The 461373-nt window shown below is 40.1% G+C and carries 419 protein-coding genes, 8 tRNA genes, 7 rRNA genes, 1 other RNA gene, 1 pseudogene and 1 riboswitch (2 of these 437 cut by a window edge); of the genes and pseudogenes, 275 read left to right on the plus strand and 161 right to left on the minus strand.

Features of this window, described 5'->3' with window-relative positions; all coding sequences use genetic code 11:
• Both PESP_RS03220 and PESP_RS03225 read left to right on the plus strand, forming a co-directional pair.
• Positions 1 to 112 carry the 3' portion of a DUF3087 domain-containing protein gene (locus tag PESP_RS03220; protein ID WP_089346746.1) on the plus strand. It extends 395 nt beyond the left edge of the window, so the window shows 112 of its 507 coding nt (coding positions 396-507); its start codon lies beyond the left edge, outside the window; the stop codon is at positions 110 to 112.
• Positions 113 to 148: 36 nt separating this feature from the next.
• Complete coding sequence (locus tag PESP_RS03225) at positions 149 to 598, plus strand: low molecular weight protein-tyrosine-phosphatase (protein WP_089346747.1); 450 nt, start codon at positions 149 to 151, stop codon at positions 596 to 598.
• A gap of 323 nt (positions 599 to 921) precedes the next feature.
• Here the strand turns inward: PESP_RS03225 and PESP_RS03230 are convergent, their stop codons facing one another.
• Positions 922 to 2034: a TonB family protein gene (locus PESP_RS03230; protein ID WP_089346748.1), complete on the minus strand. Its 1113-nt coding sequence runs from the start codon at positions 2032 to 2034 to the stop codon at positions 922 to 924.
• Between the two features lie 329 nt (positions 2035 to 2363).
• Here PESP_RS03230 and PESP_RS03235 point away from each other — a divergent pair, with 329 nt between their 5' ends.
• The 6 genes from PESP_RS03235 to csrA all read left to right on the plus strand — a co-directional run bounded on the left by PESP_RS03235 (position 2364) and on the right by csrA (position 8433).
• Positions 2364 to 2987 (plus strand): GTP cyclohydrolase II, encoded by a 624-nt coding sequence (locus PESP_RS03235; protein ID WP_089346749.1) that lies wholly within the window; start codon positions 2364 to 2366, stop codon positions 2985 to 2987.
• 80 nt (positions 2988 to 3067) lie between these two features.
• A complete protein-coding gene (locus tag PESP_RS03240) occupies positions 3068 to 3856 on the plus strand; it encodes a BPSS1780 family membrane protein (protein ID WP_089346750.1) in 789 nt (262 codons plus the stop codon).
• Complete coding sequence (locus PESP_RS03245; protein ID WP_089346751.1) at positions 3856 to 4308, plus strand: regulatory protein RecX; 453 nt, start codon at positions 3856 to 3858, stop codon at positions 4306 to 4308. The genes PESP_RS03240 and PESP_RS03245 overlap by 1 nt, the downstream gene beginning before the upstream one ends.
• Positions 4309 to 4327: 19 nt before the next feature.
• The gene (gene alaS, locus PESP_RS03250; RefSeq protein ID WP_089346752.1) at positions 4328 to 6928 is read left to right on the plus strand and encodes an alanine--tRNA ligase; all 2601 of its coding nucleotides are present in this window, start codon (positions 4328 to 4330) and stop codon (positions 6926 to 6928) included.
• Positions 6929 to 6934: 6 nt separating this feature from the next.
• Positions 6935 to 8152 (plus strand): aspartate kinase, encoded by a 1218-nt coding sequence (locus PESP_RS03255; protein WP_089346753.1) that lies wholly within the window; start codon positions 6935 to 6937, stop codon positions 8150 to 8152.
• Between the two features lie 89 nt (positions 8153 to 8241).
• Positions 8242 to 8433, plus strand: a complete 192-nt coding sequence (csrA, locus tag PESP_RS03260) for a carbon storage regulator CsrA (RefSeq protein ID WP_004587515.1) — start codon at positions 8242 to 8244, stop codon at positions 8431 to 8433.
• 53 nt (positions 8434 to 8486) lie between these two features.
• On the opposite strand, the gene PESP_RS03265 is transcribed toward csrA, so the two are convergent.
• From PESP_RS03265 to PESP_RS03275, 3 genes are all read right to left on the minus strand, one after another.
• Positions 8487 to 8954 (minus strand): YcxB family protein, encoded by a 468-nt coding sequence (locus PESP_RS03265; RefSeq protein ID WP_089346754.1) that lies wholly within the window; start codon positions 8952 to 8954, stop codon positions 8487 to 8489.
• A gap of 133 nt (positions 8955 to 9087) precedes the next feature.
• Positions 9088 to 9279 (minus strand): hypothetical protein, encoded by a 192-nt coding sequence (locus PESP_RS03270; protein ID WP_004587517.1) that lies wholly within the window; start codon positions 9277 to 9279, stop codon positions 9088 to 9090.
• A gap of 49 nt (positions 9280 to 9328) precedes the next feature.
• Complete coding sequence (locus PESP_RS03275) at positions 9329 to 9502, minus strand: DUF1328 domain-containing protein (RefSeq protein ID WP_002961939.1); 174 nt, start codon at positions 9500 to 9502, stop codon at positions 9329 to 9331.
• 527 nt (positions 9503 to 10029) lie between these two features.
• Here PESP_RS03275 and PESP_RS03280 point away from each other — a divergent pair.
• The 5 genes from PESP_RS03280 (at position 10030) to PESP_RS20425 (ending at position 14515) form a co-directional block, all read left to right on the plus strand.
• Positions 10030 to 10275, plus strand: coding sequence for an OadG family protein (locus tag PESP_RS03280; protein ID WP_089346755.1), 246 nt, complete (start codon positions 10030 to 10032; stop codon positions 10273 to 10275).
• A gap of 11 nt (positions 10276 to 10286) precedes the next feature.
• Positions 10287 to 12065 carry a sodium-extruding oxaloacetate decarboxylase subunit alpha gene (gene oadA, locus PESP_RS03285; protein ID WP_089346756.1) on the plus strand — a complete coding sequence of 593 codons (1779 nt, stop codon included), beginning with the start codon at positions 10287 to 10289 and terminating at the stop codon, positions 12063 to 12065.
• 11 nt (positions 12066 to 12076) lie between these two features.
• Positions 12077 to 13207 (plus strand): sodium ion-translocating decarboxylase subunit beta, encoded by a 1131-nt coding sequence (locus PESP_RS03290; RefSeq protein WP_089346757.1) that lies wholly within the window; start codon positions 12077 to 12079, stop codon positions 13205 to 13207.
• A gap of 148 nt (positions 13208 to 13355) precedes the next feature.
• Positions 13356 to 14327, plus strand: coding sequence for an aldo/keto reductase (locus PESP_RS03295; protein ID WP_089346758.1), 972 nt, complete (start codon positions 13356 to 13358; stop codon positions 14325 to 14327).
• A gap of 11 nt (positions 14328 to 14338) precedes the next feature.
• On the plus strand, positions 14339 to 14515 hold the full coding sequence (locus tag PESP_RS20425; protein ID WP_164504404.1) for a hypothetical protein: 177 nt from the start codon (positions 14339 to 14341) through the stop codon (positions 14513 to 14515).
• Between the two features lie 358 nt (positions 14516 to 14873).
• On the opposite strand, the gene PESP_RS03300 is transcribed toward PESP_RS20425, so the two are convergent.
• Positions 14874 to 16187, minus strand: a complete 1314-nt coding sequence (locus PESP_RS03300) for a peptidoglycan DD-metalloendopeptidase family protein (protein ID WP_089346759.1) — start codon at positions 16185 to 16187, stop codon at positions 14874 to 14876.
• Between the two features lie 379 nt (positions 16188 to 16566).
• Here PESP_RS03300 and tyrS point away from each other — a divergent pair, with 379 nt between their 5' ends.
• Positions 16567 to 17769: a tyrosine--tRNA ligase gene (tyrS, locus tag PESP_RS03305; protein WP_089346760.1), complete on the plus strand. Its 1203-nt coding sequence runs from the start codon at positions 16567 to 16569 to the stop codon at positions 17767 to 17769.
• A 74-nt stretch (positions 17770 to 17843) separates the two neighbouring features.
• Here the strand turns inward: tyrS and PESP_RS03310 are convergent, their stop codons facing one another.
• From PESP_RS03310 to folE2, 4 genes are all read right to left on the minus strand, one after another.
• Positions 17844 to 18788: a cobalamin biosynthesis protein CobD/CbiB gene (locus PESP_RS03310; protein ID WP_089346761.1), complete on the minus strand. Its 945-nt coding sequence runs from the start codon at positions 18786 to 18788 to the stop codon at positions 17844 to 17846.
• Complete coding sequence (mtnN, locus tag PESP_RS03315) at positions 18789 to 19496, minus strand: 5'-methylthioadenosine/S-adenosylhomocysteine nucleosidase (protein ID WP_089346762.1); 708 nt, start codon at positions 19494 to 19496, stop codon at positions 18789 to 18791.
• A gap of 120 nt (positions 19497 to 19616) precedes the next feature.
• Positions 19617 to 20213 carry a DUF2726 domain-containing protein gene (locus PESP_RS03320; RefSeq protein ID WP_089346763.1) on the minus strand — a complete coding sequence of 199 codons (597 nt, stop codon included), beginning with the start codon at positions 20211 to 20213 and terminating at the stop codon, positions 19617 to 19619.
• A gap of 115 nt (positions 20214 to 20328) precedes the next feature.
• Positions 20329 to 21249 carry a GTP cyclohydrolase FolE2 gene (gene folE2 / locus PESP_RS03325; protein ID WP_089346764.1) on the minus strand — a complete coding sequence of 307 codons (921 nt, stop codon included), beginning with the start codon at positions 21247 to 21249 and terminating at the stop codon, positions 20329 to 20331.
• A 226-nt stretch (positions 21250 to 21475) separates the two neighbouring features.
• Here folE2 and arcB point away from each other — a divergent pair, with 226 nt between their 5' ends.
• Entirely contained in the window at positions 21476 to 23794 is a 2319-nt protein-coding gene (gene arcB / locus PESP_RS03330) for an aerobic respiration two-component sensor histidine kinase ArcB (protein WP_089346765.1), read from the plus strand.
• A 15-nt stretch (positions 23795 to 23809) separates the two neighbouring features.
• Here the strand turns inward: arcB and arcA are convergent, their stop codons facing one another.
• From arcA to trmB (PESP_RS03350), 4 genes and pseudogenes are all read right to left on the minus strand, one after another.
• Entirely contained in the window at positions 23810 to 24526 is a 717-nt protein-coding gene (gene arcA, locus PESP_RS03335; RefSeq protein ID WP_004587530.1) for a two-component system response regulator ArcA, read from the minus strand.
• 492 nt (positions 24527 to 25018) lie between these two features.
• Positions 25019 to 26623 (minus strand): HAMP domain-containing sensor histidine kinase, encoded by a 1605-nt coding sequence (locus PESP_RS03340; protein WP_089346766.1) that lies wholly within the window; start codon positions 26621 to 26623, stop codon positions 25019 to 25021.
• Positions 26624 to 26776: 153 nt separating this feature from the next.
• Positions 26777 to 27801, minus strand: a pseudogene (locus PESP_RS03345) (methyltransferase).
• A 45-nt stretch (positions 27802 to 27846) separates the two neighbouring features.
• Positions 27847 to 28572, minus strand: a complete 726-nt coding sequence (trmB, locus tag PESP_RS03350; protein ID WP_089346767.1) for a tRNA (guanosine(46)-N7)-methyltransferase TrmB — start codon at positions 28570 to 28572, stop codon at positions 27847 to 27849.
• A 161-nt stretch (positions 28573 to 28733) separates the two neighbouring features.
• Between trmB (PESP_RS03350) and mutY the strand changes: the two genes are divergently transcribed.
• On the plus strand, positions 28734 to 29795 hold the full coding sequence (gene mutY, locus PESP_RS03355) for an A/G-specific adenine glycosylase (protein WP_089346768.1): 1062 nt from the start codon (positions 28734 to 28736) through the stop codon (positions 29793 to 29795).
• Positions 29796 to 29828: 33 nt separating this feature from the next.
• Positions 29829 to 30101 (plus strand): oxidative damage protection protein, encoded by a 273-nt coding sequence (locus PESP_RS03360; protein ID WP_089346769.1) that lies wholly within the window; start codon positions 29829 to 29831, stop codon positions 30099 to 30101.
• 55 nt (positions 30102 to 30156) lie between these two features.
• Here PESP_RS03360 and PESP_RS03365 read toward each other — a convergent pair whose 3' ends face one another.
• Positions 30157 to 32934, minus strand: a complete 2778-nt coding sequence (locus tag PESP_RS03365; protein ID WP_089346770.1) for an ATP-binding protein — start codon at positions 32932 to 32934, stop codon at positions 30157 to 30159.
• Between the two features lie 338 nt (positions 32935 to 33272).
• On the opposite strand from PESP_RS03365, the gene PESP_RS03370 reads away from it, so the two are divergent.
• The 9 genes from PESP_RS03370 to PESP_RS03410 all read left to right on the plus strand — a co-directional run bounded on the left by PESP_RS03370 (position 33273) and on the right by PESP_RS03410 (position 40879).
• Positions 33273 to 33348 (plus strand) — tRNA-Phe (locus tag PESP_RS03370).
• 52 nt (positions 33349 to 33400) lie between these two features.
• Positions 33401 to 33476 (plus strand) — tRNA-Thr (locus PESP_RS03375).
• Between the two features lie 124 nt (positions 33477 to 33600).
• Positions 33601 to 33676: transfer RNA gene (locus tag PESP_RS03380), tRNA-Phe, on the plus strand.
• Between the two features lie 57 nt (positions 33677 to 33733).
• Positions 33734 to 33809, plus strand: a tRNA-Thr gene (locus tag PESP_RS03385).
• A 49-nt stretch (positions 33810 to 33858) separates the two neighbouring features.
• Positions 33859 to 33934, plus strand: a tRNA-Phe gene (locus PESP_RS03390).
• Positions 33935 to 34228: 294 nt separating this feature from the next.
• Positions 34229 to 34861 carry a putative quinol monooxygenase gene (locus PESP_RS03395; RefSeq protein ID WP_089346771.1) on the plus strand — a complete coding sequence of 211 codons (633 nt, stop codon included), beginning with the start codon at positions 34229 to 34231 and terminating at the stop codon, positions 34859 to 34861.
• Positions 34862 to 35080: 219 nt separating this feature from the next.
• Positions 35081 to 36496 (plus strand): TolC family protein, encoded by a 1416-nt coding sequence (locus PESP_RS03400; RefSeq protein ID WP_089346772.1) that lies wholly within the window; start codon positions 35081 to 35083, stop codon positions 36494 to 36496.
• Positions 36486 to 37799, plus strand: a complete 1314-nt coding sequence (locus PESP_RS03405) for an efflux RND transporter periplasmic adaptor subunit (protein WP_089346773.1) — start codon at positions 36486 to 36488, stop codon at positions 37797 to 37799. The genes PESP_RS03400 and PESP_RS03405 overlap by 11 nt, the downstream gene beginning before the upstream one ends.
• A complete protein-coding gene (locus PESP_RS03410) occupies positions 37796 to 40879 on the plus strand; it encodes an efflux RND transporter permease subunit (RefSeq protein WP_089346774.1) in 3084 nt (1027 codons plus the stop codon). Before PESP_RS03405 ends, PESP_RS03410 begins: the two co-directional genes overlap by 4 nt.
• 139 nt (positions 40880 to 41018) lie before the next feature.
• Here the strand turns inward: PESP_RS03410 and ssrS are convergent.
• Positions 41019 to 41202, minus strand: a non-coding RNA gene (gene ssrS / locus PESP_RS03415) — 6S RNA.
• A 193-nt stretch (positions 41203 to 41395) separates the two neighbouring features.
• Between ssrS and PESP_RS03420 the strand changes: the two genes are divergently transcribed.
• The 6 genes from PESP_RS03420 to PESP_RS03445 all read left to right on the plus strand — a co-directional run bounded on the left by PESP_RS03420 (position 41396) and on the right by PESP_RS03445 (position 46559).
• Positions 41396 to 41950 carry a UPF0149 family protein gene (locus PESP_RS03420; RefSeq protein WP_089346775.1) on the plus strand — a complete coding sequence of 185 codons (555 nt, stop codon included), beginning with the start codon at positions 41396 to 41398 and terminating at the stop codon, positions 41948 to 41950.
• A gap of 26 nt (positions 41951 to 41976) precedes the next feature.
• Positions 41977 to 43299 carry a Xaa-Pro aminopeptidase gene (gene pepP, locus PESP_RS03425; protein ID WP_089346776.1) on the plus strand — a complete coding sequence of 441 codons (1323 nt, stop codon included), beginning with the start codon at positions 41977 to 41979 and terminating at the stop codon, positions 43297 to 43299.
• Between the two features lie 14 nt (positions 43300 to 43313).
• A complete protein-coding gene (gene ubiH, locus PESP_RS03430; protein WP_089349093.1) occupies positions 43314 to 44501 on the plus strand; it encodes a 2-octaprenyl-6-methoxyphenyl hydroxylase in 1188 nt (395 codons plus the stop codon).
• A complete protein-coding gene (locus PESP_RS03435; RefSeq protein WP_089346777.1) occupies positions 44498 to 45664 on the plus strand; it encodes an FAD-dependent oxidoreductase in 1167 nt (388 codons plus the stop codon). The genes ubiH and PESP_RS03435 overlap by 4 nt, the downstream gene beginning before the upstream one ends.
• A gap of 102 nt (positions 45665 to 45766) precedes the next feature.
• Positions 45767 to 46108, plus strand: a complete 342-nt coding sequence (locus PESP_RS03440) for a hypothetical protein (protein WP_089346778.1) — start codon at positions 45767 to 45769, stop codon at positions 46106 to 46108.
• A gap of 133 nt (positions 46109 to 46241) precedes the next feature.
• Positions 46242 to 46559, plus strand: a complete 318-nt coding sequence (locus PESP_RS03445; RefSeq protein ID WP_089346779.1) for a hypothetical protein — start codon at positions 46242 to 46244, stop codon at positions 46557 to 46559.
• 110 nt (positions 46560 to 46669) lie between these two features.
• Here the strand turns inward: PESP_RS03445 and PESP_RS03450 are convergent, their stop codons facing one another.
• Positions 46670 to 47869 carry an alpha/beta hydrolase-fold protein gene (locus PESP_RS03450; RefSeq protein ID WP_089346780.1) on the minus strand — a complete coding sequence of 400 codons (1200 nt, stop codon included), beginning with the start codon at positions 47867 to 47869 and terminating at the stop codon, positions 46670 to 46672.
• A 344-nt stretch (positions 47870 to 48213) separates the two neighbouring features.
• Between PESP_RS03450 and rpsF the strand changes: the two genes are divergently transcribed.
• The 9 genes from rpsF to alr all read left to right on the plus strand — a co-directional run bounded on the left by rpsF (position 48214) and on the right by alr (position 54367).
• Entirely contained in the window at positions 48214 to 48555 is a 342-nt protein-coding gene (gene rpsF / locus PESP_RS03455; protein WP_004588455.1) for a 30S ribosomal protein S6, read from the plus strand.
• A gap of 43 nt (positions 48556 to 48598) precedes the next feature.
• Entirely contained in the window at positions 48599 to 48916 is a 318-nt protein-coding gene (priB, locus tag PESP_RS03460) for a primosomal replication protein N (RefSeq protein ID WP_004588456.1), read from the plus strand.
• A 12-nt stretch (positions 48917 to 48928) separates the two neighbouring features.
• Entirely contained in the window at positions 48929 to 49156 is a 228-nt protein-coding gene (rpsR, locus tag PESP_RS03465) for a 30S ribosomal protein S18 (protein ID WP_002962753.1), read from the plus strand.
• A gap of 35 nt (positions 49157 to 49191) precedes the next feature.
• Positions 49192 to 49644 (plus strand): 50S ribosomal protein L9, encoded by a 453-nt coding sequence (rplI, locus tag PESP_RS03470; protein ID WP_089346781.1) that lies wholly within the window; start codon positions 49192 to 49194, stop codon positions 49642 to 49644.
• A 186-nt stretch (positions 49645 to 49830) separates the two neighbouring features.
• On the plus strand, positions 49831 to 50379 hold the full coding sequence (locus PESP_RS03475) for an RNA polymerase sigma factor (protein ID WP_089346782.1): 549 nt from the start codon (positions 49831 to 49833) through the stop codon (positions 50377 to 50379).
• On the plus strand, positions 50372 to 50848 hold the full coding sequence (locus tag PESP_RS03480) for a hypothetical protein (protein ID WP_089346783.1): 477 nt from the start codon (positions 50372 to 50374) through the stop codon (positions 50846 to 50848). Before PESP_RS03475 ends, PESP_RS03480 begins: the two co-directional genes overlap by 8 nt.
• Positions 50849 to 50857: 9 nt before the next feature.
• On the plus strand, positions 50858 to 51796 hold the full coding sequence (locus PESP_RS03485; RefSeq protein ID WP_089346784.1) for a DUF4097 family beta strand repeat-containing protein: 939 nt from the start codon (positions 50858 to 50860) through the stop codon (positions 51794 to 51796).
• A 112-nt stretch (positions 51797 to 51908) separates the two neighbouring features.
• Complete coding sequence (gene dnaB, locus PESP_RS03490) at positions 51909 to 53288, plus strand: replicative DNA helicase (protein ID WP_089346785.1); 1380 nt, start codon at positions 51909 to 51911, stop codon at positions 53286 to 53288.
• Positions 53288 to 54367, plus strand: a complete 1080-nt coding sequence (gene alr, locus PESP_RS03495; RefSeq protein WP_089346786.1) for an alanine racemase — start codon at positions 53288 to 53290, stop codon at positions 54365 to 54367. Before dnaB ends, alr begins: the two co-directional genes overlap by 1 nt.
• A 14-nt stretch (positions 54368 to 54381) precedes the next feature.
• Here the strand turns inward: alr and PESP_RS03500 are convergent, their stop codons facing one another.
• Positions 54382 to 54621, minus strand: a complete 240-nt coding sequence (locus tag PESP_RS03500) for a DUF2960 domain-containing protein (protein ID WP_004588463.1) — start codon at positions 54619 to 54621, stop codon at positions 54382 to 54384.
• A 99-nt stretch (positions 54622 to 54720) separates the two neighbouring features.
• On the opposite strand from PESP_RS03500, the gene PESP_RS03505 reads away from it, so the two are divergent.
• The 3 genes from PESP_RS03505 to PESP_RS03515 are packed head-to-tail and all read left to right on the plus strand — an operon-like array spanning position 54721 to position 56441.
• Complete coding sequence (locus PESP_RS03505) at positions 54721 to 54972, plus strand: hypothetical protein (RefSeq protein ID WP_004588464.1); 252 nt, start codon at positions 54721 to 54723, stop codon at positions 54970 to 54972.
• 41 nt (positions 54973 to 55013) lie between these two features.
• Positions 55014 to 55631, plus strand: coding sequence for a nicotinamide riboside transporter PnuC (pnuC, locus tag PESP_RS03510; RefSeq protein ID WP_089346787.1), 618 nt, complete (start codon positions 55014 to 55016; stop codon positions 55629 to 55631).
• A gap of 3 nt (positions 55632 to 55634) precedes the next feature.
• Positions 55635 to 56441 carry a phosphotransferase gene (locus PESP_RS03515; protein ID WP_089346788.1) on the plus strand — a complete coding sequence of 269 codons (807 nt, stop codon included), beginning with the start codon at positions 55635 to 55637 and terminating at the stop codon, positions 56439 to 56441.
• On the opposite strand, the gene PESP_RS03520 is transcribed toward PESP_RS03515, so the two are convergent.
• A complete protein-coding gene (locus tag PESP_RS03520; protein WP_055015266.1) occupies positions 56438 to 56620 on the minus strand; it encodes a hypothetical protein in 183 nt (60 codons plus the stop codon). The genes PESP_RS03515 and PESP_RS03520 overlap by 4 nt on opposite strands.
• A gap of 248 nt (positions 56621 to 56868) precedes the next feature.
• Between PESP_RS03520 and PESP_RS03525 the strand changes: the two genes are divergently transcribed.
• Together PESP_RS03525 and PESP_RS03530 are read left to right on the plus strand one after the other, a co-directional pair.
• Positions 56869 to 56943, plus strand: a tRNA-Arg gene (locus tag PESP_RS03525).
• A gap of 163 nt (positions 56944 to 57106) precedes the next feature.
• Positions 57107 to 58333, plus strand: a complete 1227-nt coding sequence (locus tag PESP_RS03530) for a cyclic di-GMP phosphodiesterase (protein ID WP_089346789.1) — start codon at positions 57107 to 57109, stop codon at positions 58331 to 58333.
• Here PESP_RS03530 and PESP_RS03535 read toward each other — a convergent pair.
• On the minus strand, positions 58293 to 58616 hold the full coding sequence (locus PESP_RS03535) for a hypothetical protein (protein WP_089346790.1): 324 nt from the start codon (positions 58614 to 58616) through the stop codon (positions 58293 to 58295). The genes PESP_RS03530 and PESP_RS03535 overlap by 41 nt on opposite strands.
• Positions 58617 to 58898: 282 nt before the next feature.
• Here PESP_RS03535 and PESP_RS03540 point away from each other — a divergent pair, with 282 nt between their 5' ends.
• Positions 58899 to 60137 carry an outer membrane protein transport protein gene (locus PESP_RS03540; RefSeq protein ID WP_089346791.1) on the plus strand — a complete coding sequence of 413 codons (1239 nt, stop codon included), beginning with the start codon at positions 58899 to 58901 and terminating at the stop codon, positions 60135 to 60137.
• Between the two features lie 112 nt (positions 60138 to 60249).
• On the opposite strand, the gene PESP_RS03545 is transcribed toward PESP_RS03540, so the two are convergent.
• From PESP_RS03545 to pepA, 3 genes are all read right to left on the minus strand, one after another.
• Positions 60250 to 63105, minus strand: coding sequence for a valine--tRNA ligase (locus PESP_RS03545; RefSeq protein ID WP_089346792.1), 2856 nt, complete (start codon positions 63103 to 63105; stop codon positions 60250 to 60252).
• Positions 63106 to 63159: 54 nt separating this feature from the next.
• The gene (locus PESP_RS03550) at positions 63160 to 63606 is read right to left on the minus strand and encodes a DNA polymerase III subunit chi (RefSeq protein ID WP_089349094.1); all 447 of its coding nucleotides are present in this window, start codon (positions 63604 to 63606) and stop codon (positions 63160 to 63162) included.
• Between the two features lie 161 nt (positions 63607 to 63767).
• Positions 63768 to 65279, minus strand: a complete 1512-nt coding sequence (gene pepA / locus PESP_RS03555) for a leucyl aminopeptidase (protein ID WP_089346793.1) — start codon at positions 65277 to 65279, stop codon at positions 63768 to 63770.
• A 309-nt stretch (positions 65280 to 65588) separates the two neighbouring features.
• On the opposite strand from pepA, the gene lptF reads away from it, so the two are divergent.
• Both lptF and lptG read left to right on the plus strand, forming a co-directional pair.
• The gene (lptF, locus tag PESP_RS03560; protein ID WP_089346794.1) at positions 65589 to 66701 is read left to right on the plus strand and encodes an LPS export ABC transporter permease LptF; all 1113 of its coding nucleotides are present in this window, start codon (positions 65589 to 65591) and stop codon (positions 66699 to 66701) included.
• On the plus strand, positions 66698 to 67765 hold the full coding sequence (lptG, locus tag PESP_RS03565; RefSeq protein ID WP_089346795.1) for an LPS export ABC transporter permease LptG: 1068 nt from the start codon (positions 66698 to 66700) through the stop codon (positions 67763 to 67765). The genes lptF and lptG overlap by 4 nt, the downstream gene beginning before the upstream one ends.
• 63 nt (positions 67766 to 67828) lie before the next feature.
• Here lptG and PESP_RS03570 read toward each other — a convergent pair whose 3' ends face one another.
• On the minus strand, positions 67829 to 68329 hold the full coding sequence (locus tag PESP_RS03570; protein WP_089346796.1) for an RDD family protein: 501 nt from the start codon (positions 68327 to 68329) through the stop codon (positions 67829 to 67831).
• A 292-nt stretch (positions 68330 to 68621) separates the two neighbouring features.
• Here PESP_RS03570 and PESP_RS03575 point away from each other — a divergent pair.
• Positions 68622 to 68706: transfer RNA gene (locus PESP_RS03575), tRNA-Leu, on the plus strand.
• 156 nt (positions 68707 to 68862) lie between these two features.
• Here PESP_RS03575 and PESP_RS03580 read toward each other — a convergent pair.
• Positions 68863 to 70149, minus strand: a complete 1287-nt coding sequence (locus PESP_RS03580) for a sensor histidine kinase (protein WP_089346797.1) — start codon at positions 70147 to 70149, stop codon at positions 68863 to 68865.
• Positions 70146 to 71495, minus strand: coding sequence for a sigma-54-dependent transcriptional regulator (locus PESP_RS03585; protein ID WP_089346798.1), 1350 nt, complete (start codon positions 71493 to 71495; stop codon positions 70146 to 70148). Before PESP_RS03585 ends, PESP_RS03580 begins: the two co-directional genes overlap by 4 nt.
• Positions 71496 to 71851: 356 nt before the next feature.
• On the opposite strand from PESP_RS03585, the gene PESP_RS03590 reads away from it, so the two are divergent.
• From PESP_RS03590 to PESP_RS03605, 4 genes are all read left to right on the plus strand, one after another.
• On the plus strand, positions 71852 to 73102 hold the full coding sequence (locus tag PESP_RS03590) for an efflux RND transporter periplasmic adaptor subunit (RefSeq protein ID WP_089346799.1): 1251 nt from the start codon (positions 71852 to 71854) through the stop codon (positions 73100 to 73102).
• A gap of 11 nt (positions 73103 to 73113) precedes the next feature.
• Entirely contained in the window at positions 73114 to 73848 is a 735-nt protein-coding gene (locus PESP_RS03595; RefSeq protein ID WP_089346800.1) for an ABC transporter ATP-binding protein, read from the plus strand.
• 81 nt (positions 73849 to 73929) lie between these two features.
• Entirely contained in the window at positions 73930 to 76362 is a 2433-nt protein-coding gene (locus tag PESP_RS03600; protein ID WP_089346801.1) for an ABC transporter permease, read from the plus strand.
• Positions 76363 to 76524: 162 nt separating this feature from the next.
• Complete coding sequence (locus PESP_RS03605; RefSeq protein ID WP_089346802.1) at positions 76525 to 77517, plus strand: fatty acid desaturase; 993 nt, start codon at positions 76525 to 76527, stop codon at positions 77515 to 77517.
• A 368-nt stretch (positions 77518 to 77885) separates the two neighbouring features.
• Here the strand turns inward: PESP_RS03605 and PESP_RS03610 are convergent, their stop codons facing one another.
• From PESP_RS03610 to PESP_RS03635, 6 genes are all read right to left on the minus strand, one after another.
• On the minus strand, positions 77886 to 78659 hold the full coding sequence (locus PESP_RS03610; RefSeq protein WP_089346803.1) for a polysaccharide deacetylase family protein: 774 nt from the start codon (positions 78657 to 78659) through the stop codon (positions 77886 to 77888).
• Positions 78656 to 79375 (minus strand): GDSL-type esterase/lipase family protein, encoded by a 720-nt coding sequence (locus tag PESP_RS03615; protein WP_089346804.1) that lies wholly within the window; start codon positions 79373 to 79375, stop codon positions 78656 to 78658. The genes PESP_RS03610 and PESP_RS03615 overlap by 4 nt, the downstream gene beginning before the upstream one ends.
• 78 nt (positions 79376 to 79453) lie before the next feature.
• Entirely contained in the window at positions 79454 to 79747 is a 294-nt protein-coding gene (locus PESP_RS03620; RefSeq protein WP_089346805.1) for a hypothetical protein, read from the minus strand.
• On the minus strand, positions 79747 to 80214 hold the full coding sequence (locus tag PESP_RS03625) for a DUF4405 domain-containing protein (protein WP_089346806.1): 468 nt from the start codon (positions 80212 to 80214) through the stop codon (positions 79747 to 79749). The genes PESP_RS03620 and PESP_RS03625 overlap by 1 nt, the downstream gene beginning before the upstream one ends.
• Before the next feature lie 116 nt (positions 80215 to 80330).
• Complete coding sequence (locus PESP_RS03630) at positions 80331 to 82277, minus strand: TonB-dependent receptor domain-containing protein (protein WP_164504405.1); 1947 nt, start codon at positions 82275 to 82277, stop codon at positions 80331 to 80333.
• A gap of 117 nt (positions 82278 to 82394) precedes the next feature.
• Positions 82395 to 83309, minus strand: a complete 915-nt coding sequence (locus tag PESP_RS03635; protein ID WP_089346808.1) for a LysR family transcriptional regulator — start codon at positions 83307 to 83309, stop codon at positions 82395 to 82397.
• A gap of 226 nt (positions 83310 to 83535) precedes the next feature.
• Between PESP_RS03635 and PESP_RS03640 the strand changes: the two genes are divergently transcribed.
• Positions 83536 to 84627: an NHL repeat-containing protein gene (locus PESP_RS03640; RefSeq protein WP_089346809.1), complete on the plus strand. Its 1092-nt coding sequence runs from the start codon at positions 83536 to 83538 to the stop codon at positions 84625 to 84627.
• Between the two features lie 54 nt (positions 84628 to 84681).
• Here PESP_RS03640 and PESP_RS03645 read toward each other — a convergent pair whose 3' ends face one another.
• Complete coding sequence (locus tag PESP_RS03645) at positions 84682 to 85281, minus strand: short chain dehydrogenase (protein ID WP_089346810.1); 600 nt, start codon at positions 85279 to 85281, stop codon at positions 84682 to 84684.
• Between the two features lie 136 nt (positions 85282 to 85417).
• Here PESP_RS03645 and PESP_RS03650 point away from each other — a divergent pair, with 136 nt between their 5' ends.
• On the plus strand, positions 85418 to 86314 hold the full coding sequence (locus PESP_RS03650; RefSeq protein ID WP_089346811.1) for a LysR family transcriptional regulator: 897 nt from the start codon (positions 85418 to 85420) through the stop codon (positions 86312 to 86314).
• 1 nt (position 86315) lies between these two features.
• Here the strand turns inward: PESP_RS03650 and PESP_RS03655 are convergent, their stop codons facing one another.
• Positions 86316 to 87191, minus strand: a complete 876-nt coding sequence (locus PESP_RS03655; RefSeq protein ID WP_089346812.1) for a LysR family transcriptional regulator — start codon at positions 87189 to 87191, stop codon at positions 86316 to 86318.
• A gap of 119 nt (positions 87192 to 87310) precedes the next feature.
• On the opposite strand from PESP_RS03655, the gene PESP_RS03660 reads away from it, so the two are divergent.
• Entirely contained in the window at positions 87311 to 88279 is a 969-nt protein-coding gene (locus PESP_RS03660; RefSeq protein WP_089346813.1) for an aldo/keto reductase, read from the plus strand.
• A 20-nt stretch (positions 88280 to 88299) separates the two neighbouring features.
• The gene (locus PESP_RS03665; RefSeq protein ID WP_089346814.1) at positions 88300 to 90039 is read left to right on the plus strand and encodes an alpha-amylase family glycosyl hydrolase; all 1740 of its coding nucleotides are present in this window, start codon (positions 88300 to 88302) and stop codon (positions 90037 to 90039) included.
• A gap of 60 nt (positions 90040 to 90099) precedes the next feature.
• Here PESP_RS03665 and PESP_RS03670 read toward each other — a convergent pair whose 3' ends face one another.
• Positions 90100 to 92169 carry a bifunctional 2',3'-cyclic-nucleotide 2'-phosphodiesterase/3'-nucleotidase gene (locus PESP_RS03670; protein ID WP_089346815.1) on the minus strand — a complete coding sequence of 690 codons (2070 nt, stop codon included), beginning with the start codon at positions 92167 to 92169 and terminating at the stop codon, positions 90100 to 90102.
• Between the two features lie 137 nt (positions 92170 to 92306).
• Here PESP_RS03670 and PESP_RS03675 point away from each other — a divergent pair, with 137 nt between their 5' ends.
• The 6 genes from PESP_RS03675 (at position 92307) to PESP_RS03700 (ending at position 97177) form a co-directional block, all read left to right on the plus strand.
• Entirely contained in the window at positions 92307 to 93740 is a 1434-nt protein-coding gene (locus tag PESP_RS03675; protein ID WP_089346816.1) for an amidohydrolase family protein, read from the plus strand.
• A 19-nt stretch (positions 93741 to 93759) separates the two neighbouring features.
• Positions 93760 to 95049, plus strand: a complete 1290-nt coding sequence (locus PESP_RS03680) for an amidohydrolase (RefSeq protein ID WP_089346817.1) — start codon at positions 93760 to 93762, stop codon at positions 95047 to 95049.
• A gap of 102 nt (positions 95050 to 95151) precedes the next feature.
• Positions 95152 to 95763: a TetR/AcrR family transcriptional regulator gene (locus PESP_RS03685; RefSeq protein ID WP_089346818.1), complete on the plus strand. Its 612-nt coding sequence runs from the start codon at positions 95152 to 95154 to the stop codon at positions 95761 to 95763.
• Between the two features lie 30 nt (positions 95764 to 95793).
• A complete protein-coding gene (locus PESP_RS03690; protein ID WP_089346819.1) occupies positions 95794 to 96204 on the plus strand; it encodes a GFA family protein in 411 nt (136 codons plus the stop codon).
• 15 nt (positions 96205 to 96219) lie between these two features.
• Complete coding sequence (locus tag PESP_RS03695) at positions 96220 to 96666, plus strand: RidA family protein (protein WP_089346820.1); 447 nt, start codon at positions 96220 to 96222, stop codon at positions 96664 to 96666.
• 286 nt (positions 96667 to 96952) lie between these two features.
• The gene (locus tag PESP_RS03700; RefSeq protein WP_089346821.1) at positions 96953 to 97177 is read left to right on the plus strand and encodes a hypothetical protein; all 225 of its coding nucleotides are present in this window, start codon (positions 96953 to 96955) and stop codon (positions 97175 to 97177) included.
• A gap of 37 nt (positions 97178 to 97214) precedes the next feature.
• On the opposite strand, the gene PESP_RS03705 is transcribed toward PESP_RS03700, so the two are convergent.
• Positions 97215 to 98417, minus strand: coding sequence for an MFS transporter (locus tag PESP_RS03705; RefSeq protein WP_089346822.1), 1203 nt, complete (start codon positions 98415 to 98417; stop codon positions 97215 to 97217).
• Positions 98418 to 98519: 102 nt separating this feature from the next.
• On the opposite strand from PESP_RS03705, the gene PESP_RS03710 reads away from it, so the two are divergent.
• Complete coding sequence (locus PESP_RS03710) at positions 98520 to 99302, plus strand: AraC family transcriptional regulator (protein ID WP_089346823.1); 783 nt, start codon at positions 98520 to 98522, stop codon at positions 99300 to 99302.
• 14 nt (positions 99303 to 99316) lie between these two features.
• On the opposite strand, the gene PESP_RS03715 is transcribed toward PESP_RS03710, so the two are convergent.
• The 3 genes from PESP_RS03715 to PESP_RS03725 form a co-directional block, all read right to left on the minus strand.
• Positions 99317 to 101377 (minus strand): TonB-dependent receptor, encoded by a 2061-nt coding sequence (locus tag PESP_RS03715; protein WP_089346824.1) that lies wholly within the window; start codon positions 101375 to 101377, stop codon positions 99317 to 99319.
• Positions 101378 to 101451: 74 nt separating this feature from the next.
• A complete protein-coding gene (locus PESP_RS03720) occupies positions 101452 to 102108 on the minus strand; it encodes a YoaK family protein (protein WP_089346825.1) in 657 nt (218 codons plus the stop codon).
• Between the two features lie 56 nt (positions 102109 to 102164).
• The gene (locus PESP_RS03725) at positions 102165 to 102851 is read right to left on the minus strand and encodes a substrate-binding periplasmic protein (RefSeq protein ID WP_089346826.1); all 687 of its coding nucleotides are present in this window, start codon (positions 102849 to 102851) and stop codon (positions 102165 to 102167) included.
• A 110-nt stretch (positions 102852 to 102961) separates the two neighbouring features.
• Here PESP_RS03725 and PESP_RS03730 point away from each other — a divergent pair, with 110 nt between their 5' ends.
• Positions 102962 to 103210 (plus strand): TIGR03643 family protein, encoded by a 249-nt coding sequence (locus tag PESP_RS03730; RefSeq protein WP_089346827.1) that lies wholly within the window; start codon positions 102962 to 102964, stop codon positions 103208 to 103210.
• 146 nt (positions 103211 to 103356) lie between these two features.
• Positions 103357 to 104439, plus strand: a complete 1083-nt coding sequence (locus PESP_RS03735) for an endonuclease/exonuclease/phosphatase family protein (RefSeq protein ID WP_089346828.1) — start codon at positions 103357 to 103359, stop codon at positions 104437 to 104439.
• A gap of 199 nt (positions 104440 to 104638) precedes the next feature.
• On the opposite strand, the gene PESP_RS03740 is transcribed toward PESP_RS03735, so the two are convergent.
• From PESP_RS03740 to PESP_RS03765, 6 genes are all read right to left on the minus strand, one after another.
• The gene (locus tag PESP_RS03740; protein ID WP_089346829.1) at positions 104639 to 105139 is read right to left on the minus strand and encodes a hypothetical protein; all 501 of its coding nucleotides are present in this window, start codon (positions 105137 to 105139) and stop codon (positions 104639 to 104641) included.
• 18 nt (positions 105140 to 105157) lie between these two features.
• Positions 105158 to 106141 (minus strand): hypothetical protein, encoded by a 984-nt coding sequence (locus PESP_RS03745; RefSeq protein ID WP_089346830.1) that lies wholly within the window; start codon positions 106139 to 106141, stop codon positions 105158 to 105160.
• Positions 106142 to 106570: 429 nt separating this feature from the next.
• Positions 106571 to 106909, minus strand: a complete 339-nt coding sequence (locus tag PESP_RS03750) for a type II toxin-antitoxin system RnlB family antitoxin (RefSeq protein WP_089349095.1) — start codon at positions 106907 to 106909, stop codon at positions 106571 to 106573.
• An 11-nt stretch (positions 106910 to 106920) separates the two neighbouring features.
• Complete coding sequence (locus PESP_RS03755; RefSeq protein ID WP_089346831.1) at positions 106921 to 107994, minus strand: type II toxin-antitoxin system RnlA family toxin; 1074 nt, start codon at positions 107992 to 107994, stop codon at positions 106921 to 106923.
• Between the two features lie 619 nt (positions 107995 to 108613).
• The gene (locus tag PESP_RS03760) at positions 108614 to 109990 is read right to left on the minus strand and encodes an NAD-dependent succinate-semialdehyde dehydrogenase (RefSeq protein ID WP_089346832.1); all 1377 of its coding nucleotides are present in this window, start codon (positions 109988 to 109990) and stop codon (positions 108614 to 108616) included.
• A gap of 196 nt (positions 109991 to 110186) precedes the next feature.
• A complete protein-coding gene (locus PESP_RS03765) occupies positions 110187 to 110708 on the minus strand; it encodes an NUDIX hydrolase (protein WP_089346833.1) in 522 nt (173 codons plus the stop codon).
• Between the two features lie 240 nt (positions 110709 to 110948).
• Here PESP_RS03765 and PESP_RS03770 point away from each other — a divergent pair, with 240 nt between their 5' ends.
• The 6 genes from PESP_RS03770 (at position 110949) to PESP_RS03795 (ending at position 117156) form a co-directional block, all read left to right on the plus strand.
• The gene (locus PESP_RS03770) at positions 110949 to 112289 is read left to right on the plus strand and encodes a sigma-54-dependent transcriptional regulator (protein WP_089346834.1); all 1341 of its coding nucleotides are present in this window, start codon (positions 110949 to 110951) and stop codon (positions 112287 to 112289) included.
• 14 nt (positions 112290 to 112303) lie between these two features.
• Complete coding sequence (locus PESP_RS03775; protein ID WP_089346835.1) at positions 112304 to 112519, plus strand: histidine kinase; 216 nt, start codon at positions 112304 to 112306, stop codon at positions 112517 to 112519.
• 27 nt (positions 112520 to 112546) lie between these two features.
• Entirely contained in the window at positions 112547 to 114031 is a 1485-nt protein-coding gene (locus tag PESP_RS03780) for a sensor histidine kinase (RefSeq protein WP_089346836.1), read from the plus strand.
• On the plus strand, positions 114032 to 114493 hold the full coding sequence (locus PESP_RS03785) for a response regulator (protein WP_024031669.1): 462 nt from the start codon (positions 114032 to 114034) through the stop codon (positions 114491 to 114493). It begins immediately after the preceding gene.
• 62 nt (positions 114494 to 114555) lie between these two features.
• Positions 114556 to 116526 carry a hybrid sensor histidine kinase/response regulator gene (locus tag PESP_RS03790; RefSeq protein ID WP_089346837.1) on the plus strand — a complete coding sequence of 657 codons (1971 nt, stop codon included), beginning with the start codon at positions 114556 to 114558 and terminating at the stop codon, positions 116524 to 116526.
• Between the two features lie 15 nt (positions 116527 to 116541).
• The gene (locus PESP_RS03795; RefSeq protein ID WP_089346838.1) at positions 116542 to 117156 is read left to right on the plus strand and encodes a fumarylacetoacetate hydrolase family protein; all 615 of its coding nucleotides are present in this window, start codon (positions 116542 to 116544) and stop codon (positions 117154 to 117156) included.
• Here the strand turns inward: PESP_RS03795 and PESP_RS03800 are convergent.
• From PESP_RS03800 to PESP_RS03810, 3 genes are all read right to left on the minus strand, one after another.
• Entirely contained in the window at positions 117095 to 118036 is a 942-nt protein-coding gene (locus PESP_RS03800; RefSeq protein WP_089346839.1) for an ABC transporter substrate-binding protein, read from the minus strand. The genes PESP_RS03795 and PESP_RS03800 overlap by 62 nt on opposite strands.
• Positions 118037 to 118144: 108 nt before the next feature.
• The gene (locus PESP_RS03805; RefSeq protein ID WP_089346840.1) at positions 118145 to 119197 is read right to left on the minus strand and encodes an aldo/keto reductase; all 1053 of its coding nucleotides are present in this window, start codon (positions 119195 to 119197) and stop codon (positions 118145 to 118147) included.
• A gap of 14 nt (positions 119198 to 119211) precedes the next feature.
• On the minus strand, positions 119212 to 119646 hold the full coding sequence (locus tag PESP_RS03810; RefSeq protein WP_089346841.1) for an acyl-CoA thioesterase: 435 nt from the start codon (positions 119644 to 119646) through the stop codon (positions 119212 to 119214).
• Between the two features lie 400 nt (positions 119647 to 120046).
• Between PESP_RS03810 and dinB the strand changes: the two genes are divergently transcribed.
• Positions 120047 to 121099, plus strand: a complete 1053-nt coding sequence (gene dinB, locus PESP_RS03815; RefSeq protein WP_089346842.1) for a DNA polymerase IV — start codon at positions 120047 to 120049, stop codon at positions 121097 to 121099.
• A 119-nt stretch (positions 121100 to 121218) separates the two neighbouring features.
• Positions 121219 to 122754, plus strand: a complete 1536-nt coding sequence (locus tag PESP_RS03820) for a M17 family metallopeptidase (protein ID WP_089346843.1) — start codon at positions 121219 to 121221, stop codon at positions 122752 to 122754.
• Between the two features lie 67 nt (positions 122755 to 122821).
• On the opposite strand, the gene PESP_RS03825 is transcribed toward PESP_RS03820, so the two are convergent.
• Positions 122822 to 124459: a methyl-accepting chemotaxis protein gene (locus PESP_RS03825; RefSeq protein ID WP_089346844.1), complete on the minus strand. Its 1638-nt coding sequence runs from the start codon at positions 124457 to 124459 to the stop codon at positions 122822 to 122824.
• A 143-nt stretch (positions 124460 to 124602) separates the two neighbouring features.
• Entirely contained in the window at positions 124603 to 126828 is a 2226-nt protein-coding gene (locus PESP_RS03830) for a S9 family peptidase (RefSeq protein ID WP_089346845.1), read from the minus strand.
• 112 nt (positions 126829 to 126940) lie between these two features.
• Between PESP_RS03830 and PESP_RS03835 the strand changes: the two genes are divergently transcribed.
• Positions 126941 to 127345 carry an HIT domain-containing protein gene (locus tag PESP_RS03835; protein ID WP_089346846.1) on the plus strand — a complete coding sequence of 135 codons (405 nt, stop codon included), beginning with the start codon at positions 126941 to 126943 and terminating at the stop codon, positions 127343 to 127345.
• A gap of 32 nt (positions 127346 to 127377) precedes the next feature.
• Here PESP_RS03835 and PESP_RS03840 read toward each other — a convergent pair whose 3' ends face one another.
• Positions 127378 to 129078, minus strand: a complete 1701-nt coding sequence (locus PESP_RS03840; protein WP_089346847.1) for a dipeptidyl-peptidase 3 family protein — start codon at positions 129076 to 129078, stop codon at positions 127378 to 127380.
• A 292-nt stretch (positions 129079 to 129370) separates the two neighbouring features.
• Between PESP_RS03840 and PESP_RS03845 the strand changes: the two genes are divergently transcribed.
• Positions 129371 to 130210 (plus strand): HDOD domain-containing protein, encoded by an 840-nt coding sequence (locus PESP_RS03845; RefSeq protein WP_089346848.1) that lies wholly within the window; start codon positions 129371 to 129373, stop codon positions 130208 to 130210.
• Positions 130211 to 130273: 63 nt separating this feature from the next.
• On the opposite strand, the gene rdgC is transcribed toward PESP_RS03845, so the two are convergent.
• Entirely contained in the window at positions 130274 to 131185 is a 912-nt protein-coding gene (gene rdgC / locus PESP_RS03850; protein ID WP_089346849.1) for a recombination-associated protein RdgC, read from the minus strand.
• 83 nt (positions 131186 to 131268) lie between these two features.
• On the minus strand, positions 131269 to 133026 hold the full coding sequence (locus PESP_RS03855; RefSeq protein ID WP_089346850.1) for an ATP-binding protein: 1758 nt from the start codon (positions 133024 to 133026) through the stop codon (positions 131269 to 131271).
• 387 nt (positions 133027 to 133413) lie between these two features.
• Between PESP_RS03855 and PESP_RS03860 the strand changes: the two genes are divergently transcribed.
• The 14 genes from PESP_RS03860 (at position 133414) to PESP_RS03925 (ending at position 149366) form a co-directional block, all read left to right on the plus strand.
• The gene (locus PESP_RS03860; protein ID WP_089346851.1) at positions 133414 to 133782 is read left to right on the plus strand and encodes a response regulator; all 369 of its coding nucleotides are present in this window, start codon (positions 133414 to 133416) and stop codon (positions 133780 to 133782) included.
• Positions 133783 to 134011: 229 nt separating this feature from the next.
• Positions 134012 to 136429, plus strand: a complete 2418-nt coding sequence (gene thrA / locus PESP_RS03865) for a bifunctional aspartate kinase/homoserine dehydrogenase I (RefSeq protein WP_089346852.1) — start codon at positions 134012 to 134014, stop codon at positions 136427 to 136429.
• Positions 136430 to 136438: 9 nt separating this feature from the next.
• Positions 136439 to 137374, plus strand: coding sequence for a homoserine kinase (gene thrB, locus PESP_RS03870; protein ID WP_089346853.1), 936 nt, complete (start codon positions 136439 to 136441; stop codon positions 137372 to 137374).
• Between the two features lie 11 nt (positions 137375 to 137385).
• Complete coding sequence (gene thrC / locus PESP_RS03875; RefSeq protein ID WP_089346854.1) at positions 137386 to 138669, plus strand: threonine synthase; 1284 nt, start codon at positions 137386 to 137388, stop codon at positions 138667 to 138669.
• Between the two features lie 270 nt (positions 138670 to 138939).
• Positions 138940 to 140196, plus strand: a complete 1257-nt coding sequence (gene glyA, locus PESP_RS03880) for a serine hydroxymethyltransferase (protein WP_024031685.1) — start codon at positions 138940 to 138942, stop codon at positions 140194 to 140196.
• A gap of 103 nt (positions 140197 to 140299) precedes the next feature.
• Complete coding sequence (nrdR, locus tag PESP_RS03885; protein ID WP_002961761.1) at positions 140300 to 140749, plus strand: transcriptional regulator NrdR; 450 nt, start codon at positions 140300 to 140302, stop codon at positions 140747 to 140749.
• Positions 140750 to 140751: 2 nt separating this feature from the next.
• Positions 140752 to 141885, plus strand: coding sequence for a bifunctional diaminohydroxyphosphoribosylaminopyrimidine deaminase/5-amino-6-(5-phosphoribosylamino)uracil reductase RibD (gene ribD, locus PESP_RS03890; protein ID WP_089346855.1), 1134 nt, complete (start codon positions 140752 to 140754; stop codon positions 141883 to 141885).
• A 16-nt stretch (positions 141886 to 141901) separates the two neighbouring features.
• The gene (locus PESP_RS03895; RefSeq protein WP_089346856.1) at positions 141902 to 142555 is read left to right on the plus strand and encodes a riboflavin synthase; all 654 of its coding nucleotides are present in this window, start codon (positions 141902 to 141904) and stop codon (positions 142553 to 142555) included.
• 29 nt (positions 142556 to 142584) lie between these two features.
• Positions 142585 to 143697, plus strand: a complete 1113-nt coding sequence (gene ribBA, locus PESP_RS03900) for a bifunctional 3,4-dihydroxy-2-butanone-4-phosphate synthase/GTP cyclohydrolase II (RefSeq protein ID WP_089346857.1) — start codon at positions 142585 to 142587, stop codon at positions 143695 to 143697.
• Between the two features lie 101 nt (positions 143698 to 143798).
• Positions 143799 to 144263, plus strand: coding sequence for a 6,7-dimethyl-8-ribityllumazine synthase (gene ribH, locus PESP_RS03905; protein ID WP_089346858.1), 465 nt, complete (start codon positions 143799 to 143801; stop codon positions 144261 to 144263).
• 15 nt (positions 144264 to 144278) lie between these two features.
• Positions 144279 to 144689 (plus strand): transcription antitermination factor NusB, encoded by a 411-nt coding sequence (nusB, locus tag PESP_RS03910; RefSeq protein WP_089346859.1) that lies wholly within the window; start codon positions 144279 to 144281, stop codon positions 144687 to 144689.
• Positions 144690 to 144785: 96 nt separating this feature from the next.
• The gene (gene thiL / locus PESP_RS03915) at positions 144786 to 145760 is read left to right on the plus strand and encodes a thiamine-phosphate kinase (RefSeq protein ID WP_089346860.1); all 975 of its coding nucleotides are present in this window, start codon (positions 144786 to 144788) and stop codon (positions 145758 to 145760) included.
• Positions 145757 to 146242 (plus strand): phosphatidylglycerophosphatase A family protein, encoded by a 486-nt coding sequence (locus PESP_RS03920; RefSeq protein ID WP_089346861.1) that lies wholly within the window; start codon positions 145757 to 145759, stop codon positions 146240 to 146242. The genes thiL and PESP_RS03920 overlap by 4 nt, the downstream gene beginning before the upstream one ends.
• A gap of 37 nt (positions 146243 to 146279) precedes the next feature.
• Positions 146280 to 149366: a ligand-binding sensor domain-containing diguanylate cyclase gene (locus PESP_RS03925; RefSeq protein ID WP_089346862.1), complete on the plus strand. Its 3087-nt coding sequence runs from the start codon at positions 146280 to 146282 to the stop codon at positions 149364 to 149366.
• Between the two features lie 51 nt (positions 149367 to 149417).
• Here PESP_RS03925 and PESP_RS03930 read toward each other — a convergent pair whose 3' ends face one another.
• The 4 genes from PESP_RS03930 to PESP_RS03945 all read right to left on the minus strand — a co-directional run bounded on the left by PESP_RS03930 (position 149418) and on the right by PESP_RS03945 (position 154820).
• Positions 149418 to 151529 carry an NHL repeat-containing protein gene (locus PESP_RS03930; protein ID WP_089346863.1) on the minus strand — a complete coding sequence of 704 codons (2112 nt, stop codon included), beginning with the start codon at positions 151527 to 151529 and terminating at the stop codon, positions 149418 to 149420.
• A gap of 193 nt (positions 151530 to 151722) precedes the next feature.
• Positions 151723 to 153585 carry a 1-deoxy-D-xylulose-5-phosphate synthase gene (gene dxs / locus PESP_RS03935; RefSeq protein WP_089346864.1) on the minus strand — a complete coding sequence of 621 codons (1863 nt, stop codon included), beginning with the start codon at positions 153583 to 153585 and terminating at the stop codon, positions 151723 to 151725.
• A gap of 102 nt (positions 153586 to 153687) precedes the next feature.
• Positions 153688 to 154575: a (2E,6E)-farnesyl diphosphate synthase gene (ispA, locus tag PESP_RS03940; protein ID WP_089346865.1), complete on the minus strand. Its 888-nt coding sequence runs from the start codon at positions 154573 to 154575 to the stop codon at positions 153688 to 153690.
• Positions 154576 to 154577: 2 nt separating this feature from the next.
• Positions 154578 to 154820, minus strand: a complete 243-nt coding sequence (locus tag PESP_RS03945; protein WP_089346866.1) for an exodeoxyribonuclease VII small subunit — start codon at positions 154818 to 154820, stop codon at positions 154578 to 154580.
• A 316-nt stretch (positions 154821 to 155136) separates the two neighbouring features.
• Here PESP_RS03945 and pomA point away from each other — a divergent pair, with 316 nt between their 5' ends.
• From pomA to PESP_RS03965, 4 genes are all read left to right on the plus strand, one after another.
• Positions 155137 to 155904 carry a flagellar motor protein PomA gene (pomA, locus tag PESP_RS03950; protein WP_004586874.1) on the plus strand — a complete coding sequence of 256 codons (768 nt, stop codon included), beginning with the start codon at positions 155137 to 155139 and terminating at the stop codon, positions 155902 to 155904.
• Positions 155905 to 155906: 2 nt separating this feature from the next.
• The gene (locus PESP_RS03955; RefSeq protein WP_002961733.1) at positions 155907 to 156827 is read left to right on the plus strand and encodes a flagellar motor protein MotB; all 921 of its coding nucleotides are present in this window, start codon (positions 155907 to 155909) and stop codon (positions 156825 to 156827) included.
• Between the two features lie 213 nt (positions 156828 to 157040).
• Positions 157041 to 157547 carry a hypothetical protein gene (locus tag PESP_RS03960; RefSeq protein WP_089346867.1) on the plus strand — a complete coding sequence of 169 codons (507 nt, stop codon included), beginning with the start codon at positions 157041 to 157043 and terminating at the stop codon, positions 157545 to 157547.
• 45 nt (positions 157548 to 157592) lie between these two features.
• Positions 157593 to 159533 (plus strand): DNA topoisomerase III, encoded by a 1941-nt coding sequence (locus tag PESP_RS03965; protein ID WP_089346868.1) that lies wholly within the window; start codon positions 157593 to 157595, stop codon positions 159531 to 159533.
• 25 nt (positions 159534 to 159558) lie between these two features.
• Here PESP_RS03965 and PESP_RS03970 read toward each other — a convergent pair whose 3' ends face one another.
• Entirely contained in the window at positions 159559 to 160869 is a 1311-nt protein-coding gene (locus PESP_RS03970) for a M20 metallopeptidase family protein (RefSeq protein ID WP_089346869.1), read from the minus strand.
• A gap of 113 nt (positions 160870 to 160982) precedes the next feature.
• Here PESP_RS03970 and PESP_RS03975 point away from each other — a divergent pair, with 113 nt between their 5' ends.
• From PESP_RS03975 to rrf (PESP_RS03990), 4 genes are all read left to right on the plus strand, one after another.
• Positions 160983 to 161840 carry a tetratricopeptide repeat protein gene (locus tag PESP_RS03975; RefSeq protein WP_089346870.1) on the plus strand — a complete coding sequence of 286 codons (858 nt, stop codon included), beginning with the start codon at positions 160983 to 160985 and terminating at the stop codon, positions 161838 to 161840.
• A gap of 618 nt (positions 161841 to 162458) precedes the next feature.
• A 16S ribosomal RNA gene (locus PESP_RS03980) occupies positions 162459 to 163994 on the plus strand.
• A 294-nt stretch (positions 163995 to 164288) separates the two neighbouring features.
• Positions 164289 to 167175 (plus strand): 23S ribosomal RNA (locus tag PESP_RS03985).
• Between the two features lie 143 nt (positions 167176 to 167318).
• Positions 167319 to 167433 (plus strand): 5S ribosomal RNA (gene rrf, locus PESP_RS03990).
• Together the 16S, 23S and 5S rRNA genes form the textbook arrangement of a ribosomal RNA operon.
• A gap of 583 nt (positions 167434 to 168016) precedes the next feature.
• On the opposite strand, the gene PESP_RS03995 is transcribed toward rrf (PESP_RS03990), so the two are convergent.
• The 4 genes from PESP_RS03995 to hslR all read right to left on the minus strand — a co-directional run bounded on the left by PESP_RS03995 (position 168017) and on the right by hslR (position 172569).
• Positions 168017 to 169164 (minus strand): IS3 family transposase gene (locus PESP_RS03995; RefSeq protein WP_089346871.1). Its coding sequence is split into 2 segments (ribosomal slippage): positions 168017 to 168927 and positions 168927 to 169164, totalling 1149 coding nucleotides; the frame shifts between segments, so codons are not numbered across the junction.
• Positions 169165 to 169482: 318 nt separating this feature from the next.
• Positions 169483 to 171021 (minus strand): phosphoenolpyruvate carboxykinase, encoded by a 1539-nt coding sequence (locus PESP_RS04000; RefSeq protein ID WP_089346872.1) that lies wholly within the window; start codon positions 171019 to 171021, stop codon positions 169483 to 169485.
• Positions 171022 to 171288: 267 nt separating this feature from the next.
• Positions 171289 to 172134 carry an Hsp33 family molecular chaperone HslO gene (hslO, locus tag PESP_RS04005; RefSeq protein ID WP_089346873.1) on the minus strand — a complete coding sequence of 282 codons (846 nt, stop codon included), beginning with the start codon at positions 172132 to 172134 and terminating at the stop codon, positions 171289 to 171291.
• A gap of 12 nt (positions 172135 to 172146) precedes the next feature.
• Positions 172147 to 172569, minus strand: coding sequence for a ribosome-associated heat shock protein Hsp15 (gene hslR, locus PESP_RS04010; RefSeq protein WP_089346874.1), 423 nt, complete (start codon positions 172567 to 172569; stop codon positions 172147 to 172149).
• A gap of 213 nt (positions 172570 to 172782) precedes the next feature.
• Between hslR and gspC the strand changes: the two genes are divergently transcribed.
• The 13 genes from gspC (at position 172783) to PESP_RS04075 (ending at position 184777) form a co-directional block, all read left to right on the plus strand.
• Positions 172783 to 173724, plus strand: coding sequence for a type II secretion system protein GspC (gene gspC / locus PESP_RS04015; protein ID WP_089346875.1), 942 nt, complete (start codon positions 172783 to 172785; stop codon positions 173722 to 173724).
• 23 nt (positions 173725 to 173747) lie between these two features.
• Positions 173748 to 175817 carry a type II secretion system secretin GspD gene (gene gspD, locus PESP_RS04020; RefSeq protein ID WP_089346876.1) on the plus strand — a complete coding sequence of 690 codons (2070 nt, stop codon included), beginning with the start codon at positions 173748 to 173750 and terminating at the stop codon, positions 175815 to 175817.
• Positions 175810 to 177378 carry a type II secretion system ATPase GspE gene (gspE, locus tag PESP_RS04025; protein WP_089346877.1) on the plus strand — a complete coding sequence of 523 codons (1569 nt, stop codon included), beginning with the start codon at positions 175810 to 175812 and terminating at the stop codon, positions 177376 to 177378. The genes gspD and gspE overlap by 8 nt, the downstream gene beginning before the upstream one ends.
• A gap of 2 nt (positions 177379 to 177380) precedes the next feature.
• Positions 177381 to 178616, plus strand: coding sequence for a type II secretion system inner membrane protein GspF (gspF, locus tag PESP_RS04030; RefSeq protein ID WP_089346878.1), 1236 nt, complete (start codon positions 177381 to 177383; stop codon positions 178614 to 178616).
• A 77-nt stretch (positions 178617 to 178693) separates the two neighbouring features.
• Positions 178694 to 179116: a type II secretion system major pseudopilin GspG gene (gene gspG / locus PESP_RS04035; RefSeq protein WP_004588447.1), complete on the plus strand. Its 423-nt coding sequence runs from the start codon at positions 178694 to 178696 to the stop codon at positions 179114 to 179116.
• 49 nt (positions 179117 to 179165) lie between these two features.
• Positions 179166 to 179753, plus strand: a complete 588-nt coding sequence (locus tag PESP_RS04040) for a pilus assembly FimT family protein (RefSeq protein WP_089346879.1) — start codon at positions 179166 to 179168, stop codon at positions 179751 to 179753.
• Positions 179753 to 180124, plus strand: coding sequence for a type II secretion system minor pseudopilin GspI (gspI, locus tag PESP_RS04045; protein WP_089346880.1), 372 nt, complete (start codon positions 179753 to 179755; stop codon positions 180122 to 180124). Before PESP_RS04040 ends, gspI begins: the two co-directional genes overlap by 1 nt.
• Before the next feature lie 3 nt (positions 180125 to 180127).
• Positions 180128 to 180751 (plus strand): type II secretion system minor pseudopilin GspJ, encoded by a 624-nt coding sequence (gspJ, locus tag PESP_RS04050; RefSeq protein ID WP_089346881.1) that lies wholly within the window; start codon positions 180128 to 180130, stop codon positions 180749 to 180751.
• A complete protein-coding gene (gspK, locus tag PESP_RS04055; protein WP_089346882.1) occupies positions 180748 to 181734 on the plus strand; it encodes a type II secretion system minor pseudopilin GspK in 987 nt (328 codons plus the stop codon). Before gspJ ends, gspK begins: the two co-directional genes overlap by 4 nt.
• Entirely contained in the window at positions 181731 to 182939 is a 1209-nt protein-coding gene (gspL, locus tag PESP_RS04060) for a type II secretion system protein GspL (protein ID WP_089346883.1), read from the plus strand. The genes gspK and gspL overlap by 4 nt, the downstream gene beginning before the upstream one ends.
• Positions 182936 to 183409, plus strand: coding sequence for a type II secretion system protein GspM (gspM, locus tag PESP_RS04065; protein ID WP_089346884.1), 474 nt, complete (start codon positions 182936 to 182938; stop codon positions 183407 to 183409). The genes gspL and gspM overlap by 4 nt, the downstream gene beginning before the upstream one ends.
• 3 nt (positions 183410 to 183412) lie before the next feature.
• Positions 183413 to 184171 (plus strand): type II secretion system protein N, encoded by a 759-nt coding sequence (locus PESP_RS04070; protein WP_089346885.1) that lies wholly within the window; start codon positions 183413 to 183415, stop codon positions 184169 to 184171.
• Positions 184172 to 184189: 18 nt separating this feature from the next.
• A complete protein-coding gene (locus PESP_RS04075) occupies positions 184190 to 184777 on the plus strand; it encodes a UPF0149 family protein (RefSeq protein WP_089346886.1) in 588 nt (195 codons plus the stop codon).
• 37 nt (positions 184778 to 184814) lie between these two features.
• Here PESP_RS04075 and PESP_RS04080 read toward each other — a convergent pair whose 3' ends face one another.
• Both PESP_RS04080 and PESP_RS04085 read right to left on the minus strand, forming a co-directional pair.
• Entirely contained in the window at positions 184815 to 185021 is a 207-nt protein-coding gene (locus PESP_RS04080; RefSeq protein ID WP_089346887.1) for a hypothetical protein, read from the minus strand.
• Positions 185021 to 185380 carry a hypothetical protein gene (locus tag PESP_RS04085; RefSeq protein ID WP_089346888.1) on the minus strand — a complete coding sequence of 120 codons (360 nt, stop codon included), beginning with the start codon at positions 185378 to 185380 and terminating at the stop codon, positions 185021 to 185023. Before PESP_RS04085 ends, PESP_RS04080 begins: the two co-directional genes overlap by 1 nt.
• A 288-nt stretch (positions 185381 to 185668) precedes the next feature.
• Between PESP_RS04085 and ccoG the strand changes: the two genes are divergently transcribed.
• Genes ccoG through PESP_RS04105 form a run of 4 tightly spaced genes read left to right on the plus strand, consistent with a single transcriptional unit; the run spans position 185669 to position 189436 of the window.
• Positions 185669 to 187099: a cytochrome c oxidase accessory protein CcoG gene (gene ccoG, locus PESP_RS04090; protein ID WP_089346889.1), complete on the plus strand. Its 1431-nt coding sequence runs from the start codon at positions 185669 to 185671 to the stop codon at positions 187097 to 187099.
• Positions 187100 to 187150: 51 nt separating this feature from the next.
• The gene (locus PESP_RS04095) at positions 187151 to 188125 is read left to right on the plus strand and encodes a serine/threonine protein kinase (RefSeq protein WP_089346890.1); all 975 of its coding nucleotides are present in this window, start codon (positions 187151 to 187153) and stop codon (positions 188123 to 188125) included.
• A gap of 30 nt (positions 188126 to 188155) precedes the next feature.
• Entirely contained in the window at positions 188156 to 188779 is a 624-nt protein-coding gene (locus PESP_RS04100) for a thiol:disulfide interchange protein DsbA/DsbL (RefSeq protein ID WP_089346891.1), read from the plus strand.
• Between the two features lie 18 nt (positions 188780 to 188797).
• A complete protein-coding gene (locus PESP_RS04105; protein ID WP_089346892.1) occupies positions 188798 to 189436 on the plus strand; it encodes a thiol:disulfide interchange protein DsbA/DsbL in 639 nt (212 codons plus the stop codon).
• A 92-nt stretch (positions 189437 to 189528) separates the two neighbouring features.
• On the opposite strand, the gene trmA is transcribed toward PESP_RS04105, so the two are convergent.
• The gene (gene trmA, locus PESP_RS04110; RefSeq protein WP_089346893.1) at positions 189529 to 190626 is read right to left on the minus strand and encodes a tRNA (uridine(54)-C5)-methyltransferase TrmA; all 1098 of its coding nucleotides are present in this window, start codon (positions 190624 to 190626) and stop codon (positions 189529 to 189531) included.
• Positions 190627 to 190791: 165 nt separating this feature from the next.
• Here trmA and PESP_RS04115 point away from each other — a divergent pair, with 165 nt between their 5' ends.
• Together PESP_RS04115 and murI are read left to right on the plus strand one after the other, a co-directional pair.
• A complete protein-coding gene (locus PESP_RS04115) occupies positions 190792 to 191931 on the plus strand; it encodes a DUF5610 domain-containing protein (protein WP_089346894.1) in 1140 nt (379 codons plus the stop codon).
• Between the two features lie 65 nt (positions 191932 to 191996).
• Positions 191997 to 192794, plus strand: a complete 798-nt coding sequence (gene murI / locus PESP_RS04120) for a glutamate racemase (RefSeq protein ID WP_089346895.1) — start codon at positions 191997 to 191999, stop codon at positions 192792 to 192794.
• On the opposite strand, the gene PESP_RS04125 is transcribed toward murI, so the two are convergent.
• The gene (locus PESP_RS04125) at positions 192757 to 193236 is read right to left on the minus strand and encodes an RNA recognition motif domain-containing protein (RefSeq protein ID WP_089346896.1); all 480 of its coding nucleotides are present in this window, start codon (positions 193234 to 193236) and stop codon (positions 192757 to 192759) included. The genes murI and PESP_RS04125 overlap by 38 nt on opposite strands.
• Before the next feature lie 625 nt (positions 193237 to 193861).
• Between PESP_RS04125 and PESP_RS04130 the strand changes: the two genes are divergently transcribed.
• The 5 genes from PESP_RS04130 (at position 193862) to glsB (ending at position 200548) form a co-directional block, all read left to right on the plus strand.
• Positions 193862 to 195397, plus strand: a 16S ribosomal RNA gene (locus PESP_RS04130).
• 293 nt (positions 195398 to 195690) lie between these two features.
• A 23S ribosomal RNA gene (locus tag PESP_RS04135) occupies positions 195691 to 198577 on the plus strand.
• Between the two features lie 144 nt (positions 198578 to 198721).
• Positions 198722 to 198836 (plus strand): 5S ribosomal RNA (gene rrf, locus PESP_RS04140).
• Between the two features lie 63 nt (positions 198837 to 198899).
• Positions 198900 to 199014 (plus strand): 5S ribosomal RNA (gene rrf, locus PESP_RS04145).
• Positions 199015 to 199624: 610 nt separating this feature from the next.
• Positions 199625 to 200548: a glutaminase B gene (gene glsB / locus PESP_RS04150; RefSeq protein WP_089346897.1), complete on the plus strand. Its 924-nt coding sequence runs from the start codon at positions 199625 to 199627 to the stop codon at positions 200546 to 200548.
• 35 nt (positions 200549 to 200583) lie between these two features.
• Here glsB and PESP_RS04155 read toward each other — a convergent pair whose 3' ends face one another.
• Complete coding sequence (locus PESP_RS04155; RefSeq protein ID WP_089346898.1) at positions 200584 to 201888, minus strand: inosine/guanosine kinase; 1305 nt, start codon at positions 201886 to 201888, stop codon at positions 200584 to 200586.
• A 178-nt stretch (positions 201889 to 202066) separates the two neighbouring features.
• Between PESP_RS04155 and tadA the strand changes: the two genes are divergently transcribed.
• Positions 202067 to 202570, plus strand: coding sequence for a tRNA adenosine(34) deaminase TadA (gene tadA / locus PESP_RS04160; protein WP_089346899.1), 504 nt, complete (start codon positions 202067 to 202069; stop codon positions 202568 to 202570).
• Here the strand turns inward: tadA and PESP_RS20430 are convergent.
• Complete coding sequence (locus tag PESP_RS20430) at positions 202567 to 202731, minus strand: hypothetical protein (protein WP_164504406.1); 165 nt, start codon at positions 202729 to 202731, stop codon at positions 202567 to 202569. The two genes, tadA and PESP_RS20430, sit on opposite strands and share 4 nt — an antisense overlap.
• Before the next feature lie 187 nt (positions 202732 to 202918).
• Positions 202919 to 204433 carry a membrane-bound lytic murein transglycosylase MltF gene (gene mltF, locus PESP_RS04165; protein ID WP_089346900.1) on the minus strand — a complete coding sequence of 505 codons (1515 nt, stop codon included), beginning with the start codon at positions 204431 to 204433 and terminating at the stop codon, positions 202919 to 202921.
• A 211-nt stretch (positions 204434 to 204644) separates the two neighbouring features.
• Here mltF and purL point away from each other — a divergent pair, with 211 nt between their 5' ends.
• The 4 genes from purL (at position 204645) to PESP_RS04185 (ending at position 211670) form a co-directional block, all read left to right on the plus strand.
• Positions 204645 to 208535: a phosphoribosylformylglycinamidine synthase gene (gene purL, locus PESP_RS04170; RefSeq protein ID WP_089349096.1), complete on the plus strand. Its 3891-nt coding sequence runs from the start codon at positions 204645 to 204647 to the stop codon at positions 208533 to 208535.
• A 138-nt stretch (positions 208536 to 208673) separates the two neighbouring features.
• Positions 208674 to 211130, plus strand: a complete 2457-nt coding sequence (locus PESP_RS04175; RefSeq protein WP_089346901.1) for an intermembrane phospholipid transport YdbH family protein — start codon at positions 208674 to 208676, stop codon at positions 211128 to 211130.
• Positions 211131 to 211132: 2 nt separating this feature from the next.
• Entirely contained in the window at positions 211133 to 211330 is a 198-nt protein-coding gene (locus tag PESP_RS04180) for a YnbE family lipoprotein (protein WP_010556932.1), read from the plus strand.
• Positions 211331 to 211340: 10 nt separating this feature from the next.
• Positions 211341 to 211670, plus strand: coding sequence for a YdbL family probable chaperone protein (locus PESP_RS04185; protein WP_089346902.1), 330 nt, complete (start codon positions 211341 to 211343; stop codon positions 211668 to 211670).
• 30 nt (positions 211671 to 211700) lie between these two features.
• Here PESP_RS04185 and PESP_RS04190 read toward each other — a convergent pair whose 3' ends face one another.
• On the minus strand, positions 211701 to 212249 hold the full coding sequence (locus PESP_RS04190; RefSeq protein WP_089346903.1) for a DUF1415 domain-containing protein: 549 nt from the start codon (positions 212247 to 212249) through the stop codon (positions 211701 to 211703).
• Positions 212246 to 213529, minus strand: a complete 1284-nt coding sequence (waaA, locus tag PESP_RS04195; RefSeq protein WP_089346904.1) for a lipid IV(A) 3-deoxy-D-manno-octulosonic acid transferase — start codon at positions 213527 to 213529, stop codon at positions 212246 to 212248. Before waaA ends, PESP_RS04190 begins: the two co-directional genes overlap by 4 nt.
• Before the next feature lie 182 nt (positions 213530 to 213711).
• Here waaA and PESP_RS04200 point away from each other — a divergent pair, with 182 nt between their 5' ends.
• Together PESP_RS04200 and hldE are read left to right on the plus strand one after the other, a co-directional pair.
• Positions 213712 to 214302 (plus strand): D-sedoheptulose-7-phosphate isomerase, encoded by a 591-nt coding sequence (locus PESP_RS04200; protein WP_089346905.1) that lies wholly within the window; start codon positions 213712 to 213714, stop codon positions 214300 to 214302.
• Positions 214302 to 215741 (plus strand): bifunctional D-glycero-beta-D-manno-heptose-7-phosphate kinase/D-glycero-beta-D-manno-heptose 1-phosphate adenylyltransferase HldE, encoded by a 1440-nt coding sequence (hldE, locus tag PESP_RS04205; protein ID WP_089346906.1) that lies wholly within the window; start codon positions 214302 to 214304, stop codon positions 215739 to 215741. The genes PESP_RS04200 and hldE overlap by 1 nt, the downstream gene beginning before the upstream one ends.
• Positions 215742 to 215816: 75 nt before the next feature.
• Here hldE and PESP_RS04210 read toward each other — a convergent pair whose 3' ends face one another.
• Positions 215817 to 217322 (minus strand): capsule assembly Wzi family protein, encoded by a 1506-nt coding sequence (locus PESP_RS04210; protein ID WP_089346907.1) that lies wholly within the window; start codon positions 217320 to 217322, stop codon positions 215817 to 215819.
• A gap of 209 nt (positions 217323 to 217531) precedes the next feature.
• Here PESP_RS04210 and PESP_RS04215 point away from each other — a divergent pair, with 209 nt between their 5' ends.
• Positions 217532 to 218602, plus strand: coding sequence for a hypothetical protein (locus tag PESP_RS04215; protein WP_089346908.1), 1071 nt, complete (start codon positions 217532 to 217534; stop codon positions 218600 to 218602).
• The gene (locus tag PESP_RS04220; RefSeq protein ID WP_089346909.1) at positions 218602 to 219684 is read left to right on the plus strand and encodes a glycosyltransferase; all 1083 of its coding nucleotides are present in this window, start codon (positions 218602 to 218604) and stop codon (positions 219682 to 219684) included. The genes PESP_RS04215 and PESP_RS04220 overlap by 1 nt, the downstream gene beginning before the upstream one ends.
• Here the strand turns inward: PESP_RS04220 and PESP_RS04225 are convergent.
• Positions 219673 to 220395 carry a 3-deoxy-D-manno-octulosonic acid kinase gene (locus PESP_RS04225; RefSeq protein ID WP_089346910.1) on the minus strand — a complete coding sequence of 241 codons (723 nt, stop codon included), beginning with the start codon at positions 220393 to 220395 and terminating at the stop codon, positions 219673 to 219675. The two genes, PESP_RS04220 and PESP_RS04225, sit on opposite strands and share 12 nt — an antisense overlap.
• A gap of 124 nt (positions 220396 to 220519) precedes the next feature.
• On the opposite strand from PESP_RS04225, the gene PESP_RS04230 reads away from it, so the two are divergent.
• The 6 genes from PESP_RS04230 (at position 220520) to glpG (ending at position 225784) form a co-directional block, all read left to right on the plus strand.
• On the plus strand, positions 220520 to 221581 hold the full coding sequence (locus PESP_RS04230) for a glycosyltransferase family 9 protein (protein ID WP_089346911.1): 1062 nt from the start codon (positions 220520 to 220522) through the stop codon (positions 221579 to 221581).
• Positions 221578 to 222138 carry a D-glycero-beta-D-manno-heptose 1,7-bisphosphate 7-phosphatase gene (gene gmhB / locus PESP_RS04235; RefSeq protein WP_089346912.1) on the plus strand — a complete coding sequence of 187 codons (561 nt, stop codon included), beginning with the start codon at positions 221578 to 221580 and terminating at the stop codon, positions 222136 to 222138. Before PESP_RS04230 ends, gmhB begins: the two co-directional genes overlap by 4 nt.
• A gap of 168 nt (positions 222139 to 222306) precedes the next feature.
• Complete coding sequence (locus tag PESP_RS04240; protein WP_089346913.1) at positions 222307 to 223503, plus strand: glycine C-acetyltransferase; 1197 nt, start codon at positions 222307 to 222309, stop codon at positions 223501 to 223503.
• A gap of 49 nt (positions 223504 to 223552) precedes the next feature.
• The gene (tdh, locus tag PESP_RS04245; protein WP_089346914.1) at positions 223553 to 224578 is read left to right on the plus strand and encodes an L-threonine 3-dehydrogenase; all 1026 of its coding nucleotides are present in this window, start codon (positions 223553 to 223555) and stop codon (positions 224576 to 224578) included.
• Positions 224579 to 224642: 64 nt separating this feature from the next.
• Complete coding sequence (gene glpE, locus PESP_RS04250; protein WP_004588558.1) at positions 224643 to 224960, plus strand: thiosulfate sulfurtransferase GlpE; 318 nt, start codon at positions 224643 to 224645, stop codon at positions 224958 to 224960.
• Positions 224957 to 225784, plus strand: a complete 828-nt coding sequence (gene glpG / locus PESP_RS04255) for a rhomboid family intramembrane serine protease GlpG (RefSeq protein ID WP_089346915.1) — start codon at positions 224957 to 224959, stop codon at positions 225782 to 225784. Before glpE ends, glpG begins: the two co-directional genes overlap by 4 nt.
• Here glpG and PESP_RS04260 read toward each other — a convergent pair.
• A complete protein-coding gene (locus tag PESP_RS04260) occupies positions 225781 to 226179 on the minus strand; it encodes a flagellar basal body-associated protein FliL (RefSeq protein ID WP_089346916.1) in 399 nt (132 codons plus the stop codon). The two genes, glpG and PESP_RS04260, sit on opposite strands and share 4 nt — an antisense overlap.
• A gap of 155 nt (positions 226180 to 226334) precedes the next feature.
• Between PESP_RS04260 and PESP_RS04265 the strand changes: the two genes are divergently transcribed.
• Entirely contained in the window at positions 226335 to 226874 is a 540-nt protein-coding gene (locus PESP_RS04265; protein ID WP_089346917.1) for a chorismate--pyruvate lyase family protein, read from the plus strand.
• Positions 226871 to 227749, plus strand: coding sequence for a 4-hydroxybenzoate octaprenyltransferase (gene ubiA / locus PESP_RS04270; RefSeq protein WP_089346918.1), 879 nt, complete (start codon positions 226871 to 226873; stop codon positions 227747 to 227749). The genes PESP_RS04265 and ubiA overlap by 4 nt, the downstream gene beginning before the upstream one ends.
• 63 nt (positions 227750 to 227812) lie before the next feature.
• On the opposite strand, the gene PESP_RS04275 is transcribed toward ubiA, so the two are convergent.
• The 3 genes from PESP_RS04275 to PESP_RS04285 form a co-directional block, all read right to left on the minus strand.
• Positions 227813 to 228433, minus strand: coding sequence for a 2OG-Fe(II) oxygenase (locus PESP_RS04275; protein WP_089346919.1), 621 nt, complete (start codon positions 228431 to 228433; stop codon positions 227813 to 227815).
• An 86-nt stretch (positions 228434 to 228519) separates the two neighbouring features.
• A complete protein-coding gene (locus PESP_RS04280) occupies positions 228520 to 229404 on the minus strand; it encodes a LysR family transcriptional regulator (protein WP_089346920.1) in 885 nt (294 codons plus the stop codon).
• Positions 229405 to 229827: 423 nt separating this feature from the next.
• Positions 229828 to 230265, minus strand: a complete 438-nt coding sequence (locus PESP_RS04285) for a DUF2721 domain-containing protein (RefSeq protein ID WP_089346921.1) — start codon at positions 230263 to 230265, stop codon at positions 229828 to 229830.
• An 85-nt stretch (positions 230266 to 230350) separates the two neighbouring features.
• Between PESP_RS04285 and PESP_RS04290 the strand changes: the two genes are divergently transcribed.
• The 3 genes from PESP_RS04290 to tsaD are packed head-to-tail and all read left to right on the plus strand — an operon-like array spanning position 230351 to position 232336.
• Positions 230351 to 230710, plus strand: coding sequence for a putative signal transducing protein (locus tag PESP_RS04290; protein WP_089346922.1), 360 nt, complete (start codon positions 230351 to 230353; stop codon positions 230708 to 230710).
• Positions 230694 to 231284 (plus strand): YjaG family protein, encoded by a 591-nt coding sequence (locus tag PESP_RS04295; RefSeq protein ID WP_089346923.1) that lies wholly within the window; start codon positions 230694 to 230696, stop codon positions 231282 to 231284. The genes PESP_RS04290 and PESP_RS04295 overlap by 17 nt, the downstream gene beginning before the upstream one ends.
• 38 nt (positions 231285 to 231322) lie before the next feature.
• Complete coding sequence (tsaD, locus tag PESP_RS04300; RefSeq protein ID WP_089346924.1) at positions 231323 to 232336, plus strand: tRNA (adenosine(37)-N6)-threonylcarbamoyltransferase complex transferase subunit TsaD; 1014 nt, start codon at positions 231323 to 231325, stop codon at positions 232334 to 232336.
• 8 nt (positions 232337 to 232344) lie between these two features.
• Here tsaD and plsY read toward each other — a convergent pair whose 3' ends face one another.
• Positions 232345 to 232953 carry a glycerol-3-phosphate 1-O-acyltransferase PlsY gene (plsY, locus tag PESP_RS04305; RefSeq protein ID WP_089346925.1) on the minus strand — a complete coding sequence of 203 codons (609 nt, stop codon included), beginning with the start codon at positions 232951 to 232953 and terminating at the stop codon, positions 232345 to 232347.
• Between the two features lie 231 nt (positions 232954 to 233184).
• Here plsY and folB point away from each other — a divergent pair, with 231 nt between their 5' ends.
• Genes folB through PESP_RS04320 form a run of 3 tightly spaced genes read left to right on the plus strand, consistent with a single transcriptional unit; the run spans position 233185 to position 234830 of the window.
• Positions 233185 to 233544, plus strand: a complete 360-nt coding sequence (gene folB / locus PESP_RS04310) for a dihydroneopterin aldolase (RefSeq protein ID WP_089346926.1) — start codon at positions 233185 to 233187, stop codon at positions 233542 to 233544.
• Positions 233545 to 234033: a 2-amino-4-hydroxy-6-hydroxymethyldihydropteridine diphosphokinase gene (gene folK / locus PESP_RS04315; RefSeq protein ID WP_089346927.1), complete on the plus strand. Its 489-nt coding sequence runs from the start codon at positions 233545 to 233547 to the stop codon at positions 234031 to 234033.
• Positions 234030 to 234830: an undecaprenyl-diphosphate phosphatase gene (locus PESP_RS04320; protein WP_089346928.1), complete on the plus strand. Its 801-nt coding sequence runs from the start codon at positions 234030 to 234032 to the stop codon at positions 234828 to 234830. The genes folK and PESP_RS04320 overlap by 4 nt, the downstream gene beginning before the upstream one ends.
• A gap of 88 nt (positions 234831 to 234918) precedes the next feature.
• On the opposite strand, the gene PESP_RS04325 is transcribed toward PESP_RS04320, so the two are convergent.
• A complete protein-coding gene (locus PESP_RS04325; protein ID WP_089346929.1) occupies positions 234919 to 235707 on the minus strand; it encodes a hypothetical protein in 789 nt (262 codons plus the stop codon).
• 243 nt (positions 235708 to 235950) lie between these two features.
• Between PESP_RS04325 and mpl the strand changes: the two genes are divergently transcribed.
• Genes mpl through trmB (PESP_RS04350) form a run of 5 tightly spaced genes read left to right on the plus strand, consistent with a single transcriptional unit; the run spans position 235951 to position 240290 of the window.
• Entirely contained in the window at positions 235951 to 237306 is a 1356-nt protein-coding gene (mpl, locus tag PESP_RS04330) for a UDP-N-acetylmuramate:L-alanyl-gamma-D-glutamyl-meso-diaminopimelate ligase (RefSeq protein ID WP_089346930.1), read from the plus strand.
• Position 237307: 1 nt separating this feature from the next.
• Positions 237308 to 237928, plus strand: a complete 621-nt coding sequence (locus PESP_RS04335; protein WP_089346931.1) for a flavin prenyltransferase UbiX — start codon at positions 237308 to 237310, stop codon at positions 237926 to 237928.
• The gene (locus PESP_RS04340; protein WP_089346932.1) at positions 237928 to 238857 is read left to right on the plus strand and encodes an ABC transporter ATP-binding protein; all 930 of its coding nucleotides are present in this window, start codon (positions 237928 to 237930) and stop codon (positions 238855 to 238857) included. The genes PESP_RS04335 and PESP_RS04340 overlap by 1 nt, the downstream gene beginning before the upstream one ends.
• The gene (locus PESP_RS04345; protein WP_004588540.1) at positions 238858 to 239625 is read left to right on the plus strand and encodes an ABC transporter permease; all 768 of its coding nucleotides are present in this window, start codon (positions 238858 to 238860) and stop codon (positions 239623 to 239625) included.
• Positions 239625 to 240290 carry a tRNA (guanine(46)-N(7))-methyltransferase TrmB gene (gene trmB, locus PESP_RS04350; protein WP_089346933.1) on the plus strand — a complete coding sequence of 222 codons (666 nt, stop codon included), beginning with the start codon at positions 239625 to 239627 and terminating at the stop codon, positions 240288 to 240290. Before PESP_RS04345 ends, trmB (PESP_RS04350) begins: the two co-directional genes overlap by 1 nt.
• Here trmB (PESP_RS04350) and PESP_RS04355 read toward each other — a convergent pair.
• The gene (locus PESP_RS04355; protein WP_089346934.1) at positions 240287 to 242167 is read right to left on the minus strand and encodes an EAL domain-containing protein; all 1881 of its coding nucleotides are present in this window, start codon (positions 242165 to 242167) and stop codon (positions 240287 to 240289) included. The genes trmB (PESP_RS04350) and PESP_RS04355 overlap by 4 nt on opposite strands.
• 276 nt (positions 242168 to 242443) lie before the next feature.
• Between PESP_RS04355 and panP the strand changes: the two genes are divergently transcribed.
• Positions 242444 to 244069 carry a pyridoxal-dependent aspartate 1-decarboxylase PanP gene (gene panP / locus PESP_RS04360; protein ID WP_089346935.1) on the plus strand — a complete coding sequence of 542 codons (1626 nt, stop codon included), beginning with the start codon at positions 242444 to 242446 and terminating at the stop codon, positions 244067 to 244069.
• A 218-nt stretch (positions 244070 to 244287) separates the two neighbouring features.
• Here the strand turns inward: panP and argE are convergent, their stop codons facing one another.
• Positions 244288 to 245436 carry an acetylornithine deacetylase gene (gene argE, locus PESP_RS04365; RefSeq protein WP_089346936.1) on the minus strand — a complete coding sequence of 383 codons (1149 nt, stop codon included), beginning with the start codon at positions 245434 to 245436 and terminating at the stop codon, positions 244288 to 244290.
• A 219-nt stretch (positions 245437 to 245655) separates the two neighbouring features.
• Between argE and argC the strand changes: the two genes are divergently transcribed.
• The 13 genes from argC to PESP_RS04440 all read left to right on the plus strand — a co-directional run bounded on the left by argC (position 245656) and on the right by PESP_RS04440 (position 256804).
• On the plus strand, positions 245656 to 246666 hold the full coding sequence (gene argC / locus PESP_RS04370) for an N-acetyl-gamma-glutamyl-phosphate reductase (RefSeq protein ID WP_089346937.1): 1011 nt from the start codon (positions 245656 to 245658) through the stop codon (positions 246664 to 246666).
• Positions 246666 to 247433 carry an acetylglutamate kinase gene (gene argB, locus PESP_RS04375; RefSeq protein WP_089346938.1) on the plus strand — a complete coding sequence of 256 codons (768 nt, stop codon included), beginning with the start codon at positions 246666 to 246668 and terminating at the stop codon, positions 247431 to 247433. Before argC ends, argB begins: the two co-directional genes overlap by 1 nt.
• 7 nt (positions 247434 to 247440) lie before the next feature.
• Positions 247441 to 248373, plus strand: coding sequence for an ornithine carbamoyltransferase (locus PESP_RS04380; RefSeq protein WP_089346939.1), 933 nt, complete (start codon positions 247441 to 247443; stop codon positions 248371 to 248373).
• Positions 248370 to 249572 carry an argininosuccinate synthase gene (locus PESP_RS04385; protein ID WP_004588532.1) on the plus strand — a complete coding sequence of 401 codons (1203 nt, stop codon included), beginning with the start codon at positions 248370 to 248372 and terminating at the stop codon, positions 249570 to 249572. The genes PESP_RS04380 and PESP_RS04385 overlap by 4 nt, the downstream gene beginning before the upstream one ends.
• A 51-nt stretch (positions 249573 to 249623) precedes the next feature.
• Positions 249624 to 251489, plus strand: a complete 1866-nt coding sequence (gene argH, locus PESP_RS04390) for an argininosuccinate lyase (RefSeq protein ID WP_089346940.1) — start codon at positions 249624 to 249626, stop codon at positions 251487 to 251489.
• A 290-nt stretch (positions 251490 to 251779) separates the two neighbouring features.
• Positions 251780 to 251983, plus strand: a complete 204-nt coding sequence (locus PESP_RS04395; protein ID WP_089346941.1) for a hypothetical protein — start codon at positions 251780 to 251782, stop codon at positions 251981 to 251983.
• A gap of 1036 nt (positions 251984 to 253019) precedes the next feature.
• Positions 253020 to 253511, plus strand: coding sequence for a hypothetical protein (locus PESP_RS04410; protein WP_089346943.1), 492 nt, complete (start codon positions 253020 to 253022; stop codon positions 253509 to 253511).
• Positions 253512 to 253687: 176 nt separating this feature from the next.
• Positions 253688 to 254131 carry a hypothetical protein gene (locus PESP_RS04415; RefSeq protein ID WP_089349097.1) on the plus strand — a complete coding sequence of 148 codons (444 nt, stop codon included), beginning with the start codon at positions 253688 to 253690 and terminating at the stop codon, positions 254129 to 254131.
• A gap of 68 nt (positions 254132 to 254199) precedes the next feature.
• Entirely contained in the window at positions 254200 to 254643 is a 444-nt protein-coding gene (locus tag PESP_RS04420) for a hypothetical protein (RefSeq protein WP_089346944.1), read from the plus strand.
• The gene (locus tag PESP_RS04425; RefSeq protein ID WP_089346945.1) at positions 254636 to 255160 is read left to right on the plus strand and encodes a hypothetical protein; all 525 of its coding nucleotides are present in this window, start codon (positions 254636 to 254638) and stop codon (positions 255158 to 255160) included. Before PESP_RS04420 ends, PESP_RS04425 begins: the two co-directional genes overlap by 8 nt.
• A gap of 84 nt (positions 255161 to 255244) precedes the next feature.
• A complete protein-coding gene (locus tag PESP_RS04430) occupies positions 255245 to 255754 on the plus strand; it encodes a hypothetical protein (protein WP_089346946.1) in 510 nt (169 codons plus the stop codon).
• A complete protein-coding gene (locus tag PESP_RS04435; RefSeq protein WP_089346947.1) occupies positions 255747 to 256259 on the plus strand; it encodes a hypothetical protein in 513 nt (170 codons plus the stop codon). Before PESP_RS04430 ends, PESP_RS04435 begins: the two co-directional genes overlap by 8 nt.
• The gene (locus PESP_RS04440; protein WP_089346948.1) at positions 256259 to 256804 is read left to right on the plus strand and encodes a hypothetical protein; all 546 of its coding nucleotides are present in this window, start codon (positions 256259 to 256261) and stop codon (positions 256802 to 256804) included. Before PESP_RS04435 ends, PESP_RS04440 begins: the two co-directional genes overlap by 1 nt.
• Positions 256805 to 256844: 40 nt before the next feature.
• Here PESP_RS04440 and coaD read toward each other — a convergent pair whose 3' ends face one another.
• Complete coding sequence (gene coaD, locus PESP_RS04445) at positions 256845 to 257336, minus strand: pantetheine-phosphate adenylyltransferase (RefSeq protein WP_089346949.1); 492 nt, start codon at positions 257334 to 257336, stop codon at positions 256845 to 256847.
• A 174-nt stretch (positions 257337 to 257510) separates the two neighbouring features.
• Between coaD and PESP_RS04450 the strand changes: the two genes are divergently transcribed.
• Together PESP_RS04450 and thiI are read left to right on the plus strand one after the other, a co-directional pair.
• Complete coding sequence (locus PESP_RS04450; protein WP_089346950.1) at positions 257511 to 258164, plus strand: TetR/AcrR family transcriptional regulator; 654 nt, start codon at positions 257511 to 257513, stop codon at positions 258162 to 258164.
• 98 nt (positions 258165 to 258262) lie between these two features.
• Complete coding sequence (gene thiI / locus PESP_RS04455; RefSeq protein WP_089346951.1) at positions 258263 to 259720, plus strand: tRNA uracil 4-sulfurtransferase ThiI; 1458 nt, start codon at positions 258263 to 258265, stop codon at positions 259718 to 259720.
• Between the two features lie 25 nt (positions 259721 to 259745).
• Here thiI and PESP_RS04460 read toward each other — a convergent pair whose 3' ends face one another.
• The gene (locus PESP_RS04460; protein WP_089346952.1) at positions 259746 to 260648 is read right to left on the minus strand and encodes a ketopantoate reductase family protein; all 903 of its coding nucleotides are present in this window, start codon (positions 260646 to 260648) and stop codon (positions 259746 to 259748) included.
• Positions 260641 to 260994, minus strand: coding sequence for a VanZ family protein (locus tag PESP_RS04465; protein ID WP_089346953.1), 354 nt, complete (start codon positions 260992 to 260994; stop codon positions 260641 to 260643). The genes PESP_RS04460 and PESP_RS04465 overlap by 8 nt, the downstream gene beginning before the upstream one ends.
• 150 nt (positions 260995 to 261144) lie before the next feature.
• Here PESP_RS04465 and PESP_RS04470 point away from each other — a divergent pair, with 150 nt between their 5' ends.
• The 3 genes from PESP_RS04470 to PESP_RS04480 all read left to right on the plus strand — a co-directional run bounded on the left by PESP_RS04470 (position 261145) and on the right by PESP_RS04480 (position 264790).
• On the plus strand, positions 261145 to 261627 hold the full coding sequence (locus PESP_RS04470; RefSeq protein ID WP_089346954.1) for a YajQ family cyclic di-GMP-binding protein: 483 nt from the start codon (positions 261145 to 261147) through the stop codon (positions 261625 to 261627).
• 262 nt (positions 261628 to 261889) lie between these two features.
• Positions 261890 to 262672 carry an ABC transporter substrate-binding protein gene (locus PESP_RS04475; RefSeq protein WP_089346955.1) on the plus strand — a complete coding sequence of 261 codons (783 nt, stop codon included), beginning with the start codon at positions 261890 to 261892 and terminating at the stop codon, positions 262670 to 262672.
• A gap of 86 nt (positions 262673 to 262758) precedes the next feature.
• Positions 262759 to 262923, plus strand: a riboswitch (cobalamin riboswitch).
• A gap of 37 nt (positions 262924 to 262960) precedes the next feature.
• The gene (locus PESP_RS04480) at positions 262961 to 264790 is read left to right on the plus strand and encodes a TonB-dependent receptor domain-containing protein (protein ID WP_089346956.1); all 1830 of its coding nucleotides are present in this window, start codon (positions 262961 to 262963) and stop codon (positions 264788 to 264790) included.
• A gap of 70 nt (positions 264791 to 264860) precedes the next feature.
• Here PESP_RS04480 and msrA read toward each other — a convergent pair whose 3' ends face one another.
• The 3 genes from msrA to PESP_RS04495 form a co-directional block, all read right to left on the minus strand.
• Entirely contained in the window at positions 264861 to 265397 is a 537-nt protein-coding gene (gene msrA / locus PESP_RS04485; protein ID WP_089346957.1) for a peptide-methionine (S)-S-oxide reductase MsrA, read from the minus strand.
• Between the two features lie 97 nt (positions 265398 to 265494).
• Positions 265495 to 268593, minus strand: coding sequence for an efflux RND transporter permease subunit (locus PESP_RS04490; protein ID WP_089346958.1), 3099 nt, complete (start codon positions 268591 to 268593; stop codon positions 265495 to 265497).
• A 2-nt stretch (positions 268594 to 268595) separates the two neighbouring features.
• On the minus strand, positions 268596 to 269648 hold the full coding sequence (locus PESP_RS04495) for an efflux RND transporter periplasmic adaptor subunit (RefSeq protein WP_089346959.1): 1053 nt from the start codon (positions 269646 to 269648) through the stop codon (positions 268596 to 268598).
• Between the two features lie 246 nt (positions 269649 to 269894).
• On the opposite strand from PESP_RS04495, the gene PESP_RS04500 reads away from it, so the two are divergent.
• The 6 genes from PESP_RS04500 to PESP_RS04525 all read left to right on the plus strand — a co-directional run bounded on the left by PESP_RS04500 (position 269895) and on the right by PESP_RS04525 (position 275389).
• Positions 269895 to 270599 carry a DUF2982 domain-containing protein gene (locus PESP_RS04500; RefSeq protein ID WP_089346960.1) on the plus strand — a complete coding sequence of 235 codons (705 nt, stop codon included), beginning with the start codon at positions 269895 to 269897 and terminating at the stop codon, positions 270597 to 270599.
• Positions 270600 to 270618: 19 nt separating this feature from the next.
• A complete protein-coding gene (locus tag PESP_RS04505; RefSeq protein ID WP_089346961.1) occupies positions 270619 to 270951 on the plus strand; it encodes a hypothetical protein in 333 nt (110 codons plus the stop codon).
• 67 nt (positions 270952 to 271018) lie between these two features.
• On the plus strand, positions 271019 to 272674 hold the full coding sequence (locus PESP_RS04510; RefSeq protein ID WP_089346962.1) for an Lcl C-terminal domain-containing protein: 1656 nt from the start codon (positions 271019 to 271021) through the stop codon (positions 272672 to 272674).
• Between the two features lie 9 nt (positions 272675 to 272683).
• Positions 272684 to 273202: an Lcl C-terminal domain-containing protein gene (locus PESP_RS04515; protein ID WP_089346963.1), complete on the plus strand. Its 519-nt coding sequence runs from the start codon at positions 272684 to 272686 to the stop codon at positions 273200 to 273202.
• Between the two features lie 175 nt (positions 273203 to 273377).
• Positions 273378 to 274295, plus strand: a complete 918-nt coding sequence (locus PESP_RS04520) for an ExeA family protein (RefSeq protein WP_089346964.1) — start codon at positions 273378 to 273380, stop codon at positions 274293 to 274295.
• Between the two features lie 11 nt (positions 274296 to 274306).
• Positions 274307 to 275389, plus strand: a complete 1083-nt coding sequence (locus tag PESP_RS04525) for a general secretion pathway protein GspB (protein ID WP_089346965.1) — start codon at positions 274307 to 274309, stop codon at positions 275387 to 275389.
• 46 nt (positions 275390 to 275435) lie between these two features.
• On the opposite strand, the gene PESP_RS04530 is transcribed toward PESP_RS04525, so the two are convergent.
• Together PESP_RS04530 and putA are read right to left on the minus strand one after the other, a co-directional pair.
• Positions 275436 to 276629 carry a cyclic di-GMP phosphodiesterase gene (locus tag PESP_RS04530; RefSeq protein ID WP_089346966.1) on the minus strand — a complete coding sequence of 398 codons (1194 nt, stop codon included), beginning with the start codon at positions 276627 to 276629 and terminating at the stop codon, positions 275436 to 275438.
• Positions 276630 to 276747: 118 nt separating this feature from the next.
• Positions 276748 to 280551, minus strand: a complete 3804-nt coding sequence (gene putA, locus PESP_RS04535) for a bifunctional proline dehydrogenase/L-glutamate gamma-semialdehyde dehydrogenase PutA (protein ID WP_089346967.1) — start codon at positions 280549 to 280551, stop codon at positions 276748 to 276750.
• Positions 280552 to 280758: 207 nt separating this feature from the next.
• Between putA and PESP_RS04540 the strand changes: the two genes are divergently transcribed.
• The gene (locus PESP_RS04540; RefSeq protein WP_089346968.1) at positions 280759 to 281241 is read left to right on the plus strand and encodes a winged helix-turn-helix transcriptional regulator; all 483 of its coding nucleotides are present in this window, start codon (positions 280759 to 280761) and stop codon (positions 281239 to 281241) included.
• Positions 281242 to 281382: 141 nt separating this feature from the next.
• On the opposite strand, the gene PESP_RS04545 is transcribed toward PESP_RS04540, so the two are convergent.
• On the minus strand, positions 281383 to 281988 hold the full coding sequence (locus tag PESP_RS04545; RefSeq protein ID WP_089346969.1) for a TIGR04211 family SH3 domain-containing protein: 606 nt from the start codon (positions 281986 to 281988) through the stop codon (positions 281383 to 281385).
• 215 nt (positions 281989 to 282203) lie between these two features.
• On the opposite strand from PESP_RS04545, the gene PESP_RS04550 reads away from it, so the two are divergent.
• The 3 genes from PESP_RS04550 to PESP_RS04560 all read left to right on the plus strand — a co-directional run bounded on the left by PESP_RS04550 (position 282204) and on the right by PESP_RS04560 (position 286942).
• On the plus strand, positions 282204 to 283724 hold the full coding sequence (locus tag PESP_RS04550) for a CYTH and CHAD domain-containing protein (protein WP_089346970.1): 1521 nt from the start codon (positions 282204 to 282206) through the stop codon (positions 283722 to 283724).
• A 187-nt stretch (positions 283725 to 283911) separates the two neighbouring features.
• The gene (locus tag PESP_RS04555) at positions 283912 to 284721 is read left to right on the plus strand and encodes a phosphate/phosphite/phosphonate ABC transporter substrate-binding protein (RefSeq protein WP_089346971.1); all 810 of its coding nucleotides are present in this window, start codon (positions 283912 to 283914) and stop codon (positions 284719 to 284721) included.
• The gene (locus tag PESP_RS04560; protein ID WP_089346972.1) at positions 284708 to 286942 is read left to right on the plus strand and encodes an ATP-binding protein; all 2235 of its coding nucleotides are present in this window, start codon (positions 284708 to 284710) and stop codon (positions 286940 to 286942) included. Before PESP_RS04555 ends, PESP_RS04560 begins: the two co-directional genes overlap by 14 nt.
• Positions 286943 to 286978: 36 nt before the next feature.
• Here the strand turns inward: PESP_RS04560 and PESP_RS04565 are convergent, their stop codons facing one another.
• The gene (locus PESP_RS04565; RefSeq protein WP_089346973.1) at positions 286979 to 288496 is read right to left on the minus strand and encodes a S10 family peptidase; all 1518 of its coding nucleotides are present in this window, start codon (positions 288494 to 288496) and stop codon (positions 286979 to 286981) included.
• Positions 288497 to 288838: 342 nt separating this feature from the next.
• Here PESP_RS04565 and PESP_RS04570 point away from each other — a divergent pair, with 342 nt between their 5' ends.
• From PESP_RS04570 to mrcB, 4 genes are all read left to right on the plus strand, one after another.
• Positions 288839 to 290059 (plus strand): GGDEF domain-containing response regulator, encoded by a 1221-nt coding sequence (locus tag PESP_RS04570; protein WP_089349098.1) that lies wholly within the window; start codon positions 288839 to 288841, stop codon positions 290057 to 290059.
• A 222-nt stretch (positions 290060 to 290281) separates the two neighbouring features.
• The gene (locus tag PESP_RS04575) at positions 290282 to 290620 is read left to right on the plus strand and encodes a P-II family nitrogen regulator (protein ID WP_004587162.1); all 339 of its coding nucleotides are present in this window, start codon (positions 290282 to 290284) and stop codon (positions 290618 to 290620) included.
• Positions 290621 to 290632: 12 nt separating this feature from the next.
• Complete coding sequence (locus PESP_RS04580) at positions 290633 to 291862, plus strand: ammonium transporter (RefSeq protein WP_089346974.1); 1230 nt, start codon at positions 290633 to 290635, stop codon at positions 291860 to 291862.
• Between the two features lie 148 nt (positions 291863 to 292010).
• Entirely contained in the window at positions 292011 to 294353 is a 2343-nt protein-coding gene (gene mrcB, locus PESP_RS04585) for a penicillin-binding protein 1B (protein ID WP_089346975.1), read from the plus strand.
• Between the two features lie 66 nt (positions 294354 to 294419).
• Here the strand turns inward: mrcB and PESP_RS04590 are convergent, their stop codons facing one another.
• The 5 genes from PESP_RS04590 to PESP_RS04610 all read right to left on the minus strand — a co-directional run bounded on the left by PESP_RS04590 (position 294420) and on the right by PESP_RS04610 (position 301005).
• Entirely contained in the window at positions 294420 to 296261 is a 1842-nt protein-coding gene (locus PESP_RS04590; RefSeq protein ID WP_089346976.1) for a methyl-accepting chemotaxis protein, read from the minus strand.
• 171 nt (positions 296262 to 296432) lie between these two features.
• The gene (gene hemL, locus PESP_RS04595; protein WP_089346977.1) at positions 296433 to 297713 is read right to left on the minus strand and encodes a glutamate-1-semialdehyde 2,1-aminomutase; all 1281 of its coding nucleotides are present in this window, start codon (positions 297711 to 297713) and stop codon (positions 296433 to 296435) included.
• 35 nt (positions 297714 to 297748) lie between these two features.
• Positions 297749 to 298765, minus strand: coding sequence for an aspartate carbamoyltransferase (locus PESP_RS04600; protein WP_089346978.1), 1017 nt, complete (start codon positions 298763 to 298765; stop codon positions 297749 to 297751).
• A 115-nt stretch (positions 298766 to 298880) separates the two neighbouring features.
• The gene (locus PESP_RS04605) at positions 298881 to 299315 is read right to left on the minus strand and encodes a CopD family protein (protein WP_058547254.1); all 435 of its coding nucleotides are present in this window, start codon (positions 299313 to 299315) and stop codon (positions 298881 to 298883) included.
• A 7-nt stretch (positions 299316 to 299322) separates the two neighbouring features.
• The gene (locus PESP_RS04610) at positions 299323 to 301005 is read right to left on the minus strand and encodes a chloride channel protein (protein WP_089346979.1); all 1683 of its coding nucleotides are present in this window, start codon (positions 301003 to 301005) and stop codon (positions 299323 to 299325) included.
• A 246-nt stretch (positions 301006 to 301251) separates the two neighbouring features.
• On the opposite strand from PESP_RS04610, the gene erpA reads away from it, so the two are divergent.
• On the plus strand, positions 301252 to 301590 hold the full coding sequence (erpA, locus tag PESP_RS04615) for an iron-sulfur cluster insertion protein ErpA (protein WP_008169708.1): 339 nt from the start codon (positions 301252 to 301254) through the stop codon (positions 301588 to 301590).
• Between the two features lie 50 nt (positions 301591 to 301640).
• On the opposite strand, the gene PESP_RS20560 is transcribed toward erpA, so the two are convergent.
• On the minus strand, positions 301641 to 301829 hold the full coding sequence (locus PESP_RS20560; protein WP_089346980.1) for a hypothetical protein: 189 nt from the start codon (positions 301827 to 301829) through the stop codon (positions 301641 to 301643).
• Positions 301830 to 302327: 498 nt separating this feature from the next.
• On the opposite strand from PESP_RS20560, the gene PESP_RS04625 reads away from it, so the two are divergent.
• A complete protein-coding gene (locus PESP_RS04625) occupies positions 302328 to 302567 on the plus strand; it encodes a helix-turn-helix domain-containing protein (RefSeq protein WP_089346981.1) in 240 nt (79 codons plus the stop codon).
• 71 nt (positions 302568 to 302638) lie between these two features.
• Here the strand turns inward: PESP_RS04625 and PESP_RS04630 are convergent, their stop codons facing one another.
• From PESP_RS04630 to PESP_RS04645, 4 genes are read right to left on the minus strand one after another with little or no spacing between them, the layout of a single operon-like run.
• The gene (locus PESP_RS04630) at positions 302639 to 304018 is read right to left on the minus strand and encodes an AmpG family muropeptide MFS transporter (protein ID WP_089346982.1); all 1380 of its coding nucleotides are present in this window, start codon (positions 304016 to 304018) and stop codon (positions 302639 to 302641) included.
• Positions 304019 to 304064: 46 nt separating this feature from the next.
• The gene (locus PESP_RS04635) at positions 304065 to 304685 is read right to left on the minus strand and encodes a peptidylprolyl isomerase (protein ID WP_089346983.1); all 621 of its coding nucleotides are present in this window, start codon (positions 304683 to 304685) and stop codon (positions 304065 to 304067) included.
• 2 nt (positions 304686 to 304687) lie between these two features.
• Positions 304688 to 305248, minus strand: coding sequence for a YajG family lipoprotein (locus tag PESP_RS04640; RefSeq protein WP_089346984.1), 561 nt, complete (start codon positions 305246 to 305248; stop codon positions 304688 to 304690).
• On the minus strand, positions 305249 to 306391 hold the full coding sequence (locus PESP_RS04645; RefSeq protein ID WP_089346985.1) for a methyltransferase: 1143 nt from the start codon (positions 306389 to 306391) through the stop codon (positions 305249 to 305251).
• Positions 306392 to 306433: 42 nt separating this feature from the next.
• Between PESP_RS04645 and PESP_RS04650 the strand changes: the two genes are divergently transcribed.
• The 17 genes from PESP_RS04650 (at position 306434) to cyoE (ending at position 323229) form a co-directional block, all read left to right on the plus strand.
• Positions 306434 to 307045 (plus strand): alpha-ketoglutarate-dependent dioxygenase AlkB family protein, encoded by a 612-nt coding sequence (locus PESP_RS04650; protein ID WP_089346986.1) that lies wholly within the window; start codon positions 306434 to 306436, stop codon positions 307043 to 307045.
• A 55-nt stretch (positions 307046 to 307100) separates the two neighbouring features.
• Positions 307101 to 307412: a BolA family protein gene (locus tag PESP_RS04655; protein WP_089346987.1), complete on the plus strand. Its 312-nt coding sequence runs from the start codon at positions 307101 to 307103 to the stop codon at positions 307410 to 307412.
• A gap of 105 nt (positions 307413 to 307517) precedes the next feature.
• On the plus strand, positions 307518 to 308711 hold the full coding sequence (fabV, locus tag PESP_RS04660; RefSeq protein ID WP_089346988.1) for an enoyl-ACP reductase FabV: 1194 nt from the start codon (positions 307518 to 307520) through the stop codon (positions 308709 to 308711).
• Positions 308712 to 309061: 350 nt separating this feature from the next.
• The gene (locus tag PESP_RS04665; protein ID WP_089346989.1) at positions 309062 to 310405 is read left to right on the plus strand and encodes a Na(+)-translocating NADH-quinone reductase subunit A; all 1344 of its coding nucleotides are present in this window, start codon (positions 309062 to 309064) and stop codon (positions 310403 to 310405) included.
• Between the two features lies 1 nt (position 310406).
• Positions 310407 to 311609 carry an NADH:ubiquinone reductase (Na(+)-transporting) subunit B gene (locus tag PESP_RS04670; RefSeq protein WP_089346990.1) on the plus strand — a complete coding sequence of 401 codons (1203 nt, stop codon included), beginning with the start codon at positions 310407 to 310409 and terminating at the stop codon, positions 311607 to 311609.
• Positions 311602 to 312354 carry a Na(+)-translocating NADH-quinone reductase subunit C gene (locus PESP_RS04675; protein WP_089346991.1) on the plus strand — a complete coding sequence of 251 codons (753 nt, stop codon included), beginning with the start codon at positions 311602 to 311604 and terminating at the stop codon, positions 312352 to 312354. Before PESP_RS04670 ends, PESP_RS04675 begins: the two co-directional genes overlap by 8 nt.
• On the plus strand, positions 312354 to 312986 hold the full coding sequence (locus PESP_RS04680) for an NADH:ubiquinone reductase (Na(+)-transporting) subunit D (RefSeq protein ID WP_089346992.1): 633 nt from the start codon (positions 312354 to 312356) through the stop codon (positions 312984 to 312986). Before PESP_RS04675 ends, PESP_RS04680 begins: the two co-directional genes overlap by 1 nt.
• Positions 312987 to 312996: 10 nt before the next feature.
• A complete protein-coding gene (gene nqrE, locus PESP_RS04685; RefSeq protein ID WP_089346993.1) occupies positions 312997 to 313605 on the plus strand; it encodes an NADH:ubiquinone reductase (Na(+)-transporting) subunit E in 609 nt (202 codons plus the stop codon).
• Between the two features lie 18 nt (positions 313606 to 313623).
• Positions 313624 to 314853 (plus strand): NADH:ubiquinone reductase (Na(+)-transporting) subunit F, encoded by a 1230-nt coding sequence (gene nqrF, locus PESP_RS04690; RefSeq protein ID WP_089346994.1) that lies wholly within the window; start codon positions 313624 to 313626, stop codon positions 314851 to 314853.
• Between the two features lie 100 nt (positions 314854 to 314953).
• Positions 314954 to 315985, plus strand: coding sequence for an FAD:protein FMN transferase (locus PESP_RS04695; RefSeq protein WP_089346995.1), 1032 nt, complete (start codon positions 314954 to 314956; stop codon positions 315983 to 315985).
• Between the two features lie 160 nt (positions 315986 to 316145).
• Complete coding sequence (gene nqrM / locus PESP_RS04700; RefSeq protein WP_004587136.1) at positions 316146 to 316358, plus strand: (Na+)-NQR maturation NqrM; 213 nt, start codon at positions 316146 to 316148, stop codon at positions 316356 to 316358.
• A 1303-nt stretch (positions 316359 to 317661) separates the two neighbouring features.
• Entirely contained in the window at positions 317662 to 318081 is a 420-nt protein-coding gene (locus PESP_RS04705) for a hypothetical protein (RefSeq protein WP_089349099.1), read from the plus strand.
• A gap of 315 nt (positions 318082 to 318396) precedes the next feature.
• The gene (gene cyoA / locus PESP_RS04710) at positions 318397 to 319350 is read left to right on the plus strand and encodes a ubiquinol oxidase subunit II (RefSeq protein ID WP_089346996.1); all 954 of its coding nucleotides are present in this window, start codon (positions 318397 to 318399) and stop codon (positions 319348 to 319350) included.
• Positions 319351 to 319352: 2 nt separating this feature from the next.
• The gene (gene cyoB, locus PESP_RS04715; RefSeq protein ID WP_089346997.1) at positions 319353 to 321341 is read left to right on the plus strand and encodes a cytochrome o ubiquinol oxidase subunit I; all 1989 of its coding nucleotides are present in this window, start codon (positions 319353 to 319355) and stop codon (positions 321339 to 321341) included.
• Entirely contained in the window at positions 321338 to 321979 is a 642-nt protein-coding gene (gene cyoC, locus PESP_RS04720) for a cytochrome o ubiquinol oxidase subunit III (protein WP_089346998.1), read from the plus strand. The genes cyoB and cyoC overlap by 4 nt, the downstream gene beginning before the upstream one ends.
• Entirely contained in the window at positions 321979 to 322335 is a 357-nt protein-coding gene (cyoD, locus tag PESP_RS04725) for a cytochrome o ubiquinol oxidase subunit IV (RefSeq protein ID WP_089346999.1), read from the plus strand. Before cyoC ends, cyoD begins: the two co-directional genes overlap by 1 nt.
• 9 nt (positions 322336 to 322344) lie before the next feature.
• Positions 322345 to 323229: a heme o synthase gene (gene cyoE, locus PESP_RS04730; RefSeq protein ID WP_089347000.1), complete on the plus strand. Its 885-nt coding sequence runs from the start codon at positions 322345 to 322347 to the stop codon at positions 323227 to 323229.
• 66 nt (positions 323230 to 323295) lie between these two features.
• Here the strand turns inward: cyoE and PESP_RS04735 are convergent, their stop codons facing one another.
• The 5 genes from PESP_RS04735 to ettA all read right to left on the minus strand — a co-directional run bounded on the left by PESP_RS04735 (position 323296) and on the right by ettA (position 327757).
• Positions 323296 to 323961, minus strand: a complete 666-nt coding sequence (locus tag PESP_RS04735) for a hypothetical protein (RefSeq protein ID WP_089347001.1) — start codon at positions 323959 to 323961, stop codon at positions 323296 to 323298.
• A 110-nt stretch (positions 323962 to 324071) separates the two neighbouring features.
• Positions 324072 to 324566 carry a TlpA disulfide reductase family protein gene (locus PESP_RS04740; RefSeq protein ID WP_089347002.1) on the minus strand — a complete coding sequence of 165 codons (495 nt, stop codon included), beginning with the start codon at positions 324564 to 324566 and terminating at the stop codon, positions 324072 to 324074.
• A 70-nt stretch (positions 324567 to 324636) separates the two neighbouring features.
• On the minus strand, positions 324637 to 325545 hold the full coding sequence (locus tag PESP_RS04745; protein WP_089347003.1) for a histone deacetylase family protein: 909 nt from the start codon (positions 325543 to 325545) through the stop codon (positions 324637 to 324639).
• Positions 325546 to 325598: 53 nt separating this feature from the next.
• Complete coding sequence (locus tag PESP_RS04750) at positions 325599 to 325964, minus strand: PilZ domain-containing protein (RefSeq protein WP_089349100.1); 366 nt, start codon at positions 325962 to 325964, stop codon at positions 325599 to 325601.
• 119 nt (positions 325965 to 326083) lie between these two features.
• Positions 326084 to 327757, minus strand: a complete 1674-nt coding sequence (gene ettA / locus PESP_RS04755) for an energy-dependent translational throttle protein EttA (RefSeq protein WP_089347004.1) — start codon at positions 327755 to 327757, stop codon at positions 326084 to 326086.
• Between the two features lie 234 nt (positions 327758 to 327991).
• Between ettA and PESP_RS04760 the strand changes: the two genes are divergently transcribed.
• From PESP_RS04760 to PESP_RS04790, 7 genes are all read left to right on the plus strand, one after another.
• Positions 327992 to 328939 (plus strand): homoserine O-succinyltransferase, encoded by a 948-nt coding sequence (locus tag PESP_RS04760; RefSeq protein ID WP_089347005.1) that lies wholly within the window; start codon positions 327992 to 327994, stop codon positions 328937 to 328939.
• Positions 328929 to 330002: a homocysteine S-methyltransferase family protein gene (locus PESP_RS04765; RefSeq protein ID WP_089347006.1), complete on the plus strand. Its 1074-nt coding sequence runs from the start codon at positions 328929 to 328931 to the stop codon at positions 330000 to 330002. The genes PESP_RS04760 and PESP_RS04765 overlap by 11 nt, the downstream gene beginning before the upstream one ends.
• An 8-nt stretch (positions 330003 to 330010) precedes the next feature.
• Entirely contained in the window at positions 330011 to 332641 is a 2631-nt protein-coding gene (metH, locus tag PESP_RS04770; protein ID WP_089347007.1) for a methionine synthase, read from the plus strand.
• Between the two features lie 213 nt (positions 332642 to 332854).
• A complete protein-coding gene (locus PESP_RS04775) occupies positions 332855 to 333517 on the plus strand; it encodes an AbiV family abortive infection protein (protein WP_089347008.1) in 663 nt (220 codons plus the stop codon).
• Positions 333518 to 333527: 10 nt separating this feature from the next.
• On the plus strand, positions 333528 to 334283 hold the full coding sequence (locus tag PESP_RS04780) for a hypothetical protein (protein WP_089347009.1): 756 nt from the start codon (positions 333528 to 333530) through the stop codon (positions 334281 to 334283).
• 185 nt (positions 334284 to 334468) lie between these two features.
• The gene (locus PESP_RS04785) at positions 334469 to 334966 is read left to right on the plus strand and encodes a (2Fe-2S)-binding protein (protein ID WP_006791476.1); all 498 of its coding nucleotides are present in this window, start codon (positions 334469 to 334471) and stop codon (positions 334964 to 334966) included.
• A complete protein-coding gene (locus PESP_RS04790) occupies positions 334963 to 337224 on the plus strand; it encodes a xanthine dehydrogenase family protein molybdopterin-binding subunit (protein WP_089347010.1) in 2262 nt (753 codons plus the stop codon). Before PESP_RS04785 ends, PESP_RS04790 begins: the two co-directional genes overlap by 4 nt.
• Before the next feature lie 67 nt (positions 337225 to 337291).
• Here PESP_RS04790 and PESP_RS04795 read toward each other — a convergent pair whose 3' ends face one another.
• Positions 337292 to 337489: a CsbD family protein gene (locus PESP_RS04795; protein WP_002958133.1), complete on the minus strand. Its 198-nt coding sequence runs from the start codon at positions 337487 to 337489 to the stop codon at positions 337292 to 337294.
• A 273-nt stretch (positions 337490 to 337762) separates the two neighbouring features.
• On the opposite strand from PESP_RS04795, the gene hrpB reads away from it, so the two are divergent.
• Positions 337763 to 340189: an ATP-dependent helicase HrpB gene (gene hrpB, locus PESP_RS04800; RefSeq protein ID WP_089347011.1), complete on the plus strand. Its 2427-nt coding sequence runs from the start codon at positions 337763 to 337765 to the stop codon at positions 340187 to 340189.
• Between the two features lie 7 nt (positions 340190 to 340196).
• On the opposite strand, the gene sigZ is transcribed toward hrpB, so the two are convergent.
• Both sigZ and PESP_RS04810 read right to left on the minus strand, forming a co-directional pair.
• On the minus strand, positions 340197 to 340739 hold the full coding sequence (gene sigZ, locus PESP_RS04805; protein ID WP_089347012.1) for an RNA polymerase sigma factor SigZ: 543 nt from the start codon (positions 340737 to 340739) through the stop codon (positions 340197 to 340199).
• A 50-nt stretch (positions 340740 to 340789) separates the two neighbouring features.
• Positions 340790 to 341485 (minus strand): glutathione S-transferase family protein, encoded by a 696-nt coding sequence (locus PESP_RS04810; protein WP_089347013.1) that lies wholly within the window; start codon positions 341483 to 341485, stop codon positions 340790 to 340792.
• A gap of 147 nt (positions 341486 to 341632) precedes the next feature.
• Here PESP_RS04810 and PESP_RS04815 point away from each other — a divergent pair, with 147 nt between their 5' ends.
• The 4 genes from PESP_RS04815 (at position 341633) to PESP_RS04830 (ending at position 344841) form a co-directional block, all read left to right on the plus strand.
• Positions 341633 to 342094 (plus strand): nuclear transport factor 2-like protein, encoded by a 462-nt coding sequence (locus PESP_RS04815; RefSeq protein WP_089347014.1) that lies wholly within the window; start codon positions 341633 to 341635, stop codon positions 342092 to 342094.
• A 116-nt stretch (positions 342095 to 342210) separates the two neighbouring features.
• Positions 342211 to 343323, plus strand: coding sequence for an HDOD domain-containing protein (locus PESP_RS04820; RefSeq protein WP_089347015.1), 1113 nt, complete (start codon positions 342211 to 342213; stop codon positions 343321 to 343323).
• Between the two features lie 14 nt (positions 343324 to 343337).
• A complete protein-coding gene (locus PESP_RS04825) occupies positions 343338 to 343889 on the plus strand; it encodes a heme NO-binding domain-containing protein (protein WP_089347016.1) in 552 nt (183 codons plus the stop codon).
• Complete coding sequence (locus tag PESP_RS04830) at positions 343882 to 344841, plus strand: sensor histidine kinase (RefSeq protein WP_089347017.1); 960 nt, start codon at positions 343882 to 343884, stop codon at positions 344839 to 344841. The genes PESP_RS04825 and PESP_RS04830 overlap by 8 nt, the downstream gene beginning before the upstream one ends.
• Before the next feature lie 23 nt (positions 344842 to 344864).
• Here the strand turns inward: PESP_RS04830 and PESP_RS04835 are convergent, their stop codons facing one another.
• Positions 344865 to 345080, minus strand: coding sequence for a hypothetical protein (locus tag PESP_RS04835; RefSeq protein ID WP_089347018.1), 216 nt, complete (start codon positions 345078 to 345080; stop codon positions 344865 to 344867).
• Positions 345081 to 345233: 153 nt separating this feature from the next.
• Here PESP_RS04835 and PESP_RS04840 point away from each other — a divergent pair, with 153 nt between their 5' ends.
• The 4 genes from PESP_RS04840 to PESP_RS04855 all read left to right on the plus strand — a co-directional run bounded on the left by PESP_RS04840 (position 345234) and on the right by PESP_RS04855 (position 350488).
• Positions 345234 to 347141 (plus strand): DUF1800 domain-containing protein, encoded by a 1908-nt coding sequence (locus PESP_RS04840; RefSeq protein ID WP_089349101.1) that lies wholly within the window; start codon positions 345234 to 345236, stop codon positions 347139 to 347141.
• A 9-nt stretch (positions 347142 to 347150) separates the two neighbouring features.
• On the plus strand, positions 347151 to 348491 hold the full coding sequence (locus PESP_RS04845) for a DUF1501 domain-containing protein (protein WP_089347019.1): 1341 nt from the start codon (positions 347151 to 347153) through the stop codon (positions 348489 to 348491).
• Between the two features lie 100 nt (positions 348492 to 348591).
• Positions 348592 to 349305 (plus strand): DUF1499 domain-containing protein, encoded by a 714-nt coding sequence (locus PESP_RS04850; protein WP_089347020.1) that lies wholly within the window; start codon positions 348592 to 348594, stop codon positions 349303 to 349305.
• A 136-nt stretch (positions 349306 to 349441) separates the two neighbouring features.
• Entirely contained in the window at positions 349442 to 350488 is a 1047-nt protein-coding gene (locus PESP_RS04855; protein WP_089347021.1) for an NAD(P)-dependent alcohol dehydrogenase, read from the plus strand.
• A 53-nt stretch (positions 350489 to 350541) separates the two neighbouring features.
• Here PESP_RS04855 and PESP_RS04860 read toward each other — a convergent pair whose 3' ends face one another.
• Positions 350542 to 351744: an MFS transporter gene (locus PESP_RS04860; protein WP_089347022.1), complete on the minus strand. Its 1203-nt coding sequence runs from the start codon at positions 351742 to 351744 to the stop codon at positions 350542 to 350544.
• 371 nt (positions 351745 to 352115) lie between these two features.
• Between PESP_RS04860 and PESP_RS20690 the strand changes: the two genes are divergently transcribed.
• Together PESP_RS20690 and PESP_RS04870 are read left to right on the plus strand one after the other, a co-directional pair.
• Complete coding sequence (locus PESP_RS20690) at positions 352116 to 353414, plus strand: methyl-accepting chemotaxis protein (protein ID WP_089347023.1); 1299 nt, start codon at positions 352116 to 352118, stop codon at positions 353412 to 353414.
• Between the two features lie 111 nt (positions 353415 to 353525).
• Positions 353526 to 355661, plus strand: a complete 2136-nt coding sequence (locus tag PESP_RS04870; protein WP_089347024.1) for a TonB-dependent receptor plug domain-containing protein — start codon at positions 353526 to 353528, stop codon at positions 355659 to 355661.
• Between the two features lie 60 nt (positions 355662 to 355721).
• Here the strand turns inward: PESP_RS04870 and PESP_RS04875 are convergent, their stop codons facing one another.
• Positions 355722 to 355898, minus strand: coding sequence for a DUF2986 domain-containing protein (locus tag PESP_RS04875; protein WP_089347025.1), 177 nt, complete (start codon positions 355896 to 355898; stop codon positions 355722 to 355724).
• A gap of 169 nt (positions 355899 to 356067) precedes the next feature.
• Here PESP_RS04875 and PESP_RS04880 point away from each other — a divergent pair, with 169 nt between their 5' ends.
• Positions 356068 to 357555: a dipeptidase gene (locus PESP_RS04880; protein ID WP_089347026.1), complete on the plus strand. Its 1488-nt coding sequence runs from the start codon at positions 356068 to 356070 to the stop codon at positions 357553 to 357555.
• Between the two features lie 69 nt (positions 357556 to 357624).
• On the opposite strand, the gene PESP_RS04885 is transcribed toward PESP_RS04880, so the two are convergent.
• Complete coding sequence (locus tag PESP_RS04885) at positions 357625 to 358410, minus strand: putative porin (RefSeq protein ID WP_089347027.1); 786 nt, start codon at positions 358408 to 358410, stop codon at positions 357625 to 357627.
• Between the two features lie 263 nt (positions 358411 to 358673).
• Here PESP_RS04885 and PESP_RS04890 point away from each other — a divergent pair, with 263 nt between their 5' ends.
• Complete coding sequence (locus PESP_RS04890; protein ID WP_089347028.1) at positions 358674 to 358853, plus strand: 2TM domain-containing protein; 180 nt, start codon at positions 358674 to 358676, stop codon at positions 358851 to 358853.
• A gap of 69 nt (positions 358854 to 358922) precedes the next feature.
• On the opposite strand, the gene PESP_RS04895 is transcribed toward PESP_RS04890, so the two are convergent.
• The 3 genes from PESP_RS04895 to PESP_RS04905 all read right to left on the minus strand — a co-directional run bounded on the left by PESP_RS04895 (position 358923) and on the right by PESP_RS04905 (position 361226).
• Positions 358923 to 359360 carry an OsmC family protein gene (locus tag PESP_RS04895; RefSeq protein WP_089347029.1) on the minus strand — a complete coding sequence of 146 codons (438 nt, stop codon included), beginning with the start codon at positions 359358 to 359360 and terminating at the stop codon, positions 358923 to 358925.
• Positions 359361 to 359584: 224 nt separating this feature from the next.
• On the minus strand, positions 359585 to 359722 hold the full coding sequence (locus tag PESP_RS04900) for a DUF2256 domain-containing protein (protein WP_082660547.1): 138 nt from the start codon (positions 359720 to 359722) through the stop codon (positions 359585 to 359587).
• Positions 359712 to 361226, minus strand: a complete 1515-nt coding sequence (locus PESP_RS04905) for a cryptochrome/deoxyribodipyrimidine photo-lyase family protein (protein ID WP_089347030.1) — start codon at positions 361224 to 361226, stop codon at positions 359712 to 359714. The genes PESP_RS04900 and PESP_RS04905 overlap by 11 nt, the downstream gene beginning before the upstream one ends.
• An 83-nt stretch (positions 361227 to 361309) precedes the next feature.
• Here PESP_RS04905 and PESP_RS04910 point away from each other — a divergent pair, with 83 nt between their 5' ends.
• The 4 genes from PESP_RS04910 (at position 361310) to PESP_RS04925 (ending at position 366276) form a co-directional block, all read left to right on the plus strand.
• Positions 361310 to 361918 (plus strand): flavin reductase family protein, encoded by a 609-nt coding sequence (locus PESP_RS04910; RefSeq protein ID WP_089347031.1) that lies wholly within the window; start codon positions 361310 to 361312, stop codon positions 361916 to 361918.
• 73 nt (positions 361919 to 361991) lie between these two features.
• Entirely contained in the window at positions 361992 to 363920 is a 1929-nt protein-coding gene (locus PESP_RS04915) for a S9 family peptidase (protein ID WP_089347032.1), read from the plus strand.
• Between the two features lie 217 nt (positions 363921 to 364137).
• On the plus strand, positions 364138 to 365592 hold the full coding sequence (locus PESP_RS04920; protein ID WP_089347033.1) for an ATP-binding protein: 1455 nt from the start codon (positions 364138 to 364140) through the stop codon (positions 365590 to 365592).
• Between the two features lie 9 nt (positions 365593 to 365601).
• Positions 365602 to 366276, plus strand: coding sequence for a response regulator (locus PESP_RS04925; RefSeq protein WP_089347034.1), 675 nt, complete (start codon positions 365602 to 365604; stop codon positions 366274 to 366276).
• Between the two features lie 18 nt (positions 366277 to 366294).
• Here PESP_RS04925 and PESP_RS04930 read toward each other — a convergent pair whose 3' ends face one another.
• Entirely contained in the window at positions 366295 to 367149 is an 855-nt protein-coding gene (locus PESP_RS04930; protein ID WP_089347035.1) for a PA4780 family RIO1-like protein kinase, read from the minus strand.
• Between the two features lie 252 nt (positions 367150 to 367401).
• Here PESP_RS04930 and PESP_RS04935 point away from each other — a divergent pair, with 252 nt between their 5' ends.
• Complete coding sequence (locus PESP_RS04935) at positions 367402 to 367677, plus strand: EF-hand domain-containing protein (RefSeq protein WP_089347036.1); 276 nt, start codon at positions 367402 to 367404, stop codon at positions 367675 to 367677.
• An 11-nt stretch (positions 367678 to 367688) separates the two neighbouring features.
• A complete protein-coding gene (locus tag PESP_RS04940) occupies positions 367689 to 368141 on the plus strand; it encodes a hypothetical protein (RefSeq protein ID WP_089347037.1) in 453 nt (150 codons plus the stop codon).
• A 268-nt stretch (positions 368142 to 368409) separates the two neighbouring features.
• Here PESP_RS04940 and PESP_RS04945 read toward each other — a convergent pair whose 3' ends face one another.
• From PESP_RS04945 to PESP_RS04965, 5 genes are all read right to left on the minus strand, one after another.
• Positions 368410 to 369789 carry a VCBS repeat-containing protein gene (locus tag PESP_RS04945; RefSeq protein ID WP_089347038.1) on the minus strand — a complete coding sequence of 460 codons (1380 nt, stop codon included), beginning with the start codon at positions 369787 to 369789 and terminating at the stop codon, positions 368410 to 368412.
• Between the two features lie 147 nt (positions 369790 to 369936).
• A complete protein-coding gene (locus PESP_RS04950) occupies positions 369937 to 371877 on the minus strand; it encodes a putative bifunctional diguanylate cyclase/phosphodiesterase (RefSeq protein WP_089347039.1) in 1941 nt (646 codons plus the stop codon).
• Positions 371878 to 372023: 146 nt separating this feature from the next.
• Positions 372024 to 372863 carry a glutathione-dependent disulfide-bond oxidoreductase gene (yghU, locus tag PESP_RS04955; RefSeq protein WP_089347040.1) on the minus strand — a complete coding sequence of 280 codons (840 nt, stop codon included), beginning with the start codon at positions 372861 to 372863 and terminating at the stop codon, positions 372024 to 372026.
• Between the two features lie 75 nt (positions 372864 to 372938).
• Complete coding sequence (locus PESP_RS04960; RefSeq protein ID WP_089347041.1) at positions 372939 to 373520, minus strand: rhomboid family intramembrane serine protease; 582 nt, start codon at positions 373518 to 373520, stop codon at positions 372939 to 372941.
• 121 nt (positions 373521 to 373641) lie between these two features.
• Complete coding sequence (locus PESP_RS04965) at positions 373642 to 374325, minus strand: type 1 glutamine amidotransferase domain-containing protein (protein ID WP_089347042.1); 684 nt, start codon at positions 374323 to 374325, stop codon at positions 373642 to 373644.
• Between the two features lie 170 nt (positions 374326 to 374495).
• Here PESP_RS04965 and PESP_RS04970 point away from each other — a divergent pair, with 170 nt between their 5' ends.
• Entirely contained in the window at positions 374496 to 375419 is a 924-nt protein-coding gene (locus tag PESP_RS04970; protein WP_089347043.1) for a LysR family transcriptional regulator, read from the plus strand.
• Positions 375420 to 375430: 11 nt separating this feature from the next.
• On the opposite strand, the gene PESP_RS04975 is transcribed toward PESP_RS04970, so the two are convergent.
• The 5 genes from PESP_RS04975 to PESP_RS04995 form a co-directional block, all read right to left on the minus strand.
• Positions 375431 to 376165, minus strand: coding sequence for a dienelactone hydrolase family protein (locus tag PESP_RS04975; RefSeq protein WP_089347044.1), 735 nt, complete (start codon positions 376163 to 376165; stop codon positions 375431 to 375433).
• Between the two features lie 76 nt (positions 376166 to 376241).
• Complete coding sequence (locus PESP_RS04980; RefSeq protein ID WP_089347045.1) at positions 376242 to 377573, minus strand: glycerophosphodiester phosphodiesterase family protein; 1332 nt, start codon at positions 377571 to 377573, stop codon at positions 376242 to 376244.
• Positions 377574 to 377628: 55 nt separating this feature from the next.
• Positions 377629 to 378492 carry a carboxylate/amino acid/amine transporter gene (locus PESP_RS04985; RefSeq protein ID WP_174694374.1) on the minus strand — a complete coding sequence of 288 codons (864 nt, stop codon included), beginning with the start codon at positions 378490 to 378492 and terminating at the stop codon, positions 377629 to 377631.
• Positions 378493 to 378607: 115 nt separating this feature from the next.
• Positions 378608 to 380743 carry a M3 family metallopeptidase gene (locus tag PESP_RS04990; RefSeq protein WP_089347047.1) on the minus strand — a complete coding sequence of 712 codons (2136 nt, stop codon included), beginning with the start codon at positions 380741 to 380743 and terminating at the stop codon, positions 378608 to 378610.
• 212 nt (positions 380744 to 380955) lie between these two features.
• The gene (locus PESP_RS04995; RefSeq protein ID WP_089347048.1) at positions 380956 to 381162 is read right to left on the minus strand and encodes a hypothetical protein; all 207 of its coding nucleotides are present in this window, start codon (positions 381160 to 381162) and stop codon (positions 380956 to 380958) included.
• A 195-nt stretch (positions 381163 to 381357) separates the two neighbouring features.
• Here PESP_RS04995 and PESP_RS05000 point away from each other — a divergent pair, with 195 nt between their 5' ends.
• The 6 genes from PESP_RS05000 to yegD all read left to right on the plus strand — a co-directional run bounded on the left by PESP_RS05000 (position 381358) and on the right by yegD (position 388295).
• Positions 381358 to 382221 carry a mechanosensitive ion channel family protein gene (locus PESP_RS05000; protein ID WP_089347049.1) on the plus strand — a complete coding sequence of 288 codons (864 nt, stop codon included), beginning with the start codon at positions 381358 to 381360 and terminating at the stop codon, positions 382219 to 382221.
• 396 nt (positions 382222 to 382617) lie between these two features.
• Positions 382618 to 384879 carry a TonB-dependent receptor gene (locus tag PESP_RS05005; protein WP_089347050.1) on the plus strand — a complete coding sequence of 754 codons (2262 nt, stop codon included), beginning with the start codon at positions 382618 to 382620 and terminating at the stop codon, positions 384877 to 384879.
• Positions 384880 to 384983: 104 nt separating this feature from the next.
• Complete coding sequence (locus PESP_RS05010; RefSeq protein WP_004587389.1) at positions 384984 to 385283, plus strand: hypothetical protein; 300 nt, start codon at positions 384984 to 384986, stop codon at positions 385281 to 385283.
• A 52-nt stretch (positions 385284 to 385335) separates the two neighbouring features.
• Positions 385336 to 385992, plus strand: coding sequence for an HAD family hydrolase (locus tag PESP_RS05015; protein ID WP_089347051.1), 657 nt, complete (start codon positions 385336 to 385338; stop codon positions 385990 to 385992).
• Positions 385993 to 386025: 33 nt separating this feature from the next.
• Positions 386026 to 386868 (plus strand): DNA ligase, encoded by an 843-nt coding sequence (locus PESP_RS05020; RefSeq protein WP_089347052.1) that lies wholly within the window; start codon positions 386026 to 386028, stop codon positions 386866 to 386868.
• A gap of 62 nt (positions 386869 to 386930) precedes the next feature.
• Positions 386931 to 388295 carry a molecular chaperone gene (gene yegD, locus PESP_RS05025; protein ID WP_089347053.1) on the plus strand — a complete coding sequence of 455 codons (1365 nt, stop codon included), beginning with the start codon at positions 386931 to 386933 and terminating at the stop codon, positions 388293 to 388295.
• Between the two features lie 12 nt (positions 388296 to 388307).
• Here the strand turns inward: yegD and PESP_RS05030 are convergent, their stop codons facing one another.
• Genes PESP_RS05030 through PESP_RS05040 form a run of 3 tightly spaced genes read right to left on the minus strand, consistent with a single transcriptional unit; the run spans position 388308 to position 390647 of the window.
• The gene (locus PESP_RS05030) at positions 388308 to 388772 is read right to left on the minus strand and encodes a methylglyoxal synthase (protein ID WP_089347054.1); all 465 of its coding nucleotides are present in this window, start codon (positions 388770 to 388772) and stop codon (positions 388308 to 388310) included.
• A 40-nt stretch (positions 388773 to 388812) separates the two neighbouring features.
• Positions 388813 to 389457: a LysE family translocator gene (locus tag PESP_RS05035; RefSeq protein ID WP_089347055.1), complete on the minus strand. Its 645-nt coding sequence runs from the start codon at positions 389455 to 389457 to the stop codon at positions 388813 to 388815.
• Entirely contained in the window at positions 389454 to 390647 is a 1194-nt protein-coding gene (locus tag PESP_RS05040) for a multidrug effflux MFS transporter (protein WP_089347056.1), read from the minus strand. The genes PESP_RS05035 and PESP_RS05040 overlap by 4 nt, the downstream gene beginning before the upstream one ends.
• A gap of 183 nt (positions 390648 to 390830) precedes the next feature.
• Here PESP_RS05040 and PESP_RS05045 point away from each other — a divergent pair, with 183 nt between their 5' ends.
• Positions 390831 to 391304, plus strand: coding sequence for a hotdog fold domain-containing protein (locus tag PESP_RS05045; RefSeq protein ID WP_089347057.1), 474 nt, complete (start codon positions 390831 to 390833; stop codon positions 391302 to 391304).
• Between the two features lie 2 nt (positions 391305 to 391306).
• Here PESP_RS05045 and PESP_RS05050 read toward each other — a convergent pair whose 3' ends face one another.
• The 3 genes from PESP_RS05050 to PESP_RS05060 form a co-directional block, all read right to left on the minus strand.
• Positions 391307 to 391792: a bactofilin family protein gene (locus PESP_RS05050; protein ID WP_089347058.1), complete on the minus strand. Its 486-nt coding sequence runs from the start codon at positions 391790 to 391792 to the stop codon at positions 391307 to 391309.
• On the minus strand, positions 391782 to 392945 hold the full coding sequence (locus tag PESP_RS05055) for a M23 family metallopeptidase (protein WP_089347059.1): 1164 nt from the start codon (positions 392943 to 392945) through the stop codon (positions 391782 to 391784). Before PESP_RS05055 ends, PESP_RS05050 begins: the two co-directional genes overlap by 11 nt.
• 136 nt (positions 392946 to 393081) lie before the next feature.
• The gene (locus tag PESP_RS05060; RefSeq protein WP_089347060.1) at positions 393082 to 393396 is read right to left on the minus strand and encodes a YebG family protein; all 315 of its coding nucleotides are present in this window, start codon (positions 393394 to 393396) and stop codon (positions 393082 to 393084) included.
• A 351-nt stretch (positions 393397 to 393747) separates the two neighbouring features.
• Here PESP_RS05060 and PESP_RS05065 point away from each other — a divergent pair, with 351 nt between their 5' ends.
• Positions 393748 to 394044 (plus strand): ComEA family DNA-binding protein, encoded by a 297-nt coding sequence (locus PESP_RS05065; RefSeq protein ID WP_089347061.1) that lies wholly within the window; start codon positions 393748 to 393750, stop codon positions 394042 to 394044.
• A gap of 11 nt (positions 394045 to 394055) precedes the next feature.
• On the opposite strand, the gene PESP_RS20575 is transcribed toward PESP_RS05065, so the two are convergent.
• Positions 394056 to 394358 carry a DUF6170 family protein gene (locus tag PESP_RS20575; protein ID WP_089347062.1) on the minus strand — a complete coding sequence of 101 codons (303 nt, stop codon included), beginning with the start codon at positions 394356 to 394358 and terminating at the stop codon, positions 394056 to 394058.
• A 1-nt stretch (position 394359) separates the two neighbouring features.
• Positions 394360 to 394878 (minus strand): disulfide bond formation protein DsbB, encoded by a 519-nt coding sequence (dsbB, locus tag PESP_RS05075; protein WP_089347063.1) that lies wholly within the window; start codon positions 394876 to 394878, stop codon positions 394360 to 394362.
• Positions 394879 to 395340: 462 nt separating this feature from the next.
• Here dsbB and fadR point away from each other — a divergent pair, with 462 nt between their 5' ends.
• Both fadR and PESP_RS05085 read left to right on the plus strand, forming a co-directional pair.
• Positions 395341 to 396054: a fatty acid metabolism transcriptional regulator FadR gene (gene fadR, locus PESP_RS05080; protein ID WP_089347064.1), complete on the plus strand. Its 714-nt coding sequence runs from the start codon at positions 395341 to 395343 to the stop codon at positions 396052 to 396054.
• Positions 396055 to 396289: 235 nt separating this feature from the next.
• Complete coding sequence (locus PESP_RS05085) at positions 396290 to 396895, plus strand: peroxiredoxin (RefSeq protein ID WP_004587374.1); 606 nt, start codon at positions 396290 to 396292, stop codon at positions 396893 to 396895.
• An 89-nt stretch (positions 396896 to 396984) separates the two neighbouring features.
• Here the strand turns inward: PESP_RS05085 and PESP_RS05090 are convergent, their stop codons facing one another.
• Entirely contained in the window at positions 396985 to 399576 is a 2592-nt protein-coding gene (locus PESP_RS05090; RefSeq protein WP_089347065.1) for a TonB-dependent receptor, read from the minus strand.
• Between the two features lie 382 nt (positions 399577 to 399958).
• Complete coding sequence (gene smpB / locus PESP_RS05095) at positions 399959 to 400438, minus strand: SsrA-binding protein SmpB (RefSeq protein WP_089347066.1); 480 nt, start codon at positions 400436 to 400438, stop codon at positions 399959 to 399961.
• Between the two features lie 145 nt (positions 400439 to 400583).
• Here smpB and PESP_RS05100 point away from each other — a divergent pair, with 145 nt between their 5' ends.
• Together PESP_RS05100 and PESP_RS05105 are read left to right on the plus strand one after the other, a co-directional pair.
• The gene (locus PESP_RS05100) at positions 400584 to 401024 is read left to right on the plus strand and encodes a type II toxin-antitoxin system RatA family toxin (RefSeq protein WP_089347067.1); all 441 of its coding nucleotides are present in this window, start codon (positions 400584 to 400586) and stop codon (positions 401022 to 401024) included.
• Positions 401021 to 401338, plus strand: a complete 318-nt coding sequence (locus PESP_RS05105) for an RnfH family protein (protein ID WP_089347068.1) — start codon at positions 401021 to 401023, stop codon at positions 401336 to 401338. Before PESP_RS05100 ends, PESP_RS05105 begins: the two co-directional genes overlap by 4 nt.
• A gap of 63 nt (positions 401339 to 401401) precedes the next feature.
• On the opposite strand, the gene PESP_RS05110 is transcribed toward PESP_RS05105, so the two are convergent.
• Positions 401402 to 401761 (minus strand): outer membrane protein assembly factor BamE, encoded by a 360-nt coding sequence (locus PESP_RS05110; protein WP_089347069.1) that lies wholly within the window; start codon positions 401759 to 401761, stop codon positions 401402 to 401404.
• A 99-nt stretch (positions 401762 to 401860) separates the two neighbouring features.
• Between PESP_RS05110 and PESP_RS05115 the strand changes: the two genes are divergently transcribed.
• A complete protein-coding gene (locus PESP_RS05115; RefSeq protein ID WP_089347070.1) occupies positions 401861 to 402175 on the plus strand; it encodes a GIY-YIG nuclease family protein in 315 nt (104 codons plus the stop codon).
• Here PESP_RS05115 and PESP_RS05120 read toward each other — a convergent pair.
• The 3 genes from PESP_RS05120 to ilvC form a co-directional block, all read right to left on the minus strand.
• On the minus strand, positions 402162 to 403343 hold the full coding sequence (locus PESP_RS05120; protein ID WP_089347071.1) for a tetratricopeptide repeat protein: 1182 nt from the start codon (positions 403341 to 403343) through the stop codon (positions 402162 to 402164). The two genes, PESP_RS05115 and PESP_RS05120, sit on opposite strands and share 14 nt — an antisense overlap.
• Positions 403344 to 403422: 79 nt before the next feature.
• Positions 403423 to 405342 carry a methyl-accepting chemotaxis protein gene (locus PESP_RS05125; protein ID WP_089347072.1) on the minus strand — a complete coding sequence of 640 codons (1920 nt, stop codon included), beginning with the start codon at positions 405340 to 405342 and terminating at the stop codon, positions 403423 to 403425.
• A 175-nt stretch (positions 405343 to 405517) separates the two neighbouring features.
• Complete coding sequence (ilvC, locus tag PESP_RS05130) at positions 405518 to 406990, minus strand: ketol-acid reductoisomerase (RefSeq protein ID WP_089347073.1); 1473 nt, start codon at positions 406988 to 406990, stop codon at positions 405518 to 405520.
• Between the two features lie 139 nt (positions 406991 to 407129).
• On the opposite strand from ilvC, the gene ilvY reads away from it, so the two are divergent.
• From ilvY to PESP_RS05160, 6 genes are all read left to right on the plus strand, one after another.
• Positions 407130 to 408035, plus strand: a complete 906-nt coding sequence (gene ilvY / locus PESP_RS05135) for an HTH-type transcriptional activator IlvY (RefSeq protein WP_089347074.1) — start codon at positions 407130 to 407132, stop codon at positions 408033 to 408035.
• A gap of 119 nt (positions 408036 to 408154) precedes the next feature.
• Positions 408155 to 409201 (plus strand): GGDEF domain-containing protein, encoded by a 1047-nt coding sequence (locus PESP_RS05140; protein WP_174694375.1) that lies wholly within the window; start codon positions 408155 to 408157, stop codon positions 409199 to 409201.
• A gap of 112 nt (positions 409202 to 409313) precedes the next feature.
• Positions 409314 to 410177, plus strand: a complete 864-nt coding sequence (locus PESP_RS05145; RefSeq protein WP_089347075.1) for a MipA/OmpV family protein — start codon at positions 409314 to 409316, stop codon at positions 410175 to 410177.
• Between the two features lie 13 nt (positions 410178 to 410190).
• Positions 410191 to 410559: a DUF3019 domain-containing protein gene (locus PESP_RS05150; RefSeq protein WP_089349103.1), complete on the plus strand. Its 369-nt coding sequence runs from the start codon at positions 410191 to 410193 to the stop codon at positions 410557 to 410559.
• A 14-nt stretch (positions 410560 to 410573) separates the two neighbouring features.
• Positions 410574 to 411266, plus strand: coding sequence for a response regulator (locus tag PESP_RS05155; protein WP_089347076.1), 693 nt, complete (start codon positions 410574 to 410576; stop codon positions 411264 to 411266).
• A 23-nt stretch (positions 411267 to 411289) separates the two neighbouring features.
• Positions 411290 to 412540, plus strand: a complete 1251-nt coding sequence (locus tag PESP_RS05160; protein ID WP_089347077.1) for an ATP-binding protein — start codon at positions 411290 to 411292, stop codon at positions 412538 to 412540.
• Between the two features lie 127 nt (positions 412541 to 412667).
• Here PESP_RS05160 and PESP_RS05165 read toward each other — a convergent pair whose 3' ends face one another.
• Complete coding sequence (locus PESP_RS05165) at positions 412668 to 412892, minus strand: DUF3820 family protein (RefSeq protein ID WP_089347078.1); 225 nt, start codon at positions 412890 to 412892, stop codon at positions 412668 to 412670.
• 411 nt (positions 412893 to 413303) lie between these two features.
• Positions 413304 to 414878 (minus strand): cation:proton antiporter family protein, encoded by a 1575-nt coding sequence (locus tag PESP_RS05170; protein WP_089347079.1) that lies wholly within the window; start codon positions 414876 to 414878, stop codon positions 413304 to 413306.
• A 262-nt stretch (positions 414879 to 415140) separates the two neighbouring features.
• On the opposite strand from PESP_RS05170, the gene PESP_RS05175 reads away from it, so the two are divergent.
• Positions 415141 to 415884, plus strand: a complete 744-nt coding sequence (locus PESP_RS05175; protein ID WP_089347080.1) for a sporulation protein — start codon at positions 415141 to 415143, stop codon at positions 415882 to 415884.
• Between the two features lie 58 nt (positions 415885 to 415942).
• Positions 415943 to 416392 carry a GNAT family N-acetyltransferase gene (locus PESP_RS05180; protein ID WP_089347081.1) on the plus strand — a complete coding sequence of 150 codons (450 nt, stop codon included), beginning with the start codon at positions 415943 to 415945 and terminating at the stop codon, positions 416390 to 416392.
• Between the two features lie 100 nt (positions 416393 to 416492).
• Here PESP_RS05180 and PESP_RS05185 read toward each other — a convergent pair whose 3' ends face one another.
• The 6 genes from PESP_RS05185 to PESP_RS05210 form a co-directional block, all read right to left on the minus strand.
• The gene (locus PESP_RS05185) at positions 416493 to 417848 is read right to left on the minus strand and encodes a sodium-dependent transporter (RefSeq protein WP_089347082.1); all 1356 of its coding nucleotides are present in this window, start codon (positions 417846 to 417848) and stop codon (positions 416493 to 416495) included.
• Positions 417849 to 418053: 205 nt separating this feature from the next.
• Positions 418054 to 419346 carry a HAMP domain-containing sensor histidine kinase gene (locus PESP_RS05190; RefSeq protein ID WP_089347083.1) on the minus strand — a complete coding sequence of 431 codons (1293 nt, stop codon included), beginning with the start codon at positions 419344 to 419346 and terminating at the stop codon, positions 418054 to 418056.
• Positions 419347 to 419363: 17 nt separating this feature from the next.
• Complete coding sequence (locus PESP_RS05195) at positions 419364 to 420071, minus strand: response regulator (protein WP_089347084.1); 708 nt, start codon at positions 420069 to 420071, stop codon at positions 419364 to 419366.
• 19 nt (positions 420072 to 420090) lie between these two features.
• The gene (locus PESP_RS05200) at positions 420091 to 420474 is read right to left on the minus strand and encodes a DUF3019 domain-containing protein (RefSeq protein WP_089347085.1); all 384 of its coding nucleotides are present in this window, start codon (positions 420472 to 420474) and stop codon (positions 420091 to 420093) included.
• Positions 420464 to 421321, minus strand: a complete 858-nt coding sequence (locus PESP_RS05205; RefSeq protein WP_089347086.1) for a MipA/OmpV family protein — start codon at positions 421319 to 421321, stop codon at positions 420464 to 420466. The genes PESP_RS05200 and PESP_RS05205 overlap by 11 nt, the downstream gene beginning before the upstream one ends.
• Before the next feature lie 87 nt (positions 421322 to 421408).
• Positions 421409 to 422212: a hypothetical protein gene (locus PESP_RS05210; RefSeq protein WP_089347087.1), complete on the minus strand. Its 804-nt coding sequence runs from the start codon at positions 422210 to 422212 to the stop codon at positions 421409 to 421411.
• A 115-nt stretch (positions 422213 to 422327) separates the two neighbouring features.
• Here PESP_RS05210 and PESP_RS05215 point away from each other — a divergent pair, with 115 nt between their 5' ends.
• A complete protein-coding gene (locus PESP_RS05215; protein WP_089347088.1) occupies positions 422328 to 423473 on the plus strand; it encodes a serine hydrolase domain-containing protein in 1146 nt (381 codons plus the stop codon).
• A 119-nt stretch (positions 423474 to 423592) separates the two neighbouring features.
• On the opposite strand, the gene PESP_RS05220 is transcribed toward PESP_RS05215, so the two are convergent.
• Both PESP_RS05220 and yhbY read right to left on the minus strand, forming a co-directional pair.
• Positions 423593 to 424918 carry an IS4 family transposase gene (locus PESP_RS05220; RefSeq protein WP_089346385.1) on the minus strand — a complete coding sequence of 442 codons (1326 nt, stop codon included), beginning with the start codon at positions 424916 to 424918 and terminating at the stop codon, positions 423593 to 423595.
• 138 nt (positions 424919 to 425056) lie between these two features.
• Entirely contained in the window at positions 425057 to 425353 is a 297-nt protein-coding gene (gene yhbY, locus PESP_RS05225) for a ribosome assembly RNA-binding protein YhbY (RefSeq protein WP_004587346.1), read from the minus strand.
• Between the two features lie 88 nt (positions 425354 to 425441).
• On the opposite strand from yhbY, the gene rlmE reads away from it, so the two are divergent.
• The 7 genes from rlmE (at position 425442) to PESP_RS05260 (ending at position 431700) form a co-directional block, all read left to right on the plus strand.
• Positions 425442 to 426071 carry a 23S rRNA (uridine(2552)-2'-O)-methyltransferase RlmE gene (rlmE, locus tag PESP_RS05230; RefSeq protein ID WP_089347089.1) on the plus strand — a complete coding sequence of 210 codons (630 nt, stop codon included), beginning with the start codon at positions 425442 to 425444 and terminating at the stop codon, positions 426069 to 426071.
• A 66-nt stretch (positions 426072 to 426137) separates the two neighbouring features.
• Complete coding sequence (ftsH, locus tag PESP_RS05235) at positions 426138 to 428081, plus strand: ATP-dependent zinc metalloprotease FtsH (RefSeq protein WP_089349104.1); 1944 nt, start codon at positions 426138 to 426140, stop codon at positions 428079 to 428081.
• Between the two features lie 81 nt (positions 428082 to 428162).
• Positions 428163 to 429008: a dihydropteroate synthase gene (folP, locus tag PESP_RS05240; RefSeq protein WP_089347090.1), complete on the plus strand. Its 846-nt coding sequence runs from the start codon at positions 428163 to 428165 to the stop codon at positions 429006 to 429008.
• On the plus strand, positions 429008 to 430348 hold the full coding sequence (glmM, locus tag PESP_RS05245) for a phosphoglucosamine mutase (RefSeq protein WP_089347091.1): 1341 nt from the start codon (positions 429008 to 429010) through the stop codon (positions 430346 to 430348). The genes folP and glmM overlap by 1 nt, the downstream gene beginning before the upstream one ends.
• Before the next feature lie 80 nt (positions 430349 to 430428).
• The gene (gene tpiA / locus PESP_RS05250; RefSeq protein WP_089347092.1) at positions 430429 to 431178 is read left to right on the plus strand and encodes a triose-phosphate isomerase; all 750 of its coding nucleotides are present in this window, start codon (positions 430429 to 430431) and stop codon (positions 431176 to 431178) included.
• 1 nt (position 431179) lies between these two features.
• On the plus strand, positions 431180 to 431533 hold the full coding sequence (gene secG / locus PESP_RS05255) for a preprotein translocase subunit SecG (RefSeq protein WP_089347093.1): 354 nt from the start codon (positions 431180 to 431182) through the stop codon (positions 431531 to 431533).
• Between the two features lie 82 nt (positions 431534 to 431615).
• Positions 431616 to 431700 (plus strand) — tRNA-Leu (locus PESP_RS05260).
• Positions 431701 to 431752: 52 nt separating this feature from the next.
• Here the strand turns inward: PESP_RS05260 and PESP_RS05265 are convergent.
• From PESP_RS05265 to PESP_RS05280, 4 genes are all read right to left on the minus strand, one after another.
• Complete coding sequence (locus PESP_RS05265; RefSeq protein WP_281255086.1) at positions 431753 to 432889, minus strand: tyrosine-type recombinase/integrase; 1137 nt, start codon at positions 432887 to 432889, stop codon at positions 431753 to 431755.
• Positions 432886 to 433017: an Arm DNA-binding domain-containing protein gene (locus PESP_RS20750; protein ID WP_089347095.1), complete on the minus strand. Its 132-nt coding sequence runs from the start codon at positions 433015 to 433017 to the stop codon at positions 432886 to 432888. Before PESP_RS20750 ends, PESP_RS05265 begins: the two co-directional genes overlap by 4 nt.
• Positions 433018 to 433020: 3 nt before the next feature.
• Positions 433021 to 433230: an excisionase family protein gene (xisR, locus tag PESP_RS05275; protein WP_089347096.1), complete on the minus strand. Its 210-nt coding sequence runs from the start codon at positions 433228 to 433230 to the stop codon at positions 433021 to 433023.
• A gap of 241 nt (positions 433231 to 433471) precedes the next feature.
• Positions 433472 to 434335 carry an AAA family ATPase gene (locus PESP_RS05280; protein WP_089347097.1) on the minus strand — a complete coding sequence of 288 codons (864 nt, stop codon included), beginning with the start codon at positions 434333 to 434335 and terminating at the stop codon, positions 433472 to 433474.
• A gap of 250 nt (positions 434336 to 434585) precedes the next feature.
• Here PESP_RS05280 and PESP_RS05285 point away from each other — a divergent pair, with 250 nt between their 5' ends.
• The 3 genes from PESP_RS05285 (at position 434586) to PESP_RS05295 (ending at position 437008) form a co-directional block, all read left to right on the plus strand.
• The gene (locus PESP_RS05285; protein WP_089347098.1) at positions 434586 to 434873 is read left to right on the plus strand and encodes a hypothetical protein; all 288 of its coding nucleotides are present in this window, start codon (positions 434586 to 434588) and stop codon (positions 434871 to 434873) included.
• 86 nt (positions 434874 to 434959) lie between these two features.
• On the plus strand, positions 434960 to 435727 hold the full coding sequence (locus PESP_RS05290; protein ID WP_089347099.1) for a MarR family transcriptional regulator: 768 nt from the start codon (positions 434960 to 434962) through the stop codon (positions 435725 to 435727).
• Positions 435728 to 436177: 450 nt separating this feature from the next.
• Positions 436178 to 437008 (plus strand): hypothetical protein, encoded by an 831-nt coding sequence (locus tag PESP_RS05295; protein WP_089347100.1) that lies wholly within the window; start codon positions 436178 to 436180, stop codon positions 437006 to 437008.
• Positions 437009 to 437102: 94 nt separating this feature from the next.
• Here PESP_RS05295 and PESP_RS05300 read toward each other — a convergent pair whose 3' ends face one another.
• Entirely contained in the window at positions 437103 to 437492 is a 390-nt protein-coding gene (locus PESP_RS05300; RefSeq protein WP_125939503.1) for a hypothetical protein, read from the minus strand.
• A 460-nt stretch (positions 437493 to 437952) separates the two neighbouring features.
• Here PESP_RS05300 and PESP_RS05305 point away from each other — a divergent pair, with 460 nt between their 5' ends.
• On the plus strand, positions 437953 to 439578 hold the full coding sequence (locus tag PESP_RS05305; protein ID WP_089347102.1) for a methyl-accepting chemotaxis protein: 1626 nt from the start codon (positions 437953 to 437955) through the stop codon (positions 439576 to 439578).
• A 67-nt stretch (positions 439579 to 439645) separates the two neighbouring features.
• Here PESP_RS05305 and PESP_RS05310 read toward each other — a convergent pair whose 3' ends face one another.
• Positions 439646 to 440053, minus strand: a complete 408-nt coding sequence (locus tag PESP_RS05310) for a type 2 periplasmic-binding domain-containing protein (protein WP_089347103.1) — start codon at positions 440051 to 440053, stop codon at positions 439646 to 439648.
• A 12-nt stretch (positions 440054 to 440065) separates the two neighbouring features.
• Positions 440066 to 441211 carry a porin gene (locus PESP_RS05315; RefSeq protein WP_089347104.1) on the minus strand — a complete coding sequence of 382 codons (1146 nt, stop codon included), beginning with the start codon at positions 441209 to 441211 and terminating at the stop codon, positions 440066 to 440068.
• 511 nt (positions 441212 to 441722) lie between these two features.
• Here PESP_RS05315 and PESP_RS05320 point away from each other — a divergent pair.
• From PESP_RS05320 to PESP_RS05345, 6 genes are all read left to right on the plus strand, one after another.
• Positions 441723 to 442193: a hypothetical protein gene (locus PESP_RS05320; protein ID WP_089347105.1), complete on the plus strand. Its 471-nt coding sequence runs from the start codon at positions 441723 to 441725 to the stop codon at positions 442191 to 442193.
• Between the two features lie 55 nt (positions 442194 to 442248).
• Positions 442249 to 442725, plus strand: a complete 477-nt coding sequence (locus PESP_RS05325; RefSeq protein ID WP_089347106.1) for a hypothetical protein — start codon at positions 442249 to 442251, stop codon at positions 442723 to 442725.
• Between the two features lie 54 nt (positions 442726 to 442779).
• Positions 442780 to 443478, plus strand: coding sequence for a fimbrial biogenesis chaperone (locus PESP_RS05330; RefSeq protein WP_089347107.1), 699 nt, complete (start codon positions 442780 to 442782; stop codon positions 443476 to 443478).
• 86 nt (positions 443479 to 443564) lie between these two features.
• Entirely contained in the window at positions 443565 to 444206 is a 642-nt protein-coding gene (locus PESP_RS05335; RefSeq protein ID WP_245852141.1) for a fimbrial biogenesis chaperone, read from the plus strand.
• Complete coding sequence (locus PESP_RS05340) at positions 444203 to 446614, plus strand: fimbria/pilus outer membrane usher protein (protein ID WP_089347109.1); 2412 nt, start codon at positions 444203 to 444205, stop codon at positions 446612 to 446614. The genes PESP_RS05335 and PESP_RS05340 overlap by 4 nt, the downstream gene beginning before the upstream one ends.
• Entirely contained in the window at positions 446604 to 447449 is an 846-nt protein-coding gene (locus PESP_RS05345; protein ID WP_089347110.1) for a hypothetical protein, read from the plus strand. The genes PESP_RS05340 and PESP_RS05345 overlap by 11 nt, the downstream gene beginning before the upstream one ends.
• Here PESP_RS05345 and PESP_RS05350 read toward each other — a convergent pair.
• Positions 447439 to 448029 carry a LuxR C-terminal-related transcriptional regulator gene (locus PESP_RS05350; protein WP_089347111.1) on the minus strand — a complete coding sequence of 197 codons (591 nt, stop codon included), beginning with the start codon at positions 448027 to 448029 and terminating at the stop codon, positions 447439 to 447441. The two genes, PESP_RS05345 and PESP_RS05350, sit on opposite strands and share 11 nt — an antisense overlap.
• 419 nt (positions 448030 to 448448) lie before the next feature.
• Between PESP_RS05350 and PESP_RS05355 the strand changes: the two genes are divergently transcribed.
• The gene (locus PESP_RS05355; protein WP_089347112.1) at positions 448449 to 450671 is read left to right on the plus strand and encodes a TonB-dependent receptor; all 2223 of its coding nucleotides are present in this window, start codon (positions 448449 to 448451) and stop codon (positions 450669 to 450671) included.
• Between the two features lie 422 nt (positions 450672 to 451093).
• Here the strand turns inward: PESP_RS05355 and PESP_RS05360 are convergent, their stop codons facing one another.
• The gene (locus PESP_RS05360) at positions 451094 to 451858 is read right to left on the minus strand and encodes an outer membrane protein assembly factor BamD (protein ID WP_089347113.1); all 765 of its coding nucleotides are present in this window, start codon (positions 451856 to 451858) and stop codon (positions 451094 to 451096) included.
• Positions 451859 to 451999: 141 nt separating this feature from the next.
• Between PESP_RS05360 and rluD the strand changes: the two genes are divergently transcribed.
• The 3 genes from rluD (at position 452000) to clpB (ending at position 456381) form a co-directional block, all read left to right on the plus strand.
• Positions 452000 to 452977 carry a 23S rRNA pseudouridine(1911/1915/1917) synthase RluD gene (rluD, locus tag PESP_RS05365; protein WP_089347114.1) on the plus strand — a complete coding sequence of 326 codons (978 nt, stop codon included), beginning with the start codon at positions 452000 to 452002 and terminating at the stop codon, positions 452975 to 452977.
• Positions 452977 to 453708 carry a peptidoglycan editing factor PgeF gene (gene pgeF, locus PESP_RS05370; RefSeq protein WP_089347115.1) on the plus strand — a complete coding sequence of 244 codons (732 nt, stop codon included), beginning with the start codon at positions 452977 to 452979 and terminating at the stop codon, positions 453706 to 453708. Before rluD ends, pgeF begins: the two co-directional genes overlap by 1 nt.
• A gap of 96 nt (positions 453709 to 453804) precedes the next feature.
• Positions 453805 to 456381: an ATP-dependent chaperone ClpB gene (gene clpB / locus PESP_RS05375; RefSeq protein WP_089347116.1), complete on the plus strand. Its 2577-nt coding sequence runs from the start codon at positions 453805 to 453807 to the stop codon at positions 456379 to 456381.
• A gap of 42 nt (positions 456382 to 456423) precedes the next feature.
• Here the strand turns inward: clpB and PESP_RS05380 are convergent, their stop codons facing one another.
• Positions 456424 to 457971, minus strand: coding sequence for a methyl-accepting chemotaxis protein (locus tag PESP_RS05380; RefSeq protein WP_089347117.1), 1548 nt, complete (start codon positions 457969 to 457971; stop codon positions 456424 to 456426).
• Positions 457972 to 458357: 386 nt separating this feature from the next.
• Between PESP_RS05380 and gshA the strand changes: the two genes are divergently transcribed.
• On the plus strand, positions 458358 to 459944 hold the full coding sequence (gene gshA, locus PESP_RS05385; protein ID WP_089347118.1) for a glutamate--cysteine ligase: 1587 nt from the start codon (positions 458358 to 458360) through the stop codon (positions 459942 to 459944).
• Between the two features lie 133 nt (positions 459945 to 460077).
• The gene (locus PESP_RS05390; RefSeq protein ID WP_089347119.1) at positions 460078 to 460689 is read left to right on the plus strand and encodes a transglycosylase SLT domain-containing protein; all 612 of its coding nucleotides are present in this window, start codon (positions 460078 to 460080) and stop codon (positions 460687 to 460689) included.
• Between the two features lie 54 nt (positions 460690 to 460743).
• Here PESP_RS05390 and PESP_RS05395 read toward each other — a convergent pair whose 3' ends face one another.
• Positions 460744 to 461373: the 3' end of an HlyC/CorC family transporter gene (locus tag PESP_RS05395; protein WP_147205944.1), read on the minus strand. Its footprint extends 639 nt past the window's final position; only the last 630 of its 1269 coding nucleotides appear in the window; its start codon lies off the right edge, out of view; the stop codon is at positions 460744 to 460746.

Consider the following 461373-nt stretch of genomic DNA (forward strand, 5'->3'; position numbering starts at 1 on the left):
TACTATGGATGAGTTAGCTATAAAACAAGCCGAGCTTGATAGTGTGGCGGCCAAGTATAACCTGACTTTAAATGCCGATGACTATAACGAGGCTATATTAAAACAGTTTTAAAGCAGTTTTAAAGTTAGTTGTAAGGAGCAAGCCCTGATGAAAAAAGTACTTATAGTGTGTTTAGGTAATATTTGCCGCTCGCCAACAGCAGAGGCGGTGTTAAAAGCGCGTGCTAAAAAATTAGGTGTTGAGGTAAAAGTAGACTCGGCAGGCACCATTGGTTATCACGAAGGTAAAACGCCAGATGGCCGCTCAATGGCTGCGGGTGAAAAACGCGGTTATAGCTTTAAAGGTATTTTTTCGCGCCCAGTGCGCACCAGTGACTTTACTGAGTTTGATTTAATTTTAGCGGCCGACACACAAAATTTAGCTGATTTAAAAGCGCAATGCCCTGCGCATTTGCATTACAAGCTGGCGCTATTTTTAGAATACGGCGAGCAAAGCCAAAGCGCCATACCCGACCCATACTATGGCGGCGATGACGGCTTTGAAAATGTACTTGATTTAATAGAAGCCGCCAGTGATAAAATACTCGCAAAGCTTTGAATAAGACTACCTGAACAAAAAGACGTTAGGGCCTGTTTACCTTTCGAGGTTAAATTTGCAGCAGTCTGTTTGGTATTTAGGCAAGGCAGAGTCTATGTTGTGTGGTTGTTCCCCATAAATAGGCGATAACGACGTATAAATGCCAAACAGGCGCTGCCCAAAGGGCTCTGCCTAGGGGCAATTTACTCTTTGTTACTCGGTTTTTACTTAGCCCACTAGGTTACAAACCTCGCGCCGCGATTAAATGGCCCCTAGGTTGAACAAATTATAATCCTGAAAGGTTCACAGGCCCTAGTTAGCGCCTTTTTTAATGCCTTGTGTTGTTATCTGGCTATTTTAAAGTCGAGCTGTACTTGCGTACTTGCAACAACGGGTTGGCCGTTTTCAAATTTTGGTGCATAACGCCATTTTTTAAGTGCTGTAAGTGCTGACCTTTCAAACTCTTTACCACCTTGTGAGCTAACTACCTCTGGGTTTTTAACAAAGCCTGCGGTATCTACATCAAATTCAACAACCACTATGCCGTCTTTCATTTGGCGTGCTTTGTTTTGCGGGTAGATAGGGTTTTCACGGTATATAGGTGTTTGCTCTTGTGATTTTTTCCATGGCACCATTTTAGCAATTGCTAAACAATGTTTAGTGGCTTGCTCGCTTTGGCCGGTTTTTTCGTAAAGGTTAACAAGCTTTGAGTGCGCAGTAAGCTCAGCGTTGTGATCAAAGTTTAAGTTGTTATCAAATACCGATACAACATGGTTTAGTCGTTCAATGGCTTCATTGTATTTTTTCTTACCCTGGGCAAACGATGCCATTAAAAAGTCGGCTTTAATGCGCTCTACGGTGTTGTCGTCTAAGTTGTTGCGGTAGTAGTCGTCGGCTTGGTTAAGCAGTGTTTTAGCTTTATGATATTTTTTATGGGCAAATTTTTTGGCTAGCAGTGAGGCTGCTTCAAACTGCATGTCGGCAACAAATTTAGGGTTGTTTTGCGTTTTAGCAATATCAATAACACGGTCGTAATCGTTATCGGCTTGATAGGCAGAGTCAGTGTTTTCTGCTTTGCCAATTAGCGCATCGATTGTTTCTATTGCATTTTTACCGTGGTTATTTGCCAGTATTGAATAGGCTTGCGAGTAAAGCTCGTAACGCATTTCGGTTACATTTTTTTTGCTGCTTATTGTGCTTGGCGCTGTAATTGCTTTGGCATAATTAATAGCAAGGCTTGCGGTGTTATCGCTTTTGTCACCATAAAATGAAAGCCCCGTAGTGTAGGCTAGTTTAGCAGCTTGCTCTATATTTTCTTCTTTTTTAACTGCTGTTAGGTAACTTTGGTACGCACTAGAAAAAGCGGTTTTATCGTCGCTTGCTTGGCTTGCATTTGATTCGCTGGCAAAAGCTGTAAAGGTTAATCCTATTGCTAAGGCGAGGTGCTGTGCTTTCATAATAATCCCTATTAGTGTTCAGTCTAGAAACAAAATATCACAAATGAGAATGGTAGTCATTACTGTTTGTGCGGTTTGCTTTTATATTAATAAGCTCAAAACACAATTGTGAAGTAAATTTAAAATAACAAAGCAGAGTTTGATTGTCACCTTTTTAGGTAAGTACAGTGGCTGTTCAAAGCTGTACTTTTATTACGATTAAATATTGAAAACAGTGGCTGCCGTCGCCATATATTTGCCATAAACTATGTTGTACTACGATCTAAATTTAAACGTTTGTGATATTATCACCTCATGGTGTCGTAGTTATTTAATTATTTGGATTTGTCGTGGCGCAAGTAAGAGCAAGAGCCCAGCTAAATGTTGGCAAAAATAGTGATATTCCCGCAGAAATAGTGTCATTTAGTGGCTTAAAAGATGGCCAAGAGCACGTTGCATTTGTGTTTAACAATGCCGACTCAACGCAGTCTGTGCCGCTTATTCGTATGCACTCAGAATGCTTAACGGGTGATGTATTTCATTCATCGCGTTGCGATTGCGGCGAGCAGCTAAACGAATGTATTGAAATGATGCACGAACAAGGCGGAGTGTTATTGTATTTACGCCAAGAAGGCCGTGGCATTGGTTTATATAATAAAATTGACGCTTACGTACTGCAATCACAGGGTATGAATACTTACGAGGCTAATAATCACTTAGGCTTTGCTGACGACTTACGTGATTTTTCGGATGCGGTACTTATGCTCAGTGCGCTTAATTTAAACCACGTTAAATTAATGACCAATAACCCTAAAAAGCTGAATGCCCTAAAAGATGCAGGCATTGAGGTAGACACAGTTATTGGCACGCATGCGCACATAAAAGCTGGGCTTACAGGTAACAAAGCCTACCTAGAAACCAAAATTAAGCACGGCGCGCATATGTTAGATATTAAAAAAATTAAAAAACCTTAACTTTTTAATTGTGTAGTGTCTGTTAATCCCCCCTCACGCCAAGTTATACTTGGCGTGTTTTGTTTAAACTAAGAGCAAGTATGTCTACAGAATTACGAATTTTTAAAGCCGATGCAGGGCTAAAGTGGTTTAAAGCCGGATGGCAAATTTTTAAAACCCAGCCAGTTACGTTTATTGTTATGCATTTATTAATAGGCATAGTGGGCATATTGTCGTTAGTTTTACCTTTATTACAGGTAGTTGCAGCCCTTGCTACGCCATTTTTAACCGCAGGGTTTTACCAAGCGGTACTTACCAAGCAACAAGGCGGTAAAATTATGCTCGCCGACATACTCAAGCCATTTAGTGCTAAAGGTAACCGTTTAGGGTTGCTTCGTTTAGCGCTTTATCAAATGGGGGCGGGTATTTTAATGGCCTTATTAGCCAATGGCTTATTTGCTGATGCAGTGGCAATTATGAGCCAAGAGGGGCTTGATCCTAACGTTGCACTTGAGCAAACCTTAAATAGTATTTCGGGAGCAAGTGTAGTGCTGTTTTTAGTGGCAATGGCGTTATATTTAATGGCATTTGCCTACGCTGTGCCGCTTATATATTTTAGCAAAGAAAAGCGTATTTTAACGGCGCTTAAAAATTCGTTATTAGTTTTTTACCATAACTTATTTGCGCTAAGTGTGTTTGGCATTATTTGTATGCTATTTATGGCGCTTTCTATGTTCTTATCGTTCTTACCGCTGTTGATTTTAATGCCAATTTGCTACATTAGTTTCTTTGTATCTTATCAGGCTATTTTTATGCCAATTGTACCGCCAAGTGACGACAGTAACATTAAGCCACTTAGCAGCGAAACAAGCGGGCGCTTTGACGCTTAATGGATGATAAGTTAAAACAAAAACTAAAAAACTACGTACTGTGGTTACTAGGGCGCCAAGAATATTCACGCCGAGAGTTAACCTTTAAGCTTCAGCAAAAAGAAGCCAGCGACGAGTTTATAGAAACCTTGCTAAATTGGTGCGAAGAGCACAATTTTATTAACGAGCAACGTTACTGCGAAGGGTTTGTTAGAAAACATATATTTAAAGGCCATGGGCTTAAGCGTATTCAAAGCGAAGCCATGGGCAAAGGGATTGACCGTTCGCTACTTGAAAGAGTAGTTGAAGAGCTTGAAATAGATTGGTTTGAGCTCGCGCAGGAAGCGTATAACAAAAAGTATTCCACTACACCGGCAAACCTCGAGTACAAAGATAAAGCTAAGCGCGTGCGCTACTTGATGTACCGAGGATTTAGCTACGAACAAATTGATTTTGCAATGCAAGCACAGTAAATACAGGTGAGATTTTCACATGCAGCACATGACTACGGCACAACTTAGGCAACAGTTTTTAGACTTTTTTGCCAGCAAACAGCACCAAATTGTCCCATCGGGTTCACTTATTCCGGGTAACGATGCCACGTTGTTATTTAACAATGCCGGTATGGTTCCTTTTAAAGATGTGTTTTTAGGCGCCGAAACTCGCCCTTACACGCGTGCTACAAGTGCACAGCGTTGTGTGCGTGCTGGTGGTAAACATAACGACTTAGAAAACGTAGGTTACACGGCACGTCACCATACCTTTTTTGAAATGCTAGGTAACTTTAGTTTTGGCGATTACTTTAAACAAGACGCTATTAAGTTTGCGTGGGAGTTTTTAACTGAAGTAGTTAAATTACCACAAGAAAAACTACTTGTTACTATTTACCACGACGATGAAGATGCATTTGGTTTTTGGCATAACGACATTGGCCTAAGCGAAGATCGTATTATACGTATTGCTACCTCAGACAACTTCTGGTCTATGGGCGATACAGGTCCGTGTGGCCCATGTTCTGAAATATTTTACGATCACGGTGAGCACATTTGGGGTGGTCCTCCGGGATCTCCTGAAGAAGATGGCGACCGTTTTATCGAAATTTGGAACCTGGTATTTATGCAATACAACCGTCAAAGCGACGGTACGATGGAACCATTACCTAAGCAATCTGTTGATACAGGTATGGGCCTTGAGCGTATTGCCGCTATTTTACAAGGTGTGCATTCAAACTACGAAATCGACTTGTTCCAAGGCTTAATTGCAGCCGCTGCAAGCGTAACTAACGCACAAGACATGAACGATAAATCGCTACGCGTAGTGGCTGATCATATTCGTTCGTGTGCGTTTTTAATCTCAGACGGTGTTATGCCATCTAACGAAGGCCGTGGTTATGTACTTCGTCGTATTATTCGCCGTGCGGTACGCCATGGTAATAAGCTTGGTGCACAAGGCGCGTTTTTCTATAAATTAGTAGCCGCGCTTATTGAGCAAATGGGTCAAGCGTATCCTGAGCTTGCTAAGCAGCAAGAAATTATTGAAAAAGTACTGCGCATTGAAGAAGAGCAATTTGGTAAAACCCTTGAGCGTGGCTTAGCAATTTTAGAAGAAAGCCTAAGCGATCTTAAAGGCGATATTATCCCAGGTGATTTAGTATTTAAGCTATACGATACGTATGGTTTCCCTGCGGATTTAACTGCCGATGTTGCGCGTGAGCGACAAATGACCATTGATCACTCAGGCTTTGAAGAGTGCATGGCAGTACAGCGTAAAACAGCGCAAAAAGCGGGTAAATTTGGTGCCGATTACAACGAGCAATTAAAATCAGAAAAGCTTACTGAATTTAAAGGGTACGACAGCATTCATCACAGCGCTACGGTAGTCGAGGTTTTTGCAAGTGGTGAGTCGGTTTCTATTTTAGAAGACGGTCAGCAAGGTATTGTAATATTAAACCACACGCCATTTTACGCTGAATCGGGCGGTCAAACAGGTGATACCGGTACTATTACTGTTGCAGGTGGCGAGTTTAGTGTAACTAACACCACTAAGCTGGGTAATGCTTTTGCACACCACGGTACTGTACAAGGGCGCATTGCAGTTAATGATAAAGTTGATGCAACTATTGACGACGCACGCCGTGAGCGCATCAAGAAAAACCATACCGCAACTCATATTTTACACGAAGCGCTTCGCCAATTACTTGGTGAGCACGTAAGTCAAAAAGGCTCGCTGGTTGAGCCTGAACGTTTACGTTTTGACTTTTCGCACTTTGAAGCGGTAACTAAAGATGAGCTACGTGAAATTGAGCGTGTAGTTAATGATGAAATTCGTCGTAACTTTGCACTTAACACTGAACTTATGGCAATTGATGATGCTAAAGCTAAAGGTGCTATGGCACTGTTTGGCGAAAAGTACGATGACGAAGTACGTGTAGTAACGATTGGTGATTACTCAATTGAGCTTTGTGGTGGTACGCACGTTGAGCGCGCAGGCGATATTGGTTTATTCAAAATTGTATCTGAAAGTGGTATTGCTGCAGGTGTTCGCCGTATTGAAGCGGTAACCGGTGCAGATGCCGTAGCCTATGTGAGCGAGCAAGAAAAACAACTTAACGATGTAGCGGCGCTTGTAAAAGGTGATAGCGCATCGGTACTTGAAAAAGTAACTGCCTTGCTTGAAAAGTCTAAAGGCCTTGAAAAGCAAATTGCTCAGCTTAACGACAAGCTAGCAAGTGCAGCGGGTGCGTCTTTACTTGATTCTATTGTTGAAATTAACGGCGTTAAGCTATTAGTTGCAAACGTTGAAGGAACCGAGTCTAAAGCGCTTCGCGGTATGGTTGATGACCTTAAAAACAAGATTGGCTCAGGTGTTATTGCCCTTGGTGTTGCCAGTGGCGATAAGGTAAGCCTAATTGCAGGTGTAACTAAAGACTTAACAGGCAAAGTAAAAGCCGGTGAGCTTGTTAACCACATGGCTTCTCAAGTAGGTGGTAAAGGCGGCGGTCGCCCAGATATGGCACAAGCGGGTGGCTCACAACCTGAAAACTTAAACGCAGCGCTTGAAAGCGTAACTGCTTGGGTAACCGAGAAAGTTTAAGATTACGTGGCACTTATTGTCCAAAAGTATGGCGGCACTTCGGTTGGCTCAATTGAGCGAATAGAAGCGGTCGCCGACCTTGTTGTTAAAACTAGGCAACAAGGTCATCAAGTGGTTGTTGTGCTCTCGGCTATGTCGGGAGAAACCAACCGCTTAATTAACCTCGCCAAACAAATTGATACTCGCCCGAGTAATCGAGAACTAGACGTACTAATAAGCACCGGAGAGCAGGTTTCTGTATCGCTGCTTGCTATGGCTATTATAAAACGTGGCCACTCAGCTGTAAGTTTACTTGCCGACCAAGTAAATATTCAAACCGATAACATGTTTGGTAAAGCCCGCATTGAAGATGTAGCCGCAACGCGTTTAAAGCATGAGCTTGAGCATAACCGTATTGCTATTATTGCCGGTTTTCAGGGGCGCGACGTAGAGGGAAATATTACAACCCTTGGCCGTGGTGGCACCGATACCTCTGCGGTAGAAATTGCCGGCGCAATAAAAGCAGACGAATGCCAGATCTATACCGATGTTGATGGCGTATATACAACAGACCCGCGTGTAGAACCAACAGCGCAACGATTAAGCCATGTCACGTTTGCAGAAATGCTAGAGCTGGCAAGCTTGGGCGCCAAAGTATTGCATATTCGCTCTGTAGAGGCGGCTGGCAGGCATAAAATGCCGCTTAGGGTGCTTTCAAGCTTTAAGCCCGATGAAGGAACGCTAATTAGTTTTGAGGAGAGCGATATGCCAACCAAGGTTGTATCGGGAATAGCATTTAATCGTGACGAATGCTTGATAAAGGTACATGGCGTACCATACTGTGTTAATTCTCTTACAAAAATTTTGAAACTTTTTGCAGAAAATGGCATCGAAATAGATATGATTAGTCAAGTTAATCATAACTTTGAAAAAAAAGACTATGCTTTCACTGTGCACACAAATGACTATCTGCAAGCACGCGATTTACTTATTAAGCATAAGGTAAATTTGCAGGCTGAGGATATTTCTGCTGACACCACAATTGCAAAAGTGTCGGCTGTTGGCGTAGGGATGAAGTCTCACTCTGGTGTAGCGCATCAATTTTTTGATGCACTAGCTAAAGAAAGCATACATGTGATTTTAGTTTCGACGTCAGAAATCAAAGTATCGGTTTTAATTGATGAGAAGTATCTGGAATTAGCAGTACGTGCGTTACATAAAGAATTTTTAACAGAAAATGGATAGTTTGGGAGTTTTTACTTACTTTTCAATCGAATTTTCATTAATATGTTCAAGCGGAATCTTATAATTTATTGGAACATGGGAGCAAGAGAATGCTAATACTAACTCGTAGAGTAGGTGAAACCCTAATGATTGGTGACGAAGTAACAGTTACTGTTTTAGGTGTTAAAGGAAATCAAGTTCGAATTGGTGTTAATGCACCTAAAGACGTTTCAGTGCATCGTGAAGAAATTTACATGCGTATACAAGCTGAAAAGTCTAACCCTAATCCGGGCAATGCTTAATCAACACGTATACTTAGCTGAGTAATTTATTACTTAGCTATACCAAAAGCCACTCACTGAGTGGCTTTTTTGTTTATAAAATCGAGCATATCATCGGTTAATACGCTGCTAGATATGTATTGCATGCCGTGTTTATGATGAATTAAATAACCACGCGGAGTTTTGGTAATAGCTGTTATTTCAGACCAGGTAAGAGTATGGTTTTTATAATGGTTTGAAGAGCTTATAGCCTCGTCTGTAAATTCAAGTGTTACTTGCGAACCAGACGCACGACTAAACATTTGGCGTGTAACCCACCAAGGCCTGCGGTAATAAAACGCCACGCATTCTAAAACGCCAACCATAATTAAAAATGTGCCTAGGTAATGATCGTCCATCGCGTAAATACTAAATAAACCTAAGCACACTAATAACAATAGCAAAAAGTACTTTGGCTTTGCGCCTTTACTATAAGGCAGAGACTCATCAAAGCATTCGTAGTAGTAGGGTTTATCTAATTTATAGGTAGTGGTGAGTGACATAATAGCTAATAAATAAAAGTTTTAGCCATTTTAGCAAGCCAGCATTAAAATCTCATTAGTTTATCTGCATGGTGTATTACAGACACAAAAAAGCGGCTTATAAAAAGCCGCTTTTATTACGTTACCAAGCAGATTAACAGTTAGTTTCTTCTGCGTTAACGCCTTCTTTTACATTCTCACATGCATCTTCTACAGAGTTTTGCACGTCAGTTACTGCTTCATCAATACGCTCGCCTGCTTCTTCTGCGTGGTTGTCTTCACAACCCATCATGAAGAAACCTGCGAATACTGCGATAAGTGCTGCTTTTAAAGTTGTTGAGTTCATAATGTAATTCCTTGTAAATGTTGATTGTTTAGTGTTTTGAGTATTCTAACTACCTGGGCGATTTACCGCGCAGTGCACCTGAAACTAAAGAAATCACTAAAAGTACTAAAAAGATAAAAAATATAATTTTTGCTATACCAGCTGCGGCACCTGCGATGCCACCAAAACCTAACACTGCAGCGATTAAAGCAATAACTAAAAATGTAATTGTCCAGCGTAACATTGTCTTCTCCTTGGTTATCAAATTCGTTCGAGATTACTAATGCCAGTTATATGCCATTATTAATTGTTGTTAATAATCAATTGTTTATCTTATTTGGCAGGATTTGTTTAATTTACTCATTGGTAACTTTTACTTTTAACGATGTAACTTATTCACACTGTTGTAAATTTTGTGAAACGTAAATGGTTACTACGAATGCTAGCGAACTCACTCTTGGTAAGACCAATTTACATTGGTTTGATTTTTAACGTTAAAAGCGTTTATTACAGCTTTGTAGTTAGCGAGTTTTAATGGATTTTAATTTTTAATATATAACGATGGCCTATAACCGCTATTTTTAACATCTATAAAGCCACATGTTCGTGGTAATTATAGCTATGTTAACTGCTTTGGTTATATGTTAGTTTAATTTTAATTGGTTTTACCAATTTACAGGTGATGGACAAAGTATTAAGTTTTGTTATTATCTGGTGAATAATTATTTAAATAAATCGATTTTATATCGGTGTAGTGTAAGGGGGAGAAAAATGGATATAGCAGCAGTACTCACAACCGCAGGCAGTTTAATGCTTACGGGCATGGTGGGCGTGTTTGTGTTTCTTTCAATATTAATTGGTGCTGTAACACTTATGTCTAACTTAGTTGCTCGTTTTGCCGAGCCTGAAGTGGCAGCACCTGTTAAATCACCATCTTTTAAATCTCAAGGTGTGCCAAGTGAGCACATCGCTGCTATTAGTGCTGCCATTGCTCAGTACAAATCAAATAATAAATAAGGGGCACACACGTGGCTAAATTAAAATTAACAGAACTTGTTTTACGCGACGCGCACCAGTCGTTACTTGCTACACGCATGCGCTTAGACGATATGCTTCCTATTGCTAGCAAGCTTGATGATGCAGGTTACTGGTCTATTGAATCGTGGGGCGGCGCAACATTTGATTCGTGTATTCGTTATTTAGGTGAAGATCCGTGGGAGCGTATACGCGCACTTAAAAAGGCAATGCCTAATACTAAACAGCAAATGCTATTACGCGGTCAAAACTTGTTAGGTTACCGCCATTACGCTGATGACGTAGTAGAAAAGTTTGTAGAGCGAGCGCACAAAAATGGCGTTGATGTATTTCGTATTTTTGACGCGATGAACGATGTGCGTAACTTAGAAACTGCAATAAAAGCAGCTGTTAAAGTAGGCGCCCATGCACAAGGGACTATTTCGTACACTGTAAGCCCTGTACATACTCTTGATATGTGGCTAACGCTTGCAAAACAATTAGAAGATTTAGGTTGTCACTCTATTTGTATTAAAGACATGGCCGGTTTATTAAAACCATATGATGCCGAGCAGCTAATAAAAGGCCTTAAAGAAACCGTTTCTATTCCTATTGCAATGCAGTGCCATGCAACAACAGGGCTTAGTACTGCAACATATCAAAAAGCCATTGATGCCGGTATTGATATGCTTGATACAGCTATTTCATCAATGAGTATGACTTACGGACACTCAGCCACAGAAACTATAGTGGCAATTGTTGAGGGAACCGCACGCGATACTGAACTTGATTTAAACCAGCTTGAAGAAATAGCTGCTTACTTTAGAGATGTTCGTAAAAAATACGCAGCCTTTGAAGGTAGCCTTAAAGGTGTTGATGGCCGTATATTACTCGCGCAAGTACCTGGCGGCATGTTAACCAACATGGAAAATCAACTTAAAGAGCAAGGCGCTGCTGATAAGCTAAACGAGGTGTTACTTGAAATTCCGCGTGTGCGTGAAGATTTAGGCTTTATTCCGCTTGTTACACCAACATCGCAAATTGTAGGTACACAAGCTGTACTTAATGTGCTTACTGGCGAGCGTTACAAAACCATTACTAAAGAAACCGCCGGTGTACTAAAAGGTGAGTACGGCTTAACACCCGCACCTATGAATAAAGAGCTGCAAGAACGTGTGCTTGATGGGCAAGATGTAATTACGTGTCGCCCTGCTGATAATATTGCACCTGAGCTTGCATCACTTGAAGCAGAACTTCAAAAAGAAGCGCAAGAACAAGGTTTAACTCTGGCTGATGAGCAAATAGATGATGTACTCACTTATGCGTTATTCCCACAAGTTGGCCTTAAATTTATTAAAAACCGTAATAACCCAGATGCCTTTGAAGCAGTACCAAGTGCCGATGATTCAAACTCTAAACCAGCTGCAAAACCTGCAAACAACAAAGGCGTTACCGCTGAACAATATAGCGTGAAAGTAGACGGTAAAGTTTACGATGTTGTTGTAGCGCAAGGTGGTGAGCTTAAAGAAGTATCGCTTAAAGATTCTGAGCATTTACCTCAATCAGCATCGGTTGCATCAGGCGAAACATTAAACGCGCCACTGGCTGGTAATATTTTTAAAGTAAAAGTAAAAGCAGGACAAGCCGTAAATGAAGGCGATGTTGTTGTGATTATGGAAGCGATGAAAATGGAAACTGAGGTTCGTGCAATGCACTCTGGTACCGTTGCCGAAGTTTTAGTATCTGAAGGTGATGCTGTAACTACTGGTGATGCAATTATAGCGATGGCGTAGGAGTAGCGTTAATGGAAGGTCTATTAAACCTTTGGCATGCTACAGGCATTGCTAACTTTACCTTTGCTGGCTTAATTATGATTGCAGTAGGGTGTTTATTATTGTTTTTAGCAATAGCTAAAAACTTTGAACCACTGTTACTTCTGCCAATAGGCTTTGGTGCAATACTGACTAATATTCCGGTTGCTGGGTTATCAGACCCTGGTGGCTTACTTTATTACGTGTACTACGTGGGAATTGATACGGGAATTTTTCCGCTATTAATATTTATGGGTGTTGGCGCGCTTACCGATTTTAGTGCGCTAATAGCAAATCCTCGCATGTTACTACTTGGTGCTGCAGCGCAGTTTGGTATTTTTGCGACCTTATTTGGCGCAATTTTACTTAACTTTATTCCGGGTTTTGAGTTTACGCTTCAAGATGCATCGGCTATTGCGATTATTGGTGGTGCTGATGGCCCAACGGCTATATTTTTAGCATCAAAGCTTGCGCCTGATTTACTTGGTGCCATTGCGGTTGCTGCATACTCTTATATGGCGTTAGTGCCAATTATTCAGCCACCAATTATGCGTGCATTCACAACGCCAGAAGAGCGCCAAATTAAAATGCCAGAACTACGTAAAGTGTCTAAAAAGGAAAAAATTATTTTTCCACTTATGGTACTTACTGCAACTGCAATGTTTTTACCAGCAGCAATACCGCTAGTAGGTATGTTTTGTTTAGGTAACTTAATGCGTGAGTCGGGTGTTGTAGATAGGCTTAGTAACAGTGCCCAAAACGAAATCATTAATGTAACCACTATATTTTTAGGTTTGGCAGTGGGCTCTAAATTGGCGGCTGAACAGTTTTTAACTGTAGAAACCATTGGCATTTTAGTGCTGGGTGCATTGGCATTTGCAATAGGTACGGCCTCGGGCGTATTTATGGCAAAAGGCCTTAATAAGCTTTCTAAAACACCTATTAACCCTTTAATTGGTGCTGCTGGCGTATCGGCAGTTCCTATGGCTGCACGTGTAGTAAACAAGGTAGGGCTTGAAAATAACCCGCATAACTTTTTACTTATGCATGCCATGGGGCCAAATGTGGCAGGGGTACTTGGTAGTGCCGTTGCGGCAGGTATATTGTTAGCGCTTGTAGGTTAACAAACCAGATTAATAGGTTTTAATTTAAAGATTTAATCCAACCGATTAGCGCAGTTTACTGCGCTTTTTTTATGCTTATAATAAAGTTTGTTTGATACCGTATTTTTGTTTACAGTGATGGCTCTGCACACTAATAAGGATAGTCATCATGCTTCACACCCCTTTGGCAAAATATTTACCTCATGTTAGTAAACTTGTATTTGGCTGTATGGGCCTTGGCGGCGGTTGGAATAAAGACGCCATCACCAAAGAGCACTTGAAACAAACTCACCAATGTATTGATGCAGCCATTGCCGGCGGCATTAACTTTTTTGATCATGCTGATATTTATACTTTTGGCAAAGCCGAGCAAGTATTTGGCCAAGCACTCGCTGAGCGCCCTGAATTACGTGAACATATGTATATTCAATCCAAGTGTGGCATTCGTTTTGAAGATGAGCATGGCCCTAAGCGTTATGACTTTTCAGCCAAATGGATTGAGGAGTCGGTTGAAGGCTCACTTAAACGTTTAAACACCGATTACCTCGATGTGCTTATGTTGCACCGCCCTGATCCGCTAATGGAAGTAGACGAAATAGCACAAGTATTTGGCTGCCTACAAGAAAGCGGCAAAGTACGTAATTTTGCAGTATCAAACATGCAGCAACATCAAATGAACTTTTTACAACATGCGCTTGATATGCCGATAGTGGCTAATCAAATTGAAGCAAGTTTACAAAAGCACCAGTTTGTTGATGAAGGTGTGTATGCAGGTAATGCAGACGGTAAAGATCTTAACTTTACGCCTGGCAGTGTTGAATATTGCCGCCATTTTGACATTCAAATTCAGAGCTGGGGCAGCCTATGCCAAGGTTTATACACAGGCGGCGACTTATCAAATGCATCGCAAGCGGATATAAACACCAGTATTTTAGTTAATAAGCTTGCTGCCCTTTACGATACAACCCCTGAAGCAATTGTACTAGCATGGCTATTACGCCACCCAGCATCAATTCAGCCTATTATTGGTACAACTAATGTTGAGCGTATAGCTGCCTCATGTGATGCCATAAATGTGCAGCTAAGTCGTGAACATTGGTATGCACTTTACGTTAGTGCAAAAGGCAATGAACTACCGTAACAAGGGTAACTATGAACATATTCGTTATTTTAATTTGCTTGTTTGCTGCACTCGCAGTGCTTATTCCGCTGCTTGAAAAGTACCAAGGTAAAATGGGGCTTGAGAGCGCGACTAAATACAGTAAATACATCTGGCCGCTAGTTATGATTTCTTTAGTGGTACAGCTTATTTATGTATTAATGAACTAGTACTAGGGCCTGTTTATCTTTCGAGGTTGAATTTGCAGCAGTGTGTTTGGTATTTAGGCAAGGCAGAGCCTATGTAGTGTGGTTACTCCCCATAAATAGGCGATAACGCAGTATAAATACCAAACACGCGCTGCCTGAAGGTTCGTCCTAGGGACGATTAACTCTTTGTTGCTCGGTTTTTACTTAGCCCACTAGGTTACAAACCTCGCGCCACGATTAAATCGTCCCTAGTTAGAACAAATTTTAATCCTGAAAGGTCAACAGGCCCTAGTGTAGTAAATTAGTTACTGTTGTAACGAATACAAAAAAGCCTTTGCAGGTTACTCTGCAAAGGCTTTTAAATGTTTGCTAAATAGTGTTACTTAAGTGCAAGTTGTAGCTCACGATTACGTTCAAGCTGAGCAATAAAGTTTTCTGCTATAGGCTTAAACTTAGCAAGCTCAGAGCGTGGTAACGGCTCTGACTTAGGTAATTTAACTGTTTTAGGATTACGGTGTACGCCATTAACTAAAAATTCGTAGTGTAAATGTGCGCCAGTTACACGGCCTGTTGAACCAACAGTACCAATTTTGTCACCTTGTTTAACTTTTTGGCCAGTTTTAACAAGCTTTTTGTTAAGGTGTAAGTACTTAGTTACATACTGTGTACCATGGCTAATAAATACATAGTTACCATTGTACTTACTGTAACCTGCTTTAATTACTTTACCATTACCCGATGCAACGACAGGTGTACCCGTACGTGCTGCGTAATCAATACCGCGGTGTGCTTTAACTTGACCTGTTACTGGGTGTAAACGACGTGGGTTAAAGCTTGAACTAATATATTTAAAGTTAACCGGAGCACGTAAAAATGCTTTTTTCATGCTGCGGCCTTCTGGCGTATAAAAGCTTCCGTCTGTATGACGAATAGCCGCATAGCGCTGACCTTGGTTAATAAATTCAGCAGCAATAATTTTACCTGTGCCAATAAATTCGCCATCAACATAGTGAGACTCGTAAATTAAACCAAACTGATCATTTTTACGAATGTCGTTTGCAAAATCCACATCCCAACCAAATATATCAGCAAAGTTCATAATTTGGCGCTCGCTTAAACCTGCTGCAATTGCAGACGTCCAAAAGCTGCTAGAAATCTCACCGCCAGCTGTTTTTGTTAGTGTTTCGATTTCTTTGCTGTCTATCGATGTATCGTAATTACCTTCATCATTTAAGGTAACAAATAGCGTATCGGTTTTAGAAATAACATAACGAAGCTGTGCTAAGTCACCATTTTCTGATGTTGCAAAACTTAAAATTTCACCTGGGTGAATTTTAGTGAGTTTGCGCGTTTCAGCGTTAGTGTTAATTAGCTTGTGAAGTGTTTGCGCTGAAAAACCAGCACGCTTGAAGATAATTGCTAAATTATCGCCGTTTTTAACTTGATGATCGACTAAGTCGTATTCTGGCAGCTTTTCTGCTGCTTCTTGCGAATTTAACTCAGTTAATTTTTCGTTGTCATCAACTTTAACTTGTAACTCGTAACGCTTACCAATTTCTAGTGCATTTGCACTATTGTCTTTGGATGCAGTCGCTTTTTCTGAAGGAAGAAAGGCTAAGCCAACAATAGCAGAAACCAAACCTAGAATAAGCAATTTGTGTTTTTTGGGAAGCGTGTTAACCACGTGAACCATAACGTGCCTTTTCTGCTGTCGTAAAAATAAAATAGATATTAATGCAGGATATACGTAATAAGGTACGAATACTAGTAAATAAAGCTAAAAGCCCCGCATATGTTAGCAAAGTCGCATTTTTTAGTTGTTTAAGTTTATAGATTTAAACTGATTCTAAAGTACGCTAAAATCGGCGTTTAAACACCATTTCTAATTGCCTAGCACAGTGAGACTAAGCTTATTGAGTTTAGTTGCATTATTCGCATAAAAAATTGTTTTAATTAGGTAGAAATTTGTTATGTTAGCAACATAAGTGCTTTTGGTTTAAATCTGTTTTAAACCCTTATGTAGCAAGTAATCTAGTTGCCCCTTCGTTGGCAGAATTTTGGAGTAATACACAGTGGATTTACAAACCGCTCTAGCAGAGATAAAACGCGGTGCAGAAGAGATATTAATTGAAGACGAACTAGTTGAAAAACTAAAGTCGGGCAAAAAGTTAAAAATTAAAGCGGGTTTCGATCCTACCGCGCCAGATTTACATTTAGGCCACACCGTACTAATTAACAAAATGAAAACCTTTCAAGATTTAGGTCATGAGGTTATTTTCTTAATTGGTGACTTTACCGGTATGATTGGCGACCCAACAGGTAAAAACGTAACGCGTAAACCACTGACTCGTGAAGATGTACTTGCCAACGCAGAAACATATAAAGAGCAAGTTTTTAAAATTTTAGACCCAGCTAAAACAACCGTTGCGTTTAATTCTACTTGGATGGAAAACCTTGGCGCAGCAGGCATGATCAAGCTGGCAGCTAACCAAACAGTGGCGCGTATGCTAGAGCGTGACGATTTTAAAAAGCGTTATGGTAGCGGGCAACCAATTGCTATCCACGAATTTTTATACCCACTAGTGCAAGGTTGGGATTCAGTTGCACTAGAATCAGATGTAGAGCTTGGTGGTACCGATCAGCGTTTTAACCTACTAATGGGCCGTGAGCTGCAAAAAGTAGAAGGTCAAAAGCCGCAAACTGTATTAATGATGCCATTACTTGAAGGGACAGACGGCGTTCAAAAAATGTCTAAGTCGCTGGGTAACTACATTGGTATTACTGATGCGCCAAATGATATGTTTGGTAAGGTAATGTCGATTAGCGATGTATTAATGTGGCGCTACTACGATTTACTAAGCAGCTTATCGATTGAAGAAATTGCAGCGCAAAAACAACGCGTAGAGCAAGGTACTAACCCACGCGATATTAAAATTGAGCTAGCAAAAGAGTTAATTGCACGTTTTCACAGTGAAGACGCTGCACAAGCTGCGCACGATGACTTTATTAATCGCTTTCAGAAAAAAGCACTACCAGATGAAATCCCAGAGCTTACAATTACCATTGCAGAAGAAGATACTATTTTAATTGCTAACTTACTTAAAGAAGCAAACTTAGTAGCCAGTACTTCTGAAGCAATGCGTATGATTAAACAAGGCGCAGTAAAGCTTAACGGTGAAGATAAAATCACTGACACTAAGCTTGAAGTAGCAAAAGGCACAACTGCGATCTACCAAGTAGGTAAACGTAAATTTGCCAACATTACTGTAGCGTAAGCGCAGCAGTTAAAACGATAAAAACCAGCTTAGGCTGGTTTTTTTGTACTTGTATTTTAGCTGCTAAAAAACCACTAAACCAGCTTTAAAATCTCAATACTGATAATGATTAACAGCCAAAATACGCGAGCCTGATTTAATCTGTTAATTATTACGGGCACATCATCGGGTGAAGGTAGTCTATCAGCACCAATTCGCATTTTATTAAAGCGCTTACCAAAGTAAACCGCAGGTCCGCCAAGTTGCACGCCAAGAGATGCCGAGCACGTACTTAAAATCCAGCCAGTATTTGTTTGATAAAAATGTCTGCCATAGTGCTTTATGTAATGCATACTTTGTTTACTGGCTTTACTTGCGGCAATAGTTAAAGCAAGTAGGCGTATGGGGATAAATTCGATTATAAATAAAATGATTTTAAGCGGTTTTAAAAAGTGGCTATTAGGTGAGATATCAGTGCGCCAAGCTTGCTGTATTAAAGTGAGTAGCCGATACGCTAAAGCGCCAATGGGTCCTAATAATAAAAATATGAATATAACCACAAAGTAATTACGAGCAGTTCGTAAAATTAAGCTTTCAATTAAGGCTTTAATTATACCTGGCGCTGAGAGCTTGTTTACTTCTCTGGCAAGTAATGGCTTTGATAGCTCACGCGCGGTAGATTTTTGGTTTTGTTTTACTAACTTTGCAACACGCAGTGCTTTTTTATCTATTGCTTTGCTTTCAAGGCATAAATATAAAATAAGGCCTGCGAGTAGTTCAGGATAAAAGGCAAACTCAAGCAACAGCACTACAATGATTAACACAACGCTAAGTATAAGTGTGCTTGCAAGGCTAGCTGCTAAATATTGATAGCCTTTAGTTTCATCAGGCTTGTAAATACGTTTACCAACGGCACTAAATACAGCCGTTAAAAAGCTATTGGGGTGATACCAACTTACTAACGGAAAAAAGCGCTCAGCAAGGAGCGCTATTATAAAGGCAATAAAGTCCAAATGATTTTGAACAATATTGCTTAGCATTTATAAGCTTACTTTCGTTAGTTTTTCTAACAATGCGACAACCATTTTTGATGAATTGATTGAAGCAGTTTCTAGGTATTCTTCAAATGATTGCGGCGACTCTTTACCGGCAATGTCAGACATAGAACGAATAACCACAAATGGTGTATTAAGCGCAAAACACGTTTGCGCAATAGAAGCACCTTCCATTTCTACTGCAAGCATAGTTGGGAAGTCACTGCGTGCTTTATCAATTCGAACAGGGTCACACATGAATGAATCGCCAGTACAAATTAAACCTACTAAGGTTTTTACTTCACTAATTTGTGCAATAGTTTGCTCAGCTGCTTCTACTAATTTAGGGTGCGCTGTAAAGCCTGCTGGCATTTGCGGTACTTGGCCAATTTCGTAACCAAAAGCTGTTACGTCAACATCATGGTGGCGAACTTCTGACGAAATTACGACATCGCCCACACTTAACGATGGATCAAAACCACCTGCAGAGCCTGTGTTAATAACACAATCAGGGTTAAAGTTATCAATTAGTAGCGTTGTTGCAATTGTTGATGCCACTTTACCAATACCTGATTGAACCAGGGTAACTGTATTACCTGCTAATTCGCCAGTGTAAAAAGTAAAACCTGCTTTAGTTAAAACTTCTGGGTTTTGCATTGCTTCACGTAAAATTTTAACTTCTGGCTCCATTGCGCCAATAATACCAACATTCATAGTGTTTAATTCCTGAGTTTGAATACCTAGATTATACGTGAAGTTAGCAGTAAAAAACAAAAAAGCGAGCTTGTTTATGAGCTCGCTTTAAATACTTTTAGGAGAGTATTTAATTCTATTTTAAATTTCAGCCAACGCGGTTGTTTGCGCTTTTGCTTGAGAAGGTGACAGCACGGCAGGTTTACTAACTCTGTTGCGAGCAGGGCGAGCCGATTGTGTAGCCGCTGGCTTACCAAGTTTAAACATAATTGCATCGCGTACTTCTGATGGACGGTAACCCGATTTAACTTTCATACGAATATGAGGAATTCCCGCTGACTCTAAAGCACCGTTAACAAACCAGTCACGCTGCGCTTTATGACCATCTTTATTGGCGTTGTTAACTAGGTCAACCGCTGCCACTATGGTCATTTTTTCTTTATCTACCAATACAAAGTCGAGCTGTTTATTTTTAGCTTTAGCTAAAGCAACACGTTTAGATTTAGCAGAAAGACCTTGCTTACAATCAATTACGTCAATAAGTTTTACGCGGCTAACAATTTTATATTGATCGCCAACAGCACGTTCTAAAAGATTTAAAAAGGCACCCTCAACCTGTGTAAATACAGTTTGTTTGCGGGTAAAAGGATAAGGGTTTCCGCCATCATCACTAAATTTTGACGCAACAACTGAGGCCCCAATGACTAATACTAAAATTGATAATAAAGCGAATTCCATACGGTAACTCCATAACAACAAATTGACACTGCTCAACTAAAGCAATTTACGTGCCTAAAAACTTTGTGTTATGAGTTAATTACCGTATGCATTTTTAAAAGGTCGTATACCTTAATTAGGCTTTGTAGCCGCCTTCAATGCCTTTAACTGCAATAGCAACAGCATCGTGAGCGTGCAGCGACTCGTAATGGTTTATTTGCAACCAATAGTCACTAAAGTTATCGCGCTCAAGTACAGCCTTAATTTTACGCGCTGCATCTTCGCAAAACATAAGGTTTTGACCATTTAAGCGAGCAAACTCTTGCTCATCTTCGCGTTTTACCGCCGCTTGCACTGGGGTTTTAAGCTCAGCTTCAAGGGTGTTAATTAAATTTACAACGTCAAATTCTTGGGTGTTGCTATCAAGCTTTACTTTAACGTTTGCAATTGAACGCTGTGAGTGCGGTGTTGCAACGATACCTTGCGTAGTGCCTAACCACTCTAAAACATCTTTTTGATTAAGTGTTTCTTGGCTAAATTTTTCACTAAACGCGTTTTGAATAAGCTGGCGAGCTAAGGCAGCAGAGCACGGGCACGTTGATGAATAAGTTACATCAACACATAGCTCGTAACTAATTACGTTGTTTTCAATGGTGCTTGTAAGCGTAATCGGGTAGCTTTTCCAACCGGCTTTACCACTTAATAGCGATTTACGTCGCAGTGGTAGTTCAAACTTAAATTCTATTTGTGCTTTATCACTCAAACCTTTGTGGCTAGTAATAAAAGTATCGAGTGCTTGGGCTAGCGTTTGCGGGTTTACTTGTTGCTCGGTAGAGAGTAAATCAAGGGCTAAAAATAAACGCGACATGTGAATGCCTTTAGCGTCTTCTTTATGCAAGTTAACAAACGCACGCGCTTTAGCATTAACGTTAACGGGCGCTAAATCTTTAGATTCAAAAATAAAAGGCAGTTCAATTTCGCCCATACCAACCCAGTCTAACTTACCTGTTTGTAAGGCGGGAGCCGTATCAGCTATATCGGGCATGTTGGTTTGCATGTGCGCTACTCGTTATTGGTCATAGTAAAGCGCTGCATTTTACACTAAATAATTTATTGCTGAAATGATGAGTTTAACTTGTAAGCAAAAGTAAACATGAAAATTTTCTGTTTTTGTCGCACAACATGAATATAGCTAATAGAAAAATGCTAAAATCTGCTGCAATATGCGTTTGACTATTTTTAGGCTCCAACACAAATTGCCTAGTAAAGAGATACACTGACCTATGACCGATTCTTCTTTGAGCCCTTGGGCTCGGGTACTTTCTAGTTTAATAACTCGTTTTGGCGAGTTAAAAACCGCGGCAATGTGCTACGCACTTTTATTGGGTGTATCACTTATTTTGTCGAGCATGTTTTATTATGTAGCCCTCGGTGAAGTAAATTTAGTTGATATTTTAGCTGTGGTATTTTTTACTGCGGTTGTATCACCATTTATGATCAGCATTTTACTCAATTCAATTAGACAATTAGACGCCTCATATGCGTATTTAGATAGCGCAACAAAACAAGAAAAGCTGCTAAACCAAACCTTAAAAGACAACATTAACCGACTCAATGTAGAAATTGATGAGCGTAAAATGGCGTTTCATGCCAAGCATAGGGCAATAGAAGAGCTGCGCCGCGAAATAGCCGAGCGTAAAAAAACGCAACAAGAGCTTGCTCAGCAAGGCATGCTACTGCGCTCAATTGTAGATTCATCCCCCGATTTATTTTACTACCGCGATAACAACGGCGTATTTGCCGGCTGTAATAAAATGTTTGAAGAGGTGATGGGCAAAACAAGTGCTGAGCTGATTGGTAAAACGGTTGAGCAAATCTTTCCTAGTTACTTTTTAGCTGAAGTTCTCAGAACGGATAAACAAGTTGAGCAAACACATCAAGCACTCACAATTGATGTTGAGTACATGGTAAATGGTGAAAACCGCTGGTTTGAATTGCGAAAGCTGCCTTTTATAAACGATCAGGGCGACTACATTGGTTTATTAGCGTTCGGGCGTGATATAACCAGCCGTAAAGAAGCCGCACAAGCTTTAGAAACTGCCTACAAAGATAAAGGTAAGTTTATTGCCACACTAAGCCATGAGCTACGTACGCCGTTAAACGGCATAGTGGGCTTAACGCGAATGCTGTTAGATACAGAGCTTAATAAACAGCAACGAAGCTGGTGTAATACGGTATTTTCAAGCGCTGAAACGTTAGGTAATATTTTTAACGATATTATAGATTTAGATAAAATAGATCGTGAACAATTAGACATAGCTACAGACTCTATAAATGTCTCTGACTTTATTAATGACGTAGTTAATTTTGCAGGGCTAATTGCTGAGCAAAAAGAGTTAGAGTTTTCTATTGAGCGAAATGGCACATTAGACGTTTATGCTTTATTAGACCCAACTCGTTTGCGCCAAGTAGTTTGGAATCTAATCAATAACGCCGTTAAATTTACCCAAGACGGTGAAGTGAAGCTTACATGCAGCCGTGAAGAGCGAAGCGATGGTCCGTGGCTTGAGCTTAAAATATCAGATACCGGGCAAGGGATCCCAGAAGATCAACTCTCTCGTATTTTTGATATGTACTATAAAGCCCCTGATTTAACCGGTAAAAATGCTATTGGCTCAGGCATTGGTCTAGCCGTTACTAAAGCATTGGTTACGGCAATGAAAGGGACTATATCTGTAACGAGCACTGAGGGTGAAGGCAGCTGCTTTACTGTGCAAATACCACTTAGTTTATGTATCGCACCTACAGAGCAAAGTTATGCGGGTAGAGGTTTATACATATTATTAGTTGAAGATGTTCCGCTAAATGCTGAAATTGCTACAAACTTATTAGAACAACGCGGCCATGAAGTTATATGGGCTGAAACTGGCGAAGATGCACTCTCGTTTGTAGAAACCGAAGACGATTTAGACTTAGTGCTGCTAGATATGCAGCTGCCTGATATAAATGGTGATGAAGTAGCAAGGCAAATACGCGCTGATAGCCATTTTGATAAGTTACCTATAGTTGCGCTTACAGCTAATGTACGTAGCGCGGAGGAAGACTTAGAAGGGATCTCAGTGCAAGGGGCGCTCGCTAAACCAATTAATACCATAAAGCTTGATAAAATGCTGGCAGACTTGTTCGATATACAACAAAGCGAAAGTGATAAGCCACTTTTAAGCGTAAGCAAAGACGCGCTTGAAGGAATAAACGCTGGCGTGCTTGATATCGAAACCATAGAAGATTTTGTAAACTCTATGGGGCTTGAAGTATTTAAACGCAGTAGTGGTTTATTTGAAAAGCTAAACCCACAATATCAACAAGAACTGCTAGGCGCATTGAATGAAAACGATAGGGATGAGTACAAATCGGTTGCGCATAAGTTTAAAGGTGCAGCTGGCTCTGTTGGCTTAAACGATGTGCAATTACATGCTAAAAAGATGGAACACGGTGCGCTTGATGAATCGGATGAAGTACTAAAAGAGTGGTTAAATACATTGGCAGATAAAATAAATGAAGGACAACAAGCCCTTCATTCGTTTTTAAAACTATTAGAGTAACTAAGTTTACTCTAATTAAGCGTCAATTTTACCGATAAAGCGGTAACCTTCACCATGAATGGTGCTGATTAGCTCTGAAGTAGAGTTGTCGCTTTCAAAATGCTTACGAATACGACGAATAGTAACATCTACAGTTCGGTCATTAGCGCGTAGCTCACGGCCTGTCATATGCTTAATTAGTTGCTCACGGCTAAAAATACGCCCTGGTGAATCAAGCATTAAACGAAGAGCGCGGTATTCACCTTTTGGTAAACGCTTAGCATCGCCATTTGGCGAAGTTAGACAACGACTGTTCTCGTCCAATTCCCAACCATTAAAAGTAATTACACCGTTGGTTTCAAGTACAGACTCTTCACCACCTAGCGCAGTACGAGTAATTAAGTTGCGAGCGCGTATAGTCAATTCACGAGGATTAAAAGGCTTAGTGATATAATCATCAGCACCAATTTCTAAACCTAAAATACGGTCTACATCGTTATCACGGCCGGTTAAGAAAATTAAACCGACTTTACGTTTTTGGCGTAATTCACGCGCTAAAATTAGCCCGTTTTTACCCGGAAGATTGATGTCCATAACTACAAGATTGACGTCATCATTATTTGTAAGCTTGTCATGCATATCATCGCCATCAATGGCTTCAATAACTTTGTAACCTTCAGCTTCAAATAAACTAACGAGGTTTAGTCGAGTTACGTCTTCATCCTCTACGATCAGAATGACTGGCGTTTGCATTATTAATTAACCTTTTTGGAATATTTTATTTACAAAAAATCGGAATTTAACTAAATAATCCGATTACTAGAGATTATAGGATTATACCCAAATGTTAACAAGAAAAAACAAGTTGGATAAAAATAAAACAGTAGGGGTGTTCCAAACTAACCAAAAGGCATTGTGCAAAAACTACTGTTTAATGATATATAACGGATGTAGCTTTTTGAATCATGAAAACGAAGCCATTTTCCTTTATGAATTGATACACCCACCAATCACTTAAAGGTACTAAAAATAATCGCACAAATTCAAAACGGAATTATATCATTTTATAACCTTTCATCAATGTATGTGATACTGCAAAAGCAATAAAGTTCATAAATTGTATCGTTTAATTATTAGATCAAGTTAAATAATTAAACATGAAATATCACATGCTCTCTCTATAAGGTCATTAAATGGTAATTCAAGTAAAAAGCTTAAATAAATCGTATTTTTAATGATATTTATTTATGGAATTGTAATAACGAAGCGAGTACCCGATTTAGCATCTACGTCATATAATATATGCCCGCCTAATGCCTGTGTAACCAAGTTGTATACTAAGTGCATGCCTAAGCCACTTGCTCCTTGCCCGCGCTTTGAAGTAACAAAGGGGTCAAAAATTCTATTTTTAATATTTTTGTCTACACCTTGGCCGTTGTCACAGTACTCAATTTTAACTTGAGGGCCGTTTTGCTCTACATTGAATTGAATCTCGTTGTTTTCGCTTGTTGCAAAGCCATGAATTGCTGAGTTTAAAATAAGTTGCTGAAATATTTGCTGCAAAGGCTCTGACTTACTTTCGATAGTTAAGTCAGTGGCGCAGTTAATAACAACGGTAGGTTTGGTTTTAAGTAACTCTGATTGAATCGAAATTAACACATCAGAAATTAATTTATGAATATTTACATGAGTCTTAACGCCGTCATCTTGTATTACCGCCACCTTTTTAAAGTTAGATATAAGATCTGCCGCACGGTTTAAGTTTCGATAAATTAGGTCTAGGTTTTCTATACCTTCGTCAATAAAGCGCTTTAACTGATTAGACGTAAGTGATTTATTATCAAAATTTAGCTGAATATCGGCCAGTTTATCGCGTAGTAGTGTTGAGCCAGTAATACCTAAGCCAATAGGAGTGTTAACTTCATGAGCAACACCAGCTACCATTTGTCCAAGCGATGCCATTTTTTCGTTCTCTACAATTTGCTCTTGATATTGATGCATGCGCTCAAGGGTCGATAATAACTCTTGATTTGCTTCACGTAGAGCAATAGTGCGTTGGCTTACTTTTTCTTCAAGGCTTTGGTTTAGCTGTTTAATTTCTTGCTTGTCTTTTTCGTGACGCTCTAACTGTTTTTGAGTACGAGTAAGCATGATGTTTAAGCTGTTAGATAACGCAGTAACCTCTTTAACTTTTGTAGCTGGAGCTCGTACATCGTAGTTATGGTTTTTTGATACATCTTGCAACAGCACACTTAAATGCTCTATGGGGTTAGCAATGCTTTTTTGCGTTTTAATGGCAATAAAGTACACAAAAAATAAAATAAGTAAGGTTAGTAGCACATCAATTAATATTTTTTCTTTTATAAATTGATCAAGGCTTTCTAGGCTTCCGCGCATGTATACATAGCCCACAATGCTTTCGCTACTAGTTACTGGTGTAATTAGCTCTATATAGTTGTTGGTCACTCTGGGCTTTTTAAGCTCGTTTATGCTATCTACACGCAGCGGCACAGGCGGTGTTTTTTTAGCATTAAAACTTAAAAAGAACACTGGCTTACTTGAGGTTTTTTCTATCGCATAAATATGTATGTTTTTAACAATAGGAATTTTTTCAAAAGACTTTAAGCGTTTTTCTTCGGTTTTTCTGTCGTCTTTAATTAACGAGTCAGCGGCATCAAAAGCGACTATGTCGGAGAGGATCACTAATTTATTAATGATCAGTTGTTTTTGTTCTTTCACACTTAAGTAGGTAGAAATTGAAACCGATAAAGATAAACAAATAGCAGTAATAAGCATGATGGTATTGATCAGCGCTTTTCGAATGCTATTTTGATGTACTTTTTTTGGCATTATTGCAATGTCGCCTAAGTATGATTAATTGTATTTAGAACTCTAGTTTAGCAAAAACCGTAGAAAGTGAAGGGAAATTGTGAAATTAATTCTGATATTTATTCGAAAGTTAGGCTGGGTTCATAAAATACCCAACCTAAATGCTATATTTGCTTAGCTACTGTAAACGGCAAACTTATTATTTTTAAATACAGTGTGAAAACTGCCAAATTGGGCTTCTAATATTGGCGGGTATTTTAAAAAACTGTTGGCGACTATGCTCACTTACCGGCTTTAGTTAAATGTTGCTTAGCATTAGACAAAAAACCTTCGGCAATAGTGTAGTCAGTTGCTATGCCCGTATGAAACGGCGGGTTACTCACTATTAAATCAAACTTTCCGGTAATATTTTTTAAGCCATCACTTAACACTGTGCTGCCTTTAATATTATTAAGCTTTAGTGTTTGCTCTGTAGCATAAGTAGCAAGAGCGCTTACATCACTACAAGTAAAGTTAAGTGCTGGGTTTTTAATGCCTAAAAAGGTGGCTATAAGCCCTGCGCCACAACCAAAATCAAGTACGTTGCCTTGCTTGGTGGATGGTGCGTTTTCTAAAAGCATTTTAGTACCAGCATCTAATGCGCCATGGTTAAATACACCAGGGATACTCACTGCATTAAATTCAACATCAGCAACATTTACAGTAAATGTTTTATGGTAGTGGCTAATCTCAAAAGGTGGGTTAGCTTGTAGCTGTTCAAACGAGTATAAAATGCAGTGTTTAGCTGAGTCTATTTTATTGCTGTATTGCGCTTTGTCAGCCAATTGTTTTTCAATTGATTTAACACCGCTTTTGTTTTCACCAACAACAAGTAATTGTGCATCTTCGCTAATTACAGCGCGAATGTTATCAAGCGCCATTAATACTTCAGGCTTTGATTTAGGATAATAAAGAATAACTAAATCGTAACTATTAGCAGCAATTTCATGGCTAATACATACATTGATTCCGCTAATGTTTTTAGCAAATTCACCATTAGCGTGGTTATAGCTAAAGGCTGTAATACTACTTTGCGGATTTAACTGTTTTAGTTCGGCTAAAAAGCCATCTTGAACAAAGTTGACCACCAAGATTGATTTACCCGTTAACTCTTCACTATTTCGAAGTAACAGTAAACTTGGGTTGGTTAATACGCTCATAAATGGCTTTGCCTTACAGTGTGTTAAATTAATAAAAAAGTATAATTACTTAGTACGCTCAAACATTAAATCCCAAACGCCGTGGCCTAAACGGTGGCCGCGTTGTTCAAACTTAGTGAGTGGGCGTAAATCAGGGCGAGGCACGTAATCGTTAGTCTCTGATTGGTTTTTATAACCCGGAGCAGCTTGCATAACTTCTAACATATGCTCAGCGTAGTTTTCCCAGTCTGTAGCCATATGAAAAACGCCGCCAATTTTTAGTTTTGAGCGTAGTTTTTCAGCAAATTCAGTTTGTACTATACGGCGTTTATGGTGGCGCTTTTTATGCCAAGGATCAGGGAAGAATAATTGCAATGTAGTTAAACTTTCATCACTTAAGCAATCAGCCAATACTTCTACTGCGTCGTGCTCAAATACACGTAAATTAGTTACGCCAGCTTCATCGGCATCCATTAAACATGCGCCAACACCTGGGCGGTGTACTTCAATACCAATAAAGTTAAGATGCGGAGCGTTTTTAGCCATTTCAACTAATGACTTACCCATACCAAAACCAATTTCGAGTACTACATCGTTGTCGTTACCAAATACTTGCGTTAAATCAAGTAGGCCATTTTTATGTTCAAGCCCCATGGTTGGCCAGCATTTTTCGATAGCGGCAGCTTGGCCTTTAGTTAATCGGCCTTCGCGCTTTACAAAACTGCGAATTGTGCGGATGTACTTACCTTCTTGCTTAGCTTGCTCAAGGTTGTTGTTACTTGATTCACTCATATTATTGGCCTGACAAAACAATGTGTTTAAAAAATGGTTGCGTATTATCCCTGACCAAGCGGCTAATCACAAGTATTAGCGTATTATACAGCCTACATAGCTTGATCTTTTTACTAACTGCAATAGACTGAGCCGCCATTGAGCATGAGTAAAAGTATTATATGTTGGATTTAAATAAGCAGCAGTCAGACAAATTTGCCAGCCAAGTGGTGAAGTGGTATCACCTTCATGGGCGAAAAACACTGCCTTGGCAGTTAGGTAAAACACCATATAAAGTGTGGGTTTCTGAAGTAATGCTTCAGCAAACACAAGTTATAACGGTTATTCCATACTTTGAAAAATTTATGGCAAGCTTTCCTGATATTATTGCTTTAGCAGATGCAGATGAAGATGTAGTACTGCATCATTGGACGGGCTTAGGTTATTACGCACGGGCACGTAATTTACACAAAACAGCTAAAATAGTGCGAGATAAATACCAAGGTGAGTTTCCAACTACCCTTGAGGAAGTTATGGATTTACCTGGAATAGGGCGCTCTACCGCGGGCGCTGTATTATCGCTTTCACTTGGGCAGCATCATCCAATACTCGATGGTAATGTAAAGCGTGTTTTGGCGCGCTATTTTATGGTTGAAGGTTGGTATGGCGTTAAAAAAGTAGAAAACCAACTATGGCATTTATCTAACCAGTTAACCCCTAAAAATAATGTAACCGAATTTAACCAAGCAATGATGGATTTGGGCGCAAGTGTTTGCTCGCGCAGTCGTTTTGACTGCCAAGCGTGCCCGCTTAATACTGGTTGTGGGGCGTATAATGCAGGCAAAGTAAAAGAGTTTCCTCACTCTAAGCCTAAAAAAGCAGTACCCAAAAAAAGTTGCCACCAGTTAATTATTCAGCACGATAACAGTGTTTTAATGGAAAAACGCCCAAGTAGTGGTATTTGGGGCGGCTTATTTGGCTTTTTTGAGTTTAACGAATACAGCGAGCTTGAAGTGTTTTTAGCGCAGCAAGGGCTTGAGGGCGAACTTAATGTGTTAGAGCCATTTGCCCACGTGTTTTCGCATTTTGAGCTGACAATAAACCCGCACGTACTCAACGTTCAGCAAATTCCAGATGTAGTTAATGATAAGCAACTTGTATGGTATCCGCTTGATCAATCAATTGAGGTTGGTTTAGCCGCACCAACTAAAAAGTTGGTTAAACAAATGAGCCCAATAGGTTAAACTATTAGCATTTAGCGCTTAAGAGAGTCAATTATGGCACGTACAGTATTTTGTCAAAAGTTACAAAAAGAAGCCGAAGGGCTTGGTTTTCAGTTATACCCGGGTGAACTAGGCGAGAAAATTTTTAATAATATCTCTAAAGAAGCATGGGGCCAGTGGCAACATAAGCAAACAATGCTTATTAACGAAAAGCACCTAAATATGATGGACCCAGAGCACCGTACATTTTTAGAAGAGCAAATGGTTGGCTTTTTGTTTGAAAACAAAGACGTTGAAATTGAAGGCTACCGACCGCCAGAAAAGTAGAACTATAGATACAAAAAAAGGGCTAATTAGCCCTTTTTTTGTATCTATACTTTTATTAACTATTTTCATATTCATCAGTTTTGGCTGAGCGAACTTGCTCTTTTAAAAACTGTGCAGCTTTAGAGTATTCAATTTCAAGTGCATCTCTTTGCGCTATTAACTCATCAGTATCTAGCTCAGTGTTTTTACACTTTTCTTCAAATATAGCGGCGCATTCAGCCACTGCCTCTGCGCCAATGGTTTTAGAAATAGATTTAAGTTGATGACATGCATCGCTTATTTCATCTCTGTCGTTAACCATTACACCAGAGTTAATACTTTTAATTAAACTTTGGCTTTGCTCTAAAAACATTTTGAAAAAGCGCAATTGCTTTGCTTCATCGCCATTAACGTACTTAGACACTGCTTCCATATTTATTGGCATTGCAGGCTTTTGATGAATGATAACGGTTTGGTCTTGGTTATGTTTATCAAACCAGCGCTTTAAAGTGTCCTCTAGGGCATTGAGCTCTATCGGCTTAGTAATAAAGTCATTAATACCTACGGCAAGGCAACGCTCTTTTTCACCTTTTAATGCATTAGCAGTCACCGCAATAATATATGGCTGAGCATCAATTGCGTCTAATAACTCAGCTTCATCACGAATTTTTTCAACCATATCGTAGCCTGACATTTTAGGCATGTGTAAATCGGTTAATATGAGTGAGTAATTATTTTTACGCCACATATCTAAACCTTCTTCACCATTATTGGCAACTTCAACGCCGTAGCCTAAAATATGCAGCTGGTCGGTTAAAACTTGCTGATTTAATAGGTTATCTTCTACTAATAAAATGAGCTTATTAGCATCACGCGCTTGTTCTACGTTTAAGTAATTATTTAATGTTTTAGTTTTTTTGATTTGCTTAGGTTGATGTAAGCCTGCAGCAACTAACAAAGACATCATAAAATTAGATTTACACAGTGGCGAAGCATTAATGTAAAAAACATCTTTATGATTAATAGCAGCTTCATCAAGTTTGCTTAATACCACCACTTGTTGATTGTTATCTTCAAGTGAATAAATTAGGCGACGTAATAAAGAGTTAACTCTTTCCATGTCGTCTATGCCATCTACTACCCATATAACATCGTGGTTTTCTTGTTGTTCTTCTATTTCTTGTTGATTATGTACATAGGTGATTTTAGCCCCCATGAACGATAAATAGCGGTACATTACTTTTTCACGCTCTACATGGTTGCTTACCACAACAACATGCTTACCTTTAAGCGCGTTTTTGTGAGCGTATTTAATTTTACCTGAAGTACCAAAAGGTAGTTCAACCGTAAACTCACTGCCAATTCCTGCGTGGCTAGTTACATGAATAGTACCTAGCATCAACTCAGTTAAACTTTTACAAATAGAAAGCCCTAAGCCCGTGCCACCGTATTCGCGCGTAATCGAGTTTTCGGCTTGTATAAACGGATTAAATATTTCACGCAGTTGGGTTTGAGTCATGCCTTTACCGTTATCAGTAACACAAAAACGCAGCGTAAAGTGATCGGCCGTGTTATGGGCAACCTCTACTGATATTTTTACATGCCCTTGGCGTTTATCGTCGGTGCTAGTGAATTTAATTGCGTTACTACACAGGTTATATAATACCTGCCTAACTCTTATTGTATCGCCGGTTAGGTTAGTAGGAATATCAGGGGCAATAGAAAGCTCTAAATCAAGTTGGCGTTTTTTGGCAACTGATGAAAGTACACGTGCAACTTCTTCAATAGTATCGGTGACCGAAAACGGAGTCGGGTCAATATTTAACTTACCCGCTTCAATTTTTGAAAAGTCTAAAATATCATCCAAAATACTTAATAATGAAAATGCTGATTCGCGAATAATCGTGCTTAAGCGATGTTGCGCGCCATCAAGGTCTGTTTGACGTAGTAAATCAATGGTACCAATTACGCCATTCATAGGAGTGCGAATTTCGTGACTCATGGTCGCTAAAAAGGTGGTTTTTGTTTCGCTAGCGCGCTGAGCTTTTAATGTAGCTTGTTCAAGTGCAATGGTTCTTTGTTGTACTTCGCTTTCTAGGCCTGTTTGTAGTTTTTGAAGCTCCTTTTGTGTGGCTTCGTTTTCAGTTAGTGCAGAGTCAACCTTATCAAGTAGTAAGTTAATATTTTGGGCAACCGTGCTTAATCCTAGGTCTAGTTGCTCATTTACCTTACTTTTATAATTAGCGTTTTCAGTTATTGCATGAAGCTCTTCATTTAACGTATTGCTACTTTTACGTAAACGCGTATTTATATAAGTATTAAATAGTAGCGCTAAAACAAATAAAGAAAACACGCTTACAATCGCAATAATATAAGCAATTACCTGTGAGTCTTGCTGGGTTAAAGGTGTTTCAGGTAACTTTTGTTTAATTATAAGTTCGCCAATAGGTTGATCGTTTAAAAGCAGAACATGGTGTAATACGCCTTGCTCTGTTAAATGCTCATTTATCTTTTTTGAATCAATAGCTGGCTTGGTGCTGCTATATACAAGCTGTGTTTGCGAAGTTGCATTAAATCGATAGAGCGTATATTGAAATTCATCGTCTAATAGGTAAGTGAGTTCAAGAAGTTGGCGTACCTTACCTTGTCCGTACATAGTAAGAGCATCAACCATAGGTAAATCTAATTGTTGAGCAAGCTTAGTAATACTTACTTTTTGTTTAGGAGCTTGGGTAGGTGTATTGTTTTGCGAATAAAATGCGAAGGCAACAATAGCAAGCGCTGTTACTGCAATATTAATTATTAAAAAAAGTGGCAGTAAGCCTTTAACCGGCGAAGAGAATTTACTCTGCATTGATTGTTCCCATTGGTATTTGTTATTACGATAAGCCCTTATCGTATTTTCATGTTAATCGTATCATTTACGTAAAATAATTCACTACGTTTTTAGTCTGGTTTAATTGATTATATTGAGGGTTTCCTCTTATTTTTGTAGGATAAATATACATTAGTATATAAAAATAAGCTTTGTTGTTTGAAAACCGTTCAAACAGTTATAAAGAGTAAAAAAAAAGTTGACTTGTAAGGGCAAAACTCGTTTAATACGCCGCACGCCCAGATAGCTCAGTCGATAACGTTGAGTGGGAATTGCATTAAAAGTCCTTAAGGATTTTTAAATAGCACTGTTAAAGTGCCTCGATAGCTCAGTTGGTAGAGCAGAGGATTGAAAATCCTCGTGTCCCTGGTTCGATTCCGGGTCGAGGCACCATTTAAGTTCTCAATCTTTAAAATTGAACGTGCCTTAGCACACGCTTTAGTGTGCCGACTTAGCTCAGCTGGTAGAGCAACTGACTTGTAATCAGTAGGTCAACCGTTCGACTCGGTTAGTCGGCACCATTTATTTTAGTAATTTGAAAAGGAAACTGTAATCAGTAGTCTGTTCAAGTTACCCGTCGACTCGGTTAGTCGGCACCATTTATTCAAATTAAATGTTTTAAATATTTAATTGCACAGTTTATGTGCCTCGATAGCTCAGTTGGTAGAGCAGAGGATTGAAAATCCTCGTGTCCCTGGTTCGATTCCGGGTCGAGGCACCATTTACTTTAAGTTCTCAATCTTTAAAATTGAAAGTGCCTTAGCACACGCTTTAGTGTGCCGACTTAGCTCAGCTGGTAGAGCAACTGACTTGTAATCAGTAGGTCAACCGTTCGACTCGGTTAGTCGGCACCATTTATTTAAATTAAATGCTTGTAAAAACATTTAATTGCACTATTTAAGTGCCTCGATAGCTCAGTTGGTAGAGCAGAGGATTGAAAATCCTCGTGTCCCTGGTTCGATTCCGGGTCGAGGCACCATTTATATTAAAGCCCTGCATACACATGCAGGGCTTTTTTTTGCTTAAAATTTATTATGGACTAAAACGTCCATATTAATTGGGCTTATCCTCTCTTTTTCTTCATTGTTTGCATACGCATAATTACCCCATCAAAGGTTAGGTGCTGTTATTACTCACTCCATTTACTCACTCATCAATATGATTGATTTAAGTAATAAAGTGCTGGGCACTTTTAGCCTAAATAATACCAATCCGCAAAATAGATCGCTTAATTAAGCGAATTGGTGCAAGCCATTTAAAGCTGGAGCTAATTATGATCACGCAAATTGTTAAGTTTTATATTAAAGATGAGCACATCGCGCAATTTAAAGCCCTTTTAGAAGTAGATAAGCAAGGTGCTAAGGCTGAGCCAGGCCTGTTAGAAATGCGCTTATACCAAGACAAAAATGCTCCTGGAGTATTTTTTGCCTATGAGCGATTTGAAGATCAAAATGCGGTTGATTACCACGGCGCACAAGATTACACACAAACGTTATTAAACGTGTTGCCCGAGTATAGCCAATCTGCGCCTGAGGTAATGCTGCTTGAAAATACCGCGCCAGCACCACTTCACGAAAGTAACCCCAAAGTAATTAACCCTGAAGATGACGTATTTATTTTATTCTTTATTTTTAAAATTAAGCCAAGCTTTAAAAATAAAGTAATAGAGCGTTTTGCAACGCAAGTAGAGCAAACCCGCAGCCAAGAGCCGGGTAACTTAGTTTTTGATTTGTACAGCATCGAAAACAACGACGATACACTTGTAGTGTACGAGCACTGGCGCAGCGAATCTGATCTTTGGGACATTCATTTTAATCAGCCGTACTCAATTGAAACAGGCGAATTACTAGAGCAAGCTGTAATTGGCGATATGAAACAGTACATGAGCTTTGTTAGCGAAATTTAATACACTAATTTGGCTTAAAATTTAATTATCATATAGCAAATAGTGTTTAGCGCGCTATTTGCTCTTTTGATTATCCCTTCAGTTTTATTCTGTATTTTCCTAATAACTGGCTATTATGTTAATTCATCGCAACGTATGTAATGTTATGTAAAGTAAGTTGAGCAAAATTTGCCAAAGTGCTTGAATTACATTCATAAATGGCAGTAATTCAGGTTAATTATGATTTGGCAACATAAGCCAACTTTATTGGCGCTCAGCTTAGTGTTGCTTGGTGGTTGTGCGGGTAATTTAAACCCTCAGCAACGCCAACAAACACCAAGCGATATAGCAACAGCATGGCAACATGACGCAGCAAAAAATGCACTTGCAGTAGAGCAGCAATGGCTGCAAACGCTACAAAACCCTTACATTAATGAGCTAGTAGTCAAAGCGCTTAAAAATAACCAATTGTTATTGCAAAGCGCTTATGATGTAGATATTCAAAAACAGCAATTAATTGTATCGGGCTCTGCATTGTGGCCGAGCCTCGATTTATCAGCGCAAACTAGGCGTAGCAAAGATAACCGCCCGGTAAGCTATGACAATGCCAGCTCTGTTAGTTTAGATGTAAGCTACGAAGTGGATGTTTGGGGTAAACTGTCTGATTCAAAGCGCCAAGCTAACCTTAACTATTTAGCCCAACAAGCCACTTATGAACAGGCCAAGCAGCAACTTGTAGCCGATGTAGTAACTGGCTGGTTTGATGTGGTTACTGCTCAGCAATTACTTGATTTATACCAGCGCAGAAAAGAAAACTCACAGCAAAACCTAGATATAATTGAGTCGGGCTATCGCCAAGGCATTAACGAAGCACTCGATGTGTATTTAGCGCGTAACGAGCTTAATAACGAACGTACCCGAATAGCTTCGCAGCAAGCGTCACTTGCCAATGCGTCGCGCGCATTAGAGCGTTTGTTAGGTGGCTATCCAAAAGGAGCTATTACGGCAAATGTTGATTTACCGGTAATTTTAGCCCCAATAAATACAGGTATACCGTCAGAGCTAATTACACGTAAACCACAATTACGTGCGAGCTGGTATCAGTTATTGGCAAGTGATGCAGCTTTAGCCTTTGCTCATAAGCAACGTTTTCCTAGCTTAAATTTGTCGGCAAGTGTAAGTGATAGCACCGATAGAGTAAGCGATTTGTTTTCGCCCTCGAGTTTGGCATGGTCATTACTAGGCAGTATATCTGCGCCTATTTTTAATGGTGGGCAGTTAAAAGCGAGCGAAGAAATAGCGCGCCTTAATGCGCAAAAGCAAGAGCAAGCTTATTTAAATACCCTTTACGATGCCTTTGCCGATGTTGAAAATGCCATTACACAGCAACAATCTTTGCAAGCAAGCTATAAAAGCACGCTAGAGGCACAAGAAAACGCCCTCGCAGCAGAGCAACTTTCTTTTGAGCAATATCAAAGTGGCTTAGTTACTTACACAACAGTACTTGATGCACAGTCGCGCTCGTTTGATGCACAAAACTCACTTATTGATATTAAAAACCAATTAATAGCCAACCGAATAAACCTATACATTGCCCTTGGCGGCGATTTTAACGCCCCAACCAGCGAACTTAAGAGCAATAACGATGAAAACTAAATCAGCAAAAATTATAATCCCGGCCGCAGTTATAGTAGCCACTATTTTAATTGTTATGTTTATTAAGGGTAACCCGCCTGAGGCTAAACGTTTTGGCTCGCCACCTAAAGCAACGGTAAGCGTGTCGGTAAAAAATATAGAACCGCAAAACTACTTAATTTTTATTGATAGCTACGGCACAGTAAAACCACGCACGCAAAGCTTATTAGTAGCGCAAGCCTCGGGGCAAATAAATAAAGTAAGTGATGACTTTAGAGAAGGTGGCTTTTTTGAAAAAGGCGATGTATTGCTTCAGCTAGACGACAGAGATCATCAAGCAGAAGTTAAATCGGCGCAAGCTGCATTGCTTAGTGCCGAGCAAGGCTTATTAGAAGAAAAAGCCCGAGGACAGCAAGCCATAACCGACTGGAAACGTTTAGGGGGCTCTTCAAAAGCGAGCAGCTTAGTGCTTCGTGAGCCGCAACTTGCTGCAGCCCAAGCACAAGTGCTTTCGGCGCAAGCAACACTTGAAAAAGCACAGCTTGATTTAGAGCGAACAAAAATTACAGCACCTTACGCGGGGCGTGTACTTAGCCGTAATGTAGATCTTGGCCAAGTAGTTAGCGAAAACACAGAGCTTGCTACTATTTACGCTATCGACAGTGTTGAGATTCGCTTACCAATTAAAAATAAAGATCTTTCGTTTATCAGTTTGCCAGAACAATTTAGAGATGGCTCTAAAAATCAAGCCGGCTCACTGGTTAAATTTAAATCAGACTTAGTTGGCGAGCAAACTTGGCAAGGGCAAATAATCCGTACAGAAGGCGCTATAGATGAAGGCGCACAGCAACTTTATATTGTGGCGCAAATTAACGACCCTTATAAAGCGACTGCTAATAATCAATATCCAATTAAAATAGGCCAATACATTACAGCGCAAATTAGCGGTAAAACGGTACCTAATGCGTTAATTATTCCTAACAGCACAATTTACCAAGGTAGCTATGTTTACGTGGTAGAAAATGGTTTGCTTAAGCGTAAAAACATTACACTTGCATGGCAAAATGCCACGCAAGCAATGATAAAAACAGGGCTAAACCCGGGTGATAGATTAGTAGTTACACCGCTTGGGCAAGTAAGCTCGGGCACCGCAGTGAGCATTTTAGGCGAAACAGAAACGCAAAATATGCGCCCTAAAGGCAATGGACAAGGCAAAGGTAAGCGCCCCTCGCGCGAGCAACTTGAACAAAAAGCAAAAGAGCAGGGCATTAGCGTTGAAGAGCTAATAAAAAAACGCCGTGCAGCGCAAGGAGATAAGCCATGATTGCTTGGTTTACCAAAAACCATGTAGCGGCTAACTTATTACTTATAACCTTGCTGCTAACGGGTTTGTTTAGCTTATCGAGCCAAATTCCGCTTGAAGTGTTTCCATCGTTTGAAACCGACCGTATCAGCGTAAGCGTTACCTTGCGTGGCTCAACCCCTGAAGATGTAGAGCAAGGGGTGACCATTCGCATAGAAGAAGCGGTTCAAGATTTAGAAGGCATAGAGCAAATTTCTAGCCGTTCGTCTGAGGGCTCTGCTTCGGTAACGATAGAAGTAGAAAGTGGGTACGACCCACGTGAGTTATTAGCCGATATAAAAAGCCGAGTTGATGCAATAAACACTTTTCCGGCCGATGCTGAAAAACCAATTGTGGCACTAGCAGAGCGCAAGCGAGAAGTAATTGCGGTTACTGTATCGAGCGATTACGGGGAAAAAGAAACCCTAGAATACGCTGAGCAAGTGCGCGATGACATTTTACGCCTACCTAATGTAACGCAAGTAGAGCTAAGCGGTGTACGCGATTACGAACTTGCCATAGAAGTAAGCCAAGATACCTTACGCCAATACAATTTGACCCTGGCGCAAATATCAACAGCCGTGGCTAAATCAAGCTCAGATATATCTGCCGGTAATTTAAAAACCGAAGGTGGCGATGTACTTATAAGCTCAAAGGGGCAAGCTTACCGTAAAGACGAATTTGCCAATATTGTGGTTAAAAACCAAAGAGATGGCACGGTTATTCGCTTAGGTGATATTGCCATTATTAACGATGACTTTGAAGAAACCCCAGTACGTACACGCTTTAATGGCAAACAAGCCGCTTTTATTGATGTATACCGCATCGGCCCACAAAGCGCGATTGATGTAGCAGATGATGTAAAAAACTACATAGAGGATCACCAGAGCTCATTACCTCAAGGTTTTGCACTTAGCTATTGGGACGACGACTCGCAAGTAGTAAAAAGCCGTATTGCAACGTTAACCAGTAGCGCCCTACAAGGGGGCATTTTGGTGCTGGCGTTACTGACCTTGTTTTTACGCCCAGCTATAGCCTTTTGGGTATTTATTGGTATTCCTGTTTCATTTATGGGCGCATTTATTGCGATGCCTATTTTTGGTGTCACCCTTAATATAATGAGCTTATTTGGCTTTATTTTAGTGCTGGGTATTGTTGTAGATGATGCCATAGTAACGGGGGAGAACGTTTATACCCACCTAAAAACCGCTGAGTCGGGCGAACAAGCTGCTATTTTAGGCACGCAAGAAGTGGCAACGCCGGTTACGTTTGGCGTGTTAACAACAGTGGCTGCCTTTTTACCTTTAGCGTTTATTGAAGGTGCACGCGGAGCTTTATTTGCACAAATTCCGGTGGTGGTTATTCCGGTATTACTGTTCTCGTTAATTGAGTCTAAGTTTGTGCTACCTGCTCATTTAAAATACATAAAACTTCGTAATCAAAAAACAAAATCATCAAAGCTTGAAGTACTTCAGCAGCGTTTTGCAGACGGATTTGAAAGCGCTATTTTAAAGTACTACCAACCTATTTTATCAAAAGGGTTACGTTATAAATTAGCCACGGTGAGTTTGTTTGTTGGCGTGTTTTTTATTATTTTAACCATGATCACCAGCGGTTGGACTAAGTTTGTGTTTTTTCCGCGTATTCCAAGCGAAACCGTGCGTGTTACATTAACCTTGCCAACAGGCACACCGTTTGAAGTTACCAATAAATATGTAATGGATATGTCGCAAAAAGCGCAGCTATTACAAGATAAATACCGCGATGAAGACACCGGCGAAAGCGTTATCTTAAACATTTTAGCCTCTACAGGTGGGCGCGGTGGCGTGTCTAATTCAGGCAGTGTGCGCTTTGAAATAACACCAGCTGAGAGCCGCGACTCTGACATTGGCTCGCGCGAGTTAGTAAGCGAGTGGCGTGATTTAATTGGTATTATTCCAGGGGCCGAAAGCTTAACCTTTAGAGCCGAAATTGGGCGCAGCTCTGACCCTATTGACGTGCAGCTAAGTGGCACATCGCTTGATACACTACAAAAAATAGCCGAAAGCGTTAAAACGCGTTTAAGCACGTACCCAACGGTATTTGATATTGCCGATAGCATGTCGGATGGTAAAGAAGAGCTGCAAATAGAGCTTACCGAGCAAGGCTTTGCCTTGGGCTTAAACCGAGTAGATGTAGCAAACCAAGTACGTAACTCGTTTTTTGGCTCGCAAGTACAGCGTATTCAGCGCGGCCGTGACGATGTACGTGTTATGGTACGCCTACCTATTGAAGAGCGCCGCTCTGTAGCCGACTTACAAAACATACTGATCACTACACCTACAGGTGGTTCGGTGCCACTTTCGCATGTAGCTACATTAATTGCAGGGCAAAGCCCATCTACAATTAACCGTATAGATCGTTACCGCACACTTAACGTGACCGCCGACATAGAAAAAAGCAATACCAACATGACCGCGCTGCAAGCCGACCTAACTGAGTATTTAGATGAACTAATGCAGCAATACCCAGGTGTTGATTACAAGCTAGAAGGTGAAGCTAAAGAGCAAAGGGAGTCGTTTGGTTCACTGGCTTGGGCATTATTATTTGTATTTTTTATTATTTATTCACTATTAGCTATACCGCTTAAATCGTACATGCAGCCATTAATTGTAATGAGCGTAATACCGTTTGGCATGATAGGCGCCGTAGTAGGGCACTGGATCATGGGGATGGATTTAACCATTATGAGCTTACTTGGTATGTTGGCACTTATTGGTGTAGTGGTTAACGATTCACTTGTGTTGGTCGACTTTATTAATAAAAAACGCAGCGAAGGCGGCAAGATTATTGATGCTGTAAAACTTGCAGGGGCTGCACGTTTTCGCCCAGTAATGCTCACAAGTTTAACCACCTTTATTGGTTTAATGCCGTTATTATTTGAAAAAGCCACTCAGGCACAGTTTTTAATTCCAATGGCGGTAAGCCTAGGGTTTGGTATTGTGTTTGCTACATTTATTACACTTATATTAGTGCCAGTAAACTATATGCTTATGGAGCGCTTTCAAAGTTGGTTTAGATAAATAACGAAATGTGTTCTAGGACTAAGCTGTGGTTGATTAATATCAATTGCAGCTTTTTTTTTGCTAAAAATTTATAAGGTAATAAAGGGTATTTAAAACAGGGAGGTAGCAAAAAATGCAAAACAGAAAAATAAGAAAGGTGTTCCCCAAGCGTGCGGTGTCCGGCGTCAGTCCTGAAACCAGAAGGTTTCAGGGCGGAAAGCTGCGGTCTACCGTAGGCTTCTCGGTACATGCCGAGCTTGCACAATAGTAGACGAACAGAAATCCTGGTATAAAATTTATCGGCTCAGGGACTTAACCAAACTCCGGCACCCCAGGGAACAAGTTCAGTATATAAGACATAATCAATTCCTTAAACCCCAAACGCAAAAAATTGAATCGTTCGAGCAGTTTTTGCCCGCTGGTAACTCGCTATTTACTTATCGTGATACTTTTTGAGCAGGATCATACAATTAATTGGAGTTGCTTTTTATCGAGTGGTAGCATTGCCTTAACTAGCAAAGCGAAGACATAAACATGAGCGACTTACCAGATTACCAAAAAGCCCAGCTGCTTTTAGAAAAAAACGAAATTTTTGTATCACCAGCAGAAGCACACGGTGTAATTAGTGGACTACTGGCCTGCGGCTTAAGTATTGATGACAAAGAATACCTTGGCCTATTAAGCGATGTATTTAACGACGGCTTAGCGTTTAGCAAAGACCTAAAGCAATTTTTTGGCACTATTTACAAGCAAGTGGTAGAGAGCTTTAACGATGAAGCTTTTGCGTTTGATTTATTTTTACCAAGCGATGACGAAACACTCATCGATCAAGCAAACGGCCTCGTATCATGGGTAGCTGGGTTTATGCTTGGCTTTGGCTTAAAGCAAAAAGACTACGGTAAGTTATCGGCTGATGTAAAAGAAGTAATCAGCGATTTTAGCGAAATAACTCGCCTAGATACGATGTTTGACGAAACCGAAGAAGATAGCCAAGCCCTTCATGAAGTAATTGAATATGTACGTGTATCGGCACTGCTTTGCTTTGCCGAGCTAGGTAAAGAAAAAGCACCTAAAAAAACACTACATTAATTAAAAATATAACGGGTTGTTAAAGCATGGTTGAAATACAAAAGTCAGAATTTAAAGCACGTCGCGAGCGCTTACTTGCGCAAATGGATGCTAACAGTATTGCTATTATTCCTGCTGCTAGCGAAGTAACTCGCAGCCGCGATACCGAATATGCTTTTAGACAAGACAGTGACTTTTTTTACTTAACAGGCTTTAACGAACCCGATGCCGTTTTAGTGCTGTGTAACAACAGCGACACACCTAGTACGCTATTTTGCCTTGATAAAGACAAACAAGCTGAGATTTGGCATGGCCGCAGAATTGGCTTCGAAAAAGCTAAAAATGAGTACTTCTTCGACGAAACTTACGCATTAAGTGAGCTAACTGAACAATTATTAGATTTGGTTAACGGTCAGCAGATTTTATTTTATGCACAAGGCGCATACCCTCGCTTTGATACCAAAGTATTTACTTTGTTAAGTACGCTTAGAAGTGGTTCGCGAAAAGGCCTAAAAGCACCAAGTACTATAAAAGAAATACGCGGCCTGATTCATGAAATGCGTTTGTTTAAATCGCCAAGCGAAGTAAACATTATGCGTGAAGGCTGCGAAATAAGTGCTCGCGGACACATGCGGGCAATGCGTTATTCGCACCCGGGTGCTACTGAGTTTCAGCTAGAGGCTGAGCTGCATCATCATTATGCAATGAACGGTGCCCCGCACCCAGCTTACGGTACTATTGTTGGCAGTGGCGATAACGCTAATATTTTGCACTACACACAAAATAGCGATGTGTTAAAAGCAGGCGACCTAGTATTAATTGACTCAGGTTGTGAGCTACAAGGTTACGCTGCTGATATTACACGGACCTTCCCTGTAAATGGACAATTTAGTGAGCCGCAAGCCGTGCTTTATAACATTGTACTTAAAGCACAAGAGGTGGCTTTTGAAGAGGTTAAACCCGGCGGGCTTATGTCGCACGCTAATAAACGTGCAATGGAAGTAATGACTCAAGGTTTAATCGAACTCGGTATTTTAACCGGCGACTTTGACGAGCTAATGGCAACAGGGGCATGCAAAGAATATTACATGCACGGGCTTGGGCATTGGCTTGGTTTAGATGTTCACGATGTAGGTGACTACAAACAAAATAATGTTGAACGCGCATTTGAGCCAGGTATGGTTTTAACCATAGAGCCTGGGCTTTATATAAGTGAAGATTCAAACGCACCGCAGCAATATAAAGGCATTGGTATTCGTATTGAAGATAACCTACTGATCACCGAATCAGGGTACGAAAACCTAACCCTAAGCGTGCCTAAAACCATAAATGATATTGAAGCACTAATGCAAAGCGCTAAAAACGCATAAGCTTGGAGAGTAAAGTGGCTAAGCAGTTTGATGTTGTAATTATTGGTGGCGGGCTTGCCGGTGCAAGCTGTGCGCTAAGCATTGCAAAAACAAATCCTTCACTGACTATTGCGGTAGTAGAAGCAAACCAAGTAACGGGCGATTACCACCCGAGCTTTGATGACAGAAGCATAGCCCTAGCTCAGCAGTCGGTAGAGTATTTACAGCGCTTAAATTTGTTTGAAAAAAGTGCACCCTATACCGCGGCTATAAAAAAAGTCAGCGTGTCGGATCGCGGTCACTTTGGTAAAGCACATATTAATTGCGACGAGTTTGCTAAGCCCTCATTAGGTTACGTCGTTGAGGTAAACCCATTTGGCCGAGCGCTTTATCAGCGCTTAACACACGCGAGCATCTCACTTTATTGCCCCGATAGTGTAAGCACTATTAAGCAAAGCCTAAACAGTAACGAGCTTACTCTACAAAGCGGCGAGCAATTAAACACTAAGCTACTTGTTATTGCCGATGGTGCACAATCTCCAACCCGAAAATTACTTGGTTTACACTTTAACACTCAGCCCTATGAGCAAGGCGCTATTATAGCCAATGTTGAAGTAGCAGGCGGGCATAACAACCATGCGTATGAACGCTTTACCGAGCATGGGCCTATGGCGCTTTTACCAATGAGCAATAACCGTTACTCATTAGTGTGGTGTATGACAAAGCAGCAAGTTGAGCAGTATACTGCCTTAAACGAAAGCGACTTTTTAAATGCGCTACAAAGTGCATTTGGTTACCGAGCAGGGCAATTTACAAAAGTGGGCACACGCACAAGCTACCCACTGGTTTATGGGCAAGCAGAATCATTAACGGCGCATCGTACAGTAGTAATTGGTAACGCCGCACATGCTATTCACCCTATTGCAGGGCAGGGCTTTAATTTAGGCCTGCGTGATGTACAAGTACTTAGTGATTTAATAGCAACAAGTAAAAACGAGTTAGGCAGCTATGCGTTTACTCGTGAGTATTCACAAAAACGCAGTAGCGATATAAACACCGTAATGACATTAACCGATGCACTGGTTAGGCTTTTTTCAAACTCGTCACGGGTATTAGCACTTGGGCGCAGCATTGGGCTTTTCTCAATGGATTTATTTCCCGCATTAAAAGCACCCTTGGCAAAGCAGCTAATGGGGCAAGTTAAACAAGGTACACGTTTATGAAGCAAGCACAGGTTTGTATAGTGGGTGGTGGCTGCGTAGGCTTAACCCTCGCTTTAGGGCTGGCAAAAGCCAATTTAAGTGTTGTGGTGTTAGATGCCGGGCCAAAACAAGCGCCCCCAACTGATGAATACGCCTTGCGCGTAAGTGCGCTGAGCATAGCAAGCCAAACCTTGTTTGAGCAACTAAACGTGTGGCCACACATAATGGCAGAGCGAGCGTGTGCCTATACGCATATGGACGTACGCGACGCCGACAGCTTTGGTAAAATAGCCTTTACTAACGAGCAACTTGAGCTTGATCACTTAGGCCATATAGTAGAGAACGATATTATTCGTTTTGCACTTATAAAAGAGCTAGAACAACAGCCAAGTGCCACACTCATGTTTGATACGCAGTATCAACAAATACACCAAAGTGAGTCCGACGTATTTATAACCCTTAAAAGCGGCGAGCCTATTATTGCTAAGCTGCTGGTAGCGGCCGATGGCGCAAATTCGGCTATTCGTAAACAATTTAATATGGCGCTTAGCTTTAAAGATTACGACCACCACGCGCTAGTTGCTACGGTTAAAACCAAAGAGCCACACGCAAACACCGCGCGCCAAGTGTTTTTACCCACAGGGCCACTGGCATTTTTACCACTAAGTGATGCCAACACCCATTCTATTGTATGGTCTACCAGCCCTAACCATTGTGATGAGTTGTTAGCAATGGACGACAGCAGCTTCAATAAAGCCGTAATGGCTGCCATAGATGGCCAATGCGGGCTGTGTGAAGTGCAAAGTAAACGCGTAGCATTTCCACTAAAAATGCGTTACGCCCAGCAATGGGTTAACGGTAAAGTAGTGTTAATGGGCGATGCAGCTCATACCATTCACCCACTTGCAGGACTAGGTATGAACTTAGGCCTAAAAGACGCCGCTTATTTAATTGAGCTGTTAAGCAACGAAACTAAAGAGTTTGCGAGTACCCGTACACTTCGCGATTACGAGCGCACCCGCAAGCTCGACGCGCAAAAGCACATAGCCATGATGCAAGGGCTCAAAGAGTTATTTGAAGGGGCAAATCCGGTTAAAAAACTTATTCGAGGAGTTGGGCTGTCACTCGTTGATAACCTAGGTCCAATAAAACACCTGTTCGCCAAAGAAGCGATTGGTAAGTAATGATTTATTTGCATAGCAATGTATTCCAAGTTTTTAACACAATAGTTCGTAGGGTTGATAGCTTACTTAGCTATTTATAAAGAATTTTAAGGATCGAATTTGATGAAGAAAGATAAAGTTCCTTATATAGTGGTGGTGATACTTACTTTATTAATCGTGTTTATACTATATCTCTTTCATGGAGCTTTCCCTTCAAGAAAGGATAGTGTTGATGCTTGGTTAAATACAGCTGCAATTATTAATGGTCTAATCACACCAATCCTTACATTAGCCGGTGTTGTTCTTATTTGGTTTACATGGCAGACGAGCAAAAAAGAGCTTGAAGCTACAAATGAAGTTTTGGAGTTAGATAAGGCAGTAAAAATCTTTACTGCTATGATTGATGCAACTAATAAGCTTCTAAATAAAAGAGTAACGTCGAAGCAAATACTCAAAAGTATTTAATTTAATTGTGAAAGAATGGCATGATGGTGATTATAAGGGATAGCAGGTATTTGAAAATAATGATGAGAACTCAATTTTAAATGAAAAGTTTAAGCTGTTAATTGATCCGCCTAAGTACACACATCTTGATCTTATGACTAACTTTGGCAGAATAAATGTTGCAAATGTATTGCCACTTGAGCCGTTTAATAAAGAAAATTTTCTTGACGATGCTTTAAAATTTCATTTAATTAATATGTATACTAAATGCTTGGATAAGGAAGATAGACCGAGCCCAATAAATAAAGTAATAATTATTTTAGAGTATATTCAGTTGTATAAAAGTAATGAAATGATCAGTGATACTTTAGTCAATTTATTTTTGTTTAATATCGAAGACTCTGTATTAGAAGCTTTAGCCAATAATCCTTCAATCAAAGCTCATCCTATATTTAAAAAAATAGTCGAATAACAGAGTGAAAATCTAATAGATTTTCACTTGAGACTACAACTTCTTACTTCTAACCTATTAATACAGAAAGCAATTCTAAACTTACTCAAATAAGCTATAGACTCTTCATTTTATATCTTTTTTTGTGCTTCATTCACCATATCTTTGAGCGCATCAATTAACATTGGGTCTCGCGAGTTTTGTTTAGCAAGTTTTAGTGCATGTTTCATACTAGTAACGGCTTTTTTAAATTGTTTGTCAGCTGTGTAGCCTTGCGATAATCGCATGTGTGAGTAAGCCGCATTAGGGTAATCGCGAGTAAATTGTTTAAGCGTAGCTATCGCTTTTTTAGTGTTACCAAATTTTTGCTGGCTATGGGCAAATTCTACGTACACATCTTGTGGAATTTTAAGCTCAAAACCGAACTTATCACTCAGTGCTTGGTAGTAACCGATAATAAGCGATACATCAGCAAATTTTCCGTGCTCGTCAGTCACTTTAAATATTAGGTCACTAAATAAGGTGATTAGGCTATCGCTAAGTGCTGGTAATATAGTGCCCATATGAGAAAAAGTAGGGTAATGCTTATACTCCCATTTTAGCTGTGTAGGCATTTGCTGTTCTAAATTTACTAACGTATTTAATGCGCCTGTATAAAAACGCGCGCCTTCACTTGCTACACTAATAAATAAGGTTTGTTCGCCTTTAGGGTTTTTAGTGTATTTAATAATGTTACTTTTTAACTCTTCATCACTCCACCAACTATTAGGGCTTATAGCTATGTAGTTGTTAAATAATTCAGGCTGATTAACTAAAGTATAAAGCGCCAATGTACCAGCATTAGAGTGACCAATTAAGGTGTTGTAGCCGTTAGTTGAGTAATTGCTATTTATGTAGGGCATGAGTTCGTCAGACACAAACTTTAAAAAACTATCGGTTTGCCCAGCATCGGGCCATTTATTCTTTACAAAAGTTTGAAACTCAGTTTTAGGCTCCCCTTCTACTTTTGGTAAGTAATCACGCACGCGGTTGGTTGTATCAATACCAACAAGCATGGCATTAGGTATTTGCTCGTAGTCAATAAGGGATTTTATAACGCCAGATGCCATATGAAAGTGCTCAACACCATCAAGTAAATAAATAACATAAAGCGGCTGATCATCTTTTACAGTGTCAGGTATAAAAATTCTGATTGGCCTGTCTTCGTTAAGTATTTTTGATTGTAGAATAACTTTTTTACCAACGGTTATGTCGGTTGTAGCGGTGCTTGCATAGCTTAAAAAAGGTGTACTAAAAGTAAGTGCTAATACGAGCGATAGTAAGAGCTTCACAAATATCCTTATTTAATAATGTATTGCTTAATAATTGCACGCCTTTAGATTTGAGTAAATGTTTATATTTAAGAGGCAAATGTAGAGCTTAAGTAATTAACAGCTGCCCTTTTCACACGAGTAAGCTCAGCATTTACTTATAGGTGTTCAGCTCGCTGGCGCGATGAGTAAACAGGTAATATTTAGCTTTATAAACTTATCTATCAAAGCTTAAAAAACCTGCTTGCTTAATTATCCATCTAAGCGTAAAATGCGCGCTCATTTCGGCTTTTATACTATTAATTCCTTGCCTTAAACCGACCGGCCGAAACGGTAGAAGGCTCTATTAACCGTAAGGAATATCCATGCGTCATTACGAAATCGTATTCATGGTTCACCCTGATCAGAGTGAGCAAGTATCTGGTATGATCGAACGTTATACTGGTTCTATCACTGAAGCTGGTGGTACTATCCACCGTCTTGAAGACTGGGGCCGTCGTCAACTGGCTTACCCAATTAACAAGCTTCATAAAGCTCATTATGTTCTTATGAACGTTGAAGCACCTACTGAAGTAATCAGCGAGCTAGAAACTACTTTCCGCTACAACGATGCAGTGCTTCGTAACTTAGTTATGCGTACTAAAAATGCAGTAACTGAAGCGTCTCCTCTTGCAAGAGAAGAGAAGAAAGAAGCACCAGCTGCTTAATTGTTTTGAGTCCTAGCATGGCACGTAATCAGCAGTTAGTGTAATGGTTAGCCCATATATGAATCAGCTGGTTATATCGGGGGTTGTTTGTAAAACACCCAAGTTTAGCCAAAGCCCTGCAGGCATACCGCATTGTATTTTTGTTGTTGAACATAAATCGATGCAAACCGAAGCAGACCTTAACCGTAATAGTTACGTTAGGCTTCAGGTTGTTGCCAGTGGTAAGCAAATGCAACAACAGACTCAACATTTGCACGTTGGGCAGGCATTGCAAGTGAGTGGTTTTTTAAATCGCCACGAAGGTCGTAACGGCCTTAGCCAATTGGTTTTGCATGCTCAGCATATAGAAAGAATTATTTGAGGAATTAATCTCATGGCACGTTATTTCAGACGTCGTAAGTTCTGCCGCTTTAAAGCGGAAGGCGTACAACAAATCGATTACAAAGATCTAGCTACTCTTAGAAACTATGTTACAGAAAGTGGCAAAATCGTACCTAGCCGTATTACAGGTACTAGCGCTAAATACCAGCGCCAGCTAGCAACTGCTATTAAGCGTGCTCGCTACTTAGCCCTTCTTCCATACACTGACTTACATAAGTAAGCAGCGGATTAACAGTTTTTAAAAGGTGTAGAAACATGCAAGTTATTCTACTAGATAAGATCGCTAACCTAGGTGGCCTAGGTGACCAGGTTGTTGTTAAATCTGGCTTCGCACGTAACTTCCTTTTCCCGCAAGGTAAGGCAGTTCCTGCAACTAAAGCAAACATTGAAACGTTTGATGCTCGTCGCGCAGACTTAGAAGCGAAAATCGCTGAACAGTTAACTGCAGCACAAGCACGCGCTGACAAACTAGAAGCATTAGCAGAAGTTACTTTAGTATCTAAAGCTGGTGACGAAGGTAAGCTATTCGGTTCAATCGGTACTCGTGACATCGCTGACGCTATCTCAGCTGTTGGTGTTGAAGTTGCTAAATCAGAAGTTCGTTTACCTCTAGGTACTATCCGTGAGACTGGCGAATTTGACGTTGCAATCGCAGTACACTCAGACGTAACAGCTACTATTAAAGTAATCGTTATTGCTGAAGCTTAATTTTTAATTAAGCCCAAAAAGCCGTGCTTTTAGCGCGGCTTTTTTGTGTCTAAAATTCCTCTAAACTCTTTCTAATTTTTCCCCAATAAATATTTTTATTATTTATTTAAACCTTTCTTGCCTGTCTTTGCGTCTTACTTATCAATAAACTAAAAGCATAAAAATAATTAAAAGGCGACATCACGGATGTTACACGTTAAACCCGAAAACGCGCCCATGTGCGAAGCTGCCTTAATTGAGCAAGTTAAGTCGGGCGACCAAAGCGCATACAAAACGTTATATGAGTTGCATATAAAGCGTGTTTACGGTTTATGCTTGCGCTTATTAGCCGATGAAGCACATGCACAAGATGCAGCCCAAGAGGTGTTTGTGCAGGTATGGTATAAAATAGCGCAGTTTGACGGGCGTTCTCAGTTTTCTACTTGGTTATACAGTGTGGCAAGTAACGTGGCGATTAGTTATGTACGCAAACATAAAAGCTGGCTTAATAAAGTAATAAGTTTTGAACAAAGCGGCATGGATGAGCAAAGCGCACAAAGCTGTAAAGGCTTAAATGGGTTAGATAAATTAATTATTCGCTTACCAGAGCGCGCCCGTATGGTGTTTGTTTTATACGCCATTGAAGGCTACCGCCACGAAGAAATAGCCAAGCAACTAGGTATGGCTGTAGGGTCGAGCAAATCGCAATATCATCGTGCAAGGCAGTTGTTACAAGAGTGGTACGAGTATGAGTAAACAAAATTTTGATGACTACTTAAACGAGTCTTTAAATAACTTAAATAAAGACATAGCACCTAATAAACCGCTTTGGGCGGGTATAGAGCATGCCATAGTAACGGCAAAACCGAGTGCTAATAAAGCCCCTTTGTGGCCAAAATTAACCGCTATTGCTGCTTGCAGTGTGGCCGCCTTGCTTGCTGTAAATATGTTTATAAACAATAACGAGCCAAACCAAGTCATGGTTATGAGCGATTATTTTAAAGCGCAAAAGCAAAGTTTATTAGTGCAGTATAAAAACCAAGATGCACTTACCAATAACTGGCAGGCACAGCTACAAGAACTTGAAGAAGCAGAGCGGGCAATTAAACAAGCGCTTGAAAACGAGCCTCAAAACCAAGCGTTACTCACCATGCTGGCGCAAGTTTACCAGCAACAACTCGATTTAATTAACAAGGTGCATGCACCGCGTTGGCAGCAAATATAGGGGAATAACATGAAAGCAATTTTACTCGGATTAAGTCTATTACCACTAAGCGTTATAGCGGGTGACAAAATAGATAAGCAAATAGAGGTGCCAAGCGGTGGTACTATTTTTATTGAAAACCAGCGCGGCGATGTAAACATAACCGGCTGGGATAAAAATGAGTTTAAAGTATCTGGCGAGCTTGATGATAAGGCACAAGGGTTTGAGCTAAAAACCACGGGCGATAAAACCGAGTTTATAGTAAAAATGCCACGCCACTTGGGTTGGGGAAGCAATGGCGATGGCTCTAACTTAACTGTATTTATGCCAAAAAGCAGTAGTTTAGAGTTTGCAGGTGTTAATGTGTCGGTGGTGGCTAAAACCCTTAATAACGGTGCTGAAGTAGATGTAGTTAACGGTGAAATTACCGTTGATGATATTACTGGCAATATTAAGCTCACCACGGTAAATGGTGATGTAAACGCAGAAAACTTAAACGGTAATATTCAATTTGAAACCGTAAACGGTGAAATCAACGATAGGCAATCAACTGGAGAACTACGTTTTAGTGCTGTAAATGGTGATATTAAATCAAACTCAACAGCAAGTGATATACGATTAGAAAACGTCAACGGCGATATCGATTTTACATTATCGAGCATTAAAAATTTACGTATAAATACCGTAAATGGCGAAGCAGAAGTACACATTAAAGAGCTGTTAAAAGGTGGCGATGTGCGTTTTGAGTCGGTAAGTGGCGATGCTGATTTTTACTTCCCGCAAAGTGTATCGGCTAAATTTGAAATTAAAGCCCATGCTAATGGTAAAATTATTAATAAAGTAACCCGCGATAAAGTAAGCAAAGCTAAATACGGCCCTTCAAGCGATTTAGAGTTTAGCGCAAATGGCGGCAATGCAAACGTTGAAATGGATACCATAAGCGGGCGCATAGAGGTTCGTACTAAATAGTGTATTTAGCGTGTATGATTACAAAAAGCAGGAAAAGATTTCCTGCTTTGCTATTTGCACAGCCCCGCCAAGTCGATAGAATAGAGCCATTCAATTTTAGTACTGTGAAGTTATGGCCAAACCAGATAAGCAAGTCGATACCCTTAAAGTTCCTCCCCATTCAATAGAAGCTGAACAATCTGTTTTAGGCGGCTTAATGCTTGATAACCAAGCTTATGACCGCGTAGCTGAGCTTGTTGTATCGCAGGACTTTTATACCCGTACGCACAAGTTAATTTTTGAGGCGATGACGGCGCTTGCTGAAATTGGCGATCCGATAGATTTAATTACCATTTCTGAAAGCCTAGAAAAAAATAATCAACTTGCTGGTATTGGTGGTTTTGCTTACTTAGCTGAAATAGCTAAAAACACCCCAAGTGCTGCCAATATTGATGCATACGCAAATATAGTACGCGAACGTGCCGTTGTACGTGAAATGATTGGTGTTGCAAACGAAATAGCCGAAGCAGGCTTTAATACCGAAGGGCGCACCAGCCACGACTTATTAGATTTTGCTGAGAGTAAAGTATTTAAAATTGCAGAGCAGCGCTCAAAAAGCACTGAAGGTCCGCAAAGCATACACAACATACTCGAAAAAACCGTTGATAAAATAGAAGAGCTTTATCAATCACCACAAGATGGTGTTACTGGTGTAAGCACCGGTTATGCTGACCTTGATAAAATGACCACAGGCTTACAACCTTCTGATTTAATTATTGTTGCAGCACGTCCGTCGATGGGTAAAACCACCTTTGCGATGAACCTTGCAGAGCACGCGGCTATGACTCAAGACAAGCCAGTGCTTATTTACTCTTTAGAGATGCCCTCTGAACAAATTATGATGAGGATGCTCGCATCACTTGGTCGTATAAACCAAACCAAGGTACGTACAGGCCAGTTAGATGACGACGATTGGGCGCGACTTTCATCAACCATGGGCTTGTTGATGGAAAAAGGCAAAATGTATGTTGATGACGCATCGGGACTTACACCGACCGATGTACGCTCACGTGCAAGGCGTATAGCGCGAGATCATGGTGGTATTAGTATGATCATGGTCGATTACTTACAATTAATGCGTGTACCTAGCTTATCGGATAACCGAACACTTGAAATTGCAGAAATTTCGCGCTCTCTTAAGTCACTTGCAAAAGAGCTTAAATGTCCGGTTGTTGCGCTTTCGCAGCTAAACCGTACGCTTGAGCAACGTGCTGATAAACGTCCAATTAACTCAGATTTACGTGAATCAGGTTCAATAGAGCAAGATGCCGATTTAATCATGTTTATATACCGTGATGAAGTGTACAACGAAGACAGCACTGAAAAAGGCATCGCCGAAATCATCATAGGTAAACAGCGTAACGGTCCAATTGGTAAAGTACGCTTAACATTCCAAGGTCAATTTTCTCGCTTTGATAATTATGCGGGGCCAGCAGTAGATGACGAATATTAATGCGACTAGCCACAGCTGAAATAAACTTAACAGCACTTGCGCATAACTTAGCGCAAGTGAAGCGTTTTGCGCCAAATAGTAAAATTATGGCGGTATTAAAAGCCAACGCTTATGGCCACGGACTTGTAAAAATAGCGCAGCATTTAAATGGCGCTGATGCGTTTGCTGTTGCCCGGATTGACGAAGCCTTAGCGCTTCGAGCTGGGGGGCTAACCAAGCCAATAGTGCTACTAGAGGGGTTTTTTAATAAAGCCGATTTGCCAATTTTGCTTGCGAATAATTTTCAAACTATTGTGCATGATGAAAACCAGCTTAGCGCCATAGAAAGCGCCAAGCTTGATGCGCCAATAACCTGTTGGCTAAAAATAAACACTGGTATGCATCGCCTAGGTATTGCACCTGAGCAGTTTGACGCGTTTTATAGCCGCTTAAAAGCAACCCCTAATGCTAAAAGTACCATTAACTTAATGACCCACTTTTCGTGTGCTGATGATACAAATAACACAAAAACATCGCAGCAAATTAGCATGTTTGATACGTTAGTCAGCGGTATAAACCAAGCGCATTGTTTATCAAATTCGGCAGGTATTATTGCATGGCCTACAGGGCATGGTGATTGGGTACGCCCGGGGCTTATGCTTTATGGGGTATCGCCTATGGAAAATTGCACGGGCGAGCAGCACCAATTAAAACCGGTAATGCGTTTAACGACAAAAGTGATTGCCGTACGTGATGTAGCCGCACATGAGCGAGTAGGCTATGGTGGGCGCTGGCAAAGTGATGAGCCAACTAAGCTTGCTGTTGTAGCAATGGGCTATGGTGATGGATACCCACGCCATGCAAAAGAAGGCACGCCTGTTATGATTGCAGGGCAGCGTTATGGCATTGTTGGTAGCGTATCTATGGATATGATCAGTATTGATATTGGCAGTAATGGCAATAACGTAAAAGTCGGCGATGAGGTAATTATGTGGGGGCCTGAGTTACCCGTAGAAGAAATTGCCGAGTGCGCCGATACTATCCCTTACGAATTGCTGTGTAATATTACACCGCGCGTAAGTTACGAGTACCAGCGATAATTAAGCAGTCATATTTATTCTTTAATAAAGTAAATATCACTAAAGCCCATACGGGCAAATTCTTGGTCGCGAAAATTACGCACCGCCGATGACCCTTTAGAGGTCATTTCTATTTGGCGTACCATGTTTAAGTAGTTTGTTAAATCGATACCTTCGGCAGCCGCAATAGCTTGATACATATCGTGGTATTTGTCTTTTGCGAAGTTAATTTCGCGCGGTTGGTTTTTAAATGTATAGGTTATTCTGCGTGCCATATTAAGCTCAGCTAAATTGAGTGTGAGTGTAATTTTACACTGTATTGAACTGGCATTGAACGATTTGTTGAAATCAAATAATTAAAAGTAGAGTTTAAAATGAAATTATCAGTAGAGATCAGTAAATACCCACTTCATCAAGATTACATCCCATTTATTAAAGGCTTTATTGATCGCTTAAACGAATACGACAATTTAAAAGTAATCACTAATACGCTGTCTACACAAATTTTTGGCGATTACGATTTAGTTATGCAAGTGCTTAATACCGAAATTAAACGCTCGTACGAAGAGTTTGGTAAGGCTATTTTTGTTTGTAAGTTTTTATCTGGCGATTTATCGCCAGAGTAACTGCTCCTTTTAATTTGTATTAAAAACGGTAACCGCATCATATGGACTTTTTAACGCAAACCTTAAGTGGTTTTACAGCAATGTCGCACTGGGAATATATTGCGGTAGTGTTGTCTATTGCTTATTTATTACTAGCAATAAAAGAAAGCTTATGGTGCTGGCCTGCCGCATTTTTAAGTACGCTTATTTACACCATAATGTACTGGAATGGCGCATTACTTATGGAGTCTTTGCTTAACTTTTATTATATGTATATGGCTGTATTTGGCTGGATGGTGTGGCGTAAAGGCAAAACCGATAATATAAGTATTACGTCGTGGTCCATGAATCGCCACGGCATACTTATAAGTGCAACCACAGTGGCGGCAGTTATTATTGGTTACGTAATGCAAAATTATACGCACGCTGATTTTGCTTACCTTGATAGCTTTACTACCTGCTTTGCAGTTGTAACGACTTATTTAGTTGCTAAAAAGGTGCTCGAAAACTGGTTATACTGGATAGTGATTGATGCGGCCTCTATGTACTTATATTACGAAAAAGGCTACTACCCAACGCTTGCGCTCTTTATTTTTTACACCATTATGGCCGCGTGGGGCTTTAAAACCTGGTACGAAGAATACGAGCAAAGCCAGGCTAAACCGCTGGCCCAACTGTAGCGCATGAGTCGTAACCCAACTATTGCAGCGCTATGCAGTGAATTTGTAGCACCTAAGCAGGTGCTACACACTATAAAACTGTTTAACGGATTAAGTAATGACAATTACTTAATCAAAACCGCAAAGCAAAACTACTTATTTAAATGCTATAAAGCACATTGGCCTCATATTGGCTTGCAGGCGCAAACTATGCTTAGCCAGTATAATGTTTGCCCTAAGCCTATTTGGCTTGATGAGGCGCACAGGCACGCTGCATTTACATATATTGATGGCGACATAGCCACAAACACTTATTCCCTCGATTTAATCAATAAACTGGCACGTGTGCATAGTTGCGGTATTACTACGCCACCTATGGATATTGCAAAAGAAGTGATGTATTACAGCAACAGTGATATTTATCAGCAATACAACACACTTATTGAGCATGCGCTTAGCACACTAAGCACCATGCCGGTTGATAGCGGTTTTTGTCATAACGATTTAGTAAAAGACAATATAATAGTCAATGCGCAGGGTATGTATTTAATCGACTTTGAATACGCGCAAACTAACGATGTGTACTTTGATTTAGCTGCGCTGGCTATCAGCCTTGAGCTTAATGCAAAAGAGGAGCACACACTGCTTGATGAATATAAAGCGCAGCGTAAAGCGCAAAGTAGCTTTTACTGCAGCGTTGAAAAGCTGTGTTATTTTAAGGTGGTGTTTTTGATGTTGTGTATAGGGTGGTATGAGCAGCGCGCTGTAAAAAGTAAGGCTAATACGTTGCGCGCGCAGCTAAAACAATTGGTTAATTGTATAAAATACTAAAGACCACCAAAGCGAGCTGCAAGCTCTTTATATTTTGCAACCTCGTCGGCATCAAATTGGGGTTCACCGTTTTCATCTTCTGACTTTGCGATAAGCAAACTCTCACGAGCAAGACGCTTTACACGCTCTGTTTTCACACCTAAAAACTCAGCAACTTGCTCAGTCGACATTAAACTCATAATTACTTCCTCTTTATAATCCGTAAGCATACACACTAAGCATAGTTAATAAATGTTGCTAAACGGTTACTATTTTTTAACGAATACCAATAAATAGCTTGTTTTTGGCTCGTTGTGAAGTGTTTTATTAAAAACAGTTTGATTTATAGGCATATAGCGCAATGAAGCTGGTATTTATTTAAAGATCTCTTTATTATTGCCAGTGCTAAAGCATTGATATCGCGAGTTAGTGTTTTGGCAACAAATGTGCTCTTGTGGTGAAATGGATATCACGTGGCCCTCCGGAGGCTAAGGTCTAGGTTCGATTCCTAGCAAGAGCGCCATTTGCTTATATTTTTTTAACCCCCCTTCATTTGTTACCTTAACCACTCAAACGTTTCATCCTTTATGGTTATATAGTACTAGAGTCGGCTCAAAAGCTAGACTTTTATGGTTAATTAATGCTATTTAAGTAGGCATATTTTTATTCTAGAAATTTTGTCTAACATGCTGATCACATTGCCCATTTCAGAACTTACCCCAGGTATGTTTGTTGATAGTGTTACTAAGCAGCATGAAGGGCTTAATAGTATAAAAATAAAAACCAGTGGTTTGGTGCGAAGTCAGTCGATTATAAAGCGATTAGTCACTGAAGGTGTTTTAGAATTACTTATCGACTTTACCAAAGGCGATGCCGCCATACCTGATAAGTACAAGCCAAAACCAGCCGCACAACCTAAAGCAACAACCTCAAGTAGCAAAGTTAAACAAGCAAAGCCAAAACCGATAATCACTCTTGAGCAAGAGTTTGCTAAAGCCAGCATTAGTTTTGAGCAACATAACCGTAAGCTACAAGCGTTATATGGCGATGTTACTACTGGGCTTTCGGTTAACTTAAACCTTATTGATGAAATGGCTAATGATATAGTTAGTTCGGTATTTCGAAATACCAACGCCATGACTATACTTACTCGTATAAAAGACAAGCACAGTTATAATTGGCGACACATGATTAATTGCGCTATTTTTACCGCGGTTTTTGCAAAATACCTAGGCTATAAAGAAGAAGCCGTGCAACAACTAGCAATGGGCGCATTGTTACACGACTTAGGGCAGGCCAAGTTACCACAGGGCATTATTTCAAGGCCTAGTAAGCTAACTAATAACGAAATGGATGTTGTAAAAAGGCATGTTGCACAAGGCTTAGGGTTAGTTAAAGGCGAAAAAGGAATTACGCCGTTAATACTCGATATGATAGTAAACCACCACGAACGCTTAGACGGCTCAGGCTACCCTCGAGGAATAAAAGCAGAAAAACTCAGCCGTCCCGCTCGTATAATGGCCATTGTCGATGTTTATGATGCGCTAACAGCCGATAGACCGCATCAAGAAGGAGATGAGCCAATAAACGCTTTACGTTACTTGCTGGCGCATAAAGAGCAATTTGATGCAGAGCTTGTTCAGCATTTTATAAAATGCTTAGGTGTGCATCCGGTAGGTACTATAGTCAAATTAACCAATGAGCGTTTAGCCTTGGTACTTGAAGGTAATAAGCTAAATCCAATAAAGCCAAAGGTTAAACTATTTTATAATGCAAAGCATGGTCACCACGTAACCCCTAAAGATCTCGATTTAAGCGAGCCAGATCAAAGTATAAAAATTGCATCGAGTATTAAGCCAATAGATTACCAAATTAATTTGGCTCGTTTGTTAAAAGAGCATTTGTTGAACTAGCATTTTTACATCGTTTAACTTTTGCATGCCTAGCAGAAATATACGCCCCTAAAAAGCAGCTTGCCATTAATGTAAGCCATAGCAAAGTGCCAAGCTCTACATGCAGTGCAAAACAACAAAAAGTTAAAGACACCAGCGCATTAACCATAGCGCCCAGCCAATAATGATTTACGGGGTTGTCGCATTGCCCAGCTTGCGTACAGGCACAATAGTTTGCTTTATAAAAACAATACACACTTGCACCACAAAAAATAAGCCCAGCCATAATAAGTAAAATGATCACACTTTTAGCTTCCTTTGTGATTTTGTAATGAGTTTAAAATGCGAGGTATTGCAAGTCAATCTAAATGATAATTAATTACAATTAGAGTATAAACTCTAATAACACATTTCTCCTCCGATGAGTTTTAAATAGTTGTTAAATTGTCGTTAAAAAACGTGTTTTTTGCTGTTTTTTGACGCTTTGTTACAGTTTTTTATAAAAATTTAAGGTAGTGTAGCCAAGTTTAAAATCCTAATAACAACACATAGATACCCAAACAGCAGTTTGGTTAAGGACTTAACAATGAAATTTACTAAAACTCTAATCGCAGCTTCGCTTGCGTTAGTATCTGCAGATACATTTGCTGCTGCGTTTCAGTTAGCTGAGCAAAACGCATCAGGCCTTGGCCGCGCATACGCCGGTGAAGCATCTATCGCTGACGACGCTTCAGTTGTTGCTCGCAACCCAGCTTTAATGACGCTTTTTAAAGATAAGCAACTAAGTGTTGCTGCTATCGGTGTAATTCCCGATGTTAGCTTAGAGGGTGAAAGTGCTCCGGCAGGTATTGATGAGTCATCATTAGATGACGATAGCATTGCACCAAGTGCTGTGATACCAGCAGCTTACTTCACTATGCCATACAACGATAAAGTATCACTTGGTTTTGGTGCTTTTTCTAACTTTGGTTTATCTACAGAGTTCGACGATGATTACGCGGCAGGTCAGATTGCTGGCGAGACAGAAATTTTTACTGTTAACCTAAATGCAAGCGTTGCATACAAAGTATCAGAGCAATTTAGCTTTGGTATTGGTTTAAACTACATTTATGCGGATGCAACGATAATACGAAATGTAGGTGCTAATCCTAGGAGCCCATTCTCAACAAATGTGGTTGACTTAGAAGGTGATGATACTGGCTACGGCTTAAACGTTGGCTTGATGTATCAATTAGATGAAAATAGTCGCTTTGGTTTTAATTACCGTACAGAAACTGATATTACATTCGAGGGGACTTATTCAAGTACTGCCCGTGGTATTGCTGAGCGTTCTGGGTCTGTTGATGTTACATTACCAGCTATTGCCGAGTTTTCTGGTTCACACCAGTTAGATGAAAAATTAGGTTTACACTACAGCGTATTGTGGACAGGTTGGAGTAGTTTTGACAAATTAGAAGCAGAAGTAGGTTTGCCGCCAGAGCAAGGATTTGAAAAAACAGAAAACTTCTCAGACGCTCTTCGTTACTCTATCGGTACAGATTACCAATATAACAAAGACTTACTCCTTCGTGCTGGTGTAGCATTTGATGAATCGCCAGTTTCAAAAAACCATTTATCAATCTCAATTCCAGATACGGACCGTTTTTGGTTCTCGTTTGGTGGTAACTACACAATAGACCAAAATTCTAACGTTGATCTAGGTGTAAGTATTATCCGTGGTAAAACACAAAACTTTACTGAAACTGATGACTCTCGCAGCGAGTGGGGCTTTGAATCTAAAGGCCATGCAGTATTACTTGGCGCTCAGTACAACTACAAGTTCTAATGTAGACATGCCTTGTGGTTAATCACAGGGCACAAAAAAGCCGCTCACTTTAATTAAAGTGAGCGGCTTTTTTATGCCTATTAAATAGTGTTAATAGGCATAATAACTAAAACTATAAACTTTCTATTTTAGTTTTTTGCTCAAGTAGCTTAGTTTTAGCATCAGTGAACTCAGCTAATTTAGCGTTTTCTTTTGCAAGTACAGCCTCTGGTGCATTGTTTACAAACTTTTCGTTTGCTAGTTTGTTTTGCACTTGTGCTAGGCCTTTTTCTGCTTTTTCGAGTTGCTTGTTAATACGTGCAAGCTCGGCTTCAACATCAATTAAGCCCGCCATTGGGATCATAATTTCAAGGTTACCAACATAAGAGGTTGCACACGCAGGTGCCCCGTCTTTGTTATCAAGCAAAGTGAATGCTTCAATTTTAGCAAGTGAGGCTATAAACGCTTCGTTCTCGTTAATACGGCGCTCGTCATCGCTTGAAGCGTTAGCAAGTAGCACGCTAAGCGGTTTGCTTGGGCTAATATCCATTTCACCGCGAATAACACGAATTGCTAAAATGAATTGTTTAACCCATTCTAAATCGTCCATCGCTTGTGCATCAACGTTTGCTTCATTATAAACAGGGAAGCCTTGTACCATAATACTCGTGCCGGCTGTTTCAAGGCCAGCAAGTGGTGCTACGCGTTGCCAAATTGTTTCTGTGATGTATGGCATCATTGGGTGCATTAAGCGCAGTAAGCTTTCAAGCACGGTAATTAGCGTGTTACGCGTACCACGTTGTTGTGCTTCACTGCCTTTGAATAATACAGGTTTAGTTAGCTCTAAGTACCAATCACAGAACTGGTTCCATGTGAATTCGTAAAGTGTGTTTGCAGCTAAATCAAAGCGGTAGTTATCAAGGTGCTCAGTATAGGTTTTAACGGTTGATTCAAATTGGCCTAAAATCCAACGATCAGCTAATGAAAACTCTTTTTCAGCATCGCTTGCAAAACCACAGTCTTGCTCTTCTGTGTTCATTAATACGTAACGACTCGCGTTCCATAGTTTATTACAGAAGTTACGGTAACCTTCAAGGCGGTTCATGTCCCAGTTAATATCACGGCCGGTAGATGCCATTGCTGCAAGGGTAAAGCGAAGCGCGTCGGTACCGTGTGCTTCAATACCGTTTGCAAATACTTTACGCGTATCTTTTTCTATTTTTGCAGCAAGTTTAGGCTGCATCATGTTGCCAGTACGCTTTTGTACTAAGTCTTCAAGCTCAATGCCGTCAATCATATCTAGCGGGTCAAGTACGTTACCTTTTGACTTAGACATTTTATCGCCGTTGTCATCACGTATTAGGCCCGTTACATAGACGGTTTTAAACGGCACTTGTGGTTTGCCGTTTTCATCTTTTATAAAGTGCAGCGTCATCATGATCATGCGCGCAACCCAGAAAAAGATAATATCAAAACCTGTTACCAACACGTCAGACGGGTGGAAGGTTTTTAAATCATCGGTATTTTCTGGCCAACCTTGCGTTGAGAACGTCCAAAGCGCAGACGAGAACCAGGTATCAAGTACATCTTCGTCTTGGCTTAGCGCAACATCATCTGCAATGTTGTTGTCGCGGCGTACTTCTGCTTCATCGCGGCCAACGTATACGTTACCTTCGCTGTCGTACCAAGCTGGAATACGGTGACCCCACCAAAGCTGGCGTGAAATACACCAATCTTGTACGTCGTTCATCCACGAAAAGTACATGTTTTCGTATTGCTTAGGAACAAATTGAATATCGCCGTTTTTAACCGCGTCTTTTGCAGGTTCAGCAAGAGGGGCAACACGTACATACCATTGGTCGGTAAGCAGTGGCTCAATAACCACACCAGAGCGGTCGCCGTATGGAACAGTTAGGCCATGATCTTCAATTTTTTCAAGTAGGCCAAGCTCTTCAAATTCAGTCACAATGGCTTTACGTGCAGCAAAGCGGTCTAGGCCGTGTAAGCGCCCAGGAATTGGCGCGTCAAATACAAGCTCTTTACCGTCAAAGGTGTATGTTTCACCTTGCGTTAAAATTGCGGCGTCTTTATCGAAAATGTTGATCATTGGCATTTGATGACGCTTGCCAACTTCGTTATCGTTAAAGTCGTGCGCTGGGGTTATTTTTACACAACCTGTGCCTTTGTCTTTATCGGCATGTTCATCGGCAACAATTTTAATACGACGATTAACGATAGGTAATAAAATGTCTTTACCAATTAAATCTGTGTAGCGCTCGTCATCTGGGTTTACTGCAACACCTGAGTCACCTAGCATGGTTTCTGGGCGCGTAGTCGCCACTACAATGTAGTCTTTACCGTCTTGTGTTTTAACGCCATCGGCTAATGGGTAACGTAAGTTCCACATGTGACCTTGTTTGTCTTTGTTTTCAACTTCAAGGTCTGAAATAGCGGTGTGTAATTTTGGATCCCAGTTTACTAAGCGCTTACCACGATAAATTAGGTTTTCTTTGTGAAGGCGTACAAACACTTCTTTAACGGCTTCAGATAGGCCATCGTCCATAGTAAAACGTTCACGGTCCCAATCAACTGATGCGCCAAGGCGACGAAGCTGCTTTGTAATTGTGCCACCAGATTCGTTTTTCCATTCCCAGATTTTATTAATAAAATCTTCGCGGCCTAAATCGTGGCGTGTTTTACCTTCTTCAGCATGCAGTTTACGCTCAACCAACATTTGCGTTGCAATACCTGCGTGGTCAGTACCTACTTGCCATAATGTGTTGTTACCTTGCATACGTTTAAAACGCGTTAGGGTATCCATTATTGTATCTTGGAAGGCGTGGCCCATGTGTAAGCTACCAGTAACATTTGGCGGCGGGATCATAATTGAATACGGTACGCCTTGGCCAGATGGCTTAAAGTAGCCTTTTTGTTCCCAGTCTTGGTATAGCGACTGTTCAATATCTTGCGGATTGTAGGTTTTATCCATTACACAGAACCTTAAATAAGTACTTAAATTAGTTGGTTAGCTTTTCCTAAACGGCTAGCTATTTATATCTTGCGTGTTGATATTGGCACCAAGTTGGCGCAGCTTTTTAAAGCGCTCGCGAGCGGCTTGTTTAGCTACAGACTCTACTGGTACAAAATCAAAAACTTGGCTAAAGCGTCTAATAAAATCGGGTAGATTATTAGCTAAGTTAATTAAAACGTTACGTTTGCCAACAGGGGGCGTGGTGCCTATTTCTACTGGTGCGCCGGCTTTTGGGCCTTCGCCTTGTAGGTTGTGGGGCACAAAACTGTCGGGATCAAATGCCCAAAGGGTTTCGTCAATGGCATAGGCGGTGTGTTCGTTATCAACAAAAATAAACACACGGTTTCCCGAACGATACTGCTGTGCGGCAATTTGAGCTGCTAAAGCAAAATGATCATCAGGCTTAGCTTTTGATTCATCTTGTTGCTTTAGAACGAAAAATTGAGCATTCATGTTCATTGTATCGGGGTTTCCCATGACATTGAATGTGCACATAGTTAATACACATAAATTAAGAGGCAGATTTTGCCATATAACCGGGTTTGCTTCAATTAATACGCTAATAAATACAGCAATAAAAAAGGCGCCAAATGGCGCCTTAATATAAGCTTTGCAAGTTATTAATCGTGTGCGGCTTCGCTTACGCCGGCGCGGTTTAATAAATACTGAGTAAGCATAGGAACAGGGCGACCCGTTGCGCCTTTTTTAGCGCCACTGCGCCAGGCTGTACCGGCTACATCTAAATGTGCCCAGTTATACTTTTTAGTAAACTTAGATAAGAAACACGCTGCGGTAATAGTACCTGCAGAGCGCCCGCCTAAGTTTGTAAAATCAGCAAACGGGCTATCTAGTTGATCTTGATAGTCATCCCACAGCGGTAACTGCCATGCACGGTCGCCACTTTGCTCAGACGCTTTTAATAAGTCATGGGCTAGTGGATTATGATTTGACAGTAAACCTGTAGCATGTGCACCAAGAGCAACAATACATGCACCTGTTAGTGTGGCTACGTCAATGACTGTATCTGGGTCAAAGCGCTCAACGTAAGTAAGTGCATCACATAATACTAAACGCCCTTCAGCATCAGTATTAAGTACTTCAACGGTTTGGCCCGACATAGTTGTTAAAATATCACCTGGGCGATACGCGTTAGAGCTTGGCATGTTTTCACAGCCGGCTAAAACGCCAATTACGTTAATAGGTAGCTGCATTTGCGCAAGTGCACGCATTGCACCAATAACACCTGCTGCGCCACCCATGTCGTATTTCATTTCGTCCATGGCTTCGCCAGGTTTAATTGAAATACCGCCCGAGTCAAACGTTAAACCTTTACCAACAAGTACAATTGGCGCTTGGTCATCAGCTGCGCCTTTGTAGTTAATAACCGACATAACCGATTCGTTGTCACTACCACGGCCTACAGCTAAGTATGAATTCATACCAAGCTCTGCCATTTTTTCTTCGCCAATAATATCAACAGTAATGTTATCAAAATTAGTAGCTAGCTCTTGCGCTTGCTCGCCTAAATACGCAGGGTTACAAATATTAGGTGGCATGTTTGCTACGTCTTTACATAGCTTGCTACCTGCGGCTATTGCAAGGCCGTGCTCAATTGCGCTTTCGCCGATAGTAAGTTCGCGGCGTGTAGGTACATTAAACACAATTTTACGAAGCGGGCGACGAGGGTCTACTTTTTTGCTTTTTAATTGGTTAAATGTGTATAAGCAATCTTGCGTTGTTTCTACTGCTTGGCGCACTTTCCAGTAGGTATCGCGGCCTTTAACGTGCTGCTCTGTTAAAAAGCATACCGCTTCCATTGAACCGGTTTCGTTTAAGGTATTAATTGTTTTAGAAATAATTTGTTTATATTGCTTATCGTCAAGCTCACGCTCTTTACCACAGCCAACAAGCAATACGCGCTCGCTTAAAACATTAGGTACATGGTGCAATAATAAAACTTGCCCTGGCTTGCCTTCTAAATCGCCACGGCGTAATAAATTTGAGATATAACCATCGCTGATTTTATCGAGTTGTTCACCAATGGGGGATAACCTACGTGGTTCGTAAACGCCAACGACGATACACGCGCTGCGTTGTTTTTCTGGGCTACCACTTTTTACGTTAAATTCCATTGTCACTCCTGGTTGTGAGTCATTTACGTTATTAAATTGGGGCTAAAAAAAGAAAATCTAGTCCTAGCTACGTAACTTATGTAGAGATAATCTTAATTTTAGCTGATTTTTTCTGACTCTTACTGTGTAATTGAACTTTATATGTTTAAGGGCTACTAATGCAACAATATATCTTGCACTTAGGTAGGATAATTAATTTTGTTAGCTTATAATAATGGCTTATTTACCAGATAAAACTGAGTAAAATAGCTACTTTATTATCAAATTATCACTATTGTAGTGAAATTCTATGTTTAACAGGGGCGAGCATTGCTTATTTTTCGTTATTTGACCGCTGAGGTTTTAAAATCGCAGGTCGCCGTATTTTTAACTCTAATGACCATTTTTGTGTCACAAAAGTTTGTGGTTATTTTAGGTGATGCCTCAGAAGGGAGCATTCCTGCCAAATTAGTATTATCGATGATTGCGCTTAAATTGCCGCAATTGGCCTCGTTAATCCTGCCATTAAGTATTTTTTTAGGCATTATTTTAGCTTATAGCCGTATTTACGCCGACAGTGAAATGACCGTGCTTAAAGCCTGTGGTGTAAGTGAATGGTATGTAGTGCGTGTTACGCTTATTTCTAGTGTGGGTTTAGCTATATTGGCAGCCTCACTGACAATGTACCTTGCGCCGTGGGCCAGCGAGCAAGAGTACCAATTAAAAGAACAAGCCAAAGCCGATGCAGGCTTATCAGCGCTCAGGGCTGGGCGGTTCCAGCAAACGGGTAATGAAAAAGCCGTGGTGTTTATTCATAACATTGAAAACGGCGGTAAAGAGCTCAACAAAGTATTTGTTGCACAGCTGCCCGATACCGAAAAAGACGACCTAGCGCGTTTAGTTTACGCCGAGCAAGGCGTCGTAGTAGAGGCTGTAAATGGCGAGCAACAATTAGTACTTACCGATGGCAAACGCTACGAAACCGACGGTGAAACACCTGCGCTTAATTTAACGCAATTTGATGGCTACAGCGTACAAATACGCGAACAAGAAATAGAGCATCAACGTCGTAAATTAGAGGCAATACCCACAAACCAACTATTGCCGTTAAATACTTCTGAGTCTATTGCACAGTGGCAATGGCGTATTGCTATACCGCTGTCTATACCGCTACTTACGTTAATTGCCGTGCCTTTAAGTGTGGTGAATCCTCGCCAAGGTAAATTTGCTAAACTAGTACCCGCCATTAGCTTATATTTAGGTTACTTTATATTGCTTAACGCTGCTAAATTTGCAGTGGAAGATGGTAAAATTCCGCCGTCAATTGGCCTGTGGTGGATACATTTAAGTGCCTTATTTATTGGTAGTTTATTAATAATTAAAGGCCGCCCATTAGGTGCATGGCTTAAAGCCGTTGTGACAAAACGGGAGCTAAGCGCATGATGAAAACACTTGATTGGTACCTAGGGCGCAGTATTTTACAAACCACAGGTTTTGCACTGTTAGTACTTGCCGGTATTAGCACCTTAATTAAATTTATAGAGCAGTTAAAATCAGTAGGGCGCGGTAGTTACGATTTAATGACCGCCATGCTTTATACGCTTTATAGTATTCCTGGTGATTTAGTTATATTTTTCCCTATGGCGGCGCTCATTGGTGGCTTAACAGGATTAGGCGCTTTAGCCTCTAACAGTGAGCTGGTAGTAATGCAGTCGGCAGGTATGTCGCGATTACAAATTATTGGCTCAGTGATGAAAACCGCCGTATTCATGGCCATTTGTATGATGGCTCTGGGTGAGTGGGGCGCACCCGAGGCGCAACAACACGCAAAAGAAATGCGTAACCAGGCAATACATGGCGGCGATGTGTTCAACGCGCAAAAAGGTGTATGGGCTAAAGATGGCAATAACTTTATTAATATTGAAGATGTAGACCAAAGCGGGCGCTTAAATGGCGTGCATATGTACCATTTTGATAAGTCACTCGATTTAACACAAATAACTAAAGCTAAAGTTGCGCTTGGGCGTGACGAAGGTTGGTTACTGCGCGATGTAAATAAAGTACATATAAGCGACGAGCAAATAAGCAGTGAACACATAGATGAAGAGTTTTACCCGTCGCAATTAACCGCTGAAAAGCTAGGGGTCGTATCGGTAAAGCCTGAGTCGCTTTCCTTTACTGGGCTTTGGTCGTACTTAGGGTATTTAAAACAAAATGAGCAAGATACTAGCACCTATGAGCTAGCCTTATGGCGCAAGCTCATGCAGCCGGTATCGGTTGCAGTTATGCTACTGGTAGCGCTGTCGTTTATATTTGGCCCACTGCGTACTGTAACTATGGGCGCACGCATAATTATGGGCGTAGTAACGGGGATCATATTTCACCTAACTAACGAAATATTTGGCCCAGTGGTGATGGTTTACCAAATCCCGGCCATTATAGGTGCGGTCCTACCTAGTATTATATTTATAAGCTTTGCTACTTACTTAATGAATAAAAAAGTATAGCCAGCGAGTAAGGCATTAAAAAAGGGTGACCAATGGTCACCCTTGTTGCTTTTAGTTTCTTTACTAATCAAGCTCGCGGTAAATACGTTTGTTTTCTTCTTTTGTGAGTGTAATGACTTCGGTTTTAGATAGGTAATCTTGCAGTGCTTTTTTATTTTTAAAATCTATTAATACCACTAAATTACCTAAGCCGAGTAATGCACACAGGCTGCGAACGAGTGATTGCGGCCAGCTAATTAAATTCCCCTCAAGGGTTTGTACTTTTAAACGCCATGCACGCATACCAATTGTTTGCCCGCTTTTAGTCCAAAAGTAGCCAAAAAACACCAAAGTAACAATAACAAGTAGGGCGCTGCGAACGCTTGAGAGCAATAACGAATCTTGAATAAGTGCCGATACATCCTCAGCCCCATTTAAACTAATAACATCAAGGATAATAAGCCCTTGTACAGCAAATAAATAGAGCACTACCGTTAACATAGCAAACGCAACAATGGCTAACGTATCGTAAACTAACGATGCAAAACGGCGCCAAAACCCAGCACGTGGAAACTCACCCGACATAAATATACTCTCACTATTAATATGCGCGCTAGTTTAGCAAAAAAGCGTACAAATACTAAGTGCTATAGTTTAGCGCTATTCTTTTGTGCATTTAGGGGCTAAGCAGTTAATCATAATTATTAGGGGTTGCCTAAATGTTGAGCGGTTGATCATGCTAATGTCATAAAACGCTTGCTGCTAACCCTATTGTTTGTATAATGCTTGGCATAGAGACGAAGGCACATAAATAATCCTGAGCTCTAAAGTGGTTTTTCTTTATCTTCTCGTGTTTAGAAGGTTAAAGAAAAATGATGCCAGCGTGATGAAATTGGTATACATGGGGGATTCAAAATCCCCTGCCGAAAGGCGTGCCGGTTCGAGCCCGGCCGCTGGTACCACTTTTTATAACCTCTGCTAGTTTTAGCAGAGGTTTTTTTATGCCCGAAATTTGTGACGGCGGACTCGATCACCACTCAAGTGGCGCTAATATTAGCCACAGTCCATCTGCTAGGTGAGAATGAACCGAAGCGAAATATCATAGTTGCTTAAATCTACTATATTGGCAGTAAAATTGTAGCTACGACGCCTTTGCTGTCATCTCTATTTACTAAACTCAAACTGCCTTTGTGTTGTTCAATCACGTTACGGCAAAAACTGAGTCCAATGCCTTGGCCTTGTTGTTTAGTTGTATAAAAAGGTACAAATATATTGTCTGGATTTGCAAGGCCATGTCCGTTGTCAGAGATGGTAATGCAGTTCACCGAGTTTTGCGTGCTAATAATTTTTAATGCTATTTTAACCGGGCTGGAGCTGGCTTCTATGGCATTTTTTATCAGGTTAATAATTACTTGATTTAAAAATGCACGATCGGCATTAAAAGTTGAGCAGTTAATGCTACGAGTAAACTCAACCTCAGGGTAAATAGCGCAAACTTGATTGAAAAAAGCCTTACTATTTATGCTAACAATATTGAGTGAAAGGGCTTTATTTATATCACCATAACGGGTTACAAACTCATTTAGGTGATTACAACGCTCACTTATTACGGTTAATGCTTGGGCTTGACGTGGTTCGGTAAGCTTTATTGCGAGGTTTTCAGCCATACCAATCACTGGAGTAAGCGAATTACGAATTTCGTGGCCGAGTACGCGAATTATTTGCTGCCATGCTTGTAGTTGGCTTTCACGAAGAGCAGAGGTGATATTAATCATTACAATAAGTTGATGGCAACTGCCTTGCTCTATAAATTCACTGTGGCGTATTTGCCATTGCTGCGCAGTAATCGCATCGCTAAGTTGCCAATTAGTATCGTGCTTTATAAGTCCTAATGCCTCTGCGCTTGAGTAGCGCAGAGTTTGCCATGGCGTATTTTTAAATTCGCTATATGCGTTGTTGGCGTAACTTAGTTTGTTGTTTTGATCGAGCACCATTATTGGTACATTAAAGTGCTCAATTAGCTGATATACCAAAAATACATGCTGATCATAACGTGATTTTTTCTTAAATAATTCTTCACTTAAAGTAATTAAGCTTTGTTGTAATTGCTTAATGCATCCAATTTGGTAACTTGGTTTAACGAGTTGGTTGTAATCCTCATTCAAAATAGCATCTAGGTGAGCATGGTTACGATTAAAGCTACTTATAATTTTGTTATAAGTACTCATAAACAACTTAAAATAAATAATTAAAAATAGCACTGTAATTGCTACTGAAGTTGCTGTCGACAAGGTAAAGTATTGGCTAATGAAGTAGCAACCAAGTGCAGATAAACAACCGCTTAGTGCAGCAAAGCTTATTAAACTGCGCTCTAATGAAGAGCTAAAAAGCCAGCGTGCTTTCATACAGTAATGCCGTACTTTTCAAGACGACGGTACATAGATGATTTACCTAGCCCTAATAACTTTGCAGCGTTAGGAATGTGACCTTGAGTTTGTTTTAATGCTAAATCAATAAGTTGGCGTTCAGCGCTTTCTAGGGTCATTAACGGTAGCGTATTATTAGCTTGATTATTATTTAGGTTAAGGTGACTCGCACTTAAAGTATCTGTAGTTGCTAATAAAACAGCACGTTCAATAATGTGGCTTAACTCACGTACATTGCCTGGCCAAGAGTAGTGTAATAATGCAAGTTTGGCACAATCAGTAAGCTTTATTAAATTATGATTATACTTTTTGGCGTGATGACTTATAAAGTGCTCACATAGCGGGATTATATCCTCTACACGTTCTCGTAATGGTGGAATAACAAATTCAAGCGTATTTAATCGGTAATATAAATCTTCCCTAAATGCGCTACTAGCGATGAGTTTACTAAAATCCCCATTGGTCGCACTTATAAGCCTAACATTAGCTTTTTTAGTGTAACTTGCACCTACCATTTCGTATTCTTGACTTTCAAGCACTCGCAGTAATTTAGCTTGTTGGGGTAGCGGAATATTAGCAATTTCATCTAGAAATAAACTGCCATTCTCAGCGAGTTCAAAGCGACCAATACGTTCATTTTTGGCATCTGTAAATGCCCCTTTTTTATGCCCAAACATTTCACTTTCAAATAACGACTCTACAATTGCGCCCATATTTACAGCAATAAAAGGCTGAGTTTTACGAGCTGATTGTTGATGTATCCATTGGGCTAACTGACTTTTACCTGTGCCATTTTCTCCGGTTAGTAAAATATTAGCATCAGTTTTGGCTACTTTTGCTAGCTGCCCAATCAGTTGTTGCATTGCTATTGAGTTATAAATAAAAGGTCGTGAGGGATGATCGCTTAATTGCTGCTGTAACTTTTTATTTTTCTTAGTGAGATCATTAAGTGTTAGCTGTTGCTGAAGTAACTTTAATAGTCGCTGATTTTGCCAAGGTTTTTCAATAAAGTCGCATGCCCCTTGTTGCATTGCACGTACAGCTAAGTCAACGCTTGACCAGGCAGTCATTGCTATAACAGGAATCGCTAATTGTTTTTTTTGTACATACTGTAAAAAAGCCATTCCTTCATTACCAGAGGTTGTATCGCGCGAGAAATTCATATCGAGCAAAATTAGATTCACAGCCTGGTCTGTTTCAAGCAATGCTTGTGCCTCAAAAGGATCGCTGCATTCAAGCACCAGATAACCACTATCTTCTAAAATAAATCGCGCGCTTAGACGAATCTCGGGGCTATCTTCGATGATCAAAATAGTGGCAGGCATAAACTTCCAAGTAAAAGGGATAAGCTAAATTATTGTAGCGTAAAGCGATTTCTATGCCAGTGATTTTTATCTATTGAATTTCAAACTGTTAATAACTAAATAGGGCTAAATATCCATGCACTAGTCCGAAATCGGACTGTGATGGTTCGATTTCGGCACTGCGAAGGAGGTTAATAAAAATATAAATTTGTAAATTAGGTTTGTGAGTTTCAAATTGGCACTGATGAGTCCGCTATTGCTGCTATTTATTAGGTAAAGTAAGTAATATTGTAGTTAATCTTATGTATTTATTTAGTTTTTAATGTTGGCACGTGTTTCGCTATACCTTAAACATACAAAGTATTAAGCAGTGAAATATGGATATAGCAAAAACGACAAACACAAAAGCGTTAGCTGTTTGGCAAAAATTAATTTTAGCCTCTGCTGTTATTGTGATAATTGGGGTTATTTATCAACAAAGTAACGAATCTGGAGTATCAGTTTCGCGTAGTAATATTATTGTTGAAACGGTAAAACAAAGTGCACTAGACATTACAGTGACCGGTTATGGAGAATTAAAATCGGCACAGCAACAGTTGCTTACAGCTAAATCAGCCGCCACAGTTAAAGCTATTTTATTAAAGCCTGGCGCTATTGTAAGTAGTGACTCCGTGATAGTGCAACTTGCAAACCCAGAGCTCGATCAACAGTTACAAAGTGCTGAGCAAGAGCTTAATAAATTGAATGCGAACTTGCGCCAAATAAAGCTTAATAATACGCGGGAGCTGTTAAATGAGCGCTCCCATGTGGCACAAAGTTATGCAGCGTATGAAAATGCCAAATTAAAATTAAAGGCAGAAAAAGCCCTTGTTGAGCAAGGGATTGTATCAACCTTAAATTACCAGCGTAGTGTGCTTGACGAGCAGCAACTTAGCCAGCAATTGGCAATTGCTAAGCAGCGTGCAGAACAGTTAAAAGAAGTGCATAAAGAGGCGCAAAGTATTCAGTTGGAGCAAATAAAACAGCAGCAAGGTATTGTTGTTATGTCACAAACAAAGCTTACTAATTTATCGATAAAAGCAGGAATAAATGGTGTGTTACAGCGCTTACCTGTAGAACTTGGACAAAGCGTGAACGCAGGGCAAGAAATTGCATTAATTGGCTCTGTTGATGGCTTAATTGCTTTGATTCAAGTTCCACAAAATCAGGTTGATGATATTAGCTTAGGCCAAGTCGCACAAGTAGATACACGCCGAGGTATAGTTGATGCGCGCGTTACGCGTATAAGCCCTGTAGTGGTAAATAATACGGTAGAAGTAGAGCTTGCTTTGCCTAAAATATTACCCGAAAACGTGAGACCGCAACTAAGTGTTGATGCAAATATTATTGTTGCAAAGCTCGCTAATGTTACCTTCATAGAGCGCCCGGCAAACGTTAAACCATATACCGAAGTTGCGCTATATCAGCTTAATCCAATATCAGGTGATGCAAGTTTAGTTAAAGTGAAATTTGGTCGTTTAGCTGGACGTTATATTGAAGTATTAAGTGGTGTAGCTGCTGACAAGCAGTTGGTCATTTCAGATTTAGCCAACCTTACTCAAACTAACCAAACAATTCACATAAATTAAGGATGAACACAATGGCAGAGCAAATAAATAAAGCCCTTAAAAGTGCCGTGCTAGAAATGAAGGGACTTAGTAAAGTATTTGAAACTGATGAGCTGCAAACTTATGCGCTGCGCAGCATTGAATTGAAAGTTTACAGCGGTGAATATTTGTCTATATCTGGGCCATCTGGGTGCGGAAAGTCAACATTATTATCAATCCTAGGTTTACTTGATATGCCAACGAGTGGTGAATATTTTATTGATGGTGTGAATGTTTCTAAGCTTACATTGAATCAAGCTGCTGAAATTAGAAACGCTAAAATAGGGTTTATTTTTCAGTCATTTAACCTGATTGATGAACTAAGTGTATTTGATAATGTGGCATTGCCACTTCGCTACCATCACTCTAAACCAAGCAAGCATGAGATTGCTGAAAAAGTAAAAGCGTGTCTTGAAAAGGTAGGGCTTGGACATCGAATGAGCCATAAACCAAGCCAGCTTTCAGGTGGTCAGCAGCAACGTGTTGCCATAGCGCGTGCCTTGGTGGCGGAGCCCACAATTTTGCTGGTGGATGAGCCAACAGGTAATCTTGACTCAAAATCGGGCGACCAAGTAATGCAAATATTGACTGACTTAAATAATGGTGGAACAACTATTTGCATGGTAACTCATGATCCTCGCTATGCCGATATGGCAAGTCGTCAGTTAAAGCTTCTTGATGGTGAATTACTCGGTGAAATAGCGGTAAAAGAACCACTAAACGCTTAGATAGCTCTTTACCAGCGAGAATAAGATGAAAATATTTAAACCAAAAACCGCGATTAATCAATTACTCAAAGGAGTGGGGTAATGACTTACAATTTTAAAAATGCATGGCTTAATATCACACAGCATAAAATTTATAGCGTAAGTGTTGTCGCAACCTTGAGCATTGTTTTGGCGGCGTTAATTACAGTACTGACGCTTGCGTATATTATGCTGATAAAGCCACTCCCTTATCCTGATCAAACGCGATTAGTTAAAGCAGAGTACGCTCAAATAGACTCAACAGGGACGCTTAATACGCGTGCATTTAATTACCCTGCGCTAATTGATTTATATAAAAATCATAACGTATTTGAACAAGTCGCTTTGGTGTATTACGCACAACAACGCCTTGATGATGTAGCTGGCTTACCCATCGTAAATACGTCATTTGTAACACCGCAGTGGTTTGATTTATTTGCTATTAAGTTGCATTTAGGTCGAGGCTTTAGTGAAACAGAGAAATTAGACAGCTTTAACCCTGTGGCAGTGATCAGCTATCAAACATGGATAAATGACTTTGCTGGTAAAGAAGATATTATTGGGCAAAGGCTGAGCGTAGGAGGCCAACAATTTAAAATTATTGGTGTAGCTGCTGCCAATTTTAAAGCTCCAGCGCTTATTAAAACTGGTCAAGAAACGGCTATATGGCTGCCTTGGGATTACAATTTAACATCTGAAGAAGCCAAACCTTTTTGGTGGAATCGTTATTCAGACAGTCATTTTGTTGCTAAATTACCAAGTAATATAAGCCTTGAGCAAGCAAGTAAAACGTTATCGCAGTATGTGGATAATGTATGGCAACAACATATTACAACAGAGGCATTTTTTTCCGGTTGGCATATTCAGCTTGAGCTTAACTCCTTGCAAAATGTAATATTAAAAGAAACGCCGAAAAATATTTATTGGCTTATTTTAGCTGTGCTAGGTTTGGTTATTATTGCGTGTGTAAACATTAGCAATGTGTTTATAGTACGAACCGCAGCGCGTAAGCATACCTTAGCACTAAGTGCTGCTGTAGGCGCAACACGGTTTATTTTGTTTAAACTATTTTGGCTTGAAATTGTATTATTAATAGGAAGTGCAAGCTTTATAGGCCTTACTTTATCCGCTGTTATTTTGGCTGAATTGAGTCATTTAGCTCAGGCTATATTACCTCGAGCAAGTGAGTTGTCGGTTAATATGGCCTCAGTACTTATTGCGGTACTGAGCTGTTTAATACTGAGCACTCTATTTGCCTATTTGTGTACGCGTATTATTAATTATCGTGAACTAATCGGTGGCTTAAAGTCAGCGGGAAAAGGTAAAACTGTACAGGTAAGTAAGCGTATTTGGCAAAGTTTGGTGGCATTTCAGGTCGCCATCACATGTACCTTATTATTTATTAATCTTTTAATCTTCAACGTTAATAACGCCAATATAAAAGAAGCTTTCACACTGCCTATTAAGCAACTCACGAGTGTTGAAATTAATTTAGCTAATTATTTATCAGCAGACAGAGAAAAGGCAAACCAAGTACTAAATCAAGCAGCTAATGAAATAGCTTTATTGCCAGAAGTAGCTCAAATTAGCCGCTCATCTTCACCTATCAATGATAATTTAATTACCTGGTCACTCATTGAAGTCGCGAACAATAAACTGGTGCTCCCGTTTGGCAAAGCCGTTGACGAGCATTATTTTTCAGTGCTTAAACAACCCATACTACAAGGGCGTAGTTTTTCAACTGAAGATGTGAAAAGTGACGCTAATGTAATAGTTATCAATGATGTACTTGCTAAGCAGCTATCAAGTGATGGTAATGCGTTAGGAATGCGCTTAAGTTTTGATATTACATCTGGTCGTGAAAACGATTTAACAATTATAGGTATTGTTAAGGCGATGCCAATTCCAGGAAAAGCACTAAAAGAGCCAAAGGCCTTTTTGACTCGCCAAGGGTATCGTTCATTTATTGTAGAGCTCAAAAATAATCAACAATTAAAAAAGCAAACGCTCAATACATTATTGCAAAAAATAGATACAGGTATTTCGGTGCATAAACTTGAGTCGCTAAATTCTCAGCGTGATACTGCATTATTTCGACAGTACGTTGTATCAGCTACAACGATAATGCTAATTGTTGCGACAATAGTATTAACCAGCATTGGCTTGGTGAGTATTATGCGTTACTCAGTGCAGTTACGACGCGCTGAAATTGGTATTCGTTTGTGTATAGGTGCTAAACCGCTAGATTTATTTTTATTAGTATTTAAGCAAAGTGGTGCTGCTATTTTAATAGGGTTTTTATTAAGTGATGGCATTTTATTTTTACTGCAACAGCAATTACAAAATATAGCTAATACAGTACCTACGTTAACTCAGCTAGTATTATTCCTTACTACCCTAATATTTGTAGTAACTCTTGGTGCAATAGCATGTTACTTACCTCTAAATGCACAATTAAAGCGCCCAGCAATTTCAGGTATACAAAGCGAAAGCTAGAGCTTTTGCACAGCATGGCTTTTAATTGGCAGCAGGCCCTAGCACTTACAAATTAAAAACCAACGAACTGGGATGCTAATAAATAATTTTATTCCCGCTTTATTCCGATGTTGCGCTTAATTCAGGTATTATTTGCGCAACAAGGTTTTTAAGACATTATATATGACCCAATTAACTGCCAAACAGAACATTCAAGCGATTGTAAAAGCTATCAAGGTAGAAGAAGCATCACTTCGTCAAAGGCATCCATTACTTGCCCATCAAAATACCTTAGGGTTGAGCATTTTATTGCTGTCGCTGTTCGTACTTATTGGCGTTGGGGTTTTATATTATTTAGCCATAATACCTGCTTGGTTGTGTATAGTGCTTGCGGCTATTGCCGCATCTATTTCCCATGAGTTAGAACACGACCTTATACATAAACAATACTTTAGTAACCAGCCGTTTATGCATAATCTTATGATGCTAACAGTATGGTTAATGCGGCCAAATACTATTAGCCCATGGTATCGCCGCAAGATGCATTTACACCATCATAAAACCTCGGGCACTGAACAAGATCTTGAAGAGCGTTTAGTCGGCAACGGTATTAAAAATTCTTTTTTACGTGCATTAGTAATTGTTGATGGCTTGCTTGGTTTACTCATTAACACAAAGCGTTTTAGTAAAGAAATTAAAGGTTTTAGCTTTTTTAAAGTATTTAATGCCGGGTTCCCAGTAACTACTGCATATTTTGCAGTTTTATACTCCGTTATTATTTTTCACTTAGTTAATCTATTTGTACCACTTGAAGCAAACTCACCGGTTTTACTGTTAGATGTGATGGCGGTGTTTGAGTTTTTAATGGTGGTGCTGATTGTGCCTAACATTGTCCGTTCGAGCTCACTTAATTTTGTTACTTCAAGTATGCATTACTATGGCGGCGTTAATAATATGCTAGAGCAAACTCATGTACTAACAAGCAGTTTGTTTATGCCGTTTCACTTGTTTTGTTTTAACTTTGGTAAAACGCATACCATCCATCACTTTGTACCAAATCAGCCATTTTATTTACGCCAAATGCTAAGTGAAAAAATACTTAAAGTAATGGCGCAACACAACGTGCGCTTTAATGATTTTGACAGCATTAAAAATGCAAACGCTTATAAAGGCTAGATAAAGCTAAGTGTAATTAATGCAGTTAAAACAGATAAACATTATTACATGAGTGGTTTAATTACTAATGCTATAAAACGCTTGCTGCTAAAACTATTGTTTGTATAAATTTTTTTGTATAGGGACAAAGGCATATAAATAATCCTTAGCTATAAAGTAGTTTTTATTTATCTTCTAGTGTTTAGAAGATTAAAAAAATGATGAAATTGGTAGGCATAGGAGATTCAAAATCCCCTTTCGAAACGAAGTTTCGCAGTTACTCAAAGTGAGTTCATGAATGAACGATGGATACTGCTTCAGGGATGAATTAATTACTCTAATTACATTTGAATAAGTTTACACGAGTGCTTAATTAGCGCTTTTCAAGCTTACTTACCCTCTAAAAAAGCGATGAACTCTCCAGCCGATACATACCAAATATCATCTTTATATGAGAGTGTTTGAATGAGCTTTTCGGCGTAATCCCAGTTGTTATTTTCTGCGTTTTTATCAAACTCCCACGAATGGCCCCAAATCATCATTACGCTGAGTTCATTACTGTTTAGCGCTAAGTATTGCTCGATTAATGGCATTGCGTTTGAGTGGTGAACGGTTGGATTCCACGCCATATAGTTGGTAGGGAGTTTAAAATTAAGAGTGTCGTTTACTGTTCGGGCGTTAGTAAAACCAGCTTGCTTTACTAGTGTCATCGCAGCTTTATCGTATGAGCCTAAAGGGTATGCAAATGAGTTTAGAGGGCTGCCTTTAATTGGCGATAAAATTTGCTTATCACGGGCTAGTTGTAATTTTAGCTCTGCAGTATCTAAGCCCGCAAAGCCTGGGTGTGAGTAACTATGGCTTGCTATTTCATGGCCTATATAAAGCGCTTTTACTTCACTTTGTTTAATATATTCGCCTGCTTTACCGGTAAAGGCTTTCATCCACGGTAGCTTTTTAGCAAATAACCCTGAGTTTAAATTAAATGTGCCAACAACCTGGTACTTATTAAATAGTTCCACGAGTTTTCTGTCTTGTGTAACGCCATCGTCGTAACTAAAAATAACGGCTTTAGTCGCGCCGTTAGGGTAGCTTTTTAAAGGCGCCTTATTGGCTGCACACGTAAAGCTTGCCGCCATTAATATAGTAATTAATAAATTCTTCATTTTAAGGTTTTCATTATTGGTGTAAGTTGCTTAGCCCAAAGGTCATAGCCTGCCTTGTTTAAATGGGTGCCATCGGTAGTTAGCGTTTCACTAAGTGTGCCTTGAGGGCTTAAAAATGCGGGGTGTAAGTCTATATAGGTAAATTTTGCGTGCTTAATTGTTTTAATTTGCTGGTTAACGGTTTGCGCCATTTGCGTTATAAAATCGCGATGATCGGGCAAAATACTTTGTACATAAATTTGTGTATTAGGAAGCGAGTTATTGAGCTGAGTCACTATTTTTTCTATATTTTCACTTACCGACGATAGGTTTTTAACTTGCTTTATATAATGAAAATTAAAAATATCGTTAACGCCAATTTTTAAAAATATAGCTTTAGGTGGGGCTGCTTTTAATTCGTTTAAACGCGCTAAAACACCGTAGGTCATATCGCCACTAATACCGCGGTTTCTCACGCGCAGGTCGTTAAACCTAATGGCCCAATTTAATCCCTGCTCAGTAATGCTATCACCAATAAAAACAATATCGCCTTTGCGCAAAGGTTGCAGCTTAAAGTGCGCTATGCGCTCACTATAGTGGTTTTTTAACCATTGGGACTGAAAAGGAATTAGCGTTTCAGCATTGGCTTTAAAGCTTATTAAAGTAGCCCATATAATGAATGTGCTTAATATAAAAATGCTGTATTGGTGTGTGGTACTACTTGGTTTATGACTCATAAAAAGCTGCGCTTATAGACATACTAACTTAGCAATGTATCTATAAACGCCAGATTTTGATACGTGTTGCATTCGTATTCAGGCTTTGTTTTTAAACATTCCTTTTATTAAGCCTATTAATTTGGCTATCCCTAAAGTAAGTAACATAGGTACGCCTATTAAAATAAGCTCTTTTACAAAGGGTAAAATGTACATTAGTACGGGGGCTATATTTGGTTTTTCACCATCGGGTGCACCATGGGTGTAGCCTTGCTGATTTATTTGTGCCGCCCAGTCGGTGAGCTCTAAACTAACCAGTAGCAAGCTCACTAAAAGCGATACAATTAACACTATGCTGGTGCGGCTTTGCCACTGTTGTTTTAGGTGCTTCATTATTTCGCCTCCATGGCAAACATACGTTTAGTAAGTTTTACTATCCAAGAAAAGTTAAGCGCTAAATGCACACCTAGCATAGGCATAATAAAGGTGGCGGAATCGTGATGTATTTTCGACCAAAAATCTTGAATGTTTAAACTGATATTAAGTGCCGGTAGTAAAGCAACCGACACTAAAAAGCCGCTCACAAATACTAATAACATCATTATATAAAGTAGGTAATCCCACACTATATTAAAGCGCTCGCGTGCTGTTATGTTTGCAAATAAACGGCTAAAGCTGCGTTTTATCCAATCCCAGTGCAGTAGTAAGTGAATAACAAAAGGAATAATAAAAACTAGGCTAAACCATTCATGCAAAGGCACGCCCGTGGCCTGTGGTGCACTTACTAGCATAAAGCTAATAAGCAGTAAGGTGTCCATTACATAACGGAACTTTTGTAAGTTTTGTTTCCAATCAGACATTATTAACCCTGAAAAAGTTTATTTACTATTTATGATTGCCGCTATTTAAGGTACGCCCCCCTTAAACAACAAAAGGCTCAATAAAATATTGAGCCTTTATCTATTACTAATTTAAATTAAAAAACGTAAGAGGCGCTTAATTTAACATTACGGCCTGCTTCGTAATCTTGCACTGTATCGCTTGAGTAAGAAGCATGCGAGTAATAGGTTTTATCAAAAATGTTTTCAACACCTAAGGTCATGCTTAGTGCTTCAAGCTGACTTGGTAGCCACTGCATACTGACGTTATGAACCTGATAACCTACTTTATGAATATCAGCACCGCTTGATACCGAGTCATCAGTTCTGTTAACTAGGCTGGTCCAATTAAATTTTAAGTCGTACTGTGGTACTGCGTAGCCTAAATTTAAGGAAATACTATCGCCTACTTCATAACGAAGTTGCTCGCCTGTTTCTAGCTGTTCAGAGTCAGATTTAGAGTAACTTAAGCGCGCACTAAATAGCGCTTTACGCAGTGAAAGCGTTGATTCAAAACCATCAATATCGTAATCGCCCGAGTTTTCATAGGTACCAATAGGGCGACCTTTACCAATAGCCCAGTTGTCTATGTAATCTTCAATACGGGTTTTAAATAGGTTTAATGAAAAACCAAATGAGTCTAAGCCCATAATATTTTGGTCTTTAAAGGCAAAACCTATGGCGTTATTTACACCGGTTTCTGCTTTTAGGTCTTTATCAAAGTTAGTGCTGTAATCAACGTAGCTTTCACGCAGGCCAGGGCCCTGAAATAGCTCGGTAGAGCTTGCGTTAACACTCCAGTTATCGTTAATTAGGTATTTAGCCGCTAGGCCAAATGTTAGCTCGTTCCACGATTTATCTAACGAATCGTTAGTACCGGCAGAGTACATATCAACTTTAAAGTAGTTGTAACGCACGCCTGGCGTAACAAATAGCTGATCTGTTAACGCTACTTCATCTTCAATGTATACAGCATGAGAGTCGGCAGTGTCTTTATTGGTTTGTACGTGGTTTGCAATACGTTTTGATACTTGCTCATACCCTTCAGCGCCGTAGCGTAATGTATGGTTAAAACCAGCCAGTGCTAATTTTGATGTAGCAAGGGCTGTGTAGCCGGTATGCTCTGAGTTACCTTCTGTACCCAATGCAATATAGCTTAGCTCGTTACGGTAAACGCTTGCACGTAGGGTGATTGCATCGCCTTTATCTAGTTCATAAGCAAGTGAAGTGCTGGTACGTGTGTAGTCAATATCTTCTGTTTGCGCGTCTGAGTCTTCAGCAAAGCCTGCACCAAAGTTGGTTTTTACGTAGTAGTCGCCTTCATCGTTGTATCTATCGTATGAAAATACTAAACGGTTACTCTCGTTTACATCCCAACCTAGCTTAAATATGCCATCTACCGTACGACCTTCGTTACCGGTGACTTCTTTACCGTTACCGTTTTCAAAGTTGTTTCTGTCGGTGTAGGTGTAGTAGGCAAGGGCGTCTATGTTATCGGTTAGTTGGCCATATAGCGCAGCAGAGCCACCAGCGTAATCATTAGTGCCTAAGTTTGTGTATAAACGTGCGCCAAAGTCTTGGCCTGGCTCTAGCAAATCTTTTGCATCTTTGGTTTCAAAAGCAACACCGCCTGAAAGGCCGCCGGTAAGCACTGAGTTAGTACCTACTTTAATATCTACCGCTTTTAAAATATCTGCGTTAATTAATAAGTTACCCGAGTGATGAAACATGTTGTTGTTTTGGCTAATACCATCAACAGTAATATTTAAATCTAAGTCATCAACACCACGAATATTAATGCCTTGTACAATTGAGTGCGAGCCACCTACATCAATACCCGCTTGGTCGCGTAATAAATCACTTAAATGGTTAGCTTGCTTTCTTTCTATGTCGTCTTGTAATAGCGAGTCGTTAGTAATAGTTGTGCCCCATACTTCAATTGTTTCTGATGTATCGGGAGCTTGTTCCGCTAAGCTTGCAAATGACATGCTAGTACACAAAGTACCAACAACAATAGTAAGTGAGTTCTTATTAAATGGGAGCATGTTTTTCATCGTGAGTATTATTATCTAACTTTAATATGATTAAGAATGATTCGTATTAGATAGATCGGCGGCACGAATGGCAATTTAAAATACATGCTCTAAATGAATAGCAATTATCTACGTTTTAAATACTTTGTTTTTTACAAGCTCCCTAAACCACTGGCATACAGGGTCGTTGTGATGACGTTGATGCCAATATAACGATACCTCAGCGTAACCTAAACCAAGCTCTTTTGGCGGTGTTTTCGCTACTACGTCGTGCTGCTGGCACACATCGGCGGCAAAGTGGTTGGGAACATAAAATATTAAGTCAGTATTTTCGGCAATGGTGCCAATACTATAAAAGTTTTTTAACCGTACAGGGGTCGCAATATTATCAATACCCAGTGCGGCAAAATTTTGTGCAATGGTTAAATCTTTTTCTCCCTGAATAGATATTTGCCCAAAGTTACAATCGCGCAATAGCTCAACACTTAGCTCACGATTGGCCAGTTTATGATTGCGTGCCATAACAAGTTTAAACTCTCGCTCAAACAATGGCTGGCAATAGAGTTTACCTTCTGAGTTAGCTGGTTTATGGCCTGTTATTACAAAATGGGCTTCGCCTTTTAGTAAATCAGAAAACTGTGGTTTAGGTAGGGTATCTATTTCAAGCGTTATATTAGGTGCTTGCTCGCGTACTTCTTTAATTATTGTTTTTATAAACAAATGCATTTGCGGCGGCAAACCAAATAGCTTTATGGTGGCTTCGCTGGTTTTAGGATCAAAGGTTTGCTTATTAACCAGCGTTTCTACCATGTTTAAAATAGAATTTAAGTCTTGCTGAATCGACTGCGCTTTCGGTGTTAACTCGTAACCACCTGCCATTCTTATTAATAACTGATCGTCAAACAGGGTGCGTAACTTACTCAAAGAACGGCTAATAGAAGGTTGACTCAAACCTAAAGTTAGTGCGGTATTACTAATATGTTTTTCGTTTAATAGCTGTTTTAAAATAATAAGCAGGTTTAGGTCAAGCTGGTTTAAATTCATAGTAGGGTTTACAAGTTGGCAGTATTTTAGGCCTTTATCCTAGCACTTAATGAGTTAGGCAGGTAAGGCTGTTTATTTTATGGGAGTTAAAATAGGCTTAATTGTTTTAAAATATCCTTTATTATATACAAAAACTATAAAGTGATTTGCTCGATTGGATAATTATCAAGCTTTAAATTTAAAATATACTGGCTGTATTAAATAAAACATACCAAGGATACAGCACATGAAATCACTTTATTTAGCAGCCGCTTTATTAGCTACAGGGTTAAGCAGCCCAGTGTCGGCCGATTTATTGACCCCACAGCTTTTAGTCGATTTACCCAATACATTTAATTCGCCAGCCAGTAGCGACATAGACAGCCAAGGCAATGTATTTATAACTTCGCCCAATTTTCATAACGATACCCTAATTAAAGCAGGCGAAATGCAAACACCCGCAGTGCCGCGTATTGGCATGCTTGATAAAAACAATAACTTCACCAATTGGTACACTTTTAAACCTGAAGATATGGCACCTACCACAGGAAAAATTGCGCCTATGGGAATCGCATTTGGACCCGATGGCAATGCCTACGTAGCCGACATGCAAATGTGGTTTGATGGCAGTTATAAGTCGCGTATCTTGCGCATAAATGTAGTTAACGGAAAAGCCATCAGCGTGGATGAAGTAGCCACAGGGCTTTTATTTCCAAATGCGGTGGTATTTAAAGGCGACGACTTATTTATTTCAGAAACCGTACTTAAGCTTAAAAATAATAAGCAATTAAGTGGCGTATATAAAATTAATATAAACGAGCTTAATGCTAAACAGCCTGCGCAGTTTAAACCTTATTTAAGCGAGAGCGATCACGACCCTCGTTTATTTGATGTTTTTACCTCAAACGCCAGCTTAAAGTTTGGTGCTAACGGCCTAACCTTTGATGGCGAAGGTAATTTATATACCAGCATTATGGAAGATGGCAGCGTAATTAAAACCACCATGAATGCACAAAACGAAAAAATAAGCTCTGCGGTATTTGCAACAGGTTTAGTGGCAACAGATGGCTTAAAATGGGATAAGCGCACTAACAAAATTTATATAACAGACCTATTTGCTAATGCTATTTACAGCATTGATATGCAAGGTAAATTAGCGTTACTGGCACAAAATGGCAATACCACAGGGTTACATGGAGAGCTTGATGCACCGTCAGAGCTAATAGTGCGCGGTAAAGATATTATTATCATGAATTTTGACGCGGTATTCGACAGCCCTAAAATGGTGAATAAGCAAGCCGACAACCCGCATACGCTATCAGTTATTAAGTTAAAATAACTAAACTTAAAAACCCCAATTACATGCGTAATTGGGGTTTTATATTGTACGGTTTTAAATGTGATCTAAGGCATCAATGGCTTGGCCTGTTTCGCTGCTTTCAATCGCGTAACGAAACGCTTTAGCAGTATCGGCAGCAGTAACACCTGTGCTGCTATCCATACCCATAAGCTCCATCGTTTCTTTTACAAAGCGCGGGCTTACCGTATTTACACGTAAGGTGCCTTCAAGCTCTTGAGCAGCGGCTTTAGCAAACGAATCAAGTGCAGCATTTACCATGCTTACAGCTGCCGAACCTGGTGCAGGGTTTTGCGCTAAAAAGCCCGAGGTAAATGTAAAGCTACCGCCTTTATTAATATGCTTTGCAGCAACATGAAACAGCGCAATGTTACCCATAAGTTTATTACCTACGGTTGTGTTGTAGTCTTGCTCTGATAGCTCATTTACAGGTGCAAAGGCAATTAAGCCCGCTGTAGATATAACCGCATCTACGTTGCCTACTTGTTCAAACACCGCTTCAATAGATGCTTTGTTTTCAATATCTAGTGTGTAATCACCACTTTTAAAATTTGCTGTAATTACTTGATGATCGTGAAGCTCTTTTGCTATTGCAGAGCCAACCATACCTGATGCGCCTACTAATAATATTTTCATTTTATTACCTTTTAACACTGTGATTTGTGAATGTAGGGCTAGTGTATTCTCGTCAGTTAAAATGAAAAATAACAAAAAAATAATATTATTTGTGATATTTTTAGAATAATCACCAAGGTGTTTTAGCGAGTAACTTATGGATTTATTAAAATCGATTCAGGTGTTTGAGCAAGTAGCAAAGCAACAAAGCTTTAGCCGCGCAGCAGAGGCGCTTAATTTGGTGCCCTCGGCTGTGAGCCGGCAAATTAATGAGCTTGAAAAGTGGCTCGATGTAAGGTTAATAAACCGCACTACACGTTCGCTTAGCTTAACCGAAGACGGCAAAACGTATTTATTAAAGCTCAGTGATATTCGCGAGCAAGTTACTCAGCTTAGGCACCCTAAAAATTACCAGCACGAAATTAAAGGCCTAATTAAACTTACCGCGCCAATTATGATTGGCCAATACATGCTACCCAGTGCGTTAGCTGAATTTAAGAGCTTACACCCTGATGTAGACCTTTCTATTGCATTAATGAACCGAAAAATAGAGCTGGTAGAAGAAGGAATTGACTTAGCAATACGCGTAGGGCACTTGAGTGACTCCACCATGGTGGCGCGTAATATGGGTAAAATGGAATTTAAAACCGTAGCAAGCCCAGCTTATTTAGCAAAACACGGCACGCCAAACACACTAAAAGATCTTAAAAATTTTAATTGCCTCATAAACACGGTCGTTGCTAACGCAAAGCGTTGGAGTTATACGCTTGATGGTAAAAATACCATTGTAAAAGTCTCTGGCAGTTTGGAGGTTAACGACTCACAAAGTTTAAAAGCGTTTGCTTTAGCAAGCCAAGGTATTGCGCAACTCCCCAATTTTTACGTTAACCAAGCGCTTGAAAGTGGTGAGCTAGTAGAGGTGCTAAGTGAATATGCGCCAAGCCCACTACCTATTAATTTACTTTATCCGTCTCAACGTTTGTTAAGCCCAACAGTTAAAGCTTTAGTCGATTATTTAGTAAACCACTTATCTCAATATAAAAGTAATTGGTAAGCTAGTTTTTAAACCAGTTGGTGGTAAATTTAATAAAATGGCTAATACGTGCTGATTCGTTAATTAGCTGTGGGTGAATTAAATACACATCAGATTGCGGATACTGTAACTGCGTTAATACCGGCTTTAAAGTGTGAGCGTTAATTTCTAAATCTACTAAATACTCGGGGGTATATATAATTCCCTGACCTTGCAGTGCAAGGTTTTTAAGCATGTGGTTATCGTTAATGCTTAGTTTTCCTTCAAGCTCAATGGCCCTATCTGAAAAGTGCCACAGGCTAAATTGCGTGCTGGTTAAACAGCTATGCTTTAATAAATCTTCCACGTCGCTTGGCTCACCACTTTTAGCAATATAACTTGGGGCTGCGCAGCACACCTGTTTATAACTAAATAGCTTTTTGGCAATCATATTTTGGGGCGGATTAAGGGTTGATCTAAATGCAATATCGTAATTGCTTTGAATCAAATCGTGAGGGGTGTAGCTGCAGTCTATATTAAATTTAACATCAGGGTACTTTTGGTTAAATTGCTCGCAAATAGTTAGCAGGTATCTATTGGTAAATTGGCTCGGCGCGGTAATTCTAATGTTGCCGGCAATCGCCTCGTGTTCATGGGCTAAGGTGCGTTCAAGCTCTAATAATGTGCTTTTAATATTTCCCATACAACTAAGCACGTGCTCTCCTTGTGGGGTGAGCTTTACACTGCGGGTCGTGCGAATAAGTAGGGCTCTTTGGTATTCTTTTTCGAGCGCTTTTATTTGCTCAGACAAATACCCTCGGGAGATCCCAAGCGCTAAAGCAGCCTTAGAAAAGCTTAAGTGTTTGGCTACTTCGTTAAACAAAAATAACCGTTCAAATTTTTTATGTTCTCTAAGCATTTAAATGAGCACTGTGTTTTTATTGTTTGTTATAGCAAATAATGAGTTTTATTTTTAGTATTTAGTTGAATAATTTAATCGGTAAACTACAAGTTACTCTTTTTTAATACCGATAACTCATGACCAATAAAACCATTTCTCAATTTATACCCAACGCTAGCGAACTTATTTATGGCTGTATGGGCCTAGGTGGTGGTTGGAATAACAACCCAATAACCAAAGCCGATATAAACCAAGCACACACAGTAGTAGAGGCCGCGCTTGAAAATAACATTAACTACTTTGACCATGCCGATATTTATACTTTTGGTAAAGCAGAGCAGGTATTTGGTGAAGTTTTAAAAACGCGTACCGACCGCGATAAGTTAATTATTCAATCTAAATGCGGTATTCGCTTTGAAGATGAGCATGGCCCAAAGCGTTATGACCTTTCAGGACAGTGGATAGAGCACAGTGTAAATAAAAGTTTAGCGCAGCTAAAAACCGACTACTTAGATGTGCTTATTTTGCACAGACCCGACCCACTCATGTGCCCACAGGAAATCGCCAGCACTTATAAAAAACTAAAAAGCCAAGGCAAGGTACGTTTTTTAGGGGTGTCTAATATGCAGCAGCATCAAATAAAAGCCATTCAACACGCTCTGTCAGAGCCACTTATTTTGAATCAAGTAGAAATGAGCTTATTAAAAAATGACTGGGTTGAAGAGGGTATATATGCTGGTAACGCGCAAGGCGCAAATATTAACTTTACGCCGGGCTTAGTCGAATTTTGCCAGCACGAAAAAATACAACTGCAGGCGTGGGGAAGTTTATGCCAAGGGTTGTTTTCGGGCGCTGATATAACCGGCGCTGAAACCCGTATTAAAAACACGCACCAATTAGTACAAAGCTTAGCTGCGCAGTACAGCACAAGTGCAGAGGCCATTGTACTGGCATGGTTAAATAGACACCCTGCAAATATTCAATCTGTAATAGGGACTACTAACACTGCGCGTATTAAAGCGTGTGCACAAGTAAGCAAAATACAATTAACGGCCGCTCATTGGTATGCACTTTACGAAAGTGTAAAAGGTTGCGAGCTGCCATAGTTTAGTAAAGGAGCACTAAAATGATAAAAAATACACTAACCACATTTTTACTAAGCACAGTAGTGGCATTAACGGCCTGTAAAAGTAATCAGCCACCAGCGGCTAATAACGCAAACACTGCAAACGCTGATAGTTATTTACAGCGCGATGTACGCGACGATATATTTTATTTTGTATTACCTGATCGTTTTTATAATGGCGATCCGCAAAACGATAATGGCAGCAAGGAGCATGCTATTTCGGCTGGTGGACTAAATTTAACAACCACCAGTGGTTTTCATGGTGGAGATATAACAGGCATTGAACAAAAGCTAGACTACCTAGAAGCGCTAGGGGTTACAGCCATTTGGATGACGCCATTATTACGCAATCAAGCGATTCAATCAGATGGTGTTGCACACCATGGTTATTGGATTGTCGATTTTAGCGAAATAGACCCGCACTTTGGTGGTAATGCTTCTTTAAAAAAGCTAATTGATGCAGCTCATAAAAAAGGCATTAAAGTATTTTTTGACATTATTACTAACCACTCTGCCGATATTATTCGTTACGACGAATGCCACATGCCAAACGGCCAATTTAAAGCAGGTTTAACGCATTGTGAGTATAAAGCGCTAAATAACCCTAAGCCGTATAGCCCATTTATTCCTGAGCACTTAAAAGATGTTAAGCACCCACAGTGGCTAAACAATGTCGATTATTATCATAATCAAGGCGACAGTACCTTTAGTGGTGAAAGCTCACTTAATGGTGATTTTAACGGCCTAGACGATTTAAAAACAGAGCATCCGCAGGTGGTGAGCGGCATGGTCGATATTTATCAAAATTTAATAAAAGAGTTTAAGCCCGACGGCTTCAGAATCGATACCGTACGCCATGTAAATCTCGAGTTTTGGCAAACATTTACGCCCGCTATTATCGATTACGCTAAAGCGCAAGGCATTCCAAATTTTCATGTGTTTGGTGAGGTGTACGACCCTAATCCTAAAAACCTAAGTGTATTTACCACAGAAGGTAAAATTCCGTCTGTGCTTGATTTTGCATTTCAAAAAATAGCGGCCGATGTGTTTTTTAAAGGAGAGAACCCAAGCGCCATTAGCGAGCTATTTGCACAAGACTCACTATACAAAGATGAAGACAGCCAAGCCGATTTACTCATGACCTTTTTAGGTAACCACGACATGGGCAGACCTGGCTTATTTATAAACCAAACATTTGATCACGAAAGCGATGAGCTTAAATTAAAGCGCAGCCAGTTAGCGCATGCGTTTATGTTTTTATCTCGCGGAATACCGGTAATTTATTATGGCGATGAACAAGGTTTTACAGGTGATGGCCACGATATTGATGCACGCGAAGATATGTTTGCATCAAAGGTTGCAAGCTATAACGACAATAACCTTATAGGCACCGCGCAAACAACGGCCGATGATAACTTTAATCAGCAGCACCCATTATTTAAAACTATTGCGCAATTAAGTAAGTTACGAAAAAACCACGAAGGGCTTCGCCGTGGTGAATACAACGACTTATTTTTTGCTAAAAACACTGGCATGTTTGCGTTTTCACGCACAGTAAAAGGCGCAGAGCAGGCGTATATTATTGTGTTTAATAGCGAAAAAACGCCACAAACAATAGAGATTAATAGCCCGTATAAACACTTATCACCCCTTGTAGCGGCCGAGCAACTTGAGCAACAAAATGGCAAGTTAACGGTTACTTTAAAAGGGCTTAGTTATAGTGTGTATATTGCTAAATAATTAACTGTTTAGGTTAAGTAAAAGCCAGCTGCTAAGCTGGCTTTTTTATGGCTTAAAAGGTTATTGCTTTAAATCTATGTTGTATAGCGCAAAACCATTTTCATCTGTTTTAAGTGGTGAGGTAGGCGCAACAGCAGGGAGTGTTTGTGCAATAGTAGCTACTTCATCAAGAGGCGATGTTCTAAATACTACGTTTAGGTCTGCGCTGGTGGTTATTGTACTAAAGCGCCAGTTATTATCGGCCGAAGGGTCAATACTGCCTGTGCTACTTTTAGCGGCTTCGCTAATAATGTAACTACGCAACACACCGCGGTTTTCATCTGGGCCTTCAAAAGTTTCGCGGCTAGTACCGTCAATCGCTGGGAAGTTACCGCCACCTGATGCACGATAGTTATTCGTTACAATTAAAAATTCAGCGTTTAAATCTATGGCTTCACCTTGGTATTGTAAGTTGTTAATTCGTGAGTTATTTGCGCTTACAAGTAGACCGTCGTTGTCATAACGTTTTGGCTGCGTTACGTCTATTTCAAAGGTTACGCCGTCAATAATATCAAAGTTAAATGTAGGAAATGAGGTATCAAGTAAATTTTGCTCAGCACTGCTGCTCGGATCTATTTGATTAAACTGACCAGCGGAGCGCTCAAGCCATTCTTTCACATCGCTACCCGTTATTTTTACCATGCGCACAGTATTTGGAAATACATATAAGCTCACAGTATCAAGTAAGGTAATGTCGCCCGCTTTTACATTGGTGTAATCTTCAATGCCGTTTCGACCGGCTCTAAATGTTGCTGCCGCCGAAAGTACCGGTAAACCGTCAAGCTCGGTGCCTTGAATAAATGCTTTACCCCAAGCTATTTGCGCATCTGACACAATTTGAATTGAGGGGTCGTCTTGTACTAGTGCTAAAAAGCTATAAATTGGGTTTGAAATTTCAGCAAATGGTTCGCTTACCCAGTCAATTGTTGCTTGGTGTTCAAGCTCTATGGCAGCAGCTACATCGGTATCTACGGCAGCTAAATCAACAAAGTCACCGTTTTCGTCGGTGCCACTAATGGCGCGTGTTTCTACTTTTGAGCTAGTAACTTCCCAACCGCCTTCGTCGTTTGGTTCAACAATTAAATCAATAACCCCTAAGTTATTGCCAAAAAAGCCAGGCATAACAGCTGGTACGCCATTAAGTTTACCGTTTACGTTATCAATACCTGCCGACTCATAACCATCGTAAGCCGAATCACCCGGAAACAAACGGTGGTTATGGCCAAACAGTATGGCGTCTACGTCATCTACTTTAGATAAGTAAAGAGCAGTGTTTTCGGCTAGGTCTTCTTGTGCGCTGGCGGTTAAACCAGAGTGCGGAATAGCAATAATAATATCGGCGCCCTGAGCTTTCATTTGCGGAATGAATTTTTCGGCAGTGGCCACTATGTCTTTTGCAATGACCTTACCTTGTAAGTGCGCGCTATCCCATTGCATAATTTGCGGTGGGGTAAGACCTAAGTAGCCAATTTTAATTGTTTGTTCGTTGCCGTTTATATCAAGCACGGCTTTGTCTTGAATGTAATACGGGGTGTAACGGTTTTCATCGTTGCTGTCGTCGTCATCACCATCATCTACGTACACGTTTGCGTTTACATACGGAAAGTCGGCACCGCTTAATGTTGCATCTAAAAACTCTAAACCAAAGTTAAACTCATGGTTACCTAAGTTTGCTACATCGTAGTCAAGTAGGTTCATGGCTTTATAAACCACGTGAGTGGCTCCGTTTAATATATCGTCTTTACGTACAATGGCTTCGTAATCGCCAAGCGGGCTGTTTTGAATTAAATCGCCATTATCAACAAGTACACTATTTTGCACTTCACTACGGGCTTCTTTTATAAGGGTTGCGGTATTAACAAAACCTAAAGTTTCTGATGGCGCTTGCGCAAAATAATCGTAGTTAGATAAATACATGTGTATGTCGGTTGTTTCCATTACGCGCAAAGTAACAGGCGCTGGGTCTGGAGTTACCACAACGATTGGGTCGTTATCGTCGTCATCATTTATGTCACAACCCGTTAATGAAAGAGCAATGGTTAGTGCCAGTGTTGATTTTAAAAAGTATTTTTTAGCGATTCGATTTTTCATGTTCATTCCGTGTAATTTTAAAAAGGAGTACAGTAAAAAAGGTTTGTTAAAGTATGATGAATTAAAATGTGAATCTGAATTTACATTTTCACATGGTGCCTTTATAGTAATGTCTTCTACCAAGATGAGCACACACTATGAGTATACCTATGTACGCATTTAAAAAAATTAAAAAATCTTTATTATTAAGTGCTTGCGCTTTAACTAGCTTTACAAGTTACGCAGTTGATGAGCAATTTGTAAGTTATCAAGCGGGGCGTTATGCAATTAAAAATGTTACGTTAATAGATGGCACCGGCAAATCAGCACAAACTAATCAAACGGTTGTAATAAATAAAAATAAAATTGTGAACATAGGCGCCACAGCTGAAGTAGACGTCGCTAAAGGTGTGAGTATTATTGACGGTACTGGAAAAACGTTAATTCCAGGTTTGGTGATGATGCACGAGCACATGTTTTATCCAACCGGTAAAGCCCATTACACCGAAATGCTTTACAGCTTTCCGCGTTTATATTTAGCAGGCGGTGCAACCACAATTCGTACTGCTGGCACAACTGCACCTTATGCAGATTTAAAATTAAGAGATGATATAAACGCAGGTAAAAGTTTAGGCCCAGATATAGATGTAACGGCGCCGTATTTAAATGGCCCCGGCTTACCTATATTAAAAATAAAGTCGCTACGCGATGCAGACGACGCTAAAACAATGATGGACTACTGGGGCTTAGAGGGAGTTACCTCATATAAAGCGTATATGCATATTCATCAAAATGAGCTTGATGTTGTTATTAAAAAAGCGCACGAGCAAAATAACAAAGTAACGGCTCATTTATGTTCAGTTACATACCGCGAAGCAGCCGCTTTAGGCATTGATAACCTAGAACATGGCTTTTTTGCCGCCACCGACTTTGTTAAAAGCAAGCAAAAAGATGTATGCCCAAGTAATAAAGACGTACAGCAATCGTTTGTAGATTTAGATATAAACTCGCCAGAAGTAACGAGCCTAATAAATTACTTAGTGGATAATAATGTTGCACTTACCTCTACACTTACTGTGTTTGAAACCTTTACTAAAGGCCGCCCTAAAGCCTACCCAGAAGCACTTGATGCATTAATACCGCAAGTACGTGATCAGTACGAGTCGCGCTTTGAAAAAATAGCAAAGCAGAGCGAGTCTAGCTGGCCTTTAGTATTTAAAAAAATGATGCAGCTAGAAAAAATGTTTGTAGCCGCGGGTGGTAAATTAATGGTGGGCACAGACCCAACAGGTTATGGCGGCGTAATTGCTGGCTTTTCAAACCAGCGTGCAATTGAATTACTTGTAGAGGCTGGATTTATGCAGCCACAAGCTATAAAAATAGCCACGCTAAATGCAGCGCAGTATTTAAATAAGCAAAATACAATAGGCAGTATTGAAGTAGGTAAACAAGCTGACTTAGTCATTATAAATAGCGATTTTGCAAAAAATGCGTCGGCTATCCGTAATATGGAAACTGTATTTAAAAATGGTGTAGGCTATAACTCAACAGCACTTTTCGATAACACTAAATCGGTTGTTGGGCTTCATTAAAATAACAAAGGAAAACAGGATGAAAAAATCACTACTCTCAGTGGCATTAGGTTTTGCTGCACTTGGTGCGTTTAACGCGCAGGCAAACCTTGATCAGCACGTTAAAAATGTAGAGCAGCAGGTAATTGAATGGCGACGCGACTTTCACCAAAACCCTGAGCTTGGTAATCGCGAAACGCGTACCGCAGGCATTGTGGCTAAACACTTAAAGTCGTTAGGTATGCAAGTACAAACCGATATTGCTTACACAGGTGTTGTTGGTATTTTAAAAGGCGCAAAGCCTGGCCCTACGGTAATGTTACGCGCAGATATGGATGCATTACCCGTTACCGAAAAAGCCGATGTGCCGTTTAAATCAACTAAAACCACTAATTATCGCGGTGTAGATGTAGGCATAATGCACGCCTGCGGACACGACACGCATGTAGCTATGCTAATGGGCACTGCACAAGTACTGGCAAATATGAAAGATGAACTGCATGGCAACATCATGTTTGTGTTTCAGCCTGCTGAAGAGGGCGCACCCGAAGGTGAAGAGGGCGGTGCAGAGCTAATGCTTAAAGAAGGTATTTTTACTAAATATAAACCAGACGTAGCCTTTGGTCTACACATCACATCGAGCCTACATACCGGTAAAATTGGCTATCGAAGTGGGCCGTTTATGGCCAGTGCAGATCGCTTTGAAATCACTGTAAATGGTCGTCAAGCGCATGGCTCAGCACCTTGGACAGGCGTGGATCCTATTGCGGCCGCTGCGCAAATTGTAACGGGCGTTAACCATATTGTGAGCCGCCAAGTAAATATAACCAAAGAGCCCGCTATTGTGTCGTTTGGTAAAATTGCCGGTGGTGTACGTAATAATATTATTCCTGAAGAAGTTGAAATGGTCGGCACTATTCGTAATTTTGATATGGATAATCGCGCGCAAATCTTTGAAAATATTAAAACAACCGCTACGCATATTGCTAAATCGTCGGGGGCAACGGCTGATGTGCATATTCACGAAGGTTATCCTGTAACGGTTAATAACCCTGAGCTTACTGCGCAAATGTTACCTAGTCTTGAAAAAGCAGCGGGTAAGCAAAATGTACTAGAAATGGGTAAAATTACTGGCGCAGAAGACTTTTCGTTTTATGCATTAGAAATACCCAGTGTATTTGTGTTTTTAGGTGGCACGCCTGAAAACCAAGACTTAAAAACGGTAGCAAGTAACCACTCACCGTATTTTTACGCTGATGAGTCATCGTTTAAAGTCGGCACAAAAACACTTAGCCAATTAGCGGTAGATTACTTAAATAGCCACAAGTAATACCGTAATTACCCAGCGAGTAAAGTAATTGCTGGCTGGGTATTGTTGTTTATATTAACAAGCTGCACTATGTGTGCACTTTAACCTAACACGTTTAAATTTATGTCTGATCAACCCTTTTTGGCACCTAAGCAACAACGCAGCCAGCAAACCCAAGAAAAACTATTAAAAGCGCTGCATCACAGTTTAAAAAGTAAGTTTTTTGAGCACATAAGTATAAAAGAGCTGGCCGATTACGCCGATGTGTCGGTAGGTACGTTTTACCGTCGCTTTAAAAATAAAGAGTCGTTGCTGCCCATGTTGTATCAAGACTTTGGTATTGATTTAAATAACTGGGTAACAGAACTTGAGACGCAGGACTATAAAAACCTAAACGATGTGGTTAACACCTTATGCCATAAAACGTTTGTGTTTTTATCATCACAGCAGGGAATATTTAGAACTCTGCATTTAAATTCGCGTTTGCACAGCGAGTTATTAGGCACCGATAAACACATAAACAGACGAGTTATTTATCAGCGTTTAGCGCAATTAATTACCCAAACAGATACTAAAGTGAGCGAGGTAGCTGCAGGTACTGCCGTATTTTTAATTGTCAGCTCATTGCTTGATAAAGTGCTTTATCACGATTTAACACCTGCGATTGCTTGCCCTTTAAGTGCAGCGCAATACGCGCAAGAACTACCTAAAATTGTGTTAGCTTATTTAGGTTAAACACCTTTAAACATGCTCAAGGAGAGTAAAATGAAAATTACTGGAAGCTGCTATTGTGGTGAAATTAAATACCAAGCTCAGTCGCAAAATAATAACGTACTTGTATGTCATTGTAGCGATTGCCAACGCATGTCGAGTGGGCCATTTAGAGCCGTAATTATGGCTGAGCCTAACTCAGTCGTGTTTACGAAGGGCGAGCCAAAAGAGTATGTTAAAACCGCGCAAAGCGGTAATAAACGTGCACAAGGTTTCTGTGGTACGTGCGGCACTACACTTTACGCAACTAACGAAGCAAAAGCCGATAGAGTGTACGGCTTGCGTATAGGTGCTGTAGATCAGCGCGATGAGTTTACGCCAGCTGCGCAAATTTGGTCGCAATCAACGCTCACGTGGCTCAACGATTTACATCAAGTACCGGCCTTTGAAACTACGCCTCAATAAACAGGTAGGCTATTAATGAAAACACTGATAAAAACAGCCTTATTAGCAAGTGTACTACTTACGAGTTTTGCGCAGGCAAACCCCAGTAATGTCGACTTTTTAAATACAGGCAAAGCTAATCCTAATTTACCATTTTCGCAAATAGTAAAAGCCGGTAATACACTTTATATGTCGGGGCAAATAGGGATTAACCCTGCAACCGGTAAGTTAGCAGCGGGTGGTTTTGAAGGTGAAGCAAAGCAAACCCTTGAAAACATTAAGCGCACTTTAGAGCAGCACAACTACAGCATGAGCAATATTGTAAAGTGCACCGTTATGCTTACCGATATAAACGACTTTAAAGCGTTTAACGCTATTTATACGCAATATTTTAGTGCGCCGTATCCTGCACGTAGTGCATTTGCTGTAAAGGCGTTAGCTCTTGATTCTGTAGTAGAAGTTGAGTGTATAGGCTCACTTTAAATTTTAAAAATAATACCAATCCGCATAATTAAGTGATCTATTTTGAGGATGGAAAAACGTGTTGATAGCAAGGCAAAAAATTCGCTATTTAGTTGTTCTCGGCAATTGCTCCTGCATTGCCCTACCTTCTGCATCCATGCAGTCGTAAATGAGGGTTTTTTAACGCAGATAGCGACACGTTTAGTCCCTAAAAATGATTAAGTATTATTGCGGATTGGTATAAATTTTCTGAAATTTTTTTAGCCAAGTGACTGTCTATTTATAAGACAGTCACTTGGAGAAAAATATGTGTAGTTCACCTAAAAGCAGCCGGGCAGTTAAAAAATCAGCCATTAACTTTAATGACGAGCTGACCCAAGAGCAGCGCCTACGTTTTGCTGCAAAAGCTAATTTAGCACAAGAGCGCCGCGCACAACGCGAAGCCACTAATAAACGCTATGAGAAAAAACATACCCCTGTAAAAAAGCCAGCAACGGGCTTGTTTTCATGGTTACAGCAGTTAGTAAGCTAGTTACAGCAGTTAGTAAGCTAGTTACAGCAGTAAAAAATTAACTGTTATTAAGCGTGGTATTTTTACCGCTAAACCACCCGCATATAGCACATAACACGCCCGCAATAGCACATAGCCACAATGGCGCACTCCAGCTCCCTGTTGCTGTATGCAATGCCCCTGCAACCATAGGGCCAATAGCCGCCAGCAAATACCCAATACTTTGTGACATACCCGAAAGCGATGCCGCTTGCGTGGAGTTATCAGTACGTAGGCTAATAAACGAGAGCCCTAAAATAAAACACGCGCCCGAACTAAAACCAAGTAGTAGCGTCCATACCAAGGCAAAACTTGGCATATACAACAAACCAAGCGCACATGTTGCACTAAGTGATGCAAGTATAAAGCTAAGCGCGCTTTGGTCTTTGAGCTTGGCAAGTAACGGTATAAGTACAAGTCCAGGTATGGCGGTCGCAATTTGAAAAGCCCCATGATAGGCGCCTGCTTGCGTAGCGCTTTGGCCTGCTTCGGTTAAAATGCCCGGCAACCACGTAATGATGATGTAGTTTAAAAACGAATTTAAACCTAGCAATAGTGTAATTTGCCATGCAAGAGCATAACGCCAAATGCTTTTAGTCAGTGTTGATGTATGCGCTGTTTGTGTTGGTTTTGTGTGTTTATTTAATTGGGCCATCCATACAATTAAAGTGGTGATTGTAATAAGGGCACTTGCGCCTAAAGCAAACTGCCAGCCTAAGCCTTCATATTGGCTAAGCGGGTAAACTAACGCTGAAAACCCACCCGATGTAACGCCCATAGTAAGTACATAAGCTGAGGTCATAACGGCGACTTTTGCGGCAAAGTCGCGTTTTATTAAACTTGGTAATAAAACGTTAGCTATAGCAATACCTGCACCAATAATGGCTGTGCCAACAAACAACATTATTGACGAATTAACCACACGCCCAGCAATACCCATTAATATTAAAAATACAGCAAAAAACAAAGTGCGCTCAAGCCCTTGGCGTTTAGCTAGGCTTGCTGCCATGGGCGATATAATCGCAAATGCAATAAGCGGTAACGTGGTAATAAACCCCGCCTGCGAAGCGGTTAAGCCAAAGTGCGCAATTATTTGATCAAGCACCGGCGCAACACCTGTAAAAGGTGCACGTAAATTAGCGGCAATAAGTAAAATACCTATTACCAGTAGTATGCTCGAAAAGCGCGACGTGCCAGTATTGCTTTGAGGTGTGAGTGTCATTTTTAAAAAATAAGTTAGCTAATTATTGGCGCTAGTATAATTAAATCAGCACTATTATAATTTAGCTATACTGACATTAAATTGCTAAAAACAGACAAAACTATGTTTGAACCTAAAGGGTGGGGCTATCTGCAAAATTATGAGCATATGGTACAGCCCATAATCGCCAAAGTAGATACCGCACAAGGCAGTAAAGAATACCCTTTACATACTCACCCAAAGGGGCAATTAATATTAGCGCTTGATGGCTATGTAACCTGTGAAGCGGCAAATAAAATGTGGATGGTGCCCACTCACAGCGCTATTTGGGTGCCTGCTAATACGTGCCACAGTAATCGCGCATCAGATAACGCCAATTTATGCTTTGTATTTATTGATGCCAACCTAAAAGGTATGCCCACACACACTTGTACTTTGGCTATTACTCCCCTCGTTAAAAGTTTAATGCTTAAGTTGGCAAGCGAAAACCAAGCTTATAGCGAAGGTGATAAAACCGCGCGTTTAGCCCAAGTATTGTTTGATTTATTAATAGAAATGCCAGCGCAGCCGCTTGATTTTGCGCTTTCTAAGCATGTGGTAATACAAACCATGAGCCGGGAGCTAATTGAGTATCCCAATAACCGCAAAACCCTTGCGCAATGGGCAGTGCAATTTGCGTTAACCGAGCGTACGTTGGCACGACTTATAAAAAAGCAAACCGGCATGACCTTTGGTAAGTGGCGCACGCAGTTACATATAATTACCGCGCTGCAGGCACTTTCAGATGGGCAAAGCGTACAGCAAGTGTCGGAGTTATTAGGGTATGAATCGGTGAGTGCGTTTATAACTATGTTTAAAAAGGTAATGGGAAAATCGCCCACTAAATACATGGGCGATTTAAATTAAGCTAAATGTGTGTTTTACCAAGTATACGTGGCTGAGAGCATAGCGTTACGTGGCTTGCCAGGAAAGTACCTGTCGCCAGTAAAACTAGTGAAATCGGCACGCTCTGCGTAAGCTTCGTCGGTAAGGTTTATTACACGGGCAAGCACTTCTAGGTTATTGGTCACTTGCCATTTAGCGCGCAAACTTAAAATGTCATGCCCGTCGTAGCTATGAAGGTTTTCTGGGTCGGTAAAGTAACTACTCACATGGTGCCATTGCAATGAAAAACCTATGTTACTAAAGGCTTGCCAATTTAAATCAAGATTAGCAATGTTACGCGGCGCGGTATCTACCTCATTGCCGTTAATATTTAAGCCACTTACTAACTGGTTATTAGTATACGTGTGCTTTGCATGTGTACCTGCAAATTGTAAGTTAAGTGTTTTACTTAATGCGTAATCCACTTCAAGCTCAATACCTCTGTGGCGAGAACTGCCATTATTAACGTTAAAAAAGTCGCTATCGCGATAAATAGTGTTGTGCTTACTCATGGCATACACAGCCAATGCATACCTCACATTAGAGTAGTAACCCTTTAAACCAAGCTCGGCATTATTAGCTATTTCTGGGTTTAAATTAGCGGTGGTTTGTTCGCGTTGTAATTGATATAGCTCAGCGGCTTGGGGCGCTCTGTAACCACGCGAAAAATTAGCGTATACAGTATTGCTGTTATTGACCTTATAGCTTACCCCTAGCTTAGGCGATGTATTGCTAAAGCTATTTTTACCACTTGCTGGGCGGCTATAACGGCAACCGCCAAAGCCACATTCACTGCCGTCGTCTTTTGTGCGGCCACTAAGCATATTGTTAGTGTAATCGTATTGCATATGCTCATACCTTAGGCCTGCGCTAATAAACCACTTATTTAATTGCCACTCAACTGATGCAAACGGCGCATAAAGCGTTGCGTTTACGTCGTAATCGTAGTGTTTGCCTTGCGGTACTGTGGCTACTAAAAATGCAGAGCCCTGAGTTGGCTCGTTTTGGCTTTGTGTAAAGTCGCTGCGGGTGTATTCGCCATCAAGCCCTAGGTTTACTTTTATATTACTTTGTAAACTGTGCTGATAGAGCGATTGCACACCAAAACCTGTTTGGCTATTGGTTTCAAGTGGGGTGCCGGGTAAAAAGTGCTTAAAAAAGTCCATGCTTTGGTCGCGCACATAAGGCGTAATAGAAAGCACATTGCCGTTTTTTAATTGCCACTGGGCGTTGCTCCACGCTCTAAATGAGCGGGCTTTTCTAAAGGCGTCGGGGTCGAAGTTTTGCTGCGCTATATCTTCGTTTTTATAGCTTTCAAAACCCGTTATAAAGCCAGCTGTTTGCTGATCTAAATCTGTGTATGTAAGGCCAGAGGTCAGTAACAGGTTTGAGTGCTCAAAGCGGTGGCGAATATTTACCTTTTGCTGTTTTACGCTTTCACCGTCGCGATAACCTGTGTCGTCGGTCACACTTGCGTTAATGCCAATCCCACTGTTGCCATAGTCTTTCCCTGCGCGTATTTTATAACGAGCATAACCGTATGAGCCGTAATCAACGCCAACAAGTCCGCCACCTTGGGTGGTGTCTGGTGTTATTACATTAATAACACCATGCACTGCGTTAGAGCCATAAAGGGCTGAGCCTGGGCCTTTTAATACTTCAATGCGCTTTGCCATTTCGCTATGCGCTTCAAATAGCTCGTTTATATTACAAAAGCCTGCAGCGCGAAGTGGAATGCCATCTTCAAGAGTTAATATGCCGCCACAGGCTGCTGCGCCCGAAAGCACAGGCGAGCGAAGTGCAGGTAAATACTCTTGCCCGTTACCCCGTTGTACATTTGCGCCAGCAATGCGCTGTAGTGATTCTTCAACATGCGTTGGTGCAATACTGTTTAATTGCGCCTCAGATAAGGTACTAATAGTAAGAGGAAGGGGTGTAGCAAGTGCTTCTGTACGCGATGCGGTGGTTGTTATGGTTTCTATTGCATCATGGTTTTGATTATCAGCAATTGCAACATGGCTTAGTGGCAATAACAGCGGAAAAAAATAAGGTTTCATACATTCCTTTAAGGTGAGTAACGCTTTATTAACGCCATGGTAAGGTGTTTTAAACCGTTTTTAAACCGATTGCGTTAAAGTGCGCGTACTCTATAAACCCTATACGTTACTGATAATACAAAGCACGCCAGTGCCGGCACCACTAAAGCGAGTATTGAGTAATACTCAAATAAAATAAACCCAGTAATACCGCCAAGTAAAAAACCAATAATAATAAGTAAAAACATAACACCTTTTCGGGTATCAAAGGTTTCGCCTTTAAGTGCTTTACCTAGCATTAGGCCAAGGTCGGTAAAAATACCGGTTAAGTGAGTAGTACGTACTACGGCGCCGCTATAGTTAGTGGCTAACGCGTTTTGTAACCCACATGCAGCGCTGGCAAGCGTAATACCATAAACATAAGAGTGATTGAGTAAATAGGCACTTAAAAGTAATAAAAGGCCTTCAATAAATAATAAGGTGTCGTAATGGCGACCAAGCTTTAACGAGCCGCCAGTAAGTAAAAAGCCAGAAAGCGCCGAGCCCAGTATAAAGCTTAAAACTATACTCATTAGTAGTAACGCAGCAGAGGTACTGCTCATTAGTTTTATACCAAGTAAAGTAACACTGCCCGAAAGGTGAGAAATAGCCTGATGCTCAAATCCTAATAACCCTACAGCATTCACAATGCCTGCAATAAAGGCGAGCGCAAATGCGCCATATTCAACCCACTTTGGTAATTTTGTGATCATAGTGTTTCACTATAAAATAAGAGCGTATTTATAATAATGCGGCGAAAAATATAATGCTAAATTTGTGAAGCTTGGTAGTGCTTAATTTGCGTGTTTACTTGCGATATATTTATTACGCCAGGTTTAAACGCTATATAAACCGGTAACTGGTATTCATTTAACTCAGTGGCTGTAATGTTTTTATTATTTTTTGAATACCACAACCCAGCCTCATAATTGGTAATTACATAATCAACACGGCCTTTATTTAACAGCTGAAAACTGGCAACCGTTGAAAGCGAGCGCATTAATTTATCATCGTTAATTGCGTATTTTTTTATAATGACATCGGGCAAAGTCACGCCTCTTAATACTGCAATAACTGCGTCTGATAAATCAGTTTTAAGTGGGGTGTTATTTACCTTAAACACACCGTATTTTGTTGTGTGTAACGGTATGTTGGTAAAGCTTAAATACTTTGCTCGTTCATCGTTGTAGGCAAGCGAAAAGTAGCAATCATATTGGCTCGTTTTCATTTCTTTTTGCACGCGTGCCCAAGGTAAATGGACTACATCTATAGTAACGTTAAGAGTTTGCTCAAAATGTTTTAAATAACCAATATCAATACCTGTAAAGCTATTGGTGTGTGCATCGTAAATAGTAAATGGCGGGTAATGGGTTGTTACACAACGAAGGTTTTGTTTTTGAGCAGCAAAACCTAATGAGTGCGTAAAAATAAGTATAAATAAAATGAGGAAGCGCATTATCCCTCCAAGTTGTTTTTTATAAGTGTAGAGTGGATTAAGTGATAATCCAATTTAGCTGATCTGCTTAAGTTAATACAGCGTATTAAATTTAATTTTAGAGCAAGCTTATGTTTAACCAAGAGCAGCAATCGCGCATTATAGAAATGGCGTGGGAAGATAGAACCCCCTACGAGGCAATAGAGCAACTATACGGGCTTAAATATCCGCAGCTGGTGGTATTTATGCGCGAACATATTTCAAAAGGCAGTTTTAAAGTGTGGCGTAAACGCCATGCAGGGCGCAAAACCAAGCATTTAAAACTTCGCGACCCTTCAATAATACGCAGCCACTGTAAAACCCAATACAAACCCCGATAAATATATTTCATATCTTGTTCATGCTTATTTGCTAATCTTATTAAGCTTGTTTAAATGTTGAGAATTAATAAACTTATCTTTAACGTTAAACAGGCTTAAAGAAATCACATAATTTTTAAACTCAGATTTTAAATAGGGATGTTGAAATGCTCGTAACGCTTGCAATAGTTTTAGCCTTTTTATTACTAGTAACACTGCTACCTATGTCTTATTCGCAGCATTATTTAGTGCGCAGTTGCGACTTTGTAAGGCTGCAGGTATTTGTTTTAGCAAGTGTTGTAGGCGCAATTTCAGCGTATATGCAACTCTCTAGTAGCAATTACTACTTTGCATTTATAGCTGCGGTATCTGTACTTGTAATGGGGCTACAAGCTAAATGGATTTATCCATACACTTGGCTTGCAAAAAAAGAAGTTAAAAGTGCCTCAGTAAGCGAAGATCATAGCGTAAGAATAATGTCGGCTAATGTGCTTATGTCTAATCACAATAGCGAGCAGCTCATTGCATTGGTAAACGAGCACCAGCCTGATTTATTTATCACACTTGAAAGCGACAGCTGGTGGCAAAATAAATTATCGGTACTTAAAAAACATTACCCATACATAATCGAATGCCCCAAAGACAACCGCTACGGCATGCATTTATACAGTAAGTTTAAAATTCTTGATGCACAAATTTGTGAACTTATAGAAGACGATATTCCTTCAATTCATATTTTGTTTGAAAGCAGTGAGGGTATGCAAATGCAAGGGCACTTTATTCACCCTGCGCCGCCAAGCCCTACGGAAGAAGACTCTTCGCGCCCACGCGATAGCGAACTCATAATGGTAGCTAAAGCACTTAAAAACCCGACACGCCCAACCATAGTGGCAGGCGACTTAAATGATGTAGCATGGTCGCGCAGCACCCGCTTATTTATGCAAATAAGCGGCTTTTTAGACCCGCGCAAAGGCCGTGGCTTTTTTAATACCTTTCATGCGAGTTACTTTTTTATGCGCTGGCCGCTCGATCATTTATTTCATAGCCAAGGCTTTAAAGTAAAACGTATTAAGCGCCTTGCTAAATATGGCTCAGACCACTTTGCACTGCTTACCGAGCTAGTATATGAAAACGCAAAACAGCATTCACTAGAAGATAAATCCGATGAGCTTAAGGAAGAAGAAATACAAGAGCTTGCAATGAGCAAAGCCGATAAGCGAAAGGTGCCAAGGTTTGAAAAAGAGTCGTAGCTATTAGCTTGTGTAGGTCGGATAAGCTAAGCGCCATCCGACACAGTAAAATACCTTGCCAATTATTAGCAATATTTTATGTTGTCGAGTGGCTGGAGAGTGCTAATTGCGGACATTATTAAGCCTCGTTAAGAGGCAAATAATATGTTGGTTAAAATAAACGACACAGGAACAAAACCCAACTGTAATTTGCCCTGCTTTAACGACTCGTTAACGGGACGATTTTAAAAATGTGATTTTTCTGACCGTCTCTGACATAACTGACTTCCATGCACTGGCCTTCATTGATGAAGTTATCGGTATGATCATCTCCAGTAAAATATAAACTTTGAGTGTAATTGCTAAATTGGAATTTTGTATTTTTGATTAAGAACGTTTCCGTACGGTAGTTTGTTGGTGAAGTCTCAGAATTGTAATGTTTTACACATCCAACTACCACCTGATACTTTTTCTCATCAATGATTTGGCGTAAATGTGAAACTTTAAAGTAACCAAAGATACTATCTGATACCAAAACGCAAGATAAAAAACCAAAACCCAAAAGAAACTTGTTGCTACTTATTTTTAAAATCTCTGAAATATATTGAGTAACATCAGAAAATTTAAATAATATAAATAAAATCAGTGCTATTGGGAAAATAGGCAAAAGCTGATCTAAAGCAAAGCCTATCTGAGTTTCAAAATATACATCTGAGTTCAATTTAGTCCTGCTAACGCTTCAAGAACCGGCGCCGCTTGCGGCGTCCGTGTTACTTGACTTGTTATGTTTTGCTACGCAAGGGCGGTACCAAACTACCCTGGCGCTCGATAACTCTGAAACAATGCTATTAACTAAAGCTTTCCCGCCGGGAAAGGGCAAATAAATACCAACAACTCTTGGTTGTACAATCGTGTCCTTTTCATACAGCAGAGCTTTAATTGATGCTACAGCTGTTATGGCATTTTGCGCCGTAGTCCGATTTAATTCGCTTTGTATTGGTAGGGCAGCGGCAATTGCTTGACCATTTACTCCAAGAGTTTGTACTGTCAATGAGCCTTTAAGGTCAGATGTATCCGCGCTAATTCCTATAGCTCCCAAGCCAGAAATGTTTGCGCCAGTTTTAACATCATTTATATCTGCCGTAGCTCTCAGCCCTATTCCAACATAAACGGGTAGACTGAAATACTGATAATTTTTATAGTCTTCTTGATTGGTTTCGGGAGCGGTACTCGTAACAGTATAAATATCTGAACCGGGTACATATTTACTATAACGGTCATGGGATGGTGTAAATATGTTTACTGGCTCAAGCTTCTTAGTATCGTAGTTTTGCGCTTCCCGTTTGATCCAGATATCGACGTTAGTTGTATCTGCATTTATGTAATCCACGGTCATGCGATATGAATCTGCTTTTGCGCTGATTTTGGATGCTCCATATGTAACAGAGCCATCTACAAAAAATGTTTCTACCGTCGTCCGAACTGCGTTATCTGGGAGGGACTCTAGCAACGTGCCGTAAGGAACTTCCGAGACAGAGACGCTTTTATCCGGGGTAAAGCTAAGATTCTCTTCACACGAAGCTCCTGGGTTGGTTTTTACTGAAAATGGGTCGACAGGAATGTAGGTATACCCCGACAATTTTTCAGCTAGTGTTTCTTTAGTGAGCACAGCACAACCAGAAGTTATACCCATGAAAACAACACAAGTAATTATTTTTAACATCTTTGACTCCCTCTTCAAATTCGATAAAAACATAACAATTTAATAGTGCGCTCATCGCGCATATTTCTGCCGATGCCACGCTCACTTATCTACTTTATATAGTTTTAACAAATAACCTAAGGTATTACTATCACTAAGTTTTCTAAAACTTTTAAGTAAAGTTAAATGGAACAATATGCGCTCAGTGCTCATTTTCGTGAATATATACGCAAAGAGCTGTTTAACAAATCAATTAACGACGATATTTAGCCAACCTCAATGACCGTTTCTCGCTTTTTGCTGAAGTTCGACTTAATACCATAAGCTGCCCTTACGGTTTAACTCGTTTCTGCCCCTTTATAAGTTACAACTGAAAGTCCAAACACTGATGTTCAGATAACGTTGATATACAAAAGTAATTTTGTGTGAGCAATAGCAAACGCCTAGGTATCAGTGAGTAAACTTTTCAATTTCTTCGGATGAGAGAACACTGCCAAGTAAGAACGTTTGATCTTGTTTCGCTATAGTGTCTTGTTCGTCTTTGATACTTGGGTTCACTTCTGATTCTAGCGCGAAGGAAGATCGAACAAATTTTCGTTCTGAGAATTTCATGGATGCAAAGCGGTTCTCTGCCAAGCCATTTACGGCTAGCAAGTCGAATAAAACCGTGCCCTCGAACTGTAAGTTATCGAGTTCCACGGTTAGCTGTTTTAACTGACGCAAAGGGTGAAATTCTGCGGTAGCAGTTACAACTGCAATTTCACCTATAATACGTATCTTCTTGATCATAATTCTCATATTCAAGCGGTATACAAATTATCAATGGCATTGTAAGCATCGTTTGAAAGACAAATAGCCATATCCAAATTTGATATTAAACGGCTACCGCCATCGAACTCCTCCATATGGAATAAGGTATGCCGATGTTTCCTATAAAAACTATAGCCGACATTGAAGGCAATTTCCATTGCAGCGTTACCGATTTGGGCGCTGAAAGCTGGCTTAATTGTACACTGTCCACTATTTGTATCAACGTTGAAAAAATCACCAAAACCATGTTTAGCATCAGCAACAGACATACCATATCTGTCTAGAAGTAGCTTCAACACTCCTTCTAACGCCCTAAGGTCTGGGTATAGCAGAAGGCAATAATCGGGGAGTTGAGGCGATGCAAGTTTTACGCAGCAACTGGAAATCAACAACTTTTTTACTTGCGCAGGCAATTGTTCGTAACTATTCACAAAAAATCGCTTTAGGTGATCTTCTGCCATTTCAGTCCGAACTATCTCTGCACTATTATCGTCCTTTTTGTAGAGAACTTGAGCAAGCGCTTTAAGATCTAACAGATCGGTCAGCATGAAAATCACACGCCTATAGCAAGATAGGGGCTTCCCCTGTATTTGCATATTTCTCGTTGTTCTATGGCTCGTTAATTTAAGTTGGTCGAGGTGCGTAATGCTTTTAAGCGTAATTTGTTTGCACGTAGGTTCATCACGATTGATTTCAATTTCAAACTCACCCGAATCATTTATTAAGACAATTACTGAATCGAAATCTTCTGCCCTGATTCCGTCAATAGACAGATTTACAGATTCAAATTCTGCTGGATTGATAGTTGCTTTTAAGTAATCAGCAAAATGTTGACCTAGTTCCTGATTGCTGCCAATTCTGTGGCTAATGGTTGTCGTACCATCTTGATTTAGGAAAAGGTCTACCATAGCGAACTTCGATCCAGCAGAACCGATTTTATAACGCTTTGCTCTTCCGACTAATGTTGGCTCGCCGTCTTGTAGCAAATTGTTGCATTCTAAAAACTTGGCAACGTGAGCATCAATTGCATCCCTATCGAGATTTAGGTTTTTGTAGTCGGACATTAATCACTCCCTGTGAGTGTAGCTAAGCAAAAATGCAAGCATGTTATATGAAATCGATACAATAGTAAAAAATTCAGAAACCTTGCGGCTACGGGTTAATATGCTTGCTACTAGGACTTAAATCAGGGATTTGACGATTCTGACTCGCAAATTAGAAATGATAAACAGACAGAGTTTTTCGACTTCATTTGCCATACTTCATATAATGTAAATGGTCAAAGTGCTTTGTGGGCAGTAACTCGGTAATGTCCAAAAACGAGTTTACCCGACCGTCGGCTTCTCGCTCATTATTGTCTGTCATTTTGAGACTATTCATCAAATCTTTAGGTTTTGTACCAGCTTTTATATATCAAATCTTAGCGCTTTGTTTTGCAGAGTTTATCGAGCTATCTGAAATCATAATTTTAAACAACATGCCTGAGCTTTTACTAAGTAAGCTTAATTGTGAAGTGAAGTTTTAGATGTGTGTTTTTAAGCAAAATATAGCCTTTGAGCGCATTATACTTAGCGGCTTTAACCATAAAAAAGCCTAAAAGTGATTGCTCACTTTTAGGCTTAATAATATTTTTAAAACCGTAGAAATACTCTTTTAATACGTGTATTTCACGTTTGTAGCTAATTAGCTATTAATCATAATACATTTGATATTTACAAATTCGCGCATACCAAAGCCGCCGTGCTCTCGGCCGTAGCCACTTTCTTTAACACCACCAAACGGTAGGTTTGGCTGTGCAAGGCCATAACCGTTAATGTTGATCATACCGGTGTCAAAGTGCTTTTTAGCAAGCTCAATGGCTTTTTTCTCATCTTTTGAGAAAATACCACCGCCTAAACCATAGCGAGAGTCGTTGGCTATGCGCATTGCATCGTCGTTATCTTTTGCTTTAATAAGCGAAGCAACTGGGCCAAATAACTCATCATCGTAAGCTGGCATACCTGGTGATAGGTTATCGAGCAGAGTAGGTGGGTAGTAGTAACCCGTTTGCGAAGGTACTTCGCCACCAGTAATTACATTTGCACCGGCTTTAACCGATTGCATTACTTGATCATGAATTTTGTCACGTAAATCTTCACGTGCCATTGGGCCTAGGTCTGTATCATCAGCCATTGGGTCGCCCATTTTTAACGCTTCAAATTGCTCTTTAATTTGGGCTTTAAAGTCATCGTAAAGTGATTCAACTACAACAAAACGTTTTGCTGATACACAGGTTTCACCGTTGTTGATCATACGCCCTGTTACACAGGTTTTAACGGCAAGCTCTAAGTCGGCATCATCCAGTACTAAGTAAGCATCGTTACTACCTAGCTCTAATACTGTTTTTTTAACGTGTTTACCGGCTTCTTCAGCTACTTTTTTACCCGTGCCATCACTGCCAGTAAAGGTTACGCCGCTAATTGCTTTGTGCGAAATAAGTGAGCTGGCTGTTTTACCATCTATAAGTAAATTGCTAAAACAATGCTCAGGAAAGCCGGCTTGTTTAAATAGTGTTTCGATTTTTTCAGCCATACCAAAAACGTTACCCGCATGCTTAAGCACGGTTGTGTTACCGGCCATAATATTAGCAGCGCTGTAACGAATAACTTGATAAAGCGGGAAGTTCCAAGGTTGAATACCTAATAATACGCCCGTTGGTTGGTAGCTTATAATTGCACGGCCGCCGTCCATGTCGCGCTCTTCGTCGGCAAGTACTTGTGGGCCGTTTTCGGCTGTGTAACGACAAATAGCGGCACAAAGCTCAACTTCTTGAAAGCCTTGCTCGTACACTTTACCCATTTCTTCGGTCATTAATTTGGCAATGGCCTCTTTTTGCTCTTCAAAAAGTGATGCTAATTTATTTAAATACTTAGCACGTTCGGTAAATGAAGTTTGACGCCATTTTAAATATGTTTCGTGAGATTTTTCGACTACTTGCTCTGCCTCTTTTTGAGAAAGCAATGTGTAGGTTTCAATGGTTTGCTCAGTTGCTGGGTTAATCGTTTTAACTGTGTTACTCATTTTTATCTCCTTACAAATTAGTTATTGGTAAGGGTGCAAACACAAAGCCAATTTGTATGTTGAGCTAAAATAGTCTTTAAGGTTATGAAAGTTGGGAGGTTTAATTAAATTTAAAAATTAATGAGGAAAGTTTAAGTGTGCTTAAGCAGTAAAAAATACTGCTTTATGCAAATTTTACATCGTCAGCAAGGCTAAGTTATTTACTTAATAGTTGCTGCGCAATTTGTTTAAGTAGGTAGGTTTCGCGAATGATAGACAGACCCTGTTTTTCGCTAAGGCTCATAGTACGCTCATTGTGCGCGATAGCGTCGTGAATATTAACCCATTTAGGGGTCATGCCATTTTGTACTTCGTAATGCTCAAGCTTTGCTTGGCCAAGTGTTGTGTCTATATCGCAAATATAACAATATGATTGTATGTGAATAATATCAAAGTCGTCTTTATACCATGGGCGATATTCTTCGTATAAGCCAAAGGGCTTTATAACCTGAATGTTTTGCGCGCCTGTTTCTTCGTTAAGTTCTCTTATTAGGCCTTGCTCTAGGGTTTCGCCTTCATCTACACCGCCACCAGGTAAGCTGTAGTCTTCGTAGCGATTGGTATACATTAATAAAATTTTTGCATTTTTAATTACAATGGCTCTGCCTGTACGGCGGGTAAACTGGCTGCCTTGATTTATATTAATACCTGGATGCACCATTGTTTTTAATAACTGCATTTCATCTCCTTTTTTTAAAAGAAAATTATATCAGCTGTTACAATATGACTAATAGTGAAAATAATTCTAATTATCTTAAAAAGTTGTGATCTACTTGCCTTAAGGGCACGTACATATTTAGTTATTAAAATTAAACGTTAATAGACTCAATAAGTTTAATCATTTTTAAGAGATTCTAGTTGTGCCCTTTATTTATAATTTAGGGTGCGTAGAATAAAAAGAAAAGCATAGGGATTTATCATGTTAAACATACTTTTAGTCGACGATGACGTTGAATTTAGTGACGTTGTTTGCCACATAGTCGAATTCCTCGGCCATAATATAAGCACTGCTACAAGCTTAAAAGAAGCTCACCAATGGTTTGAAAATAATACCTTTGATCATGTGCTACTTGATTTTATGTTACCAGATGGCAGCGGCCTACACTTACTCGATCATTTAAAAATGATTGGGCAATCTCCAAAAGTGACTCTTATTTCAGGACACCCTTCAGTTAAAGGTATTTTAGCTGATATGTGTGAGCAAGACGTTGGGCATTTATTAAAACCTTTACAACGCGAAGACCTAGAGCTGGTATTGAATGGCCCTAAAAAGGTTGTTAAAAAAGCTAAAACGCCAGCAATTACACGCCATTTTGACAGCCTAATTGGCGAATCAGAGCCAATGCAAAAACTTTACACCATGATTGAGCGCGTAGCTAAAACTAACGCTAACGTTATGCTTATGGGTGAAAGTGGTGCAGGTAAAGAAGTGGTCGCACAGGCTATTCATAATGCAAGCAAATGCGAAGGCCCTTTAGTTGCAAGTAACTGTGGTGCCTTATCGAAAGAGCTTATTGGTAGCGAGTTGTTTGGCCATGAAAAAGGCGCATTTACCGGTGCTATAGCACGTAAAGAAGGTGTATTTGAGCAAGCCGATGGCGGCACGTTATTTTTAGATGAAGTAACCGAAATGCCCATTGATATGCAGCCTAATTTATTACGTGTGCTTGAAACAAAAAAAGTTACACGTGTTGGTGGTAACCGTGAGTTACCCGTAAATTGTCGTGTTATATCAGCGACTAACCGCTCACTTACCGATTTAGCACAAAACAATATTATTCGTGAAGATATTTACTTCAGACTTGCCGTATTTCCAATTGATATACCGGCTCTGCGTGAACGAAAAGAAGATATTCCATTGCTTGCAAAGGCCTTTTTAGAGCAGCTTAATGATGAAAATGGCACTTCTTTTTATTGGCATAACGAGCAACTTAAAGAGCTGCAGAGCTATGAGTGGCCAGGTAACGTACGTGAGCTTCGTCATGCTATTCATCGCGCCTTTATTATGAGCGACCCACAAACGAGCGAAATTACATTACCAGATAACTTAGAGTCGCCGTTTTCGCGTGTAAACACCCAAGTGGCTGATAATCAGGTTTCGGCGGGGCAAACAATTGAAGAAGTTGAAAAAGAGCTAATTCATGCCACCCTCGATAAAGTACAAGGTAATAAAACATTGGCGGCACAAATGCTGGGTATCAGCACAAAAACGCTATATAACCGATTAAACGCATACGGCGGCATTGGAGAATATAAGTAAGTATAGGATGTAACATGAGTGAAGATAAAGTGGTTAGCACGCTTAATAAGTTAGTACATGATGCGCGAGCACCATTGAATAGAATTTCAATGAATGCTGAGCTTATAAAGTTGGTTTTAGAAAACGATATGCCAAAAGATAAAGCGGTAGCGGCATTAGATAAAATAATTTCGAATTGTCAGCAATGTAGCGAAAGCTTACAAAACATTACTGATTTTAATAATAGATAGTCATTTTAAATTAGGCATTTATAGATAATGAGTCAGCAAAAGCAGCAAGGCAAAGCGAACATAACGTGGGCAGCCTTTATCGCGGTAGTTCTGTGCATAATTGTAGGTAATGCATTTTTAGCATTAAATACTATTCAGGGTCTAACGCAAACTCAAAAGAGCTTAGATAATACTAGTTTATTAACGGCTTCAATTGAGCAACTTCACTTATCTATTGTACAGGCTGAGTCTGGGCAGCGTGGTTACTTGCTAACCGAGGAAGAAGATTACTTAATGCCTTATTACGATGCAATTGAGCAGCTTCAATCTCAAACCGATCATGTTAAGTCTCTTAAATCAGAAATTGATGGTCAGGCAGAGCGCATTGCGCAGTTGTTAGTGTTAACAGAAGCTAAAATAAAAGAGCTTAAACAAACTGTTAAGCTAGCAACGAATGACAAAGAGCGCCGTGCTTTGTATGTGTTAAATACACACCGAGGCCGCGAGCTATATAAAAAGATTCGCGTAAAGGTTAATGATATACAAGACCGTGAATTACTGTTTAAAGTAAGTCACTTTTCAAAGCTTGCGCAAATTAAAAACGAAGCCAAAATTACTTTTGCTATAACGGCTGTAACAAGTGCGTTATTAATATTAGGTATGTTTATACTAACGCGTTTAAATTTACGCAATGCTGCACAATACCGTGATGAGCTTGAAAAGCAAAATGAAACATTGGCAAGTAAAGTTACTGAGCGTACTCAAGAACTTACTTTGTATTCTGATGAGCTTAGCCGTTCAAACCGAGAACTCGAAGAGTTTGCGTTTGTAGCAAGCCACGACTTACAAGAGCCGCTTCGCAAAATTCAGGCGTTTAGTGACCGCTTAGAAACCATGTTTAGAGATGAGCTAGGTGAAAAGGGCATTGATTACATTGGCCGTATGAAAAATGCGGCTCAGCGTATGTCTAATTTAATTAATGACTTGTTAGAGTTTTCGCGTGTTACAACACGCGGTAAAGACTTTGATGATACAGACTTAAAAGGCGTAGTTAACGATATTCTAGATGACCTTGAAGTTGCTATTAAAGAGTCTAACGCAGAAGTAGAAGTAGGTGATTTACCGGTTATTCAGGCCGATAAAAGTCAAATGCAGCAACTTTTTTTAAACTTGCTCTCTAATGCAGTTAAATTTAGAAAACCAAACACTAATCCGCACATAAGTGTAATGTATGAACATAAAAGCGAGTTTAGTGAAGAGCATAACGAAGAGATTGATTGGCAAATTGTTACCATAAAAGATAATGGTATTGGTTTTTCTCAAGAGTATGCTGATAAAATATTTGTACCATTTCAGCGCCTTCATGGGCGTTCGGAATACAAAGGCACAGGGATTGGCCTTTCAGTTTGTAGACGTATTGTTGAGCGACATGGTGGAACGATTACCGCTCACAGCAAAGACGGTGAAGGTGCAACCTTCATAATAAAATTACCTGTGGAAACAACGCTTTTCACATTGCAAGGAGAGGCTTAAATGCCGTATTCAAAAGTTAAACCAATTACAATTTTGATGGCAGACGATGACGAAGATGATCGTTTGCTAACGCAAGATGCTCTAGCCGAAAGCCGAGTGTTGAACGAGTTACATTTTGTGGAAGATGGTGTTGAGTTACTAGAATACTTAGAGCGTAAGGGTAAGTTTGAAGACAAAAACTCATCGCCGCGCCCTGGTTTAATTCTACTTGATTTAAACATGCCACGTATGGATGGCCGTGAAGCGCTTGAGGCAATTAAAGCAAACCCAAATTTAAAAGGGATCCCAGTTGTAATTTTAACGACGTCTAAGCAAGAAGAAGACATGGTTAAAGGGTACAACTTAGGTGCTGCTTCGTATATTACTAAGCCAGTTACGTTTGATGGCTTAGTAGATTTAATGAAAACCTTAGGGAAATATTGGGTAGAGTTTGTAGAGCTGCCGACAACATTTAACGATTAAAAAACTAACAAAAATAAGCCCCTAATTAGGGGCTTATTAAATGGATTGAAAATGGAGGTTGTATGTTAGATAAAGTGACTCGGTTACTGCTAGTCGAAGACGATGAAGATGATTATATTCTTACTTGCGACTACCTAGAGCAGTTAGATTCACATACGTTTGACATAGATTGGATAAGCTCTCCTGAACAAGCTATTAGTATCTTAAGTAAAAACGATCATGATATTTGTTTGCTTGATTACCGCCTAGGTGCATCTAATGGGTTAAGTGTACTTAAAAAGGCTATTGCTAATGGTTTTAGTGGCCCTATTATTATGCTTACTGGGCAATCTAACGATGAGTTAGACTCAGCAGCATTAGATGCAGGCGCCGTAGATTATTTAATTAAAACAGAAATGAGCTCGAGCCGATTTGCGCGTGCTATTCGCTATGCTTTAGCGCGTAAAGATGTAGAAGGTGAGCGCGTAGAGCGTTTAAAGGCCGAGGCCGAGAACCGCTCAAAAGATAGATTTTTAGCCCATTTGAGCCACGAACTACGTACACCACTTTCTTCTATATTAGGCTACACCGAATTATTACTACAAAGCGACTTTAGCCAGCAAGCAGAAAACGAGCTAGGGGTTATATATCGTAATGGTAAGCATCTCTTAAGCTTATTAAATGATGTGCTCGATTTATCTAAAATTGCCGCCGATAAGCTAGAGCTTACCTTAAGTGAAGTTAACCTTGATAGCATGTTGGCAGATGTATATACCTTAATGCGGGTATCTGTTTTGGATAAAGGCTTAAACCTGCGTTTTGAATCATTACAACCCCTGCCACTTATTGTACGTTTAGATGCAACCCGTGTTCGCCAAATACTTATAAATCTAATTAATAATGCCGTTAAATTTACCGACAAAGGTGAAATAGTGGTGAGTGCATGGACCCAGTGGGTCGATGAGCGAGAAATGCTGTTTTTTAGTATTAAAGACTCAGGTATGGGGATTGCAGAGGAAAAACAAGCCCTTATATTTAAACCGTTTGAGCAAATTGCTGATGTAGAGTCACGTTCGGTTGGCGGAGCAGGTTTAGGCTTAGCTATTTGTGCTGAGTTATTAACACGAATGCATGGCAGCATCGATTTAAAATCTAAAATAGGTGAAGGCTCTACGTTTACTATTTCGGTTTACCCTGGTGATATTAGCGAAGTAGAGCGTCAGGTACTTAATTTTAGTAGCGCGTCACAATTACAAACTAAAACAGCACCGTGCAAGGTAACAGGAAGAGTACTTGTCGTTGATGATTTACGCGATTTACGCATGTTAGTTGGCCATATGATCAGTACCTGTGGTGCCCGAGTTGACTACGCCGAGCATGGCCAGCAAGCGCTTGAAAAAGTAAGAATAGCGCAGGCGTATCGCTCGCCTTACGACATTATTTTTATTGATATACATATGCCAATAATGGGTGGTAAAGAAGCCACTATTGAGCTTAGAAAAATGGGCTACACAGGCCCTATTATTGCGTTGACTGCAGCTACAATGAAAGGGATACATGAAGAATTGGCTGCTCTTGGCTTCAACGATGTTATTCCAAAGCCCGTTGATAGCTCTTCTTTATACCAGTGCTTACAAGATTATTTAGTCTCACCGGAGCATGCGCCTCAAGCTAAAAATATACACAGTGATAAAGCTATAATAGAGAAAAAGCAGCGCTTTTTACTGGTCGAGGACGACCAAGATGCAGCGCAGATTACGCAATTGCTGCTAGAAAGTTTAGGGGTTGAAACCGTTATTACCTCAACCTGTGCACAGTGTTTGCAAACCCTTAATCATGACCAACAATTTAATAAGGTATTACTCGATATGCACTTACCCGACGGGCGTGGTGTAGATTTAGGCAAGCAAATTAATGAGCGCTACCCTAATTTAAGTTTAGTGATCGTCAGTGGCGCTGAGCCAGATCCAAAGCAAATTAAAGACTTAAATATAAACCATGTGCTTCTAAAACCGATTAACTTGAGCTTATTAGAAACCTTAATTAGCTCGTAATATAGACGATATTTTATGCAATCAATTAAGTTAGATACCCAGCAGTTAACACCTTCTAAAATAGTTTGCGTTGGGCGTAATTACACTGCACATATAGCAGAATTAAATAACGAACACCCAGAGCAAATGGTGATATTTAATAAGCCTAATAGTGCTTTATCAACCACTTTGTTAGCTGCTCATAATAATGACACTTTACACTATGAAACAGAACTGTGTTTTGTTGTAAAAAACAACAAACTAGCGGGTATTGGCCTTGGGTTAGATTTAACCAAGCGAACTGTACAAAGCAAGCTTAAAAACAAAGGCTTGCCATGGGAGCGCGCTAAATCATTTGACGGCTCAGTGCTGTTAACGCCCTTTATTAATTTAGTGGATGAAACCCAAACCTTTACCTTTGAGTTAAAAATTAACGATAAAGTGATTCAGCAAGGTAATACGGATTTTATGCTGTACAAACCATCACAAATTTTAGCTGAAATTAATGACTTTATGCATTTAGAAGATGGCGATGTAATAATGACAGGCACTCCTTCAGGGGTTGGTGAAGTGCCTATTGATAGTGTTTTTACTGTGCAACTGTACGCGGGATCGTCGTGCCTATTAACTCATCGTTGGCAGGTGAAATAGCGTTTAATATTTGCTCTTTATAGTATTTATCGAATGCTGGAAAGCTGTTTTTTAACCAAAACTGTTGGCTGTTTATATAATCGGGTGATTGCAAAACCTGCGTGCTAAGCGCTTTATTGATTTTATTAAGCGCTTTTGTTGCAAAGTTATTTGGTGCGCTTGCGGCGCAGCCAACAGCGCCTAATACATACTCTCTTGTATCTTCCTCTATTGCTAAACTCACTATGTTATTAAACTGACTGTGGTTTACAAAGTAATCGCTCATAAACGGGTAATCAATTGTGTAATCTAAAAAGCCACGGCTTAAACGAGCAATAACCGCTTGGCTTTCGTTTTCACTACTCCAGCTCAGTGAAGCCTTATGATGCACTGTGGTGTTTTCAATAATTTTATTTATTTTAGGTGTAAATTTACGTGCGGCGGCTTGCCCATATACAAAGCTTTCATCCGACAATAAATGAATAAGCTTGATAGGCTTACCGTGTTTTTTTTGTATTTCTTCTGCGAGTTGTTGGGTTGTTAAAACTGAAAAAGGCGGATATACCGTGGTTGGGTTTGAAAATTGTAACAGCGCGTTGGCTGTTTTTTTATGTATTACGCAGGGAAAACACACGTTGTCTCCCTCGCTTAAATGTTTATTAATGCGCTCTTGAGGAACAATTAAACGGGTGTGCTTAACATCATCAATGCTATTGATGAGCTGCTCTGTAAGGTTGTCACAAATCCCACCTTGTGGAGCGTGAGGGTCCTTATTTATATGAAATGGTGGGGTATAACTTTGCAACCACACAATTTCATCAATTGGGTTATTTTGTTGCGCGATCACTGAGCTTGTGAACCCACAAAATACAGCACCCAATATAATTACATTTTTAAGCATAACTCATTAAAATTAATCCATTAAAGGTTACTTCAGTATAGTTTTACTTTGCACTTGTTCAAATGTGATTGAGAAAAAAGGCAGTAAAATTACTGCCTTTTTGATTTTTTAATACGGCTGCGGGTAATCTTTGAAAATAATGGCAATTTCGCTGAGGATTTCATCACTTAATGTAATGTTAAATGCATCTATATCTTCTTTTAGCTGCGCCATGCTAGTTGCGCCAATAATTGATGAAGTAACGCCATCAACTTGGTTACACCATGCAAGGGCAAGTTGAGCAGGGGTTATATTGTTAGCATGGGCTAAATCAACATAGCGGGCAGTTGCCTTTTGTGCGTTAGGGGTGTCTCTAAAAATGCCATTTCGTTGCATAAAGGTCCAGCGAGAGCCTTCGGGACGAGCACCGTTTAAGTATTTTCCGGTTAGCAACCCAGCAGCAAGCGGCGACCAAGGTAAATAAGCAATATCCTCGTGTATACATTGCTCAATTAAATAAGGCCAATCTTTGGCATGCGCTAAGCTAAATTCGTTTTGAATAGACACCATGCGCGGTAAATTATGCTCTTTAGCTAAACTTACAAATTGACTAATACCCCACGGCGTGTCGTCTGACAAACCACAATGCTTAATTTTACCTGCCTTAACACAGTCGTTAAGGCCTTCTAAAATATCAAGCATGCTGGCTTGTTGTTGCTCAGTATTTACATCGCTAAAGGTTAGTTTGCCAGGCCACTGCCTACCAAAATGCGGAGTAGAGCGATTAGGCCAATGTAACTGATATAAATCTATATAATCGGTTTGTAGGCGTTTGAGCGAGTTATCTACGGCTTCTATTACTGCGCTGCGCGTTATATCGTTGCCATCACGCACCCACGATAAGCCATTCCCCGCTATTTTTGTAGCAAGAACTATCTCACCACGTTTTTGTGTATTTCGGCTAAGCCAATCACCAATTATTTGCTCTGTTTTACCGTAAGTGTCAGGTGAGGGAGGGACTGCATACATTTCGGCGGTATCAATAAAGTTAACACCTTGCTCAAGTGCGTAGGCTATTTGCTCATCGGCATCTTGTTGGGTATTTTGCTTACCCCATGTCATGCTACCTAAGCATACTCGTGAAACATCTACACCACTGCTGCCTAGTGGACTGTATTGCATGTTAAATCCTTAAATTATGTAAGATCTTGAGAGTGGCTAATTAACGCCGTTAATAAGGGCTCAGAAATAGCGGCTTTTTGGCCCGTTTTAAAGTCAAACATTACCACCAAAGAAGACCCTGTCGTTGTTACAGCTTGCTGAGCATGGCTAAATACAGAGTAATTCATTACAAAGCGATCGGTTTTTATATCTGAAATAGTAATCCCTACAGTGAGAGTATCGGGAAAGGTAACAGGGCGTTTATAGCGAATGTTATTTTCGCTTATTACTGGGCCAATACCGCCCGGTTTTATGGTATCAAATAGGTTTGTTTTATTTAAAAAGTCGATGCGGGCAATTTCAAAATAGCGCAAGTATACAACGTTGTTTACGTGTTGCAGGGCGTCCATATCGGCCCACGCTACTGTGATGTCGGTATGGATAGGGTGTTTATCTTTGAACCTTTGCATGCATTTATACTCTTAGATTTAAATAAGTTAGGTTATCAATATGGTGTTTGTAGCTCAAGGTAATTAATACCATGTTTTTTTATAAGATGATTGTACCTATTTAAATTTAAGTCTACAGTTAAATTACACAGACAAAACACACACGAGAACACACATGCAAAATATAATTAATTGGGCTTTGGCCAGTTTAGTTTTTATAGCGTCTTTTGCTTGCTACGCAATGGGTAATGCGTCGGGTGGTATTATGCTACTAGCTGGAGGGTTTTTATTGGAGTTTGCTTTTTGGCTTCACTGCTTTAAAAAAGTAAAGCCGTTTAAGCTTCCCTTTTAGCCATTGGCGCTTGCTAATTTAAAGTGGTTCCATATAATGGCTGTATAAATAAACAGTTGTTGTGTGGTGATGAAAAAGTTTATTCATATCGACATGGACTGCTTTTATGCAGCAGTTGAGATGCGCGATAATCCTAAGCTTGCAAGCGTCCCTTTAGCCATTGGCGGTAATAGCCGCCGAGGTGTGCTTTCTACAGCAAACTATATAGCCCGAGAGTACGGCGTACGCTCGGCTATGTCTAACTACCACGCTAAACAGTTATGCCCAGACCTAGTAATAGTGCCTGGTCGTATGGCTGTTTATAAAGAAATATCACACCAAATACGCGCGGTATTTAAGCGCTATACCAACTTAATAGAGCCGCTTTCACTTGATGAAGCCTACCTAGATGTAACCAACAGCACAGCATGTAAAGGCAGTGCAACATTAATTGCCCAGCAAATTAGAGCCGATATTTATAACGATACCGGCCTTACAGCCTCTGCAGGTGTGGCACCCATTAAATTTATTGCCAAAATAGCCAGTGATGAAAACAAACCCAATGGCCAGTTTGTTGTTTTACCCGATGAAGTAGATGCTTTTTTAAATAATTTACCGCTTGGAAAAATCCCTGGAGTAGGCAAAGTAACCTTAGAAAAACTTAATTTAAAAGGGCTATACACAGGTAAGGATGTGCGGGATAAAGGCGTAAATTGGATGCAGCAGCATGTAGGTAATTTTGGTGCATCGCTTTATCAAAAATGTGCAGGTGAATATATTGGCGCAGTTTCTACAGAGCGAGTACGTAAGTCGCTAAGTGTGGAGCATACCTACGAATACAATAAAAATAGTTTGCAGGAATGCTTAGAACAGTTACCAAAATTGTTAGAAGAATTAACCACTCGCCTTAATAAGCAGCAGTTACAAAATAGAATTAATAAACTGAGTGTAAAAGTGAAGTTTGCCAATTTTGTGGTGACTAGTGCCGATCAGGCGCATCATCAGTTAAATACCGATATTTTTACCGAGTTATTAACTAAAGCGTATCAGCGTGGTATGCAACAACCTGTACGCCTTTTAGGTATTGGGGTTGGCGTAAAAAATGAGCCTAATTTGAATCTGCAATTGAGTATTCTTGATTAGCACGTATTTTTTACTGTAACACCAAGTTGCCAGAGCAAAATTAGCTTATCGCAGCTGGCTGGTTTTGTGTTTTTATATCGACGATAATAGGCACTTATGTTTTTAACAGGAGCTTATTTATGGCATATCCTCAAGCAATTGCTGCACTTACTTTAAGTGCAAGCCTTGACTCTTCTTCTCACGATGCACTTATTATTATTAGTGATGACTTTTCTCAGTTAGCTAATAATTCACTAAGCGATGCTATAAACGCACAAGCTAAAGTAGACTCTCGTATTGGTAAGCAAGTTACCTTTTTAGTTATTGAAAATACACGCGTTATTCTTGCGCCAACAGGCCCATTAAACCGAGATTACGATGATGTTCGCCGCTACTTTGATGCAGCTAAACTAGCTATAAATGAAGCTAAAGCGTCGGGTAGTGTTAGCCCTGCTATTTACTTACCAAACTTACATGCTGATGAACGTTACCAAAATGCACTAGAGGTTGCTTATTTAGGCGCATGCCAAGCTTTATGGCAACCACTTGAAGCCCGTGAATATCACGGCGAAAGCATTGAGCCAATTACGCAAATTGGTTTAATTGACGCAAGTGAGCAAACAGTAAAAGCGGTTAACGCGATTGCTGCAGGCCAATATGCTGCGCGTGATTTATGTGGTACTGAACCAGAGCGTATGGCGCCTCCTCGTTTTGCCGATTACTGCGTGGAGCTTTTTAAAGGCTCAAACGTTAGTGTTGACGTAATTGACGACATAGACTTAATTGATAAAAACTACCCAATGCTAAGTACGGTTGCACGCGCATCGTACGCAGTAGAGCGCCATCACCCTCGCGTTGTAAAGCTTGAATACGTACCTGAAGGCGAAGTTACCCGCACGCTTATGTTTGTAGGTAAGGGTTTAGTATACGACACAGGCGGTGCAGATTTAAAAGTAGGCGGTTACATGGCAGGTATGAGCCGTGATAAAGGCGGTGCTGCGTCAGTTGCAGGCTTTATGAAAGCGGTTGCTGATTATCAGCCTAAAGGCGTTAAAGTCATTTCTTATTTAGCCGTTGTGCGTAATTCTATTGGCTCAGATTGTTTTGTACCAGATGAAATAATTACTAGCCGTGAAGGCGTGCGTGTACGCATAGGTAATACCGACGCAGAAGGGCGCTTAGCAATGGGTGACCTACTTAGCGAGATGAAAGATTTGGCTAAAACAGAAGTTAACCCTACGTTATTTACGGTAGCAACATTAACGGGTCACGCGGCTCGTGCAATGGGCCCTTACGGAGCGTATGTAGAAAACGGACCTGCACGCAGCGCTAATACATCGCGTCAAATTGCTGACCTTGGTGATTTATGGGCAGATGGCGCAGAGGTTTCGCGCTCTCGTCGTGAAGACTACGACTTTATAAAACCGCGCACCTTAGCTGATGATGTTTTATCAAGTAATAATGCGGCTTCTGCGGTTACAGCACGAGGCCATCAGTTCCCTATGGCATTTTTAGCTGTAGTTGGCGGGCTTGATAAACACGGTAACGACTCTGAACAGCCATTGCCTTATGTGCATATGGATATTGCCGGTAGCGGTGTTGAAGGCGGCGATTGGCAGCACGGTAAGCCAACTGCTGCATCAGTAACAAGCTTATTTGCACGCTACTGTTTGTAAGCTTGTAAGCTAAAAACGCATATGTAATAAAAAGCCCTGTTTATTCAGGGCTTTTACTTTTTAAAGGTTATTTTAATTTAAAGCGATTAACCACACTCGAAAGCCCTTGGCTGCTTTGTTTTAGGTTGTCGCTGGCATCGGTAAGCTGCTTGGTATTATTTAATGACTGCTCGGTTGATTGAGATAGCTCGTTAATACGCAAATTAACTTCGTCAGCCGCTTGTGTTTGCTGCTCTGTAGCTCGCGCTATTTGGCTGTTCATTTCGGTAATAATTGATACCAGCCTTTCAATTTCGTTAAGCGATGTATCGGCTGACGATGCTTGCTCTACTGTCGAAACAGAAAGCGCTTGGCTTGATTTAACAGCCTCAACCGCAGCTTTTGCCCCTTCTTGCAATTTAGTGATCATGGTTTGAATTTCATCGGTGCTTTGCCCTGTACGGCTCGCCAGTGTGCGTACTTCATCGGCGACAACAGCAAAACCTCTGCCGTGCTCTCCTGCGCGCGCCGCCTCTATAGCTGCATTTAGCGCGAGTAAATTTGTTTGCTCCGATATACTTCTTATTACATCAAGTACTGAGCCAATATTATTGCTTTCGTTGGCCAAATCTTCGGTTACTTGGCTTACCGTTTCTATATTACTTGAGAGCGTTTCTATGGCTGTAATGGTATTAGCAACCACGTTTTTACCCGTTGATGCATTACACGCGGCATCATTGGCAGCTTGTTCTGCGGCCTCGGCATTACGGCTCACATCGTGAATTTGATGAGTCATTTGCTCCATAGCTGCAGCAACTTGTGTTGAGCTGTCGTTTTGTAGTTCGATAAACGAGTGGCTTGTTTTACTTGAGTCGTCAACAGTGTGCGCATGAGTACTTACATCATCAGCACTTTGCGATACTTGAACTAACGATTCACGCATTTTTAATATAAATAAGTTAAACGAGCGCGAAAGCTCTGAAATTTCATCGTTGCCTGATTCGCTTAATGTGCGAGTTAAATCGCCTTCACCTTGTGAAATGTCTTTCATCATATCGGCTGCTAGTCGGGTAGGGGTTAATATGCTTTTACCTATGTAGTAGCTAAACAATATAACTGCAATGATCATTATTAATGCGCTAAAAAGTATAAGGTTACGCTGCTCGCTAAATGCTTCGTCAATTGAATCTAAGTAAACACCTGAGCCTATAATCCACTGCCACTGATTAAAGCCTTTTACAAACGCTATTTTATCTACAGGTTGCTCTTTACCAGGCTTTGGCCATTTGTAAGGAATAAACCCTTCGCGGCTTTGTTTAACTATATTAACCATATCGACAAATAGCGCTTTACCGTCTGGGTCTTTATTATTGCTTAAGTTTTTGCCCTCAAGTGCAGGTTTGATTGGGTGCATTACCATTGCTGGTTGGTAGTCGTTTATCCAAAAGTAATTAGTTTTGTCGTAGCGAAGGGCTCTTACAGCTTCAAGTGCTTGCGTTTGAGCTTGCTCTTGCGTGAGGGTGTTATTTTGTTCGAGTGCATAGTAATGCTCTATAACACTGTATGCGGTTTCTACTACATTTTGTGTTTTTAGGTATTGCTCGTTTTTGAGTGAACTATATTGATGCGTTAAGCTAGAAATACTTAATACAATTAAGCCAAAAATAACAATGCCAACGAGTAATGAAAACCGCTGAAAAATACTAAAACGTCTTAGGTTTAGCATAAATTGATCCTTATGTGTGTACACTCAATGTGCTTGTTTTAATGGTAGTAAAAAAGCGAGTTTAAGCTAGGTGTAAGCACTATTAAGGCAAAAAAAAGGCTGATTTTTCAATCAGCCTTTGGTCTATTTATAAAATAGTTTAATTATTTAACATCAAAATGACGGTTAAAGAAATTAGTAATGGTTTGATGCAAATGCGTTTGCACTTGTTTACCACGAAGGCTGTGTTTAGAGCCCGGGTAAGTCATCATTTCAAATTGCTTTTCGTTATCTTGAAGTTGTTTAAATAACTTAGTGGCGTGGGTAAATAACACGTTGTCATCGGCCATACCGTGGTAAATCATTAACGGGCCTTTTAAGCCATCTGCATAAGGAAATACAGCACTGTCTTCGTAACCTTTAGCGTTTCTTTTAGGATGACCAAGGTAGCGCTCTGTGTAGTGGGTATCGTAAAGAGCCCAATCTGTTACTGGCGCACCTGATACACCAGCTTGAAAGTAGTCGCCCGCTTTAAACATTGTCATTAATGCCATGTAACCGCCGTAGCTGTGGCCATAAATACCAATGCGTTGTGGGTCTACGTAATCAAGTGTACGTAAAAATTCTACGCCCTTAATTTGGTCGGCAACTTCTACTACGCCTAGGTTTTTATAAATTGCATCTTCAAACTTTTTACCGCGGTTATAAGAGCCTCGGTTATCAAGCTGAAAAATAACATAGCCTTGTTGCGCCATGTATTGAAAATACAAGTTTTTGCTACGCCAGCTATTGGTAACACGTTGTGCATGCGGGCCGCCGTAAACATTAACAATGACAGGATGTTTTTTACCATCGCTTACATTGCTTGGCTTAAATAAGCGGTAATGCATTACTTGGCCATCTTCTGCTTTAATTGTGCCGTATTCAGGTGTAGCTAAATTGCTTAAATAAGGTGTTAGCGGGTGATTGCTATCGAGCTTGTTCTCTTCAAGCCAGGTAATAAAGTCACCGTTAACTTTACGAAGCGCAGCTGAGTTTGGCTTATTGACTGAAGAGCTATTATCAATAAATGTTTTGCTATCTTTAGCCATTACAACACTGTGGTATTTACCTTTTTCGGTAATACGTTTGGTGTCGCCTTTTTTAAATAAAGGAACGCTGTATAAATGGCTTTCAAGCGGTGTGTCTTTACGTCCTGCAAAGTACACAATGCCTTTTTTCTCATCAATACCTTTTAGGCTATCTACAACCCATTCGCCCGATGTAATTTGACGAACAAGTTGGCCGTTTGTACGGTATAAGTAAAGGTGTTTAAAACCATCGCGCTCAGATGCCCATACAAAGTGTTTTTTATCTTTTAAAAAGTGTAGGTCAAAGTTTAAGTTGATCCACGTATCGCTGTTTTCAGTTAATGCGACTTTTTGAGTTTTAGTTTCGCTGTTATAAAAACGCAGCTCTAAATTATGCTGAGAGCGGTTTTGCCACTGATAAGAAAGTGTGGTGCTGTCTTTTAACCATTTAGCGCGAGCAATGTAAATGTCTTTATCATCGCCTAGGTCTACCCAATCAACATTTTGATTATTTAGGCTTACAACACCAAGTTGAATTTCAACATTGTCAGTGCCTGTAAACGGGTAACGTTGATTAAATAGCTTTACTTCGTCGGCATAAATTTCGTTACGGATAGCCTCTTTTACAGGGGTTTCGTCTACACGCGTAAATGCAATTTTAGACTCATCGCCAGCCCACCAATAACCTGTCATACGGCTCATTTCTTCTTGCGCTACAAATTCGGCCATGCCGTTTTTAATTACACCGCCGCCATCTGTACTCAGCTGTATTTCTTTGCCTGAATCAAGTTCTAACGCATAGAGGTTTTGTTCACGTATAAACGATACAAAATTTCCTTTAGGAGAAAAGCGTGCGTCGGTTTCAAATGCTTCTGTGTTGGTCAGCTTTTTGCTTTTTGCAGCCTCTAGTGAGTAGTAATATAAGTCGCCATTAAGTGGGAAAAGCAAAGCTTTACCGTCTTTAGACCATTTGTATTCTAAAATGCCTTTACCAAAAATACGTTGACGTTCACGGCGAGCTTTTTCTTCATCAGAGAGGTTTTCTGGGCCAGAAAATAACTTAGCAGAGTCAACCAAAATACGATTGGTGTTGTCTTTTAAGTTGTACTCCCATAAATCGTAGCGGTTGTAGTCGTCGGTTTTACCTTGTAAGTAAGTTACGCGGCTGCCGTCTGGCGAAAACTTAAGTTGAACAGGTGATTTGCCCGATAGGCTAGGGTCGTCAAAAATACGCTCTAGCGTGAGTGGTTTTGCTTGTACGCTAACAGCGCCAACTACAAGAGGTAGGGCGATAGTTAGGTGTTTTATTTTTTTTAGCACAAGGTTGCCTTAGCTTATTATAAATATTGTTTTAAATGGTAAAGCTAAGCGTGTGCAACTGCAAATAAATGCTATAAAGTGGCCATTATTAAAGATTAACTAGGATGTGATAATGACAAACCTTACTTTTAAACTAGCCCCAGAATTAAAAAGAGACTGTATTGAACTTGCAGATTGGCCTTTATGTAAAGTACTTTTGCTTAACGATAGCCAGTACCCTTGGTTTGTATTAGTGCCAAGGCAGCCTGATTTAAAAGAAATTATTGATTTATCCGACGACGACCAAATTGTGTATTTAAAAGAGTCGGCAAAATTAAGTAAGCTTATTATGCAGGTATTTAACCCAGATAAGCTAAACGTGGCCGCTTTAGGGAATATGGTGCCGCAGCTTCATATACATCATATTGCACGCTTTACGACTGATGCCGCATGGCCTGCACCTGTGTGGGGTAAGTTCCCTGTAAAGCCATATTCTGATGAGCAAATAATAGCGCTAAAAAAAGCGCTGCAGTTATAAACCACAGCGCTAGTAACGTAGTACGTGTTGGGTTAGTTAAGGCCTAACACGTCTTTACCTTGTTTAAAGGTGACATCTACAGGGATATTAGCTTGGCTTAGTTTTTCTAAGTCTTTAGCAAGCTCTTCTTTAATATCGCCGTGTGTAGCGATTAGTTGATCTACTTTTTCGTAATCACCATCACCTTGTAAGGTTAAAATTAGGCGAGACAGTTTAGCCATTGCTACACCCATTTTTTCCATATTTACACTGTATAGACCCTCGTCATTTTTAGAAAATGCGCCTTCTTGTGCAAAAAAGTTAAAGCGGATCATATTGGCTTTACCATGTGCACTTGATGCGCCAAAACGTACTGAACGGAAAATACCCGCCATAAACGTAGTGTAGTAATCTTCTAATGTGCCTTCGGTAATTTCGCCTTTTTTAAGTAACTGCTCAACCATGTATAAACCTAAAATATCGGCTTTACCTTCTTCAAGTGCACTTGCGTGTTCTTGTAGTGATTGGCGAACAGTGCCTTTATCGGTAATGGTATTTTTAATACCTAAGCCATGTGCAACTTCATGGAACATGGTATTGGCAAAAAATGCGTTAAAGGTAATGTGCTTGCGTTGCTCTGGCACAATTAATTGCTCAGAGATTGGCACTAAAATTTTATCAAACTTTGCGCGCATTGCGTTTTTAAGCTGCAGTCGGCGTGTACCTTTTTCAAGCTGAACTTGCTCATCATTAGGTAGGTTAATAGCAATGGTTTTACTACCCGCATTAGAGTGGCCCGCGTAGTAAACAACGTCGTACGCGTTTAAGTCGGCATCTGAGCCCGGTACTTCTTGTTTGTATTTAGCATCGACTGGTAAGTCTTTTTGAAGCTCTGGTAAAAAGGCAGCAAACTTAGCTAGGCGTTCGCTCCATTTTAAATCTTTAATTAATACGTAAGACTCGTACGCTGAACGATAACCAAATAACTGGTCTTCATAGGTTTCTATTGGGCCAATAACTACATCTATTGGGTTGTTTTTCATGTCCATCCATGCAAAATCAGACCCTTGGAAATCATCTTTTTGTAGTGCATCAGCACGCAGGTTTAAGTAATTAGCAAATTCTTTATCATCTGCAAGTTTACTTGCTTCGCGTAATAGCTGCGCAGCTTTTGCAAGTTCCTCTGCGTATTCTTTAGAATACGGAACGCTGTATAAATTACCTTGCTCATCACGTTTAATTAGTGAGTAAAGGCCTTTTTTGTCTGCAACGTCGGCTTTATTTAGCTCTTCTTTAGTTATATCAGCAGGGTAAAACTGTGCGCCTAGGGCTTTTTCTTTATAGCCTGATAAAAATGCTTCATCGCCATTTAAACGATCCCACGGGCCGTAGTTTATGTCGGCAAATTTACGTACTTTTTCATCACTGAGTTTTGCCAAAAAGGCATCTTTATTTTCACCAAATGATTGTTTCCAAAATAGCTCATCCATAATTTTAGAGGCATCAATTAGCTTAGCAACCATGGCTTTTTGGTTATCACTTAAATGCGATAGGTCGGCTTCTAGGCTAAAGTCGGTGTAGATATCTAAACGTTGCTTTTCAATGTTTACTAAACTTGGGCCTGCTTGTGCGCCACTTTCTTGTGCTAGCTCTACTGCTGTGTTGTCGTTTGATGATGGGGCTTGCTCTGAGCATGCACTAAGAAAAACAACACCAGAGAGCATAATAGCTTGGCTAATTTTATTTAAGATCATTTGATTGCCTGTTAAAAAAGTAAGTTCAATAATTTGTACGTATAGGCTGAGCAGCTAAAATGTACAAACGCTTCCTTATAGTGACTGCATTAAAACAAAACTAAATGGCAAATAGCAAGTGTTTGGCGTTGTGTGGCGCATCTGGACGATAAAGGGAGCGCAATAACAATTAATTTATATAATTTTCTTAACTTTATCGGTAAGTTAGATAATACTCATTATATTACTAATATTATAATTATCAGCGGTTAGCAGTTGCATTGCAGCCCAGAAACAAAAGGATAACTGTTCTATGTCTACAGAAAATGCACTATTAACAATATTGGTTGATAGAATTAATAACGACACACTGGTATTACCCACTCTTCCTGAGGTGGCAATTAAAGTACGCCAAGCTGCCGACAACCCTGATGTAAATTTAATGCAAATGTCAGACGTTATAGCTCAAGACCCTGCGTTGTCTGCGCGTATGATAAAAGTGGCTAATAGTGCAATTATGGGCCGTGCTGTTAAAGTTTCTAACTTACAGCAGGCTGTTACGCGCATTGGTTTGCGTCAAATTAAAAACATTGCAACGGCTATGGCGATGGAGCAGTTATTTGTGTCCAATAATGAGCTTATTAAGGGGTACATGAGTAAAGCGTGGCAAAAAACACTCAACGTGGCTGGGCACTCAATTACATTAATGGCATTTTATTTACAAAATAATAAGCGTACCTCTTTAAATAGTGACTCAATAACGCTTGCCTCATTAGTTTATAATATTGGTGTTTTACCTATTTTAACCGAGGCTGAGCGCCACCCTGAAGTATTTGCAAACCCGAGCTTTTTAGCACATGCCATACAAAAACTCAGTGGTAAAATAGGTGGTTCAATCATGGGAGCTTGGGAGTTCCCAGAAGAGTTTGTTAGTGTTGCTAAGTACTGGGCAGATCCTACCTATCGTCCTGAAGAAGTTAGTTATGTAGATTTTATTCGTATAGGTGCAATTTTAGAGGGCACTTTACAGGTTTCTGATAAATCGGCGGCCTTGCAAACATATATTGATAAAGGCGTCATTTCTTCTATGCAGTTATTCTCAAGCGATGAATACAACGAGATGCTTGAAGATGTGAAAGACATGTTTAGCTAAAATGAACCACTAAACAAAAAAGCACGACTAAGTCGTGCTTTTTTTTTAAAATCTACTGTCAGCTTAAGCTAAATCTTCGGCGTCACCTAAACCAGCAGTTAGCTCTTCAAGTAGTAGCTTGATTTCTTCTGAGGCTAAAATAAAGTCGGCATCAAGTTTAACGGCCATATCTTCTTTAGGAATGTCAGCGTTTTCTTCTTTTAGCGTTTCTGAGTAGCTTAAACGTTTAATAGAGCCATCGTTTTGCAGCATAAACTTAAGGCGTTCTTGCCAATCAAGGGCTAGTTTAGTTACGCGCTTACCGTTTTCTAGGTGTGATTTAACTTCGTCACACGACAAGTCATGGCCTTTCAATTTAACTTGCGCGCCACTATCGTCGGCTTCTTCTAGCTCTGCGTCAAAACCAATAGCAAAGTTTTCTGGGGTGCTAAAGTTAGTTAACCAGTCTGTTAAAAATACATCTAGGTCGTAGTTAGCAAATGCAGGTACTACAGGTAATGTACCAAGTGACTTACGAAGTAGGGCGAGTAGCTCTTCTGCTTTGTTAAAGCTGCCACTATTTACCACAACCCAACCATTTTCTTGGTCAATGAATGCAAACTGTAAGCTCGACTTTTTAAAAGCTTGAGGTAATAAGGTCGTTAAAATGTTTTCTTTTAACTCGTCTTTTTCTTTCTTTTTAACAGGGCGGTTTTCTTCTGCTTCTATTTGGTCAACTTTTTCGGCAACCATTTCGTTTACTACTGAAGCAGGAAGTACTTTTTCCTCTCGCTTAGCGCACACTAAAATACTTTTTTGAGAAAAATGAGCAAGGGAGTCACCATGCTTACCAAATGCTTTTGTCCAACCAAATGTAGAAAGGTCTTGTGAGCCACAAGGGCGAAATACATCTTGCTCTAAAGCCTTTTCAAAATCTTCTTGTGTGTACGAAACATCTTGCTTAAAGCGGTAACAAATCAGGTTACTAAACCACATAAGGTAACTTTTCCATCTTTTAAATTTGCCCAATCATAGCAATAAAATGGGGTTCTCGAAACGGCTGATTTTAGCCAAAGCCATTATTGATTAAATAATGGCTTTGGCATATTTTTTGGAAATTCAATGTGGTAACGCAGACCTTTACCAGGCTCGCTGGCGGCTTCTATTGCACCGCTTAATGTTTGTTTAACTAGATTAAAGGTTATATGTGTTCCTAAGCCGCTACCACCTTGGTCACGTTTAGTGGTAAAAAATGGGTCAAATAATTTAGCTAACTGCTCTTTAGAAACGCCGTTGCCATTATCTGCGTAGTCAATAACAAGTAATGTATCGTCGGCTGTAATATCTATATCAATAGTGCCTTGATTAATATTATCAAAGCCGTGAATAAGCGAGTTCATTATTAAATTAGTAAATATTTGGCTTATAGCTCCTGCGGGTAAATTAAGAACCAAATCATCAGGGCACTTTAAGTTAATAGTGTGCTTAGTTTTTTTAAGTTTTGGGTGCAGTGAGCGTATTACTTCGTTTAAGTAATCTTTAATATTAATGGTTCTTACCGCTTCGCTTGCTTGGTCAACGGCAATTTGTTTAAAGCTTGCGATAAGCTCAGAAGCTCTATCTAAGTTAGTTGTAAGTAAACTGGTACTTTGTTTTGCCTCATTAATAAATTCTTCGAGTGCTTTTGGTGATAAGGTTTTTTCTTTATAAGCACCTTCAAGTTGGTTTAAGCGCTCTTGTAAAAACGAAATAGCAGTTACCCCAATACCAATAGGCGTGTTTATATCGTGAGTAATACCGGCTACCAGGCCACCTAAAGCGGCCATTTTTTCGGTACCTACTAAGCGCTCTTGCGCTAGGCTTAGTTCATCAAGGTAACGCTCAAGTTCATTTTGTTTAGTAAGTAGCTCTTGCTCTGTGTGCCTGCGTAAATCAACTTCTTCGGTAAGCACTATTTTTTGCTTTTCAAGCTCATATTTTTGTTGCTGTAAATCCATCATGGCTTGGCTTAAGTTAGACGTTTTACGGGCTACATCTTGCTCAAGCTGAATATTGTGCTGGTCGAGTTTTTCGTTACTTATAATCAGTTCGCGTTGCGTGTGTTCAAGCTCTTTTCGGTATTGTACTACTTTATCTATTAAGTTATTAAAAGACTGCTCCATAACATTTAGTTCGTTATGCTCTTCAGTTTCAATATCTATGTGTTGGCCTTCTAAATCATCCAGTTCTAAGTTTTCAATTTGATCTGTGAGCTCGGTTAGCGGGTCGGTAAGAAGCTTTCTAAATGCCATTAAAAATAGAATGATCAAAAATGTCGTTTTGATCATCGCATTACCAATTAAAAAATAAATTGATACCATTATTCGACTAAATACAACGTCCCGACTAGAGAATAAGGTCACATCGCCTACCTGAGTTGCACGCCCTGAAAACTCAAAAATAAGCGGAAAAGTATAGCCAAATAAGCCCGATTTCGTATCTTCGATAATGACTTCTTCTTGAACCAGTTGTTGGTTATAAAGTTTATGTATATCAAGCGAGCGCCCTAGCTGCGATATTATTTCGCCGCTATCATCTCGAACAATAATCCCTTCAACCATTGGAATTGCAAGTAAGCCTTCGGCTGTGGTAATTGTTTGTTTAGTATTAAGCTCCCAAATTGCCCGTGTTAAACTTCGGCTAAAGGTTTTTTGTAAGGTGCTCAATTCATCGCGTATATAGTCTTTGGTATTAACAAACTCAGCAAGCACCTGCCCACATGTCACCACAAAGGTAAGTAAAAAATAAACTGATAAAACATTAGTTAACAATTTCTTAGAAAGGCTTTTTTGTAACATAGGGGATTTACTCATCCTGTGTAATTTTATCTAAGTTGCAATTTGTAACTTAAAAGTTAGTCAATAAATCTTTAAAAATAAATAAAAAAATTATAATTTAAAGAGATAGACTGAGTATTGAGCGCTTTTAGTTTAAAAATATTGCACTAAACTTAATAAAAAGCACTTTAAAGAAACGCGGTGTTAAATAAATAGTTGCTATAGTAACCATATATTACTTTAATTAGCTTGCCTTAACTTTATAATATTTAAGATTTTATTGTTTATTTTACGTGTTACTTTCTGAGCGAAAGTTAAGTGTTAACGATATAGGAACGTGTTAGAATATCCATACAGCAACGGATGGCTATTGTTTATAATTTTTAGAAGGTTATTTTAGTAGTTAACATGATGAAATTTTCTATATTGGTATGTGATGACTCCACTGTTGCGCGTAAGCAAGTTGTGCGTTGTTTAAATGAATGTATTAGCGCTGATGTTCAGCAAGCGGTAAATGGAGCGCATGCATTAGAGTTTTTACGTTCTCAACATTTTGACTTGCTTTGTTTAGACCTCACCATGCCTGAAGTAGACGGCGTACAAGTACTTGAGCATATAAAAGCCGAAAAAATAGAGTGTTTTGTTTTAGTTATTTCGGCCGATATTCAACAGCAAATGAAGCAAAAAGTTGCCCAGCTTGGTGCTATCGACTTTATAAATAAACCTATTAATAAATCTGCTTTAAGCGAAGTTTTGCATAAATTTGGCATTCATTAGGTTTTTTCATGTTAAAAAAGGCTGTTTTATCTTTTAATTTAGGGTTGACAGCATAGCCTTTGTTAAGGCAGTCTTAAGCTTATGAAAACTATTAATCGCGTACTGACCATTATTATTACAACCACCATTCTTACTGGATAGTGGCATAGGTCGGTGCAACAAATTTAAAGGCCTGTGTTCACTAAGAACACAGGCCTTTTTTCGTTTTATGGGATGAGGAACATAAATAATGCGCGTTTTAAAATTTGGTGGCTCTTCGCTTGCCGACTTTGCATGTTTACAACAGGTAGCTCAGTTAGTTAAAGCACAGTTAAAAGATGAAATGTTATTGGTGCTTTCTGCGCCGGGTGGTATGACCGACTCGTTAGTTGCCCTAGCAAGTGCAGCTGAGCAAGGCTTAGATTTTTCACAGCAGTGGCAAGCATTAGTGAGCCGTTGTGAAGGACTAAAAGCTGATGTAGAAAAAAATGGCGGTGAAGTAACTAACTGGCCTGATTTAAATGAGCTTAAAAATAAGCTTGATGGTGTGGCGCTAATTAAGTGCTGCCCTGATCAGGTACGTGCATTTGTAATTAGCTTTGGTGAGCGTGTGAGTGTATCGCTTATGCAAAGTTTATTGAGCTCTCATAATGCTCAATACCTTGAAGCAACGCGCTGTGTAGCTTCAACAGGTGGTTACATCGATGCAGAGGTTGATTTAGTTGCAAGTAAAGCGCGTTTTCAAGCGGTATTAAAAGAAAACCCGGCCACTATTTATATTATGCCTGGCTTTACAGCAAGTGATGAACAAGGCGAGCTTACAACACTTGGTCGAAATGGCTCTGATTACTCTGCAGCAATTGCAGCTGCCTGTTTAGAGGCTGAGATTTGCCAAATTTGGACGGATGTAGACGGTGTTTACAGCGCCGACCCTCGTTATATCAAAAAAGCGACTAAAGTAGATTTCTTATCTTATAAAGAAGCGATGGAGCTTTCTTATTTTGGCGCTAAAGTTCTTCACCCTAAAACGATTTTGCCGTGTGCTAAAGCGGGTGTGCCGTGTGAAATTAAAAACACTCATAACCCAGATGCGCAAGGTTCATTAATTGGTAACGACTATTCATCTGATGAGCCAGTAAAAGCACTTTCTAGCTTGCAAGATTTAGCTATGCTTACCGTTTCAGGCCCAGGCATGAAAGGTAAAGTAGGGATGGCCTCTAAAGTGTTTAACGCACTTGCTCACGATAACGTATCAATTGTATTAATTACGCAATCTTCATGTGAGTTTAGTATCAGCTTTTGTGTTCACGAGAGTGATTTAGCGCTTGCATTAGAAGCACTTCAAACTGCATTTGAGCTTGAATCGCAGGCCGGCTTAATTGAGCCTGTACAGGTACAGCGTAACTTAGCCATAGTAACCTTAGTTGGCGATAACATGCGTGCGCACAAAGGCTTAGCAGCTAAGTTTTTTGCGTCTCTTGCCCAAGCTCAAGTAAACATTGTTGCCATTGCACAAGACTCTACAGAAAGTGCTATTTCAGCGGTTATTGATGGCGAGTTATGTAACGACGCAGTGAAAATATGTCATGAGAACTTCTTCACTCATGTGCCTTCAATTGATGTGTTTTTATTAGGTTGTGGCTTAGTAGGTCAAGAGCTTATCTCTCAGTTAGAGCGCCAACAAGCATGGCTAGAAAAACGCAATATTAAGTTAAACCTTTATGGTGTAGCTAATTCGCGTCAATTACATTTAGACAGCGAAGGTATTGCATTTGGTGACTGGCAGCAAAAGCTTGCAGCATCTGAGCAACCATTTGATTTAAATTTAGTAGAGCAATTTGTTAAGCAAAACCATTTAGTTAACCCTGTTTTAGTAGATTGTACGTCATCGGATTCACTGGCTGCGCAATACGTCGACTTTTTAAATGCGGGCTTTCACGTAGTTGCAGCTAATAAAAAAGCAACAACTAGCTCATACACGTATTACCAAGACTTAATTGCGGCTACACAAAAAAATAACCGCAAATTTTTATACGAGACCAACGTAGGCGCAGGTCTGCCTGTTATTGATAACCTACAATCGTTATTTGGTGCAGGTGATGAGTTACTTGAATTTAGCGGTATTTTATCAGGTTCACTTTCATACATGTTTGGTGCATTAGAAGATGGTTTATCACTTTCTGAGGCAACAATTAAAGCTAAAGAAAGTGGCTTTACAGAGCCAGATCCTCGTGATGATTTATCGGGTACCGATGTAGCACGTAAATTATTGATCATTGCTCGCGAAGCCGGCATGAAGCTAGAGCTTAGCGATATCGAAGTTGAGTCGGTATTACCACCAGGTTTTGCACAAGGCGATAGCGTAGATGAATTTATGGCTAAACTGCCTAGTTTAGATGCCGAGTTTAATGACCGTATTCAAAGTGCAGCAGCAGAAGGTAAAGTACTTCGTTATGTGGGTACTATTAAAGAAGGCCACTGTAAAGTAGGTATTGAAGCGGTAGACTCATCGCATGCACTTAATGTAATTCGTGATGGCGAAAACGCATTAGCAATTTTAAGCCAATATTACCAACCTCGCCCATTTGTAATTCGTGGTTATGGTGCAGGTTCAGCAGTAACTGCTGCTGGTGTATTTGCTGATGTATTAAAAACATTATCGCGCTAGGAGCTGGTTATGATTGAAGTATATGCTCCAGCATCTATAGGTAACTTTGCAGTAGGGTTTGATGCGCTAGGTGCAGCCCTTGCGCCAATTGATGGCAGCTTATTAGGTGATGTAGCCGTGGTAAGCGCTGCACCAAGTGATGAGTTTGTTTGCTCTGGTGAATACGCACATAAATTACCAAGTGATCCAAGCGAAAACTTAGCGTATCAGTGCCTAGTACATTTTAGGGCGCATGTAGCGCCAGAGATGTCAAGTGTTAAGTTAGAGCTTAAAAAGAACTTACCAATAGGCTCAGGGCTTGGCTCTAGTGCTTGTTCAGTAGTGGCAACCTTTGCCGCATTAGATAAGTTTGCAGATACAAATTTAAGCCAAGTTGAGCTAATTGAATTAATGGCTGATTTTGAAGCAATAGTTAGTGGTGGACGCCATTACGATAATATTACGCCATGTTATTTAGGTGGTCTGCAGCTTACAGGCGATTTAATCCCTGATAAATCAATTGCGTTACCAGTTGATGAGAACTGGTACTACGTTGCTGCGTTTCCTGGCTTTTCGCTTAATACCGCAAAAGCGCGCTCGGTATTACCAAAAGAGCTAAGCATGCACGCAGGGGTTGAATTTGCTCAGCGTTTATCTGCTTTTAGTAGTTTATTATTAACGCAACGTTTTGATGATGCACTTAGCATTATGCAAGACGATATTGCAGAGCCATACCGTGCCCCTTTAATTACCGGCTTTAGTGAGGCAAAAGCCAACCTTCCAGCATTAGGCGCTGAGGTTGTGAGTATTTCAGGTGCAGGCCCTACGTTATTTACGGTATGTAAAACATTAGAGGCCGCTAAACAGTGTGCATCATGGCTTGAGAATAATTATATAAATGAGCAAGGCTTTTGCCACATTTGTAAATTAGATAACGACGGCACGCGTCAATTAACAGTTTTATAGGATAGGCAGTCATGCAATTACATAATTTAAAAGAAAACTCTCAAAAAGTGTCGTTCGTCGAAGCGGTAAAAACAGGACTAGGGCGCAACCAAGGTGTGTTTTTTCCTGAGTCATTAGCGCCAATAGCAGATGTAGACGCACTACTTGATATGGACTTTGTTACTCGTAGCAGCAAAATTTTATCGCACCTAATTGGTGATGAGTTACCAAGTGATACGGTTGCTCAAATGGTTAAAAATGCATTTAACTTTCCGGTTAAGTTGGTAGAAGTTGAAGAAAATACTTACTGCTTAGAGCTGTTTCATGGTCCTACGCTTGCGTTTAAAGACTTTGGCGGACGCTTTATGGCTGAGTGCTTAGCACAGTTTAATCAAGGTGAAAAAGTAACTATATTAACAGCAACATCGGGCGACACCGGCGCTGCTGTAGCGCACGCTTTTTATAATAAGCCAAATATAGATGTAGTAATTTTATACCCTAAAGGCAAAATTTCACTTGCTCAGCAAAAGCTTTTTACAACGCTTGGAAACAATATTCATTGTTACGCAGTGGAAGGTAGCTTTGATGATTGCCAAGAACTTGTTAAAAAGTCTTTTTTAGATGATGAAGTTAAATCAACACTTGGCCTTAACTCTGCTAACTCAATTAACATTAGCCGCTTAGTAGCGCAAGTGTGTTACTACTTTGAAGCCATTGCTCAGCTACCAAAAGAAAAGCGTGCAACAGCGCACATTTCAGTACCAAGCGGTAACTTTGGTAATGTATGTGCCGCCATGATTGGCGCGGTAATCGGTATGCCAGTAGGTAAACTAAGCGCTACAACTAATCAAAACGATACAGTTCCGCGCTTTATGCTTGATAAAAACTGGGCGCCAAACGCAACGCTTGAGTCGCTTTCAAATGCAATGGATGTAAGTAAGCCTAATAACTGGCCGCGCGTGCAAACAATGTTAGATAATAACTGGTTTAGCTACGATAACTTTTATTCAAGCAGCGTAAGCGAGCAAGATACACAAACTGTGATGAAAAATATTCAACAAACAGGCTACGTAGCAGAACCACATACGGCGATTGCTTACCAAGGTCTTGTTGAAAATAGAGCACCTGGTGCCGCGGGTATATTTTTAGCAACAGCACATCCTGCTAAATTTAAAGAAAGCGTAGAAGAGATTTTAAATATTGAACTTGATATGCCAAAACCATTAAGCGATGCATTAGCTAAACCATGCTTAGCAAGCGATATTAACGCCGATTACGATGCGTTACGCACTGAAATACTGGCAAAGTTAGGTTAACCTATTAGCGAAAAATTAAGCGGCTTAGGCCGCTTTTTTATTATTTAAAATAGGCATTAGCACGCTTCCATCATTAACTAATTAAATGTTAAAAATAAAAATCATTTAATTTATTAATGTATTTATAAAAAAATATCATCTTAAAAAGCCTGTGAAATAGTTTCAATCCCTGTTTAAATATCCTCAACTTAAGAGCGTAGGCAAAGAGTCGTTTAAAGCGTACAATAAAGCCTCTAAAAAACACCATACACGTTGCCCTAGGAGACCCCAATGTTAGAACGTAGCATGAATATTTCGGATTTTGATCCAGAGTTATTTGACGCGATAAACAAAGAAACTGCTCGCCAAGAAGAGCACATAGAATTAATCGCTTCAGAAAACTACTGTAGCCCACGTGTACTAGAAGCACAGGGTTCACAGCTTACAAACAAATACGCTGAAGGTTACCCAGGCAAACGTTACTATGGCGGTTGTGAGCACGTTGATGTTGTTGAGCAACTAGCAATTGACCGTGCAAACGAGTTATTTGGTTCTGACTATGCGAACGTTCAGCCACATGCGGGTTCTCAAGCAAATGCAGCTGTTTTCTTAGCATTATTAGAAGCTGGCGACACAGTACTAGGTATGAGCTTAGCTCATGGTGGTCACTTAACGCACGGTTCACACGTAAGTTTCTCTGGTAAGCTTTACAATGCAATCCAATACGGGCTAGACGAAGCAACAGGTGAAATTGATTACGCACAAGTTGAAGCGCTAGCGCTTGAGCACAAACCAAAAATGATTATTGGTGGTTTTTCTGCGTACTCAGGTATTGTAGATTGGGCTAAATTCCGTGAAATTGCAGATAAAGTAGGCGCTTACTTATTTGTTGATATGGCTCACGTTGCAGGCTTAATTGCTGCGGGTGTTTACCCAAGCCCAGTACCTCATGCACACGTTGTAACAACGACAACACACAAAACATTAGCGGGCCCTCGTGGTGGTTTAATTATTTCAGCATGTGGCGACGAAGCTATATACAAAAAGCTTAATAGCGCTGTATTCCCAGGTGGCCAAGGTGGTCCTTTATGTCACATTATTGCTGCAAAAGCAGTGGCATTTAAAGAAGCATTACAACCAGAGTTTAAAACATACCAAGCTCAAGTAGTTAAAAATGCACAAGCTATGGTTGCTGTTATGCAAGAACGCGGTTACAAAATAGTATCTGACAAAACAGAAAACCACTTATTCTTACTTGATTTAATCGATAAAGATATCACAGGTAAAGATGCCGACGCAGCGCTTGGTAATGCAAACATTACAGTTAACAAAAACTCTGTACCAAACGATCCTCGTTCACCGTTTGTTACTTCTGGTTTGCGTATTGGTTCACCTGCAATTACTCGTCGTGGCTTTAAAGAAGCTGAGTCTAAAGAACTTGCTGGCTGGATTTGTGACGTATTAGACAACATCAACGATGAGTCTGTACAAGCGCAAGTTAAAGAAAAAGTAAAAGCAATTTGTGCAAAATTACCTGTATACGCTTAATTGTATAAGCAGCAGTAATTTAGATCACAACCACTTAGTTTTTTGCTAAGATAAAAGGCCGCTATTTAGCGGCCTTTTTTGTTTAAAACGGAAGTACCGAGTTATGCATTGCCCATTTTGTACCGCAAAAGATACTAAAGTTATTGATTCTCGCCTAGTCGGCGGAGGCCACCAAGTTCGCCGTCGTCGTGAGTGCAACGATTGCCATGAGCGCTTTACTACATTTGAAGGGGCAGAGCTCGTTATGCCGCGCGTAATAAAACAAGACGGCAGCCGAGAACCATTTAACGAAGATAAACTTCTAAATGGCCTTAATCGCGCACTTGAAAAGCGTCCAGTGAGTACCGAACAAGTCGATGAAGTCGTTAATATTATTAAATCGCAATTGCGTGCCACGGGTGAGCGCGAAATATCAAGCCACTTAGTCGGTGAGTGCATTATGGAAGCGCTCAAAAAGCTCGATAAAGTAGCGTATGTAAGATTTGCCTCTGTGTATCGCTCATTCGAAGATATACGCGAGTTTGGTGAAGAAATTGCCCGCTTAGGGGAGTAGTAATGCAAAGCCAAATACCATTTACCGAACAAGATGAAATGTATATGGCGCGCGCCATAGAACTTGCCAAAAAAGGGCGATTTACAACCACACCAAATCCTAATGTTGGGTGTGTGTTAGTTAAAAACAACCAGATTATTGGTGAAGGTTTTCATCAGCTTGCAGGGCAGGGCCACGCTGAGGTTAATGCGCTTGCAGTGGCTGGCGAAAGAGCAAAAGGCGCTACGGCTTATGTCACGCTAGAACCGTGCAGTCATTACGGACGCACTCCACCGTGCGCTGAAGGTTTAAAAGCCGCAGGTGTTGTAAAAGTTATAGCTGCAATGGTTGATACCAACCCGCAAGTTGCTGGCAAAGGGCTTAAAATACTCAGCGATGCCGGTGTTGAAGTAGCTTATGGTTTACTAGAGCAGCAAGCGCGCGCACTTAATTTAGGTTTTTTTAAGCGCATGGAGCACGGCTTGCCTTACGTAACATGTAAAATGGCAGCAAGTGTTGATGGCAAAACCGCGCTAAAAAATGGTCAAAGTAAGTGGATCACAGGCCCAGCCGCTCGCCAAGACGTACAATTACAGCGTGCGCAAAGTTGCGCGATTTTAACGGGTGCCGATACGGTAATGGTTGATGATGCAAAACTCAATGTACGTCAAAGCGAATTACCCCAATCTTTACCTACAGATTTACCGCTTCGCCAACCTGTGCGTGTTATAATTGATTCACGAAATAGGTTAACGCCTGAACTTGCTTTGTTTAAAATTGAAAGTGAAGTAATAATTTTTACCACCAAGGTTGATAAATCAAAGCAATGGCCGCATTTTGTAAGGCACATAGAGGTGCCAGCACTAGATGAAAAAGTAAGTTTAAACGCTGTTTTAGAAACATTGGCTCAGCTGCAATTTAATAATGTATTTTTAGAAGCGGGTGCAACCCTTGCTGGAAAAATGACAGAGCTTAAGTTAATAGACGAATATCTTTTTTATATAGCGCCTAAACTAATGGGCTGTGATGCAAAAAGTTTAGTTAATTTTGCGCCGCTAACGGATATGAAAAACACCGTTAATTTAACCTTTAAAGAATGTGTAAATATTGGCGACGATATTCGTATAACCGCCACAACTCACGTTCCAAACACTTAATTAAAAGAGTAGGGCTATGTTTACTGGAATAATAGAAGCTACAGGCAAAATTGCGTTACTACAAAAAAAACAAGGCGATTTAGCTATTCGTATCCAAAGCGCTAATCTTGATATGAATGATGTAAAGCTTGGCGATAGTATTGCCACTAATGGTGTGTGCTTAACCGTTGTAGATAAACACATTGATGGCTTTAGTGCCGACTTATCTAACGAAACAATCAGCCTAACTGGGTTTGCAAATTATAATATTGGCCAAATAGTTAACCTTGAAAAAGCAATGCAGCCAGTATCGCGTTTAGGCGGGCACTTAGTATCGGGGCACGTTGATGGTATAGCAACTATTACAGCTATTACTCCAAACGCACGTGCTACAGAATATTGGCTTAGTACCGATGAAGCCTTAATGAAATACATTCCGTACAAAGGGTCTGTATGTATTGATGGCATAAGCCTGACAGTAAACGCTGTTGAGGCTAACAAGTTTAAGCTAACAATTGTGCCGCACACGAGCGAGCAGACGACCATTGCCGATTTTAAAGTTGGCACACAGGTTAATTTAGAAGTAGACCAAATTGCACGTTATTTAGAGCGCCTAATTAAAGGGGCTGAACAACCAACTGGCTCAGACATTTCAATGAGCTTACTAGCTAAAGCTGGTTTTGTTAAATAACGACACTGACAACATACATGAGCAAATTTATGAATTTACACAGCGCACAAGAAATCATAGACGATATTAAAGCCGGTAAAATGGTTATTTTAATGGACGACGAAGACCGAGAAAACGAAGGCGATTTAATTATTGCCGCAGAGCACATTAGCGCTGAAGCGATAAACTTTATGGCAACCCATGGCCGTGGATTAATTTGTTTAACCATGACCCAAGAGCGCTGTGAGCAACTTGACTTACCATTAATGGTTAAAAACAACGGTGCTGCGTTTTCTACTAACTTTACTATGTCTATTGAGGCATCTAAAGGTGTTACAACAGGCATTTCAGCAGCAGACAGAGCACGTACAGTGCAAGCGGCCATTGCAAAAGGTGCGGTGCCTAGCGATATCGTACAGCCAGGTCATATTTTTCCAATTATGGCACAGCCGGGTGGCGTTTTAACACGTGCAGGCCATACCGAAGCTGGCTGTGATTTAGCGCGATTAGCAGGCCTTGAAGCATCATCAGTGATTGTTGAAATACTTAATGCCGACGGCACAATGGCGCGCCGCCCTGATTTAGAAGTGTTTGCTAAAGAGCACGATATTAAAATTGGCACTATTGCCGATTTAATTGAATACCGTAACTTAAACGAAACCACAATTGAGCAAGTTGCTAAATGTAAACTGCCAACTGAACACGGTGAGTTTGATTTAGTCACGTACAAAGATACCATTGACGGTCAATTACATTACGTATTGCTTAAAGGCGAAGTAAAAGAGCAAGAGCCAACACTTGTTCGCGTGCACTTGCAAAGTACCTTTAACGATATATTACTTTCAGATAGAAGTGCGGATCGTAGTTGGGGCCTTTCTGATGCGATGGCTTATATTGCTAAAAATGACGGTGCCTTAGTTATTTTAGGTAAACAAGAAAGCACAGAAGAGTTAGAAGCAACAGTTAAAGCATTTGCTGCGGCCGATGCCGGTGAAAGCGTAACACCTCGTAAATTTAAAGGTACATCGCGTACTGTTGGTGTTGGCTCACAAATACTGGCCGATTTAGGTATTAAACAAATGCGCTTAATGAGCCGCCCTAAAAAGTATCATGCACTTTCGGGCTTTCATTTAGAAGTAGTCGATTACGTTGAGCCGCAATAAGCGGTTTGCTTTAAACTAGTCTATTTTTTTATTTTTATGGTATGATGCGCAGCAATTTTTGCGCAATCGCAACCGCTTGAACATATTTTTAGGGTTATCAAATGAAAATTATTGAAGGTAATAAGTACGCTCCAGGCAAAAAATTCGCTATTGTTATTTCACGTTTTAACGACTTTATTGGTAGCAGCCTACTTGAAGGTGCTGTTGATGAGCTTAAGCGTACTGGTGGCGTAGCTGATGACGACATTACTGTTGTATATGTACCTGGTGCAGTTGAATTACCTTTAGCAGCGAAACGCGTTGCAGCAAAAAAAGAGTATGATGCAATCATCGCATTAGGCGTAGTGATCAGAGGTGGTACACCACACTTTGACCTCGTTGCTGGCGAATCAAACAAAGGCCTTGCAAATGTATCGCTTGAGTATGATATCCCGGTTGCATTTGGCGTATTAACCACAGAAAGCATTGAACAAGCAATTGAACGCGCTGGTACCAAAATGGGTAACAAAGGCGGCGAAGCGGCATTAGGCGCGCTTGAAATGGTTAATGTGTTAGATAAAATTTAAGTTTAAGGAATTTTTGTGAAACCAGCAGCAAGACGTAAAGCACGTATCTTAGCACTTCAAGCCGTTTATTCTTGGCAATTAAGTGGCAATTTAATTGCCGATATCGAACAACAAATGTTGATCGAAAACGACGTGACTAAAATTGATGTTGAATACTTTAAAGATTTAGCGCGTGGCGTTGCCGTTAATTTTAAGCAACTAGACGAAGCTGTATCACCGCATTTAACACGTCCGTTTGATGATTTAGATATGGTAGAACGTGCAATTTTACGTTTAAGCGCTTACGAGCTTAAATTCCGTGAAGATGTACCATACAAAGTAGCAATCAATGAAGGCATTGAGCTTGCTAAAATATTTGGCGCAGAAGACAGCCATAAATTTGTAAACGGTGTACTTGATAAAGCTGTTAAGCATTTACGCAAGTAATACTAACGCCCTTAACGCGCTATCTATTAATACGTAGCGCATTAAACGTTAGTACACGTTAAAAAGGAGAGCCGGCATAGGTCGGCTTTTTTGTGTATGAAGGAATTTGAATTAATAAACCGCTACTTTAAAGGTCGTGGTATAACTCGTCGTGATGTGAACCTAGGAATAGGGGACGACTGTGCATTAGTTACTGTTCCGCAAAACTGCCAACTGGCAGTAACAACTGATACGCTCGTATCGGGTGTGCATTTTTTTGATGATATTTCTCCTCGCGCGTTAGGCCATCGAGCACTGGCCGTAAATTTAAGTGATTTAGCAGCTATGGGTGCTGAGCCTACTTGGGTATCGGTTGGACTCACCTTGCCTAATATTAGCCAGCAGTGGATTGAAGAATTTACCGAAGGCATGCACGAAATCGCAGAGTACTTTAATGTACAAATTATTGGTGGCGACACCACACAAGGCCCTTTAACAATTACTATTTGTGCTAAAGGTACTGTGCCTGAAGGCAAAGCATTACGCCGTGGCGGCGCTAAAGTGGGTGATTGGGTATTTGTAACGGGAACTTTAGGTGATGCAGGCCTTGCTATTGAATCACGCAAGCAAGGACTCACCATTGAGCCTGAGCACTTAAAATATATAAATAACCGCTTTGATTATCCAACACCGCGTGTTGCTGCAGGGCAAGTATTGCGAGGCCTAGCGTCATCTGCAATTGATGTTTCTGACGGTTTACTTGCAGATTTAGAGCATATACTAGATATGTCGCAAGTAAGCGCCAGTATTAATATAGAAAATATTCCCACTTCAGATGCGATGCGCTCAAGCTTAAGCTTTGAAGAACAACTGCCGTATATTTTAAGCTACGGTGATGACTACGAATTACTCTTTACAGTATCTGATGACAATAAAAGTATGTTAGATCTTAAACTACGCCAATATGGGGTAGAAGCATCGTGTATTGGGCAAATAAAAAGTGGTGAAGGTCAAATTGAGCTTTTACACCACGGTGAAAAATTTAATTTTGAGCAACAGGGCTTTGAGCACTTTGCCAAGGAGCAGGTTTGACTAGCAATAAACAGTTTAATTTAAAGCGCCCGCATCAGTTATTTGGCTTAGGATTTGGAACTGGTCTTGCCCCTGTTGCGCCAGGTACATTTGGTACTTTTGCAGCATTACCGTTTATTTATATGACAATGCATTTTCCGCTATGGTTACAAATAGTGTTTGCCATTGTGATTAGTGTTTTTGGTATATGGGCTTGTGGCAAAACAGCCGACGATTTGGGTGTGCATGATCACCCTGCAATTGTATGGGATGAAGTGGCTGGTTATTACATTACCATGATTGGTGCTGCGCTAAGCTGGCAAACCTTATTAGTTGGCTTTTTATTATTTAGATTTTTTGATATAGCTAAGCCTGGACCAATTAAAACGCTTGATAAACGCATGGACGGCGGCGTTGGTATTATGGCCGATGATGTACTGGCCGGTATTTTTTCGCTTATTTGTTTGCAAGCGTTAATAAAAGCAGGTTTACTACCCTTTTAATTTTATTGTTATATTTGTTTAACTAGGTGGCAGCGAAATGATGCGATTTTTACTGGTGTGTGTACTTATGTTGTGTGCCATGCCAAGTTGGGCTTCTATTACTGATTACGTAGTTAAACAATGGAATATAAAAGACGGCTTACCTTCTCAGTCGCTTAAAAGTGTAGTGCAAGATCAGCAAGGCTATATGTGGGTAGGTACTCAATTTGGCCTTAGTCGCTTTGATGGCACTACATTTACTAACTACAATACGCAAAACAGTCCTTTTTTACCTAGTAATGGTATTAACAAATTACTTATCGATAGCAATGGCTATTTATGGGTGGGCACTAAAAGCGGATTAGTGGTTATTAACCCACAAACACTCGCAGCACAAGAATTTAATATTAAAGGCCCTGTTAGGGATATTTTAGAAGATGCTAAAGGCAGCATTTGGATTGCTGCAAATGGCCTTTATTATGTAGACCGCAATCAAGTAGATTTACGCGATAGAGCAAACGAGTTAGTCCCTATCGTTAATGCTACCGTTATTACGCAAATTGTCGGTTCAGTTAGCCAAATGGCGCTTTCACCTGAGGGTATTTGGCTTGTCAACGATCGACATTTATTACGCCTAACTAAAAATGCCTCAGATTTTTCTAAATTACGTTTAGAGCTTACCGCTAAGGTGTCATTACCTGAGCGCTTAGCGCAAACCATAGTGCACGATCTTTCTTTTTTAAATGGTAATTTATATTTAGCCTCTGAACTGGGCGCTTACTTTTTAGATTTAGATGATGAATTAAGGCCTTTCCCACTACCAAACGCAAATAACTCTGCAGTTTATAAATTTATGAGCGATACCAATGGTGGCTTATGGGTATCTACTTATGGGCGGTTACTTTTTAGGGCTAAGTCGGGCGAGTGGCAATGGGTAGAGCCAAGCCAGCTTGATCAAAGTATTTGGTTTGCCGATATTTACCGCGATAACCAAAACAATGTATGGCTAGCGAGCTTTAGTGAAGGCCTTTGGCTTGCTCACGAAGGGCGTATTGAGCGCCACTCAGCGTTATCGCAAATGACCGAAGCCGTAATGGCAATTAGCCAAGCACCCGATGGAAACTTGTGGGTGGCAAACAAAAGTGGCATTGGCTATTTCGACTTAAAGAAAAACTTTATAAATAAAATACCAAGCGCGCAATTTGGGCGGGCAACGGTACATGATCTTCAGTTTGATGGCTCTCGATTATACATTGCAACCGGCCGAGGCTTATTTTTTTACGAGCAAGATAAACTATATAGCTTTCCAGGTCGTGCATTAAGAGATAACCCTGTCTTTGCAATTAGCCCTTCGAGCAAAGGGGGCTTTTGGATAGGTACTGGCCGTGGCCTATATAGGCTGAGTTACGGTGGCTTAACTCCTTTTGCGTATAACGCATTTTTAGGTAGCAAATTTATAACCTACGTGCTTGATAAGGCAAACTTTGGCGTAATTGGCACCAGTAAAGGGGCGTATTACTTTACCGATCGTGGAATTGAAAAAATAGGCGATCAAACCTCTTTAGAAAGTGCCTATATAACCAGCGTATTGCATATAGAGGGTGTGGGTATTTTAATAGGTTCGCTTAACGACGGACTATTTTATCGAAGTTTACAAGGTCATTGGCGCCAGCTAGATGCAGCCAATGGCTTACCGTATGGCTCTATTTTTAGCTTAGAGTACGACGAAACCTATAAGCGCGTTTGGGTAAGTACCATGAAAGGTGTTTACCGAATGCCAGTGGCACAATTTAAAGGTGAGGTGTCGAGTTTAAAAGTAGAAGAAGTTATTTCTTCTTTTGATAGGCAGTTAGATGGCAAAGCAAGCCAGTGTTGTAATGGTTTAGGGCACGATGCTGTAGCTACAACTGATTACTCAATTTGGTACCCTAGCTTACAAGGTATTGTAGAAATACCTAAAAATACTGAATTATTTGGTTTAAATATTTTAAAGCCAAAAGTAGAGACGCTTACTACACCCCTTCGCGCTTTAACAACGGCTGCATTAGGTGAAAAACCTTTATTGGATACTGATGAGCGTGACATAACGTTAAAGTACACCGCCATCGATTATTACGCCCCAAACAGTATTGAATTTAGATACAAGCTAAGTGGATTAGATAGTGACTGGCGTTATGCAAAAGCCCGCCGAGAGGCTATTTATACAAATTTACCTGCAGGTTCATTTTTGTTTGAGCTTGAAGCAAAGCGCCAAGGCGAAGATTGGGATAGAGCAAAAACAGCTGAATATGCGTTTGTTGTTCCGCAGCGCTTTGATGAAACCATATACTTTAGGTTACTTATTGTAAGTAGCTTTATTTTACTCTTTTACTTTATTTTTTGGGTGTTTAGAGCGCAAGAGCGTAGAAAGCAAGAAATACTAGAAGGCTTAGTGACCGAGCGTACCTTAGAGCTTCGCCAAGCAAACGACAAACTAGGGCAGGTTAACTCGCAGCTTAAATTAGTAAGCCACTCTGATGAGCTTACAGGGCTTCGTAGCCGACGCTTTTTGTTTGATCAACTCCCTAAAGATATTGAGCACTTTCAGCGTAATGCGCAGTCTCTGCAAGCGCAAGGCAAGTCGCTCGTGCTGGTAATAATTAACTTTGATAACTTTAGCCGCATAAATGATGCGTATGGCCCAATAGCTGGAGATAGCTGTTTACAACAAATGGCCGCATTGCTTAACTCACGTACTCAAGGCTCTGACTATGTAGCGCGTTGGAGTGGTGATGAGTTTTTACTCTTATTACGCGATTTCAAATGCAACATGATTGACAGCTATGCCTCAGACTTATGCCAAGCAATTGCGTTAAATTCGTTTCAATTGCCTAATGGTAAAAGTACTAATATTACCGCGTCTGTAGGGTGGTCTTTTTACCCATTACCACTTTTAGGTGGCCAGGTTATAAGCTGGGAAACATCTATTAATTTAGCCGATATTGCATTGCACCAAGTTAAAAAACGCGGTGGTGATGGTGTGGCTAATATTACTTTTGATAAACAGTTAGATGCGTTTGAGTTTGAACAAAATTCGAATGTTGATCAGCAGCTAGGTATTTTACAAAGTAATGGTTTAGCTGATATTAAAGTGTGGATGCGATAATGCCTAACCTACATGTGTAGGCTAGGCATGGTTGAGGGTAACACTATTTAGTTACTCGTTTAGCCAAGCTGGTAAAATGGCAACCGACTCGGGAGCAGTAAAATCAGTACTTGCATTGGCGCTAATATCACCGCCGGCAGTACTTAAAATATTGTTAAATCGCATGACAACATTATTCGATTTTTCAGCTACGTATAAATCGCTACCGCTATACATAATATCAACAGGGTTACCTAACATGGTTGCAGGGCCGCTAATTGTCGCGCTTATATTCACTAAGCCCGATGCAGTAGCTGTATTATTTAATACGTAAATTTTACCATCGTCGGCAACGGCCGCACTTCCCACATCAGAAAGTATCAACGTGCCACTTAGTGCATCGTAATCTATTCCATGAATATTAGTAGGTGCCGCGACAGCTTCACCATTGTTTGCAGGAGTAATTAGTCTGTCTTCTGTATTTATGCTGGTTTCACCACTTAAAAGTTTGCTCTTCACTTGGTCAAATACAGCAACTGTACCATTGGTTAAAGCCACAAAAGCACGGTCGGTTTTACTGTCGTAATCTACATCCCATGGGCGAGCATTATTAGCAAAAGTTAAATTCATAAGTGGGCTGGCATCACCCGTTGTACAGGTAGAAAATATAGCAATACTTGGCGTAGTTTCGTTATTTTCGGCAACAAATATCATGCCGCTGTCTGAGGCTATATCAAGCCCTTTTGGCGATACTAAACCAGTATTAGCGCCCGTTATGATGCTATCTTGGTTAGTATTATAGGTTTGCCCGTCACGGGTAATTGCTACTTTAGTTGAAATAACAATTCCGCCCATACCGGTGCTGGCATTATCAAAGGTGGTATAGCTATTACCTGCTTTATCAAAACTAACGCTTTCGATGGTTTGGCTTGCATTATAGCTAGCCAGTTCAGTATTGAGCGCAGTATTAAAACGGCTTATTTGCCCTGTTGTATCGCCTGCAGCACTTGGGTTACTTGATACAGCTACACCAAGTAGTGCCATATTAGGCGTTTCACTGTCTGATATATCGGCCATGGTGGTTTGTGCTACCGTGTTGGCAATAGACTCAGGTTTAGTTGTGGCAGTGATTAAAGCTGGTGTAATGTCGCCGCTGTTGCCAGTAAATATATTGCTAAACACTAATATGGCATCGTTAGATTTTTCAGCTACTCGCAGGTCGCTTCCCTCTAATGCAATATCGACAGGGTTACCTAACATAGTTGCAGGCCCTGAAATACTGCGTGCTACTGAGGTATTTCCATCAGCTGATGATGCATTATTAATAACAAATAAAGCCCCATCGGTTGCATCAGATGCACTACTTACATCAGATAAAATAAGTTTATTGGTTGTTTCATCATAAACAATACCATGAATATTAACTGAAATTTGCTCCCCATTAGTATCGCTTGGTGTAATTGTCCGACTTGGCATAGCCGCAAATTCACCACTTACAAAGTTATCGTAAACGGCAACATCACCATTTGTGAGTGCAACGTAGAGTCGATCGTTAGTTTGGTCGTAATCTACATCCCATGGAGCGGCTTCGGTAATGGTGGTGGCAAGTGGAGCTACGTCTCCTGCAGCGCCTGTACCAAAGGTAGTAATTTGCATAGCACCAAAATCAGCGATAAAAATGAGACCACTTTTTTTAGCAACGGCAATCCCTTTAGGGTTTACAAGTGTGGTGGCGGGGCCTGTAATTTCTCGGTCTATATTATTTGCAAAGCTTGCGCCATCTTCTCTATTTGTAAGTTGGCAAATTGTTTTAATGCTGCCATTTGCACTGTCGCTTGCTTGTATTAAGTTACCAAGGCCATCAAATGCTACGCCTTCATTTGCGGTGGTATTAAATGTTTTTAACTTGGCAGCGTTTTGATTAATTAAATCAACAGTACCTGCATTCGCTTCACCATTATTAGCTAAAACAAATGTGGCAGCGGCAAAACCTGGGTTGCCGTTTGAGCCATCGGTTCCATCTTGTCCATTAGCGCCAGGAGTTCCGTCTACGCCGTTTTTTCCATCATCGGAGCTACAGCCAGAGATACCTATTAACACAGCAAGTGCTAATACAGAAAAACTAAGCGTATGTTTAGGTGAGTATTGTTGTGTACAAAGGGGAGTTAAGTTTGCTTTGTTCATCATTTTTACCTTTTTAATATTCCATCAAATGTAAGTAAATAACGTAGCTGCTTATACTCCACAGACTAATCAGTACGGACTATTTACATGTTAACCTCATAGGAATAACGGCTGTAAAATGAAACTGGATGCAAAAAAGTTAAAAATAAAAAAGGAGCCTTAGGCTCCTTTTTTACCAAACTAAATAAATAGCTTAAGCAATAAACGACTTAATTGAACTTAAAATACCTTGCTCACCTAAGCCCATCTCGTCATGCATTTGCGCTTGTGTACCGTGCTTAATAAATTCATCGGGGATACCTAAATTAAGTACGTGAATACGGGCTTTAATGCTAGCCAAGTATTCATTAACCGCAGAGCCTGCACCACCAGAAATGGCGTTATCTTCTAAAGTAACAATTACGTCGTGGCTTTGAGCAAGCTCATCTAGAAGTGCTGTATCAAGCGGTTTAATAAAGCGCATGTTGACAAGTGTTGCGTTTAATTCATTTGCTGCAAGCTGTGCGTTTTCAAGCAGTGTGCCAAATGACAAAATAGCAACTTTAGCACCGTGTTTAATTGTATCGGCTTTACCAATTTCAAGTAGCTGCATGTTGTTTTCAATGTCAGCTGTACCCGCACTTCCACGAGGGTAGCGTATTGCAACAGGGCAGTTGGCTTTATAACCTGTGTAAAGCATATGCCTACACTCGTTAGTATCGCTAGGTGCCATAATAACCATATTAGGTATGCAGCGCATAAAGCTTAAGTCGTACGCGCCTTGGTGGGTTTCGCCGTCGGCGCCAACAATACCTGCACGGTCAATGGCAAACAACACAGGTAAGTTTTGTAGGGCAACATCGTGTATAAGTTGGTCGTACGCACGCTGTAAAAAGCTTGAGTAAATAGCCACTACAGGCTTTAACCCTTCGCATGCAAAACCTGCAGCAAGTGTTACTGCATGTTGCTCTGCTATGGCCACATCAAAGTATTGCGTTGGGTGCTCTTTTGAAAAACGCACCATGCCTGAGCCTTCACGCATTGCCGGTGTAATAGCCATTAGCTTTTCATCTTGCTCGGCTATATCGCAAAGCCAATCGCCAAATACTTTTGAAAAAGTAGCTGCACCTGGCTTTGATTTAGGCAAGCTTGATATAGTCGGATCAAACTTTGGTACACCATGGTAGCCAATTGGATCGGCTTCAGCTGGCTTATAACCTTTACCTTTTTGCGTTTTGATATGTAAAAGCTGCGGGCCTTTTAAATTACGCATGTTACGAAGCGTATCTACGAGCATGTTTACATCGTGGCCATCAATTGGGCCAATGTAGTTAAGGCCTAGCTCTTCAAAAAAAGTACCAGGAATAACCATTCCTTTAAGGTGCTCTTCTACTTTGCTAGCAAGCTCCTTAACCGGAGGCACACCAGAGAGAAGCTTTTTACTGCCTTCGCGAATATTTGTATAAAAGCTGCCTGATAAAATACGCGCAAAATGATTAGTTAACGCGCCTACGTTTTCAGAAATCGACATTTCGTTATCATTTAAAATAATAAGCATGTCTGATTTAACATCACCTAAGTGGTTCATTGCTTCAAAAGCCATGCCCGCGGTAATAGCACCATCACCAATTACTGCAACTGTTTTACGGCCTTTACCTTCTTTTTGCGCCGCAATAGACATCCCAAGCGCTGCTGAAATAGAAGTACTTGAATGGCCTACACTGAACGTGTCGTATTCACTTTCTTCACGAAAAGGAAAAGGGTGTAAACCGTCTTTTTGGCGGATGGTGTGCATTGAATCACGTCGACCCGTTAAAATTTTGTGCGGGTATGCTTGATGGCCCACATCCCACACTAGGCGATCTTCAGGTGTGTTATATACATAATGTAGGGCGACTGTTAGTTCAACTGTCCCTAAACCAGACGCTAAATGACCGCTACTTTGCGATACTGAGTTGAGTAAATAGTCTCGTAACTCATTGCTAAACGCAGGGAGTTTATCTTGCGCTATATCGCGTAAGTGGGCTGGTTCGTCAACCAAGTTAAGTAATGGATACTTGCTACTATCAAGTGTCATGGTATTTATTTTGTCCTTCGCTAACACTCGCGCTAAATTATAAAACTATGCAAGTGTTGAGTAATAATGTCAGTGCTAAATGGCAATACGGTTACGTTGCGTTTAGTGGTCACGCTTAATTAGGTAGTTTGCCAGCGCGGCAAGAACAGAAGTATCAGCATCTATTTTAGCTAATGCCTGATGCGCTTGCTCAATTAAATCTTGCGCCATTTGCTTTGCGCCCAGCATACCTAACAAGGCTGGATAAGTCGCTTTATTAGCGGCTAAATCAGAGCCCTGTGGCTTACCTAAAGTAAAGGTGTCGCCTTCAACATCTAAAATGTCATCGTGTACTTGAAATGCCAGCCCTATAGCATACCCAAAAACGCTTAAGTTTTCTAAGGTTTGTTTGTCTGCTTTTTCGCTACACAGTGCGCCTAGAGTAATTGCACAATTGATTAAAGCGCCTGTTTTTAATCGATGGATTCGCTCAAGCTCTTGTACTGTAATAACTTTGTCGGTGGCTGCAATGTCTAAACCTTGCCCACCAACCATGCCTTCAAGCCCAGATGCATTTGCAAGCTTAGCAATCATTTTTACTTGTGTTTGCGCATTACAAGAAAAAGTATGCGAAGCAATAAGTTCAAAGGCTAATGTTTGCAGTGCATCTCCTGCTAAAATTGCATGCGCATCATCAAATGCAATGTGGCAAGTTGGGCGACCGCGGCGTAACTCATCGTCATCCATGGCAGGTAAATCGTCGTGCACTAGTGAATAGCTATGAATACACTCAATGGCGGCAGCCAATACGTTTAAATCTTGTTTATTAGCGCCGAGCATTTCACCCGTTGCATACACCAAAAATGGTCGTAATCGTTTACCCCCATTAAACAAACCATACTCAGTGGCTTGTTTAACCGTTTTTTCTGTATCAAGGGGCTGGTCAAAGTATTGCTGTAGGGTAGTTACAACATCGTGTTGAGCACTTTCTATTTTTTCTTTTATGCTCACGATTATTCCATATCGTTATTAAAGGAAGTGAGCGCTGCTTTTTCGCCATTTCCCATTAAAATTGACACTTTTTGCTCTGCTTGCTGTAACTTGCCTGTTGATGCATTAGCTAATGCGATACCGCGCTCAAACTGTTTTAACGACTGCTCAAGCGATAAATCACCTTGTTCCATTTCACTTACAATGGTTGATAATTCTTCGAGTGCTTGTTCAAAACTTAGGTTTTCAGGTTTTTTAGTCGCCATGTTTAATTTCAGCCAGCATGATAAATTTAGGAGCCAATTTTAGGGGGAATGCTAAACTAGGTCAAAGGATGATCGTTGTTTTTTGAGTAATATCAGTTTAAATCGTCTTTTTATGAAGTATAAGGTGCGCATTAGCTCTCACTATGTACAATAAAAATTAATCAGTAGCTAGGCTAGTAGGCTAACTTGATCTAAAATTAGGCTGAACACGGTGTTTTGCACTTTTTGCAAAAATGGCTTAAGTATTTCAGTATCTTGCCGATAAGCAGTTAATAATAAAAGTTTGAATAACAAAGTATAATACTTTGGAGGAAATGTGGATTTAGCAACCATAATTGGGATCCTTGGCGCAATTGGTTTAATTGTCATGTCCATGTTTATGAGTAGTAGTGGCGAAATGGGAATGTTTGCCGATGCTCCTTCTAGCGTAATTGTATTTGGTGGCTCACTATTTATAGTGTTATCAAACTTTACTCTGTCTCAATTTCTGGGCATAGGTAAAGTGGTAGGCAAGGCGTTCATGTTTAAAATTGAATCGCCAGAAGAGCTTATCGAAAAAGCGGTAGAACTTGCCGACTCAGCACGTAAAGGGGGGTTTTTAGCTCTCGAAGAAGCCGAAATACCAAACCCATTTATGCGTAAAGGGGTTGATATGCTAGTAGATGGCCACGATGCCGATGTAGTGCGTGCCACACTTCAAAAAGATATTTCTTTAACAACCACACGTCATGAACTCGGAGCGGGTTTGTTTAAATCCCTTGCCGATATAGCGCCAGCTATGGGTATGATAGGTACGTTAATAGGCTTAGTTGCCATGCTTTCTAACATGGATGACCCTAAAGCAATTGGCCCTGCCATGGCGGTGGCACTATTAACTACTTTATATGGTGCGTTTTTAGCAAACGTTGTGGCTATTCCAATTCAGGTTAAACTTGAACTACGTAAAGACGAAGAAGCAATGAATCAGCGTTTAATACTTGATGCTATTTTAGGGATTCAAGATGGCCAAAACCCTAAGGTAATTGAAGGTATACTTAAAAATTATCTTGCTGAGTCTAAGCGTAAAGTGGATACCGAGGAGTAACCATGTCTGATCAAGAGTGCAAATGCCCACCACCCGGTTTACCTGCATGGATGGGAACATTTGCTGATTTAATGTCGTTATTAATGTGCTTTTTTGTACTCTTACTTGCCTTTTCAGAAATGGATGTACTTAAGTTTAAACAAATAGCAGGCTCAATGAAGTTTGCTTTTGGCGTACAAAATAAAATAGAAGTAAAAGATATTCCAAAAGGGACGTCTGTTATTGCAATGGAATTTACCCCTGGTAAACCAGAGCCAACCCCTATAGAAACCATTCAACAGCAAACCGTAGAAATGACTCAACAAATGCTTGAGTTTCAAGCGGGCGATGAAAGCTCAGCCGGTGGTAGGCAAGAGCAACGCGGTGATAAGCGTGGTGGTGAATCGCGTAGTACTTCGCAAGAGCAGTCATCTGAGCAAGCAACTTCAGCGGCCGATCAAGAGCAAACAAATGAGCTAGTTAAAAAAATAGCGCAGCAACTCGAAAAGCAAATTATAGATGGGGCTATCGAGCTTGAATCCCTAGGTCAGCAAATTATTATTCGTATTCGTGAAAATGGATCTTTTCCATCAGGGAGTGCCTTTTTACAACCTAAGTTTAAACCTATCATTCAAGATATTGGTGTGCTGCTAAAAGATGTACCCGGTGAAATTACTGTTTCGGGGCATACCGACGATTTTCAGGTTTCAAACGAGTTATATATTAATAATTGGGACTTATCGTCAAAACGCGCGGTAGCAGTTGCAAGCGAACTGCAAACAGTACAAGGGTTTGATAAAAACCGGATGATGGTAGTGGGGCGTGCCGATACACGCCCGCTTGTGCCAAACGATTCAAATGAAGATCGCCGCAGAAACCGCCGAGTAGAAATATCAATCCTGCAAGGTAAGGCCAAAGAGTCAGACCCTATTGATGTACGCTAGGTTATTGCCTAGCGTTAAACTTTAGTAAATCAGTTTCATTTTAAGGTACTTTATCCCTTTAAGTATCTTGGCAATATCACCATTTTAGCTTACAGTACATTTCCTTAACATATGTAATGGAGTGCCTGTGAAAACAACCAATAAATATTGTGATATGCCGGGTAATGGTGACGGTACTGATGACGATACAAAAACAAAATAGGACAGAGTATTTTGCCTGAGTGGTTTTTGTATATTGTTAGTATTTTAAGTAAAAGCTGGGTTTTAATGCTAAGCCCGGCTATTTTTATATTTTTTGTATTTAAAGATCGCCTAGCCTTTCGATTTGTATTACTTACAGCAGCCTTTTTCCTCTTTGGTAACCTAACTGCTTCAAGCCTAAGAGCGTTTGATGACATTTATATTTATCGTTATTTAGTCTGGGCGCTCACCGATATTATTTGGATGGCACTTATAGCTTACTGGGGTATTAAGGATAAAGTTTACCTATGGCAATGTGTTATTGGGCAACTAGTTGTTATTGGCGCACCTATATTACAACTATTCCGATTAGTTGATCGCCATTTGTGGGATTTAGCTTACAGTACGGTTATTTATCAGACCCTAATGCCATTTATCAATATTGCCACGGTGGTTGTATGCTATTTACCTTTAATTATCCTTTTCACTAAGCAAGGCAGTGTAAGGTCAAAAAGAGAAAACTCCCCACCTTCAAAATAGCTGTGCTAAACTACTGTTTATATAACCAGTTATTGAGCAAATCCCATGAAACTCTATATTGCAGAAAAACCATCCCTAGGCAGAGCAATTGCTGATGCACTGCCAAAACCACATAAAAAATACGATGGGTATATAGAAGTAGCTAATGGTGATTGTGTCTCGTGGTGCATTGGGCACTTACTTGAGCAAGCAGAGCCTGATGACTACGATGAGCGTTTTAAAAAATGGCAATTCGAACATCTTCCTATTGTGCCTGACCAGTGGCAACTAAAAGCAAAAACTAAAACACGTAAACAGTTAACGGTATTAAAAAAGCTAATTAAACAAGCATCAGTTTTAGTTCATGCTGGCGATCCCGATAGAGAGGGTCAACTTTTGGTGGATGAGGTAATAGAACAAGCTAAAATAAGCAAAACTAAAAAGCAAAGTATTCAGCGTTTACTTATCAGCGACTTAAATTTAGCGGCAGTTAAAAAATCACTTAGTAGCATGCGCTCTAATAGAGAGTTTATTCCTCTTAGTGTATCAGCGCTTGCTCGTTCACGCGCGGATTGGTTATTTGGGATGAATCTCACTCGGGCTTATACGTTAGCTGGGCAAAAAGCAGGGTTTGGCAATGTGCTATCAGTTGGCCGCGTACAAACGCCCATTTTAGGGTTAGTGGTTAATCGCGATAACGAAATAGCTAATTTTGTATCAAAACCATTTTATGAAGTGTTGGCACATTTAGTTACTCCAGAGCAGCAGCTATTTACAGCTAAGTGGGTGCCGAGTAAAGCTTGTGAGCCTTACCAAGATGAAGAAGGGCGAGTATTAAATAAAGCACTTGGTGAAAATGTAGCTTCTCGTATAACTAACCAAAAGGGAGAGGTAACAGCACTTGAACAAAAACAAAAAAAGCAAAGTGCACCTTTACCTTATAATTTATCAGCACTGCAAATAGATGCGGCAAAAGCATTTGGTATGGCTGCCCAGCAGGTGCTTGATATTTGCCAAACACTTTATGAGCGCCATAAATTAATTACTTACCCTCGCTCAGATAATCGCTATTTACCTAAGGAACATCATTTAGATGCACCTGCAATTTTAAAAGCAATTTCAGCAAATGGCGGCCAAAAAGTAGAGTTGGTAAATGGTGCTAATACTAAGCAGCGCAGTAAATGCTTTAATGACTCAAAAGTAGCTGCGCATCACGCTATTGTACCTACGGGAAAGCAATTAAAATCAGCCAGCTTAGCCACTGATGAAGCAAAAGTGTATCAGCTTATTTGTAGGCATTATGTGATTCAGTTCTACCCTGATTACCTATATAACGAAACCAAAGTAGAGATAACCATTGCTGGTGGTTTATTTAAAGCTAATGCCAAGCAAGACGTAAGTTTGGGTTTTAAGGTACTAATGGGTAAAGGCGAGTTAAAAGAAGAAGCAACTTTACCTCATTTAGCTAAAGGGATGGCGCTTAATTGCACTAAAGGTGAGGTTATTGAAAAGCATACTACACCTCCATCACATTTTACTGATGCAACATTGTTGGCTGCGATGACAGGCATTAGCCGTTACGTTAAAGATCCTCAAATTAAAAAAGTATTAAAAGAGACCGATGGTTTAGGTACTGAGGCTACACGTGCAGGTATTATTGAACTGTTATTTAGGCGCCGTTTCTTAAAACGCGAAGGCAAAGCAATTAAAGCAACCGAAACCGGTTTGGCACTTATTAGTGTTTTACCACAAGGCCTAGCAAGCCCCGATTTAACGGCTAAGTGGGAGTCGAGCTTAGGAGATATAGCGCAACAAGCAATGAGTTATCAGCAGTTTTTACAGCCATTACTTGCTGAGCTTGAAGGATTTGTACACCAAGCTGTTAATTGCGATAGCCATGTATTTTCAAAGCTACCTAAAACACCTCTAAAAAAGCGTTTTGCTAAAGGTAGTAAAAAAACGTCATACAAAAAATCTAATTATAAAAAGAGCTCCGCAGCCACTTAATTGCGGAGCTCTTAAGTACTGCTTATTAATTATTAAATAAAGCCACCGCAGCGTTACTCATCGCTTTTATGCCTGTAGGTAGCGCTACTTTATAATCAGGTGCAAACTTACTTGAATGTAAAGAAGGAAGTGTTTCGTTATTTTCCATCGCTTTTGTATATTGTTGTTGGTTAACACCGCCTAACCAAAATAAAGTAATAGGGATGTTTTCATCTGTTCTGCCGTATAATCCAAAATCTTCACCAGCCATAACTGCTTTAGTTTTAAGTACATTAGTTGCACCAATTGCATCTGCAATAGCACCTCTAACAATATTTGTTTGCTCTGGGTTATTGTAAGTAGATGGAATAGACTCATCTTCATGTACATGAACAACAGGGTAGTGCGACTCTTCAAGCCCTGCGCTTTGTGCAATGCCTGCTGTTATACGTTCAATTGCTGCTATTTGAGCTGTGCGTACATCAGGGTTATAGCTTCTCAGAGTAAGTTGCAACTTTACTTCATCTGAAATTACATTATGTTTTGAACCACCATGAATTGAGCCTACAGTTATTACTGAAGGTTCAAGTGGAGAAAGCTCACGACTGGTTATAGTTTGAAGTGCTAATACAGTGCGAGCAGCAATAACAACAGGATCAACGGTAGTATGCGGGTAAGCGCCATGGCCACCTTTTCCTTTTATACTAATATCTACCGAATCAACACTTGCCATAGTGTATTCGTTTTTCATTGAAACTTTACCCGCAGGCACGCTGGCACTTACATGTAATGCAATAACGTGGTCGGGCTTTGCATATTTACTAAATAAGCCTTCACTTAACATTGCTTTTGCGCCACCACCTACTTCTTCAGCAGGTTGTGCAACCATCATCAATGTACCTTGCCACTCGTTTTTATGTGCAATTAGTTGCTCGGCGGTGCCAATAAATGAACTCATATGTATATCGTGACCACAGCCATGCATTACACCTACTTTGTTTCCATGCTCATTGATCACTTTTACTTTAGAGGCGTAAGGTTTGCCTGTTTGCTCAACAATAGGTAAACCATCTGTATCGGTGCGGATCATAATAGTAGGGCCATCACCATTTTTATAAATGCCGACAACACCAAAACCACCCACGTTATCGGTAACATCAAAACCAAGCTTAGATAACTGAGAAGCTATTTTTTTCCCTGTTTTTTCTTCATGATAAGAAAGCTCAGGAGATTGATGTAAATCGAGGTAAAATTTTTCTATGGCAGGCATTGTTTTCTTAAGGTTTAAATCAAGTGATTGTGCATTTAAAAATGGACTTGCTAATAAAAGTGCTGCACTTAAGTAACTAAATTTCATGGCTTCCCTCATTGTTTAATATCTATACCATGTGATTTATGGGTATATGACTTGTAATTATTATGTTTACCACCATATAAAAACCTAAATAAATGAATATGGCAATTAATTCAATGAGCAACCTAGTTAGTATCAACACGCAAAACCTTCAGCAAGTACTCGGTGAAACATCACAACAAAAGTTGGTGCTGCTAAACTTCCACTCACCACAAAGCCCCGAGTGTATTAGCCAAATAGGAATTTTAGAAAATTTAGCGACGCAATATAAAGACTATATAGTAGTAGCTAATCTAGATTGTGATGCAGAGCAAGCATTAGCTGCACAACTAGCACAACAAGTTGGCTTACAAACTTTACCTACACTGGTATTTTTAAAAGATTCAGCGCCAGTAGATTTATTAGCAGGCGTACAATCAGATGCGCAAATACGCGAAGTGCTTGCTAAGCATTTGCCAGCCCAGCAAGACTTACTTTTAGAGCAAGCTAAACAAGCTTTATTAAAGTCTGATTTAAACGCTGCATTTAATTACGCAAAGCAAGCCTATGAAATTGACAGCAAGAACGCACGAATCAAATTAGTGTTAGCTGATATATGTATTCAAATTCACAAATTGGATGATGCCCAAGCATTAATAGATACAATAGATGCACAAGAGCAAGATGCATACTTTCACAACATTAAAGCCAAATGCGAAGCTGCTTTAGAGGCAACCGACTCACCAGAGATCAAAGAAAAGCAATCTCAAGTTGAACAATACCCTAATGACCTTGAGCTAAAAATAGAATTGAGTAACTTACTAAATGACGCAGGCCGTAAAGAAGAGGCACTCGAAACTTTATTTACTGTCCTTAAAAAGGATTTAAACTTTAATGAAGCAAAGCCGAGCTTTTTAGCAATTATCGCTTCTCTTCCTGATGGTGATGCATTAGCAGCTAAATATCGTAGAAAGCTATACAGTATTTTATATTAATACCTAAGTGACACAGTAAATTATAAAGCACCTATATAGGTGCTTTATGCGTTTTATAAGGAGGAAAAATATTAAAGGTCGTTTTTAAATGTTGTTTTTGTATGTTTATTGTACTTATTTATGGGCTTTTGATTGTATATTGAGCGAACAGTGTTTTATTTGAAGTTTTCTCAATAAAACGCTTGCGTAAAAATCTGTTCTCCCTATAATGCGACCCCACTGAGACGGCAGAGCAGGCAACGCTTAGCGAGGCAAGCAAACCACTTAGTTAGTCGAGTAAAACTTAGTTTTAAAAACTTTCAAGTTTAACAAAATTAAGTGTTGACAAAAAAATAGGAAAGCGTAATATGCGCAGCCCTAGCGAGATAAAGTTTAACGCTTTAATCGCAACGTTCTTTAACAATATAAAGCAATCATCTGTGTGGGCACTCGTACAGATTGAGTTCTAACAGCCAAGCTACTTCGGTAGTGAGGCAAATAAATTTAGAGTCTCAATTGAAACTGAGTGACCAACAGAATAATTACTTAGGTAGTTATTCAGCACAGTCAATTCAATATCGAAAGATATTAAATAAATTCAGAATTCATTGAGCTGTTCTTCGGAACATAAAAACTTTTTAATTGAAGAGTTTGATCATGGCTCAGATTGAACGCTGGCGGCAGGCCTAACACATGCAAGTCGAGCGGTAACAGAAAGTAGCTTGCTACTTTGCTGACGAGCGGCGGACGGGTGAGTAATGCTTGGGAACATGCCTTGAGGTGGGGGACAACAGTTGGAAACGACTGCTAATACCGCATAATGTCTACGGACCAAAGGGGGCTTCGGCTCTCGCCTTTAGATTGGCCCAAGTGGGATTAGCTAGTTGGTGAGGTAATGGCTCACCAAGGCAACGATCCCTAGCTGGTTTGAGAGGATGATCAGCCACACTGGGACTGAGACACGGCCCAGACTCCTACGGGAGGCAGCAGTGGGGAATATTGCACAATGGGCGCAAGCCTGATGCAGCCATGCCGCGTGTGTGAAGAAGGCCTTCGGGTTGTAAAGCACTTTCAGTCAGGAGGAAAGATTAGTAGTTAATACCTGCTAGTTGTGACGTTACTGACAGAAGAAGCACCGGCTAACTCCGTGCCAGCAGCCGCGGTAATACGGAGGGTGCGAGCGTTAATCGGAATTACTGGGCGTAAAGCGTACGCAGGCGGTTTGTTAAGCGAGATGTGAAAGCCCCGGGCTCAACCTGGGAACTGCATTTCGAACTGGCAAACTAGAGTGTGATAGAGGGTGGTAGAATTTCAGGTGTAGCGGTGAAATGCGTAGAGATCTGAAGGAATACCGATGGCGAAGGCAGCCACCTGGGTCAACACTGACGCTCATGTACGAAAGCGTGGGGAGCAAACAGGATTAGATACCCTGGTAGTCCACGCCGTAAACGATGTCTACTAGAAGCTCGGAGCCTCGGCTCTGTTTTTCAAAGCTAACGCATTAAGTAGACCGCCTGGGGAGTACGGCCGCAAGGTTAAAACTCAAATGAATTGACGGGGGCCCGCACAAGCGGTGGAGCATGTGGTTTAATTCGATGCAACGCGAAGAACCTTACCTACACTTGACATACAGAGAACTTACCAGAGATGGTTTGGTGCCTTCGGGAACTCTGATACAGGTGCTGCATGGCTGTCGTCAGCTCGTGTTGTGAGATGTTGGGTTAAGTCCCGCAACGAGCGCAACCCCTATCCTTAGTTGCTAGCAGGTAATGCTGAGAACTCTAAGGAGACTGCCGGTGATAAACCGGAGGAAGGTGGGGACGACGTCAAGTCATCATGGCCCTTACGTGTAGGGCTACACACGTGCTACAATGGCGCATACAGAGTGCTGCGAACTCGCGAGAGTAAGCGAATCACTTAAAGTGCGTCGTAGTCCGGATTGGAGTCTGCAACTCGACTCCATGAAGTCGGAATCGCTAGTAATCGCGTATCAGAATGACGCGGTGAATACGTTCCCGGGCCTTGTACACACCGCCCGTCACACCATGGGAGTGGGTTGCTCCAGAAGTAGATAGTCTAACCTTCGGGAGGACGTTTACCACGGAGTGATTCATGACTGGGGTGAAGTCGTAACAAGGTAGCCCTAGGGGAACCTGGGGCTGGATCACCTCCTTATACGATTTAGAACTTATTTGTTCGTAGTGTCCACACAGATGATTGTTAGTTAGTAATGCTCTTTGGGTTTACTAATTAATATGCTCTTTAAAAATTTGGAAAAGCTGATAATAAAATTCTGATAAATATTCGTATTTATCAAGAGTTTTCAAAAGTAAAAAAGAATGATAGCAGTATCATTCAGTGCCATTTAATCACTCTTATGAGTTGATTGATTGGTATCTACTTTAGTATTCAATATTAACTTCTGGCGAAGTTAAACTGTCACATAACAAAGACCCGTTTGGGTTGTATGGTTAAGTGACTAAGCGTACACGGTGGATGCCTTGGCAGTTGGAGGCGATGAAGGACGTATTAACTTGCGATAAGCCTAGTCAAGCTAGTAAAAAGCGCTTGAGACTAGGATTTCCGAATGGGGAAACCCACCTGCTTGCAGGTATCGTTAACTGAATACATAGGTTAACGAGGCGAACGCGGAGAACTGAAACATCTAAGTACCCGTAGGAAAAGAAATCAACCGAGATTCCGATAGTAGCGGCGAGCGAAATCGGAACAGCCCTTAAGCTTATTATGTGTTAATGGAAGGCTCTGGAAAGTGCCACGATACAGGGTGATAGTCCCGTACATGAAAAGACATTTTAAGTGAAATCGAGTAGGTCGGAGCACGTGAAACTTTGACTGAATATAGGTGGACCATCATCTAAGGCTAAATACTCCCAACTGACCGATAGTGAACCAGTACCGTGAGGGAAAGGCGAAAAGAACCCCTGTGAGGGGAGTGAAATAGAACCTGAAACCGTGTACGTACAAGCAGTAGGAGCCTACTTGTTAGGTGACTGCGTACCTTTTGTATAATGGGTCAGCGACTTATATTTTGTAGCGAGGTTAACCGTTTAGGGTAGCCGTAGGGAAACCGAGTCTTAACTGGGCGAATAGTTGCAAGGTATAGACCCGAAACCCGGTGATCTAGCCATGGGCAGGTTGAAGGTTGAGTAACATCAACTGGAGGACCGAACCCACTAACGTTGAAAAGTTAGGGGATGACCTGTGGCTAGGAGTGAAAGGCTAATCAAACCGGGAGATAGCTGGTTCTCCCCGAAATCTATTTAGGTAGAGCCTCGGACGAATACTTACGGGGGTAGAGCACTGTTAAGGCTAGGGGGTCATCCCGACTTACCAACCCTTTGCAAACTCCGAATACCGTAAAGTAATATCCGGGAGACACACGGCGGGTGCTAACGTCCGTCGTGAAGAGGGAAACAACCCAGACCGCCAGCTAAGGTCCCAAAGTCATAGTTAAGTGGGAAACGATGTGGAAAGGCCCAGACAGCCAGGAGGTTGGCTTAGAAGCAGCCATCCTTTAAAGAAAGCGTAATAGCTCACTGGTCGAGTCGGTCTGCGCGGAAGATGTAACGGGGCTAAACTATGCACCGAAGCTGCGGATTCATCTTAGGATGAGTGGTAGGGGAGCGTTCTGTAAGCGGTTGAAGGTGTACCGGGAGGTATGCTGGACGTATCAGAAGTGCGAATGCTGACATGAGTAACGATAATGCGGGTGAAAAACCCGCACGCCGGAAGACCAAGGGTTCCTATCCCATGTTAATCAGGGTAGGGTAAGTCGACCCCTAAGGCGAGGCCGAAAGGCGTAGTCGATGGGAAACGGATTAATATTTCCGTACTTGGTATAATTGCGATGGGGGGACGGAGAAGGCTAAGCAAGCATGGCGATGGTTGTCCATGTGAAAGTGAGTAGGCTAGCGACTTAGGTAAATCCGGGTTGCTGTTAGGCTGAGACACGAGACGAGCACCCAAGGGTGTGAAGTTGCTGATGCCATACTTCCAGGAAAAGCCTCTAAGCTTCAGATTATACCGAATCGTACCCCAAACCGACACAGGTGGTCAGGTAGAGAATACTAAGGCGCTTGAGAGAACTCGGGTGAAGGAACTAGGCAAAATCGTACCGTAACTTCGGGAGAAGGTACGCTCCTATCTGTGATGAGACTTGCTCTCTAAGCGGACGGGAGCCGCAGTGACCAGGTGGCTGGGACTGTTTATTAAAAACACAGCACTGTGCAAAATCGCAAGATGACGTATACGGTGTGACACCTGCCCGGTGCCGGAAGGTTAATTGATGGGGTTATCCTTAGGGAGAAGCTCTTGATCGAAGCCCCGGTAAACGGCGGCCGTAACTATAACGGTCCTAAGGTAGCGAAATTCCTTGTCGGGTAAGTTCCGACCTGCACGAATGGTGTAACCATGGCCACGCTGTCTCCACCCGAGACTCAGTGAAATTGAAATCGCAGTGAAGATGCTGTGTACCCGCGGCTAGACGGAAAGACCCCGTGAACCTTTACTACAGCTTGGCACTGAACATTGAACCTACATGTGTAGGATAGGTGGGAGACTTTGAAGCAGCGACGCTAGTTGTTGTGGAGTCGTCCTTGAAATACCACCCTTGTAGTTTTGATGTTCTAACGTTGGCCCCTGAATCGGGGTTACGGACAGTGCCTGGTGGGTAGTTTGACTGGGGCGGTCTCCTCCCAAAGAGTAACGGAGGAGCACGAAGGTTGGCTAAGTACGGTCGGACATCGTACGGTTAGTGTAATGGTAGAAGCCAGCTTAACTGCGAGACAGACACGTCGAGCAGGTACGAAAGTAGGTCATAGTGATCCGGTGGTTCTGAATGGAAGGGCCATCGCTCAACGGATAAAAGGTACTCCGGGGATAACAGGCTGATACCGCCCAAGAGTTCATATCGACGGCGGTGTTTGGCACCTCGATGTCGGCTCATCACATCCTGGGGCTGAAGTCGGTCCCAAGGGTATGGCTGTTCGCCATTTAAAGTGGTACGCGAGCTGGGTTTAGAACGTCGTGAGACAGTTCGGTCCCTATCTGCCGTGGGCGTTTGAGAATTGAGAGGGGTTGCTCCTAGTACGAGAGGACCGGAGTGAACGAACCGCTGGTGTTCGGGTTGTCATGCCAATGGCATTGCCCGGTAGCTACGTTCGGAACTGATAAGCGCTGAAAGCATCTAAGCGCGAAGCAGGCCTCGAGATGATTTCTCACTAGACTTTTAAAGTCTCTGAAGGGCCGTTGAAGACTACAACGTTGATAGGCAAGATGTGGAAGTGGTGTGAGCCATTAAGCTAACTTGTACTAATTACCCGTGAGGCTTAACCATACAACGCCAAACGCGTTTTGTGACAGAAACAAGCGACAGAAGTTAATAGCTAAAGTAGATATTACTTAGAAAGACTTAAAAAATATTATCAGATATTTTCCAGATTTAGTTGGTACGTAAAAACGAACTGACGACCAAATTTGCTTGGTAACCATAGCGTTTTGGACCCACCTGACCCCATGCCGAACTCAGTAGTGAAACGAAACAGCGCCGATGATAGTGTAGCATTTGCTATGTGAAAGTAGGACATTGCCAGGCTCCAAATACGAGAAAGCCGCTTCAGAAATGAAGCGTTTTTTTTGCTGTCTGGGGTTTAGCAAAACCAAGAGCCCATACTAAGCTCAGTAGCTAAACAAAACAGCGCGAAGGCGAGCCCCGCACAAGACCGGCCCGACACAATGATAGTGTAGCATTTCACTGTGGCTCTCCACCGCTGTAGGCACTACTATATTCTACTGCGTAGCGCACCGACCTCAAATAAGAGAAAGCCGTAGCTATAAGCGTATTTAATCACAAAGCCACTCAATATCTAGTATTAGTAATACAGTAACATTTCACTGTAGCTATCTATCACTCAGGGCACCACGACATTCTACGGGCTAAGCTACCGCCACTAACCCAGGAAAGTGAAACGGGGCAGCTCTACCTTGCTTAAATAGCTTATTATGTACACTTAGGTAGTAATAATTAAAGCCTCATGATTGCTTAAGCTAATTTAAAAACTGTTGGTAGGATTTATACATTTAGACGTTTTATTAATAACTTGGATATGAGTATTAAGCTTTCTCTAAGGACTTAATTACTTTTCAATTGGGGCGCATGTTGGACTTCCCAGCTTTCGCTAGACAGTTTTTAACTCAGAATAATACGCTTCTTCAAACTTAGCAGGTGAAACACCGCCTGTGTGTGAATGGCGCTTTTTTGGATTGTAAAACATTTCTATAAAATTAAATATCTCAGCTTTCGCATTTTCGCGTGTCGAGTATATCTTGCGCTTAACTATTCGCTTTTTAATTGTCGCAAAAAAGCTTTCAGCAACCGCATTATCATGACAGTTCCCAGCGCGGCTCATCGAAGGCACAAGATTATGTTCTTTCATAAATGCGAGATAGTCAGCGCTACCGTATTGGCTACCTTGATCACTATGCACCATTACCTCAGCCTTCGGTTGACGTTGATATACAGCCATTATCAATGCGTTTATAACAAGGTGCTTGTCCATACTTTTATCCATCGACCAACCCACAATACGCCTAGAGAATAAGTCCATTACTGTTGCCACATATAAAAAGCCTTCATAAGTTCTTATGTAAGTTATGTCGCTAACCCAGGATTGATTCGGTGCTGGCGGGTTAAATTGGCGCGCTAATAAGTTATCTGCAATCCGCGATGTCTTACCGCCTTTAATATGGCGACGCTTATACCCAATTTGCGCTTTAAGCTTATGTTGTCGCATGATCTTCGCAACACGGTTTACGCTGCATTGCTCACCGGCTTCACACAAGTCTGCATGTATCCAAGGGCTACCATACGTGCCACCACTGGCTACATAAAACGCTTTAATGAGCTTCAACAAACGATTATCTTCAAGCGCTCTATCACTTAAGGGCTTTTTTAACCACGCATAAAAACCACTTCGGTGCAGCTTAAAAAGGCGGCACATCGTCGTGATAGAAAACTCATCTTCGTGATCACGAATGAAGCCGTACTTTACTCGGGGTTGCTGGCAAAGTACCTTGCGGCCTTTTTTAAAATATCCCGTTCCTCCGTGACACGTTTCAATTGTGCTTCTAATTTAGCGATCTTCAATTTTTCATCGGATGATTGAACGGCTTTAGGTTTATCTGATAATTGGCTCCGCCAGTGATATAGCGTTTTGGTACAAATATCTAATCGTTCAGCGATTTCTGCAACTGAATATCCGCGCTCAGTAATTTGTTTAACAGCAGCTTCTTTAAACTCTTGGGTATAACGTTTGCCTTTGCTCATAAAACACCTCTTATTAGAAGTTACAATGTAACTCATTAGGTGTCTGGCAAACTATGGGAAGTCCATGTAAAGCTTTAATGGCTAATCGCTTTTGTAGAGTCATACAGTGAGCTTACTATGTATTAGCAATCCTTATTCTGTGTAATGAATTAGTACATAAGTTTTAATTGCCTCTATTTATTGTTAAATAAGGAAGGGTTGGAATGATCATTTGTAGATTGCAGTTTAAATACTAAAAGTGTGTGTTATGAGCTGAAAGGAAGTGCCTGAAACAAAAATGCCAGCACTCGGCTGGCATTTATACAGGCTTTACGTTATTTACGCTTTAGGACCTGCATGTTTAATTTCGTCAGATACGTCGTACTTAGCAAAGTTTTCAGTAAAGTCTGAGGCTAGCTTTGCAGCATACTCAGCGTACATACCTTTGTCTTCCCAAGTATTGATTGGGTTAAGTAAGTTAGTATCCACACCTGGTACTTCTAGAGGTACTTCTAAGTTTAATACGTCAATGTGTTGTGTTTCAACATTGGCAAGCTTACCAGATACAATTGCATCAATAACTGCGCGAGTAGTTGGGATGTCAAAGCGCTTACCGGTTCCGTATGGGCCGCCAGTCCAACCTGTATTTACAAGGTAAACTTTAGCACCAAACTCACGTACACGCTTCATTAGTAGCTCTGCGTATGCACCTGCTGGACGCGGGAAGAAAGGCGCGCCAAAACATGTCGAGAATGTAGACTCTATATCGCTAGTTGAACCAATTTCAGTCGAGCCCACTTTTGCCGTGTAACCACTTAAAAAGTGAAACGCTGCGGCTTCTTCACTAAGGACTGATACCGGAGGTAAAACTCCACTTACATCACAGGTTAAAAACACGACGGCTTTAGGCTCACCAGCACGGTTTTCTACTTTTCGCTTTTCTACGTGCTCAAGTGGATAAGCTGCTCGGCTGTTTTGTGTCAAGCTTGTATCATTAAAGTCAGGCGTGCGCGTTTCATCCAATACAACATTTTCTAAAATTGTACCAAAGCGAATAGCATCCCAAATTACAGGCTCGTTCTTTTGTGAGAGGTCGATACATTTAGCATAACAGCCGCCTTCTATGTTAAACACACTACCTGGCGCCCAGCCATGTTCGTCGTCGCCAATTAAAAAGCGCGTTGGATCGGCTGATAAGGTTGTTTTACCTGTGCCTGATAAGCCAAAGAATAATGCTGTATCACCTGCTTCGCCAACATTAGCTGAGCAGTGCATAGGTAATACACCTTTAGCAGGAAGGAGAAAGTTTTGAACGGAAAACATCGATTTTTTCATTTCACCGGCATAACGCATACCAGCAAGTAATACTTTGCGTTGTGCAAAGTTAATAATAACCGTGCCATCACTGTTTGTGCCATCGCGCTGAGGGTCGCAAACAAACGAAGGTACATTCATTACCTGCCATTGGGGTAAATCAGATGCATTATAAGATTTAGGTTCGATAAACATGTTTTTAGCAAAAATATGGTGCCACGCTGTTTCTGTAGTTACAACTACAGGTAGGTAGTGCTCGGTATCTGCGCCAACTTCTAGGTGAGAGGTGAAGTGGTCATTACTTTGCACATGTGCTTCTACGCGAGCCCATAAAGCGTCAAATTTGTCAGTATCAAATGGGCGATTTACATTACCCCATTGGATATCATTTTCGGTTGTAGCCTCTTTTACTATGAAGCGATCTTTAGGTGAACGACCTGTACGCTTACCTGTAATTGCAACAAAGGCTCCATTTGCGGCTAGTGTCCCTTCGCCACGACGGATCGCGTGCTCGACAAGTTCAGCTGCGGTTAAATCGACAAAACGTGTTGCGCTTGTAGTCATGTTTATACCTAACTATGTGTGAGAGTTTGAACGGGATAGCTCTGGGTTCTTAGTTCCCTTAAGCTGAAATTATAGTAACAGAAGGATTTGAGATATTCGAGCCTGTAAAGGCTCTAAAAACAGATATATTTGCTAAAAAACATGAATAATTTCAATGATACCGGTGTCAGTAAATTAACAAAATTCATGACACCGGTATCATCATTTTATAATATAAAACCGCATAATTTGCGGCTTTATATCTGATTTTGAGGTGGGGTTGCTTAATTAGTTAAAAATGTTTTTTACATCTTGCTCATCAAACACATATTCTTTTAAACAATAATGACAGCTAATATTCACTGTGCCATTTTCAGCAACGTCGTCAAGTAACTCTTGCTGACCTACATTTACTAACGCGGCGATCGTTTTGTCTCGGCTACAGCCACACTTAAAGCTAATTGCTTGTGGTTCAAAAACACGTGGATTATCTTCGTGGTATAAGCGTGTTAAAACCGTATTAGCATCTAGCTCTAATAGTTCTTCAGGTTTTATTGTATCGCTCAGTGCTTCTAAGTGAATAAAGTCATCAATAGATTTTTGTTTATCTACTGGCAGTACTTGTAAAAATAAGCCACACGCCTTCGCTTTACCTTCACTTGTATTAGTTGCAAACCAAAGTCGAGTTTTTAATTGCTCTGATTGCTCAAAGTAGCTTTCAATGCATTCACTCAATGTGTCGTGTTCAAGAGGTACTATACCTTGGTAACGCTCACCTTTGGTTGGAGTAATCGTAATTACCATGTAGCCTTTACCTACAAGCTCTTTAACTGTTGAGCCAGTTACTTCACTTTGCATACGTGCAATACCACGCATGTTTTGTTTATCGTCGCCGTTAATCACTGCATACTTAACCGGGCCGTCGCCTTGTAGTTGTACTGCAATTTCACCTTCAAACTTTAAGGTAGCTGTTAATAAACATGTTGCAACGAGTAACTCACCTAATAATGCTTTAACGGGGGCTGGGTAATTGTGATTAGCAATCATCTCATTGTAGGCGTGATCAATTTGAACGAGTTCGCCACGAACATCGAGTTTGTCGAATAAATAACGGTGAAGTAAATCTTGTTGCATGAGCGGCTATACCTAACTTGATTTCATTTTTAAAAGTTCGCGCCTTTGCTTTTTATCGGGCTTTTTATCCGGATGTGGAGCAAAGAAGCTGTTGTTTTTGCGTGCGATGGCGTTTTCTTCGCGTTTTGCAATGCTTGCATCAGTTTCTTGGTACAAGGTTTGTGCAATGGGGGCGCTTTGGCGTTTTTCAAGCACTTTGAGCACTTCAATGAGCTTTTCATCAACGCCTTGGGCAAGCTTTATAGTTGCGCCAACTTCTACTATTTTACTCGCTTTAGTACGTTGCCCATTATAATGTACTTTGCCGCCTTGCACCATTTCTCGTGCGAGGGCGCGTGTTTTATAAAAGCGCGCCGCCCATAACCATTTATCCAATCGAACTTTTAGTTCACTGGTGTGGTCTGAGTCGGCATTGGTGTTGTTTTTTTTACTCATTAGGCTTCTTTAATCGACTATTTATATATCTTAAAATTTATCATGAAATCATCGTAGGATGAAGGTATTACAATGCGCGCTGTTTTTTTGAGCAACCATACAATGTTAATTTAATCTGTTTACAAAGTTTAATATTAGTGTGCTTGTTGAATGAAAAATGAAAGGGTACTATGGGTACGCGCTTACGCAGTAAATTAAAATAAGAACACTATTATGGAACAGCAAATTCAACAGCTTAAACAATTTTTAACACGCCTACCCCATGCTAAATTAAGCGCAGTAGTTACGTTGTTAGTTGTTGTTTATCTTGCTTATTTATTATCTAAACTGGTTTGGTTAGTGTGGCCTCAACCAGTATCTGCACCGCTTACCCCTTCACATTATTCAGGGCAATCTAAAGCCACTAATTCTAGCTCTGTGCAAAATATCATAGAGCAATTTTTGTTTGGTAAAAAAACTGTAACAAACAAAGCTAATACTGCGCAGCAAGACGAAGTTATTAACAATGCACCAGAAACTCGTTTAAGTATTAACCTTACGGGGATTGTGGCTGTAAGCAATGATGACCAAGCAGGTATTGCCATTATTGAATCTCAGGACCGCCAAGTGAGTTACTTAGTTGAAGAGGTTGTTCAGGGCACTCGCGCTGAAGTAGCACAAATATTACCTGACCGCGTTATTTTAAGTGTTAACGGCCGTTATGAAACGCTCATGCTAGACGGACTCGATTTTACTAAAAAAGTGTCTATGCCTGTACTTGCAGCACGTGAAATGCAAGACATGGGGCCGCAAAAATTAGCACAAAGCGAATTACAAATTAACGCAACCGCAGACCCAGATGTAAAAGAAGCGCTTATTGAAACGCGTGAAGAATTACTCGGTGAACCTGGCAAATTATTTGATTATATTCGAGTATCGCAAGCAATGAGCGACGGTGAGCTAATAGGCTATCGTTTAAGCCCAGGTAAAGAACCCGCGCTTTTTAAACAAATGGGCTTACAAAATAATGATTTAGCCGTTGCTATTAACGGCTACCAATTAACAGATTTACAACAGGCCATGGCAGCCATTAATGAGCTGCGTAATACTAGCGATGCCACCATTACAATAGAGCGTGATGGCGAGCAAATCGATGTGCAATTTAGCCTGCAATAACTTAGCTTTGGAGTTTTAACATAATGGTTCAGGTGCTACACCTCAAAAAAATTAAAAAAGGGTTAGCTAAGTACGCAGCGCTTTTTTTAGCAGCCAGTATTTCGTTGTCGGTTTCAGCTGTTGAATATGCTGCAAACTTTAAAGGCACAGATATCAACGAGTTTATTAATATTGTTGGTAAAAACCTTAATAAAACAGTGATTATCGATCCTAATGTGCGCGGTAAAGTAAACGTGCGTAGCTATGAATTGATGGATGAAGCACTGTATTATCAATTTTTCTTAAATGTACTTGAAGTGTATGGCTACTCAGCAGTAGAAATGGACAACGGTATAATTAAAATTGAAAAAAGCTCAGATGCAAAAAAATCCAATGTACCGCTAATAACAGAAAACAGTACAGCGTCGGGCGATATGATGATCACCCGTGTTGTGCGTGTTAAAAATGTAAGCGTGCAAGAGCTTGGGCCATTAGTGCGCCAGTTTAGCGATCAAAAAGACGGTGGTCATGTCGCCAACTTTAACGCTGCAAACGTAATGATGCTAACGGGGCATGCAGCTTCGGTAAATCGCTTAGTTGAGATCATTCGCTCTGTTGACCAAGCGGGCGATAAACGTGTTGATATTGTAAAGCTTAAATATGCAACGGCTGACGATGTCGTTTCGGTAGTTGAAAATATTTATAAAGATAGTGGTAAAGGCAGCGTACCTGAATTTTTGATTCCTAAAGTAGTTGCCGATGGGCGAACTAATAGCGTCATTGTAAGTGGCGAAGGCCAAGCACGTACGCGTGCAATAGAGCTTATAAAACGCCTAGATGGTGAGCTTGAAAGCCAAGGTAATACCAAAGTATTTTACTTAAATTACGCCAAAGCTGAAGATTTAGTAAAAGTTCTACAAGGTGTGAGCAAAACACTTGCAGAAGATGGACAAGGCACAAGCAAAACTCGTTCGACTAATAAAAACGATGCCAGCATCGAAGCACATCCAGATTCTAACTCGTTAGTTATTACCGCTCAGCCAGATACAATGCGCTCATTAGAGACCGTCATTGATAGGCTCGACATTCGCCGTGCACAAGTACTAGTAGAAGCCATTATTGTTGAAGTAATGGAATCGGATGGTGTTAACTTAGGTACGCAGTGGATTTCAGAAGATGGTGGTATGCTGCAGTTTAATAATGGCTCAACCGTTCCTGTCGGTTCGTTAGCCGTTGCCGGTATTCAAGCGCAAGACACCACAACAACCCAAACAATCATTGGTTCAGAAAGTGGCTTAGCTACTAGTTACGATGAAACGTCAGAAGGTGATTACACCGCGCTTGCATCATTACTTAGTGGTGTAAATGGTTTGGCGTTTGGCTTAGTTAAAAACGACTGGGGCGCTATTATTCAAGCGGTATCTACCGATACTAACTCAAACATACTAGCGACTCCTTCAATTACGACCATGGATAACGAAGAAGCATCGATGATAGTAGGTCAAGAAGTACCTATTATTACAGGCTCTCAAACGGGTAGTAATAACGATAATCCATTTCAAACAATTGAACGCCAAGAAGTGGGTGTAAAACTTAAAGTCACGCCGCAAATAAATGATGGCTCAGCGGTACAATTATTAATTGAACAAGAAGTATCAAGTGTAAGTGGTGCAACAGCCGTTGATATTTCAGTTAATAAGCGTGCAATTACAACAACTGTTATGGCTGATGATGGCGGTATGGTTGTGTTAGGCGGTCTAATTGATGAAGACGTACAAGAGAGTGTATCTAAGGTGCCAATTTTAGGTGATATCCCAATTTTAGGTCACTTATTTAAGTCAACTAACACCACAAAGCGCAAGCGTAATCTGATTGTGTTTATTCGCCCAACGATTATTCGCGATGGCGTTAATATGAATAAGTTAAGTTTTAATAAATATAACTTTATTCGCGGCGAACAAATAAAAGAGAAAGAAGATGGTATAGAGCTTATGCCAAATTCAGACGTACCATTGCTACCGTCGTGGGATGACGAGCTTATATTGCCACCAACGTACGAAGAGCACTTAAAAGCATTAAGTTCTAAAGAACGTGCAGAGCGTGAAGATGACTAGCGCAATTGAGAATATTAATGAAGAGGTGGTTCATCGCCCAGATGAATCACACGCTAATGACCTATTAACAAGCAACGACCTAGTTGAGCTGCCGCCTAAGCGCTTACCTTTTTCGTATGCGCGAAGAGCGGGTGTATTGCTTAGTAAAAATAACGAGCAGCAAGTTGTTTATTACCGCGGTGAACTAGATGTAGAAGTACTTTTAGAGGTGCGCCGCATTGCTGGCAACGGGTTTACTTTAGAGCAACTAGCAGATGATAAGTTTGAATTGTTATTAGAGGCCGCATATCAACGCGATAGCTCTGAAACTCAGCAAATGATGGAAGACATTGGTAACGAAGTGGATTTGTTTTCACTGGCCGATGAGCTCCCACAAACCGAAGATTTATTAGCAGGCGACGATGACGCGCCAATAATCAAGCTAATTAATGCCATGCTAAGCGAAGCAATTAAGGAAGGCGCCTCCGATATACATATCGAAACCTTTGAGCAAGAGCTAGTGATTCGCTTTAGGGTTGATGGTGTATTAAAAGAAGTGCTTAAGCCTAATCGTAAGCTTGCTTCGTTATTAGTATCGCGTATTAAAGTAATGGCCAAGCTTGATATAGCAGAAAAACGTATCCCGCAAGATGGCCGTATAAGCTTGCGTATAGCTGGGCGCGCGGTAGATGTGCGTGTATCAACTATGCCATCGAGCTTTGGCGAGCGTGTAGTACTGCGTTTACTAGATAAAAATAACGCCCGCTTAAATTTAGAAGATTTAGGCATGACATCTCAAAACCGAGAGTTGTTTGCCGATTTAATTAGTAAACCACACGGTATTATTTTGGTTACCGGCCCTACGGGCTCTGGTAAAAGTACCACGCTCTATGCCGGTATGAGCCAAATAAACTCGCGAGATCGCAATATATTAACCGTCGAAGATCCAATTGAGTACGAAATCCCAGGCATAGGCCAAACACAGGTAAATACCAAAGTAGATATGACCTTTGCCCGTGGCCTTCGTGCAATATTACGTCAAGACCCTGATGTAGTAATGGTGGGTGAAATACGTGACCTTGAAACCGCGCAAATAGGTGTACAAGCATCACTTACGGGCCACTTGGTAATGTCTACACTGCATACAAATACCGCTTCGGGTGCGATTACACGTATGGAAGATATGGGCGTAGAGCCATTTTTACTTTCATCATCGCTATTAGGGGTGCTTTCTCAGCGCTTAGTGCGTACTTTGTGTAATAGCTGTAAAGAAGGTCACACGGCTGATGAGCGCGAATGTGAGTTACTTGGTGTGCCTTTTGACAATGCACCGACCATTTACCGTGCAGTAGGCTGTGAAGAGTGTAACTTTAATGGTTACCGCGGCCGTACAGGTATTCATGAATTACTTGTTGTTGATGAAGCAATACGCGAGATGATTCATAGCGGTAAAGGCGAGCAAAGCGTAGAAAAATACATTCGTAAAAAAAGCCCAAGCATACGCCAAGATGGCTGTAGTCGAGTACTGGCAGGTAAAACCACACTTGAAGAAGTACTGCGCGTTACCCGTGAGGAAGCCTAACCATGGCGGCGTTTGAATACCGAGCCCTAGATGGCCGAGGTAAAGAACAAAAAGGCATTTTAGAAGCCGATACTGCTAAGCAAATTCGCCAAGCATTACGTGAAAAAAAGCTTACACCACTTGAAGTTGTGCCTGCAGCTGAGGGCGACAAGCAAGTTAAAGGTGCAAAAGCACCGGTATTAGGCAGCTTTTTTAAGCCGAGTGTTTCGACCTCCGACCTAGCCCTTATTACTCGCCAGCTTGCCACGCTTATTCAATCGGCATTACCTGTTGAGGGTGCTGTAATGGCGGTTGCTGAGCAGTGTGAAAAGCCCCGCTTAAAACGTATGCTTATGTCGGTGCGCTCAAAAGTAGTGGAAGGTTACACACTAGCTGATGGCATGAGTGAGTTCCCTCATGTGTTCGACGATTTATATCGCGCCATGGTCGCCGCGGGCGAAAAGTCTGGTCATCTTGACCAAGTACTTAACCGTCTTGCCGATTACACAGAGCAGCGCCAACATATGCGCAGCCAAATAACTCAAGCTATGGTTTATCCTACTATTTTGGTTATTTTTGCTATTGGTATTGTGTCGGTGTTGCTTGGTACTGTGGTACCCAAAATTTTAAAAACCTTCGAAAAAACCAAGCAAGTACTCCCATGGACCACAGAATGGGTAATGGCGGGTAGTCACTTTGTACAAAATTATTGGTTTGCAAGTTTGTTAGTAATCACTGCGCTAACAATAGGTATAAAGCATGCGCTTAAACAACCTAAAATTAGACTTTGGTGGGATGACCGCGTGTTACATATGCCTGGGTTTGGTAAAGTGGCACGAGGTATTAACACCGCACGGTTTGCACGTACGCTAAGTATTTTGTCGTCAAGCTCAGTGCCACTACTTGAAGGTATGCGTATTTCGGGTGGGGTATTGGCAAATCAAAAAATGAAAAAGTCTGTGGCTGATGCTGCTGATAGAGTAAGTGAGGGGGCAAGCCTAAGGGCGGCTTTACAGCAAACTAAGCTGTTTCCTCCGATGATGCTGCACATGATTGCCAGTGGTGAAAAATCAGGTGAGCTAGAACAAATGTTAGAGCGCGCGGCTAATAACCAAGACCGCGAGTTTGAAAGCATGGTAAACGTATCATTAAAATTATTAGAGCCAGCAATGATTGCCTCAATGGCGGTTATTGTTCTGTTTATAGTAATGGCTATTTTACAGCCAATTATGGCAATGAATAAAGCTGTTGGACTTTAGCTTTAAGGGGTTACTCAAGTTAATACTAACTTGAGTTATTCCTAATTAAATTATGTTTTGGAAAAAGAGGTATTTACGTGAATAAACAATCAGGTTTTTCTTTACTCGAAGTAATGGTGGTATTGGTTATCATCGGGATGATTATGTCGATTGTGGCACCTAATATTATGGGCCAGCAAGAAGAAGCAGCTATCGATAAAGCACATTTAGATATTCAACAGCTTGAAGATGCTATGAGCTTGTACAAGCTTAAAAATAAAAGCTATCCAAGTACAGAGCAAGGCCTAGAAGCGCTTGTGAACAAAACAAGTATTGAGCCAATTCCTAAGCGTTTTCCTGATGGTGGCTTTGTTAATGAGCTACCAGAAGATCCATGGGGTAACCCGTACCAGCTAATTAGCCCAGGAGAAATTGGTAAATTTGATATTTTTTCTATGGGTCCTGATGGCGAAGCCGGCACAGATGATGACATCGGTAACTGGAACGAAGACGAGCAATAATGGTAGTTAACCCAGTTGTACGGTTATTTACGATTACACGAGGCTTACTATGCAAGTAAGCCTTAATCGTATGCGCGCTTATAACCGCGGGTTTAGTTTAATAGAAATTTTAGTGGTACTCACGATCATCGCGTTTGCCACCAAAATGGTGGTATACAGCTTAGAAGGCGGCGCCGAAGATGAGCTAGATACACAAGCGCTTAGGCTGCATACCACCATTAACATGGCTTCAGAATTTGCTATTTTAAATCAAATAGAGCTTGGTTTAATGGTGGAAGACAACACCCTTGAGTTTTTAGTATTTGATAGCGAAAAGTGGATTACTTTTGACCGCGAAGATCTCTACAAGCCCATAGAACTTGATGAGCGATTAAAGCTTACACTTAACCTTGAAGATTTAGCCTGGTCACAAGACAACCTACTTGAGCAAGCTAATTGGCGAGAGCTGATGAGTGGCGGCGATGAAGACAGTTTACTTGAACTTCAAAAGCTAAAAATTCCGCAAGTGCTTATTTTATCATCGGGTGAGGTGAGTGCATTTCAGCTTATTGTTGAACTAAAAGAACAAAGTGAACCTGTTTACTACATTGAAGGTGAGTTTACAGCGCCTGTTAACTTGCGAAAAGAGCCACAATAATGACGTTTAATAAAGGCTTTACCTTATTAGAAGTGCTTGTTGCGTTAAGTATTTGTGCAATGGCTGGCATTGCTGCAATGCAAGCAACCGGTGAGCATATAAATCATCTAAGTACGTTAGAAGAGCAAACGTATGCCTCTTGGGTTGCCGAAAACGTACTTGTTGTGCAGCGTAGTAAAGGTAAAGACTGGCAAGCCAAAAATGGCAAACGTGGTAGCGAAGTCATGGGTGGAACAGAGTGGTTTTGGAAACAAGAAATAACGGCAACGGCCGATAAAAGTTTTGTAAAAGTAACTATTAACGTATTCAGCGATGAAAAGTACGAACAATCGGTGTACGAGCTTTCAACTTATTTAAATAAAGGTAGTTAGTAAGTGAAGCAACGCGGATTTACATTAATCGAAGTATTAGTCGCCATGGCTATTTTAGCCGTTGTAATTATGGCTACTCACCAAATTTTAGACTCAACCACCAAAGCTAAAGAAGCCTCAGACGAGAAAATAGCAGAGCTCAACGGGTTACAAACTGCATTTAGATTGATGGATCAAGATTTTAGCCAAATGACCCAACGTACAGTTCGTAACGAAGCCGGTGATGCACAAGAACAATATTTACTTGCTGGGCGCTACATATTAGAGAGCCAGTACGACGGTATCGCTTTTGTGCGCGATGGCTGGGTAAACCCGATAAACTTGCTTCCTCGGTCAGAGTTACAAGCGGTAGGTTACAGAGTATTTGATGACAATTTAGAACGCGTTTACAGAGTCTATGTTGACCAGCTCGATAATATGGAGCCACGTGTGCAAGTTGTTTTAACAAACGTAGAAGAGCTTAAGTTTGAGTTTTTAGGCGCCAACAATGAATGGCAAGAGCAATGGCAAATAAAAGCATTACCCAAAGCGGTTGCAGTAACGTTGCAGCAAATTGACGCAGAGCCAATTCGGCGTGTATTTTTAGTGCCAGGGCTTGGTAAAGGCAGTACAGAGAGTACCTCATGAATAAACACTCTTCACGTGGGGCCGCGTTAGTTATTGTATTATTTATAGTGGCACTTGCCGCTATTTTAGCTGTAGAAATGAGTGCTAATTTAGTCGTGCAGGTACAAAAAAGCACTAACCTACAAGGGCATCAGCAAGCTAAATGGTACGCCTATGGCGCTGAAGAATTGGCAATAAAAGCCCTAAAATTAAGTAAAGAAAACGATGCAGACAAAACAGCATTGGATCAGGTGTGGGCAGCGCAAGGCGATACGCAATATCCAGTAGATAACGGTACACTGAGCGGCAATATTACAGACCTTCAAGCGTGTTTAAATTTAAATGCATTAGGGGAAGAGCCCGATGCAAATTCTACCAGTAAAACAAACCCAGCTCACAAAGCACTATTTGCATTACTTGAAAACATAGAAGACTTACCCGCCGAGGAAAGCGAGGAAGCAATGGCCGACAGTGTATTTGATTGGCTAGATGAAGACAGCATTACTTATCGCTCAGGTGCTGAAGAAGATGAATACTTGTCGCGCGATTACCCTTACATGAGTGCAAACAGTTTATTTGCATCACCGTCTGAATTGCGTTTGGTTAAAGGTTTTAATCCATTAGTAATGGAAAAAGTTTTGCCTTATGTATGTGTTATTCCTGGTAGCACGTTACTATCAATTAACGTAAATACTTTATTGCCAGAACAGGCGCTTATTTTAAGTGCCATGATTGATGAATTACCCCTATCAGGAGCCGAAGCGGTTATTTCTGCTCGCCCCGATGCCGGTTTTGATAGCATAGACGAGTTTTTTTCCGAAGTGCAGCAGCAGGGCGGTGCAAACTTAGATTCGGTTAAAGAGCTATTTAGCATTAACAGCGAATATTTTAAATTACAAACGCAGGCAACATTTGTTGATTTGCGTTTTTCGATGACCACATTACTTCATGCTAACAATGGCGAAGTAACGATACTGGCGCGAAAATTTGGAGGCGTACAGTGACAGAAATACTGCTGATCCGCACGGGTCAAACAGAGCAAGATAAATTAAATTGGTTAATTTACTCATCACAAGAACAAGAAATAATTGCCAGTGGCGAATTAACTAATGCGAGTCGTTTAAATGAATTAAGCGAAAAAGCCCAAACGCGAGAAGTTGTGGTATTGCTGCCAAGCGATCAGGTACAGCTTAAAACTGTAGCTTTACCCACCAAGTGGAATCGTAAGCTAGAGCAAGCGCTGCCTTATATGCTTGAAGAAGATATTGCTTGTGACATTGATGAGTTGTTTATCGCAATTGGTGATCCAACCATGCTTGATGAGCAGCATGCAATAAAAGTAGCGCTCACCGACCGAGAGTGGTTTGAAGGCTGGCTTGCGTTATTTACCGAGCATAACTTAGCGGTGTACACCATTTTGCCAGATGCCTTATTATTGCCTACAAGCGATAATGATACCTTAAGTGCAATAGAGCTGAATAACCAATGGCTATTTAAAAAAGGTGACTGGCATATTAGTGCTGTTGAAAATAGCTGGTTAGGCGACTACTTAGCTGCTTTGGGAGAGCCTAATGTAAAGCATTTTAGCCCCGCTAATCAGTTTCCAGAAAGTATTAATTTAATTTCACAAACCAGCGACTATGATTTACCACTTGCATTATTTGCTAAACAATTGACTAACGTTAAATTTAATTTACGCCAAGGCATGTATCAGCTAAAAAAGAAAAGTGCATTGTGGTGGGGTTACTGGAAAGGGGCCGCTGTAATTACCGGTGTTGCGCTTGTAGCTACTATTGCTATCAAACTGGTTGAGCTAAATCAGCTTAACTCACAGGTTGAACTAGCTAAAGCCCAGGTGGTCGATAAATACCAAAAAGCATTTCCTGGTACAAAGGTACGTCCTAACTTAATAAAAAGCCAAATTAGAGGTGCGCTTAAAACCATTAATGGCGAAAGCGAAGCCGGTTTCTTAGATTTAACCACACAGCTAGTGGTGGTGTTTTCACAAGTAAGCGAATTTACCCCAGAAACACTACGCTACGATAAGCGCCGCAACGAGTTACGCATTCGTGCCCGCGCTAAAGACTTTCAAACATTTGGTAAAGTTAAAAGTATATTAGAGCAACAGGGCTTAACGGTTGAACAAGGCTCACTAAATAACGATGGCGACTTTGTTGTAGGCGAAATAAAACTGCGAGGTGCAGTATGAAAAAACAATTAATACAATATTGGCGCTCATTAAAAGAACAAGAGCAACAACTGGTTATGGTTGCCGGTGGTATATTTGTTATTTTTGTTTTAGTTATGGGTATTTTTAGGCCGCTAAATAACGCTATTGATAAAGCTAAGCAATCGTATGTGAGCCAACAAGAGTTACTTGTATGGGTTGATCAAAGCATAGTTAAGTTAAAAGCGGCGGGTAATACGCAGGCAATAAGTAATCAGAATATTAGCCAAGTAGTTAACTCTACGCGTAGCCGTTACCGTATCAATATTAGTAAAATGCAGCCTAACGATAACTCATTACGTTTAACCCTCGATTCAGTAGAATTCAATCAACTTATAGAGTGGTTAGATGAACTGGTTAATCAGCATGGTTTACGAGTAGAAAACCTCGATTTAAGTAAAGACGATAAGTCAGGTTTTGTTCGTGTAAGCCGCTTAGTACTAGAGAAGTAATTAATGAAAAAAATAATAATATTATCTGTCGTATTTTTTATCAGTTTTGTTGTATTTTGCATTGTAAAATTACCCGCAGCCATTGCGCTTGATATGGCTAAGCCATACCTGCCTAAGCAGCTTGAAATAGGGCAAACAGTAGGCACCGTATGGAAAGGGCAAATGATGCAGGTGCGATACCAAGACGAGCAGCTTAATAACGTACGCTGGGATATAGCCGGCTGGCAGCTATTTACGGGTAACCTAAATGCTAACTTAAAATTTGGTAACCCACGCGAGCGAAGCGATATTTCGGGCTATGCTGATGTTAATTACGGGTTGTTTAATAACGTAGTTAAGGTGTCTGATGGTATTATTCGCTCAACAGTAGAGCGAGCAATGCAGCGTATTGCGCTCCCTATACCGGCTACAGCAAAAGGTCGCGTAATTTTAGAATTAACCGAGTACACTTCGGGCGTTCCTTATTGCGAATCACTTAAAGGTGAAATTGCTAGCCCAAATATAGATGTAAAAGGTTTTAATGGTTGGTTTAATATTGGCCCATTAGGTGGCATGTTAAGTTGTAAGTCGGGTGATATTGCAATCTTAGTAGACCCAGATAACACACTAGGGCTTGAAGCCGATGCAACACTTAAAGCTAACTTTGATTTTAAGGTAGCCGGTTATGTTAAACCTGATGCCAGCTTACCTAAAGATGTGCATGATGCGGTTAAGTTTTTAGGCCGACCAGATGCACAAGGCCGTTACCCACTTAATTTTTAATGTAATAAAAGAGTTTTAATGCAAATACCACAGTTTAATGAACAACACGCACAGCAATTAAGTGCATTTTTAAGTACACAACCTCAAGCTATGTCGTTAACGCAAAGCCAGGGTTACTTGTTTGGCGTAATTTGTTCGCCAAACCCATTAGATGTTCATCAGTGGTTAGAACAAATATTACCTAACACTGCAAACGACCTAGATGAAGAAATGCTGTTTTTATTTATGGCGTTATATCATCAAATTAGTGAGCAAGTATTTGAAACAGGCTATAAACTGCCTGCAAGTTTTGATCTAGAATACAGCAAAGCTTGGAGCGAAGGGTTTGTAAGCGCGAGTAAAGAGTACGCACAACCGTTACTAAATGCCCCGCAATTAGAGCCAGAATATAAAGAAGCCCTAGAGAGCGCATTAAGCACATTGAGCTTTTTTGCCGTTGATCAGCAAACCATGACACAAATAGCCCAGCAAAATAGCATGACACTCGATGCTTTATGCCAATACCAGTACGAATCAATGGGCGACTTTGCCTTAGGTTTTGCAGAGCTTATTGAGGTTGTAGCCATTAACAGTGGACTAATTACTGACGAAGGTTGGGAAGAGTAGTACTTTAGCTTAATCTACTAAACAGCGCTTAGGATAACTAAGCGCCAAGTTCTAAAACTATATCGGTGCATCCTTTTTTACATTTAACGATACCTTTACCGGGTTCGCTAGTAGCTAGGTCGAGCGTTAAAACCCCACCGCATTGTTCACAATTAAGTGTTTTACCTTGTGAGAGCTTTTTAAGCATAGTGCGCTGCTTATGAAATGAGTCGCTGGCTTTTTTATTTAACTGCGAAAAGTCCACTATTTAGCTCTCTTTTGCTCTAGTGCTTCAGATACAATTTTACACACCGTATTTAAGCGGTTTTCGTAAAAGTACAAATTTAGGTCGCGCTCGCGGCAATAACGTAAATGAAACAGTTGCACCGAATCATCGGTGGTGAACGTTTTTTCAATATATTCGCTTTCAGACTCAGAAAGCTTTAACTGTGAACTAATACGGTTTTTAGCCATATTTGCCGCAGGGCTTCGATTTATTTTACTCGCATCACTTAAAAACCCAACGCCATCGCCTAATAGCTTTTCGCGAGGTTCTTTAACTAAAGAATGATCAATAGTAAAAAATGCAAGGATCACTATGACCAATATAATAAATTTTTTCATGGATGCGTAAACCTTGATCTCAAAAGGATAAATTTAGCAAGCAGTGTAATAAACTGCATTTTAAAAGCAAGTAACTGAGATGAATAAATTATTAGCAATCTATGCCAGTAATTTTAATCAGTATTGTTATAATAGCTCACAGCAGTCAGATATTTCTGAAATATCTGAAAGTATTCAAACAGCTGATTATTTAAACTAATCAACCTTATACATAACAAGCTACAGTTACAGTATAGAATACTTACACATTGCTAAGTTTTTATTTCCAAGCGGCGTTGAGGAACTTCGATGGACAAGCAAATTAAAGTAAAAAACATACCTGCTGAGGTTAAAATCCAAAAACCAGATTTGAGCCGACAAGACGACAGGTTTAACCCACGTAACCGTATTTATGTGCGAGCAGTTAAAGGGCTTCATCAATTACTTAGGCAGCGCATTGGTTTTTTAGGCATGCTTGCTTTTATGTTACTCCCTTGGATTAACTTTAACGGCCAGCAAGCAGTATTGTTTGATTTAATAGGGCAAAAATACAATATTTTTGGCTTAACGCTGTGGCCACAAGATTTCACCATACTTGCTTTTATATTTATGCTAGCAGCCTTTGCGCTGTTTTTAGTGACCACTTTTTACGGGAGAGTATGGTGCGGCTATACCTGCCCGCAAACTGTGTGGACCTTTATATTTATTTGGTTTGAAGAAAAATTTGAAGGCACAGCTAATCAGCGTAAAAAGCTCGATCAGCGCCCGATGGATTTTGATAAGTTTTGGCGAAAAACAGCAAAGCATACTAGCTGGGTATTATTTGCCTTATATACAGCTATTTCATTTGTGGGCTATTTTACGCCGATACGTGAATTACTGCCTGATTTTGTGACCTTTAATGTTGGGGGCTATGCACTAGTAAGTATTATTTTCTTTGCAGCATGTACTTATGCAAACGCAGGCTGGATGCGCGAAATAATGTGTTTGCACATTTGTCCGTATTCGCGTTTTCAATCAGCTATGTTTGACAAAGACACGTACACAGTAACGTACGATGAAAAACGTGGTGAAAGCCGCGGGCCGCGTTCGCGTAAAATTGCCCACGAAGATTTGGAAATGGGCGACTGCATTGACTGTAATTTGTGTGTACAAGTGTGCCCAACGGGTATAGATATTCGTAATGGCTTACAAGCAGAGTGTATAAACTGTGGTGCGTGTATCGATGCATGTGATGGTGTAATGGACAAAATGGAATATCCACGCGGGCTTATCTCTTACACAACAGAGCGAAACCTTGAAACGCCTGAAAATAAAACCAATCCACTGCGAGCTAAAATCATTGGTTATACGGTCATCTTGCTAGTACTAACAAGTGCGCTGGTGGCCAATATTGCATTTAGAAAGCCAATGGACTTTGACATAATACGTGACCGTAATCAGCTATATCGTGTCGACTTTAATGGCTTAGTAGAAAACACCTACACATTAAAAGTGATCAACAAAGCACAGTACGAGCAAACCTTTAACATTAAAGTAAACGGGCTCGAAAACTTTAAATATATAGGAAAGCAAACATTTACTGTACAAGCAGGGCAGTCGCATAATGTGCCACTGTCACTGGTTATGGACCCATATGATTTAAAGGCGCCTATGACCGAGTTTAACTTTGAGCTTTCACCGGTTAATGACCCCGATGAAAGCATATCGCAGCCAAGTAACTTTTTTAAAGCGCGATAAACACATTAACTAATAAAAGCGGGGCAACCCGCTTTTTATATTAAGAAGCCCATGAGTAAATTTAGTTTTGAAGATTTAACACCCGACTTAATACTCGATGCCATAGAAAGCGTTGGTATTTATGCTGAGTCGGGTTTATTAGCACTTAATAGTTACGAAAATAGAGTGTACCAATTTAAGGCTGAAGATGGCCTGCGCTACGTTGTAAAGTTTTATCGTCCTGAGCGTTGGAGCAAAGCGCAAATTCAAGAAGAGCACGACTTTGCATTTGAGCTCGCCGAGGCCGAAGTACCGGTTGTTGCGCCTATTAAATATAATGGGCAAAGCCTGTTTGAACACCAAGGTTACGTGTTTGTGTTGTTTCCAAGTGTTGGTGGGCGTTTATTTGAAGTAGATAACCTTGATCAACTTGATGTAATGGGGCGTTTAATTGGCCGTATGCACCAGGTAGCTAAAAGCAAAGAGTTCAATCATAGGCCAACATTTAGCTGTGAAGAGTATTTGCATACAGCTAAAGTTCATCTGCAAAAAAGTAATTTGGTGCCAATGGGGATCAGCACGGCTTTTTACACCATATTAGATTTGGTAATAGAGCAAGCGCAATCACAGTATAAAAATGTGCAAAGTATTCGCCTACACGGTGATTGCCATGCTGGTAACATTTTATGGGCAGGTGATGCGCTTATGTTTGTAGATTTAGACGATAGCCGTCAAGGGCCTGCCATTCAAGATTTATGGATGATGCTCAGTGGCGATCGTCAAACACAGCTGTTACAGTTAGACACCCTTGTAAATGCGTATGAAGAGTTTTGTGATTTTGACCACACTCAACTCAAATTAATTGAACCGCTTCGTGCAATGCGTATTATTCACTACATGGGTTGGGTAGCCAAACGATGGAGCGATCCGGCGTTCGTACGGAACTTTTCATGGTTTGCCGAAGACAAATACTGGGAGCAACAAATTTTAGCACTTAAAGAGCAACTTGCTGCACTGCAAGAAGCCCCGCTGAAGTTATTGCCATAAAATTTTATTTAAAAAGTACACGAGACACCAATGCTTAAAAAATTGAAACTGAGCCTACTACTTTTATGTTTACCGTTTGCAGCCCTTGCTGCACAATTTGAAGCCGATAACCAGTATACTGTTATTGATGTAGAAAAAAGCGCAGAGCCACAAGTTACCGAGTTTTTCTCATTTTACTGCCCACATTGTTTTAAGTTTGAACCAGTAGCTAAAGCAATTGAAAAAAACCTGCCAGAAGGCACTAAGTTTATTAAAAACCACGTAAACTTTTTAGGCGGTGTATCACCGCAGGCGCAAAGCAACTTAAGCTATGCATATTTAATTGGTAAAAAACACGGCCAAGCACAAAGCATAAGCGACCAAATTTTCAAAAGCATACATGTACAACGTGCACCTTTAACGCAAATGAAAGACGTTAAAAAGTTGCTTGAAGTTAATGGCATTGATAGCGCAACATTCGATCAAGATATTGCAAGCATGCCAATTATTTCAGCTGAACGTGCAATGCAAGATAAGCAAAACAAATATTCAAAAATTGGCGCGCTAACAGGCGTACCTACTTTTATTGTTAACGATAAATACAAAATCAACATTAACACCATCAATAACCAACAAGAACTTGATGAGTTAGTTGCTTTTTTACTAACACTTTAATCTTGGAGAATAATAACAATGATCAAATTAGTTAAAGCAGGCTTGCTTGCATTATTACTTCCTATGGCAGCAAGCAGCTTTGCAGCTACATACGAAGAAGGCGTTCACTACGATGTAGTTGCAGAGCGCGCCACTAAAAAACCAGAAATTAAAGAGTTTTTCTCATTTTACTGCCCTGCGTGTAATAACATGGAAGCACTGATTGGTGAGTTTAAACCTAAGCTAGACAAAAACGTTAAGTTTAAAAAGAGCCATGTTGATTTTGTTGGTGTACGCGATCCTGAAAATCAGCAAATGATGAGCCAAGCACTTGCAACAGCTGAGGTACTTCCGCAAAAAGATAAAATTGTTGCTGCTATTTTTAATCACATCCATACAAAACGCGCTAAGTTTAACGAAATCGCCGATGTAAAAGATGTATTTGTAGCGCAAGGGGTAGATGGCGATAAGTTTGATAAGCTATACAAAAGCTTCTCGGTACGTACATTAAGCTCAAAAATGAAACGCGATCAAAACTACTTTAAAGAAAAAGGCGCACTACGCGGCGTACCAACATTTATCGTAAATGGTAAGTACAAATTAAACCTAGGCCGAGAGTCGGGTATTACTGCACCAGAAGACATTAGTAAATTAGTAAATTATTTAGCTAGCAAGTAAGTTTAGCAAAAACAGGAAAAGCTCCTTAGGGAGCTTTTTTTATATAAGCCTAATTTAATTTTTAAATAGACTTAACGTTATTTGAGGGGCAGTTATTTTCTTTGTAAGAAAACACCTGACTCAGTATGATGGGTATATGGGAACTGATCAAATATCGCAAAACGCTTAACGTTATGAGTGCGCGTTAAATGATCTAAATCGCGTTCAAGTGTTTCTGGGTTACACGATATATAAATAATGTTCTCGTAGTTGGCCACTAAGTCACAGGTAAGGGTATCCATACCAGCACGTGGTGGGTCCACTAAAATAGTTTGGCAATCGTAACTTTTTAAATCTATCCCCTCTAAACGGGAAAAAGTACGCTCGCCATTCATTGCCTGGGTAAACTCTTCACTCGACATACGAATAATATCTAAGTTATCTACTTTATTTTTTGCAATGTTGTACTGAGCAGAATGTACCGATGATTTAGATATCTCTGTAGCTAATACTCGATTAAATGAGCCTGCCAACGCAATTGAAAAGTTACCATTACCGCAGTAAAGCTCTAGTAAATCGTTAGTAAGTGGTTTGCATAGGTCTTGCGCCCACTCAAGCATTTTAATATTTACTTTCGCATTTGGCTGAGTAAAGCTATTTTCTACTTGTTGGTAAATAAGCTCTTGGCCATTTACTGTTAAACGCTCTGTGACAAAGTCATCGCCAAGCACTTCTTTTTGCTTACGTGCGCGGCCAATAAAATCAATTTTGTATTTACTGCTTAGTTTTTCTTTAAGGGCTTTAATTTCACTTAGCCACTCTTCATCAAGTGGCTTGTGATAAAGTAAGCTCACTAAAATTTCACCGCTTAATGATGATAAGTAGTCAATTTGAAATAATTTACGGCGTAATATTTCACACGATTTAAGATTATCAATCATCACCTGCATCACTTCACCTACTAATGGCGCTGCAGGGTCAAAGGTATCAACGCGGATCTTTTCTTTTGTTGCTTGATCAAACATGATGTGAAATAGATCATCCCCATCATGCCATACTCTAAACTCGGCACGCTGGCGGTAGTTAATTGGCTCTGAGTTAAATACCTCTAATTGTTGCACACCAAAACGCTGAAACTGCGATGTAATGCGTTGCTCTTTTTCAGCTAACTGCGCATCGTACTGTGTGGTATCTATTTTTATCACTGCCATTAATACTACTACCTTATTTGTGAGATCTATTTATCGGCGCTATTGTAGGGGGCGAGGTGTATTTGTCTAGTTTTGCAGATAATAAACTTGCTGTTTTTTTACACATACCCTTTAGTTTTATCAGTTATAGCCGATAATAAGCTACGTATGTAATGGAGGTGGATCATGAAAATTGGTAATTATGGCTATACGCCAAACAACAACGTTAACAAATTCAATAATAAGGAGGCGCTACAGCAGCCAACAATCCAATCTCCGCAAGAAACTTCATTACAGCGAGGCAGAGAACTTGCGGCAAAAGTGCTTGGCGACAAAATGGCAGAGCAACTAGGTTTACCCGTTGAGCAAAAACAAGCTGATAAACCACTATTCGACTTTGACGAAATAGTAAAAAATGTACTCGACTTTGTTTCAGGCGCAGTTAATAAAGCCAAAGCAAATGGAGCCGACGACGATAAATTAAAAAATATGCTAAACGATGCTCGCACGGGTGTTCAAACAGGCATTGACGATGCTGTAGATGAGTTAAAAGGCACCGGCGTATTTAATGATGAAATGCAAGAGGGCATCGACAAGTCAAAAGAAGGCATTTTTGAGGGGCTTGATGAATTTGAACAAAACCTATTTAACCCACAACCTGCCAGTGTTAGTGTAAGCCAAGCTCAATATGTAAGCATGAGCAGTAATGCCGAATATAAATTTACAACGGCCGAGGGTGATGAAGTCAGTATTAGTTTTGCCGATGCATTTGAGTCGCAATCAGCAAGCGGTTATCAACAAAACAATAACAGTGAATCATTTGCCAGCTCTTCATCACAATCAAGAGAGCTCTCATTTTCTATGTCGGTAAACGGCGATTTAAATGAAGATGAGCAAGATGCTATCAATGCGATGATGGAAGAGCTACAGGGAGTAAGTAAAACATTCTTTAGTGGCGACTTAGATCAAGCATTTGAAAAAGCGCAAGAGCTTAGCTTAGGTAGTGAGCAGCTAGTGGCATTTTCAATGGATCTTCGCCAAACAAAAACCGTTGCTACAGTAAAAAGCTACGAGCAATACCAACCAGCACCACAAAAAGAGGTCGCTGATACACTCGCCCCCTTTAATGATGATTTAAAAAATGCCTTCGATAAAGCAAGCGAGCTAGGTTTACAAAACCAATTGGCAGGTATTCTTGAGTGGTTAAATCAAGATCAGGCAGAAATAGATAAGTTAGTTGATTACACCAAAGCTATGTTTGATAACTTAAATGAGCTTAATTCAGCGACTGATTCGCTTAATGATCTAAATGAACTGCAAAGTTAAACTACTTTCTTTTATAAAAACCCCATGGCAAACTGCTGTTCTCAATAAATAGTAGGAACCGTAGTTTGTCAGTGCATATAATGGTATTTGATTCAGGTATAGGAGGCACCAGCGTACTTGAACATATTCAACAACGTATTCCCTATGCTCAATACAGCTACTTTATGGATAATGCGTTACTTCCCTATGGCGCTCAAACCCAACAAACTATAATTAACCGTTTATGCTCGCTTATTTTTTTTATTGAGCAAAACGCGCTTAATGTTGACCTTATTGTTATAGCCTGCAATACCGCATCTACCTCCGCGCTCAGCGAAGTCCGTAAAATTACATCTATTCCCATTGTGGGTGTAGTACCTGCTATTAAACCGGCAGCAGAGCTAACGCATTCAAAGCATATTGGTTTACTTGCCACGCCCGCCACAGTAGCAAGCGCATATACGCATACTCTTATTAAAGAGCATGCTAATAATGTTAATGTAAGCTTATATAGTAGTGTGGAGCTGGTGGCATTGGCAGAGCAGCTATTTTTTTCTCAAAAGCTTGATACTAAAAAACTCCATACTGAGCTTAATCGTCTAACGTTAAATCCAAATATAGATGTGCTAGTACTAGGGTGTACTCACTTCCCGATTCTAGCAGACGCTATAAAAGCGTTCTTTAATGGCAAAGTTCAATTGCTTGATTCAGGCGCCGCCATAGCTAATAGAGTCAGCTACCTATTAACAGCACATGGGCTAGTAGATAAAGTGACAGACATAAAAAAGCCGCTGCAATATTATGCAACGGCTGATGTGTCTAGTAATAAGCTAGCAGTAAAGCTAGTTACACTGATTGATCCGTCCCAGTACGTAAAGAACTAGAATCATCTTCTTGTTTTTGTTTTGCTTCACGCACCTTTAATGTACGTTGTTGGAACTCACTGTCGTTTAGCTTAGCAATTGCATTGTCTGCATCTGCTTGCGCCATCTCAACAAAACCAAAGCCACGACGTTTGCCAGTATTTTTATCCTTTAATAGGCGCACGTTGAAAACTTTACCTTGTTCTTCAAACAAAGCACGAACTACGCCTTCATTTGCACGATAAGGAAGATTACCAACATAAAGTGTTTTTGTTTTTACTTCAGCTTCTTCACCACCTTCCGATGACATTGCAGCAATAGCAACTCCACCAATTAATAAACCAGCACCAAACAACAGCGCTGGGCTTAAAGCTAAGCTGCCTAAAGCAAACTCAACAATAACAAAACCAACTACAGCAAGAATAATAGAGAAGATAAAAGATTTTTGATCGGGTAATTTCATTTTAGATCTACCAATAAACAGGAAATAAACATTAATTTAACATTGTGAACTTGCTATCTTAACGTCTTAAACGAACATAGCAATGAAATTTATATTAAATAATAAAGAACAGTGTAAAAAAGCATCAGCTTAGGCTGCTATTTACCTAGTTTTAGGTGGTTTTGCTGTATTTTTGTTCGAACAGTAAAAAGATCTAAAAAAAGTGTTGATCTGTTTTCGGATCTCCCTATAATGCGACCCCACTGAGACGGGAAACGCCGAAGCATAGCAAGGCCGCAACGAATCAGAGAGTTAAGTAAAACTTCGGTTTTAATCTTCTGAAAAGAAAGTTTAAAATTAAGTGTTGACTCGAAAAATAAAGGATGTATTATACGCATCCCTAGCGACAACGTCGCAACGTTCTTTAACAATATAAAGCAATCATCTGTGTGGGCACTCGTACAGATTGAGTTCTAACAGCCAAGCTACTTAGGTAGTGAGGCAAACAAATTTAGAGTCTCAATTGAAACTGAGTGACCAACAGAATAATTACTTAGGTAGTTATTCAGCACAGTCAATTCAATATCGAAAGATATTAAATAAATTCAGAATTCATTGAGCTGTTCTTCGGAACATAAAAACTTTTTAATTGAAGAGTTTGATCATGGCTCAGATTGAACGCTGGCGGCAGGCCTAACACATGCAAGTCGAGCGGTAACAGAAAGTAGCTTGCTACTTTGCTGACGAGCGGCGGACGGGTGAGTAATGCTTGGGAACATGCCTTGAGGTGGGGGACAACAGTTGGAAACGACTGCTAATACCGCATAATGTCTACGGACCAAAGGGGGCTTCGGCTCTCGCCTTTAGATTGGCCCAAGTGGGATTAGCTAGTTGGTGAGGTAATGGCTCACCAAGGCAACGATCCCTAGCTGGTTTGAGAGGATGATCAGCCACACTGGGACTGAGACACGGCCCAGACTCCTACGGGAGGCAGCAGTGGGGAATATTGCACAATGGGCGCAAGCCTGATGCAGCCATGCCGCGTGTGTGAAGAAGGCCTTCGGGTTGTAAAGCACTTTCAGTCAGGAGGAAAGGTTAGTAGTTAATACCTGCTAGCTGTGACGTTACTGACAGAAGAAGCACCGGCTAACTCCGTGCCAGCAGCCGCGGTAATACGGAGGGTGCGAGCGTTAATCGGAATTACTGGGCGTAAAGCGTACGCAGGCGGTTTGTTAAGCGAGATGTGAAAGCCCCGGGCTCAACCTGGGAACTGCATTTCGAACTGGCAAACTAGAGTGTGATAGAGGGTGGTAGAATTTCAGGTGTAGCGGTGAAATGCGTAGAGATCTGAAGGAATACCGATGGCGAAGGCAGCCACCTGGGTCAACACTGACGCTCATGTACGAAAGCGTGGGGAGCAAACAGGATTAGATACCCTGGTAGTCCACGCCGTAAACGATGTCTACTAGAAGCTCGGAGCCTCGGCTCTGTTTTTCAAAGCTAACGCATTAAGTAGACCGCCTGGGGAGTACGGCCGCAAGGTTAAAACTCAAATGAATTGACGGGGGCCCGCACAAGCGGTGGAGCATGTGGTTTAATTCGATGCAACGCGAAGAACCTTACCTACACTTGACATACAGAGAACTTACCAGAGATGGTTTGGTGCCTTCGGGAACTCTGATACAGGTGCTGCATGGCTGTCGTCAGCTCGTGTTGTGAGATGTTGGGTTAAGTCCCGCAACGAGCGCAACCCCTATCCTTAGTTGCTAGCAGGTAATGCTGAGAACTCTAAGGAGACTGCCGGTGATCCACCGGAGGAAGGTGGGGACGACGTCAAGTCATCATGGCCCTTACGTGTAGGGCTACACACGTGCTACAATGGCGCATACAGAGTGCTGCGAACTCGCGAGAGTAAGCGAATCACTTAAAGTGCGTCGTAGTCCGGATTGGAGTCTGCAACTCGACTCCATGAAGTCGGAATCGCTAGTAATCGCGTATCAGAATGACGCGGTGAATACGTTCCCGGGCCTTGTACACACCGCCCGTCACACCATGGGAGTGGGTTGCTCCAGAAGTAGATAGTCTAACCTTCGGGAGGACGTTTACCACGGAGTGATTCATGACTGGGGTGAAGTCGTAACAAGGTAGCCCTAGGGGAACCTGGGGCTGGATCACCTCCTTATACGATTTAGAACTTATTTGTTCGTAGTGTCCACACAGATGATTGTTAGTTAGTAATGCTCTTTGAGTTTACTAATTAATATGCTCTTTAAAAATTTGGAAAAGCTGATAATAAAATTCTGATAAATATTCGTATTTATCAAGAGTTTTCAAAAGTAAAAAAGAATGATAGCAGTATCATTCAGTGCCATTTAATCACTCTTTGAGTTGATTGATTGGTATCTACTTTAGTATTCAATATTAACTTCTGGCGAAGTTAAACTGTCACATAACAAAGACCCGTTTGGGTTGTATGGTTAAGTGACTAAGCGTACACGGTGGATGCCTTGGCAGTTGGAGGCGATGAAGGACGTATTAACTTGCGATAAGCCTAGTCAAGCTAGTAAAAAGCGCTTGAGACTAGGATTTCCGAATGGGGAAACCCACCTGCTTGCAGGTATCGTTAACTGAATACATAGGTTAACGAGGCGAACGCGGAGAACTGAAACATCTAAGTACCCGTAGGAAAAGAAATCAACCGAGATTCCGATAGTAGCGGCGAGCGAAATCGGAACAGCCCTTAAGCTTATTATGTGTTAATGGAAGGCTCTGGAAAGTGCCACGATACAGGGTGATAGTCCCGTACATGAAAAGACATTTTAAGTGAAATCGAGTAGGTCGGAGCACGTGAAACTTTGACTGAATATAGGTGGACCATCATCTAAGGCTAAATACTCCCAACTGACCGATAGTGAACCAGTACCGTGAGGGAAAGGCGAAAAGAACCCCTGTGAGGGGAGTGAAATAGAACCTGAAACCGTGTACGTACAAGCAGTAGGAGCCTACTTGTTAGGTGACTGCGTACCTTTTGTATAATGGGTCAGCGACTTATATTTTGTAGCGAGGTTAACCGTTTAGGGTAGCCGTAGGGAAACCGAGTCTTAACTGGGCGAATAGTTGCAAGGTATAGACCCGAAACCCGGTGATCTAGCCATGGGCAGGTTGAAGGTTGAGTAACATCAACTGGAGGACCGAACCCACTAACGTTGAAAAGTTAGGGGATGACCTGTGGCTAGGAGTGAAAGGCTAATCAAACCGGGAGATAGCTGGTTCTCCCCGAAATCTATTTAGGTAGAGCCTCGGACGAATACTTACGGGGGTAGAGCACTGTTAAGGCTAGGGGGTCATCCCGACTTACCAACCCTTTGCAAACTCCGAATACCGTAAAGTAATATCCGGGAGACACACGGCGGGTGCTAACGTCCGTCGTGAAGAGGGAAACAACCCAGACCGCCAGCTAAGGTCCCAAAGTCATAGTTAAGTGGGAAACGATGTGGAAAGGCCCAGACAGCCAGGAGGTTGGCTTAGAAGCAGCCATCCTTTAAAGAAAGCGTAATAGCTCACTGGTCGAGTCGGTCTGCGCGGAAGATGTAACGGGGCTAAACTATGCACCGAAGCTGCGGATTCATCTTAGGATGAGTGGTAGGGGAGCGTTCTGTAAGCGGTTGAAGGTGTACCGGGAGGTATGCTGGACGTATCAGAAGTGCGAATGCTGACATGAGTAACGATAATGCGGGTGAAAAACCCGCACGCCGGAAGACCAAGGGTTCCTATCCCATGTTAATCAGGGTAGGGTAAGTCGACCCCTAAGGCGAGGCCGAAAGGCGTAGTCGATGGGAAACGGATTAATATTTCCGTACTTGGTATAATTGCGATGGGGGGACGGAGAAGGCTAAGCAAGCATGGCGATGGTTGTCCATGTGAAAGTGAGTAGGCTAGCGACTTAGGTAAATCCGGGTTGCTGTTAGGCTGAGACACGAGACGAGCACCCAAGGGTGTGAAGTTGCTGATGCCATACTTCCAGGAAAAGCCTCTAAGCTTCAGATTATACCGAATCGTACCCCAAACCGACACAGGTGGTCAGGTAGAGAATACTAAGGCGCTTGAGAGAACTCGGGTGAAGGAACTAGGCAAAATCGTACCGTAACTTCGGGAGAAGGTACGCTCCTATCTGTGATGAGACTTGCTCTCTAAGCGGACGGGAGCCGCAGTGACCAGGTGGCTGGGACTGTTTATTAAAAACACAGCACTGTGCAAAATCGCAAGATGACGTATACGGTGTGACACCTGCCCGGTGCCGGAAGGTTAATTGATGGGGTTATCCTTAGGGAGAAGCTCTTGATCGAAGCCCCGGTAAACGGCGGCCGTAACTATAACGGTCCTAAGGTAGCGAAATTCCTTGTCGGGTAAGTTCCGACCTGCACGAATGGTGTAACCATGGCCACGCTGTCTCCACCCGAGACTCAGTGAAATTGAAATCGCAGTGAAGATGCTGTGTACCCGCGGCTAGACGGAAAGACCCCGTGAACCTTTACTACAGCTTGGCACTGAACATTGAACCTACATGTGTAGGATAGGTGGGAGACTTTGAAGCAGCGACGCTAGTTGTTGTGGAGTCGTCCTTGAAATACCACCCTTGTAGTTTTGATGTTCTAACGTTGGCCCCTGAATCGGGGTTACGGACAGTGCCTGGTGGGTAGTTTGACTGGGGCGGTCTCCTCCCAAAGAGTAACGGAGGAGCACGAAGGTTGGCTAAGTACGGTCGGACATCGTACGGTTAGTGTAATGGTAGAAGCCAGCTTAACTGCGAGACAGACACGTCGAGCAGGTACGAAAGTAGGTCATAGTGATCCGGTGGTTCTGAATGGAAGGGCCATCGCTCAACGGATAAAAGGTACTCCGGGGATAACAGGCTGATACCGCCCAAGAGTTCATATCGACGGCGGTGTTTGGCACCTCGATGTCGGCTCATCACATCCTGGGGCTGAAGTCGGTCCCAAGGGTATGGCTGTTCGCCATTTAAAGTGGTACGCGAGCTGGGTTTAGAACGTCGTGAGACAGTTCGGTCCCTATCTGCCGTGGGCGTTTGAGAATTGAGAGGGGTTGCTCCTAGTACGAGAGGACCGGAGTGAACGAACCGCTGGTGTTCGGGTTGTCATGCCAATGGCATTGCCCGGTAGCTACGTTCGGAACTGATAAGCGCTGAAAGCATCTAAGCGCGAAGCAGGCCTCGAGATGATTTCTCACTAGACTTTTAAAGTCTCTGAAGGGCCGTTGAAGACTACAACGTTGATAGGCAAGATGTGGAAGTGGTGTGAGCCATTAAGCTAACTTGTACTAATTACCCGTGAGGCTTAACCATACAACGCCAAACGCGTTTTGTGACAGAAACAAGCGACAGAAGTTAATAGCTAAAGTAGATAGATGCTTAGAAAGACTTAAAAAATATTATCAGATATTTTCCAGATTTAGTTGGTACGTGAAAACGGACTAACGACCAAATTTGCTTGGTAACCATAGCGTTTTGGACCCACCTGACCCCATGCCGAACTCAGTAGTGAAACGAAACAGCGCCGATGATAGTGTAGCATTTGCTATGTGAAAGTAGGACATTGCCAGGCTCCAAATTCAGTCGAAGGACTTAAAGCTTAATAATTAAAATAAGAAAATTTGAAAAGAATTTTCTTGGTAACCATAGCATTTTGGACCCACCTGACCCCATGCCGAACTCAGTAGTGAAACGAAATAGCGCCGATGATAGTGTAGCATTTGCTATGTGAAAGTAGGACATTGCCAGGATTTAAATTAAAGAAACCCGCTTCAGAAATGAAGCGGGTTTTTTGCTATCTGGGAATTAATAAATAGTCTGATCTCATGCCGAACTTTCTATTGGCCGTTTTTACACATTCTATTCTCTACGGCATTAGTATTTCTATACAGTAAATAAATCTGCTTTAAGGCGAGCCCACGATAGGCCTCGTGTCTTTAGGTAATTAAAATTTAACTCAAGAGCGAAGCCAGGCTGTCATCATAGTTATACCAATCCGCAATAATACTTAATTATTTTCAGGGGCTAAACGTGTCGCTATCTGCGTTAAAAAATTCTCATTTACGACTGCATGGATGCAGAAGGTAAGGCAATGCAGGAGCAATTGCCGAGAACAACTAAATAGCGAATTTTTTGCCTTGCTATCAACACGTTTATCCATCCTCAAAATAGATCACTTAATTATGCGGATTGGTATTAAACCTTCTCGATTCAAAGCTTTTATAAATTATACGTGCTGAAATTATTTATAAACTTTAAGTTCATCCCGATCTGATAGGTTATTCATGTAACATAGCTAGGCGTGCTGAACGTGTGCGTGTTAAAATTTTATTTTTATAAATATCAATATAGAGGTGTAGATTGCCCACTGCTGACTACCAAACCGTGCTTGATGAAATAGCACATGAAGTACGCCCTTTATTAACGCAAGGCAAAGTGGCGGATTATATTCCGGCACTTGCAGAGGTTTCTGCAGAACAATTTTCTATTGCTATTTATACCACTGAAGGTGAAACCATTTGCGCAGGCGATTGCTCAAAACGCTTCACTATTCAGTCTGTTTCTAAGGTGATGACGCTTACTATGGCATTGCAGCGCTATGGCGATGAGTTATGGCAACGTGTGGGTAAGGAGCCTTCTGGCACAGCGTTTAACTCGTTAACACAGCTAGAGTTTGAAAAAGGCGTACCACGTAACCCATTTATTAATGCTGGTGCGATTGTAACGTGTGACGCTTTATATAGTCGCCTATCGGCGCCTCGACACTCAATGCTTGAAACGTTTAGATTACTTGCAGGTAACAGCGGTATTATTATTGATAAAAAAGTGGCTAATTCAGAGTACGAATTTAGACACCGTAATGCTGCTATGGCGCATTTAATGAAATCATTTGGTAATTTTGAAAATGATGTAGATGATGTGCTGTGGTCTTACTTTAACTTTTGTGCAATTGAACTGAATTGTATAGAGCTGGCTAAGGCTTATAATTTTTTAGCCAATAAAGGGGTTGATTACAGTTCAGGTAAACGCGTTTTAAGTAGCCGACAGAATAAGCAGTTAAACTCATTGTTGTTTACCAGTGGCTTATATGACGCTGCAGGCGATTTTGGTTATAGAGTTGGGATGCCAGGGAAGTCTGGAGTGTCGGGTACTATACTTGCGGTGTTACCTGGTAAATTTACGGTGGCGGTGTATTCACCGGGTTTAAATGTGTTTGGTAACTCGGTAGCGGGGATAGCAGCATTGGAGCTGCTATCTAAAAAGCTCGATATTTCTATATTTTAAAATACCGCATAAGGGTGCTCAGTAAGCGCCCTTTTTTATTGCTCCCAATATACTTGCTCTAAGCAATCTTCTCGCTCTGGCAGCCCACGAGATAAACGTGGTGAATGCTGTACTAATACTTCATAACTTGCACGGTTAGCGTATTTACTAATTTGTGCGAGTGAAGAGTAGGTAATTGCTTGTTGCTGATGCTTAGCTGAGTTTGCCACGTTTAACTTATGGTAAACATTAGCAGATAGGTCGTGTAATACCGCAGCGAGTGCACAATCGCCAGCACCATTGGTGTTTTTGATTGAATCAGGCCCACCCATAAATGGTGCAGTGTGGCTATATGCTTTTATTGGGTTTTCACAGTCAGCTTTTTTCATTGCTCGTGAGAACTCATAGCGGTTAAAATCAGGGATCGCACCTGGTAAAAGTGGATATTCGGTAGCACGTTTAAAGCTTTCATCAACGTAGCCTGCCATAAATAAGCCTTTTTCACCGGCAGTACATATCACCAAGTCTACCCAATCAAGCGCTTTGTCGGCAGCTAAAAGTGGATCTTCAAAGCCAGTTATTGCTAGGCCTTCTTCTTCGTTCATGGCAAGTATATCTACGTGTTCATTAACAAAATTAGCCCACCACGTTGGGTCTTGCTCAATCAAAAACTTGGTGCCGAGCGTTAAAACAACGGGGACACCTGCATCGTTAGCGTATTTAACGGCCTGCATAGTTGCTTCGGTCATTGTTTCGCTACCTTGAGTACGCATTAAATAGGCGCTGATCACAAGGGCTGATGACTGCTCAATTAAGCTTTTGTCGATAGACTCTGGCTTTAAGTGATTCATTAAGCCTGCGCTAATTGCGAACGTACGCTCGCCAGTTTCATCAATTAAGGTAAAACAACGACCAATAGGGCCATCAACAGGTTGTAGGTAGTCAAGATCGACACGGCTTGAGGTGTTACACAAAAAGCGATAAGCGTAGCTACCAATTTTTATGTTTTCGCTCATAACACCAAGTAAAACAGAACGGTCATCTGCAAGTACTGAGTAGTTGTGCATGGTATTACCAATGGTGCCACCGGCAAACTCGTAATCAACCATATCGTTTAGTTTTAAACGGTCGTATAGGGCGTTGGTAATATCGCTATCAATAACTTGCGACATACCACGACGAAGTTGAAACTCGTCTAAAAAAGCCTGATCGACTTTGGCTTCAATATCAACAACTATCTGATCGATTCCCGTAATATAGCTACGTTGTAATCGCTCAGTTGCGTTTAGCTGATTTGTTAGTGGATCTTTAGCTTCCACTGGAAAATAATGTTTATGTCTGCGGCGTCCAGGAAATTTCATTTGCTACCTGTGTTGTGAGCTAAATAAAAAAAGCGTGAGATTATAGCGTAAATCACGCGCTATGAGCCACGATAAACCACATTATTTTGTTTTATTTTTGCAATAATTTAGTCAATACACCATTTTAAAGTGGCAAGTTGATATAATAACAACAGAAAATGCATTTGAAGTAATCACTATGAACGATCTTAAAAGCGATGAGTACTGGATGGAACAGGCATTAATTTATGCCAATAAAGCGCAGCAATTAGGAGAAATCCCTGTAGGGGCTGTGCTTGTTAAAGATAATACGCTTATTGCTGCAGGTTATAACCGCTCAATTACCGATAACGACCCATCAGCTCATGCTGAAATGATCGCGGTGCGTGAAGGCGGCAAGGTACTCAATAACTACCGTTTGATAGATTGTACGCTGTATGTCACGTTAGAACCGTGCTCAATGTGTGCGGGCTTATTGGTTCACAGTAGAATTAAACGCCTTGTATATGGCGCGCCTGATGCAAAAACAGGTTCGGCTGGCTCTATTATGAACTTGCTACAAGAGCCGAGATTAAATCATCAAGTGGAGGTAACCGCTGGGGTGCTTTCGCAAACGTGTAGTAGTACTATTTCGGCGTTTTTTAAACAACGCCGAGCGCAAATTAAAGCTGCTAAAAAAGCCGCTCGTGTAATTGATAATTAGTCGGCTGCTTGCGACGTTACTTCTGCCATTTGCTGCATAGCAAACATACGGCGACGCCAAATAATCTTTTTATGTAAATTGCGCAGCATAATGCGGCGTCTTGTTGCTGTGGAGTGAATTATATTACGTTTTAGTTTTTGCGTGCGTCTACGTTTTAGCATGTGTTCTCCTAATGCGTGAGAGTGAGAAAGGCACAAGGTATATCTTTAAAATTAAGTAAATATACTATAAACACACATTAGTGATCATTTCATGACAAGTAAACAGATTTTTAATTAAGTTGCTATTTGTTTACCGCGCTTAGTTAATTTATTTTCAACAAGTTATATTAATTAAGCTAGAAGCAGCTTATTGGGATTGCTCGCTTTTGCTTTGCTCATTGCTGTTTTCTTCTTTAGCGTTGGGTTTTTGCGCTTGTTCATTTTTACTACTATTGCTAGTAGGCTCTGTATTAGGTGCAACTTCAGCCTTAACTTCGTTTGAGGTTTCTGGCTCTGGTTTGGGCTTTGGCGCTAGGGCGTCATTTTCATCTAACCATACGAGTGCATCGTAGTACCTGCGAATATTATCAACATATTTCACCGCAACATCACCACGTGCATAGCCGTAGCGGGTTTTACGGTAGTAACGCTTTTTAATTAGCAGCGGTAGGCGCTTTTTAACATCGGCCCATTTATCAGGGCTTGCTCCTTGTTGCTCGGTAATAATACGTGCGTCATTAACGTGACCCCAACCCACGTTATAGGCCGCCAATGCAAGCCATGTGCGGTCTGGTTGCGGGATGCGATCGGGTATACGTTTCACCAATTTGGCTAAATACTTTGCGCCGCCGCGTATGTTTTGTTCTGGCTCTAAGCGGTTAGTTACGCCCACTTGCTTAGCAGTACTGCGTGTAAGCATCATAATGCCTCTAACGCCGGTTGGTGATTTAGCACGTGGATTCCACATTGACTCTTGATAGCTAAGCGCGGCTAGCAAACGCCAATCTAGCGTTCCTGCATATTGTTCAAACCAAGGTCTATAAGTTGGGAGGGTTTCTTTTATTGCCTCAATGTAAGCCAGGGTATTTACGTAGTTAAATTGGCGTACATGACCAAAGTACTTTTCTTCAAGTACATATAGCTGGTTACTTTGCTTTACGTCACCAAAAAAAGGCACCAATAACGCGTATAACGAATCATCTTTTGATTTATTAAGTATCCATGCAATAGGGTCGTTTCGGGTAACTGAAAAGCCAATACTTAGATTAGGGTGGTATCGTCTAAATAACGAGAGCGTGTGAGAGTCGGCGAGGGTGTAATCTATTTCACCATCTATAACAGCTTGTAAAAGCTCTTCTTCATCGAGCTCTTCGGTTTCTTGCCAATTTAGCTCTGGGTTGCTGTTTTTAATATCTTGTAAGGTAAGGGAGTGGCTGCTTTTAGCAATAACGGTAAAGTTACCATCAAGGTCATCAAATTCTCGTGGGCGCACGCGGCCTTGTTTATAAACCAGCTTTTGACTAATTGTTCTGTAAGTTGGGCCGTAACGGTACTGCTGTGCACGTACTTTGTTGTAGGTAAGGCCTGAGGCAATTAAATCTAAGTCGCCGCTTTCTAGGCGCTCAAACATATCCGATAGATTAAAAAACGGTACTATTTCAAGCTCAACACCTAAGTAGTCGGCAAACGCTTGCGAAAGCTCATATTCAAAGCCTTGCTCACCTTGTACTGCTTGGTAGTAATTACTTGCGCTGGCAAGTGTGCCTACACGTATTTTGTTTTGCTCTTTAATTTGGGCAAGCTGGGTTTGCTGCTCTTGCATATTACACGCGCACAACAGCATAACTAAAGTGATGATAATTATTAGCTTTTCTTTCAACATTAACCGCCCCATAAAGCTCATACCCCGTTATACCAAAACTTCACTATGGCGTCACTTAGCGTTTAGGATTTATTGCCAATTTTGCAGTCGTTTATATAAATAAAAAGTTAATTTTCTGAAAAGCGCAATTTGGAGTTAAATCTGAGTGCTACTTAGACTATAATGCCCGCCTAAAATATCGTTCAATCCCTAACCCCGGATGAAATTATCTATGTTGATCCTTCGTGGTGCACCAGCACTTTCAGAGTTCAGAGTTAATAAAATTTTAGCGCGTTGCAAACAATCGCAACTTCCAGTCACCAACGTATATGCCGAGTATGCTCATTTTGCCGATTTAACATCGCCTTTGAGTGTTGATGAGCAAACCAAGCTTGAAAAGCTACTTACTTACGGTCCAACTATTGCCGAGCATACCCCAGCTGGCACACTCATTTTAGTTACGCCTCGCCCTGGTACCATTTCACCTTGGGCATCTAAAGCAACCGATATAGCGCATAACTGTGGCCTTAAACAGGTTCACCGTGTAGAGCGTGGTATTGCTTATTATATAGAAGGTGAACTAAGTGCAGAGCAACTTGCACAAGTAACGGCGTTATTACACGACCGTATGACCGAAGCTACACATACTGAGCTTGAAGCCGCAGCGCAGTTATTCCGCAATGATTCTCCGCGTGAAATGTCATCAGTTGATATTTTAGGTGGTGGTCGCGAAGCGTTAGCTGCCGCAAACGTTGAGCAAGGTTTTGCCCTTGCCGATGACGAAATTGACTACCTAGTAGAGAACTTTAAAAAGCTAGGTCGTAATCCTAACGACATAGAATTATTTATGTTTGCCCAAGCAAACTCAGAGCATTGTCGTCATAAAATATTTAATGCTGATTGGACAATTGATGGCATTGAACAGCCAAAATCGCTGTTTAAAATGATCAAAAATACTTTTGAGCACAACCCTGAAAATGTATTGTCGGCGTATAAAGATAACGCGGCAGTAATGAAAGGCTCAAAAGCGGGTCGTTTCTTCCCGAATGCGCAAGGTGAATATGCGTATCATCAAGAAGACATTGAAATATTAATGAAGGTCGAGACTCACAACCATCCAACGGCTATTGCACCGTTTTCGGGTGCGGCTACCGGTTCAGGTGGTGAAATTCGTGACGAAGGTGCAACAGGGCGTGGTTCTAAGCCAAAAGCTGGTTTAGTCGGCTTTACGGTTTCTAACTTACGTATACCGGGTTATGAGCAACCGTGGGAAAGCGACTTTGGCAAGCCTGGTCGTATAGTCAATGCCCTTGATATTATGATGGATGGCCCACTGGGCGGTGCTGCATTTAATAACGAGTTTGGTCGTCCTAATTTATTAGGTTACTTCCGTACTTACGAAGAAAAAGTAACAAGCCACAATGGTGAAGAGGTGCGTGGTTACCACAAGCCTATTATGCTGGCTGGTGGTTTAGGTAATATTCGCTCTGATCATGTGCAGAAAGGGGATATTCCGGTTGGTGCAAAACTTATTGCGCTAGGCGGCCCTGCTATGAACATTGGTTTAGGCGGTGGTGCAGCATCAAGCATGGCATCGGGCCAATCAAACGAAGACTTAGACTTTGCTTCTGTTCAACGTGAAAACCCAGAAATGGAACGTCGTTGCCAAGAAGTCATCGACAAATGTTGGCAGTTAGGTGACGAAAACCCAATTGCATTTATACATGATGTTGGTGCAGGGGGGTTATCAAATGCATTCCCTGAACTTGTAGATGATGGTGGCCGTGGTGGTAAATTCCAACTACGCGATATTCCTAACGATGAGCCTGGCATGGCACCACACGAAATTTGGTGTAACGAATCGCAAGAGCGTTATGTGCTGGCTGTAGCTGTTGAAGACTTTGACCGTTTTGAAGCAATTTGTAAGCGCGAACGCGCGCAGTACGCAGTAATTGGTGAAGCCACAGAAGAGCGCCATTTAACCGTAGCAGACAGCCACTTTGATAACAGCCCTGTTGATTTACCGCTTGATGTATTATTAGGTAAAGCGCCTAAAATGCACCGCGATGTAACATCACAGCAAGTAACAGGCACTGCCATTGATGCAAACGCTATTGACGTAGCTGATGCCGCGCAACGCCTATTACGCTTGCCTACAATTGCAGAAAAAACATTCTTAATTACTATTGGTGACCGCTCGGTTACCGGTTTAGTAGCACGTGATCAAATGGTTGGCCCTTGGCAAGTCCCTGTTGCTAACTGTGCAGTTACTGCGGCAACGTACGATACTTATCACGGTGAAGCTATGTCACTCGGGGAACGTACTCCGGCGGCATTATTAAATTATGGTGCATCGGCGCGTTTGGCGGTGGCTGAGTCGTTAACTAATATTGCCTGTGCAAACATTGGCAGCCTAGAGAACATTAAGCTATCTGCTAACTGGATGGCTGCAGCGGGTCACCCAGGTGAAGACGCAGGCCTATACGAAGCCGTAAAAGCGGTAGGCGAAGAGCTTTGCCCGGCACTTGGTTTAACTATACCTGTAGGTAAAGATTCTATGTCGATGAAAACGACATGGAAAAACGAAGACGATAGTGCTGAGCAATCAGTAACGTCGCCGTTATCGCTTATTATTACAGCCTTTGGCCGTGTTGACGATGTACGTAAAACAGTAACTCCGCAGTTACGCACTGATAAAGGCGTCACTTCGCTTATTTTAGTTGATTTAGGTGCTGGCAAAAACCGCATGGGCGCATCAAGCCTTGCACAGGTTTATAAGCAGCTTGGTGATGTTACACCCGATGTAGACAGCCCAGAGTTACTTAAAGGCTTTTACAATGCTATGCAAGCACTTGTAGCAGATAGCAAGCTACTTGCTTATCATGACCGTTCAGACGGTGGTTTATTTACTACTGTAACTGAAATGGCATTTGCAGGGCACACAGGTGTGACTGTTGATTTAGCGGGTTTAACAGGCTCAGACCTAGAAGCGCTTTATAACGAAGAGCTTGGTGCAGTAATTCAAGTGGCTAACAGCGACTTAGATGCCGTAAATGCAGTGTTTGAACAACACGGTGTAGCTGCAATTAGTCACGTGATTGGTTCGCTTAATAGCGACGATAGCATTGTATTTAACCGCGGCGAGCAAACGGTACTTAATCATACTCGTACTGAATTGCGTACTATTTGGGCCGAAACAACGTACCAAATGCAAGCACGTCGTGATAACCCTGACTGTGCTAAGCAAGAGTTTGATGCCAAGTTTGATGCAAAAGATCCAGGCTTAAACGTAAAACTTAATTTTGACTTAAACGAAGATATAGCCGCGCCGTACATTGCAACGGGCGCTAAACCACAAATGGCTATTTTACGTGAGCAAGGCGTTAACTCGCATCTAGAAATGGCTGCTGCGTTTAACCGTGCTGGTTTTGCCGCTGTTGATGTGCACATGAGCGATATACTTGAAGGGCGTTTAACTCTTGAGCAGTTTAAAGGCTTAGTGGCATGTGGTGGTTTCTCTTACGGTGACGTATTAGGCGCCGGTGAAGGTTGGGCTAAGTCTATATTGTTTAACGATATGGCACGCGATCAGTTCCAAAACTTCTTCCACCGTGAAGACACCTTTAGTTTAGGTGTATGTAATGGTTGCCAAATGTTATCAACGCTTAAAGAGTTAATTCCAGGTACTGAGCATTGGCCTCGTTTTGTAACTAATAAATCTGAGCGTTTTGAAGCACGCTTTAGCTTAGTAGAAATACAAGAGAATCCGTCAGTGTTCTTCAGTGGTATGGCGGGATCGCGTATGCCAATTGCTGTATCTCATGGTGAAGGCCATGCTGAGTTTGCCAATGATGCTGCCACTCAAGCTGCGCTTGAAAGCGGTACTGTCGCGGTTAAATTCGTAGATAACTACGGTAACCCTACAACACAATACCCGGCTAACCCAAATGGTTCACCAGAAGGTATTACCGGTATTACCTCTACTGATGGCCGTGCAACAGTAATGATGCCGCACCCAGAGCGTGTATTCCGCGCTGTAGCTAACTCTTGGCACCCAGATGAGTGGAAAGAGGATAGCCCGTGGATGCGCATGTTCCGCAACGCACGTAAAAATGTAGGCTAGTGATCACAATCACTCCCTATACAAGCTAGATTCATAATCTAGCTGTAAAATAAAAAAAGGCTGCCTGTGCAGCCTTTTTTGATTGCGTAGATTTAAAATTACGATAATTTGTTAGGTATAAAGCTTATTAAGGATAGTATGTTAAAGCGCATTGGTTTAATTGTTGGTTTTGTATTACTAAGCATAGTATTGCTTGGTTATGTATTTCGTTTGCCATTATTACAATGGGCTGTAGCGCCTCAGCTTGAAAAAGCGGGCGTTACTTTAAGTTGTTTAGACTTTTCGCTTACCAGCAAGCTAAATGTGCATGTACAAAAAGCGTGCTTGAGTTACCAAAACCAAGAGCTTGTTGTTACAGGCATTACCGCAAATACTCGCCATGTTGAAATTAAACATGCGGCGCTTAATATAAATTCACTTCCTCAAAGTGATAAAGCAAGTAGCCCTGCAACAATTTTAGATTTAGCCCTGCCCGAAAAAAGGCCAACAATTACAGTTGAGCAACTAAGTATAAACAGTGAGTTTTTAAATCAGCCTTTAATTTTAAGTATTAACGAGCCTAAGCTTAACCAGTTTGTAGTAAGTGGTGATTTAAGTGCCAGCGCAACGCTTTACAATAATAAGGTACAAGGACAGCTTAAAGTTAGTGATGAATTGCTTAAACAATTACTTAAAACCGATAACGCGCTATTAAGTGGGCTTAGCTTTAATACGTCGCAAGCATTTAGCTTTAATGGGATAGAGGGAAGCGCCACCGGTAGTTTACAGGCGCGGTATGACTATCAATTTAAAAACTGCGATATTAGTAATCATACTAAAGGGGTGCTAAGCGCTGCGTATAATTTAAATAGCCAAAAGCTTGAGCTAGACCCAAGCAAGCTTAACAACAATGTAACGCTTAGTAATAACTGCCAATCTCTTATTCCTGAAGGTGACTACAAGGCCTTTGCAGTTAAGCAACTTCCCCTCAATTGGCACTGGGCTTTACCTAAACCAATAAGCCTAATAGATAATAATTTAACCATGCCGTTAATAACGCTTACAAGCGATGAGCAAACAGGGCAAGATATAGACATAACTTTTACAGATACGTTTGTTAATACAGCTACACCGTTGCAAAGTGCGCGCACGCAGCTTAAAGCACAGCTACACACTGATGATATAAAGGCTGTAGTGCTCAATACGCAGCTTGAAAACGTACAACTAAGTGGCAATTATGATATTGCGCTTACCGCTTTGCCTGAATTTTTACCGGCTGAGGCTAATAATGTAAAAGCCCAAGGCGACTTTTCATTTGCTCAACTTATTGACTCTAAACCCATAGGTAAAGTAAGTAATACATTTAGCTTTAACAAAGCCGTTGCTTATGGCACTACTATTAACGCTTACACAGGTAAACTAGTGGCTGACATGAGTGAAAAGCTCGATGCAAACGTGGTTTTAAAAAGTGAGTTTAAAAGCGCTCAATACAATGAGTATAAGCTCACTGGTATTAACAATACCCTCAGTGCAAAGGCAAACTTAGGCGTGGGTGAGTTATTTGCTCATTTATCAGCGAATACTCAAATAAGTACACTGACAAGCCCTAGTATTGATTTAGAAAATATAAACGTGGATTCAAAAGGCTTGCAAAGCCGAGCGCTTAAAGCGTCTCATCATGTATTTGTAAACGGTATAGAGCTGGTGGCGAATCACCATATTTCAAAAGTAGAACACCCGTTTGAAGTAATAGTTCCGCAGCAAAATGTACTTTCACTAAATTCAATTATTAGCCAATTTGAGCCGTTAGCTCAACTCACTCAAGGCGAGTTTGGTGGGCGAATTAGTGGCGATGTTAACTTACAAAAAGCTAATTTTAATTTAACTATTGATGATACCAGCGCGCTTTATAACGATTACTTAGCTAATCAGTTGAGGGTGCAACTTAGTGGGCAATATGATTCAGGACAGCTTAATGTTGAGCCTACTACCTTTAACGTTAATGAATTAAGAGCCGGCGCGGTAGTTAATAATATTAATGGCAAAATAAAAGTGGTAAATAACAGCGCGCGAGCATTTGATGTAAGTGGCAATGTGTTTGGTGGGGTATTTGAATTAGATAAATATTCGCTTTTAAAATCGCAGCAAACAGCCAATATCACTTTTAAAGATATTGATGCGAGTAAACTCATTACCCTTGATGATAAGTCGGGAATTACTTTAACGGGTCGATTAAAAGGTGAGTTGCCCCTTCATTTTAGTGACAGTGGCGTAGAGGTTACAAATGGCAGCTTATTAAACCAAGGCGAAGGTAAGCTTATTATTAGCAATAACGCAGCGTTTGACTCTGTAATGCAACAGCAGCAAGAATTACAGCCCGTACTGAGCTTACTTAAAAACCTTGATATACAAAAACTTAATAGTACAGTAGCACTTAAAAGTGATGGTTGGTTAAATTTAGGTGTTAACTTGCAAGGCTTTAATGAGCCACAACAGCAGCAAGTTAATTTTAACTATAACCACGAAGAAAACGTGTTTACGCTACTAAGAGCGCTAAGATTAAGTGACGAAATAACACAGAAAGTTGAGCAGCAATATTCTCAAAAAGGAAACTAATGATGAAAAATTCGTTAAGCATTAAGGCAATCATTGCCCTTGCTGCTATTAGCGCATTGAGCGCATGTACACACAGAGTAGAAGTAGCAGCTAAAGAGCCAATAACTATCAACCTTAATGTAAAAGTAGATCACGAAATTCGTGTGAAGGTGGATAAAGAACTCGATACCCTGTTCAGTGACGACAGCGAATTATTTTAGGAGCTAAATGATGACTATAAAAAATAAATTAAGTATTGCCACTTTAATTAGTGCGGTGTGTTTGTCGTTTTCGGCGTGGGCGATTAGTTTAGATGATGCTAAAAGCCAAGGGCTAGTTGGTGAGAACAGTTCGGGTTATTTAGGCTTAGTTGTACAAAATAGCGAAGCTAAAGCCGTTGTTGAAGAAATTAACGCAAAGCGCAAAGCTCAGTATTTAAAACTAGCTAAAAAGAACAATTTATCGCTTGCCCAAGTAGAGGCACTCGCAGTGGCTAAAACAATCGAAAAAACCCAAAGTGGTCATTATGTTGAAGTAAATGGGAGCTGGGTTAAAAAGTAACATTTAATTTGATACTTAAAAACCGAGCGGTTATGCGCTCGGTTTTTTTATGCCTTCTAAAAGCTGCTGCCAAAAGTCGATGCCTTTTCGCCTTGCAAGTTTAATATTGTGCTCAGGGATAGATTCTGGCTCGTCATAGCTTTCAAGCGCTTCGCTCATACTTAGTTCGCGTATTAAATGCAGTGTAGGGTAGGGAGCTCGGTTTGTGTAATTTGCGGCATCATCTTCGTCGCTGTCGGCAAATACGTAGTCAGGGTGGAAATTAGCAATTTGATATTTACCTTCAAAGCCTTGTGCAACCAGTAGCGCATTGGCTAAATCAACTAAATCTAAAAAGTCTTCAAAATCACTAAAGCCCTTATCAAACAGTATTAATGTGGTTTCGCGCTCTGGATTTTGATCAAGCTGTGTGCATTGCTCAAGCATATCCATTACTGCATCATCAATTTTTACTGCTGGGCTAAGCACATAATGAATGCAATTGTTCTCAACTTCTTTGCGGGCGAATGGGCAAAAGTTATATTTTACAATAACCGACGATACCCACTCACGGGTTTGAGTAATAGCTAAATTGGTCATGCTTGTGGCTCTAAATACTGATTAATTATGGTTAATGTTTTTTTAATGGCGCCTTGGTTTTTTAATACGCACTGCTGCGCTTTATTCCCTAAGGTTTGGCAGGCTTTAGCGTTTTGGTTTAAATTAATTAATTGTGTCGCAAGCTCATCAGTGTTTTCAACAACCACAGCACCTTTTAATTTTATAAGCTCAGGATATACATGATCAAAGTTATACGTATGTGGGCCAGTTATAACACCAACTGAAAAAGCTGCGGCTTCAAGTGGGTTATGCCCGCCGCGGCGAATTAAACTACCGCCTACATAACTTATATTACCAGCGCCATATAAACATTGAAGCTCGCCAAGTGTATCGGCCAATAGTACGTGTTCGTTTTGATAGTTATTGTTGCTGCGACGACTAAAGCTAAGTGGGCTTTGAGCTAACGTATCGGCTACTTTATCAAACTGCTCAGGGTGTCGGGGGGCAATAACTAAAAGTGCATTTGGGTATTTTTTTAATAGTTGCTGGTGGGCATTTAATATCATTTCGTGTTCAAGTGGATGAGTCGAGCCTGCTACCCATACAAACCGCTCTTGAGTTTTATATTGTGCTTTAAGGTTTGCAACTGAGGCTATCTGCTCATTGCTTGGGCTTATATCAAACTTAATTGAGCCTGTAACATGGCTTTTTGAGGGGGTTAAACCTAGCTCAATAAACCGCTCGGCATCTTTTTTATTGTGACTTGCAAGTACCGTGATTGAACGCATAATTATTTGCGTTAACTTGGCAACCTTTTGATACCCTTGTTGCGATTTTTCGCTCAAGCGAGCATTAAGTACCAGTACCGGAATATTCTTTTTATGGCTTATTGCCATTAAGTTGGGCCAAAGCTCGGTTTCTAATATGCACAGTGCTTGTGGGTTTATACGTTTTAAAAATCGGGCGGTCGAAAACGGGAAGTCCATAGGTAAATAACTACACGCCACGGTATTTTTAAACTGATTAATTATTTGCTCGCGCCCTGTAGGGGTATTGCAGGTAATAAGTATATTAAGCTGTGGTTGATGTTTTTGCAGCGCTTTGATAAGTGGTGCAGCTGCAAGTACTTCACCTACAGAGGCGCAGTGCACAACTAACGGTTTGCTTTTGCTTGTAAATAAGCTTTTGCTCACAAAACCAAAACGCTCTTTAAAGTGTGCGCGGTAGCCTTTGTTTTTTTTACCTCTTAATACATATAAGTAAAATACAATCAGCGGGCTAATTAAAATTAAAGCGAATGAGTAAAAAATGCGTGCCATACTGAACTTTTATTGAGGTAAGTGCCCTTAGTTTAACGCGAAAGTGATAATTTCTGAACATGTGAAGCACTAAATTATGTTCCAGTTCAGCTATATTCCTATAAAATACACACAACTAAATAAAACTGTGGAATAATGGATTTAATTTTTTCCTGCCATTTCAGTTCCTAGAGGAATTTTTCATGTCAATTATCGATTCTGTGGCAACAAGCTACGTTGAAAGTTTAAACCGTCATCAAGCCTTATTTGAAACGATGGAGGCTTATCATCAAGAGTCTATGCAGTTATTAGAAGCATGCCATAGTGCATTACAAGCTGGTGGTAAGGTTATTTGGTTTGGTAACGGCGGCAGTGCGGCTGATGCTCAGCATTTAGCGGCCGAATTTGTAGTACGTTATAAATTAGAGCGCGGACCGCTTGCGTCTATGGCACTCACAACCGATACGTCAATTCTTACTGCGCACAGTAATGATTACCACTTTGATACCGTGTTTGAGCGCCAAGTTCAGGCGCTTTGTAAACCAGAAGATTTAGTCATTGGTTTAACAACCTCAGGTACCAGTGCAAATATTAATTTAGCACTTGAAGCCGCTAATAAAATTGGCGCATTTACTGTTGCATTAACAGGCCGTGATGGCGGAAAAGTAAAAAACATTGCCAAGCTGCCAATTATTATCAAAAACGATGAAACAGCACGCATTCAAGAAGCGCATATGTTTATTGGCCACTGGTTATGTGAAGCCGTAGATATGGTTGTTGCGGAGCAGCAGTAATGGATTTATCGCTATTAAAAAACTTATCTAAAGCGCGGATTTTAGTGGTGGGCGATGTAATGCTCGATCGCTACTGGTACGGTGACACTGGGCGTATTTCGCCAGAAGCGCCAGTCCCTGTAGTAAAAGTAAGCAAGTTTGAAGACAAAGCCGGTGGTGCTGCCAATGTCGCTAAAAACATTGCTAGGCTTGATGCCAAAGTAGGGTTACTTGGCTTAATTGGTGAGGATGAAAGCGGGCAAATTTTAGAAACAATTTTAAAAGGTGAAAAAATAAGCTCACAACTTGTGAGTGTATGTGATTTACCGACTATTTCTAAAATGCGGGTTATTAGCCGCCATCAACAACTTGTGCGCCTTGATTTAGAAGAAACCTTTAGCGAGCAGCATAGCCAGCTGTTATTAAATCGCTTAGAGCTGGTGCTTGATGAGTACGACTTTGTAGTGTTTTCTGATTACAGTAAAGGCTCGCTCAGCTTAATTAAAGAGATGGTGAGTATTGCCAAAGCGGCGGGTAAAACCGTGCTTATAGACCCTAAATCGCCAGACTTACATTTGTACGAGGGCGCAGACTACATTACGCCTAACTTACATGAGTTTAATTTAGCGGGCGGTAAAACAGGCTCTGAAGAGATTTTAGCGCAAAGTGCCCGTGAGCTTATTAGCAAAAATGGCATTAAAGCCATGCTACTTACACGCTCAGAGCAAGGTATGTCGTTAATTAATGCCGATGAAAAACACGACTTTGCAGCTCAGCAGCTAGAAGTAAGCGATGTAACTGGCGCAGGTGATACCGTTATTGCAACTTTAGCTGTAATGCTTGGAGCAGGTATGGCCCCTAAAGATGCAGTAGAAATTGCTAATTTAGCTGCGGGGATTGTGGTAAGTAAATTGGGTGCAGCTACAGTTTCACCAGAAGAACTAAGCCAAAAACTAGGCCAGTACTTACACACTAATGGCGAGCACTACCAAACCCCATTTGATGATGTGCTGCAGCATATTGAGTTTGCAAAACAAAACGGCGAAACCATTGTATTTACCAATGGTTGTTTTGATATTTTACACGCAGGCCACGTGCGCTATTTAGCGCAAGCTAAAGCGCGCGGCGATAAGCTTGTTGTTGGGTTAAATAACGATGAATCTATTACTCGTTTAAAAGGCCCTGAGCGCCCGATAAACCCGCTTGATGAGCGCGCAATGGTATTAAGTGCACTTGCCTCTGTTGATTGGGTTATTCCATTTGGCAGCGCTGAGGAAAACGACACACCCGCTAAATTAATCGAGCAAATTAGCCCTGATATTTTAGTAAAAGGTGGCGATTATACTGTAGAGCAAATAGCAGGGGCCGATCATGTCCTGCGCCATGGCGGAAAAGTAGAAGTACTGACGTTTTTAGATGGCTGTTCTACATCAAAAGTGATTAGTAAAATAAAGCAGTAATATAGATGTTTGTTGCAAATAAAAAGGGTTGAAAACGCAGTTTTCAACCCTTTTTATTATTACGCATACAACTTTTTAAAAGTTATATTCGTATTTAGCAAACGCAGATGTGTCGTTTTCAGCGCCATCATTATTTGATGCAAAAGCGCCCAGTGTTAAACGCCCACCCATTGCAAGTTGCCTGTAACGCAGTTCAACCTGTTTTGAGTTATAGCCCGTTTTAGTAATTGTGTTACCTAAATCAGGGTTATCTGGATACCAATCACTATTATCGCTGTTGTAATCAACGCTACGTAGTTTTACTTGCCAATCATCACCGTTTGAAAGTTGCCCAAGCAATGTTAAAACCACCGATTGTGCATCGTTATCAAAGGTTGAGCCTATGGTGCGGCCATGGTAACGGTAACCTGATTTATAATCTGAGTGCTCGTAATAACAGTTTTCATTGGTAGATTCAGCTGCGCACGAAACACCCGTATCGATATATTCTACATTGACTAATACATTTTGGCTGTAAATGCGTTGGGTCGTTTGCACACCAAATAAGTAAGCTCTGTCGGCCGGTTTAAATTGTGAGCTGGCATCTTCACCAATGGTGCTTGCATAAATGGCGTATGGGTGACTAAATAATGTATCAGACCAACGAACGTCAATACCGGCAAGCTGGTTACCAATTTTAGACTCTAATGAGCTATCGCAATTTTCATTGCCATCAATACAGTTAGTTTGCCCAGTAATAACATCAATAAAATCCCCCGCTGAGCTTGGTTGCCCTTCGCCAGCCCATTGTGCAGACCAACTTAACGCAATTTCCAACTCTTGAATTGGACGGAAGTTTAAACGGCTGCTCCACAGTAAAGCATCAGGAATTACGCGGGTTGATTCCAGCTTTGCCATTTGGGCGGTAAAGCTCCATTGGCCTATCCAGCTTAGCCAAGGTGTTTCAAACGCTGTGCTTTGCTCGCGCGTTACACTCAGTGCCGGTAGTGGCTTTGCATTACCCGACATAATTAAACTGTTATCAACACCTGGGCCCCAAAATTGCTCTACGGCACCGGCTCTAAAAATCCAATTACCTAAGCGGTATGCTAAATAGCTATCGTCAAATGAGGTGTCGTTACAATCTTCCAGTGCTTGTTCATTTGCGGCTATATCATCGGTTGTTTTACCAGCAATTAAACAACTTTTACCATCGTTTCGGTAGTTGATAGCCACTTTTGCTGCAAAATTATCGCCAAGATAAGCATACGCTGCGCTTACTTCAGACTCTTGAGTATTTGTAGCGCCAAAACTTGTTGCAACAATAGGATCTGATGCTGCAAAAGCTGAAAGTTGAACACTGTGCGAACTGCTATTTTCTGATTTATAACGGTGTTTTACGCGAAGTAGGGCATCTTGTAAGCTCGGTGATAAAAGTTCTAGCTTAGTAGATTCAACCTCACCAATAAAGCTTTTCCACATTAGTGGATACGTTGTAACTGGCGCAAGAATAACGCCTGCATCAGCAAGCTGTTGAATATCGGCTCTGAGTCCGTAGTCGTCTGGTTTTACCCATGGCTCTGCATTTACTGATGCGCTCATAGCGCAAAATAGAGAAGAAAGAAGAAAAATTCTGTTTCGCAAAGTTCAGATCCTTGTGATTAAGATTGCGGCTAAGTTTACCAATCTCGACCGGCTAATGCAGTAAATAATCTATTTATTGCATTAAATTTATGTATAAAAATGTAACCTATCTATCGCAAAAACTATGTGGTTGATATACTGCTCGCAAATAAGAAATAGAGAACACAATGCGCAACAAACGACTTTTATTTATACCCGTATCATCGCCACAAGGAATTGGTGAGTACATGCGCTCGTTGTTGTTAGCTCAAAGCCTTGAAAGTGAATGCTCAAATCCCCTTGATATACATTTTATTTTAAATAAGCACACCGCTTACGCTAAAGACTGTCCTTATGAAGCAACCCTACTTGAGCACTCTGCGACGAAAGAGCGTGACAGGGTATGTGAACTCATAACTGATTTTAAGCCCGATATTGTCATTTTTGATTGTGCTGGGCGTGCAGCTCATATGAAGGCAGCTAAAAAAATCGGCGCAAAGGTGGTGTTTATTTCCCAGCACGCTAAAAAACGTGCCAAAGGCTTAAAACTAAATAGAATAAACCTAATTGATAGCCACTGGGTTGTACAACCCGACTACTGTATTGAGCCGCTTAGCTGGGCAGAAAGAACTAAAATAGATATGTTTGCGTTAGCTATACCGCAAAACGTTGGCCCTTATGTTGCGTTTTCATCTAGATTACAAACACAGCAGGTGTTAAACAAACATAAGCTCGATGCAAAAAGCTACTTTATTGTGAGCGCAGGCTCTGGCGGGCATGAACTTGAAGGTAAAAATTGCGCTGATGTTTTTTATGCTGCAGCGATTAAAATAGCGGCTAAAACAGGCTTAAAAGGAATTGTGGTTTTTGGCCCTAATTACAATAAACCACTGCCAGAATCTAATGAGGTAGTGAGTTTAGCAAGTTTAGAAAATAGTGAATTTTTATCGCTGATGGAGCAAGCTAAATTTGCTTTACTAAGCGCTGGCGATACTTTATTGCAAGCTATTGCTGTGCATACCCCTGCAGTCGCGTGCGCTATTTCAAAAGACCAAAGCGATCGCTTAACAAGCTGCGAAACTACAGGCGTTGTAATTAAAGCTGCCCTCCATGTAGATGATATTGTAAATAAGGCTGAGGCATTAATTGTTGAGCCACACTTTAAACAGCTTATAAGTAAATACTCTCAGTTTGAAACCGCACAAGGATATAAAGTTATAACGCAAGGCGTAAAAAAAATGCTAATGGTGGAAAAATAGTGAACATTGTTATTGTAATAGATTCTTTAGCGGGTGGCGGCGCTGAAAAGGTAATGCTAACTCTTGCCGAACAGCTTATTAAAGCGCATTGTGTAACCATATTGTCTTTAGCTAATAAATTTGAATATAGAATTTGTGAGCGATTAAAGGTTGAGAGTTTATTTACTGATAAAGCGACTAAAGTAGACCGCTTTTGGAAAATAAATAAAAGCGTAGCAAAGTTAGAGGCCTGGTTTAGTAGTAAGCAACATGAAATAGGCGCGATAGATTTAGTGCTTTCAAACCTTGATAGAAGTAATAATTTACTTGCTAAAAGTGCAGTTAAAAATGTACATTTTATTATGCATAATTCAGTAAATGCGGAGCTGGCTAGGCAAAAAAAATTAGGCCCGTTTTCTTATCGCTATCTTAAAAAATCTAAACAAAACCTAAATGGTAAGTCACTAGTTTGTGTATCTAAAGGGGTAGAGCAAGAGATCACCCAAGGCGATTTAATTACACCAAGTGCAATTACTACTATTTATAATCCATTTAGCTTAGCTGATATAAAACGCCAATCCGATGAGATTAATACCCAAATTCCCCAGTCGCCTTATTTAATTCATGTTGGGCGATTAGCTAAGCAAAAGCGCCATGATATTTTATTTGCAGCGTTTGCCAAGCTTGATAAAAAATACAAATTAGTACTTTTATGTAATAAGCCAGACAAGGCACTTAAGCTTGCAAAAGAGTATGGCATTGCTGAGCAACTTATCGTGCCAGGGTTTGAGCAAAATCCTTATAACTGGATTAAACACGCGCAGGCGTTAGTTTTAAGTTCTGACTTTGAAGGGTTCGGTAATGTTTTGGTCGAAGCATTAGCTGTTGGTACGCCTGTAGTAAGTACTAACTGTACCTTTGGGCCGAGCGAAATATTAATAGGCGAACTGGCTAATTACTTAGTGCCTGTAAGAAATAGCGAACAATTAGCAACTAAAATTAAACTCTGCCTGGCAAATAAACCTGATGTAGAAAGTGCAGAAATTTTGCAAAAAGTAAGTGCTGAACAAGTTGCTCAGCAGTATTTAGCTTTACGTCGTTAGCTTTTGTTTATAAAAAGTATGCAAAGTTTCCCAGTCGTTACTTTGCCAATAAAAGCTATTATTTCGGCCTTGTTCTTTTAAAAATGAACGTGCAAGGCGAGCCATATTAGCTTGCTGCCACTGTGTGTTTGGCTGCTTAATTTCACCCCGGTCAAAGTCGATAATATATACGTCGCCGTCTTCATTAAATAAAATATTATTAATATTTAAATCGGCGTGGTACACCCCTTTGGTATGAAATAACGCAATAGTGCTGGCTATGCTTTTAAGCTCACTACTATTTAAAGGCCGCTCAATTAAAATGTCGAGCAGGCTTTTAGCGCCGCTTACCGCTTGTGTAATTATATCGCCGCGGTAAATCAAACCACTTTGAGATACTTTGGCTGCAATGGGTTTTGGCACATTTAGGCCAAGTTCAATAAGCTTTATCATTAAGCTAAACTCTTTATACACGCGGGTGTTTTCAAGGCCAGGATATAGGTATTGCTCGCTTAAAACCTTACCCACTAAACCGCCACGCCAATAATGCCTTAGTACTGCAGTTAAGTTATCGTGTTTAAAAAACCATGCTGTAGCGCGGCCTTTTTTAGCGCCCACTATTTTATTTTGCTTTTGCCAATACTCTGCATCAAACCAGTTTATATCAACAAGGTTAAAATAATCTGGGTGGCTTAAAATAGTGTGCTTGCCTTGCTTTAGTGTTTTAAACATAGCTCGTTAAAATAATTCAATAATGTGGGTATATTAACGTGTTTTATGGCGCAGGATAAGTGCTTGCATTAACGCGAGTATAATTTAAGATCCCAGCATACTTATTTAAAGCCTAACGGAATGCGTGACTCAAGTGCCTAATTACTCCTCTATTTGTATTTTAAGACTCTCTGCTATTGGTGATGTATGTCATGCGGTTAGTGCTGTTCAAGCAATTCAAAAAGCGCATCCTAATGCAAAAATAACCTGGGTAATGGGTAAAGTAGAGGCTATGTTACTTGCTGACTTACCAGGCGTAGAGCTGGTAATTTTTGATAAAAAAGAAGGAAAGGCTGCGCTCAAAAAATTAAAAAACACCTTTAAAGGTAAGCAGTTTCACGTACTTCTTAATATGCAGGTGGCACTAAGAGCAGGCTTTGTTGCACGCTGTATACCAGCAAAAGTAAAATTAGGGTTTGATTGGGCGCGCTCAAAAGAGCTACACAGCTTATTTATAAATAAACGCATAGCAGCGCAAAAAGAGGCTCATGTATTAGAGGGGTTTAAAGGCTTTGCTAATGCAATTGGCGTAGATAATTATACGCCTACTTGGCAGATGCCATACAGCGCACAAGATCAAAGCAGAGCAGATGAGTTATTAGGGCAAGAGTATTTAGCTAACAAGCTATTTGTTATATCGCCCGCTGCAAGTAAAGCTCAGCGTAATTGGTTGCCTGAACGCTATGCAGCACTTGCTGATTACGCGCACAAACAAGGTTTTAACGTTGCTTTAACGGGCGGTCCTACAAAGCTTGAAATTAACTTAGCGAACAATATTATTAAACATAGCAACAGCCCTATTTTAAATTTAGTTGGCAAAACTAAACTTAAAGAGCTGTTGTGTGTATTAAAACGTGCTGATTTAGTACTCGCCCCCGACACCGGACCTGCACACATGGCAGTAACCGTTGGCACGCCAGTAATTGGCTTGTATGCACACTCAAATCCGGCTCGCACAGGCCCTTATTTATACCAAAACTACGTAGTTGAGGTTTACCATCAAAACTTACTTAAGCAAACCGGTAAAACGGCGCAGCAAGTGCCGTGGGGCACCCGAGTAAAAGGCGATGATTTAATGAGCCAAATAACCATAGATAGCGTTAAAGCAATGTTCGACCATGTTGTACAAATAGAGGGCATTGAATGAGTGTGAAATTACATAAAGCGCTTTTTTTAGACCGCGATGGCGTGGTAAATGTTGACCATGGCTATGTATATCAAAGTGACAAATTTGAATTTATTAATGGCATTTTTAATACTTGTAAAACATTTTACGACGCAGGCTATAAAGTTATAGTAGTTACAAACCAATCTGGTATTGGTCGTGGTTACTACACCGAAGCTGATTTTTTAGCGCTTACTCAGTGGATGAAAACGCAATTTAGTAACCATAATATTGAAATTGCCGATGTTTATTTTTGCCCGCACCATCCTAACAAGGCGTTGCCCGAGTATTTAAAGCAATGTGATTGCAGAAAACCAGCACCAGGTATGTTATTGCAAGGTATAAAGGAGCATAACATCGACCCTAAGCAAAGTATTATGGTTGGTGATAAGCTTAGTGATATGCAAGCTGCGCAAAAAGCCGGTATTACAACTCGAGTGTTAGTTCGCTCGGGGCAAAGCCTTGACGAGAGCGCAAAGCAACATGCTGATTTAGTGATTGATTCAATAGATGATTTAACTGAGCCCTTAGCGTTATAAAAACACGCTTTTTTAAAGCCTATAAACTGGCACATATTCCTGACATTATGCGCGCTTGCGACGAACTACAAACCGTGCATTTTTCTCGTTAAACTTTTACAATACACACCATCATAAACAGTGGCATAAACGTTGTTGTTTACCCGTTCAATTAAATGGAGACTACAGATGAGAGCATCTGCTTTTTTTAGCCAATTACAAGAGCAAATTGAAGACGTTAAAGCCCAAGGCCTTTATAAAAATGAGCGTATAATTACCTCGCAGCAACAAGCTCAAATTGAAGTAGCATCTGGCGACAAAGTTATTAACTTTTGTGCTAACAACTACTTAGGCCTAGCAAATAGCCCAGAGTTAATTAAAGCAGCGCAAGGCGGTTTAGACGACCATGGCTTTGGTGTTGCATCGGTACGTTTTATTTGTGGTACGCAAGATATCCATAAAACACTTGAGCAAAAAATTAGTGCGTTTTTAGAAACTGAAGACACAATTTTATATTCTTCTTGTTTTGATGCTAACACAGGCTTGTTTGAAACAATTTTAGGTGCAGAAGATGCAATTATCTCTGATTCACTAAACCATGCGTCAATTATTGATGGTGTACGCTTATGTAAAGCTAAGCGTTTTCGTTATGCTAATAACGACATGGCAGATCTAGAAAAGCAACTTATTGCCGCAGACGAAGCGGGCGCAAAAACAAAGTTAATTGCCACCGACGGCGTGTTTTCAATGGATGGCGTAATTTGTAACTTAGAAGCTGTGTGCGACTTAGCCGATAAGTACGATGCACTTGTGATGGTAGATGACTCGCATGCAGTAGGCTTTGTTGGCGAAAATGGTAAAGGTACGCCTGAGTACTGTAATGTTCTTGACCGTGTAGATATTATTACTGGTACATTAGGTAAAGCGCTAGGCGGTGCATCGGGTGGTTACACTTCAGGTAAAAAAGAAATTGTTGAATGGTTACGCCAGCGTTCACGCCCTTATTTATTCTCAAATTCACTCGCGCCTTCAATTGTTACAGCGTCAATTAAAGTCCTAGAAATGCTAGAAAATGGCGGTGAGCTTCGCGCCAAGCTTTGGTCAAATGCTAAGTACTTCCGTGAGCAAATGGAAGCGGCAGGCTTTACCTGTGCAGGTAAAGACCATGCGATTATTCCTGTAATGCTAGGCGATGCTAAAGTAGCATCACTTATGGCTGATAAATTACTAGCCGAAGGCATTTATGTGACTGGCTTTTCATTCCCAGTAGTGCCTAAAGGCCAAGCGCGTATTCGTACGCAAATTTCAGCTGCGCACAGTATTGAACAGCTAGATACCGCTATTGCAGCCTTTACCCGCATTGGTAAAGAAATGGGTGTTATTTAATTTTTTATAAACCGAGGCTTGCCCTCGGTTTTTTAGTTGAGTGTTAACGATGAAAGCATTATCTAAATTAAAAGCAGAAACCGGCATTTGGATGACTGATGTGCCAAAGCCTGAAGTTGGCCATAACGATCTGCTAATTAAAATTCGTAAAACGGCTATTTGTGGAACCGACGTTCATATTTACAAATGGGATGAGTGGTCACAAAAAACGATTCCTACCCCTATGGTTGTTGGTCATGAGTACGTAGGTGAAGTAGTTGACATGGGCCAAGAAGTACGCGGCTTTGCTGTTGGCGACCGTGTATCGGGCGAAGGTCATATTACCTGTGGGCATTGTCGTAATTGTCGTGCTGGGCGTGTACATTTATGCCGTAACACCACAGGTGTAGGTGTTAACCGTGAAGGTGCTTTTGCTGAGTACTTAGTTATTCCTGCATTTAATGCGTTTAAAATTCCAGATAACATTTCTGATGAGCTAGCCTCTATTTTTGACCCGTTTGGCAATGCTGTACATACTGCACTTTCGTTTGATTTAGTTGGCGAAGATGTATTAATTACAGGCGCAGGGCCAATTGGTATTATGGCAGCCGCTGTTGCAAAGCATGTAGGTGCACGCCATGTTGTTATTACTGATGTAAACGAATACCGCCTTGAACTTGCTCGTAAAATGGGCGCAACACGTGCCGTAAACGTCGCTAATGATAAGCTTGAAGATGTAATGAATGAGCTAGGTATGACTGAGGGCTTTGATATAGGTCTTGAAATGTCAGGTGTACCAAGTGCGTTTAATTCTATGCTTAATAACATGAACCACGGTGGCAAAATTGCCATGCTAGGTATTCCTCCATCAGATATGGCAGTTGATTGGAATAAGGTTATTTTTAAAGGCCTAGTTATTAAAGGGATATACGGACGTGAAATGTTCGAAACCTGGTATAAAATGGCGAGCCTTATCCAGTCGGGCCTTGATTTAAACCCAATTATTACACATCAATACTCAGTAGATGACTTCCAAGCTGGCTTTGATATGATGATTTCAGGTCAATCGGGTAAAGTAATTTTAAACTGGGAATAGTTTAAAGTTTTATACAGAGGCGGCTTTTGCCGCCTTTTTATTATATTTTTTTAATGAGATTTCAATGGCATTTAAACATATATCTATTGCGCAAACACATGAGCTGTTAGACAAAGAAGACGTAGTTATTGCAGATATACGCGATCCTAACTCGTATCAAGCGGGCCATATTCCCGGTTCAGAAGCACTTTCAAATGCGAATATTGCTCAATTTATGATGGAAAAAGAGTTCGATCAGCCAATAATTATTGTGTGTTATCACGGTATGAGCTCGCAAGGTGCGGCAAGTTATTTAGTTGAGCAAGGCTTTGAAGATGTATACAGCATGGATGGCGGCTTTACTGCTTGGGAAGCTGCATACAGCGAGAAAGTAGAACGATGATTGAGTTAGGTAGCTTAAACAACCCACGCGCTGCGCAAGGGTTTATAGACTACTTAAAAAGCCAAGGCTTAGAAGGGCAGTTACATTCACCTGATGGCAGCAATGTTGTTATTAGCGTTAATCCTGAGCATTTTCATCAAGTTCAACCACTGTGGGCTGAATTTGTACAAAACCCTAATCATGAGCGATATCAGCAAGCATCTTGGAATGTGGGAAGTACGCAATCAGGGCTTACTTATCAAGGGCAGTCATTAAACTTAATGGCCCGATTCAAAGCCCTTAGTTGGTTAAATCAAGCTGTAAGTATTGTAAGTGTTGTTATTTACATTGCTTTTTTACTCGGTGGCTTTGAACAAATATACACAGCACTTCAGTTTAATCCTGCTCAGCCTTTAAGTTGGCTTACGCCTTCACTTGTCCATTTTAGCGCTATGCATATAGTGTTTAATTTAATTTGGTGGATGTCGCTTGGCGATAATATTGAAAAACAATGCGGAAAACTAAGTTTAGTTGGGTTATTTTTTGTAACTGCACTTATTAGCAATTGGGCACAGTTTTTAATTGTAGGGCCTAACTTTGGCGGTTTAAGTGGTGTGGTATACGGCTTATTAGGTTTTTGTTGGATCCATAGCTATTTAAATCCTAAGCAGCCAGCGCTTGTTAGTACGCCAATTATTGGCTTTATGCTTGTTTGGTTAATACTTGGTTTTGCAGATGTATTATTTGTAGGGATGGCAAATTGGGCTCATTTAGGCGGGCTATTAAGCGGCATGGCCTATGCTTTTACCGCTAATACATTTAACGCAAACAAAACCACTCGTTAATGGTACAAGTACTTAGTAAATAATACTTTGCGAATAATTTCTTGGCCTGTTTCTTCTTTAAGCAGGCTTTTTAATTTTTCTGCGCATTTAGCTCTAATTTCTTCTCGGCCAGTTAAAGACTTTATTTTTTCTTCAGGCTCTTTTGATAATATTTCAACCAATGCGTCGCGTAAAAGTGGGGTGTGGTGCTCTACTATAGCTATATCAGAATTATTACTTAGCATTAAATCTATAGTTACGCGCACATAGCCCATTTTTTTGCTAGAGGCGCCAATGTAATTGGTAATTATATCTGGCTCAAAGCCAAAATAACCCACTGTTGACTCTGCTTTGGCCGATAAGCTAAAACAACTTAAGATCAGTATTAATAAACCTGCGTATACTATTTTTTTCATCTTTAGTGCATTTTCAGTTTAGTTATACAAATAGTTTATACGTAATGACGCATAATAAACAGCGCCCTACAATTATTTATCGGCAGTAAATCACTACTTTTTCAAATGCTTTGGCAATGTTATCATCGCGTTGGTTTTTATTTTATTGAGCTAACGTGATTACTTTTCCGCTTTCTATATCGGCTAATTGGCAATGTTCTTCATCGGTAACTGGCTTATCGCTTTTAGAGCAAGAGTGGCTATTTGAGCCTCATTCTTTAACGGCAAAATTAAAAAATAATGCGCGTAGTTTTAGTGTTAAAGTGCTTAGCGAACAAGCATTTTCGCTCACTAAAGAGCAGCAGCAGCTACTTGGTAGCTCAGCAAGCAAAGCGCTAAACCGCGAAGTGCTATTGCTTTGCGATAATATACCTATGGTGTACGCACAAAGTTGGTTGCCTAACAACGAATCACAAGCCTTATTACATAATATGGGTGAGCGCCCATTAGGCGACGTTATTTTTCAGCACAGCGCACTCACAAGAAATAATATTGAAATTGCCCGCTTTGGCTCATCTCATGCGCTTCAACTACTTGTCGCGCAGCTTAATTTACCTGCGCAACCTATGCTTGGGCGCCGAAGTGTTTTCTCTATTAATGATTATCATTTTTTAGTGTGTGAAGTGTTTTTACCCGGAGCGTACCTATATTCATGAAACTAGCCCCTTTACAATTAGCTAATATCCCTTTTTATATTCAGCTAATGCGTGTTGATAAACCTATTGGCACATTACTCTTGCTTTGGCCTACGTATTGGGCGCTGTGGCTTGCAAATAATGGTATGCCTAGTTTGCTTAATTTTATTGTATTTACTCTGGGCGTGATTGTTATGCGCAGCGCAGGCTGTGTAATCAATGATTTTGCTGATAGAAAAATAGACGGCTCAGTAAAGCGTACCGCAGGGCGTCCTTTAGCGACAGGGCAAGTGAGCGCCGGTGAAGCACTGAGTTTGTTTATATTACTAATTGCTATTGCTTTTTTGCTTGTGCTGCTACTTGGTATTAATACAATTTTATTGTCGTTCGGGGCGCTGGCTTTAGCATTTTGCTATCCGTTTATGAAGCGCTATACCCAATTGCCGCAAGTAGTATTAGGCGCCGCTTTTGGCTGGGCTATACCAATGGCGTATATGGCTTCAATTGACTCTCTACCTATACAAGCTTGGTTGTTATTTATAGCAAATATTTGCTGGACCGTAGCGTACGACACTATGTATGCAATGGTTGATAGAGATGACGATTTAAAAATTGGTGTTAAGTCTACCGCTATTTTATTTGGTAAATATGACCGCCATATTATTTTTTTATTAAATGCTAACTTTATTGCTTTGTTAGCGTTGATAGGGCTTAGTAATCAATTAGGGTATGCATTTGCTGCGGGGCTGTTGGTTGCTATAGGGCTGTTAGCTTACCAACAAGTACTTATTCATAGGCGAGCCCGTGAGGCGTGCTTTAAAGCGTTTTTAAATAACCATTATGTAGGGTTAGTTATTTTTATTGGGCTATTGTTCTCTTTTCCAATAACACTTTAAAGTATTGTTTACCCTGAACTCTATAAAGTTAACCTACTTTAAGTAGCGTTCAGGAATCTGTATTTACCTTGGTGGGTCAATAATCCCGCTAATTGATGCATTTTTTCTAAACCAACCAGCAATTGAGTATCGCTCATCGACTGCGGGTAGCACTTCGTGGGCAAAACGTTCACTTTCAAACATAACCAACGTGCCTGCAGTTGGTTTTATTACTATTTCTACCTCTTTACTTTTAGGCTTATAAATTACTAGTTCACCGCCTTGCTTTGGTGTGTTTAAGTAAAGCACCGTTGTAAATACGCGGTTTGAACGCCCTTTAAATGCATCTATATGCTTTTTATAAAAGTCGCCTTGAGTGTATTTTGCGTAGTGGCACTCGTAATCAAACAACCCTATAAACAAGTTACGATTAAGCGTTGTTTTTATACTTTCCATAATTGCTTGATAGGTTAATTGGGCTTGCGAGCTACCATCAAACCAAAATGTTTTATCTTTACGAATGGTTTTATCTATCTGTAAATCGTTTAACCGGCCAATGCCAGCAAGGCTAAAGTGTGGATTAATACGGTGGCAGTCAGTAATTAAATCGTTAACAAGCTCGGTTACTAGGGCGTTTTGAATAACAGTGTAACCATGGGTTTCTATTGCGTTTAAATAAACATCAGAACTAAAGAGTGTGTTCATTCATGTCAGTTGATTAAAAAAGGTGCGACAGTGTAGCCTAAAAAATTTTAATAGCTAGCTATTTGTGCTGCACACCTTTTTACTGATTAGTTAATCGCTGTAGATGCTTTTTTTATAAGTGATAATAAGTGGTCAATGTGTTCGCCAACAGCTGCTTGTTGACTAGTTTGTACAACCAGTTGCTCATGGCTTAAGTCTTTGTTGGTTTTAAGCTGCACAAGCTCTGTGTGCTCTGCAAGTGTGCTTGCATGCTCAATACTGGCAATGGCAAAGTGGTCTGATTTAACAAGCCCCGCCATTACTTGCTCAATACTACCCACTTTAATGCTGGCCGACTTATTTAGCATATCGATGGCTTCATTAAGCATGCTCTGTACTTGCTTAGATTGTGAAAAACAACCGTACATAGGGTAGCTGTCTAAATCGTGTTTACTAATGTCGCTTTTATTAGCAAGTGGGTGATGCTTAGATACAAATAAAACAAGCTGATCAGGCAAGTGAATATCGCTACCAATACTATTAATAGCTTGCGAGTACACGCTTATGTCTATTTCGCCGTCTTGAAGCTTACGTACAAGTTCATGTTGTTCTTGTAGTTGCATTTCTATTTTAACATGGGGGTATTGTGCTAAAAATTGCCCACACGAAATAGGCACTACACTGCTCGCTTTATTGGTGTAGCCAATCACTAACTTTTCGTCTGTGTTGCCGTTTACTGATTGTGAAATTCGTTTTTTTGTATGTTCAAGTTCGGCAAGGGTGTTTTTAGCGTAATCGAGAAAGAGTTCGCCTTCTGGCGTTAATTTTACAGAGCGTGTTGAGCGTTTAACTAACTCGTAACCCATTTCATCTTCAAGAGTTTGAATGCTGCGAGTAAGCGCTGATGTACTAATTTGGGTTTGCTCAGCTGCTTGTCTGAAATGGCGTAGCACACCAAGCGCTACAAATTGTTCTAACTGTTCAAATCTCACTTTATAGTCCCTTTTTATAAGTAAGTCGCGTGTGCCGCGAACATCAATAATACTAACTTTGAGCCTAATAAATGGCTAAACCTAATATGTAACTGTGTTTGCAAATTTATGACAGATTTTGATTTAGCATATCCCCCTTTTGGTCTTAATTAAAGAGGGTAATTGATAAAAAGACTTACCAATTAGGCTAATACCTAATAATTTATTATTTGCTTTTAGCTCTTATAAGACCATATAAAAACCTTTAAGCACTTTGGTTTTAAAGGCTTTGTAATATTACTAAGTAATACTTTAGACATAATTTAGCATTAATTAATAATAAAGTATGCCAGTAAAAGGGTGTTTTTTATTATTGGCATTAGTTCTTTTTAATTATTTTAACGAGTAATGCAGCACAAAGCCCATTAAATGTCGGTTTTAGTTCTATTTATTAGAAGGGTTGTTTGTAAAGTTTTTATTAATACGATTGCTTAGAGGTTTGTCTTCAATGCTCTGTAGTTCTATTTCTATTGCGTCGCACGATATATGAATTTCAAATAATGAGGTTAACAACGAAAGGCTCAAGCAGGCCAAACTTACACCAAATAAAATAATACCTGTGGTATTAAATTCAATAAACAAGGCAAACATAGACAGCGTACATAATAAAAACGAGGCCACGCCATACACTTGCATGGTACGAATGAGCTTTATACGTTTTCTTAAATTAGTTATTTGAGCCACCACCACAGGACGTATAGACTCGCCTTCTCGTGAGTTAAGCTCGCGTATTAGTTGTGCGAGCACCAAAAATCGGTTTGTATAAGCAAGTAATAACAGTGAAATTGCCGGAAAAAGTAAACCTGGGGTGGTAAGCGTCATTATTTTTATCCTAAAAAAGTTGCTTGTTATACAGTTTAGTAGAGTATCGTAGGATATTGTAAACACAAAATAAATGAGGTGATAATTGCAAAATATTAATACGCAGAGCACCACGAATGCATTTCAGTGGGTAACCCTCTATAAAGCAGAAAATACCTTAGAGGCAAATATAGTAAAAGGGCTTATTTTAAGCGCAGGTATTGAGTGCCAAGTACAAGGCGAAATGCTGCAAGGTGCGCTTGGCGAAATTCCGTTTGAACAAACCCAAGTAAGTGTGCAGGTTTATGCGATAAAAGAGCGCCACGCGCGCGAAATATTGGTAAACTATCAGCAAGTAAAACAATCCGCTCCAGATTGGGTATGCCCTAACTGTAATGAGCATAATGGATCAACATTTGATTTTTGTTGGTCATGTGAGACTTTAAGAAATGACAAAAGCGAATAACTTTCAGCGTATTAGAGAGCTAAATTACTTACAAAAAGCAGTGTTAGCAAGTGCTTTAATTGAGCGTATGCTGCCAAATTATGGCTTATTTAGTGAGGCGACTGGCTTTGGTGATGAAGCTTTATTACGCAGTGCGTTAAATGTTTGCTGGGAAAAAATATTACTACCTAAAAGTAAAATAGATCTTGAAAAACAGGTAGAAAAAATTGAGCCTAATGTTCCTGAGCTTGCCGATTTTGATATGTTTGGAACGTACCCAGCCATAGATGCAGCCACCTCTTTATTAAGCCTAATGCACGGTCTAATGGGCCAAGATGAGCAAGAGTTTATCAGTGTGAGTAAAATATCGCAGGCAACAGTGGCGCGTTTTATTGAGTACCAAATGACAGTTGAAGGCGAAGTAGCCGATAACAAAGCCGTGCGCGAACACCCCTTAATGCAATACGAGATTGAAGTGCTTGGGGAGCTAATCGACTTTGTTGAAAACATGGGGCGTATTACCTCAGAAAACGTAAAAGCACTTAAAAAGCAGGCTGTTGCCGATGGACAAACCAATATTGGTTTGGCGTTATAAACAAATTAAGTAGAGATTAAAAAGGCAGGAGAAGTACAGTGCGAATTTTAGGCATTGAATCATCGTGTGATGAAACCGGTATTGCGATTTACGATGATGAAAAAGGCTTATTGGCTCATCAGTTATACAGCCAAGTAAAAGTACACGCAGATTATGGCGGCGTAGTGCCAGAGCTTGCATCGCGCGATCATGTTCGTAAAACACTACCACTTATTGATGCTGCCTTTGCCCAAGCGGGTTGTGGTCCAGAAGATTTAGATGGCATTGCTTATACTGCTGGCCCTGGATTAGTTGGTGCGTTACTTGTAGGTACTTCTATAGGTCGTTCTTTAGCTTACGGTTGGGATATTCCTGCTGTTGCTGTACACCATATGGAAGGGCATTTGCTTGCGCCTATGCTTGAAGAAAACGTACCAGAATTTCCTTTTATTGCTTTGCTTGTATCTGGTGGCCACACCATGATGGTAAAAGTTGCCGGCATAGGCCAGTACGAAGTACTTGGTGAGTCGGTAGATGATGCGGCCGGTGAGGCGTTTGATAAAACAGCTAAATTGTTAGGGCTTGATTACCCTGGTGGCCCGCGTTTGGCTAAAATGGCAGAACAAGGTGTTGCAAAGCGCTTTGTGTTTCCGCGTCCAATGACAGACAAACCTGGCCTTGATTTTAGCTTTAGCGGTTTAAAAACAGCAGCATCAATTGCGATCCGTGAAAACGATGACGACCCGCAAACTAAAGCCGATATAGCACATGCGTTTCAAACAGCTGTAATAGATACTTTAGTTATTAAATGTAAGCGAGCATTAAAACAAACGGGTATTAAGCGCTTGGTTATTGCTGGCGGTGTAAGTGCTAATACACAATTACGTTTGCAGCTTGAGCGCGTAATGCAAGGTATGAAAGGCCAAGTGTATTATCCGCGCACAGAGTTTTGTACAGATAACGGTGCTATGATTGCTTATGCTGGTATGCAGCGCTTAAAGGCGGGGCAATTTGCAACACTCGATATGAAAACCAAACCACGTTGGCCTATAGATACCTTAGAAGCGATTTAGTATTTTACTTAGCGTGTTTTATCATCAGTGGGGGCTTTTTTAGTCCCCACTTTTGGTTCTTCACCTTTAAAAAGCCGAATAATGTTTGTACGGTGCCGAAAAATAATAAGCACAGTAATAAAAGTAACAGGCAACGTATAAAGTGGCTTTATCCACCAAGTATATAAGGGCGCAAGAGACACAGCCACCAATGCACCTAAAGACGAAAAACGGGTAATCGCAACAATAATTAACCAGGTACTTATTAATAGCCCTGCCAACGATAAGCCAATGGGTAATAAAGAGCCAAAAGCCGTGGCAACAGCTTTGCCACCTTTAAAGCTAAAAAATACGGGGTACATATGCCCTAAGCATGCAGCTGCTGCTACTAAGCCTAGCTCTAGCGGTTCAAGCTTTAAAAAGTAAGCGCCCCAAACAGGGATAGTGCCTTTTAAAATATCAAAAACCAATACCAAGCACGCAGGAAAAGCACCACCTAAACGATATACGTTGGTAGCACCGGGGTTATTAGAACCGCTATTACGTGGATCGGGTAGTTTGAATAACCGTGATACTAAAATAGCCGAGGAAATCGACCCTAGTAAGTAGGCTAAAACAAACAATAAAATGGTTAACACAAGGCCCCTTATTTTTGAATTACTATACCCATTGGTAGCACTTTTAAGCTATTATTGGCGGCAAAATTTATCGTAAAAATTATAACTGTTATATTTTTTCAGTTAACTTAGCCATTTGGCTATTGTAGAAGTTATTTTTACATATTTAAACACTGGTTAAAGCATATACAGTATTAATTTTATTGATGCTTTATATGTTTGCTGAGTTGTTTAGTGTTATTTGGAGTATCAATGGATAAGGTATTTATATCTCAGCTACACGTCGACACAATTATTGGAGTGTACGACTTTGAAAAAGAAAGTAAACAAAGCCTTTATTTTGATATTGAAATGCTCAGTGATATAAAACCTGCAGCCGCAAGTGATGACATTAATTTAGCGCTCGATTACGCAAAAGTAAGTGAGCGTGTAATAGAGCATACAACAGCTAAGCCCGTTGAATTACTCGAAACGTTAGTTGAGCAATTAGCTAAAATTATACTGACTGAGTTTAATACGCCGCAGGTAACAATTAAAGTGAGCAAGCCCGCTGCTGTTGCCCAAGCCAATACGGTGGGTGTTGAAATTACTCGCACTAAGGCCATGAGCTAAATGGCGCAAATTTATATCAGCTTAGGCTCAAATATAAATAAAGCACATTATATTCGCTGTGCGCTTGTGGCGCTTGAACAGCACTTTTCTGATTTAGTGCATTCTTCTGTTTATGAAAGTGAGGCTGTTGGCTTTGCAGGCAATAACTTTTATAACTCGGTAGTTGCTGCGTCTACGTCAATGCCACTTGAAAGTGTATGTAAGTTATTAAAGCAAATAGAGCGAGATAATGGGCGTAACGCGCATGATAAAAAGTTTAGTCCGCGCACGCTCGACTTAGACTTATTATTTTACGATGATGTAATTTGTGATTCGCCAGCTCAGCTACCACGTGACGAAATTACTAAAAATGCATTTGTACTTCAGCCTTTATCTGAAGTCGCCCCCGATTTTTATCACCCTGTGGCAAAGCAAACTATTGCTGCGCTTTGGAGTGAATATAACAACCCTCAACAAAAACTATGGAAGGTGGAGTTTTCTAACCCATGAGTATTATAGAAATAATTGTTTTAGCCCTGATACAAGGATTTACTGAGTTTTTACCTATTTCGAGCTCAGCTCACTTAATCTTACCTTCACAGATATTAGGCTGGGAAGACCAAGGCCTTGCTTTTGATGTGGCCGTTCATGTAGGCACATTAATAGCAGTCGTTATTTACTTTAGAAAAGAAGTAAGCGATATACTGGGTGCTTGGTTTAAATCATTTGGCGCACAAGGCGCTACCGATGACAGCAAGTTAGGCTGGTGGATTATACTTGGGACTATTCCTGCTGCAATCTTAGGTTTACTGTTAAAAGACTTTGTTGAACTTTACCTTCGTAGTGCTTGGGTGATTGCTGCCACCACCATTATTTTTGGTTTGTTGCTGTGGTACGCCGATGCAAAAGGTAAGCAAATGAAAACGATTTATCAGCTTAACTGGAAAACTGCCCTGATCATTGGCTTTGCGCAAGCTGTGGCCATGATCCCAGGTACTTCGCGTTCAGGCATTACCATGACCGCAGGTTTGATGTTGGGAATGAATAAGCAAAGTGCGGCCCGTTTTTCGTTTTTATTAGCAATTCCTATTATTTCTATGATGGGACTTTATTACACCGCAGAGCTTGCGTTGGGTGATCATGTTGTAGATTGGAGCACATTATTACTGGGTGTTGTACTTTCGTTTTTGTCGGCTTATGCATGTATTTTTATGTTTTTAAAAGTAATTGAGCGAATGGGAATGCTACCCTTTGTAATTTACAGGCTATTACTTGGCGCTGGCTTAATTATATTTTTAACGCTGTAATATCACTAATGCAGTGTGGTTTACTAACACTGGCCAAACTAGAAAACAAAAAAGCACCTCAAGGTGCTTTTTTGATATCAAATTTAGCTTATAAATTTAGTAAATAAGATTTAATAAATTCGCGTTGATTTGGGGCTTTGGGCGTTGTTTTAAATATTAGAGTATTATTATTCATACGCAGCTTTAATACATCCGTGAATTTGCACTCTATGGTATTAAATTGAGCAACGTCAGATTTAAAGTTTTGATCTTTTTCACACATATAGGCTATTTCTTTAGCAACTTGAGCGCAAAAAGAACCAACTGCATACTCTTTAAGGTTCTCATCATCAATGCTATCCCAATTAAGTTGAGTATTTATTTTTAGCCCACATTGCTTATCCACTTCGCTATTAGCAGCGGAAATGCTTTTTTGCTGGAATTTTAAATGCTTTTCCCGATTAAATTTTGCCAACTTACCTTGAGTACCTTTTGCTAATTGTTGCTCGTATTGCGCTTTTAAGTCTTCAACAATTGCAGGGTTAGACTCTTCTTTTTTTGCTAAATAAATCCCATCTCCACTATCAGGAATATATAACGTATATGAACAGCAACGATAGCCCTCATTCACACTTATTAAACTACGTTCTGTACCATCAAATATGTATTTATAGGCTTTATTACTACCGTGTGGCTTCAAGTTTGTTAAAAAAACAATGCCATCGATATCGTGATTTATACCAGTAATCTTTACTAAAGCTTGTGTTTTATCTACTGTAGGAGCGATGATAACATTGCTACCCTCGCCAGAACTCAGTTCAATGGGGTATTTAGCAAGTTCTAAAGTAAAGCCTTTGTGAGAAAGTAGCATGCAGGCTATGAGTAATAGTTTTTTCATATCAAGTCCTTTTAAAGTATTAAAATTTATTTAGCTTGTTTATAACATCGATAATATTTGATTAAAAGCGATGCGCTAAAATCAAATGTTCCTATTTAATGATTTTGTGTTTAAAAAGGTGATTATCGGCTTTTAAGCATCAGTGAATTGTTGATACTTGCATAGTAACTAAGCCTAAAATTTGGCATTATAGCGCCATTAAACTTTACGGTTGTGTGAAGTACTAAAGGATTTAAAAACGTTATGCATATACACATATTAGGCATTTGCGGCACCTTTATGGGGGGCATTGCTGCTATTGCTAAATCTCTCGGCCATAAAGTAACTGGCTCCGATCAAAATGTTTACCCACCAATGAGCACACAACTTGAAGAACTCGGTATAGAGCTTACTCAAGGGTACAACGTAAACCAGTTAGAGCCTAAGCCTGATATGGTGGTAATTGGTAACGCAATGAGCCGTGGTAATCCGTGTGTGGAGTATGTATTAGATAAAGGTTTGCCTTATACATCGGGCCCTGAGTGGCTTAAACATAACTTACTACAAAACTCTTGGGTGCTTGCAGTGGCAGGCACCCATGGCAAAACCACAACAGCGAGTATGCTCGCATGGATACTCGAATATGCGGGCCTTAAGCCTGGCTTTTTAATTGGCGGCATAGTACAAAATTTTGGTGTGTCGGCCAAAGTGGGCGAAACGCCATTTTTTGTTATAGAAGCCGATGAGTACGACACCGCTTTTTTTGATAAGCGCAGTAAATTTGTGCATTACCTGCCACGTACACTTATTTTGAATAACCTTGAATTTGATCATGCAGATATTTTTGACGATTTAAACGCAATAAAAAAACAATTTCACCACTTAATGCGTACATTACCTCAAAGCGGCAAAGTGATTTGGCCAAAACAAGACACTGCACTAAATGAGGTAATTGACCAAGGCTTATGGAGTGAAAGCGAAACCTTAAATGGCGATTGGGATTACACATTATTACAGCCCGATGGCAGTGAATTTGATGTACTTTTAAATAATGAAAAGCAAGGCACTGTTAACTGGCAACCTATAGGCGAGCACAACGTTAAAAATGCCGTTATGGCTATCGCCGCAGCACGCCATGTGGGGATTGCGGTTGATCACAGCATAGCAGCACTTGGGGAGTTTATTAGTCCTAAAAGGCGAATGGAACTTAAAGCCGATATAAACAATATTAAAGTGTATGACGACTTTGCCCATCATCCAACTGCCATTAAAACAACGCTTGCAGGGCTTCGTGCAAAGGTAGGCAACGAGAAAATTATTGCCATTTTAGAGCCGCGCTCTAACACCATGAAAATGGGCGTGCACCAACATACTTTGCTTGCCTCACTTGAAAGTGCCGACGATGTATTATTATTTGAGCCAGATAACCTAAACTGGTCGCTTAAAGAGCAAGCTGATAAAGCAGGTATGCAATGCTTTAGCAGTACGCAAACAATTATTGATAGCGTGCTTAGCAATATAGCGCCTAATCAACATATTTTAATTATGAGCAACGGCGGTTTTAATGGCTTACATCAACAATTGGTTGATGGCTTAGCGATTAAATTCAGCGGAGAATAGTGTGCAATTTAAAGATAAAATTACCCTCGCGTTTAGTGGCGCATCAGGCGCGCCTTATGGTTTAAGGTTACTTGAGGTATTAATTGAACAGCAATTTCAGGTGTATGTGCTTATATCAAGCGCAGCTCGTGTAGTGCTTGATACAGAATCAAACATTAAGCTCTCAGGCAATGAAGAAAAAGCAACCGAGCAGCTAAGCATATTATTTAATGCTAAAGCAGAGCAATTAAAAGTATTTGGTAAAGATAACTGGTTTAGCCCGGTAGCCTCAGGCTCTGCTGCGCCTAAAAAAATGGTAGTATGCCCATGTAGTGCGGGTTCAGTCTCGGCTATTGCCGTTGGTGCATCAGATAACTTATTAGAGCGCGCTGCCGATGTGGTTATTAAAGAGCGCGGGCAGCTAATTTTAGTCCCACGGGAAACGCCATTTAACGAAATTCATCTAGAAAACATGCTTAAGCTATCGCGTTTAGGGGTCACTATTATGCCCGCTGCGCCTGGCTTTTATCATAAACCGCAAAGCATAGATGACTTAGTTGATTTTATGGTGGCAAGAATTTTAGATCATTTAAACATTGAACATACCCTAACAAAACGCTGGGGTTATGGTGAGGGTAAGTAATGAGTAAGCAAAATGTTGCTTTGAATATAGAAGGCCTGACCAAGGTTTATAAAAATGGCGTAGAGGCTGTAAAAGGGGTTGATTTACAGGTCAACGAAGGTGACTTTTTTGCACTACTTGGCCCTAATGGCGCGGGTAAATCGACGACCATTGGCGTTATTTCCTCTTTGGTAAATAAAACGCAGGGTAAGGTAGAAGTGTTTGGTCATAATATTGATACTGACCTAGAAGCAGCTAAAGCGCATTTAGGCCTAGTGCCACAAGAGTTTAACTTTAGCCAGTTTGAAACGTTAGGCCAAATACTTGTAAACCAAGCCGGCTATTATGGCGTTACCCGCAGCGAAGCGCACAAACGTGCTGATAAATATTTAACGCAACTCGGTTTGCTTGAGAAAAAAGACAAGCAAGCACGCACGCTTTCAGGCGGTATGAAACGCCGTTTGATGATTGCACGCGCCTTAATGCACGAGCCAAAGCTATTGATTTTAGATGAGCCAACAGCGGGTGTAGATATAGAACTGCGCCGTTCAATGTGGGATTTTTTACGCCAAATTAATGAGCAAGGCGTCACAATTATTTTAACCACGCATTACCTTGAAGAAGCTGAGCTATTGTGTAAAAACATTGCCATTATTGATACGGGCCGCATTGTTGAAAACACCACGATTAAGGCGTTACTTGCAAAGCTTGATAAAGAAACCTTTATTTTAGACTTAAAAGTACCCGCACAGCCTGTAACGCTCGAGGGCTATAAATTTACCATGACCGACAATCATACTGTTGAAGTAGAGGTAGCTAAGTCTCAAGGTTTAAACGCTGTGTTTAGCGCGCTTACTGAGCAAGGTAATACGGTATTAAGCATGCGTAATAAAGCAAACCGATTAGAAGAGTTATTTGTAGGACTATTAGAGCAAGGGCGGGGCGAGTAAATGTTTAAATATGGCGTAGCCTTAAAAAGTTTATGGATTAAAGAGTGTATTCGTTTTTTACGTATTTGGGTGCAAACCTTAGTACCACCTGCTATTACCATGAGCTTATATTTTGTTATTTTTGGTAATTTAATTGGCTCGCGCATTGGCGAAATGGGCGGCTTTAGCTACATGGAGTTTATCGTTCCGGGCTTAATTATGATGTCAGTTATAACTAACTCATACTCAAACGTAGCCTCTAGTTTTTACTCCACAAAATTTCAAAAAAGCATTGAAGAGCTATTAGTTGCACCGGTCCCTAATTACATTATTGTACTTGGTTATATGGGCGGCGGTATGACCCGTGGCATGATGGTTGGCTTTATAGTGACCTGCGTATCGCTATTGTTTGTTGATATTCAAATCCATAACATTTTTGTAATTATGGCGACGGTTATTTTAACGTCGGCAGTATTTGCATTAGGTGGATTAATTAACGCGATTTATGCAAATAGCTTTGATGATATTAGTATTATTCCCACCTTTATTTTAACGCCACTTACCTATTTAGGCGGGGTATTTTATTCAATAACATTACTTCCTGAATTTTGGCAGAACGTGTCGCAAATAAATCCAATAATTTACATGGTTAATGCTTTTCGTTACGGCTTTTTAGGTGTGTCGGATGTTGATTTAAGTGTGGCGCTTGGCGTTATATTGGTATTTATTACGGTATTATTTACTTTAGCACTTACGCTAATTAAAAAAGGTGTGGGGCTTAGACACTAATGAGCGATGCAAATTCACGTAGTATTGTATCTAACCAAGCAGGTATTCACGAAAAGCTTGATGAAATCGTTAATAAACACCTAAACGCTGAGTTTAAAAAGCCCATTGCTGAGCATACTCAAAAAGCGTTTGATGAAGTAAACGCAAAGGTGCAGGCCTTTAATGGCCCGCTAATTTTAGACTCGTGTTGTGGCGTAGGTGAAAGTAGCGCTAACTTAGCTAAACGCCACCCTGATGCACTAGTGATTGGTATTGATAAGTCGTCTCATCGCCTTGATAAGCACGATGTAGAATACAAGCAAACTGATAGCGGGCAGTATATTTTAGTGCAAGCCGATTTAAACGATTTTTGGCGTTTAGCGGTGGCTGCTAATTGGCAACCTACACATCATTACTTGCTTTACCCTAACCCGTGGCCTAAATCTAAGCATATTCAGCGCAGATGGCATGGAGCGGCTATTTTTCCGTTTATTGTTAAGTTAGGTGGGCAGTTAGAGGTTCGCAGTAATTGGGATATTTACGTAAAAGAGTTTGCCAGAGCGCTTGCGCTAACTGGCAACCCTTGCAATGTAACATTGTATGAGTCAGATGATGCAATCACACCGTTTGAGCGCAAGTACTGGGCCAGCGGCCAGCAGAGCCACCGGCTAGTTATTAACCTTTAAAGTACCGCTTCTTCTTCATTTGATGAGTTTACATGTGGCGCTGGGTAGGAAAAATAATTACCCTGCATCAGTGTCACATTTACTTTTTTAAGCGCATTTACAATACTTATATTTTCTACCGACTCAGCCATGAGCTGAAGGCCTAATTGGCTCGAAAAGTTAACGGTGTGCTCAATAAAAAGTGCAATGTTGTTGTCGCTAATTACTTGCTTAACTAAAGCACCGTCGAGCTTAATACCATTTACTTCAAGCTTTAACGCATTTGATATATTTGAATACCCACTGCCAAACCCCGTAATTATTACATTAACACCCTTAGTTTTTACCATAGCGATGAATGTTTTTACTTCTGAGAAATGCGCAACAGCATGAGACTCTAATAGCCCAAGCGTTATATTTTCTGGGTGTGGATAGCGTTTTAGTTCATTTGCTATGTATTCACTTAAACTTGGGTCGAGGATGTCTTGGCCGCTTATATTAAGGCTCCAACATATATCTGTTTTTCTAAAGCGCTCAACACACTGAGTAAACAAAGTGCGTGTTAATAAGCCACCCATTCTTGAACGGGTTACAACATTTATAAAAGAGTCGGGTTTTAATATTTCACCATTTTCGGTAACCATGCGCGCTAAGCATTCGTAATGCAGTACATGCTCTGTTGTTGTGTCAAATACAGCTTGAAAATAAGGCACAATGCGGTTGTTATCAAAGGCATCTTGCACTTCTTTTGCAAGGCTTACGTTATATTGATATTGATTTTTTACATCATTCATTACTTTTGAATAGCTAACTACGTGTTCACGGCTTTGTTTAGCTTGAAGTGCCGCAATATGCGCGTTTTCTAAAAGCAGTGACTTATTACCACTGGCGATACCCGAGCAATACGTTATATAAATAAATGGGCTAGTTAAAACGGGGCTATTAAAATTGTACGACTCAACTAAGTCGGTAAGCTCTGCTCCAGCCAGCTCTCTAGGTGCAAGTATTGCTATTTTATTAGCAGCAAGCCTAAACACTTTACAACTTTGTGGGCAGCGGCTTTTAAAGTGATTAAGTAGGTTTTTCATGACCGAATCGCCAACTTGGGTACCGTAAAAGCTGTTTATATCCTCAATTTCATTAATCCAAATTACTGCAAGCTGCATATGGTGCAAATTACTTTTTTTAATAAAGTATTCTAAGGCTATATGGTTAGCAAACCCCGTGCTTGAGTCTGTTTCTATGGTGCGTTTTAAAAGATATATATAAATTGCTGCAACAAGTATGGCTATAAAAAAGAAAAAGCTGGCTGTAATAACGGCCTTGGTGACACTGTATTGAAGCTTTTTGTTTAAATCATCGAGAGTTATATCGGCTCCGGTAATATAGGTATTGCCGGCGCTATCCACAAAGGGGATAAATACGGTTTTAAATTCTCCCCATTGATCACTCGATTGTTCAAAAACAGGCTCAGTAGAATAAAAGGCGCCCATGTTTATGTCGGTTGCTTCAGGGTATAAATCAAGAAACTGCGTAACACGTGCGTTTTCTTGATCCTCTTTTGTATAGCTAGATGATGTAAAATAAACTTTATTATTTCGCATTATCATAGAATAGACATAAGCAATATCTAGTGCTTGGGCTAGCTCGGAAAGTTGCTTGTTTTTGTTTTGATAAACCGAAAAGCTAATGTCGAAGCCTTGGTTAATACTATCGTGGTAGTTTTGCCCTAAAATATGCTTAACGCTTGTGGCTGCATTTAACAGACGCTCATCTACAGCGTTCATTATTTCACTGCGCGCTGTGCTGTAGGTGTAGTAAACATAAACTAATAAACTGATTAAAAACAATGTAAAACCAGCTATAAACCAATTCCCTTTTAATTTCCCTGTTAGCATATTTGTCCCTTATTATTACACATGTTAAGTATACTCATAAATGCAAATAGCCCAAAACTTAAATGTGACTTTTTAATAAAAGCGGCTTATTGATAAAAATTTAATATTTTTGTCATCCCTTTAGTCGCTTTTATGGCTAAAAGGGAGACATTTTGCTTATATTGCAGTAAAGTTAGCGCAATTTTTAAAAGAAACACGCAGCTTAAAATAGCGCCACAGTTTGGCATTTTTGATAATTAAACGCGTGTTTTAGCTACACACACACTAGGTATAAAGATGGATCAAAAGCGTTGTGCCGTCGCCTCTAAAGAAAGCCTTAAGCGTATATTTACTGTACCTGAAGCGCCTGACTCAACTTTAAGCAAAATAGAGCTTGAAATTTCGAGTAATTTAGCAGGGTTTTTAAACGAAAATATAGCGGCAATTGAAAAGCCGTTACATGAAATTGAAAAAGATTTTCAAGCTGCGGTGATCCCAGAAAACCCAACGTTTGTATCTGCTTACGCCCAAGACATTATGGAGCAACTTGTTGCCCATTCTGTGCATACGGCTGCGCCCAGCTTTATTGGCCATATGACATCGGCTTTACCGCATTTTTTACTGCCGCTTTCTAAGTTGATGGTTGGGCTAAACCAAAACTTGGTAAAAATAGAAACCTCTAAAGCATTTACCCCTTTAGAGCGCCAAGTACTAGGCATGATGCACCATTTAGCTTACTCGCAAGATGAGTCGTTCTATTCAAAGTGGATGCACAGCGCTAAAACATCACTCGGTGCATTTTGCTCCGGTGGTACAGTGGCAAACATTACTGCATTGTGGATAGCGCGTAACCGCCTGTTAAAGCCTGATGGAAACTTTAAAGGTATAGGTGCACAGGGCTTAATTGCTGGTATGTTGCATTATGGCTATAAAGGTTTGGCTATATTGGTTTCTGAGCGTGGGCATTACTCGTTAGGTAAATCAATTGATTTACTGGGCATAGGGCGCGAAAACCTAATTGGTGTTAAAACCTGCGAAAATAATAAGGTTGATGTAAATGCTATGCGAGATAAGGCCTTAGAGCTTGAGTCGCAAGGTATAAAGGTAATGGCAATTGTGGGTGTGGCAGGGACTACCGAAACCGGTAATATTGACCCGCTCGAAGCTATGGCCGACTTAGCACAAGAAATAAATTGCCACTTTCATGTAGATGCAGCATGGGGTGGAGCGACGCTTTTATCGCAAACACATCGCCCACTTTTAAAAGGGATTGAGCGTGCAGACTCTATTACGATAGATGCGCACAAGCAAATGTATGTTCCTATGGGCGCGGGCTTAGTGTTATTTAAAGACCCCGCAGCAACCGATGCGATTGAACATCATGCTGAGTATATTTTACGTAAAGGCTCAAAAGATTTAGGTAGCCATACACTTGAAGGCAGCCGCCCAGGTATGGCTATGTTAGTGCATGCTTGCTTACGTGTTATTGGCCGTAAAGGCTACGAAATGCTAATTGATCGTAGCATTAAAAAAGCTCATTACTTTGCCGATTTAATTAAAGCGGATGAAGATTTTGAGCTTATTTCGGAGCCAGAGCTGTGCTTATTAACGTATCGTTATGTTCCTAAAAAAATTAAGCAAGCCATTGCAGAAGCTGATGAAAAAACACGTATTGATATTTTTGCCTCATTAAATCGTTTTACAGCCAGTATGCAAAAACGCCAGCGTGAGTCGGGTCGCTCGTTTGTATCGCGTACACGTTTAACGCCTTCAAAGTACGATAACCAACCCACGGTTGTGTTTAGAGTCGTGCTTGCAAACCCGCTAACATCGGGTGTTATATTAAAAGAAATTTTGGCTGAGCAAAAAGAGCTGGCTAAGTCAGATCCGGTGTTTAAAAAGTATTTAAGTAAATATATGTAATACCAAGTTGCTTAATTAAGTGAGCTATTTTGAGGCTGAAAACGGTATTTAGTTTTTCTGGATAAATTTTAGCGCAGCGAACCTCATGCTTAGCTATCTAAACTGATTAAGTATTATTGCCGGTTTGTATAATAGCGATAAACATAAGAAAAGGCGCCAATTGGCGCCTTTGCTGTTTTTGATATAAATAAAATGAGTTATACCAATCCGCATCCATATTAGCTAAAGCAATTAGCTTTTATTATTTCAGTAATAATATGTTGTGATGGCTTTATTTTTTCCATTGCTAAAAACTCATCGGGCTGATGAGCTTGGTTAATAGAACCAGGCCCCATTACAATAGTTTCGCAGCCTAGTTGCTGAATAAATGGCGCTTCGGTGCAGTAGTTTACTGCAACGGCTTTTTCGCCTGCTATTTTTTCTGCCATTTTTACCAGTGCGCTGTCGGTGCTGCCGCTAAATGCAGGAATAGGCTCATGGAGGTCAATTACACTTACTGCATTTGGGTATTGCTCGTTTATATCTTTAGTGGCGTCTATTAGTAAGGCTTGTAAATCTTTAACGCTTAAGCCAGGTAATGGGCGCATGTCTATATGCATTTCACAACAGCCACAAATTCTGTTTGCGTTGTCGCCACCGTGTATATGGCCTAAATTAAGTGTGGGATAGGGGATTTCGAAATGCTCTACTGAATATTTATTCTTTAATTGCTCTTTTAAGATCAGTGATTTTGTAGTCACTTTATGCATTACTTCGATGGCGTTAAGACCACGTTCGGGATCGGAGCTATGACCTGAGCGACCTACAACTCTGATAGCGGTGCTCATATGCCCTTTATGAGTAAATACAGGTGTCATATCAGTAGGTTCACCAATTATACACCGAGCAGGTTTTAAATTAGGGTGCTTACAAATTTGCTGCGCGCCTGCCATGGTGGTCTCTTCATCGGCGGTGGCAAGTATTAAAATTGGCTGGGTTTGTTGTTTTTCATCAAGTTCACTAATTGCTTGCAGCACAAAAGCAAAAAAGCCTTTCATATCAATGCTGCCTAATCCGTACAGTTTATTATCTTGTTGCGTTAATTTAAATGGATCGTGATTCCAACGGCTATCATCAAACGGTACTGTATCGGTGTGTCCAGCAAGCATTAAACCACCATCACCTTGGCCGCGTTTAGCTAATAAGTTATAGCGGCCTTTACCGCCTTCTAATTCTATAATTTCACACGTAAAACCTAAGCTTTCGCACCAGCGGGCAAGCAGTTCAATTACACTTTTATTGCTCATGCACAGGCTATCTTCTATTGCACTAATAGAGGGGGCTGCAATGAGTTGCTGATACATAGAGATAAACGATGGCAAAGACATAAAAAAATCCAAAATAATTATTCAATTTAATTGCATAACAATATAAAAGTATTTATGATGAATATCAATTCACTTTTTAAGCATAAATATATTAAGTATAGCCATGAAGATAATGCGACGATAATCAACAATTCATTAAGCAAAGTATTAACTAGCATCTAAGCTAGTGTAAGCGAACATCATACCTATTTAGTAGTAAATTTATAAAACGAGTAACAAATGAATGTAGTGATTATTGGCGCAAGCGGTTATAGCGGCGCAGAGTTAGCAAGTTTAATTGCTAAGCACCCTAATTTAACCTTATCTGGTTGTTATGTATCTGAGGGAAGTTTAGACAAACATAAATTGCTTAGCGATTTATACCCAGAGCATAGCGGATTACTTGACCTGCCATTATTACCTTTAAGTGATGCTGCATTTGATGATATTAGCACAAGCGCTGATTACATCTGTTTATGCACTGACCATAAAGTAAGTGTAGATTTAGCACCGCAATTTTTAGCCATGGGTAAAAAAGTATTTGATTTATCTGGTGGTTATCGCCTTGCTAGTAATGACGACTACGTAACTTTTTATGGTTTTGAGCACCAACACCCTGAGCTATTAAATGAAGCAGCTTACGGTTTAGCCGAATGGAATAGTGACGCAATAGCAAATGCGCAACTCGTTGCAGTGGCAGGTTGTTACCCAACTGCTGCGCTTAATGCGCTAAAACCACTACAGCAAGCGGGCTTGTTGAGCGACGATAAAGTTATTATTAATGCGGTTTCTGGTGTAACTGGCGCAGGGCGTAAAGCCAGCGTAGGTACTCACTTTTGTGAAGTATCGCTTGCCCCTTATGGTTTATTTAACCATCGCCATGGTCCAGAAATTGAACAGCACCTGGGTCATAAGGTGTTATTTACACCGCACTTAGGAAATTTCCCTCGTGGTATTTTAGAAACTATTTATGTACAGCTTAAGCCAAACGTTACCAAGGAAAACGTTTCTGAAGCTTATAAAGTACTTGCAAACGAGCCATTAATTCGTTTGTTAGGCGATAAAATACCGTCTATTAAAGGCGTAGCAAAACAGCCGTATGTTGATATTGGTTGGCAACAACAAGGTTCGCAGTTAATTGTTATGGCAGCCATAGATAATTTATTAAAAGGCGCTGCAGGCCAAGCATTGCAGTGTATTAACTTATCAATGAATTTAGATCACACAACGGGTTTAAAGGGAGCCTTTTAATGAGCACTAAAACGTGGGTAATTAAATTAGGTGGTGCAGTCCTTAATACTGAAAATGCAGCTAAAGCACTATTTGATGTGTTAAGCACAGAGCAAAATAACCAGTTTGTAATTGTGCATGGTGGTGGCTCGTTAGTTGATACCTGGCTAAAACAGGCAGGCTTTGCTAGTGCAAAACATCAAGGTTTACGTATTAGCCCGAGTGAACAAATGCCATATATTGTAGGTGCTTTAGCAGGTTGTGCTAATAAACAGCTTGTGGCTCAAGCAATTAATGCAGGGCATAAACCTGTTGGGTTAAGCCTTTATGAAGCCGGTGTTAGTGCTTCGCAAAAGCTAAAAGCACTTGGTCAAGTAGGTAAATGTACAAGTAATGATGATTCAATTGTAAACGATTTACTTAATCTTGGCCGCTTACCTATTGTCAGTTCTATTGGCTTTGACGAGCAAGGCAACTGGTACAACGTGAATGCCGATGAAGCTGCAGCAGCGATTGCTAGCAATCTAAACGCAGAACTTATATTTATGACCGATGTAGAAGCGGTGCTTGATGCAAATAAACAGCCGCTACATCAACTTGACACAAAACACATTGATACTTTAATTGATGAAGGAGTAATTTTGGGCGGGATGGAGGTCAAAGTTAAGACCAGCCTACACGCTGCCCAACATTTACGACGAGGTGTGTACATTTCCAGTTGGCAAAAGCCAGAAAACTTAACTGCTTTGCTACAAGGCGAGCATGTCGGAACAAAGATTACACCATAGGGTTACCATGTTAGAGAATTTTTTAACGGGTCTAGAATTAGACCAACAAGGCGCACTTAATTTATTAAAGCTAGCGCGTGATTTAAAAGCAAATCCAGAAAAGTACAGCCAAGTATTAGCGGGCAAGTCTGTTGTTACGTTATTTGAAAAGCAAAGCTTACGTACGCGTTTATCATTTGATATTGGTATTAATCGTTTAGGCGGCCACGCTGTTTATTTAGATCAGCAAAATGGTGCGATGGGCGCACGTGAATCGGTAAAAGATTTCGCACTTAATATTTCTACATGGGCTGATGGTATTGTAGCGCGAGTTAATCAGCACAGCACGTTAACAACGCTAGGTGAATACTCTTCTGTGCCTGTGGTTAATAGCTTATGTGATTTATATCACCCGTGCCAGGCACTGGCTGACTTTTTAACACTTCAAGAAGTACATGGCGATGTAAGCGAGCTTAAAGTGGCTTACTTAGGTGAGGGTAATAATGTAACTCACTCATTAATGCTACTAGCTGCCACATTGGGTACTGATTTTGTAGCGGTAACGCCAAAAGGCAGCTCGCCTGACTCGCAAATTCTTAAAAAGGCTGAACAAATAGCAGCAATGAATGGCGCATCAGTAATGGTAAGTGACCGTGTAGAAGCGGCTGTTGGCGCAAACGTTGTTTACGCCGATACATGGGTTTCAATGGGGGACGATACCCCACTTGAGCTTGTAAAAGAAAAATACATGCCTTATCAGCTAAACCAAGCATTGCTAGATCAAACAGGGGCGACTACGGTATTACATTGCCAACCGGCACACCGTGAGTTTGAAATTACCTCTGAGGTAATGGATGGCCCTGCATCTAAAATTATTCAACAAGCAGAGAATCGCATGCATGCGCAAAATGCTCTGTTAGTTACATTACTAAATCCAAATTTTGTTAAGGAACACCTATGAGTTCAATTAAAAAAGTCGTTTTAGCCTATTCAGGTGGTCTTGATACGTCGGCTATCGTGCCATGGTTAAAAGAAAACTACGGCTGTGAAGTAATCGCGTTTGTTGCCGATGTAGGCCAAGGCGCTGAAGAGCTTGAAGGCGTTGAAGAAAAAGCAATCGCATCAGGCGCATCTGAGTGTTACGTAGTTGACCTAAAAGATGAAATGGTAAGTGAATACATTTACCCAACGCTTAAAACCGGTTCAATTTACGAAGGTACTTATTTACTCGGTACGTCAATGGCGCGCCCTATTATTGCTAAAGCGCAAGTTGAAATTGCACGTAAAGTAGGTGCCGATGCACTTTCTCATGGTTGTACTGGTAAAGGTAATGACCAAGTTCGTTTTGAATCGTGTTTTGCAGCGCTTGCACCCGATTTAAAAGTAATTGCACCATGGCGTGAGTGGGATTTATCAAGCCGTGAATCATTATTAGATTACTTAGCTGAGCGTGATATTCCGTGCTCTGCTTCTGCTACAAAAATATACAGCCGTGATGCTAACGCGTGGCATATTTCGCACGAAGGTGGTGAGCTTGAAGACCCATGGTGCGAGCCTAGCGACCAAGTGTGGACGTGGACTAACTCTCCTGAGCAAGCACCTGATAAAGCTGAGCATGTAACACTTACGGTTATTGAAGGTGAAGTAGTTGCCGTAAATGGTGAGCAGCTTAAACCTTACGACTGTTTAGTTAAATTAAACGACATTGCTGCACCGCATGGCGTTGGCCGTGTAGACATTGTAGAAAACCGTTTAGTAGGCATGAAATCACGCGGCTGTTACGAAACGCCAGGTGGCACTGTAATTATGGCGGCACTGCAAGCTATTGATGAGCTAGTACTTGATAAATCAAGCCGTAAGTGGAAAGAAGTATTAGGCGGTGAGTTTTCGCACTTAGTTTATGATGGTCGTTGGTTTACACCTCTTAAAGATTCTATTTTAGCGGGCGCAGAAGCGCTTTCTACACTAGCAACGGGTGAAGTTGTACTTAAGCTTTATAAAGGCCAAGTGACAGCTGTTCAGAAAAAATCACCGAATAGCTTATACAGTGAAGACTTTGCTACCTTCGGTGAAGACGATGTATATGACCAATCGCACGCTGAAGGTTTTATTCGTTTATTCTCGCTTTCGAGCAGAATTTCAGCAATGGCTAAAAAGTAAATTATTTATAGCCCCTTTTAAAAGGGGCATTTCAGGGTTTGGAGAGATTTCATGGCATTATGGGGCGGACGTTTTTCTACGGGTCCAGATGAGGCGTTTAAACAATTTAACGACTCACTTCCGTTCGATTACCAGTTAGCAGAGCAGGATATTATTGGCTCTGTGGCATGGGCAGGCGCACTTGAGCAAGTTAATGTGCTTTCAAGTGACGAGCATACAAAATTAGTAGCAGCATTAAACGAACTGCTAGAAGAAGTAAAAGCAGATCCACAAGCTGTAGCAACCTCTGGTGCTGAGGATATTCACTCGCACGTTGAAGCTGCACTAATCGAAAAAGTAGGCGATTTAGCTAAAAAGCTACACACAGGCCGAAGCCGTAATGACCAAGTAGCTACCGACTTTAGATTATGGTGCCGCGATACTGCCGATCATCTACTTGGTGCTATTGCTGCACTTAAAGCTGAAATTGTAGCGCTTGCTGAGCGTGAACTAGGTACTATTTTACCTGGCTACACTCACTTGCAACGGGCTCAACCGGTATTGTTTAGCCACTGGTGTATGGCCTACGTTGAAATGCTTGAACGTGATGAAAGCCGTCTACAAGATGCCAAAGCACGTTTTAACTTTTGCCCGCTTGGCAGTGGTGCATTAGCGGGTACAGCTTACCCAATAGATCGTCAAGCGTTAGCGCAAGGTCTAGGATTTACAGGTGCGACTAAAAATAGCCTTGACGGTGTATCTGATCGTGACTTTGTAGTAGAGCTTTTAAGTTGTGCATCTATTTCGATGATTCACTTATCGCGTATGTCTGAAGATTTAATTTTTTATAATTCTGGCGAAGCTGGATTTATTGAACTTGCCGATAATGTTACCTCTGGCTCATCGTTAATGCCGCAGAAAAAGAACCCTGATGCACTAGAGCTTATTCGTGGTAAAACTGGCCGTGTATTTGGTGCATTCAGCGCCATGATGATGACCCTAAAAGCACTCCCTCTTGCGTACAATAAAGATATGCAAGAAGACAAAGAAGGTCTTTTTGACGCTATGCCAACTTGGCTTGCCTGTATTCACATGGCGCAAGCGTGTATCAAAGGCGTAAAAGTAAACGGCGATAAAACGCTTGCAGCAGCAAAAGGTGGCCATGCTAATGCAACAGAGCTTGCCGATTACTTAGTAGCTAAAGGTGTGCCATTTAGAGAAGGCCACCACATTGTGGGTGTACTTGTGCAGCTTGCTATAAGCGAAGGTAAAACCTTAGAGGAGCTTTCGCTTGAGCAGTACAAGTCAGTTAATGACGTATTTGAAGATGACGTTTACCCAGTACTTGAAATAGATGCCTGTATTAAAGCACGTCAAGCGCTTGGCGGTACATCTATTGAACAAGTTACTAAAGCGGTTAAAGAAGCCAAAAAAAAACAGCAAATAACGGTACGTGATGCAAATTTAGATGATGTAGAAGATATTGCTAGGCTCATACAGCACTGGGCAACAGTAGGTGAAAATCTACCACGTGCTAAAAGCGACATGGTGCATTCAATTAATGAATTTGCCGTAACAGAAATAAATGGCAAAGTATCAGGCTGTGCGTCGCTGTATATTTATGACACGGGCCTTGCTGAAATACGCTCTTTAGGCATAGATCCACAAAGTGCGGTATCTGGGCAGGGCAGGCAGCTTGTAGAGCACTTATTAGCAAAAGCCAAAAAATTGGCGCTTAATCGCGTGATTGTATTAACGCGCGTGCCAGATTTTTTTGAGCAACAACGTTTTACTTTTTGTAGTAAAGAATCGTTACCTGAAAAAGTAATGAAAGATTGTGAGCTTTGCCTTCGTAAAGAAAACTGTGACGAAGTTGCGATGGAATATATTTTAAAGCCAAGTAAACGTGCGGAGATCCCGTGTAAATACGTGGCTTAAATTCCCTGGATACAAAAAACGTACGGTTACCCCTGTGCGTTTTTTTATGTGTATAATGCACTGGTCTGATGAGTGTGGTGTTAGCTAGGGTTTTAGATTTAGTTCTAATAAATAGTTGTAGGTAGCATGTATTTTTAATATGTCAAAAAATGTTGGCACATTGGTTGCTTTGTATAAGTCAGATAGCAAAATAGCTATCACTGCTTAAAACAGGTAATGCAATTACCTACATGATGGTGTGATTAAAAGTTGCGCCAAAAAATATTAAAACTTTTAAAAGGAACAATCACATGCAAGTTTCAGCTAATAGTCAACTACAAATGCAAGCATACAATAAAACACAACAATTACAGCCTGCAACGGAACAAACTGCTAGCCCTAAAACCCTACAATCTGATACAGTAAGCTTCTCTAAAGAGGCGATGAATGCTTCGAGCGCAGCATCAACAAATAGAAATGCTGCACTTTTCCCTGGTCAGGTTAGACCTAAATAAGTTTAAGGTAATTAATGTTCTTAACTGAGTTGTTTGGTTTTTTTTCTATGTCAGCCCTTAATACTTGGGGTTTCATGATGGCTTTTTTCTTTAACTTATTCGTTTTTTCGTTAGGTAATAAAAGAAAGACTACCTTACTGCTCAGTTCATTTTGCATGCTAGCCTCATATACAGCATCAGATTACTTCTATACTTGGCTTTCTATTTACAGTACAACTTATTTAGATTGGGTGCTGTATGATTTTTTTACTATTTTAAGCCTCATATGTTGTTATTTTTTAATAAGGAATACATCACCGTCATTCTTTTATCTGATAGTAGGGCTATCGATAAATATGATTTATGCTGGATTAATGTATATCGATGTTAATTTATATAAAAATAATGAACATTGGTTTTTATGGGACGCTTATTCTTACAGCGTTTTCTCTATAGACTTACTAATGATAGTTGCATTAATTGTAGATAGAGACTTCTTAGGTCTTCACAAACTCAAAAATAAGCTATTTGGTTTGTTTAAGTCTTCAAAATTGCAGCACACAATCTAGCTTAAATGTATATTTCTGAAGCCCTAATGGATTATGTAGCGGCTTTCTCCCAATGGGGCTTTTAATGGCCTTCCTATTCTGTTTGGTCTCCAGCATAAACAAAGAAAATAAGTCACCAGTTTACCTATCTGCGCTAATGCTCTGCTCATATATTTTTGGCAGCTATATAAGATTGTTAGATAACCTATATCTTAATTGGGCGTTCTACGATTTAATTACAATTGTAGCGCTGCTCTCTTTGCAGTACTTCAATGTTTTTAAACGTACCAAAGCTTTCCTGTTCCTCGTTCTGGCTTTAACTGCGAATGCCGTACTTACGTTGCTTTTGTATTATGACTTATATGTTCTATATAACTTTGAGCCATGGTGGTATTGGAGTGTTTACTCCATTGGTGTGAATTTTATTGATGTTTTAATGATGCTTTCATTAGTGATTAACCACCGAATGGTAAACCCCTCTCAATCCGTTATATTAAATAGAGGGGAAAATGACAGTAAGTTATAATTATGCAATTTACCTCGGGGCAATTGTACAGTGGGGTTTTTTGTTTGCATTCTTGCATGCATTAGCAAATTCGATTAACAAGCCAGATAAAGAGCTTGTGTATATTTCATTTGTGATGTGTATTTGCTATTCAGGAAATTTGTTTACTGATTATGGGCAAACTACCTATTTAGATTTTATTTTATTAGATGGATGTACATTACTTGCACTTCTCTTTTTAAAGCGCTTCAAGTTTAAATCATACCCTGTAGCGTATTGCTATGTAACGACTGGATTATGCATTAATATTATTTTTAGTTTCTTAATGCACCTAGATATGACCTTATCAAAATATTATGAATATTGGTGGTTTTGGTCAGTATTTACGGTTGTGGTTGGGTGTGCAAATATTTGCATGATCATAGCGTGCTTTATAAATCGAGATTTTTTAGGCCTTGTTAATTTAAAAAGTCGTATCTTAAATAGAGTTTTGTAATTAATTAGAGTTGTTAAAAAGTTTAGTGTTATGTCAGGTTGTTTAGCAAATGGTTGTTTTAATGAATTTTGAGCTCTTTATTCTCCGAGCTTGCTTTTAAGATGGGGTTTATTTCTTTTATCTCAGATATAAGCTTTGCACATACTTTAAGTATTATTATGCAATGGGGGTTTCTCATGGCATTTTTATACTCATTAGTTTCGTCTATTAACTCACGCTTTAAGGCATTAGTTGTTCTTTCGCTTATAATGGCTGTTTCATATTTCCCAGGAATGTTCTTTAATTTTCAAACAGTTACTTATTTTGATGTTGCTTCATTAGATGCTATAACCCTTGTTATTTTGCTACTTGTGCAGAACCTATATATTAAAGAAAAAACAATTGCTTATGACTACCTCATATTTGGGCTTAGTATAAATATGTGTTTAGCTCTGGGTATGTACTTAGATCGCCATATTTTACAGAACTACACTCATTGGTGGTTTTATGATTTTTATGTGACGGTAGTATTAGTATTAGATCTAAGCATGATTTTAGTGTTGTTTATCAATAGAGATTTCTTAAAAATTATTTTTTTCAAAAACCTTATTTGCTCGTTATGTGCTAAGAAACCGCGATAGTGAATAATGTTCTAATCCCTCCAGAGATTTCAGTTTATATCGGAGTGTTAGTACAGTGGGGGTTTTTAATGGCCTTTTTATATTCACTAACAACTAGCATTAACAATCCATCGAAAAAGGCTGTATGGCTATCTTTAGTTATGGCCATATCTTATTGCTTAAGCTCATTTATAGATATTTACAACTTTAGTTACATAGAACTATTTTGTTATGACGTAGTCACTTTATTTTTCATTTTATGCCTACGGTATTTCCTACCTGAAAAGCGCATATCTACTTACTTATTATTTGGCTTGAGCATCAATTCGCTATTATTTTTAGCTATGCACATAGATGTGTTTGTACGTGGTAATTACGAACCGTGGTGGTTTTGGTCTTTTTATACGGTTGTTATTAATATGATGGATATCATCATGGTTAGTATTTTTTTCATTAAAAAGGATTTTTTAAGGTTAGTGCATGTTATGGATAAATTGGCAGGCTTTATTGTGAGGGCGAAGCAAGGTGGCTGATATCCTTTGGGGGCTTGTTGATATAGGGTACAACGTGGGCGTTTTGTTTACGTGGTTTTTTCTTATTGCCTTTTTGTACAACTTATCGGCAAGTATTAATAAGCCAGATAAAAGTAGGGCACAGCTTTCATTTATTATGATGGTATCCTACATAGCTAGCTTGCTTATGGACCCACTTATTACACCATCGCACTTAAATTATTTTTATTATGATGCTGTAACTCTCCTTGTTTTATTTTTGTGGCGTAATTTGACCAAGCAAACTATACCTACGCCTTTTTATTATTTAATTGTAGGGCTAAGCTTTAATGCCTGCTTATTTTTAGGTATGCATTACGACATTGTTATACAGGGTACACTTTACTATTGGTGGTTTTGGAGTGTATATATTTTTGGTATGTATTTTAGCGATTTTACAATGGCACTTGTGCTAATTATAAACAGGGATATTTTAGGTTTACTCAGGTTTAGAAAGCATTTGGCATTACTTTATAAAAAGGGTGAGGGAGTAAGTTAAAATTAAATATTATTTTATGGTATTTGCTACGCCTTAAAAGTGTAGATAGCGGTACAATTTTTACTTTTTGGGCGTTAAGGTTTCATGATTGATTTAGTGTTAAATACCAATATAACCTTCTATATAGGTGCATTTGTACAGTGGGGCTTTTTAATGGCTTTTTTGTACTCGCTGGTCAGCTCAATAAATAACGCTGATAAGAGCAAAGCTTGGTTAACATCAATCATGGCTCTTTCATATTCATCTAGCTTATTTATTGATATGGATTCGATAACCTATTTTGATTTTTTCTTATTTGATGCTGCAACACTAGCTTCAATTGCTTTATGTGGTTTTTTTATAAAAACTTGCACCTTGTACATTTATTTACTTGTTGGGTTAAGTATTAATACTTCTTTATTTTTCGCGATGTATATAGACAACGATATTATGCATCACTATGAGTATTGGTGGTTTTGGGATATTTATTTTGTAGGTGTTAATTTTAGCGATTTACTAATGATTACAGTAAGCCTTTTAAACAAAGATATCTTAGGCCTAGCAAAGTTAAGTGATTATTTAACAACAAAATTTAAGCCCTCACAATATGCATAATCTTTTATGGGCGATGGCTGACCTTTATGATTACATAACCATTTTAATTACTTGGTTATTTGTTTTTGCATTCCTATATAACTTATCAACAAGTATTAACAAACCAGATAAAAGCCTAGCCCAAATATCATTTATTATGATGGTTTCATATACATCAAGCATGGCTATGGAGCCTCAAACAGCTACGCCTCACCTAAACCTTTTTTTATTTGATGCAGTTACAATATTAACTTTGATGATGTGGGCGGCCTTTTTCATAAAAAACAAGCCTACTGCTTTTTATTACCTAATAGTGGGGCTTAGCTTTAATGCGTTTGTATTTTTTGGAATGCATTACGATAGCATTGTCTTGGGTAATATGGAGTTCTGGTGGTTTTGGGGGCTTTACGGTATTGGTCAGCTAACAAGTGATTTAGTCATGGCGGTGGTTTTATTTATAAATAAAGATATTTTGGGTTTACTAAAAGTTAAACATTACCTCAGTAAAAAGTTGGGTATTTACTAATGCTACAAGATTTATTTATGGCATTGAGTTCTATAAACGATTACCTAAGTATTTTTATTACATGGGCTTTTGTAGTGCCATTTCTTTATAATTTCGCTAGTACAATTAACTGCCGTAATAAGCATGTAATGTATATCTCTTTGGTTATGATGCTCTCTTACACGTTTAGCCTATTTATGTTCAAAGCATCATTTATTCTTACCGGTTCAATATATTTAGATTTAGTAATTGCAGATTTACTCACCATCTTCACGCTTGTTCGCCTATCCTATAATTATAAACATGCAAACGCCACGGCCTATTATTACCTTATTTTAGGTTTAACATTTAATGCAATTTTACATATGGCTATGCATTACGACTATGTTGTGTTGGTTAGTTATGACTATTGGTGGTTATGGGGGGTCTATGGGGTTGGGCAGTTCTCGAGTGATTTATTAATGGCAATAGTCTTAATTATAAATAAAGACATCTTGGGCTTGGTAAAAATTAAAAAGTTTTTATTTAGTAGCCAGTTATTGCAGAAAACGACTCAAAATAAGTAAGGCGTATCAGCGCGCCAAAAAGCGCGCTAATGTATTTAGCTTAACAGGCGTTGCAGCCTAACTTTTCTTTTAGCGCATCAACAATGACAGGGTGAACAAATTCGCTAACATCACCGTTATGGCGAGCCACTTCTTTTACTAAGGTTGAAGATATAAATGAATTACGTTCAGAAGGTGTTAAAAACACGCTTTCTAAATCTGGGTTTAGGCGACGGTTCATGTTCGCCAGCTGAAACTCGTAATCGAAGTCAGATACGGCTCTAATACCGCGAATAAGCACATCAGCTTTATGAGCAAAGGCTAAATCGGCAAGTAAGCCAGAAAAGCCAATTACTTTTACATTGCTCAAATGCCCTAAAATAGTGTTTGCTAAGTCAACGCGCTCTTCGAGGGTGAAGCACGGTTGTTTAGTGGGGTTATGGGCAATAGCTACAATTACAGTGCTAAACATTTTAGCTGCACGCTGAATTAAATCTGTGTGGCCATTGGTTAAAGGATCGAATGTACCAGGGTAAATTGCCGTAACGTTCATAGGTTTCACTAACTATTATTTTTTGACTAGTCTATCAGTGTTTGTATTACAAATCAGCTTAGCTCATTTTTAAAATAGTAAATTATGATGGTATTTAAACCAGCCTGATTTGTTTATACTGCAAGGCTTATATTTAGTGTAATGTAGTTTATAAGTTAATTTGAGTAGTCGTCTATGAATACCAAGGAAAAAATAATACACACCAGTATTTCATTATTTAATGAACATGGTGAGCGAGCAATATCAACTAATCATATTGCATCACATTTAGGGATGAGCCCGGGTAATCTTTACTATCACTTTAAAAATAAAGAAGACATTATCCGACATATTTTTGCGCTTTACAGTGAACACTTAAATACTCATTTTAAACCTATAAATGTAAATGATGATGCGTTTGAACATTTAACAGCTTACTTAGATTCGTTGTTTGAGCTAATGTGGCGGTATCATTTCTTTTACGACAACCTAGGCGATATTCTCTCCAGAGATGAAAGCTTAAAACAAGCGTATATTGGTTTTCAGTCAACATTATTAGAGCAGGTTCGCCAAGTTATACTTGGTTTGCGCGACAGTGAAATGATCACCATAGAGGAGCAAGATGCACTAGAACTTGCTCACACGCTTAAACTAACCGTTAGTTTTTGGACCCCTTACATTAAAGCGCGTAGGCTCAGTGGTAATTTAGCCGAGCAAGATATTTACCACGGCATTTTAAAAGTATTAGCGTTATTTAGGGCTTACAGCACTGAAAAAAGCTTAATTAAAATGAACCAGTTACGGGAAAAGTACACCCAACTTGCCGAGCAAGCACCCACACTTAGCTAGCCTCCGATTAGTTGCTTAGTTCCTAGACGCAAAAATTTTTGATATAATCGCGCGCCCAATGCCTGGGAGCGCGAATTCCCGCAGTCTAAGAGTGAACTATGCTTAAATTTATCGTCAAACTACATCCTGAAATTGCCATTAAAAGCCGTTCGGTACGTAAACGCTTTACTAAAGTGTTAGAGAATAACATTAAAATTGTATTGCGCCGTGTTGACGAAAAAGTACAAGTAAGAAACAACTGGGACAACATTTCAGTCGTAACTAAGCTTGATGATGCGCAAACACGCTTAGACTTTATCGATAGCCTGCAGCGCATACCTGGAATTGTGCAATTTATTGAAGTAACCGAAACCGACTTCACTACGCTTGACGATATTTATAAAAAAACCATTGAGCTAGTAGGGCACACAATTGTTGGCAAAACATTTTGTGTGCGCGCAAAACGCATTGGGCAACACGATTTTACTTCAACAGATTTAGAACGTTATGTTGGTGGTGGTTTAAACCAACACGTAGAAGGTGCACGCGTTAAGCTAAGTCGCCCTGAAGTAACTATTCGCTTAGAAGTAAAAGACGATAAAGCTTACATAGTAACGCAAACACATTTTGGTATGGCTGGTTTCCCACTGCCTACACAAGAAGACGTGCTTTCGCTTATGTCGGGTGGTTTTGACTCGGGTGTAGCGAGTTATCAAATGATTCGTAAAGGTGCTCGTACACACTTTTTATTCTTTAATTTAGGTGGCGCAGCTCACGAAATTGGTGTTAAACAAGCCAGTTACTACTTATGGAAAAAGTTTAGCTCTACCCATAAAGTTAAGTTTGTAACTGTTGATTTTGAACCGGTAGTTGCTGAGATTTTAGAAAACGTAGAAAACAGCCAAATGGGTGTTGTGCTTAAGCGTATGATGATGCGCGCAGGTAGCCAAGTTGCTGAAAAACTGAATATTCAAGCACTTGTTACAGGTGAAAGCATTGGCCAGGTTTCAAGCCAAACACTGGCTAATTTAAGTGTGATTGACCGTGTAACCGAAACGCTTATTTTACGCCCGCTAATTCAGCACGATAAACAGGAAATTATTAATATTGCTCGCCAAATTGGCACCGCAGAAATGGCCGAAACAATGCCTGAGTACTGTGGAGTAATTTCTAAAAAGCCAACGGTTAAAGCTAAAATTGATGTTATTAAAGGCGAAGAAGAAAAGTTCGACTTTGATGTACTAAATACCGTAGTAGAAAATGCCCGCATTATGGATGTGCGCGATATTGACGTAGAAGCTAAGCAAGAGCTAAAAGAAGCAGAGTCGGTTGCTGATTTACCCGTTGGCGCCGTGGTTGTTGATATTCGCTCTCCTGAGGAAGAAGATGCAGCCCCGCTTGAGGTTGACGGCGTAGAGGTTGTGCATTTACCTTTCTTCCGTTTAGCGACTAAGTTTGGCGACCTGCCAAAAGATAAAGACTATTACCTTTACTGTGAAAGAGGGGTAATGAGTCAGTTACAGGCGCTTATATTGCATGAAGAAGGCTTTACGGGCGTTAAGGTATATCGTCCGTAATGTAAGGTTTATGATAAAGCGTGGTTTAATCCACGCTTTTTTTTGCCTTTATTTTAGCAAGCAGCTCATTGTTTATTGGTGTATTAATATTTAAACGTCGGCCTTGCTCACTAATGTAGCCACAAATAGCGTTTATTTCAGTTTGCCGATTATGAATAACATCTTGGTGCATAGAAGAGTAGTTTTGTGCAGTGAGCGTCATTATGGTGTAAGCATTACTGAGTGCATCGGCAAGTTTAATATTGAGCTTGAGCGCCTGTGCAATATTACATGCTTCAGTGAGTAAATTAAAAATTGTGCTGCTAAATTGCGGCGCCCTTAATTGCCCATTTTTAATATTATGCAGTGCACTTAACGGGTTAATAGCAATATTCACAAGTAACTTTTCAAATCTTAGTTGTTCAATGTTTTTTGAATAGCTCAATTGCGGCAACGGACTAAATTGCTCTAGCATCGCTTTATAATTGTTGTGAGCTTGCGTATTACATGCACCGAATATATTTTTTCCCTCTCCGGTATGCTGCACAATATACTGATTTGATTTAAATCCCGCCATGCTGGTGGTTAAAAAGTATAAAGCCTGCTCAAAGCGAAGTTCGGCGTTTAGTTGTTCAACATTACCCATTCCGTTGTGCGACAGCACAATATTACAACGTGATGATAAAAATGGCTTTATATGTATAAAAGCATCGATCACTTGAAATGCTTTTACAGCAAATATGACGGTATCAAACGCGGGTAGCTCATTAAGTTGCTTTAAGGTAATAAACTGCGCGTTAATTTTTTGCGAAGGCTGATTAGCTTTACAGTAAAAACGCGTATTTGCAGTGGTTTTACGTGTAAACACATATACGTTATGCGCCTTAGATAAAAAATGGCTGAGCATTAAACCTATAGCACCATCGCCAATAACAAGTATGTTAGCCATAAGGGGTCTTTTTTCGAGGAGTAAAAATAGTTCTTAATAAAAAATACGTTGCAGCGCCAGCAAAGTCAGCTAAAAAGTCACCCAGTGATGCTTGTCTGTAGGGAAGGGCGTCTTGCATTATTTCAATAGCCGCGCCGTACCCTGCGAGTAGCAAAATTTGCGTATAAAGCGGTAGTTTAAATGCTTTATCCATAATAATGGCGAGTACGAAAAAAATGCCAAAGTGAGCAACTTTATCAACATGCGGAAATAAGTTAGCTACACCGCCTTTTATCTCTTTAGCAAATAAAAAGGTAAAAGCCACAATGCTAATTAAAAAAACTGCCTGATAAACACGCCGTGTCACGTTAAATCCTAAAACCGCTTAAAAAAGAAACCGCAGTATATCAAACTAAATTAGTATCGCACCTGAACAACTGGCAGAAAAATGTAAAGATTTATAATTTTAGCGTTATAATCGGCGCATAAATTTAGATTTAATAGTTAGGAGAACCCTATGCCTTCATTTGATATCGTATCTGAAGTAGAAATGAACGAAGCTAAAAATGCAGTAGATAACGCAAACCGTGAGCTTGAAACGCGCTTTGATTTTAGAGGTGTTGACGCATCAATTGAGCTTAACGACAAAACAATTAAGCTTAAAGCCGAAGCCGATCAGCAGGTAATGCAGTTGTTTGATATTTTAGCGAATAAGATTTCTAAGCGTGGCATGGATGTAGCCAGCCTTGATTTACAAGATATTACCCGCGCTGGTAAAAATGTATTTCGTAATGTTGCGCTTAAGCAAGGTATTGAAAAAGATATGGCAAAAAAAGTAGTTAAAGCCATTAAAGATTCAAAAGTTAAAGTGCAAGCTGCTATTCAAGGTGAAGAAGTTCGCGTAACAGGTAAAAAGCGTGACGACTTACAAGCGGCTATGCAAGTAGTGCGTAGCGCTGAGCTTGGTCAGCCATTTCAGTTTAAAAACTTTCGCGATTAATAAAAATATAGCGATTGCTTCTTAACAGCTTAATTTAAAAGCGTGGTTAGCAAATCTAGTAGCTACGCTTTTAAGCAAATTATTTACCTAAAGCTCTTACACCTGCCAATGTTTGGATAATGGTAGGTAAAAAATACCTTATTAGTTTTTTACTACTTTAAATAGTTATTTCAGCCTTTTAAATCCTACCTGTGACACGGCTTTTTATATTTAGTCTATTCTTAATATTAGTTTATTTAATATTACATAATAAAGGCGTTAAATGTATAAGCACCTTGTTTTTATAATTATTATTACTTGTAGCAAATTTGCTTTTGCCAAGCCAATTAATGTAGATGTGTTGGTAGAAGATGGTTATTTCCCAATAATTATCAATGCCGAAAAACAGCAGGGGCTAGCGCCTGAATTTGTCAAAATTTTAAACGAATCCCAAAGCGACTACAATTTTGTACTTAATTCATTACCTGTGAAAAGGCTTAAAAAGTGGGTCGAGTGGGGGGAGTTCGACATGCTTTTTTTAATGGCTTTGCAATGGCTGCCAGAGACAGCGAGAAGCTCTTTAAAACAAACTCACTTTTACGTAATTGCTAAAAATGAGCTTTATACTTTATTAGAAAATTCTAATGAGCAAGCATATTTTGATAACCTAAATACGTTAACAAAAGCAGGTGTACTTGGTTACTCGTATCGCTTTGCTAATTTTAATACCGACGCGCAGTATTTAAGTGAAGAGCACCAAGTAAGTTTGACCATTGATGAGTTTAATGTTGTTAAAATGCTGCTATTAAAACGTGCTGATGTTGGTGTGTTAAACAATATTGCCTACCAATATTTTAAAAAGAATAATATTTTTAATATGGACTTACTTTACAAAAGTAATAAACCAGACGCTATTTACGACACCCATTTTTTGGTTAATCCTAAACGCAGTAAAATTACAGAAAATCAAATGGATGAGCTATTAAATTCCCCCACCATAAAGCCGAAAATAAAAGCATTGCTGAGCGCATATGGTGTAACTTCAAGCTTTACTGAAAATAAATAATTGGATTTTTAGCTATATAGACGTCCGTTGACATTTGTAAACAAACTGCTCACAATAATGGCCTATTTTCAAGGTGCTTGCTTAATACGGTGTATTGGTTTTAAGGTATTGAAACTAACGGCAAGATAATCGGGAAGTTGGTGCGTTATCATGATGATTACAATCCCAACACTGCCCCCGCAACGGTAAAGTATTAATACTTATTTTAGTATTTACTGAGTCCGGAGACCGGCCTTGATGCAATCTTACATACTTAAATCTTTGCGGTGGGCAAGGGTAGGGAACATCATGCTAAATAAAACAATTCTTGGCGTTGCAATATCTGCTGCGTTGTCTTTTTCTGTATCTGCTGCAGATAACTCAATTGAAAAAATTACCGTTACTGCTAATAAATTCGAACAATCAATAAATAACGTGTTAGCAAGCGTTAATGTGATTGAACGTAGTGAAATTGAAGCAAGCAAAGTACGTGATTTACCAACACTGTTAAGCACTCAAGTTGGTTTTCAAATTAACCCTAATGGTGGCTTTGGGCAAACGTCGGGTGTATCACTGCGTGGTACAGGCTCGGGCGATACATTAATTTTGATTGATGGCGTACGCACAGGCTCCGCAACGCTTGGTCAAAAAGCGCTAAGCAATGTACCTCTAAATAGTATTGAACGTATTGAAATAGTGAAAGGGTCGCGTGCTGCTGTCTATGGCTCAGACGCGCTTGCAGGTGTAATTAACATAATTACCCGTGAAGCTGATAATTTATCGCTTGATGCTACGTTTGGCTCAAATGCTTATCAAAATTATCAACTTGCAGGTTCTGTTAAATCGGGCGATGTTATCTCAGCATTTAATGCAGGCTTTGAAAAAACAGATGGTTTTGATGCGCTTCAAGGTGTAGCACCAGATGACGATGGCTATGAAAATAAAAACCTAGGTTTTAAAGTAAACTACAGTGACGAGCACTACGGCGACTTTAAATTACTAGGCCAGTACAGTGAAGGTTTTGCTGACTACGATAGCAGCTTTAGCCCAGCGTCAAGCACTGTAGAGACAGGGGATTTTAAAAACTACCAGTTATCAGCAGGCTGGAGTAAAAATTATAAAAATCAGTCTCATAGCATCGATGTTGCGTTTGCTACCGATGACTCAGACAGCACTTACGTAGACTCTTTTACTGGCAATTCATTAACCAGTACGTTTATTACCAAGCGTTCGCAACTTGACTACACTGGGCAATACCAAGTATCTCCACAGCTTAATTTCAGTGGTGGTGTTAACTGGTATAACGATGATGTGTCGAATAGCTCACAAGAGTTTGTTGAAGATAGCCGAGATGTACTGGCTGTTTTTGTTGGTGCTTATTACGATGCCGATAATGTACTGGCTAATTTAACCGTTCGCCAAGATGATGACGAACAGTTTGGTGATGAAACAACTTATACTGCTGCAGCGGGTTACCATTTATCTGAAAGTGCTACATTTAGAATCAGCCAAAGCACAGGCTTTAAAGCGCCTACCTTTAACGATTTATATTACCCCAATTTTGGCAATCCTGATTTACAACCAGAAAAATCAGTAAATCGTGAATTGGGCTTAAATGTTAATTTCGATATAGCAAAAGTAGACTTTGCACTATTTAGAAACGACATTGAAGACAAAATTGATTACGACGAAAACTTTGCATTAGCTAATATTAGCGAAGCTCGTTATGAAGGGGTTGAGTTTAGCCTTACACAGCAAATTTTAGGATTCGATAGCCACTTTAACTTTGTTTATTTAAGTGCTGAAAATAAAGAAACAGGAGACGAGCTACGTAACGTTGCAAAACGTACCGTTAACTGGGAAATTGCAAAGAAGTTTGGCAACTTTGACGCACGTGTTGATATGCAGTACCGTAGCGATCGCCAAGGAGCTGTAACGCGTTTGGGTTCTTACACACTTTGGAACATTGCAGGTAACTACCAAGTAAATAAACACATTGGAGTATCACTACGTGTAGAAAACTTATTTGATAGAGACTACAACGTTGTTGATTCTAGATCTGATTTTACAACAGGTGAAGTGTATTACTACAATACCCCTGAGCGACGCTTTTTTGCCGGCGCCAGCTATCAGTTTTAATTATTATAGAAATGCATAAAAGACAAAAGCCCGATTTTAATCGGGCTTTTTTAATGTGCGTTAAATTTATCTACTCAGTTAAGAACTCTTTAAATAGCATTTCAAACTTTTGTAATTTAGGGGCTATTAAAATACTGCAGTAACCTTGCTCAGGGTTTTCATTGTAGTAATTTTGATGGTAGTGCTCACCGGGGTAGTACAAAGACGCAGGGCTTAGTTCTGTTACAATTGGCTCACTAACATGGCTTTGTAGCTCGGTAATTATAGCTTGTGTTTTTTGCTGCTGCTCTTTTGAGTGATGATACACAACGCTCCGATATTGAGTGCCAATATCATTACCTTGTCGGTTTAGCTGCGTAGCATCGTGCAAGGTGAAAAACATAACAAGCAGTGTTTCAAAGCTTATTTGTGTAGAGTCAAATTCTAGTTGAACAACCTCAGCATGGCCTGTAGTGCCTGAACAAACTGATTTATACGTTGGGTTGTCGGTATTGCCCCCGGTATAACCTGAGCTAACACTCAATACACCTTTAACACGTCTAAATGCGGCATCTATACACCAAAAGCAGCCGCCACCAAATGTTGCTAGTTGTTTTGTTGAGCTCATAGGTATTCCTAATAAAGTATATGGAGTTTAACAGGAGCATAAATTGTATGCGCCGTAACAACAAGTACGGCGCATAGCTAAACTAAGTTCAGTTTAGTTAGAGCTCTTCTATTGGTTTCTCTTGCGCTTGTTTATCAAGCTTTTGTTGTAAAAACTCAGGTGATTGCGTATTACGAGCAAGGGCATAGTAGGCAGCTGGCACTACATAAAGCGTAAGCAAGGTAGATACTATAACGCCTGTAAATACGACAACACCAATAACCATACGGCTTTCAGCGCCAGGGCCCGAAGCAAGTACTAAGGGGACCGCGCTCATTACTGTAGTAAGCGAAGTCATTATAATTGGGCGCAAGCGCTGAGTTGCGGCTTGTAAAATAGCTTCACCAAACTCAACCCCTTTATCACGTAATTGATTAGTAAATTCGACTATTAAAATACCGTTTTTAGCACTCAAACCTATGAGCATAACAATACCAATTTGGCTGTAAATATTGAGCGTAAGGCCTGTGGCCCATAGGCCAAACATAGCGCCCATTAAGCCAAGCGGAACTGTTAACATAATCACAAATGGGTGCATAAAGCTTTCAAATTGTGCCGCTAAAACTAAAAACGTGACCGTAAGCGCTAATATAAATACGTAGGTCATGGCTGATGCGCCTTCGTAAAATAATTGCGACTCACCTTTATAATCTACAGCGCCGTCAATATCATTTTCCTCAGCGGCTACTGTATTTAAAAAGTTAAGGGCTTGCTCAAGTGTATACCCATCGGCAAGGTTGGCGCTTAAAGTGATTGCTCGCATGCGGTTGTAGCGGTTTAAGCGCGATGCTGTAGCTTCTTCTTTTAAGCTAATTAAGCTATCTAATGGAACTAGCTCACCGCTGCGCGATTTAAGGTAAATATTTGATATATCAGTAGGGTTAGTAAAGTCTTGCTTAGTCCCTTTTAAAATTACATCGTATTCTTCACCGCGGTCAATAAACGTTGTTACGCGGCGCTGGCCCAGCATGGTTTCAAGCGTTGTGCCAACATCGGAAACTGATACGCCTAAATCGGCAGCTTTGTTTTTATCTATGCTTACTAAAAATTGTGGAAAGGTTTCTTTGTAGTCGTGATCAATTCTTACTAAGCCTGGGTTTTTCTCAGCACGCTTAATGATACGATCGCGCCAATCAGCAAGCTGCTCGTAGTCGTTTCCTTGTAATACAAATTCTATAGGGCGAGAAGAGCCGCCGCCGCCAATACCACGGCGCATAATAGCAAAGGCACGTACATCGGTTACCTCGGTCATTTTAGCGCTTATTTCGTCCATTACTTCCCAGGTAGAACGTTTTCGTTCATCCCAATCAGCCATACCCACAATTGCAACGCCGCCACTGCCGCCCCAACCAGGCACTCGCACTAACACACGGCTTAATTCGCCGGCTTCTGAGTAAGGTAGAAGTCGTTCTTCTATTTTTGCCATATTGGCTGCGTTATTTTCATAACTTGCCCCTTCGGGGCCGCTCATCATGATAAAAAATGTACCGCGGTCTTCTTTTGGTGTTAGTTCTGAAGGCACCTGTAAAAACAACGAGTAGCTGACAAAGCCTGTCAATAATAAACTTATCATTAGGCCCCATTTACGGGTCATATTTGATGTAAGTGAGTGTCTGTAGCTTTGCTCAACTTTACTAAAAACGCGGTCCATCCATTGGCTAAATTTGCTTTCTTTTTCTGAGGCTTTTAAAACCTTTGAGCACAATGCAGGTGACAGTGTTAACGCTGTAATACTTGAGAAAAATACAGCTGCACTTACCGCCATAGCAAACTCGGTAAATAGTGCGCCTATCCGGCCATCCATAAATACCAATGGCACAAACACAGAAATAAGCACAAGCGTTGTCGCTATAATGGCAAAGCCTACTTCGCGGGCACCTCTAAAGGCTGCAAGTAATGGCGGCTCACCAAGTTCTATACGACGGTGAATATTTTCAAGCATAACAATGGCATCATCAACCACTAAACCAATTGCTAAAACAAGGGCCAATAAAGTTAATAAATTAATTGAATAACCCATAGCAAGTAAAAACATAAAACTGCCCACAAGTGCTACCGGTACGGTAACAGCAGGAATTAGTGTGGCGCGGATATTTCCTAAGAAAATATAAATAATAAGTACCACAAGGCCCATTGAAATGGCGAGTGTGCTGTATACTTCGTTGATAGATTCTTTAATAAAAATTGATGAGTCGTAGCTGTCTTGAATGGTGGTACCTTGGGGTAGGTTACGCTTTATTTTTTCAAGCTCATTTCGGGCGTTATCCACCACTGTTAATGTATTTGCTTTTGCTTGTTTTACAATACCTAAACCAATCATGTTGCGGCCGTTACCACGAAACAAGCTTTCGTCATCGGCAGCTTCTAAGTGTACATCGGCTACCTCGCCTAGGCGCACTAAATAACCATCTTCACCACGCTTAATAACGAGGTTTTGAAAATCGCGTTGATCTTTGTAGCTTCGGGCTGTACGCACGGTAAAGTCGCGATCGATAGACTCAATTTCACCGGCTGGTAACTCTACGTTTTCACTGCGCAGGGTGTTTTCAATATCACTAGAGGTAATACCGCGAGCAGCCATAGCTTGGCGATTTAACCAAATTTTCATGGCGTATTGGCGCTCTCCACCAATACGTACGTTTGATACACCATCAACCACGGCTAACCGGTCAACAATAAAACGTTGTGCGTAATCGCTCAATTGTAACGAGTTCATGGTTTCACTGTTTAATACAAACCACACAATAGGGCTTTCGTCACTGTTGGACTTTGAGACCTCTGGTGGGCGTACTTGCTCTGGTAAGTTGTCCAGCGCACGTGCTACACGTTCTCGTACATCATTTGAAGCTGCGTCAATGTCACGGTTTATATCAAATTCAATAACGATATTAGAGCGCCCGTTTCTGCTTGAAGAATTAATACTTTTAATGCCTTCAATACCTGATATTCGGTTTTCTAAAATTTGCGTTATTTTAGTTTCGACTATTTCTGCCGAAGCCCCAGTGTAGTCGGTACTAATGCTAACAATAGGGGTTTCAATATCGGGGTATTCTCTAAGCGGCAGCATTGAAAATGCAACCAAACCAAATGTAAGTAAGAGTAAGTTAATTACAATGGCAAAAACGGGGCGTTTAACGCTAGTATCTGTAATTTTCACCGTTATCCCTCAACACTTACTTTGCTGCCTGAACGAATTTTAATTATCCCTTCGGTAATTACTTGTTCGCCATCACTTAAACCTTTATCAATGGCAACCCAGCCGTTATTTCTGCTGGCCACGTGTACTTCTATTCGATTAGCAACACCATCTTGAATTTGGTAAACATAGTGTTTATCTTGAAGTGGGATAACGGCTTTTTCTGGTACCATTAACGCCTGATTACTACTTAGCTCAAGTGCTGTGTTTAGCAGCATGCCAGGGCGTAAAAGGCCTGATTTATTTGCAAAACTTGCGGTTACTTCAACGCTTCTAGTTACAGAGTCAATACGAGAGCTAATATGAGTTACTTTGCCGGTAAAAGTTTGATCCGGATAGGCATCGTTTTGAGTATGAACTTTCATACCCACATTAAGTTGAGATAAATATTTTTCTGGTAATTTAAAGTCAACTTTAATAATGCTTATATCATCTAAGGTAGTAATAATTGTATCGTTATTAACATAGGCACCGACTGAAATTTCTCGTTTGCCTAGCAGGCCAGAAAAAGGGGCGGTGATAAGCATTTCGCTGAGTTTAGTTTTTGCACTTTCTAACTGCGCTTGTGTTGCATCTACGCGAGATAGCTGCTCTTCTAAAAGTGATTTTGCAGTAGATTGCGTACGAGAGAGCTCGGTAAGGCGGCTTAACTGACGCTTTTCTTCTTTTAGGTTAATGTTTAGCTCTTTTACAGAATATTGCTCTTGCTGGTTTTGCAGCTGTACAAGTTGTTGGCCTTTACTGACTAAATCGCCATCTTCAAAGTATATATTTGTAACGTAGTCGCTTTGTGCGCTTTTGATGTAAATAGCTTGGTTAGCACGTGCACTGCCTATTGCTTCTATCATTACAGTGTTTTCTTGAGGTGATACAGTATGAGCAACTACCTGTGTTGCTACATCGTTTGAGTTAGATTGTTCACCATGGCTAGATGGTAAATATAAATACACACTTAAAATAACTAAAAGTGTAATTAAAAATGGAAAAAGTGCTTTACCTGACTGTTTTGAGTACATCGTTTTCATACCTGAAAATTAATTGTAAGTATTGTACGAAATAAGACCGTGAAAAGGCGGTTATGTATCTCATAAATTTGTGCGTTAGGCGTAAAAATAAATGAGACTATTTGCTTGTCCCTATTTAACCTTAAAATTATGATTAAACAATGAAACTAAAAACACAGTGCAAGGCCTGTCTCAAAACGAGAAAGGTAATAGTATGGGGTATTGTTATGTTTATATTTTATATGGTTTTTTACCAGTATGGATAAAGCTGACAAAACAATAAAATACAGAGCCCAAGGCGCCCGTAACGGTATAGAAGTACTTACTGTAGGAAGTGTAGGCTTGGTATTTATTATGCTGTTTAACTTATTGCGCCCAGGTGAAATAAGCATACTCGAAATATTTTTAGTGAGTCTGTGCATAGCAGCAATTTTTATTGGCTTTTTAAAAACTCAAGAACCCTTTTATAGCTTACTACTGAGCGAGTCACAGCTTACTTATCATCATAAGTATGGCTTTTGGCAGCTACATATTTCTAACCTTCATCACAGTGGAATACCAAAAATAACAGATGGTTACGAATACCTTGAATTAAATGCCATAGGTCTTAAAGTAAATAACATGGATGAGTTTTTAAGTGCAATTGAGCCTAGAATTGCAGGTAAGCTACTTATTGAACAGCGTAATTTATTTATGCAAGTTGTTCAAAAACATTGCAAAAATGGCAATTGCCCATCAGAATGGTTAGTAGAAGATACACAGTACACGTCGCCAAAAGGGGTTGGCTACACAGGGCTTATAGCTATGTTTGCTAACAGGGCAAAGCACCTTCAGTTGTTAACAGGTTATGATTTACTATTACCTGCAAGTGTATTAGACAAAGATATTTGGACGTTCAGTGCCGATTTAAATAAATGGAAACGGGCACCTGAGCGCTTTATAACATCGCAAGTTGGTCACTAAAGCGATAGTAGGAAAAATAATGAGCCAAGAAAGATCTTTTATTAAAAGTGGTCGCAATACCATAATCCATAAAGATAAAAAGCTTGATTTAGTCATCGTAAATTCAGAGCTTCATCCGCGAATAAAAGTAACCCAAAATGGTTTAGAGCCATTCAAAGAAGAGTTACCTAAAAACCGTCGTGATGCTAAAGAGCGTTACCTAGAAATGGTTTATGTAAGCAGTGCCGACGTATTTGGTGAAGAAAAGCAGCTATTGTTTATTCAAGCGCTTGATGGACGTGAATACAAAGTTGATTACAGTAAAATAGGCACAAAACTGTTTGTGCGTATTCATCAAGACACTTACATGTAAAGCTTAATGGCACCTTTATTGCTTGTAATTACGCTATAGTAATTATTTGACATAATAGGTGCCTTGTATGAAAGCGTTTGCTTTAATCCCCCTTATTTCTTGCGGCCTTTTGACTGCCTGCGGTGGTGGAGGCGGCGGCAGTGATGACTCTGCTGTTGAAACATCAGTTAATGCGGGAACAGACCTACAGGTTGTAGAAAAAACCGATTTCACAATTACCGCACAAGGCTCCCCTACTGATGGCACATTTACTTGGCAAAGAGTAAGCGGCCCTGCGGTTGATGGCTTTCCACTTGATGGTGCAGAGCAAACAATTACAGCCCCAGATGTAAAAGCCGACAGCGAGCTTGTCCTGTCAGTGAGTTATCAAACCGATAACGGCAGCTTAGTTAGCGATAACCTCAGTATATTTATTACTTCTAGTAACCAATTACCCCTTGCTGTGGTTACTCAAACAGCCCCAGATATATTGCCTTCAGTTTATAACGATACAGTTACTTTAAGCGCCGAAGATTCAAGTGATCCTGATGAAAATGGGCAAATTGATACATATCAATGGCAATTAGTATCAGGCCCCGATATAGATACTACCGATTTTGATAGTTCAACGGTAAGTTTTAGCCACCCATTGCTTGAGGCAAATACTAACTTAGTGTGGCAACTCACAGTAACCGATGATGAGGGCGGTGAGGCTAGTACGCAGTACACTATGACCCTTAATAAAACAGATGAGTTAGTGGTAGCACAAGCTGGCGACGATCAAAGTGTTGAGGAATTTGAACAAGTTACCCTCGACGCAAGTGACAGTGACACAGTGACTGATACGTTCTCATGTAGTTGGCAGCAATTAACAGGCAATGCTGAAACATTGGCAAATACAAGCCAATGCACTACAACATTTTTTGCCTCTGATGTTGATTTAGATACCACACTGAGTTTTGAAGTAACCGTTACCGATACTAAAGGCCGAACCGATACAGACAGTGTGTTTATTGATGTGTCGCCTAAAGCATTAGGGTTAATAAACGACAGTGGTTTAGGTGAGTGTTATAACAATACTCAGCGTATTAATTGTGAAAGCGACGATTTCCCAGAGCAAGACGCCGAACTTGGGCGCGACAGTTTTGCTAATCAGCTAGATAAAGCCGGTAAAGGTAACCTAGCGTTCGATTATACTAAACTTAACCAGTTTGCCGATGAAGTATCTGATGATAGTGATGACTTTACGTGTATTCGCGATAACGTTACGGGGCTGGTATGGGAAGTTAAAAGTGTTGCATCTGGCACTGTGCCAAATACCACACTACGTGATGGACAAAACCATTATTTTTGGGATTACGGCACCACAACCTTTACCGATACCAGCACAGCAAATTCAACCTGCCCAGACGATACAAGCTGCGGTGTGCAAACCTATATAAACGAAGTTAACGATTTAGATTTTTGCGGTGGTACTAATTGGCGTTTACCTACTTATACTGAACTACTTGGTTTAATCGATTATGGAAAGCAGGGCCAAGATGTATTAATTGATGAAGCCTTTTTTCCAAATATGCCAGATGCAGGCGCCATTGAAAATGTTGATTTACCTTATTGGACATCGCAAACAGCGGCGGATGGCACGAGTTTATCGCAAGCATATATTATTGATATGAGTAACGGTAATGACTTAGCTTACCCTAAAGAAAACACCGCCTATGTGCGTTTAGTCAGAAGTCGTTAGGAGAACACTATGAAAACAACATTACTTTTTTCAGCAGCCGTCCTCGGCATTAGCTTTCAATTAGCGGCGGAGCAAACTTGTTATGATGGCGCTGATACCACAACGCCCACATCTCGTTTTACTATTAACGATGACGGTACTGTTTTAGATTCAACAACCGGACTTATGTGGCAAAGGTGCAGTTACGGACAGGTTTACGATAGCGATACTGAAACCTGCACAGGTTCTACTCCTTCGGTTAATTGGCAAGAAGCGCTAAGAGGCGCAACAAACGATACAACCGCAGATTATGATGATTGGCAAGTACCTAATATTAAAGAGCTTGCCAGTATATTAGAGCACAGTTGCACTGAGCCAAGCATTAACGAAGAAGTGTTTTTAGGGACTAAACTGCAAAACTATTGGTCAAACACCTCTGGCGTAAGCACTATGAGCTCTGCTTGGGTTTATCAATTTGATAGTGGGCTTAATAGCTTGCACGCTAAAACAAGCGATGTCTATTTACGCTTAGTACGCTATGAAAACTAAGTATATTTAAGTTAGTAGGCACACAGCTTTAATATAAAAGCGTAGCTAAAATTAGCTACGCTTTTTTGTTTTACATAAATTTACGTTATTTCAATAATAAAGCGCACACAACGTTGTTACTTTGTCGATTTTTTTGCCATTATAGGCCGTGATTTAATGACGAAGGAACATTGCGGTGTATTTAAGCTACTTTGGCTTGAGCGAAAAACCATTTTCGATCTCGCCTAATCCCCATTATTTATTTTTAAGCGAGCGCCATAAAGAGGCACTTGCACATTTAACCTATGGCTTAGGGGAAGATGGTGGATTTGTATTACTAACCGGTGAAGTAGGAACGGGCAAAACCACGATTACGCGCAGCATATTAGAGCAACTGCCACAAAACACGCAAGTTGCGATGATCCACAACCCTGCGCTGTCTGAACTTGAGTTGCTAGCCAGTATTTGTGATGAATTAAATATTACTTACGATACGCAGAATGCCACACTTAAAAGCTTAACAGACATAATTAAACAACACCTAGAAGCTAATAATAAAGCGGGTGGTCACACCATTTTAATTATTGATGAAGCTCAGTTGCTTGCGCCTGATGTACTTGAGCAATTACGCTTATTAACTAACATAGAAACAGATCACAAAAAGTTACTGCAAATTGTATTAGTAGGCCAGCCAGAGTTACAAGCACTGCTAAAGCGCACTGAGCTTAGGCAGTTAGCTCAGCGGATCACCGCTCGTTATCATTTATTACCGCTCACACAAGGTCAAACGGTGGCTTATATAAAACACCGCTTACATATTGCAGGGTGTGATAAAGGGGTGTTTTCACTTGATGCTATGCAAACTGTTCACCAATTAACAGGCGGTATACCTAGGTTAATGAACTTAGTTTGTGAGCGCGCACTAGTCGGGGCTTTTTCTAAGCAGCAACTCATAGTCGATAGCGACATTATAAAAAAATCAGCGCAAGAATCGTTACCTATGGACTTTGTTGCAAAGCAAAGTGATGAGTCTAAACCGACAGGTTATACTTTTTATGGTCTTGCTTTTGCTGCTTTATTTGCAGCGGGTGTTGGTCTTTCGTTTATTATATAGTTAGGTGAATAATGTCTTATTTATTAGATGCATTAAAGCAATCTCAACAAGCAGATATGAGCGCCGAGCAATATGATTTGCAATCAGAGCAATTAAAACAACAGCAAGCATTAAAGCGCTATAGAAAAATAGCATTGCTACTAGGTGGCAGTATTGCTGCATTTGTTGCTGTAGCGGGTGGGTTTGCCAGTGGTAAATGGCTGCAACATAGTAATTTGCTTGAAAAGCCAAAGCTAAATGAAGTTGCGAAAGTAGCAAACTCATTACCTAAAAAAGAGCAAACTCAAGAGTTAATTTCTTCTAGCAGTGAGCCCAAAGATAAAACCTTAGCTGAACCTTCAAGCGAACCAGCTAATGGTAATAAAGCCTCTATTGAGGGGCAGCTGGTGTACGTACAGACGCCTACAGGCGTGCAAAAAATGCTGCTTACTCCACAAGGGCAGTATATTCCTATGAACGATAACCCACAGCAAGCTCAGCAAGGTTACAACGTGCAAATGCCAATAAATGGGAATGCTTATAGCCAAAGTGCATTTAACCAGCCTATATATAACACACAAGCACCTAACACGCAGAGCTACAATCCACTTGCGTATAATGCCCAAGGTCAAAGTGCTCAATTTATGCAGCCTCAAATGCCTAATACCCGTTCAGCGGGGTTAGATATGAGTAAATATAAAGTATTAGGGAAACCACTTAATGGTGCTCAAAGCAAACCAGCCGAAACACCTCAAAGCAACCCTGAGCTTGATGCTGTTCCATCAAAGTTAAAAGATGCCTTTGCACAAGCGATAAAAGACTCGGAGCAGGAACAAGAGTATGAGGTAACACAAGCTTCGCGTACGTCATCGCGCGTTGAGCCTGTGGAACTATTACCAGACGGCCTACAAGCTATGCTGCCAAGTATTAAATACCAAGCCCATATTTACTCTTCTAGCGCAGATAAACGCTGGATAAAACTCAATGGCCGCGAGCTGTACGAAGGTGAAAGCATAGGCGCACTTACAGTACGAGAAATTACCCCAGAGCAAAGTGTACTTGATTTTGATGGCTACGAATTTAGCCTAAAAGCACTGCAAGATTGGCCACAATAAAATCAAGCCGTTCATTAAAAAAGCCGCAGTAAAGCGGCTTTTTTAATTAAGGCAAAATTGAGTTTTTATAAAAACGTTCTAAATCAATATTGTAGTCTTTTGGTTTTACTGTTGATTCAAGTTTGTCAGCGGTTTTTTTGTTAGATAAATCTATATCTTGCACCTGTGTATAGCGGCTATGCTTGGCGCTATAAAATGTTTTAACAACCGGTTTTAAAGGGGTTTCAGGGTTACTTTCAGTGACCAGCCCAACTTTTTGACTTGATAAACGCACCAATGTTCCTACAGGGTGAATGCCAATACATTGGATAAACTTCGTTAAAAGTTCACCATCAAAGCTATCAGGGCAGCCTTCTTTAAGTATTTTAAATGCCTTAATAGGTTCCATACCCGCTTTATAGACTCGCTCAGCAGTTAGGGCGTCATACACATCAACAATAGATGACATACGTACATACTGGCTTATTTCATCGCCTTTTTTAGAAAAAGGGTAACCTTTACCGTCTAAACGTTCATGGTGCATCCCAGCTATGTCTACAGCTATACCACTTAAACCGGCTTCTTCTAGAATTTGTTTAGAGTAAAGGGCATGGTTTTGCATTACTTTAAACTCGTCATCAGTAAAGCGCCCCGGTTTGTTGAGTACTTCATCAGGGATTTTAATTTTACCTATATCGTGTAACAGCGCACCCGTTGTAAGCTCAACAATAATGTCACGCTCTATACCTAAATGTTTGGCAAAAATCCCCATTAAAATGGATACGTTAATAGAGTGCTCAAGTAAGTATGCATCTTTTTGGCGCATTTGCGTTAAGCAGGCAAGGGCGTCTTGGTTTCTAAAAATAGAATCCATAAAGCCACTGGCTAATTCTTTAAAAGGTGCAATGTCTAAATCTCGGCCCGACTTAATATCGCTAAACGCTTTTACCTGTAAGTTTTTGGCCTCATCGTAAAGCTTTTTAGCTTTACCCATTTCTTGCTCACTGCTATGTACTTTTAGCCAAGGGTCTCGTTTTTTGATTTCGGCTTTTGGGGTTGGTACTGGCGTGTCAGGTTCTGATGCTTTTAGGGTTTTATCAGGGTCAATTTCTATTTCAAGGATGCCAGCTTTAATCAGTTGATTAATGCCCGCCTGAGTTTTAACCCAGCCTTGGTTTTTAATTTTAATACGTCCAGTTTGTTTAGTAACGCTTTGTACAAACATCCCAGGAAGTAATTTAGAAATAGGGATAACTTTCAATTTTATTGCTTCTGTAACTAGTCTTTTTACAAATTAACAAAAATATACGGTGCTACCTAATAAAAAAGGCACTTTTCAGTGCCTTTTTTAAATTTTTAGTTAATTAGTATTAGATTGATTATTCATCATCTTCTACAAGTGTCATCAATGAAGTGTTACCCCCTGATGCAGTTGTATCAATACTAATTGTTTTTTCAGTAATTAAGCGCTTAATTAAGGTATCGTAATACTCAGAGCTTATCACTGGTAAAATAGCACCTTTACGTTGTGCAAGTTGTTGGCTGAAGTAGCCTAAACGAGAAGAACGTGCTGCCACTACGGCACCTGCTAAATGTGGGTGAGCCAAAATTGCTTGTAACTGGTTAGGTTTAGCAACTTGGAAAACACCTTCAGCAACACCTGTAGAGATAAATTTATCTTTAAAGGCTACCGCTTCATCATAAAACAGCTCAGAAGCCACAGTAATTACCGTATTACCCGCTGCTAGTGCTGTAATAATAGAAAGTGCCCAAAAGTTAAACGAGGTGCTTTTATCTGCATAACATACTACACAACCGCGTGCTTCAAGGTGAAGAGTATTTGACTCGCCCGTTGGCCCCGGCAGAGTTTTGAACTTACGCATGTGTTTTTCAAGGCGGTTTAATTGTGCACGTGCCTCTGCAAGCGTTAGCGCTAAATCGTCTGCTAAGTCGTCGATAATCTCTACCGTTGCTACTTTTGCAAGTAACTGGCGAACAGCCGATACACGGTCGTTTAATGGAGTTGAACGCCAAATTTTTTCGTCGCGCATTGAGTTAGCCATTAGCTTTTGAACTTGCTCATTTGCACCGCTGTAGTGGTGTAAATCAAGCTCATCTGGCGTCAGGTTAGTCATTTGCACGTTATCTGGTGATGCTTTTTCTTTCACTAAACGTTGAAGGTAGTTAGGGCCACCGGCTTTAGGGCCAGTACCTGATAAACCACGGCCACCAAATGGCTGCACACCAACAATAGCGCCAATCATATTACGGTTTACGTATACGTTACCCGCACGCGACATTTTAGCTAGGTACTCACAACGCTCTTCAATACGTGAATGAACACCCATTGTTAAGCCATACCCCGTGTTGTTAATTTGATCAATCACGTTGTCTATATCGTTCGCTTTAAAGCGAACAATGTGAACACATGGGCCAAATACTTCACGTTTAAGTACTGATAAATCTTCGATTTCGTATAAGCGAGGAGCAAAAAAGTATGCGCCGTTTTCGGTATTGTCCGGAATCTTACACTCATAATGAAGTGTTGCATTGCCTTTTAAATACTCAACGTGTTCGTTCAAGGTTTTAAGGGCTTTTTCATCAATTACAGGGCCTACATCGGTAGAAAGTAATGATGGGTCGCCAACGTGTAGCTCTGCAAGCGCACCTTTAAGCATTTCGATAATGCCATCAGCCACGTCTTCTTGAATAAACATAACGCGCAGTGCTGAACAGCGCTGACCCGCACTTTGAAAACCAGAACTAATTACATCGTCAACTACTTGCTCAGGTAGAGCCGTTGAATCGACAATCATACAGTTTTGGCCACCAGTTTCTGCAATTAGCGGTACTTGAATATCGTTACGAGCTGCTAATGTTTGAGAAATAATGGTGCCAGTTTCAGTTGAGCCGGTAAACATGACTGCTTGAATGCGCTCATCAGGTACGATGGTTTTACCAACTTCAGAGCCACGAGCAATAACAGGTTGCACTACGTGCTCAGGCAAACCTACAGAAAGCATTAATTCAATAGCACGAAGCGCAATTAAGCTTGTTTGCTCTGCTGGTTTTGCAATAACCGTGTTACCAGTAACTATTGCTGCAGCCACTTGCCCTAAGAAAATAGCAAGCGGGAAGTTCCACGGGCTAATACATAAAATTACACCGCGGGCTTCAAAACGCTCATCTGTAGAAAGCTCTTCTGCACGTGCTGCGTAATAACGGCAAAAATCGACCGCTTCACGTACTTCATCTATGCCATCTTGCGCAATTTTACCGGCTTCTTTAATACAAATAGCCACTAGCTCGTCATGATGACGCTCTAAAATATCAGCAACACGGCGCAGTAAGTTTGCACGCTCTTTTACTGATGTTTGTGACCAAGTCTCAAAGGCGGCTTCTGCGTTTGCAAGTATGTCTTTCATCTCATCGCCAGATTGCAATTTAACGTGGCCGATGATTTCTCTGTGATCTGCAGGGTTTTTAACAGCCAAAGAGCCTTCAGGTACTTGGCTTTGGTCAATTAAATGTTCGTTAAACCAGCTTTCAAGGTTTTCTTTGAAAGGCGTAATAACGTTAATATCTGTTAAGTCCATGCCTTTAGAGTTAGCACGCTCGTCGCCGTATAAATCAATTGGCATCTTAATTTGCGTGTTGTACTTATTACGAAGGCCTTGCAGTGTTTCAACTGGGTCTGGTAAAAGTGACTCAACAGGTTTAGTTGTATCTACAATTGCATTTACAAACGAAGAGTTAGCGCCATTTTCTAATAAACGACGTACTAAATAAGCAAGTAAGTCTTCGTGTTGACCAACAGGTGCGTAAACACGACACTGAATTTTCTCTTCGTTTACGATTTGGTCAAATAAAGATTCGCCCATACCGTGTAAGCGTTGGAATTCAAAGCCAGTGTTATCGCCTTTAGCTACTTCTAAAATTGTGGCAGCTGTGTATGCATTGTGCGTAGCAAATTGCGGGTAAAGCACATCACGCGCTTCAAGCATTCTAATTGCACAAGCTTTGTAAGATACGTCAGTTGTCGCTTTACGGGTAAATACAGGGTAGTGATCTAAACCATCTTGTTGCGTGGTTTTGATTTCAGTATCCCAGTAAGCACCTTTTACTAAGCGAACCATCATTTTACGGCCTACGCGGGTAGCCAGTTCAGTTACCCACTCTATAACAAAAATAGCGCGCTTTTGATAAGCCTGAACAGCTAAACCAAACCCTTGCCAGTTACCTAAATCTTCATCGCTAAATACAGCTTCTATTACATCTAAAGAAATATCTAAGCGGTCAGCTTCTTCAGCATCAACGGTAAAGCCTATGTCGTACTTTTTAGCTGCAAGCGCAAGTTCTTTAAGTTTAGGAACAATTTCTTCCATCACGCGCTCTTTATGCGTGAACTCATAGCGCGGGTGAATAGCAGAAAGCTTAACTGAAATACCAGGGCTTTTAACTGGGCCTCGGCCATTCGCTGCTTTACCAATGGCATGTATTGCATTCATGTAGCTGTCGAAGTAACGCTGTGCATCTTTCATAGTGCGTGCGCCTTCGCCTAGCATATCGTATGAATATACATAGCCTTTTTGCTCTTTTTCGGCAGCGCGCTCAATAGCTTCGTCAATGGTACGGCCCATTACGAATTGCTTACCCATAATTTTCATCGCAAAGTTTACTGATTTGCGAATTACAGGCTCACCTAAACGACCAATGGTCTTTTTAAGCATACCAAATTGTTGTTCTTTGGTTTTATCTGTGTAGTTAACCATTTTACCGGTTACTAATAGTCCCCAAGAAGATGCATTTACGAATAAAGAATCGCTGCTTCCTAAGTGAGAACTCCAATCACCTTTAGCTAGTTTGTCACGAATTAACGTATCTTGGGTTGCTTTGTCTGGTACACGAAGTAAAGCTTCGGCCAAACACATTAACACTACACCTTCTTCACTAGAGAGTGAGAATTCATTTAAAAGCGCATCAACACCGCTTTGACCGTCTTGGTCTTTACGAATATTAAGTACGATTTGGCGAGCTCTTTCCCATGCACGGCTACGTGCTTTAACACCCACTTCTGCAAGTGGTAAAATATGATCAATAACTGCATTTTCGTCAATGCGGTAAAAATCACGAATTTTCTGTCTTGTAGGACAGGTTGTTGTCAAATCGCCATTGAATAACATAAGCAACCCTTAGGAATGTTAATATGTAAACGGTAGAACAAAATTTATGCGCTTGTGCCGTTAAGCTAAAGCAAACTTGCTACCAATAAATTACCAGTGATGTAATGCGTGCATTCTAATTAAATTTCAGCAGAATATGCTGGTTAAATTTCACGATTTACGATAATTTACAGGGCATATTTTCAACTTATCCGTATAAAATTCTGTATGACAAGTCCAAATAGATTACGCCTGCTTGATCGTATCGATTTAGCAATATTAGACGTTCTTCAAAAGAACGGCAGAATTTCTAATGTTAACCTGGCAAAACAGGTTAATTTAAGTCCAAGCCCGTGCCTTGACCGCGTTAAGCGTTTAGAGCAAGAAGGCTATATAGAAGGGTACAATGCTAAGCTTAGCGAACAAAAGCTGAATCAGAGCTTAGTAGCGCATGTTCAAGTATCTCTTGTTACTTCTAACACGGCGGTATTTAAGGTATTTAAGCAACATATACTTAAAATTGATCAAGTAGTTGAATGCGACATGGTGGCAGGCGGTTACGACTACTTGCTTAAAATTAGAGTGTCAGATATGGACGAGTACCGACAGGTACTAGGTGATTTGGTTGATATTCCGGGAGTAGGGACTCATCATACCTATATGGTGATAGAAAAAATTAAGCAAGACCCAGGGCTGCGTTTAGACTTTTAATATTTTTGGCATCAATATTTAATGACTAATGCACGTCCAAGCACACATTGTTTACACACATATAAAAAAGCACCCTTGGGTGCTTTTTTTATGCTGCTATATTTATGTTACCTAAATAGCAATATTTTTTATTAGTGCTATTTAAGCCCAGCCTTCGTAGCGTTTACGACGCGACAATACAACCGTTAAAATAATACCTAAAAATAGGCCTATAAAGGCAATAGCGCCGCCATAAGTTAATAACTGACGTTTTTCTTTAGCGGTAGCCGCTTGTTTTTGAGCGCGCTCTTGCTCTAAAGTAGTTTGTAATTCAGTAATTTGCTGGTTAAGTAAATCGTTTTGATTGGTCAGCGTTTGGTTTTGCTCTTGTAGCTGTGGTAATTCAACCTGTGCTTGGCGCAGCTTATTTTGTACTGTGCTCATTTCGCTGCTGAGCGTTTGGTATTGCTTATGAAGCCCTGGTGTTTGCGATACAAACTTAGACTCTACCCAACCTTCACGGTCTTTGTCGTCTTTAATTTTAATAAAGCCGTTTTCTTCTTTTGATAACAAGGTTAATTTAGTGCCGGCATCTACAGAGCCTAACAAACGGTAATTTTTGCCAGCGCCTGAGCGCATAAAAGTATATAAGTTGTCGATGATATAAGCGGAGTTTGCATCTGTTGAATTGGCTGTTTGAGCTTCTTGTGCTTGGCTTATAAACGTGGTGGCTGTTAAAAGTAGCCCTAGTAAACAGTGTTTTAGCATTTATCTACCTTGTTAGTCTTTCCGTGTCCGTTGTGGTTGTGATTAAGATTTTCACATAAGTAGTGAGATAGTATGGATTAAACGCGCCAATAGCAAGGCTGATATTGTAACCCGATGCGCTCGTTACTCAGCCAAAAAGGCTAAAAAATTTGCAAAATGAAGCGGCTTTGTTTATTTTGACCACTTATTTATTTTAAAGGTAATCCTCAACCCTAATGGATACTGAGATAGAACTGAAGTTTTTGGTATCAGATGCCGTTGTTCCGCTGATCCCCTCGCTCATCACTCAATTTGCTAAAACCGTTATTAATAAGCCTTCTCGTAGTTTACAAAATGCTTATTACGATACACCAAGTCGAGAGCTAAGAGCACTTGATATAGGTTTTAGAACCCGCTGCGCAGACAGTAAATGCGAACAAACAATCAAACTTGCTGGCGAAGTAGTAGGCGGGTTACATCAGCGCCCTGAATATAATCTTCCTATAGAATCAAGCCGCCCAGACTTATTAGCATTTAACGCCTCTATTTGGCCGCATGGCATGCAAGTAAACGCAATTAGCGACAATCTATACCCTATTTTTAGTACCAACTTTATTCGCCGCACATGGCTAATAGAAACTCAAAATGGCGCCAAAATAGAAGTTGTACTTGATAAAGGTGAAGTAGCGGCCTCGGGCAAAGTAGATATTATTAGCGAGCTTGAAATAGAGCTTGTTGAGGGAAGCAGAAGCGAGTTATTTGCTTTGGCAGATAAATTAGTAAGCCAAAACTGTATTCGCCTTGGTTTATATTCAAAGGCAGCACGTGGTTACCGCTTAGCCGATGAAACACCTTTAAAACCGAGTAAATCTATTGGGTTTGTAAAATTAAATAAACATGCCACACAAGAACAAGCACTTATTGCTGCAATGAACTTTGGTATTCGTTTTGTGCAAAAACATGAGCAATGCTATTTTGACAAACCGAGTTTAAAAACGCTTAAACGCGTGACCGATGGCATAAGTTTAATAAGGCATAATTTTTGGCTGTTTGATGACATTGTTTCTAAAGAAAGCACTGAGCAATTAAGAACAGAGCTTAAATGGTTATTAAGCGAACTTGCATGGGTAGAAAATGCGATTCAATTAAAAACTTATACCTCTAAACGCCATGCTTTTTATAAAAAAATAAACGCAGCCCCTGCACTGGCTCAAGTTATTAACGATTTAAAAGAGCTGCAGCCAAGTATTGATGATATTAATGCATTGTTTCAAAGTGCGCGATACAACCGTTTGCTACTTTCGCTGACTACTTGGTTAGTAGATAAACAATGGCGAAAGTTTTGGGGGCAAACTCAATTACAAGCCGCAGAGCAACCGGTGGCTAAAATAGGTAAACGCCTATTTAATAAAGATTGGCAAAACCTAGATAAGCTACTGCCAAAAGAGCAAACCTTAACCGCCAAAGACTACCTAAGTTTACGTACTCAGCTTGAAAATAGCCTACTAAGCGGTAACTGCTTAGGCGCGCTGTTTGATAAAGAAGAGCGCTTAGAGTTTAGATTGCCTTGGCTTGATATTTCACATGGTATGTACGAGTTAAGCACTTTAGAGTATTTAAAGCAGCTTTGTGGTGGCCAAGAAGATGAGCAACTTGCTAAAATTCAAAGCTGGCTTGATCAAAAATCTGACTTTTTAGTTAGCGCCATGGAGCAAAGTCGCTTAGCCTCATTTGATATAGAACCGTACTGGCAATAATTCATTAATCAGGTGCTTGATTTAACAAGCACCTGATTAAATAACTCCCTCACTTATAAACCTACCCTTTAAATACTTATCTTTTAATTACATTCTTTAAAATATAAAACTTAGTAATAATTAAAATGGAGTGTTAGTCACTCATTAACTATGCTTGTAGTCATAAACCTAAATAGGTAAGGCTAATATGAAGTATGTTGTTGTTTTACTTTTTTTATTAAACAGTTCAGGAATACTTGCTCAAACGTTTAGTTTTGGTGTGGTACCGCAATATGAGCCTCAAAAACTAAATACGTTGTGGCAGCCGTTGCTTAGTAAAATAACTGAAAAAACCGGCATTAAGTTAAAGCTGGTGACCGTGGAGTCGATACCTGTTTTTGAACAAGGTTTTGCCCAAGGAGATTATGACTTTGCTTACATGAACCCTTGGCATAGTGTTATAGCTCACGATAAGCAAGGCTATATACCTATTGTTAAAGATGCTGCCCGGCATTTACAAGGTGTATTAGTAGTAAACAAAAACAGCAATATAAACACCTTAGAGCAACTAGAGGGGGCTGAAATTGCTTTTCCTGCACCTAATGCTTTAGGCGCATCCCTATTAATGCGTGCAGAGTTAGCTTTACTTTATGGGTTAACAATTAAACCTATATATGTACAAACACACTCATCGGTTTATTTAAATGTTGCACTTAATTCTACCCCCGCGGGCGGCGGCGTATTAGGCACTTTAAATCAGCAGCCAAAAAACTTACAAAATAAGCTTAAAGTAATTTATAAAACGCGAAAAGTGAGCCGTCACCCAATTGTTGGACACCCACGAGTTAACTCAAAAATACAGGCGCAAATACAAAGCGCTATTATTGAAATAGGGCAAAACCCTCAGCAAAAGCACTTATTAGCAGGGATCCCTATAGTGGAGCCGAGTAAAGCGAGTCTTGCCGACTATCAGTCATTAACACAATGGGGGTTACGCTCGTTTTATGTTGAAAATTAACTGGTGGCGTAGCCTTAGGGTGCAAAGCTTTATTGCTGTTATGGTGTTTGGCTTTTTATTAATTTGTTTATTTGTTTTTTATGCGCTGCCAGAGCAAGCTCGTTGGGTTAATGATGGCCTCTCTAAAGCGGCGCAGCGTTCGCTACAGCAGCTGTCTACCTCTATTACTACCCCTTTGTTAACTCGCCAATATGCTGAGCTTTACGAACAAATAGACTCACAGCTTGAAATACAGCCTAATTGGAAGGCAATTCGAGTGGTAGACACCGCAACACAAAACCAGTTATACCCTTTAAATGAATGGCTAAGAGAAAGCGTGGCTGGCGATGTAACATTAAAAGAACGCGTTGAGTTTTTAGATAAGCCGCTGGCTGAAATCACATTAGTTGTAAATTTTGAAACAGAAGTAAATGAAGCCGCTAAACTTCACTACACCTTAATTTATATCCAATTTTTTATACTTGTAATCTTTTTTATTGCACTTGCTTGGTTGGTCGACTACAGAATTACAACCCCTTTGCGCTCATTAGAAATTGCGTTTTCTAAGCTTGCCAAGGGTAATTTTGATTGTCGGGTGAGTGTGCAGCAAAAAAATGAGATAGGCAGTGTGACTAACTCTTTCAATAAAATGGCGAGTGAGGTGGCTAATAGTCATCAAAAAGTAAACGCATTAAGAATTCAAGCTGAATCTGCAAGTAAAGCTAAGTCAGACTTTATGGCAAATATGAGTCATGAGTTAAGGACGCCTTTAAACGCAATTTTAGGCCTAGCTCAGCTTTATCAATACGATAGCAATGCTTCTGAGATCCAAAAAGAAAATGCTCAAAGTATTTATCAAGCTGGCGAGCATCTGCTTTTATTAATTAACGACGTATTAGATTTAACCTCTATTGAATCGGGCAATTTGCAATTTAATTTTGAACACGCCCCCGTAAAAGAGATGTTGGTAAATTGTATTGAGCTGGTGTCTGAGCTTGCTAGGGTAGAGTTAGTTTCATTGCATACACATGACATTGATTCGTTAGAAGGGGTGTATTTATATGTAGATAAGCGCCGATTTAAACAAGTACTACTTAACCTACTTTCAAATGCTATTAAATATAACAAAGTACGCGGAAAAATCGATATTCGCTGTAAGGTGGATAGTGATACTCGTTGTAATATTGATATTGAAGATACCGGGTGTGGGTTTTCTCAAGATGATATTTTACGACTATTTAAACCCTTTGATAGGCTGGGAGCTGAGACGAGTAAAACTCATGGTACGGGTATCGGTTTAGTGATCACCAAAGAGTTGATAGAGCGAATGCAAGGTGAGCTGAAAGTAAGCTCTAAAATAGACAATGGGTCTTGCTTTAAAGTCAGCTTTAATAGCTTTACAAAAGACGCAGTAGTAGCAGAGCATATAAGCCCTACTGGCGTTGAAGCAACGACCATAAATAAGCAAGCATTACCTTTAATCAAAGTGCTGGTGGCAGAGGATCAGCTTACTAACCAGCAAGTACTAAAACAACAGCTTACTATGCTTGGGGTCGATTCAACGTTTGCCAATAATGGAGCGCAAGCATGGCAAATACTGCAAAGTAATCATTTTGATATGTTGCTTAGCGATATACAGATGCCATTGTTAAATGGATTAGAGTTGGCAAAAAAAATTCGTAGTAGCAAAAAGTACGACGAACTTATTATTATTGCTGTTACTGCTAATATTATGAAAGATAATATTGAAGCTTGCTACGCTTGCGGTATGAATGGGTTTATAACTAAGCCTGTAGAGCTTGAAAGCTTAAAGTCATTACTAATGGAGCATGCTAAGGGCATAACTAACACTGAAAAGAATCAGATTGAAGTTAAAGAGCAAACCAGTTGTACATTTACCCAATTAGACATGCCTTTACTTTGTTCAATGTTAGGAAATGAACCTCAAACACACTGTTTAGTTTTTAATGCATTTTTACAAACAGCGTGCGAGCAGGTTAAATTAATTGAAGCTTTTACTCATAGCGCTAATTACACAGATTTAGCATTTCAGGCCCATGGCTTAAAGTCATCAGCAAAATCGGTAGCGGCACTAAAGCTAAGTGATATTTGCCAAAAGATAGAAAGCTTAGCAGAGCAAAAAAAATTAGATGAAACATTATTTTTTGAATTAGAAATGACTTTTAACGAGGTGCTCGCTCAGCTAAAAATATATTGTAACCAGTATGAGCAACAAGAATAATGCGCCATTACTAAAGCAATAGCGCATTATCGAGATTTAATATTTAGCGGCTTGCCCTTTGGCTGGCAATGCGTTAATTATAAAATCGCGTAAGTCGTTATTTGAACTTTTAAGATCGTCATGGCGTAGGTACGTCATGTGGCCACTTCGGTAACCTTTAAAGCTTAAACGGTTTTTCATTTTGCCACTTGGGTCTAGCTGCCATAGCGTATACTTAGCGTCAAAGTAGTTTGTTGCCCCATCATAATAACCCGCTTGAATCATTACCTTTAAATATGGGTTTTGTGCCATAGCTAAACGCAAGTTTTCGCCGGTGTTATTTTTACTTCTGTCCCAAGGATGAACGTTACCAAATAGGTTATATTTTACGTCGGTTTTGTAGTTGAGCTCTTCACGTAAATAGTAGTTAATCGCAGGAGTAAACGAGTGCAACCAAGAGGTAAGTTCAGCCCAATAGTCAGGGGACTCACCGGCATCGCGTTTATCTATTCCTAAGTAACGCGAGTCTAAACGACCTACTGTTTGGCCACGTTTACGAAGTAGTTCTTTCCAAAAAAACTGAGTTGGAACATCTAAGTTGTTTTGCTCAATAAACTGCTCAGATAAACCCGCATATTCAGCCATTTTTTTAATAATACGGCGTTTTTCTTCAGCTTTAATAAAGCCACCTTTGGCAAGCGCAGGAATAAGCTCGTTAATTGTAAACTGTTCAACTTCTGGCAGCAGTTCATCTAAATCTTTTGCTTGCAACGTGTCGTTTAGTGCTTTGTGATACCAAGCCGTTGCAGCAAAGTAAGGCAAGCGGTTTGCTGCCTTTATTGGACCATCTCGCTTAATACCAATATCAGTTGGCGAAACTAACACCACACCATTAATGTACATCCACTGGCTGTTTTGTAGTTCGTGCGCAAGGCCTGATACACGTGTGGTCCCGTAGCTTTCGCCAATTAAATACTTAGGAGAGCGCCAGCGCTCATTTCTATTTACAAAGGTATTTAACCACTCTGCAAGGTATTTAATATCAGCATTAACACCAAAAAACAGCTCTTTTTGCTTTGCTTTAGAAAGCATTTCGCCTTTGCTATTTTCGAGTACGCGTGAATAACCTGTATTAACTGGGTTAACGTAAACTATATCGGCTACATCAAGCACTGAGTAAGGGTTGTCTTTTACGCCATAGGGTTGAACAGGGTAGCCTTCGTCATCAATTTTTAAAACGCGTGGGCCTGTGTAAGCTAAGTGCATCCACACAGAAGCAGAGCCAGGTCCGCCATTAAACGAGATAAGTAAAGGGCGAGTAGTTCTGTCATCTACTTTATCACGTGTGTAGTAGGTGTATTGCAGTGTGGCAATTGCATCGCCTTTGTCATCCCACACAGGCTGTGTGCCAGTTTTTACAGTGTAATTAAATCGTTCGCCATTAATTTTAGCTTTATGCTGCGTAACTACACTGCTATCAACATCTATTTTACGTTGGTTATTTGCTTGTGCTGTATTGCTTAGTAGTATTACTGCTAGCGCTAAGGTAAAACGAGTTAGGTGAGCAAGCTTCATTATCGTTCCTTATTATTGTTAAGCTGCTATTTAAAATAAAAAAGACAAAAATAACAAAAGTATTGAGATTAATGGTCGATAATACTGGTTGAGTTTAATTAAAGGTATAAAATATTTACTTGGGCCTTTTAAAGATATTTTGTAACTAGTCATTTAGCTCAAGATTAAAATCAAGTATATTTGCCAAACGTTGTATTTAAATTAAATACAACGTTTGCACTCAATTAAATGGAACCCCCCTAATTACTGGGTCATATAAACAAAGTCTTTATTGGATGTTTTTCTTAACTTGCCTGTGTAAGCAAGTTTTAACACATAAAAATAAGTATTAAAGAGATGTTTATGCAAAGAGTATTAGTGGTTGAAGACAGTAAGGTAGTACAACAGGTGCTACGCCACTTATCAGCTCAATATTTAGATGTTGAAGTTGATTTTGCTTGGTCATTAAGTGAGTGCCAACAATACGTTGAAAAACATAACTATTCACTTGCTTTGGTTGATTTAACATTGCCTGATGCCCCAAACGGTGAAGTGGCAAAATTTACACTATCAAACGCTATTCCCACAGTTGTATTAACTTCTAAAATTGATGAGTACAAGCGCCAGCAAATGCTAGAGCTTGGCGTTATAGATTACGTGATTAAAGATAATCGAGATTCTTATCATTACGCTATTAAGTTGGTGGCGCAATTGCTGCGTAACGAAGGCTGTAAAGCATTGGTAGCTGATGACTCTAAGTTAAGCCGTTCATTAATGAAACAAATGCTCGAAAAGCAGCTGTTTGATGTAACAGATGCACAAGACGGCCAGCAAGCACTCGAAATCATTAAAAATAATCCTAATATAAAGTTACTGATGACTGACTATGCAATGCCGTTAATGGATGGTTTTGAACTAGTTAAAGCAGTGCGTAATTTTAGAGGCCGTGATGATTTAGCTATTATTGGTTTATCAGGTGCTGGTAAGCATGGTTTATCGGCGCGCTTTATAAAATATGGCGCGAATGATTTTTTAACTAAGCCATTTATGAATGAAGAGTTCCATTGTCGGGTTATGCAAACTATGGAGCAGCTGTCACTGATTGCCGATATAAAAGAAAGTGCCTACAGAGATTATTTAACGGGTATGTATAATCGTCGTTACTTTTATCAATATGCAGAGCAACTGTTAAAAAAACAGCAGCACAATACCTTGGCATTACTTGATATCGATTTTTTTAAAAGTATTAACGATACGCTTGGTCATGAGGCCGGCGATCAGGCATTAAAGCAAGTTGCAACGTTAATAAAAACAACCTTTTCAAAATTTACAGTGGCGCGAGTAGGCGGTGAAGAGTTTGCTATCATTTTAGATGATATAGACACCGCTCGAGGACGTGAGTATTTAGAGGGATTCAGAAAAAAACTCGCTAAATATGAGTTTATAATAGATGAAAAACCGCACTCTATTACAATCAGTATTGGTGTAGCTGACTTTCAAAACACCGATTTAACACAAGCAATGCGCGTTGCAGATGCTGCGCTTTACGAAGCTAAAAACAAAGGTCGTAACTGTGTTGTTTAAGTAGTAAAAGTTAGTTTGATTTACTCCCTTATATTGAGTCGTCCTAAATGGTGCACCAATGTAGCTGAGTTGTTAAAAAAGCGCACCTTAATGGTGCGTTTTTTTTGTCCTAAACTTAAGTTTTAACCTTAACGTGATGATATTTATGGTTTTTTAATAGTGGCACAAAGGTTGGATTATAAAAGCCAACAGGATAACAATAAAGCGTCCGAGGGGGCCACTATGAAAATGATTAGTGCAATCATAAAACCATTTAAATTAGATGATGTGCGTGAAGCACTCGCTGATTTAGGTATTGAAGGGATGACCGTAGTTGATGTTAAAGGTTTTGGACGTCAACGAGGCCATACAGAGCTGTATCGTGGAGCAGAGTACCAGGTAGATTTTATTCCTAAAATCAAACTTGAAATTGCTACTCGTACTGAAAATTGCCAACGCGTTGTTGAAGCAATCACTAAAATTGCCTCAACAGGTAAAATTGGTGACGGTAAAATTTTCGTGTACGACTTAGATCAAATTGTTCGTATCCGTACGGGCGAACTTGATGAAGAAGCAATTTAAGGGGGCTGATTAATGGAAAATACAATTGTAGAACTCAAATTTTCACTCGATACCTTTTACTTTTTGGTGTCGGGAATATTAGTAATGTGGATGGCAGCAGGTTTTGCCATGTTAGAAGCGGGTTTAGTTCGCTCTAAAAACACGACTGAAATTCTAACTAAAAACGTGGCGCTGTACTCTATCGCATGTACCATGTTTTTATTAGTTGGCTACAACATTATGTATGTAGACAACGGCGAAGGTGGCATTATCCCTTCAATTGGCGCATTAATTGGCACGCAAGCGGCCGATGCTGACCATTCATTAGAATCTGACTTTTTCTTCCAAGTAGTATTTGTTGCAACGGCTATGTCGATTGTATCGGGTGCGGTTGCTGAACGTATGAAGTTATTTGCTTTCTTAGCATTTGCAGTTGTTTTAACTGGCTTTATTTACCCAATGGAAGGTTACTGGACATGGGGCGGTGGCTTCTTATCAGAAATGGGCTTTGTTGACTTTGCAGGCTCTGCAATCGTTCATGGTGCTGGTGCTGCAGCTGCTTTAGCGGGTGTAATACTGTTAGGTGCTCGTAAAGGTAAATACGGTAAAAACGGTGAGATTTACCCAATTCCAGGTTCTAACTTACCTCTTGCTACATTAGGTACGTTTATTTTATGGATGGGTTGGTTTGGTTTTAACGGTGGTTCACAATTACTTCTTTCAGACAAAGAAAATGCAACTGCTGTAGGTCAAATTTTACTTAATACCAACGCTGCTGCTGCAATGGGTGCAATTGCTGCACTGTTTGTATGTAAAGTGTTATGGGGTAAAGCTGACTTAACTATGGTACTAAATGGCGCATTAGCAGGTTTAGTTGTTATTACTGCAGACCCACTTTCACCATCACCATTAATGGCTTGTTTACTAGGTATTTTAGGTGGTTCACTGGTTGTGTTTAGCATTGTAGCGCTTGATAAAGCAAAAATTGATGACCCAGTGGGTGCTATCTCAGTTCACGGTGTATGTGGCGCGCTAGGTATTATGTTAGTGCCAGTATCTAACGGCGATGCAAACTTTGTAACTCAGCTTATTGGTTTAGTGACAATCTTAGCCTTTGTTTTTGTAGCTTCATTCATTGTATGGGCTATTTTAAAGCAAACTATGGGTATTCGTGTAACAGAAGAAGAAGAGTTAAGCGGTATGGACCAACACGACTGTGGTGTTGATGCTTACCCTGAGTTTGTTTCTGTTCGCAGTAACTAATTCAAAATTTTAAATCATTGTGTTCACAAAGCCCTACCTAGGTAGGGCTTTTTTCATTTAGGGTGGGTTAATTTTTCGGGTGTTAGCATATATCGTCTATGTTAAGCTCTCACTCGTAAAATAAACCTTTGGAATAAATTACACTTAAATGGCCGATAACAAAAAAACACCCAGTAGCAAAACCACTTCTAAGCGTGCAACTAAAGCAGCAAGTACGCCACGTAAAGCTAAATCAAAAACCACTAAAAAAACATCTAATACGGCTGCAAAACGCTCGTTCAAAAGAAAAACCTGGTCTGTTTTTTGGAAGTTAAGCTTAGCTGCATTTATTGCTATGGCGATGTACTTTATTTATTTAGACTCAAAAACAACACGTATATTTGAAGGTAATAAATGGCAGTTACCTGCTCAAGTGTATGCGCGTTCTATGGAGTTTTACCCAGGGCAGTTTTTATCTAGCCAAGAAGTTTTATGGGAGCTTGAACGTCTCAATTACACATCAGTTAATAGGCTAAGCCGCACTGGGCAGTTTGTAAAAACAGCCGATAGTATAAAAATTTATCGTCGCGACTTTGAGTTTTACGATGGCCTAGAACAAGCACATGTTATAGAACTTCGTTTTGCCGGACAAAAAGTAGCAACCATTAAAGACAAATTTGGACGGCGCCTTAATAGTGCTCGCTTAGAGCCTGTACAAATAGCGCGTATAGGTAATGATTCAAAACAAGATAGAGAGTTTGTACCGCTCGATAAATTTCCGCCAATGCTAAAAGATACGTTATTAGTGGTAGAAGATCGTGATTTTTATCAGCATCATGGTGTGTCGGTATTTTCTATTTTACGTGCGCTTTATTCAAATATTAAAGCAGGGCGCACCGTGCAAGGTGGCAGTACCTTAACTCAGCAGCTTGCAAAAAATATATACCTTACACGTGAACGTTCTTTAGTTCGCAAAATAAATGAAGCATTTATTGCGCTTATTTTAGATTACCGTTATTCAAAAGATCAGATTTTAGAAGCCTATTTAAACGAGGTTTATTTAGGGCAATCGTATAACCAAGGTGTGCACGGCATGGGCCTTGCCGCAGAGTTTTACTTTTCTAAACCAGTTGATGAGCTTGAGTACGATCAAATTGCACTGCTGGTGGCTATGGTAAAAGGGCCGTCTTATTATAACCCTCGCCGTTATAAAGAGCGAACTATGGAGCGCCGTGATTTAGTGCTGCGCTTAATGGTTGAAAACAAGCTTTTGAGTACTAAAGAGTACCGTGCATCGCTCAAGCGCCCAATTGATATCGCGCCAATGAAAGCAAATCTGCAAAAGTCATACCCTGGCTTTTTAGAGCTTGTAAACCGTGAGTTAAAACAACTATTACCCGATCAGCAAACCCTTGATGCCGGTGTGCGTGTGTTCACTTATTTTGATTTGCAAAAGCAAACGGCCATGGAAGAGTCGATTCAAAAAAGCTTACCGTATTTAGAAAAACGCCCAAATACTAAAGAGCTTGAAGCGGCTATGATCTCGGTGAATGTAGAAAAAGGCGGTGTATCTGCGTTAGTCTCAGGGCGCGACGTGCGTTACTCGGGCTTTAATCGCGTACTTGATACTAAGCGCAATATTGGCTCATTAGTAAAGCCTGCTGTCTACTTAACAGCATTGCAGCTGCCTCATTATAATTTAGCTACTCAGCTTGATGACTCACCAGTACAAGTAACTAATGAGCAAGGTAAAGTGTGGCAGCCAGAAAATTTTGATCACCAATACCGGGGTACATTGCCTCTATATAAAGCATTTAGTAATAGTATTAATATTCCAGCCGTTAATTTAGGTTTAGATGTAGGCGTAGATAAAGTTGCCAACACACTTAAAGGCTTAGGTGCTAAAGGGCGTATAGATGAATACCCATCGTTGCTACTTGGTGCTGTTGAAATGTCGAGTTTTGAAGTAGCGCAGCTTTACACCACTATAGCTGCTGATGGTCAATACAGAGAGCTTACTGCTATTTCAGCGCTTACTGACTCAGTGGGCAGTGTGCTGTACAAACATAAGGTTAAATCTGAGCCTCGCTTTGCAAGTGATGCGGTTTATATGACTAAATACGCTATGAAGCGTGTAACAAAAGACGGTACAGCCAAACGATTGAATTTACATTTTCCGTCAATTCAATTAGCAGGCAAAACAGGTACCAGTAATGATTTGCGTGATAGCTGGTTTGCAGGGTTTGATCAAAACACCGTAACAGTTGCTTGGCTTGGCCGGGATGACAATAAAAGTACCGGGCTAACGGGTAGCGTAGGGGCCCTTGAAGCGTACATTCGTTACTTAAAACCGCTTAACCCTGAAGCTATTGCCGATACCCGCCCACCATCAATTAGATGGGCGTTTGTGAATGAGCAAACAGGCTTGCAAGCCCCTCCGGGCTGCGGCAAGGTTATTCAGCTACCGCTTAGAGCTAGCGAGTTTGAACCAAGGCCGCAATGCATACGCTAGCGTATTACGCTATATAAAATATAAAGCCGCTGTTGAGCGGCTTTGTTTTATTAAGCGTTTTTTAGATTAAGACTTAAAAAACTGCATTGATTTAGTCAAGTCATCAGAGAGCTGACTAAGTTGCTGTGCATCTTGTAGTGTAGATTGCGCAGAGAGAAGAGTTTGATCTGCTAGGTTACTCACTTCTTGCGAATCACTTAATGCTTGTGTGGTTGCGTTAGATTGTTCTTTTACGCGAAGCGCTATTTCTTCGCCTTGGTGTTTTATATCGCCCATGCTTTGCTCTGCACTTTGTAAAACGTCGTTTGTTTGAGAAGCGGCTTTTACCGATTGTTCCATCTTCTGGACACTTGATCGCATTTTTTGCTGTGTATCATCAGAGGCTTGTTGTAGCGAGCTAATAATTTGGTGAATTTCTTGGGTTTGTGTTTGTGTACGCTGTGCAAGGGTTCTTACTTCATCAGCGACTACGGCAAAACCGCGGCCATGTTCACCAGCGCGTGCGGCTTCTATTGCTGCGTTTAGAGCTAATAAGTTAGTTTGATCGGCTATTTCGCTAATGCCTTTGCTTACTTTACTAATTTCTTGGCTGTCTTGAGCAAGTCTATTTAAAGCTTGTTGGCTTTCGGTAAACTCAACTTGTAGGTCTTGCATGTATTTTGCAAGTTCCATCGTGTTGTTAGAGCCTTGTTTTACATGTTGTGCGGCATCTTGTGCTGTTACCATTGCTAGGTTTGCCGAGTCTTCAACACTTAGCGCACTTTGCTCCATATTACTGAGTGCATCGTGAATCGCGTTTACGCGTATTTGCTGCTTTTCAACATCGTTACTTGTTTGGCTACTTGCCTGTGAAAGTGAGCTAGTAGCGCCACATAGCTCGGCAGTACTTGCCTTAACACTATCTAAAAGCACTGAAAACGCATTAAGCAGTGCGTTGTAGCGCGCAGCGATAATTCCCATCTCATCATTGGTGGTTGAATCTATTGTTGCATTTAAATTACCGCTTGCGGCTTTTTGGGCTGCATTGGCAAACTGATTTATGGTATCAACTACTGCAAAGTAAAAGCCAACCATCAGGTAAAAAGCAAATAATAAACTAAGCACTGAGGCGGCCAATACAGTATTTCGAGTCCATAATTGTGCTGTGTGTTTGCTAGCAATTAAATTCTCAAGCGTAGGAATACTTTTATTAATCAAATTGCTGATACTAGTGTGCACTGAATTGGTAAGTTGAGAAAAATCACCTTGCGTGAGTTGTATATCGTCTGGTTCGAGAAGCTTTTTATCAATTGCAGTTTTAAATGCATCAACCGCTGCATGAAGTTGTGTAAGTGCTGGGTTTAATGCTTTTTTTACCGATGAGTCAGCATCAAGGGCTACTTTTAGAGATTTATTTAATTGGCTTTCATATAACGGCAGCGATTTACTTAAATTAGAAAGTGAAATAAAAGTATCGGGAGTAAAACGATTGTTTTGTAATACTGTATTTGCGCTTTGCGCGGTTAAATTTATTTGCATTATAAGCGCAGGAATAGGGGATACTAATGAACGATTAACATAAGCGCTGGCTAGTTGGTTATCTAATGCTAAATTAGATTCAATTGAAATCAGCTCTAACACTTCGTCTGCTTGGTCATTTTTTACAGCAAAGCCTAACGAGCGTGCTACTTGTATATTCTTATCAGTCTGACCTTGCATTTGGTTGGCGAGTATTGCTCTGTAACCTTTTAAGCCTTGTTGCTGCATTTTAGAAACGTTTATGCTTTCACTTAGTAAGGATACTAAAAAAAATAAACTCAAAGCGAGCGGGAGTAATAATATACCAAACACTAAGCTAATTTTTGTTTTGTATTTTAGATTTGCCATAAGTGATATAGCAGGGGCAGCAAAGCGTCTTAATCCCGACATAGGTTTCTCTTATATTTTAAAATGAGTCTAATAAACTAGACCGTATTAAGCTTAAGTATCATTCAATTATAAGAGTTTACAAATAAAAAAAGCCCTTTCGGGCTTTTTTCAATCTTTAGTTTTAATAACACACGTTATAAACAAACTATTAACGCAGGTTATTTGAGCTATTTATAGTTTTGCAAAAGCGCGCTCAGCAGCTTCTATTGTAGCTTTAACTTCTTGCTCTGTATGCGCAGCGCACACAAAGCCTGCTTCAAATGCAGAAGGTGCTAGGTATACGCCTTCTTCAAGCATTAGGTGAAAAAAGCGCTTAAAGCGTTCTAAATCACATTCTGTTGCTTGTTGGTAAGTTGTCACTTTTTCAGCATCAGTGAAGAAAAAGCCATACATGCCGCCAGCATAGTTAGTTGTTAAAGGTATACCTGCTTTTTTAGCGCCAGCTTCAAAGCCTTCACAAATTGCTTTAGAAATTGCTTCAAGCTTATCGTGTAAGCCAGGCTCACTTAATAGCTCAAGTGATTTTAAACCTGCAGCCATTGCAATTGGGTTACCAGAAAGCGTACCTGCTTGGTAAACAGGGCCTACCGGCGCAATGTAATCCATTATTTCGGTTTTACCGCCAAATGCGCCTACAGGCATGCCGCCGCCAATGACTTTACCTAAACATGTTAAGTCAGGTTTTATGTTGTAATACGCTTGCGCGCCACCTAATGCAACACGAAAGCCCGTCATAACTTCGTCAAAAATAAGCACTGACTTATATTCATCACATACTGCGCGTAGGCCTTCTAAAAAGCCTTCAACAGGTGGAATACAGTTCATGTTACCTGCTACTGGCTCAACAATAACACAGGCAATTTCGTCTGCGTATTTTTCGAATATAGCTTTTACTTCATCAAGGTTATTAAACGATACTGTAAGCGTGTGCTTAGCAAAGTCCTCAGGAATACCAGGAGAGTTTGGTACGCCCATTGTTAAAGCACCTGAACCCGCTTTTACTAATAACGAGTCAGCATGGCCGTGGTAACAACCTTCAAATTTTAGGATTTTGTCACGATTAGTAAAACCACGCGCTAAACGAATTGCACTCATAGTGGCTTCAGTACCCGAGCTAACCATGCGTACTTTTTCGATTGACGGAACAAGCTCTTTTACTTTTTCAGCCATTAAAATTTCAGCTTCGGTAGGGGCGCCATAGCTTAAGCCGTTTTCTACAGCTTCGTGAACAGCTTGTTTTATAGCTGGGTGGTTATGACCCATGATCATAGGGCCCCACGAACCTACATAATCGATATAACGGTTACCATCGGCATCAAAAGTAAAGGCACCTTCGGCTTTAGTGATAAATAGTGGCGTGCCACCTACACCGTTAAATGCACGTACAGGTGAATTTACGCCACCAGGAATTGAAGTTTGTGCACGATTAAATAAATCTTGGCTAATTGTCATGAAAAATCCTATAAATTGTCGCTTGGTAAAAATGTTTAGCTGTCGCGTTTGCGGCTAAACCAAGGTACGTCTACTTCATATTGCTCGACTTTGTTTTCTACGCCGAGCGTTAAAGCAAACAGTGCCATACGAATTAATACGCCATTTTGTACTTGGCGGAATATTGCTAAATTGTCGTTACTATTTAAATCGTTATCAAGCTCGTTAGCTTCTAAACGGCTATCACGTGGCAGTGGGTGCATCAGTACTGAGTTTGGCTTACAGTGCGCATTATAAATAGATTGGCTTATTCTAAAACCACCACGGTATTTATTTGCTTCTTCTTGTGAAGGAAAACGCTCTTCTTGAATACGTGTTTGATAAACAATATCGGCAGCTAAATTGCCTTCCATTTTGTTTACTAGCTGTATTTTATGGCCTGCGTTTTCTACTGAGTCTAAAATGTAATCTGGCATTTGCAGGCCATCAGGTGCCACCATAGAAAACTTCACGTTTTTGTAATGGCACAATAATTTAGATAAAGAGTGCACAGTGCGGCCATATTTTAAATCGCCTACAAGGGCTATATGCATGCCATCAATATTTTGATCAAAGCGATTTAGCTCACGCTCAATGGTTAGTAGGTCGAGCAAGGCTTGAGTAGGGTGCTCGTTTGGCCCATCACCACCATTTATTACTGGTACAGTACAACCGTCTGCAAATTCGCTAACAGAGCCTGCATCTGGGTGGCGCATAGCGACAGCATCAGCGTACGCTGAAATAACACGAGCGGTGTCGTAAAGCGACTCCCCTTTTGCAAGTGCTGAGCTTTGCATGCCGGTTGTTTCGCGTACACCACCACCAAGTAAATTAAAGGCGGTGCCAAAACTTACGCGCGTACGCGTACTTGGTTCAAAAAACAAATTCGCTAAAATAGCGCCTTCAAGCACTGTTGTTTGCTTTTGCTTTTTAGCATAAGGCTCCATTTTTTTTGCTACTGCAAAAATACGTTCAATGCAGTCTCTGTCTAGTTGATTTACCGACAGTATATGCTCACCTTGGAAACTTAACATGGGGTTATTCCTAATCAATCAAAAGGGCGCGATAATCCAAAAAATGGGGCACGCAATCGCGCGTGTTATAACAAGAATTGTAAATTGCAGCGCAGTTTAACATGCACCGAAACGCTTATAAATTAGGTTTTATTACCGCAAGCGCAACAATAATTAGTAGTGCAATTACTGGCAGCTCGTTAAAAATACGATAAAAACGGTCTGTTTTAGTGTTTCTATCGTGTTTAAAGTCGCTAAGTAATTTAAAGCAGTAACCATGGTAAATATATAATATGATTACGAGAACTAGCTTATAGTGCAGCCACATACTGTATCTAAACCACTCACGGCCATATTCTACAATGGTGAGTACACCAAAAACGGCTGTTAAAATGGCAAATGGCGTTACAAAAAAGAGTAACCGGCGCTCCATTACTTTAAGCATAGAGTTACAGGCTTTTTCTTCGCTCATTGCGTGGTACACAAAAAGCCGAGGTAAGTAAAAAATACCGGCAAACCAAGCAATCATAAAAAAAATGTGTAGTGTTTTATAAATTAATAAAGCGCTCATAATGATCCTAAAGTAGGCTGTTACGAATAGTTAAAATATTATTTATTTGATCCCAGCGAAGTAACCCCATTATTTGTTGGTTATCTAACAAGTTATACACGTATAGTGCGCCGCTGCGTTTATCTTTTAAAATATCAAAGGCATCAGCAAGGGTCGATTGGCTGCTAATACCCTGTAAGCTAATGTAGTTTATATTTATGGTCTCGCCCGACATTAATGTTAAGTCGTACTCTGCAAGACGGTAGCCGTTTTCTTCATCAAATACTATTAGTGGTGTTTGGCTATCCATGGCATCTAAGGTGTTTTTTATTTGCTCTTTATCATCGGAATAAAGCAGCTTAAAGTCTTCATCCATATCATCCATTATGCCTACTTTTTGCAGAGCTTCGGTGGCAGGGGATACATGATAGGGCAACCCTTGAAAGTCTAATTGCTGTAAAAATATAGAGCGATTGCCAAACACTTGTAGCGCAGTTACATAAGCTGTGGTGATGACCAACATGGCCGGTACAATAATCTCAGGCGACGAGGTAAGCTCCATTACTGTGGTTAAAGCCGCTAATGGTGCATGCAATGTTGCAGCAAGTAACCCTGCCATGCCCAGTACGCCATATGTTCCGGCTATATCAGCACCTGGGCTTATAAACTGTGCAAAAAAGGCCATTAAAGTACCCGTTAAAACCCCAAGCCCAATTACTGGACCTATTAACCCACCGGGTATACCTAAGCCAATTGCAAATAAAGTTGCCAGTAACTTGGCAATCAAAATAGTAGTAAGTAATTGCGCGTTTTCTGGCGATTCGACCGCAATAGTAATTGCGCTCATACCTGAGCCCATAGCTTGAGGTACCGCATAAGCAATTATGCTGGCAATACAACCTGCAATCAGTAAACGCGGAAACATGCTTAAAGGTTTAAATGTTTTTATAATTAACATTAAGTTTTGATTAAAGCTGTACGCAATGGCGCCTAATGCCATGCCACATAAAATTAAATAAGGGTAATGCCAGCCACTAAGCGCAGTAATGCTAATAAGTGCTAGCTCAGAGCCTTCGCCAAATACAAACTGAGTAGCCAATGCACCAGTGAGGGCCGCCAGCATAATTGGCACAAAGATATGTACTTTATATTCGCGCAGCACCACTTCCATTACAAAAATAACGGCGGCAAGCGGGGTGTTAAATGAGGCAGCAATACCTGCAGCAACACCACAGCCGCTTAGTGTACGCATAGCGTTATGGGGTAAATGAAGTTTATCGGCTAGTATACTCGCGCCAGTAGCCCCCATATGAACTGATGGCCCTTCGCGGCCAACCGAAAAACCACTAATAAGTGCAAGCGCGCCACCAACAAATTGATTTACCGTGTTATATAAAGGCATTTGCCCGTAATGGCGTTTAATACGATGAATAACAAACGGAATACCTAATCGGTAGTGTTTAAAGCCAGTAAATGCGGCAAAAGTGGCAATAAGTAACGCGGCAATAAGCGGCATTAATACGCGTTCTAGAGTGGGTAAAGTAGTAAAGTTATCAGGAGTTTCTAAAAATAAACTTTGAAAAAACAGAATAGTTAAACGAAATAAAATAATAAAAAATGCAGCAATTAAACCAGCACTTACGCCTAACAAGCATAATTGCACAGAGGTTTTTGGTTTTGCTAATCGACGCCTGAGTTGCTCAAGCCACATGCTGTATTCTCCGCCACATTTTTTCAGCGAGCAGTTTATCAAAAGTGTTAAGCTAAGTCCTTGTGATTTTGCAATTTTAATAACTTATATTAACAAAGTATGCGATAAGTCATCTTAATTGAAAGAGCTTAGACAAAGCATGTAGCTGGCTCATGAAAATGATATAATTAAGACTTGCTTTACTATACTTGATTAAAACACTCGGGTATTAGATAATCACGCCATTGCGATATTGAGGGTTTTAAAATGTCTGAAGAATTACCAATTAAGTTCAGCGATGCAGCTGCTGTTCGTGTTAAACAGTTAATCGACGAAGAAGAAAATCCAGAGCTAAAACTGCGTGTTTACGTAACCGGTGGCGGTTGTTCTGGTTTTCAATATGGTTTTACTTTTGATGAAAAAGCAAATCCTGGCGATTTAGAAATTGTAAAAAATGGTGTAACGCTGGTTATTGACCCGATGAGTATTCAATACTTGGTTGACGGCGAAGTGGATTACACTGAAGGGTTAGAAGGCGCACGCTTTTTTGTATCTAACCCCAACGCAACAACAACCTGTGGTTGTGGCGCAAGCTTTAGCGTTTAACTTATATTACGCTTTTATATTAAAGCCGCGTTTTGCGGCTTTTTTAATGTCTAAAATTCAGTAGGACTATACTCGGTGAGTTGCATTATAAGTACAAAAAAACCGAGTACAAAAGCTGAAAATGCAAGTATATAAATAAACCCTTTTTTACCTTGTTTTACAGGTACGCCATAGTGGCGCAAAAACATAAACCATAAAAAGCACAGTACAATTGGTAACAAAAATAAGACTCTGAACATACTTCCTCTCTAGTCCCTTATTTAGGGTGAAACGTTACTTTTGACACTATTTGAGCACATACTGTTGTTTAAACATCAATACAGTAAGGCTATTAGCACGTTAATTTGTAACAAAGTGCATTTATCTTACAAATAAATTATTATAAAAAAACTTAATAATTTTGGTACGTTAACTCAAATATTCAGTATAAGTAAAGGTTAGTGTTAGTGTGAATTTATGCAAAGTATGTAATTAATTATTTAACCTAACTGTTAATAGTATATAATGTATCCAAGAGTGAGACGGGCAAAATTTCATTCTTAATAAAAACAAACCTATATCCTATTTTGCGGGTTAGCACTAAATAGATTGGTAGGTTTAATAAGTAGCAATACCTTTACTTATTTAAGTAATAGCTTGCTATTGAATAATGTACTGGGTACCTGCTTATATGCCTCCAATCATTATGTGACTACTGCTCTAACGGGTATGTCATATCATCTAGTAGGAGATGTAAAATGATGGGCAAAACTGTTTCTTCTGAAGAAAATGCAAAGCTAACTAAATGGCTTAAAACTAAGCGCCATGAAAAGGGTCATACAATGCGTAGCCTGGCACAAGTGCTAGGAACACCTCACTCGTTTATCGGCAAGATTGAAAATCAAGAACGCCGCTTAGATGTAATTGAGTTTGTACGTTACTGTAATGCACTTGAAGTTGATCCGCACGAAGCATTAGGCTTACTTAAAGCGGATTAATAATGTATTGCTTAGGGTGTTATAAGGGGCACTTGAATAGCCTAAGCAATCATCGTTAATGCAGGGATGCATTACCTATTTTGATGATAATTTTGTTCAAGCTGATACAGCTTATGCCTAATCAAATATAAAAACACCAGCGAAGGTATTACCATTAATGCCGTTAACACAAAAAATAATGCCCAATTCCCCATTAGCCAATCATCAATTACCACACCACTGTAACTAGAGAGCAACGTACGCCCTAAATTTCCAAGTGAAGCTAATAGCGCATAATGTGTTGCACTAAATGCGCGGTCGCACAACATAGATATAAACGCAACCATAGCCACTAACGACCAAGCTTGTGTAAAGCCATCAATCACAATGGCAAAGGCATACAACCCTAAATTTGGCCCTACAAGCGCTATAGCCGAAAACGCTAAATTAGAAGCCGCCATTGCAACGCCGCTAATAAATAAGCCTTTCACAATGCCGTACTTTTGATTAAATAAACTGCCTACAAAGGTAAAAGCAATGGTGAGTACGGCAGTGCCTACTTTTGAAAACGTTGCTATGTCACTATTGCTAAAGCCAATTTCTTTATAAAACACAATAGACATACGCCCTAAAAAGGCTTCGCCAATCTTAAATAAAAATATAAACGCAAGTAGCGCGAGGGCTGTTTTAACGCCATTTTTAGCAAAAAAGGTTTTAAAAGGGTCAACCACCGTAACGCCAAGCCATGCAATAACTTTAGTAAACGGGGTTTGTTTTATACTGGCGAGCTTTTCTATGTACACACGTTCAAGCTCTGCGTGTACGGCTTCTCGGTTTGATTTAGGCTCTTTGGCGAATAATACGCCGCTCATTAATAGCAACATAACAGCGGCTAAAAAGTAATACACTTGTGGCCAATCTAAAGAGGGAATATCGGCCATGTAAAATGGAATTGCCCCTAATAACGCGTAACCCGTCCACCAACCTGAAGTTGCCATTGCAGCAGCAGCGGTTGCCTTGTGAGACTCATTTTCGTTTAGGGTATCTATTCTAAAAGCATCGATTGCTATATCTTGTGTTGCTGATGCCACAGCAATTAATAAACATAATGCGGCAGCAATCGCCAAATTGGCTTTTAAATCAAGCCCAGCCAAAAGTAACGTGCCAATAAACATAAAGCTTTGGCAAAATAATATCCAGCTACGGCGCTGGCCTAAAAATTTGTATAAAAAGGGGAGTTTGGTACGGTCAATAAGCGGCGACCACAAAAAGTTAATACTGTAGGCGCCAAATACAATGCCGAATAAGCCGATCATACTGCGGCTCAAGCCTTCATCTTTTAACCAGGCCGACATAACTGAGCCAATTAACACCCACGGAAAACCGCTACTCATTCCAAATATAAAAATATTGATCAAGCGTTTATCTTTAAAATAAGAAAAGTATTCGCTAACTGAGAGGGTTTTGCTCATAGGGCCTTCATTGGCGTTGGGTGCAACTTAGTTGCACCTCAGGTATTTATAGTGGAATTTGCTCAAGTACTTTAACGTTTAGAATAACAACGGGTGTTTTAGGCACGAAATCGTAGCCAATTTTTTCATTATAGCCGGTTTCAACAGCCATAATTTTATCAAGGGTTTCGTAGCCTTCCATGACGTTGCCAAACACAGCAAATCCCCAGTCTCTGCCTGGGTTTAAATGATCGTTGTCATCCATATTAAAAAAGAATTGGCGTGTACCAGAGTGAGGCTCGCGGTCTTGATACGCCATAGCTATGCTATACATATCGTTTTTCATACCGTTGCCGCTTTCGTTAAATATAGGGTCGTTTTCGTGAAGCCCGTCAAAGTCTTTATCGTAGCCACCACCTTGAATTACAAAATCGCGGTCGTTTTCAACATCACGTTCAACACGATGAAAAACACTCCCTTGGTAGCTTTTATCCATTACGTAGGTTAAAAAGTTATTTACGGTTATTGGTGCTCTAGAGCGATCAAGTTCAACTACTATACTACCTAGTGACGTTACTATTTCTACACGCGGAAAAATATTGTCTTTTTGTACAAAACGGCCTTCTTGAGCGGCAAGTGTGCTTACACTAAACAGTAGGCCGATGCAGATTAAAAAAAATCGTTTCATTATTAACCTTCTAAAAATTCAATTAATTCAGGGTCAGATACAATGCGGGTTATAATTTGCTCCGTCAACTTATTGAGCTGACCTTCTACTTTAGCTCTTTCGTGGCTAAACGGGCCTTCTAAATTAGCACTGCCGCGATACACTTTACTAAAGTTAGTGGTTGAGCGAATAACACGCACACCAAGTTCAATCTGTGCTTCGCTGGTATGGCTCATTAATTTTTCAGTTACAACTGCTTGCAAGGCATGAATATCAAGCTCAAAACGGGTAGTCGCAAGATTAGAAATACTGGCTCCGTTACGGTTAAGTGCACTGTCTAATGCGCTTTTAACTGAAGTGACAATCCCCTGGCTGGCAAAGGTTTTAGTTTTGTCTGATTCAACAAGCTTAAGGGTGGCGCTGTCACCTCGCAAATCAATCACACTGGTACTTAAACTGCCCGATATAACACTAATTTGGCCACTTTTATAAACCGGGTTTAATATCACTTGGTTTGGCTGGTTGCTACATGCGCTAAATACCAGCATTGAGCAACACGCTAAAATAATTTTAGTTAATTTCATTTAAAGCATCCCACTGTTTTTAGTTGCGCTTAGCACTACAAATTTTTTGTTCGAACCTAATAACTTACAGTTACCAAACATACGGTTTAATTTATCGTGATAATCTAAATGACGGTTACCTATTATTCTAAGTTCGCCGCCTTCTTTGAGTGTGTCTTTAGCTTGTTTAAACATTTGCCATGCAATATGGTCAGTTACTGCTTGAGCTTGGTGAAATGGCGGGTTACACAGCACCATATCAACACTTTCTCTATCAAAACCTGTTAAACAGTCATTTTCAATGAATTGGCAATCATCAAATCTGTCAGCTTGGTTAAGCTCTACATTTAAACGCGCAGACTCAACAGCCATATAAGACTCATCAACAAACGTAACCGATGCGTTAGGGCAACGTGATAGCGTCATTAAACCCACCACGCCGTTACCACACCCTAAATCAATAATGCTTTTTGCTTTTGGAGTTTGCGGTAAGTAATTAAAAAAGAAGCGCGCACCTATATCTAAAGAATCACGCGAAAACACATTGGCATGATTGGTAATATTAAATTCAGTGCCTTCAAGTTCCCAACTTACAGGGAAGTTAGCTTCTTTATAACCGCCTTTGGCTGTGCTTAAAATTAGGCGTGACTTTTTAACAGCTAAACTTGTTTTGGTTTCACCAATAAATTGCTCAAACGCTTTTATGGTCGAATTATGAATTTCTTTAGTTTTACCTGCGGCAATAACCGGTGTACCAGGTGCGAGTACTTCGCTTAGCTCACTAAGCTGAAACTGTAAAAAGCCAACATTACGCGGTATTTTTACTAGTACTAAATCAACGTTTTCTGGCAAGGCCGATAAGCTATCTAGCTGTGTAAATTGCGCAGTTGATAGTTTATTTTCTTTTAAGTTGTAGGCCGCAGCTTGGTGGCTAATATAAGAATCGTTAACTGAACAAACCGTTAATTCACTGAAATAACAGGCAAGGGCACCAAAGCTGTCGTTTAAAATTAGCAAAGAGCGACAATCAGGATGATGTTCGTTAACATAATTGATAAGGTACTCATCGGCCGAATCCCACGCTTGTAAACTGCGGTTTTTTTGATCCAAAGGGAAACGTTCAAGAGTAAATGTTTTATCGCCTAGCTGGGCTTGCGTCGTCATAATGGTTTGTTGATCAGTAATCTAATGTAGGTAAATTCTAACATGCAACGGCAAAACGCCAACCCCCAACAGTTACCAAACGGCTTTTCTTATCAAAGTAGGGCGCTTAGTGCGCAAAAAAGCCTCGATTTGTTTTATTATTTACAAAGAAACCTTAACTGGCAGCAACCCGATGTGACTGTTTATGGCAAAACAGGCCCAATTCCGCGTTTGCAGTGCTTTATAAGTGACTTAAATATTGAGTATGGCTACTCGCATAGTAAACAAATAGTAGAACCGTGGGATGATGTGCTTTTAGCTATGCGAAAACGTTTAGAGCGACATTTAAACAAGCCGCTTAATTCGTTATTAGTTAATTATTACCGTGATGGTAACGACACCATGGGCTGGCATAGCGATGACGAAATAGAACTTGGCCCAGAGCCTACTATTGTGTGCATATCGCTTGGTGCAGAGCGAGTATTAAAATTAAAACAAAAAGCCACAAACAAAGTAACCGATTTAAAATTACAAAGTGGTAGTTGCTTAGTAATGAGTGGTCATAGTCAGCGCGACTATCAACACGCAATACCAAAGCAAACAACCCTTGCGCACCCACGCATTAGCTTAACTTACCGATTTATTGAACACATTAAGCAAAAGCAATTTAGTTAGCGAAGTTAACTTGTTATAGTAAGGCCATAAATTAATTAGCAAATATGGTGTTTTAATGTCAATGCAACAACAAATTCAAGACAAGCTTAGTAGTGCGATTGCCTGCAAGCATTTAAACGTGATTAACGAAAGCCATATGCATAGCGCTGGTACTGAGTCGCATTTTAAAGTGATTGTAGTGAGTGAGGAGTTTTCTGGTAAGCGTTTGCTGCAGCGCCATCGTCAAATTAACGAAGTATTAAAAGATGAATTAGCAAATCATATACATGCACTAGCTATTCATACTTACACGCCTGATGAATTTACAGAACAAGGCGGCGAAGCGCCAGATTCACCTGATTGCCTAGGCGGCTCAAAGCTTAATTAATATAAATAGGGGTATTTGATCGGTGTTTAACTGATCAGATCAGTGTTTTTAGTATTAGCCTTTAAACTAGCGCTAATTTTTATTGCAAAAGATATAGGATGATCAATGGTCATTAAGCCTAAAATTCGTGGATTTATTTGTACTAACGCACACCCAGTAGGCTGTGCTGAGCATGTTCAAGAGCAAATTAACTATGTAAAAGAACAAGGCGAGCTAAAAGATGCGCCTAAAAATGTATTAGTAATTGGTGCTTCAACAGGCTACGGCTTGGCTTCTCGTATTACGGCTGCATTTGGTGGCGGTGCTAAAACATTAGGTATTTTCTTTGAAAAAGAGGGTACTGAACGCAAAACGGGTTCAGCAGGTTGGTACAACACGGCAGCATTTCAAAATGCAGCTGATGAAGCAGGGCTTTGGTCAAAAAATATTAATGGCGATGCGTTCTCTAACGAAATTAAGCAAAAAGCCATTGAAACAATTAAAGCCGACCTAGGTAAAGTTGATTGTATTATATATAGCCTAGCGTCACCTCGTCGTACTGATCCAAATACAGGCGAAGTATACTCATCAACACTTAAACCAATTGGCAACGCCGTTACAACTAAAAACTTAAATACGTCAAAGCGCGAAATTGACGAAGTTACAGTAGAAGCAGCTAACCAAGACGACATAGATAACACCATTAAAGTAATGGGCGGTGAAGATTGGGAAATGTGGATTGATGCTTTAAAAGAAGCCGATGTACTTGCCGAGAACTTTAAAACGACTGCTTATACTTATATTGGTAAAGAGTTAACGTGGCCAATCTACGGGCATGCAACTATTGGTAAAGCAAAAGAAGATTTAGACCGCGCAACGGCTGCAATTAAAGCGTCAACAAGTGATTTAAATGGCCAAGCTTATGTTTCGTCACTTAACGCTGTAGTAACGCAAGCAAGCTCTGCTATTCCGATTATGCCATTATATATCTCTGCTTTATTTAAAGTAATGAAAGCCGATGGCACATACGAAGGCACCATTGAGCAAATTCATGCTTTATTTAGCGAAAACCTTTACGGCGAAACACCGCGTTTTGATGAAGGCGGCCACTTATTCCAAAACTACAAAGAACTAGAGGACGATGTACAAGCGCGTGTTCAAGCAGTATGGGATAAGGTTGATACAAGCTCTATTGATGAGCTTACTGATTACGTAGGCTACCATAATGAATTTTTACGCCTATTTGGTTTTGGTATTGACGGTGTTGATTACAGTCAAGACGTAGATGCAGTTAAACCGATTGCTAATATGATTGATTAATTATATTCAGTATTAAAAAAGTCGCTTATGCGGCTTTTTTGCTTTAAGGAATTTAAATATTGACGGGTAGATAGGTGCTTAGGCTACCACTTTGGTCTACCTTGATTTTTATTTAAAACACTTAACAAAACTAAATAAGCGTTTCTGTCGTATAATTTTCATAAATACACTCGCATAGTCGTACATAATGATGTTAAAATCGAAGCAATATGTGAGGAGTTTTACTGCGTTGCTTGTTTGATATTCCTAGCAAGTTGTTCTTTTGTACCTTGATATAACTTGGATAACTCAAATGGCGACGTGGTTGATACGATTTTTCAGTTTCTTTCCGTTAATTAATGCAAGTGCGTATGATCAACATAAAAAAAGGTCTGGATTTACCCATAGAGGGCGCGCCTCAGCAAGTTATTCATGATGGTTCTGCCATCAAACGTGTAGCTGTGCTAGGTGAAGAGTTTATCGGTATGCGTCCAACCATGCATGTTCGTGTGGATGACCAAGTCAAAAAAGGCCAGGTACTTTTTGAAGACAAAAAGAACCCAGGCGTCCTATTTACTGCACCAGCTTCTGGTACAGTAAAAGAAATTAATCGTGGTGCTAAACGTGTGCTGCAATCTGTTGTTATTGAAGTAAACGGCAGTGAGCAAATCACCTTTGACTCTTTCAGTGCAGATGAGCTTGCTAGCTTATCGCGTGATAAAGCCAAAGAAGTACTTGTTCAGTCTGGTCAATGGACAGCACTTCGTGCTCGCCCATTTAGCAAAATAGCTGCTTTGGATGCAAATCCTAGCTCTATTTTTGTAACCGCTACCGACACTAATCCTCTTGCTGCAGATCCTGCGGTAATTATTGGCGAAAATGCAGCTGCATTTGAAGCCGGTTTAGCTGTTGTTTCGCGTTTGACCGATGGCAAAGTATTTGTATGTAAGCAAGCTGGCAGCCAAGTTCCTAGCTCATCTATTGCTCAAGTAGAAGTACATGAGTTTGGTGGTGTGCATCCAGCAGGCTTAGTTGGTACTCATATTCATCACCTTGATGCTGTATCTGTTAGCAAACAAGTTTGGCATATTGGTTACCAAGACGTTATTGCGTATGGTCACTTATTCCTTACTGGTGAAATCAACACAGACCGTGTTATTTCGCTTGCAGGTCCTCGCGTTAAAAACCCACGTTTAGTGAAAACACAACTAGGTGCTTCATTAGATGAATTAGTAGCAGGCGAATTAGAAGACGGTGATAACCGTGTTATTTCTGGTTCTGTATTATCTGGTGCTATTTCTTCAGGTCCTCATGCATTCTTAGGTCGTTACCACGTTCAAGTATCTGTTTTACTTGAAGGTCGCGAAAAAGAACTGTTTGGTTGGATTGCACCAGGTAGTGATAAATTCTCTGTAACGCGTACATTCCTTTCTCACCTTGCACCAAGTCGTTTATTTAAAATGACAACGTCTACAGGTGGTTCAAAACGTGCAATGGTACCAATTGGTAGCTACGAGCGCGTAATGCCGTTAGATATTTTGCCTACGCTATTATTACGTGACTTAATTTCACGTGATTTAGACAGTGCAATTTCATTAGGCGCGCTTGAACTTGATGAAGAAGATTTAGCGTTATGTACCTTCGTTTGTCCGGGCAAATACGAGTATGGTTCTATCCTGCGCGATTGCTTAACAACGATCGAGAAGGAAGGCTAAGATGGGTTTAAAGAAATTTTTAGAAGACATTGAGCCGCATTTTGAACCAGGTGGTAAACACGAAAAATGGTACGCCCTGTATGAAGCAGCCGCGACTATTTTTTACACACCAGGTTACGTAAATAAAGGCGCAACTCACGTTCGCGATAACATCGACCTAAAACGCATGATGATTTTAGTGTGGATGGCGACGTTCCCAGCTATGTTTTTTGGTATGTTCAACATTGGTCATCAGGCCGCAGGTGCTTTAGCACAAGGTTTTGAGCTAGCAAACTCTTGGCAGGTTGATTTGTTCCAGTTAGTCGGCGGTGAATTAACTGCTGAGTCGGGCTGGGGCGCTAAAATGTTCTACGGGGCATGTTTCTTCTTACCAATTTACGCTGTTACGTTTGCAGTAGGTGGATTTTGGGAAGTGTTATTTGCTTCTGTGCGTAAGCATGAAGTTAACGAAGGTTTCTTCGTAACCTCTGTTTTATTTGCACTAATACTGCCTGCAACAATTCCTTTATGGCAAGTTGCGCTAGGTATTACATTTGGTGTTGTAATCGCTAAAGAAATCTTTGGTGGTACAGGCCGTAACTTCTTAAACCCTGCATTAGCGGGCCGTGCGTTTTTATTCTTCGCATACCCTGCACAAATTTCAGGTGACACAGTATGGACAGCAGTAGATTCGTTCTCTGGTGCAACTATGCTAGGTCAAGCGTTTGTAGGCACTCTTGATTACAGCAACATGGAGCTATGGTGGAATGCGTTTTACGGTTTCATTCAAGGTTCGGTAGGTGAAACATCTACTCTTGCTGTGCTTATTGGTGGCTTATTCTTAATTTACGTTCGCATCGCTTCTTGGCGCATCGTGCTAGGTGTATTCCTAGGTATGGTAGCAACAGCATTCTTATTAAACGCTGTTGGCTCTGAGAACAACCCTGTATTTGCAATGCCTTGGCATTGGCATTTAGTACTAGGTGGTTTTGCGTTTGGTATGTTCTTTATGGCTACTGACCCTGTATCAGCTGCATTTACCAATAAAGGTAAGTTCGTATACGGCGCGCTTATTGGCTTTATGGTAGTAATGATCCGTGTTGTAAACCCTGCTTTCCCAGAAGGCATGATGCTAGCAATCTTATTTGCTAACTTGTTTGCTCCATTGTTCGATCACTTTGTAGTGCAAGCTAATATCAAGCGGAGGTTGGCACGTAATGTCTAGTAATAACGAATCAATCGGCAAAACGTTAACGGTTGTTGTAGCACTATGTTTAGTGTGTGCAATTATTGTATCGTTTGCTTCTGTACAGCTTCGTCCTTTACAGCAAGCTAATAAAAACAAAGATATTCAAAGCAATATCTTAGCTGCTGCGGGCATCGATAAAGTTGAAAATGTGTTAGAAACATTTGACGCTAGAATCGAAGCACGTGTGGTAAACATGACTACGGGTGAGTTTGTAGATACAGACCCAACAATCTTCGATTTTGAAAAAAGCAAATATGATGCTGAATTAAGCGTTTCTCTTAAAGAGAAAGGTGTAACAGACATTGCTGGTATTCAACGTGTGACTAAAGAGTCGCCGGTGTATATCTCTAAAAAAGAAGATGGTTCAGTTGATGCAATCATTCTTCCTATCCAAGGCTACGGCTTATGGGGCTTAATGTATGGTTTTATCTCGCTTGAAAGCGATGGTGAAACTGTTAAAGGTATTATCTTTTACAAGCATAATGAAACTCCTGGTCTTGGCGGCGAAATTCAAAACCCACAGTGGACTGCAACATGGGAAGGCAAAGAACTGCCAATTCAAATTGTTAAAGGTACTGCAGGCGGTGATGAGCATAAGATCGATGGTCTTTCAGGTGCTACATTAACGTCTAACGGTGTTGACAATGCAGTTGACTTTTGGACTGGTGAAAATGGCTTTGGCCCTTTCCTTGCAAAAGTACGTAAAGGAGCATTGAAATAATGGCTGATACTAAAGAAATGAAGGCGGTCCTATTTGGTCCGGTTTTAGCTAACAACCCAATCGCACTTCAAGTACTTGGTATTTGTTCTGCGTTAGCGGTAACGTCTAGCTTAAAAAATGCGTTAATCATGTCAATCGCATTGACATTAGTAACTGCATTTTCGAGCTTCTTTATCTCGCTTATTCGTAACCAGATCCCATCATCTGTACGTATCATCGTACAAATGACAATTATTGCATCATTGGTAATCGTTGTTGACCAAGTATTACAAGCATTCTCTTACGCTACTGCAAAAGAGCTTTCTGTATTCGTTGGTCTAATTATTACTAACTGTATTGTAATGGGTCGTGCTGAAGCTTACGCAATGAAGTCGCCACCACTTATGTCATTTTTAGATGGTATTGGTAATGGTCTAGGCTACTCAGTGGTATTACTTACTGTTGGTTTTATTCGTGAACTATTCGGTAAGGGAACACTATTCGGTGTTGATATTATCCCATTAGTACAAGATGGTGGTTGGTATCAGCCTATGGGTCTATTGATTTTACCACCGAGTGCATTCTTCATCATTGGTTTATTCATATGGGTACTTCGTACTTATAAGAAAGACCAAGTAGAAGCTAAAGCGTAAGGGGCAAGCAGTGGAACATTATATTAGTTTATTTGTAAAAGCGGTTTTTATTGAAAACTTAGCTTTAGCTTTCTTCCTAGGTATGTGTACTTTCTTAGCAGTATCTAAAAAAGTAACTACGTCAATTGGCCTAGGTATAGCGGTTATAGTTGTATTAGGTATTTCAGTACCGGTTAACAACTTGGTTTACCATGCGGTACTTGCACCAGGCTCACTAGCTTGGTTAGGTTACCCAGATGCAGACCTTAGCTTTTTACGTTTCTTAACTTTCATCGGTGTTATTGCAGCACTTGTGCAAATTTTGGAAATGGCATTAGATAAGTTTTTCCCTGCACTATACAACGCATTAGGTATCTTCTTACCACTTATCACAGTTAACTGTGCAATATTTGGTGCGGTATCATTCATGGTTGAGCGTAACTATAACTTCGGCGAGTCTGTTGTTTATGGTATTGGCGCTGGTGTTGGTTGGGCGCTTGCAATTACATTACTTGCAGGTATCCGTGAGAAAATGAAATATTCAGACGTGCCAGACGGCCTACGTGGTTTAGGTATTACCTTCATCACTGTTGGTTTAATGGGTCTTGGCTTTATGTCATTTTCTGGTATTTCACTGTAAAGGTAGCGAGGATAAATCATGGATTATCAGATTTTCTTAGGCGTTGGTGTTTTCATCGCTATCGTTGTACTACTAGTTTTAGTGATCATTGGTGCTAAATCTAAGTTAGTTGCGAGCGGTGACATCATCATCGGTATTAATGGCGACCCAGACAAAGCCATTAAAACATCAGCAGGTAGTAAGCTTTTAGGCGCGCTATCTGAGTCAGGTATTTTCGTATCTTCTGCATGTGGTGGCGGTGGCTCTTGTGGCCAGTGTCGTGTTCACATTAAAGAAGGTGGTGGCGATATCTTACCAACTGAACTTGACCACATTTCTAAAGGTGAAGCCCGTGAAGGCTGTCGTTTAGCGTGTCAGGTAAATGTTAAAAACGACATGGAAATTGAACTTGAAGAGTCAATTTTCGGTGTTAAAAAATGGGATTGTGAAGTTATCTCTAACGATAACAAAGCAACGTTCATTAAAGAGCTTAAGCTACAAATTCCAGATGGCGAGTCAGTACCTTTCCGTGCGGGTGGTTACATCCAAATAGAAGCGCCTGCTCACCACGTTAAATACTCTGAATTTGAAATTCCTGAAGAGTATCGTGGCGACTGGAATCACTTTGGTTTCTTCGACCTGGAGTCAAAAGTAGACGACGAAACAATTCGTGCTTACTCAATGGCTAACTACCCAGAAGAAGAAGGCATTATCATGCTTAACGTGCGTATTGCTACGCCGCCGCCAAGAAACCTAAGCCTACCATGTGGTAAAATGTCTTCGTACATTTGGTCACTAACTAAAGGCGACAAGGTAACTATTTCTGGTCCATTTGGTGAGTTCTTCGCTAAAGACACCGACGCAGAAATGGTATTCGTAGGTGGTGGTGCAGGTATGGCACCAATGCGTTCACATATCTTTGACCAACTTAAGCGTTTAAACTCTAAGCGTAAGATTAGTTTCTGGTATGGTGCACGTTCTGAGCGTGAAATGTTCTATGTAGAAGATTTCGACGGCTTAGCAGCTGAAAACGATAACTTTGTATGGCATACAGCATTGTCTGATCCACAACCAGAAGATAACTGGGAAGGTTACACAGGCTTTATCCATAACGTACTTTATGAAAACTACTTAAAAGATCATGAAGCGCCTGAAGATTGTGAGTTCTACATGTGTGGTCCTCCAATGATGAACGCGGCTGTTATCGGCATGCTTAAAGACCTAGGTGTAGAAGACGAAAACATCTTACTAGATGACTTCGGTGGCTAACACCCATACCAAAACAACTTAGTTTTGGTTAAAATACCAGCCTCGTAGCACTTAGTGTTACGAGGCTTTTTTATTTATATTTTAAACATGGGCTAATTTAATGAACAGAGTAAGCAGTACCCAGGGTACTTTGAGTGTTTTTTTATTAACTGCAATGCTACTAATCTCTGGTTGTGGCGGTGATAAAACGCCTCAAGAAGTGTTTTTAGAAGGTAGAACCATGGGCACTACCTATCACATTAAATATTTTTCGAACGATGAAAGCGTTGACCAAGTAAAGCTACAGCAGCAAATAGATAATGAGCTGAAAGCTGTTAATCAGTCTATGTCGACCTATATTGAAGACTCAGAAATTAATACCTTTAATAAGTTACCAGCTAACCAAGTAATGCCTATTACTGAAGACTTTAGGGCAGTGGTGAGTGAGTCTATTCGTTTAGGTAAATCAACTAAAACCCTCGATGTGACCATGGGGCCATTAATTGATTTATGGGGTTTTGGCCCAGATAAAAAACCAACAAGGCGCCCAAGCGATGCAGCACTAGCGGCAATGATAGAAAAAATTGGCGTTGATAAATTAATACTTAATGAGCAGGGGCTCGCTAAGACTGTAGATGGTTTAGAGCTGTCGTTTTCTGCAACGGCTAAAGGTTATGGTATTGATAAAGTAGCGCAGTTGTTAGAGCGCCATAATATTAGTAATTACATGGTCGAGATTGGCGGTGAGCTGCGTATTGGCGGTGAAAAACCGAATAGCCAAGATTGGAAAATCGCAATAGAGCAGCCAGATGCACCTGCCGGTGAGCGAAAAGTACATCGCGTATTAGCACCAAATACAAATGGTATTGCTACCTCAGGCGACTACCGTATTTTTTATAAAATGGATGGTGAAACATACACCCATTTAATAGACCCTGTAACGGGCATGCCGATTAAGCATGACTTAGTTTCAGTTACGGTATTGCACCCAAGTGCAATGACTGCAGATGGCCTAGCAACGGCATTAACAGTAATGGGTATGCAAAAGGCTAAGGCATATGCCGAAGAGCATAATTTACCTGTATACTTAATGGCTAAATCTGATGATGGAATAGTGACTTATTCAAGCACGGCGTTTAAACCTTATTTATAATACGGTTGCGTTTTAAAGCGTTGGTATAGGTTAAAAGCGTATATCAACCGATTTTTTGAAAGAGACTTTTCTCGCATCTGAGCTGTATTTAGGTGTATAATTTAGCAGTCGCTCAAATATATTTGAGCATAATTTATTGCTGATCAATAGGGGCTAAGCAATGTCACTTTTTCTTCTTACTTTTGGCTTACTAATTTTAATCGTAATAGCTATGGCTGTTGGTATGATCGTGCAAAGAAAATCTATGGCTAGTAGCTGTGGTGGTTTAGGCTCGGTAGGTATTGATAAAGCCTGTGATTGTGATGATCCGTGCGACAAACGCAAAAAGCGTATGGCTAAAGAGCAAGCGTGGAAAGAAAATCAAATAATTTAAGCATTTTGCTTAACTATAAAAAGCGCCTAAAGGCGCTTTTTTTGTGCCCGTATGTTTACTGAACAACTTCTGTTTTAAATAAACGCAAGCTTAATGTATTAGACTAAGGTCTATAGTTTAGTTTTTTTCACCTATTAGGTTTATTTTTCTCGTTTGTCAAATTGGAGCTAACACTCTAAAGTTTAACCATAGACACAGAGCAAGGCTCTAGTGACAAGCTTGAGGCAAGTAGTCTCGCTGAAAGAATCTTTATAAATGTGTGTGTAAAGATGTTGTCAGTGTAAAAGCAGCTCAACTTTGGTGGTGACCAACCGAGAGCTGTTTTATTTTCTTACAACGCACATGTTTATGGCTTAGGCCTAAATTAGTTAGCGCAGCTAACAAACAGAATCTTTATATTGTGTGTGAAGATGTTGTCAGTGTGAAAGGCAACTCAAGGTCGGTGGTGACCGGTTTTGAGTTGTTTTTATTCCTTACAATTGCCGCGCATTGTAAACCAAGAATCTTTATATTGTGTGTGAAGATGTTGTCAGTGTGAAAGGTAACTCAAGGTCGGTGGTGACTGGTTTTGAGTTGTTTTTATTCCTTACAATTGCCGCGCAGTGTAAACCAAAAATCTTTATATTGTGTGTGAAGATGTTGTCAGTGTGAAAGGCAACTCAAGGTCGGTGGTGACTGGTTTTGAGTTGTTTTTATTCCTTACAATTGCCGCGCAGTGTAAACCAAAAATCTTTATATTGTGTGTGAAGATGTTGTCAGTGTGAAAGGCAACTCAAGGTCGGTGGTGACTGGTTTTGAGTTGTTTTTATTCCTTACAATTGCCATGCAGTGTAAACCAAGAATCTTTATATTGTGTGTGAAGATGTTGTCAGTGTGAAAGGCGGCTCAAGTTCGGTGGTGACTGGATTTGGGCTGTTTTTGTATGTACGGCTTTATTTTTTAACCTCATTAATATCCTTATCTCTAATCCTCAAGTTTCTTAAATATTAAATATATGTATGCTAAGTCTATATTTTTATTATGTTATTTTTTATTAACAAAATAGCTTCTAAAGCTTAACTCAAAAATTATGTTTTTTAGTTGAACCGAATACTCTCTTTGTTATACTCACGTTCGAACTTTCAGTAAGTTTTGAAAGTTTGGTTGATACGGATCAATTTTCACTAGTTCAATTTGTGCTAGGCGGATTTGATTGTATTTAGCACCGGGTTTTAGGGCTTACAACAGCAATGTCTTTTAAGTTTTTCCATTGCAAACTATATAACTCTAATTTCGTTATAGTCTTTTTAGTAGGTTAATGTCTTTGAACACACTGTCTTTGCAACATACAAATACGGAACTTGCCTCTGGCGAGCCGCAAACGTATGTGCGCTTGAATAAAGCAGGCAAGGGTGTGTGTGTAGCTATAACGTTATTAGTGTTTAATACAGTAATGTTGGTAAGCGGTGCACTTGAGGATGCCTTTCAGCTTGAAGCGCTTTTTAGTAATGGCTCTATTGTAGAACCATTATTATTAAATATTGCGCAGTTTTTAGCTCATCCAATCATATCTAGTCAGTTACTAATTGGCCTTTGCTGGTTATTGTTCCATATTATTCCAGCGCGTCGTGCAGGAATAATCCTCCGTAAAGCAGCCTTTGCTTTTAGCGAGGCTAAAGTTCAGCAACCTGTGAGCTCTTCACATGGTTGTCGTGCTCCACCTAGCTTTACAGGTTGTCTGTAAGGCTGCATCTTGTTGCTGGTTTTAATTATTTGTTCTTGCTGTAAATAATTAAGGTTAGCGTATACAAAGTAGCTCCGTGTTTTTAAACACATTCAGCCAACCAACACTCACCCAAGTTAACTTTTATTACGTTATATAAATGCGTTTAGAAAGCTGGGTTTGTTGCTAGGTCATAATTGGCATGAGCTTTAACTTTTGAATAGCCCCCTTATTTTTATAATTTAATTCTAGTTAACTTGGGTTTTTATTGAAAAATCGTTGCTTTGGTTTTTATTTAAGCAGCAAATTAAAACTCTAGGTTTGTAGGATACTCCCTTGTTAATTCGTAACCTTTGTAATATTGCTTTAGCTAGTACAGTGCTGGCGTTGTCAGGCTGTAAAGGCGGGATACTCGATCCAAAAGGGCAAATAGGCATTGATGAGAAAAATTTAATCATCATCGCAACCGTGCTTATGTTGCTTGTAGTCGTTCCCGTTATTGTGATGACTTTGTATTTCGCTTGGAAATACAGAGATACTCAAAACCAAGAAATTTATGCGCCAAAATGGGCTCATTCAAATAAAATTGAAGCCGCAGTTTGGGCTGTTCCTATTGTTATTGTGATTATTTTAGGTGTTATTACCTGGGAATCTACCCAAGAGTTAGACCCTTACAAACCGATTGAAGGTAAAGGTGAGCATCTAACTGTTGAAGTAGTGTCATTAAATTGGAAATGGTTATTTATTTACCCAGAGCAAGGTATTGCTACGGTAAACGAATTGGTATTCCCAGCTAATGTACCTGTTGAGTATAAAATCACGTCAGAAAGTACAATGAACTCGTTTTTCATTCCTCAGCTTGGCAGCCAAATATACTCAATGGCTGGTATGGAAACCAAGCTTCACTTAATTGCAAATGAACCGGGTACTTTTAAAGGGTTTTCGGCCAATTACAGTGGCGCAGGTTTTACGGGTATGAAATTCAATGCCATTGCTACTCCTACCCAAGCAGATTTTGATAAGTGGGTAACCAGCGTTAAAGCTAATGCTAATAACCTAACTCATGCAAATTATGTCGAGCTTGCAAAAGCAAGCGAAAATAACCCAGTTGCTTATTACGGTAAAGTTGATGACGGCTTATTTCATACCATTGTTATGAAGTATATGCAGGCGCATGGCGATATGAACAAAAAGCACCATGCAATGGGCGAACATGGGCAAATGAGCAAAAAGCATCATGAAATGGCTGAGCAATCAATGCCTTCATCTCACAGCCAAGGCGAGGAATAATAATGTCGTTTTTAGGTAACCTTTCACTCGACGCAATTCCGTTTCATGAGCCAATTCTTGTGTTCACGATGTCGGTTATTGCGATAGCTGGGCTTATTATTGCCGGGCTTATTACAAAGTATAAAAAATGGGGCGTGCTTTGGCGCGATTGGATCACTTCTGTTGATCACAAGCGCTTAGGCGTGATGTATATTCTTTTAGCGTTAATAATGCTGTTTCGTGGTTTTTCTGATGCCATAATGATGCGAGCGCAGTTAGCACTTGCTACCAGTGGTGCGCCCGGCTATTTGCCTCCAGAGCATTACGACCAAATATTTACTGCTCATGGCGTAATTATGATCATATTTATGGCAATGCCATTTATGATTGGTTTAATGAACATTGTGTTGCCACTGCAAGTTGGCGCACGTGATGTTGCATTTCCCTTTTTAAATAATTTAAGTTTTTGGTTTACAGCCAGTGGCGCCATTTTAATTAATATGTCACTTGTATTTGGTGAGTTTGCAAAAACAGGTTGGGTGGCGTATCCGCCGCTTTCGGAGCTGACCTTTAGCCCTGGGGTGGGGGTCGATTATTATATCTGGGCGCTACAAATATCCGGACTCGGTACGCTTTTAACAGCAGTAAACTTCTTAGTAACTGTATTTAAAATGCGTGCACCAGGTATGACCCTAATGAAAATGCCAATTTTTACATGGGCATGTACGTGGGCAAATATCTTAATTGCGGCTTCTTTCCCAATTTTAACTGCTGTGCTGGCCATGCTTACGCTTGACCGTTACCTTGATTTTCACTTTTTTACCAATGCTGCGGGCGGCAACGCCATGATGTATATCAACCTGTTTTGGGCTTGGGGTCATCCTGAGGTCTATATTTTAGTACTACCTGCTTTTGGTATTTTTTCTGAAATTATCTCAACGTTTGCTGGTAAGCGTTTATTTGGTTACAAGTCGATGGTTTATGCCAGCGGCGCTATTTCAATTTTAGGTTTTATTGTTTGGCTACATCACTTTTTCACCATGGGGTCCAGTGCAAACGTTAATGCGTTCTTTGGGGTAATGACCATGGTTATTGCCGTACCAACTGGGGTTAAGTTATTTAACTGGTTATTTACCATTTACCGAGGCCGTTTACGTATTAGTGTTCCGGTGCTTTGGACGCTTGGTTTTATGATTACCTTTACTGTAGGCGGTATGACCGGTGTATTACTTGCAATTCCGGGTGCCGATTACGTATTGCATAACAGCTTATTCTTAATTGCGCATTTTCATAACACTATTATTGGTGGCGCAGTATTTGGCTACCTTGCTGGTTTTGTATTTTGGTTCCCTAAAGCAATGGGCTTTAAGCTTAACGAAAAATGGGGTAAAGCATCATTTTGGTGTTGGATTATCGGTTTCTTCGTCGCCTTTATGCCGTTGTATGTACTTGGTTTCTTAGGTATGACACGTCGTTTAAACCACACCAATAACCCAGATTGGAACATGTGGTTATACATTGCCGCAGGCGGTGCTGTAATTATTATGTTTGGTATTATCAGCCAAGCAATTCAACTATTTGTAAGCTTTAGAGACCGTGAAGCACTTGACGATACAACTGGCGATCCGTGGAACGGCCATACACTAGAATGGGCAACTAGCTCACCTCCACAAGTGTATAACTTTGCAACTATTCCTCACGTTGATGACATTGATGCATGGACCGAAGCGAAAGAAAAAGGCCAAGCTTATCAAACAAAAGCAAGTTATAGCCCAATTCATATGCCTAAAAATACCTCTGCGGGTGTATTGATGGCAGCCAGCCTAACGGCATTTTGTTTTGCCATGATCTGGCACATTTGGTGGTTAGCTGTAGTAGGGCTAGTGGGTGGTATTGCCATATTTATTAAGCGTTGTTACAGCAATGATGTTGATTACTACATACAGCCAGATGAAATTGCACGCACTGAAGCTGCGTATAATTCAAGTGGAAATAAGGAGCTAAACGCGTGAGTACACTTTCTGCAAATCTAGAATCTGCAAATTTAGACTCTGTATCGCACGATGATCATGCCCACGCGCATGATCATCACGATACCTCGGGCGATACAATATTTGGCTTTTGGTTATACCTAATGACCGATTGTCTATTATTTGCCTCATTTTTTGCCACCTACGCAGTGCTATTTATGAACACTGCCGGTGGTGTATCGGGTAAAGATATTTTTGAACTCGACTTTGTTGCAGTAGAAACCGCTGCGCTACTTATTAGTAGTATTACCTTTGGCTTTGCCATGATTGCTGCCCAAGGGCAAAAAAAGGCATTAACACTTACTTGGTTATTTATTACCTTTTGTTTAGGTGCTGCATTTATCGGCATGGAAATATACGAGTTTCATCACTTAATTGTGCATGGTAATGGCCCACAACAAAGTGCCTTTTTAACGTCGTTTTTCTCGTTAGTTGGCCTACATGGTTTACATGTAACGGCGGGTTTAATTTGGATGACAATTATGATGATAGAAGTGGCTAAACGTGGTTTAGGTAAACCAACCGTAACGCGTTTAAGCTGCCTAAGCCTATTTTGGCACTTCTTAGACATTGTTTGGATTTGTGTATTTACCGTTGTTTATTTAATGGGAGCAATGTAATGAGCCACAGCGAAACACATGCGTTAAAGCAAATGCAAAGTGAGCACCATGATGAATCTCATGGCAGCGTTAAAACTTACTTAATAGGCTTTATACTATCAATAATTTTAACCGCCATACCGTTTTACATGGTAATGGAAGGCGACTTTTCTAAAGTAACTACGCTTTGGAGCATTGTTACTTTAGCTATTGTACAAATTTGGGTGCATTTGAAATACTTTTTACATCTTAATTTTACGACAGAAGATGGCCGTGCAAGTACGTTCTCATTCTTATTCAGTGCCCTGATCATCGTAATGGTTGTCGGGCTATCTGTTTGGATTATTTACGAATCTAACGCAATGATGATGTACTAGGAGTTTAAAATGTTTCGTCGTTATTTATCAGTGACTAAGCCTGGCATTATTATGGGTAATCTTATTAGCGTTGCAGGTGGGTTTTTACTTGCCTCACGAGGCGATGTAGATCCTTGGTTAATGATTGCTACTTTAATTGGCTTGTCGCTTGTGGTTGCATCAGGCTGTGCTATCAACAATGTTATTGATAGAGATATAGATGTAGCCATGGCACGTACTCGTACGCGGGTTACAGTAACAGGCGAAATGTCGGCCTTTGCTGCACTGAGTCACGGTGTTTTGTTGGGTGTTGTAGGTTTTGGTTTACTCATTGCTTACACCACTCAAGCCGCAGTATTTTTTGCAGCGTTTGGCTATGTAATTTATGTAGGGGTTTATAGCCTCTACATGAAACGCAACTCTATTTATGGCACATTTGTAGGCAGCCTTTCTGGTGCAGTCCCGCCTGTTGTTGGTTACTGCGCCGTAACAGGGCAGTTTGATATGGGCGCATTAATACTGCTGGTTATGTTTAGCTTGTGGCAAATGCCGCACTCATATGCCATTGCTATTTTTCGCTTTAAAGATTACCAAGCAGCAGGTATTCCTGTACTACCCGTTGCACAAGGCATAGATAAAGCCAAGCGCCATATTGTACTTTATATTGCTGTGTACGCTTTAGTCGTCATGCTATTACCAATAAGTGGCTACACGGGTGCAGCGTTTATGGCAGTGGCGTGTATTACCAGCTTTTGGTGGCTGTTAATGGCACTTCGTGGTTACCGTCGTAATATTGATTTAACAGGCTGGGCTCGCCAAGTGTTTGCTTTTTCAATTGTTAATATTACAGCACTCAGTATTGCCATGGCAGTTGACTACCACAGTGCAGCACCACAGCTATTTGCACTTATATAGCTTAATTAATTTACCTTTCCAAAGTTAATCCAAAGGCTCGAAAGAGCCTTTTTTCGTTTATGAGCCTTACTTTTTAAAGCTCTGAGCATCATAAAATAATGGCTTTAATGTACCGCAGTTTATAAATTTATAAGTAAGCTCATTTTGTGTAGGAATAAGCTTAAACGACCTAAATTTTTGCATGCACGCATTCACTAAATCAACAAAAATTAAGTGATTATAACTAGGGGCTCGCTCAATCTTATGAATATAAATACGTTCCGTGCTGCCTAAATCAATCATGTCGTATTCTTGCCATTGAGTTGGCTCTGTTAAGTCTTTTAATTGACGCGCATAAAGCTGTTTACTCATTTCTATTGCAATATTTGAATAAATTAAAGAGCCATCTTTTCTGTAATCGCCTTCAAATACATCTGCGGTAATTGTTATTTCTTCACCGCGCATTAAACGTTGAATATTAAAAGGTTGAGGCTTTAAGGTTATAAGCTCAGCGTTGCGCACAAACTCTAAAAAAGCAACGTTTGGGTTTTTGATTCTATAAACCACTTGCACATCATGCGGCAGTTTATAGCTTGGTAAATTAAGTGCATAAATCCCCGAACCTTTGTTAACTAAAGCCATAGCGTGCTCAGCATTGTATTTAGGGTTAAGTGGTGGCAATTCTGCTGCCTCTTCCTCAGCAAGAGCGTATCCGCTTATAGTAATGATCAGCAAAGTAAGTAATAAACGCATAATAACCTCAATTAATTTATAAGCTTAAATTGTAGTATATAGCGCAGTAAGCTGGCGATTTAATATTAAGCTAAGTACGCCTATTTGCTAAATAAGATATATTTACGCAATTAGTTGTTCACTTCGTGTAATAAAGCGCGAGCATATAAGTGAAGGTTTTCGTCTTCAGGGTCTGAAGTGTTGGTTAAATAAATTACACGGCCAGTTTTATTAATAAATAGTGTAGTGGGTGTGCCTTTTATGCCTAACTGTTTTGCTAAGGCATCGGCTTTAATAGCTGTTGTAAATGTGTAGCCTCTATCACTTATTGCTTTAGCGGGGTTGGCATCGTCGTCTTCTTTAAAGCTTAGTGCGATGACTTTTAAGCCTTTATGTTTTATTTTCTCAAGTGCTGGTTGCAGCTTTTTACAATACGGACACCACGTAGCCCAAAAATGCAAAACGTAAGGTTGGCCTAATAAATCTGGCGTGTTAATGGTTGAGCCATCAGCCATGTTTAACGTTAACGCTGGAAGTTTAGGCAATGAGTTATCATCAGCGGCTTGCTTTGCAGAGCTTATAAAGCCTAATAAAATTAATGTAATTGCGGTAATTAGCTTTTTCATGGTTTGTTCTTATTATTTTTAATGTTGAGTGTATAGTTAATAAGAACGTAAATTACGTTATTTTATTTCATTAAAAACGGGCAGCTTGTTCAATAACAATACCGTGGCGCTGTGCTAAACGTTCGTGGTTTCTGTCGTAACCACCGCCAATAACACTGGCTACTGGGGTATTGTGTTCAAGGCAGCGCTTAAATACTAAATGGTCACGCTTTTTAATACCCTCCCAGCTTATATCTAGTTTACCTAAGCCATCGTCTTGCCAAATATCTACACCTGCATCGTAAAGTACTAAATCGGGGTTTAACTCTTTTAATAAAAACTGCAAGGTGTCGTCAACAATGCCTAAGTATTCTGCGTCTTGCATATTATTAGCAAGGCCAATATCTAAATCACTAGGGGATTTTCTAAACGGGAAGTTTTTTTCGCAGTGTATAGAGCAGGTATATGCATACGGCTGATGCGCAAGCATTGCAGCTGTGCCATCGCCTTGGTGTACGTCTAAATCAAAAATGAGCACGTTGGTCACTTCACCGCTTTGTATTAACGTTTGTGCGGTAAAGGCTAAGTCGTTAACCATACAAAAACCTGAGCCAAAATCGCTATGAGCATGGTGAGTACCGCCTGCTAAATGGCACGCTAAACCATGCTCTAACGCTAAGCGTGCAGTTTGCAAAGTACCTTGTGGTGCGGTGAATGTACGGTTCATTAGCGGTTGCGACCAAGGTAGGCCAATGCGGCGCATGGCTTTTTCATCTAGGCGGTTATGCCATAAATCGTGAATGTAGTTTTCGCAGTGTACAAGCTCTAGTGGCTCTGGGGTGCCAAGTGCAGGCGCTATGAGGTTACTGCCAATTAAGCCTAGCTCTGCTACGTGTTTGTATAATTGCGCAAATTTACTCATTACAAAACGATGTTTAGGATCAAAGTTAAATGAGTAATTAGAATGATATACCAAAGGTAAATGAGGATTTAAGCGCATAACCGTATTAATAACGAAGTTTGCGCTATGGTAATAAACTTAGCTAACCGAGTCTATTGTGGGTCTTCAATTAATGAAGCAAGCTCTCGGTGCAGTAATTCGTCATCAGCTAAATTAAGCTCCACCAATCGCTTTAAATAGGTAATGCTATTTATATCGATGTGGTGGCATTTTAGGCCAATGTGCTTTTGTTCTATATGGCAAATAAGCACGTCCATTTTTATTTCTATCTCGCTTTGCGGCAAAGTAAAGCGTAGTGTTGCGTCGCTATTTTTAGTGCCGTTGAAAGCATCGCATTTAGTAATAAGTGCTCCGTGTAATGATACATCTAACAACTTACACGGATAAGTGCTCCCTGCTAACTCTAGTTGAGCAGAAGTTGAAAAAAGAATACGCGAGAACTGACGACGATTTTCCATAAAATGATTTGCCTTTATTGTTATGTATAAATAAAGCATAGCGGGAAATAAGCCACTCGGCTCAAAAAGTGACATAAAAAAGCCCCGCATAAATGCAGGGCTTGTAATATCGTTACCGATTAACCAATTTTTTTGTACTTAATACGCTTAGGTTGTGCAGCTTCTGCGCCTAAGGTCTTTTTAAGCCACTCTTCGTATTCAGTGTAGTTACCATCGAAAAAGTTAATTTGCCCTTCGTCGCGGTAATCTAAAATATGCGTTGCAATACGGTCAAGGAACCAACGGTCATGCGATATACACATTACACAGCCTGGGAACTCTAAAATAGCGTTCTCAAGCGCGCGTAGTGTTTCAACGTCTAGGTCATTGGTTGGCTCATCCAGTAGCACCACGTTACCGCCCGCTTTTAAAAGCTTAGCAAGGTGTAAACGGTTACGCTCACCACCCGATAAGTCTTTTACAAACTTTTGCTGGTCGTTACCTTTAAAGTTAAAACGGCTAACGTATGCACGGCTTGGGAACTCAAAGTTACCAATTTTTAGCACGTCCTGACCGTCAGATATTTCTTGGAAAACAGTTTTGCTTTCGTCCATGTTGCCACGGAACTGATCAACAGTTGCTAATTCTACTGTTTCACCAATACTAATATTACCGCTGTCTGGCTGCTCTTCACCGCTTAGCATTTTAAACAGTGTAGATTTACCTGCACCATTGGCACCAATAATGCCCACAATAGCGCCTTTTGGCATACTAAAGCTTAAATCGTCAATAAGTACGCGATCGCCAAAGCTCTTACGAATATTGCTAACTTCAAGTACTTGGTCGCCTAAACGCGGACCAGGTGGAATAAACAACTCGTTAGTTTCGTTACGCTTTTGGTAATCTGATTGTTGTAGCTCACTAAACTGCGCCATACGTGCTTTAGACTTAGCTTGGCGGCCTTTAGGGTTTGAACGTACCCACTCAAGTTCTTGCGCAATTGATTTTTGGCGTGCTTTTTCAGATTTTTGCTCTTGTTGTAAACGTGCATCTTTTTGTTCAAGCCAAGAAGAGTAGTTACCTTCCCACGGAATACCTTCACCACGGTCAAGCTCTAATATCCAGCCAGCTACATTATCAAGGAAATAACGGTCATGCGTTACTGCCACAACTGTGCCTTCGTAATCATGCAAGAAGCGCTCAAGCCATGCAACCGACTCAGCATCTAAGTGGTTAGTAGGCTCATCGAGAATAAGCATATCCGGCTTTTCAAGTAACAATCGACAAATAGCAACACGGCGACGCTCACCACCTGAAAGGTGCTCAATTTTAGCATCCCATTCTGGTAGGCGAAGTGCATCAGCAGCGCGCTCTAAAACATTATCGATGTTGTGGCCATCGTGCGCTTGAATGATTGCTTCAAGCTCACCTTGTTCTTTAGCAAGTGCGTCAAAGTCAGCGTCTTCCATTGCATACTCGTTGTACACTTCGTCAAGGCGGTTAAGGGCGTGCTTAACTTCGCCAACGGCTTCTTCAACAATTTCGCGAACTGTTTTACTTTCGTCCAGCACTGGTTCTTGCGGTAAGTAACCAATTTTAGTACCTGGTTGAGGGCGGGCTTCACCTTCAAACTCTTCATCAACACCCGCCATAATACGCAGTAATGACGATTTACCAGAGCCATTTAAACCAAGCACACCAATTTTAGCACCCGGGAAAAAGTGCAACGAAATATCTTTTAAAATTGTGCGCTTAGGTGGCACAACTTTAGATACTCGACTCATCGAGAAAATAAACTTATCAGGTAAAACCATGGAGGAAAGCCTTCAAATAATAATAAAAATTTCAATGTTGTATTGTAGTTGTTGAGGGGTTAAACAGTCAACGAATGGCAGGTTTTAAAGCACTAATGCATCTTAGTAAATGAAGTATGAAATCATGAATAAATTTCATTTAGACATCTATACATCTAGAGGTTGATATTTTTGGCATTCTGTTCATAATGAGAGCGTATTAATTCTCGGTTTTTATGAGCAGGAGCTTAAAAGATGCCAATTACAGTTAAAGACGAACTACCGGCTATTGCCCGTTTACGCGAAGAAAACGTGTTTGTAATGCCAAAAAGTCGTGCAAAAACGCAAGAAATACGTCCAATGCGTTTGGCTATTTTAAATTTAATGCCCAATAAAGTAGAAACCGAAGTACAGTTTATTCGTTTGCTTGCAAATTCGCCTTTGCAAGTAAATGTAGAGTTATTGCGCTTAGATACGCACCGCAGCAGTAGTAACTCAGAAGAACACCTAGATACTTTTTACCGTTATTTTTCAGAAGTAAAAGACAATAACTACGATGCCTTATTAGTAACTGGTGCACCACTAGCACACCTAGAATACGACGATGTAGCCTACTGGGACGAGCTAAAAGTGATTATTGATTGGGCAGAGCAGCACGTTACCTCTACGTTGTTTTCGTGCTGGGCGGCGCATGCAGCGCTGTATCATCGTTACAATTTAAAGCGTGATTTGAAAGAAGATAAACTATGTGGCGTGTTTACCCACCAGTGTTATTTTGATCACGGTGCATTAACTCGTGGCTTCGACGACACCTTTTTAGTGCCGCACTCACGTTATGGCCACATTGATATAAATAAAATTAATGCCTGCGACGATATAGTGGTATTGGCAGGTTCTGAAAAAGTAGGCGCTTACTTAATGAAAAATAAGTCGGGTAGCCAAGTGTTTATAACCGGCCACCCAGAATACGATGCCGACACATTAAAAGCAGAGTACGAACGCGATTTACAAAAAAGCCCAGATGCACCAAAACCCGAAAACTATTTTCCAGATAACGATGCAAGTAAAAAGCCGTCAAAAACGTGGCAAAGCCATGCGTTTTTACTGTTTTCGAACTGGTTAAATTACTACGTGTACCAAACTACACCTTATGATATTAATTTAGTTAGCCAAGATGTGAGGACTAACAACTATGCCGAATAACGTGCCAAACAAAAATAAGCAAAGCGAATTAAGCGCTGCGCTAAAACAGCGTATTTTAATTTTAGATGGTGCAATGGGCACCATGATCCAAACTCACAAGCTTGAAGAAGAAGACTACCGCGGTGAGCGCTTTAAAGACTGGCACGTGCTAATAAAAGGCAATAACGATTTATTAAGTCTTACCAAACCCGAGTTAATTGCCGATATACACCGCAGCTTTTTAGCTGCAGGTGCAGATATTATTGAAACCAATACTTTTAACTCAACCACCATTTCGATGGAAGATTACGACATGGCAAGCATAAGCCGTGAGGTAAACTTAGAGTCGGCAAAACTCGCGCGCGCAATATGTGACGAGTTCACCGCTAAAAATCCAGAAAAACCACGCTATGTAGCCGGTGTGTTAGGGCCAACATCTAAAACCTGTTCTATCTCGCCAGATGTAAACGATCCAGGTTACCGTAACGTAACGTTTGATAAGCTAGTTACTGCCTATGTTGAGTCTACTCTTGCATTAATGAAAGGCGGCGCTGATTTAATACTTATCGAAACCATATTCGACACCCTAAATGCAAAAGCAGCCTCATTCGCAGTAGAAGAAGCGTTTGAGCAAGCAGGGCGCACATTACCTGTAATGATCTCGGGCACAATTACCGATGCCTCAGGGCGTACGCTTTCGGGGCAAACAACCGAAGCATTTTATAACTCTATTCGCCATATTAAGCCTATTTCAATTGGCCTTAACTGCGCCCTAGGGCCAGACTTACTTCGCCAATACGTAGAAGAGCTTTCGCGCGTATGCGAAACCTTTACCTCAGTACATCCTAATGCCGGTTTACCTAACGAATTTGGTGAGTACGACCTAGAAGCACCTGAGATGGCCGCCGAGATTATAGATTGGGGCAAATCGGGCTTTATAAATATTGTGGGTGGCTGCTGCGGTACAACGCCTGAGCATATTCGTGCGTTTGCTAAAGGGCTTGAAGGCGTTAAACCTCGCCCATTACCAGAGCTTGATGTACGCATGCGTTTATCAGGCCTTGAAGCCTGTAACTTAAACTAGGAGCCAACATGACACAGCAAATTGCAGTATTTACCAATGTTGGCGAGCGTACCAATGTAACCGGCTCAGCCATGTTTAAACGTTTAATCATGGAAGAAGACTATGAAGCAGCGCTTACCGTTGCCCGCGAACAAGTAGAAAATGGCGCCCAAGTTATTGATATAAACATGGACGAAGCCATGTTGGACTCAAAAGCGGCCATGGTTAAGTTTTTAAACTTAATTGCCTCAGAGCCTGATATTTCGAAAGTGCCTATTATGGTCGACTCCTCTAAATGGGAAGTAATAGAAGCAGGCTTAAAGTGTATTCAAGGCAAGGCTATTGTTAACTCAATATCGCTTAAAGAGGGCGAAGAGCCGTTTAAACGCCAAGCTAAAATTATTAAACGCTTTGGTGCAGCTGCTGTTGTTATGGCGTTTGACACCGACGGCCAAGCCGACACCGCAGATAGAAAATACGAAATATGTGCGCGCAGCTACAAAATATTAGTAGACGATATTGGCTTCCCGCCGGAAGATATTATATTCGACCCTAATATATTTGCCGTAGCCACCGGTATAGAAGAGCACGACAACTACGCAGTAGAATTTATTGAAGGCACACGCCGCATTAAACAAAACTTACCACACTGTAAAGTGTCGGGCGGGGTGTCTAATGTATCGTTTTCGTTTAGGGGCAATAACCCTGTACGCGAAGCCATTCATTCAGTGTTTTTATACCACGCGATAAAAGCGGGTATGGATATGGGTATTGTAAATGCAGGCCAGCTTGCTGTTTATGACGACATCCCCGAAGAACTTCGCAAAGCCGTAGAAGACGTAATCCTTAACACCGACCCCGGTGCAGGTGAGCGCCTTGTAGAAATAGCCCCTAAGTTTTCAGGCATGGCACAAGCCGAGCGAGTAGAAGATTTAGAGTGGCGCACATGGCCTGTTGAAAAACGCCTAGAACACGCGCTTGTTAAAGGCATAACCACCTTTATAGATGAAGACACCGAAGAGTGCCGCGCAGCTGCCGATAAACCTATTCACGTAATTGAAGGGCCATTAATGGATGGCATGAACGTGGTAGGGGATTTATTTGGCGCAGGAAAAATGTTTTTACCGCAAGTTGTTAAATCAGCCCGTGTAATGAAGCGTGCAGTGGCCTACCTAGACCCATACATAGAAGCCGAAAAAGAAGAAGGCGCCACTAACGGTAAAGTGGTTATGGCCACCGTAAAAGGCGACGTGCACGACATAGGTAAAAACATTGTAGGCGTAGTACTGCAATGTAATAACTACGAAGTAATCGACTTAGGCGTAATGGTACCTGCCGAAAAAATACTGCAAACAGCTATCGACGAAAAAGCCGACATAATCGGCCTTTCGGGTTTAATTACCCCATCGCTAGATGAAATGGTACACGTAGCCAAAGAAATGACCCGCCGAGGCTTTGAATTACCCCTTATGATTGGCGGCGCAACGACCTCTAAAGCGCATACTGCAGTTAAAATTGAGCCACAGTACGACAAAGGCGTCGTGTACGTAAATAACGCCAGCCGTGCAGTGGGCGTAGTATCGAGCTTGTTATCTAAAGAGCTAAAACCAGCCTTTTTAGAAAAAACTAAAGCCGAGTACGTAAAAGTGCGCGAACAACAAGCGCGCAAAAAGCCACGTTCAAAACCGGTTACCATACAGCGTGCCCGTGACAACGCAGCACAGCTTGATTGGGATAACTACACGCCACCTGTGCCTAAAAAGCTGGGCGTGACCGAGTTTAAAAATGTATCAATCGCCACGTTGCGTAAATATATAGATTGGACCCCATACTTTATGACGTGGTCAATCGCTGGTAAATACCCGCGCATAATGGATGACGAAGTCGTTGGCGAACAAGCACAAAGCTTATTTAAAGACGCTAACGACATGCTCGACGACCTCGAAAAAGCAGGCAGTTTACAGCCATTGGGTGTAATCGGTTTATTCCCTGCAAACCGCGTGGGCGATGACATAGAAATTTACACCGACGAAACCCGCAAAGAGCTGTTAAACACCTCTTGCCATTTACGCCAGCAAACCGAAAAAACCGACTTTGCTAACTATTGTTTGGCTGACTACATTGCGCCAAAAGGTACACCTGATTACTTTGGCGCGTTTGCCGTAACGGGCGGTTTAGAAGAAGACGACTTAGCCGACGCGTTCGATGCACAGCAAGACGACTACAATAAAATAATGGTGAAAGCGGTTGCCGATAGGCTCGCAGAAGCCTTTGCCGAATACCTACACGAACAAGTGCGTAAAGAGTACTGGGGATATGCACCCGATGAAAACCTCGGTAACGATGAGCTAATTCGCGAAAACTACCAAGGCATTCGCCCAGCGCCAGGTTACCCAGCATGCCCAGAGCACACCGAGAAAAAGAAAATTTGGCAGTTACTCGATACCGAAAAACGCATTGGCATGCAGCTCACTAGCTCATACGCCATGTGGCCAGGAGCAGCTGTTTCTGGCTGGTATTTCTCACACCCAGAGGCAAAATACTACGCAGTAGCTGCAGTGCAAAAGGATCAGGTAGAAGACTACGCCAAGCGAACTAATATGACGCTCGCAGAGGCAGAAAGATGGCTATCGCCTAACTTGGGGTATGATCCTGATTAGAAGAGTAGCGGTCAGTTTTTAGCTATCAGTAAAACAAAACGAGCCTAATTAGGCTCGTTTTTGTTTTCAGATTAGGATTAACTACTATTGGTATTAACGATTAGTAATCGATATATCTACTTTATTTAATATCAAGTAGTTGTTTGCATATAGATAAGTTAGTGTGACTATTAAATTTATACTAATTAATTGGATTTTTTGAATGGAGCTTCAGTGAAAAAAGAAGATGGTATATCTAAGTATAAATTAAATAAAATTGCAGTGGAGTCTTTGAGAAACACTATCCGCTTACATTTCGACTCGGTGCTACTTTACAATAACGGATCTTATCCAAGTGCACTACAACTCTCTATATTAGCTTTAGAAGAGTTCTCAAAAGCCCATTGGGTTGATCATTATATATGGTCATCTGAAACGAATGAAGGCTACCCAAATGCTGCTGAAGAGCTAGATTGGTTAAAAGGTTTATACGGTCATCCAAAGAAGCAGTGGAACTTTGTTGCAAGGGAAGTTGAGGATTATTCCCCAAACTTTATTTCAGTTATTCAAAGCCGGGAACTGGAAAGTAAAAAACAAAACTCAGTTTATGTTGGTTTACCTAGAATTAAGGGAAAGATTGATATTGATAGTAAAATCTCTACTCCATGGCAAATTAAACAAAAAGATGCAAAACAGCTCATTTCAATAATTAATGATGAATTAATTCGAATCATTACAAGAATTGAAGACGAGGAGTTTTATTTTGAAGGTGGAAAAGGTATGGATGAAGTTTTTGATTATGAAATATATAAAAAGCTTTTAAAGTGGCCTCATAAAAGTGGATTGAAAAATAAAAGCTGGAGACAAAAAAATAAGAGTGAAAATGATAAAATCTAAAGGTCTATTAATGAAGTATCTAAACTATTTATTACTTTGCCTATCTATATTTTTCACATCGAACACATTTGCGCTTGAGCAGAAGTATCACGAGAGTGTTTTACCTGTTATTGTTGCTTTTAAAACGCAGGATAAAACTGAGATTGCTGCGCATATTCGCTACCCTCTAAAAAGGCAATACCCATTGCCTGACATTAAAAATGAAGCTGAATTTATTAACCGCTTTGATGAAGTGTTTGACGAGGAACTTGTTGCCGTTATTGGCAGCTCTAATGTTAATACAGATTGGGATAGCGTAGGTTGGCGTGGCATTATGCTAAATAGCGGCGTGATGTGGGTAGATACCGATGGTAAAATTATCGGTATAAATAGCCACACAGCCAAAGAGCAGGCATTTGCTAAACGCTTAATTGAACAAGACAAGCAATCACTCCATTCAAGTATTAATACTTTTGAAGAGCCAGTACTCGATTGGAAAACGGCTAACTACCATATTCGCGTTGATGATTTAGGTGATAGAAATTACCGTTATGTGGTGTGGGATATTGATAAAAAGATTAGCGATAAGCCAGATATGGTTTTATTAAACGGTGATATTACCTTTGAGGGTAGTGGCGGGAATCATCACTATACGTTTAAAAATGGGCGTTATAGTTACATATTACACGTTACTGTAATTGGCTGCGATACATCGCCACCTGGTTGGCTTGAAGTATATAAAGATGATGAGCAGTTATTAAAAGAGCGAGTTATAAGTGCTGAGTAGAGTCAACAAACCCTTCTTATTTACACCCAATAAAGCTGTCATCTAATAACAGCTATAAATTGGCGGTTCGGCGATAAAAATTTCAATAAACCAATCCTAAGTGGTAGGCTAAAAAAGTAGCAAGTATTCAAACCGTTCTCGCGCAACAAGGAATTCCTTTAAAGCGCTTTGCCAAGGAGTTAAATATGATCACGCTTACCGTTAATGGTAATAAACATGAGTTTACAGGCGATCCGTCAACGCCGGTGCTTTGGTATCTTCGAGATGAATTAAATTTAACCGGGCCTAAATTTGGCTGTGGTATGGCGCAGTGTGGTGCGTGCACCATACATATTGATGGCGTAGCGCAGCGCTCGTGTGTATTACCGGTATCGGCTGTAGTAGGGCGTAATATTACCTCTATTGAAGGGTTAAGCGAGCAAGGCGACCACCCCGTGCAAAAAGCGTGGGTTGAGCATAAAGTGCCGCAGTGTGGGTTTTGTCAGTGCGGGCAAATAATGCAAGCGGCAAGCTTATTAGCCGCTAACCCCAATCCAACTGATGATGAAATAGTGAGTAACATGTCGGGCAATATTTGCCGTTGTGGCACGTATCCGCGTATTCATAAAGCGATTAAGTCGGCGGCTAAAACCATTGCGGGCGTTGAATATTTTGACCCAAATGAACAAGGGGAAGAAGTATGAAAAACAACAATACATACTTTGACCTAAACCGCCGCCAATTTTTAAAAACCAGCGCAATAGGCGCATTGGTATTAGGCACTTATTTTGTAGGCAGTGCGCCAAGAGCGTTTGCTGGCGTGTTAGAGCAACCCTCTGAGCAAGCAAAACGTGCCAACTTATTTATAGCACTGCGCCCCGATGGCATGGTTGAAATAACCTGCCACCGCTCTGAAATGGGCCAACAAATTCGAACAGCCATAGCTCAAATTGTGGCAGACGAAATGGAAGCTGCGTGGGATAAAGTAGTTGTTATTCAAGGTAAGGGCGACCCTAAATACGGGGATCAAAACACCGATGGCTCGCGCAGTATTCGCTACAACATGCAGCGCCTGCGCGAAATGGGCGCAAGCGTACGTTATATGATGCAGCATGCTGCCGCTAAATATTGGAAAGTTGAGCCTCAAACCTGTACAGCTAATCAGCACGTGGTTACCCACAGCTCGGGTAAAACGCTGGCCTATAAAGACTTAATAGACCTAGCGCTTGGTATTACCCCACCAGAGCCTGACAAGCTAACACTTAAAAAACGTAAAGAATGGCGTTATATAAATACAGGTATGGCGCACATAGATTTAACCGATTTAGTAACCGGTAAAGCCACATTTGCTGCCGATGTACGCGAACCAAAAGCGCTGGTGGCTATTATTGAGCGCCCGCCGGTAGTAGGTGGTGTGGTTAAATCGTTTGATGCCAGCGCCGCTAAAGCAATTAATGGCGTAGTTGATGTTATTGAAATGCCTGTTCCAAAAGGCGCACCGCAATTTCAGCCAAAAGGCGGCATTGCTATTGTTGCTAAAAATACGTGGGCTGCATGGCAGGCGCGTAAAGCACTAAAAGTAGTGTGGGATGATGGTAAAAACGGCGATTATAATTCAGAGAACTTTAAAAAGTCGCTATTGCAAACAGTGAATGAGCCGCAAGCGCATGTGCGCGAAATAGGCGATACCACCAACATATTGGCTAAATCGAGCAATAAGTTAGTAGCTGACTACTATGCGCCGCACCTAGCTCAAGCACCAATGGAACCACCTTGTGCTACGGCGATGTATTATAAAGACCGCGTTGATATTTGGGCTGCAACACAAAATCCACAAGCTGATATGAAAACCGTAGCTGCGTTACTTGGTATGCAAGAGAGCCAAATTAACGTGCATGTCACCATGTTAGGTGGCGGTTTTGGGCGTAAATCAAAACCTGATTTTTCGGCAGAAGCCGCCTACATTTCAATGAAAGTAGGTAAACCCATACGCGTTCAATGGACGCGAGAGGATGATATTCAGCACAGTTTTTATCATGCGGTATCGGCTCAACATATTGAAGCGTCATTAGATGAAAAAGGTAACATAGAAGCTTATTTACATCGTACGGCGTTTTCGCCAATTGTATCTACGTTTCAAGAAGGGGCAACGTCGCCTGCAGGCTTTGAGCTGCGCTTAGGCTTTACTGATAACCCTATAAACTCACCTAATTTAAAGCTAGAAAATGGCGAAGCACCCGCTAAAGCTAGAGTGGGTTGGATGCGCTCGGTATCAAATATTTTCCATGCTTTTGCTATTCAGTCATTTATTGCTGAAGCGGCGCACAAAGCAGGGCGCGACCAAAAAGACTATTTACTCGAAACCATAGGCCCTGATCGCATATTGGATGTAACCGAGCAAAATGCGACGTACGATAACTATGGCGGCGATAAAGACGTTTACCCATTAGATATTGGCAAGTTACGTCATGTTATTGAAAAAGTAGCTGATATAAGTAAATGGGGCCGAAAGCTTCCAAAAGGGCGCGGGTTAGGTATTGCAGCACACCGCAGCTTTTTAACGTATGTGGCAACGGTAGTTGAGGTAGAAGTTTCAGATGCTGGCGATTTAAACGTGATTAAATCGTGGGTAGCTATTGATGCAGGTACGGTTGTAAACACCGATACCGTTAAAAACCAAACGCAAGGTGGTTCTATTTACGGTATTACAACCGCAATAAGCGATGGTATTACTTTTGATAAAGGCCGAGTACAGCAAAGTAATTTTCATGATTACCGCGTACCCCGTATGAGCGACTCACCTTTAGAGGTAGAGGTCGAAATAATACAAAGCGATGCGCCACCAGCAGGCGTAGGCGAGCCCGCAACACCGGTTTACGCCCCTGCATTGTGTAACGCCATTTTTGCCGCTTGTGGTAAGCGTATTAGGCAATTGCCTATAGGTAACCAATTAAAAGCATAAATAAACGTTCTTTTTTAGCCGTTAAACAAAAAAACCGCCAAATGGCGGTTTTTTTAGAAATTAGCGATTAGTGAGTTTTTTCAAACTCATCTACTTCACGCTCTGCTTCTTCTTTAGATTTACCGTACTGCTGCTGGATTTTACCCACTAGCTCTGTACGGCTACCTTCAATTTTGTCTAAATCGTCGTCAGTAAGATCGCCCCATTTTTGTTGCGCCTTACCTTTAAGTTCGTTCCAATTACCTTTCATACGATCGCTGTTCATAAGTTTCTCCTTACTTAGATTTAATTAACGTTCACTATAAAAGGAGCAAGGCGTGTACCAATAAGTTAAATTTAAATTTTGTATTTATAATCATGGTGTTATGTTTTCATTGGCGCAGTAGCAATTAATATAGCGCGCATGTCCTTAAAAAATGTACAGAGCGGTCTGTAATTATTTCTGATTGTGATGCCCTTTATAACCACAGAGCTTTAGCGGCGCGTTTATTTTTGGTTTTTGTTACAATGCATACAAAGCAATTTTGGGTAAATAGCAGTGCTGCCGGTTCAAAACATATATCAACAACTCGTAACTACATTACAAAGTAACCCTATAACGTTATTACAAGCACCGCCTGGTGCAGGTAAATCAACATGGTTGCCGCTACAGCTTATGCGCGACGGCCATTTTAAACGTATTGTAATGCTGGAGCCGCGCCGCTTAGCTGCACGTAATATTGCCAATTACCTAGCGCAGTGCCAAAACGAAAATGTGGGGCAAAGTGTTGGCCTGCGGGTGCGCGGTGAGAGTAAAGTAAGTAACAATACGCGCCTTGAAATAGTCACAGAGGGCATGCTTACTCGCATGCTACAAAACGATCCAGAACTTAGCGATATTGATTTACTGATATTTGATGAGTTTCATGAACGCTCGATTGCAGCCGATACCTCACTGGCCTTTGCTCTAGAGACCCAAAGTGCACTGCGTGACGATTTAACCATACTCCTTATGTCAGCGACCCTTGATACCGAGCGCTATACGCAATTTTTTGATTGCCCCGTTATTCAATCAAGTGGGCGAAGTTACCCCATAGACGAAGTATACATACCCATAAAAGATGAAAGCCGCTGGCTTGATGCTATTCCCTCTTTAATAAAACAAGCACTTAACGAGCAAAGCGGCAGTGCACTGGTGTTTTTGCCTGGTCAATTTGAAATATTACGCGTACAACAGGCCCTAAATGATTTGCCAAGTAACTGCCTAGTTGCCACGTTATTTGGCGAGCAAGATAAAGCCAACCAGCAGGCGGCGATTGCTCCTGCGCCTGAAGGCATGCGCAAAGTTGTGCTTACCACCAATGTAGCCGAAACCAGCTTAACTATTGAAGGCATTCGCATTGTTATTGATAGCGGTAAACGCCGCGCGGCGAGCTATAACTTAAAAACAGGCGTAACGGAGCTTACAACACAAAGTATATCGCGCTCTTCTGCCGTGCAGCGAGCAGGGCGTGCAGGGCGAATAGAACCGGGTGTGGTGTACAGGCTTGGCTCAAAGCAAACCTTTGAGCGACGCAATAGCCACGATAACCCCGAAATACTCACCTCAGACATAAGCCAACTTATGTTGGAGGCAAAACAGTGGGGCGCAAATATTAGCGAGCTCACCTTGCTTGATACGCCAACAACGCAGCAATGCACACAAGCAATGAGCTTACTGACTATGCTTGAAGCCATCGATGGCAAAGGCAAGCTAACCAAGTTGGGCAGCAACATGCTGGGTTTTGGGGCGGATATTCGCTTAGCGCATATGCTTTTAAAAGCATATGCGCTTGAGGCAGAGCTCCCTGGTATTTATCGCTTAGCACTTTATTTAGTGGCGCTGCTTGAGAGCAGAATAAACAGCGCCAACGAGCTAAGCTTAGCGCTTCATAACCAGCAGCAAAGGCCACACCCAGTATTTAAACAGCAGTTAAAATACTGGCAAAGCCGTTTAAAAGTAACCGACAGTAACAGCGAGCTAAACACAGAGTATTTAGGTTTGCTAGTGGCATTAGCTTACCCCGACCGCATTGCAAAAAAACGCGGTAATGGCTATTTACTTGCCAATGGGGCGGGCGCTGATTTAAACACCGATTACTGGCACAACGATGACTACCTTGCCATTGCTACCATGGGCGGCCATAAAGGCGCTCGTATATTTGCAGCGACAGCGCTTAGCCCATTTGAGCTACAAGATTACTTACCGCACTTATTTACTTCGCTCACCCGCTGTGAATTTGATGAAAAAACTGCGCGCTTTATTCATCAAGACGAAGTAAAGCTCGGCGCTATTACGCTTACAAGCCAACCGAGTAAACAAAAGCTTGATAAAAGCGAGCGCGCCAAAGCGTGGCTTAATTTATTTACTAAGCATGGTTTTGCATTATTTAATGAACAGCGCGATGCACAGCAATTATTAATACGCATGAGTTTAGCTAGTCAGTTTATGCCTGATAAATTCCCAACGATTAGCGAACAACACCTTATAGAAACGGCTGATGATTGGTTAGGCGTGTATTTACAAGATATAAAAACACTCGATCAGCTTAAAAAGTTAAACTACTTTGAAGCGCTGCAAAATTGTTTTGACTGGCCGCAGCAAACAGCGTTAAAAGCGTTATTACCACTTAGATTAACGGTACCGAGTAGCTCAAATATAAAAATTAATTACCAGCTAGATGGCCCCGCAAAGTTAAGCGTGCGCATGCAAGAAGTGTATGGTTTAACCAGTACGCCTATGCTTGCTAATGGTAAATTGCCACTGCTTATGGAATTACTATCGCCAGGTAAGCGCTCACTACAGCTTACACAAGATCTTGCACACTTTTGGGCTACTAGTTATCGCGATGTACAAAAAGAAATGAAGGGGCGTTACCCTAAGCATTTTTGGCCAGACGACCCAGCCAATAGCGTTGCAACCAATAGAGTAAAAAGCAAAATGTAGGTTTAACTTAGCACTTTAAGCACGTATTGTTTTTAGGTGTCACGTCGAGTAAGTTACCCTGCGAGTCTATATTAAAGCTACAACAATGATTAAAGATTTGGTGCAGCTTTTTACGGCTTTTAATTACTCTCGATTTGAGTGTTGAGTAATTAATATCATGGCTTTGAGCATACTCTTTTTGTGAAATACCTTCTATTTCAATCGCGGTTAAAAGTGCGGCCTCATCCTGGGGAAGTGCATTTATAAAAGGCTTAACACACCCAGCGAGCTCTGTAATTACTTGGGTTTGTTCTTGCTCGTACCATAATGAGCCGACTTCTACATTTTGTGATGCATGGCTTTTTCTGTAAAAGTCGATAACTGTATTGTTCGCTATTTGAAATATCCACGATTTAATTTTGCTTGGCTCTTTAACCGCATATAAATGCTGATGGGTTTTAATGAGTATGTCTTGCATTAAATCATCAACATCACTGGGGTTAGCTATTTTACTGTGCAAAAACGCTTTTAAGCTCGCTTGATATTGGCTCCAAATTATTTTTATATCCAAAGTAAACCTCCAAGTAGTAAAGCGATGAGTAAACACCGCTTTACAGTTACTTAATTACAGCAGCTGTTAGTGCTACATAGACTGCTTTGCACATCTTTATTATTGGCTAAAAATGTATTAGTTAAATAAAACTGGCTAAAACGTTTAGTAAAATCGTCACTTATTGTTTTCTCAACTAGGTCGCTATTGAGTACGTTTTGCTGCCACGCTTGTGCTTTGGGTAAACCACACAAAAAATCGTAGCCACTATGTGCTTTTATTATGGCGGCGCGATGTAAAAGCGGTAGCCAAGCAATATCAACTTTACTTAATGTATCTGATTTAAAAAACACAGTATTGGCCGCTAATTGTTGCTCGATGGTTTTAAATGCCTTTTCTAACTTTAAACTGCGCTTTTTAAACGTGGCTTCGTCTTTACTGCTCATGGTTGAGCACTGAGCTAAATAGTGCTTGGTCGCTAAGTAGCTCCATGCACGATCTAGAGCTCTAACTTCATTAGAAAGTGAGGTTTCAAGTGGTGAAAACTCATCGTCGATATATTCAATAATTGCATCTGACTCAAACAAAACCGTATCTTTTTCAGTGATTAGTACAGGGACTTGAGCATTTGGAGATATTTCCAAAAACCACTGTGGCTTATTTTTTAAATCAATGTACTCAATTTCATAGGGTACATTTTTAGCCTCTAATGCTGCGGTTACTCGTTGTACAAATGGACAAATTTTAAAGCTTACAATTTTAATCATTTTCATTACCTTCATGTTTATAGATTTACCTATAAGACGAAGCAGGTTTTAAAAAGACGAAATCAATTTTAATTGTTTGTTATTTAATCATGATGTGCAATCATAAACCTTGTAAAACAATTAAATAAACGCACACAAGGAAGAATAATGAAGCATTTAGTTTTATTACTATTATTTGTTACAAGCTTTGTAGCACGTGGCGAAAACACATTTGATTTAAAAGCGTTTGCACAGCACTACTACAAAACAATGACTGCCACGCAGGCCCCTAACGCCGGTACTAAAGAGCTTGAGGCTTACCTTGCATTGTTAACAGACGATGTAGGCAGCCAGCACATACCGTATCAAGTAGATGACTCTCGCACAGCTGATGGCAAAGAATTAATGCGTAAAGGTATGAGCTTTTATTTAGGCGCGCACACCCACTATGAAAGTGAGCTACTCAATACCTTTACTTTTAACGATAGCGGTTTTGCGATTCGTTATAAAAACCACGCTAAAGGCATTCACCCACAAAGCAAACAGCAAATAGAGTACACCTCAGTAATGATGGAAGTAATAGAGGTTGAAAACGGTAAAGTGGCGATGATCCGTAAATATCACCAATAACAACTTGCCTAGAACCTAATTAAGGGTAGCTATAATTATGTTGCCCTGCGCATGCCAAATAGTAAATTTATACTAAACTTTGTGAATAAACTAATACATTCCAAGCGGTATAGTGGATGCAAAAAGAAAACTTAAACGTTTTGCTGGTTGATGACGATGCGTTAATGCTAAGAGCGTTATCTAAAACATTAAAAAGGTTATGCAATAACGCTGAAATTACCTGTGTAGAGACCGTTGAACAGCTTGAAAGTTATTTAAATAAAACCAACACTTTTGATATTGTATTTTGCGACTCTGCTCAGTCAGCTATTTCAGGTTTAAAAGTACTTCCGCAAATTAGATTGCTACACCCCACAGCACTGAGATGTTTATTCACCAGTGACTTAGCTCATAACTACGAACTACAAATAAATAACACAATACATTTTCATCTTGTTAAGCCTTTTACACAATCCCACCTAACACAGGCTGTTAATAGTGCAGAGCTTTTAAGGTCTTTGCCAATAAATCTTAACAACCGCAAAAAACTAGGTCAGCTAAACGGTTTGCCATTTTTGAGTGCGGTAACACAAAACTTACTATCAGAGCTCAATAAAACAGACCCTAGTATAAATATATTAGAGCAAAATATAGTTAACGATCCTTTGCTTTCGAGTAAATTACTACAAGTAGCAAATTCGGCTTACATGGGCTTTGATACTCAAACCACTAATATTAAAGATGCAATTATTAGAATTGGACTCATAAGTTTAAGAGCCATAGTGGTGTTTAGTGAATTGTCGGCGCAAATACCAAGTAGCGCTAACCAAAAAACGCTTACTAAAGTGATAAAAAAAAGCGACAAAAAAGCGCATATGGCTAAATCTTTAGCTCAGTTTTTGGGGTTATCTAGGCAGGAACAATTGCTTGCATATGCTACCGGACTCTTAAGCGTTATTGGTGAACTTGCAAGTCTTGCGAATGAAAAAAATAGTGATGTTAAAAGCGTACCTGAGTATACATTAAGCGCTTATTTATTAGCTCTGTGGGGCTTTGAAGAGACAATTGTGCGTGCGCAGATGCTTAATGAACCCATTGATCATAATACTATTTCACTGAGTTTTATTCATAGTGTAGTGGAGCATGCTTATTGTTTTAACTCGTTTGACTTTGAGCACACTGAACATGCTTTGCTTGATGGCAGTATCAGTTTGGAAGAAATACAGCTGTGGTGGCAAAGCTACAATTAAAAGGGGGACAACCAATGAAAGGTATTATTTTTAGAGGTCTTGAGGCGTTAGTAATTGAAAAATGTGGCATGGCTGCATGGGATAATTTACTTAGTAAAAATGCCCCCGATGGTCGTGTGTATATTTCGGCGCAAAGCTATCCCGATGAGGAGTTAGTTGGCTTGGCGCAAGATGTAGCCACCGCACTTGATATGACTATGCCACAGGTATTAAAAGCATTTGGAGAATATTTATTTTCTCATTTACAAAGGCACCACCCAGTGATTGTTGAAGGTTTTGATAGCTTTGCTGAGCTTATTATGGGCATCGATGAAGTTATTCATATTGAAGTTGCCAAGTTGTACCAAGAACCAAATTTACCGAGCATTCGATGTGAGCATAAACAAGCGGGAAAAATTGTTATGCATTACCACTCTAAAAGGCAGTTATGTATGTGTGCAGAGGGCCTGATTTACGGTGCAGCTGCGCATTACGGTATTAACGTATCGTTAAATCATAAAGCGTGTATGCACGATGGCTGCGACGAATGTGTTATAGAGGTAAATTACGGTGCTGTAAATGAGTGAAGATACCTATAATTACAAACAAGCTTATTTCAGAGAAAAGTCGGCAAGAGATCAGTTAGAGGTGCTGCTAGAGGATAAAACGCGTGCGTTATTTCAAGCTAACCAAGCGTTAGAAGAAAAACTAGCAATACTAAAAAACCAACAAGCTACAGTAATGCAAACCGATAAAATGGCCACCTTGGGGACGCTTGCGGCGGGGGTTGCTCACGAAATAAATAACCCGCTGGCATATGTGACTAGCAACTTAGAAAGCATTAAGTTTATAAAGCCAGTGTTACTAATGCTTTTGAAAGTGGCAAAACAGTATGCTGATAAAACTATTTCGGCTGATGAAGCACATACGCAGTTAGTAACGCTTGATCAGCAAAGTGACTTTAACTTTATGTTAGATGATATAGACGAGCTACTAGATGACACGCATGAAGGGTTAAATCGGATTGCTTCAATAGTAAATAACTTACTTAATTTTGCGCGCCCTCAAAGTAGTGCTATGGCAATGGCGAGTATTAAAGAGACGCTAGATGGCGCTGTTAAACTTTTAGCAAACCAATTAAAAACGAGTACGGTAAGCATTCACTGCAACGAGCTGCCAATGACATATTGTAACCTCTCGGCGCTTAATCAGGTGTTTGTAAATTTATTACTAAATGCTAAGTATGCCTGCGATTTGGTATCAGGCACAGAGAATGAAATTACCGTTAACCTTTTCGCCCAAAACGATAAAATATACATAGAAGTCCAAGACAATGGCTGCGGTATGGATGAAGCGACGGTTAACCATATATTTGAGCCCTTTTATACAACCAAGCCAGTAGGCGATGGCACAGGTATGGGCATGGCAATTGTGTATAGCGTTTTAAAAGAGCACGGTGGGGTTATTGAAATTGAAAGCGAATTAAATAAAGGCACCCTTATGCGTTGTATTATTCCAATTATGCACGAACATAAATAACAGCCATGGCTAAAGAGGGGGATTTATACCTCTTTGCCACCGTGCTGCTGAGCTAAATCATCAAGTTCAGCAAGTGTGTAATCAAACCCACTCTCATCGTAGTCATAACTTACCTTTACACTGTCGCCGCCATTAAAAAGGCGGGTTTTAACCTGATTCACAGGCCAATCTTTAAGTTCGTGTAAAAAGCGGTTGGCGATTTGTGAAGTTGCAAAACGATAACTAATTTCTGTTTTCATAAAAGCTCTCAGGCCCTTAATAATAAGGTTTATATTAATTGGGCGTTCATAATTTGGTTACAAAAAATAAAAGGTATAAATGTAAATTTTGTGTTTCAATATTTACCTATAAATTGCTATACGCTAACACCCTTACTTAAACGACAATTTAAAATGCATTATAAATCAGCTTTATTCGCAAGTTCTGCCTTAATTCTTAGTGCTTGTGGCGGCTCAGGCTCAGATGATACGCCAACCATTAACGGAAATAAAATCCCAATTTTATCAGTTGCTAATATTCCTACCGAAATAGCCAAAGGCCAAACCATTGAGTTAAACGCAACTGCCAATGACAAAGATGGCACTATTACTAGTGTGGTTTGGCAGCAAACTGCAGGTACTACCATATTGAGCGAACCTATAGAGGCTTTAAGCGCCACTATAACAATTGCACCGGCACTGAGTTATAAACCAATAGAGTACGCGTTTAGTGTTACAGCCACCGACAATGAAGGTGCAACAAGTAGCCAAACTGTTTATTTTACGGCGCGTAATAGTTTAGAAGAACATAGTGCTGCTAGGTTGCTTCATCAAGCCACTATGGGGCCTACACTTAGTGAAATACAAAGTGCAAAAGGATTAAGTGAGCAACAGTGGCTTGATAAGCAAATAGCGCTGCCAATTAACTACCACCATGACTATTTAGTAACGCTTGATGATGACGACGACTTTAAGTATATAAGCCGCATAGATGCATGGTGGAAAGCGGTATTACAAAGTGACGATCAGCTTCGTCAGCGAGTCGCATTTGCGCTTAGCGAAATACTGGTTGTCTCGGATGAAAATAGCGACTTACGTGCTCAGCCTGAAGGAATGATAACCTACTACGATTTATTGCTCACACACGCATTTGGTAATTTTAGAGACTTGCTTGAAGATATTACGCTTTCGCCCATTATGGGCACGTACCTAAGCCATTTAGGTAACGAAAAAGCCGATGAAGCGCTGAATATTCGCCCCGATGAAAACTACGCCCGAGAGGTAATGCAGCTATTTACTATAGGGCTTGAAGAGTTAAACCTAGATGGTAGCGCCAAGCTTGATGCCAGTGGCAATACCATAGCTACGTATGGGCAAACACAAATAGAAGGGTTTGCTCGAGTTTTTACCGGTTGGACATTTGCGGGCAGTGAGACCTTTAAGCGTAAAAGTCGCGATTATTTAAGTCCTATGCAAGCATTTAGCGAATACCATTCTAGTGAACAAAAAGCACTGTTAAACAATGAAGTTATCCCACCGGGCTACGGGCCTGAAGAGTCGCTAAAAATTGCTCTCGATAATTTATTTAATCACGACAATGTAGCTCCATTTATTTCTAAGCAGCTAATTCAGCGGCTAATTACCTCTAACCCAACGCCACAGTATGTAGAGCGTGTAGCTAGTGTGTTTAATGATAATGGCGCAGGTGTGCGCGGTGATTTAGCAAGTGTGGTTAAAGCTATTTATTTAGATGACGAAGCACGCCATTTTGGCAGCGTTTTAAGTTACCAAGGTAAAATTAAAGAGCCACTATTAAAAACAGTGCAGTTTTGGCGCAACCTTAATGCTCGCTCGTTGAAGGGCTACTATAAAACGTGGAACTTAGTAGATAGTTACGGGCAAGGACCAATGCAATCGGCCTCTGTGTTTAACTTTTTTAGACCCGATTACCAAAATGCTGATTTACGCAGTGAAAACTTAGTAGCACCTGAGCTGCAAATTGCTAACGATGCAACCCTAATAGGCACAATGAATGCGCTATTTGCAAGCTTAGTGTGGAGCACGGCAGAAGCACACTCCGATTTAAACCCAGCGGGCATTTACGTGTATGTACAAACCGATATGGACTATTTGGCGCAAAATGGCATAAATGCACTAATAGAACAGTACAACACCTTGTATTTTGCAGGCAACATGAGTAATGAAACCAAACAAGCGCTACTTGATTTAGATGCCTATTTTAACGAAGACCAATACCGAGTAAGGGTTTCGTACTTGTTATACATGATTGCGATTTCACCTGAATTTAACGTGCAGTATTAGGAGCGCATAATGAGCATTAATAGAAGACAGTTTTTGTCATTATGTTTAAAAGGCAGTGTGTCAGCTGCGGCATTAACAAGTTTGCAGTTACAGGCTTTAACCGGTGCTGCAAACGCGCAAGAATTGGGAGATTATAAGGCCTTAGTATGTGTGTTTTTGTACGGCGGTAACGACTCGCTTAACATGTTATTACCCCTTGAGGGAGAGCAGCGTAGCTTATACGAGCAAAGCAGACAAAACCTTGCTGTGGCAAATCCTTTAGATCTCAGTGTTAGCTCGCAATTTGCAGGTGGCGTGGGGATTCACCCCTCACTCATGCCTTTACAAAATGTATTTGAATCTCAAAACCTTGCCTTTGTAAGTGGTGTGGGCACATTGCTAGCGCCAACTACATTAAATGATTATAAAAATAACGCGGTGCCTTTGCCTAAGCATTTATTTTCGCATAATGATCAACAAGCATCGTGGATGTATGGCCGCGAAAAAGCCTCAATAAATAGTGGCTGGGGTGCTCGTTTATTAGAGCGCTTAGCAGTGCGAGATGAATTTGCCGCTAATATTTCACTTGATGGTACAAATTTATGGCAAACAGGCACTAGCACTAATGCATTTGCGTTTAATAAAAGCGGTATAAGTTCTATTAATGCCTTTGGCGGCTATCAACCGCGTACAGAGCATGTAACTAACATAATGAATCGTTTGCTGGGTAGCACTAATCACGTATTAGGTAACGCTTATGCTAATGGACTCAATAGCGCAATTAATAATACCCAAAGTATGAATAACGCGCTTGAACAAGCTCCCGCGCTTATTACCTCATTTAGCGATACTAGCCTGAGTGAGCAACTATCGGCTGTAGCCAAAACAATTAGTGTTCAGTCATCGTTGAGTACTCAGCGCCAAGTGTTTTTTGTATCGATGGGTGGGTTTGATACTCACGATAACCAACTAACAACGCACCCTGCGCTATTAAATGCATTAGCTAATGGTTTAAGCGAATTTAATAGCGCAATGAATGAGCTTGGTATGAGCGATAAAGTAACCACGTTTACTATGTCAGACTTTGGCCGTACGCTAACCTCAAACGGAGATGGTACAGACCACGGCTGGGCGGGCAATCAAATAGTAATGGGTGGCGCTGTAAAAGGGCGTAATATTTATGGTGAGCCGCTAACTCAGCAATTAGATGGGCCATACGATACAGGAGGTGGCCGTTTAATACCGCAAATAGCTAACGAGCAATACTTTGCAACTCTAGCGCAGTGGTTTGGTGTACCAAGCTCAGAGCTTGTTGATATTTTTCCTAATTTAAGTAACTTTAATAGCGCAACATTAGACTTTTTTGTGTAATTAGTCGCTAATAGTAATCTAAACAAAGTGATTGGCAGTATAGTGTACTCGTTTTACCTATTTAAAATTAAAGACCACACATAATAAAGGAATCATAATAATGAAAATTTTAGTGAGCTTAGTAAGTTTTATCGCTTTTTTATTGGTAGTACTGCCTGGGCCTTTGTATAAATATGGGGTGGTTGAGCTAGGTGTTGCCTTTTCGGGGTTTAAGTTTGGCGTGTACGCTGGTGGCGCAGCTTTAGTTTTACTTATTGTGCAAGTCATCTTTATGCGAAAAACCGTAACACTTGGCAGTGCATTAATGGCACTTGTATTTGCTGCAATCGCGATTGCTATGCCGTTAAGTATGATGAGCAAAGCTAAAAGCGTACCAGCGATTCATGATATTTCGACCGATTTAGTTAACCCGCCAAAGTTTGTTGCTATTGCACCACTTCGCGCAGATGCTTCAAACCCCGTTGAATATGCAGGTGAAGAAATTGCTACTCAGCAACGTAAAGCTTATCCAGAACTTAAAACGCTAAGCTATGCACAATCAAAAACAGACCTGCTAGCAGCTACTGAACAAGCCATTACCAACTTAGGGTTTGAACTAGTTAATGTAAATGCAGCTACCGGCATAGTAGAAGCCACCGATACAACAACTTGGTTTGGTTTTAAAGATGATGTAGTGGTACGTATAAACGATGAAGGTAGCCAGCGCTTTGTAGACATACGCAGTAAATCTCGCGTTGGTCGCAGCGATTTAGGTAAAAACGCAGAGCGTATTAACGCATTAATAAACGAAATTAATACACTGCTTGAAAAATAACGCTAAAAGCACCTAATTACTTTTAAAAGCCCAACTTAGTTGGGCTTTTTTATAGATAAAATTTGCGTCAGTTTGTATTCACTGCCACTGCGCAATACTGAGTGCGATTATTATTTTTACAAACTATGGAGTTATTATGAAAACAGTAGGATATGCAGCAAAAAGCGAAGGGGCCGAATTAACCGAATTTGCTTTTGAGCGCCGTGATTTACGCAATAACGATGTAGAAATTGAAATATTATACTGTGGTGTATGCCACTCAGATTTACACGCCGTTCGAAATGACTGGGGCACAAGCCGCTACCCGCTTGTACCAGGGCATGAAATTGTAGGTAAGGTAAAAGCGGTGGGTAGCAACGTTAAAAAATACAAGCAGGGCGACACCGTAGCTGTAGGCTGTATGGTTGACTCATGCCAAAGCTGCGATCAGTGTGATAACAACGAAGAACAATTTTGCCGCGAGGGCATGGTTGGCACTTACGCAGGTAAAGATAGAGAAACCGGCGATATGACCCAAGGTGGTTATTCTAAACATGTGGTTGTACGCGAAGAATTTGTGCTGTCTGTACCACAAAATTTAGAGCTTTCGCGCGTGGCCCCTTTGTTATGTGCAGGTATTACGACGTATTCTCCACTGCATAAGTGGGGCGTTAAAAAAGGCAGCCGTGTTGCTGTTGTAGGCCTAGGTGGTTTAGGGCATATGGCTGTTAAAAATGCCGTTGCTATGGGCGCCACGGTTACGGTAATAGGGCGTAGCGAATCTAAAAAAGATGATGCGGTAGAGCTAGGTGCACAGCATTATTTAGTATCAACAAACGATGACGAAATGAAAAAGTCGCAATCGGCCTTTGATGTCATTATTGATACCGTACCAGTTAAGCATGACCTTTCAATTTATACCCCTTTACTCGATATTGATGGCGCATTGGTAATTGTAGGCCAAGTTGGCCCAGTTGAAGAGCTAAACACAGTGCCGCTATTAATGGGCCGTCGTCAAGTGGCTGGGTCGCTCATTGGTGGCATAGCCGAAACACAGCAAATGCTTGATTTTTGTGGCGAGAATAACGTATTACCAGAGTGCGAAATGATCAACATAGACGAAATTAACACAGCCTACGAACGTATGGAAAAATCGGATGTGCGTTATCGATTTGTGATTGATATGGAATCGCTCAGTGCATAACGTGTAACTATAAAAAGAGCCGCTAATGAGCGGCTCTTTTTATACAACTGGTTTTAGCATGTTTGTGCTACAGGCTGCTTTTTACTCATTTGTAAGTAGCTTAATAACCACATAATAAATCCACCAACAAATAGCCCAGCAGCAACATAACCGGTTTGATTAGGTGCTGCCCCCTGCACAATAGCGATACCGCCAACCCACGGGCCTATGGCATTGGCAACATTAAATGCACATTGCACTAAAGCACCAATCATAGCGTGGCCATCTGGCGATACGTCCATTAATAATGATTGAATTAATGTGGCTAAACCCACGCTACAGCCTATGAAAAATATAACGGCGTAAAGCATCCAAATATTATGGCTGGCTGTTACATAGGCAAAAGCAAAAACAATAGTGCATATAAGGGCAAAGCCCGTGGTTTTAATTGCCGATTTATCGGCCGCTTTTCCGAGCACATAGTTACCCAGTGTAGAGCCAATACCAAACATCACCATAGCAATAGAAATAGTATAAGGCGCGGTTTTTGTAACATCTAAAATTGTATCTGCAATGTAGGTATAAATACAAAATACGCCGCCAAAGCCAATAATTACAATCCCTAAAATAGACCATACAAGTTTGTTTTTAAGTACACCAAACTCATTTAATAAGTTAGATGGCTTAGCGTTATCAATATTGGGTACTACTTTATAAACACATATAAAAGCAATAAAGGCAATGACCCCAGCACCGGCTAAACAGTAGCGCCAACTAAGGTTTTGGCCAACTAAAGTCACAATAGGTACGCCCACGATAGTGGCTACAGTAAGCCCCATAAATACCTTCGACATAAAGCTTGCGCGTTTACCTTGCGGTGCTATATCGGAGGCCAATAAAATGGCAGCACCAAAATAAGCACCATGAGGCAGGCCGCTTAAAAACCTAAAGACAACCAGTTGCTCAAGCGATGTAGCTAATGCGCTCAAACTATTAGATATACACATTAAACTTAAAAATATTAATAGTGCTTTGCGCTTACGCATATTCGCTGTAGTAAGCATTAAAATAGGGGCGCCAATAACAACACCAATTGCATAAGCGCTAATAGCATAGCCACTTTGCGAGGGCGTACTGCCAAATGTTTCGCTGATCAGCGGAAGCATAGGCATCATCGAAAATTCCGATAACCCCAAAATAAATGTACCAAGTGCTAACACTAATAAAATAGCTGTTCTGTTTAATTGATTAGATGCCGACGCTACATCTGCACTCATAGAAGATCCTTTAACAATAATTTTTAAAAAATAGTGGGTCGCCACAAATAAACGCGTGGAGAATAACTTATATAAGGGTGTGGAGTGTGTCAGTGAGGAAGGTATTTTAAGTTAAAAAGTGTACTGCGTCATGTATAAAATTAGTATTTTTGGCTTGTTTTATTCTTGTTAACTAATAAAAAGTAACAGCTATAGCATTAAAATTAAAAAAGTTTTTATAAAGCAGTTAATTAGCTGGTCAATATTTGCTCGCCTAAAATGTAATAAACACCTATATTTACAAGGTGCTTACATTTATTACCCGCTTACATATAAGTTTTATATTTGTTTGCTACTGTCACCCTAATATTACTTTCCTTAAGGTTTAATACATGTTCGGTATAAGTAAAAACAATGCAAAAGTTGAAGAATTGGAACTTCAACTCATTCAAAATAAGTCAATTTTGTCTGCTATTCACAGACACGTTGCTTATATTGAATTTACACCAGAGGGAAAGGTTTTAGACGCTAATCAACTTTTTTTAGACACAATAGGCTACAAAAAAGAAGACGTTATAGGAAAACATCATCGTATGTTTTGCGACCCAGAATATACTAATTCGAATGAGTACAGCCAGTTTTGGCAATCATTGCAAGCTGCAAAATCTAAAAGTGGTAACTTTTTAAGGTTTAAAGCTAATGGCGATAAGCTCTGGCTTGAAGCAACGTATTTTCCTGTTGAAATAAATGGTGTAGTAACCAAGGTTATTAAAATAGCATCTGATATTACAGCAAGTTATGTACAGCGAAAATCCCAAGAGGCTCTCACTGAGGCGCTTGATAAAGCATTGGCAACTATAGAATTTAACCCCGATGGCACTATTATTAAAGCCAATAAAAACTTTTTATCAACAATGGGATATAGCCTTGCAGAGATCACCGGCCAGCACCATAAAATGTTTTGTACTGAGGCGTTTTATCAAAAAAATCCACGGTTTTGGAATGAGCTAAGTGAAGGTGAGTTTAAGTCGGGCAAGTTTAAACGTATAACCTCAGATGGCTCGGAAATTTGGTTAGAAGCAACATATAACCCTATTTTAAATAATAAAGGCCAAGTAATAAAAATAGTTAAGTTTGCCTCAAATATTACCGAACGAATAAAGGATAATGAAGCGGTAAGTGATGCGGCACAAATAGCCTACGAATCGGCTGTTTCAAGTGCGCAAACTGCAAAAAGAGGCTCTGAAATATTACATGAGGCTATTACAAACTCTGATGCAATTGTTAGCCAAGTACTTAAATCGGTAGATTTAATTAAAAACCTTAATGAACAATCGGCAGTTATTGGCTCTATAGTGTCGACTATTAGTAGTATTGCAGATCAAACCAATTTGTTAGCGCTCAATGCTGCGATTGAAGCCGCCAGAGCGGGTGAATACGGCAGGGGTTTTGCTGTTGTAGCCGATGAAGTAAGGCAACTTGCAGCAAGTACAAGCAGTTCTACCAACGAAATTGCCACCGTTGTAAAAAATAACCAAGAGTTAACTAACGATATTTCTAAGCAAATAACGTCGGTGTCAGATTCATCGGAACAAGGCCGAGCACTTATTGCTAAATTTTCTGAAGTAATTCAGGAAATAGAGCGAGGGGCAGATACAGTATCAGCAACGGTGTCTAAGCTTAATGTGTAACACAAGACATTTTTGACTTATAAGTTATTAAAGTGCGACATTATGTCGCGCTTTAATAGCGCTTTCACATTATATAATTTATGCCATACATAACAGTGGCATAAATTATAAATGACTCATAAAAAAAGCATTCAACCTACCTATTTACTCTCTCCTTTAGCGCTACTAATTAGCAGCTTTTTATCGCCTACAATACTTGCTGATGATAACAACTTAGAAGTGATTGAAGTGCACGGGCATGCGCAAAATAAACATGTATCACTTGGCTCGTCAGAGTCATTACTTAGTAATTTAGGTGTTGATTTTTCTGCTGCGGGCGGGGTTTCTAACTTGCCTATTTTAAATGGTTTAATGGGCGATAGGGTAAAAGTACTTGTTGATGGCGCAGATGTAACAGCAGCGTGCGCTAATCATATGAACCCGCCTCTTTCTTACATATCAGCAAATCAGATAATGTCTTACAAGGTGGTTGCTGGAGTTTCACCAATAAGCGCAGGTGGCGATAATATTGCCGGTGTAATAAGCGTTAATTCTATTTCGCCTCAGTACAGTCAAAGTAGTGAATTGGGCTGGCACTCGGGCTATGTATCGGCAAAATACAGTAGTATTGATAACGGCACAAAGCTAGGCGTAGGAGCACGTTTAGCAAGTGATACATTGAGTTTTAATTATCAAGGATCGTTTAGTGATGCCAACAGTTACGAGGATGGAAATGGGAATGTAGTACTTGATACATTATACCAAGCTCAAAATCACAGCCTTACAGGCGCCATACGCGATGAAAAGCAGCAATTAGTTATAAAGCTCACACACCAAAAAATACCGTATCAAGGGTTTGCGAATCAGTACATGGATATGACTGATATCACCAGTTACGGCGCTATTGCCCAATATAAGCGCAGTTTTGAAAACAGCGAGCTACAAGGGCAAGTAAATTGGCATAGCGTGAAACACGAAATGGGTTTTTTTAGTAAAGAAAAAACCGGCATGATGCCCATGAAGACAGACTCGCAAGATATAAGCACCCAGCTTAAATGGCGTATTACGCTTGATAAAAATAGCTCACTATTGCTTGGTCAAGAATACTATCACTACCGCATTGATGATTGGTGGCCGGCTATTGAAGGCTCAGCCATGATGGGGCCAAATGACTATGTAAATATTAATAATGGTAAGCGTGAGCGCATTGCCTTATTTGCAGAATATGAAAGCCAAATTAATAAAAAACTATGGCTAAACACTGGAGTAAGGGTTGAGCGTGTTAACACGCAAGTTGATGAAGTACAGGCCTATAACGATGGCATGAGTATGATGGATATGGGCAGTATGAGCGCAATGACCACTGCCAATAATGGGATGGCGGCAAATGACTTTAATAATGCCGATAGAAATAAAACCGACACCATTGTTGATGCTAATTTATTAGCTAATTACCAAATTACACTATATGACGAGCTGCAATTAGGCCTTGCTCGCAAAAATCGCGCACCCAACTTATATGAGCGCTACAGCTGGGGTGTAAGTAATATGGCCACCACTATGATTGGCTGGTACGGCGATGCAAATGGTTATATTGGTAACCCAGAGCTTGATGTAGAAACTGCAAATACCATTAGTGCAACGTATACAAAAACAGCTAAAGATGATACTTGGCGTGTAAGTGCTAATATGTGGTACACCGATGTAAACAACTACATTGATGCAAATATTGTACGTAGTTTTAATAGTTACGGCTTAGCAAACACATCTCGTAATATTTTGCAGTTTAGTAATGTTGACGCCACATTATATGGTGCCAAAATCGATGTAAGTAAGTCGCTTTATCAATCTAAACCGTTTGGCGAATGGGTAGTAACAGCAAATATTACAAGTACCCGTGGTAAGCGCGACGACACTAACCAACCGCTATATCAAATTAAGCCATTGCATACAAAGCTAACATTAAGCCAGCAACTAGGATTATTTGAAAATACGCTGTCGTGGGAGTGGGTAGATACAAAATCACGCGTTGACTTTAACCGCCTTGAAAACCAAACGCACAGCTATAATTTAGTGAATTTAAGCTCTAAAGCCACCTTTAATGCATTAACGCTAAGTACAGAGGTAACTAACTTATTTGATGAGTTTTACGAGTTGCCATTAGGGGGAGTAAGCATTGCTGCACTAAAGCAAAATAACAGCGCGGGATTTACCCAATTAGCGGGGCAGGGGCGCTCATTTAATATAAGCGCAAGTTATGCTTTTTAGACACATATAATAATTATTGAACAGTTAAGCCACCATTGTGTTGTGGTTTAACGCTAATTATTAATCAGTAGTTGTATCTTGCTCATCGTCGGCACAAGGAGATTGCTCTGCTTCTAAAGCTAACTTTTCGCGCTCGGCTTTAGATACATACGCTGGTTTATTACTTTTATGTAATTTAGCATTAGCACGTTTATCTTTTTTCTGAAATTTAGTGACGATTTTTTTACGGCGGTTCATTAGTACTAATACTCTGATAAATTTAGGTCGCGCATTATACAACCAATGCGATAAAAGCCGCCATATAAATTTAAAGCACGATCATTGTAATCCTATCGCAAAGCGCTATTTAATATTATGCTACAGCGCTATAATTTGGCCTTTATTTAGTCATACAACGGGATACGTTTTGAAAAAGTTAGTTTTGCTTTGCAGTGCTTTATTTGCCTTTAATACGCATGCGCAATTACATAAAAATATTGATAGTGTTGCCGATTACGCTGTAAACACCTACCAAAATGCGCAAGTACATACGCTAACTAACTTAGTGGCTTTTCCTACAGTAAATAAAGGCTCAATACCCGCTCCAAAAAATCCAGACTTTATTAACTTTAAATCTGTATTAAAAATGAAAGCCGCAGAGCTTGGGCTTGATTACCAAGACCTAGGCTATACCGTGCTTATTGGTATGGGTAAACAAGCAGACAAAGTAACAGTAGTAACACATGGCGATGTACAGCCAGCTAATGCGAGTAAGTGGCAGCAAAGCCCATTTATTATTGATACCTCAGAGCCTGGCAAATTAGTAGGGCGCGGTACCGAAGACGACAAAGGCGCCATAGCCACTGCGCTTTATGCTATGAAAGCGATTAAAGATAAAGGCATAAAGCTTGATAACCGCATAGAGCTGATGATTTACCTTGCCGAGGAGTCTGACTGGGGCCCACTTACTGAGTTTATGAAAACTTACCAGCAACCAAAGTATGCAGTAACCATTGATGCATCATACCCTGTGGTTGTTGCCGAAAAAGGCTGGAGCTTAATTGCACCAACCTTTAACGCTACTTCAAATCAAACTGGCGTCTATGTAAGTGACGTTGCAGGTGGGGCGTTTAAAAGCCAAATACCAGAAGATGCAAGCTTAATACTTCATAATGCAAGCGCGAGCTTAATCGACTCATTAAAAGCTAAAGCTAAAACGCTTAGTGCAGTTGAGTTTAATTTTGAAGAGCAAGGTGAAGGCTTAAAAATAACTGTTAAAGGCATGTCTGCGCACTCATCAGAGCCAGAGTCGGGCGTTAATGCTATTGCACACTTGAGTGAGTTATTCAAAAACGCCGCACTTGAAAATAATAGCGATGGCCAGCTTATAAAATTTGTAAACCAGTTAATTGGCTTAGATATTCATGGTAAGCAATTTGGTGATATTGCCTACGAACATAAATTTATGGGCCCAATGAGCGTAGCCCCTACTGTAATTGAACGCGATGGTAATGCACTAACATTGGCCATTAACGCCCGCCGCCCAGTAGGTAAAGATGAAAGCGTACTTAAACAACAAATTAATAGCGCTATCAATGGGTGGGAAACTGCAAATAGCGTCACGCTTACTAAAGTAGAAACCATTATTGGTACACCTATGCTGTTAGACAATGCACCGCACGCACAAAAGCTGCTCGATATTTTTAAACATTTTACAGGTGACGAACAAGCTGACTTTGTATCAATTGGCGGAGGCACTAACGCAAAATTATTTGATAATGCTGTATCGTTTGGCCCTTCAATGCCGGGTAAACGTTATACAGGCCACTCAGAGCATGAATTTATTACGCTTGAGCAATTGGAGCTTAATTTACGCATGTATACCGCGATGATGATTGAGCTAGGAAATATGTAAGCTAAAGATTTTTTAATATAAAAGCCGCCTTGCTGAAGTGACTTCAGCAAGGCGGCTTTTTTGTATTTTTTAAAACTGGGCTACAAAACTAAGGTTGTATATATCATAGCTATTTTTATCAGTGTAATTAGCGCTGAAATAGTAGCTATCGTTAATAAAGTATTTACCCTCAACAACTAAATCTGAGTCGCTCAAGCCAATGCCCACTGCTACATGTTTATTAAAGTAATAATTTGCCAGCACGTTAAAGAAAGGGTCATCACCAGCATCTAGGTAGTCAATATTTACAGTAAAGTAGCTTTCATCGTAAAGGTGAGCAAAGTAACGTGATGATAAGTCCCACGACTCTATTTCATCATCGGTCTCAATAGTAAAACCAATGTAGTCGGTGTCATTAATTTGATGATTATATTGAGCTTTAAATAAATAAACTGTATCACCATATTCGTAATCTAGCATACGTGCAGATACTTTTAACGAATCTGCAAATAAGTAACCTATGCCAAGTGAATAGGTATCGGTATCGCCAATATTAGGCAGCTCTAGGGTTGCAAAAGCATTACCGTAAAAGCCTTCTCCAAAAATTCCTTTTCTACTATTACCATCTGAATTAAAGTAATTTAAACCTATATTACTATCTGTATCTAGGTAGCCATAATCATCCCACACTCCCGAGCTTTGTTGCTCTTCAAAGTAATAATGAGTAGATAATCCGTACACATTATCGCTGTAATAGCGTGAATCAATTTTTGCGTAGTTAATTGTATTAAACCATTGCTTTGACGCTGATTGTTCAGCGTTTACTGACGCTGCACAGCTAAGTGCAAGCAAAGAGAGTGGCATTAAAAATCGCATAAGTATCCTTTCTTATAAAGTTAATTAGTTGTACCCAGAAAGGGTATTATATTTAAAATAAGTGAAAACACATCCAATTAATTGTAAGTAACTGTATGTTTATATAAGTAAATGTAAGAATAAACGAAACTTAAGAGCTCTCATTAAGTAGTTCAGTAAAATGTAATAACCTGACTAATGTCATATCAACTAATGACAAATAACACCTCCAAAGCTTAAAAATTAAGGCAATAATAACCTTACATTTTAAGAGGAGAGTAAACATGAATACATCAACATTTTTTGAAAACCTAAAACGCTACGCAGCTGTATTAGTATTTTTTACAGCAATTAATTTAATTACATCGCCAAATAATCTATGGGTAGTTTGGCCTGCGTTGGGTATGGGGATTGCGCTGCTTAAAGATTTGTTGGATTTAACCAGTTCAAAAAGGTGTGGGTAATGAATGTTAAGCCAAGTAATAACTTACTTGGCTTAAGCTTCTTAATTTTAGGGTTTAAGTATTAGCGGTTTATGAAGCGCTCTCAAGTGTCGCGTTAAGTGAGATTTCGGTATTAAGCAGCTTTGAAATAGGGCAGCCTTTTTTAGTTTGCTCACACAATGCCTGAAATTGCTCATTAGCAATATCTTTAATACGTGCATCTACTTCAAGAGCAATATGCGTCACTGCAAAGCCATCATCTACTTCATCAAGGCTTACTGTTGCTTTGGTATCAATTTTATCGGCTGTAAAACCTGCGTCACCTAATGCAAGCGACAGCGCCATGCTAAAACAGGCACTGTGCGCCGCACCTACTAGCTCCTCAGGGTTTGACCCTGGCTCATCTTCAAAGCGGGTATTAAAGCCATACGGTTGTTTATTAAGTGCGCCACTTTGCGTAGAAATACTGCCTTTGCCTGTTTTAATATCACCAGACCACGTTGAACTTGCCGTTTTTTTAATCGTCATCGTCTTCTCCTTGCTTTGCGTGTAAGCTTTTCAGGCTCATTAAGCGTTATTTACATAAAACACTTAAAATAAGCGCTAAAAGCCGAGTTACAGTTAACAGTGCAATATAAACGCCAGTTAGAACTTATTGGCTTTTTGGAGCTGAGATTTGTTTTACTCAAAATAGGGCGTTAGGGCACAGGCTTTGATACCTATAGGGTTAAAGTAGTTTAAACCTTTATGGTTTAATTTTTATTTCGCTTGCAGCGCTCTGAGCAGTAAATAACGTTATCCCAATCACGTTGCCATTTTTTACGCCATACAAATGGCTTATTACAAACAGGGCATATTTTTTGTGGTAGATGTAACTTTTTATGCGCCATGTTTAGCACTCTTTGCTTTTTGTTGTATTGTGCGAGTAAGCCCTACGTGTCTTTTTAATATATTAGGAATAGCACGCTTAACGTCTGCTCGCTCGCGGTATTGCCACAAGCGTTCGCGAGCTTGCTTTGAAGCATCGGTTAAATTGAGCATGGGTTCTGGGTAATCTTCTCCTAATTTAAAGTCGTTAAATAATGCTTCCATTGGTGTTTGTTGCCAAGGCTCGTGTAAATATTCTATTGGCAGTTTTTCAAGTTCGGGGCACCACTTTTTTATAAAGGCGCCGGTTGGGTCTTGATCTTCAGACTGCTTAATCGGGTTGTAATGCCTAATGGTATTAATACCCGTTACCGATGCCTGCATTTGTATTTGCGGGTAGTGAATTCCAGGTTCAAAATCTAAAAAGTAATTTGCCAGTGGAAAACTTGCCTGCTGCCAACTTATATTTAAATGATGTGTTACAAAGCTGACTAACATAGCGCGCATTCTAAAATTAATATAACCCGTTGCTTTTAAGCAGCGCATACAGGCATCAATAATAGGAATACCCGTTTGGCCTTGTGCCCAGCGCTCAATATCGCTTTTTACATTAGCGTCATCTCTGTAGGGAAACTCATGGTAGCCTGGATTTAATGCTTTAAACTCCATAGTGCATTCACTTTCAAACTTTTGCATAAAGTGGCAATGCCAATGCAATCGCGATACAAAAGCAGCGAGCGGGCGTTTCCAGCCTTTTTTATCAGGGTGTTTTGAATGGTATTCATCAATAGCCATTTGGTACACCTGTTTAAGGCTAATATTACCCCATGCTAAATAGGGTGAGAGCCTAGAGCAATGAGTACGGCTTAAACTTGGGCTAGATATTCCTTTTTGATACCCCTTGCCGCGCTCTACAAAAAAACTGTGTAATACACTATGGGCGTGTAATGGCCCACCTATTTGAAAGTTGTCATCGCTTTGCGTGTAGCTGTTGGGCAATTTGGGTGTTTGGTAGTTATTAAGTGTAATGGTTTTTATATTTTTCCAATTAGGAATAGCAACAGGAGCCTGCATTGTTTTTTGCCAGCGTTCGTTCCAATTACTTCGATTTTTTTTGCCACGAATAACAGCGCCCGTTTTTGATTCTTGCCAGTGTACCTGTTGCTCTTTACACCACGTGGTAACGGCTTTATCTCGCTCAAAGGTATTATTTAAGCCAATTTCTTGATGGCTGTATAAGTTTATTATTTGATATGTTTTATTGAGCGCATTTAAAAGAGTAAGCATGTCTTGGCTAAAAATATAAAGTGTGGCGTTAAAGCGCTCTAATTGGCTGTTTATTTGTGTGATTGATTGATAAACAAAGCGCCAATGCCGCTCGTTATAATGCGCATCCTCAAGCATGAGCGGCTCAAAGTTATAAATAAGCAGCGTTGGTATATCGCTATTAAAGGCATGTTTTAGTGGAAGGTGATCTGATAAGCGTAAATCGCGTTTAAACCACACTATGTTTATTTTTTCACGCATATTTTAAAAAATGGCAGCTGATATGAAATACTGTACGTAATAAACTGGTTTTAAGATTTGCAGCTGCCTAATAAAGGGAAATTATGTTTTTAGATTTAACTCAAAATACACACCACAATGTTTACTCGTATTTAGTAGGCGGCATTAGTCCGCGTCCTATAGCATGGGTAAGTACATTAAGTGAGGAAGGAGTGGCCAATATTGCGCCATACTCTTTTTTTACTGTGGCAAGCTGTAATCCACCAGTACTAAGTGTTACTCAAGTAAACCCTCGAGATAAAGCCAATAAAGATACGCTCACTAATTTACAAGCAACTAAAAACTGTGTGGTTAATATTGTAAGCGAAGAGCTAGTTGAGCAAATGAATCAAAGCTGCGCTAATTACTGTGCACAAACGAGTGAGTTTGACGCCGCTAATATTGATAAAACGGCAAGTAAGCAGGTATCAGCCCCTAGTGCTGCAGCGGCTAAAGTAAGGTACGAATGTACGCTAAGAGACATTATTACTATAAGTGACGAACCCGGTGGCGGTAAAGTAATGCTACTTAACGTGGTGGGAATTTATATTAACGATGATGTATTAGTTAATGGCTACATTGACCCAACCCGTTTAAACACAGTAGGTAAAATGGGCGGCGATTACTTTAGCTCCACTAAAGATAAATTTGTACTAAAACGTCCACAATTGTAAAATAAAACATTAACTTAAAATACTTGTTGTTAACCAATAAAGTGTTACCTATAAAAAATCAAATGGATGTTGGATGTCTAAATTTTATTTTACGTTGTTACTTACCTTATTTAGTTTTAATGTTTTTGCTGCACAAGATAAAAAATTGACTATAGAGGTATTTGCAGGATTAAAAAGCATTAGCCAAGTAAAGCTCTCCCCCGATGGTAATAATATTGCCTATGTAAGAAACCTAAACGGCGATTTAGTTTTAATGGTTCAAAGCCTTACCACAGGTAAAGGCAAGCCTATTATTAAATCGGATAACCACACTGTATTTTTTGACTGGTTTAGCTGGGCAAACAACGATGTTTTGTTATTAGGCGCAAGGTATATTAAGTACCAATTTGGTGGTGTTAAGTACGCCTCAACCTTAATGTATTCGTATAATTTAAGTAATGATAAAGGTATTAAATTAGCATTTAAAGCGAATGCCACGCGTGATGAAACTCAGCCACAGTTTTCAGATAGAATAGTGAGCTTTTTACCTGAACAAGAAAATAAAATATTAGTGCAAGGCGATTTTAAAGTTGCCAATACTCCGGCCGTGTATGAGTTAGATTTAACCACCTTGCGTAAAAAGCAAATTCAGCGTGCTCGCAGTGATGTAACAAACTGGTTTGCTGATAGGCAGGGCAGAGTGCGTATTGCTAAAAAAATGGACGATACGCAATTTACTTACGAGCTTTACAACGAACAAAAAGAGTCATGGGGCACACTTTTTAGTTACGAGGTATTTAGTGAGCAAAGTATTTCTATTTTAGGCTTTGATAAAGATCCTAATTATTTATATATCACTGCACTTCATGAGGGGCGTGATGCACTATTTAAGCTCGATTTAACCACTAAAAAGCGTGAGTTAATTTACAGCGATGACAATTACGATGTAGATGGAGATATTTTCTACTCCAAAAAAACCGGTGAAGTGGCTGGTTTTACACATTCACATTTAGATGATGGCATTCAATATTGGGATGAAGACCTCGATAGGCTTCATCGCTCATTACGTAAGTCGTTACCTAAAGACAAATACGAAATGAGTATAGTGAGTACCAGTGCCGATCAGCAAAAGTATGTACTTTATATTAGTTCAGACGAAACATCGGGCACCTACATGCTAGGGGACAGAAAACGAGGCGACGTAACGGTTTTTGCTGATGTTTACCCGCAAATAAACGAAACGGTTTACCGTGGTAAAGAGCACATTAGTTACAAAGCACGAGATGGACTAACCATTGAAGGTTATTTAACACTTCCTGTTGGTTATGAAGAAGGCGATAAGCTACCCACAATAATTTTCCCGCATGGCGGGCCAATGGCGCGTGATTATTCAGGCTTTGACTATTGGACAGCACTACTTGCATATAATGGTTATGCAGTACTGCAGCCTAACTTTAGGGGCTCAAGTGGCTATGGTTATGAGTTTTTAATGCAATCAATACAAGGTTTTGGATTAGCCATGCAAGATGATTTGCAAGATGGCGCCAATTGGTTAATTGAGCAAGGCATAGCTCAACCTAATAATATATGTATTGGTGGGGCGAGCTACGGCGGTTATGCGGCATTAATGGCTGTAATTAAGCACCCTGAAACATTTAAATGTGCAGCCAGTTTTGCAGGTGTGACCGACCTTGAGCATATTGTGAGTAAAGCTCGCCACTTTACCAATAAAGACATAGTAAGAAAGCAATTTGGTACCGATAGCGATAAACTAGAGGCTAATTCTCCTGTTAACTTTGCAAAATCAATTAACAAACCAATTTTACTTATTCATGGCAGCGACGACAGCGTAGTACCTATTTATCACAGCCGAGAAATGGAAGATGAATTAGATGATGAAAACAAAGATGTAACCTACATTGAGCTTGAAGATGGAGATCATTATCTTTCTTATCAGCCTCATAGGATTAAAACATTACAGGCGTTTTTAGACTTTTTTGATAAACACTTAAAAAACAATTAATGATAAAGGCGACCTAGGTCGCCTTTTTTGATCTTAATCTTTAAATAATGCACATTGTTTGCACTTTTACTTGTTAAATTTATACGTTGTTATTAAAAGGAGTACTACACGCTACTCTTAAAGCGCTCCTGCTTTTATATAACTATCTTTAGTAATAATAAATATGCAGCAAAATAAAAGCGCTTATACTTTTATCGTAAGGTCTATACGTATATAAATGAAAATTCATAATAAACTTTTTTTAATATTATTTAGCTTTACCTTTAGCATTATTGCGGGGTTAGTTGTGCTTATTCAGTACAGTATTGGCCAAGGCATTATTGATTTTGTAAATGCTAAAGAGGTAAAAGCGTTAGAGCCACTGGCAGTTAAATTATCAAAAGAATATGCGCGTACACCTTCGTGGGAAAAAATAGTGGGTGGTGATGAGCAGTTTTTAATGTTGGTAAATGCTCAATTGCGTGACAGCCAATTTTTACCCGCTACTCGCGGCGTGCCGCAAAGGCCGTTTATGCGAAATGACGATAGATTTGGCCCCCCGCGGGGCTTTGGGCAAAGAGAGCGTCGCCCACCGCCTGAGCATGCTGCGCACTATGTTTTACTTGATGAAAACCAGCAACGTATTTTTGGTAAGCTGTTTGATGACTTAAAATACATTAAAACCCCAATAGAATTAAACGGTAAGACAATCGCCTACCTTGGCGTATCAAAAAGGCAGAGCTTAGCCGATGGCTATGAGCTTGATTTTTTAAAGCAGCAAACTAATTACCTCTGGCTTATAGCACTTACTGCTGGGCTACTTACTTTGCTGTTATCTTTTTTACTCTCAAGGCATTTAGTTGGCCCAGTTAAACAAATTGCAAACGGCATGCACAAGCTTACTAAGGGTCAATACAGTACAAAGCTTTCGCTTGAGCGAAAAGACGAATTAGGCCAGCTTAGTGAAGACTTTAATACGCTTGCCTTTACGCTTGCCAAAGACGAGCAAGTGCGTAAACGTTGGCTAGCTAATATTTCGCACGAACTTAGAACGCCAATGAGTATTTTACTTGGCGAGCTTGAAGCCATGCTTTTAGGTATACGTGAACCAACTCATAGCAATATCAGTTCGGCTAACGACGAAGCGCTGCATTTAAAGCGTTTGATTGATGATTTGCATATGCTCAATAGTGCGGAGCTAGGAGGGATGCATTACACCATGCAACCAACCGATATAGGCTTTTTACTTAATTCTATTGAACAAAAATATCATGTTATTTTTGAGCAACACAATATTAAGTTTTACCTGTTAAATAGCGCAAATAACTCGACTATAAACGCAGATAAAACACGTGTATTACAATTGCTCGATAACATACTTATGAATGCAGTGCATTATGCGCAATGTTCAACTATTTCACTTACAGCCACAAATATAAATATTAAAGGCCACGCATATTTAGAACTAATAATTGAAGATAACGGCATTGGGGTTGAACAAACGCATTTATCTCACTTATTTGAATATTTGTATCGGGTAGATAGCTCTCGTAATCGCCAAGAGGGTGGATCGGGGTTAGGTTTATCTATTTGTCAGCATATAGTTAAAGGCCATAGTGGCGAGATAACCGCTGAAAAGGCAAGTATTGGCGGCCTTGCAATCGTTATAAAACTCCCCTTATTTACACAGTAGAGGATACCTATGAGTGAGCAAATACTCATTGTTGAAGATGAAATAAAATTAGCAAACTTAATGAGCGACTTTTTAACAAGCCACCATTATACAACGCACCTCATTCATCATGGAGATGAAGTGATTGGCTGGCTTGAGAGTAATCGACCAAGTGTTATTTTATTGGATATTATGTTGCCAGGCCAAAGTGGTATAGAGCTGTGTAAAGCAATAAGAAAGTTCTCTAATGTGCCCATTATTATGGTATCAGCGAAGGTAGAAGAAATAGACCGACTACTTGGGCTTGAGCTTGGTGCCGATGACTACATTTGCAAACCCTTTAGCTATGCAGAGCTAGTGGCGCGAGTAAAAGCTATTTTAAGGCGAATTAATAATACTAAAGAGCCGGTAAATAATGTGATGACGCTTGATGAAAGTACTTACAGTGTAAAATATAAAACCAGTAGCATTGAGTTGACCAACTTTGAGTTTCAACTGTTTAAGCCTTTGTATTCAAACCCTAACAGGATTTATTCACGTGATAGCTTAATGGATACTATGTATGCAGACCAACGTATTGTGAGTCATCGTACTATCGACAGCCACATTAAAAAGTTACGCAAAAAGCTCGATGAAGTAACCCAAACCGACAGTGTTATTCAGTCGGTTTATGGGGTGGGGTATCGCTTTGTACATCCTCAATAGGTGAGTTTTGAGGTATTTCTATTCTTCGTCAGCATTTTTAATACGCTCTAAACGGTCGAACTCTTCATATTCGGCCGCTTGAATTTCATCTAGCACGGCATCTACGTCAGCAGCTTCGGTGCTGTCCTCAAACTCACCGCTTAAGGTTGTATTTGGCGTTAGACTAGCCTCTTCAAATAACGCCCACATTTCTTTTGCGTATTGCGTTTTTAATAGGCTTGGCGCAAATTCACCATAATAGCGGCGCATATTATTTACATCGCGGGTAAACATAGCTTGGGCACTGTTGTTAGCTGCAGCGTTAACTGCTTGAGGCAGGTCAATAATGACTGGGCCGTTATTATCTACAAGTACATTAAATTCAGACAAATCACCATGAATAATACCCGTGCAGAGCATAAGCTTAATGTAGTGAATCATCATTTTATACTGCTCTATAGCTTGCTCTTGGGTAAGCGTTACATGGCCTAACTGTGGGGCTACATCGCCATCTTCATCGCATACAAGCTCCATTAGCAGTACGCCATCAATACAGTAGTAGGTGTCGGGGACTCTTACGCCTGCGCGCGATAGACGTGAAAGGGCGTCTACTTCAGCATTTTGCCAAATTTCTTCTTCTAATTGACGGCCATAGCTTGAGCGTTTACCCATTGCACGAGCTTGTCGCCCACCCCGTACTTTGCGCCCCTCTTGATATTGGGCTGCTTTTTTAAAGCTTCGCTTTACAGCGTCTTTATAAACTTTTGCACAGCGTATTTCGCCACCGCTTCGTACTACAAATACATCGGCTTCTTTACCGCTCATCAAGCGGCTGATCACTTCGTCGATTAAACCATCATCAACAAGAGGTTGTAGGCGTTTAGGTATTTTCACAGTTGTACTACTAGAAAAATTGGAAGGTTAAACATGTAATTTAATGAGTCCTTTAGTATTTGTAACAGGAAATAACAGTATACGCTAGCTGTTTCAATACTGTGCACAATAACCGAAATTATAGCTAAGGTAAAAATAACATACTAAAAACTACATTTATTTTTATTTCCTTATTGTTTGCACATTGTTTGCGTTTTTTAAAGGTAATTTATAACCATACCCTTTATTGATATTTAACCCAAGGTGACCACGATGAAGCATTTATCTACCTTTGCAGTAGCTGCATTATTATCAGTGGCTTTTTCAGCCAATGTAGCTGCTAGAGGCGGTGATAACCCACCGGCCAAACCAGATTTTTCGAGCATTGATGCAGACGGTGATGGTGTGATAAGCCTGGCAGAATTTAGCGAAAGTGCGCCACCACATGGCGATGCACAAACTATTTTTGATGAAATAGACACTGATGGAAATGGTGAAATTAGCGAACAAGAATTAAGTGAACACAAGCCACCACGTCGCGCACGTTAAAGGAGATAAATATGATCAACAGTATTGGCAGCTCATCGAGCTTTATGACTCAACAAAGTAATCAAGTAAGTGCTTTAACTACTGAGCAAACTGACTTTGTAAAAGAAACACTTGCTGAGTTTGATGCAGAAAACTTAAGTACCGAAGACGCGCAAAGTATTCAAGCCGCGTTTGAAGAACAAGGTATTTCGCCGACAAAAGAACTTGCCGATTTAATGAGCGAGCTTGAGTTTGATGCTAAAAGTATTGGTGATGCAGGACGACCAGAAGGGCAACGCCCGCCGCCACCGCCACAAAACTCATTAGAGTCTGTTGATACTGACGAAGTAGTAAGTTATTTAGATGAGTTATTAACTGAGTATTCAAGCCAGCTATCTGACGAAGATAAAGACTCTATATTGTCTTCAGTACAAGAAAAATTTGGTTTAAGTGAAGGCGATTCACTGCTAAATGTAACAGCTTAGGTGTTATAACTTGAGGTAAAGCTGACTGTTTATCCTTAGGTCTTAAGTCCAAAGCTCGGCTAATACCAACCCGCAAAAATACTTTATCATTTTGAGGGGTTAAACCTGATGCTAGTTGCGTTAAAAATTTCTCATTTAGAACAACTAAATAGCAAAATTTTTGCCTTACTATCAACAAGGTTTTCCTGCCTCAAAATAAATAACTTAATTAAGCGAATTGGTATAATGTATTTAACATTGCCGAGCTTTTTTAGTCGCTTTTAAAAATTTAATTTAGCTGGGTTTTAATTTTGCTGGTGCCGTCTTTTTCTGTAAATTTAAATACAAAGTCTTTTTTACCGTCTTGGTTTATATCAACCAGCAAAATATCTTTATTGTTTTTAGGTAAGGTTAATTTTAATTTCTTACGCTTTTTATTAAGTAAAGAGTCTTGTTCTCCATAATAAATATACAGTGTTTTTTTGCTGTACTTGTACACCGCATCTATTTGGCTATCGCCGTTAATGTCTCCTAAATAAAGCGCAGGCGCAGAATCATTACCATTCATGCCAATTTCCATTTCTAAATCAAGCTCAATACTCGATTTATTGGCAAACGAACCATCACTTTGCTGTTTATATAAATTCATTTCTACATCAACATCTGTGCTACCACCGCCCATAGCCATTGATGCAATAGTGCCTAAACCAATATCTAAATCCATTTTTTGTAAATCAATTAAGCCATCGTTATTAAAGTCTGTTTTTAGCAATAACTCGCTCGGGCCCTCTGTTTCAAATAAGTTGATAGGGGTTGTGCTAAAGCCGCTTTCATTTCCTAAATACAAAGTATGCGCAATTTTTATATCGAGTGAATCCATACCTTGTGCAGGCTTAAATTGCCTGGTGGTAAAGTCTAAAAAGCCATCGTTATTTACATCAATTAGCTGTTTTATTTTACGGGTTTCACCATTGCTTAGCTCGCCTAGCTCAATGTTAAGCTTAATTGAGGTTAAGGTATCGGCATAACCTTTATCATTGGCAAGTAAAACATCAGCGCCAAAGTTGCTTGCAAACACTAAGTCGTTTAGGCCATCTTTATTAACATCAATAATGACTGGCTTATTATTTATATTTACTTCAAGGGTTAAGCCTTTTTTAGAAAAACGGCCTTCGTATTGAGCTGCTTGCTCAAAGGTATGAGGAATAAATTTCCCCTCATTATTTTGCATATACAAGGTACTGCTAGCTAAATCAGGAATTAAAATATCGCTTAGGCCGTCGTTATTGGCATCAAAAACAAAACTTATTTTTTCAAATTTATCGACTTTTAATTGGCTGATCACTGAGCTGTAATTAAATAAAAGCTCAGCTTCTTTTGATGTACTTTTATAAACACCGTTATCAGTTAACACTAGCGCCTGTTTATCTGCTGTATTTGCAATAGTGGCTACATCAAAACCAAAGGCATTTTTAGGTAAAGTTAGCTCACTGCTCTTTGAGGTAAGTAAATTAATTATCTCTAGTTGCTTTGTCTCTTTATTATAAGCAAATAAAGTGGGGGAGTCGGTAGTGATTAATTCATCGGTTGTTTTAATAACCATTGTTTGTGCAACTGCGGTCATTGGTGCAAGTATTAAAGCGAGTGAATAACAAAGTGGCTTAAGCATGTTAGGTCCTTTTAATAGCGTTAGCAGCACTTTATTTTTAATTAAATACAGTGCTTGGATGTAATAAGATTACGCTAATAAAGTTTACCCTGGTGTAAATAATTGTAAGATTATGTATTACTAAAGCAGCTATATAATAGGCTCATATTAGCTGCACAGTTTATTTTGCTCATTTAGGTATGAGTCTATAAATGTTTGCTCCATGGGTTTTGAAAAATAGTAACCTTGCAAATGAGAAACCCCAATTTCTTTTAGCATGTTAGCTTGCTCAAGCGTTTCTACGCCTTCGGCGACAACCATAAAATCAAGCGACGATGCCATTTGTACTATGGCATGAATAATACTTAAGCCTCGCTTATCCATATTTTGAATAAAGCTTTTATCTATTTTTACAATATCTACGCCTATGTCTAACATACTCGAAAGAGACGAGTAACCTGTTCCAAAATCATCAATAGAAATACAAAACCCTTGTTTTTGTAGTGCCTTAACAGCGGCTAAAAATGTAAGTTTATCTTCAGCAAAAACAGATTCGGTGATCTCTAAGTGTAAATTTTTAGGTTGCACTCCATACTCGTTAACTATTTTTACTACCTTAGATACAAAGTCAGGATCTTGTAGCTGTATTACCGACACATTTACACTTATAGCGATTGCAGGTTGTAAGTTGTTAAACTTACTTGCCTGAGAGCATGCTTGTTCAATGACCCACAATCCCAGCTCGGTTATTAAATTATATTGCTCGGCTATAGCAATAAATTCATCCGGAAATATACTTTCGCCATTGAGTTGCCAGCGTAAAAGAGACTCAAAAGAAGTTACTTTAGCGGTTTGACTATCAACTATAGGTTGAAACACTAATCTAAGGCCGTTGTCTTTAATTGCAGTCGCTAAGCGCTTACTAAGTAACTGCTCGCGCTCTTGTTGGCGTTTTAGCTCGTTGTTATAAATGTTTACAGAGCCCTTTGCTATGCGTTTTTGATGATACATAGCTAAGTCTGCTGAACGAATCAATGAGCTTAAATTGATTTCGTGCTCAGGAAATAATGCAATACCTATGGTTGCCGACACCCAACTTTGATATTTATACCTTTCATGTTCAGCACTGATGTTTGAAATAACTTTTTTAGCAAAACTAAATAAATCCTGCTGATCTTCATAGGTAGTTAAAATTAAAAACTCGTCACCACCCCAACGGCACTTAAACAAATGACGAGTGCACACTTTTGTGAGCCGCTCGGCTATCTCTTTTAATACCTGGTCGCCGACTTTATGGCCCATTGAGTCATTTATTTGTTTAAAGCCATCAAGATCAACAAAAAGTAGCGCTAGCTTTTCGTTAGGGTGATTAGCTAATTGCCTGTTTGCAACCTTTAAAAATGCGGTTCTGTTTAACAGGCTAGTAAGCGGATCGGTATTAGATAAGCGGTAAATTTCTTCGGTACGTGCTTCTACTTTACTTTCCATTTCGTTAAGTAGCTCACGGTTTTGGTTTCGTAATTTTATGGCACTTTGCGTAAATGTAGCCGATTTATACGATGAGGCAATCATAATTGCAGCAAAGGTTAGCCCCAAAAAACCAAGCACATAATTGTAGTTATCATCAGATAAAGTGAGGATTAAAGAATAAGGGGTTAATAAAATAAAGCTGTAACAAACAGAGGTAAACCGACTGCCAGATAACAAATTGGCTGACCCACCAGCAAACGCAGATAAAATAGCAATGGTTGTGGTTATTTCTACGGTTGATGAGCTTTTATGAAACCATAATGCATAGCAGCACCAAGATACAGCCGTGGCTATACAACCAATCGAAAAGCGTTTTAAAAAGCTATTTGCATTAAAAGGTTGATCATCACCTTTTGTGTAGTTAAATAAAATAACATCGGTTAGTCGTCCTGCTAGCAAAATTAGCATAAAGAACAGCCATATTATTTTTTCTTGGTTTGTTTTCTCATCCGTTAAATCAAATGCAAATACAAGTACAAAGCTAACAATAGCCGACACACCAATACCAGATAAGGCATTGGAGTATAAAAGTTTTACGGCTTCTCTACGTTCATCATTATTTAAATTTTTATATTGCACTCACTAAAGCCTTATTAAAAGTAATACGCGTTAAGCAAATTACATTTTATATAAATACAAAATAAATATAGTTTAAGGAAAGAGAAAATGCAGAATATTAAATAAAAAATGCCCATAACACAGTGTGTTGTTATGGGCATGGTATGTTAGAAGTCGTTGGCGCTGTGGCGCTCAGCAAGTTGCTCTTCTCCAGGCCCCCAAGTACGGTTTACACGGCGTCCGCGTTTAACAGCAGGGCGCTGCGATACTTGATTGGCCCAGCGCATAACGTGAGTATACGAAGCCACATCTAAAAATTCGGCTGCATCGTACAACTCGCCCAGCACCAGTGAGCCATACCATGGCCAAATTGCAATATCGGCAATTGAGTATTCATCGCCCGCCATGTATTCGTTTTCACTTAAGTGGCGGTTTAATACATCAAGTTGACGCTTAACTTCCATCGTAAAACGGTCTATTGGGTATTGCATTTTACTCGGTGCATAGCTATAAAAGTGGCCAAATCCGCCGCCTAAATAGGGGGCAGATCCCATTTGCCAAAATAACCAGTTACGACACTGCGTTTTAGCTTGTAAATCGTTTGGTATAAGCACATCAAACTTTTCTGCAAGGTATTGCAGTATTGAACCTGATTCAAAAATACGGGTAGGGGGCGTTGTTGAATGATCCATTAATGCTGGAATTTTTGAATTAGGATTAATATCAACAAAGTCAGAACCAAACTGATCGCCTTCGCCAATATTTATTAAATAGGCGTCGTATTCTGCATCGGTTAGGCCAAGCTCAAGAAGCTCTTCAAACATAATTGTGGCCTTTTGACCATTAGGCGTAGCTAAAGAATAAAGCTGAAACGGATGCTCGCCAATGGTTAAGGTTTTATCATGAGTTGCGCCTGCAATAGGGCGGTTAATATTGGCAAACTTTCCGCCACTTTCACTTTCCCACGTCCACACTTTTGCTGGCGTGTATTCGTTATCGTTGCTCATAAAAACCTCAATTGATGAAATAAAATTTTACTGATAAATAATAAGTAAGGGCAAAAAAGCGTAATTAAAGAGCTATTACTTACCTTTTAGCCTATCTGATTTTGCAAGCTTGTAACCTAAAAAGAATCCGCTTAAAGCCCCAAACAAATGGCTTTCAAACGAGACATGAAAGCGCTGTGGTAATACACCCCAAATAAACCCGCTATAAAGCACCGCCACAACAACTGCAATAATAATAGATTTAAACGAGCGCCTAACTACGCCATAGCACAGTATAAAGCCCCACAGGCCGTAAATTACTCCACTTAAACCCACATGCAGAGAACTTCTGCCAAAGGCCCAAACTAAAAGACCACCAACCAGTGCGGTAAAAATAAATACAGTGTAAAAACGTTTTACGCTGTATTGGCAAATTAGCCAGCTTAACACCGCAAACGGCAACATGTTGCTTGCAAAATGCCACCAGCTACCATGTAAAAACGGCGCGCATAAAATACCCATTAAACCTTGAACGCTGCGTGGGTATATACCTAAACCGTTTAACGTAATGCCCGGTAGGCTATTAATGACTTGTAATATTAAGCAAATAAATACAACGCTGAATATGGCAAAGCGTGTGCTAGTAATAGGTGAAGACGATGAAGGGTTAACGGGCATTTAAATATCCTAAAGGAATTATTTTGTCCCAGTATAGGAGTTGAAAGGGGGGATTCAAAGCAATTTAATACCAGTGCTGCAAAGTACAAGAGCGGTACTTAATACCGCTCTTTGTTATGCTTTAACCTAGTTTTGTAAGTAACTTTTTAGCTGCTTGTTCTGAGCTTGCTGGGTTTTGACCTGTAATTACTAAGCCATCTTCAAGTGCTAACACACCCCAATCATCAGTTTTTTGATAATCGCCACCTTTTTTGATTAGCTCATCCTCAACTAAAAATGGTACTACGTCAGTAAGTTGCACTGCGGCTTCTTCTGAATTAGTAAAGCCTGTTACTTTTTTACCTGCAACTAAGGCATTGCCGTCTGAATCTTTAACATTTAAAAAGGCTGCACTAGCGTGACATACCGCAGCAACAGGCTTTTGCGATTTTACAAAGTCTTCGATAAGAGAAATTGAATCTGTGTTATCTACTAAATCCCATAGCGGGCCGTGGCCACCTGGGTAAAATACCGCGTCAAAGTCGCTCGCATTTACTTCACTAAGCACTTTAGTATTTGCCATTAAAGTTTGTGCTGCGCTGTCTGCATCGTAGCGCTTAGTTGCCTCTGTTTCAAAATCAGCAAGTGTGCTTGTAGGGTCTATAGGTGGTTGACCGCCCGCAGGTGAAGCAAGTGTTACGTCTGCGCCTGCATCTACAAATGCGTAGTAAGGGGCTGCAAATTCTTCTACCCAAAAACCTGTTTTTTCACCTGTGTTACCAAGCTCTGAATGTGACGTAAGTACCATAAGTATTTTTTTAGCCATAACAATATTCCTTCGATTATTGAGTAAATTAATTAATGTTTGGTTTTCACCAAAGCGTTGTAAATACTATATGCACTTAAAAGGCTTTAAACAACGATGATAAATTTAACTTTATTGGTTTAATAATTGATACAATGTAGGCGTTGAATGAGCAATAAGTGGGTTTTGTTATGAAAGTATCGTTTGAGCAACTTAAAAGTATGGTGGTGTTTGCACAAATTGTAGAGCAAGGCAGTTTAACAGCCGCAGCTAAACAGTTAGGTTTAACGCGCGCTGTGGCAAGTTATCATTTAAAAAAACTCGAAACACAGTTAGAAGTAACTTTACTTAACCGTTCAACCCGCACAATGACGCTAACCGAAGCCGGTATCGCTTATTACGAGCGCTGTAGAGTGATTACAGAGCAAGCCAATGCGGCAAATCAGCAAATAGAAAATATTAAAAGTGAACCGCAGGGCTTATTAAAAATTAGCTGCCCAGTTAATGTTGGTATGCAATTAATAGTGCCCGCGATTAATACGTTTAAACGCCAATACCCTAAAATTGATATAGACTTACAGCTTAGCGATGACGTGGTCGATATTATTAAAAATGGCTTTGACTTTGCCATACGTGGTGTTGCGTTAAGTGACTCTAACTTACAAGCAACTAAATTAACCACTATGAGTACCTGCATATGTGGCTCAGCAGATTATTTTGAATATTTTGGTAAGCCTAAAACTCCACAGGCGTTAGCTGAGCATAAATGGGTCGTTTATCAACTGGGCAGTAAAACATTAACCCTTCAAAAGGAGGGAAAAAAACACGACATTACAATGCAAGGCGGCTTAAGCACTAACAATGCCGCAGCGCGTACGGCATTTGTTGAAGCAGGGCACGGGCTTGGCCGTATTCCGCTTTATGACGCTTGGCCTAAAGTACAAGCTGGGCTGCTAGAAATAATACTTGATGACTATAAGAGTAAAGATATAGAGCTTTATGGTGTGTTTCCGCCAGGGGCAGCTGGCTCTAAAAAGCTTAGGCTGTTTATTGATTACTTAAAAGCGTATTTTGTAAAACAGCACACCGCGCTGGGTATGCTGAAAAACATTTAAAAGGCTTTGTGTTAAAGCGTGCGGCTAAATAACGCAACAGCTTGCTGGTACATAGTGATTGCAAGTGCACCGTCGTAGCGCTCGCCCTCATCACGCATAAAGGCATGCTGCGCGTTTACTTCTTGCCATTGGTAGTTAATATCCGTAGCTACACATTGCTGATAAATTTTACTACGGCCTTCCTTTGGTACATGTGGGTCTTGTTTACCCCAAATAAAGTGTATTTCGCCTTGAATATCGGCCATGCGTTCAAACGAGTTATTACCCGCTTGAGCAGGCAAGGTATCACTATGAATATCGGTTGCGTATAAGCAAAATGCGGCTTTTATGTGTGGGTTTAACGCGGCTCTGTAGGCTAAATGCCCACCAATACATACACCCATAGCCCCTAGCGTACCTGTACAGTAATTTTGCTGTTTTACAAAGTCGATAAGCGCTTGAGTGTCGCTGTCGTGGTGTTCAAGTGGCTTTTCCCACTTATCGGCGTTGCCTTTATCTTTACCTGCATCGTCGTAGGCAAGTACAGTGCCGATAGGGTTTAGCTCATGAAATACCTCAGGTACTAATACAACAAAACCATGGCTTGCTAAAATAGCGGCGCTGCGAGCAATGGGTGCTGTTTGCTGAAAAATTTCTGAGTAAAAAATAATAGCGGGGTATTGGCCCTGTGCTTGTGGGCGGTAAACAGTGGTTCGCATTAAACCAGTGGATGTATTTAGGTCGGTATTATGGTGTTGGATTATCATAAAGCGCTCAGTTAAATAATTAATAAGGTTATGGTAACTGAGCGCAAAAAAATAAACGACTACTGATACTGGTTTTTTAAATGCTTGCTGGCATTTTATTACAACTAGCGTAATAACTTACCGTTGCTGGCCAGTCAGAAAATATAGCCATAACGCCCACATCTTGTGCTAGTACATCAACAACTGTCATCATATCGCCATCGTTATCTATTACATCCGCTATTGATTGATAGTAATAACCACCGCCTTCGTTAAGCGGTCCTGAGCGCTCAAGGCTCCATGCTATAAGTTCAAGGCCTGCGGCTTTTGCATCAATTGCATATTGAGAAGGCAAAATATCACTATTGTTATCGATACTTAACATCATCCAAATAGGGGGCGCTAAAATTTTAACGCCATCGGTAACCAGTTCTTCCATACTTGGCTGCCACGTATCTGGGTTACTTGGATCAAATCCCGCTTCGCTGTCGCGCCCATCTAAATAAACACTTTGATTAGCAAAGTCGGGGTTGTTGTTTATCCAGTATTTAACATCATCTAGATTAAATGATTGCGGATAAACACGATTACTTGGTACATCTAATTGGGTGTACTCATCAAGCATTTTTTGCGCATATTGCTGCTGCGTCATGCCATCAAAAGGCATACTTACCTGAGGCGATTTAAGCTCCGGGGTCATTTTTACATCAAGCGCTTTAAACAATTCAAGACTTTGCTTATGAGTCATTAAAGTGCCGCTTGTGGCGTATAAATCTGTGCGCCAGTTGGGCGTGCCTTGCATGTATTCAGCGACTGTAGTGGCTTGTGGATTAGCCCCATCCATCTTGCCTTCAAGCGTTAAAAACTCAGCTAAACTTATATCACTGGTACAGCATTTAGCTGAAGCCGGCGTGCCACTTGATGAGTCGGCTGGGGTAAAAGGTATACTGCATTTAGCTGCAAGTTCATCAATAGCTAAAATATTAGTGGTGGTGTGTAAATCGCATTGTGAATGGCGACACACCAGCTCTTTGTCGTTGGTAAATGTTACATCACATTCAATAACACCCGCGCCCATTCGCGCGGCAGCAGTATAAGACTCTTTAGTATGCTCTGGGTATTGCATAGGGGCACCGCGATGCCCAATAGAAAAGTCGGTTTTATAAAAGGGGCCGTCTTTACACGATTCTAATTTAGTTTTTAAATCGCTCTGTGCCATATCATTAATAAGGTAATCGGCGCGAGTCCCTAATTGAATGTCTGGCGTATCGCCTTTTGCCACTTCAACAATAACAGGGGTAGGCACTTCAACCACTTCGACGGTGGTGTTGGTAACAACAACGTCGTTTTCGACTACTTTTACATCGTCATCGCAACCGCTTAGAAGCGCAAGTGCTAAAGAGCTCATTATTAGGGTGAGATGTTTCATGTTTTATCCTTAACTTTATTTTCCTCAACCCTAACCAGATTTAATGACAAATTAGCTACACTGATGTGACGTTCTGTTTATTTGTACCGATTTGATTAATTATCAGTGCTGCCAACATAATAGCCCCACCAATAGATAACCTTATAATGTCGGCATCTTTATTCCAAATGAGTACGTTAACTATAATTCCGGCTGGGATCAGCAAGTTATTCATTACCGCTAATGCACCAACGTTTACTTTGGTTGCCCCTTTATTCCATAAAAAGTAACCAAGGCCCGATGCAATAACGCCTAAGTAAATAAGTATGCCCCATTGAGTAGAAGTGCTTGGTAATTTATTTGAATTACCAAATAACGCATAACACATTGTAGCCACAATAAGCGCGCCTATAAAAAACCAGCCAAATACGGTTTTATCATCAAGTTTATTATTTGCCATTAAGCGCTTGTAAGTAACTTGCCCGGTTGCAAAGCTAAGGTTAGCGCCTTGAACGAGTAACAACCCCATAATGAAGTTACTATTTAGGTTTTCCCAGCGAATAGCCACAGCGCCTAGCACGGCTATTAAGGCGACTATAAAAAAGCGGGGGTTAAAGTGTTTGTTTAAGCCATCGTTTAAAAGTGTAATGTAAAGCGGCGTCATTACTGTAAATAGCAGTACTTCTGGCACGGTTAAATATAAAAACGAATGATAGTAAAAGCTGTACATTACGCCTAGCTGCACCGCGCCTATTAGCATAAGTTTAAGCGCAACGGGTTTTGGGGTGTTTTTGAGTTTTAAAAAAGGTAAAAAAATAAGTGTTGCCAACGCTATACGTATTAAAACGCTAAACCATGCGTCAACTTGGCCTGCTAAATACACACCAATTAAACTAAACGAAAACGCCCAAAGCAAAGTGACTGCAAATAAGTACTGCATAACCATCATCTTTTAAAAAATATTGCGCTAAGTTTATCTGTTATGGGTGAGGGTATAAACAATAAAAGCCCGCAAGCGGGCTTTTATAAAAAGTGAGCTTAATAAACTAAATTATTTACTCAACTAAACCACGGCGCTTAAGTAGTGCGTCTGTGGTTGGTTTTTGGCCTCTAAACTCAATGTAGCTTTGCATTAAGTCGCGGCTATTACCTTTAGATAGGATTTCTTTACGGAAGTTGTCGCCGTTTTCACGCGTTAAACCACCGTTATTTTCCATGTGCGCAAATGCATCGGCTGCAAATACTTCAGTCCAAAGGTAGGCGTAGTAACCCGCAGAGTAACCACCGGCAAAAGTATGGCTAAAGTAGTTTGATTTATAACGCGGCGGTACAGGGTAGTAATCAATACCGTGTGCTTTTAGCGCATCGCTTTCAAACGTTTGTACATCGCTGATTTTTTTATCTGAACCAAACGAGTGCCATTCCATATCAAGTAAAGCAGCGGCTAAATATTCAGTGGTACCAAAACCTTGGTTGAATTTTTGCGAAGCGAGTACTTTATCAAGTAATGCCTGTGGAATTGGCTCACCTGTTTTGTAGTGCTTAGCGTAGTTAGCAAGTACCGTAGGCTCAATCATCCAATCTTCGTGTGCTTGCGATGGAAACTCAACAAAGTCACGTGCTGTAGCAGTACCCGCTAGGCTTGGGTATTTAACGTCTGAGAATAAACCGTGCGCCGCATGACCAAACTCATGGAACATAGTAGACACTTCGTCAAAGGTCATTAGCGTTGGCTCGCCTGCTGCCGGTTTTGGAATATTTTGTGCGTTGTAAATTACAGGTTTAGTGCCTTTTAAGCCACTTTGGCTCACGTATGCACTCATCCATGCGCCGCCACGCTTCCCTTCACGTGCGTATGGGTCCATGTAAAATAAACCAATTGCACTGCCGTCAGCGTTAAATACTTCGTAGGCTGTTACATCTTCGTGATAAACCGGAAGGTCTTTGCGCTCTTTAAAGGTAATACCGTAAAGTTTATTCATTGCAAAGAATAAACCATCGTGAATTACAGAGTTCATTTCAAAGTATGGCTTAACTAGCGCAGGATCTAGGTCGTATTTTTCAGCACGTACTTTTTCTGCGTAAAAAGCCCAATCCCATGGTTTAAGCTCAAAGCTTTCACCAGAATCGTTAATCACTTTTTGAATTGAAGCGGCTTCAATTTTAGCTTTTTCAACTGCTTTTGGTGCTAGGTCATCTAAAATGCCGTACACGTTGTCAGTTGTCTGTGCCATACGCGAAGTCATTACATACGATGCCCAATCTTTAAAGCCGAGTAGTTCTGCTTTTTGAGCGCGTAAGTTTGTTTCTTCAATAATAATTGGACCGTTGGTCTCGGCTGCACGATTAGCTGATGCAGTAAAAATTTGCTCACGAAGTTCGCGGTTTTCAAGGCTTGATAAAATTGGCTGCTGTGTTGTGTTCACTAACGTGATCATGTAGCCGTCTTTGCCTGCTTTTTTAGCCGCAGCTGCAAGGCCTGCAATTTCACCTTCAGAAAGACCCGCAAGCTTAGATTTATCAGTAACTACAATTACATCTTCTTTAAACGATTTTAAAATGTTTTGAGAAAACGCAGTAGAAAGCTCTGCAAGTTGTGCATTAATACCACGCATTTTTGCTTTTTCAGCGTCGCTTAATTTAGCGCCAGCTTTAACAAATTGCTTGTAGTAAAAATCAACAAGACGTTGATCTTCAGCGTTAAGCGAGTCTTTGTTGTCGTAAATTGTTTGTACGCGCTTAAATAAAGCACCATTTAGGTAAATGTCATCAGAGTGAGCTGATAATACTGGCGCCATTTTTTTACTTATACGCTGGTATTCATCATCTGAAATTAAACCTGATAGATTATAAAAAGCAGCAGATACGCGATTTAATAGCTCGCCAGACATTTCCATTTCAACAAGTGTATTTTCAAATGTTGCAGGTGCAGGGTTGTTAGCAATAGCTTGTACTTGTGCAGTGTGCTGAGCAATACCAGCATCAAAGCCTGCTTCGTAGTCTTTTGTACCAAACTTATCAAACTCTGGCGCCATGTATTGTAATGGGCTTGGTTTGAATAATACATTGTTTGCGTTCATGTCTTGCACTTGTGCTGCGCTCTCTTTTGCCATGTCTTGAGGTTCGTTAGAAGAACAAGCAGATAGGATTAGGGCACTAGCAATAGTAGTGGCGATCAGTGTTTTACGCATAATAACTCCATAAAAAGATGAGCCGAAATAGGCTTTTCGAGTCGAAAACCCAGTTAACTTATCAAATTTTGGCGTTTATACAATAAAGTTTATCGGTATTAAGCGGGATTTAAACGCAAATTAGTTAATGGTTGCGTTAAAAGTGGGTAAAAGTAGCCTTAAAAATGCGCGCAAGGCTACTTAAAATAGTATTGTGTGTGTTTTAGAAGGGGTTAGTTATAACCAAGAACGAACTTTTTTTCAGATCCAAAGCTCGTAGATTGTTGTCCAAATTCTTTATTAATGGTGGCCAATGTTTGCTCTTGCTCGGCAAGAAGGCACAAAATTTTATTACGGTAATCTAAGCTGCTTTCAAACAGATTTAAATCTACCTGCGGCTGCAAAGTAGCGAGTCTTTGATTTAATGTAAGTTGTGACATATGTATTCTCCAGTGCTTGTACACTATTTATATAGCACTCGGTGCAATAAAGAGTTAATAAATAATGCAATATATAGCATTGAACTTATTAACTTGGCGTTTTAGTTATATTATGCCGTGCTAAGCTTAGCGAAAACTGAACCACACTTAGTTTTAGTGAACAAATAACAAACAAAAAAGATATTGGGAACACTTATGACTCTAGAGCAAATTAATCAATACTTAGCTTTTGTAATATTCACTTATAACGATGTGGATATTACAGTAGCAAAAGTAATTCAAGTGCCACTTATATTGTTTGCCATGTGGTTTGTAGTAACGCGCATTGGCAAGCTAATTAAAAAAACATTACTGGCTAAAAAAATAAGCCAAGACGCAGTGCATTTATTTACTCGTATTTACTTTATTTTAAGTATCGCTATTTTAATTTTTACATCGCTTGAAGTACTCAGCATACCGCTTACGGCATTTGCTTTTGTATCGGGTGCGATTGCTATTGGTGTAGGTTTTGGCGCACAAAATATTATTAATAACTTTATCAGCGGTTGGATACTCATGTGGGAGCGCCCAATTCGCATTGGTGACTTTTTAGAGGTAGGTAATGCAAAAGGCGTTGTTGAAACGATTAATACACGTTCTACACGTATTCGCCGAAACGATGGCGTACATATGCTTATACCTAACTCCCAACTTTTAGAAAACACCGTTACAAACTGGACGCTTATAGATGGGAATGCACGTTCCTCGGTAAGCGTAGGTGTTGCCTATGGTTCAGATGTTGTGCTTGTTAAAAAACTCATTCAACAGGTGCTTGATGAACATGACGCTATTTTAGCTAACCCAACATCGTCGGTAATGTTTGATGACTTTGCCGATAGCTCTTTAGTGTTTAACGCCATTTTTTGGGTTTGTGCTGAGTCTGAAACCATGCTTAGAAAGGTACGCAGCGACATTCGCTTTAGCATTTATGCGGTTTTTGAAAAGCACGATGTAGTTATTGCATTCCCACAGCGCGATATTCATATAGATGGTGAAATTGCCTTTAAGCGAAATAGTTAAATCATCATTATATAAGCAGCATAAAATTGATTGTTTCTAATACAGGTTTTTATGTAAATTAATGATTTATGGCTACTTTAACTTGCAGTTTGAATGAAAGGACATATGTCCGCATTATTAGTCTTTTGCATCTAAATGTAGATAAAAAAGCGTGAAAGTGCGGTTAAATGTTGCAAAAAAGTTTACTTTTTTGTACATATTTATGCAGTAAATTTGTAATACAATGATATAATCTTCATCGTTCGTTCAGCCTCATTACTCCGTTTTTGTACTCTCGGTGATGAGGTCCGCGCGCCATAAAGCAAGACGCGAAAAATTGTACGAGCCCGCAATGAATACATTGCGCAACACAAAAAACCGTTGAACAAGAGTGCATACAAAAGGTTTATACCCGACATGAAAGCAATCAAAAAAACTGCAATAGCGACCATAATTAATGCTGCTTTATTATCTGCAGCTGGTACCTCTGTTTCTACTCTTGCTGCTGAAGAAGAAACTGCAAAAAAAAATAACCAATTAGAAGTTATTCAAGTTACTGCTCGTAAACGTGTAGAAAATGCCCAAGAAGTTCCTGTTGCTGTATCTGCATTACAAGGCGATAACCTTGATGCTTACAGTTCAGCTGGTATGGATGTTCGCTTTATGAGTGCGAAAATTCCAAGTCTTTCAATCGAATCTTCGTTTGGACGTTCTTTCCCTCGTTTTTATGTTCGTGGTCTGGGTAATACCGATTTCGATCTTAATGCTTCACAGCCTGTATCATTAGTTGTTGATGAAGTTGTTCAAGAAAATGCTATTTTAAAAGGTTTCCCAGTATTTGATGTTGAGCGCGTAGAAGTATTACGTGGCCCTCAAGGTACACTGTTTGGCCGTAACACGCCGGCTGGCCTAGTTAAATTTGATACTGCTAAACCAAGTCAAGAATTTGAAGGTTACGGTGCTGTTTCTTACGGTAGCCGTGGCGCTGTAGATACAGAAGGTGCTGTAGGTGGCGCACTAACAGATCGTTTATCTGCACGTGTTTCACTACTATGGCAAGACAAAGACGATTACATTGATAACCAAGCGCCAGGTTTTGAAGCGAAAGACGAGCAGGGCGGCTACACAGAAAAAGCAGCGCGTATTCAGTTTTTATACGAAGACGATGACTTTACTGCACTACTAAACTACCACACACGTGATTTAGACGGCTCACCAATTGCGTTTCGTGCAAACGTTATTGAAGCAGGCTCTAATGATTTAGTAGACAACTACGAACACGATGTTGTTTATCAAGATGCTGCTTCACGTTCAACACAACAAGTAGAGTCTGAAGGCGCAAGCTTAAAGCTTGAGTGGGATATTAGCGATGAGTACACTATTACCTCTATTTCAGGTTGGGAAAGTGCAGAAATATACTCACGTGCCGATATTGATGGCGGTTACGGCGGCTATTCAATAGATGGTGAGTCTGTTGCTATGGGGCCTGGAACCATCCCATTCTCTAATGAAAGTGCGGATGGTATTCCAGAACACGATCAGTTAACTCAAGAGCTACGCCTTGCTAGTAACTTTAGTGGCGATTTTAACTACCAAGTTGGTCTTTTTTACTTTGACGAAGAACTAACAATCGAAAACTTTAGTTATGACACTTCAAATAATGGTGTTTTAAATGGGTTTGTTCGCCAGCAACAAGACACAACAGCATGGGCTGTATTTGGCTCAGCAGATTACACCTTTACAGATGAGTTAAAGGTAACCGTAGGCCTTCGTTACTCCGACGATGATAAAGATTTCTCTGCTAATCGGTTAATTGGTTCTCCAATACCACCAGTTGATCTTAATGTAAGTGATGATCATGTTAGCTGGGATTTATCTGCAAACTATAAACTAAACGATGATGTTAACTTATACGGCCGCATAGCTAACAGCTTCCGTGCACCGAGTATACAAGGTCGTGTTTTATTTGGTAGTGAAGCAACTACGGCAGAGTCAGAAACAATTACTTCTTACGAAACCGGTATTAAATCAGATGTGCTAGACGGGCAAGGCCGCGTAAATGCAACTGTATTTTATTTCACAATGGATGATCAACAGTTAACAGCTGTAGGTGGTGGTGCTAACTTTAACCGCCTAGTTAATGCAGATAAGACAACTGGCTATGGTTTTGAGCTAGACACTGAGTGGGTATTAAGCGATGAGTTTAATGCAACATTTAATTTAAGCTACAATAAAACTGAGATCAAAGATAATAACCTAAGTATTGCAGCTCCTAGCCGTTCAACGTTAAATATTACAGACCCTGTAGTGGACGGTAAAGTATTTCTTGACGGTAACAGCCTGCCACATGCGCCAGAGTGGATTTCTAACTTTACGCTTCGTTACAACAAAGAGCTTGAAGATGGTAACTTCTTTGCGCTAGGTGATATTTCATACCGCAGCGAAATTAACATGTTCCTTTACGATTCAGTAGAGTTTGAAGGTAAAGCATTAACAGAAGTAGGTTTACGTGCAGGTTATGAGTGGGCTGAAGGCGACTACGAGTACCAAGTATCTGCATTTGTTCGTAACTTATTTGATGAACAGCAAGCAATTGGCGCAGTAGATTTCAATAACAATACGGGTATTGTTAATGAAGAGCGTTACATTGGTGCAGAATTTAAAGTTAACTTTTTCTAAAACTAACTTAAATTAGATTAATTTTAAAAGCCTGCCTTGTGCAGGCTTTTATGTTTTTATAAAGCTGGTAAAGTAGCGTTAATTAAATTGAATGAGATGAACAAATGGCTGGATTTTGGAACTACCGTGTAATTTTTTGTGAAGCAACAAAAGATGAAGCCGCGCAATATCAAATACACGAAGTAGAGTACAACTTAAACGGTAAAGTGACTAATTGGTCTGAAACGGGGGCAGCTCCATTTGGTACCACACTTGATGAATTAGCCGCTGATGCTGATCGTCTAAAAACGGCTTTAGAAAAACCTGTACTTAAAGTTGTTCGTAAAGCACGAGGTTATGAGCTGGTTGACGTTGAAACTGGCGAGGAAGCATTTGCTGAGCCGCCTGCAGGCTTAACAGCATAAAAAATTAAGGCGCTTAGGCGCCTTTTTTAACGCTAAAATTTAAGGAGTGAGGATGAGCTTAAACGCAGTATTATTTGATATGGATGGCACATTAGTTGATTCAGAAAGCATGCATTTTGTGTGTTGGAGCCAGCTGTTAGACCCTTTTGGGGTGAGTTATAACGAAGTAGAGTTTTGCCAGCGATTTTCAGGGCGACCAACGCTTGAGGCCGCTATTGATATTAAAAATGAAAACAACTTATCAGTAAGTGCACAGTTTTTGGCAGACGAAAAGTACCGTTTATTTGGTGAATACGTAAAAACTAATTTACCTGCAGTAATGCCTTTTGCAGAGCAAACATTGAAAGCCGTTAAAAAAAGCGGTTTAAAAATGGCATTGGTTACAGGCAGTGCGCGCAGCGAAGCTATGCCTATATTAAATGGGCTGGGCTTTTATGCGCTATTTGATACTGTGGTTACTAAAGATGATGTAACTAACCCAAAGCCAGCAGGGGATCCTTACCTTTTAGCGCTTAAACATATTGATGTAGCGCCAGAACATGCGATTGCTGTTGAAGATACCTTTACCGGTGTATGTGCTGCAAATAATGCACACCTTCATGTTGTTGCGATTGCAAATCACCATACGGTTGATCATGACTTTAGCAAAGCGACTTATCGCATGGAAAATTTAGGTGAGTTTTGGCAGTGGGTGCAAACTCAACTATAGTTTAAGCCTAATTTACTTTGCAGGGATGCAGTAATGGCTTTTATAAAGTGCCTTTTAATTTTATTAAGTGTCGTGTTTACACACGCTATTTATGCGGTGCAGCCAGATGTACTTTTAGCAAAAGTATATGACGAGTCTAAACATGGCAATATTGAAGATTACTTAGTCAGTGAAAAGTTTGACGGTGTAAGAGCAATATGGACTGGCGATAAACTAATTACTCGTAAAGGGAATGCCATAAATGCGCCAGCATGGTTTACAACACCGCTTCCGCCAATATGGCTTGATGGAGAGCTGTGGATAGCACGAAATAAATTTGCACTAGTCAGCGGTATCGTAAGAACCAAAATACCTAATAACCACGACTGGCAGAGCGTTGTGTATCAAGTATTTGATATGCCAGATCCTACCCTTCCTTTTAGCGCTCGTTATAAAAGCTATACTGATTTAGTCGCAGGCCTAAATACAGCGCACATTAAAGCTGTTAAACAGCATCGTTTTGAAAATACTCAGTTATTAACTCATTATTTTAAAGACATAACAAAGCAAGGTGCTGAAGGGGTTATGTTGCACCTTGCAAGCGCTGTTCATAAAAGTGGGCGGAATAATACGCTACTAAAATTAAAGCCCTATTTAGACGCAGAAGCCCTTGTAATAGAGCACCTACCAGGTAAAGGTAAATACACAGGTATGTTAGGTGCGTTAAAAGTAAAAACAGCGAGTGGCCAAACATTTAAAATAGGCACCGGTTTTAGTGATGCTCAACGCCAAACCCCTCCGGCTATAGGCAGTACGATAACGTACCGCTACCATGGCCTAACAAAAAATGGTTTGCCACGTTTTGCCAGCTTTTTAAGAGTAAGGGAGCCTTTATAACATTTATAATTTTGGCAAAGTATGCTAAATTGCGCGGCCTTTTTGGTTATGTGTGGTGAAGTATGTTTGCAGGTTTTGATTACGGTAGTTCTAATTGCGCAATGGGTATTATGGACGAAGGACAGGTTCAATTAGTACCACTTGAGCAAGGAAAACATTACTTACCCTCTACGCTATACACACACCATAGTGCTTTAGTTGTTGATTTTGTTGCCAAGCATTTACATGGCACAGCTCATGAGCACGACTTTTTAACACAGCGCAAAGCATTATTAAATACACTTCCTCGTATTAAATCTGATCTTGATTTACAGCCTTCGGATGAAACGCTTTTTATTGGCCGTGAAGCCATTAGCGAATATGTACAGTTTCCTGAAGAAGGTTACTTTGTTAAATCACCTAAATCGTTTTTTGGTGCGACTGGTTTAAAGCAAGGTCAAATCAACTTTTTTGAAGATATTGCGACCGCAATGATTTTAAAAATAAAACAGCGAGCGGAGTTATCTCTTAATAAAGCACTTACCCAAACCGTGATTGGCCGCCCAGTAAACTTTCAGGCTGTTGGCGGTGAAGAGTCAAACCAGCAAGCTGTAGGTATTTTAGAGCGTGCAGCTAAACGTGCAGGCTTCAAAGATGTGGAATTTTTATATGAGCCACTTGCTGCGGGTATTGATTATGAAAGTAGCTTGGTGGACGACCAAAAAGTATTGGTTATAGATATTGGCGGTGGTACTAGCGATTGCTCGTTTGTACAAATGGGGCCAAGCTTTAGAGGTAACAGTGAGCGCGATAACGATTTTTTAGCACACAGTGGTAAACGCGTTGGCGGAAACGATTTAGATATAGCACTGAGCTTTCATGGTTTAATGCCATTACTTGGTTTAGGCAGTACCTTTAAGTCGGGTTTACCGCTACCGAATCAGCCATTTTGGCAAGCGTGTAAAATTAATGATGTAAATTTACAAAGCCAATTTTACAGTGAAAGCCATTACCGTGAGCTAAGCGCTCAACTGCGTGATGTAAGTGCGCCAGCACTTTATAAACGTTTAATGCATTTACAACAAAACAAGCAGGGGCATCAACTTGTACAGCAAGGTGAGGCTGCCAAAATTGCGCTTTCATCAGCAAGCAGTTTTGATTGTGATTTAAGTTTTTTAGATAATGACCTTAGCAAAAACTTATCAGTAAGTGATTTAGCATTGGCAGTGCAAAGCAGTATTGATCAAATAGTTACACTGGCGAAGCAAGCAATTAATGATGCAGCAACAACGCCAGATGTTATTTATTTAACAGGGGGGAGTGCGCAGTCACCTCTTATAAAAGCTGCGTTAAGTGAGCATTTAGGTGATATAAAAATGCTTAACGGCGATCACTTTGGTAGTGTAACTGCTGGCCTAACAAAATGGGCCAGCATGCTTTATAAGTAACTTAAAAAATAGTTAAAGACTGATTTGTCGGGTTGCGAGGTATTTTTCGTAATCTGGCAAAGTACGTTCAAGTTCGGTATCCATAAGTGGAGAGCTTAATAACATATCGGCACTTACTTCATTACAGGCAACAGGAATATTCCACACCGCAGCTAAGCGCAGCAATGCTTTTACATCTGGGTCATGCGGCTGCGATGCTAGCGGATCCCAAAAAAAGACCAATACGTGAATTTCGTGTTCAGCAATTTTAGCACCTAGTTGTTGGTCGCCACCCATTGGGCCGCTCAGCAATTGGATTACTTCAAGCCCTGTGGTTTTTTCAATTAAATGCCCCGTAGTACCTGTGCCATAAAGCGTGTGCTTGCTAAGTGCATTTTTGTGCTTTTCGCACCATAGTTTTAAGGCGGCTTTTTTTCCATCGTGGGCAACTAAAGCAATGTTTTTATTTGCGGGTAGCGATTGTTTTTTTTGTTCCATGCTGCATCTTATTTAGTTAAGTCATACCAATTTATTGTAATTAGTATAATAAATTTATGGCAAGCGCAATAAATACCACGCCAGTTACTCTGTCTATCCAAAGTTGGCTATTAGGGTGCTTTTTGAAAAACTGCGCTATTTTATCGCCAAAATAAATATACGTGCAGTCAATAGGGAAAGCAAAAATAGGGTAGAGTAAACCAAAAAAAGCTAATTGAAATGTTGCTGATGATAGGCTCGGATCTACAAACTGAGGAATAAAAGCAATAAAAAATAACGCCACTTTAGGGTTTAAAACTTCAGTCATCATAGCCTGAAACATAACATTAGACTTTTTACTGGTACTAACGTGCGGTTTCTCTTCGCTTGTACAATCAGTGGTTGTTAAAGCGCCCGTAAAGGTGCTTTTAATCATCATTATACCTAAATAACATAAATAGGCAGCGCCAACATACTGCACCGCGCTATACGCGGTAGGAGAGGCTTTAAGCACGGCGCTTAAACCAATTACTGCAAAAAAGGTATGAACTACTCCACCAAGTGCAAAGCCTAATGCGCTTTGCATACCTGCCGCTCTTCCATTGGCAAAAGTTTGCGCCATTAAAAACGCATTTGATGGTCCAGGCGCTACGGCCATTAAAAAACTAGCCAATAAAAATGAAGCTAAAAAATCTGGGTTAATCATGAATTAGCCGGATGTAATATATGGCCTTTTTTGCTCATTAAAATGAGCCACAATGGCGCAAGTATTAATAAGTGAAAGGCAATTAGCCACGGTGTACTTAACCCTAAATACTGAGTTAAAAACACTAAAACACTTGCTCCGCTCATTTGCATAGCACCAATTAGTGCAGAGGCTGTACCTGCCTGTTTTGGAAAACGTGACAACGCCATACCAGCAGCAGAACCTAAACTTAACGCAAAACCAAGCGCAGCAATTAATATAGGTAACATAAGTGCAAGCGCGCTTTGTATATGGCTAAGTGCAAGCATTAATACACCAGAAAATACCAGTATGCTTACACCTACACGCAAGGCCTTTTGGCTATTACGTTTAATGTATATAGGAGTAATAAAACTGGCGACGATGCTTAGCACGGCATTAAGCGTAAACCAAAAGGTAAAGTCGGCCACAGTACCGCCTAAGTGGGTGATAATCCAACCAGGCGCTAATGTGACATAAACCAAAATAGCCGACATAGCGACCATGCATAATAAGCTGTTAAATAAAAATATTGGCGTTTTTAGAATTGGCGTAAAGCGGCGCAAATCTAGAATATGGCCTTGGTAATGGCTATCGGCAGGGCGGGTTTCTCTAAATAAAAACAAAGTTATAACTAACCCAACCAGTGCAAAGCCCGTTAAAAATAAAAAGTTCATTCGCCAGCCAAACTGCACGGTTAACCAAGCGCCTAAAATAGGTGCAAGCGCAGGGATAAAACACACTATACCATTTAAATAGGTGATCATTTGCCCGCTTCGTTGTGCACCATATTTATCGCGCACAATGGCAAAAGCAACCACAAACGTGGCACAGGCACCTAAGCCTTGTAGTGCCCGAGCAATCATGAGCACTTCAAAAGAGGGGGCAAAGTAAGCTAATAATGCAGACCCCGCATAAAGGCTAACACCTACAACAGCTACTGGTTTTCGGCCAAACTTATCGGCAAGCGGCCCAGCAATGAGTTGCCCTAAACCTACGGTAAGCATAAAAATTGCGACCGTTTGCTGAACCTGTTGCTCAGTTACGTTAAATTGTTCTGCAATAGTTGGAAAAGCAGGAAGATAAATATCAATTGCCATTGGGCAAAATATAACGAGTAACGCTAAGATGAGTAATAAAATTAAGTTAGGTTTAGCGGGCTGTGTTTGCATTAGGTCTCCTTTTGCTGGCTATTTTAGGTGCCCGCTTATAAAAAAGAAAGGACTTAAGGGCTGGCTATGCACCATTGTGATAAATATTTAATGACATTAGGGTTAACAGAGCCGCGAATTGCGCTTTTTTTAACTGGTCTGATGTGTTAATTTGAGATCATAAACACAAGATGGAACATAACAATGAGTAATAAATCCGCACTTTTAAAAACGTGGCTAAAATTTAAGAGCCTACCATTTGGTAATTGGTTATTTAGTAAAGCGGTGTGCTTTAAAGCGCCTTACTTTGGCTCAATGAAACCCTATGTACTGGATTTACGAGAAGGCCACTGTAGCGCTGTAGTAAAAAACCGCCGTAGTGTGCATAACCACATAGGCACTATTCATGCTATTGCACAGTGTAATCTAGCAGAGCTTTGTGCGGGTGTGATGGTTGATGCAACTGTACCTGTAAAAACCCATCGTTGGATCCCAAAGGGCATGACGGTGCAATATTTGGCAAAAGTAGATACTGATGTAACAGCTATTGCTGAAATTGATTTGCCTCATCAGTGGGTAGATAAGGAAGATTTGGTTGTGCCAGTTAAGCTTTATAATACCCGCAATGAGCTAGTGTTCACTGCAGATATCACAATGTATATTACTGAGAAAAAGTAAGGTTAATTTGTTTTATCAGCGGCTTGTTTATTTACAAACGACAAGTCGCTATCAGAATCATCTAAAAGCGCTTTTACTTCTTTGGCAGGTTTTAACTCTTCGCTAATAAGCTCCGCTTCTTCTTTTTCAAAACGCTGTTTTAAACTGCCTTCAATAATAGCACCAGCATCAATACTTAGGGTATCGTGGAATACATCTCCGTGCACATGTGCACTGCTTTGTATTGTTACTTCGCTGGCGTTTAGCGAACCAATAATTTTTCCTTTCACCACCACGCTTTTAGCTTCAACTACGCCTTCAACAATACCAGAAGAGCCAATAACTAAATGCTCCGCTTTTATATCGCCATCAATGCGCCCATCTAGCTGTACTTCGCCTTGGCTTGTAAGAGTGCCTGTTAGGCGTACATCTTCAGAAATAATAGACGGTGTATGGTTTACTTTTTTTAAAGTAGTTTGATTACTTGTTTGCTTTTTTTTACCGAACACGAGAAAGCGCCTTTGTTATTTTTAGAGGATTGACATGTTTGCCATCGAGTAACACTTCATAGTGTAAGTGGGTACTTGTACTTCTGCCAGTACTGCCCATTAAACCAATTACGTCGTTTTTTGCTATTGCTTGGCCTTTTTTAACTTTTATTTTGTTTAAGTGGCCAAAGCGGGTAACTAAGCCATTTTTGTGCTCAAGCTCTATAAAGTTACCATAGCCACCATTTCTACCAGCGCGAAGTACAACAGCATCGGCAGGGGCAAATATTTCGGTTTTATGCCAACCTGCTAAATCAACACCTTTGTGAAAAGCACGGCGGTTATTCATTGGGTCTTTACGCAAGCCAAAATTGCTAGAAATATAATATTTAGCGGCGGGTAGGGGGAGTGAGTTTGGCAGCTCAGTTAAAAAGCTTTCAAGGTTATTAAGCACTAAAAGCTTATCGGCAATAGCTAAAAATTGACTCGGGATTTTTGTTTCATCAAATACGTCTAATGGGCCACCTTGTGCGGCTGTTTGCGTGCCTAGTGCTAGGTGCTGCTCTAATGCCGACTCAAGTCCTGCACCTTTAAGCATGGCTAAAATAGCATTATGGCGCACATTGATTTGCTCATCTATAAGAGCAAAATTTTGCTCGTAAAACTTATTTAAACGCTCATAGCGAGCAGCAAATGTGGTTGGGGTAATTAATGCAGCGTGTTTATTTTTTGGGTTTTCATCAACAAGTGGCTCATGAAACTCGCCTTTGTCTTCATTAATTGGTGAATCAAGTTGCTCTTCAAGCTTTATAGTGTCTTTGCTGATTGAAGCCGGTAGTGACTCTATCATGCCTTGAAGTAACGCTTGCTTTTGCTCAAGTACAGCAAGTTGCTCTAATTGCTTTGCGTGAAGCGCTTTTTGCTGCGAAACTTGTTTTTGCCATACATGTTGTTTATCAATTTGGCTTTGTTCTATGTCGGTAATTTTATTAGTTTGGCTATATACGCGAAAACTAGAAATACCCACCCAAGTAATAGTGGCTAAAACAAGCAGTACTACGCTAACCTGAAACCAAGGCGCCAAAATAACATGCTTAACTTCACCATTTTGGCGTATAAGCAGCTGACGGGCTGGGAAAAATTTTTGATAAAAAGACTTAATAAATACTGACATGGCACATAAACACTCGCTATTAACCGGATTAATGTATCAATTTCAGTTTAAAAAGCCAGAAAAAATTTGTAACTGTTCAAAAATTAATAAAAAAGGGCTGCTATTTATAGCAACCCTTATTTAAATTAGTTGGCGCTTAGCCAGCTTGCTGCTCGTCTGTGTCTTTAATGGGCGCTACGTTATCGGCTTTTTTAGCCTTAGCAGGCGCTTTTGCAGTGGGCTCTTTTGCCCCTTTTAGTACTGCCATGAAATCATCTTTACTTTTTGCAATTTCAAGTGCTAATGATTCAACTTGTTGTTCGCTCAATGGTACATCTACTTTTTCCAGCATTACCTCAAGCGATTCTGCTATATCGAGCATTTTGTCATAGGCATCCGCTTCTTTTTTAGTAGTAAACGTCATTCGCTCAACTCCGTTTCGTTCTACAACATATTTAACAACAACAGCCATGATCTCTCCTGCTTGATTGCGTGGTAATGTGGTTACTAACCCGTAGGTTACTGTTTTTATATACAGTAAAGGTTTGAGCTTTAATTTGCAAGTAATTAGCGCTACTTTTTAGCTTGTCTTAAATTTGACAAAAAAGCGTAACTTTACTTTAGTTAAGCAATCACTAGTAGTACCAGCTGCATTTTAGGATTTCGGAGTTAAGTGATAATGCACTTGGGAATAATTTAAGTGATTTTGGCTGTTCCTTATTTATAAATATTTCCTAAGTAAAACTCAAATAAGAAATGTTTTAGTACCAAATTGTTAATTGGTTAACAGGCTTTGGTATAAACAACAATAAGGAAAAACCAAATGAAAACTTTACTATCTCTACTTATTATTAGCTTTTTAAGCTTTAGTGCTTTTACTCACGCTAACCCACCTCTTGAAAAGCCATCTGTAGAAATGCCACAAGCACCAACAATAAGTATTAATGATGCTGATACCGATATGCTCGCAAAACTACCAGGCATTGGTAAGAAAAAAGCCCAAGCAATTGTTGATTACAGAACTAATAATGGTGATTTTACTGATGTGAGTGATTTAGCAAATGTAAAAGGCATAGGAGAAAAGTTAGTGGCAAAACTAGCAGACAAAGTATCTTTATAAAATGCAGGGCGCTACGCGCCCTGTGAATATTGTTTAATTGCCTCAGGCAAATACTTTTTAGCAAAGTTTATTTCAATAGGTGTTGTTAAAAGCGGATAGCAAAGGCCGCCAATGATTAAAAAGGGAATTAACGTCCACCCTGTAAAAACAGTGAATATTAAAAATAAAGGACTAAGCAGTAAAAGCTTTATTATTCGTAATAACACGCGATCGGTAGGGGGTAACATACTTAACGCAATGGCTATTACAGCTTGTCTTTGCCTAACCTTTAAGTGCTTAAGTTCTGGTAGTTGGCTAGTAAAAAATGTAAACATACTAAATAGACTTTTTAATTAATAAACGCGTAGTTACTATTACAAACAATGTAACAGTAAATAAAGCAAAAATTATCTCCATCCATGCAGGCATACTTAAACCGACGAACTGCCAATCAATATTGCCACAATCACCCGTTGCTTGAAAAAAGCTTGGGACCCACTCATGAAGAGGCATAAAAGCAGGGAAGTTAGGTTCAAACTCGCAACTAAAAGCAAATGGGTCTGTGGTTGTTTGCATATCAATATGTTCGCGGGCAATTAGGTAACCCCAAACACTGGATACTCCCCACACTAAATAAGCAACAGGGCGTGCAATTTTACTTTGCGGTTTTGCAGCGCCAATCACACCTGCGCCTAATAAACCTAATACGGCTGTGCGTTGATAAATACACATAATGCACGGCGCTAGGCCCATTTGGTATTGAAAAAACAGTGCGGTAACTTCTAATAAAAACACAATGCCAGTAAATAATAGCCATGGCGTACGTTGAGTAGGAAGGTGTGCTAGCCAGTTCATAAAAAATCCGCATTTAAATAAGACGTTAAATTATGTACTAGGATAAAGTAAGCGGCAACAAAAAGGAAAAAAAAGCTACCGAAGTCACTTTTTTCGAGTCGAAACTAATGAGTATTAATGCTCAAACATGGTGATGCCCAAAGGGGGAGGTATTAGTTTCTGCGTGTGTCATTAAGTAAAAGTACAAGAATAGTGTGTTTGTAATATCAAGTTTAGCTACTTATATCGTTTTGATTGTTATGTATACAATGAATGCACGCAATACTGATGTACCTAACATGAATGTTACGTGGTTTTGCTGTAATTGAGCGCCTTAAATTTAAATATTTATGAAAGTTATATTTATAGGTATGCGTTGTTACTAATATCAACGAGTTTACTTGTTAGTTGAGTTTCATCTGGTACAATCTGTCAGTTGTTCGTATAAAACGATGAGTTGTGATTAATTCGAGTGGGAATTGAATGAGAATTTTTAAAGCTAAAAGCCCAGCAGGATTTGCTGAAGAGTATATAGTTGAATCTATCTGGAATGGCGACTTCCCTCCAGGTTCAATCCTACCTGCCGAGCGTGAGCTTTCTGAGTTAATTGGTGTAACCAGAACAACCTTACGTGAAGTGCTACAACGTTTAGCACGCGACGGCTGGTTAACTATTCAACATGGCAAACCGACAAGAGTAAATAACTTTTGGGAAACATCGGGTTTAAATATACTTGAAACCCTTGCTCGCCTTGATGAAGACAAAATGCCAGAGCTTACTGATCAGCTATTATCTGCACGCACTAACATTAGTGCTATTTACACACGTGCGGCAATAAAGCTAAACCCAGAACGTGTTATTGAAATTTTAGCGCAAAGCGATGAACTAGAAGACACAGCTCAAGCATTCGCTGATTACGATTATAAAGTACACCACGAGCTAGCCGTGGCGGGTAACAACCGTATTTACGTTCTAATTCTTAATGGATTTAGAGGTTTTTACTTTAAAATTGGTTGCCATTACTTCTCTGATGCGGGCACTCGCCAATTAGCGCGTCAATTTTATAAAGATTTAACCGTACTTGCACAAAACAGAGAGCACGATGGTGCTATTTCAATGATGCGTAAGTTCGGTCACCAAACCGGTGAAATTTGGCAAAACATTAAAGGCGATATGCCTTCAGATATAATGGACTAGCCATTAATAAAAACCTGCATTTGCAGGTTTTTTTGTGCCGGTAATAAACATTTAATATCTATTCGGTATTTTCGATTACTCACATCGCTAAATACGATTGTTCTTTTTAATGTAATAAATTTAAAATGCCACGTAATTATGTGTTGGCGCTATTGTTTTTTAGTTTTTAGCGCCCATATAAGTATCAGCGTTGCGAAAGCAATCGACAACAAACTCAAAATATTTGGAGAATAAAATGGGTGTATTAGTAGGCCGCCAGGCACCAGACTTTACCGCTGCAGCAGTACTAGGTAATGGTGAAATTGTAGATAGCTATAACCTTCATGAAACAATTAAAGGTAAAAAAGCAGTAATCTTCTTTTACCCACTAGATTTCACGTTTGTATGTCCTTCTGAACTTATCGCATTTGATAAGCGTTACGAAGAATTCCAAAAGCGTGGCGTAGAAGTAATTGGTGTTTCTATCGATTCACAATTCTCACATAACGCATGGCGTAACACTGCTGTAGCAGATGGCGGTATTGGTAAAGTACAATACGCACTAGTTGCAGACGTTAAGCACGAAATCTGTAAAGCATACGACGTTGAGCACCCAGAAGCTGGCGTGGCATTTCGTGGTTCTTTCCTAATCGATGAAGAAGGTAACGTACGTCACCAAGTAGTGAACGACTTACCACTTGGTCGTAACATCGACGAAATGATCCGTATGGTTGACGCACTAGCTTTTCACAGCGAAAACGGTGAAGTGTGTCCTGCTGGTTGGGAAGAAGGTAAAAAAGGTATGGACGCAAGCCCTGAAGGTGTTGCTAAATTCCTATCTGAAAACGAAGGCGAGCTATAATTTAGCCCTACGTTTTTAATAAAAAAAACCGCCAATTGGCGGTTTTTTTTGTTTTTATCATAGCCCATCCTAAAACGGGCCTTGGTTAATTAAAACGAGAAGGTTACTTTTGTGTAAAAGTAACGACCACGTGGGTTATGTACACCCGATGCATAGCCGTAAAGGTCAGCATCGCCATCACCAATGGCAAATGGTGGCTCTTCGTCAAATAAGTTATTTACACCAAGCGATACTTTAGTTGCCTCACTTACACGGTAAGATGTTTGTAAATCTACCAGTGCTTGCGAATCAACCATACGTGATGTATTGCTATCAAAGTCTAAGTTACCGTCAAAATCAATATCTGGTGTATCTTCAAACTCACCTACATAGCTTATATTTACATTGGTATTAAATTGGCCAATTTCCCAGTTAGTAGAGAAAATCCAGCGGTGCTCCGGGTAACCATATTCACCTGTGTAATCACGGCCATCTTTTTCAAACTTATCTTGATAAGCCCATTCTAGGTTAAATTTAAGCAAACCTAGGTCATCAAGTGAATGATTGTAGTTTGCTGATAAATCAATACCCGATACCTCTTGCGAAGATACGTTTTCAAATGTGCTAAATACTTTTTGAATTGTGCCTAAGCTGTCGCTACCAGAAGGTGCTAAACGAACACACACTGTGCTGCTTTGGTTGTTACACTCAGAGTTATAAATTGGGCCAAACTCTTGCTCATCAATTTTATTATCTTGCGTGATACTCCACACATCTACACTTAAGCCAAACTCAGCAGTAGGTGCCCAAATAAAACCAACATTCCACGATTCTGACTCTTCAGCTTCTAAATCTGGATTACCTGCAAATTCAATATTGTAATCAAGTGCATCACAATCAAGACCAGTGGCTTCACAGCGATATGTATCTACAAAAAATTGGCTCTCTTGAGACGGACCTAAACCTACTTGCGCAAGCGATGGTGCTCTAAAGCCTTGCGCCCACGAACCACGCACCGTAATTTCATCGGTTGGTGCCCAGCGTAAAGCCACTTTAGGGTTCGTTGTATTACCAAAGTCGCTGTAGTCATCGTAGCGACCCGCTAATTGAAGCTCTAGGTTTTCAGCAAGTGGAATTGAAAATTCTACGTAAGCCGCATATTGCTCACGATCAGCTGCAGCTGATACTGACTCAGTACCAAAAATTAGACCACGTTGGAATTGATCGTCCGGTGTATCTGTTACATCTTCTTCGCGGTATTCAATACCAGCGGCCATCATTACAACGTCATCGCCAAAGTTAAATGCTTCACCAGAGATGTTAGCGTCAAATGAGGTCATATGTGACTCACCACGACGTACAAGGCTTGTGGTAATTCTGTCAATTACTTCTGGGTCATTATAAGTGCCACCAAATGGGTTGTAATTGCCCGCATCAATTTCTTGTTGTAAGAAGTCGGTACGCACCCAGCCTTGTGTTCTATCACCTGTTTGCATTGATTTACTACGGCCTTTTTGAACCGCAGCTTCCCAGCTCCACTCACTAATTTCGCCTCTAAGACCAGCTACAAAACGAAGCGTATCTGATTCTATATCCCATTGGCGAGCGCCGGCATCAACCGTACGGTAACGGCCAATTTCAATATCTTGACCGAATGGGTTATTTGGATGACTTCCTGGTACTGTTAAACCCGCATCTTCATCTAATGGAGTAGGGGCACCGGCGGCAACCGATGTATTATGCTGTACAGCAATTTCTAAAAAGCCGGTAATGCCGTTATCAAAATTGTATTCAAATTGAGAAATAGCACCTACACGTTCAGATTCAGGGGCAATATAGCCAAATGGGCCGTAATCAAATAAACAGCTACCATTTTCAGTTGCGCTATCAGCTGGGCAAGCAGGATCAATAGTTTTTATGCCATCAACGGAAAAATAACCAGGGAAGCCACGTGATGAGCGTAAATCCATGCCGCCATATGGCGATTGGTTAGCCGTTCCTAAGCTGCCCATTTCATCTGAAGAAAGTGAGGTGTTTTTAAAGTAATCAATAATAATTGAAGCACTACTTTTTTCGCTGGTAGTACCCCAAACTAAACTTGCTGTTGTTTCTTCGTAGTTAGGGCCGTCGGTGCCGCCGTAACCTAAGTTTAATTCAACGCCATCAATATCTTTTTTCAAGATAACGTTTACTACACCCGCTACCGCATCTGAGCCATAAATAGCTGATGCGCCATCTTTTAAAATATCAATACGCTCAATAGCCGATACCGGAATGCTATTAATATCGACAAACGAATTAGTAATGCCTTCGGCAAAGGCACTTATTGCTACACGGCGGCCATTAATTAGTACTAACGTAGCATCGGCACCTAAACCACGTAAGCTTACCGCAGCTGATCCATTTGCAGTTGAATCTTGGTTGTTACCACGTGTTGAGAAAGTACCGCTACCTGCTACAGGCATTCTTTCGAGGAGTTGTTGAAGGTTATCGTAACCCATGTTTTCGATATCTGCTCTGCCAATAGATTGTACTGGCGAAGGCCCTTCGATATCTGTGCGTTTAATACGCGAACCTGTTACTTCAATGCGTTCTACTTTTTTTGCTTCTTCAGCAGCATATGCTGTTGTTGTAAAACCTGCTGAAAGTGCGATTGTAGCACCTGCAATAATGCTAGGTGTAAATGCAATTGATTGCTTCATCCTTAAGTCCTTGTTGATATGTTATAAATTTAGTTGCTTAACAAGCGATGACATTAATATCATGTAACTTAAGTGTTGTCAATCAATCCTCTTTGCGATTTTAGTATGAGTTTTTGTATTGTATTGCGTGAAAATTGTTCGGTTATAGAAACAATGAAAAGGGATAGACAAGGCTAAATTACACGCTTTAAGCTATAAATATTGCGTAATAAAATGACCTAGTAATAAAAGAAATTAACAAAATAAATTAAGTGTAATAATTTATTTATTTAGCAGTGGGCTGGTTATTTGTATAAAGGTGAGTTTTAAATGAACAGTTTGTTTTTATTTTGACCGGCCCAAAAAGGGTAAAAAAAACGCCTAACTAAGTTAGGCGCTATGTTTATACTTTGTGTTTCATGAGGCGTTCTTTTTCGCGAGACCAATCTTTATTTTTTCCGTCTTCACGTTTGTCATGCATTTTTTTACCTTTAGCCAAATGAAACTCAAGTTTCACCCAACATTTTTTCCAATACATGGCAGTGGCAACAAGTGAAAAGCCGTCTCGTTCAGTTGCACCAACAAGTCTATCAAGCTCTCTTCGGCTTAATAGTAGCTTACGATAGCGCATAGGATCGCATATAACGTGGGTCGAGGCGCTATTTAAAGGCTGAATTTGACTGCCGAGTAAAAATGCTTCGCCGTTTTTAAGATGAATGTAAGTTTCTGAGATATTTACCTTACCAGCTCGGATACTTTTTACTTCCCAGCCTTGTAGTTCAACACCTGCTTCAAACTTGTCGTGTAAAAAATACTCATGACGCGCTTTTTTGTTTAGCGCGATGGTATTACTATTCGATTTTGATGATTTGTTCTTAGCCATAGTGCCCTATAATATACGTATTGAGAGATGTTTTACATCGATTTTTTATATGTGCCTTTAAAATAATCAGGTGAACTTAAGACCATGAAAATTTGGGGAAACGCGCAAAGCTTGCTAAAATTCGCCCACACAGTTGGGAGTGAGTATGCCACAAATAGAAAAAAGTGCGCTGGTTATGTACAGCACTAAAGAGATGTTTGACCTAGTTAATGATGTAGAAGCGTATCCGCAGTTTTTACCAAATTGTTCAGACTCTAAAATCGTTTCGCAGCATAATAATAACATGACCGCGAGTTTAGAAATATCCAAGGCCGGTATAAAAAAGTGGTTTACCACCGAAAACACCTTTATTGATGAGCAAACAGTTCAGCTTAAGCTTGTTGATGGCCCATTTAAAACCCTTAAGGGGCGTTGGCATTTTCAGGCGCTGGATAAAAAAGCCTGTAAAGTTGAGCTCAAGCTTGAATTTGAGTTTTCAAGCAAGCTTATAGAATTAGCCTTTGGTAAAATTTTTAACGATGTAGCTAAAAACATGGTAAGTGCTTTTACGCAACGTGCAAAAGAAGTGTATGGAGCCCGATTATGATTAAGGTAGAGATTGTATTTGCTTTGCCTACAACGGCAACAACGTTATCGGTTGATGTGCCACAAGGCACAACGGCAGAGCAAGCGGTTATACAATCAGGCATTATTGAAAAATGCCCAGAAATAGACCCAACTGCACTTACTTTAGGGGTGTGGAATAGAACTGTTAAAGCAAACTATGAATTAAAAGATGGCGACAGAATTGAAATTTATCGCCCGCTGATTGCTGACCCTAAAGATGCACGGAGAAAAAGAGCAGAAAAAGCAAAAGAAGAAGGCCGTGCCAATAAAATTACTGGCGGTCGTCCTTTATAAAGCCAGTTAAACAGCCATAAAAAAGGTGAGCATTGCTCACCTTTTTTATGGCTGTTGAGCTAATTATTGCTCAAGAGGTGTATCAAAGTTTTCTGGTTGGTCATAATCACCTGAAACGGCAATAAGTTGCTCGTTTTCAAATTTAATCACCAACTCTTTATGTTGCTCATTACTACGGCCTTTATTAAAGCTGTAAACGTAGCGCCATGTGCTTTTATCAAATGCATCTTCAGCAATTGGGCGCCCTAATACATAAATAACTTGCTCTCGGGTCATGTTTACACGAAGCTTATCTACATCAGATTGCTCTAAAAAGTTACCCTGTGGGATGTTTATTCTGTAAACCCAGCTAGAACAGCCCGCTAATGAGCTAAATGTTAAAGCAACGATAAGCCAAAGAGAAAAAGTTTTTAACGACTGCATTGTTAGTTGTGATCCTTATTTTTTATATTCTGCATGATACCGATTAGTCACTGAAGGTAAAACCCTTTTAAGAAATTGTTTAAGGGTTAAGGTAAAGTTTTGACCACACATACGCAAAAAAGTTTAAGTACGAACGTTAACAAAGCGCTAAAAAAACCATCTACGTGGTATTTATATATAGTGCAAACACGATTAGGGCATTGGTACACCGGTATTACTACAAATGTTGAAAAGCGACTGGCCACTCATCAAGCAGGTAAAGGGGCAAAAAACTTAAAAGGAAAAGGCCCATTGGTACTGGTTCATCAACAAGTAGTGGGCTCAAAAAGTGAAGCCAGTAAATTAGAGTGCCAAATTAAAAAGCTCAATAGAGCAAAAAAAGAGCACTACGTAAAATCTTTTAATCACGACTAAGCCAAGCCGTTGCATTTTTTAATACCGAAAGTTTATTTTTATAACGAGCTTTGTCGTGACTAAATTCAGCTTTTAAACCCGCTAGTTGCATGTGTTTTTTTGCAAGAGTGATATTACCGGTTAAATAATAGGCGCGAGCTAAACCAAAATGACTCTCGTGTAAATGTGAGTCGAGATTGTAAGCCGTTTTAAAATGTTTAAGTGCTAAAGTGTAGTTTTTAAGTGCAAGTTCGCTATTGCCTAATGATACGTGATAATACGGGTTTAAGCGGCGCTTAGTATCTAATTGTTTTAAAATTTGCTGCCCTTTTTGCTGCCTGTCGCTTAGGGTGTAAAGTACAGCTAAATTACCTAATGCGGTATGGTTGTTTTTATCAAGTGCAATAGCGTAATTATAAGCAAGTTCTGCTTCATTCAAATAATTAAGCTGCCTAAATACAATACCTAAATTCCCCCAGCCACCACTAAATGACGGCGCCACTTTAACCGCAGCACTAAAGTAACTAAAAGCTAAGTTGTATTGCTTGTTTACCAAAGCGAGCGCGCCTTTGTTGTTATAAAACATGGCGGTGACTACTTCTTTACTCAACAAGCTGGTTTTAAAGCGCTGCTTTCTAATGTTGGGGTCAAAATCTATGGTGAGGTATTTATCGCGTTGATAAACCATAGTGGCGGGTATGTTTTGCATTAGTTCGTTATCTATCGATAAATTAATATGCCCAGTTAACAAGTTAACCCCTTTATTTATTGCCCAGTATTCAGGTATGTGCACTTTTTGAAAGCGTGCTTTAATCCCTAAATAGTCGGCCAAACTGTATGCCAAAATTGATAACGACAAGCAATTAGCATTAAGGTTTGCATAAGTTTGTGAGGCAGTGAGTGTTGCACCGCTTTGGTAGGTTAGTGAGCTGTCGCCATTTTTAAGCAAAAAACGCAAAATACTATTCGCCACATAGTGTGCACTGCGTTTACTGGTTAAGTGAGCATCGAGTTGAGATGTTAGGTTTTTATCGAGCTTAAATATAGCTTGCTCGGTTTCTACTTCGATAAGGTTAAATGCGGGAGAATTTGCAAGATAAAGCGGCGGGGGCCCACTAATAGAAGAGCTACATCCACTTAAGTATAAGCAGCAACTAAGTAAAAATGTGTTATAACAAAATATGTTCATAAACCACCTCCAACATATTGCACCTATAAGTGTAGGTGCAATATGTGAAGGTTGCTTATTTAAGTGTTACAAAACGTGTTTAACGTTGTCTTTCAAAGGTAGCAACTAAGTCATCTAGCGTTTGTGCACTATTTGCTAAATCGCGAATGGCCTGTTCGGTGTTTATTTGCTCGCTCATTGCTTGGTCGCTAATTTCACTTATTTGCTCAATGTTGCGTCCTACATCAGCAACTACATTACTTTGTTGCTCTGTTGCAGTGGCAATTAAGGTTGCCATATCGTTTATTTGATTCGCTGTTTCACTGATTGCATCAAGTAGTTCTACAGAGCTTTGCATAGCGCCAACACTTTGCTGTGCTTTTTGCTTTGACTGGCCTATGTCATTAACTACATCGTCAGATATGTTTGTTAATTCCTCAATCATTGATTGAATCTCAGTGGTAGATTGCGACGTACGATTGGCAAGGGCGCGTACTTCATCGGCAACCACTGCAAAGCCTCGTCCATGCTCACCGGCACGCGCAGATTCTATTGCCGCATTTAAAGCTAATAAATTAGTTTGCTCGGAGATCCCACGTATTGAGTCAACAATGCTAGCTATATCGACTGTTTTTTTAGAAAGCAGCGTTACTTGTTCGGTAATACCATCAATATCGGTTGCCAATGCTGAAATGGTGGCCTGGCTTTGCAGTACCTGTTTATGACTTTGGCTGGTATTTTCTTGGCTGCTTTGTGTTAGTTTGGCCGCATTAGCCGCACTTTGCGCTATTTCTTGAACTGTTGCGCCCATTTCATTAATGGCCGCTGCTACCGAAATAGTTTGCTCTTTTTGGTTATCAATGGATTGTGAGTTGTTTTTAGCTTGCTCAAAAACATGATCTGAGCTTTGGCGTATGTCTCTGCTTTCGTTAGCGACTTGCTTAATTGCAATTTCAATTTTATTTATAAATTGATTAAACCCATTACTTAAATTATTAAGTTCGGGTTGATTTGATTCTGGTAAGCGATACGCTAAATTAGCATCACCAGAGCCTAAGCGAGAAAATAGCTCAGCCATGTCAGAAAGCGGTGAAGCCAATGAACGCGCCAGTAGGTAGCTAAGCGCGCTTGCAATTAATGCGATAACAAGCGTAAAAGTAAATATTTGCCACTCGAGCGTACTTACACTGGCAAACACTTCACTTTTAGGTACCTGAGCAAGTACATATAAATCGGTATTTTTTATAGGCATTGCAGCCACAAGTACGGCTTCATTATTTATATTTATTTCTTTTAGGGCAAAATTACGCGTATTAAGTAATTGGGTATGCGTATTGCTGCCATAAAGCGTATCTATATTTGTTTTAGCGACTTTATTTACGTCTTTATGTAATTGGATAAGCCCGCTTTTATCTGCAATAAAAACAAATCCTGTTTGTTCAATTTTAAATTGCTGCAACAGCTTTTGCATATCAGTAATGCTTTTTGCAAGGCCAGCTAAACCCAAGCCATTAGTTTGTTGATGATTTACAAACATTTTTACATCAGTAGGCGATTCTTGATAAATACTAATAGAGTAGGGGTTATTAGATTGCGTAAAAGCAAAAAACCACCCATCGGCTGCATCGTTTTTTAAAACACGTAAAAAGCCATGTTGGTTCCAGTATTGGGCCGTATCGCGGTTTGCCCAAGACGCTGTAGCTAAATCAAATTGTGATGCTACGCGGTTCAACTCTTTAAGTAACAGGGTGTCGTCTGGGTTATTAGAACGTGCCCATTGTAAAATAAATTCATTTGATGATAATTGCTGCGCAGCACCTAATAGCTCATTTATTTCGCCGCCAATTTGATTACTAATACTTTGTAATTTACTAGGCAGTTCTGATTCAATCATACGTCGTTCTATAATATCTTCAGAGCTATACAAAGACGTTAAACCAATTAGTGCAGCAACACATATTGCAATTGTACTGCCTAAAATGGTGATTTTTTGCGTGATGGTAAGGTTTTTTATCGTCATATTTATTTACTTTACAACTATATAGACAGCCATGTTAGCACATTATTAATTAAGCGCTAATCATTGCAATACACGTAACAGGTAATCCTACTTATTCTATATTAAAAGTTTATTACCAACACGAAAAAGCCCACAGCATATGCGTGTGGGCTTGGTTTCTAACAAGCGAAACTAGTTATACAATTTTCTTCATAGCTGACATGTAGCCACGTAATTTAGCACCAATAATTTCTACTGGGTGTTCACGTAAAGCCGTATTAATTTGAATTAGCGTTTGGTTATCTACTTGGTTACTTTGCTCGTTTAAGCCTTTACCAATTACATCGGTGTCGATGTTTTTCATAAAATCAGCAAGTAGTGGTAAACATGCATGGTTGTATAAGTAACAGCCGTATTCTGCGGTATCAGAAATAGTACGGTTCATTTCGAATAATTTTTTACGTGCAATTGTGTTAGCAATTAGCGGTGTTTCGTGTAAAGACTCGTAATAAGCCGACTCATCAATAATGCCCGCAGCTGTCATGGTTTCAAATGCAAGTTCAACACCTGCTTTTACCATAGCTACCATTAAGATACCGTTATCAAAAAATTCTTGCTCAGAGATTTCTACATCGCCTGCAGGTGTTTTTTCAAAGTTAGTTTCTGCGGTTTCACTGCGCCATTTAAGTAAGTTAGCATCGTCGTTTGCCCAATCTTCCATCATTACACGCGAGAATGTACCATCGATGATGTCATCTTGGTGCTTGTTGTAAAGTGGACGCATAATTACTTTTAGTTCTTCACTTAATTCAAACGCTTTTACTTTTGCAGGGTTTGATAAGCGGTCAAGCATATTAGTTACGCCGCCGTATTTAAGTGCTTCGGTAATGACTTCCCAGCCGTACTGAATTAGTTTAGATGCGTAACCAGCATCTACGCCTTTTTCGATCATTTTATCAAAACATAAAATCGAACCAGTTTGTAACATGCCACAAAGAATTGTTTGCTCACCCATTAGGTCTGATTTAACTTCAGCAATAAATGATGATTTAAGAACGCCCGCACGATGACCACCAGTACCGGCTGCATAGGCTTTAGCTTGTGCTAAGCCATGACCTTGTGGATCGTTTTCTGGGTGAACCGCAATAAGTGTTGGAACACCAAAGCCACGTTTGTATTCTTCACGTACTTCAGAACCAGGGCATTTAGGTGCAACCATAATTACGGTAATGTCTTCACGTACTTGCATGCCTTCTTCAACAATATTAAAACCATGTGAGTAAGCAAGGGTAGAGCCTTGTTTCATTAATGGCATAATTGCAGTTACTACCGCAGTATGTTGTTTGTCAGGTGTTAGGTTTAATACTACGTCTGCAGTTGGAATTAGCTCTTCGTAAGTGCCTACAGTAAAGCCGTTTTCAGATGCATTTAAAAATGATTGGCGACGTTCATCAATTGCTGATTGACGAAGTGTATAAGATACATCTAGGCCTGAGTCACGTAAGTTTAAACCTTGGTTAAGGCCTTGTGCGCCACAACCAACAATAACTAGCTTTTTACCTTTAAGCGCATCTACACCGTCGGTAAATTCACTCGGGTCCATAAACTCACATTGAGCTAACTGCGCTAACTGCTCGCGTAAAGGTAAGGTGTTAAAATAATTCGCCATGTTAGTGTCCTATAATTCGTGTTTGTTAGATGCAAAGCCTATTTGCTTTGCTTAAGCACACCATAAAAAAAAACTTCACTTGCGTAAAATGATATATTTGCACTAAAGTATTTCAAAAAATGAAACGTGAGAGTGTGCTGTGGATCATAAGCATTTAAATTATTTTTTAGCGTTGGCTAAAACCCTTCATTTTGCGCGAGCAAGTGAGCTGTGCCATATAAGTGCACCTACATTGAGCCGAAACATTAAACAGCTTGAAGACGAAGTGGGGGTTGCCTTGTTTGTGCGCGATAATCGCAGTGTAAAATTAACCAAAGAAGGGGAGTCGTTTATTGATTATGCGACCTCAACACTTGCCAATTGGCAACGTTTTAAAGCTAATGTGAAAGACCCCACTCAGCATATATATGGCAATGTCAGTATTTATTGCTCTGTAACGGCTTCCTATAGTTTTTTACACCAAATATTAGAACAATTGCGTGCACAGCATCAGCACATAGAAATCACTTTAAATACAGGTGATCCTGCTTTGGCGATAAATCGTGTGCTTGATGCTCATGAATCCATGGCGATTGCAGCAAGGCCGAGCAAATTGCCTGCGCAAATAGCATTTGTAAATATTGGCCACTCACCATTAGTGCTAATAGGCCCAAAGATTCAGTGCCCAATTAGTGAAAAAATAACAAAAAACACAGATCAAATAGAATGGTCAGAGCTTGAGTTTATTGTTCCCGAGCAGGGTTTTTCTCGCCAGAGGCTAGAACAGTGGTGGCGTAAAAATAATGTCCATGGAAAAATTTATGCTCAGGTTGCAGGCCACGAAGCGATGGTATCAATGGTGAGCTTAGGTTTAGGCGTAGCGATGGTTCCTAAAATAGTGCTAGATAACAGTCCACTTCAAGACAAAGTGCAAATTTTAACGTGTAACGATCATCAACCTGAAGGCTTTGATATTGGTTTAGCTGTGTTAAAAAAGGAACTTAATGACCCTGCAATCAGTGCATTATGGAATATTGCACAAACTTTAGGCGCAAATGTTATTTAATGTTTTTAGTGTTAATGTTATTCAGTAAATAGTATGAATAACAGTTGCGTATGGGTTTACTATTACTTAACATGAAAACTTGATAATAAAAATAATGACGCTTAAGAGTTAATATAATTATGGATCATGCTGTATCACTTGCTCATTCTGCTCAATGTTTAAAAAAAGCGATTCCGATGATGGTAAAATACCGAATGCCGGTAACACCCATCAATTACGCTATTTGGTATTGTTACGTTCAAGGCAGTAAACCTGCACTAAATGCTGAACTTGACGATGTTATTGCTCAGCAACAAACATGTACACAAAATAAGGCGAAAGAGATTTTTGACAAGCACCTAAGTGAAGATGATTTAGTGTTTTTTCAAGAAATGGCTGATCGCTTTCACGGTACTATGGAGCAAGTACAGCAAGACATTAGTATTACCCTTGGCCATTCTAAAAGTTTTACAACCTCGTTAGTGGACTCACAAAATGAGCTCGCTAACTTAGCTAATGTTAACTCATTTAACGAAATATTAGGCTGTGTTGAGCGCTTGACTGATGAGTCCGTCGCTATGCAAGACTATGCGCGAGAATTTCAAACTAAGCTTGCTGTAGCCTATAACGAAATTAAAGATTTGAAAGAAGCACTTAATCTTTCTAAAGAGGCAGCCGATACCGACCCACTGACTGGCTTTTTTAATCGTAGAAAATTTGACGATGACATACAGCTATTTTGCCAAACTTATTCAGAGCAGGCTGATGAAGGGGTACTGGCCGTATTGATTATGTTTGATATTGATCACTTTAAACGCTTCAACGATGACTTTGGCCACCAAAAAGGTGATGAAGTTCTTAAGCTTGTAGCAAAGAAGGTGTCACAAAATATGACCGATACACTTAATGTGTATCGATATGGTGGTGAGGAATTTTGCATAACAGGGTACTTCACCAGCATTAACGATATTATGAAGTTTGCTGACAAAATCCGTTTAGATATTGCCTCTTTAGCTGTTCGTAAAAAGGATGATATAAACTCAAAACGTGCTATTTCGGCCAGTTTTGGCTTAGCTATATTACGTCCATTTACTAAAGGCGCTGTGTTAATAGAGCGAGCAGACAGGGCTTTGTATATTGCTAAAACACACGGTCGTAATCGTATAGAAATTGCACCTGACATTTAAATGTAATGTTAACGTATAAAAATTGTGAATGATTGTAACCAGGTGGCGCACAATTAATTTTAGCTTGCTAGTATGAGTAACTTAATAATTTTTACTCAATTTGATTAGGCTGATGCATCGCTCCTCGTTAATTAATTATATTTGCTTAGTGATATGCTTTTTATCATTTCAAGGTGTTACCTCACAAGCGCATAGTGAGCAAAAATATTCGCAGCAGCATATTACTATTAAACAGTGGCACATTAATGTAAGTGCGGGTGTAGGTGTTATTACCAATCCATTGCGCGGAGCGAAAAACTTACCTCTTCCTATTATTCCTCAGCTTGCCTTTTACGGCGAACGTTGGTTTTTTGACAATGGTCGATTAGGTTACACATTATCGCAAACTAAAAAGCATCACTTTAATGTTGTTTCTGAGCTAAATGCTGAAGCGCGGTTTTTTATTGATGGGCACCCTAAAAATATATTCGTACTTCCTGCAACGACTAGTCATTCTTTTTCTACAGAACAAAACCCCCAGCCAAGCCATATAAATATAAACGCTATAGACAATCGCAGCTTAGCACTCGATGCGGGTATTACTTATCACTATGTTGAGAAAAATAATGTTTTATCTGCGCAACTTTTACACGATGTAAGCAGTGTTTATAACGGCTTAAAAGGGGCTTTTCAATGGCAATACCACAGCCAAATTGGCCAGCTAAAGTTAAAACCAACACTTGGTATTAACTATAAATCAGCCGAATTAAACAACTACTATTACGGGTTAAAAGCACAAGAAACAGTATTAGGTAAAATAGAGGTTGGTAGTAGCTGGCAACCTTATGCTAAAATCGACGCCAGTTGGCCGTTGAGTGAGGCCAACAGTCTTCGTTTTCATGTAGCATATTACGACTATTCGGCTATGGATGGCAGTCCGCTTTTTGAACGTAATTATTCAATGACTGCTTTTATAGGATTCGATCATACTTTTTGATATGAAGTATTTAATGTTGATTGTGCTTTCAGTTTTTCTGTTTAGCCCCCCCGTTGTTGCGCAAAATGCGTATTTAAACGTGTCTCCCAAAGTGTGCGTAGTCTCAGAACTGCAAGAGTTTTGCGATCTCGACTTAAAATTTAATTGGCAATTAGAAGCGCCCAGTGATGTGTGTTTATACCAACAAAATAAACTTATTAAGTGTTGGCAGGAGCAGGCCTTTGGTGAGTTTGAATATAAAGCGCGTGTTCAGGTAGAGACCATATACTCCTTAATCAATCCTCATACCGGTGTGTTAATTGCTAAAACACACATTGAAGTGCAAAGTGCTGATGCTAAAAAAAGTAGGCGCAGGCTTCGCTCTCCATGGAGCTATTTTTAATTTAGGAGCAACTCATGCCAAAAATTTTACTTGTTGAAGATGACCTAGGTTTACAACAACTAACAAAAGATTATCTTGAACATAATGGCTTAGAAGTAGATGTATTAAGCCGTGGTGATGATGTATTTAGTTATCTTGAGAATAACGCTGCTGATTTAATGATTTTAGACGTTATGCTACCTGGCAAAGACGGTTTTAGCGTGTGCCGACAAGTGCGCGATAAATTTTCATTGCCGATTTTAATGCTTACTGCAAAAGGTGAAGACTTTGACCAAGTAATTGGCTTAGAGCTTGGTGCAGATGATTACGTTGTAAAACCTGCAGAGCCGCGAGTGTTACTTGCCCGTGTAAACGCATTACTACGCAGAGGACAGCCTGTAGTTAAAGCAAGTGAAGAGATTCAGTTTGGTGATTTAGTGATTGATAAAACCAGCCGAATTGTTAAATTAAATGAAACTGAAATTGTACTTACATCTCATGAGTTTGAATTACTGTGGCTACTGGCTTCAAATGCAGGCGAAGTGCTAAGCCGAGAACATGTGCATCAGCATATGATTGGACGTCAATACGACGGGCTTGACCGTACTGTGGATGTACGTGTTTCGCGTATTCGTAAAAAGCTAGGTGATAACAGCGATAAGCCTTACCGAATTAAAACCGTGTGGGGGCAAGGTTACTTGTTTGTATCTGATGCGTGGGAAAAATAATATATGAAGGTAAATAAGGATTAATGGGCAAACTATTCATAAGTTTATATGTTTATATCATTGTTTCTTTATTTATTGTTAGTGGTGTTATAGAACAGCTGTGGCCTTATGAAGAGTCGCAACAACAAGTGTTGCTAGACGATGAATTTGGCCAATCACTTTGGTTATTGTCACAAACCCCCGATGGGCTTGATAAATTAAAACACAGTTTTGAAAGCCATATCATTGCCCGCCGCGATCTTATTTTACCTCTTAAGCAGCAAGCTTTGCTTGATAAAAACCATTACCTTTACCTGTATGACAAAAAACAGCGGATAGTCTGGTATGTAGAGCTAGGCGATAGCAAGCTTTTACAAATAGGCCCAGTAGGGGTAATAAAAGCACCTACAAGCTCGGTTATTCCTTACTTACTGTTGTTGTTAATTGTAGGCTTACCTGTGGGGCTTTGGAGCTTTTTACTATGGCGAGATTTTTCTAAGCTACGTAGTGCCTGTGAAGCTGTAGATGGCTCGCAAGATTTTAATTTAAACACTCCTTCTAAATCGTTTTTTTTACCGGTCACCGATACCTTAAATGTGATGCAACAGCGTATAGAGCATCTACTCACTGCACAGCAAGAGCTAACGTCTTCGGTGTCTCACGAATTTAGAACGCCTCTTGCAAGGCTAAAGTTTGCCTTAGTAATGCTACAAGAGACTGCAGAATCAGATAAAGGTCAAAATTACTTAACTAATATGCAAGCAGATATAAGCGAGCTTGAAGCGCTGGTTTGTGAAATGCTTGAATACGCAAGGCTTGATTCACAGCAGCCTAGCTTGGCGCCTTCTAATTGCGACCTATCAGCACTTACTCACTCAGTGATTGAAAAGTTAAATTTTGCTAAAGGCATAGAGTTTAAAGCTGATTTACCCGCATGTTTAACATATAAGTGTGACGCACATTTTATAGCGCGGGTAATGCAAAATATTATTGGTAATGCAGCAAAGTATGCTAATTCTAAGGTGAGTGTTACTTTAAGTGTTGATGATGAAGCTATTTACTTTGTAGTTGAAGATGACGGAAGTGGTATTTCTAAAAGCGATAGAGAAATGGTATTTAAACCCTTTACCCGCCTTGATAAAAGCCGTGATAAAAGTACTGGGGGCTTTGGCTTAGGGCTTGCCATTGTGTCAAAAATTGTCTCTTGGCATAAGGGGCAGTGCTCAATTACAGAATCAGCCTTAGGTGGAGCAAAGTTTATTATAAAGCTACCCAATACCAATCCTCAAAATTGACCACTTAATTACGCGGATTGGTATAAAAAGTAACAGGCATAAAAAAAGCGCCTAAGGCGCTTTTTGCGGTTAAAAACCAAAATCAACAAGTAGCAAAAGAGTAGACCTGCTATATCTAAAAAAGTTCTCAATTATTTTTAGTTTTTTCAAGCAGTGGCATTAGCATTTGCTCAAGCCCATTTAATTTAACCTCGTACATCATTGCTAGTTGCGCCCCAAGCTTTGTTTCAGGGAATCCCTGTTGTTTAAACCACACTAAATAGGGCTCAGGCAACAAAAGTAGTGGTCTACCTGCATATTTTCCAAACGGCATTGTGGTATTAATCGCAAGCTTTAGCTCTTTAGTATCCATAAATATTAAAAATGTAAAGTGAAGGCTATAGCTGCAATAGTAATGTTTAAACACATTAAGTGCATTAAATAATGTGAGTTTGATGTGCTGTTTTGAGCGCAGAAAATAAAATAGGCTGTGACGGGCAAGAAACAGCCTATTGAACGAGGGAGTAGGCCCTCTGATTAAATTAATTTATGTTGATAAATAAAAGCTTACCTAACAGTAATTAGCTGGAGTCTAATTATGTAGTGTGGGTGCGAAGGCGTTTATTTAATCAACAGGGGTAGTTTATCTGTTTTTTATTAAGATAGAGAGTAGTAATGTAAAGGAATGTAAATAAAGTGGCTTTTTATTTAAAAACTCATAAAAAAGCCTTACTAAAAATAAGGCTTTTTTACTTGTTTGTATTTTTAATTTAGTTAAAAGTGACTATTTATTAAATAGCTCTTGCTTTACGTGCTCAGCAAAACCGCTACCTGCTTCTAAGTAAAAGTTATAAGTAGAATTGACGCCCATGTTTTCAAGCTCTTTTTGTTGGTCAGGGTAATTTGCAATGGCGGTTACTTGCCCGCTGTAACCTGATGCTTGCAATTGCTCTAAAGCAAAAATATTTTGCATATGTTTTGGCATTGCCAGCATGACCATTTCCACGTGTGAGTGGTTTACACGTTGCCAAAAGTCGGGGTCTGTTGCATCAGCTAGCAGTACCTTTCGGTCACGTTTAATGTGTTTTTCAACCACCTCTGGCTTTATATCTATTCCGGCGACAACATTAGGGTGAGTGGCATTAATCGTTTCATACGCGCCGGTGCCGATTCGGCCCATACCAAAGATAACAATTTTTGTGTCGTTTAAATTAACCGGCAGCTCTTCTGCAAGGCGTGTTTTACTTTCAAACTTTAATAACCAACGCTCTACCTTTACATAAAGCTCGTTAGAGCGCTTATTTAGTGGCGATGCAATAACAAAGGTAATAGATACAGCAATGGCCATTACTGCTAGCCACTCAGAGGTGATCATACCCGTTGAGGCTGCAACCGCACATACTATAAGCCCAAACTCACTAAAATTAGCAAGGCTAAAAGCAGTTAGCAACGAGGTGCGGGCTCTGAGTTTAAAGGCATTAGTAAAGGCATAATAAAGTAAGGTTTTAATAGGCAATACAAAAATAAGTATAAGAGCCACAATTAAGGAATTAGCAGTAAGCTCTGCATTTAGGCCAATACTTAAGAAAAAACCGACCAGTAAAATATCTTTTACGTTAAGCAGTGACTTAGAAAGTTCACCCGCTTTTTTATGTGGTGCGAACATCATTCCCATTATGAGTGCGCCTAAGTCGCCTTTTAAGCCAGCAAATTCAAACGCATTGTAGCCTGCTACTAACGCAAAGAAAAAACCAAATAATGGCAGTAGCTCACCATGTTTTGAGCGATTAAGCACGCCATACATTAACGGTCGCACTAACGGTAGCGCAATAATTAGAGCAAGTGCCCAAATGTTAGGTACTTTACCTGTGCTAATGGCTAAAAATATTACGGCAAAAATATCCTGCATTACTAAAATACCAATGGCTATTTTACCGTGTAGGCTTGCCATTTCGCCTCGCTCTTCTAGTACTTTTACTGCAAATACGGTGCTTGAAAAGCTAAGCGCAAAACCGACCAGCAAGGCACTTTGCCAACTTAAGTCGATAAATAAAGGCACTGCAAATATGCCTAGCAGTAACATAAACCCACTAAAAATAGCGCTACTTACAATAATGTGCAGGGTGGCTGGTGCCCATACTTGTGGTTTAACTAAGCTTTTAACTTTTAGCTTTAAGCCAATACTAAACAGTAACAATGTGACACCTAAAGCAGCAATTGTATCGAGTAGCTCGGTACTTTTATAACCCGCTAAATTTAATGCAAAGCCAGCCAATAAAAAGCCAATGAGAGGAGGTAGTTTTAATTGATATACACCAAAACCACAAACGAACGCGGCAGCAAAATAAATCAGTTCCATAATTCTTAATATCACGTCTTTGGGGCTAGCAGTGTAGCGAAAATTTTATACCAATGAAAATAAATATAGCGGGTTTCTGTGCGCAGTTTAATCAATTACTTACTCAGTTACGTATAAAAAATGCGCATAAGGCATTAAAATATTCGTAAATAGCATGTAAATAACATTTTTTCACTGACAAGCGCTTTTAAATATGGTTAAGATGCCTTAACAAAGGAGATTAAGTGGGCTAAATACATATAGCGCCGCTTAGGAGAATAATATGTTTAAAAAGATTTTAGCGTCTGTAGGTATTGGCGCTGCAAAAGTTGATACAATCTTAGAAACTGAGCACCTTCAACCTGGGCAGCTTTTTAATGCCAATATAGTTATAACCGCAGGCGATGTAGCACAAGAAATTTCTGGGCTAGATTTGTTTTTAATGACACGCGTTAAAGTTGATGGCGAAGACGGTGAGTATTTTACAAATCATGTTATTGATCAATGGCGCATTACTGACATTGGCACTATTGAACCTGGCGAAGTAAAAAGTATTCCTTTTGAAGCACGCCTTCATTCTGAAACGCCTATTACCGAAATTAACGCAGGGTATAATCAATCACATGTATGGTTAGAAACTGGTTTAGATATTGATTTAGCGTTAGACCCAACAGATAAAGACCACTTGCATATTTATCCTAATGAAGCTGTTAAAACGTGTATGCAGGCAATGGATAAGCTCGGCTTTAGCTTACAAAAAGCGGATGTTGAAAAAGGGCACTTACGCGCTAGTACATTTCAATCTGTGTCTGGCTGTTATCAAGAACTTGAATATAAACCTAATAGCCGAAGCTTGTTTGGTATTCAAGAAATTGAATTGTCGTTTGTACCAGAGGCGCATAAAACACATGTTTTAATTGAGCTTGATAGAGCCTTTAGAGGCGATGGCTATGTAGATTTAACCATAGAGCACGACCATGTTAACTTATCGCAGTTATGCGATCAGTTAGAGCGCTTATTTGCTTAAGCTAAAGTGCTGTTTAATAAACCCAGCTAAGGCTGGGTTTTTTGTTTAAGGATTTTATATGCAGTTTAAGTGTGAGCAATTTAACGCGCTCGATATCCATACTTTATTTACTATTATGCGTGGCCGAGTAGACGTATTTGTTGTTGAACAAACGTGCCCTTACCCTGAGCTTGATGATGTAGACATTGCTAGCAGTACGCAGCACATATATGCAGTTACAAATAAGCAACTTAACGCTTATGCGCGTTGTTATGAAAAAAATGAGCAATATAGCGCAATAGGGCGTGTGCTTGTAAATAACTCTGAGCGCGGTAAAGGGGTGGCTACCACGTTGTTAAATCTTGCTATTGAGTGTTGTAAAAGCAACTGGCCAAAGCGCAATATTTATATTGGGGCACAAACCTATTTACTTGATTTCTATCGCTCATTTGGCTTTGAGGAGATAGATGAACAGTACCTTGAAGACGGTATTCCACATCAGGATATGGTGTTAAATATAATGAGTTAAAAGTATTTTTAACTAAAATATCTTAGTTTATTAGCTGCAGATTTTAGCCATTAAAAAGCCCACTATAGTGGGCTTTTTAATAAAGATAGTGCTGTAAGCCCTAACTTAAAACTGAATGTAAAAATACTGCACCAATAGCGACAGGGCATACAAATTTAGTGTAAACAGGCCACACTTTCCAAAATAGTGTGTTGTGTACTTCTGGGTTACCTTGTTGAATAGTCTTTAATAATGAGCCTCGGTACCAAATCCAACCAACAAAAATACAACACATTAAGCCTATTAGCGGCTGTGCAACTTTTGTTGTTAAAGTGATCACTAAACCAAACAAACTGCCTAAGTTACATACTATAGTAATGCTCACGGCACTTATAAGTGCACCAATAAGCCAAGTAGCTTGTTTTCGGCTCATAGCAAAGCGCTCTACCGTGTACGATACGGGCGCCTCTAGCATTGAAATAGACGAGGTTAACGCAGCAATACTCATTAGAGCAAAAAAAGCAAAGCCAATGAATAAGCCCGCCGAACCCATACCTTCAAACAAAGCTGGCAGCACTTGAAATACTAATGTGTCTTCAGAGAGAAGTTTACCTGTTGTTGCAGAGAATATTTCTACCCCTTGTGCCTGTGCAACGTACATAGCAGGTATTATTAATAGGCCAGCTACAAACGCAATAAACACATCAATAAGTGTTACGTATGCGCCAAGCGATACTAGGTTTTCTTTTTTACTAATATAAGAGCCATAAATAATCATCACACTTGTACCAAGTGATAGTGAGAAAAAGGCTTGCCCTAGTGCACTTACTAATAATTTAGCATCAAAAATAGATGAAAAATCAGGGACTAAATACGCTTTTAAACCTTCCATTGCGCCATCTTGTGTCATCACATATGCAATAAGGGCAAATAAAATCCCCAAAAGTGCAGGCATAAGGCGTTTAGACCACTTTTCGATACCATTTTCAACACCGCGACTAATGATCGCAACCGTCAATATTATAAAGATAACAGTGACTATAATGTTTCGGGTTAGTGACTGCTCACTTAACCATGCAGAAGCCTCATTTGCGCCCACTAACGTAGTGATAGGTTCTGCGGTAGCACTTAGCATCCAGCCAGCTACAATAGCGTAAAAGCTTAAAATAAACCCCGCACACAAAATTCCACCAAACCCGACAATAAACGCAAAGCGTTTTTGCCAAGGCTGCGTTGTTATTTTAGTTAACGATGAAACAGCATTAGCCTGGCCGTGGCGGCCAATAATAAGCTCGGCCATAAGTGCTGGGTAGGCCAAAAAGAACGCAAGTACTAAATAAGCGACTAAAAAGGCTGCACCACCATTACTGGCTGTTTGCGTAGGGAAACCCCAAATATTACCTAAACCTACTGCAGAGCCTGCGGCGGCCATTATAAATCCAAAGCGAGAGCTAAACTCGCCTCTAACTGCGCTCATATTATTGTACTTCTCTATTTTGTGACGGCGCTGACAATCTACTGGAATTGTAAATAAATAAAAAGGGCTTATTTGCCAATTTGGCACAATTATTACAGTGGTGAATGTCTAATAAACAGCGCATTTAATTAATGTTATCAACAGGTTTAGAATAAGGAGTTGATTTTGTGTAATAAATGTTAATTACAGTTGTGTAAATAAATTTTTACGAGTCATGATGTTGACCTATTTTTAAGGTAAAACACGCACCGCCTAATTGGCTGCTTTTACTCACACTTACATTACCGTGGTGCCAATCAGCTACCTTAGCAACAATGGCTAAGCCTAAACCATAACTTTTGTCAGCACGGTTACGGTGGCTCTCTTCTCTAAAAAACGGGCTAAATACGTTATTAAAGTTTTCAGGGGAAATACCGGGTCCGTCGTCTTCTACGGTTATATATAAATAATGCTCATCTCGTTTTGCACTGACATAAATGTGCGCCTTGGCAAAGTCGCAGGCGTTGCCAATTAAGTTTGTAATGGCGCGTGCGAGCCAATGTAAATCGGCACAAACTAAATCGTTACTACTGTTTAATTGTATTTTAAGTTTGCTGGTTTCAATTTTAGGTGCAAGTTGTGCGAGTAAATCTTCAAGGTAGTGAGATAAATTAGTTTGCGAATAGGTTAGCTGATTTGCATTTTTCTCAAGGGTGGCAAATGCCAAATAGCTTTTAAGCATAGACTCCATGTGATCTAAGTCATTTTCCATTCTGGATAAATATTGCTTAACTTTTTTCTCATCTGAGGTGTCTAATGCGGCATCTAAACCGAACCGTAAACAGGCTATTGGGGTTCTAATATCGTGCGAAAGACTCGAAGCCATTAATTTATTTTCGGCGACTAATTTTTCTATTTGGCTTGCCATGCGGTTAAAGGTAAGTTCAACATCTTTAATATATGTAAAATGTGAAACTTTAATACGTGCTTGTACATTTCCTGCGGCAAACTTTTTAGCAGCTTCGTTTAAAACAGTGAGTCTTTTAGCTAAAGGGGCAATAATAAAGCCCATAAAAATACATAACCCAGCATAAAATAGCAGCGTTAAAATTATGTCGTTTCGCTGGTCGGTTTCAAGCCCTTTTTCTAAACGCATAGTAAGATGATAAGGCGATAGCACTTCATTACTGTAGAGCATATAAAAGCCTTGCTGATCTTCTAAAATAAGGCCGCTTTGGGTGTGCATTTGCAAAATTAAAGAGGGAGGCAGGGCAAGTGTCTCGTTGGGCTTGTAATCAAGCTTTACATTAAAGTCATTTGCTAATTGTTTTACATAATTTGCCCGCTCTGAGGTCGCAACACTGCCTAAATGCTTACTAAAACCGTTGATCATTTGGCTTTGCAGACTAAATTCATCGTGTGGTGTTTGCGTTTGCTGGCTAAATGCATCAATAAGCCAGCCAAGCACCACAATAGAAAGTAGGGCGCTGCCTAATAATGATATGTAAAACTTTTTCATTTAAGGTGCCACTCTAATTATTCCCACGCAGTGGCAACAAGTAAGTAACCGCGCCCCCATATAGTTTTTATTTTTTCAGGGTTTTGCGGGTCATCATGAAACTTCTTTCTCAGGGCTGAAATAAGCACATCAACGCTCCTATCAAGTCCATCGTACTCGCGCCCTTTAGTGGCTTTAAATACCGCATCACGCGATACTACTTGCCCCGCATTACTTGCAAGGTAATGTAAGAGCAAATATTCTGCGCTTGAAATTGCAATATCTTGATTGTTAAGGGTAACGTTTCTTGACTCGGTATTAATGCTAAGCGCCCCTACAGAGATCACAATTTGGTTTATAGAGGCTTTTGTTGGTTCGCTGGTTTGACGAAGAGCGGCTTTAATACGTGCAAGTAGAGCACGAGGGCGCACAGGCTTCATTATATAATCGCTGGCGCCTACTTCTAAGCCTATGACCTCGTCCATTTCTTCATCGCGGGCAGTAAGCATAATAATAGGCGCGGTGTAAAAACTACGTAGCTCTCTGCATACACTTATACCATCTTGTCCGGGTAGCATAATATCGAGCAAAACAATACTAGGGTTTAAATTTTTAACCTGGCTAATAACCTCATCGCCACGGTGGCAAACATGCGTGGTGTAGCCTTGCTCTGTTAAATATTCTGCAACCCATTGGGCTAACGAAGCATCGTCTTCAACCAGTAAAATAGTGCCGTAATTATCCATAAATTTTCCTCAATGCTGATCAGAATAAGCGCCAGCGGCGTTTTTTTTGTCTGTTTTGGTAAACCCACTGTAGCTTCACTTCTGTGCTGCCCATGACCTGAGCTGTATTACTATCAAATAGCTCAAAAGAAATACTTTGCTGAGAGTCAAACGTGTATTCAAACATACCATTTTGTTGTTTTAACCAACACTGCATAATGTACTTTGATGTAGCATCTCTGAGGCAGTAGTTGCCCATTGTCGGAAGATGCCAAGTGAGTGTTACATCAGCATAGCAATTGCGCCCTTCACGCAATGCCACACAGGTATCGGGCAGTGCTACAAGCGGCGCTGCTTTGTCTGCTGCTTTAGCAGATGTAATTGTGGGGAAGACCAATAATAAACAGATCCATCTAAAATACATATCGTAGGCCTACCTTGGCTTTATGTTGATACCCTTGAGAAATAATTGGGCTGTCGTCTATTTCTTTTGAAAACCACGTCGTTAACCAGCCAGATAAAAATACCCAATCTTGAGAAATAGGGTACTCTGCATGAAACTCAAACATAATGCTGGTACTGCCGTTGGGTGTATAAACTGGCCGATTGCTAGTGGCTTCATCGCTATCTATTCCAAAATAATAGTCGGTAAAACTGCCTGAGTAAGCACTTATGCCCACACCCGATCTAAATTCCCAATTACGCCATGGTAAAATGTGGCTAAAAAAGGTATTAAATACCCAGCCATTGTGTGTGCCGGTTACATCATGTAAAAATTCAAATGATATTTGCGAATTTTCAAAGCGTCGGGTTAACCTCAGGCCTGCGTCAAAATCGTAGTTACGGGATTTTATACCGGCAAGCTCTTCAATTACGCCGCGGTTATAAATACCAAGTCCTTTTTCATCAAAACCGGCTTGCGTATTGGTACCAAGTATATCTAAGCCCCAATCAAACTTATCGATTAAGCTATAGCCTACAACGAGGCCGCCACTTAATTGGTTGTGATCAAAGTCGAGATAAAAGTTTTCGTAGGAAATGGCCAAGCTTAAATCAAGCTCAATGCCATCATCGTAAGAGTCAAGGCCAACTAGGTAGGAGTCTTCCACATAATAACCGGCCCCCGCGCTCCAATCCCAAGCAAAACCTTGAGTTGGCTCTAACGTGTTATCAGCATAGTATCGGTTGCTTGCAAAGCTTTTACAGCTCAAAAGGCAGGCGCAAAGCAATACACTATTAATAAAAATATGCTGTAAGAAAGCGTTTTTCATCCCTGGGGACCTAATTATTATTTGTTATTAAACGTATTATATTGGTAAGTGAATCCTTGAATCTGTAAAAAAATGTAGTTTTTTACTTTATTGCACTTTTATTTTATCAATTAAGATACTGCTTAAGTAATATTGCATCATAGGGGTTAAGGCACTTACTTCTGTACGTGTGCATGGGCCTTGTAATTTAGTTAAGCTACTTAATTTAGTAATAGTTTTAAACGGCGGAACAGTAACCTCTTTGCCTGCACGAGCTATACGTGCTTGTTCGGTATTTTGTTGATGTACAAATGTTGCAACTTCTAACTCATTTGTAATTATTTGCTCCTGAGCAAAACTAAATAGTAATGGCTCACGATGAAAACTTGCACTATCTATTGAAGATTTTGCAAACCATACAACATCACCAGAGGCTCTGTGAGTTAAGCGCATACTCACTTGTGCTGAAATTGTTGCACATTGTTGTGACGGGTATTGCTGCGCCACTTGTGCAAATAGCGGATATGGGTTTTCAGGTTGCGTTAACACATATTTAGTATCATCAGTTAATGCTAGTTCTAATTGGTGAATAGCCAGTGTGTAGTCACTATTTTTGCTATCAGTTACTTTTAAGCTTTTGTCGCTTAGTGCCTGAGTTATTTGCTTTAGTAAGGTATCAGTTACGCTTGCTTTGTCAGTGGTAATTCGCACTGTTTGGTTACGCATAACTTTATGTGCTGGTAATTGCACAGACTTAACCTTTGGCGATGCATGCTCAGTTTTGTATTCAAGCTGATAAGTTTGGCTCTTTAAAGTTGGCTTTAATGGTAACGCCAACGGCTCTGCTGGTTGTTTTATAACTGCACAACCTGCTGATAATAAAATAAAAAGTGATACAACTAAACAACGCATAAATACTTAACATCCACTTAAAAAGTCAATAATCACAACATTGTACGTTAGTCCTATCAAAACTTCATGATATTATGCACCTAGATGTAGTTAAAAAAGAATAAATTTGTAACGAATGAAGTATCTCAATAATTATGTGTATGTATTAATTGCTTTTAGCCTATGTTTATTGCCATTGAAGGCAATAGCTAAAGCAGATCCAAATTGGGATGGATTCGTTAAAAAGTATGGACGCTACGCTGAAAAAAAATTAATTAGTAAAGGCATTCCTGGGGCTGCGCTATCAATTGTAAGTATTGATAATGCTGATTATATTCATACTATGGGCCGCACCAAAGCGCGGAGTGGTTTAAAAGTTAATAGCCACACACGCTTTAGATTGGCTTCTGTATCTAAAACATTTGCGGGCTCTTTAACTGCAAAACTTGCCAGTGAAGGACAAGTTGATTTATTTAAACCTGTTAGCGATTACATCCCTGCGTTTAAAGGCACAGTTTATAAAGATAATTTAAAAGTTTTTCATTTATTGAGTCATTCCAGTGGGTTGGTTCCAAACGCTTACGACAACTTAATAGAGTCGCGCATGGATTACCCCGGTATTGTAGAGAAACTTTTAACAGTTAAGCCCATTTGCGAACCCGGGCAGTGCTACGGTTACCAAAACGTGATGTTTAGCCTTATTGACGATGTAATTTTTAGCAGCACTAATAAAAAATATGCGCAGTGGCTACAAGAGGGAATTTTTACTCCTTTAAAAATGCATGATACCAGCTTAGGTTATGAGGCTATGGTGCATGATAAAAACTATGCATTGCCTCACGTGCGCGGTAAAAAACGTTGGTATACCGCAAAGCTTAAAAAAAATTATTATAAAGTAGGCCCAGCAGCGGGGGTAAACGCCAGTGCTACTGATATGGCTAAATGGTTAAAAGCGCAGCTTGGGCAAAATTTAGATGTGTTGTCTTTAAATGCGTTGGCTACACAAACGCGCCCTTACACTCATACAAAAAAAGAGCGTTACCGACGTGTATGGAAAAAACATTTAGCGCAAGCTTACTACGGCCTAGGTTGGCGAGTGTATAACTACGATAATGAAACGCTGTATTACCATAGTGGCTGGGTGCAAGGTTATCGAAGTGACTTAGTGGTTATACCGCATTTAAATGTAGGCTTTAGCTTAATACTAAATGCAGAAACGGGTGTAATTAATGAGTTAACAACAGAGTTTTTAAATCGATTGCTAAAATATAAGCGCACTTAAAGGTTATTTCGCTTTGCCAGAGCAAAACTTTTACAGCCTCAAAGTAGCGTAATTAATTAAGCGAAGTGGTAAAAATTAAAGCGTTGATAACAAAAAACCAGCTTAACGCTTAATGCCAGTCAGTTAACAACTGACTGGCGTTTTTTATTGGAATACTTACTGGGCTTTGGTTTCACACACCTTGGATACGCTCTCTCTCGTTTTATCGGTAAAATATGATGTTCAACTTGTGCTTGTAGTTGCTCAATAGATTTTGGGATACGTCCCGCATTCTCTATAAACATCGTGTGAATTAAGTTAATAATACTGATTGCGCACGTCGTAAAACTCAGGTGCTTGGCATAAAGTCCCGGCTTTTTCTGCGCCATTTTTACCATCTGATACCTGAGTAAGTTATAGCTAAGCATTATGCCCCATAGCTCTTGCGCTATCATATCTGGCTTTTTACTGCGTAACGTGAAGTGACTATTTAATAAGGTTTGTTTCATTTCTCGATAGCCAAGTTCTATTTCCCATCGGTCGCTGTATAAGTCAACGATTTCAGCCTTGGGAAAACGCATTGGGTCGCTCAATGACGTCAGAATATTTACTTCTTTCCCTTTAATTGTTTTCGTTACCAGCCTTACTTCAATGTCCATAGGTAAGTCTGCAAACTTTTTTCTCGCTTGCGCTGTTGTTTTTAGTTTGATGAGTTTGTCTTGACGTCCTAAAGAGCGAACGACTTCGTACTGGGTTCCTTTTCTCATGGGTTGGAGCCAATGGCGGTTTTTTCCTGCATGATGCCAGCGATTTAGTAAGCCCAAAGAATAAAAGCCTCTGTCAAATAACGTGAGTGAATTATCGGGTGTTACTTCGATTAAGTCTTCTGCAAGTACCATTTCGCTTGAGCGGCAGCTATCAAAGGCACTCCCCAATAATAAATGGCTAGTCAGCTCCATTAGGCATACCATACGAACTTGAGGAAAGGCCGTATCACCGTGCTGGTTTTTCCAAGCAGAAAATTCTTGATGATTTTCCTGGGTATCAGGTGTGCGCCAAATAACGCCATCAACGCCTAAGAGAGATAACCCGCACCATGTGGGATGGTTAGCATCCTTATTCCACATTTTTTGACTTTGTTCAAAGACTTCTTTCACTGCACCAGCGCCAAGGCGTTGTCTTGCTTGTACGACAGCACTAGGCGCAACAAGCTCTTTTTTACCGGGTAATGCTAAACCCAATTTACTGACAATGCTCCAGAGTGGGTCTTCACGATAAAGTGACATACAAATTACAGTCCAAACAGCCATTTCAACAGGCAGCCTTCTTCGTCTTATAGTCGCGACACCGGCTGTTTCAGCACATTGTTTGATAAAATCAGAGCATAAAAAATCACTCAGTTGACCTAAGCCTTCTGAGTTAGGGGCATAGCCATTGGCAAGAGAAAGTGCGGTAGTGAGTTGCAAAAGAAAAGACTCCTGAATAAATTCAGGAGTCTTTATATACTAGCCAGAAGATCGGTCAATGGATCATTAAATATTTCTTAACTGATCGGCATTAAGCTTAACGCTGGTTTTTAATAAAAAGCTCACTGCATAATTAACTTATGCGCGTGGTAATTGGATCTTTTTCTCTGCACTTTGGCGATAAAGTACAACAGTGTGACCAATTGTTTGAAGCTTAGTTGCGCCAGTTTCACGCACTATAGCATCAAAAATAAGTGCTTTTGTTTCTCGATCGTCAGTAGGTACTTTTACTTTGATTAATTCGTGAATTTCTAATGCACTTTGAATTTCTACAACTACGCCCTCGGTTAAACCGTTAGAACCTAGTAAAACTACAGGCTTAAGGCTATGCGCCTGGCCTTTTAAAAACTGCTTTTGTTTGTTTGATAATGTCATGTTTATACAAATTTTGCTGAATATGGCTTGAATTAAGGGTATTCTAACGCCATCTAAAGAATATTACTAATTAGTTGCGTGTTAATTTATGACAAATAAAAAACATTCAGCCAGTTCAAAGCGATGGCTGAAAGAACATTTTGACGATCAATATGTTCAAGAAGCGCAAAAAAAAGGCTGGCGTTCTCGAGCGGTTTTCAAATTAGATGAAATCCAAAACAAAGATAAACTGCTTCGCCCGGGTATGACGGTTGTTGATTTAGGTGCTGCTCCAGGTAGTTGGTCGCAATACTTAGCTGAAAAAGTATCAGATAAAGGCCAAGTTGTTGCGTGTGACATTTTACCAATGGACTCACTAGCGGGCGTAGACTTTTTACAAGGAGACTTTCGTGAAGAAGCTGTTCTCAATGCGTTACTAAAACGCATTGATGGCAAAAATGTTGATGTGGTACTCTCTGACATGGCTCCAAACATGAGTGGTAATAACTCGGTAGATCAAGCGGGTAGCATGTATTTGGTAGAGTTAGCACTTGATATGTGTAATCAAGTATTAAAGAAAAATGGTGCATTTATTGTTAAAGTGTTTCAAGGTGAAGGCTTTGATCAATACTTGCAAGACGTTCGTAATAGTTTTAAAGCAGTGAAAATACGCAAACCTGATGCCTCACGTGCCCGTTCTCGGGAAGTATATATAGTAGCGACTGGCTACAAACTGTAGTACAGTTGCTTGGCGTTTAGTTGAATTTAAATTAATTGGATACAAGAGGTTAACCCCTTGAGCGATATGGCGAAAAATCTAATACTCTGGCTGGTTATTGCAGTTGTGCTAATGTCAGTATTTCAGAGCTTTAATGGCGGCGATCAGGTTGATCGTCAAACAAGTTACACTCAATTTGTAAAAGACGTGCGTAGCGGCTCTTTACAAGAAGTTATTATTGACCGTGGAACAGGTAATATTACGGGTACTAAAAGCAGTGGTGAGCGTTTTCAAACCACAATGCCAATGTACGACGAAGACCTAATCAACGATTTACTTAAAAACGATGTTAACGTCAAAGGTGTTCAGCCTGAAGAGCAATCGTTTTTAGCGAGTATATTTATTTCTTGGTTCCCAATGCTACTGCTAATAGGTGTGTGGATATTCTTCATGCGTCAAATGCAAGGCGGTGGCGGCAAAGGCGCTATGTCGTTTGGTAAAAGTAAAGCGCGCCTAATGAGCGAAGACCAAGTTAAAACCACGTTTGCAGATGTTGCAGGCTGTGATGAAGCAAAAGATGACGTAACAGAGTTAGTTGACTTTTTACGTGACCCATCTAAGTTCCAAAAGCTTGGCGGTAGCATTCCTAAGGGCGTACTTATGGTAGGTCCTCCTGGTACAGGTAAAACCTTACTTGCAAAAGCTGTTGCGGGTGAAGCAAAAGTACCATTTTTTACAATCTCGGGTTCAGACTTCGTAGAGATGTTTGTTGGTGTTGGTGCATCGCGTGTGCGCGACATGTTCGAACAAGCTAAAAAGGCAGCGCCGTGTATCATCTTTATTGATGAAATTGATGCTGTTGGCCGTAAACGTGGTGCTGGTATGGGTGGCGGTCATGATGAACGTGAGCAAACTCTAAACCAAATGCTGGTTGAAATGGACGGTTTTGAAGGTAACGAAGGTATTATTGTTATAGCGGCGACTAACCGTCCTGACGTACTTGATCCTGCGTTACTTCGTCCTGGTCGTTTTGACCGCCAAGTAGTGGTTGGTTTACCAGATATTCGCGGTCGTGAGCAAATTCTTAAAGTGCATATGCGTAAAGTACCGCTAGGTGATAACGTTGAAGCTGCAGTAATTGCACGTGGTACACCTGGTTTCTCTGGTGCTGATTTAGCAAACTTAGTAAACGAAGCTGCTTTATATGCTGCACGTGGTAATAAACGCGTTGTAAGTATGGCAGAGTTTGATGCTGCTAAAGATAAGATCATGATGGGTGCAGAGCGCAAGACCATGGTGATGAGCGAGCAAGAAAAAGAAATGACAGCGTACCACGAAGCAGGCCATGCTATTGTTGGTCGTATGGTGCCAGAGCACGATCCAGTTTATAAGGTATCTATTATTCCACGTGGCCGCGCCCTTGGCGTAACCATGTATCTACCTGAGCAAGACCGTGTTAGCCATTCGAAAGAGCTTTTAGAATCTATGATTTCAAGCCTTTACGGTGGACGAATTGCTGAAGCGCTTATTTACGGCGAAGACAAAGTGACCACAGGTGCGAGCAACGATATTGAACGTGCAACCGACATTGCACGCAAAATGGTTACTCAGTGGGGCTTAAGCGAAAAATTGGGTCCACTACTTTATGCTGAAGATCAGAACGAAATGTACATGGGTGGCGGCGGTGGCCGTGCTATGAGCATGTCGGATGAAACGGCTAAAGTAATCGATACTGAAGTGCGCTTATTCTCAGACCGTAACTATCAACGCGCTGAAGATATATTAAAAGAAAACATTGATATACTTCATGCGATGAAAGATGCGTTAATGAAATACGAAACAATTGATGCAAAACAAATTGATGATTTAATGGCTCGTCAGCCTGTGCGTGAACCACGTGATGCGCATGACCGCCTAGATGAAAAGTCAGTAAAATCTGCAGAGTCTCAAGAAAAAGCGGTTGATGAAACTCAAAAACCGGATGATTCATCTAAAAAAGATGAAACAAACCTTGATGATAAAGCTGAATAATCGTTAAAATAACGTATTAAAAGCCCCGTACTTCGGGGCTTTTTTGTATCAACTAATCACAATTAAAAGAAAAGGTTGGCAATGGCAAATATAATAAACCTTCCTCGTGGGCGTGCGCTCAATTTAGAAAAGCCAATTGTAATGGGGATTTTAAATGTGACCCCAGATTCTTTTTCTGATGGCGGAAAGTTTGTAAATACAGATTTTGCAGTTCAGCAAGCGATGCTGATGTTAAATGAAGGTGCAACAATTTTAGATATTGGTGGTGAGTCTACACGCCCCGGTGCGCCCGATGTAAGCTTAGAAGATGAGTTAGCCCGTGTAATACCTGCCATAAAAGCAATTAGGGCCAAAAGTGACTGTGTTATATCCATTGATACAAGTAAAGCAAAAGTCATGGAGCAAGCTATTCTAGCTGGGGCCGATATAGTTAACGATGTGCGCGCTTTACAAGAGCCAGATGCACTAAGTACAGTAGCTAAATATCCTGATGTTGCGGTGTGTCTGATGCACATGCAAGGCCAGCCTCGTACAATGCAAAGCGCGCCAACCTACTCCGACTTACTTGCACAAATAAACCAATTTTTTGAAAAGCGTATTAAAGCGTGTAAAACAGCAGGCATTAAGGCTGAGCAACTTATTCTTGATCCTGGCTTTGGCTTTGGAAAAACCTTAACGCATAACTTTGAAATATTAGCTAAGTTTAAGGCGTTTAATAAATTTGAATTACCGCTTTTAGCCGGTTTATCACGTAAGTCTATGATTGGTAATTTACTTAATAGAGATACAAATGAGCGTTTAGCGGGCAGCTTAGCTGGCGCGCTGATTGCTGCGCAAAATGGCGCAAATATAATTCGTGTACACGATGTTAAAGAAACCGCAGATGTGCTTGGCGTACTCCAAGCTTGCGAAAAAGGAGCTTTATAATGAGCGAAAGAAAATATTTTGGTACCGATGGGGTACGTGGGTTAGTAGGTACAGCGCCTATTAACCCTGAGTTTGCAATGAAATTAGGCTGGGCTGCAGGGCGAGTATTATCGCTCAGCGGCACTAAAAAAGTAATCATTGGTAAAGATACACGTATTTCGGGTTACATGCTTGAAACCGCATTAGAGGCTGGCTTAATTGCTGCAGGCATAGATGTTGTATTGCTAGGCCCAATGCCAACACCTGCTGTGGCTTATTTAGCGCAAACATTTAGAGCTGAAGCGGGCATTGTAATTAGTGCCTCGCATAACCCATATTACGATAACGGAATTAAATTTTTTAATGGTCAAGGGTTAAAACTTGATGATGCAGTAGAGCTTCAAATAGAAGCAATGCTTGACGAGCCAATGACGTGTGTTGCTTCAGATAAACTCGGTAAAGCGTCTCGCTTAGTGAGTGCCGATGGGCGTTACATTGAGTTTTGTAAGAGTCAATTCCCACAAGGTTTATCACTTGAGGGCTTAAAAGTAGTATTAGATTGTGCCAATGGCGCAACTTATCACATAGCACCTTCTGTAATGCGCGAGCTTGGTGCCCAAGTGATAACGCATGCGTGCGAGCCAAATGGTGTAAATATCAACCATGAATGTGGTGCTACGCATGTTGATACCCTAAAGCGTAAAGTTTTAGAGCATAAAGCTGATGTGGGTATTGCTTACGATGGTGACGGTGACCGTGTAATGATGGTTGATCACAATGGGCGTGTATTTGATGGCGATGACTTGGTTTATATCATTGCTTGCCAAGCTGCAGAAGATCATATGCTAGGTGGTGGTGTTGTCGGTACGGTAATGTCAAATATGGGCCTTGAAAATGCATTAAAAGCAAAAGGTATTGAGTTTGCTCGCAGTAAAGTAGGCGATCGTTATGTAATGGAACTGTTACAGCAAAAAGGCTGGAAGATTGGCGGTGAGAGCTCAGGGCACGTGCTTAACCTAGATTTAATTACTACGGGTGACGGTATAATTTCAAGCTTGCAAGTACTTGCAGCGATGGTCGCTCAAAACCGCACACTACAAGACTTAGGTGCTGGTTTTACAAAGTATCCTATGAAAATGATTAACGTACGCTACACGCCAGGTACCGACCCAACACAAGCTACTGAAGTACAGACTGCGGTAGCCCAAGTAGAGCAAACATTGGGTGATAAAGGCCGAGTTTTACTACGTAAATCAGGCACTGAGCCAGTTGTTCGTGTTATGGTTGAAGCAGAGCAAGAAAAAATAGTCATAGACAGCGCGCAAAAAATTGCAGCAGTTGTCGAATCTATGAGCAAATAAACTGATTGATAACAATAACCTCTTGTAACTTTGGGCGAGAAAAGTTAATATCTCGCCCGCTTTCTAATGTGGAGTGGAAAATGGCAATACGTAAGGCAATGGTCGCCGGTAATTGGAAAATGAACGGCTCTTTAGAGCTTGTTAAGCAAATGTCTAATGCTATAAATGATGTTAAATCAAACGATATAGACGTTATTTTATTTCCTCCATTCCCACTTGTTTCTGCATTAATAGAAACAGGCGTTACCACAGGCACTCAAACCCTAAGTGAAAATACGCCAGGTGCATTTACTGGTGAAGTTGACGCACAGCTTATTAAAGATTTAGGTGCTAAGTATGTACTTGTTGGCCATTCTGAGCGACGTAGTATTTATAATGAAAGCAATGACACTGTAGCCGCAAAATTTGCCAGAGCTCAACAGGTAGGTTTAACACCTATTTTATGTATAGGCGAAAGTGAAAGCGAGCAAGAAAGTGGACAAACCGAATATGTAGTTGCGGCACAAATTGATGCGGTAATTGACAAATTAGGTGTAGCAGCACTGAAAGATTCTGTGATAGCATACGAGCCCGTTTGGGCCATAGGCACAGGTAAGACTGCATCGCCAGAACAGGCACAAACTGTTCATAAATTTATCCGTGATAAAATTGCTTCATTAGATAGCGATTTAGCACAAGGGCTTACCATCTTATATGGTGGTAGCGTTAACGAAAAAAATAGCGAATTATTATTTGCACAACCAGATATAGACGGCGGCCTTATAGGTGGTGCTAGTCTAAAAGCAGATTCGTTCACTGCAATCTGTAACAGTGCAAAAGGGACCGTATAAGATGTACGAAATTTTATTAGTAGTTTATTTAGTTGTTGCTCTAGCTTTAGTTGGTATGGTTTTAATCCAACAAGGTAAAGGCGCAGACATGGGTTCTTCATTTGGCGCCGGTGCTTCGGGCACAGTTTTTGGCTCATCAGGTGCAGGTAACTTTATGACTAAAACAACAACTAGCTTAGCAACCGTGTTTTTTGTTCTAAGTATTGTGTTAGGTAACTTAACTGCCGGTCAAATTAAAAAGACTGATGAGTGGGAAAACCTTGAAGCAGCGCCAGCAGTTGAAACTGTTGCACCAGCTGAAGAAGACGTACCAGTTACTCAAACTAATGAGCAAAGCTCTGACGTACCAAACTAATTTAGCGTAAAGCTAACGTTAAACGATTTATACTCCTCAAATAAATCACTAAGTTTAACACCCAAGCGAAAGCTTAAAAAATGCGGATGTGGTGGAATTGGTAGACACGCTACCTTGAGGGGGTAGTGCTTTCGGGCGTGGGGGTTCAAGTCCCCCCATCCGCACCAAATAAAAAGCCCGTAACTCAATGAGTTACGGGCTTTCTTCTTTTTAATTGATCTAGCTTGGATCATTATCACTTTTTTGCTTTTGCTTTTGCTTAAGCTTTCTTGACACTTGCGCTGCCATATCTGGCATCTCAGATTCCATCCAACGACCATAATGCTTCTCTAACATCTTAATGCTGCTATGGCCCATTTGCTTAGAAATCCAGTTTAGAGGAATACCAGCTGTTATGAGTTGGCTACCATATGTATGCCTAGCTTGACCTATTGGGCGATAGCGCACTCCTGCTGCTTTACAGTGAGGCTTTACGAACATCTTATCGAAGGACTCGCTATCAGTCCAAAAACTTTTTGATTTAGAGCTAGTAAAAATAAACTGTAGATCCTTATCATCAAACAGCCTGTTGTTGGCTTGAAGCACTTTAACTTTGAAAAACCTAAAGTTGTCGGTTCTATTTACTAAGTTTAGTAGAATATCAAATGCTTCGTCTAAAAGGTCAATGCAGCGGGAACTACCATCGTTTTTTGTACTTGCAAGAACACCTCTAACAACACCGCGGTTGACATAAAGCTTTCTTTTTTCAAAATCAATATCACATAGTGAAACAGCTAATAGTTCAGAAGGGCGTAAGCCTGTCCAGATGGCGAAAGTTAATGCATCTCTTTCTATCTCTCGCTCAGTGTCAGTGGACATTAGTTTTGTTATCTCAGACTGTGTGTAAGGGTCAGCTTCATCACATTTCTCTTTATTTGGGTTCTTTACAAAATCCATCGGGTTTTCGGTTATTAGTTTATCTTCTATTGCGAAGCGGTATGCAGTCCTCAATGGAGTTAAAACTTCACTTATCGTTTTGTTAGCTAAGTGTGCTAGATCTTTATTTATCCACTCTTTTATTTCGGATACTTTTATGCTTTTCATACAGCGCTCACCAAGCAAAGGCCTAATATACTTCTCCGTTCTATAGTTGTTATTTTGATGTGTCTTAGGTCGGTTGTTAGCTTTGGAGTCTGCGATGAATTTATCTAAGTACAAATTTAATTGTATCGTTGTATTAGAGGCATCATTTTTGATTAACGCTAAAGCAGTTTTAGAATTGGGAAACGCTTCAATATAGTTAAACCGACCATGCTCTACGTCATGACAAATAGCCATTCGTTTATTGAATGCTGCTTTCAGGTTTGTTTTTCTTATAGGTACATTTTCAGTGTCTCAAGGCAGCGTTTCCCTTGATACATAAATGTGATTCGTATCGCATTGCCGTGTATCGTGACACCAGTGTACTTTTTTGCTATAACTTTAGCTTCGTTAATACTTAACAATTTTCATTCCCCCTCAATCCAGCTGTTCAGGTTTTCAAAGTGCCACATTACTGTGCCGACGGGATCTTTTACCCAATGTACACCTTCAATGTATTTTCCTGCTTTTCTCCTGCCATCAAGCTGATCTCTAGTTAGACCTTTTAGAGCCTGAATTGCACGAGGGTGAACCCAGCCTAAATTAATTGTGAAGGGTGTATGTGTATCTTGTTCCATATAGCCTCTATGATTTTCATTCATTTATTGTTCGAATCATTGGCATGATATAAAAAATATTTTTTTCGGTTAATTGTTTCGTTTTTTTTGGAAATTACATATATAACAATGATTTAAATTTAACTTTGATTTTTATAAAAATATCTAACTGTTGATTTTAAAGGTTTTTTAATGTAAAAAAAGAAACTTCGCTGCGTTAGCTCAGCACGAAATTTCTTCAAAAATTTTAAATTTTTTAAGCTTATGCTATTTGCCGGAAAGGTGTGCCGTGCTCATCGGGGTGGAAAGTAAAATAGGTTGGTGCTTTTTCCGCATCACTCATACTTCGACCTTTGACGACTTCTAGCTTTCTAACCCCACAACCTTTCTTTTTATCAATAGAAAACTTCAGAGTGACATCGTTGATAATGTCAAAATCGACAGAGCCAAGTACAACTTCACCTTTAGTGAAATGATTGATATAAATTACAGTAACCCCATGTGCCTTTAATAATAAGAATAATCTGATCAGCCCTGATATTTCATCGGCACTTGATATATTGCTACCAAAGGTGTTGGTTTTGAGGCTATCGATCACAACAACATCAAACTTAAGCATGTCTATGAAAAGTTGATCGTGCTCCTGGAGTTTACATAAGTCGGGCAGAAGCCCACCCGCAAACTCACGATTGATAATGCTGAAGTTGTCTTCAAATTGGCTTAACTGTTCGGTATCTAGTACGTTTAATATATTGTCAAACCTATGATTGACGTCATCGACAGGTAGTTCACCATCGAGCAAAAGAACCTTCTTTGCTTGAGGTGCGTGTTCACCTAAAAACTGACCTCTAGTACATATAGCTGTGATCATTTTGTATGTTAAAAAAGACTTACCACCACCTTGTGCCCCTGCTAGCTCCACAATATCACCTGTCTTGAAATACTTTCCGAATAGAGGGGTGCGATCAATCCCTTTAATGTTTTTAAATTCTTTATACTTAATGGGATTGTTGGTGCCATAACCTAATGCTGCCTTAGCTTTTATTTTGACTGTATTTAACTGGTGTTTTATATAACCGACACCTGCTTGAATAGTTTCGCCAAATAGTTCGAGTTGTTCGTTCATTTGTTAGATTCCTAGTTTTAATGAAAAGAATCTCTACATAAGTAATCAACGAGCAAACTAACCGTTGTTATAAAAATTACTTCAGTCAAAGATGTTTTTGCTTGCTACGAACCTACCTAAAAATACTTCTTTGCTCTTCGAGCAAAAAGTATTTTTAGGTAGGTATCACTTGAAAAGTGAAGAAGTGCGTAACTCGCAGAGTTAAGCTTATAAAAGCCTTATCGTAAGATAAGCATCTAAAGGCGTGAGTATGAAAATATCGAAGATGATTTTTATACGGAAGCATTTTGAAAAAATAAAAAAGCGCATCGTAGTCAGCCTCAAAGAGGATGCGGAGCAAATTGCTCTGTTCTCGCCCCGTAGTCTCTCTAGAGCGATTTGCTCCGCAACCGAAGGGCAGACGGATGCGCGTTGCTGTTTAATGTTATTGATGGAATCAATAGCGCAGTGGCGCTTGACGAGTCAAGCAGAGCAAGGAATAAAACAGTTATGTCATGAAATGATGAAGTCGAACTTTTGTTCGGTTGCCTTTCTTTGATTACCTAACAGTAATCAATCTCCAAGTCCTGCCTTAAGGTGTTTCGCTTGCCTTGAACCTAATTATTATTAAACAAGGAGAGTGAAATGATACCAATAAATGAGAGAGGGATTCTCGCACGTTACATACAGTCGCCATCAACCCAAGCAAGGCATCAAGCCAAGTTGTATAGCTTGCTTGATTGGATCTATCGATTTGGGTTTACCTCACCAGCGGTACTTGAATCATTGTGGGGTGTTGATCGTTCAGTTGTGAATCGGCTATTACGTCGCTATGAACGTGAGGAGGTGATTGCTGAAGTCGCAACGTTTGCGTGCAGAGACAAGCGTGTGTTTTTACTCAGGCCCAAAGGGGTAAGGATGTTAGAGGCATTACACAACCAATCTCTCAAATATACAACTAAGAAGTCTACGCTTAATTTTAAAACATTGACTCATGATCTTATGCTTCAAGCTATTGTGGCAATAGGTGTTAAAGATGGGAGTTATGTCTTTTTTATTACAGAGAAAGAGCAAGAAAAGGAAAATTTAGGTAAGAAACGACGGTTTGATGCCATTGTATATGATGGGAATGATTTAACTGGCATAGAGGTTGAGGCAAGTGCTAAGACAATTCCACATCGGTTGGATATATTAAAGCGCTACGAACAAGCAATTACCATTGAAAACCGCGTTAGCAAAATATTATGCTTTTCTCATAAGCGACGGTTCATAACGGACACAGAGCGGGTTCATAACAAACTATTTGCTAAAGGCGAAAACGGTTTAGATAAGCAATTCTTTGATCAACATGTTAAGTATGTCTATAACAAGGAATTGATTTCTATTCTTTATCATAAATTCTGGCTGCATTAAGTAAATAGTAAAAACACTCAAGGCGCTATTATCAGCGCCTTGAGTGTTTCTTAAGTCTTTTTTTCTATGTGAGACCACCTATGTACATGGTGAGATTTAAAGGGCATACCGCACTTTTAATCAGTATATTGCTGAGGTTTGCAGACCCAGCTTTAGTAAGCCACCACTATGTGATGGGACGCAGCTGCAATAGCCGCAGGTTTATTTCCAGTACAATTATAAATATGTTCTCGAATAGGTAATTATTGAATTTTTTACATTAACTTTATAAAAATGTTTATCAACTAATATTTAAAGGCAGAGTAAAAGATGTTTGATTGTTTTTTGTTCGGGTAACAATATGTTTTTATTGGTGTTATTGACTTGGTTACATAAATACATATTATGTAACCTTCGTTTATCGCTTGATGATTGAATGTTAAAACCAAAGAATATAAAAGGATTGTATTAATGAAATTTAAGTTTTTACTTTGTACTGCTTTAATAGCAACAGCTGTAACTGGCTGTAAATCTACTGAAGAAAAAGAAGCCGATTTAGCTTTATTATCAACATGTAACCTAAATACTTATAAAAATTACCAGGAAATTGTTGCGAATAACCCACAAAAGCTTGCAAAGTTAACCCCACAATATACATATTTTAAAGGTAGCTCACTTCTACCTTTTGGCTCTCGCGATAGTGCTGTCGATGAAGCAACGTTATATGTATGTAAGAAGAACTTCAAAAATGCATTAGCCATAGTGGATCGAGAAAAAACTTATTCTGCTCAAGAAAGAGCTATTGGTGGTGTGTATCATATATATAATTTAATGCCATTTGCATTAACTGATATAACAGAACAAGAGTTAGCATCACAACTGGAAATTTGGTTGCCATCGAGTGATGCAAAATTTGCAGAAAAACATAGAGAATATTTATTAAATATTGCGAAAGATCAAAAGTTTTCTAAATTATCTCCAACGTTTGAAAAGTTGATTAAAAGTGTTGAAAGTCACAGCTTTAAAGGTATTAATCCAGGGTATCGCACTATGATGATGGATATGTCTTGGAAGAAGCACTTAAAATTACATCAAGAGTTAGTTGATATTTATGTTCTATATAATGGAGAAAGTGCCGAGAAAAAGTTAGTTGCTTGGGTTAAATACCATAAATTAAGCTCTATAAAACTTGCAGCATACAAAGCTCTTATAGATCTTGAAAAGCATGAACGTGTTGAAGATCTTTTAACTAAAGAGTCGGATACAGGTCTGAAGAAACAAGTTGGTATGTTGTTAATTTAATAATAATTAAATTAGGGAAAGCTGCTATATTGGCAAATGATATTGCAGCTTTTAATAAAAAACGAGCCAATTTAGGCTCGTTGTGGATGCGATGTTAATCGCTATGTTCAACAAAACTATGGAATGACTTCTCCCATTGGCTTTTAGCTGATTTAGAGAAAAAAGCTTCTTGATTCAATAAGAAGACTTCTTTGAAAGCTGCTTCTAAAACGTGTTCTTTACAATAACCTTCAATATGCTTATGGAAAACGTGCATCACAATATCAATGTGTGCAACGTCGATATATTGTTGCTGAAGTGATGTTGGTAAAAGAGTTTGAAGTTGCTTGCTAATCGAAAAGCCATTAATGCCAAAACCTCCAAGGTGTAGATAAACCCCTTGTTTCGACTCAGCATCGAACGTCAACACTACACGCGCGTTATCTGCCCACATAGAACGAGATTGGCGCGAGTATGCTTTATAAAACTCAATTGTTGTACTCATTATCGTTACTCATATTAATTGACCTATAAGTAACTAGGAGCGGCGTTAGGTAATAGTGTAGATTGTCATTACTTCATTTATCCATGATTATCTAAACTTAATAAATATGATAATTTAAAAATCAGTGTGGATCACTCTTGGATCATACTAATACCCTGATATACCCTAAAATACGCAGTTGAAGTATCATAACCCATGTATATTAAGGTATTTGAAGGTGGAGTGAATTTTCAAGTCCCCCCATCCGCACCAAATTATAAAACCAGTAGCAGCAATGTTACTGGTTTTTTATGCCTATAGTTTTATTTGTTTGCTTTTTGTACTACTTCTGGCAGCTATGGATATGAGTTGTTTTAAATTAGCGTTATTTGTAAAAAAAACTAGAAAAATTACAAATTTAGTTAACACTTATGTGTAATAAGCCGATAATAGATTTAGACAATAAAATAAGGTATTTACAATGGCTTCAGGCTTCTCTTTTCAAGATCTCAGCATAAGTAAAAAAATACATGCGATTACGAGTATTGCTGTCGTTGCATTTTTAGTGATTGTTTTAATTAATTACTTCGCTATGAATGATAATAGAATTGCACTTGATGAAATGGAAAAATCATCCTACCAAGTTGTTAAACTTACATCCGCAAATGTTGGCATTTTAGAAAAGTTAGATGAGCTATACACTCAAGCTGTTACATTCGGTGAACAGGACTTAGTAGAAAAGGCTGCACAAACATATAAATTGCTTGAGTCGAATATCATCGAAATTGAGAAAATTAATGCATCGTATATTCATAGCGATACCAAAGATCAATTAGCAAATTACGAAAAAATATCTTCAAGCATTGCTAATGGTATGGTGAATGGCACTGCAGATTTTAGTAAAATCCAGCAACAGGCTCAAAGAAAAACAGCACTATACAACGATGTACTAGAAAAGTTTAAAGCGGCTCAAATAAAAGCGGATGATCGCTTTTTTGAGTTGGTTGCAAGTACAAAAGAGCGCTCAGACTACGCGCTTACGCTTATGCTAGCAGTATCAATAATATCACTTATTTTACTTTTATTTATGGCTATATGGATAGCTAAGCGTATCGCTTCTTCTGCAAGTGATGCTGCTAACAATTTAAGTTTATTAGCCAATGGTAAAGGCTCATTGAGTACAAACTTAACGGTAAACTCAGAAGATGAAATTGGCCAAGTATCTATTAATTTTAATTCATTTATAGCAATCCTTAAAAAAACGGTTTTAGAGGTTATTGCCGTATGTGAGCCGCTAATGGAAAACTCTACACGTTTGGTGCAGGGGATGGAGCAAGCTGAACGCGCAACAACAAAACAAACAACCGAAGCTGAGGTTGTTAAGCAATCAATGGAAGAAATGAAGCAAAGCGTGGGTGATATCTCTCAGTCTGCAGCAAGTGCTTCAAATGCTGCGCAAACAGCAGAAAAAGAAGTAGAGCAAAGTAGAACGCAGGTTCAAATGTCTGTGACAGCATCTCGAACTTTAAGTGATGAAATAAACCAAGCTGCATCAACTATTAATAAATTAGCAGATGACACAAAAAATGTATCTCAAATCCTTAATGTGATTACATCTATTGCCGAGCAAACTAACCTATTGGCATTAAATGCGGCGATAGAGGCTGCTCGAGCGGGTGAGCATGGCCGAGGTTTTGCTGTTGTAGCTGATGAAGTTAGAGAGCTTGCATCGCGTACTGCGCATTCGACTAACGAAATTCGAGAGTTACTTAGCACCCTAACGGATGCTGCTAACGAATCTGTAACAGCTATGACTTCGGCGCGAGATATGGCAACAGATAACGCAACAGCGGCTGAAAAGACCGGTATTTCTATAGAAAAAATTGCCGAACAAATGTTAGAGATTAACGGTATGAATTCGCAAATTGCTGCTGCTACAGAAGAGCAAACCTCTGTTGCTGCAATGGTGGTAGAAAACGTGACAAATATGCATGTGTCTTTCGAAGACACAATGGATTCACTGACTGCGGTTAGGGATGTTGCTAAAAACTTACATTACCTTTCAGATAATCTGTTAGATGCTACCGCTAAGTTTAAAATTGAGTAAAATAAGCAAAGCGTAATTATAAAAAAACCACCTATTCGGTGGTTTTTTTATTACCTATTAATAGCACTTAAAAAGTAGCTACCACTTTAACTTTATCAGTGGCTTTGCTGCTATCAATATAACCGATAGAGTCTGCATTAGCGGCTACAAAGTCTATAACAGCTTGGTCAGTATCAAACTTTTCAGGCGGTGTGCCTTTACCAGTAAAAACAAGTTTTGACCAATAAGCGTTTAATTGGCTACTTGATTTACCAACCACTTTAGAATTGAACTCATCGGCAATAGCTGTACCGTTTTGAGTTGCTGGGTTTACTTTATTACCGTTATCAAACGATTTAGCTTTTCCTAAATAAATTTTCTTTATAGTGTCAGCATCAAGAGCACTCGCATTACCAGGATTTACAATTACAGCCACTTCAGCGAAAGCACCGAAAGAGCATATAGAAAGCGCGCTAGCTAGGATTAATTTTTTCATATTCTGCTCCAATTAAAATACTAAGTCTACGCCAACGGCTACTACATCAGTTTCAGTGTCTGTGATGTCATCATCTAAGCGACTAAAATCAATTTTAAATGCAGCTGAAGGGTGAAAGTCGTAACGTGCACCAATTGTGTATACATTACTCTTAGCTTTTGAGCCTTCTAATGCTGAGTTAATCCCTTCGTTAAGTGGCGGCACTGCAGTTAGTGAATCGTAGCGGTTGCTATCATGCTTATCATCGTTGTTTTCATATGTAACATGAACAAGCCACTCATCCATGCGATAACCTAAGGAGGTGTAGTATTGAGTCTGCTCAGCTAGAGCGCTATCGTCAACCTCAAACTGTGTGTACTCGGCGTCAAATAAAATATTGTTATAGTCAATAGAGAAACCCATGGCGAAAAAAGCACCGTCGTCCTCATTCACTGCTATGCTGTCAGCTTGTTCAGTGAAACCTGAATTACGTAACGTAGCCTCTAAACCATTAAGAGCGATACCCGCATCAGTATCATTTTCAATCGCAATTGTTGTTTCAGCTACAAAGTAGGCTACACGTGCACTAAACCAATCATAGCTAAGTGACCAGTTAAGGCCTGCTATGTCATTTAGTTCTGTATCACCGTTCACCGATACAACCGCTATGTTGTCATCAAAACTACCATATATAACCTGAAGGCTAGAGTCCCAATCACCAATTTGTGAGCTATATAATAGACTCAAGCCTTCATACGTTGAAAATGGTAAGTTATATACCGATTGAGGTGGACGTACCCAACGGTAGGTATAGCCAACATCTAAAAAGTCAGAATATTTGTAAAACGGGGCGCGCATCTTACCTGCGCTTAGTTGTAATTCGTCACTAAATTCATAAGTTAAGTAAGCCCATTCAAAGTCGGCATCAAAGTCATTTTCACCACGGGCAACAATCTGTGCCGTTGCGCTTAATTTTTCCTGAAGGTCCGCAGACAGCTGTACAGCAAATACACTTTCATTTTTAAACGAGATATCATCGTCATACCCGTATAGCGTTTGATCGCTGTCTAGACTTTTACCACCCACTATAGATGCAAAACCATTAATACGAACCTCAGCACTTGCATAACTTGTTGCAAGTGCAGCACATATTGCTACTGCTACAGATAGCTTTTTCATATGTATTTCCTATTTGTTATTTAGATGTTGATTTCATGAGGATTATAGAAGCCAAAATGGTTTTTATCTAATAAATTTAGCAAGTTAGTTAAAATAAACTTGTTTAGCTAGTTTGTTTTACAGTTTACATTTGTTAAAAATTCCAATAATTCAATGGAACCAGCTGATTTCATTAGAAGTATTTTATTTTCTAATATTTAAGTGACTGTTTATATGCAGTTTAGGAAGTATCTATATTTATTAAGATCAATGTTTATATTTCACACCATCCTTGTTTAGTTAGTTTATACACAATAAACACTGCTAATTAAGCTCTCGCGAGCAGCACACAATAATGAGCACGTTATATTCTGCTATCCAACAATATAAAAAAGTTTATATTATGATTAACTAATATGTAATTTATTTAGTTATATCAGATGTTAAGTAATCAAATAACAACTTTCTAAACCTGAATTTTAGCTTAACATTACCATTGTATTAGCAAGGTAGTTCAAAGGAAGTGACAGTGATGAAGAGGCTAGCATGGTTAGTATTATGTTGCTTTGCATCCAATGCATATAGTAACGATGAAGTAAGTATTACATTGGTTGGTTATATCTCTCCAGTGTGCGAATTTACCTCACAAAATAGTAATCTAGAGTTCTCTTCTAATGGTATTGCTAATACAGCGCTGGAGATTAACTGTAATTCGCCAATGCGAATATCAATGCAATCTCTTAATGGCGGTTTAAGCCATGAGAAAAGTAATAAGATAAGTCCATACAATATTAACTGGTCATTGGAAGGTGCCAATAAAAGTGTGTCTGTATCGGCACAGGCAATCAAATCGACATATAGCTTTAATATTGATGAAATCTTATTTGATAGCATTGCTGAGATTCAGTTAACTCTAGATGAGCCCTTGATATATGCAGGTAGATACCAGGATGTTATCCGCATAGAAATGACACCATCAGTAGTATCGGGTGGCGTGCTTTAAACGCACATTTATTAAACATAACAAACTATATGTCACATGGATAAGGAATATAACAATGAATAAACTAATCGTAATTTCAGCAATCGCAGCACTATCATCAGGTTCAGCACTAGCAGAAAATTTAAATGTAGGTGGTGCAGTAGAGTCTGTATGTGAAGTAAGTAACATTGCAGCTACACACTATTTTCCAGCTCTAGCTCTGGGAAATACAAAAACAGTTAATTTTGATTTGAAGTGTAATGACGTTGATGGTGCAACACTTACTTTAACGACCTCTGAGGGGCACCTCCAAAACGCTGATCACGAAGACAGAGGAGTGGGATACACTGCACATTTAACAGCAGGTCCTTATGACTTTACTCTGTCGGCTGAAAATGGACAGAACGATCAAAGTGCATTTCAAAGCAACGGTGGTAGTAATACATTAGCAACTACTGGTGTAACAGGGATGATTGACTTAGAAGTTACTCAGACGCCTGTATATGCAGGGACTTATGCTGATACTCTAATGCTAACTGTTACTGCAAACTAAAGTTAAATTAGAAAGGCAGTGGTTTAGCACTGCCTTTATTTAGGAGGGATTTCTATGCGCGCTTTATTTGTCTTAATATTTTGTCTGTTTTCTTTTTCTGTTAGTGCATTTCAAGTGAGGCCTATGGTGGCCGATCTCAGCTCCCAGGGAAGCCAGTCACAACAAACTCTTCGAATTATAAACCCATCTAAAAACCCATTAACTATTGATGTTTCAGCTTTTAATATCAGTATCAGTGATAGTGGGGTTGAGTCTCTAGAAGCAAATGAAGAAGATTTCTTAATTATTCCTATGACAACAATTATTCCACCTGGAAGTAGTCAATCGGTTATCGTTCGATATATTGGGGAGCCTATTATTAACCACTCTAAGTCTTATAGGATTACTGTAGAGCAAGTATCAGTGGATTTAAACGATAATGCCCAGTCTGGGGTTGGTATGTCACTTAGTTTTAGGACTTTATTTAACGTTGTACCTGATAATGCTGAAGCTAAACTAATTATTAAAGAAAAAAAACAATTAGCTGAAAATCAATGGGGTGTGTCGTTAGAAAACCTAGGTAATAAATATGTCCGTCTTTCTAAAGGTCAGTGGAATATAAAGTCTAAGGGAAAGGTATTAACTTTAGAAGGCATGGATTTGAGTAGAGCTCTTTCAGGTAAAATTTTACTTCCTAATTCTAAAGGCAATATCGCAATTTCAATACCTAAAGAATTTCAAGCTGCTGATAGCGAGTTAGAGGTTGTATTCTAATGTTTTGTATTCGGAGGCTATCTTGGTGCTTAGTAATAATAATTAGTAATATTATTATAACGGTAGATGCCCTTGAAGTAACACCTATGGTAATCACATTCTCGCCTGAGAAGCCTTCAAAAACACCTTCCAGTCTAATTTACAATCAATTATCTAGAGAAATTGCTTTTGATATTGAAATATATGAAATTGATTTTTCTACACCTAGGCCATCCCTAAAAAGGCTGGAAAATTCTCCATTATGGGTATTTCCTCCTTCGTTATTCTTACAAGAAGGGCAAGGCCAACGAATCCAGTTCAGATGGATTGCAGAGAATCTCCCGCAGCAGGATAAAAGCTATCAAGTCAGTTTAATTGAGCAACCTTTGGCTTCTAATGTAGGAAGTGGTACCTCGCAGCTTAAAATATTAATGAATGTGAATTTAGTCGTTCACGTAGACATGGATACATACATACCAAAGTTAAAAATACTGACTTCTAAAATAGAAAGCGGGGAGCTTATAGCCCAAGTTAAAAATGAAGGTGAAGGGGCTGCTCGTCTGAGTGATTATAAAATTAACGTCACTACTAATAAATCAGTTGAGACTACGTTTCAAAAAAATGCACTGCTGGAGAACGGGTATGATGTTTTTTTTGCGCCATATGCTACGCAAACTATAAAGTTTAAGCTCCCTGAAAACATTGAACGCGGTAAGGTAGAGCACTTAAGTTTAGAACTTCTGCAATGAAAGCTACAACCATGCTTCTCTTTGTTATGTTTTTATCTCCACTTCCTGCTTTGGCAAAGATAAACCCATCTAATAGAACAATTGAGCTAACTGTGTCTGCTCAATTAAATAAAAGTTCAATAGGGCATGTATCACTTAGTGTTAATAAAGATGATGCACTTTTTTTAAAATGGAGTGAGTTAGAGCCTTATTTTCGCGAGATTTTACTTGAAGATAAAGAGGATGAATTATTTCAGGTTATAAATAATGACTCTTTATCGATAGATTCACTACGGGGGCTAGGTTTTAGTGTTGTATTTGATATGAGTGACTTTAGTTTAGAAATTGTCATTCCTGTAGAATTGACTCGTCCGCAGAATTTAAGCGTTCAAAAGCAAAGAAAAAGGTTAAAAGCTATTGAACCAGCTAATGTTAGTGGGTTTATTAACGCATATGCAAGCTACGTTCATCAAAATGATAAGGAGCAGCAGCAAGTTCAAGATCAATACGCATTGCGCTCCGAAATCGTCGCTAGTTGGCAAGGGTGGGTAATAGAAAATGAATTTGAATACAATAAAATATCTCAGCCTGCTTCATCGAATTTGAAGCGAAGAGGTACAAGGCTAATTAATGATTTACCTAGCTTAGGCATGCGCCTTTCCCTCGGTGATAGCTTTAGTTCAGGTGGTTATTTTCAAAGCTCTACCCGTTTATTAGGCTTTTCAATAGCACATGATTTCTCACTGTTATCAGATAGGCCTATAAGACCCACTGCGTCACGTAGCTTTACTCTTCAAAGTCCTTCTAGTGTAGAGGTTTATGTTGATGGCCGTATTATTCAACGCCTTAACTTAGTGGCAGGTATCTACTCCCTTGATGACATCCCCTTAAGAGAAGGCAGCAACAATATTTCTCTCAAAATTACAGATATAGTTGGAGTTGTACGTTATGTGAATTTCGATGTTGCAACAGGCTTAGATCTATTTGCACAAGGTCAGCTTGAATATGAAATTCATTTAGGCGTGCCTGCTAAAGCTGGGGATAGGCTCAAGTACGAGCTAGATGAGCCCTTCCTTAGTGCCTACATGGATTATGGAATGACACCTAGTTGGACTGTCGGGTTGACGGTACAAGGAGACAAATATGCTCAGCAGATTGGCATTAAACAAGTTTATGCCGCCAAGGTGGGTCAACTGGCTTTTGAGGGAGTATTTAGTTCCGCTGTAGAGAAAGGGTACGCGTATCGCACCGTTTACAGTAGCTACAGCATGGGCAATTTAGGAAGTGAGCTCACACTGGGTTATGAATATAGTTCAAAAGACTTTTCAGCGTTAGGTTTTAGAAGACAAGAAACGTTTAACAACCGTTATAGAGAGCATTATGCACAGGCGAGTTATAGTTATTATCTTAACGATAGGACACTAGCATCTTTTTTTACAAATCTCTCACGTGATCATGGCAGTGTTCAATTTGATAAATCTTTAGGAGTTAATTTTTCGGGCGATTTGATAAACAGTCAATGGAGATATACTGCTGGTGCTCAGTGGGATGAGTTACAAGGTGAGAGGGAGTGGGGGGTAAGTTTATCACTTACCTATAAGTTTAATAACCACCATAGGGTTAAACTATCCCACCAGTCAAGGCGAGATAAAACGAGACTAGAATTTACTCAAGATAGTAATCAGCGGTTTGTCGGTGCTTTGAATTTTAGAGCTGGTTTAGAGAATAACGAGTTGAACAAAACTATTTTTGATTTAAATATGCAATATAATGCTAATCGTTTTGCTGCAAACCTTGAACATGCAAGTTTTTATAAAGATTTAAAAGCTCGCTCTGCTTATCACCAAAGCCGCGTAAGCCTAGCATCTAGTGTAGCCTTTGCTGATGATGTATGGGCATTTGGAAAGCCTATATATGATAGTTTTGCTCTAGTTAATGCCCACAAAAGTTTAGATAACAAAGTGATTACCTTAGGGCGTGTTGAAAATGAATACAGAGCTGATAATAGCGACTTCAAACCCATATTGCTTAACGATTTAAGCTCATATGACAATATCAATATTCCTATTGATATTGATAATTTAGCTCCTGGTTACGATATGGGTTCTGGCATGCTTAGCTTTTACCCTAAATACAAAACCGGCCATAAGGCAGTCATTGGCACAGCAGCAAACATTTCTGTTATTGCGACTCTTCGCAGTAAAGATGAATCTCCCTTAGCCTTAATGGTTGGAAAGGCTATTTGCCTAAACAAATCAAATACTAAGGAGTATACCTTTTTCACTAATAAACGGGGGCGTTTTGCAATAACTGGACTTGCTCCTTGCCGTTATAGGGTAACTTTAAAAAATAAAGAAAAAACTACATTTTTAATAGAAGTTAGTGATGGAGAGCAACTACAAAGAAAAGGGGTTATTTATGTTCATTAAAATTATCTATTTAACAATAAGTGTATTTTTCCTATCTGTAGCTAGTAGAGTGCATGCTCAGTGTGATGCGAGTATTGGTGAAATTGAATACTTGTTTGATAACCTGTCTATTTATAAAATAAAATCACAAGTGGATGCCGAGAAAACAATTCGAGTTGATACAATAAACACGACTGATTGTACCTTGTATTTTAGTATCTCTTCCCAAAACCAAGGGTACCTTAAAAGTACCTCTCAATTAATTGACTATCAAATCCGTTTAGAGAATCAGTTGCTAAGCAGCACCATAAACCAGATTAAGATCAGTAATAACAAGGTGGATATCAGTTTGGTAATCCCTGCTGGGACCCCCGTAAAATCAGGGTATTATACTGACAGGCTTCAGTTGAAACTTTATGATGTCAATAAGCATATTGTTGATGAAAAAGAAATAGAAATAGAAACAAACATAGAACCTCGCACAAGCTTATCTTTGTTAGGTTATAACACTTTCTCTAATACTGTCTATTTGGGGGAGTTGAAGCCTACTGAAAAGTACACTATGTTCCCAAGCTTACAAATAGTAACGAATACTGATATTCAGCTAAATATAAGCTCAGAGAATAAAGGCCGTTTAATACATTCTATTTTCAGTACTAAATACGGGGTAAACTATACATTACAGTTAGGTGGGGAAGAAGTTAACTTAGCAAAAGCTTCAAGTTTAAACTTCTCCTACTCTGGTCAAACTGAGTTTTTCATACCGCTTAGTATCCAGTTGGAAGACTTTAAAGATCAAGCTGCTGGTGAGTATTCAGATGTCATTCGGTTTCAAATAAGTCCACTCAATTATTAACTTTACTTAGGTTTTTTTGGCACCACTGTAAGGCTTGTTGCTTATTCTTGACGGATATCTTTTGATAAATTTTGTGTAAGTGCACTCGAACAGTTGCTTCGCTAATAAATAAAGTATCTGCAATTGCAGTGGAATGAAGACCTGAAAAAAGCAAATTCAATACTTTTATTTCTTTGCAGGTTAAATTGCTAGATTGCAAAGTTGTCTGTTGTTCAGTGGCAAGCATTTGCCTCATCCAACTATCAGTGACATCACGTGGAAACCAAAGTTTACCTTCTTCAATGGCTTCTAAACCTTGTTGAAAAAGCACTTCATCGGTGCTTTCATAAAACAGTCCCTTTAAATTTGGCCATTCTTTTAACGCTAACACATCGCTATTTTTGGGTACGTCAAATATCACTAAGCTCTTATATCCTTTATTTTGCATAAATTGATTAATAAGTTCATAAGTGGTTATCACATTAAGTGCTTGGTAGTTAACCATTAAAATATTGTAATTAGCTGCCACACAGAAAAGTGATGTATAGTCTGGACTATTAAAGCATTTAATATCGCGTAGAGGAGTGTTTTTAATATCCATAATCTCTGTCCGTAGATGCAATTTTAATACTATATTGCTATTTTACGTTAATATCAATCATGCTAGCCGCATGTGTTTTTTCTGTTTGTTTTTATTGATGTTATTTTGGTAACAATCTCACATAGCCTGTAAATCGTGGGTTTCAGTAAAGCGAAAGGATTATATTTGAGTTGAATTTGTATTAAGTAAGATCACCTTTTCTGTAAAAATTATTCAATAATCACCAAGAGTTATATTAAATATTTTCTTTTATGTTTATTAAATGAAAAAATTTATACATTTCTTCACAAATATGTCATATAATACCCCTCCAGAGGAAAGGTGCTTATCAAGCATCTTTTTTTATGCCCAAAACTTATTGGCTTGATTAGCCATGTAAGCTGCATAACTAAATTTTACGGTATCCTTTGGAGAATATTTTGAAACTACGCACACTCTCACAGTTAAGCCTAGCAATTATTGCTGCACTAACTACCTCAGTAAATGCTGAAGAAACTAAAACAACAGCAAAACAAGACGCGTTTGAAAAAATCGAAGTTACAGCTCGTAAACGTACAGAGAGCCTGTTTGAATCTCCAACCGCTATCACATCAATTGGTGCTAACCTAATTGATAAAGCCAATATGAGTAACCTTGAAGATATTGGTAAATATGTTCCTAACTTAAACATTACGCGTTACGGTGTGGGTAATGCAGCGCATGCGTCTGTATTTATTCGTGGTATTGGTCTGCAAGATCACATTATTACAACTGATCCGGGTGTAGGTGTGTACTTAGATGGCGTTTACTTAGGTCGTCAAATGGGCTCGAACTTATCCCTACCAAATGTAGAACGTGTTGAGGTACTCCGTGGACCACAAGGTACTTTATATGGTCGTAACACATTGGGTGGCGCAGTAAATGTAATTACTAAGCAACCAGGTGATGAAGGCATTGTTACTACTACTGCCAAATTAGGTAGCCGTGGACGCATTGCAGGCGATGTTTATTTTAATAATTCACTAAACGATGAGCTGAGTATGTCAGCTAGTGCATCATACAAAACACGTGATGGAGTAGGTGAAGCGGTTAATTTAGCAAACCCAGAAAAAGAAATCGGTGAAGAAGAAGAGTTTAGCGGTCGCGTAGCCCTTAAATGGCAAGCAAATAGTGACCTTGCGTTTACCTTCTCACTTGATGGCGTTGATAACGAGTCAGGCCAATCGCCTTACACAATCGAACTAACAGAGCCGCTTGATGCAAACGATGTATTTAATGGTGACTTTCCATTACTTACTCAGGACATGATCCCATCAGACCCTGATGATTTAGGCACAACAGTCGCTGGTATTGAATCGACATCTTATTCAGGTTGGGGTACATCATTTACTGCTGATTGGGCAATTGATGATACTTACACAGCAAAATTCATTTCAAGCTACCGTACTTCTGAATATGAAGGTGGCCTTGATGATGATGCATCTCCACTTAACTTATCTGAGTTTCCTGAGGAAGGTGGTGCAGATCAGTACTCGTTTGAAATCCAACTAAATGCTACTTACGACAATATGGACTTTGTATCAGGTCTTTATTTCTTCAATGAAGATGGCTTTACGCGCTCAGGCCCATTTGTATTTAGCCCGTTTAATACACCAAATGGTTTATTGAACGATGGTGTAACAGCTTCATTTGGTGGCTACGGCGATTTCGAAATTAATCAAGAAACGAATTCATATGCAGCTTACTTTAATGCAAGCTACGACTTAACCGATGATTTAAGCATTGGTGGTGGTCTGCGTTATTCTAAAGATGAAAAAGATGCAGACGCTATCTTCCCAACATTTGCAGAGCGTAAATATGTCAGCGCTGAATTTGACGCTGTAACATGGGATGTAAATGCATCTTACCAAATCAGCAACAACATGAACGTATATGGTCAAATTCAAAAAGGTTACCAAACAGGCGGTTTCCCTCCGCGTCCATTTGGTGGACCTGATCAATTTGTATCGTTTGATGAAACAAAAGCAATCAACTACGAAATGGGCTTAAAAGGCCAAGTGCATGAAAATGTATCTATGATGTTGGCTGTATTTGTTACTGATTATACTGATTTAGCATTACCGTTTTCAGATCCAACCGCAGGCGGTGGCTTTGTAACTATCGTTGAAAATGCTGGTGAATCTAAAGCTCAAGGTGTTGAGCTAGAAACCACTGTTGCAATTACAGATGACTTTACAATCCGTAGTTCAGTAGGTTACTTAGACTCTGAAATTACAAAAGTAGATGCGGGTGTTCAAGGTATCGGTAAAGGCGATTCGCCAGCGCTTACACCACGTTGGACTGTAATGGTTGCCCCTTCTTACTTTATGGATTTAGACAGCGGTGCAACACTTGCATTTAATGCTAACTACTCTTTCCGTAGCGAAATGCAAGGTCAATCAGTTTACAACGAAAGTGAAACTATCGACTCACGTGAGTTAGTTGGTTTTAACATTTCTTACACTAACCCGTATGGTGATTTGGAAGTAACCTTATACGGTGAAAACGTATTAAACGAGGTTTACGATGTAGGTCGCTTACAGCAATCAGGTTTTGTTGGTGTAATGCGTAGCAATGACCGCAGTGAGTTTGGTTTAAAATTCAAAAAAGACTTTGAACTATAAAACTTTAAAAGGTTAATAAAAAGGTAAGCTCAGGCTTACCTTTTTTGTTTTTAGTGCTTATATAAAACAGCTACAGCCATAAAAAACTTGTAATTGGCATAATAGAAATATAGAAAAGCCCATCTACCTAACTGTAAGTTCATACGTTTAAGGGTGAATCTTCCTATTAACTGTATTAAACGTTACCCTTTCCATTACTTCTTAAGCATCTCTACTTTGAACGTAAAAACGTTTGGCTTGGAGTAAAGCATTCTAAAATATTAATTATCACTATGTTTAACTGCATTTTTACCTTGAAAACTTAGCGTATTAATTAAGCTTTGAAGCAGCATACTTTATTTTATTTAGGCAATAAAAAAACCCTCAGTTGAGGGCTTTATTAAGTAAATATGTAGGGCTATTTTAATAGCGGGCTTAAATATCTACTTGTTAGATTTATTATATTCACGGGTAAGCTTAGCGTGTTGGCTTAGCTCTGTAAGCCCAAGTTTATCGTAGCTCTTTTCCATCATCTCAAGTGCAGGCTCTAAGTAACTGCTTTGTGAGTAATGCTCAACTACGTATTTACCACGGTTAGCTGCTGCAAGGTATGCTTCACGCTCGTAGTAGTAAGTGGCTACTTTTAGTTCGTAACGTGCCATGCGGTTTAAAAGCCATACTAAGCGGCGTTTCGCTTCTGGTGCGTAATCACTTTTCGGAAAGCGCTTTACAAGAGTAGATAAATCAGTAAATGCAACGCGTGTACGGTTTGCATCACGGTCAGCTCTGTCTATACCAAAGTATTCTTGGAATGCGTTTTTATCAGCTTTAATATTTACTAAACCACGCATGTAGTACATGTAATCTAAATCTTTGTGGTTTGGGTTCAAGCGAATAAAACGGTCAATAGTCGCAAGTGCTTGCTCTGTATTGCCCGATTGGTAATGTGCGTACACTAAGTCCATTTGTACTTGCTTTGAAAACGGACCAAATGGGTAGCGAGAGTCTATTGCACTGAGTAATTCTATTGCGCGAGCGTATAGGCCAGAGTCGAGTGTTTGTTTTGCATCTTCATACAAAGCGTGTGCAGATTTGTTAGGTACACGTTGAATATCTTCTTGATCTGGCGCAGACGAACAGGCCCCTAAAGTGAGTACAGAAGCTGAAAAAACAATGGCGAATGCACGTTTCCCTATTTTATTTATCATTTTATTTGTTACCTTCGATGTCTTCGGCTAGGCCACGGCGGTAAAACCGAGTAAACTATGCGTATTATATTATGCTTTTATTAAAAGCGATTCTAACCCAGTCAGGCACAGCTTGCACTGGTAAATTGGGTAAAGTTACTAATGTCAGAACAAATTTCACTTCAAGCCGAGGTTCCTACCGAGTTAGGTGGTAAACGTCTAGACCAAGTATTGGCGCAATTGTTCCCTGATTATTCACGTTCACGTATAAAAACATGGATATTGGATGATAAAATCACCGTTGACGGCGAAATATACAACACACCACGAGAAAAACTACTCGGCGGTGAGGTGGTAAATGTTGAAACCAGCATTGAAGCACCACGCGAGTACGAAGCACAAGATATCAAATTAAACATTGTTTATGAAGACGATGATATTTTAGTAATCAATAAACCTATGGGCTTAGTGGTTCATCCTGGCGCAGGTAACCCTGATGGCACAGTGCTAAATGCACTATTGCACCATTTCCCTGATATTATTAATGTCCCGCGTGCTGGTATTGTGCATCGCTTAGATAAAGACACCACAGGCCTTATGGTGGTGGCTAAAACAATTCAGGCGCAAACTCATTTAGTTAAAGCGCTACAAAAGCGCGAAAACTTTACGCGTGAATACGAAGCGCTATGTAATGGCACTATGACTGCCGGTGGCATGGTAGAAAAACCTATTGGTCGCCATCCAACACAGCGTACGCATATGGCAGTTCATGAAATGGGTAAGCCAGCAATTACACATTTTCGTGTTGCTGAAAAATTCCGTGCTCATACTCGCCTTCGCCTTCGCCTAGAAACAGGCCGTACACACCAAATTCGTGTACATATGGCATATATTAATCACCCACTTATTGGTGATAAAGCCTACGGCGGGCGTCCTCGTCCACCAAAAGGTGCAACGCCTGAGTTATTCGAAATGCTACGTGCCTTTAATCGCCAAGCATTGCATGCGGTTAAATTAAGTATTGCTCACCCAATTACTGGTGAAATGATGACATGGCAAGCACCTATTCCAGATGACATGGTGGCGATGACTCAAGTATTACGTGAAGACACCAAAGCAAACCCTAATATAGAGTACTAATGGCTTTTTTATCAGCGCCATGGCCAAATTTAGCGTCTGTGGGAACGTTAAGTACCACCCGAGAAGGGGGCGTATCCTTGCCTCCTTTTAGCAGCTTAAATTTAGGGCTTCATGTTGCTGATAATCCAAAGCACGTTTTACAAAACCGTGCTTTGGTTGAGTGCTACCTACCTAAACCTGCTGTTTGGCTTAATCAAATACACAGTGCCGATGTGCTTAACGCAAATGAGCAATATAACGTTGAGCAAATTCAAACTGCAGATGCGTTATATACACAGCTTAAAAATCAGCCTCTTGCAATTATGTCCGCAGATTGCCTACCTATTTTACTTACCAGCTATGATGGCAGTGAAGTGGCGGCAATTCATGGCGGTTGGCGTGGCCTTGAAAAAGGTATTATTAAAAATACGCTGGCTTGTTTTAAGTCCTCAGCTAATCAAATAAATGCATGGCTTGGGCCTGCTATTGGTGCAAAACAATTTGAAGTGGGAGCTGAGGTTGCCGCGTTATTTAATCAGCAATCCCCTTTATTTCAAAGTGCCTTTGTATTGCAACCTAACCAAAAATACCTATGCGATATATACTTAATTGCGCGTATTCAGTTACAGCAACTCGGCGTAATTAATATCAGTGGCGGTGAGTACTGTACAGTATCGCAATCATCTGAATTTTTTTCGTATCGAAGAGAAGGTAAAACAGGGCGCATGGCTAGTTTGATCTGGCGCAAATAAAATACAATTACGGCATAATATTTGTCGTAACACCTTGAACAATTCTATTAACATACCCATTTATTAAGCATTAGTTTATTAAATAGGTAAACCCTCATGCGTTTAGATAGATTCACAAGTAAATTTCAATCTGCGCTTTCAGATGCTCAGTCATTAGCGCTTGGGCGCGATCACCAATTTATTGAGCCAGTGCATTTAATGTACGCGTTACTGCAACAAAACGGTTCAAGCGTGCGTGCACTCCTTGCGCAAGCCGGCGTTAGTGCCGATGAACTCAATACCAAGCTTTCTCAAGAAATAGAAAAATTATTTAAAGTTGAAGGCGTGGGCGGCGACGTACAGCTTTCAAACAACATGGCTTCTCTTATTAACTTATGTGACAAATATGCTCAAAAGCGTAAAGATAAGTATATTTCTAGCGAGTTATTTGTACTGGCTGCGTGTGATGATAAAGGTCCCTTAGGCGATATATTTAAAGCATTAAACATAACCGTAACTAAAATAGAAAGTGCCATTAAAGCGATTCGTGGTGGCCAAAAGGTGGACGACCCTAATGCGGAAGAAACACGCCAAGCACTTGAAAAATACACCATAGATTTAACAGAGCGAGCGGAGCAAGGTAAGCTCGACCCCGTCATTGGTCGCGATGATGAAATACGCCGCACCATTCAAGTATTACAACGCCGTACTAAAAATAATCCGGTATTAATTGGCGAGCCAGGCGTGGGTAAAACAGCCATCGCTGAGGGATTAGCGCAGCGTATTATAAATGGCGAAGTACCAGAAGGCCTTAAAAGTAAGCGTGTTTTATCCCTTGATTTAGGCGCGCTGGTGGCGGGTGCTAAATACCGCGGAGAATTTGAAGAGCGTTTAAAGTCAGTACTTAATGAGCTGGCTAAAGAAGAAGGCCAAGTGATTTTATTTATTGATGAAATCCATACCATGGTCGGCGCTGGCAAAACTGATGGTGCTATGGATGCTGGTAATATGCTAAAGCCTGCATTAGCCAGAGGCGAGCTTCATTGCGTAGGCGCCACTACGCTTGATGAGTACCGCCAGTACATAGAAAAAGACGCTGCTCTTGAGCGTCGCTTTCAAAAGGTGTTAGTTGAGGAGCCATCAGTTGAAGACACCATAGCAATTTTACGTGGCTTGAAAGAGCGCTATGAGCTACATCACTCGGTTGATATAACCGATCCGGCAATTGTGGCTGCTGCGCATTTATCTCACCGTTATATTAGCGATCGTCAGTTACCAGACAAAGCCATTGATTTAATTGATGAAGCTGGCTCTTCTATACGTTTACAAATAGATTCAAAGCCAGAGTCGTTAGATAAGCTTGAACGTAGAATAATTCAGTTAAAGCTTGAAGATAACGCACTTGCGAAAGAAAAAGATGAAGCGAGTCAAAAACGTCGCAGCGAAATGCAAGAGCTAATTAGCGACTTAGAAGCACAATACCGAGAATTAGATGAAGTATGGAACGCAGAAAAAGCCTCTTTACAGGGCACGCAAGTTATAAAAGCAGAGCTTGAACAAGCACGCCTTGATTTAGATGTTGCACGCCGGGCAAGCGACTTACAACGCATGTCGGAGCTGCAATATGGCAGAATTCCAGAACTTGAAAGAAAACTCGACCTAGCTTCGCAGGCCGAAATGCAAGAAATGAGCTTACTTAAAAACCAAGTAGGTGAAGACGAAATAGCAGAAATACTCTCTCGTTGGACTGGTATTCCGGTATCGCGAATGCTTCAGGGCGAGCGTGAAAAGCTTCTGCAAATGGAACAACAGCTCCATAGTAAAGTTATAGGTCAAGACGAAGCCGTTATTGCTGTGGCTAATGCTATTCGTCGTTCGCGTGCTGGCCTTGCTGATCCTAATCGCCCAATCGGCTCTTTTTTGTTTTTAGGGCCAACAGGTGTAGGTAAAACTGAGCTTACTAAAGCACTAGCGGGCTTTATGTTCGATACAGAAGATGCCATGGTACGTATAGATATGTCTGAGTTTATGGAAAAACACTCAGTGGCACGTCTAGTGGGCGCGCCTCCCGGTTACGTAGGCTACGAGGAAGGGGGGTATTTAACAGAAGCAGTTCGCCGTAAACCTTATTCTGTAATTTTGCTCGACGAGATAGAAAAAGCACACCCTGATGTATTTAATATCTTACTGCAAGTGCTAGATGATGGAAGATTAACAGATGGGCAGGGGCGTACGGTTGATTTTAAAAATACCGTTATTATTATGACCTCAAATTTAGGCTCAGATATTATTCAAGAGCAAGCTGGGACTAATGATTACGCTACGCTTAAAAGTAAGGTAATGAACGTATTGGTAAATGAATTTAGACCTGAGTTTATAAACCGTATTGATGAAACCGTCGTGTTCCATCCGCTTGCTAATGAGCACATTAAAGAAATTGCAGATATTCAGCTAATTAAATTACGAGAGCGTTTAACCGAGATGGGCTATTTGCTTGAAATTAGCGATGCCGCACTGGATAAAATAGCCTCAAGTGGTTTCGATCCTGTATACGGGGCTCGTCCGCTTAAACGAGCTATTCAGCAAACAATAGAAAACCCACTTGCTCAGCAGTTACTCAGTGGTGATTACAGCCCTGGTGATGTAGTGGTTATTGATGCAAATGATGAGGGGTTGCTTTTTTCTAAGCGTTAGTCATTTTTTATCTAAGCCGCCATTTGGCGGCTTATTTTTTAGTTACACTTTAAAGGTATAAAGTAAATTATTAACCTTTTGTGCTCCTTCTACCAGTTGCGCTGCGTCTTTTGCTACATCGTAACTTAGCGATAAATTATCGTTACTTACATGTTTAATTTTTTCTACATTATTAGCTATATCATGGCTTACCATTTGTTGCTGCTCAGCAGCAGTAGAAATACTGTTCGCTAATAAAGATATTTCACTAATTTGATTAAAAATACTATCTAGCTCATGATGAGTTTGCTCTGTTGTTTGCACACAACTATCGGCTTGTAATTTGGTATTTTGCATAACCTTAGACCAATTAAATAAGGTGTCTTGAATTTCTTTAATTGAGCTATGTATTTGCCCAGTGGCGTTTTGTGTACGAGACGACAGCGCTCTTACTTCATCAGCAACAACAGCAAACCCTCTACCGTGCTCTGCAGCCCTAGCCGCTTCAATAGCGGCATTAAGTGCAAGTAAATTAGTTTGCTCTGCAATACCTTCAATTTCACTCATTACTTGGCCAATTTTATCGGCTTCTTGCGCAAGGCTGGTTGCTGTGTTTGCCGCTTCGTCTACATGAGAAGCCAATTGCGATACCATTTGTTTGTTTTGGCCAATATGTTGCTTTATGCCTGCACAACTTTGTTGTGTAGAATTAACTTTGTCGGCTGTGTTGTTTGTACTGCCAGAAATGTCGCCAATAGTGGCGCTCATTTGTGCCATAGCCGTGGCTATTTGTTCTAGCTGCGTACTTTGCGAACTTATGCCTTGCTCAGTAAGTGCAGACTTAGTGTCTAAGTTTTTAGCTATGTTATTAAAAGCGTAAGTTGAATCTTTTACGCGCCCAAGCACAGTTCTCAGTTTGGCCAGCAGCATCTGCTCTCTAAAATCGCTTACACTCATTGGTGAGTTATCGCAAAAAACATAGCGCGAAACAGAATCAGATTGTTGTTTATATTTTTTGATCTTTGCAGGGGTTGCAACAAGCTCTTGATAATTTAAGCTAAAAACTATTGCAAAAATAGCTAGATTAAAAAGAGCAAACATGGCTGAAACAGCTAACCCGCTAGTTATTACCCAAGCTAAAAGTACCACTAATGAAATTACCTGCCTAAAACGAGTTTGCTCTTTAAGGCTGGTCAATGATTGACCACGATTTAGCCTTTTATAAAGTGTATGCGCTTTTTGTACATGTGCTTGAGCCGGTTTTGTGCGAACAGATTGATAGCCCACTAACTCACTTTGCTCAAAAATGGGTGTCACAAAAGCATCAACCCAATAGTATCGGCCATCTTTACAGCGGTTTTTTACCATACCACGCCAAGAGTGGCCGCTTTTTAATGTGGCCCACATTTGTGCAAATGCGGCTTTAGGCATGTCAGGGTGGCGAACTATATTGTGATTTTTACCCACGAGCTCAGCTTGAGTAAATCCGGCGACGTCACAAAACGCAGGGTTAGCGTATGTAATTACGCCGCGAAGATCGGTAGTTGATACTAAGTCTTGTGAGTCACTAAAGTGAACTTCTTCATTTATTAAGCTTTGATTATGACGCATGTTAATTTTAATCATCCTTTTTAATTAACTTGTCATTATATTGGGTAAAGTTGCGAGGGTGAAGTTTAGCGCTTTGTTAAACCTTAAACTGGGTTAAAACTTAGCTTTTTTTTGATCTGAATCAAATATTTACCTGTAAATAGCACTCTTACTGAAGTTTACCTAAGTGATTTACGGTCTATTAGCTGAAGTAAAGCGATTGTATAATAGCCTTAGCAGTGGCAAGATTAGTCTGCTGGTTGATGCTAAGAGTATCAAGCGCATGCTCAACAGGATAAATAGCTATAAATTTAGAAAAATTATATTGTTCTTAACAATTTAATCTTGAGTATGGGCAATTAGCCCCCATAACCCTAAGATTAAGCCACGTGGCCGAGGAAGCATTTTTGACTACACATGATTTATCTAGCGCTCTTAACGCGTTATCAGCAACACAGCACCAGCACGCAATTAAAGGGATTAAACGTGGTATAGAGCGAGAGTCGCTGCGTATTAAAGGCAATGGCGCCATTTCAGCTTTAGGGCACCCTAAGGGCGTTGGTAGCGCATTAACTAACGGGCATATCACAACAGACTTCTCTGAGTCGTTACTTGAATTTATTACTCCCGTAAGTGAATCAGCAACAGAGACGCTAGAGCAATTAAAAGACCTACAAAAGTTTACCCTTGAACATATGGGTGATGAGCTTTTATGGCCAATTAGTATGCCGTGCTTTATTGAAGATCAAGACGACATAGTACTTGCCCAATTTGGTGATTCTAACACCGGCCGCATGAAAACACTGTACCGAGAAGGTTTAAAAAATCGTTACGGTAGTATGATGCAAGCCATTGCAGGTGTGCATTTTAATATTTCTTTTCCTGAATCGCTTTGGCAGTCTTTACATACTTTAAAGCAGAGTGAGCAAAGTTTAGAAGCGTTTATTTCAGATGGTTATTTAGCGCTTATTCGTAACTTTAAACGCGAACTTTGGTTAATTAGTTATTTGTTTGGTGCATCACCGGCATTGTGTAACTCTTTTTTACAAGGGCGCAAAACCGACTTACCGTTTAAAAAGCTAGGGAAGGGCACACTTTATCTTGAAGTGGGTACAGCCCTGCGTTTGGGTAATTTAGGTTATACAAATAGTGCGCAGTCTTCATTGCGCGTAATGTACAACTCGCTAGATGAATATGTAGCAGGGCTTAAAAAAGCCATTAATACGCCGTCTGATTTATACGGCGATATTGACGACTACATAACGCAAGCACCTAAGCAGCTCAATAAAAATATTCTCCAAATTGAAAACGAGTTTTACTCGCCTATTCGCCCTAAACGCAATGCAAAAAGTGGTGAAAAACCAACCGATGCATTACTACGTGCAGGAATTGAGTATGTTGAAATTAGAGCCCTTGATGTAAACCCGTTTAGCGAAACTGGTATAGACATAGATCAGATTCATTTTTTAGATGTGTTTTTAACCTACTGCTTGCTAAAAAATTCGCCAGAAATGGATTGGGAAGAGCAAGCACGAAGCACTGAAAATCTAGATACTGTAGTAAACCAAGGCCGTGAGTTAGGTGTTATGCTTAACGACAACAATCAACAGCGTACTTTACAAAGCTGGGGCAGTGAAATATTTAACCAGCTTGGTGATGTTGCAAAGCATATGGACAAGGCTTATGGGGTTACTTATTACAGCGAAACCATTACTAAAATGGCAGCTTGGATTGATAACCCTGCGCTTACTTTTTCAGGTCGCTATGTACGCGAACTAGAAAACGCTGGTATTGACAACGGATTATTTGCCATTCAATTGGCAAATAAATATAAGCAAAGCCATGCGCAAGCCGATTACAAAGTGTTTTCAAAACAATGGTTAGAGCAACAAGTAAAAGAGTCTGATAAAGCACGAGAAGAGATAGAACGCTCAGATACTCTTAGCTTTACTGATTTTTTAGATGAATACTTTAAAGCGAAGGCTCCAGCTTAATAAATAACACGCAAAAAAAACGCAGCCCAAGGTGGCTGCGTAAATATTTTTCAGGGATGAAACAATGCTATACTGCTGTATTCATAAACTCAGACCCACGCTTTTTTAAAAAGTTCAGTGAGATCTTATAAAAATGAAAAAAAATGCAATTATTTTATCTTTCGCCCTTTCTTTAGCTGGTTGTGCAACAGCGCCCCCTAAGCAACCTAATGATCTTTGTAAAATTTTTGAGGAAAAGTCCGATTGGTACTTTGACGCAAAAGACGCACAAGAAAAATGGGGTTCACCTAAACACGTACTTATGAGCATGATGTACCAAGAAAGCTCATTTCGTCATGATGCAGCGCCGCCTATGGAATACTTTTTATGGATAATTCCTACCGGACGTGCCAGCGATGCCTATGGTTATTCGCAAGCTAAAACACCTACTTGGTCTGATTATATTCGCGAAACTGGTAACAACGGTGCCGACAGAGACGACTTTGATGATGCCATCGATTTTATGGCCTGGTTTGTTTATAAAACCCATAAAGTAAATGGAATATCTAAATGGGATGCCTATGCGCAATACCTCAATTACCACGAAGGGTGGGGCGGTTATAAGCGTGGTACGTATAAAAAGAAAAAATGGCTAATGAGTGTGGCAAATAAAGTTAAACACCGCGCGAGTCGTTATGGTTCGCAACTTAAACGCTGCGAAGATGAGCTAGATAAAGGTTGGTTTGAGCGCTTAATTTTTGGTTAATGCAAAATACACTGATAAAAAAGGAGCCTAGGCTCCTTTTTTATTGCGTAATGTTTATACCTTACGCTGATTAGGCTTTATTTTTACCTGCTTAATCATGTTCTCTTTTACTTCTAAAACCTCAACAGGGTAGCCGGCAATTCTTAGGCTTAAGTTAGCATCTGGAATGTCTTCTAGGTATTCAACAATTAAGCCGCTGAGGGTTTTAGGGCCATCAAGCGGAAACTCCCAGCCCATCTCTTTATTAAGGTCGCGTACGTTAGCACCGCCATCAACAATGAATGAGCCATCAGTTTGTGTTGTCACTTCTTCACTTGGCGTGCGCGTTTGCGTAGTGGTGAAGTCGCCTACCACTTCTTCTAAAATATCTTCTAGGGTTACTAAGCCTTGAATATCACCATACTCATCAACCACAATACCAATACGCTCTTTTGATTGTTGGAACTTTAATAACTGAGTATTTAGAGATGTCCCCTCAGGAATAAAGTAAATCTCACGTACGGCGCGTAATAGTGAAGGTTTATCAAATTGCTCTTTAGTTAACAGGCGAAGAGCATCACGAGAGTGAATAAAACCTACCGCGTCATCAATATTGTCGCGATAAAGTAGTACGCGCGTGTGTTGTGCATGAGTAAGCTGACGGCTTATTATTTTCCAGTCATCGTTGATATCAATCGCCACAAT

Source organism: Pseudoalteromonas espejiana DSM 9414, from assembly GCF_002221525.1.
GTDB lineage: Bacteria > Pseudomonadota > Gammaproteobacteria > Enterobacterales > Alteromonadaceae > Pseudoalteromonas > Pseudoalteromonas espejiana.

What these genes read in the sequence shown, in the direction of transcription:
- PESP_RS03225 (WP_089346747.1), top strand. Translation starts at nt 149, where the DNA reads ATGAAAAAAGTACTTATAGTGTGTTTAGGTAATATTTGCCGCTCGCCA.
- PESP_RS03230 (WP_089346748.1), bottom strand. Translation starts at nt 2,034, where the DNA reads ATGAAAGCACAGCACCTCGCCTTAGCAATAGGATTAACCTTTACAGCT.
- PESP_RS03240 (WP_089346750.1), top strand. Translation starts at nt 3,068, where the DNA reads ATGTCTACAGAATTACGAATTTTTAAAGCCGATGCAGGGCTAAAGTGG.
- PESP_RS03245 (WP_089346751.1), top strand. Translation starts at nt 3,856, where the DNA reads ATGGATGATAAGTTAAAACAAAAACTAAAAAACTACGTACTGTGGTTA.
- alaS (WP_089346752.1), top strand. Translation starts at nt 4,328, where the DNA reads ATGCAGCACATGACTACGGCACAACTTAGGCAACAGTTTTTAGACTTT.
- csrA (WP_004587515.1), top strand. Translation starts at nt 8,242, where the DNA reads ATGCTAATACTAACTCGTAGAGTAGGTGAAACCCTAATGATTGGTGAC.
- PESP_RS03265 (WP_089346754.1), bottom strand. Translation starts at nt 8,954, where the DNA reads ATGTCACTCACCACTACCTATAAATTAGATAAACCCTACTACTACGAA.
- PESP_RS03270 (WP_004587517.1), bottom strand. Translation starts at nt 9,279, where the DNA reads ATGAACTCAACAACTTTAAAAGCAGCACTTATCGCAGTATTCGCAGGT.
- PESP_RS03275 (WP_002961939.1), bottom strand. Translation starts at nt 9,502, where the DNA reads ATGTTACGCTGGACAATTACATTTTTAGTTATTGCTTTAATCGCTGCA.
- PESP_RS03280 (WP_089346755.1), top strand. Translation starts at nt 10,030, where the DNA reads ATGGATATAGCAGCAGTACTCACAACCGCAGGCAGTTTAATGCTTACG.
- PESP_RS03290 (WP_089346757.1), top strand. Translation starts at nt 12,077, where the DNA reads ATGGAAGGTCTATTAAACCTTTGGCATGCTACAGGCATTGCTAACTTT.
- PESP_RS03295 (WP_089346758.1), top strand. Translation starts at nt 13,356, where the DNA reads ATGCTTCACACCCCTTTGGCAAAATATTTACCTCATGTTAGTAAACTT.
- PESP_RS20425 (WP_164504404.1), top strand. Translation starts at nt 14,339, where the DNA reads ATGAACATATTCGTTATTTTAATTTGCTTGTTTGCTGCACTCGCAGTG.
- PESP_RS03300 (WP_089346759.1), bottom strand. Translation starts at nt 16,187, where the DNA reads ATGGTTCACGTGGTTAACACGCTTCCCAAAAAACACAAATTGCTTATT.
- PESP_RS03310 (WP_089346761.1), bottom strand. Translation starts at nt 18,788, where the DNA reads ATGCTAAGCAATATTGTTCAAAATCATTTGGACTTTATTGCCTTTATA.
- mtnN (WP_089346762.1), bottom strand. Translation starts at nt 19,496, where the DNA reads ATGAATGTTGGTATTATTGGCGCAATGGAGCCAGAAGTTAAAATTTTA.
- PESP_RS03320 (WP_089346763.1), bottom strand. Translation starts at nt 20,213, where the DNA reads ATGGAATTCGCTTTATTATCAATTTTAGTATTAGTCATTGGGGCCTCA.
- folE2 (WP_089346764.1), bottom strand. Translation starts at nt 21,249, where the DNA reads ATGCAAACCAACATGCCCGATATAGCTGATACGGCTCCCGCCTTACAA.
- arcB (WP_089346765.1), top strand. Translation starts at nt 21,476, where the DNA reads ATGACCGATTCTTCTTTGAGCCCTTGGGCTCGGGTACTTTCTAGTTTA.
- arcA (WP_004587530.1), bottom strand. Translation starts at nt 24,526, where the DNA reads ATGCAAACGCCAGTCATTCTGATCGTAGAGGATGAAGACGTAACTCGA.
- PESP_RS03340 (WP_089346766.1), bottom strand. Translation starts at nt 26,623, where the DNA reads ATGCCAAAAAAAGTACATCAAAATAGCATTCGAAAAGCGCTGATCAAT.
- trmB (WP_089346767.1), bottom strand. Translation starts at nt 28,572, where the DNA reads ATGAGTGAATCAAGTAACAACAACCTTGAGCAAGCTAAGCAAGAAGGT.
- mutY (WP_089346768.1), top strand. Translation starts at nt 28,734, where the DNA reads ATGTTGGATTTAAATAAGCAGCAGTCAGACAAATTTGCCAGCCAAGTG.
- PESP_RS03360 (WP_089346769.1), top strand. Translation starts at nt 29,829, where the DNA reads ATGGCACGTACAGTATTTTGTCAAAAGTTACAAAAAGAAGCCGAAGGG.
- PESP_RS03365 (WP_089346770.1), bottom strand. Translation starts at nt 32,934, where the DNA reads ATGCAGAGTAAATTCTCTTCGCCGGTTAAAGGCTTACTGCCACTTTTT.
- PESP_RS03395 (WP_089346771.1), top strand. Translation starts at nt 34,229, where the DNA reads ATGATCACGCAAATTGTTAAGTTTTATATTAAAGATGAGCACATCGCG.
- PESP_RS03400 (WP_089346772.1), top strand. Translation starts at nt 35,081, where the DNA reads ATGATTTGGCAACATAAGCCAACTTTATTGGCGCTCAGCTTAGTGTTG.
- PESP_RS03405 (WP_089346773.1), top strand. Translation starts at nt 36,486, where the DNA reads ATGAAAACTAAATCAGCAAAAATTATAATCCCGGCCGCAGTTATAGTA.
- PESP_RS03410 (WP_089346774.1), top strand. Translation starts at nt 37,796, where the DNA reads ATGATTGCTTGGTTTACCAAAAACCATGTAGCGGCTAACTTATTACTT.
- PESP_RS03420 (WP_089346775.1), top strand. Translation starts at nt 41,396, where the DNA reads ATGAGCGACTTACCAGATTACCAAAAAGCCCAGCTGCTTTTAGAAAAA.
- pepP (WP_089346776.1), top strand. Translation starts at nt 41,977, where the DNA reads ATGGTTGAAATACAAAAGTCAGAATTTAAAGCACGTCGCGAGCGCTTA.
- PESP_RS03435 (WP_089346777.1), top strand. Translation starts at nt 44,498, where the DNA reads ATGAAGCAAGCACAGGTTTGTATAGTGGGTGGTGGCTGCGTAGGCTTA.
- PESP_RS03440 (WP_089346778.1), top strand. Translation starts at nt 45,767, where the DNA reads ATGAAGAAAGATAAAGTTCCTTATATAGTGGTGGTGATACTTACTTTA.
- PESP_RS03445 (WP_089346779.1), top strand. Translation starts at nt 46,242, where the DNA reads ATGACTAACTTTGGCAGAATAAATGTTGCAAATGTATTGCCACTTGAG.
- rpsF (WP_004588455.1), top strand. Translation starts at nt 48,214, where the DNA reads ATGCGTCATTACGAAATCGTATTCATGGTTCACCCTGATCAGAGTGAG.
- priB (WP_004588456.1), top strand. Translation starts at nt 48,599, where the DNA reads ATGGTTAGCCCATATATGAATCAGCTGGTTATATCGGGGGTTGTTTGT.
- rpsR (WP_002962753.1), top strand. Translation starts at nt 48,929, where the DNA reads ATGGCACGTTATTTCAGACGTCGTAAGTTCTGCCGCTTTAAAGCGGAA.
- rplI (WP_089346781.1), top strand. Translation starts at nt 49,192, where the DNA reads ATGCAAGTTATTCTACTAGATAAGATCGCTAACCTAGGTGGCCTAGGT.
- PESP_RS03475 (WP_089346782.1), top strand. Translation starts at nt 49,831, where the DNA reads ATGTTACACGTTAAACCCGAAAACGCGCCCATGTGCGAAGCTGCCTTA.
- PESP_RS03480 (WP_089346783.1), top strand. Translation starts at nt 50,372, where the DNA reads ATGAGTAAACAAAATTTTGATGACTACTTAAACGAGTCTTTAAATAAC.
- PESP_RS03485 (WP_089346784.1), top strand. Translation starts at nt 50,858, where the DNA reads ATGAAAGCAATTTTACTCGGATTAAGTCTATTACCACTAAGCGTTATA.
- dnaB (WP_089346785.1), top strand. Translation starts at nt 51,909, where the DNA reads ATGGCCAAACCAGATAAGCAAGTCGATACCCTTAAAGTTCCTCCCCAT.
- alr (WP_089346786.1), top strand. Translation starts at nt 53,288, where the DNA reads ATGCGACTAGCCACAGCTGAAATAAACTTAACAGCACTTGCGCATAAC.
- PESP_RS03500 (WP_004588463.1), bottom strand. Translation starts at nt 54,621, where the DNA reads ATGGCACGCAGAATAACCTATACATTTAAAAACCAACCGCGCGAAATT.
- PESP_RS03505 (WP_004588464.1), top strand. Translation starts at nt 54,721, where the DNA reads ATGAAATTATCAGTAGAGATCAGTAAATACCCACTTCATCAAGATTAC.
- pnuC (WP_089346787.1), top strand. Translation starts at nt 55,014, where the DNA reads ATGGACTTTTTAACGCAAACCTTAAGTGGTTTTACAGCAATGTCGCAC.
- PESP_RS03515 (WP_089346788.1), top strand. Translation starts at nt 55,635, where the DNA reads ATGAGTCGTAACCCAACTATTGCAGCGCTATGCAGTGAATTTGTAGCA.
- PESP_RS03520 (WP_055015266.1), bottom strand. Translation starts at nt 56,620, where the DNA reads ATGAGTTTAATGTCGACTGAGCAAGTTGCTGAGTTTTTAGGTGTGAAA.
- PESP_RS03530 (WP_089346789.1), top strand. Translation starts at nt 57,107, where the DNA reads ATGCTGATCACATTGCCCATTTCAGAACTTACCCCAGGTATGTTTGTT.
- PESP_RS03540 (WP_089346791.1), top strand. Translation starts at nt 58,899, where the DNA reads ATGAAATTTACTAAAACTCTAATCGCAGCTTCGCTTGCGTTAGTATCT.
- PESP_RS03545 (WP_089346792.1), bottom strand. Translation starts at nt 63,105, where the DNA reads ATGGATAAAACCTACAATCCGCAAGATATTGAACAGTCGCTATACCAA.
- PESP_RS03550 (WP_089349094.1), bottom strand. Translation starts at nt 63,606, where the DNA reads ATGAACATGAATGCTCAATTTTTCGTTCTAAAGCAACAAGATGAATCA.
- pepA (WP_089346793.1), bottom strand. Translation starts at nt 65,279, where the DNA reads ATGGAATTTAACGTAAAAAGTGGTAGCCCAGAAAAACAACGCAGCGCG.
- lptG (WP_089346795.1), top strand. Translation starts at nt 66,698, where the DNA reads ATGATGAAAACACTTGATTGGTACCTAGGGCGCAGTATTTTACAAACC.
- PESP_RS03570 (WP_089346796.1), bottom strand. Translation starts at nt 68,329, where the DNA reads ATGTCGGGTGAGTTTCCACGTGCTGGGTTTTGGCGCCGTTTTGCATCG.
- PESP_RS03580 (WP_089346797.1), bottom strand. Translation starts at nt 70,149, where the DNA reads ATGAAAGCACGCTGGCTTTTTAGCTCTTCATTAGAGCGCAGTTTAATA.
- PESP_RS03585 (WP_089346798.1), bottom strand. Translation starts at nt 71,495, where the DNA reads ATGCCTGCCACTATTTTGATCATCGAAGATAGCCCCGAGATTCGTCTA.
- PESP_RS03590 (WP_089346799.1), top strand. Translation starts at nt 71,852, where the DNA reads ATGGATATAGCAAAAACGACAAACACAAAAGCGTTAGCTGTTTGGCAA.
- PESP_RS03595 (WP_089346800.1), top strand. Translation starts at nt 73,114, where the DNA reads ATGGCAGAGCAAATAAATAAAGCCCTTAAAAGTGCCGTGCTAGAAATG.
- PESP_RS03600 (WP_089346801.1), top strand. Translation starts at nt 73,930, where the DNA reads ATGACTTACAATTTTAAAAATGCATGGCTTAATATCACACAGCATAAA.
- PESP_RS03605 (WP_089346802.1), top strand. Translation starts at nt 76,525, where the DNA reads ATGACCCAATTAACTGCCAAACAGAACATTCAAGCGATTGTAAAAGCT.
- PESP_RS03610 (WP_089346803.1), bottom strand. Translation starts at nt 78,659, where the DNA reads ATGAAGAATTTATTAATTACTATATTAATGGCGGCAAGCTTTACGTGT.
- PESP_RS03615 (WP_089346804.1), bottom strand. Translation starts at nt 79,375, where the DNA reads ATGAGTCATAAACCAAGTAGTACCACACACCAATACAGCATTTTTATA.
- PESP_RS03620 (WP_089346805.1), bottom strand. Translation starts at nt 79,747, where the DNA reads ATGAAGCACCTAAAACAACAGTGGCAAAGCCGCACCAGCATAGTGTTA.
- PESP_RS03625 (WP_089346806.1), bottom strand. Translation starts at nt 80,214, where the DNA reads ATGTCTGATTGGAAACAAAACTTACAAAAGTTCCGTTATGTAATGGAC.
- PESP_RS03630 (WP_164504405.1), bottom strand. Translation starts at nt 82,277, where the DNA reads ATGCTCCCATTTAATAAGAACTCACTTACTATTGTTGTTGGTACTTTG.
- PESP_RS03635 (WP_089346808.1), bottom strand. Translation starts at nt 83,309, where the DNA reads ATGAATTTAAACCAGCTTGACCTAAACCTGCTTATTATTTTAAAACAG.
- PESP_RS03640 (WP_089346809.1), top strand. Translation starts at nt 83,536, where the DNA reads ATGAAATCACTTTATTTAGCAGCCGCTTTATTAGCTACAGGGTTAAGC.
- PESP_RS03645 (WP_089346810.1), bottom strand. Translation starts at nt 85,281, where the DNA reads ATGAAAATATTATTAGTAGGCGCATCAGGTATGGTTGGCTCTGCAATA.
- PESP_RS03650 (WP_089346811.1), top strand. Translation starts at nt 85,418, where the DNA reads ATGGATTTATTAAAATCGATTCAGGTGTTTGAGCAAGTAGCAAAGCAA.
- PESP_RS03655 (WP_089346812.1), bottom strand. Translation starts at nt 87,191, where the DNA reads ATGCTTAGAGAACATAAAAAATTTGAACGGTTATTTTTGTTTAACGAA.
- PESP_RS03660 (WP_089346813.1), top strand. Translation starts at nt 87,311, where the DNA reads ATGACCAATAAAACCATTTCTCAATTTATACCCAACGCTAGCGAACTT.
- PESP_RS03665 (WP_089346814.1), top strand. Translation starts at nt 88,300, where the DNA reads ATGATAAAAAATACACTAACCACATTTTTACTAAGCACAGTAGTGGCA.
- PESP_RS03670 (WP_089346815.1), bottom strand. Translation starts at nt 92,169, where the DNA reads ATGAAAAATCGAATCGCTAAAAAATACTTTTTAAAATCAACACTGGCA.
- PESP_RS03675 (WP_089346816.1), top strand. Translation starts at nt 92,307, where the DNA reads ATGAGTATACCTATGTACGCATTTAAAAAAATTAAAAAATCTTTATTA.
- PESP_RS03680 (WP_089346817.1), top strand. Translation starts at nt 93,760, where the DNA reads ATGAAAAAATCACTACTCTCAGTGGCATTAGGTTTTGCTGCACTTGGT.
- PESP_RS03685 (WP_089346818.1), top strand. Translation starts at nt 95,152, where the DNA reads ATGTCTGATCAACCCTTTTTGGCACCTAAGCAACAACGCAGCCAGCAA.
- PESP_RS03690 (WP_089346819.1), top strand. Translation starts at nt 95,794, where the DNA reads ATGAAAATTACTGGAAGCTGCTATTGTGGTGAAATTAAATACCAAGCT.
- PESP_RS03695 (WP_089346820.1), top strand. Translation starts at nt 96,220, where the DNA reads ATGAAAACACTGATAAAAACAGCCTTATTAGCAAGTGTACTACTTACG.
- PESP_RS03700 (WP_089346821.1), top strand. Translation starts at nt 96,953, where the DNA reads ATGTGTAGTTCACCTAAAAGCAGCCGGGCAGTTAAAAAATCAGCCATT.
- PESP_RS03705 (WP_089346822.1), bottom strand. Translation starts at nt 98,417, where the DNA reads ATGACACTCACACCTCAAAGCAATACTGGCACGTCGCGCTTTTCGAGC.
- PESP_RS03710 (WP_089346823.1), top strand. Translation starts at nt 98,520, where the DNA reads ATGTTTGAACCTAAAGGGTGGGGCTATCTGCAAAATTATGAGCATATG.
- PESP_RS03715 (WP_089346824.1), bottom strand. Translation starts at nt 101,377, where the DNA reads ATGAAACCTTATTTTTTTCCGCTGTTATTGCCACTAAGCCATGTTGCA.
- PESP_RS03720 (WP_089346825.1), bottom strand. Translation starts at nt 102,108, where the DNA reads ATGATCACAAAATTACCAAAGTGGGTTGAATATGGCGCATTTGCGCTC.
- PESP_RS03725 (WP_089346826.1), bottom strand. Translation starts at nt 102,851, where the DNA reads ATGCGCTTCCTCATTTTATTTATACTTATTTTTACGCACTCATTAGGT.
- PESP_RS03730 (WP_089346827.1), top strand. Translation starts at nt 102,962, where the DNA reads ATGTTTAACCAAGAGCAGCAATCGCGCATTATAGAAATGGCGTGGGAA.
- PESP_RS03735 (WP_089346828.1), top strand. Translation starts at nt 103,357, where the DNA reads ATGCTCGTAACGCTTGCAATAGTTTTAGCCTTTTTATTACTAGTAACA.
- PESP_RS03745 (WP_089346830.1), bottom strand. Translation starts at nt 106,141, where the DNA reads ATGTTAAAAATAATTACTTGTGTTGTTTTCATGGGTATAACTTCTGGT.
- PESP_RS03750 (WP_089349095.1), bottom strand. Translation starts at nt 106,909, where the DNA reads ATGATCAAGAAGATACGTATTATAGGTGAAATTGCAGTTGTAACTGCT.
- PESP_RS03755 (WP_089346831.1), bottom strand. Translation starts at nt 107,994, where the DNA reads ATGTCCGACTACAAAAACCTAAATCTCGATAGGGATGCAATTGATGCT.
- PESP_RS03760 (WP_089346832.1), bottom strand. Translation starts at nt 109,990, where the DNA reads ATGAGTAACACAGTTAAAACGATTAACCCAGCAACTGAGCAAACCATT.
- PESP_RS03765 (WP_089346833.1), bottom strand. Translation starts at nt 110,708, where the DNA reads ATGCAGTTATTAAAAACAATGGTGCATCCAGGTATTAATATAAATCAA.
- PESP_RS03770 (WP_089346834.1), top strand. Translation starts at nt 110,949, where the DNA reads ATGTTAAACATACTTTTAGTCGACGATGACGTTGAATTTAGTGACGTT.
- PESP_RS03775 (WP_089346835.1), top strand. Translation starts at nt 112,304, where the DNA reads ATGAGTGAAGATAAAGTGGTTAGCACGCTTAATAAGTTAGTACATGAT.
- PESP_RS03780 (WP_089346836.1), top strand. Translation starts at nt 112,547, where the DNA reads ATGAGTCAGCAAAAGCAGCAAGGCAAAGCGAACATAACGTGGGCAGCC.
- PESP_RS03785 (WP_024031669.1), top strand. Translation starts at nt 114,032, where the DNA reads ATGCCGTATTCAAAAGTTAAACCAATTACAATTTTGATGGCAGACGAT.
- PESP_RS03790 (WP_089346837.1), top strand. Translation starts at nt 114,556, where the DNA reads ATGTTAGATAAAGTGACTCGGTTACTGCTAGTCGAAGACGATGAAGAT.
- PESP_RS03795 (WP_089346838.1), top strand. Translation starts at nt 116,542, where the DNA reads ATGCAATCAATTAAGTTAGATACCCAGCAGTTAACACCTTCTAAAATA.
- PESP_RS03800 (WP_089346839.1), bottom strand. Translation starts at nt 118,036, where the DNA reads ATGCTTAAAAATGTAATTATATTGGGTGCTGTATTTTGTGGGTTCACA.
- PESP_RS03805 (WP_089346840.1), bottom strand. Translation starts at nt 119,197, where the DNA reads ATGCAATACAGTCCACTAGGCAGCAGTGGTGTAGATGTTTCACGAGTA.
- PESP_RS03810 (WP_089346841.1), bottom strand. Translation starts at nt 119,646, where the DNA reads ATGCAAAGGTTCAAAGATAAACACCCTATCCATACCGACATCACAGTA.
- dinB (WP_089346842.1), top strand. Translation starts at nt 120,047, where the DNA reads ATGAAAAAGTTTATTCATATCGACATGGACTGCTTTTATGCAGCAGTT.
- PESP_RS03820 (WP_089346843.1), top strand. Translation starts at nt 121,219, where the DNA reads ATGGCATATCCTCAAGCAATTGCTGCACTTACTTTAAGTGCAAGCCTT.
- PESP_RS03825 (WP_089346844.1), bottom strand. Translation starts at nt 124,459, where the DNA reads ATGCTAAACCTAAGACGTTTTAGTATTTTTCAGCGGTTTTCATTACTC.
- PESP_RS03835 (WP_089346846.1), top strand. Translation starts at nt 126,941, where the DNA reads ATGACAAACCTTACTTTTAAACTAGCCCCAGAATTAAAAAGAGACTGT.
- PESP_RS03840 (WP_089346847.1), bottom strand. Translation starts at nt 129,078, where the DNA reads ATGATCTTAAATAAAATTAGCCAAGCTATTATGCTCTCTGGTGTTGTT.
- PESP_RS03845 (WP_089346848.1), top strand. Translation starts at nt 129,371, where the DNA reads ATGTCTACAGAAAATGCACTATTAACAATATTGGTTGATAGAATTAAT.
- rdgC (WP_089346849.1), bottom strand. Translation starts at nt 131,185, where the DNA reads ATGTGGTTTAGTAACCTGATTTGTTACCGCTTTAAGCAAGATGTTTCG.
- PESP_RS03855 (WP_089346850.1), bottom strand. Translation starts at nt 133,026, where the DNA reads ATGTTACAAAAAAGCCTTTCTAAGAAATTGTTAACTAATGTTTTATCA.
- PESP_RS03860 (WP_089346851.1), top strand. Translation starts at nt 133,414, where the DNA reads ATGATGAAATTTTCTATATTGGTATGTGATGACTCCACTGTTGCGCGT.
- thrA (WP_089346852.1), top strand. Translation starts at nt 134,012, where the DNA reads ATGCGCGTTTTAAAATTTGGTGGCTCTTCGCTTGCCGACTTTGCATGT.
- thrB (WP_089346853.1), top strand. Translation starts at nt 136,439, where the DNA reads ATGATTGAAGTATATGCTCCAGCATCTATAGGTAACTTTGCAGTAGGG.
- thrC (WP_089346854.1), top strand. Translation starts at nt 137,386, where the DNA reads ATGCAATTACATAATTTAAAAGAAAACTCTCAAAAAGTGTCGTTCGTC.
- glyA (WP_024031685.1), top strand. Translation starts at nt 138,940, where the DNA reads ATGTTAGAACGTAGCATGAATATTTCGGATTTTGATCCAGAGTTATTT.
- nrdR (WP_002961761.1), top strand. Translation starts at nt 140,300, where the DNA reads ATGCATTGCCCATTTTGTACCGCAAAAGATACTAAAGTTATTGATTCT.
- ribD (WP_089346855.1), top strand. Translation starts at nt 140,752, where the DNA reads ATGCAAAGCCAAATACCATTTACCGAACAAGATGAAATGTATATGGCG.
- PESP_RS03895 (WP_089346856.1), top strand. Translation starts at nt 141,902, where the DNA reads ATGTTTACTGGAATAATAGAAGCTACAGGCAAAATTGCGTTACTACAA.
- ribBA (WP_089346857.1), top strand. Translation starts at nt 142,585, where the DNA reads ATGAATTTACACAGCGCACAAGAAATCATAGACGATATTAAAGCCGGT.
- ribH (WP_089346858.1), top strand. Translation starts at nt 143,799, where the DNA reads ATGAAAATTATTGAAGGTAATAAGTACGCTCCAGGCAAAAAATTCGCT.
- thiL (WP_089346860.1), top strand. Translation starts at nt 144,786, where the DNA reads ATGAAGGAATTTGAATTAATAAACCGCTACTTTAAAGGTCGTGGTATA.
- PESP_RS03925 (WP_089346862.1), top strand. Translation starts at nt 146,280, where the DNA reads ATGATGCGATTTTTACTGGTGTGTGTACTTATGTTGTGTGCCATGCCA.
- PESP_RS03930 (WP_089346863.1), bottom strand. Translation starts at nt 151,529, where the DNA reads ATGAACAAAGCAAACTTAACTCCCCTTTGTACACAACAATACTCACCT.
- dxs (WP_089346864.1), bottom strand. Translation starts at nt 153,585, where the DNA reads ATGACACTTGATAGTAGCAAGTATCCATTACTTAACTTGGTTGACGAA.
- PESP_RS03945 (WP_089346866.1), bottom strand. Translation starts at nt 154,820, where the DNA reads ATGGCGACTAAAAAACCTGAAAACCTAAGTTTTGAACAAGCACTCGAA.
- PESP_RS03955 (WP_002961733.1), top strand. Translation starts at nt 155,907, where the DNA reads ATGTCTGATCAAGAGTGCAAATGCCCACCACCCGGTTTACCTGCATGG.
- PESP_RS03965 (WP_089346868.1), top strand. Translation starts at nt 157,593, where the DNA reads ATGAAACTCTATATTGCAGAAAAACCATCCCTAGGCAGAGCAATTGCT.
- PESP_RS03970 (WP_089346869.1), bottom strand. Translation starts at nt 160,869, where the DNA reads ATGAAATTTAGTTACTTAAGTGCAGCACTTTTATTAGCAAGTCCATTT.
- PESP_RS03975 (WP_089346870.1), top strand. Translation starts at nt 160,983, where the DNA reads ATGAGCAACCTAGTTAGTATCAACACGCAAAACCTTCAGCAAGTACTC.
- PESP_RS04000 (WP_089346872.1), bottom strand. Translation starts at nt 171,021, where the DNA reads ATGACTACAAGCGCAACACGTTTTGTCGATTTAACCGCAGCTGAACTT.
- hslO (WP_089346873.1), bottom strand. Translation starts at nt 172,134, where the DNA reads ATGCAACAAGATTTACTTCACCGTTATTTATTCGACAAACTCGATGTT.
- hslR (WP_089346874.1), bottom strand. Translation starts at nt 172,569, where the DNA reads ATGAGTAAAAAAAACAACACCAATGCCGACTCAGACCACACCAGTGAA.
- gspC (WP_089346875.1), top strand. Translation starts at nt 172,783, where the DNA reads ATGGAACAGCAAATTCAACAGCTTAAACAATTTTTAACACGCCTACCC.
- gspD (WP_089346876.1), top strand. Translation starts at nt 173,748, where the DNA reads ATGGTTCAGGTGCTACACCTCAAAAAAATTAAAAAAGGGTTAGCTAAG.
- gspE (WP_089346877.1), top strand. Translation starts at nt 175,810, where the DNA reads ATGACTAGCGCAATTGAGAATATTAATGAAGAGGTGGTTCATCGCCCA.
- gspF (WP_089346878.1), top strand. Translation starts at nt 177,381, where the DNA reads ATGGCGGCGTTTGAATACCGAGCCCTAGATGGCCGAGGTAAAGAACAA.
- PESP_RS04040 (WP_089346879.1), top strand. Translation starts at nt 179,166, where the DNA reads ATGCAAGTAAGCCTTAATCGTATGCGCGCTTATAACCGCGGGTTTAGT.
- gspI (WP_089346880.1), top strand. Translation starts at nt 179,753, where the DNA reads ATGACGTTTAATAAAGGCTTTACCTTATTAGAAGTGCTTGTTGCGTTA.
- gspK (WP_089346882.1), top strand. Translation starts at nt 180,748, where the DNA reads ATGAATAAACACTCTTCACGTGGGGCCGCGTTAGTTATTGTATTATTT.
- gspM (WP_089346884.1), top strand. Translation starts at nt 182,936, where the DNA reads ATGAAAAAACAATTAATACAATATTGGCGCTCATTAAAAGAACAAGAG.
- PESP_RS04070 (WP_089346885.1), top strand. Translation starts at nt 183,413, where the DNA reads ATGAAAAAAATAATAATATTATCTGTCGTATTTTTTATCAGTTTTGTT.
- PESP_RS04075 (WP_089346886.1), top strand. Translation starts at nt 184,190, where the DNA reads ATGCAAATACCACAGTTTAATGAACAACACGCACAGCAATTAAGTGCA.
- PESP_RS04085 (WP_089346888.1), bottom strand. Translation starts at nt 185,380, where the DNA reads ATGAAAAAATTTATTATATTGGTCATAGTGATCCTTGCATTTTTTACT.
- ccoG (WP_089346889.1), top strand. Translation starts at nt 185,669, where the DNA reads ATGGACAAGCAAATTAAAGTAAAAAACATACCTGCTGAGGTTAAAATC.
- PESP_RS04095 (WP_089346890.1), top strand. Translation starts at nt 187,151, where the DNA reads ATGAGTAAATTTAGTTTTGAAGATTTAACACCCGACTTAATACTCGAT.
- PESP_RS04100 (WP_089346891.1), top strand. Translation starts at nt 188,156, where the DNA reads ATGCTTAAAAAATTGAAACTGAGCCTACTACTTTTATGTTTACCGTTT.
- PESP_RS04105 (WP_089346892.1), top strand. Translation starts at nt 188,798, where the DNA reads ATGATCAAATTAGTTAAAGCAGGCTTGCTTGCATTATTACTTCCTATG.
- trmA (WP_089346893.1), bottom strand. Translation starts at nt 190,626, where the DNA reads ATGGCAGTGATAAAAATAGATACCACACAGTACGATGCGCAGTTAGCT.
- PESP_RS04115 (WP_089346894.1), top strand. Translation starts at nt 190,792, where the DNA reads ATGAAAATTGGTAATTATGGCTATACGCCAAACAACAACGTTAACAAA.
- PESP_RS04125 (WP_089346896.1), bottom strand. Translation starts at nt 193,236, where the DNA reads ATGAAATTACCCGATCAAAAATCTTTTATCTTCTCTATTATTCTTGCT.
- PESP_RS04155 (WP_089346898.1), bottom strand. Translation starts at nt 201,888, where the DNA reads ATGAAATTTCCTGGACGCCGCAGACATAAACATTATTTTCCAGTGGAA.
- tadA (WP_089346899.1), top strand. Translation starts at nt 202,067, where the DNA reads ATGAACGATCTTAAAAGCGATGAGTACTGGATGGAACAGGCATTAATT.
- PESP_RS20430 (WP_164504406.1), bottom strand. Translation starts at nt 202,731, where the DNA reads ATGCTAAAACGTAGACGCACGCAAAAACTAAAACGTAATATAATTCAC.
- mltF (WP_089346900.1), bottom strand. Translation starts at nt 204,433, where the DNA reads ATGTTGAAAGAAAAGCTAATAATTATCATCACTTTAGTTATGCTGTTG.
- purL (WP_089349096.1), top strand. Translation starts at nt 204,645, where the DNA reads ATGTTGATCCTTCGTGGTGCACCAGCACTTTCAGAGTTCAGAGTTAAT.
- PESP_RS04175 (WP_089346901.1), top strand. Translation starts at nt 208,674, where the DNA reads ATGTTAAAGCGCATTGGTTTAATTGTTGGTTTTGTATTACTAAGCATA.
- PESP_RS04180 (WP_010556932.1), top strand. Translation starts at nt 211,133, where the DNA reads ATGAAAAATTCGTTAAGCATTAAGGCAATCATTGCCCTTGCTGCTATT.
- PESP_RS04185 (WP_089346902.1), top strand. Translation starts at nt 211,341, where the DNA reads ATGACTATAAAAAATAAATTAAGTATTGCCACTTTAATTAGTGCGGTG.
- PESP_RS04190 (WP_089346903.1), bottom strand. Translation starts at nt 212,249, where the DNA reads ATGACCAATTTAGCTATTACTCAAACCCGTGAGTGGGTATCGTCGGTT.
- waaA (WP_089346904.1), bottom strand. Translation starts at nt 213,529, where the DNA reads ATGGCACGCATTTTTTACTCATTCGCTTTAATTTTAATTAGCCCGCTG.
- PESP_RS04200 (WP_089346905.1), top strand. Translation starts at nt 213,712, where the DNA reads ATGTCAATTATCGATTCTGTGGCAACAAGCTACGTTGAAAGTTTAAAC.
- hldE (WP_089346906.1), top strand. Translation starts at nt 214,302, where the DNA reads ATGGATTTATCGCTATTAAAAAACTTATCTAAAGCGCGGATTTTAGTG.
- PESP_RS04210 (WP_089346907.1), bottom strand. Translation starts at nt 217,322, where the DNA reads ATGAGCGCATCAGTAAATGCAGAGCCATGGGTAAAACCAGACGACTAC.
- PESP_RS04215 (WP_089346908.1), top strand. Translation starts at nt 217,532, where the DNA reads ATGCGCAACAAACGACTTTTATTTATACCCGTATCATCGCCACAAGGA.
- PESP_RS04225 (WP_089346910.1), bottom strand. Translation starts at nt 220,395, where the DNA reads ATGTTTAAAACACTAAAGCAAGGCAAGCACACTATTTTAAGCCACCCA.
- gmhB (WP_089346912.1), top strand. Translation starts at nt 221,578, where the DNA reads ATGAGTGTGAAATTACATAAAGCGCTTTTTTTAGACCGCGATGGCGTG.
- PESP_RS04240 (WP_089346913.1), top strand. Translation starts at nt 222,307, where the DNA reads ATGAGAGCATCTGCTTTTTTTAGCCAATTACAAGAGCAAATTGAAGAC.
- tdh (WP_089346914.1), top strand. Translation starts at nt 223,553, where the DNA reads ATGAAAGCATTATCTAAATTAAAAGCAGAAACCGGCATTTGGATGACT.
- glpE (WP_004588558.1), top strand. Translation starts at nt 224,643, where the DNA reads ATGGCATTTAAACATATATCTATTGCGCAAACACATGAGCTGTTAGAC.
- glpG (WP_089346915.1), top strand. Translation starts at nt 224,957, where the DNA reads ATGATTGAGTTAGGTAGCTTAAACAACCCACGCGCTGCGCAAGGGTTT.
- PESP_RS04260 (WP_089346916.1), bottom strand. Translation starts at nt 226,179, where the DNA reads ATGAAAAAAATAGTATACGCAGGTTTATTAATACTGATCTTAAGTTGT.
- ubiA (WP_089346918.1), top strand. Translation starts at nt 226,871, where the DNA reads ATGAAACTAGCCCCTTTACAATTAGCTAATATCCCTTTTTATATTCAG.
- PESP_RS04275 (WP_089346919.1), bottom strand. Translation starts at nt 228,433, where the DNA reads ATGAACACACTCTTTAGTTCTGATGTTTATTTAAACGCAATAGAAACC.
- PESP_RS04285 (WP_089346921.1), bottom strand. Translation starts at nt 230,265, where the DNA reads ATGACGCTTACCACCCCAGGTTTACTTTTTCCGGCAATTTCACTGTTA.
- PESP_RS04295 (WP_089346923.1), top strand. Translation starts at nt 230,694, where the DNA reads ATGACAAAAGCGAATAACTTTCAGCGTATTAGAGAGCTAAATTACTTA.
- folB (WP_089346926.1), top strand. Translation starts at nt 233,185, where the DNA reads ATGGATAAGGTATTTATATCTCAGCTACACGTCGACACAATTATTGGA.
- folK (WP_089346927.1), top strand. Translation starts at nt 233,545, where the DNA reads ATGGCGCAAATTTATATCAGCTTAGGCTCAAATATAAATAAAGCACAT.
- PESP_RS04320 (WP_089346928.1), top strand. Translation starts at nt 234,030, where the DNA reads ATGAGTATTATAGAAATAATTGTTTTAGCCCTGATACAAGGATTTACT.
- PESP_RS04325 (WP_089346929.1), bottom strand. Translation starts at nt 235,707, where the DNA reads ATGAAAAAACTATTACTCATAGCCTGCATGCTACTTTCTCACAAAGGC.
- mpl (WP_089346930.1), top strand. Translation starts at nt 235,951, where the DNA reads ATGCATATACACATATTAGGCATTTGCGGCACCTTTATGGGGGGCATT.
- PESP_RS04340 (WP_089346932.1), top strand. Translation starts at nt 237,928, where the DNA reads ATGAGTAAGCAAAATGTTGCTTTGAATATAGAAGGCCTGACCAAGGTT.
- PESP_RS04345 (WP_004588540.1), top strand. Translation starts at nt 238,858, where the DNA reads ATGTTTAAATATGGCGTAGCCTTAAAAAGTTTATGGATTAAAGAGTGT.
- trmB (WP_089346933.1), top strand. Translation starts at nt 239,625, where the DNA reads ATGAGCGATGCAAATTCACGTAGTATTGTATCTAACCAAGCAGGTATT.
- PESP_RS04355 (WP_089346934.1), bottom strand. Translation starts at nt 242,167, where the DNA reads ATGCTAACAGGGAAATTAAAAGGGAATTGGTTTATAGCTGGTTTTACA.
- panP (WP_089346935.1), top strand. Translation starts at nt 242,444, where the DNA reads ATGGATCAAAAGCGTTGTGCCGTCGCCTCTAAAGAAAGCCTTAAGCGT.
- argE (WP_089346936.1), bottom strand. Translation starts at nt 245,436, where the DNA reads ATGTCTTTGCCATCGTTTATCTCTATGTATCAGCAACTCATTGCAGCC.
- argC (WP_089346937.1), top strand. Translation starts at nt 245,656, where the DNA reads ATGAATGTAGTGATTATTGGCGCAAGCGGTTATAGCGGCGCAGAGTTA.
- argB (WP_089346938.1), top strand. Translation starts at nt 246,666, where the DNA reads ATGAGCACTAAAACGTGGGTAATTAAATTAGGTGGTGCAGTCCTTAAT.
- PESP_RS04380 (WP_089346939.1), top strand. Translation starts at nt 247,441, where the DNA reads ATGTTAGAGAATTTTTTAACGGGTCTAGAATTAGACCAACAAGGCGCA.
- PESP_RS04385 (WP_004588532.1), top strand. Translation starts at nt 248,370, where the DNA reads ATGAGTTCAATTAAAAAAGTCGTTTTAGCCTATTCAGGTGGTCTTGAT.
- argH (WP_089346940.1), top strand. Translation starts at nt 249,624, where the DNA reads ATGGCATTATGGGGCGGACGTTTTTCTACGGGTCCAGATGAGGCGTTT.
- PESP_RS04395 (WP_089346941.1), top strand. Translation starts at nt 251,780, where the DNA reads ATGCAAGTTTCAGCTAATAGTCAACTACAAATGCAAGCATACAATAAA.
- PESP_RS04410 (WP_089346943.1), top strand. Translation starts at nt 253,020, where the DNA reads ATGACAGTAAGTTATAATTATGCAATTTACCTCGGGGCAATTGTACAG.
- PESP_RS04415 (WP_089349097.1), top strand. Translation starts at nt 253,688, where the DNA reads ATGGCATTTTTATACTCATTAGTTTCGTCTATTAACTCACGCTTTAAG.
- PESP_RS04420 (WP_089346944.1), top strand. Translation starts at nt 254,200, where the DNA reads ATGGCCTTTTTATATTCACTAACAACTAGCATTAACAATCCATCGAAA.
- PESP_RS04430 (WP_089346946.1), top strand. Translation starts at nt 255,245, where the DNA reads ATGATTGATTTAGTGTTAAATACCAATATAACCTTCTATATAGGTGCA.
- PESP_RS04435 (WP_089346947.1), top strand. Translation starts at nt 255,747, where the DNA reads ATGCATAATCTTTTATGGGCGATGGCTGACCTTTATGATTACATAACC.
- PESP_RS04440 (WP_089346948.1), top strand. Translation starts at nt 256,259, where the DNA reads ATGCTACAAGATTTATTTATGGCATTGAGTTCTATAAACGATTACCTA.
- coaD (WP_089346949.1), bottom strand. Translation starts at nt 257,336, where the DNA reads ATGAACGTTACGGCAATTTACCCTGGTACATTCGATCCTTTAACCAAT.
- PESP_RS04450 (WP_089346950.1), top strand. Translation starts at nt 257,511, where the DNA reads ATGAATACCAAGGAAAAAATAATACACACCAGTATTTCATTATTTAAT.
- thiI (WP_089346951.1), top strand. Translation starts at nt 258,263, where the DNA reads ATGCTTAAATTTATCGTCAAACTACATCCTGAAATTGCCATTAAAAGC.
- PESP_RS04460 (WP_089346952.1), bottom strand. Translation starts at nt 260,648, where the DNA reads ATGGCTAACATACTTGTTATTGGCGATGGTGCTATAGGTTTAATGCTC.
- PESP_RS04470 (WP_089346954.1), top strand. Translation starts at nt 261,145, where the DNA reads ATGCCTTCATTTGATATCGTATCTGAAGTAGAAATGAACGAAGCTAAA.
- PESP_RS04475 (WP_089346955.1), top strand. Translation starts at nt 261,890, where the DNA reads ATGTATAAGCACCTTGTTTTTATAATTATTATTACTTGTAGCAAATTT.
- PESP_RS04480 (WP_089346956.1), top strand. Translation starts at nt 262,961, where the DNA reads ATGCTAAATAAAACAATTCTTGGCGTTGCAATATCTGCTGCGTTGTCT.
- msrA (WP_089346957.1), bottom strand. Translation starts at nt 265,397, where the DNA reads ATGAGCTCAACAAAACAACTAGCAACATTTGGTGGCGGCTGCTTTTGG.
- PESP_RS04495 (WP_089346959.1), bottom strand. Translation starts at nt 269,648, where the DNA reads ATGTACTCAAAACAGTCAGGTAAAGCACTTTTTCCATTTTTAATTACA.
- PESP_RS04500 (WP_089346960.1), top strand. Translation starts at nt 269,895, where the DNA reads ATGGATAAAGCTGACAAAACAATAAAATACAGAGCCCAAGGCGCCCGT.
- PESP_RS04505 (WP_089346961.1), top strand. Translation starts at nt 270,619, where the DNA reads ATGAGCCAAGAAAGATCTTTTATTAAAAGTGGTCGCAATACCATAATC.
- PESP_RS04510 (WP_089346962.1), top strand. Translation starts at nt 271,019, where the DNA reads ATGAAAGCGTTTGCTTTAATCCCCCTTATTTCTTGCGGCCTTTTGACT.
- PESP_RS04515 (WP_089346963.1), top strand. Translation starts at nt 272,684, where the DNA reads ATGAAAACAACATTACTTTTTTCAGCAGCCGTCCTCGGCATTAGCTTT.
- PESP_RS04525 (WP_089346965.1), top strand. Translation starts at nt 274,307, where the DNA reads ATGTCTTATTTATTAGATGCATTAAAGCAATCTCAACAAGCAGATATG.
- putA (WP_089346967.1), bottom strand. Translation starts at nt 280,551, where the DNA reads ATGTTATTCAATGGCGATTTGACAACAACCTGTCCTACAAGACAGAAA.
- PESP_RS04540 (WP_089346968.1), top strand. Translation starts at nt 280,759, where the DNA reads ATGACAAGTCCAAATAGATTACGCCTGCTTGATCGTATCGATTTAGCA.
- PESP_RS04545 (WP_089346969.1), bottom strand. Translation starts at nt 281,988, where the DNA reads ATGCTAAAACACTGTTTACTAGGGCTACTTTTAACAGCCACCACGTTT.
- PESP_RS04550 (WP_089346970.1), top strand. Translation starts at nt 282,204, where the DNA reads ATGGATACTGAGATAGAACTGAAGTTTTTGGTATCAGATGCCGTTGTT.
- PESP_RS04555 (WP_089346971.1), top strand. Translation starts at nt 283,912, where the DNA reads ATGAAGTATGTTGTTGTTTTACTTTTTTTATTAAACAGTTCAGGAATA.
- PESP_RS04560 (WP_089346972.1), top strand. Translation starts at nt 284,708, where the DNA reads ATGTTGAAAATTAACTGGTGGCGTAGCCTTAGGGTGCAAAGCTTTATT.
- PESP_RS04565 (WP_089346973.1), bottom strand. Translation starts at nt 288,496, where the DNA reads ATGAAGCTTGCTCACCTAACTCGTTTTACCTTAGCGCTAGCAGTAATA.
- PESP_RS04570 (WP_089349098.1), top strand. Translation starts at nt 288,839, where the DNA reads ATGCAAAGAGTATTAGTGGTTGAAGACAGTAAGGTAGTACAACAGGTG.
- PESP_RS04575 (WP_004587162.1), top strand. Translation starts at nt 290,282, where the DNA reads ATGAAAATGATTAGTGCAATCATAAAACCATTTAAATTAGATGATGTG.
- PESP_RS04580 (WP_089346974.1), top strand. Translation starts at nt 290,633, where the DNA reads ATGGAAAATACAATTGTAGAACTCAAATTTTCACTCGATACCTTTTAC.
- mrcB (WP_089346975.1), top strand. Translation starts at nt 292,011, where the DNA reads ATGGCCGATAACAAAAAAACACCCAGTAGCAAAACCACTTCTAAGCGT.
- PESP_RS04590 (WP_089346976.1), bottom strand. Translation starts at nt 296,261, where the DNA reads ATGTCGGGATTAAGACGCTTTGCTGCCCCTGCTATATCACTTATGGCA.
- hemL (WP_089346977.1), bottom strand. Translation starts at nt 297,713, where the DNA reads ATGACAATTAGCCAAGATTTATTTAATCGTGCACAAACTTCAATTCCT.
- PESP_RS04600 (WP_089346978.1), bottom strand. Translation starts at nt 298,765, where the DNA reads ATGTTAAGTTTCCAAGGTGAGCATATACTGTCGGTAAATCAACTAGAC.
- PESP_RS04605 (WP_058547254.1), bottom strand. Translation starts at nt 299,315, where the DNA reads ATGAGCGCTTTATTAATTTATAAAACACTACACATTTTTTTTATGATT.
- PESP_RS04610 (WP_089346979.1), bottom strand. Translation starts at nt 301,005, where the DNA reads ATGTGGCTTGAGCAACTCAGGCGTCGATTAGCAAAACCAAAAACCTCT.
- erpA (WP_008169708.1), top strand. Translation starts at nt 301,252, where the DNA reads ATGTCTGAAGAATTACCAATTAAGTTCAGCGATGCAGCTGCTGTTCGT.
- PESP_RS20560 (WP_089346980.1), bottom strand. Translation starts at nt 301,829, where the DNA reads ATGTTCAGAGTCTTATTTTTGTTACCAATTGTACTGTGCTTTTTATGG.
- PESP_RS04625 (WP_089346981.1), top strand. Translation starts at nt 302,328, where the DNA reads ATGATGGGCAAAACTGTTTCTTCTGAAGAAAATGCAAAGCTAACTAAA.
- PESP_RS04630 (WP_089346982.1), bottom strand. Translation starts at nt 304,018, where the DNA reads ATGAGCAAAACCCTCTCAGTTAGCGAATACTTTTCTTATTTTAAAGAT.
- PESP_RS04635 (WP_089346983.1), bottom strand. Translation starts at nt 304,685, where the DNA reads ATGAAACGATTTTTTTTAATCTGCATCGGCCTACTGTTTAGTGTAAGC.
- PESP_RS04640 (WP_089346984.1), bottom strand. Translation starts at nt 305,248, where the DNA reads ATGAAATTAACTAAAATTATTTTAGCGTGTTGCTCAATGCTGGTATTT.
- PESP_RS04645 (WP_089346985.1), bottom strand. Translation starts at nt 306,391, where the DNA reads ATGACGACGCAAGCCCAGCTAGGCGATAAAACATTTACTCTTGAACGT.
- PESP_RS04650 (WP_089346986.1), top strand. Translation starts at nt 306,434, where the DNA reads ATGCAACGGCAAAACGCCAACCCCCAACAGTTACCAAACGGCTTTTCT.
- PESP_RS04655 (WP_089346987.1), top strand. Translation starts at nt 307,101, where the DNA reads ATGTCAATGCAACAACAAATTCAAGACAAGCTTAGTAGTGCGATTGCC.
- fabV (WP_089346988.1), top strand. Translation starts at nt 307,518, where the DNA reads ATGGTCATTAAGCCTAAAATTCGTGGATTTATTTGTACTAACGCACAC.
- PESP_RS04665 (WP_089346989.1), top strand. Translation starts at nt 309,062, where the DNA reads ATGATCAACATAAAAAAAGGTCTGGATTTACCCATAGAGGGCGCGCCT.
- PESP_RS04670 (WP_089346990.1), top strand. Translation starts at nt 310,407, where the DNA reads ATGGGTTTAAAGAAATTTTTAGAAGACATTGAGCCGCATTTTGAACCA.
- PESP_RS04675 (WP_089346991.1), top strand. Translation starts at nt 311,602, where the DNA reads ATGTCTAGTAATAACGAATCAATCGGCAAAACGTTAACGGTTGTTGTA.
- PESP_RS04680 (WP_089346992.1), top strand. Translation starts at nt 312,354, where the DNA reads ATGGCTGATACTAAAGAAATGAAGGCGGTCCTATTTGGTCCGGTTTTA.
- nqrF (WP_089346994.1), top strand. Translation starts at nt 313,624, where the DNA reads ATGGATTATCAGATTTTCTTAGGCGTTGGTGTTTTCATCGCTATCGTT.
- PESP_RS04695 (WP_089346995.1), top strand. Translation starts at nt 314,954, where the DNA reads ATGAACAGAGTAAGCAGTACCCAGGGTACTTTGAGTGTTTTTTTATTA.
- nqrM (WP_004587136.1), top strand. Translation starts at nt 316,146, where the DNA reads ATGTCACTTTTTCTTCTTACTTTTGGCTTACTAATTTTAATCGTAATA.
- cyoB (WP_089346997.1), top strand. Translation starts at nt 319,353, where the DNA reads ATGTCGTTTTTAGGTAACCTTTCACTCGACGCAATTCCGTTTCATGAG.
- cyoD (WP_089346999.1), top strand. Translation starts at nt 321,979, where the DNA reads ATGAGCCACAGCGAAACACATGCGTTAAAGCAAATGCAAAGTGAGCAC.
- cyoE (WP_089347000.1), top strand. Translation starts at nt 322,345, where the DNA reads ATGTTTCGTCGTTATTTATCAGTGACTAAGCCTGGCATTATTATGGGT.
- PESP_RS04735 (WP_089347001.1), bottom strand. Translation starts at nt 323,961, where the DNA reads ATGCGTTTATTACTTACTTTGCTGATCATTACTATAAGCGGATACGCT.
- PESP_RS04740 (WP_089347002.1), bottom strand. Translation starts at nt 324,566, where the DNA reads ATGAAAAAGCTAATTACCGCAATTACATTAATTTTATTAGGCTTTATA.
- PESP_RS04745 (WP_089347003.1), bottom strand. Translation starts at nt 325,545, where the DNA reads ATGCGCTTAAATCCTCATTTACCTTTGGTATATCATTCTAATTACTCA.
- PESP_RS04750 (WP_089349100.1), bottom strand. Translation starts at nt 325,964, where the DNA reads ATGGAAAATCGTCGTCAGTTCTCGCGTATTCTTTTTTCAACTTCTGCT.
- ettA (WP_089347004.1), bottom strand. Translation starts at nt 327,757, where the DNA reads ATGGTTTTACCTGATAAGTTTATTTTCTCGATGAGTCGAGTATCTAAA.
- PESP_RS04760 (WP_089347005.1), top strand. Translation starts at nt 327,992, where the DNA reads ATGCCAATTACAGTTAAAGACGAACTACCGGCTATTGCCCGTTTACGC.
- PESP_RS04765 (WP_089347006.1), top strand. Translation starts at nt 328,929, where the DNA reads ATGCCGAATAACGTGCCAAACAAAAATAAGCAAAGCGAATTAAGCGCT.
- metH (WP_089347007.1), top strand. Translation starts at nt 330,011, where the DNA reads ATGACACAGCAAATTGCAGTATTTACCAATGTTGGCGAGCGTACCAAT.
- PESP_RS04780 (WP_089347009.1), top strand. Translation starts at nt 333,528, where the DNA reads ATGAAGTATCTAAACTATTTATTACTTTGCCTATCTATATTTTTCACA.
- PESP_RS04785 (WP_006791476.1), top strand. Translation starts at nt 334,469, where the DNA reads ATGATCACGCTTACCGTTAATGGTAATAAACATGAGTTTACAGGCGAT.
- PESP_RS04790 (WP_089347010.1), top strand. Translation starts at nt 334,963, where the DNA reads ATGAAAAACAACAATACATACTTTGACCTAAACCGCCGCCAATTTTTA.
- PESP_RS04795 (WP_002958133.1), bottom strand. Translation starts at nt 337,489, where the DNA reads ATGAACAGCGATCGTATGAAAGGTAATTGGAACGAACTTAAAGGTAAG.
- PESP_RS04810 (WP_089347013.1), bottom strand. Translation starts at nt 341,485, where the DNA reads ATGATTAAAATTGTAAGCTTTAAAATTTGTCCATTTGTACAACGAGTA.
- PESP_RS04815 (WP_089347014.1), top strand. Translation starts at nt 341,633, where the DNA reads ATGAAGCATTTAGTTTTATTACTATTATTTGTTACAAGCTTTGTAGCA.
- PESP_RS04820 (WP_089347015.1), top strand. Translation starts at nt 342,211, where the DNA reads ATGCAAAAAGAAAACTTAAACGTTTTGCTGGTTGATGACGATGCGTTA.
- PESP_RS04825 (WP_089347016.1), top strand. Translation starts at nt 343,338, where the DNA reads ATGAAAGGTATTATTTTTAGAGGTCTTGAGGCGTTAGTAATTGAAAAA.
- PESP_RS04830 (WP_089347017.1), top strand. Translation starts at nt 343,882, where the DNA reads ATGAGTGAAGATACCTATAATTACAAACAAGCTTATTTCAGAGAAAAG.
- PESP_RS04835 (WP_089347018.1), bottom strand. Translation starts at nt 345,080, where the DNA reads ATGAAAACAGAAATTAGTTATCGTTTTGCAACTTCACAAATCGCCAAC.
- PESP_RS04840 (WP_089349101.1), top strand. Translation starts at nt 345,234, where the DNA reads ATGCATTATAAATCAGCTTTATTCGCAAGTTCTGCCTTAATTCTTAGT.
- PESP_RS04845 (WP_089347019.1), top strand. Translation starts at nt 347,151, where the DNA reads ATGAGCATTAATAGAAGACAGTTTTTGTCATTATGTTTAAAAGGCAGT.
- PESP_RS04850 (WP_089347020.1), top strand. Translation starts at nt 348,592, where the DNA reads ATGAAAATTTTAGTGAGCTTAGTAAGTTTTATCGCTTTTTTATTGGTA.
- PESP_RS04855 (WP_089347021.1), top strand. Translation starts at nt 349,442, where the DNA reads ATGAAAACAGTAGGATATGCAGCAAAAAGCGAAGGGGCCGAATTAACC.
- PESP_RS04860 (WP_089347022.1), bottom strand. Translation starts at nt 351,744, where the DNA reads ATGAGTGCAGATGTAGCGTCGGCATCTAATCAATTAAACAGAACAGCT.
- PESP_RS20690 (WP_089347023.1), top strand. Translation starts at nt 352,116, where the DNA reads ATGTTCGGTATAAGTAAAAACAATGCAAAAGTTGAAGAATTGGAACTT.
- PESP_RS04870 (WP_089347024.1), top strand. Translation starts at nt 353,526, where the DNA reads ATGACTCATAAAAAAAGCATTCAACCTACCTATTTACTCTCTCCTTTA.
- PESP_RS04875 (WP_089347025.1), bottom strand. Translation starts at nt 355,898, where the DNA reads ATGAACCGCCGTAAAAAAATCGTCACTAAATTTCAGAAAAAAGATAAA.
- PESP_RS04885 (WP_089347027.1), bottom strand. Translation starts at nt 358,410, where the DNA reads ATGCGATTTTTAATGCCACTCTCTTTGCTTGCACTTAGCTGTGCAGCG.
- PESP_RS04890 (WP_089347028.1), top strand. Translation starts at nt 358,674, where the DNA reads ATGAATACATCAACATTTTTTGAAAACCTAAAACGCTACGCAGCTGTA.
- PESP_RS04895 (WP_089347029.1), bottom strand. Translation starts at nt 359,360, where the DNA reads ATGACGATTAAAAAAACGGCAAGTTCAACGTGGTCTGGTGATATTAAA.
- PESP_RS04900 (WP_082660547.1), bottom strand. Translation starts at nt 359,722, where the DNA reads ATGGCGCATAAAAAGTTACATCTACCACAAAAAATATGCCCTGTTTGT.
- PESP_RS04905 (WP_089347030.1), bottom strand. Translation starts at nt 361,226, where the DNA reads ATGCGTGAAAAAATAAACATAGTGTGGTTTAAACGCGATTTACGCTTA.
- PESP_RS04910 (WP_089347031.1), top strand. Translation starts at nt 361,310, where the DNA reads ATGTTTTTAGATTTAACTCAAAATACACACCACAATGTTTACTCGTAT.
- PESP_RS04915 (WP_089347032.1), top strand. Translation starts at nt 361,992, where the DNA reads ATGTCTAAATTTTATTTTACGTTGTTACTTACCTTATTTAGTTTTAAT.
- PESP_RS04920 (WP_089347033.1), top strand. Translation starts at nt 364,138, where the DNA reads ATGAAAATTCATAATAAACTTTTTTTAATATTATTTAGCTTTACCTTT.
- PESP_RS04925 (WP_089347034.1), top strand. Translation starts at nt 365,602, where the DNA reads ATGAGTGAGCAAATACTCATTGTTGAAGATGAAATAAAATTAGCAAAC.
- PESP_RS04935 (WP_089347036.1), top strand. Translation starts at nt 367,402, where the DNA reads ATGAAGCATTTATCTACCTTTGCAGTAGCTGCATTATTATCAGTGGCT.
- PESP_RS04940 (WP_089347037.1), top strand. Translation starts at nt 367,689, where the DNA reads ATGATCAACAGTATTGGCAGCTCATCGAGCTTTATGACTCAACAAAGT.
- PESP_RS04945 (WP_089347038.1), bottom strand. Translation starts at nt 369,789, where the DNA reads ATGCTTAAGCCACTTTGTTATTCACTCGCTTTAATACTTGCACCAATG.
- yghU (WP_089347040.1), bottom strand. Translation starts at nt 372,863, where the DNA reads ATGAGCAACGATAACGAATACACGCCAGCAAAAGTGTGGACGTGGGAA.
- PESP_RS04960 (WP_089347041.1), bottom strand. Translation starts at nt 373,520, where the DNA reads ATGCCCGTTAACCCTTCATCGTCTTCACCTATTACTAGCACACGCTTT.
- PESP_RS04965 (WP_089347042.1), bottom strand. Translation starts at nt 374,325, where the DNA reads ATGGCTAAAAAAATACTTATGGTACTTACGTCACATTCAGAGCTTGGT.
- PESP_RS04970 (WP_089347043.1), top strand. Translation starts at nt 374,496, where the DNA reads ATGAAAGTATCGTTTGAGCAACTTAAAAGTATGGTGGTGTTTGCACAA.
- PESP_RS04975 (WP_089347044.1), bottom strand. Translation starts at nt 376,165, where the DNA reads ATGATAATCCAACACCATAATACCGACCTAAATACATCCACTGGTTTA.
- PESP_RS04980 (WP_089347045.1), bottom strand. Translation starts at nt 377,573, where the DNA reads ATGAAACATCTCACCCTAATAATGAGCTCTTTAGCACTTGCGCTTCTA.
- PESP_RS04985 (WP_174694374.1), bottom strand. Translation starts at nt 378,492, where the DNA reads ATGCAGTACTTATTTGCAGTCACTTTGCTTTGGGCGTTTTCGTTTAGT.
- PESP_RS04990 (WP_089347047.1), bottom strand. Translation starts at nt 380,743, where the DNA reads ATGCGTAAAACACTGATCGCCACTACTATTGCTAGTGCCCTAATCCTA.
- PESP_RS04995 (WP_089347048.1), bottom strand. Translation starts at nt 381,162, where the DNA reads ATGTCACAACTTACATTAAATCAAAGACTCGCTACTTTGCAGCCGCAG.
- PESP_RS05000 (WP_089347049.1), top strand. Translation starts at nt 381,358, where the DNA reads ATGACTCTAGAGCAAATTAATCAATACTTAGCTTTTGTAATATTCACT.
- PESP_RS05005 (WP_089347050.1), top strand. Translation starts at nt 382,618, where the DNA reads ATGAAAGCAATCAAAAAAACTGCAATAGCGACCATAATTAATGCTGCT.
- PESP_RS05010 (WP_004587389.1), top strand. Translation starts at nt 384,984, where the DNA reads ATGGCTGGATTTTGGAACTACCGTGTAATTTTTTGTGAAGCAACAAAA.
- PESP_RS05015 (WP_089347051.1), top strand. Translation starts at nt 385,336, where the DNA reads ATGAGCTTAAACGCAGTATTATTTGATATGGATGGCACATTAGTTGAT.
- PESP_RS05020 (WP_089347052.1), top strand. Translation starts at nt 386,026, where the DNA reads ATGGCTTTTATAAAGTGCCTTTTAATTTTATTAAGTGTCGTGTTTACA.
- yegD (WP_089347053.1), top strand. Translation starts at nt 386,931, where the DNA reads ATGTTTGCAGGTTTTGATTACGGTAGTTCTAATTGCGCAATGGGTATT.
- PESP_RS05030 (WP_089347054.1), bottom strand. Translation starts at nt 388,772, where the DNA reads ATGGAACAAAAAAAACAATCGCTACCCGCAAATAAAAACATTGCTTTA.
- PESP_RS05035 (WP_089347055.1), bottom strand. Translation starts at nt 389,457, where the DNA reads ATGATTAACCCAGATTTTTTAGCTTCATTTTTATTGGCTAGTTTTTTA.
- PESP_RS05040 (WP_089347056.1), bottom strand. Translation starts at nt 390,647, where the DNA reads ATGCAAACACAGCCCGCTAAACCTAACTTAATTTTATTACTCATCTTA.
- PESP_RS05045 (WP_089347057.1), top strand. Translation starts at nt 390,831, where the DNA reads ATGAGTAATAAATCCGCACTTTTAAAAACGTGGCTAAAATTTAAGAGC.
- PESP_RS05055 (WP_089347059.1), bottom strand. Translation starts at nt 392,945, where the DNA reads ATGTCAGTATTTATTAAGTCTTTTTATCAAAAATTTTTCCCAGCCCGT.
- PESP_RS05060 (WP_089347060.1), bottom strand. Translation starts at nt 393,396, where the DNA reads ATGGCTGTTGTTGTTAAATATGTTGTAGAACGAAACGGAGTTGAGCGA.
- PESP_RS05065 (WP_089347061.1), top strand. Translation starts at nt 393,748, where the DNA reads ATGAAAACTTTACTATCTCTACTTATTATTAGCTTTTTAAGCTTTAGT.
- PESP_RS20575 (WP_089347062.1), bottom strand. Translation starts at nt 394,358, where the DNA reads ATGTTTACATTTTTTACTAGCCAACTACCAGAACTTAAGCACTTAAAG.
- dsbB (WP_089347063.1), bottom strand. Translation starts at nt 394,878, where the DNA reads ATGAACTGGCTAGCACACCTTCCTACTCAACGTACGCCATGGCTATTA.
- fadR (WP_089347064.1), top strand. Translation starts at nt 395,341, where the DNA reads ATGAGAATTTTTAAAGCTAAAAGCCCAGCAGGATTTGCTGAAGAGTAT.
- PESP_RS05085 (WP_004587374.1), top strand. Translation starts at nt 396,290, where the DNA reads ATGGGTGTATTAGTAGGCCGCCAGGCACCAGACTTTACCGCTGCAGCA.
- PESP_RS05090 (WP_089347065.1), bottom strand. Translation starts at nt 399,576, where the DNA reads ATGAAGCAATCAATTGCATTTACACCTAGCATTATTGCAGGTGCTACA.
- smpB (WP_089347066.1), bottom strand. Translation starts at nt 400,438, where the DNA reads ATGGCTAAGAACAAATCATCAAAATCGAATAGTAATACCATCGCGCTA.
- PESP_RS05100 (WP_089347067.1), top strand. Translation starts at nt 400,584, where the DNA reads ATGCCACAAATAGAAAAAAGTGCGCTGGTTATGTACAGCACTAAAGAG.
- PESP_RS05105 (WP_089347068.1), top strand. Translation starts at nt 401,021, where the DNA reads ATGATTAAGGTAGAGATTGTATTTGCTTTGCCTACAACGGCAACAACG.
- PESP_RS05110 (WP_089347069.1), bottom strand. Translation starts at nt 401,761, where the DNA reads ATGCAGTCGTTAAAAACTTTTTCTCTTTGGCTTATCGTTGCTTTAACA.
- PESP_RS05120 (WP_089347071.1), bottom strand. Translation starts at nt 403,343, where the DNA reads ATGAACATATTTTGTTATAACACATTTTTACTTAGTTGCTGCTTATAC.
- PESP_RS05125 (WP_089347072.1), bottom strand. Translation starts at nt 405,342, where the DNA reads ATGACGATAAAAAACCTTACCATCACGCAAAAAATCACCATTTTAGGC.
- ilvC (WP_089347073.1), bottom strand. Translation starts at nt 406,990, where the DNA reads ATGGCGAATTATTTTAACACCTTACCTTTACGCGAGCAGTTAGCGCAG.
- PESP_RS05140 (WP_174694375.1), top strand. Translation starts at nt 408,155, where the DNA reads ATGGATCATGCTGTATCACTTGCTCATTCTGCTCAATGTTTAAAAAAA.
- PESP_RS05145 (WP_089347075.1), top strand. Translation starts at nt 409,314, where the DNA reads ATGCATCGCTCCTCGTTAATTAATTATATTTGCTTAGTGATATGCTTT.
- PESP_RS05150 (WP_089349103.1), top strand. Translation starts at nt 410,191, where the DNA reads ATGTTGATTGTGCTTTCAGTTTTTCTGTTTAGCCCCCCCGTTGTTGCG.
- PESP_RS05155 (WP_089347076.1), top strand. Translation starts at nt 410,574, where the DNA reads ATGCCAAAAATTTTACTTGTTGAAGATGACCTAGGTTTACAACAACTA.
- PESP_RS05160 (WP_089347077.1), top strand. Translation starts at nt 411,290, where the DNA reads ATGGGCAAACTATTCATAAGTTTATATGTTTATATCATTGTTTCTTTA.
- PESP_RS05165 (WP_089347078.1), bottom strand. Translation starts at nt 412,892, where the DNA reads ATGGATACTAAAGAGCTAAAGCTTGCGATTAATACCACAATGCCGTTT.
- PESP_RS05170 (WP_089347079.1), bottom strand. Translation starts at nt 414,878, where the DNA reads ATGGAACTGATTTATTTTGCTGCCGCGTTCGTTTGTGGTTTTGGTGTA.
- PESP_RS05175 (WP_089347080.1), top strand. Translation starts at nt 415,141, where the DNA reads ATGTTTAAAAAGATTTTAGCGTCTGTAGGTATTGGCGCTGCAAAAGTT.
- PESP_RS05180 (WP_089347081.1), top strand. Translation starts at nt 415,943, where the DNA reads ATGCAGTTTAAGTGTGAGCAATTTAACGCGCTCGATATCCATACTTTA.
- PESP_RS05185 (WP_089347082.1), bottom strand. Translation starts at nt 417,848, where the DNA reads ATGAGCGCAGTTAGAGGCGAGTTTAGCTCTCGCTTTGGATTTATAATG.
- PESP_RS05190 (WP_089347083.1), bottom strand. Translation starts at nt 419,346, where the DNA reads ATGAAAAAGTTTTACATATCATTATTAGGCAGCGCCCTACTTTCTATT.
- PESP_RS05195 (WP_089347084.1), bottom strand. Translation starts at nt 420,071, where the DNA reads ATGGATAATTACGGCACTATTTTACTGGTTGAAGACGATGCTTCGTTA.
- PESP_RS05200 (WP_089347085.1), bottom strand. Translation starts at nt 420,474, where the DNA reads ATGTATTTTAGATGGATCTGTTTATTATTGGTCTTCCCCACAATTACA.
- PESP_RS05205 (WP_089347086.1), bottom strand. Translation starts at nt 421,321, where the DNA reads ATGAAAAACGCTTTCTTACAGCATATTTTTATTAATAGTGTATTGCTT.
- PESP_RS05210 (WP_089347087.1), bottom strand. Translation starts at nt 422,212, where the DNA reads ATGCGTTGTTTAGTTGTATCACTTTTTATTTTATTATCAGCAGGTTGT.
- PESP_RS05215 (WP_089347088.1), top strand. Translation starts at nt 422,328, where the DNA reads ATGAAGTATCTCAATAATTATGTGTATGTATTAATTGCTTTTAGCCTA.
- yhbY (WP_004587346.1), bottom strand. Translation starts at nt 425,353, where the DNA reads ATGACATTATCAAACAAACAAAAGCAGTTTTTAAAAGGCCAGGCGCAT.
- rlmE (WP_089347089.1), top strand. Translation starts at nt 425,442, where the DNA reads ATGACAAATAAAAAACATTCAGCCAGTTCAAAGCGATGGCTGAAAGAA.
- ftsH (WP_089349104.1), top strand. Translation starts at nt 426,138, where the DNA reads ATGGCGAAAAATCTAATACTCTGGCTGGTTATTGCAGTTGTGCTAATG.
- folP (WP_089347090.1), top strand. Translation starts at nt 428,163, where the DNA reads ATGGCAAATATAATAAACCTTCCTCGTGGGCGTGCGCTCAATTTAGAA.
- glmM (WP_089347091.1), top strand. Translation starts at nt 429,008, where the DNA reads ATGAGCGAAAGAAAATATTTTGGTACCGATGGGGTACGTGGGTTAGTA.
- tpiA (WP_089347092.1), top strand. Translation starts at nt 430,429, where the DNA reads ATGGCAATACGTAAGGCAATGGTCGCCGGTAATTGGAAAATGAACGGC.
- secG (WP_089347093.1), top strand. Translation starts at nt 431,180, where the DNA reads ATGTACGAAATTTTATTAGTAGTTTATTTAGTTGTTGCTCTAGCTTTA.
- xisR (WP_089347096.1), bottom strand. Translation starts at nt 433,230, where the DNA reads ATGGAACAAGATACACATACACCCTTCACAATTAATTTAGGCTGGGTT.
- PESP_RS05280 (WP_089347097.1), bottom strand. Translation starts at nt 434,335, where the DNA reads ATGAACGAACAACTCGAACTATTTGGCGAAACTATTCAAGCAGGTGTC.
- PESP_RS05285 (WP_089347098.1), top strand. Translation starts at nt 434,586, where the DNA reads ATGAAAATATCGAAGATGATTTTTATACGGAAGCATTTTGAAAAAATA.
- PESP_RS05290 (WP_089347099.1), top strand. Translation starts at nt 434,960, where the DNA reads ATGATACCAATAAATGAGAGAGGGATTCTCGCACGTTACATACAGTCG.
- PESP_RS05295 (WP_089347100.1), top strand. Translation starts at nt 436,178, where the DNA reads ATGAAATTTAAGTTTTTACTTTGTACTGCTTTAATAGCAACAGCTGTA.
- PESP_RS05300 (WP_125939503.1), bottom strand. Translation starts at nt 437,492, where the DNA reads ATGAGTACAACAATTGAGTTTTATAAAGCATACTCGCGCCAATCTCGT.
- PESP_RS05305 (WP_089347102.1), top strand. Translation starts at nt 437,953, where the DNA reads ATGGCTTCAGGCTTCTCTTTTCAAGATCTCAGCATAAGTAAAAAAATA.
- PESP_RS05310 (WP_089347103.1), bottom strand. Translation starts at nt 440,053, where the DNA reads ATGAAAAAATTAATCCTAGCTAGCGCGCTTTCTATATGCTCTTTCGGT.
- PESP_RS05315 (WP_089347104.1), bottom strand. Translation starts at nt 441,211, where the DNA reads ATGAAAAAGCTATCTGTAGCAGTAGCAATATGTGCTGCACTTGCAACA.
- PESP_RS05320 (WP_089347105.1), top strand. Translation starts at nt 441,723, where the DNA reads ATGAAGAGGCTAGCATGGTTAGTATTATGTTGCTTTGCATCCAATGCA.
- PESP_RS05325 (WP_089347106.1), top strand. Translation starts at nt 442,249, where the DNA reads ATGAATAAACTAATCGTAATTTCAGCAATCGCAGCACTATCATCAGGT.
- PESP_RS05330 (WP_089347107.1), top strand. Translation starts at nt 442,780, where the DNA reads ATGCGCGCTTTATTTGTCTTAATATTTTGTCTGTTTTCTTTTTCTGTT.
- PESP_RS05335 (WP_245852141.1), top strand. Translation starts at nt 443,565, where the DNA reads ATGGTAATCACATTCTCGCCTGAGAAGCCTTCAAAAACACCTTCCAGT.
- PESP_RS05340 (WP_089347109.1), top strand. Translation starts at nt 444,203, where the DNA reads ATGAAAGCTACAACCATGCTTCTCTTTGTTATGTTTTTATCTCCACTT.
- PESP_RS05345 (WP_089347110.1), top strand. Translation starts at nt 446,604, where the DNA reads ATGTTCATTAAAATTATCTATTTAACAATAAGTGTATTTTTCCTATCT.
- PESP_RS05350 (WP_089347111.1), bottom strand. Translation starts at nt 448,029, where the DNA reads ATGGATATTAAAAACACTCCTCTACGCGATATTAAATGCTTTAATAGT.
- PESP_RS05360 (WP_089347113.1), bottom strand. Translation starts at nt 451,858, where the DNA reads ATGATAAATAAAATAGGGAAACGTGCATTCGCCATTGTTTTTTCAGCT.
- rluD (WP_089347114.1), top strand. Translation starts at nt 452,000, where the DNA reads ATGTCAGAACAAATTTCACTTCAAGCCGAGGTTCCTACCGAGTTAGGT.
- pgeF (WP_089347115.1), top strand. Translation starts at nt 452,977, where the DNA reads ATGGCTTTTTTATCAGCGCCATGGCCAAATTTAGCGTCTGTGGGAACG.
- clpB (WP_089347116.1), top strand. Translation starts at nt 453,805, where the DNA reads ATGCGTTTAGATAGATTCACAAGTAAATTTCAATCTGCGCTTTCAGAT.
- PESP_RS05380 (WP_089347117.1), bottom strand. Translation starts at nt 457,971, where the DNA reads ATGCGTCATAATCAAAGCTTAATAAATGAAGAAGTTCACTTTAGTGAC.
- PESP_RS05390 (WP_089347119.1), top strand. Translation starts at nt 460,078, where the DNA reads ATGAAAAAAAATGCAATTATTTTATCTTTCGCCCTTTCTTTAGCTGGT.